Here is a 461,373-nt window from a genome sequence, read left to right as displayed (position 1 = left end):
TATGCGCTAAAATTTTGCTATCTTCCACCTAAATTCTTGATTTTTCAAGAAGTTGGAGAACACTGAATGATAAGACAACGTACGTTGAAAACAACCATTCGCGCCACTGGCGTAGGTTTACACACTGGAGATAAAGTGTATTTAACCCTACGACCAGCTCCAGTGGATACAGGGATTGTGTTCCGACGCGTTGATCTAGACCCTATTGTTGAAATAGATGCTAAACCTGAGAATGTTGGTGATACCACTCTTTCTACCTGCCTGGTGAAAGATGGAGTGCGTATATCAACTGTAGAACATTTACTGTCTGCAATGGCAGGATTAGGCCTGGATAATGCCTACATTGATGTTTCGGCACCCGAAGTTCCTATAATGGATGGTAGTGCAAGTCCATTTGTATTCCTGCTGCAATCTGCAGGAGTAACAGAACAGAATGCGCCAAAGAAATTCATCAAAATTAAAAAGAAAGTTACAGTAGAAGATGGTGATAAGAAGGCTACTTTTGAACCGTTTGATGGTTTTAAAGTTGCTTTTACCATTGATTTCGATCACCCGGTGTTTAAGAAAAGCAGTCAAACTTCAGTGATTGACTTCTCGACAACTTCTTTTGTGAAAGAAGTGAGTCGCGCAAGAACCTTTGGGTTTATGAAGGATATTGAGTTTTTACGAGCTAACAATCTGGCACTTGGCGGAAGTCAAGATAATGCTATCGTAATGGACGATTACCGTGTTTTGAATGAAGACGGTCTGCGTTATGACGATGAGTTTGTAAAGCATAAAATATTGGATGCGATTGGTGACTTGTTCCTTCTTGGACACAGCCTAATTGGCTCATTTACTGGTTATAAGTCAGGGCATGCGCTGAATAACCAGTTAATTAGAACCTTGATGGCTGATGAGTCTACGTGGGAGCTAGCGACTTATGAAGACGCTAAAGCTGCACCAATTTCATACATTATGAACCCTGCGTTATCAGTTTAATTAATATTTAAAACATAATAAAAAGCGCAGGTTAGCTTCTGCGCTGATGCGTTTTTCATTGACTTGGCTTGGTTTTTATCTGAATATTAGCTAATGAATAGTGGCCTTTTTTTCTTAATTTGGCCAACAATTCAGAGGAGAAGTAGCGAAGTCGTGTACTCCATACCGCACTTTCAGCGGTGATGATAAGGCTAGTCTGGTTATATTCAGACACCATGCAACGGCCTTTCAGCTCTTCAGGAAGGAGAGATTGTACACTTTCGTTGATGGATTGTAGGTTGTTGGATTGCTTCAACAACCCACGAAGCAAGCCTTCGGGCTTGTCGAGTATGTCAGCCACGGACTTGGCTCGGGAAGGACGCTTCATAAGCTCATATTTCTGGGCTAAGTTTGGGTCGGTCTACTATTGTAAGCCGACGAGGTTTAATTTGTCATCCTAAACAACGTTGTTTGCTGAAGTAATCAGCAGAATATCGAGATGACTTGAAAGACTTTTGGTTGATTATGCGAATTACGATTATTAAAAGTGATCAGAAAGGAATCAAGGCAGTGGAGTTAGGAAGGCAAAAACTGATCGTGACCTGCGTGCTGAGTGTTATCAGCGTGTTGGGCATTATTGCTGCTACTTTTTACTCCACCAAGTGGGCTCTTCAGCAGGACTTAGTCAGCGAGTCCGCAATCCAGAAGTGGCAAATTGAACTCTCTCAACAAAAACAAGAGCTCGAAAGAGCAAAACGTTTATCCGAAGATAAAGTCCAGGCCCTTTCAAGCCGACTGGCTTCCATGCAGGCCCATATTTTAAGACTGGATGCTGCAGGCTCTCGGTTAGCTGAAGAAGCTGGAATTAAAGATGAATTTGGTTTTGGTGAAGCACCTGCCATAGGTGGTCCAAGTGAAGACGTTACGGCTGATAAGGCTACATATAATGACGTTGCCTCATCTCTTGACTCGATTCAGAGTTCTATCGAAGCTAAAGAACAGCAGTTGTTCGCATTAGAGTCTCTATTACTGGATAAGAACATTAGCGCAGAACAGCAAATTTCAGGCCGACCAGTCAACTCGGGCTGGTTGTCCTCTCCTTATGGGTATCGTGCTGATCCTTTTACCGGCAAGCGAGCTTGGCATGCAGGCATCGACTTCTCAGCCTTAGCTGGCTCAGATGTAGTGGCGACAGCTGCGGGTGTTGTAACGACTGTGGAAAGAAAAGCCGGTTACGGCATATTCATTGAAATCAGTCATGGTGACGGTTACACCACACGCTATGGTCATAATAAAGCAGCGTTGGTAAAAAAGGGTGATCTGGTACAAAAAGGCGAGTTAATTGCAAAAGTTGGTAGTACAGGACGTTCTACGGGCCCACACGTTCACTATGAAATAACTAAAAATGGTAAACGGGTAAACCCTTGGCGATACCTTAAGCAATAAACCGATTGAAATTATCAAGCCGAGCTCAAAGCTCGGCTTTTTTTGTGAATGGGGCTATGGAAATGTCCTGCCTTAACATTGAATTTTTTAGGAATCGCCCCAATAAGTCGAAAATACCGCTCGAAAAACCGTCTAAGTCGTTTACAGCCACTAGAATATCGGTACAATCGAGTGCTTAATGATAATTCCATAAGTTGTCACCACAAGGTTAATAGAGCTTTGTAGCGAGTCGGAATCATAGGTGTGGCAACTTTTAACTAAATAAAAGAACTAACAGCATGAGTTTCCTTAGCAAAATATTCGGCAGTCGAAATCAACGAACTATTAAGCGTATGAGTAAGCTGGTGGACATGGTCAACCAGCTTGAATCAGACTTTGAGTCCTTGAGTGATGATGAAATTAAGGGCAAAACCACTGAATTCAAGGAGCGTCTTGAAAAGGGTGAGAGTCTGGATGATCTGTTGCCAGAAGCTTTTGCAGCGGTAAGGGAGGCAAGTAAGCGTACCCTTGGCATGAGGCACTTTGATGTGCAGCTGATTGGTGGTATTACACTCCATCAGGGGAAAATCGCTGAGATGCGAACGGGTGAAGGTAAAACTCTTGTGGCAACTCTGCCCGTTTACTTAAACGCTCTAGCCGGAAAAGGTGTGCATGTTATTACAGTGAACGACTATCTGGCGAAACGCGATGCTGAATGGATGGCTCCTGTTTATGACTTTCTGGGTATGACGGTTGGAGTTATTCTTTCGGGCCAAACTCACGAGCAGAAACAAGAAGCCTACTCATCTGACATTACTTACGGAACCAACAATGAATATGGTTTCGACTACCTTCGTGACAATATGGCGTTTGAAAAAGAACACCGAGTCCAGCGGGAATTAAATTTTGCGGTAATTGATGAAGTCGACTCAATTTTGATTGATGAGGCCCGTACGCCCTTGATTATTTCAGGTCAGGCTGAAGACAGTTCCGAAATGTATCGCGCCATTAATCAATTAATCCCAAAGCTGGAGGTTCAGGATAAAGAGTCTGAAGAGGGTGAAGAAGACACTGGGGATTATACAATTGATGAAAAAGGCAAGCAGGCGAATCTAACTGAAAAAGGTCAAGAGCGTGTTGAAGAGTTGTTGCGCACTAGCGGCCTGTTGCCAGATGGCCAGAGCTTATATAGTCCAGCCAGTATTATGTTACTGCACCATGTGAATGCTGCTTTACGAGCTCATACCCTATTTAAGAAAGATGTGGACTATGTCGTAAAAGATAATGAAGTCGTAATTGTTGACGAGCATACAGGACGGACAATGCCGGGTCGTCGCTGGTCCGATGGTCTGCATCAGGCTGTTGAAGCCAAAGAAGGCGTTAACATTCAAAATGAGAACCAGACATTAGCATCAATTACCTTCCAGAATTACTTCCGTCTGTACAATAAGCTGTCCGGTATGACAGGTACAGCTGATACGGAAGCTACTGAAATGCACATGATTTATGGTTTAGAGGTTGTTGTTATACCGACCAATAAACCAATGCAGCGTCAGGATTTGCCAGACCTTATTTACCTAAGCAAAGAAGAAAAATACGAAGCGATTATTGAGCAAATCAAAGAACTTCAGGATAAAGGTCAGCCCGTCCTTGTAGGTACCGTATCGATCGAGTCGTCAGAGTTGATTTCAAGCGCGCTTAAAAAAGCTAAGATTAAGCACCAGGTACTGAATGCTAAGTTCCACGAGAAGGAAGCTGACATTATCGCGCAGGCAGGTCGTCCGGGAGCCGTAACCATTGCAACCAACATGGCAGGCCGTGGTACGGATATTGTCCTGGGAGGTAATCTCCAAGCGGATTTATCTGCGCTAGGTGAAAATCCATCTGAAGAAAAAATTGAGAAAGCCAAAGAAGAGTGGCAGAAACGCCACGACCAAGTTCTTGAGGCAGGTGGTCTTGCGATTATCGGTACCGAACGTCATGAGTCACGTCGAATTGATAATCAGCTGCGTGGCCGTTCTGGCCGTCAGGGTGATCCGGGTTTAAGCCGTTTTTACCTATCGCTTGAGGATGACCTCATGCGTATTTTTGCTTCAGATCGTCTGGGTATGATGATGCAGCGACTCGGCTGGGAAGAAGGCGAAGCGCTGGAACATAAGATGGTGTCTCGGGCTATTGAGAATGCGCAGCGTAAAGTTGAGCAACGTAACTTTGATATGCGTAAAAACCTTCTTGAATACGATGATGTCGCCAACGATCAGCGTCGCGTTATTTACGAGCAGCGTAATGAGCTAATGGAATCTGATGATATTAAGGAAACCATAGAAGATATGCGTTATGACGTGGTTCAGGATGTCATTAGTCAGTATGTTCCGCCTCAGTCCATCGAAGAAATGTGGGATATTCCGGGGCTGGAGCAACGTCTTGAGCAAGATTTCGCAATTGAGCTTCCGGTTCAGAAATGGCTGGATGAGGATGATAAGTTTGCAGAAGAAGAGCTTCGGGAAAAAATATACCAAGAAGTTCAGAAGGCTTATGACGAGAAGGAAGCGTCTTTACCTGAACCAGGTATGATGCGACAGGTTGAGAAGCAGGCAATGCTTCAGCATCTGGATATGCACTGGAAAGAACATCTTGGGAATATGGATCATCTTCGCCAAAGTATCAATCTTAGAAGCTATGCCCAAAAGAACCCTAAGCAAGAGTATAAGCGTGAAGCGTTTGAGTTATTCTCAAGCCTTCTGGATAACTTAAAGCATGATGTAGTTACCGTTCTGTCAAAAGTTAAGTTCCGTTTGCCTGAAGAAGTAGAAGCTATGGAGCGTCCTAAGCAGGATGCCTCCCAAATGAATATGCAGCATGAATCAGCTTCTGCAATGCCAGCGGATCAGGCCAGCCATACTCAACGTCAAGCTGAGACGTTTGTTCGTGAACAACCTAAAGTTGGTCGTAATGAACCATGTCCTTGTGGTTCAGGTAAAAAATATAAACACTGCCACGGAAAAGCTACTTAAATAAGTCATGAAGATAGTCAGGGTCGCGGTCGCGGTAGTTATTATCGCTGACCGCGTTCTTATCGCCAAGCGGGCCACCCATCAGCACCAAGGTGGATTATGGGAATTTCCTGGCGGAAAGATTGAAGCTGGGGAAGAACTGGAAAGTGCGCTGAAGCGAGAGTGCAAGGAAGAGCTTGATATCGTCCCCTCAATAATCAAACCTTTAACTGTTATAGAGCATACATATCCTGATAAAGCTGTTCAGCTTAATGTATGTATTGTACCTGATTACCTGGGAGTGCCCCTGGGCAGGGAGGGGCAGCCATTACAATGGTGCCGCCTCGAAAAACTTTCTTCCTACGAGTTCCCTGAAGCTAATAAATCCATAATAGAGCTATTACAAAACTAATCTTGCTCTTTAGCCAGCTCGCTAACTGTATGAGGGTCTAAAGTCTGGCCTGCAATTTTGTGGCTTTCGCTGGCCCACTCTCCTAGGTCGATGAGTTTACAGCGCTTGCTACAAAAAGGCTTATAGTCATTACTTTTCGTCCAGGCAACAGCCTCAGAACACGTTGGACATTTGACAATCATGGGTTGAGTCATTGGATAGCCCTATTTCTAAAAACTAGGTAAAGCGTATCATACCGATGATGGCAAAAAAATCGATACCAAAAGAGATAAAGCAAGGATGAAGTCCGTGTTTTTGAGGGTGAAAAATTATAAAACAAAGAGATAGAGTCATGGGTAGGTTCGCTTTAGTTAAACTTGTAAAAAATTGAGATAAGAAAAGTTTGAAGTGACAAATTTTGTCACTAAAGTCGTTAAATGGGTGCATTTTTAGCAATATTAGGGCTTGATTCGATGCGGATGTGCATACAAATGTGACTTAAGTCATTGTTTTAATTATGTGTCGAATTTTTTTACAATAGATAGTTGCTATCTTCCAATCGGAAAGTTATATTGATTTACAGAGTTTGTTCTTGTGTCAGTTTATGTTTACTTGCTTGTGCAATTTAAATGTTTTGACGACAAAGCTGAGGGAACACAAGGTTTCTTTACATGAACTGATCAGAATAAACTTCTAAAACTTTATTTGCAAATTATGATAGGAGAGAGTCTCATGCAAACTAAAAAACAAGCGGGTTTTACCCTGATTGAATTGATGATCGTTGTTGCGATCGTAGGTATCTTGGCTGCAGTAGCTATCCCAGCTTACCAGGATTACATCAAGCGTTCTAAAGTATCTGAGTTAGCAGCAACTCTAGCTGCATGTAAAACGTCTGTAGCAGAAACGTATGCTTCTAATGGTAATAATATTGCTTCTATCGATACAGCGAACTCTGGTTGTAACACAGACGGTTCTCAATACACACAGAACTTAACTGTTGGTAGTAGTGGTCCAGGCGTTATTTCGGTTCAAGCTACTAATATCGCAACTGACGTTAATAATCTTACTTTAACATTGACCCCACAGTTCGCAGGTGGTGCTGGTACTGCAATTAGTGGCTGGACCTGTGGTGGTACAATTCCTCCAGAGTATAAGCCTGCTAACTGTCGTTAATCTTGAGTAGATAGACAAGTAGGAAGCGGGCTTAGCCCGCTTTTTTTATGGTTAAGTTAATGAAAAAGAATAAATATCTAACTACTGCAACACTCTTTTTTACTATTCCCATACTGTTCTTTGATTGGACTGAGGTCAATACCGGGGGAGGGCTTGGCTTCATTCGTAACAACTTGGCTTGGGCTGTTATCATACTTTTAACCTGTAAAGGTTTGCTCTACGTACTTTCAAAAAGGAAAATAGTTTTACCTAAAGGGTATCACTATATTCTTTTTGGTTGCTTATTCGCGTTATTTCCTTTTTTGATTAACACCTCTAAGTTACCCGGTAGCACGATAACGTTCTTACCCTTTGCTCTAATAGGGTGTGTTCTTGCCTATTTTGCGCTTCTCCAAATTGAGGGCTGGGGTAACAAGAAAGATAAACTGTTGCTTTTAATTGTAGTCGTCGCACTTGTTGAGTCAATTATTGGATTTCTACAACTTTTTAATAGCCTAATGATGCAGTTAACCGGCAATATTGATGAGTACAAGTTAATAATGATAGATGGTACTTTCAATCAGAGAAATGTTTTTGCCAGTTTTATTAGTACAGGACTGATAATAGGGATATATATATTCAGTCGGGGGGGCTCTTTACTCAATAGTAAAATTATAAATAATTTGATAGTTAGCCTTTTTATTATTGGAAGCTTTGTAATTGTATTAACAACTTCTAGAACCGGGGTATACTCTCTTATTCTAGGTGTAGTTGTAATGAGTATAGCTATACCAGTCGATAGGAAAATACTAACAAAAGCTTTATTACCTATCGTAATCAGCTTTCTGTTAGGGGTTGCATTTAAAAGTACTATTTTTACAGGAAATGATAAAGGCATTTCTGATACTAGTAGTCGAAAATTAATATACAGCACAACTATTACTGCAATTAAGGAGTCCCCGGTTCTTGGGCATGGACTAGGTAGTTTTGAAAAAATCTACTTAGAAACTTTAGCTAAGAAGTTGAATCAGAGAGGTGTAAGTTCTGACGATATTAAAAGACCAGAAAACTTAACTCATCCACATAATGAGATACTATATTGGGGAATGCAAGGCGGTGTGGTATCTATTTTTGGTTTGCTAATTATAATCCTAGGCTTTTTGATTAGTATTTGGTCTGCTGGGCTAAGAAAAAACTTAAAAATACTCTCTATGCTGATCCCAATTGGGTTGCACTTAATGGTAGAGTTGCCTTTTTATATTTCTGGTGTACATATTTTATTAACTTTATTCATCATTTCCTATCTTGTAAAAAGTAATGGGCAGGTTAGGAGTTATAAATTTAAAATTCTCCAAAATCGTAAGGGTAATAAAGTTTTTGGTGTATTTGTCTCGGTAGTTGGGTTTGTAGCAATAACGTTACTTTTACTCAATAGCTACTCACTACACCAAGTTGCCAAATTTGAAAATGCGCTTAATCGTTCTGAGCTTCAATTAAGTAAGGCTAGTGTAAAAATTGGATGGAAAGATGCTTATGATGCTCTTTTATTGAGGCATAGAGCTAACATAGCTGTTAAACAGGGTGAAGAAATGCCAATACGCGACTATCTAACTTGGTTAGAAAAGCAAATTAAAATATCTCCGAGACTACAGTACTACTTTAATATTTATTACTCTTATCAAATATTAGGGAATGAAAAGAAAGCAAATAATGTAAAACAACAAATTCAATACCTTTTTGTGGGAGTAAAAGAAGCTGAGGAATGGCTTAAATTGCAGAGAAAGGTTAAGGTTGCAGATTGACATGGAAAGCTTTTTAATCAAGTATATAGGAAGTTAAGTTAAATAAAATTATGATCCGGAATATATAATGGCGTTAGTTGAAACAGGTTTGACGGGCTTAGCCCACATGCTGGTAGCAGAAGGCCTTATTGAAAAAGATAAAGTTAGAGAGGCAATTGAGCGAGCCAAAGAAGAGAAGGTTGGGCTTATTGACTGGCTGGTTAATGCTGGCTGGGTGGAAGGAAGAAGTGCCGTAAAGGCACAGGGAGTTAATTTCGGAGCTCCTTTTTTTGATGTCTCTGCATTAAACGTCGAAGACTTACCAAAAGATATCATTGACCTGAACATGATGCGAAAGCATCGTGCTATCCCTTTATTTAAACGTGGCAGTCGCTTGTTCATTGGTGTTTCCGATGCGACTAACCTTAAAAGTTTGGAAGAAATTCGATTCCAGACGAACTGCTCGATTGAGGCTGTACTCGTAGAGCCTTCGAGATTAGACACACTTGTAGATAAGTTGATTGAAGAGAAAGAGAATGAGTCTCTGTCTGATTTTGATGACGCAGACCTTGATAACATTGACCTTGATGCGGTTGATGATAGTGAAGCTTCCGATGTAGATGAAGGAGCTGAAAAAGATGATGCTCCAGTAGTGAAGTTTGTTAAGAAAATGCTGGTTGATGCTATCCGTAAAGGGGCATCCGATTTGCACTTCGAGCCATATGAAAAGAAGTATCGTGTACGTTTCCGTATTGATGGTATGTTACACGAAGTTGCAAGCCCTCCTATTCAGTTATCAGCACGTATTTCTGCACGCTTGAAGGTTTTATCAAATTTGGATATCTCTGAAAGGCGGGTTCCTCAGGATGGCCGTGTAAAATTAAAGCTTTCAAGAACCAAAGCTATTGATTTTCGTGTGAATACTTTGCCGACTCTATTTGGTGAGAAGATTGTAATGCGTATTCTTGATCCCTCCAGTGCAATGTTAGGAGTGGATGCGTTAGGTTTTGAACCTAAGCAAAAAGAGCACTTTATGACTGCTATCAATAAACCTCAGGGAATGGTTTTGGTTACGGGGCCTACAGGTTCGGGTAAAACGGTAACCCTATATACTGGCGTGAATATTTTAAATGATGAGCATAAAAATATTTCGACAGCTGAGGACCCGGTAGAGATTAACTTGGCTGGTGTTAACCAGGTCAACGTTAACATAAAAGCTGGATTAACCTTTGCTTCGGCTCTGAGAGCATTTCTACGTCAGGATCCGGATATTGTACTGGTGGGTGAGATCCGAGACCTTGAGACAGCTGAAATTGCTATTAAGGCATCTCAGACGGGTCACTTAGTACTTTCCACACTACATACAAACTCTGCACCTGAGACATTAACTCGTTTGGTTAATATGGGCGTAGCGCCTTTTAATATCGCAACCACTGTTAACTTGGTTGTTGCACAGCGATTAGCCAGAAGACTGTGTGAGCATTGTAAGAAACCTTCTGAATTACCAGAAGAAGCGTTACTGGAAGAGGGCTTCACTAAAGAAGAGCTGAACGAACTCACAGTTTACGAACCTGTAGGTTGCGATAAGTGTACATTAGGTTATAAAGGTCGTGTAGGTTTATTCCAGGTAATGCCAGTATCCGAGGCAACTGGAAGAATAATTATGGAAGGTGGAAACGCGATTGATATCGCAGATCAGGCCAAAAAAGAGAATATTCCTGATTTACGGAGAGCTGGGTTAAACAAAATTAAATTAGGGGCTACCAGTCTGGAAGAAGTTAATCGAGTGACGCAAGATTAATATAACCGTCACTTGCTAGGCACCGATGTAGCTCAGTCTGAGAAATATAGTAGATTCCTAATTGTGTTACTATAAGCGTTACATTATTGAATCGATAATTTCAATTTGAACTAGCAGGTAAGAAATATGGCGACAGCAGTTAAAAAGCGTGGGGCAGCTGCGAAAAAACAAAAACTAAAGAACTTTCAGTACAAAGGAGTAAATAAACAAGGGCAGAAAGTAAGCGGTTCCATGCCCGCCGAGAGTGCTGATGCTGTTAAAATGCAGCTTCGTAAACAGGGTATTACCCCGAAAACCGTTAATGCTGAGTTATTTTCTTTTGGTTCAAGTAAAAAACCAATTAAGCCGGTTGATATAGCAGTTTTCTTGCGTCAATTAGCAACCATGATGAAAGCGGGTGTGCCGCTGGTACAGTCCTTTGATATTATCGGTAAGGGGCATGAGAATGCCAGTGTCCAAGACTTGGTGCAAAACATTAAAGAAGAAGTTGAATCAGGTAGTCCCTTTGCAACAGCATTGAGAAGCCATCCTAAGTATTTTGATGACTTAGTTTGTGATTTGATTCATGCTGGTGAGCAGTCGGGCACACTGGAGCAAATGCTCGATCGTATTGCGACCTATAAAGAAAAAACGGAAGCACTGAAGTCAAAAATTAAAAAGGCAATGATGTACCCTACAGCAGTTATCGTCGTTTCTATTGCGGTGACGGCGGTATTGCTAATATACGTTGTACCAATGTTTAAAGATTTATTCTCTGGAGCTGGAGCTGATTTGCCGGCACTTACAGCCATGGTAGTAGGCGCTTCTGAGAGTATGCAAGCCAACTGGTATATATACTTTGGAGTACTAATTGCGATAGTCGTTGGGTTCTCCCAAGCTAATAAGCGTTCCAAAGCCTTTAGAGAGGCGAAAGACAGATTCTTGTTAAAGGTTCCCATTTTTGGACCCTTAGTTCAAAAAGCGGCTGTAGCACGGTATGCACGTACATTAGCCACAACTTTTGCCGCTGGTGTACCCCTGGTTGATGCCTTGGATTCAGCTGCAGGTGCTGCTGGTAACACAGTTTACAAGAAAGCTATTATGAAAATTAAGGATGATGTAACTAGTGGTTTACAGATTAATATGGCAATGACTTCAACTGGTGTGTTCCCTAATATGGTCAACCAGATGGTTGCTATTGGTGAAGAGTCAGGTGCCGTGGATACCATGCTGTCGAAAGTTGCAGATATATATGAGGCTGAGGTTGATGATGCGGTTGATGGATTAAGCTCCCTGATCGAACCTTTCGTAATTGTATTTATCGGCGGCCTGGTAGGTACTATCATTGTGGCGATGTACTTACCAATCTTTAAACTGGGTGATGCATTCTAGAAACAATTAATATTAAGAAAAATTATGATTGAATTATTATCTTCTAACCTGCCTTTATTGGCAGGTTTTGTTTTTGTACTGGGTTTGTTATTTGGTAGTTTTTATAATGTTGTTATTTATCGTCTTCCTACCATTTTGAACCGTGAGTGGCGCGGAACTGCAACTGAGATATTGACTGAGGCAGGCTGTGAAGTTAACTGTCCGGATGATAATACTAAGGAAACATTTAATTTAGTTACACCGCGTTCGAAATGTCCTAAGTGCGGTCATAAAATTTCAGCCTTTGAAAATATTCCCGTGTTTAGCTGGATATTCTTGGGTGGCAAATGTCGTTCCTGTAAAAGCCGAATATCATTTAGGTACCCTTTTGTCGAATTGTTGACTGCTTTTACGTTTGCAGTGTGCGCCTGGTCCTTTGGATTTAGCTGGTTAACGGTCTACGCAATCCTGTTTACTTCATTTTTGATCATTGGTAGCTTTATTGATTATGATCATAAGATACTGCCGGATCAGTTAACTCTTCCCCTGGTCTGGGTCGGTTTAACTATTTATTTGGTAATTCCTGGAGAGCTACTACAATCAAGCTTTGCTCCTAATCTTTCTTCCGCAGTAATTGGAGCATTGTGCGGTTATCTCGTTCTTTGGTCTATTTATTGGTTGTTTAAATTGATAACTGGAAAAGAGGGGATGGGGCACGGTGACTTTAAGCTACTTGCGGCAATTGGTGCTTTTGTAGGAGTTAAAATGCTACCGTTGGTGATTATCCTATCCACAGTGACTGGTGCGGTATTAGGAATCCTAACAATGATAATCAGCAAAAAAGGCCGTGATCATGCCATACCATTCGGTCCATTTTTAGCCATTGCCGGTTGGATTACCCTGATTTGGGGAGAACCATTAACCCAGTTTTATCTCAGTCAACTTGCTCCTTAGCTTGGAAGCGGCATGACGCTTCATATCGTTTTAACTGGAGGAATTGCTAGCGGGAAGTCTGCGGTTAGCCAATTTTTTGAGGAGCTTGGCATCAAAGTTATTGATGCCGATATTTTTTCAAGAAGCGTGGTGGCCAAAGGTTCTGCTGGATTAAAGGCAATTTCCGAACATTTTGGCTCTTCAGTTCTTTTGGAAGATGGTACTTTGGATCGTTCCGCGTTAAGGGAAATAGTCTTCAGTAATCAAAGTGCCAGGCAATGGTTAAACCAATTGCTTCACCCGTTAATTCGTGCCGAAATGTCTGGCGCTAGAAAGGCATCTGAGCAGGCAAAGGAGCTTTATACCATCAATGTTATTCCTTTGTATTATGAAACAATACATGGCACCGAGGAAGAAAATAACTACCACAGGGTTATAGTGGTCGATACTCCTGAAGAAAAACAGCTGGAACGTTTAATGAGTCGCGATAACAGCTCTAAAGAGCAGGCTCGAGCTATATTGGCGAGTCAAACGGGTAGAGAAGAGCGTTTATCAATAGCAAATGATGTCATTCAGAATAATTCTGATTTGCAATCATTAAAACAACAAGTTATAAAACTAGATAGCGTTTACCGTGAACTAGCAAGGAACTAAACTCAATGAGTGAGTCGGGTGAGTCCATACTATATGAGCATCCCCTGAGCGAACAAGTTCGTACCTACTTACGCTTAGAGCGGCTATTTTCCATCCAGTTACATTTGCGTGAGCAGGACTCTAAAATCTGTCATGTCACTGCTTTACGGAATTTATGGGAAATTCTTGATTGCCTCGACCGTGGCGATATTAAAGGTGAATTAATAAAAGAACTTGAAGCTCAGCGTATTCACTTTCAGCAATTGAAAGAAAGCCCTTACATTGACAGTTTGAAACTACAGCGATTTCTTGAGCAGCTTGAGCAGTTACTGATTTGGCTTGGCAGTTACCAAGGAAAATTCGGTTTTAACCTCCGTACAGACCGTTTTATAGAAATGTTAAAAAACCGAATTCGGATGCCGGGTGGAACTTGTAGTTTTGATTTGCCGGAGCTGCATCTGTTCCTAAACAAGCCATTTGACTACAGACAAAATAAGTTTATCGAATGGTTTGCACATTTGGAGGGATTAGCTCAGTGTATAAAAATATTGCTACGATTATTTCGAGAAAACAGTGAGTTTGAAACTGTCAATTGCCATCAGGGCGTTTATCAAAGCCATTTATCAGATAAGCACAACCCTCAGCTTATCAGAATCCGCTTACCAATTGATGCAAAATATTACCCTGAAGTCAGTGGGTCGAAGCATTACTTCAGTATCCGTTTTATGGAGCCGAATGAAGCTGAAGTAAAACCTGTTACATCGGATTTTAGTTTTGAACTGGCAATTTGCTGAACCAGTTTAATCTTTATGCTTAAACTTGATCTTGGCTGGAGCATTACAAATCAAGCCTTAGGGATAAATCCACTGCTCTAAGATTCTTGGTCAGCGCCCCCACTGATATGAAATCAACGCCTGTTTCTGCTATGTCTCGTAATGTTTCCAAGGTAACATTTCCTGAGGCCTCGATTTTGGCGGTATGTGAATGCATCTTGTTGATGGCAACACCAGTGCGCATATCATCAATACTAAAATTATCTAACATAATGACATCAGCCCCGGCATCAAGAGCCTTATCCAGTTGTGAGAATGTTTCGACTTCAACCTCAACTAGCAAGTCAGGATGATTCAATCTAGCCGTGATCACAGCATTTTTAATTGAGCCACAAGAGATGATGTGGTTTTCTTTGATCAGGAATGCGTCAAAAAGGCCCATTCGATGGTTTTTACCGCCTCCGCAATACACAGCATACTTTTGTGCTAAACGCATCATAGGTATGGTTTTGCGGGTATCTAGTAGCTGACAATTAGTTCCCTTGAGCTCGCTGACATAGCGGGCCGTCATGGTAGCTGTTCCTGATAATGTTTGTAAAAAGTTCATTGCGCTGCGTTCAGCGGTCAAAATTTTGCGAGCGTTGCCTTCTATTTCACATAGAGTGTCATTCGCTGAAACCTTTTCTCCATCCTCACACTGCCAGCTTAATGATATTGAGGGATCAAGTTTTTCAAACACGCGGTTGAACCAGTCTATACCGCACACTACCGCATCTTCTCTTGTTATCAATCGGCCTTTAGCAACTTTATTTTCTTCGATGAGTTCGGCAGTGACATCTAGTCCATTCAGTCCATTTAAGTCCTCTTCTAAGGTTCTATTAACTTGGAACTCAATGTTGTCTTTAAGTTGTTTCTGATAAGGAATATCAATCATAATAGCCGTACTCTTTTCACAGATTTTGAAGAATGGGTTTCCATTTTCTATGTGTGGTATTGTAATCACAAACTCAGGCTTTAGGAATAGTATGGCAGTAACAACTGAGCAATTTTGTTTAAACTTACATAACGGTCTAATTGAACAGGCGCGTCAATCAACCTGTCCCCATTATGATGATAGAGAGTGTGACGATATAGATTTACTCGTAATTCATAATATTAGCCTACCTCCTAGTCAGTTTGGTGGACCTTATATTGATCAGTTTTTTGCGGGGTGTCTGGATCCAGAAGTAGATAGATTCTTTAAGGAAATTGCCGGAATTCGAGTATCTAGTCATCTTTTAATTCGTCGAGACGGTGAGTTAGTTCAATATGTTCCATTTCACAAGCGCGCATGGCACGCTGGCGTATCGAGCTTTAATGGTCGAGAGAAATGTAATGACTTTTCTATTGGTATCGAGCTGGAGGGGACCGACGAAATACCATACGAGGATATACAGTACGAAGTATTGGCCAAAGTCACCAAATTATTAATGACTGCTTATCCTAAAATTACTCAGGATCGAATTACGGGGCACTGTAATATTGCTCCAGGTCGCAAAACCGATCCCGGTCCTGCTTTCGACTGGGAGCATTATTTTAGGTTTCTCCCCGACTTTGAGTAACAGCTGAACATCTACGATAGTCTATGGTATAACAAACATGTGCATCGACAACTAACGATAAAGGATGAAAACAATGGCACTGCTAGCATTGGTTATAGCAATATTAATCGAGCGCTATTACCACAGTAATCAGTCTACTACCCGTGACAAACTGAGTAGCGATAATTGGTATTTTAGTTACTCCAGGCTATTGAAAAAAACTTTTGGGGATAAGTCCTGGTACCGTGGCTGGGTACGTGAGTCTGTTGAAGTTTTTATACCGACTATCGCTATATTTATCCTGTTTAAACTTTTTGATGATGGGTTCATCGCATCTTTGATCGTACTTGCTTTAATGGTTCTGATATTAGTCCACGCTTTCGGTCCACAGCTGCCTAGCAAGCAGCTTGAAAACTTCTTTAAAGCACTTGAGGATAAAGATGATCCGCAGGCCGCTTATGAGTACGCAAAAACTTACACCGGTAAAGAAGCCGATACTGAAGAGCAAATGATAAAGCAGGTAACTGATAGCATTTTTTATAACGTGGAGAGTCAGTACTTCAGTGTGGCAATCTGGTTTGTATTTCTTGGTCCTGCAGGGGCACTGTTATATAGAATGCTGCTTTGGCAAGAACAAGAAGCTTCTCTTGGAAATGTGGGTAAGAAAGTATTGTACTTTATGGAATGGGTTGCTTGCCGGGTCTCAGCCTTATGTTACCTACTGGCGGGTGATATGGCGCATGGTATTGATAAGATCAAAAGTGAGTATTTTGATCTCGATGTCTCAGGTAAAAAACTACTGATCGACACCGCCGTAGCCAGTATGGGCCAGAGAAGCACGGAAAATGGTGTCGCATCGGAAAATCATTGTGCAATATCCCTTTCACAAAGATCCGGGGTTATATTATTCGCTGTGATTGCTATAGCGTCTTTACTGGGTTGGACTTTTGTCTAAATAGCTAACACATGTTAATTATGGTAAGGCGTTTCATTTAGGTCAGACCAGTAAGCAAAACTGCTTGGTTTTTGCCCGAAACGGTATCTTTTTCAGGACATTTTGACTAAGATGATGGCTTTGTGAAAAGCAATGAATATAGTTAACGCATGTTAATTAAATGATGTGCGGCTGTCATTAAGGCGATAAATATGTCTGAGAACGATTTAAAACAAAATGCATCAGAAGCAGATGTGGACCCAATCGAAACCCAGGAGTGGATCGACGCACTGGATGCAGTCATGGCAGAAGAGGGTGTCGAGCGGGCGCACTTCTTATTAGAAAAATTAGTAGCGAAAGCACGTCGAGCTGGTGCTAATTTACCGTTTGATTTAACAACGGCTTATCTAAATACTATTCCTCCATCGCAAGAAGCTCATATGCCTGGCGACCAGGAAATGGAACGTCGTTTGCGCGCCATTATCCGTTGGAACGCAATCGCCGTTGTATTGCAGGCATCAAATAAAGAATTAGAGCTAGGTGGGCACTTATCCAGTTTTGCTTCGAGTGCAACCTTATACGACGTAGGTTTCAACCACTTCTTCAAGGGTAATAACGAAGACAAAGGGGATCTGATTTATTACCAAGGCCACTCATCACCAGGTATTTATGCTCGAGCCTTTCTTGAGGGCCGCTTAACCGAAGACCAATTGAGTAACTTCCGACAGGAAGTTGATGGAAAGGGCCTGTCATCATACCCTCACCCATGGCTAATGCCTGAGTTCTGGCAGTTCCCAACGGTATCCATGGGGCTTGGTCCAATTCAGGCCATTTACCAGGCACGATTCTTAAAATATCTTGAAAACCGTGGTCTTGCTGACACCAAAGGTCGAAAAGTATGGGCCTTCCTGGGCGATGGTGAGATGGATGAACCTGAATCTTTGGGTGCTATCAGTCTTGCTGGCCGTGAAAAATTGGACAATCTTATCTTCGTTATTAACTGTAACTTGCAGCGTCTTGATGGGCCGGTACGTGGTAACGGCAAAATCATTCAGGAGCTTGAAGGTGAGTTCCGCGGTTCTGGCTGGAGCGTGCTTAAGGTTATCTGGGGTCGTTACTGGGATCCATTACTAGCCCGCGATACAGAAGGACGTCTACGTAAAGTGATGGAAGAGACAGTAGATGGTGAATACCAGAACTGTAAAGCAAAAGGTGGTGCCTATACACGTGAACATTTCTTCGGCAAAGATCCAAAGCTCAAAGAAATGGTCGCCAATATGTCTGACGAAGACATCTGGCGCTTGAATCGTGGTGGTCATGACCCACACAAGGTTTATGCTGCTTACCATAAAGCGGTCAATACAGAAGGCCAGCCAACAGTTATTTTAGCTAAGACTGTTAAAGGCTATGGTATGGGCTCTTCTGGCGAAGGTAAGAATGCAGCGCACCAGGTTAAGAAAATGAATCTGGAAGCTTTAAAGCACTTCCGTGACCGATTTAATGTCCCTATTCCAGATGACAAACTGGAAGACGTTCCTTTTTATCACCCCGGTGAAGATAGCCCTGAAATTAAATACTTACACGAGCGTCGTGAGAAACTCGGCGGTTATCTGCCATCTCGTCGCGCTGAGTCTGACAGTATTGATATTCCACCTCTGGAAGCATTTGAGGCTTTATTGAAGTCAAGCGGTGACCGTGAAATTTCAACAACTATGGCATTCGTTCGTGGTTTAAACGTATTGCTAAAAGATAAGAGCCTGAAAGAGCGTATCGTTCCGATTATTCCAGACGAAGCTCGTACCTTTGGTATGGAAGGCATGTTCCGCCAAATTGGTATCTACTCATCAGTGGGTCAGCTTTATGATCCGGTGGATTCGGATCAGATCATGTACTATCGAGAAGATAAGAAAGGGCAGATCCTTGAAGAAGGCATTAATGAAGCTGGAGCCATGTCGTCATGGATTGCTGCCGCAACCAGTTATTCAAGCAATAATTTGCCAATGATTCCTTTCTACATTTTCTATTCAATGTTTGGTTTTCAGCGCATTGGTGACCTGGCATGGGCAGCTGGTGATATGCAGGCTAGAGGCTTCCTTATTGGCGCAACGTCTGGCCGTACTACACTGAACGGGGAAGGATTGCAGCATCAGGATGGCCACAACCACCTGATCTCAGCGACAATTCCGAACTGTGTCAGCTACGACCCAACTTACGCCTATGAAGTTGCCGTGATTGTGCGAGAAGGTCTGCGTCGTATGTATAAGAATCAGGAAAATGTGTTCTATTACATTTCAACATTGAATGAAAACTACGCGCATCCAGAAATGCCCGAAGGTGCTGAAGAAGGCATTATTAAAGGCATGTACCAATTGAAAGCCAATAAGTCGCGCAAGAAAGCTCCACGTGTACAGCTCATGGGTTCGGGGTCAATATTACGAGAAGTAGAGCACGCAGCTGAGTTACTGGAAGAAGATTTTGGTGTATTGGCTGATATCTGGTCGGTTCCAAGTTTTACGGAGCTACGCCGTGAAGGCATGTCAGTTGAGCGTGAGAATATGTTGCATCCAGATAAGAAAGCGAAGAAGTCTTACGTTGAGAAGTGTCTGGAGAAACAAAAAGGTCCGGCTATCGCAGCAACGGACCATATCAAGTCTTATGCCGATCAGATTCGTAACTTTGTACCCATGAGTTACACGGTTTTAGGAACTGATGGTTTCGGTCGTTCAGATAGCCGTGAAAACTTACGTCGATTCTTTGAAGTTGATCGTTATTATGTTGTTGTCGCTGCGCTAAAGGCGTTAGCTGACGACGGCGAGATTGATGTTAAAGAAGTCACTAAAGCGATTAAGCGTTACAACATTGACGCTGATAAAGCTGACCCAGCAACCCTATAATTGGAGGAGGTTCCCTTGGCAAATTTAACTGAGGTAAAAGTCCCCGATATTGGCGATGCCAGTGGGGTTGATGTCATTGAAGTATTGGTCAACGTTGGTGATGAGATTGATGTTGATGATGGCTTGATAGTTCTTGAAACCGATAAGGCCACGATGGAAGTACCATCAAGTGATGCGGGTGTGGTTAAGTCGATCGAGTTGAAAGTGGGCGATAAAGTCTCTGAAGGCGACTTAATTTTAAAGTTAGAGGCCAGCGAGTCGGAGTCTAACCAAGATTTGAGTGACGATAACGATTCTGATGAAAGCTCAAAAGAATCAGAATCTACGGCTGAGTCTGATTCTGCGGAAGACTCAAAAGATGAGTCTTCTGAACAACCTAAAGCAGCTTCTGGTGGTACAAGAACCGAAGATATTGAAATACCAGATATCGGTGATTCTGAAGGCGTCGATGTTATCGAGGTAAGCGTAAAAGCTGGTGATAAGGTTGAGCAGGACGACAGTCTAATCGTCCTTGAAACAGAAAAGGCAACGATGGAAGTTCCATCCCCTTTTGCTGGCACCATTGAGTCAATGACAGTAAAGGTTGGCGATAAGGTCAGTCAGGGCGACAAGATTGGTACCATGACAGTGACCGAAGCTGGATCTGATGACGATAGCTCGACCGATAGTACGACAGCTTCCTCTGACTCAGCAAAAGAAGAGGAAAAAGAGGCTGCGGTTAAAGATACTCCGATGCCAAAATCTGAGTACAAGCCGGCACCTGTGGCGGTGGAACCATATGAGCGCAGTGAAGGCGAAGTGGTACATGCCAGCCCGGCTGTGAGACGTCTTGCCCGAGAATTTGGAGCCGATTTATCGAAAGTTAAAGGTTCGGGACGTAAGAATCGTATCTTAAAAGAAGATGTGCAGTCGTACATTAAGTTTGAGCTCTCGCGTCCTAAAGCCACGGCCAATACGGGTGGTGCTGCTCAGCCAGACTTGCCTGAAATTGATTTTTCCAAGTTTGGTGAAGTGGAAGAGAAGTCATTATCACGTATCCAGAAAATAAGCAGTGTTACTTTGCAGCGAAACTGGAACTTGATACCCCACGTAACTCAACACGATGAAGCGGATATTACTGAGCTGGACGAATTCCGTAAATCAATGAAAGAAGAGGCTGCAAAAGACGGGGTGCGATTGACTCCACTAGCGTTCATTATGAAAGCGCTTGTTGCAAGCTTGAAAGCGTTTCCGACATTTAACTCATCCTTAGCAGCGGATGGCGAAACACTAATATTAAAGAAGTATTTCAATATTGGTGTAGCTGTAGACACGCCGGATGGTTTGGTTGTACCGGTCATTCGTGACGTTGATAAAAAGTCAGTCTATGAACTTGCCACTGAACTGGGTGAAATGTCTGAGAAAGCTCGCGATAAAAAGCTGACAGCTCAAGATATGCAGGGCAGCTCGATGACCATTTCATCGTTAGGTGGTATAGGCGGTACTTCGTTTACACCTATCGTTAATTGGCCTGATGTCGCCATCCTTGGTTTATCCCGTAATCAGATCAAGCCTGTATGGAATGGTAAAGATTTTGAACCAAGAATGATGTTACCAATGTCGTTGTCATACGACCATCGTGTAATCGATGGTGCCGTTGCAGCTCGATTTATTGTCCATCTGAGTAAGATGTTAGGTGATATTCGTCGAACGATCCTATAGGTCCAGTAACGTTATATTGAATTGTTTGATGATTTTTCGGCCAAATTAGGTAAAATACGCGCAAAATAAGCGCTTAAGATTTAAGAGTTGATACTCTAAATTCAGATAGAAAAGAGGAACTCATGAGTAATTTACACGCTCAAGTCGTCGTTTTAGGTAGTGGCCCAGGTGGCTACAACGCTGCATTCCGTGCTGCTGATTTAGGTATGGATGTCATTTTGATTGAAAAGTACGACACGCTAGGTGGTGTCTGCTTGAATGTGGGCTGTATCCCATCAAAAGCATTGTTGCATACCGCAAAAGTTATCGATGAAGCAGAAGAAATGTCTGCTCATGGTGTTAGCTTCGGTAAGCCAAAGCTAGATATCGATAAAATCCGTGAGTATAAAGACGGTGTTATCAAGCAGCTAACGGGCGGTTTAGCTGGAATGGCCAAAGGCCGCAAGGTTAAAACTGTTCAGGGTTACGGTAAATTTACTGGTGCTAACGAAATTGAAGTTGAGCATGACGGTAAAAAACAAAAAGTAACTTTTGACAACGCTATTATCGCGGCAGGCTCACGTGTGGTAGATCTTCCATTCCTGCCGGAAGATGACCGTATTGTTGATTCAACGGGTGCACTTGAGCTAAGAGATATTCCAAAGCATATGTTAGTGATCGGTGGCGGAATCATCGGCCTTGAGATGGCGACAGTTTATCGTGCATTAGGTGCGAAAATTACTGTGGTTGAAATGGCTGATCAGTTGATTCCTGCTGGTGACAAGGATGTGGTTAAGGTTCTTGAGAAGTTCATCAAAGGTAAATATGAAAATATCTTGATGGAAACCAGTGTGACAAAAGTAGAAGCTAAGAAAGATGGCTTATATGTCACATTCGAGGGCAAGAATGCACCAGAAAAACCACAGAAATTCGATATGATTCTGTCTGCGGTTGGTCGTCGTCCAAATGGTGATTTAATTGATGCCGATAAAGCTGGGGTTGAAGTAACCGAGCGTGGCTTCATCAACACCGACAAGCAGATGCGTACAAACGTACCGCACATCTACGCTATTGGTGACATTGTGGGCCAACCTATGTTGGCACACAAAGCGACAGCTGAGTCACATGTGGCGGCCGAAGTGATTGCTGGGAAGAAGCACTACTTCGATCCTTTAACTATTCCATCAGTCGCTTACACAGATCCTGAAGTTGCATGGGTTGGCTTGACTGAGAAAGAAGCGAAAGAACAAGGTATCGATTACGGCGTGGGTAAATTCCCATGGGCTGCATCAGGTCGTGCTATCGGTGTTAACCGTAAAGAAGGCTTCACTAAGTTGTTGTTTGATAAGAAAAACAACCGCGTAATTGGTGGTGCAATAGTTGGTGTTAATGCTGGTGAATTGATTGCAGAAGTAGGTTTGGCAATTGAAATGGGCTGTGATGCTGAAGATATTGGTTTAACGATTCATGCGCACCCAACATTGTCAGAATCTGTGACTTTCGCGGCAGAGGTTTATGAAGGCGTGTGTACTGACCTTCCACCTCAACGAAAAAAGAAATAAGAAATATTTATTTCTGTGATTATAAAAGCCCCCTTAAAGGGGGCTTTTTATTATGTTAATAATAAACAATAAAGGGGAAGTGATATGAGAATAATTATTTTATCTCTACTATTAGCGGGTTGTTTAAGTGCATGTAACACTAGTCGTCCATTGACTAACCTGAATGATCACAATATTGAATACTTAGTGGGTCAAAATAAAACTCTTGATGATGTGAGAGTGAGTATCTTACAGGCGGGTCAGGTTTTAGGTTGGGAGATGCAGCAGGTTAAACCAAATCTTATAAGGGGAACTCTTGTTTTAAGAGCTCACACTGCTGTGGTTGATATCCCATATAATTTAGAAAGTTATAGCATCCTTTATGTGGATAGCGTTAACTTAGATTATGACGGTACTAACATTCATCGCAGTTATCCGCGCTGGGTCAATAATCTGAAGGCGAAAATTGATGAGTTTATTGTGACTAAATAGTCAGACTGTCTAGAATTTAAAGGCTTCCCTCGGGGAGCCTTTTTCTATGTTTAGAGTTGTTTAAGGAGAGGGCGACTTTTTAATTATTTTTGATTTTCGCTTGCCTGCCAATGCGGTCGTTGCCGAACCTAGAACGACCATAATAGAACCAACGATGCTTAGTGCATTTAGCGGCTCTGAAGGAAGGTATGCTGGGAAAAAGTAAGCAACTACTTTCATCGCCAGGATGGTTACAAGGGGCGTTAGAGCGAGAATAGCGCTAACTCTTGTTGCTTCCCAATGGGCCAGTGCTTCTGCGAAGGCTCCATAGGCGACGATAGTGTTCAGGCAGCAGAAAACTAATAACCCCCAGCCCAGTGTATTTAATGGCATGACCTGAGAGGGTTCGCTCCAAGGCAATAGGATGAATACACAGGTAATATAAATAATGAACATGATCTGGTTAGAGCTATAGGTATTCAGCAGTTGTTTTTGTGCCAAAGCATAGCCAGCCCAGGTAATCGCTGCCAGGAACATCCAGAACAATCCAACAGTATAGGCTCCGTCGATATTGTTAAGGATTTCCTCGAAACGCATATTGAAGAATAATATCAGCCCAATAACAAAACTACAGAATCCTAGCCACTGCCATTTGTTGAAGCTCTCTTTAAAAACAATTAAGCCTCCCAGAAGCATGAACATTGGTGCCGTTTGAATCATTACCTGAGCGCTACTTGGCGTTATCTTGTCCACACCAAATAAATAAAACACATAGTTCGCGCAAAGTCCGAGAACCGCGATAAGCATTAATAGACCCGCAAATCCTTTTAAAGCTTTCAGGCTTGGGATACGTCTTCTGAACAGCATGTAAAAAAATAGGAAAATACCGGCTACTGCGAAGCGATACCAGGTAACGGTGACGGCATCCATCTGTAATAGGACACCCTTTAGCGCGATTGGAAGTAAACCCCAAAGAAATACTGTCGTCAGGGATAAGATCAGGCCTAATTGCCAGCGACCGGATACAGTGTGCATAGTGACTCTCGAACTGACATAAAAATCCGATTATGCAGTAAAAGAAGAGTCGATACTAGCCATCAATGGAACTATAACAGGATTGATTGTTTTAGCCTTAAATTCTATGATGCTTTATCTAAAAAATACGGGGAAACATTGGTTATGAATTATGTTAGGACCTTGTTGAACGGAGCTCTATTAGTGACAGTAGGAACAGGTTTTACGTCGGTACAGGCTGATACAGGTGAAGATATGTTAACGGTTGAGCGCATTTACGCAGATCCTTCTTTAACGGGCCCAGCACCACGTTCTGTCAAACTTTCTCCTGATGGGCAGCGTGCGACCTTCTTGAAGGGAAAAGAAGATGAGCAGGAACGTTTGGACTTGTGGGAATATAATCTGGCAGATAAGCAATCCCGGATGTTGGTAGATTCTGCGAATTTAATGCCAGGGGAAGAAAAACTGTCGGACGAAGAAAAAGCTCGACGTGAGCGTATGCGTTTATTTGCCAAGGGTATCATCAACTATTACTGGGGTGATGATGGCGAAACTCTGTTATTCCCACTAGGTGGCGATATTTTCGTTTATGATTTAAACAAGGCCTCTGAAGATGCGACCAAACAGCTGACCCAGACCGAAGCTTATGAAACCGATGTAAAACTTTCTCCTGACGGTAAAAGCGTCTCGTTTATCCGTGATCAGGACATCTTTCTGGTGGATATAGATACAGGAAAAGAACGCCAGTTGACCTTCGATGGAGAGGGTACCATCAAAAATGGTATGGCTGAGTTTGTAGCACAGGAAGAAATGGGCAGGCTGACTGGATATTGGTGGTCACCGGATAGTAAGAAACTGGCATATTTGAAGGTTGATGAGTCTCCGGTAAATGTTGAAAAGCGTTATGAAATTAACGCCGAAGACTTTACTGTATTCGAACAGCGCTATCCGAGCACAGGTACTAAAAACGTCACTATAAAGCTGGGGGTACTTGATTTAAAAAGTGGTGAAACTACTTGGATAGACACTGGGGACGAGCAGGATATCTATATACCACGTGTAAAGTGGTTACGAAATTCCCAGCAGGTTTCTTTTCAGTGGCAAAGTCGTGATCAAAAAACGTTAAAGCTTATGTTTGCTGATATAGAGACTGGAAAGTCACATAAGGTTATAACTGAAACCGCTGATACCTGGATTAACCTAACCAAAGACCTATATTTCCTAAAAGGGCGCGAAGCCTTTGTCTGGACTTCAGAGCGAAGTGGGTTCCGACATATCTACCTGTATGATCTGAAAGGGAATTTAATCAATCAACTGACTAGCGGAGATTGGGTTGTTAATGAGGTGTACGGTGTCGATGAAGAATCTGGGTTGATTTACTTTGATGCTAATAAAGAAAGTCCACTGCAACAAGATTTATATTCTGTCCCTGTGAATGGCAATGGTGATATCAAAAAGATTACAGAGGGTGAGGGGGTTCACACTGTCAGCTTTTCAAAAAATATGGAGCTATTTGTAGATTACTTTTCCTCGGTTAAGCAGCCACCACAGGTCAGCTTACGAAGGGCTGATGGAACATTAATTACCTGGCTGGAGAAAAATGAGCTAAACAAAGAACATCCTTATTACAGTTACTTTCAAAAAGCACCTCAACCTGAATTCGGTACTATCAAAGCTGAGGACGGCCAGCAGATGTATTACCGACTGTATAAGCCAACTGAAATGAAGAAGGGAAAGCAGTACCCGGTTATTGTTGATGTTTATGGTGGGCCTCATGCGCAGCGAGTACAAAACGTTTGGGGGGCACGTAACACCTATTGGCACCATATGATGGCAGATAGGGGTTTTGTGGTCTTCTCGTTAGATAACCGTGGCTCCTGGAATCGAGGTAAAGCTTTTGAGGATCCCATTTACCGTAAACTGGGTGAAGTAGAAGTTAAGGATCAGGTAAAAGGTGTCGAGTTCTTAAAGACCTTACCGTTTGTCGATCCTGAGCGAATTGGTATGTTCGGGTGGTCCTATGGCGGCTACATGACCATCATGAGTATGTTTAAAAAACCGGACGTATTTAAAGTCGGTGTTTCAGTAGCACCAGTGACAGACTGGTATCTTTACGATACACACTATACAGAGCGTTATCTTGCTCACCCGGATGAGAATAAGGAAGGTTATGAAGCAAGTAATGTTTTCCCTTACCTTGAAGGCTTAAAGGGTGACCTGATGATCATACATGGCATGGCAGATGATAACGTCTTGTTTACTAACAGTACTAAGTTATTTAAAGCCTTGCAGGATGCCAATAAACCGTTCGATATGATGAACTATCCGGGAAGTAAACACTCTATATGGGGTCAGAAAACACGAACCCATGTCTTTAATACAATTACCGATTTTTTTGAAGAGAACCTAAAGTAATCATTGTTAGAAAAGCGGCTTATGCCGCTTTTTTAATAACGTAAGTTTGAAGTTAGATTTGATATTTTCCTAACGAACGCTTTATTCTGTAATAAGTTAAAAACTAACGGAGCGACAAATGAAAAACATTGCGGTATTAATTTTATTGTTGTTGGGCAGCGCTCAGGCAGCAGATGTACCAGAGAATTTCAATATTGAAATATTCGCACCCGATGTTGAAGGCGCCAGGCAAATGGCTTTATCGGATAGCGGGATAATTTATGCTGGTACTCGTAAAGCGGGTAAAGTGTATGCAATTGAAGATACTGATGGCGATTATAAGGCAGACAATGTCTACACGATTATTGAAGATCTCTATATGCCTAGTGGTGTGACATATCACGATGGAGACCTATACGTTGCAGAAGTTGACAAGATCCTTCGTTTTAAAGATATCGATAAAAATTATAAAGAAACTCCTGAGCCTGAAGTGGTTTATGACAACCTTCCGGATAAAAGTCATCATGGTTGGAAGTATATCAAGTTTGGCCCCGATGGCCGCCTATACATCCCGATTGGCGTACCTTGTAACGTATGTGATGAAGAGGATAAGCGATTTGGAACCATTATCAGCGTAGACCTTGAAACTAAAGAAAGAGAGTTTGTTGCGACCGGAGTACGGAATAGTGTTGGTTTTGATTGGCATCCAGTCACCGGCGAGCTTTGGTTTACGGATAACGGGCGTGACTGGCTAGGGGATGATGAGCCCGCCTGTGAATTAAACAAGGTTTCAGAAAGTGGCGAGTTTTTTGGATTTCCTTATATTCATGGAGAAGACTTTCCAGATCCAGCCTTTGGTGAAAAGCTGGGTGACCGCGAGTTTACTGCCCCAGAATGGGAGTTCCAGGCACACGTAGCACCATTAGGAATGCACTTCTACACCGGTGAGATGTTCCCAGCATCTTATAAGAACTCAATATTTGTGACCCAGCATGGTTCATGGAACCGAAGCACTAAGGTTGGATATAAAGTCGTGCGATTAACACTTGAAGATAATAAAGTTGTATCACAAGAAGACTTTATAACCGGCTGGCTGGTTGATGGTGAAGTAAAAGGGCGACCCAATGACGTTATTCAGTTACCAGACGGTTCATTGCTGGTATCGGATGATGGGTTTGGAAAAATTTATCGAGTAACTTACCAGAAATAGTTACAGTCTAATGAAAAAAAGCCAGAGCATTGCTCTGGCTTTTTGTTGGCAGTAAAAAAACTACCAAATTTTAACGCGCTTTTCAGGCTCAAGATACATATCATCCGTTGGTTCTACGTCGAAAGCTTCGTAGAATTCAGGCATGTTACGCACTGTTCCGTTGGCACGGAATTCACTTGGAGAGTGTGGGTCAGTATCGATTCGCTTGCGAAGCTCTGCATCACGATATTTACGACGCCATACCTGTGCCCAACCATAGAATACACGCTGATCTCCGGTTAAGCCGTCGATTACTGGCGCTTCTTCGCCTTCTTTAGACAATTGATATGCTTTATAAGCGATAGTTAAGCCACCTAGGTCACCAATATTTTCACCTTGAGTAAACTCACCATTGACGTGTACGCCATCAAGAACCGTGAAGTTATTGTATTGGGCAACTAACTTGTCTGTACGCTTTTCAAACTCTTTCAAATCTTCTTCAGTCCACCAGTTGCGAAGTTTGCCGTCACCATCATATTGGGCACCGGAATCATCAAAACCATGCCCCATTTCGTGACCAATAACGGCACCGATACCACCATAGTTGACAGCATCATCAGCTTCCATATTAAAGAAAGGCGGCTGTAGAATAGCGGCTGGGAATACGATTTCGTTCATGACTGGATTGTAATAAGCATTAACCGTTTGTGGTGTCATGAACCACTCTGTGCGATCAATTGGCTGACCCAGTTTTTCACGATTTTTCTTTACTGAAACTAAGCGAGCACGCTTCATGTTACCGAAAAGGTCATCTTCTTTAATTTCCAGTTCAGAGTAATCTTTCCACTTATCAGGGTAACCAATTTTTGGAGTAAACTTGCTAAGCTTATCCAGTGCCTGTTGCTTAGTATCTTCACTCATCCAATCAAGTTCTTTAATTCCTTGTGCATAAGCGCGGCGAAGATTTTCTACTAGCTCAACCATGCGCTCTTTTGCTTCTGGTTTGAAGTGTTTCTTAACGTAAATTTTACCAACAACTTCACCCAGTGTGCCGTTGATAACATTAACGCCACGCTTCCATCGAGGTTCCTGTTCTTCAACGCCACTCAAAACACCTTTATAGAAGCGGAAGTTTTCCTGTTCCATTGCTTTGTTAAGGAAACTCGCGCTATTAGTGATCGCATGCCATTGGAAGTAGGTTTTCCAGTCTTCAAGTGGAACGTCTTTAAGCATGCCATTGAGAGCTGCAAAGTAATCAGGTTGGCCAACGATGACGCTCTCAACGCCTTCTAGCATTGAGTTTTCCTGCCAACGGTTCCAGTCGATGTTAGACATGGTGTTTTGCAAATCCGCAAAACTCATTTTGTTGTAGCGAGCTACTGGGTTACGTAGTTTTTCCTTTGGCCAATGCTTCTGAGCAATGCTAGTTTCCAGCCCCATGACCGTAGCCGCTTTTTCTTCGCCGCCTTCTACGCCGGCAAGTTCGAACATTTTAGCGATATGCTCAACATACTGGTCGCGGATCTTTTGGCTTTTCTCGTCTTCTTTTAAGTATGAATCACGACTTGGCAAGCCAAGACCACTCTGGTTCATCTGCGTGATGTAAGTATCAGGCTGCTTTGCGTCTACGTAGACATAAGTACTGAATGGTGACGTAGAGACCATTTGGGCATAGGCAATATATTCTGAAAGATCAGACAGGTTTTCAATAGAGTTAATTCGCTCTAGTTCTGGTTGAAGAGGCTTTGTACCCAGCTCTTCAAGCTTGGCAGTATTCATATAGCTTTCGAAAAGATCGCCAACCTGCTGTTCTTCTGAACCTTTCTCAGCTTTAGTTTGAGCTGCCTCTTCAATGATTTCGCGAACATCTTCTTTAGCTTGTTCTGCCAGCTTTGTAAAAGAGCCATAGTTTGATTTATCCGCCGGAATTTCAAATTCTTTAAGCCATTTACCGTTTACGTGGCGGAATAGATCGTCTTGGGGACGAACGGAGTTGTCAAAATATTTAATATCAATACCAGAGACAAGTTGCTGTTTTGTTTCTTTTTTATCGGCTTTTGGTTCAGCCTTAACAGCTTGCTCTTGGTTAGCTTCTTGGGCCGCTGCTTTAGTCTCAGCTTGCTTCTGATTGTCATCAGAGTTACAAGCCGCTAAAACTGCTAAGCACACAGAGCTTATGATCAGTTTTTTCATAGGACACCTGTATCGTTATCGTGAAATTAGAATTTTTCTAGCGCAACATACTACCAGAAATCAAGGCGAGTGGAAGTGGTGGGTACTATCGAAACGTTACAGAATATTTCGTTCGAGAGATAGGTCAGATTTCAGAGCTTTAATTACTGACCACTCCCGGTGCTCCGGGAGTGGTCTCCCTGGAGCTAGCCCAGTTCAGGCTGCAACTTCAAAATTTTGTCTAGGATTTCCCCTTTAATAGCAACTTTATTACCGCTTCGGTAATCCAGCATGACGATTTTGCAATGGCCTAGCGTGGTTACTGTATTTTGCTTTTCACTGTATGCCTGGTATTCCATGACGAAACCAAATTCATCTAACTCACTGATTCTGGTACCAATATGGAGCGTGTCAGGATAAAAAACAGGACGTCGATAGCGACAATAGATATCTCCCAGAATAGGGCCTACGGGTGACTTCTTTATATCCGCTTCCATCTGCATTGCTTCCATGTAGGCAATACGTGCGCTTTCAAAATAACGGAGATAGCTAACGTTATTGACGTGCTGAAAGGCATCCATTTCTCCCCAGGCGACGCGAATCGGTAAGACCACGGGATAATCTTTTTCAAATTGCTCTAAAGTTTCGGCTGAATTAGCTTTCATAATCTAACTTGTTTGTTAACTCATCCGACCATCTTAACAAGGAAGCTCTTATTGGCGAATAGTTTTTCTAAATTATGTTACTCGGCTAGCCAATATTGACGAACTGGATATTATTTACACTCGACTTTTCCGATGTCTCATCATCGTTCTCTCCCTTTTGTTGAGGAAAGTCGGGTGTGTCGAATAAAGTGTCGCCGCCGGCTCTTTGGGTCATGGCGTCTTGTGTAAGTCCTTGAAAGTCATAGAGTTCTTTATCAGAAAGATGCGATGGTGCAACGTTGCTCATAGCTTTAAAAATGGTTTCGACCCGCCCCGGGTATTTACGGTCCCAATCCTGCAGCATGTGCTTTATATTCTGACGCTGCAGGTTCTCCTGCGACCCACACAGGTTACATGGGATAATTGGAAATTCTTTGGCTTTGGCAAACTCGGCAATATCTTTCTCTTTGCAGTAAGCCAGCGGACGGATCACAATATGTTTGCCATCATCGCTTTTTAGTTTTGGCGGCATGGACTTCATTGAGCCACCAAAGAACATATTCAAAAATAGCGTCTCAATCATATCATCTCGGTGATGCCCCAGCGCGATTTTAGTAATACCGTTTCGCTCAGCCCAGCCATAGATAACACCACGTCGTAGCCGAGAGCAGAGCCCGCATGTCGTTTTGCCTTCCGGAATCACTCGCTTCACAACACTGTAGGTATCTTCCTCAATAATTTCAAAGGGCACATCTATAGAGGAGAGATAGTTAGGTAAAATTTCCTCAGGGAAGCCCGGCTGCTTCTGGTCTAGGTTGACTGCTATTAGCTCAAAAGATACCGGTGCACTTTTTTGAAGGTTCATCAAAATATCCAGCAAGGTGTAGGAGTCTTTTCCTCCTGACAGGCAGACCATGACTTTGTCGCCATCCTCGATCATGGAAAAGTCCATGATTGCCTTACCCACATTACGGCGTAGGCGTTTCTGTAATTTGTTAAATTCGAGTTTGCTGCGTTTATCCGTCATGATTACACACTAAAATTGCTGGACTAGTTAAAACTGGCGCTATTATACATGAAGATAGTGCGAATTAAGCCTCTTTATTGAAATATCGGGTCCCACTAGCTAACTAGTAATTAACAAGTAACTTAAGGCCTGAACTACTCTAAGGAATTGCCCGAAGACTTCTTTTAAAGTAGGTTATGCAATAATTCCCTGAAATTTATAAAAAGTATAAGCCATCATCCATGCTGAATATTATCTGGTTATTCTTCTTTGTTATTGCATTTGCTCTTGCAACCTTTGACTGGTTGTTTGGCGGGAATCAGGCGGCTTTCCCCGATCTGGTAAAGTCACTGTTTGATATGGCCAAGCTCAGTGTGACTATTGCCATTGGGCTCATAGGCGTTTTGGCTTTCTGGCTTGGTTTACTGAGAGTCGCGGAGAAAAGTGGTCTGGTCAATAAGCTGGCACGCCTACTGGCTCCGCTATTCACCAAGTTAATGCCGGAAGTGCCAAAAGGGCATCCTGCTCTAGGAAGTATCAGCATGAATATGGCGGCTAACATGTTGGGGTTAGATAATGCAGCAACTCCAATGGGTATTCGGGCCATGGAGCAGCTGCAGGAGCTAAATCCTAACAAATCGACTGCAACCAACGCTCAGATTTTGTTTTTAGTCTTAAACACATCCGCGGTGACGATTATCCCGATTACGATCATGCTGTATAGGGCTCAGATGGGGGCATCCGATCCTGCCGCAATATTCCTGCCCATTTTATTAGCAACCAGCGCTTCGACGTTTTTTGGCCTTCTCGCTGTTGCATGGATACAGAAACTATCTATTTTTAACCGGGTTGTGGGATTATATTTTATTGCTTTTGCCTCCGTCATTGGTAGCTTAGTGACAGCTTTATTTATGTTGCCTGCCGACCAGATGTCGGAAGTAAGCTCTGCTTTGGGTAATTTTTTATTGATGGGGGCAATTGTTCTCATACTGCTTCATGGTTGGCGACGCAAGCTGGCTGTGTATGAGGAGTTTGTTGAAGGGGCCAAGGAGGGGTTTAAAGTTGCCGTAACCATTATCCCTTACCTGGTAGCGATGTTAACCGCCATTGGAGCTCTAAGAGCATCCGGAGCATTGGATGCGTTTGCATCCGGGCTCAGCTGGATTTTTTCCGGCTTAGGGTTAGATACTCGTTTTGTTGAGGCTATTCCAACGGCACTGATGAAACCATTTAGTGGCAGCGGGGCTAGAGCCATGATGTTGGAAACTATGGAGTCACAAGGGGTAGACTCATTGGCAGGTTACATGGTGGCGACCATTCAGGGCAGCACAGAGACTACTTTTTATGTATTGACGGTTTATTTTGGTGCTGTGGGCATTAAAAAGGTCAGGCATGCATTGGCGTGTGGATTGATTGCTGATATCGCAGGAATTGTTGCCGCCATATCACTGGCGTATTGGTTCTTTACTTAATAGGTGACTTTTTAGTTATTTGGCCAGCGGATCTGCATTTTTGCTCCGCCTAGCTTATCGGACTGTGCGATGGAAAACTCTCCTTCGTGCCAAATAGCCACTTTACGAACGATGTAAAGTCCCAGGCCGAAGCCCTTATGGTTTTGCTCTTTGGTATTTTTTCTGCTGAAGGGCTGCATAAGGTTGTCTGCATTATCACCAACTCCAGGGCCGTCGTCCTCCACAGATAAAATACAGGTGTCGTCTTTCAGACGGAAATCGAGACTGATGGTTTGTTTAGAGAATCTTAAAGCATTGGTTAAAAGGTTTTGTATGGCGATAGACATAGACCCCTGGTCGAAGTAAGCCATAACATCATCGCTGTGGTATTTGATGGCTGTTTCCTGCTCATAAATAGAAAACTTGTCGTATATTTCCTGCAGGAAATTTTTCATGGAATGTCGTTCACGGTTGATACTATCTGCTTCATTTTCTACCTTAGCAAAAGAAAGGTAGTCGTTAACCAATGATTCTATTTCCGCTATATCATTTTGAATTCGCTCTTTCTGTGAGCGCTTGATTTTTGGCGCAATAATTTCCAGCATAAACTTCATTCGAGCTAACGGAGTTCGAATTTCATGGGAAATGGTGCGAGACAAATCCTTATTCATCTGGATAAAACTCACGATCTTATCTGACATGGAATAGAATGATTTGGCTAGAGGGAAGATGTTGGATGACTCTTTGATTGAGTGACTCATGGGTGTCGGGTGTCGACCAAATTCAGCCGCTTCGTTTTGTAGTTGTTGAAGATCTCTGAAGATAGGACGCATTAAAAAAAGTATCAGGCACGCCAAGCTGCTATAGAATAGCGGGATTATATAAGGCTCGATATTCGAATCTTTCTTAACATCCTGAAATGGCCCAAACATTGTCAATGTTTGTCCTGACTGATTTTTTTTGTAGTAGAAAGTATTGCCATTATCATCGGATAAGGCGATGACATTACCTGTGTCCAGAAGTTGTTCTACGTCCTCAGGTAAGACTAAGCTTTCAGCTGATATAGTGTTAAAAAGGGGAAGCTGACCTGTTGAGTTACCACTCTCTGTTGCTGGCTGATTGTATCGTTCAATAAAGTAGTCGATATCAACCTGGTAGCTTTTATTCGGCTCCTGTATTGCATTGTAAATCTGATTAAATGACCAGATTAATAGCGCAGCAGCCAAAACAACTAAGGCATAAAAGCGAAAAAACTGAAACTTCATCAGTTACTCTGCCGACTTTGTATAGGTGAACAGGTAGCCTTTGCCCCAAACGGTTCTAATGACCAGTCCGGGTATATCGAGACTATCAAGCTTGCTTCTTAAGCGACTGGTTCTTGCATCCACCGTTCTATCCAGTCCATTGTACTCTCTCCCAATAATTAACTTAAAAAGTTGCTCGCGCGATAAAATTTTCCCCTGATTCTGCGCAAAAACCCACAACAGGTCAAAGTCCTGACTGGTGAGATCCAATACCTGATCAGACAGCGTTGCGGTTTTGGCATTTTGGTCCAAAACTAAATCAGAAATTACAATTTTATCCTGAGCAGAAAAGTCCTGAGTTTTTCGAAGGTTCGCTTTAATTCGAGCCAATAAAACATTTGGCTCAACGGGCTTAACAATGTAATCAATGGCACCAAGCTCTAACCCTCTAATCTGGTCTTCGTCATCACTCAATGCGGTTAAGAAAATAATAGGACACGGAAACTTCTGTTCCAATGTGCTTTTCAGGTTAAATCCATCAATGTCGGGCAGCATGACGTCACAGACAATAAGATCATAACTGTCTGTGTCTTTGATATTGTGAACATCAAGGCCTTTAGAAATATGGGTCAGTTCAAAGCCTTGTGAACTAAGGTATTCTTGAATAAGCTCAGCAAGGGGCAGGTCATCTTCAATTAGCAGAATTTTGCAGTCAACTAACATATTCAGATAATTCCTATGCCATAGTGTCGACGTTTACGTTCTTTAGCGGGCTGAAACATACTGAGTATGAAGCGACCTGTTGCCAGAATATTGTTGTCATCGTTATTCTTGGCCAAAAGCTTAATACTACTATTTGCTTTGACGGTTATTTCAAGATCGGCCTTTTTGATATCTTCTTCACACCAGAACGGCTCTTCACTCCTAGAGTAGTAAATGCAAACATCATATTGTTGCTGACTTCGGTAAGAGACCTTTAGTATCTGTTGGCAGACTTCACCTTTCACTTTGATTACACAAACAGATGGGGTAATCGTTAAGACCGCTTTCTTCTGGTGAGTTATTTTAGATTTCTTTTGCCAGGGGTTTTCTTCTCCGGCGAACGCTTCTTGGGCAAACACTAAGCTCATCCCTATTATTATATAGAGAATGAATAGTTGTGACGTTTGCCCTAATGCTTTCATTTTACAGCGTATATTTTATCCCAAAAAAGTAAGTGTCCGTGTGCTTTGTATTTACGATAAGGCTGTCGGTTATTTCATCAGATAGTAGGTTTCTCTTGATTAATAACTGCCAGCTCCAGTTGTCATGAAACGCATATTCTGAGTTTACAATAAAAGAATAATTATTGCCTGAGGAATTGGGTTGATAAGTAAATGCCGGAAGCAGCCCCTCCTCAGGAGTAATGCCATAATAATACTTTAATAACTTTTTGCTCTTATGGTTTGCATTTGCCCCTAAATACAGTGACCAGTTATCAGTTAGCAAAAAGCGCTTAGAGAGACCCAGAGTTACCTCGTAGCCGTTATGCACATCGGTAATGTCCTGATAGTAGCCCGCGTTTAAATCCAACCCTGCCAGCTCATAACTAAGAGCAAGGCCAGCCAGATAGGAGATGTCTCTGTCGATATCCGGGGGGGAGGGATTCTTGGGTCCCTTAAGGGTGGTGATGTTCCTAAAGCAGAAAAAACACCAAAGTCATCCAGGTTGAAGTAAATACCGTCTTCATTGAGTTTCCCTACAATGTCGAGATAAAAATCTTCATCCTCATACAGGCTGTAACCCATGGTGGTATTTTCAAGGAAAAAACTCTCACCATAATAGCTGATGTTTGGAAGTAGATAGAGATCAAAGTCATCTACATTACTGATAATACTTTCTACTTGCCCATAGCCCAGGCTTAGAGAAATATTCCATTCTCCAGAATTAGTTTTGCTATTGTGGGGATCATCATTTTCAACTTGCTCAACAACATCAGGATCACTTTCGATGACCTCGATTTCAATTTCAGTCGTTTCGGCATGCACAGTGGCTGCCAAAAGCCAGAAAATAGATGCTATAAAAAAAGGTTTTCTCATTCTTAAAATATTATCAGCGGCGCTCTAAAAGCACATCAGTTTGTACCAGAATTTAGTCTAGCAACGCCTTATAGGGTTGTCCAACCAGTAAACTGAATTCGTACAACTTCGTACAAACAGTTATGGAAGTATTTGATTGTCTGTTATTCGTACAATTTCGTACAAATCATCCCTCATCAATAAGTTTATCTATGTGCTATACCTTCTTTCGCTTAATAAAAGTAATTGAATTGAAAGAGGAGTTTTGTGGTGAAAATTATGACCATCGCTTCAGTTGTCGCAGCCGCTGTTTACTCAGCAGGTATAGCCGCAACTGCAAGTGCAGTAGGTAGCAGTGATACCTACCAGATAAAACCGATTAATATCAGTCCCGAGGCTGCCAAGAGCAGACTTGAATCCAGTGCAGGCCAACAACCTCAAAGTGAGTTATTGGAAGGATTCGGTGCTAACCTAAAACTAAGCCCAAAGGTAAAATTTAAACCAGAAGAGGGTATTTCTGGGGTACACAACTACATCATCCAGTTAAAAGACGCTCCAGCAGCACTATACACTGGTGGTACTAATGGGGAAGGCGCTACCAAGCAGCTGTTCTCAAATAAAAATCTCGGCCCTAGTAAAAGCAATCTTAAGTCAAACTCTGCAGTGGTTGAGTACACCAGTAAGCTAAAAAGCAAGCAGGATGCTTTAGTCAGTAAAGCAAGTTCTGTCGGTGTCAGTTTAAACGTTAAGCAGAGTCACCAGATTGCAGTTAACGCTATCGTGGCTGAGATGACACAAGAAGAAGCCGAGCGTTTATCCAAGCTGGGTGATGTTGCTTACATTTCTCGTGATGTGAACAACGAGTTGTTGATGGATATTGCACCTGAGCGTACAGGCGTGCCTAATGTCTGGGCTGATACCAGTATCCCGGACTTTGCCAACGGCATTAAAGGTGAAGGCATGTTGGTGGGTGTTATTGATACCGGTATTAACTCACAGCATCCATCATTTGCAGCTACCGGTGGTGATGGTTATACGGTTCAAAACCCATTAGGTTCAGGTAACTATCTGCATGACTGTCAGAACGCTGACTTTGCTGATATGTGTAATGATAAATTAATCGGGGTATGGTCAACGCCAATTATTACCGATGCGTTCAGCGATCCTGAGTTTGCCCAGTCTCGTCCAGCTAATGGTGAAGACTACCAGGGCCATGGTTCGCATACTGCCAGTATTGCTGCTGGTAACGTTTTGTATGATGTTCCTTATAAAGTACCAGCTCTTGCTGTGACACACGAAGGTATTGATACAGGCTACACTATTCCTGAAATGTCGGGAATTGCCCCGCACGCTAACATTATTTCGTATCAGGTTTGCTATCCGGGTAGCGGCGGTGCGGATAAGTGGGTAGGCTGTCCTAGCTCTGCAACTTTGCAGGCTGTCGAGCAAGCAATTTTAGATGGTGTTGATGTTCTTAACTACTCTATTTCTGGCGGTTATGACTCGCACAACGACCCTGTGGAGCTGGCATTCTTATCTGCTCATGAGGCGGGTATCAATGTGGCTGCTTCAGCAGGTAACGCCGGTGCATACCGTTCTGTTAACCATGTTTCTCCTTGGTTATTATCAGTAGCTTCAAGTCAGCACGGCCGTAGTTTTAATGTTCAGACTGGCAAGCGTCTTCAGGACTTGAGTTACAGTGGTACCTCTCTTCCTGCAAGCTACCGTACAGACGTTCAAGGTATCAATACAGAGGCTGTATCTGGTCCTATGGTGTTGGCTGCGGACTATGGCGACTCACTATGTTCTGCACCATTTGCGGCAGGAACGTTCGCTAATGGCGAAATCGTATTCTGTGAGCGTGGTGTTACACCTCTTGTCGATAAATCTGCTAACGTTGCAGCTGGCGGTGCCGCAGCAGCGGTAATCTATAATACTGCGGATTCTTCATCGGATATGTATCCTAACATTCCGTATGAGATTCCTACGGTTCAGATGGATCGCTATGACGGTCAGGCTATGGTGACATGGTTGAATGATCTCGATTCACACTATGGAACCATTCCAGCTACGGTTGTTAATAGAAACATAAATCCTTCACTAGAGGATGCGATCTCAGTTTTCAGCTCAAAGGGCTATGCTTACTTAGAAGAATACCGCGAATCAACAGCGCCTTCGATTACTGCTCCGGGCTCTGATATTTATTCAGCTTATTCAGCGGATCAGCCGTTCACTCTGTATGCTAGTCCAACCGAGTTTAACGCAATCAGCGGTACTTCAATGTCGAGTCCTCATATCGCGGGTGCGATGGCGCTAGTGAAGCAGGCTCGTCCGGACTGGACGCCATCGGAAGTCATGTCGGCGATTCAGCTTACAGCCAATGATGAAGTGGGTGATCGCTTCGGTCGTCCAGAGCTAACAAACCCATGGTTCTATGGTTCGGGTATTGCTCAGGTTGATAAAGCTATTCATTCAGGTCTTATCATGAATGTACCGGTTGAGCACTACAGCATCGCTAACCCACATCAGGGTGGTAATATTGGTGCTCTGAATACACCTAACATGGTGGATTCTGCATGTTTCCAAAGTTGTAGCTGGGTACGTGAAGTGACAGCGACTGTAGATGGTACCTGGAACGTATCGACTGAAACCTCTGAGTACAGTGTTGAGGTGGAAGCTTTCCCTAGTACTTTCTCCCTGAAAGCGGGTGAAACACAGCGTATTATCATTAACGGCTCTTGGATTGACTCAAGAAGTGTTCACTCATCTCCACGCGGTCTTTCTGTTTTCGGGCAAGTTCATTTCACTCATGAAAACCCAGCTGTACCAGTTGCCAGCATGAACGTAGAAATGGAACTGGATAGCGGTACTTTACCGGAAGTTGTTGAGTACAACGTCTTCTCTGAAAAGAGCAGCCACAACATCAATGATATTGAGCTTGGAGAAGCGCCCAACCTGACGGTTAAAGCATTCGAACCTGCAATGGCGAATATCGAAGAAGTGGAGCTTGTAGAGCGTAATTCTGGTAACGGCTCTAATCTGTTTGAAGTAGCCCAGGACTTGGATAAAGTTAAAGTATCATGGGTGTCAGTTCCTGAGGGTGCTAAGCGTTTCGTTGCAGAAGTTCTTGAAAGTGGCGGAGCTATTAACCCCAATGAATTTACTCGACCACAGGGTAATGCCGGTATTTATGTTGGTATCGACGCCAATAAAGACGGTGTAATAGATTATGACAGCGAAGCTATCTGTAAATCAGTTATTAACTCTTTTGAATTGAAAGACTGGTGTAATATTCCAAACCCTGAAGCGGGTGAGTATTGGGTGGTATGGCAAGAGCATAATTACAATACACGCAGTTACCTAGGGTATGAAGATGCTATCTTTAAACACAAAGTGGCGACTGCCGTTGTGATGGATAACGAAGCGTCTAACATTGTTGTTGATGCGCCTGTCTCTAGCGAGCTGGATCAATTATCAGACGTAACATTAACATTGGACGACTCAAGCTTCGCAGAAGGTGAAAAATATTATACTGCAGTAGAGTTTGGTACTGATGCAAATAACCCAGGTAACATTGGTTTAATTTCAGCGAACTTCGTACGCCAGCAAAATGGTATCAATTTGACTTCAAGTCAAAATGGCGCAGTTGTTGGTGATGTCATCGACTATAAAGTGGCAGTAAGTGCCAACCTTAGCGGCGCTGACCGTAACTTCTCTATCTCTTCAGAAATTCCTGAGGGTCTTGAGTTGGTTCCTGGTAGCGTCAAACTGGTTGATAATCGTTTCGCTAACGCTGATGTTACTGAAAATGGCAATACTTTTACCGTTTCTGGACTTCAGGAAGATAGTCGTGACCGTGAGCGTGAGTATATTATTACTAACTCCCTTACCGATGCGACCTGTCGTACACCAGTAGGTAACGGTGGCTATGTTAACTTGTATGATTACGGTATCAAGCCTGTTGACGGTGCTCCAGAAAGTAACAGACAGCCTGGTTTACAGGTAACGCTGAATGAAATCTTCCAGGATGGTCGTTCAGCTGCCGGTGAAAAGTATGCGTTATACAACTACTATGAAGGTGGTATGTTCAACAGCCAGAGCCTGTATATCTGGGGTAATGGTATGGTTGATCTTCATGGCTATGCACCTGGTTTCTTCGGCTCTTATCAGAACGCCGCCTTTAATGAGAACTACAAGGCACCATCTTTCGCTAACATGGGTGTCTTCTGGTACGGTATGGCGGGCTTTGGTGCTCAAGGCATGGAGTTTGGCGCACCTTATGTTGACGAGGGTGTTGAGGCAGACGCTTCTGGTATCACATTCGTACAGCTGGTTAACCAGCAAAATCAAGGTACTCATGTTCTGATCGAGTGGGATAACCTGCAGCACGTAACAGGCGAGTCTTGTACTTTCCGTGGCTGTGCTGGTTGGGGACCGAACACTAACTCTACAACGTCTGTTGATGCTCAGTTAATCCTTGCTCGTGATTACAGTTCAGCGACTGGCGCATATGAGATGGTGTATGCCTACGACAATATGCAGTTTGGCAACTATACCGGCAATGGCTCTCAGTTCCAGCAGTTTGCAACTGTCGAAAATATCGCTACGGCGGGTGTCCATGGTGGTGCGAGTCCTTGGGCTGGAGGTCCGATTAATGGCTTCATAAACCAAAGTGTTATGCCAGACAACAATGGTTATGGCGGGTTAAACAACTTCCTGCGTGACGAGATGGCCATCTGTTTTGACTACAACGGTCCAGAAGTTACTGCATTTGAAGTTGAGTTCCAGGTTAAAGTTTTACCGGAAGCAATTGGTCAGAACTTTGACATTCTGGCAGAGCTCGTGCTTGATGGTGTGGGTACGAAAATCCTGACGGCGCCGTTAAAAGCTCCATCAAACATCACTATCTTCAGCATCAATGATCAAACAATGGAAGAAGAAGGCACGATTGAAGGCATCCAGGTTGCTTACATGGATAACAACAACGTATCTAACACTATTATTGTTTCAGGCGAAGGCGTTACAGCCGATGTGCATGGTCACACTAATGGTTCAACGTTTGACCTTATCGCAAATGAAAACTTCAGTGGTACTACTGAGGTTACAGTAACGGTAAGAGATGATAATCAGGCAACGGATCAGGCCAGCACCAAGTTTATGGTAACGGTAAATCCTGTAAATGATGCGCCTGTAGCGGCAGTTGTTGCTGAAAGTATCAGCATTACAGAAGGCGATACTGTGACTCTTGATGCGACTCCAAGCCATGACCCTGATGGTGATAACCTGAGCTTCAACTGGAGCGGTGATGTAACTATTACTGACCCATCAGCAGCCAAGACTACTGTCTCTGGTTTAACTGAGGGCTCATACAGCTTCACTGTGACAGTAAGTGATGGCACTACTCATGACAGCAAAACAGTGGAAGTAGACGTTGCTGCCAAACCAGATACTGGTGGAAATACTTCCGGTGGCTCTGGTGGTGGTAGTGCTGGCTGGTTATTGCTTCTTGTATTAGGTGCGTTTGCGAGAAAACGCTACACGAAATAAGTTGTAAAACTATCCTATCTAGAAAAACTCAGGCTCCGGCCTGAGTTTTTTTATGTGCACTAAATGTAAATAATTTTGACACTGATGTTAATTGGTAGAGTATTTCATAATGATTAAAAAGCTACCCAGTAAGTGAACGCTTACCTGTGAAAAAAGATGCAAAAATGACTTGCAAAAAACGCATTTTGTAATAAGCGATATTACAAATGAGGTAAAAGAAATCCACAATAAGCGTATAGCGCTTAATTTATAAGGGTTTAGATTTGTTTAATACTTAATCAGGGTGTTTTTAGCCTATAAATAAGATGCTAAGTTATTGAAAAATATGATTAAACTCGATATCTGTACAAAAAATGAACAATTTAAGAGGGGGCGCCATGTTTTATGGGCTATGTGAGTATTTCTGCAATTTTTCCCCAAAGTTATCCACAGGAAATGTGTAAATTTTTTTTACGTTATTGTGACAATAATAAGCCTGTACAGAAATTAGACAGGCTATATGACAGTTACTACTCTTTAGTTGCACTGGCAACGGTATAGGCAGGGCCTTGTTTATGCTTTTTATAATTACCAAATACTTCTTTAAAAGCTCTTTTCATGAAGTCCCTGAGCCCCGTTATGGTTACAACATAGAAACGGCCACCGGGTGCTAAGCGTTTGTATGCGTCATGAAGGAATATATATAAAAGTTCGTTACCAACCTTTGCCGGGATATTAGAAACGATGATATTAAAGTCAGTCTCGTTCACTTCTGAAAAACCATTACTTAAACGAGCAACGGCGTTACTCAGTTGATTTTTTCGAGCGTTGCGTTGTGCGTAGTCAACAGCTACATAGTCTTTATCCACCATGATGACTTCTCCCTGAGGAGCCATTTTGGCCATGGTTAACCCTAATACTCCGTAGCCGCAGCCCAGGTCGAGACATTTGTCACCAGGTTCGACATCAAGATACTTTAGTAACATGATTGAGCCATCATCTATGGATTTAGGAGAAAAGATCCCCCAGGTTGTATCAAAACTCATAGGAAAGCCGTTGAGTGTGGTATCAACGGTCAGATCTTTTTTCAGTTCGGAAATCTGGTCTTTACTGTAGTGTGCCATGTAGCAACAAGTATGGGCTGGTTAAAAGAGGGCATATTCTAGCACTGAGAAGAGTAAATCCCTAATCAAGCAGTAGGTGGGTGTGTTAAGATCGGCTCATCTTTGACTAGTCAGTATGACTTAATATATGCAACAAGCCCCATTTGTTTTTTTCTGCCGTCCTGGATTTGAGTCTGACTGTGCTGCAGAAGTTCAGGCGATAGCCAATGCTTATGAGTTAGCGGGCTATGCGAACGCACCAACTGATTCAGGATATGTACGATTTTTCCTATTCGATGAGGAAAGTGCCGAACAGTTTTTTGAAATGCTCGATCTCAATGACATTGTATTTGCCAGACAGTGGTTCTGGGCTAAAGCTGAGCTACAGGATTTACCGCTGGAGGATCGAATTAGTCCGATTATAGAAATGAGCTCTGGGGGGGCAACCGGGAACAGTGTATTAGTCGAACATCTCGACAGCGATGAAGGGCGAGAGCTGTCTAAATTCTGTAAGAAGTTTTCGACACCGCTGACTATTGCTCTCGAAAAGCAGGGTCTGATTCATGAAGACAGCGAGTTTCGCCTTCATATATTATTTTTAGCCAATGACCACTGTCTGGTTGGCTACTCTCCTGTTGAGCGTTCCAGCGAGCTTAAAGGCGGTATTCTGCGCTTAAAATCACCCAGACATGCTCCAAGTCGTTCGACCCTAAAACTTGATGAGGCAATTCAGGTTCTAATGTCGAAAAAACAACAGAAGCAGGTATTCCGCCTGGGAAATACCGCTGCCGATCTCGGAGCCGCTCCCGGAGGATGGACTTTCCAGCTGGTCGAGCGAGGTTTACAGGTTTCGGCTGTCGATAATGGGCCAATGGATAAAAAGCTGATGGCGACGGAGCAGGTTGAGCACTTTAAAGCCAATGCGTTTAACTGGTTTCCTGAAAAGCCAGTGGACCTGGTGGTTTGCGATATGGTCGAGAAACCCTCTCTAGTGGCAAATCTTATGGCATCATGGCTGGAAGAACAACATGCCCAGCAGGCAATCTTTAATTTGAAGCTCCCGATGAAAAAACGCTTTCAGGAGGTAGCAGATTGTATTGGCTTAATCTGTGACCGACTTGAAGAGGCTGAGCTTAGCTACCATTGGCAGGCAAAGCACCTATACCATGATCGGGAAGAAATCACCGTGTACTTTAGAGTGAAGTAGGAGAGCTTAGAAGTGACCGATAAAACCATCCCTTTAGGTAAAGAAGTTTCTTACCCTGAGGAGTATGATGCCAGTTTATTGTTTCCTGTTGCCAGACAGGTCAAACGTGATGAGCTGGGTTTAGATAAGAAACTACCATTCCATGGAAGCGATTTCTGGAATGGCTATGAGCTATCCTGGCTTAATAAAAAAGGGAAGCCACAGGTGGCCATAGGTGTTTTCGAGTTTGCCCATGATACTGCCAATATCGTTGAGTCAAAGTCTTTCAAGTTGTATTTGAATTCATTTAATCAGGCTCGCTTTCAATCTTGGGAAGAGGTGGAGAAGCGGTTGCACCATGATCTTACAAAGGCTGCTAACGGTGAGATTCAGGTGTCTCTGTATAGCCTAAGTGACTATCAGCAAAAGTTTCCCGTAATCCAGCCGGAAGCGATGTTAATTGACGAACTGGATATTGAGGTAAAAGATTACGATTATGACGCGAACCTGCTGAAAACTGATACTGGAGTTGTCAGTGAAATGCTACAAAGTGATTTACTCAAAAGTAACTGCCTTATTACATCTCAACCTGATTGGGCGACGGTTTTTATTGAGTATAAAGGTCAGCAAATTAATCATGAGTCATTGCTTCGCTATCTGATTTCTTTTCGTAATCATAACGAATTCCATGAACAGTGCGTGGAGCGTATATTTACCGACATAATGGACTTATGTCAGCCAGAAGAGTTGACGGTTTATGCTCGCTATACGCGCCGAGGTGGTCTTGATATTAATCCTTGGAGAAGTAATGCTAAAGGGCATACAGGTAAGAACTCTCGCTTAGTTAGGCAGTAGCGAACCATTAATGAGTATTAAAATTGCAGGTATAAAAAAAACCAGCCCTAGGGCTGGTTTTTTTTGTTTTAAGCATTGATTATTCTGCGCCTTCCATCAGCTTCTTAATCAATGGTGAGATAATTAACATGAAAACAGCGATACCCATCGCAACATAGCTTACGTTTGTATAAACATCAGCATAGGTTGCTTTAGCTGCTGCAACATCAGTTAATTGACCACCGATAGTTTCTGCACCGGTTGTCTTTGCGATAACACCTGCCAGGAAGTTCGACAGACCACTGTATAGGAACCACGCCCCCATGGTCATACCAACAGCCTGGGCTGGAGCTAGTTTAGTTACCGCAGATAGGCCTACCGGAGAAACCATTAGCTCACCAAGAGTATGAAGAAGGTAAATCAGGAAGATGAAGTATACCGCTGTATATCCGACCTCACCTGAGGCTTCGATACCGCCAACCAGGGTCAAGAAACCGAAACCACACAGGAACACGCCCATGGCGAACTTTACTGGGGTTGGTGGGTTAAGCTTACGCTTCGCCAGGAAGCTCCATAACCACGCCAGAATCGGTGCGAACATAATGATATAAGCAGCATTCAGCGACTGGAACACTGGCGCCGGAACAACCCAGCCCATCATGCTTCGGTCGACCAGGCGGTCTGTGAATAGGTTCAATGAAGAGCCCGCCTGCTCGAACAATGCCCAGAAAGGAATCTGCGCAAGAATGAAGTAAATCGCAGCAAACATACGGTGGCGTTCATCACCTTCAAGTTTGATGATGGCATATGCAATCAGGATAAGGAACATGCCGATACCCAGGAAGCCAAAAATATCGCCCATAATTTCTGCGTTCATCACGAAGAACATTGAAATAGCGATAATGCCGACACCAATCAGGTAGCACATCCACTCGTAATTAAGGAAGGCAAATACTTTCTCTTTTAACTTTGCAGGGTTTGGTGGTTCCGCTTTACCTTCAAGCCACTCGCTCTTCCAGATAAAAATAACCAGACCGAACACCATACCAATACCTGCCAGGCCGAAACCATACGCCCAGCCCCAGACGATACCGATAATACCGCAGGTTAGCGATGATAGTAATGAGCCCAGGTTTATACCCATATAGAATAATGTAAAACCGGAGTCACGGCGTGTATCACCGAATCCATATAGAGAGCCGACGATTGTTGAAATGTTCGCTTTCAGAAAGCCAACACCTGCGATAATCAGGGCTAAGGATAAGTACAAAATGTTGACGTACAATGGTTGCTTTTCGATACGGCTTTGATATTCATTGCCTTCAATTACTGCTGGCAAATTCAAAGCTTCAGCTGAAGATATCTTCAGGTCATGCGGGGCCTTTAGCTTAACCTCTGACTTACCGTTATCACCGGTCAATAGGTATTCGGCTTCTTCACCGCTGCCAGTTTGCGTCAATGTGTACTCATTACCACTATAGCGAATAGTTTTTGTTATAGACTCGGCGCTTGATTGAGAGTTAAGCACTTCATAGTCAAAGCCATCGATTTTAGTTGGAACCTGAGGACCTAGCTGGTAAGAGGCTGACAAGTATAACGTTGGGTTAGTACCGAATGTCATGGCGCGATATTTGCTCATGTTAACGGTGCCTTTAACTCCATCTTTCTCAATAGTCAGAGTCTTTTTATCTTCAACGCCTTGCTCTATCAGCTGATACTCCTGACCATTATAGGTTAGAGTTTTAACTGTTTTATCTTTGCCCTGAGCTTCTTCTGCACCATTCTCAATTGAGTAGTCAAAACCACCAAGCTTACTTGGCAAGCCAAGTGCCGAGGCATTGCCTATTTCTAGCGTTTGGTTACCAAAATTAACATAGCTCTGACCTTTGTCGGTTTTAATTATTTGGCGTGCATCGCCACCTCGACCATCAAGAGTAAGCTGGTACTCTTTATCTGCATAGGTCATCAATTCTTTGGAGCCACTGCCTTCGAAGGCCATCCCGATATGACCCATTACCAGTAATATGGCGCCAAAGGTCACTGCTTTTCGTGTTCCGAGGTATCTATCGGCTAGTGAGCCACCGATAATGGTCATCACGTAAACTAGAGCAGTGTATGCACCATAAAGGATGGTAGATTTCTCATCTGAGAATAAGAAATGCTGGGTTAAATAGATGATTAAAAGGCCTCGCATACCATAGTATGAGAAACGCTCCCACATCTCTGTAAAGAATAGAATGATTAAGCCTCTCGGATGACCGAGAAAGGTCTTTTCATTCCCAGGATTGCTTATATTAGTTTCAGCCGTCATTGTCGGCGACTCCTATCGAATTTGTGAATTAATGCTAAAATTGTGAACTATCGAACTTATAGTTATTAGGTTCTGGGCAGTCCTTCAAAGAAATTTAAGCCCAAAACAGACCCGATTAGTTTAGCGATGAGGCGGCTGAAAGCAAGGAAAATCGGACTTTTTCGTGTCGTTTTGTGTAAAAAATAGGCATCTCTATTTGTCATCAAAGTCATAGTGGAGTATTAGCAATGCAACAGTTTGACCTAAATTTATCCTCCGGAGTTGAGCAGATCGAACTACCAGTGGATGATGAGCATAGAAAAGAGGGAGCTATTGTTAAGTTTCAGAGTGATTATTTAGGCCCGCAGCAAGCCATTGATTTTTATAATAAATTATATAAGCAAGTGGATTGGCAAAAGGAAACCTTATGGATTTTCGGTGAAGAGCGGCTGGTCCCGCGTTTAGTGGCCTGGTATGGCGACCCTGAAGCGGAGTATCGATATTCTGGTAAGCTGCATAAACCGTTGCCTTGGATAAGGCCACTTCAAGATATTAAGGAACAACTGGAGCAAACGCTAGGTTGTTGCTTCAATAGCGTGCTATGTAACTTATACCGTGATGGTTCTGACAGTATGGGCTGGCATGCAGATGATGAAAGGGAGCTGGGTAGCAATCCAGTGATTGCATCGGTCAGTCTGGGAGCTAAACGAGCATTCCATCTTAAGCACAAAAAGAATCCCAAATTGAGACACAAAATGTCCCTGACTTCTGGTAGTCTATTGGTGATGCAGGGTGCAACCCAAAAATTTTGGTTACACCAGGTTCCTAAAGAGCCAAAAATAACAGAAGCAAGAATTAATCTTACTTTCAGAAAGGTTATCCTGTAAAACAAATCTTAATAGTCATCATAAGGAGTTAATGTGTCATTCTTAGCATGTCGTGTTTTTAAAGATCCTGAAATTCATCATGAGCTGGTCGAAATGGAGACGCAACAACTGAGTGAGGGTGATACCTTAATTCAAGTCGATTACTCCAGTATCAATTACAAGGATGCACTTGCAGCGAGCGGCCGTGGTGCCATTCTAAAATCATTTCCGTTGAATGCTGGCATTGACCTGGCCGGTAAAGTGGTTGAAACCACTGGCCCGGGACTCAAAGAAGGCGATGACGTCATCGTCAACGGTTGTGGTCTTGGGGAAAGCTTTGATGGTGGCCTGGCGCAGTTTGCCAGAGTCGACAGTCAGTATGTGATGAAACAGCCAAAGCAATATTCGGGCAGAGATGCCATGATCATTGGCACAGCCGGTTTTACTGCAGCACTGGCTATTTACCGGATGGAGGTCAATGGGCAGACTCCTGATAAAGGCCCCATAGTAGTGACTGGTGCCAGTGGTGGTGTGGGTAGTTTTGCGGTAAACCTTTTAAGTAAAAAAGGCTATGAGACCATTGCAGTAACGAGCCAATCGTCTATGCATGATTACCTGAAGGACTTGGGGGCAACAGAAATTAAAAACCTCAGTGACTTTGAATTAAGTGATAAGCCTTTGTCGAAAGGAGTTTATGGCGGGTTAATTGATAATATTGGCGGAGAAACTCTAAGCAAGTTAATGGCCAATATAGATTTATGGGGCAATATTGCCTGCATTGGTCTGGCCCAGAGTCCGAAGCTGGAGGCAACTGTTCTGCCGCTCATTCTAAGAGGGGTGAGCCTGCTCGGAGTGAGTTCGACTAATTGCCCGATGCCGCTACGGGAACAGTTATGGCATCAGTTTGGAGCTGATAATCCATTGCCGGATTTTGGGAAGATTTTAAGTAAAGAAATTTCCCTGAAAGATGTTTCACCTTATTTTGAAGAGTTAATTGATAATAAACACCATGGTCGTTTGATTGTAAACTGCCAGTAAATATAACAGTAAGAACAATAAATGGAATCGAGCTATCAACTTGAAGCGATAGATCCTGATCGTAGTGTTGTTATCACTGGTAGTCAGCGTCTATCGCGTCATATCCGCGAAGAATTTAATAAATCGCAGGCAGCTAAGGGTAAAACGGTTTGGTCGAGCCTGGAAGTTATGCCATGGTCAGCCTGGAGTTCGCTACTTTGGACCTGGTTGGGTGAACAATGGCCTGCCAATGAGGAGCCGCTACCTTATGTGCTGAGTGAAGCTCAGAGCTCTTATCTATGGCAGGATATCGTAGAACAATCCGACTGGAACAATTATCTATTACAAATCCCAGCTACTGCCCAAAAAGCCTGGCAAGCCTGGCAGCAGTATCAGCAATGGCAACTTGATTTGAATGACTCTGTGCCCTGGGATAAAGACCAGCAGGCTTTTGCTGAGTGGCGAAAAACTTTTACGCATATGCTTGAACAGAATCGCTGGTTGGACAACCCCTCAAGCATGAACAAGCTCATCAAGCATTTTGAACTGATTGGCAAGATGCTTCCCAAAACAATTTATTTGGCGGGTTTTGAGCAAATTAGCCCACAGCAAAAAGCCTTATTCGAGTGTATGAGCGATCTGACGGAGGTGCGGTGGTTACAAAGAGATAGTTCGCAGGCCAAACCGCAAGTATTTCGTTTCAACAGTCTGCGGGAAGAATTTCGACAAGCCATTATCAGAGCCCGGGAGGCAGTTGAAACGGAATTTAGAGACAACCCTCATTTTAAATTCGCTATCGTGGTTCCTGAGCTTGAAAAACACAAGCCTCTACTGGAAAGGCTGTTATGGCAGGAGATGACTCCCTGTCTAAGCATTTCCGACAGCGAGGTTCAGGGCTTGTATGACTTTTCCTTGGGGGAGCCATTAACAAGGCAGCCTATTATACAAACAGCACTGAACTTGATGTCTTTTGCTAACGGTAGTATTGATAAATCAACATTTAGACAAATACTCATGAGCCCCTATTGGGGACTTAACAAAAACACTATTCAAGTCAGGGCTCAGTTAGATAAGAACCTTAGAGAACAACATAAAGAACGTTACACTATAGAAAATTTTGCTTCTCTAGAAAAAAGTTCGCAGCTTGATGAGCTTGCGGCATGCTTGGGTGCAGGGCGTGAGCTGGTCCGTGAAAAGAGAAAAATTACCGACTGGATGCAGGTCCTCCCTGAGTTACTTCAAGTGCTTCAGTGGCCGGGGTATAGAACATTAAATAGTCGCGAGTACCAGATAAAACAAACTTTTTTAGAGTGTTTTAATAGCCTGCGGTCTCATCAGTTATTTTATAAGGACGCTATTAACTTTACGCAGTTGTTATCGTTATTAAAAACGGTGGTTGCTGAAAAAGAATTTCATCAGGAGCAGCCAAAGGCTCCCATTCAGATCATGGGTATATTGGAAACCCTGGGTTTAGAGTTTGATGAGGTATGGTTAACAGGCGCCACTTATCAGGTGTTGCCTGCAAAGCCTAACCCTAACCCTTTTATTGAAAAGCAGCTTCTAAAGCAACATGAAATGCCGGGGAGCTCGAGCCAAAGAGAGTTAGATTATGCTCAGCAGCTAATCGAAAGTCTGTTGTACTCCAGCTCGCGCGTTACTTTTTCTTACCCATTATTTGAGGGAGATAGTGAGCTAATGCCCAGTCCTTTATTGATGAAATATAAGCATCAGGACGTTGCGGCAAGAGCGCTACTGGCACCGGATTATATAGAGCAGTGCAAACAAGAAAGTTATGTTAAATCCTATGAGGATGACAGCGGAATAGAACTGACCGAACATGCAATTAAGGGTGGTACTGGTTTCTTTAAGGATCAGATCAACTGTCCGTTTAAAGCTTATTTGACCTATCGTTTAAAAACCAAAGCATTTGAGGAAGTAGAGCAGGGTCTTAATGCCATGGAGCGGGGTCAGATCGTGCATAAAGTCCTAGAGCGATTCTGGAAACAACAAACGTCCAGTGAGATTATTCATAACCGTGACGAGCCTGAGTTAGCGGATATGATAGAGCCATTACTGGAACAGGTGCTTACAGAATTTAAAGATGAATTGTATTACCTGCAGTTGGATTCATTTTATAACAACGAAAAATCTCGATTATTGAAACAGCTATCCAGGGCACTATTTGTCGACAGCAAGCGATTACCGTTTGTTCCTCTGCATCATGAGCAAAGGCAGCAGATTGAGGTGGCGGATTTGGTCTTTAATTTACAGGTGGATCGAATTGATAAGGTGGACGATGGCCTGCTCATTATCGATTATAAAACAGGTAATGCTCAGAGGAAGTCTTTAATAAGCGAGCCACCTGAAGAGCCCCAGCTGGCTTTATACGCCATTAACCAACATGATGAGCCGGTTGCAGGTGTAAGCTTCTTTAATATAAATGCTAAGGAAGTTCGATATCAGGGTATCGCTGATACCATTGAAAATTTAGCACTGGGAAAACAAAGCGCAACCAAAACGCCAGTGGCTGAACTAATCGATGGCTGGAAACTTCAGCTGGAAGAAGTAGGACAGGCGATAAAGCAAGGTAGGGCTGTTGTTAATCCGCGTAGCTGTGACTACTGTGATTTCAGTTCCGTTTGTCGAATTAATCAGAGACGAAAGGGCTCACTCAATAATGTTCAACAGGGAGGTTCTTATGATTCGTGATCAGCAAGCGCGACGAGACGCGATTAATCATGAACGCTCCTTTATTGTCCAGGCACCAGCCGGTTCAGGTAAAACAGAGTTATTAACTCAGCGGGTGTTAAAGCTACTGAGTGTTGTGGAAAATCCTGAAGAAATCGTTGCCATAACTTTTACGCGTAAAGCTGCTCGAGAAATGCAAAACCGGATTATTGAATCACTGTATGCCGCATTAGAAGAGCAGCCCATTGAAGAGCATAAAATTTTAACCTGGCAATTAGCCAATCAGGTGTTAGAGCGAGATCGCTATTTAGGCTGGGGACTGCTCAGTAGCCCCCAACGATTACAAATTAAGACATTCGACTCCTTGTGCGCTTCTTTGGCCAATCAAATGCCAGTGCTGGCAAATTTTGGTGGCCAGTTAAGCCCAACAAACAATCCTATGTTGCTCTATCAACAAGCTGCAAAGACGGTAATAGACGGAGTCAGGACCAGTGAACCCTGGGCTGAGCATGTATATCGTGTACTGGCTCATACTGACAATAAAGTTCAATATCTTCAGGATTTGCTGGCTCAACAGTTAGCGAAGCGCGATCAGTGGTTGCGTTTGCAGAGTGAAGGAGCGAATGAACGAGCCGTTTTAGAGCAGGGTTTTTCCGATTTATTATTGGTGCAATTAAAGCAGCTTGATAACGTGTTGACTAAAGAAAAAAAAGATAAGCTGCTAGCAGATATTATTTTTGCCTCTGATTATTTTGATGAAAGCCATGAGCTTGCTGGTCTAAAGCAGTTAACGGAGTGGCCGGAGCCGGTAGTCGAATGCTTGCCGCAATGGAAATTAATCATTTCTTTCTGCTTAACAAAACAAGGTAAGCTACGCGCAAGCGGACAGCTACCTCCGCAAACAGTAGCTGAAACCAAGGAAGAGAAACAGCTGATAAAAGCTCGCAAAGAACAGTCAAAAGAATTGTTCAATGAGCTAAAAGAGGAACCTTCGCTAGATGAAAAAATGTCATCGGTTGCAAACTTCCCTGATCTGCATTTTCAAGAAGGTGAGTGGGAAGTTATTGAATCCTTAACAGAATTAATGCAGGTAGCGGCGGCAAGTTTAAAAGTTGAGTTTAAAAATAGTGGTGAGGTTGATTATACAGAAATAGCTATGGCAGCGAGCCGAGCTTTGGGCGACATTAATCAGCCCAGTGAACTGGCATTGAAGCTGGACTATTCGATATCCCACATACTGGTGGATGAGTTTCAGGACACTTCCTTTAGCCAGTTCAATCTAGTCGAACAGCTGACCGCTGGCTGGCAGCCAGATGATGGACGCACTTTGTTTGTTGTCGGTGATCCCATGCAGTCGATTTACCGGTTCCGTGAAGCTAATGTGGGTTTATTTATACAGGCAAGAGAGCATGGTATTGGTGATATATCTCTAGACTTCCTGCAACTAACCAGTAACTTCAGATCGAGTGAAAAGGTTGTGAATTGGGTAAATAAAAGTTTTGAAAAGGTCTTCCCCAATTATGACGACCCCGTTCTGGGCGCGGTTACTTTAGCTCAAGCTGATGCCACTCAGGATGAAACATCTGGAGATGAAGTCGAATACAAACTATTTTTTGATGACGATAAACTGGCTCACGAACGTGAGGCTGATTATATTGCCAGCTCTATAGAGTGGTGTCTAAAGAATTATCCTGAACAGGATATTGCGGTACTTGTCAGAGCAAGGAACCACGGAGAAGAAGTGATACAGTCACTACGCGAACGTGGAATTCCTTACGTTGCTGAAGAGTTCGAGCAGCTTGAGCAAAAGCAGCCGGTTCTTGACCTGCTTACTCTATTAAGAATATTACTCCATCCTCTGGATAAAGTGGCTTGGATCGCACTCTTTAAGTCCCCCTGGTTTGGGCTAAGCTTGAGTGATATCACACTTTTAGTGGAGCAGTTCGAAGATGACTTATCACTGGTAACCGAGCAGTATGCTAACGTTACCGGGCTCTCGCAAGAAGCAAGGACATGTCTAGAAAGACAGGTTCCGGTTTTGAAACATCATCTAAGTTCTATTTATCAACAGCCGCTAGCAATTCAGCTGGAAAGTTTTTGGTTGCAATTGGGTGGAGCATTAGCTCTGGATGACGATCAATTGGAACAACTGTATACAGCTTTGGATTTCATTTCAGACTTTGAGCAACAGACGATTATCAGTGACTACCATACCATAGAAGATGCTTTAAGCCAGCTGTTCTCTCCTCCAACCCGTTCAGAAAATTGCCGTGTGTCTATTATGACCATGCATAAGTCTAAGGGCCTGGAGTTTGATACCGTTTTTTTACCTCGGCTGGACAAAAAGAGTGGAGCTAACGATAAATCATTGATGGTATGGGAGGAGTTCCCAACATCGGATGATCGCAGTCAGTATCTTTTGGCTCCCGTAGATCAGGCTGGAGAATTAGAGTCACTATATAAATTGGTCAGTCGGTTCTCCAAAGAAAAAGATCGACTTGAAAGTGCGCGTTTACTTTACGTTGCTGCTACACGAGCTAAGAGGCGTCTTTATTTAACTGGTTGTGGTAAGTCTAATTGGAATGCAAAGAAAGAAGAGTGGGGCTTATCGAAATTTGATAATTCAGCCTTGATGAGTTTATTGGCTCCAATTTATGAGAACCAAATTCAAGCAGAATTTATGCGGTTTCAGGAGCGGGACATTCAGCCAGCTGAACAGGAAGAAGAAGTATTCGAACAGGGTTGGTTAAAACTCATGCCTGAATGGAAATATCAGGCAATTAATTTGCCAGTTCATAAAATGAACTTTGAATTGGCCAAAACTGAAGTTCAGGAACTGGAGTTTGACTGGGCAACTGATGTTGCTAAAACGATTGGTATTTTAATTCATAGGCAGTTGGAGTTGATAGCCAATAAACAGTGGCAGTTAACGCGTGACAATATAGAGCAATTTGCTACAAGAGCTTATCAGCAATTGAAAACCAGCGGTTATGATGAGAGTCGTGCTCAATATGCCAGGGAGCGTTTAACCGAGGGCTTATTGAATGTTTCTGAAGATGATCGCGCGCGGTGGATATTACAGCCACACCGAGAAGCGCGTTGCGAGCTGGCTTTGACCGGAAATATTGATGGTGACTATAAAACCTTTGTAATCGACCGGACATTTGTTGATGAAGGTGGTACGCGCTGGATCATTGATTATAAGTCAGGTTCTCATCTGGGTGATAACGTAGAAAACTTTATAAGGTCTGAAGTTGAACGTTATCAGCCCCAGCTAGAAAATTATAGAGAGTTGATTAAGGCAGTCGATGATAGACCGGTTAAAACCGCATTATATTTTCCAATGTTAAAGCATTTTGAATTACTAAGTTAGCGGAGAACAAAATGAAAGAAGTCATTGATACGGGACGACTATTATTACGTCCCTTGAAAGAATCTGACTTTGAAGATTATTGTGACTATGCGATGGATCCTGAAGTCATGAAATATATTATGCCGGTTTCATCTAAAAAGGATGCCCACCAGCTATTCCTAAACCACTTTGGAGAGTGGACCGGTGAAGAAGGACGATGGATGGGAGCAGCCGTGGTACTAAAATCGGAGCCTAAGCTGATAGGGGATATTGGGTTTCGTTACGTTAATAAATACCACGAGCAGATTGAAATCGGTTATAAGTTCAATCGGAATTATCATGGTAAAGGTTTTGGAACTGAAGCTACTAAGGCGATGTTAAAGATAATAGTAAGAGATTGGCCATGCCATAAAATTGTTGCTTACTGTGAACCTAGAAATATCGCGTCATGGAAACTGATGGAGCATTTCGGGATGGTGCGAGAAGCTTATTTCAAAGAACACTTTAAATTTGATGGACGCTGGCAAGATGAAGTGGCATATGGATGTCTGACACGGAACCTTAAACTTTAAAAAGGAGCCTGTTGGCTCCTTTGTTTTTTCAAAAGAATCAAGAGTTATGCGCTTTGCTTTGAAGCGATCCATTCCCGTATTTTAGTTTTCAAAACCGGCATTGGTAATGCTCCGTCAATCAAAATTTGGCGGTGGAATTCTCTAATATCAAATTGTTCGCCAAGTTTTTTCTCCGCTTCAGCTCTTAATTCAGTAATTACTCGCTGCCCTACCTTGTATGAAACAGCCTGTCCGGGCCATGCTATGTAGCGCTCAACTTCTGAGACAACATCGGTATCGGCCATCGATGAGTTTTCCATCATATAATCAATGGCTTTTTGGCGGGACCAGCCTTTTGCATGCAGACCCGTATCAACCACTAAGCGCATTGCGCGGAGCATTTCATCGCTTAAGCGGCCATAATACTGCATTGGGTCAGTAAACATACCCATCTCTTTACCAATTGACTCAGCATATAAAGCCCAGCCTTCAGAAAAAACGCTTAATCCCCCGAAGCGTCGGAACATTGGTAAGCCTTCAACTTCCTGCTGCAGAGAGATCTGAAAGTGGTGTCCTGGTGCCGCCTCATGCAGAGATAAAGTTTCCATTCCAAATTTCGGCTGGCCTTTGAGATTGAAGGTGTTGACGTAGAATATGCCCGGACGACTGCCATCTGAACTGCCTGCCATATAAGACGCACCTGATGCTGATTCGGCACGGAAAGCTTCTACCGCTCTAACTTCATAATCTGATTTGGGTTGAACATCAAACATTTTCGGTAATAGCTTATTTACTTTGGCCTGAAGATCGCGATATCCCTGTAAAAGCTCCTCTTCATTATCGTAATAAAATTCAGGGTTAGACTGTACATAAGCGAACCAGTCGCTGAGGCTGCCTTCGAAGTTTTCCTGCTTCATGACATTCTGCATCTCGGCTCTAATTCTTGCGACTTCCTTTAGGCCAAACTGGTGTATTTCTTCTGCAGACAGATCGGTAGTAGTGAACGTTTTAAGTTGATAGTTGTACCAAGCTTCACCGTTAGGTTGTTCACTTAAGCCAAATGTATTACGTGCGTGTTGTAAGTAATCCTCTTCAATAAAATCATGTAAGCGCTTATAAGCTGGCACTATGTCCTCTGCAATCACTTTTGTGTAGGCTTCCTTCAAACGTTTTTTATCTTCTTCAGAAAAGTCTTCTGGGAAACTCTCAATAGGTTGGAAGAATATACTGTCGGTTGGTGAATCAACGATATGGGCCTTAACCTGAGGTAAGACTTTTTCCATTAAGGCTTTAGGCTGCACGACATTTTTTTCAATACCCTGGTTCATATTAACAATAAGCTGATCCAGGATCTTCACGCCGTCATCAATACGCTTTAACCAGTTGTCGTAATCTTCAACTGTTTTGAATGGCTGTAGGCTTTGGCCTGATCCCAGTTGGGCAAAAAAGCTGGTCAGGTTATTAGACTGATTAAGCGGAATCAGGTGCCCGGGGAACTTTTCCCCTTCAAGAGCCAATTCGGATTGATAAACAAAGACATCATAACTTAAGCGGTCTTGTCCAGATAACAGGGTACGGTCGATTTGCTTGACTTTTTGCAGCCAGCTGGCTGTAAAGTTGTGCATTTTCATTCTGTACTCTGCGGATAAAAAGTTTGGTAGCTGGTCGTTATATCGGTTGTCGCCGATGGCTGTAGCTCGAATGGGATTGAGCTTTAAACTCTGCTCGAAATTTTCAGCAAAAAGTTGATTTAATTTTTCGGAAGCTTCTTCTGCAGTCATTGCCTCTGACTGTCCAGCCGTAGTTTCAGCTTTTTGAATTGGTTGGGAGTTTAGAGTTTTGGCCTCTTCATCCGTGCATCCCACCAGTGCTAAAGCAACACTAAGACTAATTAATGTAAGTTTCTTATTCATTATAAAATTCCATTGTTGTGACGTGTTGTTGTGCTGTTAAAAACATTACCACAAAAAATCAGTGCGTAGCGGGCTTGAAATATCTTTTTACACATCTCATGGGATATGCAATTATACTGGTCAGTCCAGATTGAAATGTACTTCAGGCAAAACTACATAGGGGATAGTTTAATGAGTGAGAACAACCGACTAGCCAGGCTGGTAAAAAAGATAGAAAGTCTGCCTGGTTTTTTACAAAAACCAGCTCTTAACTTTGCTCTGCGTCGAACCGTAAAGCTGGTGGGAACCGCCAAAGTTGAAGTCCTTATGTTGACTAAAGCACATTCCGAGTTCAGGCTGAAAAATAGGACTAAAGTCCAAAATCATATCGGCACCATTCACGCAGCCGGTATGGCCCTTATTGCTGAAACAGCCACTGGTATGGTTGTTGGTATGAATGTTCCCGACGATAAGGTTCCTGTCATAAAGACTCTGAAGGTTGACTTCCTAAAGCGTGCTAAAGGGGATCTGGTTGCAAAAGCTCATCTTACTGAACAGCAAGTTAATAGTATTTTGACTTTAGAGAAAGGGGAAGTAGAGGTTGCTGTATCAGTTACTGATGAGGAAGGGAAAGAGCCTATTAATTGTCAGATGATTTGGGCGTGGACACCAAAACGTTCATAAAAGAACAGTTTTGGTTTGCTTAATTTATCGCCTTTGAATCAAGACAATCAACTTTAAAGCCAACTCAAAATCAAAATATACAACTTTTCTTTTGAAATTGACCAGATGACAGGGTTTATGGCTATGAAGTAGCCCCGTGATTGGTTAAAATATGCCCCTTTTGCGTAACAAAGAGCGGTAATACCGCATATTACGGCAATAATTTGGGGCAGTATGTTAGAAGTTAATCCAATAAGAGAACATTTAAAAGATATGTCTGAGCGTGTCGAAACGCTTAGGGGGTATCTTTGACTTCGATGCTAAGAAAGAGCGTCTAGAGGAAGTCACAAGAGAGTTAGAGCAGCCTGATGTTTGGAATGATCAGGAACGGGCACAAGCCTTAGGTCAGGAGCGAGCCAAGCTAGAAGCGGTGGTTGAAACTATCAGTCAACTCGAGCAAGGCGTAACCGATCATTTAGACCTGCTGGAAATCGCTGTGGAAGAGGATGATTCCGATAGCGTTGAAATGATAGAAGACGAAGTCAGCGGCCTCGAAAAAATGCTGGCAAAGCTGGAATTTCGTCGCATGTTCTCTGGTGATATGGACGATAGTAATGCCTACCTTGATATACAGGCCGGTTCTGGCGGAACGGAGGCTCAGGATTGGGCGAGTATGTTGTTAAGAATGTATTTGCGTTGGGCCGAGAGTCGAGGTTTTAAAGTTGAGGTCACGGAAGAATCTGATGGAGATGTCGCTGGCATTAAAAGCGCTACCATCAAAGTTGACGGAGAATATGCGTACGGTTGGCTTCGAACTGAAACAGGTGTCCATCGTTTAGTACGAAAGTCGCCTTTTGACTCTGGAAACCGTCGCCATACATCTTTTGCCTCGGTATTTGTTTACCCTGAGGTGGACGATGATATTGATATTGAGGTCAATCCGGCGGATTTGAGGGTAGATACATACAGAGCCAGTGGTGCAGGTGGCCAGCACGTTAATAAGACAGATTCCGCGATTCGACTGACTCATGTTCCAACAGGTATTGTGGTTCAATGCCAGAATGATCGTTCCCAGCATAAAAACCGTGCTGAAGCGATGAAAATGATGAAAGCTAAACTCTATGAGCTTGAGATGCAAAAGCAGCGAGAAGAGCAGCAAGCCCTTGAAGAGTCTAAGTCGGATATCGGCTGGGGCAGTCAGATTCGATCTTACGTTCTTGATCAATCGAGAATTAAAGACCTGCGTACTGGACATGAGTCCAGCAGTACTCAAGCTGTATTGGACGGTGATTTAGATGACTTTATCGAGGCATCTTTAAAGGCAGGTGTGTAACTTACTGCTCTCGTAACGGTCATAATAAAATGATGCTAAGTTTTGAGCGTATGACTATGCGCTAGCTAACGCTAGGAAATCAAACCTGAAGGGTGCGATACTGAGTGATTAGCGACATTTATTTTCACAGAAAAATGATGTGTGTTTTTGTACCGTTTATCGGTACTTGTTTTAATGATTAAGTAATTAACTTGAGGTGAAGAGAAAAAATGAGCAATCAAGAAACCCCAGTCGTCGACGTCAACGAACAAATTACATTGCGTAAAGAAAAGTTGGCGGAGAAACGAAAACAGGGGATTGCCTTTCCGAACGACTTCCGTCGTGACTCCCTGGCTGCTGAGATCGCTGCTGAATACGGCGATAAAGAAAAGCCTGAGCTGGAGGAAATCGGTAAGAAGGTAAAGGTTGCTGGTCGTATCATGTTATTCCGTAACATGGGTAAAGCGAGCTTTATCACCATTCAAGATATGTCAGGCCGAATTCAGTCTTACGTGCGTAAGGATCAGGTTGGCGATGAAGTATATGATGACTTTAAGACTTGGGACATTGGCGACATCGTTGGTATTGAGGGTACGGTATTTAAAACCAATAAAGGAGAGCTTTCAGTCAAAGCTTCTGACATCAAGCTTTTGACCAAGTCTTTGCGTCCACTACCTGATAAATGGGGTGGTTTATCGGATCAGGAAACCCGTTATCGTCAGCGTTACGTCGATCTGATCGTGAATGAAGACTCTAGAGCAACGTTTATAGCTCGTTCAAAAGTGGTGAAAGCGATCCGCGACTTTTTAGAAAATCGAGACTTCCTTGAAGTCGAAACTCCAATGATGCACGTCATTCCTGGTGGTGCTACCGCGAAACCATTCGAAACGCATCATAACGCTTTGGATATGCCATTATTTTTACGAGTTGCACCTGAGCTATACTTAAAGCGTCTGGTCGTGGGTGGTCTTGAGAAGGTGTATGAGATAAACCGTAACTTCCGTAATGAAGGCTTATCGACTCGTCATAACCCTGAATTCACTATGTTGGAATTCTACTGGGGTTACGCTGATTATAATGACCTAATGGATTTAACTGAAGAAATGCTACGTTATACAGTTGAGTCAGTATTAGGTACGACAGTTTTTGAAAGTAGTGGTGAGACTTATGATTTCGGTAAACCTTTTGAGCGTATGACGGTGCTTGAAGCGATTGTTAAGTACTTACCCGAAGTCACGGTTGACCAGCTGAATGATATGGAATCCGCAAAGAAAGTTGCTAAGGCCTGTAATGTAAAAGTTGAAGATAGCTGGGGCTTGGGCAAGATTCAAATTGAAATCTTCGAAGAAGTCGCTGAGCACAAGTTGATCCAACCAACGTTTATAACGGCTTATCCAGCAGAAGTCTCGCCTCTGGCTCGTCGTAACGATGAAAACCCATTTGTTACTGACCGTTTTGAGTTCTTTGCCGGAGGGCGCGAATTGGCGAATGGATTTTCAGAGTTAAATGATGCTGAAGATCAGGCAGAGCGCTTTAAAGCTCAGGTTGAAGCGAAAGACGCTGGTGATGATGAAGCGATGCACTATGACGCTGATTATATCCGTGCCCTGGAGTATGGTCTTCCGCCAACAGCAGGCGAGGGTATTGGTATTGATCGTCTGGTGATGTTGTTAACCGACAGCCCATCAATTCGTGATGTACTATTGTTCCCTCACATGCGTCCAGAGTAACAGTTAAGGGCCCGCTACTGCGGGCTTTTTTGTAACTAACATTTTTTGATTCTAGTTAGAGAAGAGGTTTTATGGCTTCTGATATTGATATTCGAATGGCTTTACGCGCTTACCAGAAAATCGTTGAGCTTGGTGAGAAACGTGGTAATAAGTACTTTTATAAAGGGATTAATGCCTATTCAGACTTAGACGGATATAATGTTGATCTGACCGACGATAAGGTAACTTTAAGCATTAACTTTCATAGCAAATATAACCTGGAGTACAAGAGTGTTCTGGACAAAGACGAGTTTATGGAAAAGTTAGCCAAAATCGACAAAATAAAGTTGAAATAAAAAAAGCCCGGTAAAACGGGCTTTTTTTTTAAGATAGGCTACTTAAAAGCTAGATCTTTTCAAACAGCAGCGAGCAGTTGGTTCCACCAAAACCAAAGCTGTTAGACAAAAAGCTTTTTATTTCAGTATTATCCATACGTTGTTGAACGATGGGTAAACCCTCTGCCTTTTCATCCAGCTCTGTGATATTCGCTGAAGCCGCAATGAAGTTATTCTCCATCATGATAAGGGAGTAAATTGCCTCATGGACCCCTGTAGCACCCAATGAATGTCCTGCTAATGACTTAGTTGAGGCTATGTAAGGCACTTTATCAGGGAAGACCTGTTTGATGGCTTCTAATTCTGCCGTGTCACCAACAGGGGTACTGGTACCGTGAGTGTTAATATAATCCACAGCATTCTTTGTGCTAGCTAGCGCCTGCTGCATGCAACGTACGGCACCTTCACCCGAAGGTGCTACCATGTCGTAGCCATCTGATGTAGCGCCGTAACCCGTAATCTCAGCATAGATTTTAGCGCCACGAGCTTTAGCATGTTCGAATTCTTCCAAGACCAGGCAGCCACCACCAGATGAAATGACAAATCCATCACGTGTTGCATCGTATGGACGTGATGCAGTTTCAGGACTATCGTTATATTTACTGGAAAGAGCACCCATAGCATCGAACAGCACGGTTAAACGCCAGTCTTCTTCCTCACCGCCACCGGCAAACATAATATCTTGCTTACCTAGAGCAATTTGCTCGTAGGCATTACCGATACAGTGCGCACTGGTCGCGCAGGCTGAAGTGATGGAGTAGTTGATACCCTTGATTTTAAAAGGGGTAGCTAGACAGGCCGAGGTGGTACTGCCCATGGTTTTGGGTACTGCATAAGGACCGATTCTTTTTGCGCCTCGAGTTTTAGCTATGTCTATAGCTTCTACCTGCGTGCTTTGCGAGCCTCCTCCAGAACCCATGATTAGGCCTGTACGGATATTGGAAACTTGCTCATCACTTAAGCCTGCATCATCAATTGCCTGTTGCATTGAGATGTAGGCATAAGCAGCACCGTCACCCATGAAACGAAGCTTTTTCCTATCGATATGCTCCGAAACATCAATATCAGGTTTCCCAGCCAGGTGACTACGTAAACCATGTTCTTCATAGGCATCGATTTTTTTGATACCAGACTTACCATCGATTAAAGACTGTTTTACATTTTCGATATTATTTCCGAGGCAGGATACGATGCCCATACCTGTGACTACTACTCTTTTCACAATAACACCCGCTTATTGAAAATTTTCTGTATTGTATAGTTTTTTACTAGAAATTGTCGGTAGACTCGAACAAACCGACGCGCAAATCTTTGGTTGTGTAGATTTCTTTGCCATCCACTAACATTCTGCCATCAGCAATGACCATTTTCAGTTTTCTAGTAATAACTCTTTTGATGTCGATTATATAGGTTACAAGCTTCGCTGTCGGCAAAACTTGCCCTGTAAATTTAATTTCTCCCGAACCCAGCGCTCGTCCTTTTCCAGGTAATCCTTTCCAGGGTAGGAAAAAGCCGGTTAACTGCCATAGCGCGTCTACGCCTAAGCAACCGGGCATAACCGGGTCGCCCTCAAAGTGGCAATCAAAGAACCATAGGTCCGGTTTAATATCGAGTTCGGCAACAATTTGCCCTTTATTGTACTCACCACCCGTTTCCTGAATGTTGGTGATGCGATCCATCATCAACATATTAGGTAGAGGTAGCTTGGCATTTCCTTCGCCAAATAATTTGCCATGACCGCAATCCAGCAGATCTTGCTTACTGTATGAAGATTTTTGCATAAGGTGAAGATGCCTTGCGTGCTTGAATAAGCAGTTTTTGATAAAGCTCTATTGTGCCTTTTTTCTAAGCACAAGGTGGTATGGACAGTGGGATGTTTGCACAATTCTATCAGTAACTTATTGATATTTAGTGTTTTTTGTTAATGTAAAGATTTGTCATGATGGTTTTGCTTAGAAGTATCTACCGCTTTCTGCGTGCAACACTTTGTTACGAGTTTGCTTTGTCTTGTAGTGAGGCCAGCGGTATAGTTTATTTTGATTCATTGTAAGTCGCTAACAGGCTTATCAATTAACAATTATTATTAATACTAAGTTGTGAGAGGAGTCCCTATGAAATCCACAAAGTTTCAACTCACTGCGGTTGCTTTAGCGGTCTTGTTGACCGCTTGTAACGGTGAAGAGGCTGATAAGAAAAAAGTAAGCACGGCTGTTAAAGTAGAGCAGGCCACCGCCAAAGAAAAACCTGCTGAAAACAGTAAAGAGCAGCAGATGACAGAAGCTGAAAAAGCCAGCGCTATCTATGAGGCCTATTGGGAAGAAAACCTCAAAATGAATCCATTATCGGCCACCTTTATGGGAGATCATCGCTTTAATGATCGTCTGGGTGATTTTGGCACGGAAAAGGGACGAGCAGAAGCATTAGCATTCAGCAAAAAGTATTTGAGCAAGATACAGGAAATTGATGAATCTCAACTGGAAGGTCAGGCCTTACTGAGTTACCAGATATTTAAAAACGATCGTCAGGCGGAAATAGCTGGAGCTGAATTCCCTGATTATATGCAGCCAATTCAGCAGTTTTACAATCCATTTAACTTCTTCGCGATGCTGGGTTCTGGTCAGAGTGCCCAACCATTTAATACGGTTAAAGATTATGAGAATTGGTTGAGTCGTATGGAAGAAGCGTACACTGGCGTAGATGTCATAATCAAGAACATGCGTACTGGGATGGAAAGTGGCGTGGTTCAGCCAAAAGCGTTGATGGTTAAGGTTGTTCCTCAGTTAAAAGCGCACATGGTTGATGATGTTGAAGAAAGCTTATTCTATACCCCAATCAAAAATATACCTGAAGACTTTTCAGAGGAAGATAAAAAGCGTTTGACGGACGAATACGTCAAAATGATTGAGACCATGGTTGTACCTATGTACACCAAAATGCATGACTTTATTAAGGATGAGTATATCCCAGCTGCGAGAGAAACAGCGGGCATGATTGCATTACCAAATGGTAAGGAGTGGTATGCATTTAAGGTAAAGCAGACTACTAGCACGGAACTGACTCCGGATGAAATTCACCAGATAGGACTTGATGAAGTTGCTCGAATTCATGGCGAAATGCAAGGTGTTATGGATGAAGTGGGTTTTGAAGGAACTTTACAGGAGTTCTTCGAGTTCACTAAAAACGATCCAAAGTTTATTTTTGAAACGAAAGAGGACATGCTTCAGGCCTATGAAAATTTACGCGAAAAGCTGGATGAAACGGCACCGGACTTATTCAAGGTCATTCCAAAAGCTCAGTTCGAGATTCGTGCGGTAGAGGCCTTCCGTGAGCAATCTGCATCTGCAGCATCTTATCAACGACCTGCCCCAGACGGCTCTCGCCCTGGTATTTTTTATGTAAACACTTACGATTTGAGTGCGCGTCCAACGTGGACGGTAGAGTCGCTGTACTTGCATGAGGCCGTGCCGGGACATCATTTCCAAATATCAACCCAGCAAGAATTAAAAGACATACCTGACTTCCGCCGTTTTGGTGGTACTACTGCCTATATTGAAGGGTGGGGGTTATACTCTGAGTCATTAGGTAAAGAGATGGGTGTTTATACCGATCCATACCAATACTACGGTGCTTTAAGCGCAGAACTATGGCGAGCTATCCGCTTAGTGGTAGATACTGGCTTACATGCTAAGGGCTGGACTCGTGAAGAAGTACTGGATTATATGGAGAAAAACTCGGCTGCCGCCAAGGCTCGTCGTGTATCTGAAGCGGAGCGCTTCATGGCGATCCCAAGTCAGGCTCTCGCTTACAAGATTGGTCAGCTAAAAATTCGTGAACTACGAACTTTGGCTGAAACTGAGCTAGGTGAAGACTTTGATGTGCGTGAGTTCCACTATCAGGTTCTGAAGGATGGCGCACTTCCGTTAAATATTCTAGAGAATAAAATCAAGAAGTGGATTGAAAATCAAAAAGCCTAATGCAAGTCGATAAATTATGAAGCGGCCTTTGTGCCGCTTTTTTTATGCTTGGTATACTGTAATTACCGGGCCGCATCAGTCCTCTACATTATGATTAATTTAAATTCCTGTAACATTTCAAGCTATAGTCTCTCTAATTCCTATCTTAAGACAGGAGATAAATTCTTATGAAATTATTTAGCAAGCTCTGTTTAATGCTTGTCATGCTGGTATCAGCAAAACTGGTGAGTGCTATTGATAGAACTCAGGTGGTTGATGATCCGAATGATGTTTCACCTCTTCTTATAGGTCAGGCAGCTCCAGATATTATGTTATTTGATAGTGAAGGTGCTCCATTCAGCTTACTGGAAAAGATATCAAAGCAGCCAACTATAATTGTATTTTATCGGGGTGGCTGGTGCCCATTTTGTAATGCCCAGCTGAGCCAGCTTCAGGATATCCAAGATGAGCTAAAAGATTTGGGCTACCAGCTATTGGCAATTAGTCCGGATACACCCAGCGAGTTGAATAAAACGAGTAAAGATAGAGAGCTAGATTATCAGTTGATTTCAGATTTTCAGCTGAAAGCGACAAGGCAGTTTGGTCTGGCTTTCCATATTCCAAATGATTACAGAGATAAGGTTGAGTCGATTGGAGGAAAAACGGTACGCTTGGCCGGGGATGATAAAAGCACTTTACCAGTACCCGCCGTATTTGTATTCGATAAAGATGGGATCATTCAGTTCCAATATGCCAACCCAAACTATAAGGTTCGTATCGAACCGGAATTATTACTGACTGCGGCCAAACTGGCGTTGGAAAAGCAGTAGATGTTTTAAAGTAAGCGCTGTTTGAAAGCAGCGCTTACGAATAAACTGTATCAGGAGAGAATTTGAAGGCTGGCCTTGTTATCGCCAATGAACAGGTTCTGCTCTAAGGCTTTGTCATTGAGGCTTATCAGACAGTAAGTTTTCCCATCGAATATGGTGGTCCGGATAAGTTCGCCAACTTTTTTATCATCGCCGTCAAAGACTTTGCTTAGTTCCGCAAGTCTTACCTCTTCATCGATGGATGTCAGAACCGAATGGGTTTTTAAGTTTCCTCGGTAGTGCATTCTCGCGACAATTTCCTGGCCGGTATAACACCCTTTATCAAAGCTGACTCCACCAACCTGGGGTAAGCCAATATTATGGGGCAAGTGATGTTCTATGGCAGCCGAGCCAAATATAGGCAAGTGTGCCTGAAGCTCAATGTAGTCCCATGCGTTATTATCTGCAAGTGTTGTACCCGCTAGCATTTTTATCAGCTCACCTGCCCGATTTTTCCGACTTATAAGGATCGAAGCGTTAAATAGGCTGTTCAGGTGAAGGTCGTAGATACCATTGAGGTTACTGACGGAGAGTACTTCCATATCCGTGGACACATTACCCTGTGACTTTTGAGTATGGCCCCAGAGTTCATAATCTTTACTGGCATCAACCAGTTCAGTTTGGAAAAACGCAGCGTACTTGGCTAGTGTATCTAATGTATGTTGCAGGGTATCTTTTGGAAGGAGCAGCAAATAACTCTGCTCGAACTTCATGATATAAAACACGCTATGCAACCGACCTTTAACGCTACAGATACCACCAATACTAGCCTGGGTATCGGTAATGTTTTTCATATCGCAGGTTAGCTGGCCCTGCAATAGCTTGAAGCTGTCTTCGCCAGAGACCTGAATCACGCCATAGTGACCAAGCTCGCAGGCAATATTTTGAAGTTGCGGAATATGCTGGGTTGCATCTTGATTGGTGAAATTCATAAAGCCCTTATTGTTTACCGTCGAATTATCAGTACGAAACCCAAATCAGTTTCTGCGATGATTTTACTCCTAAACTTAGCGGTTTTGCAGTGTTAAGGCTATAATTAACGGAAATTATTTTAGTGATAAAGAGCAAGCAGTGAAAGAGCAACAACTTAAAAAGCTTCAATGGGGCAGCAGACGTGGCATGTTAGAGCTGGATGTAGTATTAATTCCATATCTTGAGAGTCGGTCGAATCAGTTCAGTGAAGAGGATGTCGCTCTATATGGCGAATTGCTGGAAGAAACAGACCCTGATTTATACGCTTGGATTATGGGGTTTGAAAGACCCAAACCAAAGTTTGCGAATTTGGTAAGTTCTATCAGAGAGTTTGTGGACCAGCAGATAAAAACATAATGAATTTCAGGATCGAATTAAAAAAAGCCAAAACCAGTCGCATAATCTTTGCCTGTGTATGGCTGGCTTTCTTGCTGTTGTTTTTAGTGACTGGACTCGTCCAGCAGAAGTGGATTTATGCGATGGTAGGAATACCTGCGACATTACTTCTTGGTGCATGGCAGTTGAAAATGCTAGAAGGTCTATATAAGGATGTGACCGAGCTGATTTTCTTTGAAGGGCGCTGGTTCATTATTGAACGCGAATTAAAAGTGGCGATTGAAGTTAAGAAAGAGTCTGTAATATGGCCTCTGTGGGTAACACTGAAGTATCGAAAGCTGGATCCGTCCAAGCCGAATCAAACATATCAGTTGATATTATTTCGAGATGCAATGAAGGATTCAGATTTCCGAAAATTGTCGAGAACTCTCAAGTTCTATAAGGCCGAGTAACTAGTCTCGCGGTACCAGCACTGAGTCCTTTGCGGTTTCCTTCTGCTCCGGGTAATCGAGCGTAAAATGTAAACCCCGGCTTTCTCGTCGTTGCATGGCGCACTTTACAATCAATTCGGCTACCAGAACCAGGTTTCTCAGCTCAATCAGATCATTGCTTACTTTAAAGTTAGAATAATACTCATGAATTTCCTGCTGCAACAGTTCAATACGACGCATTGCGCGTTGAAGTCGTTTATCCGTTCGAACAATACCGACATAGTCCCACATCAATTGTCTTAATTCATGCCAGTTGTGACTGAGAACGATTTCTTCGTCAGAGTTTGTAACTTGGCTCTCATCCCAGTGAGGTAGCGGTGCAGGTTCTATAATGGTATCCCAGATTGATTCAATATCCTGCGCTGCGGCTTGCGCGTAGACCAGACATTCAAGCAGTGAGTTGCTGGCCATGCGATTAGCACCGTGTAAGCCCGTGCAGGCTACTTCACCAACGGCATAGAGTCCATCGACGTCGGTACGACTGCGTGTATCCACCCGGACACCGCCACAGGTATAGTGAGCCGCTGGCACCACAGGGATGGAGTCGGTTGTGATATCAATACCAAACTTAAGGCATTGCTGGTAAATGGTGGGGAAGTGACTTTTGATAAACTCTGGCTCTTTGTGTGAAATATCCAGATATACACAGTCAAAACCATATTTTTTTACTTCGTGATCGATTGTCCTGGCCACAATATCGCGTGGCGCCAGCTCAGCCCGTTCGTCATACTCGGGCATAAAGCGTTCGCCGTTTGGCCGGCGTAGCACAGCCCCTTCCCCACGAAGCGCTTCTGTTATCAAAAAACTTCTAGCCTCAGGGTGATATAGGCAGGTAGGGTGGAACTGATTAAATTCCAGATTAGCGACGCTACAGCCAGCACGCCATGCCATGGCGATACCATCTCCACTGGCGATATCCGGGTTCGATGTGTACAGATAGACCTTACTCGCTCCACCTGTAGCCAGAACAACGAATCGTGCCTGAATAGTTTCTACTCGATCTTTTTGTAAATTAAGTACATAAGCTCCCTGGCAACGCTTGTGCTCAAGACCTACCTTGTCACCAGTGATTAAATCAACGGCAATATAGTTCTCGAGAATTTCAATATTAGGATCAGCCTGGACAGCTGCCACTAAAGTCGTTGATACAGCCTTACCAGTAGCATCATCGGAATGGATAATGCGTCGTTGGCTATGACCGCCTTCTCGCGTCAGGTGGTATACTTCATCTTCCTTACTAAAAGCTACGCCACGCTCGATTAACCACTCAATGGCTTCTCTTGAATGTTCCACAGTAAAGCGAACGGCATCTTCTTTACACAGCCCAGCACCAGCAATCAGAGTGTCTTCTACATGGGAGTCAACTGAATCATTTTCATCCAGTACAGCAGCAATACCGCCCTGAGCATAAAAAGTTGAGCCCTCAGTAACTTCTGCTTTACTGAGTACCGTGACCTTACCTTTATGAGCAAGGCGGAGAGCGACTGACAGGCCTGCTGCGCCGCTTCCTATCACTAATACATCGGTTGAGTGGATCCGTGGTTGCTTAGAGTCTTGCATGGAATTTTTATATGTTGGGAACTTTTCCTGCATTAATCAGGTCAGTCTTTACCATTAGCTAGTGGAAACTTGTTGCGTTTCCTAGCACAATAACCAATAACATAATGCGGACTTTACCATAGTCACTTGTTTTCGGTTAGTTTTTTCTATAAAACAAGGCATTAAAAGACAAGTTACAATGATGATTATTTGCCCTGCAAATATAACAAGAACGGGGACCATTGATGAGAAGTGGACAACTAAGTAGAGGACAGTATGTCTGAGGCTGACGTAGACTCAGAGTTAGTTAAGCGTGTCCAGAAAGGCGATAAGAAAGCCTTCGATATGCTGGTCGTTAAATACCAGCAGAGGATTATGAATTTAATTTCTCGATTTGTGCGGGACCAGGACGAGGTCATGGATATCTCGCAGGAAGCATTTATTAAAGCATATCGCGCCTTGCCTAACTTTCGCGGTGACAGCGCGTTTTATACGTGGCTATATCGTATTGCAATCAATACAGCCAAGAACTTTTTGGTATCCCAGGGTAGGCGCCCGCCGGGAAGTGATATTGATTCAGCTGATGCAGAGCAATATGAAGGTGGCGATGCTCTCCGTGATGGGGGCAGTCCCGAGCGGTTGATGTTCAGAGATGAAATTAAGAGTCTTATTTTTAAAACTATCGAAGAATTACCGGAAGATTTGCGGACAGCCATTATGTTACGTGAAATTGACGGTCTCAGTTATGAGGAAATTGCTGAGTCTATGGATTGTCCTGTGGGTACGGTTCGGTCCAGAATTTTCAGGGCTCGGGATGCGATAGACCAAAAGATCGCGCCTTTACTGGAACAGGGGTGGCGTTCTTAGAAGGGATATTTCCCTTAAAGTAAGCTGAATAGACAAACTTTTTTACAAAAACTGTGAACTTTTCATTGGAACACCAGTCAATTGGTATAAGTAATGTAAAGTGAGTTTACAAAAATAATTTTCACACTGATGCAAAGTTAATGGCTTGCAACGCTTTGCAGGGTTAATGGCAAAAGCCGATAAAACATAGGCTTTAACTGCAAAGTAAAACAGAGGTTATAAGTTAATGAGCGATACAAGGCGTTTTGATAAAGAACTGCTATCTGCTTGGGTGGATGGACAAACATCAACCAATAATAATGGCCTGATGGATGAAGAAAGCTTAGAGCAGGGCAGTGAATCGATGTCCGTGTGGGCTCGTTATCATATGATTGGGCAGATCATGCGTGAAGAGACGCATAGTCCAGACTTAGACATTTCAGGTAAGGTCAGTCAAGCGATTGCTGATGAACCTGCTCACCAGGCAAAGGCGGCAGACAGTAACGTTATCGCGTTCCCGTCACGTCTGTGGAAACAGGCTGGTGGTATGGCAATAGCTGCCTCTGTCGCTTTAGTCGCTCTATTCAGTATGTCTAATACACAGACTGATATATTCGCCACAGAACAACTGGCTGCACAGAATAAGCAGATGAATGCGGCTAATACTTCTACTGCTGCTATTGCGTCCAACGCTAATCGTGAAGAGCTGCAAAGAATGCATGATATGTTTTTGAAACATGAGGCTCTAACGCGTCAAATTACCGGCATGAGCAGTTTGCCTACAGTAACGGTTGTCAGCAACCAGAAGGTTATACCTGTGCAGGTTCCAATGAGAGCTTTAGAGCAGAAGGGTCATGAAAAGGAGCAGTACGAAGAGTCGCAAGAGTAAAACAGGCCGACAATAGCGGTCATTAAAAGCGCTCTACTCAAGCTGACTACTTTGAGTAGTTCAAATAACCATATTTTGCGCTAAAATAAAACCCATCGTAAGGTGGGTTTTTTTTTGCCTGATATACAGCGAGCTGAGATATTGATTAATGTTTACAGAAATCGGACATGTAGTCGCCGTTGAGGGTGACAGGGCCTGGGTTCAGACCCTTACTAAGACTGGCTGCTCCAGTTGTCAGGTCAACACGACCTGTGGCAGTGGAATTGTTAATAAAGCATTTTCTCATAAAGTGTTCGTCACACCTTTAAAAAATACTTTGAATGCCCATATTAATGATGAGGTTGAAGTGGGTATTCCTGAAGATTTAGTGCTGAAAGGTTCCTTGGCGGTGTATTTACTTCCTCTTATCTTCCTGATGCTAGCTTTAGGTTTATCTTCAATATTATTTCCTCAATTGTCAGAGTTAGGCTCTATCCTGAGTGCTACTGCTGGACTTGTTACAGGTTTTCTATTCGTTAGATGGCTGTTAAACCGTGAAAAGAACAAAACTCGACTCGAGCCTAAACTGATAAGAATTGTAAAGAGACCGATTGAGGTGACACAAATCGTAACATCTGATGACTAGATCTTGTCGAACTTGTGGGAACCGAACGGATAGTTTTTTTTCAAAAGGTTATAGTTATAAAAATCGTCGTATTGGAGATAACATCATTATGTTGAAGCGCTTTTTATCCTTAACTGTAATTGCTTGGCTATCTTTGTCAGTGGCCAGTGTAGATGCAAAATCATTTCCTGACTTTACTCAGCTAGTGGAGAAAGTTCAGCCGAGCGTTGTAAGTATTAAAGTTGAAGTGAAACGCTGGGGCCGGGTAGTTGGCCGAGGCGGTGGATCAGGTTTTATTGTTGATGAAGATGGATACATTTTGACTAACCATCATGTGGTAGCTGATGCTGAGACACCTGTTGTCAAACTGTATAATGGTCGTGAGTTCGATGCAGAGGTTATAGGTAGTGATGCCAGTACAGACGTAGCACTTCTTAAAATTGATACTGAAGGACTGGAGTTACAAGCTCTTGAACTCGGCAATACACGTGATTTGAAGGTTGGGCAGTGGGTCCTTGCTTTTGGTGCGCCCTTTAACCTGGAACAAACCGTGACTGCAGGTATAGTTAGCGCCAAAGGGCGCGGTGAAGTGGGATCACAGTATGTCCCGTTCGTTCAAACTGATGTAGCGATAAACCGAGGTAACTCGGGTGGTCCCCTCATTAATCTCGATGGTGAAGTAGTTGGTATCAACTCCATGATCTTTAACCCCATGATTAGTAGTGGCCTATCATTCTCTATTCCTATCGATCTGGCGGATAATGTCCGTAAACAGCTTTTAAAAGATGGTAAGGTCAACAGAGGATTCCTAGGTGTTACTTTTGGTCCGATTGATCAGGACAAGGCTGATGCTTTTGGTCTGGACAGTATCGGTGGTGCCCTGGTAACTCGAGTGCTCCCTGACATGGCAGCCGATAAAGCTGGGATTAAGGTCGGTGATGTGGTGACAGAAGTTGATGGAAAGCCAGTACGTAAGGCTCAAGATTTACCATTTTACATTGGGCAAATGCCTGCAGGCAAAGAAGTGGAGTTAACCATCGTCCGTGACGGTGATAAGGAAACCGTTGAGGTCACTTTAAGCGATGCTAATGGGCAGGTTGTTGCAAATAATGATTCAGGTAAAAAAGAACTGGGTCTGGCTGTAACGGAGCTAACGCCTGATCTAAAAGAAGCAACAAGTATTGATAAGGGCGTTATAATTCGTGAGGTTGAGCGTGATAGCCCGGCAGCCAGAGCTGGTTTACGCCAGGGTGATATCATTCAAAAGCTACACCGAACTACTATTAGAAATATGAAGGACTTCCAATCAGCGCTTGCTACTTTGCCTGATGAAGGAAAGGTCGCGATATTAATAGTCAGGCAGGGTGTGGGTAGTGACTTCCTGGTCATCGAACTGGAGTAATATGACATCAATTGGGGCCAGCAACTTAGCTGGCCTTTTTCATGGATTCAGCTAAAATAGGCCGCTTAGTCTTTAAACTATTATCATTACACTCATATTTCGGCCGGCTTTGTCTTAAAAATTATTGATAGAAAAAAATTAATACTTATAAATCAATAGATTAAGAAATCTCTGGTGTTGGAAACAAAGGGTTTAGCGGAACATATATGGCATATACCGATTTTATTCGTAACTTCTCAATCATCGCACATATCGACCATGGTAAGTCGACCTTGTCTGATCGACTGATTCAGCATTGTGGAGGATTAACTGAGCGTGAAATGGCTGAGCAGGTATTGGACTCCATGGATCTAGAGCGTGAGCGCGGTATTACCATTAAAGCTCAGAGTGTTACATTAAATTATAAAGCTAAAGACGGAAACACATATCAGCTTAACTTTATTGATACTCCGGGCCATGTGGATTTCTCTTATGAAGTATCCCGTTCCTTAGCTGCTTGCGAAGGTGCTCTATTAGTAGTTGATGCTGCACAGGGTGTTGAAGCACAAACTTTGGCGAACTGTTATACCGCAATCGAACAGGATCTCGAAGTCGTACCCGTTTTAAATAAGATTGACTTACCTGCTGCTGATCCTTTGCGTGTTATGCAGGAAATTGAAGATATCGTCGGCATCGAGGCAATGGACGCTGTCCAATGCAGTGCTAAAACAGGCGTTGGAATCGAAGAATTGCTGGAAAAAATTGTCAGCGATATTCCACCAGCTTCTGGTGATCCTGACGCGCCTTTGCAGGCTCTTATCGTTGACTCCTGGTTTGACAATTATTTAGGTGTGGTTTCTCTTGTTCGAGTAAAGCAGGGCACGATTAAGTCAGGCGATAAAATGCAAATTATGTCGACCGGTAAATCGCATGTGGTTGATCACGTTGGTATCTTTACACCGAAACGTGAGGATACAGGGACATTGAGAGCCGGTGAAGTAGGCTTTATTATTGCCGGTATTAAAGATATTCAGGGCGCTCCTGTAGGTGATACTATCACTCTGGCTAAGTCGCCCGCTGAAAGTCCTTTACCAGGATTCAAAAAAGTAACTCCACAGGTTTATGCTGGATTGTTCCCTGTAAGCTCTGATGATTATGAATCATTTCGCGATGCATTATCGAAGCTGAGCTTGAACGATGCATCATTATTCTTCGAGCCAGAAAACTCAACGGCACTTGGCTTTGGCTTCAGGTGTGGATTCCTTGGGATGCTACACATGGAGATCATCCAGGAACGCCTAGAGAGAGAGTATAATCTCGACTTAATAACCACTGCGCCAACGGTTATTTATGAAATCTTAACCACTGATGACGAGTTGGTTTATGTTGATAACCCATCAAAGCTTCCTCCACTCTCAAATATCGCTGAGATCAGAGAGCCAATCTGCGAGGCCAATATATTAGTACCCCAGGAGCATCTCGGTGGTGTAATTACCTTGTGCGTTGAGAAAAGAGGTGTACAAACTCGTATGCAGTATGCGGGTAACCAAGTAGCGCTTACCTATGAAATGCCAATGAATGAAGTTGTGCTGGACTTCTTTGATAGACTTAAATCTGTTAGTAGGGGGTACGCTTCATTAGACTACCAGTTTAAGCGTTATCAGGCTGATGAGCTGGTGCGCCTGGATATCCTAATCAATGGAGACAAAGTGGATGCTCTAGCGTTAATTGTGCATAAAGAGCAAGCCCAATATCGTGGGCGTGAGCTGGTCGAAGCTATGAAAGAGATTATTCCGAGACAGATGTTTGAGGTCGCAATCCAAGCTGCGATTGGTAACCATGTTATCGCACGGTCGACAGTTAAAGCTTTACGTAAAAATGTTTTAGCGAAGTGTTACGGCGGTGATGTTTCTCGGAAACGTAAACTATTAGAAAAACAAAAAGCTGGTAAAAAACGCATGAAGCAAGTTGGGAAAGTTGAAATTCCACAAGAAGCGTTTTTGGCTGTGTTGAATGTTGGTAAGGATAATAAATAATGCCGAGTATCTATTACGATTTTGGTTTTTACCTTGGCGTTGCAGCATTAATTACTGGTGTTGTGACATTACTGGACAAGATCTGGTGGCAGAAAAAAAGAGCTGAAGCTGGCAAGATTCAACTGGATGAAAAAGGGGAAGAAAAATTTCCGCCTTTCATAGACATCTGCCGATCTTTTTTTCCCATCATCTTTGTGGTGCTGGTACTACGTTCTTTCTTGTATGAGCCTTACCGTATTCCATCAGGAAGCATGAACCCCGGCCTGTATGATGGCGACTTTATACTAGTCAATAAATTTGCCTATGGCATACGTTTACCGGCATTTAACACCAAAATTATTGATGTAGGTGAGCCTCAAAGGGGTGATGTCATTGTTTTCCATCCGCCACATGAGCCGCAGCAGGCATATATTAAAAGACTTATCGGTATTCCAGGCGATCGTCTTGAATGGGACCGCGGAACTTTGACGATTATTCCACAGTGTCGGAATGCAGTGAATGTAGACGGTCAATCGTGTGACCCAATTACTATTAAGTCAGAGTTTGTTTCGGATAAGGTGGAAGACTTGGTACCCGCTGGGAATAATTATGATACTTACAGTGAAACCATCAATGGTGAATCACATGACCTCATCTATCTGGAAGATAACGCTAAACCGAGACGATACCACAGTTTGAGAGAGCGTTGGACCGAGGTGGTACCTGAAGGAAAATACTTTGCTATGGGTGATAATCGTGATGGCAGTCTGGATTCAAGGTTCTGGCGTTTCATTGATGAAGAAGGGATTATTGGTAAAGCGGCTTATAAATGGATTTTTGTGAGTTTCACTGAAGATCCTGTTTTATTTGGAAAACATTTACCAAAAGGTATATCCTTTAGTAGAGCTGGTGCTATAGAATAGATGTTAAGTGCCTGAAAAAACAGATGATTGTATTTTCGAGGAGTATGGGGAATATGTTCGGACAAGAAAAACTAAATAAGAAAATAATGAATAGACAATACCAGGGTGGTATGACGGCTGCAGGCTGGCTCATCATTATGGGTATTGTTTTATTTTTCATGTACTTAGCGATAAAGCTTGTTCCCGCTTATATGGAGTTTTTCAGCATTAAAAGTTCTATAGAATCGGTTGCTCTGGAAACCAGTTCTAGTTCCAGCAAGTCGGAAATTGAGCGTCTTATCTCAGGTCGATTTAATATCAACAACATAGATATTATTAAAGCAGATGATGTTGATATAAAAGAAATCACTGGGGGCCGAGCTCTTTATGTTGAGTATGAAAGCAGAATAGCTCTTTTTGGTAATGTCAGTGCGTTGCTTGAGTTTAAGCACGAAGAGCCTTTGAATTAGTGTTATAAAGCCGAGATGAATCAACAGCAGCAGCAAATCGAACGTTTTTGCCGACGTCTCGGCTATCAGTTCTTAGACCCACAGCTTATCACCAAGGCGCTGACACACAGAAGTGCTTCAAATCATCATAATGAACGCCTGGAGTTTTTGGGCGACGCTGTACTTGGCATGGTCATTGCGAGAGCCTTGTTTACACAGTTTCCTAAAGTTGATGAAGGCCAGTTAAGTCGAATGCGTTCGAGCCTCGTTAAGGGTAAAACCCTGGCAGTAATAGCCAAAGAAATTGACTTAGGCGACTATATTAACTTAGGCGAGGGCGAGCTTAAAAGTGGTGGGTTTCGCAGAGCATCAATCCTGGCTGACGCGTTTGAGGCGGTTATTGGTGCCGTGTACCTGGATGCTGGGTTTGAAAAAACTAACACGCTTATTTTAGAACTGTATGGTCAGCGTTTGACTGAAATTAACCCTGCTGACACACAAAAAGATGCTAAAACTCGCCTACAGGAATTGTTACAATCTCGTCGTTTGTCCTTGCCTGAGTATGAGTTACTTGATGTATCAGGTGAGCCACACGATCAGACCTTTGAGGTGGCCTGTTGTATTACTGAAAAGGCAATCCAAACCAAAGGTTCCGGCAGTAGCCGTCGCAATGCAGAACAGCTAGCTGCTGAAAAAGCTTTAACCGAATTACAGCAATTACTCGCTTCATAAATAGAGTGTCTTCATGAATCATTCTTCTGAAAACCACACTGAGCAACCTTTTCGTTGTGGTTACGTCGCCGTTCTGGGTCGCCCTAATGTTGGTAAATCAACATTAATGAACCATATTCTGGGTCAAAAGGTGAGTATTACCTCGCGTAAACCCCAAACCACTCGTCATCGAGTGCTAGGCATTTATACAGATAATGAGGCACAAATTTTATTTGTTGATACTCCCGGCATCCACAGTAAGGAAGAACGAAGTATCAATCGCTACATGAATCGGGCTGCAACAAGTTCAATGACTGATGTTGATGTTTTGCTCTTTGTAGTCGACGGTACTCAATGGACTGATGATGATGAGCTGGTTCTTAACAAGGTATCTCAAGCAAAAGGAAAAAAGGTACTCTTCGTTAATAAGGTAGACAAGTTAACGGATAAAGAAGAGCTACTGCCGCATATAGCTCAAATTACTGAAAAATGTCACTTTGACGCTGTTTTTCCTGGTTCGGCGTTAAAGGGCCAGAATCTGGAACAGCTGACGGCGACGCTGAAAAGTTATCTTCCAGAGGGCGATTTATTTTACCCTGAAGATTACATTACGGATCGAAGCGAACGCTTTATGGCGGCTGAGCTCATTCGTGAAAAGCTAATGCGATCTTTAGGAGAGGAAATTCCTTACTCATCGACGGTAGAAATAGAGCAGTTCAAATTTAATGACAAAGGTGTGCTCACTATCAGTGGACTCATCCTTGTAGAGCGTCCTGGACAAAAAGCCATTATTATTGGCAAAAAAGGTCAGAGACTGAAGCAAATTGGACGAGATGCGCGACTCGAAATGGAAGAACTGTTCGACTGCAAGGTCTTTCTCGAACTTTGGGTCAAGGTCAAGGACGGTTGGGCCGATGATGAGCGGGCTTTGAAATCACTGGGTTACAATGATTATTGATGAGTCACTCCGCACTATCTCAATCTTTTGTTTTACATACCAGACCGTTTAAAGAGTCTAGCTTAATCCTTGAGCTGCTTACACTAGAGGAGGGACGCTGTAGCGTTCTAGCGCGCGGAGTCCGAGGAGCCAAAAAAAGTTCCAAGCGTGCTTTACTGCAACCCTTTCAACCTTTGGCTCTGAGCTGGGTTGGTCGCAGTGATTTAAAAACCTTAAAGCAGGTTGAACCGCTTGGCCCCAGCATAGCTCTCAGTGGTATACCAAGCCTATCGGGTCTCTATATGAACGAACTGTTGTTGAAGCTCCTGATTCAATGGGACCCTCACCCCGATATTTACGATGCTTATCAAAGGGCCTTATATCGATTGCAGTCAGAGCCTTCACCTGCTGTTGTCCTACGAGAGTTTGAACTTGGTATTTTAGATGACCTAGGTTACGGCATAGACTGGGCCTGTGATATCCAAGGGGACATTATCAATGAACAGTTGGATTATGGCTTTATACCAGAGCAGGGATTTGTGCTGATTGGGCAGGCGCCCAAAAGCGCTTTGAAAATTAAAGGTAAGAATATCCTTGCTGTTGCCAACAGACAGTGGCAGACCTCAGGCAGTCTATCTACTGCCAGAAAAATATCTCGAGCTGTGATTGATCCACTTATTGGTTTTAAGGAGCTTCACAGTCGTAAGCTTTTACAACAAACACTTGCTATTCAAGGTTAGGTTTCCTACCCTTTTAAGTAGATAAATTTTTACGGAAAAACGAATGAAAAACCCAATACTTTTAGGCGTTAATATCGATCATATTGCAACGGTACGTAATGCTCGTGGAACGAATTACCCGGACCCTGTACAGGCTGCATTCGCTGCTGAACAAAATGGTGCGGATGGGATTACGGTTCACTTACGTGAAGACCGTCGCCACATCACTGATAGGGATGTCGAGTTATTGGCTGGAACAATTCAAACTCGAATGAATCTTGAAATGGCCGTTACGGAAGAAATGCTCTCGATTGCTGAGAGAATCAAGCCTACTTATGTCTGCTTGGTTCCCGAAAAGCGTGAGGAACTCACGACAGAGGGCGGTTTGGATGTTAAAGGTCAGGAAAGTAAAATTAGAGACGCCTGCCAGCGAATGTCAGAAGCAGGAATTCAGGTATCCTTGTTTATCGATGCTGATTATAAGCAAATTGAATCTGCAGCCAATGTTGGCGCACCACTAATTGAAATACATACTGGCCATTATGCTGATGCAGAAAGTGAGGCTCAGCAGGAAATAGAACTGGAGAAAGTAAGACGGGGTGTTGCTCACGCAGTAGGGCAGGGTCTGCAGGTAAATGCAGGTCATGGGCTTCACTACCATAACGTGCAACCAGTAGCAGCAATAAAAGAAATTGTTGAGTTAAATATCGGCCACGCCATTATTGGAAGAGCCTTATTCAGTGGTTTAGAGCAGGCTGTATTGGATATGAAGAAACTGATGGTGGAGGCCAGGCAGTGGCCATATTCGGAGTAGGTACGGATATTGTCAGCCTCGCTCGAATCGAACGTTCTTTTCAGCGTCATGGTGATAAATTTGCCGAGCGTATTTTATCTGATATTGAATTAAACGAATATCAGCAGAAAAAGAATAAACAGGCGTACCTGGCAAAAAGATTTGCTGCAAAAGAGGCTATCAGTAAAGCTTTGGGTACCGGTATGAGAAAAGGAATTCACTTCCAGCAGCTAGTAATAGTCAGTTCCGAGTTAGGAAAACCGGAAGTTCAACTTTATGGAGCTGCTAAAGATTGGGCTTCCAAACAGCATATCAATACTATTCACCTTACGATAAGTGACGAGCGTGACTTTGCTGTTGCTTTCGCAGTTGCAGAATCAAAATAAACACATAGTGACGAATAAAAAACATTGCAGAAAGGATCAATATAAGGATAAAAAAGTTAATGGAGTGATCTGGAGTAGTCTCAGACTGAGGACTTAGAACCTGAGCTTGCCTTGAAGTGTTAAAAGCGAGGATATGCCCCCGCTTTTTGATTATTAATCTAGAAATAAATCTTTTTGAATTTTGTCTTCATGTTCTGGTGAATAGGCATATTGACTGAAGTCTGTCACCCGGGCGGCCTTAAGAACCTCCTCATCTATTAACCAAAGGCCAGTGTAGTTCTGGCTGGGATGAGTCAATATTACCTTCGCTGCGTCAGCCATAATTTGTGGCTTTCGGGCATAATTCAAAGTTTCTTTGTTGCCAACAGCAAACTCAATAGCTGCCGTTGCAATATAGGTTTGGGGCCACAGTGTGTTAACTGCTATTCCGTGCTCTTTAAACTCTGCCGCCATTCCTTTGCTTAATATACTCATTCCGTACTTAGAGAGTGTGTAGGGGCTATAGTCTTTAAGCCATTTTTCATTTAGATTAACTGGCGGTGACAAGTTTAAGATATGTGGATTATCCGACTTTTTAAGATATGGAAGCGCATAATGACCAAAGCAGTATACAGCTCGAGAATTAACTTGCTGCATTAAATCATAGCGCTTGGGTGATGTTTCCTCAACGGTGGTCAGGCTTATCGCACCGGCATTATTTATAACGGCATCAATACGTCCAAATTTTTGACCAATGTCATCACACAGTCGTTTAATTGCTAATTCCTTGCGGACATCCAGTGCTACAGGAACCGCTTTTCCGCCAGCTTTCTCAACTTCTTCTGCTACTGTGTGAATCGTACCAGGAAGTTTTGGGTGTGGCTTATCTGACTTTGCGGCAATCACAACTGTCGCACCTTCTTTCGCGAAAGTTAAAGCCATTGCTCGACCAATACCGCGACTGGCTCCTGTAATGATAATAACCTTATCCTTGAGCTCGGGCATTACAGTAGTTCCTCTATATCTTCTTTTATCGCTTCCGGTTTAGTTACCGAACCGTAGCGCTCAACAACTTTACCGTTTTTGTCTACCAGAAACTTAGTAAAGTTCCATTTGATTTTCTTCGAACCCAAAATGCCAGGGGCTTCATCTTTTAAGCGCTTAAAGATTGGGTGTGCGTTGTCACCATTGACTTCAACTTTCTTGAAAAGAGGGAAGGAGATATTGAAGTTTAGATCACAGAAGTCTTTAATTTCCTCATCCGACCCTGACTCCTGCTTGCCGAACTGATTACAAGGGAAGGCTAATATCTCCAGACCTTGTCCCTTGAATTCCTGGTAAAGCTTCTCTAAGCCTTCATATTGAGGTGTAAAACCGCAGGCACTGGCTGTATTAACAATCAGTAACACTTTTCCTTCGTAATCACTGAGGGAAACCTCTTTTCCATTATTTAAAACTGCTGAGCAATCGTATAAGGTAGTCATTCATTTTCCTCGCTATGGTCTTTGGCTTACTCTAGCCTTAGCGGTTGATTGCTGTCAATCACAAGGTAAATCAGTACCAATAAATAGCAGGCAAATCAGGAAGCAATAACGCACCGGGATTAAGCTCATTAAATTTCATTTTAAATAAGGGGTCGTTATGACATTGAAATCACTCCTATTAGGTGTGGTTAGCGTAATCGCGCTATCTGGAAACTATTCTGCTCTGGCTGATGATGTGCCGAGTATTAGCGAAGATGCTCTTAAAGTAGCTGCAGAGCTACGAGATGAGGCCTTAAAATCCTCAAAGGGCTATGACATAGTTGAGTCGCTGACCACTGAGGTTGGGCCGCGAATGGCTGGAACCCCTGGCGATGCTGCCGCGGTAAAGTGGGGCGTTGCCAAGCTTGAGGAGCTTGGTTTCGATAAGGTCTGGACCGAACCAGTTACTTTTCCCACCTGGAAGAGAGGTATTGAGACTGCGGAAGTAGTGGCTCCTTATCCTCAACCCCTGGTCATTACTGCTCTTGGTTTTAGTGTTGGTACACCTGAAGATGGATTAACTGCGGAATTGGTTGAGTTTGATGATCTGGCTGCTTTGGAAGCATCTGAGGAAGACTCTGCAAAAGGTAAAATTGTCTTTATTAAAAATCGTATGAAGCGCGCTAAAGATGGTTCTGGTTATGGTCCAGCGGTCTCTGCCCGTACTCGAGGTGCATCAGAAGCTGCTAAAAAAGGCGCTGTAGGAATTCTGATTCGTTCAATAGGGACTGATAGTGATCGAATGGCGCATACTGGAGTCATGAACTATGAGGAAGGAATCAAAAAAATTCCTGCTGCAGCTTTGTCAGCGCCTGACGCTGATCTTCTAGAGAATATGCTTCGCCGTGGTAAGCCCGTTATCGTTAAAATGACTATTGGCGCGAAACAAGGTAAAGAATATACCAGTCATAATGTTATTGGTGAGATTACAGGAAGCGAGAAGCCGGAAGAATACGTCATTATTGGAGGTCACCTCGACTCTTGGGATTTAGGCACCGGAGCAATTGATGATGGAGCCGGTATAGCAATAACAACAGCAGCAGCAGAGCTAATTGGCAGACTTCCTGAGCGACCTAAGCGCTCTATCCGAGTGATTATGTTTGCCAATGAAGAGCAGGGGCTGTTAGGAGGTAAGGCTTATGCAAAGGCTCATAAAGATAAGCTTGATAATATTATTACCGCGGCTGAATCTGATTTTGGTGCCGATAGAATATGGCGTATAGATTCAAAGGTGAAAAAAGAAGCGTTACCTGTGGTTATGGAGATAGCTAACCTGTTGAAGCCTCTGGGTATTGAGTATGGAAATAACAAAGCTGGCGGTGGCCCCGATTTAATACCGCTAAGACAGCTAGGAATTTCAGTTTTCTCATTACGTCAAGATGGCATGGATTATTTTGATTACCATCATACGCCGAACGATACATTGGATAAAATAGATCCAGAAGCCCTGGATCAAAATACCGCGGCCTATGTGGTCTTAGCCTACATTGCTGCCCAGATGGAAGGTGATTTTGGTGGCGGTTTTACCAAGGAACAATAAATAAACCTTTATTGGGCAGCACTAACGCTGCCCAATTTTTTGATGAATCTGACAGCTCGGATGTGTTATCGTTTAGACTTCATCGGTCCAGGGGGAGAGAAATGTCCAAGCTCATCACCACTGAAGTCATTAACCATGTACTTCATATAGAATTTAACCGACAAGACAAAAAAAATGCATTAACTACCGATATGTATCGAGCATTAAGTTATGAGCTTGCAAGTGCAAAGCGTAATGAGGATGTACGAGTTGCATTTTTCAAGGGTAGTGAAGGTTGTTTCAGTGCTGGTAACGATATCGCTGATTTTTTGGAGCAGCCAGTCCTGGATGAAGGCTCACCAATTTTGAACTTCTTACATGAGTTGGCCAATTTTGATAAACCCATTGTGGCAGCAGCCTCAGGCCCTGCTGTTGGAATTGGCACCACCTTGTTGTTGCATTGTGATTTGGTTTACGCCACGGAAAAAACGTATTTCTGTCTGCCTTTTGTCGATCTGGGGCTTTGTCCGGAAGCCGGTTCAAGTTATCTATTGCCTCGTCAGCTGGGCTATGTGCGCGCTGCAGAGCTATTACTATTGGCTGAGCCTTTTGATGGCAACAGAGCGAAGGAACTGGGTATCATCAACGATGTTGCCTCACCTGATGAATATATTCAGGTTGCCCAGGAAAAGGCCGAGAAACTGGCTATGAAACCTGTTCATGCTTTAAGAGTCAGTCGTCAATTAATACGTTCGAACTCTGGGTTTGTCAGTAAAGCGATTGAAAGAGAGGCCAGAAGTTTTTCTGAGCTACTCGGTAGTGATGAAGCAAAGGCTATTTTTAAGAAGTTTTTAGAAAAGTAACTTAGTAATCGTCTTCGTCGTCTTTATATGGTTTAGGCTTAACACCCTTTGGAATCTTAAACTTATTGTTCCTTTTAAGTACAAACAAAGTTGCACCAATGATGGCGAAGATGAGAAGGGTAACTAATATCGCTTTCCACATAGATCGCTCCTTAATTATTCTTGGCAAATTGTGTAAACATATTTTCTGGTCAGACTTTCAAGCCGTGAACAGATTTCATCCTTGCCGCCAATATCTTTTTCACTTAACACCTGCTTCAAAAGCTCCAGAGGAAACTCTTGTAATGCCCTGTCAGCAATGGGGCGATAGCTAATATGCCAAGGTTCGCAGGCAACCCCTCCCTTATCTTCTCTGTATGGACGGAAGAAATCAAACTTATTTAAATTATAATCCAGCCATTCGTCGAGACGCGAGCAGGGACCGTTATCCGAAAACTCCTCTTCAACAAGTTGTACCTCATAGCCTTGATCGACAGCTGCGGCATCAAAAATATCAAAGTCAGTTCCCCAGTGGTGGCGACTGGTTCCCGGTATGGCCGAATAATGAAGAATAGCTTTGATCCGCTCTATTGGTGTAAGTTCGAAAGAGTTAACAGTTGTACCGTCTCTCAAATTTAACTCAACATCATTATTAAATTTGTAATTCCAAATCTCAGCCTGGCGCTCAAAGCTTCTATAACTGCTAATCACTCTCAGTGGGATACCATCAATTTCTGACTGGCGAATGAGTTTTGCTAGCGGCACCAGAACTTCATGATGACATTGAAATTTTTGACCCAGAAGTTCGCTATTGTCTTCGATACTCAGTAAATGTTCCTGGTTTAAGCCAATGATTTGCTCTGGTGTCATCATAGAATTAGATACAGTCATAATATTAAGCGTTGTCGGTTAGTAAACGTTTAAGCACGTTGTAGTAGATGTCTGATAAGCCATATAAATCATCAATTTTGACGCATTCATTAATTTGATGGATGGTTTTATTAACAGGCCCGATCTCGACCACTTCAGCACCTGTCTTTGCTATAAAGCGACCGTCCGAAGTTCCACCGCTGGTCAATGCCTGGGTTTCTCTGTCACAAACGGTTTTGATTGCTGCTTTTGAAGCCGCCAGCAACTGACCTTCATCGGTTAAGAACGGCTCTCCATTCAACTTCCAGTCCACCTGATAATCCAGTTTATGGCTATCCAGGATATCCAGAACGCGTTGCTTCAGCTGGTCAGCATTAGACTCAGTTGAGTAGCGGAAGTTGAATTCTATATATTTTTCGCCAGGGATGACATTGGTTGCTGTGCCAGCTTTTTCAATTGCGATCTGAAAGCTGGTTGGAGGGAAAGATTCATTCCCATCATCCCAGTGAGTTTGACTTAACTCATGTAGAGCCTGATAAGACTTATGTATGGCATTATCAGCCAGGTGGGGGTATGCCACATGACCTTGTTGTCCGAGTATTTTTAGAAAACCCGTGAGCGAACCGCGGCGCCCATTTTTGATAACGTCACCCAGCTCAGCGGTACTTGATGGTTCACCAACGATACAATAATCAAAGGGCTGGTTTCGATTCATCAACTCTTCTACAACACGCACGGTACCGTTGATAAACGGACCTTCTTCATCGCTGGTAATAAGGTAGGCAATTGAACCTTTGTGGTCGGGGAAGTCTTTAACGAAGCGTTCAGTAGCAACAATCATGGCTGCTAAACTTCCTTTCATGTCAGCGGCCCCCCGGCCGAATAGGTAACCATCTTTTTCTGTGGCTTCAAACGGGTCTGTATTCCAGTCATCCAGATTACCAGCGGGAACGACATCTGTATGACCTGCAAATACAAATACTGGGCCTTCTGATGCTCCTTGTCGTATGGACCAAAAGTTTTGAGTATCTTCAAAGTCCATGATTTCATTTTTAAAGTCATGGCGACTTAATAGATCCATCATCAGTTTTTGGCAACCTGCGTCTACCGGAGTCACAGACTCACGGTTAATCAAATTTTTTGCCAGATCCAGAACATCGGTAATCATAAGAAGACTCTTTCAATTAATTAAAAATATCGCTGTACTGCTCAGGTTTGAAACTTAGGTGCACTTGATCACCTTTGACTAGAACAGGGCGTTTGATCAAGGTCACTTTTTCTTTCATCAAATCAATAGCAGAGTCACGATCAATGTTATCTTTTATAGATTGATCCAGTGGGCGCCAGGCGGTACTGCGTTTATTCAGCAACTTTTCCCAGCCAATAGCATTATCCCAGGCTTCTAACGTTGAGCGCTCTAAGGGGTTTTTACGATAGTCGATGAACTCATGCTCGATATCATTGGCCTCTAGCCATTTTACGGCTTTCCTGACCGTATCGCAGTTGGGTATTCCGTAAATTTTCACCATAGTTTTTAATTAAACCTCTTTTCTTATCCTTGCTCTTTGTCCATGCGTAATAATTCATTAACGCTGGTTTTAGCACGAGTCTTGGCATCCACCTGCTTAACAATTACCGCACAGCTTAAGCTATATTTACCACAGCTTGAAGGAAGGCTACCTGGAACAACAACGGAGCCAGCAGGGACGCGGCCATAGGTCACTTCATCGGTCAGGCGGTTATAGATTTTAGTACTTTGACCAATGAATACGCCCATGGATAATACCGAGCCTTCCTCGACGATAACGCCTTCAACTACTTCAGAGCGAGCTCCGATAAAGCAGTTATCTTCAATAATGGTTGGGCCGGCCTGAAGCGGCTCTAGAACCCCACCAATGCCAGCGCCACCTGAGAGGTGGACGTTTTTGCCGATTTGTGCACATGAACCGACTGTCGCCCAGGTATCTATCATGGCACCCTCATCAATGTATGCACCGATGTTAGTGTAGCTAGGCATGAGAACAACATTTTTAGCAATATACGAACCATGGCGAGCGATAGCATGAGGCACAACACGAGTTCCACCTTCTTTAAAGTCTTCCTCGCTCATTCCCTGATATTTCATTGGAACTTTGTCATAAAATTGAGCCATATCGGTGTCGATAACTTTGTTATTGTTTAAACGAAATGACAAAAGTACCGCTTTTTTAAGCCACTGATTTACGACCCATTCGTTACCTTGTTTTTCAGCAACTCTTGCTTTGCCCTTATCCAGTAGATCTAATGCTTCAGTTACTGCCGCCTTGATCTCTGCTGAAGCGCTTGCAGGAGATAGGCTTTCTCTATTTTCAAATGCTTGCTCAATGGTTTGTTGCAAAGACATGTCTTTTTCCTCAAATAATGTTAAGCATTAATTGCTTGCCCTAAATGTTCTTTAATTTTTTCAATTCGGTTTTTATCAATAATGGGCTGATGGTTTCTATCACTGACTGTAAAAGTATCTTCTACCCGTTCTCCCAGTGTGACAATTTTTGCCGAATGCACTTCAATGTCACAATCACGAAAGGCTTGACCAATATTAGCCAGCAGAGCAGGGCGGTCGAGCGCAGTAATCTCTAAAGTGGTGAAAGGACTATTGTCGTCGTTAATAAATTCCACGTTAGTTTTAACGGTGAAGTATTTAAGTCTTGTAGGGACAGCTCGACTAACCGATATGGCGCTATTGTCCATATCTGAAAGACCGTCAATCAGGTTATCCTGTATTTCTTGAATTCTTTGCTCGTAGGACAATGGATGGCCTTGTTCATCTAACACAATAAAAGTATCCAGGCAGAGTCCTTTGGGCGATGTAAAGAGCGTCGCAGCCTGAATATTGAGATGATTCTGACTCAAAAGAGCTGTGATTGATGCAAAGAGATCGGGCTGATCCTCTACAGCGATAAAGACTTCTGTACCGGCTTGAGAGCGGTGATTTTTTATCGCTACATAAGGCAGCTCGGGCTGTGAAAGCAGTTGCTCCGTTTGCCATATAATCTGTTCAGGGTGGTACCTTAAAAGGTAATCGTTACCCAGCTCAGAAAGCAGCTCGCGAACCGGCTCAATAGACTCCCCGGTTTTAGTGAACTGTTCTAACACCTGCTGTCTAGTGTCTTCCATCATCTGGTTCTGGTTGGCCCTTGGTGTTGACTGAGTCAGATAATGTTTAGTAGCCAAAAACAGCTCTTTAAGCAGAGACTCTTTCCATGAATTCCAGAGAGTTGGATTCGTTGCGCGAATATCGGAAACGGTTAAAACGTATAGCAGCTCAAGATGCAAAATCGATGGTATTTTGCTGGCAAAACTTTCAATGACGTCGGGGTCACTGATGTCCTTGCGTTGTGCAACCAAGGACATAATCAGGTGATTTCTTACCAGCCAAGAGACAAGTTCGGAAATGTGCTGATCTAGTCCTATTGAGTGGCAGTATTCTAATGCATCAACAGCACCAAGCTCAGAATGATCTCCACCACGACCTTTGCCGATGTCGTGGAAAATAGCTGCAAGATATAAAGGTGTGGGATCTACCAGCGTTTTCATGATTTTGCGGCACAGCGGGAACTCGTGGCCATATTCACTCTTGTTATAGCGAATGATATAGCGCAGTAAGAAAAGCGTATGCTCGTCCACCGTGTAAGCATGAAAGAGATCGAACTGCATTTGACCTTCTATTTGAGCAAACTTAGGAATCATAGCTCCTAATATATTGGTTCGCTTCATCAGGGCAAAGCCACGACTGGTTAGCTGTTTGGTCGATAAAAATTCTTTGAAGTAGCTGATATTAATTGCATCGCGTCGATAATGGCGGTTAACCATTTGTTGGCTTGACCGGATTTTACGCATAGTCTTTGCTTCAATCTGAATGATTTCAGGGTTCAAGGCAATGTGACGAAATATTTTTATCAGTGCATGAGGTTTGCGCAAAAAAAGGTCGGGTGTTTTTATGCCAATACGCTGGTTGTGTAAATAAAAGTCCTGGTCTAGATCGATGATTTGTGCAGACTTGCCGAGTTTTAAATATTCCTGTTCAAAAATTTGGAGGAACAATTCATTCAGGTTCCTAATAACCATCACAGCCCGGTAATAGCGTTGCATGAGATGTTCAACGGCCAGCTTGTTATCATGGTCTTCAAACCCTAACCACTCTGCTACCTTTTTCTGATGCTCGAAGAGCAAACGGTCTTCACGTTTGCCGGTTAGTACATGCAGGGCAAAACGAACTCTGTGCAGGAATTGTTGCCCATTGAGTAAGCTCCGGTACTCGCGTCGTGTGAAAATCCCGTATTTAATCAGATCATGTAAGCTACTAGTTTTAAAGTGCTTCAGAGTAATCCACTGAATAACCTGAAGATCTCTCAATCCACCCGGGTTCGACTTAATATTCGGCTCTAAATTGAAGGACGTTTCTTTAAACTTTAGATGTCTTGCGACCTGCTCATCCAACTTGGCTTTAAAGAATGCTTCCGATGGCCAGAAATCCGGTTGTTTAATTCGCTCGTTAAGGCCTTTTAATAATTTGCGATTGCCGCAGATAAAACGTGACTCAATCAGGTTTGTGGCAACGGATATATCTTCAAGCGCTAACTGTTCGCAATGATTAATAGTTCGGACACTGTGACCGACCTCAAGCCCGATATCCCACAGGAAAGCCAGCCAGGCTTCCAGCTCCAGGTTACTATCTTCCGCTTCTTCACTATCGTCGTTCAGCAGGACGAGGATATCGATATCCGAATAAGGCTGTAGTTCCTCGCGACCATAACCCCCAACAGCTATAAGCGCTGAATGGCTATGGACAGAAAATTGAGACCAGCTAGTTGCCAATATGTGGTCGATTAAGGCACTGCGAGCACGTAGTAACTGGATAATACTGGTGCCTTTCTGGAATTGTTTGGTTAGAGCATCCAGCCCCGCCTGTAGGTAATTCTTATAGATCTTTAATCGATCAAGCCCATCAGCTGATTGGCTTTTTTTGACCAGTTCAGCTGCTTTGGGTAGGTAGTTAAATTTATCAGGACTTGCCACTCCGCGTTCCTGTTCCTAAATGGATTCTTCGTCGCGTTTAGTCAGAACTTCCACGCCATCTGCTGTAACCAATAGCGTGTGTTCCCACTGTGCGGATAACGACTTATCCTTGGTGAGAACTGTCCAGCCATCTTTCTTGTTATGCTTCACGTAACGTTTCCCGACATTAACCATTGGCTCAATAGTGAAGGTCATACCTTCTTTTAGCTCTACACCGGTTCCCGGACGTCCATAGTGAGTTACCTGCGGTTCTTCATGGAACTTTGAACCGATGCCGTGCCCACAATATTCCCGGACAATAGAATAACCTTTGCCTTCAGCATATTTTTGAATGGCATAGCCTATATCGCCCAGTCGTGCACCAGGCTTCACCATCTTAATCGCGTTATAGAGGCTCTCCTGAGTCGTTTGAATTAGCTTCTTAGCTTGCGGTGTAGGCTCGCCTACCACAAACATTTTGCTGGTATCACCGTGAAAACCATCTTTAATCACCGTGACATCAATATTGAGGATATCGCCGTTGCGAAGAGGCTTTTTGTTTGGAATGCCGTGGCATACTACATCGTTTACCGAAGTACAGATAGATTTTGGAAAGCCACCATCAGTAGCCACAGGCTGTGTTGGATTGCCTTCAGCATCCAGAGTTACCGGGTAGGTAGAGCCACCATAGTTCAATGTGGCTGGGTAACCGCCTTGTTTATGAACGATGTGATCATGGCAAATTTGGTCAAGCTCTTCTGTGGTGACACCCTTTTTGATGTGCTCACCAATCATTTCTAGAACTTCTGCCGCCAAACGGCCTGCAACACGCATTTTTTCTATTTCTTCAGGAGTCTTAATCTGGATACCCATACATAGCCTGGTTAATAATTACGTTTTGCCCTCAGTAAGTCTTTTCTTGCGGGGCTTAAATAGGCGTCTATTCTAACGAATTGTGATGGGCAAGGGAAACCCGATAGCAACAAGATATAACCAAATAGCGAGTGTGGATGACCCGAGGATACGTTTTCATAGGTGGGCAAAGTCAAATGTCGCCATTTTGAGACATTTGTCCATCTTGTCTTCCACCAAATCATTTTTACTACAGGTCAGTAGCCTCACTGGCTGGGTTTTGAAATAGCTGTAAGAAAGCGCGTGGGTAATAAAGACATGGCTTACCTTAGGTTGTGTTTTTATTCTTAACTTCCAGGACTATTCCAATGATGATGCCAAAAACTGCTCCCAGGCCAACGCCGAGCGGTAAGTTTTCAAAGGTAATACCAAATGCGGCACCGACTCCAACGCCAATCCCCAGCATTGCCCCAACGTAAGTTTTGCCGTTATTACCTTGTGGTTGTTTGTTACTCATGTTGACTCCTTAAGCGTCGAGTTCATCATTTAGCCAGCTTAGTGCTCTTTTTATGTCTTCAAAAAATTTGACCTCACCTGAGGTAAACCAGTCACCCACTTTGGCAAAGGTTTCTTGCCAGTCCTTATTGCCGTATATGGCTATTTTGCGAAATTTACTACCATGCTTTAAGCCAAGCTTCAGGTCATCCCAGGCCGCTCTAGGCTCCCACCCCTCAAGCTCTGTACCATCTATTAGTGCATCAATTTCTGGGTTTTCAACAGATTGCAGCGCCGACTCAAGCATCGGGAGCATTGTCTGGTAGTCTTGATGGGTGAGCTTTCCTGTCGCCTTAAGGGTTAAAAAGATATTGTTACCGTGACGTTCCAGACCAACTCGTAAACCGTGAGATTTAACTTCCATAAAAAACCTCCTGCTATGTAGAAATTATTGATTCAGTATAAGGGTTTCGCTTAATGTTTCATTGAAGGTATACCAAAGTTTAACAGCTCAAGGGATGATGGCAAAAAGTACCTGGTTTAGAACAGCATTACTTTTTGAATAAATCATCCATGTTATTAAAACCTTTGAACTCAAGAGCATTGCCCGACGGATCATTAAAAAACATAGTGGCCTGCTCTCCGGGCTTACCCTCAAACCGAATGTATGGTTCTATGACAAATTCAACGTCATTCTGCTTTAAATGTCGGGCGAGTTGTTTCCAGTCGTCCATATCAAGCACCACACCGAAGTGGGGGATGGGGACTCCATGACCATCTACTGATGAAGTATTGGCTGCCTTGACCTGCATCTTTTCGTCTAAGTGAACGACTAATTGATGTCCATAACAGTTATAGTCTATCCAATGCTCACTGGAGCGACCTTCTTCGAAATTTAATAGCTCGCCATAAAACTGGCGAGCTTGAGCTAAATCATGTACTGGAATAGCCAGGTGAAATGGTTGTGGCATAGTTAATTAGTTAAAGTCTATAAGGTTTGTTGCTATTTATATCACTTTTAAAAAAAGCAATCAGTTGCCATGGTGAAGTTTTACAGATTGGGCAATTTGGGAGTTAGACTTTTTTCACAAACTCGGACTTGAGTTTCATGGCGCCAATCCCCGGGATTTTACAGTCGATATCATGATCGCCATCTACCAGGCGGATATTTTTAACTTTTGTTCCAACCTTCACTACCTGAGAAGAACCTTTAATTTTAAGGTCTTTGATAACCGTAATGGTATCACCGTCCTGTAGGATGTTTCCGTTAGAATCTTTGATTGAAGGTTCATCGGAAGCGTTGTCTGCGCCGTTCTGCGACCATTCGTGTCCACACTCAGGGCAAACATACATATTTTGATCTTCATAAGTGTAGCTAGAGTCGCACTGAGGACAGTTAGGTAATTGGCTCATAGTTCAAATCTGCATAAATAAAAGTTATGCCATTATAAGATAATTCGCAATCAATAGTAGGATGTTTTTGTGTATCTATAATTAATTAGCTAGCGGTAGTCTTTTGGAGCTCCTTCTTCGCATTTTACACAGTTCAGTTCTTCTCCTAGCATCTGATTTCTACCGGCCTCTGTCTTAACCCACGGTCTATTAAAGAATGGCGGCTTGTGTCGAACATGCTGAAAATGACCACAGGCTAACTCAGCAACCCAGTCATCATGTTCATCCTTATGGTAACCAGTAATAGGTTTCTTCATAAAAGTACTAATTGGCAGGGCTTAATAACCAGATGCTTTCTTTAGCTTCAACCTCGCCTTTCAGGCCACCTTCAACGTGTTCTGTTTCCAATAGCTCGATACCATAACTGGCTTCATAATAACTTTTGAGCATCGATTCGCTGATTGCAAAAGGAGGGCCACTCAGCGCGTTTTGGTCATATTCAAAGGTGATTAATAATTGTGGTGCCTTGTAGGTTATGCTTTCGACTTGCTGACTATAATCCTTACGCATTGATTCAGGTAGCGCTACTAATGCTGCTCTATCATAAACGGCATCAACAGCTCCTAATGTATCTGCGTTGAGCTCAAAAATGTCTCCTGCAAAAATATCAATGCGGTCGGCTTGATAGTGGGTTAGATTTTCTGATGATGTGACGGATGGTTCCAGGTTAAGCTCCTCAAATAACTCTTTTATTGCGGTCTCACTGAGTTCTACGCCGACAACATGACAGCCTTTTGACAGTAGCCAATGTATGTCATGCGTTTTACCGCATAAAGGGACAAAGATTCGAGAACCCGGGTGTAAGCGTAGTGATGGAAAGTATTTAATCAGTAATGCATTGGCATGGCCTTGATGAAAGCCAATTTCTCTACTGTGCCATTTATCCTGCCAGAATGAGGGATCCAAAGAATACTCCTTACTATTTTAATCTAAACATAGCTTATGAATTAATTACTACCGAGGATAGTAAGGTCTAATCGTTTTAGCAAGTTAAGCCGTCATCGGTGATTAGGGCGGTATTAGTCTGGCTTTGTCTGAAGTGTGCTTTGGATTATAATTATTAATGAATAAAATCTATGTAGTCTATAGTTTATAAAAATATAGGGATCAAAGGCTTAGCGCTATACTTGAACAGTAGCTTGGGAATTAAATCAAAGGAGCCAATCTCATGCGTAAACAAACTATCCCATTCCTCGTAATAGCTTTGAGCTTTTCTTCTATGACGATGGTTAGTTCAGCTAATGCTAAGGAACAAAGTATGACTGGTCATAACTGGTGGCCAGAAAAATTAAATCTAGAGCCTTTACGTCAACATACACCTGAGTCCAACCCCTACGGCGCTGATTTTAATTACGCCGATGAGTTTGAAAAGTTAGACCTTGACGCTCTAAAGAAAGATCTTAAGGAATTGATGACGACATCACAGGATTGGTGGCCTGCAGACTATGGTCATTATGGACCGTTCTTTATTCGTATGGCTTGGCACAGTGCGGGTACTTACCGTGTTTACGATGGGCGCGGTGGAGCAGGCGGTGGTCAGCAACGTTTCGAGCCACTGAACAGCTGGCCGGATAACGTTAGCTTAGATAAGGCTCGTCGTTTATTGTGGCCGTTGAAGCAAAAGTATGGTCGTAAAATATCATGGGCTGACCTGATGGTACTTGCCGGTACAGTGGCAATGGAAGATATGGGCTTTGAGACCTTTGGCTTCGCTGGTGGCCGTGAAGATGACTGGGAGCCGGATAACGTATTCTGGGGGCCAGAAAATGAGTGGTTGGCAGCGGATCGTTTCCATGGTGATCGCTCTAAACGTGATTTGAAAAAGCCCTTTGGTGCCACTCAGATGGGGTTGATTTACGTCAATCCAGAAGGCCCAGATGGAAAGCCGGATCCATTGCTAGCGGCGAAAGATATACGCACAGCGTTCGGTCAAATGGCAATGAACGATGAGGAAACGGTGGCACTGATAGCAGGCGGCCACACTTTCGGTAAGGCGCACGGTGCGCACAAGCCAGATGAATGTTTGGGACCTGAGCCTGCAGCAGCTGGTATAGAAGAACAGGGTATGGGCTGGAAAAACAAATGTGGTAAAGGGAATGCAGAAGATACCGTTACCAGTGGTTTGGAAGGTGCCTGGTCGGTCAATCCAACAGCTTTCACAACTCAATATCTTGATAATCTATTTGGTTTTGAGTGGGTGCAAACAAAAAGCCCAGCTGGAGCCACTCAGTGGATACCTAAGGATGGACAGGCTTCCAACTTAGTTCCAGACGCGCATATTGAGGGTAAGCGACATGCCCCAATCATGTTTACCACTGACCTGTCGTTAAAGTTTGATCCTGAGTATCGAAAGATCGCTAAGCGTTTCCAGGAGAACCCTGAGGAATTTGAGCTTGCGTTTGCAAAAGCCTGGTTCAAGTTAACACACCGCGACATGGGCCCCCGTGCTCGCTATGTCGGTGATCAGATTCCAGATGAAGTCTTAATGTGGCAGGACCCTGTGCCAGAAGTCGATCATAAGTTGATTGATGCAGGTGATATCGCTGATCTGAAAGAAGAAATCCTGGGCTCTGGTTTAACGGTTCCTGAACTTGTGAGAACCGCCTGGGCTTCTGCATCATCATATCGCGGCACAGACATGCGCGGCGGAGCCAATGGTGCTCGTCTTAGACTAGACCCGCAGAAAAGCTGGGCTGTGAATAACCCCAAAGAGTTGTCAAAAGTCTTATCCACCCTAGAACATATTCAAGAAGATTTTAACGACGATCTCTCTGGCGGTAAAAAAGTCTCACTGGCTGATGTGATTGTGCTGGGTGGTGCTGTAGCAATTGAAAAGGCAGCCGCAGATGCGGGCTATGAAGTTACTGTACCCTTCGAGCCAGGACGCACCGATGCAACGCAGGAGCAAACAAACGTTAAGTCGTTTGGTCACTTAAAACCAAATGCCGATGGCTTCCGTAATTACTTCAGTGCAGAAAGCCGCATGTCACCAGCGGAGATGTTAGTTGAAAAAGCAAACCTTCTAACATTAACGGTTCCTGAAATGACGGTTCTTGTGGGTGGTATGCGTGCATTGGACGCCAATACCGGTGGTGCCGATCATGGTGTCTTTACGGATAAACCGGGTGAGCTTAGTAATGACTTTTTCGTTAATTTACTGAGCATGGATACCAAATGGTCGAAGTCTGACACAGCTGGTATTTATGAAGGTCATGATCGGGAAACAGGTGAGGTTAAGTGGACGGCGACTCCTGTTGATTTGATCTTTGGATCAAACTCAGAACTTCGAGCGGTTGCTGAAGCTTATGCAGCTGATGATGCTGACGAAAAATTTGTAAATGACTTCGTCGATGCGTGGGTAAAAGTAATGCAGCTGGATCGTTTTGATCTTTAAGTTTTCTGTTTACGTCAACAAAAAAGCCATCCATTCGGGTGGCTTTTTTTGGTCTTAAGCTGGACAAATTTAATTGTGCCCACCATAAAGTTTTGTTAGGGTCTACGATAATAAAAATTAAATATTAAAGATTAAAAGGAACTTAAAAAAATGGATAATAATTATCGAGGGACCGTTGTAGCCAATCTTCATTACTTTTTTGCCATCCTCTTATATTTTACCTTTAGCCCATTTTCTTTATTCACAATAATTTTTGGACTATTTTATAAATTTTCTTTTTCTGTAATGGGGCTCGGAGGTCTGGGATTCATTGGGATTCTTTTGGTTAATTCATTGCCTATCATAGGTTTTTGGATCTGGAAAAAAGGTTTGCTTCCCGTACATGAGGAAGGAGAAAGGTTGGCAGGAATTGTTATCGTGGCTATTGCCAATTTTCTCGTTTTAATTGGTATTGGTGTTTTCTGGTATTTTGCTTCACAAGCAAAGGGAGGCGGAACTATTTCGGGCGTCCCACTTGGGATGTGGGGTATGTTATGTATGCTAATTCAGTTAATTGGAATGATCTTTGTTGAGTGGAAGCGTTGGGGGAATTCTAGTAATCCCAAAATTTTCCAACTGATTGCATTGGGCGTGCTAGCCATACCCGCTTTGTTTGTGCTGCTCCCTATATTATTTCAAATAATGATGAATATTATACGTTAAAATGAAAGAACTCATTGAATTATATAAGAAAGTAAGGAGCTCTAATGCCTGTAACTAGCTCACCAGAATGTAATCTTATCTTTTATACAAATCCACAATCACGAGGACAAATTGCCCGATGGATGCTGGAGGAAGTTGGAGCCGAGTATCGACAGGAAATACTGCAATACGGAAGCCAAATGAAAAGCGAGGAGTATCTTAATATCAACCCCATGGGTAAAGTACCTACCATCGTCCATAATGGAAAAGTGGTAACAGAGTGTGCTGCTATCTGCGCTTACCTAGCTGATGCCTTTCCTGAGGCGGGTTTGGCTCCATCTCTGGATAACAGAGTAGAATATTATCGATGGTTATTTTTTAGTGCAGGGCCGCTGGAAGCTGCGCTTGTTAATCGCTCTCTTGATGTCACCGTCAAGAAAGAGCAGGAGACAATGGTTGGTTACGGTTCTTATGATAGGGTTCTGGATGTATTATCAGAACGTCTTCAAAACTCACCCTATATTGCTGGTAATGAATTTACTGCTGCTGATGTATATGTTGGCTCTCATATCTTGTGGGGGCTTTTCTTCGGTACTATGGATAAACGCCCTGGATTCAAAGAGTATTCAGATAGACTGGTACAGCGTTCGGCATTTATAGCGGCGAAGAAGATTGATGAGCAGCTGATAGCTGAAGCTGAAAAGGGTGGTTAAAGAACGTATAGAAACCGACAGTTCTAAAGCCTGAACTGTCGGTATAATTATGTCCGAGTAAAATCCTTTGGTTTGCCTTTTGTTAGAACGGTTACATAAGCTAGGTACACAAAAGATAAGATCACAGGAATAGCGTGCCACCAATTGGTTAAATAAGAGGAGTTATTACTGTAGAAAAATATTAGCAGTATGATTACTGTGAGACTTGATAACGGCAGTATGAAAACGAAAGCATTGAGTAACGCTAACTTAAAGCCTTTAATTTGATGTGTTATGGTTGCTCCAGACGCGCTGGAAACCACAAACATAAATTGGAAGCCCGCGAACATAAGCTGTAAAAAGCAGCCTATAATTAATACCGTTAGAGACATGTTCCTTCCTTTGTAAACAAACTATTATCCTTCTAGGTTAGGGCACTCGCCAAGTCGTTTCGAGGTCCAGCTCATGTTCATTTCCATTACCTGGCCCATCATGTTCATGGCGATATCCATTGAACCTTCACCCTCGTTATCATTAGCTTCATAATTACCAGAGATGCTTGAGGTTACCCCTTCACTACTACATTCCATAGCAAAGTCTAAAGTGTTTCCAACCAGATCGTTATGAGTTAGCTTGCAGCCTTCCATCTCCTGTACTAAATCCGATGGGTCAATGGTCTTTTCTTTTATGCATTCCTTAGTAGTCTGAGTAACATTGTCACCACTTATGGGGTTTGTCCTTGTCATGGTGGTTTCCCATAAGCCGGGATTGATTTCCAGGCCTTCAGACAGTGCTGAAAAAGAAACTGTTAGCGCGATGAGCCCTGAGAATATTTGTGTCTTCATTATTTCACTCCATGAATCCTTAATGTTTGAAGATATCTAGATTACCGTTTTGTTAGGAAAAATACCAATACAACATCAGTAGCTCTCAAAACGTCTAGACCAGTTACCACCATGATGTCTGTCACAGGCTTCTTCGGTATCAAAGGTGATCTGTTTTCGGCTATTCTTAACCGGGACGTTAATCGCCTGTAGCTTTTCCGTAATTAAAGACCGTAAAAAGCTATCCTGGTGTTCTTGTATCGCTTTTGAGAGCGATTGGTCATTATCAAAAATACAAACGACCAGTAATGAGTCTGGATAATGCCTATAGTCCACCATGTGAGTTAACCATTCAAAGCCTTCAATAGAGTCCGAAAGAATGTGGCAAGCTTCGGTCAGAGTGCTAATTATCTGCTTTTCTATTTTTTTATCACTTTTATTCATAAGTTAGAGTGGGTGTAGAGTAGAAATTGACTTCGATATATATCCAAGTCGAGCGTTACCCAACCTCATTGTTTTCAGCAGGGAAGAGTAAGCCTATCGTGTTGTGATGGTGATTCCAATCGTTACAAAGAAATATTTAAACTCATGGAGTCAGGCTATCAACCTTATTCTAAGGGAAGCTATATTGATTGTGTTTTTTACAAAAAAGGAGTAATTTCTTTAGTAAACGTCAGGAATACCCTGTATTTCGCTGGTTTTGCTGAGGAGAGTGTATGACGGCAAGTAATCGTTTGTTTATTGTCTGGGCCTGTATCCTTTCGTTGATTAGCTGTACCAGCATGAAACCGGTGCCTCCCGAAGAGACAAATAGCAAAATTCAGTTCAAGGATCGCATCATAATTTATGAGAAAAGCGGCCGCATTATCGATATGAAGGTCGTCAGTGTTGAACAGGACAGGGTGACCGGCTCGCTGGTAAAGGACCCCCTGACATCAGTTACCATACCATTTGCAGATATTGAGAAAGTAGAAGTCGAGTCAATTGATGGGGGTATGACTACTTTGGCGGTATTAGGTGGTATTGTACTGCTACCTTTTTTACTTCTTGGTGCCATGTTCGGTGTGATGGATAGCGTAGATTCGCATTAACAGAAATATTAACTAATAAGCTCCGTTCAGCTATTTCAAAATAATAAAGTCCCATAAAAAAAGGCAAGCCTCAAGAGACTTGCCTTTTGAATACTTAGCTAACTAATTAAAGCGCTACAATATTCTCAGCCTGTGGGCCTTTCTGGCCGTCAGTAAGAGTAAACTCAACTTGCTGACCTTCTGCCAAAGTTTTGAAACCTGAGCTGCTAATTGAGCTGTAATGTGCAAATACATCTGGACCAGACTCTTGCTCAATAAAACCAAAACCTTTTGACTCGTTGAACCACTTAACGGTTCCTTTCACTGTGTTAGACATAATAATATCCTGTAACTTAAAAATAATTGTGCCTTCATGAGGCATGAATAGCTGTAAATGGAGACTGATATTTAGAAACTGCAGGACAAAGAATTAATAATAAAACAATGAAATGTAGGATGAAAATAGAGACTTCTTTCTAGCTGGTGACCAGAGTATAGGGTTTATGACCCCCTGTCTACTTATATTTCACTTTTATTCGCTTTCTTTCTCAGTGGGTAAATCGTTACATACCTGACAGGCGATGTTTTTCTTAAAGTAATAGGTTCGTGTCGCAAGGAAAATAGTAGAAGTAATTAGCGCCCATAAAACTCCAAATTCAATAGAGTAATCTATACTTTTTCCCTTGAGGTACTGAACTCCAGCTAAAAGTACAAACAGTACAGCTGCCATCATTGCATATTGAATAATCCATTTTTTCCACGGTAAAGGCATAGGTCCATCCTTGAATAAGTTTGCTTTTAAATAACCATAGTTTTATTGGATTATGGTTGCAAGAATTGAATGATTAGCTTTTGTTACGAATTATGACTCTGGCTTCAATTCCACTATGGCTTTCCTCTTAAGCCTGTAATGGGTCAGCATTGTTTTATAATCTGAGTGTTTAGCTCTGGTATTGAGAGGCCTTCAGATATTGCACTGAAAGTCGAAACTCCTAGCCAGACTATTGCTAGCGCAAATAATGGGAATAGGTACCCCGATACTTTGGCTAATTTAGCTCTACGACCTTTTAGCACCTTGAGCTTTTTTGGCCATGGCACACTCTTGGGGGGAAACTGATCCTCACCACTACTTGAGGCATAACTAAAGTAGCAAAAATATAAAGAAGTAATAAAGACAATGGCAGGCAATAAGAAGCATAATTCCAGCAAGGCAAGCAAAGAAACGCTGGTATTAAAAATGACCGCGCAATCTGTTTGCTCAATAAAACTGATGTAAATGGTCAAAGCAAAAGCAACTGTTACCAATGCTATAAGTGGAAAGTAAAACCGCAATCCCTTCATTAAATAAGCACTCCCTTTGTATTAAATCCAGCGGCGAACTTGTGACTTGTATTTGTCGTATGACTCACCAAATTTATTCATCATCCATCGCTCTTCCGGAATGATTTGAAACCGATTCATGTACAAGACGAAAATGGGGAGTAACAGCAAACTTAGCGGGCTGTTTAGTTTTAATCCCCAGGCGCACAATATCAGAAGAAACCCCAAATACATCGGGTTGCGACTGAAACGGTAGACACCACTCACAACCAGCTTTTCAGACTGATCAGGTACACGAGGATCGACCGTGGTACCAGCTCTGCCGAATTCCCAAACGCCAAGAGCCGCAATACAGCAACCAATGAACCCAATACCTGTTGCTAACCAAGTCGCACCCTGAAAATCAAAGCTCCAGCTTGGGGTCAGGCGTGACACGCCCCACATACTAGCAGCAACGATAATAACCAGTGCAACTGGTGGAATTTTAAGTTCGAGTGAATTCATTTCTATAATATTTATGTGAAATTTTGCCAATCTTACCAGACTTCTTTTAGAAATTTGGTACGTATTACGTCAAGATTCATCCTTCATATACTAGATTCGGGCTTTTGCGTAACAATCACAAATCGTTAAGTGGTAAAGTTCCCCCCCCGGTTCTCTGCAGGGAAAATTAGCGCTAAATCACCCAAAAATATTGCCTTGTACCCTGAAAAATGGTATAAAGCGCGCCGTGGCTCGAAAGTGCGTCTAAACCCGTACAATTATTGAGCTGCAAATACGATTATTTACTTAAAACACACGCAGATCGGCACATTTGCCGGGGTGCTCCTCCAGAAGACTTTTTATTAAGACACTGGTTGGGGTCGGGAAATGGGATTTGCGGAGGCTTAACCCGAAATTCGGAGAATTTTATTATGTCTAAAGTTAGTATGCGTGACATGCTACAGGCGGGCGTGCACTTCGGTCACAAAACTCGCTTCTGGAACCCTCAAATGCGTCCATATATCTTTGGTGCGCGTAACAAGATCCATATCATCAACCTTGAAGAAACAGTACCTATGTTCAACGACGCGTTGAACTATCTAGGTAAAGTCGCTGCTAACAAAGGTAAAATCCTTTTCGTTGGTACTAAGCGTGCTGCTGCGGATATCGTTAAAGAAGAAGCGACTCGTTGTGGTCAGTACTTCGTCGATAAGCGTTGGTTAGGCGGTATGTTGACTAACTACAAAACGATTCGTGGTTCTATTAACCGTCTGAAAGACTTAGAAAAACAGTCTGAAGATGGCACGTTCGATCGTTTGACTAAGAAAGAAGCGTTGATGCGTACACGTGAAATGGAGAAGCTTGAAGCTTCTATCGGCGGTATCAAGAACATGGGCGGTCTTCCAGACGTATTGTTCGTTATCGACGCAGATCACGAAAGCATTGCAATTGCAGAAGCTAACAAAATGGGTATCCCAGTAGTTTCTGTTGTTGATACAAACTCTAACCCGAAAGGCGTCGATTACATCATCCCAGGTAACGATGATGCGATCCGTGCTATTCGCTTGTACTGTAAAGCAGTTGCTGACGCGGTACTAGACGGTAAGCAAAGCAACACAGTTGCTGACAGCGACGAGTTTGTTGAAGAGGCTGGCGAAGAGTAATCGCTGACCCTGTCGAGATTGAGAAAGGGGGCGTCGCCCCCTTTTTTGAAAAAAACTCGATCAAAAGCCTTTATATTCAATAAGCTATAGAGCTTCATAAAGGTTTAAACACTTAGGTGTAGACTTTTCTAATTAAAGTTTTCTGCTGAACCTGAACAGCAGACTAATCTATCGGAGATACTATCATGGCAATTACTGCTGCATTAGTTAAAGAATTACGTGAGCGCACTGGCGCTGGCATGATGGAGTGCAAAAAAGCGTTGGTTGAAGCTGACGGTAACATTGAAACTGCAATCGACAATATGCGTAAATCTGGCCAGGCGAAAGCTGCCAAGAAAGCAGGTCGTGTGGCTGCTGAAGGCGTTATCCTTGCAAAATCAGAAGGTAACACAGGCGTACTGGTTGAAGTTAACTCTGAAACTGACTTCGTAGCGCGTGATGACAGCTTCAAGAAGTTCTCTTCTGAAGTTGTTGACGTTGCTCTAGAAAACGGTACAGCTGACGTTGAAGCTCTAAACGCTGCAACAATGCCTTCTGGCGAGTCTGTTGAAGAAGCGCGAGCTAACCTGGTTGCGAAAATCGGTGAGAATATCACTGTTCGTCGTGTTGCTAAAGTTGAAGGTGACACTCTTGGTGCTTACGTTCACGGCGGTCGTATCGGTGTTCTAGTTTCTCTAGAAGGCGGTGACGAAGATTTGGCTCGTGACATCGCGATGCACGTAGCTGCAAGCAACCCTCAGTTCAACACGGCTGACGACGTTGATCCTGAAGTTATCAACCGTGAGAAAGAAATCATTAAGGCTCAGCCTGATATGGAAGGTAAACCAGAAGACATCGTTGAGAAAATGATGGGTGGCCGTATCAAGAAGTTCGTTAATGAAATCACTCTAGAAGGTCAGAACTTCGTTAAAGATCCTTCTACGACTGTTGGTCAGCTTTTGAAAGAAAAAGGTGCAAAAGTTGCTTCTTACACTCGCTTTGAAGTAGGCGAAGGTATTGAGAAGAAAGAAGACGACTTCGCATCTGAAGTTGCTGCTCAAATGAAGAAGTAATTGCTGACAAGCAGTACTATTTAAGAAGAAGGAAAAACTATGGGCGACTTAGCTTACAAGCGTATTTTATTAAAATTGAGTGGCGAAGCTTTAATGGGGCAAGAGGCGTTCGGAATCGACCCTCTGGTTCTCGAAAGAATCGCCAGTGAAATAAAATCGTTATGTGAGCAAGGTATTCAGGTCGGCGTAGTTATTGGCGGCGGTAATATTTATCGTGGCCAGAAATTATCAGAAGCTGGCATGAACCGTGTGACCGGTGATCACATGGGCATGCTGGCGACTGTAATGAATTCACTTGCTCTACAGGATGCTTTTGAACGTATCGACCAGCCAGCAAAAGTGCTGTCGGCGATGCCAATCGATGGTGTCTGTCAGGGCTTCTCTCGTCGTGGTGCTATTAACGCTTTAGATAAAGGACGTGTTGTTATTTTCTGTGCTGGAACAGGCAATCCGTTCTTCACTACAGATACAGCTGCATGCTTGCGTGGGATTGAAATTGAAGCCGAGTTGATTCTTAAGGCAACCAAGGTCGACGGTGTTTATTCGGCAGATCCTGCTAAAGATAAATCTGCGGTTAAATACGATCGTTTAAGTTACAAAGAAGCGTTAGATAAAGAGCTGGCAGTAATGGACTTAACGGCATTTTGCCTGGCTCGTGACCACAATAAAAATATCCGAGTATTCGATATGACCCAGCCAGGCTCGCTTGAGAATGCTGTGATGGGTAAAGATGAAGGTACGCTGATACACCCTTAAGCAGGGAGTAGCTACTGCTTTTATCGTTGAATCAAGCGGTTAATCAGGCATAATAGCCACATTAAGATTATAACAAGCAATTGTAGGAGATAATTCTGTGATTAATGACATTCAAAAAGATGCCGACCAGCGTATGGATAAGACCATTGAGTCTTTCAGGCACGATCTTGCAAAAGTTCGCACAGGCCGCGCACATCCTAGCTTGCTTGAGCATATTACAGTTCCTTACTATGGTGCTGAAACTCCGATTAATCAGGTAGCCAGCATCAGCGTACAAGAAGGCCGTACATTGGTTCTTCAGATTTTTGACAAGGGTGCAATTCAAGACACAGAAAAGGCTATTTTAAAGTCCGATCTTGGTTTAACGCCAAACGTTGCGGGTCAGGTCATCCGTATCACCATGCCTCCTTTAAATGAAGAGCGTCGTAAAGAGCTTATTAAAGTTGTTCGTGGTGAAGCTGAAAATGCTAAAGTAGCGATCCGTAACATTCGTCGTGACGCTAACAACTCGGTAAAAGAGTTAGAAAAAGAAAAAGAAATCACAGAAGATGATTTACGTCGTGCAGAAGAGCAAATTCAGAAACTGACTGACGCTAAAGTGGCTAAAGTTGATGAGTTTCTAGAGGAAAAAGAGCAAGAGTTAATGGAGATCTAATTCGACTGCATTAGTCTTGATGACTTCTGACGCCGTGAATCTTTTCACGGCGTTTTCGTATATACTAACTAATTCGCTGAATGTAAGGCTCAACCAGTGTCAAAAAACGAAACACAACCTAATATCCCACAGCATATAGCTATCATTATGGATGGCAATGGTCGCTGGGCTCAGGCTCGGGGAAAACAGCGTGTTTTTGGTCATAAGGCCGGGATGGAGCGTGCACGTGAGATGGCCGAGGTCTGCGGTGAGTTGGGTGTTAAATATTTGACTCTATTTGCCTTTAGCAGCGAGAACTGGAATCGCCCTAAAGACGAAGTCAGTTTCCTTATGGAGCTGTTCGCGACAAGTCTGAAAAACGAGTCGAAAAAACTGAACAAGAACAATGTCAGGTTAACTGTTATTGGTGATAAGGACGGCTTCGATAAGGCATTACGAAAAGCTATTGATAAAGCTGAAGCGTTAACGGCCGGTAATGATGGGCTTTTTCTGCAAATAGCTGCGAACTACGGCGGTCGTTGGGATATAGTCCAGGCGGCGAAGAAGTTAGCAGAGGCGGGACAGGAAATCACAGAAGCATCTATTGAGGAGCATCTAGTGACGTCGGGTGGCCCAGCTCCGGATTTATTGATCCGCACCGGTGGCGAGGAGCGAATTAGTAACTTTCTGTTATGGCAGGCGGCTTATTCTGAACTGTATTTTAGCCCGAAGCTATGGCCAGACTTTGATCGAGAGGCTTTGCAGCAAGCAATTAATAACTTTAATCAGCGCCAGCGCCGTTTTGGGAAGACCGGAGAGCAGGTGACAACAGCAGATAAAGGAGACTAAATCAGTGTTAAAACAAAGAATTATCACTGCTGTTTTATTGCTACCTTTGGTGGCGTGTTTATTATTTTTACCGAATTTAATGATATTTTCCGCTATTTTGGTGCCGGTGTTCGGCATCCTTGCTTGGGAATGGTCTAAACTTATACAGGCAGGCAGCGTCTTGAGAGCCGTTTTTATCATTATGGTTCTGGCAGCCATTGGGTCGTTGGGATACCAGCTATATAGTAATCAGTTCTTCGAATTAGCAGAGATCCCGCAACAGTGGCATCAATTATATCCATTTAAGTTATTACTTGTGGCGTTAATGATCTGGGTAGTAGCTGCTGTTCTTGTCATAGTCTATCCAAAGGGTGGGCGAGTTCTGTTTCGTGGCCCTTGGCTTAGGGCATTGCTTGGTATTGCCATATTAGCCGCGGCCTGGCTGGCTATTGTTCTTATTAGAAGCTTCGATATCGCGCAAAACTACTACACGGGCTCATGGATGCTTCTATTGATGCTCTTTATTATCTGGGGAGCAGATGTTGGTGCTTACTTTGCCGGTAAAAACTTTGGTAAAAGAAAACTGGCACCCGTCGTTAGCCCCAATAAAACGTGGGAAGGTGCTATTGGAGGATTGATTCTGGCTGTCATTTTAGGAATTGTGGTTTCTGTTGCACTGGGGCTTCATTTTAAATGGACACAATTGGTCACTTTTGTGGTCTTAATGGTCATCCTGTCGGTAATCGGTGATCTCTTCGAAAGTATGCTGAAACGTAAAGCTGAGATAAAAGACAGCAGTAACATTCTTCCCGGCCATGGTGGCTTACTGGATCGTTTGGATAGCACCCTGTCTGTAGCACCGTTCTATGTTGCCGGGGTATTGTGGCTAAAGCTGCTGGGTTAGGGCAAAGAGTTATTTATGAGCGAGTCAAGCCAACAGTCACTTGAAAACATCTGTATCCTAGGTGCGACAGGATCAATCGGTACCAGTACTTTGGACGTTATTCGACGTCACCCGGATAAATACCGGGTTTTTGCATTGACGGCTCATCGAAACCTGGAGCAGCTCAAACTGCAATGCCAGGAGTTTGAGCCTGTTTATGCGGTAATGCCAGATCCAGAGTTGGCGCAGGAACTAGAGTCGTTTCTTACTTACAATAAGTTAAATACGACTGTTTTGCATGGTGCTGATGGTCTGGAGTTCGTTGCCAGCCACGAGCGTGTTGATACCATCATGGCTGCAATCGTTGGAGCTGCGGGTTTATTGCCAACATTAGCGGCAGCTGAGGCGGGTAAGAAGATTTTACTGGCTAATAAGGAAGCGCTGGTAATGTCAGGTGCTTTGTTTATGGATGCCGTTAAATCCCATGGAGCAACCTTGTTACCGATAGATAGTGAGCACAATGCTATTTTTCAATGTCTGCCGGAACATTTCGTCCAGCAAGGAATCCAACATTGTGGCATCCATAATATTGTTCTGACAGGCTCTGGCGGACCTTTTCTGCATAAAGACTTATCGGAGTTTAGCAGTATTACTCCAGAGGAGGCTTGCGCTCACCCTAACTGGGATATGGGGCGGAAGATCTCTGTGGACTCTGCGACGATGATGAATAAAGGGCTGGAGTTGATCGAAGCCTGCTGGTTGTTTGATGTTATGCCGCAGCAGATAGAGGTGGTACTGCATCCGCAAAGTATTATTCATTCCATGGTTCGTTATAAGGATGGTTCGGTGTTAGCACAGATGGGTAATCCTGATATGCGAACCCCAATAGCACACGCTATGGCATTTCCGGAGAGAATTGATGCAGGTGTGGCTCCGCTCGATTTTATGGAAATTAGTCAGTTAACCTTTGATCGTCCCAGTAAAGAACGTTACCCTTGCCTGTCCCTCGCAAGTCAGGCGATGGAGCAGGGTGGCAATACACCAGCTAGACTTAATGCAGCCAACGAAGTTGCGGTAGAAGCTTTTCTGAATAGAAGTATTGCTTTTACTCAAATTGCGGAGGTTATTCAGCAAACATTAACTTCCACAGAGTATGCTAAGGCATTAAGCTTGGAGGCAATTTTAGCCGCTGATGAGCAAGCCAGAGAGTTTGCACAAGATTTAATTCAAGACATGACCATTCATTCGTAATCAGGTGAGAAATACAGAGTGACCACTGCAATTTGGAGTATCTTCGGCTTATTAATTCTGCTAGGCATCTTGGTGACCTTCCACGAGTGGGGGCATTATTGGGTCGCTAAAAAACTAGGTGTGAAGGCACTGCGCTTTTCTGTTGGCTTCGGAAAGCCTCTGTGGAGTCGTTTTAACAAGAACGGGACAGAGTTTTGTATCGCACCGATACCATTGGGCGGTTACGTTAAGTTTGTGGATGAGCGTGAGGGGCAGGTTGCAGAGAATGACTTGCCCTATGCTTTTAACCGGCAGCCGGTATGGAAGCGGATTCTGATAGTTCTGGCCGGTCCTATGGCTAATTTCCTACTAGCCATTTTGATATATGCATTTGTCTTTATGCTGGGCATATCCGTTGGTAAGCCGTTTGTTACAGATGTCTACCCTGATACCCCGGCAGCCAGTGCTAATTTTCCTGAAAAAAGTGAAGTGATATCCATTGGCGGTGAACCAGTGAAGAGCTTACAGGATAGTCTCTTTGCCTTACTGGATCATATTGGTGATGACACACAACTTGAAGTAGTCGTTAAGCCCGTTGGAGAAGAGTCAACGAAAACGGTCATGCTGGATATTAGCCAGTGGCAGGAGCCCGATGAGCAACGGGATTTATTTAAAGCATTAGGCCTGGAATTTGGCCGCGTGGACGGCCCAGCCGAAATAGGTGTGGTTGCTGAGGGCAGTGCTGCCGAAAGGGCCGGATTAAAGGTCGGTGACCGTTTTGTCAGCATTGAGGGCGAGCCTATCGAGTATTGGAGCGAAATGGGACAAGTTATAAGCTCCAATCCTCAGCAGGAGTTACAGGTACAAATTAACAGAAACGGTTCTTTAATTGATTTGACAGTAACTCCAGACTTGAGACCGGGGACCAATGATCAGGGTGTGCTTGGTGTTGGTGCAGCATTCATTGGCTATAACACCATTCATTATGGGTTCTTTGAGGCCCTCGGAAAGGGCTCTCAGGAGACCTGGCAGATGGTCGAGCGTATTACCAGTTTCCTGGGTAAATTAGTTACTGGCAAATTATCCATCAAAAACTTAGGTGGACCTGTCGGAATCGCACAGGGGGCGGGGCAGACAGCTCAGGCGGGGATGGTTGCATTCTTGCTTTATCTCGCTATGATAAGCGTCAACTTGGGCTTTGTTAATCTACTGCCGATTCCTATGCTCGATGGCGGGCATCTGATGTATTATCTGGCCGAGTTGATCCGCGGAAAACCAGTTTCTGAAAGAATTATGGAACTTGGGATGAGAGTTGGCATCATATTACTGCTGACGTTAATGGCTGTAGCGCTATTTTTTGATATAGATCGATTAAACCAATAGAGATAATTAGATGCATTTGATAAGAAAAACGGTAACTGCATTAGTTTTAGCGGGATTATTTAGTAAGGCTCAGGCCATAGAGCCTTTTGAAGTTAAGGACATACAAGTAGAAGGTTTGCAGCGTGTTTCCCTGGGTAGTTTTTTTACTGATTTACCCATTCGAGTGGGCGAAACAATCGATGACGCTCGGGCACCATCGATTATTCGTGCGGTCTACCGTACAGGTAACTTCGACTTTGTTAAACTCGAAAAAGAGGGTGATACACTAAAAGTTATCGTTGTTGAGCGGCCAATTATCTCAAGCATTATCATTGAAGGTAACAAAGTCTTAAAGACAGAACAGCTAGAAGATGGTATGAAAAATGCCGGTATTGCTAAGGGCGAGGTTCTGGACAACTTTGTTTTAGATAAAATTGAGCAGGGTATAGCAGACCAGTATTTCTCAAACGGCCACTACCACTTGGATGTGGAAAAGAAGGTCGTTGAATTATCCCGTAACCGTGTACAGTTGAGAATTAATATTAAGGAAGGCGGTTCTGCAAGAATAAAAGAGTTTAATTTAATCGGTAATAATATATTTCCAGATGAAGAGTTAATCTCCCAGTTTGAACTAAGCACAGGCGGTTTATTCACCTTTATTACTGATGATAATAAGTACTCGAGTAATACCCTGGAAAAAGACCTGGAAACGTTAACGTCTTATTATAAAGATAGAGGTTACCTAAAGTTTTCAGTGGACTCTACCGAAATTTCGCTTTCTGAAAATGCTGAAGATATTTATATCACCATTGGCATGAGTGAGGGTGAGATTTATAAAGTATCTGACATTGATATTATTGGAGACTTCACGGTAAAAGAAGAAGCTATTCGCCGTCTCATTCCTTTAAAGAGTGGTGATGTATACTCAGCAGCTGCAATGACTTTTGCTGAAGAACAAATTAAGCAGTTACTGGGATTATATGGCTATGCCTACGCTGAGGTTAGGACAATGCCTGAAGTTCAGGAAGACACTGCTGAAGCCAAATTAACGGTGATTGTTGACCCGGGCGAACGTTACTATGTTGATAACGTCAATTTTAAAGGCAATCTTACTACGGATGAAAATGTTCTTCGTAGAGAGGCTCGTGTTACAGAAGGTGCGGCCTTATCATCTGCCCAGGTTGAAAGGACAAAATTACGACTTCAGAGACTTCCTTTCATCGAAGATGTGAAAGTGGATACCGTTAAGAAAGAGGGTACAACAGATCGCGCGGATGTTAACTTCACCGTAAAAGAACGTAACGCGGCGCAAATCTCCGGCGGATTTGGTTATAACGATTTCTACGGTTTTAGTATTAATGGCGAATTATCTCACCAGAACTTTTTAGGAACAGGTAACTCAGCTTCCATTGGAGTTAATACCAATAAAGCGGTAAAAAGTGCCAATATCAGTTATACCGATAATTACTTTACCCAAGACGGAATTGGCCTAAATACAACATTAAATTACAGTGAAACGGATTACAGTAAGCTGAACCTCATTGCTCAGAGTCTTGATACCACAGCTTTGGGTTCGACTTTTTACTTCCCTACTGGAGAGTTCTCCAGCTTTAGTATTGGTGGCAGGTATTCTGAAAACTCACTGACGTCACCTGTGACGAGCTCACAGCGTGTGATTGATTTCTTTGAGCTTCTAGGGGCTGATGCAAGAGCTGATTCCAAGGTCGATTTTGATATTGTCTCAGCAAATGTTGGTTTCCGTTACAATAGTCTGAATCGAGCCATATTCCCTTCCAAGGGTGTTGATCATAGCTGGCGTTTGGAAGTGGGAACAGAAATTGGTGACCTTCAGTATTATAAAGCTACGTATGACTACAGTTATTACTTCCCAATTAGTGAAGATAATGACTGGATCTTCTCGGTACGAGGAGGAATGGCATATGGTGATGGATTAGGCGATACAGACGCTCTTCCATATTTTACGAACTTTTATGCTGGTGGTAGTGGCTCTCTGCGTGGTTTTGAGCCAAATACGGTCGGCCCAAGAGATATTCAACGCTTCAGGAGCTCTGTATCAGTTCCAGGTTCAACGCCCGGTTCAGGTAATACGACTGTATACTTGCCGGAAGAGTATGATCAGATTGCAATAAGCCGCTATTCCATTGGTGGTAATGCAAAGTTCCTGAACTCTTTCGAGTTAATATTCCCAACACCATTTATAGACGATAGCTCAAGTGTGAGAACGAGCCTCTTTGTGGATGTGGGGAATGTATGGGATACTGCGTTTGACGTATCAGAGTTTGAAAGTCTTCGCGTTAGCCCAAACAGTCAATTAGGTTATGTTCCAGATTTTGCGGAGTATAACGATTACAGAGCATCCTACGGTATCTCGTTACAGTGGTACTCGCCGATGGCGCCGCTACAATTTAGTCTGTCTCGTCCGTTAAAAAATCAACCATATGACGATACAGAAACCTTTACATTCAATATTGGTAAAACATTTTAATTAAACTGGAGAAAGATTTTGAAAAAGATAGTATTTGCATTTTTTGTGAGCCTTATGATGCTTCCTGCAATGGCAAGCGCAGAAACAAAAGTAGGAGTTATTGATACCAATTACATTATGGCTAAAACTCCAGAGCGTGAAGCGATTCAAGAAACTTTGACCAAAGAGTTTGATGGTCGTAAAAATCAGCTTGAAAGAGAGCTGAAAAAGCTTGAAGATGACAGAACTAAATACGTAAACAACGCTAAAACAATGTCTGATAGCCAGCGTACAACGACTGAGCGTGACCTGAAGAAACGTTCTTCTGACTTTAAGCTTAAAGAAGAAGCGTACCAGGAAGACTTTAAACGTCGTAGCCAGGAAGAAATGAAAAAGCTGGGTCAAAAGCTACAAGAAGCTGTTACAACAGTAGCTAAAAATGGCGGTTTTGACATGCTGGTAGATCGTAGAGCTGTGCCTTATATCGGTCCTGGGGTTCAAGACGTATCAGACCAGGTGTTACAAGAACTATCGAAATAATTATTTCGCTAAGGAGTAGTTTTGCAAAAAACACTTCAAGAAATAGCTTCAGCCATCGGTGCTGAGCTCAAAGGAGAACCGCAGTTAATTATTACTGCGGTTTCGCCGTTAGATAAGGCTGAAAAAAATCATATTAGCTTTATTAATCAGGCTAAATACGCATCACATGCTCATTCTTCACAGGCTTCCGCTCTGATAGTAACTCCTGAAATAGCAGAGGGGTTGGAGGGGAATTTGCTGGTGATGAAAGATCCGTACCTTGGCTTTGCTAAAGTATCCCAGCTGTTTGACTCTACCCCAAGGCCACAACCCGGTATTCATCCCTCTGCAGTAGTTGCGGAAGGGGTAAAACTTGGTGATAACGTCTCCATTGGGGCGAATGTAGTAATCGCTGAGGGTGTTGTTATTAAGTCTGGTTCAATGCTGGAGGCGGGTGTTTACATCGGTGAGAACTGCCTGATTGGTGAGAACACAAGAGTCTATCCGAACACAGTTTTATACCATGGCGTTACATTGGGACGTGACTGTATTATTCATGCCAATGTAGTAATTGGTTCTGATGGTTTTGGTTATGCCAATGAAAAAGGACAATGGGTAAAAATTCCGCAGGTTGGAGGGGTTAATATTGGAGATGAGGTCGAAATTGGCGCTCATACTGCTATTGACCGCGGAGCCATGGCAGACACTGAAATTGGCAGGGGCGTAAAGCTGGATAATCATATCCATGTAGCTCATAATGTGAAGATCGGAGATTACACGGCAATTGCGGGGTGTACCGCAATTGCAGGTAGCGCAGTGATTGGGAAACACTGTACCATTGCTGGTAGAGTGAGTATTTTAGGTCACTTGTCGATATGTGATAATGCTCATATTACAGCAACAACATTCGTCAATAAGTCGATTACCAAACCTGGTGCGTACTCTTCAGGAACAACGTATCAAGATAACAAAAGTTGGCAAAAAAGCGCTATTCGCTTCCGCCAGTTGGATGATATGTGGCGTAAAATGAAGCAGATTGAGAAAGAGATGCTTCAAATGAAACAAAATAGAGATAATGATAATGAGTAACGATAACAACTCAAATGAAATGAACAGTATGGATATCTACGAGGTAATGAAACATTTACCTCATCGCTATCCGTTTTTATTGATTGACCGCGTATTGGATTATACGCCTGGGGAAAGTTTGACTGCGATTAAAAATGTTACAGTAAACGAACCCTTCTTCCCGGGACATTTCCCGCACCGCCCAGTATTCCCGGGTGTTTTGATGCTGGAAGCTCTGGCTCAGGCAACGGGTATTCTGGCATTCAAAACGACAGAGGATTTGCCAAGCGATGATTCTTTGTATTACTTTGTAGGTATTGATAACGCCCGTTTCAAAAAACCTGTTGAGCCGGGTGACCAACTTCTGATGGAAGTTGAAGTAATTAAACGTAAACGTGACATGTGGAAGTTCAGTGCAAAAGCTAGCGTGGATGGCAAAGTCGTTTGCTCAGCTGATTTAATGTGTGCTCGAAAGGACATAGTGTGATACATCAAACTGCCATTATTGATCCAACCGCAGAAATTGCGGAAAACGTAGAAATAGGTCCATACTCAATTGTCGGTGCTCACTCGAGTCTTGGGGAAGGGACTGTCGTTGGTCCTCATGTTGTCATTGGAGACCATACTGAAATTGGGAAAAATAACCGTTTTTTCCAGTTTTCTTCGATAGGCGTCGAAAACCAAGATAAGAAATATGCTGGAGAGCCTACCAAAACCATTATTGGTAATGGTAATGTATTCCGCGAGTGCTGTACTGTACATCGCGGCACGGTTCAGGACCGCGGTGAAACTCGCATTGGAGACGATGGCTGGTTTATGGCTTACACACACATTGCCCATGACTGTAGGTTGGGCAATGACATCATCATGTCAAACAATGCTACCTTAGCAGGCCACGTAGAAGTGGGTGACTTTGTTATCCTGTCTGGTTTCGCGAAGATACATCAATTCTGCAAAATAGGTTCACATGCATTCGTCGGAATGGACTGTTCGATAAGCAAAGACATTCCTCCGTTTGTACTAGTGGCAGAAAACGCTCCTTTCGGACTTAATTCAGAAGGTTTAAAACGTAGAGGTTTTAACTCAGAATCAATAAGCGCGCTGAAAAAAGCCTACCGTTTCCTATATCGCAAATCCCTAAAAATGGATGAAGCGATTGCGGAAATGTCACAGTTAGAGGACCGGAATGTTGACTACTTGGTTGAGTTTCTTCAATCAGTAGAGCGCGGTATTTTAAGATAATAATAAGCCCCATGCTGCCAGTAAAATCCATTCAAAGAATTGCTATTGTCGCCGGAGAAGCCTCCGGCGATATTTTAGGTGCCGGATTAATTTCCGAGCTGAAGAAAAAGTATCCTGACGCTGTATTCGAAGGCATTGCAGGGCCTTTGATGAAGAAAGAAGGGTGTGCCAGCCTGTACCCGATGGAAAGCCTCTCGGTGATGGGGTTACTTCCGATTCTAAAAAAACTACCGGAGCTATTGAAACTAAGGGCTAATCTTGCTCGATACTGGGTTGATACCAAACCTGATTTATTTATCGGTATTGATGCACCAGAGTTCAATATAGGACTAGAGCAAAAACTAAAAAGTCATGGCATAAAGACCGTGCATTACGTTAGCCCCTCAGTATGGGCGTGGCGACCTAAACGCATACATAAAATCAAAAAGTCTGTGGATCTAATGCTGTGCCTGTTTCCCTTTGAGCAACAGATATATCAAAGGCACGCTATTGACAATTTTTGTGTTGGACACCCACTGGCTGATGAAATCCCTATTAACACTGATAAGCAAAAGGCTCGTGATGAGCTTGACCTTGATAAGGATGCACAGCTGATTTGTATCATGCCGGGAAGTCGTGGTTCCGAACTGAAGTTATTGGGCCCTGACTTTATTGAAATGGCAGTGCTGTTAAAAAAGTTTTATCCAGAGGTAACCTTTATCGCTCCAATGGCGAATGAGAAGCGTCGTTTTCAGTTCCAGGAGCAATTGGCGAAAGCCAGTGAAAAGTACCCAGACCTGCCAAACATACGCTTAATTGATGGTCAGTCTCGAACTGCCATGACTGCCGCAGACTATATCGTGATGGCGTCGGGTACAGCGACTCTCGAAGCCATGTTGATCAAGCGACCCACTGTTGTTGCTTACAAGGTAGGTGATGTCAGCTATCGAGTATTTAAACAGCTGCTAACTATTGATAGGTTTTCTATTCCGAATTTATTGTCAAAGAAAGAATTGTTACCCGAACTTATACAGGACGAGTGTACAGCGGATAACTTATTTGCTGAAGTAAGAGCCTGGATCGGTGATCATGATAATAATAATGGCCAGCGCTGGAAGGAAACAGAAGCTGAGTTCACTAAATGGCATGAGGTATTGAAGAAAAATGCCAACGTTTATGCCGCTGACTCCATCGAACACTGGTGGTCAGAGAATGGTATACGCCAGACAAAGGCCCTTGAGAATGAGTAACTCTATGAATAACCGACCTGTGCTTGTTGCGGGTGTAGATGAGGTCGGTCGTGGACCATTAGCGGGGCCAGTCGTCGCTGCCGCGGTTATTCTCGACCCAGAAAATCCTATAGATGGATTAGCTGATTCCAAAAAGCTCTCTGAGAAGCGTCGTGAGGAGCTTGCTGAAGAAATTAAAGTGAAAGCTTTATCATGGTCCATATCGAGGGCAGATGTTGAGGAAATTGACCAGATTAACATTCTTCAGGCCAGCCTGTTAGCAATGAAGAGAAGTGTAGAAACCTTGTCCCATCCGCCTCAACTGGCTTTAATAGATGGTAATCATTGCCCGGAACTGGACTGTGCCATGGAAGCAATTATTAAAGGGGATAGTAAGGAGCCAGCTATAAGCGCGGCGTCTATACTGGCCAAAGTGGCAAGGGATAATGAGATGAAAGCGATGGAAGATAAATACCCGGGATATGGATTTGCCAAGCACAAAGGCTATCCAACCAAGCAGCACCGAGAAGCCATCATCAAGTTAGGAATTACTGACATTCATAGAAAGTCTTACGCCCCGGTGCAACAGCAGTTAGAGCTTTGAGACCTGATTCGAAAGAATCTTACTGCAATGCATTCTGGACCTATTTATAATGGGTTGATATTAACAATAACTCAAACGAACAAAATAGAGTAATTATGGCACCTCGCTTTATTCATTTAAAAGTTCATACTGAATACTCAATGGTGGACAGCCTGATCCGGGTTAAGTCGCTATTGGGGGAGTGTGCCGAGCGAAATATTCCTGCCGTGGCAATGACCGACCAGATGAATATGTGTGGTCTGGTTAAGTTTTATTCTAATGCCGTTAAATCTGGAGTTAAACCAATAGCAGGTGCAGATTTACTGGTGCAGGACCCGGAAGAAGAAGAAAACTATTTCAGGGTCACCGCTCTGTGTATGGATAAGCAGGGTTACCTCAATTTAAAGTATTTAATTTCTCGCGCTTACTTAAAAAACCAGCACCGTGGCCTACCCTTAGTTAAGAAAGAGTGGTTAGCAGAGCTTAATGAAGGCCTGATTATTTTATCTGGCGGTAAAGCCGGTGATATCGGTAAAGCGGTACTTGCCGGTAAAATGGATCAAGCCGCTGAGTTCCTGGGCTTCTGGAATCACCACTTCTCTAATCGTTTCTATCTTGAGTTACAGCGTACGGGACGTCCGTATGAGAATGAATATATTCATCAGGTTATTGGTTTAGCCCAAGGCTCCAGTACACCTGTTGTTGCGACCAATGATGTCCGCTTCCTAACCAAAGATGATTTTGACGCACATGAAGCTCGAGTTTGTATTAACCAAGGGCGAGTGCTGGCCGATCCCAGAAGACCAAGGGATTATTCTGAACAACAGTATCTTCGCTCTGAAGAAGAAATGGTGGAGCTGTTTGATGATATTCCAGAAGCTTTAGAGAACACCGTCGAAATTGCTAAACGCTGTAACTTGGACCTGCGTCTGGGTGAATACTTCCTACCTGAGTTCCCAATCCCTGATGGCATGACCATTGAAGAATACTTTGAGCATGTGTCGAAAGAAGGGTTAGAAGAACGACTGGATCACCTATACGACCGAGAAGCAGATAACTTTGCTGAAATTCGGAAACCATATGACGAGCGTCTACAAATTGAGTTAGACGTGATTAACTCGATGGGATTCCCGGGTTACTTCCTTATCGTTGGTGACTTCATTCAATGGTCTAAAGATAATGGCGTACCCGTTGGTCCGGGTCGTGGTTCTGGTGCGGGTTCATTGGTTGCTTACGCCATGAAAATTACCGACCTGGATCCTCTGGAATTTGATCTGCTATTCGAGCGATTCCTAAATCCAGAGCGGGTATCGATGCCTGACTTTGACGTAGACTTCTGTATGGAAGGGCGTGATCGGGTAATTGATTATGTAGCGGATCGATATGGGCGAAACAGTGTATCGCAGATTATTACCTTCGGTACCATGGCGGCCAAAGCGGTAATCCGTGATGTTGGCCGTGTGTTGAGCCACCCCTATGGATTTGTCGATAAAATTGCAAAACTCATTCCTTTCGAAGTGGGCATGACGCTGGAGAAGGCTTATGAAGAAGAGCCTGAGCTTCCGCGCCTGTACGAAGAGGATGAGGATTTCCGTGAAGTTTGGGACCTAGCTCGCAAGCTGGAAGGCGTGACCCGTAATGCGGGTAAGCACGCTGGTGGTGTGGTTATCGCACCTGGCGATCTGGAAGAATTCGCGCCTCTATATTGCGATGAGACAGGTAGCAACGTTGTTACCCAATTTGATAAAGATGATGTGGAAAGCGCCGGACTGGTGAAGTTTGACTTCTTGGGTTTGCGAACGCTAACTATCATCGACTGGGCATTAGAAACGACCAACCGCATTTTAGAAAAGCGGGGTGAAGAAGCGGTCGATATTGCAAAGATTGATACCGAAGATCCAAAGGTATTCAAGCTCCTGCAGGAAGCCAATACCACGGCTGTATTCCAGCTGGAATCTCGTGGTATGAAAGATTTGATTAAGCGACTTAAACCCAACCGCTTCGAAGACATTATCGCACTGGTGGCGTTGTTCCGACCGGGGCCGCTTCAGTCGGGCATGGTTGATGACTTCATTCGCCGTAAGCACGGCCTGGATAAGGTTTCTTATCCGCACCCTGATTATCAGCACGAATGGCTGAAAGAGATTCTCGACCCGACCTACGGCATTATCCTGTATCAGGAGCAGGTGATGCAGATTGCTCAGGTGCTGGCGGGGTACTCACTTGGTGGCGCGGACTTACTTCGCCGTGCGATGGGTAAGAAAAAAGTCGAAGAGATGGAACGCCAACGAAACATCTTTAAAGAAGGTGCAGAGAAAAATGGCGTAGATGGCGAGCTCGCCATGAAGATTTTCGATCTGGTAGAAAAATTCGCGGGTTATGGTTTTAACAAATCACACTCGGCGGCTTATGCATTAGTTGCTTACCAGACAGCATGGCTGAAAACGCATCACCCAGCCTCGTTCATGGCCGCGGTGATGTCGTCAGATATGGATAATACCGACAAGGTAGTGACCTACGTCGAAGACGCTGAAATGCAGGGCATTACCATTACGCCTCCTGACGTTAATAAAGGCCAATACCGATTCTCAGTCGATGATGAAGGTCGTATTGTTTATGGTATTGGTGCCATTAAAGGTGTTGGTGAAGGTGCGATTGAAAGCATCGTTACTGAACGTGAAGCCAATGGTGACTATGAGGATTTATTCGATTTCTGTAGCCGAGTCGATTTAAGAAAAGCCAATCGCCGAGTGCTTGAGTCCCTGATTCGTGCCGGGGCGCTGGATAACTTAGGGCCAAACCGTGCAACCCTGATGGCATCGCTGGATGAGGCTATTAAAGCTGCTGAGCAGTTTAATAAGAGTCAGGAAGTAGGGCAGGACGATCTTTTCGGTAGTGTAGTAGCAACTACAGCCTCAGAGCAGCATCAGTACGTACGAGTTAAGCCTTGGACCGACGAACAGGTACTACAGGGCGAGAAAGAAACCTTAGGGCTATACCTGACGGGGCACCCGATCGATCGCTATGTACCTGAAATTCAGCAGATGAGCATTACTCGACTGCGTGACTTACAACCAACAGGACGTGGTCGTACTACCCGCGTAGCTGGGCTTATTATCGCCATGCGTGTTATGACCACTAAGCGTGGCGATAAGATGGGCATTTTAACCATTGACGATAAATCTGGACGCTGTGATGTCACCGTCTATGCGGATACCTTTGAAGCGTATCGTGAAACCCTGGTTAAAGATACCGTTGTGGTGATTGACGGTGAAGCCCGTCATGATGACTACTCGGGTGGAACCAGTGTCAGCGCAAACAGTATCGTCTCATTCGAACAGGCTCGTGAGCAGTATTGCAAGAAAATAGTGATAACTGTATCGGATACCATTATCGGCCCTGACACCATGACTGAACTGCATGAAAAGCTCAATCAGCATAAAGATGGCAGCTGCCCGGTTGTGGTGAATCTACAATACCAGCAGGCTAAACTATCGGCTGATTATAATCTCGCTCCGGAATGGGCGGTTCAACCAACGGACTCGCTGGTTTTTGCCTTAAAACATCTTCCAGGGTGTGTTGAGGCAAGAGTGGAGTATTGAGCTTTACTTGTCATACCGTTAAATCGTCATACTGCGAGACTAGGAGGAACCTTGCAGGAGATTATTTTCAAACCTTAATTGAGCTTATTTATACCCTTTTCTTTGCTTGTCCAAAGAAAAGGGCGAAAAGAAAAGACACCCCGATATTGAGGTCATGCAAGCATGACTTCCTTCGATATTCCCAAAATACTTAACGCACCAAGGTTTACAGCACGTCCATGTGCTGTAAACCTTTATCAAAATCATCCACGATTTTGATTGCTATATTTTGTGGATACCTCAGCTCAATATAAGGGGAAATTTAGCGCTAGCCTTTATTTGCTGTATAACTAAAAAGCTCACATTAAAATTGTTGAAAGATAGTTGTAATAAAGTATCAGCGCTTATAAGTTGTTATAGAGAAATTATTAAAGTGAAAGATTGGATGTAGATGGAAATTAATCACCCCTTCAAAAAGTGGACAGAGTGGAACTGGAAAGTTGTAGCTACTATATTTGTTCTAGGTACCGTGGCTGCTTTAATTTTTGAGTCTGATATTGTGATAAATGATATATCTTTTGTAGTAACGGTAACAATATATAATTTTTTGTCTCTTGCTCTGGTAAGCGGTCTTGTTTACTTTGTATTGTCTATACCATTTGCTTTATTCATATACGCCAGACAGCGGAATAAGTTAAAAAGAAACTAAGGATATGGTTATGAGTTCTAAATTGTTATTACTCCCTATGCTGACCCATGTCATTTGGGTGGCGTTGCTATACGTTTTGTTAACGGTAGTTCGTGCGCCTGCGGTGTGGGGTTTTATTAAATCTAAGAAAGATTCGTGGGCTGAAGTTGAGCCTCGAATAAGCGCTAACCTTTCAAATCAGTTTGAGTGGCCGCTCTTTTTCTATGTCATTTGCGTACTAATTATTTCCATGGGGAATATCATTGAACCGATTCAGTTTTGGTTGGCATGGGTATTTGTAGGCGGTCGACTTTTACATAGTTTTATCCAGATTTTAACGAACAATATTCGATTAAGGGGTTTAGTTTTTACCATTAACTTTTTAGCGGTTATTGCGATGTGGTTGCTGTTTGTTTTTTAGTGTTCTTTGGGAAATTTCCAGTTAAACTTGCTACGTTTCCACATCATGGCAGATAAACCAAAGTATAAAGACATGTATAAGGCGAAGTGCCATTCAATAATATTCTCGGCCTGATCAGCCCAGCTCACACCAGTAGCTTTGATAACAACATTGGCAATTCCTAAAAACCAATAAAGAATAATCAGGAAAAATTGAGCCCTTAAATAGCCTCTGGACTTTATATCTAAATGTCCGACGTTCGTTTGTAGAATTCGTACACTGAGCATTTGAGACAGGAGTGTTAGCGCGAAATAGAAGGTCGTGCCGTAGCGTCGCAAAAATTGATAGGCTTCTCCTTCGGTGCCTAGAAAGTCGACGTAGAGCACTAAAAAGACTGCGCCAATGGAGCCTAAGTAAAAAATAGTACGGTGAGTTTTCTGAGTAATTTGCCGCAACCAGACACTTTGCAAATACCAGAATAAGGCCAACAGTGCTGCGATGGGCATCATCAGCCCGCGAAACAGAAATATAGCATTCCCTTCGCGTGCTGCCCGACTGATTGAGGTGCAGCCTTCAATGTATGGAATACATTCTTTCGCCACACCTTCCCATAAGCCAAGTAAAAACGCCCCATGTGCCGCGACGATGGGGATTATGCAAACGCTCCAGGCTATGTGGTGTGGACGCAAAGGGCCTCCTTACAGCTCTTCTTTAAAGTGTATCTTGACGCGGAGTATTCCATATAAGGAGCTCCGCGCCTTTTGTACTATAGTTTCTTCTTCAACCGCTTCTCCACCATCTTTTTTTCCCAGTTGATGTTGAGGATATTAATGACTTCGTGGGCTTGAAGGCCATGAACAAGTAGTACAAAACTCCATGCACCCCATGGGAAAAGCATTTCTGATATTCTTCCTGTGAGAATAAATATAACAGAAAAAATGATGTAAAAAATTACGTGTCCGTAGAAGTCTTTGAGGCCTTTGACGTATTGCATGGCATCCGCCTCCTCATCTGAAACTTTCTCTACAGGTTTTTCCGTTGCTTCAGTTTGGTCGTTTGTGTTCTGTGTATTCATTACAGGCTCCTTGGTTTGATGTTCCTGAGAGTCTTTTGTGATTAACTCAGGGTTTTGAAAGGTGGCGATATCCACTTCAAACACAGAGGCAAGGGCTTTCTGGCTTTCAAGACTGGCAGGCTTACCACGTTCAATTCGTTGAATGGTGCGGGCGCTAAGTCCGGTCATTTCAGCAAGTTGTTCCTGTGACCATCCATTTCGTAATCGTAGTTTTCTTACAATCATGTCTCTTCCTAAACCGTAGTTGTTGTGTTGCACACTGTGTTGTGGCTATCAAGTGAGCCTGTATTATCGAAATACGGAGTTGAGTATACCACGACAGGATAGAGACAGTAGTAGGATTGTCACCTGACATTTAGGTGACAGTTCATATAAATCAATGGGTTAGAAGTGGGTCGAGACTAAGCAGTAGAGGGTCAACGCGCCTAAAGTGAAACTCAATACGCCGTAAACATGTATATACTTTTTTACCGTTGGAATGACTTTTTGAGCAAATTTCTGATGCCAGCGCCAGGGTAAACCTATCAGCATAAGGGATGTAATAATAACCACCCAACCTAAAATACCAAAGAGGTCGCTATATAGCATTATGGGTGAAGCTGTAACCAGCGCTGCTCCAATTATAAGTCGAAGAGTTTGTTCTAGAAAATGATAGAAAGGTGTTTTGGCGAAGGCTTCTAGAAAATGAATCGCTTTGGTTTTTGCAATAATAGCCACAGGCTCGAAACACATCAGGCCGACAGCAAAGAGCACAACGATAATTTGCGAAATGGTTTCCATAATTAAATCTCCTTGATATTTTTATATTTATATCACGCCTTCATGTTTGAGCAACCACTCTTTAGCTTTTAGACCTCCAGCATAACCCGTCAGGGAGCCGTTGGAACCGATAACTCGGTGGCAAGGGACAATGATAGAGACAGGATTTTTACCATTAGCCGCACCGACGGCGCGACTGGCATTTTTATTGCCGATGGCTTCGGCTAACTGGCCATAGTTCCATGTTTGGCCGAAGGGAATTTCCATGAGTGTTTGCCAAACTGTTTTTTGAAAGTCAGTACCATGAGAGTCCAGAGGGAGGTTGAAGCTTTTCCTTTGCCCCGCAAAATATTCACTTAACTGTGTTTTGGTGTCGTCGAGGATAGAGTTGCTTGTAGCAACTCTATCTTTCTTATCCAGAGCCTGCCAGGGTTTGAACAATACAGCTCTTAGATGGTATTTGGTTGCATAAAGGTGCACCATTCCAAAAGGACTGGTCATTTGTTGATAATATATTGTCATAGTTCTACCGTCATAGTTCTACCAAGCCTTTTTATAAACTATTCCATAAATGGAGCGTGGCATAACTGCGCCAGGGACTCCATTTGCTAGTGTCTGTCATTTGATATTTTTCCAAGGCCTTAATAACGCCTAAATCTTTTTCAGGAAAGGCATCAGGATCCAGTCCGCTTCGCAGTTTGATATATTCATAACTCCAGGGACCAATACCTTTGATATCCAATATTTCTTGAAGATCAAACTCACGATTAGAATTTTCTTGTTCACAAAACCACTGGGCAAAATCTGTTAACGTTTGTTTTCGTCGCCCCGGCATTTTTAGAAAACTGAGGTCAGCTTTCGCAACCTGGCTGGGAGTGGGAAAATATTTCATACCATTGGATGTTTCAGAACCAAGCTGTTCAATGAGTTTGTGTGTATGCCCGTAGGCTGCTTTTACCGAAACTTGTTGTCCCAATATGGCTTTGATTCCAGCTTCAAAAGTATTCCAGCAGGCGGGTAGTCGTAACCCTTTGGTTAAGATTGACTTGAGCTGTTTATCTTTCGCCAGCTGTTTCTCAATAGTAGCGACGTCGCTATCTATATCCAGCACCTTTTTAATTTGTGCAATTGCAGGCATGAGATATGCGGTATTTTCTATATGGATATCGACCTTAAAGCAATTTTTTTGAGCAACGTGTACAGCTCGAAACCATCCTTGAGTTTCTTTTAAGCTAAAGGTGCGGCTATAGCAATCCGACGACACCTTTTCGATCAGAGGCAATTCACGCTGCTCCAAAAATTGCTGCATTTGCGTCCAGTTATAGGGTGGCTGGTAAGACAGTGTGAGTTGTATGGACTGTGTATTACTATCAGAAGGAGCTTTCCGTCTGAGTTCCGATGGGGTTAATTTCATGGTTTGTTTAAAACTATCGTTAAATCGTCTGACGCTGTTAAAACCAGAACTCAAAGCAATATCAGTAATTGGCATCTGCGTTTGATGTAGCAACTGCTTTGCTAGCATCAGCCGTTGGTGATTAGCAAAGCTCTGTGGCGACATGCCCAGATGCTGTTGAAAAAGCTTACGTAAATATCGACTGCTGATACCGAGTGATTCGCTAAACGATTCCAGGTTGTGATTGTTTAACGCGCCAGACTGAATACGCTGCATCGCCTTGTTAAGAACAGCTTGATTACCAAGCCAGGCACTGGATAAAGGGGCGGATTCAGGGCGGCAGCGTAGGCAGGGTCTGAATCCGGCTTCCTGTGCTTGAGCTGCACTTAAAAAGTACTCAACATTTTCTTCTTTCGGCGGGCTAGCAGGACAAATTGGGCGACAATAGATATTGGTCGTTTTTACCGCTATGAAAAACTTCCCATCATAACGAGCATCACGGGCTAGCCGGGCTTTCTGGAAACTTTTCATTTGATTGTGTCTGCAACGGTTCGAAGTCATGACAACTATACTAGCACTAAGTACGGGATAAACTAGCCATATTCGGAACTAAATGTGGCGTTGGGACGAAACAAAATAAGAGCCATAGTTGATAAACAGTTTAGACCAGTTGCTCTCGTAGGCAAAGTTACCTTTTATAAAGCAAAGGTTTCAGGTTAAAATAACAGAATTACGCCATAAATAAATCAGTTGAATAGGCATGAGTTTAAACTTTTTAGATTTTGAGCGCCCGATTGCGGAGTTAGAGGCGCAGATTGATGAGTTACGTTTAACCGGTGAAGACACGGAGATCAACATCAGCGAAGAAATCGAGCGTTTACAAAAGAAGTCTAAGGATCTGACGAATAAAATATTTTCAGATCTTTCAGCATGGCAGGTGGCTCAATTAGCGCGCCATCCTCAGCGTCCTTACACGCGTGATTATATAGAGCATGTGTTTGACGATTTTGAGGAGCTTGCTGGTGACAGAGCGTTTTCCGACGATGCTTCTATTGTTGGCGGTCTTGCTCGAATCGATGGTAAACCATGCATGGTGATTGGTCATCAGAAAGGGCGCGATACAAAAGCAAAAATTAAGCATAACTTTGGTATGTCGCGACCAGAAGGTTACCGTAAAGCAAAACGACTAATGGAAATGGCAGAGCGTTTTGAACTACCGGTTTTCACTTTCATTGATACTCCTGGTGCATTTCCTGGAGTTGGCGCAGAAGAACGTGGCCAGAGTGAAGCTATTGCCAGAAACCTAAAAGTCATGGCCACCCTGAAAACTCCGATTATTGCCACAGTAATTGGCGAAGGCGGTTCCGGTGGTGCCTTGGCTATTGGTGTGGGTGATAAAGTTAACATGCTTCAATACTCAACCTATTCCGTTATATCACCGGAAGGTTGTGCGTCCATTCTTTGGAAAAGTGCAGAAAAAGCCGAAGATGCAGCTGAAGCAATGGGTATCACGGCTGAGCGTATCAAAGAACTGGGCCTGATTGATAATATTGTCAGAGAGCCACTTGGTGGAGCCCACCGTGACTATTCGGAAATGGGTAAAAACTTAAAAGCTCAATTGATTAAAGATTTAGAAAGTCTGGAGCGTCTGGACACTGATAAGCTATTAGAGAAGCGTTATGACAAGCTAATGGCTGTTGGTGAAGTTACAGAAGGTTAACAGCTGCCATGACTAACCAAGAGCCAGTAGCTGAAGCTATCCATCAGTTTCTGGCTCATCTTCCTGCCGAAAAAGAATCTCGTTTTATTGTAGCCCTCAGCGGCGGCGCTGACTCCATCTCTCTTTTACATGCATTATCTCAACGTATTGAACGCCAACATATAACAGCCGTTTACATCGATCACCAGCTTCAGCCACAGTCTTCCGGATGGGGTAAATTTAACCGTGAGATATGCCAGAAGTGGGGTATTCCATTTGAAGTTGTAGAGGTGAGCGTAAACACTGATTCTGCCAGTCTAGAGAGTGAGGCTAGAAGAGCCCGATATAAGGCTTTAAAAAATTTTGTGGTAGATGATAGGACGTACTTACTAACAGCACACCACAAAAACGACCAGGTTGAGACTTTATTGCTTCAACTATTCAGAGGCGCTGGTCCTAAGGGGCTATCAGCTATGCCTGTGCAGGCCCGGTTTGGTCAGGGGTTCCATTACAGACCTATGCTGGCCGTATCGCGTAGTGATGTACTGAATTACTGTTCGGCTCATCAGTTGAATTATATTGAAGATCCCTCCAATAAAGATACGACTCATCGACGTAACTTTTTGCGATTGGAAGTACTACCACTTTTAAAGCAGGAATGGCCCCAACTAGAAGACACTCTTTGTAGGGTTAGTGAAATACAGGCCGATACTCAGGAAATGGTGGAAGAGGTCGCACAGCAAGACTTTGAGAACTGCCATACCGAGTTGAAGGGGATTAATCTAAAGCAGCTCAACCTATTATCTGAAACAAGACAAAACCATTTATTACGATTTTGGTTTTCCCAGCTTGGGCTGGATATGCCAAGTCAAAAAGTTTTGGGGCAGCTGAAACGACAAATGCTGCAATCAGCGGACGATAGCCAACCTGAGCTTCCTTATCAACGGGGAGTATTTCGCCGTCATGCCGGTTTTCTGGTATGGGGTAGAGAGGAACAGCTAGACGCTGATTTTTCACCCCTTCCCTGGGATGGAAAAGATGATTTATTGATTAATAATGGTGTTGTATTAACGTCGTCGTGGTTAAGAGAACGTCACCCAGAGCTGGTAGGAAAGTCTCTCAGGGTATCCATGAGAAAGGGTGGAGAAAGGTTCCGAAAGTTGAACGCTAAGCACACAACCAGTTTGAAGAATTATTTGCAGGAAAGTGGGGTACCAAGCTGGCAACGCTCCCAGCTCATTTTAATAAGCCATGCTGATGAGGTTAGGGCTATCTATAGTGGGCACTTAAAAGATTCTATCTAGTTCAGTCAAAGACCAATCATGATGAACGGACCAGCGTTTAACAATAGCCTCATCCATACTCCGGTTAAGGGGCCTGAATCCAATTTTTGTATTATCAAGGGCATCTTCGATGGCGATATTATGAGCATAAAAAATTGGATCGAGAAACGGCATTAACGTTGGTTCCTTCAGCACAAAATTCACCGGTTTCTTTGCTGCCAACACTTCAGTATCTTTAAAGTTAAATCCAAACTCATCTTCAGCCCCCGCATTCGCTAAAATTTTATGGTTAAACCATTCATGGGGATAACTGAGACTAATAAGATTTTTGATTCCGGTGGCTGTGACAATAATATCAGCCTCTTTAATAGCAGACTCAACCTGTGGTAATGATTCAGCAGATATCGGCTGATATCCTCGTTGATCAATCTGTCTGAGTCGTTGAGGCAGCATATCAGCAACACTGATATGGGGAGTTATTTTAGAGAAGTAATAGGCTATCCCTGTACCCACCTTACCAAAGCCGAAGATAAGTAGTTTCTTGTCCTTGAGAGAAGTTTGTGACAGCTCGGTTATTGCTCGGTAAACGCCTTCGCCTGTTCCTAGGCAGGTTTCCAGAGATTTCAGCCGAGTATTGTCGACTGACACAATAGGGACTTGAGCATCAGGATAGTTTTCATAGCGCATCGCACCCGTGCGGGTAAGCTCTACGATACCTTGTCGAGCATGACATTGCTCTATAAGTTCGGCTCCGCAATCTAGTAGAAAGTCGAAAGAGCCAGAAATCTCAGCCAGTGGTTGGTAGGTTATTCCCTCTGACTTTAAAACATCTATAGTGGCTGGGTCTTCTTGCATGAAACTGGGGTTTACTACGGTTACACTTGCTCCAGCTGCCCGTAAGCAAGCTATTTTTAATAGGGTGGTTTGGGTTAGTGGAACATTGTGTGCAACGGTCATTCCCTTAAAGGGCTGACGACTTTCATAGTCTGCAAGCATGTTATGCATGAAAGGTGCAGCTGCTGAGTTGTAATAATTAAAATAGTCGGAGAGCTGCTTCATTAAGGCTCTGATCCAAAAAATGTTAGGATATTATGTTGCTGGTTTATCGCATCATTATATCCCAGATCTATCAGGTGCTGGGTAAATTCTTCATCGAATAGCAAATAGCTTAAGATATCATTGCCATCTGTACCATCGACACCAATACGCTTGAAGAAGAAGCGCAAGCCCCTTGGTAGATTTTTAAAGTATTGGCCCGCTAACTCTGCTGGCTCAATGCTCGGTGAGATGATGAAGGCATCCACCGGTTTTAGTGGTAACTGCTCTTTAACAAGGTCTGACTCAGGTATATGTGCTATCAGTGAGTTAACCCGCATCAGTCGCTCAATATCACTCTCAAGGCTGTCTATGAATATGCTGTCAAACAAGTGACCGCCAATATCACCGATGGTTGGGATGGTAGAGCGATGCTCTGGTTCTCCCCGTAATGGCTCAACGGTAACCACAAACAGTTTATCTGCACCCAGATGTAAAGCAGGACTCAGAGGTGCTAAAAATCGTAACGAACCATCCCCAAAATGGGCATTACCAATTTTTTGAGAGGGGAAAACCATCGGAATAGCTGATGACGCCAGTAAATGATCAACGTTGAGCTTTGCGGTGCAGCCAAAACGGCGGAATCGCTTCCACTCGACCAATTGAGATAATCCTTCGAAAAAACTGACAGAGTTCCCTGTATTATAGTTATAGCAAGTTGTGCATACGGCTCTTAATAAACCCGCTTCAATATTTTTTCCAATATCTTCAAATCGTATAACATTGGTTAAAAGCTCGCGTAGAGGCGTGTTATCCAGTAGTGAATGAGGCCGTTTGGTTTCTTTTGAGGGCCAAAGGGCGTTCCACGACCAAAAAGCGGCATTTTTGAGGAGTGTTAATAATCCTGTTCTGTATACATGGCTTGGAGTAAAGCTTGCCCATATTTCTTCGAGTCGGGTGGTACCGTAATCAAACTGGTGATTATTACTGGCAACAGCCGCTGCGTTTATAGCGCCAGCCGAAGTACCGGTAATGATGCTGAATGGAGAGCGCTTAGGACGTTTTAAGATGTCATTGACGGCTTTTAGGACACCTGCCTGATAGGCTGCCCGGGCTCCGCCTCCGGAAAGAATGAGTGCTGCAGACTGTTCATTGATATCGTCATTTAATATTTTACTGTCAACAGCCATAATCGAATTACAGTGCCCAGCGCTGGCGAAGAGCTGCGTAGACTTTGTTGGGATATTTGGCTCTGCCTCGTGAGCCGTTATAACGACCTAAAGCATATGTTAGGTTGTTTTTTTCCATATCAATATACAGTTTCAGGATATTACAGCCGTACCTTATGTTCGTTTCCATATCGAATAAGGAGTCGTCTGGGTGACCAATCTCATCTTTCCAGAAAGGCATGACTTGCATTAATCCACGGGCGTTTGCTACCGAGAGGGCATAGCGGTCAAAGTTACTTTCAACTTCAATTACTGCTAGCACCAGCTGGGGATCCACACCAGCTTCATTTGCATATCGATGAACCAGCGTCAGGATCTGCAGGCGTTCCTTTTCAGGTATATGGGGCGCTCGTCTTTTTAGGCGACCGCCCATATCTTTCATCCAGACTTCGGCATCGTAACGATCGACAAAGTGATTTTTTTGCTCCATCAAAGTTTTTAGCTGCTTAGCAAAAGCTTGATCGGGGCGCTCCTGCGCAAAAACACAAGATCCCCAGAACAACAATATGATGCTAAACAGTAGGTTACGTAGCATAGTCCGTTCGTTATATTTTTAAGAGATTACCTTTTGAATATAGTCGACTACATTTTCAACTTCAAGATCTGCTTTTTCAGAGTTGTCACGGTTCTTATATTCAATAGTATTATTTTTAAGGCCACGGTCACTGACTACAAGGCGATGCGGAATCCCGACTAGCTCAGTATTGGCGAACATAACTCCCGGACTTTCTTTCTGATCGAGGAAAAGTGTTTCAATACCTAAGGACTCAAGACGTTGATAAAGTGCCTCTGCAACCTGCTGGACACTCTCTGATTTATGCATATTCATCGGGATGATAGCGACTTTAAATGGCGCAATGGCTTCTGGCCAGATAATGCCGTTATCATCGTGATTCTGTTCAATGGCGGCAGCGACAATACGTGTCACACCAATGCCATAACAACCCATCGACAATGCTTTAGCCTTACCATTCTGATCCAGCACGGTGCAATTCATTGCTTTTGAATATTTATTACCTAACTGGAAAATATGTCCAACTTCGATACCGCGCTTAATTTCCAAAACACCTTTGCCATCAGGACTCTTGTCACCAGCAACAATATTGCGAAGATCGAAAACATCGGTGTATTCTGCATCACGCTTCCAGTTAAACCCCGTCAGGTGATAGCCTTCCTCGTTAGCACCGCAGGCGAAATCGCTCATAACGGCTGCGTCACGATCAACAATCACAGGAATGGTTAATCCCTGTGGGCCACATGAACCCGGAGGACTACCTGCGGTAGACTTAACCACTTCATCGCTGACAAGTTCAAGAGGCTCGGCAACTAATTCGTGCTTACCTGCCTTCACCTCGTTTAACTCATGGTCGCCCCGTAAACATAGCGCTACTACAGGTTGTTCTTCATTAGCACCTTTTACAAACAAAGTTTTTAAAACCTTATCCGTTTCAATACCCATATGTGCTGCGGCTTCTTTTACCGTGCGGCAGTCAGGCGTCTCAACTTTACCCAGTTCCTGATTCGGAGCTGCTGCTTCACCCTCGGGAGCCAGACTCTCAGCCTTTTCTATGTTGGCCGCATAATCGCTCTCGGTACTGAAGGCAATAGCATCTTCACCAGATTCGGCCAAAACGTGGAATTCGTGTGAACCACTACCACCTATCGCACCTGTGTCCGCCAGTACTGGCCGATAGTCCAGACCAATGCGGTCAAAGATATTGCAGTAGGCCTGGTGCATTATCTGATAAGTTTGATCAAGAGACTCTTCATCAATATGGAAAGAGTAAGCATCTTTCATGATAAATTCGCGTGAACGCATGACCCCAAAGCGAGGGCGTACCTCATCACGGAACTTCGTCTGAATTTGATAGAAATTAGCAGGTAGCTGTTTGTAACTACTCAGCTCGTCTCTGATGACTGCTGTGATAATTTCTTCGTGGGTTGGACCTAAACAAAAATCACGGTTATGCCGGTCATGAAAACGAAGCAGTTCAGGACCAAATTCATCCCATCGGCCAGATTCCTCCCACAACTCTGAAGGCTGTACCGAAGGCATTAGCATCTCGACAGAGCCCGCTTTATTCATTTCTTCGCGAACAATTGCTTCTACTTTTCGCAGTACACGCAACCCAGTGGGTAACCAAGTGTATAGGCCCGAAGCAATTTTGCGAATCATGCCGGCTCTAAGCATCAACTTATGGCTTACGAGTTCAGCATCACTTGGATCTTCTTTTAGAGTCGAAAGTAGGTATTGGCTACTACGCATTGGTTTCCCTGATTGTTATTAAGACTTAAATAGTCGCCCATTGTACCAAGTATTAATTTCCCTACAAAGCAGAGAGTTAGCGAGAGCGTGAAGATTTAGCGGATTTTTATGCTTAATTTTTGTACAATGGTGGGTGCTCTAATGAGTAGCGTAGTTAGATTTGCTTTGTGATTTCCTTGGTTCTTTACGAGGGAGGTCTTATGACTACTATTGTAAAAATTGCTTTGTTGGTTTTTTCATTGGCATTATTGATGGCTTGTAACACCACACCTGAACGCGATTACATGGTTGATAAAGATAGTTCAGCGGACTATGTGTACATCATTGATTATGAAAAGGTGTCAAAGATAGAGCAGGCTGGTAGAACATCGCACTCTAATGTTGACACTTACTGGATTCATCCACCTCTTAAACGCATTACCCGAAGCGAATATGAAAAATTAAAAAAAGGCCAATAGTACTCAGCAAAAGTTATACTGAGTTATTGACCTTTTTGGCTAGACTGTTAGTCGGCTCGCTTGCCATTTATCCAAGTTTCTATAACTTGGACGTCTTTAATTTTATCTGGTGAAATAGTAAATATATCCTGATCGATTAGTATAAAGTCTGCCTGTTTCCCTACTTCTAGCGACCCGATACTGTTTTCCCAGAATCCTGCGTAGGCAGCGTCAATAGTGAAACTTTTTAATGCTTCTGCCACCGTAAGCCTCTGCTCTGGTAGCCAGCCGCCCTCTGGATGGTTGCTATGATCCTGTCGGGTGACAGCTGCATGCAGCCCCAGGAATGGGTTTGCTTTTTCAACTGGAAAGTCTGAGCCAGAAGCAATCAGGACACCATTGTCCAAAAATGTTCTCCATGCATAGGCTCCTTCTAAACGAGCTTCTCCTAATCGATCACCTGCCATATTCATGTCGCTGGTAGCGTGAGTTGGCTGCATTGAAGCAATAACACCCAGTTTTGCAAATAGAGGAATTTCTTCTGGGACAACAACTTGAGCGTGTTCTATACGATGTCTTAAGACTTTCGCCGATCGACTATCTTCCAACTGACCTAACTGTTCAAGAACAAGGTGATTTGCTGCATCGCCGATGGCATGGATGTTAGCCTGAAAATCATGACGAGTAATTAACGACAGGTAATCAGCTAGATTACTAGGCGTTGTCAGCAACAGACCTTTGTTGTCTGGCTCGTCTGAATAGGGTTCCAGTAAAGCAGCTCCTCGGCTTCCCAGTGCTCCGTCAGAATACAACTTCACAGATTGGATTTTTAAGAAAGGACGATTGACCTTACCCATGTTCAGCATAGTTTCCAGCCTAGGATCTGCGCCGCTGAGCATAGCGTAGACGCGAAGCGGTATTCGCTTATGTTTTGAAAGTTCCAGCATCAGCTTATAAGTTTCAAAATCAACTCCCGCATCGTGAACAGAAGTAATGCCTAGATCTATCAGGTGATTAAATGCCAGTTTCAGTGCCGCTTTTCTCTCTTGCTTATTCAGAGGTGGAATTTGACGCTCTACCAAGCTCATTGCTTCATCAATAAGAACACCAGTCGCCTCGCCATTTTCATCTCGAATAATTTTCCCGCCTTTCGGATCCGGTGTACTGTTATCGATCCCTGCCAGCTGTAATGCTTTTGAATTGGCCCATCCAGCATGACCGTCAATTCGGCTTAACCATACCGGCTTATTGCCAATCGATTGATCAAGGGACTCTTTTGTCGGGAACTCCTTATCTAACCACAGCACCTGATTCCAGCCGCGTCCAAGTACCCAGCGCGCATCAGGGTTATCGTTCGCATAGGCTGCAACCTTCTTAACTGTATCCTGCTCGGAACTGATACCTCGGAGGTTGACTCGCATCAGGTCAAGACCTAAACCAAGCAAATGGCCATGAGCATCAATCAGACCAGGCAGGAGAGTTTTCCCCTTGCCATCCCTGCTAATACTGACGGCGTTCATTTTTGACAGTTCTTCGTGAGAGCCAACAGCTAGTATTACTCCATCTTCAAATAAAATACTGTTGAACTTTTTTAACTCTCCGTCCTTAAAAGTATAACCATTAACATTATGCATTAAGGTTGGTAGAGCCGAGGCCATAGGAACCCACAACATGATAAATGCCAGGGAAAATAACGCTGTGAAAATGATTTTTTTCATAATTTTTCTTTAAGGACAGATAGTTAGATTAATTAGTACTGTAATACAAGTATAAATCAATATAAAGCGGCGTTTTCAACTATAAGTTATTGATTCTAATAATTAACATCAAACTGTCATGTTTTTGTCGCTCAGGCTTCACGAAGGAAAGCTATAAAGTGCAAAACTTAAGGGGATATTTATGTTTAAGTCGTTTAAAGGTTTACCTGATTTACCATATGCATTTGCATCTAGAGAGCACGCGCAATACCAGGATTCTATCCTTGAGTTAGTTCAGGAGCTTATTCGGATTCCTTCAATAACTCCTGAGGATAGCGGTTGTAGCCGACTAATAGCAGAGCGACTACAGCAATCCGGTTTCCTGATAGAGTACATCAACAAAAATTCAGTAACCAACCTATGGGCTTGTCGTGACAATAAAATGTCAAAACATCCAGCAGTGGTTTTCTCTGGCCATACCGATGTAGTTCCTCCCGGGCACGGTGCTCGATGGGATAGTGATCCTTTTACTCCGACACTGAAAGAGGGATACATCTATGGGCGGGGGGCTTCCGATATGAAAGGAAGTTTAGCTGCAATGGTAGTAGCCATCGAACAGTTTGTTAAACGATATCCGCATCACCGAGGGAACATCGGTCTAATGCTGACCAGTGACGAGGAAGGGGAGGCGGTTGATGGAACGCAGCATATTGTTAATACATTAATCCAGCGTGGTCAAAAAATTGACTATGCCATTGTGGGCGAACCTACGACAGATAAGCAGCTGGGTGACTCTATTCGTATTGGCCGCCGAGGTTCTATTAATGCAAGGATAAACATTAAGGGTAAGCAGGGCCACGTAGGATATCCAGAACAGCTGATTAATCCAATTCATAACTCGTCTAAGTTGATCCATAAGCTAGCTAACAAAAGGTGGGATATGCCCAGCCGATATTTTCCTTCAACCAGTTTTCAGCTGGTCAAAGTGCATTCTGAGAGTGGTGCCATGAATGTTACCCCGGCATCTTTGGAAATGGTCTTTAATTTCCGTTATTCGCCTCGTAACACTTTTAATAAAATTAAAAATTATGTTGAGCGCAAAGCTAAAAAATATGGACTTGAAGCTGAGTTTGAATGGGAACATGAAGCCGAGCCTTATATTACCCGGCACGGAAAGTTACGTAAGATCGTACAGAAAGTGATACAGCAGGAGCAGCATATCAAAACGCGTTTAACCACAGCTGGAGGAATTTCTGATGGACGGTACCTAAAGCAGCTGGCTGGACAGGTAATAGAGCTTGGCCCCTGTAATAAAACTATTCATCAGGCTAATGAACGTGTCTCAATTTCTGAATTAAATCATTTATGCAAACTGTATTATCGAATACTGGAAGAACTCCTGATCAAATAAATAATTCTTAGCAAAATGTTGCCCAATCAAGTTATGCTGGTTATTTATAGCAAGTCTTTGTAACCTGTACCCATTGTGAGGTTGGGAGTAATTATGTTTAAGGTTACCGGAATTGATCATATCGTCCTGCGAACTTCAAAGCTTGAGCAGATGCTGCATTTTTACCGTGGTATTTTAGGCTGTGAAATTGAGCGCGAAACTCCTGCAAATACAGGGCTGATCCAGTTGCGTGCCGGAAGCGCTTTAATTGATATAGTAACGGTAGACAGTAAACTTGGCCGAATGGGTGGAGGCCCGCCAACCAATAAAGACAATAATCTTGATCACTTCTGCTTACAATTGAAAAGTATTTCTGAGGAGGCGATCAAGCAACACTTGGAATCCCATGGTATTGAAGCAGGTAGCTTTAGCGAACGTTACGGTGCCCAGGGCTTTGGTCAGTCTATTTATATCCAGGACCCTGAAGGGAATACGGTCGAGCTACGTTCTGAACAATAATATCTAATAGCGTTGAAGTTATTTATCAGACCAGACAGCCAGTTCATTTCCACTGGGCTCTGTGAAGTGAAAGCGACGCCCCCCGGGAAATGAAAATATTGGTTTGATGATGGAGCCGCCAGACGCTTCAACAGTTTGCTGTATTCCTTCCAGATCATCACTGTAAATGACCACAAGAGCACTGCCTTGTTTGGTACTGGATTTCATGGGAGCCTGATAAAAACCGCCACTTAAGCCAGACTCTTCGAAAGCAGTATATTCGGGACCATAATCCGTAAACTTCCATCCAAAGACTTCCTTGAAAAACTCTTTTGTAGCGCTCAGATTTTTAGCCGGAAATTCGACATAGCTAATGGGTGTGCTGCTCATACCAACCTCGTCATGTTGTATATACCCTTTTTATAGCCCGAATAAAAACAAAAGAAAAGCCTGCGATGAGAACAAGGCAGGCAAAAGAGCAGGGTAGGGGGTATAGTTATAGGTTAATCTATATAGCGATTACGCTTCTTTTCTTTTAACTTAAGCAGGTCTACCCAGACCACACTATCAATACAGTCTCCAAAATCAGGGTCTACACCAAACTCATAGAATGTGACACCGCCGTCTTCGCATAAGTCACTGTATTGTTTAAACAGTGTTGGAACAGTAACTCCCATCACAGCCAACTCTCTTTTAAGCGTCTTAAAAGCTTCCGCTTGTTCCTGGTGATTGAATAAGTATTCCAGTTTCGATTTTTGTACTGGCTTTATTCGGTAAGGATTGAAAGAACGAACCAGATTGAACTCAGCACCAAAGTATCGGTTAAAGTAATAAATCAGCATATCTTTGGCGAAGGGTGGATAGTCGTTGCTTAAACTGACAGAGCCAAAAAGGTAACGTATATGAGGTTTTTGTCGTATGTATGCGCCAATTCCAAACCACAAGTAGTCCAGGCTTCGTTTGCCCCAATATCTGGGCTGAATGAAACTGCGCCCCAGCTCCATAGCGGTCGGAAATTTTTTCTGCAAACTTTCTTCATAACTGAACAAGGTTTCAGAATACAGCGTTTGGCCATCCTTGAAGGTATTAATATCAGCAATACGGTAGCTTCCAACAATTTCCAAATCGTTCGAATCCCAAAGCACAATATGTTTATAGTAGTAATCAAACTTATCCACGTCACGTCGATTACCGGTGCCTTCCCCAACTGCTCTAAAGGCAATTTCGCGTAGCCTGCCAATCTCTCTGAGAAGGGCTGAGTCAGACGTATCTTCCAGTAAATAAATACTTTTACCATCGGTTGTCTGGCCAATATGTTCACATCTGTTGAGTTCTTCGATTAACACTTTTCGGTTTTCGGGGTGAGCGATGGCCCGCTCTGTTTCAAATAACTCTTCTCGTTCTCGTTTTAAGCCATATACATGTTGCTTGAAGCGCTCAACGCTTTCTTTACTGGCGGGCGACATGCCACTGAATGATGAAAAGGGAATCAGCTTACCAATCTTTATCGGTAGCGTTAAAGAGACATTTTTAAACATTTCTCGTACCAAAAATAAAGCGCTTAAAGGTTTTGCAATTAATGAAAAGCCGTAGAAAAAGCGAGAGTTCTTTCCACCAACATGAATGGGCAGGATTGGCGATTGGGTTTGTTTAGCCATTTTTAAAAAGCCAGAGCGCCACTTACCGTCACGAATACCCTTTAATGATAAACGTGAGACTTCTCCGGCAGGGAAGAAAATAACTGCCTGTTCAGATTCCAGTGCCCGCTGGATGTTTTGTAATTTCTGTCTAGGGTTTTCCACACCCTGCCCCTTAGCTATGTTATTAATGGGCAGAAAAAATGGGCGTAGCGGTGTCATAGACCATAAAAGATCATTAACCACGATTTTTACATCCTTCCGAATAGAATGTATCAGGGCAAGCAGAGCCAGGCCATCAAGCGAACCTAGGGGGTGATTCGCGATGATGACCACTCTGCCAGAAACCGGTACATTTTCCACACTGGAATTAGAAACGGAATAACTTAATCCCAGACGCTGGTTAACTGCTTCCAGAAAGTCTACATGAGACATGTGGCTGTTTTGTTTAATGAAGTCATTAACTTCTTGTTGATGAAACAACTTAGCTAATAGCCGAGTAGCGCCGGATTGAAGCTTTGGCGTTTTCTCCAGCTGAGGCAAAAATTGTTCCACGACCTCTTTGCTGTTAATCATAGTGTTCCACCTCTTTAATGACAGACTGATGACATAAATTGCTCATAACTGGCATTATCTATAGGGAATGTGACAGCCGAATTGCAGCCTTGAGACGCTTTTGTGACAAAATTTGTACAATCTGAAGTCTGCTGTAACTTGCGACAAATCCTTGTCTCACGTACTATATGGCGTCTTTTCCGGGCCCAAATGACGATGCGGCCCTATTTATTAATTAATCGTTAGGCAGAAACGAAAACTATGGCAACTGAAATGCGCAGCCACTACTGTGGTGAATTAACGAAAAGTGAAGAAAATCAAACGGTTACTTTGTCAGGGTGGATCCATCGTCGCCGTGATTTGGGTGGCCTTATCTTTTTACAGGTACGAGATCGCACTGGCGTGATTCAGGTGGTGGTTGATCCTGATTTTAAAGAGCTTTTCAGTTTAGCCGAACAGTTGCGTAGTGAATTTGTGGTTCAGGTCAAAGGCCAGGTCCGCGCTCGTCCAGAAGATATGGTTAATAAGAACATGGCATCTGGCGAGATTGAGGTGTTGGCACAGGATCTTGAAATCCTGAACCGTGCTAAACCTCCAGCGATTCCAATCGATGAAAATCTAGAAGCCTCCGAAGAGCAGCGTCTGAAATACCGTTATCTGGACCTTCGTCGTCCTGAAATGGCAAATAACATTATTTTCCGCCACAAAGTTACCAGCGCCATGCGCCGCTATATGGATGAAAATGGTTTCATTGATGTAGAAACTCCAATTTTGACCAAGGCAACGCCTGAAGGTGCACGTGACTATCTAGTGCCAAGTCGGGTACATAAAGGTTCTTTTTACGCGCTTCCTCAGTCGCCACAGTTATTTAAGCAGCTGCTAATGATGTCTGGCTTTGATCGCTATTACCAAATCGTAAAGTGTTTCCGTGATGAAGATTTACGAGCCGATCGCCAGCCTGAATTCACGCAGCTGGATATTGAGATGTCTTTCATGAATCAGGAAGAGATAATGGGCCTGATGGAAGGTCTGGTTCGCCACCTTTTCAGCGAGCTGAAAGGTATCGAGTTACCAGAATTTCCTCGCATGAGTTATGCAGAGGCGATGGAGCGTTACGGTTCAGATAAGCCAGACTTAAGAATGGATACCGAGCTGGTCACGGTTGATGAGCTGGTTAAAGATGTAGAGTTTAAAGTATTTGCTGGCCCGGCGAATGATAAAAGTAGTCGTGTAGCAGCCTTACGTGTCCCTGGCGGTGCTCAGTTCAGTCGTAAGCAAATTGACGAATACACCAAATACGTTGGTGTCTATGGAGCTAAAGGCCTGGCCTGGATGAAGGTTAACGGTGCTGGAGCCGAAGGAATTCAAAGCCCTGTACTGAAGTTCCTGGGCGAAGATGTCGCTCTGAAAATTATTGAAAAAGTTGGTGCCGAAGAAGGTGATATTATCTTCTTTGGTTCGGATAAGAAAATGGTGGTTGCTGACGCTATCGGTGCGCTACGTCTGAAAACAGCTCATGACTTAGGGCTGGTTAAAGACGAGTGGAAACCACTATGGGTTGTTGACTTCCCAATGTTTGAAGAAATTGACGGCGATATTCACGCACTTCATCATCCATTCACAGCACCAAAAGAATTGGATGTTGAAGCAGTAAAGAATAATCCTACGGGTACTCTGTCAAAAGCATATGACATGGTGCTAAACGGAAGTGAAGTCGGTGGTGGCTCAGTACGTATCCACGATGAGGCAATGCAGGAAGCGGTGTTCGGTATTTTGGGTATCAACGAAACTGAGCAGCGTGAAAAATTTGGCTTCCTATTGGATGCGTTGAAGTTCGGTTGTCCTCCACATGGTGGTTTGGCGTTTGGTCTTGATCGTCTAGTCATGTTAATGGTTGGCGCTGACTCGATTCGTGATGTTATCGCATTCCCGAAAACGACCACTGCAAGCTGCCCATTAACTCAGGCACCAAGCACCATTGAAGATAAGTTGCTGGACGAGCTTGGCATCGAAATCAAAAAGAAAGAACAGTAGAATTTAATTTAGTAAGCGGTCTTGAGGTTTTAAAAGAAAAGAAGGTCGGTAAGACAAGTTAAATTAGGCTTAGCTCAAAGTAGAAGAACGCTTTGGGCAAAGCAATTTCAAGGCACAGGGTTAACGAAAAAGCTGAGTTTACAAATAGTAAATGAGCAGTGTGAGTTTACTCTATAACAAAGAAATTGCGACGACCAAAAGTTCGAGAGGAGTAGAAAATGGCAGGTCATAGTAAATGGGCAAACATCAAACACAGAAAAGCTGCCCAGGACGCAAAACGCGGAAAAATATTTACTAAAATCATTCGTGAGCTGGTGGTTGCAGCACGTGAAGGTGGTGGTGACCCCAATGATAACCCTCGTCTTAGAGCCGCAATGGATAAGGCGCTTGGCGCCAACATGAAGAAAGACACGATCGAAAAAGCAATCGATCGTGGTACGGGTAATGCCGAAGGCGACAACTACGAAGAGCTGAACTACGAGGGTTATGGTCCTGGTGGTGTTGCGATCCTTGTTGAGTGCATGACCGACAACAAAAACCGTACTGTGGGTGAAGTTCGACATGCCTTTACTAAGCATGGCGGTAATCTCGGAACCAGTGGCTCAGTGGCTTACTTGTTTGATAAGAAAGGTCAGTTTGTCTTTGGTGATAACTTTAACGAAGATGAATTGATGGAAGCGGCCTTGGAGTCAGGAGCAGAAGACTTTATCGCCCATGATGATGGATCATTTGAAGTACTGACAACACCGGAAGATTTTCTCGACGTTAAAGAAACTTTGAAAGAAGCAGGATTTGAAGCAGAAAATGCCGAGGTCACCATGTTACCTTCTACGCAGGCTGAGCTGGATGTATCCGAAGGTACGAAAGTTATTCGCTTAATTGATCGTCTGGAAGAGCTGGATGATACGCAAAATGTGTATACGAATGCGGACATCCCAGCAGAATCTTACGACAACTTATAGAAATGTTTATATTTGGTGAGACTTTGTTAAAAGTTTGATAAAACTGCTCATTTACATCTTTGTAAACCCCGTTTTTTATGAAACTTTTGCCGTGTCTCACCGGCATCTAAATCATCTCAAGTTGATTTACTGCTGGAGAGTTTTTTAGAAGTCTCCAGCCCTTTAATTCCCCGCGGCAATATTTTCCAGTCATGGTATGATAACTTCCAAACAATAACTTTGGTTTTAGTGGCGCCTCAATGCCGATAATATTAGGAATAGATCCCGGCTCAAGAATCACCGGCTTCGGACTCATCGAAGTCGGCGGTGATATCCCTGCGAATAAACCACGCTATATCACTAGCGGATGCATTCGCATAAAAGAAGCGTCTCTAGATTTAAAGCTAAAGCAAATCTTCGATAGTGTTTGTGAGCTGATACTGGAATTCAAACCAGATGAATTTGCCATTGAGTCTGTATTTATGTCTAAGAATGCAGACTCAGCTCTAAAGCTTGGTCAAGCTCGTGGCGCAGCTATCGTTGGGGCATCGCATTATGCTTTACCCGTGTTTGAGTATCCGGCAAGGAAAGTAAAACAGTCTGTTGTGGGGACAGGTGGTGCCGATAAAACTCAAGTCCAGCATATGGTAAAGATGATTTTAAAATTATCCAAAAGCCCACAGGCTGACGCTGCCGATGCGTTAGCTATCGCCTTGTGTCACGCTAATACGAGTCAGGGTCTGGCACAGCTTAAAGGGGCAAAAACAATAGCAAGAGGACGTTTACGTTGATAGGTCGAATTCGTGGCACGTTAATAGAAAAAACACCGCCATTTATCATTATAGAAACCAGCGCAGGCGTTGGTTACGAAATTCAGGTTCCGATGACTACGTTTTATCAGTTGCCGGAAGAGGGCGCTGAAACGACTGTGGCGACGCACCTTTCCATCTCCGAAAACCTGCATGCCCTTTATGGTTTTATCAGCAATAAAGATAAATCTTTATTCCGCGAGCTGATCAAAGTGAATGGTGTTGGACCCAAACTGGCCCTGGCCATTTTATCAGGGATGGAAGCGGACGAATTTGTCATGACTGTTCATGATGGTAATGTTGATCGTCTGGTTAAGCTGCCCGGAGTGGGTAAGAAAACGGCTGAGCGTTTACTGGTTGAAATGTCAGACAGATTAAAAGAATGGTCTGTATCTGGTTTACCGGGTTCCGACGAAGCAGCCAGCGGAACAACCAGCACAGCACCAAGAGCTGGCGATGTTACTCAAGAAGCAGTGAGTGCATTAGTCGCACTTGGCTACAAGCCACAACAGGCGAGCAAGGCTATCGCACAGGTGGATAGTGAAGGACTGAAGAGTGAAGAACTGATTCGACTAGCCTTGAGACAGTTAGCAGGTTAAACAAAGCTGGGCAAAGGCCTGGTCATTAGTTAATTGTTTCGTTTTTAATATTCTTTAAATCATTAAGATGCAATCTGTAAAAGAATGCTCTGCCATATGTATTGTCGTCAATTTTCCAGGTGCCAGACATAACCGAGCCGTTATGGCTGATGGTTAAGTTATACTGAATTTTAGTTCTTTGGTTGTGGGTATATACCTTATTGAACTCAATATACTTGCCCTGTCTTTTAGCTGTCGTATTTATAGCCGCCTGGACATACTCTCTAGGGTGGTTCCGTGGTTCTAAGAAGGTCATGCCGAACTTATCGCCCAGATCAGAAACAATCAAATGGAACATACCTTCTGGCCGACCCTTGGGTTTGTCATACTCGTAGTACCCAATCCATAAACCGCTAATATTGACTTGCTCTTGTTTATCACTTCCAGATAGTTGTTCTGAGCCGTGGGTCTGCTCTTTGCTTTCATCGGAGGCCTGAACAGGGATGTTTATCAGTAACGCGAATAGTATCGAGCCAGAAATGATTGAAATAAAGCTTTTCATACGAGTCCCATCTTATTGTTTTGTATAAATAACACACAATAAGTCTATAGCGTTTGTAAGTAGGGAGCAAATGGCTAAATTGTTGATTTTGTTAAAACGGATGCACTACACTATGAGGCTATCCTTGCACCAACTGTGAATAAAATGGCGAATAACAACTATCTGTTTCAAGAATCTCAGGCGGTCATGCCTAAGAAAATTATTATCGCGATTGTCGTATTGCTCGTTATTGTGATGGGGCTTTTTGCTTATATCTACATCTCTCAAGAGTTCCTGGGTAAGCCGGTTGGCGAGAACTCGATTGAAAGCCACTGGGCTCTGGTTATTTTTGTTGTAACAGCGATTCTGACGTATTACGTGTCTCGTTTAAAAATATTAACCCGCGTTGATGACAAGAATTTGACTATGAGCTTAGGCGTCATCGGGAAACGCCAGTTTGCATTAGATAGCATTCAGTCTGTTAAAGATTATGAAGGAAACCCCGCGGCCGATTTTCTCGGCTATGGCTATCGGATAGCTATAAAGCAAACAGGTTATATTGGCAGGGGAGAGCAGGCCATAACGTTAAAGATTCAAAATCATAAAAGAGAGCTTGTCATAACGACCGATAATCCTGAAGAGCTAAAGAAGGCTTTAGAAAACAGTTCTCAAGGGTAGCAGTGTGGAACACCATTGAATCAGAATGTCCCTTGCTCCATAAGTTGGCTATGGAGCAGGGTGATCACAGATAAGCTTAAGAATTAAACTTATTTGCCGGGATTTAAAATAGATTCTGCAATTTTCTGTGGGTCAGGCTTATCAAACTGATTCAGACACGTTTTCATTTCGCTTAGCTTGCTTGGATATAGCAAGGACTGTCTTGTAATCATGCACATACTAAACACTTGAGCGTATTGCTTAACCGCCTGCTCAGAACTTGGAGAAGGAAATTTAGTTTCTGCAAATTCCAGACACTGTGTTTTAACAGGTTGTGCGTCGTCTAAACACTGCTGTTCGGAAACGCCCCAGCAGCTGGTAAATGCCTCGAGCTTACAGGCAATGTTTTCACCATTTTCTTTAATCTTCATGCGCATGATATCAACGACAAAAGCTTCTTTGAGCTCCTGCTGTATTTGATCACTATCAGCTTCTGCTGCTTTTTCTGTACCTGCGGCGCTTTTTTCAGCTGTTTGGTTCGTATTATTGGTTGTAGTGGCACATGCAGTCATAAAAAGTGCCAGTAAAAGGGTTATATACTTCATTGGGTTACCATTATGAGAGAGTTAGTCTTTGCTAAGGGTCTTAAACCCTAAGAATATTACCAGAGTAGTAGAGCATTTGTTGTATCAGTTTGTATCAGCAGACTAAATAATACCAACTGCCAGTTCAGCCCAAATCATAAGGAAAGCCAGCAGTATGGCAAAGATTATCGCTGCACGGTATCGGTTTTGTACAGTCATGCGAATAGCGAGTTCGATCGCGACTCCGGTGACAATTAACAGAGCAGCCATTAACAAAAAGTCGTACAGGCCCCAGTTCACTTCGTTGGTAAACTGCATGGCGATAGCCGGTACCAGTAAAATAAATACGGCTATGATCCAATAAGTGACTCTCAATGTTTTCGATATTTTCATCAGGCCGCTCCTTTGCTAGTAGTCCTACTGGAAATTCTATTCCTTCTTATCCTCTGCTTTTTTAACTCGAATCTTATTACCATCGACTTCGCGTGCATTAAGATTCTTGACGGCGGCTTTTGCTTCTCCTGCTTTTGGCATTTCTACAAAACCAAAGCCCTTAGAGCCTCCAGTAGCTTTATCCATCACTAAGTTGCACCACTGCACCGTGCCATATTCTTCAAATAGTGCTGTCACTTGTTCTTCTGTGGTGGTTCGAGCCAGGTTTCTAACCAATAATTTCATAGTAAGAGTATTCTCTAAAATATTTACCGCATCATACCATCACTCGGATTTAAGCGCTGTAGATACTTTTATAATTAGGTAGTGAGCTAAGTCCAGAGTATTATTCTGATTAGAAGGCTGTCACCAATAGCCCACCAACCAACCAGATCAAAGCTAAGACCACAAGCACAGACATGACTTTATCAATCACAGAGGAGTCTTCATCGTGATTATGATCGTGGCCATGACCATGGTCTCCACTGCTCTTCTTAGCCTGAACAGCAAACCAGATTAACGCCAGGTTGATAATGAACAGGGCTACATTGAGGTAAAACTGATAATTTAGCTTGAAGAAGTCTCGACTTCCGGGTGCTGTCACTGCAGTAAAGTCAGGTAATAATCCGAGGAAAGCCAGCGAGTAGTGCAGAGTGAGCGCCGCAATGATGATAGCTAATAACATAATCGTCAGCAGATAAAGAGCCATTTTCCATCCATAGTATCTCGCATTAATTCGTAATACCGGCAGTACTACAAGGTCAGAAAAAATGAACGCGATAACACCAGCAAAGGTCACACCCTGACCGAACAGCACGGCCGCAAGAGGGATATTACCCATGGAGCCAATAAAGGTAAAGAATGCAGCTACAGGGCCCACGACGGTTTGTGCTAGGACTTCCAGAAAGCCGGGGTTTGCTGAGTTTTCACCGCCAGAACCGATAAACATGGTTTCAAAAAAACTGTCTGGCACCATGGCAGAAATAATTCCTGCGACGGTAAAACCAATAAGAACGTCGCGCCAGACCATTTGCCATTCCATGACATAGGTCTGCCCTATATTTTGCCAGCTGTTTTTGCTGACAAGCTTCTCCTTCCAGCTTAGATTCTCATCATCACCGTCTTCCTCGTCATTATCCATTTGTTTTCGAGCTTGTGCTTCCAGTCTGCGAGGACGAGTAATTCGAATCAGTAGCCATGTAACCAGTATTAGAATAAGGCCGCCAACGTATTCACTGACTACAAACTGCCAACCTAAAAATATAGCGATTACCAGTCCAAGCTCAATGACGAGATTGGTAGATGCCAAAAGGAAAGCAACTGAAGGCGCGAGACCAGCGCCCTTATTAAAAATTGCCCGGGTGGTGGATAGGGCTGAGAAACTGCAGGAGCTGGATATAAAGCCAAAAAAAGTACCGAGAGCCATGCTACGTGGGCCATCTTTGCCCATGGCTTTCTGCATACGTTTTCGAGTGACCAGCACCTGAATTAAACTACTAATCAGGTAACCCAGAATAAACGCCCAGAGAGCCATCCAGAAGAAACCGAGACTGGTAACCGATGCCTGATGCCACAGCTGGAGGAAGTTTTGCATGCTAACCTTGTATTAATAAAAACTAATATTAACAACCTAACATAGAAATCAAGTCTTTCCCAAATGTTCGTTTTTAGGGTTAAATGATTCTGGTAGAAGCTTCGGTTTATGACTAACAATCCCTTCCAGGCTTGTTGTAACCCTTTCTGGGGCTCAGCCCAGCCATACGCACTTACCAGTCTGGGTGCCTCAGGTAAATGTAGTCACAAAGCCTAAAAAAGATTTTATTGTTTTATATCTTTAATTTTCGCCATCCCAATAATCGACACCTGAGTCCTTCTCAATAAACTTGACGACACCGGACTTCTCGTCAATTCTTCCGGGAGCTGAACCAGCGATGATTCCTACTTTTCCTGATTCAGGATAAACCGCTACTTCTGGTTCTAACATGGTACTCACGCACATATAGGTTAGTGTCGAGTCAGAAGTATTAATAATCTGGTGGGCTTTGTCGGGGTTAGCGGGGGCTGAGATGAAATCACCCTCATTAATTGGGTAAGAATCCTCTCCTAACCGAACCGTGCCATGGCCACTTAGAACAAAGAACATTTCTTCGTTAACATAGTGAGCGTGAAGCGGCCACGCTCGTTTTCCCGGTGGTACACGTGTGACACGATACCCCAGTTGTTTTGCTCCAATGTTATTAGCGACGGGAGCTGTCTCAGCTTCAAAGTTGTCTCCGTGACTGTGCTTGGAGAACTCTAAATCTTTTAGGTTGATGATATGTGAGTTGCTCATAGTCCTATTTTTTTATGTTTTGTTAGTGATTGTGCAGAAAAAGCTTAAGGGTAAAGTTTGCGAATCCTGCTACAGTAATTTTATTTTTTCCAATGACCCCAGGGATCATTGCTATTAGATTTTGATTTAGTGCCGGACGGCTTCTTTCGCTGGGGCCCTGAACTCTTGCTTCGTTTATGACCGCCAGTTTTCTTAAACTCCGCAGCTTTCTTTTCACGCTTTTCGCGCTGCTTTTCGGCATCTTCCAAACTTAACTTAGCAGGTTCCCCAGGCTTTTCGTCGTCCGATACGATGCGATCACGTGGCGGAATATGGAATTGCACAGAAGAAACAGGCGGCAGGCTTTTATACTGATACATATAAAACGCTTCGACTTTTTCCCGGGCCCAGTCCGTTTTCTTCAGAAACTTAACGCTGGATTCGATGCTTGGGTTAGATTTGAAGCAATTGAGGTTAAGATAAGCATGTAGTATCTCATACCCATAATGTTCAACTAATTCAGTGACTAAGGCTTTCAGGCCAACGCCATTGAGTGGGTTATTCTTGTAATTGATTTCTTCAGACATGCAAATTTCCAGCGGAGGAGGGACTAATATAGAGCCATTATAGCTGGAATAGGGATGATAAGCACGAGAAGCCAAGCATAACTTAGCGATAATAGAGACAACGGATATTTGATCAGGCTTACTCAGCCGACTTTTTTAATATCCCTGTCCCATACGATATTTTGTTTTGCTCGATCAAAGTGTGGAGCAAATACCGACAGGGCAGCAAAGCTTTGGCCTTCTTCCAGCATTGGGCCGTGGAGGGTAGCTTTGGGTATAAAAACAAGATCGCCTTTTTGGACATCCTGAACTTCATCACCGACCCGAAACTTAACGTTACCTTCAATAATGACAAGTAACTCATCATGATCATACTGGGTATGCAGGGCATTTCCGCTGTCGCTGATAACGCCAATGTTTGCAGTTAAATGTTCTCCATCGAAAACAAAAGTTCGTTTGATTGGATCATTCTTGGTGGATTCATCCGCTCTGAGTGATGAGACAATCTGTTCCAAGTTTTGAAAGTTTGACATATGCAGTACCTCACTGCTTTGCGTCTAATTACTTAGTTCTAAAAAAAGTCGTTTACCTCTACTTTTTTCATCTTAACTGTTCCCGATGGTCCCTCGGGAATCTCCCAAGTGCCCTTCATTGTTTTGTTTTTAGCATTCATCCTCAGTTGATAATTAATGGTTGTTCCATCGCGGTATGTCTTTTTAAAAATAAAATTGTTAAGGCTCACTCTAGTATCAGTTACTTGCGCCAAGGCAGCATACTGCTCTGGCACTACGGCTGGTTCAATGATCACAGCATCTATTGCGTAGCCCTCTGATTTCATGACCAAAGTGAAAGTATTGGCTGGGGGAGTATTTGGCGTCCGATTATCATAGTCATAAGCACCGACCCAGGTACCAGTTAAATAAGGGTTACGGTTTTTAAGATCTAAAAAGAACTCCATCTTTTTTGCACTCTCAAGTGCTTTCTGGAGTGCCCGTTTTTGACCTTCGGTATATTCTTCTGCCGCTGGTGTAGCGTTACTGAATGCTGCCAGAAGCGCAATTGCTATGCTGTATAAAAGACTTTTAGAGATAATCATAAATTCCCCTTAATGACTGTTCCTATGTAAATCCTCAGGATCCAGTCTAGCACCCCATCCGGAAAAGTCGAATGAGCGCATGGCTGCTATATTGGTACAGGGAAGGAACCAAATGTTGGTAAGGTATGGTAGCTTCGTTCAGTTAAACGGAAATGGAGGGGTACTCTTTCCCACGGGATACACGACGCTTGCTTGGGCTCACTTATTACAGCCGGTTAATAATTTTTTGTATTTCTTCTTCATCAATATTTGCTGGCTGGTTGTGAAGCAAGTGTTGTAAGAATGCTAATATTGCTGTTTGTTGTTCATTATTAAATATAACCTGACGAGGTTTGCTTTTGCTGTACTCGTTCAAATTAAATAGCAGCTGCATATAGACGGTTGACTGTGGCTCTTCCCTAAAGGAACGGAGTACATAAATCATGAATGATGGTAAGGACTCCCTAAATTCTTCTGGAGTACCTTCCTCCAATTTATAAGGATTGGACTCAATCGCCTCATTAGTAAGCGGGGCACTTAATTCAAAGGCCCCCTCAATTTTATTGATAATAATATTTTCTGCTTCCATATATCTCAGTACTTAACTTCTAATTAAATATAACTGCCCCCTTTATTTCTTTAATTGGTAGCTAACATATACAAAGAGGCTATAACTGCAATCAAACCTAACCCTATGACAAGAAATAAAATTAGCATTGAATAATAAACAAAAGGGTGCTCTTTTTTGTGGTATGGTTTATCTGACATATGAACCATAACAAGCTTATGCCGAATAGCTATACAGTAGTTATAGAGGCTAACTAGCGGAGTAACTACTATAAGGCCTAAAGAGACCGCTAGCCCGTAATGCATATCACTAAAGTAATATGTTATAAGAGCAATTATAGGAATTAGTATCAATAAATAATATTGTTTACGTAATTCCTTTTTGTATAAATCTAGCCTTGTCTTCTTATTATTCATTTTCATGTAATTAAAAAGCTCTGTCACTTTAATTTATGGGCTTTCATCTAAAACCCATGGAATAGGGAAAAGAAAGTGTAAATGCTTAACGTTTTCTGATTTACGAAACTCTTCTGGTTCGCAAGCTGACGAGTTATTGATTGTGAATTGAAAGCCACTTGGCAATTTATCTTCATCAACTTTAGGATGCTTTTCTGAAATGAAGTAGTACTCTCCACCATAAAGGTGTAAGTTACTGTCCTCAGATATAGGACCGATTTCATATACTTCAGCATCTTTTAAAGGGTCAATTCCACACTGCTCGAAGAAACTAATGACTTCTTGTGGAAAGCAGTTAGGCATTTGTGCCATAAAGTTACGGCAATATTCGCAACCACATTCAAATGCACTATCTTTTTTTATAGAGCTGTAGATTTCTTTGGTTTTAGCTGAGTCCACTTCAACTATTACTTTTCCTAGAGTTGTTTTTTCTATACTAATTGTACTCTTGCTCCATTTATTCTGAGTGACATAAGGTTATTGCTTCGCTATCTACAACCCACTTATCTTTTTCTTTGATAAACACTTTATATGTTGAGCTACAGTTTTTTGCAAAGGAGCTAGGGCCAGGTTGGTGTGTATAACTGCATAGTCCGAGCTTCCCATTATGACCCTTAAACCAAGCTTCCTTTCTATTACTTCCATTAAACTTGTGGATATTACTTAATTGTAAAAGCTCATCGGATGGTTCTGTAACCAAAGACCACTCACTTACTTTAAAGTACGCGCAGTTTTGCTCTATATATCTATCTGAGCAGCCTGATATCAGGACGGTAGTTAAAAATGGTAAAATGTATTTTTTCATTAAAAATGTACTCTGAGCCCATTTATTGGGGTACCCTACGCTCGCTTTTTATTACTTGTTAGTGGGTTTAAATTTTTTATAGAGCTTATGCTCCAATATTCTTGAAATATGGATTGTCAGAAGACCAGGCTTTACTCCCATAACCATCTGCATCCTCAAATTTATACGTCATTATGATGTATTTACCAGTACCTTCAATCTGAGCACCCTTACAATAACCACCAGTAATAAAGCTGGGGATTTCATTTTTTTGTTTGAATATTTCAACTGGTAATGTCCGGTAGTCATACATAACGCTCCCTATATAGATAGGCTCCTCTTCCCCCTTTTCATAAGGCCTATTTTCATAGGTTTCTTTTATGTACGCTTCATAGTCTACATAGTTAATTTCAACAACATACCCAATAAAGATATGATCTGCATCCTCAATTAACTCTTCAATAGGCGTATAGTCAATTGTGCAGGCAAAAGCTCCTTGTATAAATAAAGCAACTGTAATTAGTAGAGGGAGTATGACTTTCATAATTTATTACTAACATTATAGTGCCGAACATTGCCGGTAATTTTTGGTTATAAACTTATTGTTATCAATGTCCGAATTTAAGACTAATACCAAGCAAACCGGACGTTAATGCCTTGTTTGTTTTAAGTGATACTAGCAAAATCAGTGTGTTAAAGGAAATATCGCTGATATACCAAGGATCGTGCTATCTCGATGAATTCCGATTGTACTGCCATCACTAACCTTTATAATGTCTGCAACTTCTATTAATCACACATTCCATGCTGTTTTTCGAGAACATGGCGCTTCGCCGTGGTAAAAAAGTTTTATTTGAAGACGCGAGTTTTATCATCAACCCTAAAGATAAGGTGGGTGTCACCGGGGCTAATGGTACCGGAAAGTCGTCGTTGTTCGCTTTGATCCGTGGGGAGCTTGAGGAGGACTCGGGCAATTTCTCGATGGCGGGGAATGTGACGATTTCGAGCGTGCGCCAGGAAACGCCTGCGGTTGAAGACTCGGCGTTGGAGTATGTGATTCAGGGCGACGTTGAGCTGTGCGAGATTGAGGCGGCTTTGGCCAAGGCTGAGGCGGAGGAAGACGGTAACGCCATCGGTAAGCTGCACCAGCAACTGGATTCGATTCAGGGCTATGCGGCACGAGCGCGAGCGGGCGCTTTGATGCATGGTCTGGGTTTTACTGCGGATCAGGAGCAGCTACCAGTCTCCAGCTTCTCGGGTGGCTGGCGTATGCGCCTGAATCTGGCGCAGGCACTGATGTGTCGTTCCGACCTGTTATTACTTGATGAGCCGACTAACCACCTGGATTTTGAAGCGGTGGTGTGGCTGGAGAAATGGTTGGAGTCCTATCAGGGCGCGGTCTTACTGATTTCTCACGACCGAGATTTTCTCGATCGCGTGATTAATCGCGTGGCGCATATCGAGCAACAGCATATTAAGCTTTATAGCGGTAACTATTCCGATTTTGAGCTACAACGAGCAGAGCAACTGGCGCAGCAGCAGGCGAACTTTGAGCGACAGCAGAAAGAGATTGCTCATATGCAGTCGTTTGTCGATCGGTTTAAAGCCAAGGCGACCAAGGCCAAACAGGCGCAAAGCCGGGTTAAGGCGTTGGAGCGGATGGAGAAGATTTCTCCGGCACACGTCGATTCGCCGTTTCATTTCAGCTTTCCAGAACTTGGCCACGTGCCCAGTCCTTTGTTACAGCTGAAAGAGGTGAGTGCCGGATACGAAACCGAGAATGGTCCGGTGACGATTTTAAAGAAAGTTGGCTTTACGCTGTTGCCAGGCGATCGGATTGGTCTACTGGGTAAGAATGGCGCGGGTAAATCGACCTTAATTAAAGTCCTCGCGGGCGAACTTGGCTTGCAGGGCGGCGAGCGCGTCGAATCAAAGCATCTGAATATTGGTTATTTTGCACAGCATCAGCTGGAGCAGCTGCATCCGGATATGTCGCCAATTCAACACCTCCAGCGAGAATACCCTGACGCCACCGAACAGGAATTGCGTAACTTTTTAGGCGGCTTTGATTTTAATGGCGACAAGGCTCTAGAACCGGTAGCTCCGTTTTCCGGCGGCGAAAAAGCCCGTCTGGTTTTAGCGCTGTTGGTTTATTCCAAACCAAATGTACTCTTACTGGATGAGCCAACCAACCATCTGGATCTGGAAATGCGTCACGCCATGACCGTGGCTCTACAAGGTTTTGAAGGGGCGGTAGTACTGGTGTCGCACGATAAGCATATGCTGAGAACGGTAACGGACGATCTGATCCTGGTTGCCGGTGGTTCGGTCAAACCGTTTGATGGTGATCTGGACGACTATGCAAAATGGGCGCTGGAGCAGTCGACCATGGAGCGTCGCTCTAATAACAGTGGCACTTCCAACGGCTCTGATGTTGCGGATGAGCAGCCAGAAGTTTCGCGCAAGGAACAGCGCCGAATCGACGCCGAGAAGCGTAAGGCTTTGCAGCCGCTGAAGAATAAGTTAAAGAAGGTCGAGCTGGAGCTGGATAAGCAGCAGAAGCGCAAGGCGGAACTGGACGAGCTGATGGCGGATCAGAGTCTGTACGAAGAATCGAACAAGGATAAGCTGGCGGAACTGAGCGCCGAGTATGGCGAGGTTAATCAGCGTCTGGAATCTCTGGAAGAAGACTGGTTGATGCTGCACGAGGAGCTGGAAAGCGCCTAGTCAGTGATGTAACCCCTTAAATTGGCTGGAAAAAGGCGGATTCTGGCCAAATGTGGAAAACGCTTCGTTGTGGTTCCATCTAACGCCGACCCTTGGTAGACTTAACCGCACTATAAGATTGAGTGCTAATAGGCACGAACGAGCCCATGATTGAGCATGACCGATTAATTAATCCAACCGAAACGACTGACGAAGATCAGTTTGATCGCGCTATTCGCCCGACTACGCTAGATGACTATGTGGGGCAGGAGAAAGTCCGCGAACAGATGGAAATCTTCCTGCAGGCGGCTAAGCTGCGTAAAGAAGCGTTGGATCATGTTTTGATTTTTGGCCCGCCGGGACTGGGTAAAACCACTCTCTCCAATATTATTGCCAATGAAATGAACGTTGGTATAAAGCATACCTCTGGCCCAGTGCTGGAAAAAGCCGGTGATCTGGCGGCTATGCTGACTAACCTCGAAGCCAATGACGTCTTGTTTATTGACGAAATCCACCGCTTAAGCCCGCATGTTGAAGAAGTGCTCTATCCGGCGATGGAAGACTATCAGCTGGATATCATGATCGGCGAAGGCCCAGCGGCGCGTTCTATAAAGGTCGAGCTACCGCCGTTTACTCTGGTTGGTGCAACGACTCGTGCCGGATTGTTAACCTCACCGCTGCGAGATCGTTTCGGTATTGTTCAGCGCCTTGAGTTTTATGATCTGAAGGATTTAACTGGTATCGTTATGCGTTCGGCTAAAATCCTTGGCTTGCGCTTAGAAGAGTCTGGCGCAGTGGAAGTCGCTCGTCGTTCTCGCGGAACGCCTCGTATCGCCAATCGTTTATTACGCCGAGTGCGAGACTATGCGGAGATCAAGTCGGATGGTTTGATTACGGATAAGGTGGCGGATCGAGCCCTGGATATGCTGGACGTCGATGCCAAGGGTTTCGATACCATGGACCGTAAGTTGTTACTGACTATCATCGAGAAGTTCGGTGGCGGTCCGGTCGGGCTTGATACACTGGCGGCGGCGATTGGTGAAGAAAGAGATACCATTGATGATGTGCTGGAACCTTTTTTAATCCAGCAGGGGTTTATTCAGCGTACGCCTCGTGGGCGTATAGCGACGAAGCTTGCGTATGAACATTTCGGGATCATTCCTTCCTCAGGCGACTTGTTCAGCGAATAAAAATGAGAAAAGATTAATTTTTTCGAGATCGCTTTAACACTATTTGTAAAGTGAATCGTTATAATACTTAGGTTTATAAAATGCAGCGTGAATTTATTTGGCCAGTTAGGGTCTACTATGAAGATACTGATGTGGCTGGCGTAGTTTTTTACGCGAACTACTTAAAATATTACGAACGAGGGCGCACCGAATGGTTACGCTCCCTAGGTTGGGAACAGGACGTTTTGATCGATAAAGGTTTGGCGTTCGCTGTGGCCCATGTCGATGCAAAATACCTGAAACCGGCTCGGTTTAACGATAGACTCCTGGTAAAAACTCGTATCGCCTCAGCAAGAAAGGCGAGCGTTATTTTTGAACAGGAAGTCGTCAAGGTGGTTGATGATGAGTCATCAGCTGAGACTGAAGAATTAGTGAATAAGGCAACAATCAGAGTGGCTTGCGTGGATATGAATACCATGATGCCGTCGCCTATGCCGAAGTATTTACAAGAGGAGATTGCACGTGAATGGTGCGAATGACATGACCATCGCTGGTCTATTTTTAGATGCCAGCTTTTTAGTTCAAGCAATCATGGTGTTATTGCTGTTAATTTCTGTAGTGTCCTGGGCTTTGATTTTCCAGCGTTCAGGAGTTTTGAACACTGCGGCACGTAAAAGTAAGCAGTTTGAGGATCGCTTTTGGTCGGGTGTTGATCTGAGCCAGCTTTCGTCTGAGTTGACGGCTGGTAATAAGACTGCACGTGGTCTGGAATCGCTATTTATTGCGGGTTATCGCGAGTTTATGCGTTTGCGTCAGCAAAAAGGCGTCAGCCCGGAAGCTGTGATGGATGGCACGCACCGAGCGATGCGTGTAGCTCACAGCCGAGAAGTGGAAAAGCTAGAGCAGAATCTATCGTTTCTGGCGACTGTGGGTTCGGTAACACCTTACATTGGTCTATTTGGTACTGTGTGGGGGATTATGAACTCATTCATCGCGCTAGGTAGTGTTAAACAGGCGACGCTGGCAATGGTTGCGCCGGGTATTGCTGAGGCCCTGATTGCGACGGCAATGGGTCTATTTGCGGCAATTCCTGCGGTAATAGCCTACAACCGTTTTACCAATCGTCTACAGCGTATCGAAACACAGTATGAAAACTTCCTCGAAGAATTTTCAGGAATTTTACATCGCAAAGCGCACAGTTAAGGTCGGGTATTGTTATGCCACATCTTGTACGTAGAGAGAGACGCCGCCTAAACGCTGAGATTAATGTAGTTCCCTATATTGATGTCATGCTGGTGTTGCTGGTGATCTTTATGATTACCGCACCGTTAATTACAGCGGGTATTCAGGTAGATCTGCCTACAGCTGCTGCAGAGCCGATGTCACCCGATGAGACAACACCCTTTATCGTGACAATTGACTCGCATGGCCAGCATTATCTGGAAATTGGTAGCTCGGCAGAAGGACGACCGGAAGCACTGAGCCGCGAAGAGTTATTGGATAGGGTTGTATTTGAGCTGGATAAAACACCGAATGCACCGATTTTGATTAATGGTGATAAAACGGTACCTTATGGTGATGTCGTAGAGTTGATGGATCAGTTGAGGCAGGTAGCAGGGATAGAAAATGTTGGTTTGATGACGCAGCAACCCAATTAGGTACTATTTTGCTAAGCGAACTTTTATTAGGTAACGGTTTTGTCGAATAAAAAGAATATTCTTCCTTTGGTTGTTTCGATTGTGCTGCATTTGGCGCTAATCGTAGTACTGGTTTGGAAGTTTATCTGGGAGCCTAATATCCCGGAGCATAAATATGTGGATGCGCCAATTCAGGCTCGAATTGCCCAGGCTCCAAAGAGTAATCCGCCTCAACCAAAGGTTGATCAGAAAAAGCTTGAGCAGGAGCGTCTGGAGAAACAGCGTCAGGAACAAGAGCGTCTTAAAAAGATTCAACGCGAAAAAGAGCTGGCTGAACAGCGAGCGAAAGAACAGGCTGAAGCTGAGCGTAAGGCGAAAGAACAGGCAGAAATCGAGCGTAAAAAGAAGTTAGCTTTAGAGAAGAAAAAAGAAGAACAGAAAAAGAAAGAAGAAGAAGCTGAAAGAAAACGCATCGAAGAAGAGAAGCGCAAGAAGGCAGAAGCTGAGCGTAAACGTAAGGAAGAAGAGGCTCGTAAGAAAAAGTTAGCCGAAGAAAAACGCAAGAAAGAAGAAGCTGAGAGAAAGCGCAAAGAGGAAGAAGAGCGTAAACGTCAGGAAGAACTCGAGCGTTTACAGAAAGAACTTGAAGCGCAGGAGTCTGAGTTCTTTGATGCAATGGAAGGTGATGTTAAGAAAGCACAGGCTTTGACAGAGCTTGAGGAACTTAAGGTAAGAATTCGCGATAAGTTGGCACGTTTGTGGAATATGCCATCGAATCCAGGCCGCTGTACCATTACGATTAAAACCGCACCCGGTGGTATTGTTCTGGATACGATTATTGTAGGCGGCGATGAGGAATACTGTCAGACCGGTATTTCTGCGATTAATCGTGCTGCGCCATTGCCGTATTCGGAAAATCCAGAAGTGATAAAAGAATTACGTAGTATTGAATTCACGTTTGATCCAACTTTGAAAGATTAAAATAACTGTGAGTAAAAACTCTATGAAGCACATTTGTAAGACATTGATGGTATTGTGGTTAGGCTTAGTTGCTGCTTCAGCACAAGCTGACATCCAAATTTATATTACCGAAGGCCGCGATGATGCGCGTCCTGTCGCTGTAGTGCCATTTCAATTTGAGAGCTCCTCTGAGGTTCAGGTAAAGCCGCCTCATGACTTTGCACAAATTATTGCCAATGACCTTGAGCGAAGCGGCAAGTTCAAAGTTACTGACTTGGCCGATTTGCCTCAGTCACCAACGACCATAAGTGAAATCGATATTGATGCTTGGAAAGAGCTGGGTGTTGATGGCGTGGTTTATGGCAAAGTTGAAGAAACTGCACCTGGCAAGTATATGGTGTCATATGATTTGATTGATCCCTACAATGACAAAGCTGTAATTGATTCGGATATCCCATCAGGCAGCTACCCTTTGGTTGATCAGGCGTTTCACCTGATGGTTTTAAAAACCAAGCTCGTTAACAATGATAACTTCCGTTGGGCGGCACATATTGCAGCTGATGAAATATACGAAGCATTGACTGGTGATAGAGGTGCTTTTGCTACTCAGGTAGCTTATGTTCAGGTGGATCGACTAGCAGCAAAACCTTATCAGTTAAATATTTCTGACAGCGATGGTTTTAATCAAACATTGGTTTTCTCGTCACCAAAACCGATAATGTCGCCAACCTGGTCGCCAGATGCCAATCAATTGGCGTATGTGAGTTTTGAAAATGGTAAGTCTGAAATATATATTCAAACTATCAGCACCGGCGAGCGTGAGCTCGTAGCGAGTTATAAAGGGTTTAATAGCGCACCAGCCTGGTCGCCAGACGGCACTAAAATGGCTATGGTATTATCTAAAGATGGAAATCCAGAGCTTTATGTGATGGATTTGGCGTCTAAAAGGTTACAGAGATTAACCCGACATTACGCTATTGATACCGAACCTTCGTGGCATCCAGATGGTAAAAGTTTGATATTCACCTCAGATCGAGGAGGAAAACCACAAATTTATCGTGTTTCACTTGCAGGAGGTGAGGCAGAAAGGGTAACCTTCGAAGGACGGTATAACGCCGGAGCTGAATTTGCACCGGACGGAAAGACTATTGTTATGGTTCATCAAAGCAATGGTAGTTTCCATGTAGCCGCACAGGACATCGATTCGGGGAACCTAACTGTCTTGACCAAGACCAGTTTAGATGAGTCGCTGTCTGTTGCTCCAAATAGTAGTATGATTATTTTCTCTACTGTGGACGGGCGACAAAAAGTGTTAAGCGCGGTATCAATGGATGGAAGATTTAAAGCAAGACTGCCAGCAAACGTTGGTGAGGTTAAAGCACCGGCTTGGTCGCCATTTATTTTGTAAATTTGAAAAAACAGTAAAAACAATCCTGGAGGATGACAATGAAACGTTCGGTACAATTACTATTGGCTTTGTTCGCGGCTGCTACTCTAGCTGCTTGTACAACTACTGAGCCAGCAGAAGACACTACTGATACAACAGCTCAACAAGAAGCAGACGCAGCAGCAGCTGCAGAAGCTGAAGCGCTTGCGCGTCAACGTGCTGCTGAAGAAGCTGAAAGACAGCGTATCGCAGCTTTACTAGAAAATAACGTTATTTACTTCGATTTCGATAGTGATGCTATCCGTAGCGGTGATATGGAATTGATCGAAGTTCACGCTAAGCACATTCAATCAACTGGCAAAAACGTTGTTCTAGAAGGTCATGCGGACGAGCGTGGTACTCCTGAGTACAACTTGGCTCTAGGTGAGCGTCGTGCAAAATCAGTAGCTCAAATGATGAGAACTTACGGTGTTGCTGACAGCCAAATCGAAGTAATCAGCTTCGGTGAAGAGTCGCCAGCTAACCCTGCTCACAACGAAGAAGCTTGGCAGGAAAATCGTCGCGTAGTAATTAAATATCAATAATTGAATTCGAAAGAATGAATTATCGATTATTTACAACAATCGCGTTTACATTACTCACAGCACCTGCTGTGAGTAATGCTGCGGCGCCAGTAGTCGATGGCAAAGCAGTGGATGCGGTGAGACAACAAGAGACTAGTCAACAAAACCAGCTGATCGGCGAATTAATGCGCCAGGTAATGCAGCTGCAGAAAGAAGTTAGCTATCTTCGTGGCAAAAGCGAAGAGCAGGGCTATCAAATCAAGAAGCTGCAACGTCAGCAAAAAGAATTATATACCGATCTTGATCGCAGACTAACTGAAGCGACTCAAGGGGGTATGTCGGTAAGTGGAGAAGAGGTGGGTGCCGCTGGTGTAGTTCAGGGTGACTCAACAGACTCTACTTCCGATAGCAACTTAAGTGATGCTCAGAAAGCCTACAATAAAGCCTTCTCGCAGTTCAGTGAAAAGAAGTATGCTTTCGCCAAGAGCTCGTTCAAATCTTTTGTGAAAGATTATCCAGAACACCCTTTATCATCTAATGCTCATTATATCCTTGGACAATTACACTTTAACGATAAGGAATATGATAAGGCAGCATCCGAGTTTGAGGCGGTTTACGCTCAATTCCCAGATACCTCGGTAAAAGATAAGGCGATGCTAAAGTTAGCTCAAACTCACGAAATTCGTGGTGATAAAGCCGCTGCTAAAAAGGCTTATCAAGCGTTAGCTGAGGCTTTCCCCAATACAACAGCAGGAAAACTGGCTAAAGTTAAACTTAGCTCTCTGTAAAAGCAAACCTGCTAAAAGTGAACAAAAGCTGTCTCTTTAGACAGCTTTTTTGTTACAATCCGCACAATTTTTAGACATTCCTTATTGTTTCAGGCCCATTTTGAGTAAATTACGCATAACAGAGATTTTCCACTCTTTGCAGGGTGAAAGCCTAACGGTTGGTTTGCCGACGGTGTTTGTACGCCTGACTGGTTGTCCATTACGTTGCACCTATTGTGATACCGACTATGCTTTCGGTGGTGGCGAATGGATGAGTTTTGAAGAAATTCTGGCTCAAATCGAGTCCTACAACTGCCCGAATATCTGTATGACCGGTGGCGAGCCGCTTGCTCAAAAGCGTGCTTATGACTTTTATAAACTACTATGTGACAAGGGATACCAGGTTTCGACAGAAACGGGTGGAGCACATGATATTTCTGTTTTGGATAAACGGGTTATGGTTGTAATGGATTTGAAAACACCTGACTCCGGCGAAATGTCCCGAAATCTTTATGAGAATATTGATCACCTGAAGCCAACGGATCAGGTTAAGTTTGTTATTTGCAGCCGTAAAGATTACGACTGGTGCAAGATGACTTTGGATAAATACGACCTTACCAATAAGTGCGAAGTTTTATTTTCTCCAAGTTACGGCCAGGTAGAATATGCCGATTTAGCAGAATGGATTCTAAAGGATAGGTTGAGGGTTCGTATGCAGGTTCAGTTGCATAAAATCATCTGGGGAGAGCGCACAGGGGTTTGAGGGGTTAAAATTCTTTTATGCTGCGTTATACGGCTCAAATAGCGTCCTCATTTACTTATAGTAAACTGTGGTTCTATTTGAGCCGAAAGCCTTGCCTAAAAGAATTTTTCCTCCCTCAAACTGTGTTATTTAAAGGAGAAGTGGGTTTGTTTTCCTGCTTCCAATCCCTGGCAACAATACATTCTACTTTAAATTGATGTGGTAAGTAGCTGTGGTGTCATAAGTCTGAGGTTGGTATCAAATTTCCCTATATAATTTTGATTATGAGGGAAGCGCGAAGCGCCTAACTTTCTGGGCGAGCTTTTTTGGTTCGTTTTTTGCACGTATAAACGACCATAAGGAGCCCCTTTGGGGAAATGAACATTAAATACATATACATGATCATAAATACCAAGCAATGAAGTATCATTTTATTATTTGAAATTCGATAGTGAAAAACATGAATAAACGAGCAGTAATATTACTTTCTGGCGGTTTAGACTCGACCACAGCTTTGGCAATTGCCAAAGAAAAGGGCTTTGAGTGTTACACGATGAGCTTTAATTATGGTCAGCGTACGGTGGCGGAACTCGAAGCCGCGAAGAAAGTTTCTGCACAGCACGGTGCCAAAAAGCACATTGAAGTAAACTTAGATATGACTGAGATTGGTGGCTCTGCGCTGACCGATCACTCTATTGATGTTCCAGTAGGCGAGGCACTTGAGCAGGAAGAGGATATCCCAGTTACTTACGTACCTGCACGAAATACCGTGTTTTTATCGATTGCGCTGGGTTGGGCTGAGGTTTTACAGGCTAACCACATCTTTGTCGGTGTCAATGCAGTGGACTATTCTGGCTACCCTGACTGCCGCCCTGAATTTGTTGAAGCCTTTGAGCAGATGGCTAATCTGGCAACTAAAGCTGGCGTAAACGGCCACAAGATGCATATTGAGGCGCCACTTATCGATATGACCAAAGCACAAATTATAAAAAAGGGAATTGAGCTTGGCGTGGATTACGGACTCACAGTATCCTGCTATAACGCCACAGCGGACGGTAGGGCCTGTGGCCAATGTGACTCTTGTATATTGCGCAAACAGGGCTTCGAGGAGCAGGGGTTTAATGACCCAACCCCATACCAATAATGAGCGCGTGATGTTTTAAAAATGTCATAATGCGACAGAATGGCAGGCTGCTTTTAACTTATTGAAAATAAAAACAAAAATTTACCTGAAATATTGCTGTCATAAATGACAAAATATCTTCATTAGTATTTATAGTCTTCTTGGAAATAATGGACTTGGCAATTAGCCAACCACCATATTTATCAAGGAGAATAGCAATGAAAAAATCAGTTGAAATAGTAGCTTTATCTGCTTTGGTTTTTACATCCCAACTGGCACTATCTGCTTCTTACACGATGGTTTCGCCAGAAGATTACCAGACTTTCAAAAATAATCGTAATCAATCCATTACCAGCTCAGTCATCGATAGCAAAGGGGCTCACTGGAAAAAGTATTCGAGCTTCCTGGGCAAAGACAACGTATGGCTATGGGTTTCGAATGAAGGTGATGTCTTGTACTGGGAAACCGAGTCTAATAATAAAAAGCTCCTGGTTGATTTTAATGACCCAGCAGGAACGCAATACAATGTCCAGCTGGATGGATGCAACGATACCGCAACGATCGTACAAAAACAGCAGTCTCTTGTGACTTCAGCTGGTGAATTTAAAAATGCTGTAGAGTTAAAGTTTTCAGGTTACTGTTTTGATGAGGGCTTAGATTCTGCATGGTTCGTACCAAATGTTGGTTTGGTCGAGTGGACACAGGACTCATTGCTGGGGCCCGTTACATTTGAGTTACAGCATGCTAAGGTTGGTGGTATGACTATACCAACACATGATGGCCTGGAAATGACCGCACAGTTTCCTTCAGAGCCAGTAATAATCAACAATCAAAGCACGGCTGAGGCTTATTTAACACTTCGTAATCACTCGGATAAACTCATAACCTTACATTTCAACTCTGGGCAAACTTACGACATTTTTTTGTATGATGAACAGGGGGAGCTGGTTCAGCAGTGGTCGCATGGCATGATGTTCACGCAGGCCTTGCAGGACATACACTTAAGACCTGGCGATGTTCATCGGTTTGGCGGTGAGATCAAGTTAACTGACTTCAAGGGAAACCCCTTAGATGTAGGTACCTATCGACTCAAAATAGAGATCGTCGGTCACTATGGACCTGAGGGCAGTGCTTTCAGTCAGGAAAGCCTGAGTGCTGAGGCACCACTGAATATCGATAAAATGATGACACTGGACTAGTGACACTCTGATATTTATTAGTCTTGGGGTCATTGCCCAAATTATACACATTCAGTATAATACGCGCGTTTTTAGAGGGGGTTAGCTCACGCTATCCCCCTTTTTGTACCATGTGAAGGCTGATTTTAAGGCCAAATAGTCGCATGGTTAGAATTTTATGGGTTTGGCGGAATACAGGCCCATGCTAAACGTTGGTTTAGCGAACGACTGAATTTGATGATATTAAACTTATTGACGGGAGTCTAAAATGGCTGTTGAACGTACTTTTTCAATTGTAAAACCAGACGCTGTAGCGAAAAACGTAATCGGCGAAATCTATACACGTTTCGAGCGTGCCGGTCTTCGTATCGTTGCTTCAAAAATGATTCACCTTTCTCGTGAAAAAGCCGAAGGCTTCTACGCTGAGCACAAAGAGCGTCCTTTCTTTGGTGCATTGGTAGATTTCATGACGTCTGGTCCTGTAATGGTTCAAGTTCTTGAAGGCGAAAACGCAATCAAAGCTAACCGTGAAATCATGGGCGCAACAAACCCACAGGAAGCGCTTCGCGGTACAATCCGTGCTGACTACGCGGTTTCTGTTGATGAAAACGCTGCTCATGGTTCTGATAGCCCAGAATCTGCAGAGCGCGAAATCAATTATTTCTTTAGTGCTGACGAAATTTGTCCTCGCACCCGATAAAACTGGTTATTTTTCTTAATTTCTTTGTTAAAGCCTTTTGCTCGAGTTCCATTAACGACTTGTTAACTCCAAGTCTCACAAAAGGCTTTGCCTCGAATTAAAGAAAAATCCCTTAGTTTTATAACTCTACAGCTTTTGCTGTAAGTTATTAAAAATGCAGGCTGAGCCTGCATTTTTTGTCTTTTTACTTTCATTGTTTTGAGACTCAATAGTCAGTCAAAATGAAAAAAGGCATTGAACCAGAGTTGATGCCATAAGTAACTTTGCTATTACGGTCCTAAACGCCTAAAATAGCGTAAAATTTATACAGGTTGGAGCATTTGCCAGCTTGTAGTCGCAAAAAGGTAGTCATAATGAGTAATCCAGAGAAAACGAACCTACTCAACCTGACGCGCGACGAAATGGTCGAGTTCTTTGTAGAGCTTGGTGAAAAGCCATTTCGTGCTCAACAGGTCATGAAGTGGATTCATCAGTTTGGTGTCGAGACTTTCGACGAAATGACCAACATCAGTAAAGCTTGCCGCCAAAAACTATCCGAAGTCGCTGAAATCAAAGGCCCTGAAGTTTTGAGTGTTCAGGAGTCGAGTGATGGCACTATTAAGTGGGCGTTGAAAATTCCTGGTGGGCAGGCCATTGAAACCGTGTTTATACCAGAACGTCACCGCGGCACTTTGTGTGTATCATCGCAAGTGGGTTGTGCGCTTGAGTGCAGCTTCTGTTCTACCGGTTATCAGGGCTTCAATCGTAATTTAAGTACTGCGGAAATTATTGGTCAGGTCTGGCATGCAGCGCGCTATTTGAATGGTAAGCATAAGAGTGATGATCGAGCAGTAACTAACGTTGTTATGATGGGAATGGGCGAGCCTTTGGCTAACTATCAGCCTGTCATTAACGCCATGGGACTAATGCTTGATGATTTTGCGTATGGTTTGTCAAAACGCCGAGTCACACTCAGTACTTCAGGTATGGTTCCGCAACTTGATCGTATGGGTGATGATATTGATGTCGCCTTGGCAATATCGCTTCATGCTCCTAATGATGAGTTGCGTGATGTGTTAGTACCGATAAATAAAAAATATCCAATCAAAGAATTTATGGCCAGTGTTCACCGTTATATGGAGAAATCCAACGCTGCGAGAAAGGTAACGGTTGAGTATGTAATGTTAAAAGATGTTAACGACACCATAGAACACGCAAAAGAACTGGCTAAGGTGTTGAAAAACACACCCTGTAAGATTAATCTTATTCCATTCAACCCGTTTCCGCAGTCGCATTACGAAACGTCAACGCCTGAGGCTATCGATGCATTTAGTAATTATTTGCATAAGAATGGCTTTGTTGTTGTGGTTCGTAGAACACGTGGTGATGACATTGATGCAGCTTGTGGGCAATTGGCGGGTAAAATTAATGATAAAACGAAGCGTCAACAAAGGCGCACACAGTTCTCGAATGATATTGATGTTAGGGCTTTAGTGTAAATCATATTGTTCAGGGTTTGATTACATTGACCGGGTAGGTATGCATGAATCGAATAAATTGGATTTTTTTAGCCGCATTTATATTTTTGACTGGCTGTCAAACAACGAGTAAGACAACCGTTTCTGCTGCAACTAATGATGGTATTGAAGTACCAAAGGGAGAAGCAGATAAAACCAAGGCCGCTGAAATCAGGTTGGCGTTGGGTTTGAAGTATATTGAAAGTGGTTACATGGAGCGTGCTAAACAAAATCTGATTAAAGCTTACGAGCATCGCCCGGATATGCCCGATGTTTTATACGGGCTTGGCTACTACTATCAGTCCGTTTATGAGTACGATAAAGCTGACAGGTTTTACTTGCGAGCTCTAGATGAAACTCCCGATAACCCTGATTATTTAAACGGCTACGGAGCTTTCCTGTGTGAGTCTAAAAAAGAGTATGCCAAGGGTATTGAGTACTTTTTAGAAGCCATTGATCAGCCTGAGTATACCTCGGTCGGCGAAGCATATGAGAATGCTGGGTTCTGTAGTATTAGCGCAAAACAATATGAGCAAGCTTCAGAATACTTCGAGAAGGCTTTAACCATAAATCCTAATTTGTCTAAGACTCTGTATGGTTTGGCAATGACTCACTATGAAAGAGGCAATGCTCGTCGTGCATCTGATTATCTGTATCGTTTCGAGGGCAAAAGCCGTCCGACGCCGAATTCGTTGTTGCTGGGTTATAAAGTGGCTAAGGTATTAAATCACCGATCTAATATGCGGAGTTACGGTGAGAAACTAATGCAGCTTTATCCGAACTCGCAGCAAGCCAATGAATACCTAACCATTCGATAATCCCATGACTGATAATTACGAGCAAAGCTCCAAGGAGCATGAGTTTGGTCCTGGAGCATTATTAAAACAAGCCCGCGAAGAGCAGGGGTTATCTTTAAAAGAAGTTTCCACCAGTTTGAAGCTGACGATGCCCGTGTTAGAGCAAATCGAAGCGGATGACTATAAGAGTGAGCTTCCGATAACCTTCTTTCGTGGTTATTTAAAAAATTATGCCGAGCTACTAAAGCTTGAAGAAGTTGATATTGTTGCTAACTTCCAGCATTACTGTGAGAAACATAAGTTATTTTCACAACCACCTCCAAAACTACGAGGTGTAGAAATGGAGCAGCCAATGACATCAAGTAATTGGCTGTTTAAAGTTATAACCGGCATTATTATTCTCATTTTAGTGGCTGCCATATATTACGTAGTGGTAGAAAAAGAATTGTGGAAGAAGGTCGTTCCGCAAGATAGTGAAGCTGAGCAGGCAACTTCTTCTGCCCTGTTACTAGAAAGTTCAGAGGAATCAACAGAAGGGAGTGAGGCTCTAGTACAGGATAGCGAATCGATTCAGGAAGATGAACTAGCAGTTGAGCAGGAGCCCCTTAGTACTTCTAGTAACCAGGAGGCTAGTGCTGACTCTTCTCAATCCGGCGAAATAAACCTTACCCAGGAACAAGCGGAGGATGTTGACTCTTCGCAGACCCAGACAGCAGCTGCATCAACAACAAGTCAGTCTGTTTTGGGTAAAAGCCTGGTTTTGAATTTTACCAGCGACTGCTGGGTCCGTATTGAAGATGCAACTGGCAAAGTGCTTGCTTTAGGAATCAAGCAAGCAGGTTCAGACTTGCAATTATCTGGGGAAACTCCATATAGCTTGACGTTGGGTAAGCCTTCAGCGGTACAATTAACCTTTGACGGTGAGGCTGTTGATTTATCTGCTTACCCTGACACTAGAGCAGCCAAGTTAACCTTGGGTGATGAGTAGTAAGCGTAACGATTTTAGTCGCATCTGATTAAACAACCTATTGAAAGTGTTGCTCATAATTAGCAACAGGTGAGAAAGAGTATGAAAGGTCATTCCTGGATCCAACGTCGCAAGTCGCGTCAAATCATGGTCGGTAACGTTCCTGTGGGTGGTGATGCCCCAATAAGTGTGCAAAGCATGACAAACACCGATACCTGTGATGTTGAAGCCACAGTTAAGCAGATTGAAGCCTTGGCTGCGACCGGAGCCGATATTGTGCGGGTGTCTGTACCAACCATGAAGGCTGCCGAAGCCTTTAAGGAAATAAAAAAGCAGTCACCAGTACCTCTTGTCACCGATATTCACTTTGATTACAGAATTGCTTTGAAAGTAGCTGAGTATGGTGCTGACTGTTTAAGAATTAACCCAGGTAATATCGGTGCTGAGGAACGCGTTAAAGCTGTGGTTGACGCTGCTAAAGCACGAAATATCCCTATTCGAATCGGTGTTAACGCTGGTTCTCTAGAGAAAGATCTTCAGGAAAAGTACGGTGAGCCTACACCTGAGGCTTTGGTAGAGTCGGCTTATCGGCATATCGAAATTCTGGAACGTCATAACTTCAAGGACTATAAGATTAGCCTAAAGGCTTCGGATGTGTTCATGACGGTAGCTGCTTACCGTATCCTGGCTAAAGAAATTGATAATCCACTTCACCTTGGTATTACTGAGGCAGGAAGCTTCCGCTCGGGTACTGTGAAATCTTCTGTAGGCCTTGGCATGCTTCTGGCCGAAGGTATTGGTGATACGATTCGAATTTCGTTGGCAGCTGATCCAGTAGAAGAGGTTAAAGTTGGTTACGATATCCTTAAAAGCTTAGGCCTGCGCCAGCGTGGTATTAACCTGATCGCCTGCCCCTCATGCTCCCGCCAGCAGTTTGATGTAATTAAAACGGTCAACGCTCTTGAAGAGCGGCTGGAAGATGTTAACGAACATCTGGATGTAGCCGTTATAGGCTGCGTGGTGAATGGTCCCGGGGAGGCTAAGGAAGTATCTGTTGGTCTAACCGGTGGCTTCAAAAAAAGCATGCTCTACCAGAATGGCGAAAAGAGCCACAAAGTTGCTAATGAAGATCTTGTGGATGAGCTTGAGTTGCAGATTCGACAGAAAATCGCAGAAAAGCTGGCCCAGAAGGAAGAGAAGGCTAAGGGAGCTGAGCAGCTTCCAATCGAAGAGATTAAATCTTAAAATCCAGTAATTACCGAATTTCAGGCGAAATAACTACTGTTTTTCGCCAAATTCGCTATAATTCCGCACTTATCTAAAACATTCACTAACAATGAATCGGGATTGATTTTGGCGCAAAAAATTCAAGCAATTCGCGGCATGAATGACATTTTGCCGGAGCAAACTCCATATTGGCAAAAATTGGAGTCGACTTTGCGTCGACTGATGGACAGTTATGGCTATTCAGAAATAAGAATGCCAATTGTTGAGAAAACAAACCTTTTTAAGCGCGCTGTCGGTGAAGTGACCGATATCGTTGAAAAGGAAATGTATACTTTTGAAGACCGTAATGGCGACAGTCTGAGTTTGCGTCCAGAAGGGACTGCCAGTTGTGTTCGTGCTGGCATTGAGCACGGCTTACTGTATAACCAAGAGCAGCGTTTATGGTATATGGGGCCGATGTTTCGACATGAGCGCCCACAGAAGGGCCGCTACCGTCAATTCCATCAGTTGGGTGTTGAGACGTTTGGTATAGCCACAGCGGATGTTGATGCTGAATTGATTTTAATGACAGCTCGCTTATGGAAAGAGCTGGGCTTGCATGACTCGGTACAGCTTGAAATTAATTCATTGGGTTCAAATGAGGCCCGTGCAGCCTATCGTGATAGGCTGATTGAGTTTCTCGAGCCGATTAAAGATAAGCTTGACGAGGACAGCCAGAGACGCTTGATGACGAATCCTTTAAGGATTTTGGATAGCAAAAATCCTGAAGTCCAAGCTTTAGTTCAAGATGCTCCAAAACTATCAGACCATCTTGACGAAGAATCGAAAGAACATTTCGAAAGATTGCGCCAAATCCTTGATGCTAATGGCATAGAGTATGTTGTTAACACTAATTTGGTCCGTGGGCTGGATTATTATAATCGCACCGTTTTCGAGTGGATTACCGATAAGCTTGGAGCCCAGGGAACTATTTGTGCCGGTGGCCGCTATGATGGCCTAACCGAACAGCTTGGTGGGCACGCTACCACGGCCAGTGGTTTCGCTATGGGAATTGAGCGAATTGTGGCTTTAATTGAAGATATCGAGCCAATAACCCCTAGCGTTGCTGACTTATATTTAGTAGCGTTGGGCGATAGTGCAGAAGTCAATGCCATACAGATAGCGGAAACATTACGGGATAAAATACCTCAGCTACGTGTCCGAAATAATTTTGGTGGCGGCAATTTTAAAAAGCAATTTAAGCGTGCTGACAAGAGCGGTGCAACCATTGCTTTAGTACTTGGGGAACAGGAAGTCCAAGAGGCTACGATTGGTATTAAATTTCTGCGCGAACAAAAAGAGCAATTACAGATTCCTCAATCAGAACTGGTTGAGACTTTAAAATCATTAATTTAACAGTAAACGTAAGATGTCGGGAGGCCAGCAATGGCTCAATATGAAACAGAAGAACAACAGGTCGAGGCTATTAAGCAGTTTTGGAAAGAGAACCGAGCTGCAATCATTCTAGGCGCTGTTATTGGTTTTGGTGGTATTTTCGGCTGGGACCAGTTTAAAGAGTACAAGCAAGAAAAAGCGGAGCAGGCTTCACAGCAGTATGCTGAAGCTATGCAAACCATTGAAGCTGGTAGCGATAACCAGAGCCAGTTTATTGAAAAAGCTGAGGTATTAAAAACTGAGCATAGCGCTACAAGTTATGCCTCATTGGCTGCTCTAAAGCTAGCTGAAATTAAAGTTTCGGAAGATAATTTAGACGCTGCAGCGGAACAATTACGTTGGGTTGTTGACCAAGGTAACAAGACCTTCGCTCCTCTTGCTCAGATTCGTCTAGGTCGCGTATTGTTAGCGCAACAGAAATATGATGAAGCAATTAAGCTGGCTGATTCAGTTTCAAATGAAGCATACAAATCAAGTGCTCTATTTATTAAGGGTGAAGCCCTGTTAGCAAAAGATGATCGTGAAGCGGCTAAAACTGCGTATATTGCAGCTAGAGCAGCTTCAGAGTCAGCAACTAACCCATTGCTACAACTGCGTTTGTCTGAGTTTGGGATCGAAGAATAAACAACAATTAGAAATCGTTCTAAATATAGGATAACAGTATGAGATTGAACCTAAAGTCAAAACTTTTAACTTCACTTGCCGCTTGCACACTTTTAATTGCCTGCTCGGATGAAGTGCTCAACGAGCCATCTGAACTTCAGGATGTCGACTCTCAGTTTGAACTTGACGTTCGTTGGACTGAGTCTGTTGGTGACGGTGCCGGAGAGAAGTATAGTGACTTGATGCCTGCTGTTTGGAACGAAATGATCATCACAGCAGATGTCGCAGGTTTAGTGACAGCATTCGATCGTGAATCTGGAGACATCGAATGGGAAGTTGATCTGAAATTACCTCTGTCCGGTGGTGTTACAGCTAATGCCGGAATTATAGTCATTGGTACAAAAAAGGCTCAGGTCATTGCGCTCAATGTAGATGATGGCAGTGAGCTTTGGCGTACAGATGTGTCTAGTGAAGTACTTGCAAAACCAGCTATTGAAAGTACCAAGGTTATAGTACGAACTGCCGATGGCAGAATTTTTGCTTTAGACATTACTGATGGCGAACAAGAGTGGTTTTATGACCGTGTGATTCCCAATTTGACGATTAGAGGTACGGCAGCACCGTTGGCGACAAATGGATACGTTCTGACTGGTTTTGCCAACGGCAAAATGGTTGCATTCAATCAGGAATCCGGAGATATGTTGTGGGAGCAGCGCATATCCTCTCCGCGCGGCAGTTCAGAAATCTCTCGTATTGTTGACGTAGATACAACTCCAGTAGTCTTTGGCACAACTTTATACGCTGCAGGATATAATGGTTATGCCATTGCGATGGATTTAAGCAATGGTCGTTTCTTATGGCGCGAAGAGCTGTCTACTGTTAAGGATCTGCTAGTAGATTCGTTGCGTATGTACTCCGTGACTAACGATGGTACCGTAGTCGCTCTAAACCGTTTAACCGGTGAAGTTTCCTGGAAACAGGAAGGTTTGAAATACCGTAGTCCTACGGCAGCGGCAGACTTTGGTGACTATATCGTTGTTGGCGATTTTGAAGGCTATGTCCATTTCCTGGATAAGTCTACTGGTCAATTTGTTGCACGTGATCACCTTGACGACTACGGTTTTGCACATCAACCTGTAGTGACTGATGATGAACTAATTATGGTCAGTCGTTTTGGTTTTATGTATGTCATTAACCAACTTGAAGAAGATTCAAAAGAGTAAGTTATATGCTTCCTGTCATTGCGCTCGTTGGTCGACCCAACGTCGGTAAATCTACCCTGTTTAATCGGCTGACAAAGTCGCGCGATGCCCTTGTAGCTAATCTGCCAGGTCTGACTCGGGATAGACAGTATGGTCAGGCCAAATTGAAGGGTCAGCCATTTATCATTATTGATACCGGCGGTATTGCGGGTGATGAAGAAGGTATCGACGACTTGATGGCCAAGCAGTCTTTACAGGCTGTGGAAGAAGCTGACATAGTTTTATTCCTGGTTGATGCTCGGAGCGGTATGACCGCGGCTGATGAATATGTGGCAGAGCAATTAAGACGTCAGCAGAAACCAGTTATATTGGTAGTCAACAAAGTTGATGGTGTTCACGCCGATGCCGCATTGGCAGAATATTACAGCTTTGGTTATCAGACGATTTTGCCCCTTGCCGCTGAGCACGGTCGTGGTGTCTCGACTCTGGTTGATACAGTTTTGGAAAGCCTCGATTTAGAACAGGTTGAGCAGGACGAGCAAACGATTGAGGAATTACAGGCGCAAGGCCTAAAGCTAGCTGTTGTTGGGCGTCCTAATGTGGGCAAGTCAACACTAATAAATCGTTTCCTTGGTGAGGAGAGGGTTGTTGTGTTTGATATGCCGGGAACCACGCGTGACAGCATTTACATTGAAATGGAGCGTCGTGGAAAGCCCTACACGTTGATTGATACGGCGGGTGTCCGACGCCGAGGAAAAGTCAAAGAGGCTGTCGAGAAGTTCTCGGTTTTAAAAACCTTGCAGGCAATCAGCGACGCCAATGTGGTTATCATGGTGATGGATGCCCGTGAACCAATTACCGATCAGGACTTAAGCCTGATTAGTCATATCATTGAAGCGGGACGCTCGATGGTTATTGCGATCAATAAATGGGATGGTATGACCGAGGAAGATCGTGATGACGTGAAGATGGAAATAGATCGCCGTCTCGGTTTTGTGGATTTTGCTCGAGTCCACTTTATTTCAGCTCTGCATGGCTCTAATGTTGGACATCTTTGGGATTCAGTCGATGAAGCGTGGAAAAGTGCTTTAGTCGAAATGACCTCATCCAAACTCACCCGTCTATTAGAGCAGGCCTACGATCGTCACCAGCCGCACGCGGTTAAAGGGCGTCGTATCAAACTTCGTTACGCGCATCCGGGTGGTCACAACCCCCCGATTATCGTTATCCATGGCAAACAGGTCAGTAAACTACAGGAAAGCTATAAGCGTTATCTGATTAATTTTTTCAGAAAGAAATTAAACTTAATTGGAACGCCTATCCGACTCGAAACAAAAGAAGGGGATAACCCTTTTGCGGATAAGACTAACAAAAGTCGTGAACTAACACGCCGTCAGCGATTAAAGAAAAAACGTGCTATTAAGAAGTTTGGTAAGAAGTGATCGGCTAGCTATCGATCACTTTGCTTCTTACTTCCCCTTCATTTAATCTCGTAACTAATATCTTTGCCTTTTTCGCTTCTGTAGCAGACTTTAAAGGTTTTCCGGCTTCATCTTGAGTAATGCTATAGCCTCTTTTTAAAGTCGCTAGCGGGCTAATATCGTTAAGTTTCTGTGCTGCCAGTGCGAATGTTTGCTGGGAATATTTCAGCTGATGTTTTATTGCCTGACGTAGCTGTTTCTCTTTTATAACTAAACGTTCCGTGGACTGCTCCAGATGTTTATGAGGGTTGTAACTCTTTAGCCGAGCTGAGAGCGTACTCAGAGAAGAAGCTTTCTGTTCTAAAAGGCGTTCCTGAGAGGTATTTAGCTGCTTGATAAGCCTTTGCAGGTCTATCTGGCTTTGTGCCAACCTTTGCTTTGGATGGACAATTCGAGTCGTTAGCTTGTCCAGTCTGGCATGGGTAACTTCAAGTCTATGCTGAAATTCATTTATAAGGCGCCGCTCCAATGTCTGGAACTTGTGCAGGATGTCTATGCGGTTAGGTACCATCATTTCAGCTGCGGCAGAAGGTGTAGGAGCCCTCAGGTCAGCAACCAGATCGCTGATCGAGGTGTCAACCTCGTGACCAACCGCAGATACTACCGGAATACGACTATTACGTATTTCACGAGCAAGCTGTTCATCGTTGAAACACCACATATCTTCCAGCGAGCCACCGCCTCTTGTTACCAGTAAAACATCGCACTCCTGCCGTTCATTCGCAACTTTCAATTGTTGAATGATGGTTTTTGCTGCCTTCTCACCTTGCACCTGCGTAGGGTAGATAATTATGGGTACCTGTGGCATACGGCGCTTGAGGACGGTAAGGACATCTCGAATGGCAGCACCTGTAGCAGAAGTAATAATACCGATTTTATTTGGATAAGCCGGGATAGGGCGTTTCAGTTCCGGATCAAACAGCCCTTCATTATTAAGTTTTTCTTTAAGACGGTTAAAGGCTATTTGTAGCGCACCTTCACCTGCCGGCTCCATATATTCGGCAATTAACTGTAGATCGCCTCGTGGCTCATAAAGGCTCAGCTTTGCTCTGAGTAACACTTGCTGCCCGTCTTCGGGGTTAAAGCGCACGCTGCGGTTTCTGTTTTTAAACATGGCGCAACGCAACTGGGCGTCGGAGTCTTTTAGGGTAAAGTACCAGTGCCCTGATCGCGGAGTGGCCAAGTTAGAAATCTCACCTGTGATCCATATCTGACCAATTTCCTGCTCGAGCTGTCGGCGGACTCTTAGGGCAATTTCGGCGACTGAATAGACTTTTCGTTGTTCGGTTGGCTCTTGCGGCTGTAAAATTGGTTGTATCATCTTTAATTCACGTGAAATTAGTTATTTACCTTGGCGGTGTAGGCACGTTATAATAACGCGCTTCATCTAGTCAGCGCCTGTCGTGCTGACGCTAAATAATACGTGGTACACCATATGCGCATTATAGAGGAAGCTCTAACCTTTGACGATGTTTTATTAGTACCGGGACATTCTACTGTCCTTCCTGCCGATGCAGACCTGCGTACTAAAATTACCCGAGATTTCGCTCTAAATATTCCACTAGTTTCCGCTGCAATGGATACTGTGACTGAATCCAGTCTTGCTATTGCGTTGGCGCAAGAAGGTGGAATGGGCTTTATCCATAAAAACATGTCGATAGAGCAACAAGCTAACCATGTTCGCCGCGTGAAGAAATTCGAAAGCGGTATTGTTAGCGATCCGATTACGGTGACTCCTGATACTACCGTAGGTCAGTTAAAACAGATGACTCAGCAACATGGCATTTCTGGAATGCCAGTGGTTGAAGGTGATCACCTGGTTGGTATTGTCACTAACCGTGATATTCGCTTTGAAACACGCGACGGTCAGCCAGTATCAAGTGTGATGACACCAAAAGAACGTTTAGTGACGGTTGAAGAGGGTGCAAGTCAGGAAGAAATCCTGGATAAGTTGCATACTAACCGTATTGAGAAACTTTTAGTAGTTAATGACAACTTTGAATTAAAAGGTCTGATCACGGTTAAAGATATTAATAATGCAGAAACTAAGCCTAACGCCTGCAAAGACCGTTACGGTCACCTGCGTGTTGGTGCTGCTGTTGGAACAGGTGCGGAAACTCCGGACCGTGTATCAGCTATTGTTGAAGCTGGTGTTGATATTATTCTAGTAGATACTTCTCATGGTCACTCTCAGGGCGTTCTAGACCGCGTAAAGTGGGTCAAAGATAACTATCCAGAGAAACAGGTCATTGGCGGTAACGTTGCCACTGGTGCTGGTGCAAGAGCTTTAGTTGATGCTGGAGCTGATGGCGTTAAGGTAGGTATTGGTCCAGGTTCAATCTGTACCACACGTATCGTAACCGGTGTTGGAGTCCCTCAGATTTCTGCAATTTCAAGTGTTGCTAAAGAGTTGGAAGGAACTGGAATCCCATTCATCGCTGATGGTGGTATTCGTTTCTCAGGTGACATGTGTAAAGCATTAGCTGCTGGCGCATACAGCGTGATGGTAGGCTCAATGTTAGCGGGTACTGAAGAAGCTCCTGGTGAAGTTGAGTTGTACCAGGGGCGTTCTTATAAGTCGTACCGTGGGATGGGTTCTCTTGGTGCTATGTCTCAGAAGAACAGCTCCGCTGATCGCTATTTCCAGAGTTCAAACGCAGCAGATAAACTGGTACCGGAAGGTATTGAAGGCCGTGTCCCTTACAAAGGTTACATGATGAATATTGTGCACCAGATGATGGGTGGTTTGCGTTCAAGTATGGGTCTTACTGGTTGTAAGAACATTGAAGAAATGCGCACCAAAGCTCAATTCGTCCGTGTTACTAACGCTGGCATGAGCGAGAGTCACGTGCATGATGTGTCGATCACGAAAGAGGCACCGAACTATCGCGTTTAACTCAGTTAATAGCTTAAGTGAGTTTGGTAGTTACAAGACGGATATGTTAAGCCGCAGATATAAGACTGCGGCTTTTTGATTTTTTACAAGGCGTTTAGGATGCTGAACGTCGATTGGATACCTAAACGAAAAAGGTAAGAATATGCAAACAGATATTCATGATCATCGTATATTGATTTTGGACTTTGGCTCTCAGTACACACAGCTTATTGCACGTCGTGTACGTGAAATTGGGGTTTACTGTGAGTTAGTACCATTTGACGTAAGCGACGAATTTATTCGTGAGTTTAACCCAAAAGGAATTATCCTTTCGGGTGGTCCTGAGTCGGTATCCGGTGAAGGCACGCCGCGTGCGCCTGAACTAGTATTTGAGCTTGGTATTCCGGTTCTGGGTATCTGCTACGGTATGCAAACGATGGCTTATCAGTTCGGTGGCAAAGTTGGCGGCTCTGAGAAGCGTGAATTCGGTTATGCAGAAGTTTATATCAATACGCATAATGCTTTGCTAGACGGTATTGAAGACCGTTTTAATGCCTCAGGTAAAGCTTTACTGGATGTCTGGATGAGCCACGGTGATAAAGTTCTGGAAGTACCAGAAACTTTTGAGGTGATTGCATCCAGTGATAATGCTCCTATTGCGGCTATGGCTCATAAAGAAAAGCCATTCTATGGTATCCAGTTCCATGCAGAGGTCACGCACACCAAGCAGGGTGGTCGTATTCTAGAGCGTTTTGTAACTGAGATTTGTGGTTGTGAGCGTTTATGGACCGCAGAGAATATTATTGAAGACGCTGTTGAGCAGATCAAAGAGCAGGTTGGTGATGACGAGGTTGTTCTTGGTTTGTCTGGCGGTGTAGATTCTTCGGTGACTGCCATGTTGCTACACCGAGCCATTGGTAAACAACTCACCTGTGTCTTCGTCGATAATGGCTTATTGCGACTGAATGAGGCTGATCAGGTGATGGCAATGTTTGGCGATAACTTCGGACTGAACATTATCCGTGTTGACGCCGAAGACCGTTTTTTAAACAAGCTAAAAGGTGTTGACGAACCTGAAGCGAAGCGAAAAATTATCGGCAAAGTGTTTATTGATATTTTCGATGAAGAGTCGCACAAGCTAACAAATGCAAAGTGGTTGGCCCAAGGCACTATCTACCCAGACGTTATTGAGTCTGCGGGCGCAAAGACTGGTAAGGCACATGTTATTAAGTCGCACCACAACGTTGGTGGCTTACCAGAAAAGATGAATTTAAAGCTTGTTGAACCGCTACGCGAACTTTTTAAAGACGAAGTGCGTAAGATTGGTCTGGAGCTTGGTCTGCCGTATGACATGCTATACCGCCATCCATTCCCAGGACCTGGGCTGGGCGTTCGTATCTTGGGTGAAGTGAAAAAAGAATACGCAGATCTATTGCGTAAAGCAGATGCTATTTTTATCGAAGAGTTATATAAAAACGATCTTTATCATAAAACAAGCCAGGCCTTTACGGTGTTCTTGCCGGTTCGATCAGTTGGTGTCATGGGTGATGGCCGTAAATATGACTATGTCGTTGCGTTACGTGCGGTTGAAACGATCGACTTTATGACGGCACGCTGGGCCCACTTACCATATGAGTTCCTGGAACATGTGTCGGGCCGTATTATTAACGAGGTCGATGGTATATCAAGAGTAACTTATGACATCTCTAGTAAACCACCGGCAACTATCGAGTGGGAATAGACTTGTCTTATTGTGGTTTAAATTTATATCCGTGATCAACAGGATGGGTTAGCTAAAAGCATAACCCATCCCTTCAATACAATGACAAACTTCACTGAACTTGATGAACACTTTATGCAAAGAGCCTTTGAGTTAGCAGAAACTGCTAAGGAGAAAGGCGAGGTGCCTGTGGGTGCGGTTTTAGTGAAGGATGATGGAATTATTGCGGAGGGTTTTAATCAGCCTATACTGAGTAATGATCCTACAGCTCATGCAGAGATCATGGCGATAAGAGAGGCGGGTAAGGTTTTGGAGAATTATCGCCTGGTCGATACGACCCTGTATGTCACACTTGAACCTTGTGCGATGTGCGCGATGGCGCTAGTTCATGCCAGGGTTTCTAGAGTGATTTACGCCACTGAGGATCCTCGTACTGGTGCCGGAGGCAGTGTACTGAATATTTTAGATAATCAGAGTTTTAATCACCGTTGTGATGTAGTGTCGGGATTATTGAAGGAGCAGTGCTCGACCCAGTTAAAAACCTTTTTTAAGGCGAAGCGCAATAAATAACCAAATTATAATTGACAATTTTTAGTTTTAACTTATATTCAAACTCATGAATACAGTATTAATCGTTAAAAAACACAACAAAAAGGCACTAAAAAAACGTGTCCTGTACTGCTGTGGGTAGAAAACGAGTAATACGCTTTTATTAAACCCGCACAGGAAAATCCTCTGCGGGTTTTTTTGTGCCTTTATTTAACAATACTGATGAAGATTTGAGGAAGTAGTAATGAGCAACAGTAATTCTTGGCATGTGCTTAAGTTTGGTGGTACCAGTGTTTCCAGTCGTGATAACTGGAATACTATAGCGGCTATCATCAAACGAAAACGTGCTAAAGGGATAAGGGTTTTTGTTGTTCACTCAGCAGTCAGTACGGTTTCCAACAGACTAGAGTCTTTGATCGGCCTGGCTGACGGAGGGGATTATCGTCCATCCTACCAGCAGCTCATTACATTACATCAAGAGTTGCTGGTTGAAATGGGCTTGCCGGAGACTTTGCTTGATCAGCAGTACGCCTATTTAAAACGCCTTCTGGATGGCATCCACTTGTTAGGTGAAGTGAGTGATCGTGTGCGTGCACTCATAATGTCACAAGGAGAGCTGTGGTCAACAAGAATCGGCCAGGCTTACCTGCAAACTCAGCTAGATGAATCGGTTAATAGATTAGATGCAAGAGACTTCTTGAAAGCGAACGAAAGTTATGATGTCGACTATCTGTGCGCTAATTGTGACTATTCTCCAGACGGAAGCTTAATCAGGACCGTAGAAGAGTCATCAGTTGTAATTACGCAAGGCTTTATTGCCAGCACCAGCGAAGACGAAACGGTTCTCCTGGGGCGAGGAGGTTCGGATACCTCTGCTGCCTACTTTGCGGCAAAGCTGGAAGCTGAGCGCCTAGAAATTTGGACTGATGTTCCTGGGATATTCACAGCTAATCCGAATCAGGTTAATAATGCGCGACTTCTAAAGGAGCTTAATTATGATGAAGCTCAGGAAATGGCTTCTGCAGGAGCAAAAGTTCTTCATCCGAGAGCAATAAGACCAGCCCAGGCAACTAAAATTCCAGTCTATATTCGCTCGACGATTGATCCTGATATCGAAGGAACTATCATTAATGACGTGGAGAACAGGTGGGGAATGGTCAAAGCCATTACAGCTAAGGAGCATATCACCTTAATATCCATGGAAAGTCAGGGAATGTGGCAACAGGCAGGATTTTTAGCGGATATCTTTTCTATCTTTAAGCAGCACCAGGTCTCTGTTGATTTGGTATCCACTTCAGAAACAAATATTACTGTCAGTCTAGACAGTTTGACTCAGGTAGTTTCCGAAAAGCAGATTAAAAACTTGGCTAAAGACTTATCTAAAATGTGCCGTGTTAATATCATGCATGACTGCTCTGCAGTTTCTATTGTGGGGAAAAATGTGCGTGCGATATTACATAAAATTGCTCCAGCCTTTTCGATTTTTGAGACATATAAAGTCTATTTATTATCGCAGGCCGCCTCTGACTTGAATTTAACCTTTGTCATTGATGATGAGCATTCCAATAAAGTGATTACTGCTCTTCATGAGTTACTGATTACCAATAACCCCAATAGTGAAATTCTGGGGCCAACCGCCAAAGAGCTGAAGCAGGTTGAGCAGACAGATACAGGCAGTAGATGGTGGCAAGATAAGCAGCAAGAGATTACTCAGTGTCTGAAAGACCGGGATAGTGCCTATATATACCACCTTGATTCGGTTAAGCAGAACATTCAAAACTTACAGTCTATCAGTGCTATTGAAAGAATATTCTTTGCTGTTAAATCAAACAATAATCCTGATGTGTTGAAAGTGGCTTACGAAAGCGACATTGGTTTTGAAACCGTATCGTCAGGTGAAGTTGATCATATTCTGAACCTATTCCCAAGCATTGATAAATCAAGAATATTCTTCACGCCAAATTTTGCGGCCCGCCATGAATACGAAGCCATTTTAGAAAAAGGCATACGGTTAACTTTAGATAGTACTTATCCAATCAGGCAATGGCCTGAGATTTTCCGTGGTAAAGATGTCTTCTTACGCGTTGATCCAAATATTGGAAAAGGACATCATGAAAACGTCAGGACTGCTGGTGCAACTTCTAAATTCGGTATCCCCATTTATGAGCTTGAGGATTTGCAACCGGTCATTGAAGAGTATGATATCAATGTTGTTGGCCTGCATGCTCATGCCGGTAGCGGTATCTTAACCAATGAACACTGGGCTGAACATGCTCGACTTTTAGCCGAAACCGCTGCTTTATTCTCCGGAGTAAAATATTTAAATCTTGGTGGTGGTTTCGGTATTAAGGAGCGAGCTCAACAGTCAGAATTAACTATGAGTCAAATTGATAAAAGCTTGCAAAAAGTAAAGTCTGAATACCCTCAGTATGAACTTTGGATTGAACCTGGCCGTTATATATCGGCAAATACGGGCGTATTAGTATCTAAGGTTACCCAGGTTAAGCAAAAGCAAAACTACTACTATGTTGGCTTAAGCACGGGTATGAACTCCCTGATGCGTCCTGCGCTATACGGCTCTTATCATAATATAGTTAACTTAAGTCGGTTAGAGCAGACAAAAGAACACCTTGCGACTGTGGTAGGCCCCATTTGTGAGAGTACAGATAAATTAGGTGTAGAAATTCCTTTCCCGGAGACACTGGAAGGGGACCTGGTTTTAATCGAAAATGCAGGTGCTTATGGCCATGTTATGTCAACACAATATAATATGCGTAAGCCCGCCGAAGAGGTTTGTATCTAATCTGCAAACTCTCTTGATCTAAATCAACTTGTCGCATACCAGAGTCATTATAGTCCTAGCAAAATCATGCTGGGACTAATTAAATGTTTTCAAAAGCAACAGAGTTATATAATGACGGTCAACATAAATGCTATGCATTCCATGATCTGGTAGCAGGAGAGGCTGTACAGGCTAATCAATTCTTGATCATTAATGGTGATAAAGCTGCACTCATTGATCCGGGGGGCGACTTAACTTTTGCCAAGCTTAGCATTGAGCTAAATAAGCTGATTGATATACGTCAAAATTTAAAGTACATCATTGCATCACATCAGGATCCAGACATTATTGCCTCAATCGGTCGCTGGATGATGCAGACTGATGCTAAAGTAGTGTGCTCTAAATTATGGCAACGATTCTTACCCCACTTTGCATCCTCATACTTTTCACAGATTGATCACCTTGAACTTGGAAAGCGTATTAGGCCGCTGGATGACCAAGGAGAAATTATACGACTGGGCTCCTCGAACTTGGTCATGGTGCCTGCACACTTTCTGCACTCAGTAGGAAACTTTCAAGTGTATGACCCTGTCAGCAAAATCCTTTTTACGGGTGATATGGGTGCGTCTTTAAAGGATTCTGAGCACTTTGCTCCAGTTGACAACTTCGAAGAGCATGTGCCTTATATGAAAGGATTTCATCAACGGTATATGGTGGCGAACAAAGCCTGTCGACTATGGGCAAACATGGTGAGAGATTTAGATGTGGAAATGATCGTTCCGCAACATGGAGCTCCCTTTAAAGGGAAACAGGTTGTTAACCAGTTTTTAGACTGGATTAGTGAGCTAGACTGCGGAGTCGATTTATTTTCGCAAAGAGATTATTCGGTGCCAGTGTAATCATTAATATGATATTGGAGCTGAACACGGGTCTCGTTATCTAAACCTTTCCACATCAGGCAGTACGTTTGGTCTATGGGAGCTTTGAAGCTGCTGGTTAACTTGGCTAGCTTTTGTGGCTCTATCGGGTAAGTTATGTTTTCACCCTGGTGGTAATGCAGGTTAAACTCGACCTTATTTTTCGCTTCAAATTCAAACTGAAGAGTCTGCCCAGCTTTAAGTTCTGGGCAGACTTCTGCTACCTGATTGGTGTTTGTGGTAACGAATATATGATGAGATTGCTCTGCTTCAGCTTCGGCAATGAGGGGCTGAATTATTAGCAGGCTCGGTAAGCTAACTGTAAAAATAGTTTTTCTCATCCTATACTTCTCCAAATTTATAGTGCCTTTAGCTGAGCACGCTGTTCTTCGATTTTCTTGATGGTGGACTCAACTTCTGCAAGTTTACCACGCTCTTTCTCAACAACTGCTTCTGGAGCTTTGTCCGTGAAGTTCGGGTTATTGAGTTTGCCAGAGATACGCTGTAAATCTTTTTCCAGTTTTTCAGCTTCTTTATCAAGACGAGCTAACTCCTGCTCAACATCTATTAGACCAGCCATCGGAATCAATATTTCCATATCTCCAGCCAGAGCAGTGGCAGACATTGGTGCTGACTCGCCAGCTTCAAGCCATTGAATAGAATCTAGCTTAGCAAGTTTTGATAAGAACGTTTTATTGGCCTCAAGACGATCTTTATCCGACTCGGAGCCGTTTCTAAACATAACGTCTAATGGTTTGCCTGGAGCAATATTCATTTCACCACGGATATTGCGCACACCGACAATCACTTTCTTAAGCCATTCGATGTCAGCTTCAGCATTGTTATCAATTAAGCTTTCATCGACCTGAGGGAAGTCCTGAAGCATAATGCTTGGACGTTCTGCGCTATCAGTTCCAGCCAGCGGTGCTACTTTTTGCCAGATTTCCTCAGTGATAAATGGCATGAATGGGTGAAGCAGGCGCATCAGTGATTCAAGAACCGTAACCAAAGTATGGCGAGTACCTCGCTTAGCTTCTTCGGAGTACTCATCACTGTACAATACTGGTTTTGACAGCTCTAAATACCAGTCACAGTAAGTGTTCCATGTAAATTCGTATAAAGCATTCGCTGCCAGGTCAAAACGATAGGTATCTATAGCCTTTTCAAACTCGACTATGGTTTTTTGTAATTCACTTTTAATCCAGCGATCGGCCAGACTGAATTCCATAGCATCGTTATGTAATCCCGTATCCTGATCTTCTGTATTCATTAGAACGTAACGTGCAGCGTTCCAGATTTTATTACAGAAGTTTCTGTAACCTTCAACACGATTCAGATCGAAGTTGATGTCTCGCGAAGTTGATGCCATAGCACAGAAGGTGAAGCGCATAGCGTCAGTACCGTATGCTTCAATTCCATCAGGGAATTGTTTACGAGTACGCTTGGCAATTTTTTCGGCGGCTTTTGGGTTCATCATTCCCGTAGTGCGCTTTGCTACGAGTGACTCAATGTCGATGCCATCAATGATATCGATCGGGTCAAGAACGTTACCCTTAGACTTCGACATTTTCTGACCCTGTTCATCCCGAATTAGCCCTGTAATATAGATTTCCTTGAATGGGATCTTGCCAGTAAACTTTAGACCCATCATGATCATTCTGGCAACCCAGAAGAAGATAATGTCAAAGCCTGTAACTAGCACACTGGTTGGTAAGAAGGTTTCCAGTTCTGGCGTTTTTTCCGGCCAGCCAAGTGTTGCAAATGGCCATAAGGCAGATGAGAACCAGGTATCAAGCACATCTTCATCACGGCGCAGCTCGATATCTCCCAGGTCATACTTTTCTCGTACTTCTTCTTCATTTCTACCTACATAGACCTTGCCACTATTATCGTACCAGGCTGGGATCTGGTGTCCCCACCATAACTGACGACTGATACACCAGTCCTGAATGTTTTCCATCCAGTGGTAGTAAGTGTTTGACCAGTTTTCTGGCACAAACTTTATGTCGCCATCTTTAACAGCTTTTAAAGCTGGCTCTGCAAGTGGGGCGATTTTCACGTACCACTGCGGAGTTAAGTAGGGTTCAATTACAACGCCACTGCGATCACCGCGAGGAACTTTAAGTTTGTGCGGCTCAATCTTTTCCATTAAACCCAGGGCTTCAAAGTCCTCAATGATTTTCTTACGTGCTTCGTAACGGTCCAGTCCACGATAGGCTTCTGGAGCATTGTCATTGATATGAGCCGTTGGAGTCAGGATGTTAATCATTTCCAGATCATGTCGCTGGCCCATTTCATAGTCATTGAAGTCATGCGCTGGAGTGATTTTTACACAGCCACTACCAAAATCTTTTTCAACATAGTCATCAGCGATGATTGGGATTTGGCGGCCAGTCAGTGGTAAGTCAATCGTTTTACCAATTAAATCTTTATAACGCTCATCTTCAGGGTGTACAGCAACTGCACTATCACCCAACATAGTTTCTGGACGCGTAGTAGCAATGATGACATGGCCTGAGCCGTCGCTGAGAGGGTAGCGCATATGCCACAAATGACCGTTTTCCTCATGCGACTCAACTTCCAAGTCCGATACTGCAGTTAATAACTTCGGATCCCAGTTGACCAGGCGGTCACCGCGATAGATTAAACCTTCATCATAAAGCTGAACAAAAGTTTCCAGAACTGCACTAGATAAGTCCTCATCCATGGTGAAAGCTTCGCGTGACCAGTCACAGGAGTCGCCCATGCGTCTCATCTGTTGACTGATAGTACCGCCGGAATGCTCTTTCCATTCCCAGACTTTATCGATAAAAGCTTCTCTACCCAAATCATGGCGGCTTTTACCTTCTTGATCTAAAAGACGCTCAACGACCATCTGCGTAGCGATACCCGCATGATCCGAACCCGGTTGCCAAAGAGTATTATCACCCTTCATGCGGTGGTAGCGGGTCAGTGAGTCCATGATGGTATGCTGAAAAGCATGTCCCATATGCAAGCTGCCAGTGACGTTTGGCGGAGGTATCATGATGCAATAGCTGTCGCTATTGTCAGTGGCACCGCCTTTTGGAGAAAAGTAGTCGTTACTTTCCCACTTTTTGTAGGTTTCTTGCTCGATTGCTTGCGGGTTGTATGCTTTTTCCATGGTTTTATCGGATCTTATACAGTTTCTGTAACAAAGCCTTGAATTATAACGCTTGTGCGCTAGATATCTATATCAGACGGTCAATTTATCCTAAAAGATTTCCCAAGAGGTACTCAATTTCAGGCTTAACCTGTCTACGTTAGGGTTAAGCCAGTATAAGTTATTGATTCTTTGGTTCTGTTACTGATTCCACACTGGACTGTTTAGTTCCTGTGTAGACAAAGGATGGAGGAATATTCAAAGGTACCCAGTTCAGCTTTAAATGCGGGAAGTATTCTTTTATGAGTGCTTTATCACTTAACCAGTATTGATACTGTAAAAAGGTGCCATTGGGCTTCAGGACCGCTTTGATATGGCTCAATAATTCATGCTTCATTTCAACTGGGAATAGCGCCAACGGCAAACAGGATACAAGGCAGTCGACACTATCTACCGCAAAATCCTGAATAATCTCCATCGCTGAGCCATGCCTGAGCTTAAATCTTGGATGATCAATACGTTCAAGAAGCGGTAACAACTGCTCTGAGATTTCATAAGCTGTAAGGGTAGCATTCTCCGGCATATGTGCTAACAACTGCTTTGTAATAATGCCATCGCCAGCACCCAGCTCAATGACAGTCCTGGCATCTGAAGGGATTTGTTTTGCCAGATTTTTAGCTAAAAACTTTGAACTACGGGCAACGCTGCCTGTACTTTTTAAGTTTTTTAATGCGTATCGTGTAAAGCCCTTCATGATGCTCCTAACCAGAATATATCTCTATAGTGTGTCGTGTTTTTATTGTTATTGCCAGCGATTAATTTTATCCCAGGGTACAGATTACAAACTATCACTGGTCTGGCTCTTCTGTACAATATCAAGGGAACGTTCCCTTCGTTCCTTAGCAATTGCTTCTTCCAAAGCTTGTTCAAACATGATGCGTTTAGCTTTGGGCATTAACCAACTCATAATTTTGCTGAATTTCTTATATTCGGCAGAGTTTACCATTTCTTCGACGCTGTTAAAGTGATGAGTTTTACCGTTAATTTTTATCTCTGGATTCTCTAACAGAGTCCGTATTTTCTTTTCTACCTCTTCGTTGTCTTGAGAGATGTTTTGTGCTGATTTTTTGTTCAGCTTTGGGGGCTTGAGATCGTAGTATGTTTTCATCGCAATGATAACAAGAGCTACACCAATACTATTTTCAAATTGTGTAGCGATAAAACCACCAACAATAATTGCAATATGAAGTACTAGTATTCGTTTATAGGGTTTTGACATTTCAGCAGTGATTGCATCAATATTCTTTTTTCTGTATGCAATTATGTACTCTACTAAGTGTGCAATAAACATGGCTAGAAGGGTTAGTTGAACTCCTCTATTTGAGAACATGTAACCAATTACGTCGATCAGAGAGTAGCGAGAGGAGGAAGAGCCTGATATCAGGTAATCTTCGAAAAAGCTGGAAATAAAAAGCCCGTGCCCATAGGTAAACATACCGTAGTGGAGGCAAAAGAAAGCTGAAAAGAAAATACCACCAATAGCAAAAAGAGCAGGATTATCGGGACGAATGGTCATCCGACAAATAGCGAATATGCCGATAATGATGTTCTCGAACCAATAGAGGAAGATGAGATCAAAAGCACTCCAGTAGCCCAGGAGCACTCCAATAAAAGGAATGGCGTTACCCAGTGCAATGGCAATGCTTCCCTTGCTAATTTTTTCTAATTCCATATCTAGTATTTTTTATGGTCTAAAGGATAGCCTCTACCACGGTAAAATTTATAGCGCTCACGAGCTTGTTCTTTTTCTTTTTCTTCGTTCGGTACAATCTCGAAGCATTTTAAAAAATAACTAAAGAAAGGCTGTACTTCGCCACTGAGGTTGATTAAACAATCATGCTGATTTTCAGGAGGCTTTTGTTCAGAGTTAGCATAACCAATCTGTACCGGCGGTGGCTTATTCGGACCTTCGCCGACCAGGTTGTGAGGCACAAACTCGTCAAGCTCCTGTGTCCATAACCATTCATCCACGGCATGGGCTTGAGCCTCATCTTTAGCATGAATATAAACTTTGCGCCCTTGCTTGTATAAACTTTGAACGCACTTACCAATCAGGCGAAGAAATGCTTCTTCGCCTGATTGACTTTCGAGTAAGTGAAAGCCGACTTGCGTCATTGGTTTATTTCACTCGGTTAAGCATGATTTGTGAAAGTAGCGGAACTGGTCGGCCCGTTGCGCCTTTCTCTGCACCACTTTTCCATGCCGTACCCGCAATATCAATATGAGCCCAACGATACTTTTTAGTAAACTTCGATAAGAAGCAGCCGGCGGTGATAGTACCAGCTGGCATACCCCCTAAATTGGTAAAGTCAGCAACGTTGCTCTTTAATTGCTGGTGATATTCATCCCACAATGGTAGACGCCATACGCGGTCTGTAGCCATATCACTGGCAGTTTCAATTTCGTTCGCTAGCGAGTTATTGTTACTCATAACACCTGAGGCTTCGTGGCCTAGAGCTACGATAACCGCACCTGTCAGTGTCGCAATATCAATCACTATTTCTGGATCATATTTATCAACATAGGTCAGAGCGTCACACAGTACCAATCGACCTTCGGCATCGGTATTGAGGATTTCGATTGTCTGACCTGATAGAGAGGTTACAACGTCACCCGGGCGACTTGCTTTACCACTTGGCATATTTTCAGCGGCAGCTACAACGCCAACCACGTTAATAGGTAGACCCATTTCTGCGACCGACTTCATTGCACCGAATACAGAGGCTGCACCGCCCATATCGAACTTCATTTCGTCCATCTTGGCGCCAGGTTTTAAAGAAATACCGCCTGTATCAAAGGTAATACCTTTACCCACAAAAACGATAGGCTTATCACCTTTTTCGCCACCGTTGTACTCCATGCAGATTAATTTGCCTGGTTGATCAGAACCCTGTGAAACTGAAACAAAAGCACCTGCTCCCATTTCTTTGAGTTCTGCTTCATCAATAATGTTGGTAGTAATTGCTGAGTAATCTTTGCTCAGTTGCTCAGCTGTCTCAGCTAAGAACGTCGGATTACATATATTACCCGGTAAATTTGCCAGGTCACGAGTCAGCGACTGACCAGCTGTAATACCTTGAGCATGACGGATTGCATTTTCAGACTCGGCCAGATCGGCTCTTGACTCAATAAATAGTGTCATTTTTCTCAGCGGTCGACGAGTTTCTGACTTCTCGCTCTTAAGTTGCTCAAATAGATACAGGCTATTATTGGCTGCTTCTACAGCGAACCGTACTTTAGAATAAAGCTCCTGGCCTTTAACATTCAATAGCGGCAGGGTACTGATTGCATCGGTAGCGCCAGTTTCGTTGATAAGCTTAATGACTTTGCCACAGATATCTTTGTACTTGATAGCATCAAACTCACGTTCTTTACCACAGCCTACAAGCAAGACACGGTCACAGCTGGTTCCTGGAACACTATGTAGTAGTAAGGTTTGACCGAACTTACCTTCCATGTCTCCGCGCTTTACGATTGAGTTTATATACCCTTCGCTGATGTCATCAATTTGTTGTGCCGCAGTAGAAAGTTTACGAGATTCAAAAACACCTACGATTAAGCAACCTGTTTTTTGTTTTTCTGGGTTACCACTCTTTACAAAGAATTCCATAGATCACCTGCAAATTGTTAAATTTCGTTTATAATGCCGTTATTGGCATAAACCGTGCCCATAGTTTAACTGATATTTTTGTACTAGGAAAACAATCAGTGTCTGGATGGGTTAAGAGTCTGAGTAAACCTTGATTTTAAGTCGTTATTTAAACCGAGAAGTATTTAGCAGCACCTTAGCAATACTGGGTGTGTTGTTCGCTATTTTTATCAGTCAACGTATCGTGAAGTATCTGGCACAGGCTGCGTCGGGTGATATTTCCGGCACTATGGTCTGGCAGATGGTGCTACTTTACTCACCGGTACTAATGGGTTTTTTACTGCCATTAGCTTTTTTTCTAGGATGTTTATTAGCCTTCAGCCGTCTGTACGTTGATAGTGAGATGGCGGTTTTACGCTCAGTCGGTGTCAGTGAAAAGAAGCTGATTAGTTTATTATTACCCATTTCAGTGATTATTGCTTTAAGCGGTGGTGCAGTTTCTCTATGGTTAGCACCCGTTGCGAACGAGACGACTTACCAAATCCGGGATGAGCACGCCAGTAAGCTGGAGCTCAGTATGTTAGAACCTGGACGTTTCCAAATCTTTCAGGAAGGAGAGGGAGTTGTTTATGCAGATTCTTCAGATAACCCAAGCCATTTAGGTAACTTTTTTCTAGCTGAGCTACCATCCGAAGCCAGTCCTTATACTAGAATCATTTCCGCGAAGTCGGCTCAGCGTTATTACGATGAAACGATGGATAAAAATTTCCTGCAGTTGAATGATGGTTATGTTTACGAACTCGACGCCAATAAGAACGTCAGAAAAATAACTGAATTCGAGAATTATTATGCTCGTCTTGAAGCCGAGCGTTCTATAGTATCTCGGCGTAAAATCTCAGCTACGCCAACCATGAAGTTATTGGAAACCGGAGACGGTGCCAGCTGGGCTGAGTTCCATTGGAGATTAGCTGTTCCATTGTCGGTGCCTTTTCTACTGCTGCTGGCTGTTCCGCTGAGTCGGGTCAAGCCACGAGAAGGCAAGTTTGCGAAGATGCTACCTGCTCTCATGGTCTATATAGGCTACATCGTTTTAATCGTTATTTTTCGTAAGTGGGTTGAGGCCGAAAAGATTCCCGGATGGTTGGGTTTTATACCGATATACCTGGTGATGGCTTTATTTGGTTTCCGATTACTGCATGCTCATGGGCGAGCCAATAATAAGAACAAAGTGAAGAAGGCTAAGGATTAGACAATGAACATCTTACGTTTTTATATTGGCAAAACTATCCTGGCAACGTCTCTGGTTACGCTGATTACGCTGGCCATTATTCGAGTACTGTTTGCATTAATCGATGAAAGTGGAGACTTTGATAAAGGATCCTATGCTTTCATGGATGGGCTTTCTTATACCTTACTCTTGGCCCCTCAGTATATTTATGAGTTCTTTCCCATGGCAATTCTGATTGGCAGTATTGCCGGACTGGGTATCTTAGCTTCCCACAGTGAACTGACCGTAATGCGTGCTGCCGGTAAAACTACCTGGCAAATTATCAGTGCTGCCCTAAGTTACGGATTACTGTTGATCGCCTTTTCTGTTTTTCTTGGCGAATTCGTCGCACCAAAGACGACCTTAATGGCGGAGAATTTACGCAACAGGGCGTTACATGGAGAACAGTTTGTCGACAGTAACCAAGGGATGTGGTTAAAAGATGGCTCACACATGGTGCATTTGGGCGAGGTTTTAAATGAGTCACAGTTAAGTGATGTGACTGTGTATGAATTTAACCTTGATAATGAGTTGACCCGTATTATTCATGGCCGGTCTGCACAGCTTAAAGGCGCTGACTGGACTTTGCTTAATGGTGACGTTATTCAGTTGGGTGCTGAGCAGGGGTTGAGTTCAGCCTTGAAAGGGCTCGATGCTTCTAATGTAGTGAGTAAAGAGCCTTTTGAAAGTCAGCCCTGGAAAACCACCATTAGTTTAGACAACCTCTCTGCATTGAGAGTTGAGCCTGAAAACATGAACATTGTGAACCTGTATCAATATCGACAATATTTAGAAGGAAATGGGCTGGAAACTAAAAACTACGATCTGGCTTTCTGGCAAAAGGTATTTCAGCCGGTTAGTACAGCAGTAATGATTATCTTGGCCGCGTCTTTCATTTTTGGGCCAATGCGCAGTGTTTCCATGGGGGCTCGAGTTTTAGTGGGTGTCTTGACCGGCATGGTGTATTTCTTTGCCGTTCGATCTTTTGGTCCAGTCAGTCTGGTGGCAGGTCTACCTGCATTTTTTGGAGCGCTCATGCCACCACTGATTTTTGCCGTAGCGGCATGGTATTTGCTAAAGAGAGCTGGTTAGCTTTTCTTCTTTTTCTCTTTATCAGGCAAAGCCACAACTCGGGTATGAGTCAGCATATCGTGCCAGCCCAGTCTCTTTTTGTTGAAGGGGCTAAACAGCATGCCTATGCCTAATAGGGACAAGACAGCTCTGGGCAGAGCCTGCTTAAAAGTTACCGGGCGACCATTATCCTGAACCAACATGATTTTCCAGGCACTCATACCTACTGTCTGACCAAAACGAACGTGAGTGCCGACGATATAAATAGCCACCAGTAGCAGTGGGGCATACTGATAGAAGATATTTCCCGCTAAAATATCAGGGTTGTCTTTAAAGCCTTGCTCGCCAATGATAATACCAGCTATGGATGAACTGAAAAGTATAAAAATAATCCAGATAGCGGCACAGATTAAACTATCGTAAAGCCATGCACCGAGCTTTTTTGTTAGCGGTGCCGGTGTGGTAATCAAAGTTTCTTGAGCTTGGGTAGCCATAGTTGTGTTTCTTTGTCTTTAATGGCCGCTAGTCTAGCAAAACCTTGCCTGCTCCACCACTTGAAACATTCCCTTACGATATTCGATAAGGACAGTTTACGGCACGAGCTTTTAACCAAGGCTAAATATTGCTATAAATGACGGACTGTGAGTTAAGGTAGGTTACCTATGAAATTAATAAAAGAAATAATCGTCTGTGGTGCACTATTAGCCGGTGGCTTTAATGCTGATGCAGGTGAAGATTATAGTCAGTGGTTAGGTGAGTTCTTTGAAGATGTTCAAGAGTATCAGCAATCACAAAACCCTGTGTGGGCTGCTCGTGAGGGAGATGACTCGGCCAAAGGCAAGCTTCGTGACGTCAGTCCAGAAGCATACCAAAAGAGAAAGAAGCAGTATCTTGCTTTCATCAAAGAACTAAAATCTATTCACCGTGATGAGTTGTCAGCTGACGAGCAGATCAGCTATGACATGATGATGGCGCAGCTAAAGCAGTCTGTGGCAGAAATTGATTTTAAGACTTATGAGATGCCTTTAACTTCAGAGTACGGCTTTCATGCACAAACCACTAATTTAGCTAATGCCTTCCGCTTTAGAACCGCTCAGGATTACAAGGACTACATTGCTCTTCTAGGAGCAATTCCAACTTTCTTTGAGCAAAATGTGTCGAATATGAGAGCAGGTATGGAGCGTAACTTTACTGTGCCACGAGCAGTTCTGGATGGGTATAGTGATGGCATAAAAGTCTACATTAAGGAGAATGCGGAAGATACCGTATGGTACCGTCCATTTACTTCCATGCCAGATACTATCAGTCAGGAAGACAGAGTAAACTTGCAAAATGAAGCTGAAACAGTCATTAACCAAAAGGTGGTGCCTCAGTATCAGGCTTATCTTGAGTTTTTTGAAAACGAATACCTACCGGCAGCAAAGAAAACCATCGCCGCAACTGATTACCCTGATGGAAAAGCTTTCTACCAGAATCAAATCAAGCTCTATACGACTTTAGACCTAACGCCTGATGAGATTCATGAGATTGGCTTAAAAGAAGTCGCTCGAATTCGTAGGGAAATGGAAGAGGTGATCGAAACCACTGGGTTTGAAGGGACTTTTGAAGAGTTTCTGCACTTCCTTCGGACCGATGAACAGTTTTATGCCCAAACGCCAGAAGAGCTGCTAAAAGAAGCATCCTATATGGCGAAGAAAATGGATCATCAATTGCCAAAGTTCTTTGGTAAGTTGCCTCGTCAGCCCTATGGCGTAGTACCTGTTCCTGAAGAAATCGCACCCAAATACACGACCGGGCGTTATTCAGGTGCTCCAATAGATAGTGCCAGAGCGGGTGAGTACTGGGTAAACACCTATGCTTTGGATAAGCGTCCTCTATATAACCTGGAAGCCTTAACGCTTCACGAGGCAGTGCCCGGCCATCATCTGCAAACTGCATTGGCGCAGGAATTAACCGATTTGCCCAAGTTCCGGCAGAACACTTATATCTCAGCTTTTGGTGAAGGGTGGGGGCTTTACAGTGAGAAGTTAGGTCTTGAAGCTGGCTTCTATAAAGACCCTTACAGTAATTTCGGTCGCCTTACTTATGAGATGTGGCGTGCGATGCGGCTGGTGGTTGATACTGGTATGCATGCAAAGGGCTGGAGCCGTGAAAAAGCTATTCAGATGATGGAGAATAATACTGCTTTATCGACCTTGAATGTACGTACTGAAATTGATCGTTACATCAGCTGGCCAGCACAGGCTCTTTCCTACAAACTCGGAGAGCTAAAGATTTTAGAGTTGCGGGCAAGAGCTGAGAAAGAGTTGGGCGAGGGTTTTGATATCCGCAAGTTTCATGATGCGGTATTAGCAAACGGCTCCATTCCATTGAGTGTACTGGAAGAGCAGATTAACGCTTTTATCAACGATCAGAAAATTGAGCAGAAAGACAATAGCTAACATTAAAGAATACATATGATAAAACAGCCTGGCGATTTAGCCGGGCTTTTTTGTGCTTATTATCTAAGAAATTGAAAGAACAAACTTCTTGACTTGGTGTAAAAGCTTACCATAATGATACCTAGAGGTTTCATATGGGGTTTTAAAGGTATCTTTGTGAGACTCTCAAGGACAATTTATCAACGTTAAATAAACGGAGTATGTTATGAATCAAAGAAATTGCGCAGAGACAGTAGATAGAATGCAGAAGGGAGTTGCATTAGGTATGTTAATTTGCGGCTTTACCTATTTAGCAATTATGGCTGAGGATTTAACACCTAAAGGTACATTTAATGATGTACTCGACTTAATTGTGATGGTTGGCGTGGTTCTCACTATGTCAGTTACCCTATTTGCGATCTGGCCTGCTTTAAAACAGAAGCTTTCAGGGAGGTTAGTTACAAACTCTGAGCCTGAGGGTTTTGTTTCAGGAGCGATGCTAAGCAGCTTTAAAAATGGATGGATAGCTACTACCTTCAGTATTACGATGCTTTTGAGTTTTTCCTCGCAGCTTGAGGACTTGGGTTTAGGCATTCGCTTTTATTTTACGACGTTGTTCGCTGTCGAGGTGCTGTCAGTTAGCATTAGCTTTTTCTGGATAACACGCGATGATAAGCAGGAAGCGCTTGAGGAGTAGCAATGCACCCTGAACTTGATAACAGAATACGAGTTTTTCGGGCCGAGCACCGTATGAGCCAGAGTGATTTAGCCGAGGCAATTGGTGTGTCGCGAAAGACCATTAGCACGATTGAGGTTGGCAAGTTTGTACCGTCGACGATCATTGCTCTAAAAATAGCAGAGTATTTTGATACCACAGTAGAGGAGGTCTTTAGCCTCATAAAAAATGAGGCGGAAACCGCCTAAAAAGCTCAGTAAGAGTATTGCAAAAAGAGCTTATTGGTTTATAATGCGTCGCACTTTGCAGGGGACTTCATCTCGTGCAAAGTCAGACGCCAGAACGGAGAATTCTGGTGGACGACCTACGATAAGTAGGGAGTGCTGCGGAGCGGTTCACGTCAGGTAACGCAAGCGTTACATTAGCTAACAGGATCAAAACTGCTAGCTGCAAACTTAAAATGCCAGAGTGGTGAAATTGGTAGACACGTCGGATTCAAAATCCGATTCCTTCACGGGAGTGGCGGTTCGAGTCCGCCCTCTGGTACCATCTCAAAGTCATGCCCTAATAGTTTTATTAGTTAACTACTTCACAAAAGCTCCTTAAAGTTTGATTTAAACAGAAGGCTAAACCCCTATAAACTGTTAGATTTGTATGGTTTTCTAGTCACATTTAACTTCGGAATTACCTTTATTGTTTAATTTTAAATTAAACTGATAAAAGTCTGTTTGAAATAAGTTTTAATATTCTGATTTTTAATGTTATTTCTTGTAATGCGAGTTTGATTTACTCCTTCCCTGCCTAATTTCTTGTTTAAAACTGATGTTTTTTACTCAAAAAAATATTGATGCTATAAGTTTCCTCGGGTTAGTTATTTTAATGAATAAAATAGATCACTAGCCAAAAACTCAACAATAATGATGGAACGCTACTAAGGGGGTAGTCTATGTTTCGAAAGTTATTGCTATTAATAGCAGGCGTCGTTATGGCAGGGGCCGTTAAAGCCAATACCGGGGTTGCATTTGTACACGGAACCGGCAGCCAGTCAGACGCATATAATGATTATTGGACTGGCGAGTTCGTGCAGTCAGTCATACAGGGGTTACCGAACTCCAGCAACTACACTGTCATAAACTGTGACTTTACGCAGTATATGTGGACTTCGGGAGCCGCAGGCTGCTTAGCTTCCCAATTAACAAATTTTATCAATAATAAGGGCATCACCAGTCTTACATTAATCACTCACTCTAATGGTGGAAATGTCGTGCGCTGGGTGATGTCAAATCCTACCTGGGATAGCCGCTATCCTAATATCATAAACCGAATTGATGAAGTTATCGCTTTGGCACCTTCAAGTGCAGGTACACCATTAGCCGATGCCGTTATCGATGGCAACGTATTCGAAGAAGCATTGGGATGGTTGCTAGGCTACCAAAATGATGCAGTAAGAATGCAGCAGGTGGCCTGGATGGAGTATTACAACAATGAGTGGCTGTATGGGACCAGTGGTCGTCCTGCTTTACCTAAACCATTTAGCTCTGTGGTCGGCACCGATGTCGAATCGGCAATTTGGGACGGAGACAGTTATTGTGGTGGATATTCTCAAAATGTAGGCCTGGAGTTTACTCAGAATTGGTTGAATAGCTGTTCAGATGGATTCCTGGATTGTAGCTCTCAGAGTGCAGCTGGCTCTGTCTGGTTTTACGATACCAGTAAAACTTATGGCGATGAGCCTTTAAGCCACGCCCAGAGCAGACGTAAATGCTTTGGCCTGGATTACTTTTTACGCACTCGAATTTAAGGAGGGATCATGAAATATTCATTAATTGCAACAGCTATTCTTTCTTTGACCACGGTCGCCGTATCAGCTAACGAAGTGCATAAGTCAGGTCAAACAGGTGCATATACCGCTAGTGGCGTATCAGAGGTGGAATCACCTTACAGTGAACGTCAAACCAAGGCCGTAAGCTACAGCTTTGCTGTGGATAGCAAGACTAACCTGGACTTCAGTACTAAACAGTCACACATACAGAGTCGACAATACTCACTTGATGTGACTGGTCAACAGTTAAAATCTGGGGTCTCCTTGAACACCTCGGCGAAAGGCGCGTTAGTTAGAATTGCTGCATTCGACGGGAAAAGCTCAATAGAGCCTGAGAGTCTGAGCTTAACTAATCAGAAAGGTGATGTTTTTAAGCAAAGTAAGGCCTTTGACACTGTGGTTGATAGCACAGCCATGAGCAAAAATGCGGCAGGCTTTCAACAGGGCACGACAGGCTTTAAGATTGCTGACAACTTAGGTGCAGGAAGTTTTGTTTTAAAAGCCAATAAATCAGTAAACCTAAATACTAACTATCGTATTAATGTGTTTGAGAAACAAAGCGATATGGAGCTGCATCTGACATCAGATAAAAACAGCTACCTGAAAAATGACACTTTGAAGGTTGATGCCAAGGTATTCAACCTAGGAAGGGTGCAAGATATATCAAGCATTAAGGGTAATCTGGTTTCTCCAACTGGAAGAACTTTTAAAGTTGATTTCCGGCAATCAAAAGATGGCTATGAACTAATCAAGCCAATGGATATGTCAGCTCACTCGGTACCGGGAGCATTGTGGGAATTGCACACTGAAGCGCAGATAAACCTAAAAGGAAAAACTGTTCAGCGTAACGGTCAGTTGCCTTTTGCTTTTGCCGAGAAAACAGCAAGCCTTGGAGCTGCTCCAATAATCACTGGTCAGAAACAGTCTCCAACAGCACAGGTTCCAGTATCAGCGTCTAAAGATGGACGCTATGAAGTCCGGGCCATGCTATACGGGACTGATAGTGTGGGTAACTTGCAGCCGATAATGGTCACCCATTCAGCTGCTAACCTTGCTGCTGGAGAAGGGATGATATCAATGAAGTTTGATAAGGATATCATTGCACAATCAGGCTTAAATGCTCCCTTTAAGTTAGAACAGCTTGAACTGAGGGACCAGGATCAAATGGTCTTAATTGATAACTAAGTTAACTGACGTGTCAGCAATAAAAAAGCCGCTAAACAGCGGCTTTTTTGATTTAATCTTGCTTCATTTTGAGGGGCTTAACCGTTATAAGCATCAATGGTAGCAACGTTAGGTTTAAGAATAGTGCTACCGCCATTGCTAATCCGGTGAGTAAACCGAAGTAAATGGATGGAATAAATTCAGATAATGCCAAGATTGCAAAGCCAACGATCACCGTGATACCAGTATAGTAGATAGCTTTACCGATACTTCCATGGCAGCGCTTCATGGTGGCTAAGTAATCATTGTCTTTAGCGAACTCAGACTTAAAACGGTGTACGTAGTGAATCGAGTTGTCCACGGCAATACCAATAACGATGGCTGCAATAGTGATTGTCATCATATCCATAGGGACGCCCATCCAACCCATAATTCCCAGCACTAAAGCTGCTGACAGGGCATTAGGGATAGTAGCCAAAATAGCAAGTATGAATGAACGGAATAGGATGATGAACATGAATAAAATCGCTATGTATACTGCGCCAATAGTCATGATTTGTGAATCAAACAAGCTTTCCAGCATGTTGTTATAAAGCACCAGCATTCCAGTGAAGTGCACTCTATCCTGATCTATTCCTGCTTCATTAACGATATAGTTATTAATATTATCAATGAGTTCGGCACGCTTTAAGTCCGGGTTAGTTTCTTCTACGCGTATATTGATTCTTATCTGATCACCATCTTCGGATAGATAAGGTGTCATCAGTGTACTTTTGACATCCTCAGGAGACTTCTGGTGAACCAGACTTAAAGTCACCTCATCAGGATAAGTGCCGCCTTCCATTTCTTTTAAAACTTTGGCGTAAGTTGCAATTGATTGAACCTTGCCTGTCACTTCCAAGCTATCAATGTAGTCGTGAATGTTTTCTACTTGCTTTAGCTTACTTGAAGTAAACCAGTACCCGGGGTCGTAGATGGAGCTATCAAACTCGTCGCCAAACTCATCAGCAAATTCATCATCATCTACCAGAGAGTCTTCTTCACCTTTATCAATGACAATATCCAAAGGAGTTGTTCCGCCAAGCTTTTGATCGATAACGGTCATTCCCTGATAAATTTCTGTTGAAGGCTTGAAGTAATCAATAAAGCGATTTTCAACTTTTAGCTGAGTAATACCGTAGGCGCTAAACACTATAATGGCTATGGTTGATAAAAAGATAACTGACTTAAAGTTAACGGTAAAACTATAGATCCAGTTGGTTACTTTATAGGTCATACTTTTACCACTGGAGTGAGCATCTTTCTTCAGTAGCTGTATAAAACTCGGGAAAATGATGAAAGTAACGACAAAGCCTAGGACGATACCAATTGTCATGATCCAGCCAAAGTCAATTACTGGTCGAATGCCACTAATTAACAGTGAAACGAAGGCAACAATGGTCGTTAGCGCAGTATAAAAACATGGCCAGAACATGGTTCTTACTGTGGTAGAGACCCTTGAGTTGAGGTCAGCATCTGGGTTAGCGGAAATATAATCTCTGTAATAAACCGCGAGGTGTACATTCAAAGCCAATATGACAATCAGCAGGATGGACGGGAAGTTCGATGATATTACGGTAATTCGCCAATCTAGAAAACTTAATAGTCCTGCTAACATCACGACAGAAACAATACAGGAGAACAATGGAAGCATGACCCATCTCAGTTTTCCAAAAAATAGGTATAAAGCCAGCATAATAAATAAAATGATGCCGATACCAAATACTGTGATGTCATGCTGAATGAACGTTAACATGTCATTGGTGATCATTGATATTCCACCAAGGTGCATATTGGCAATATCACGGTAGTCATCCATTATGGTACGAACTTCTTCTATGATATTGCTCGTTCTTTCCGAAACGACTTTACTGTAGTCATCGAATTCGTCTTCAAGTCTAGATAGCTTTTCCTGCTTTTCTTCGGTCAGGGAACCTGATTGCTTTCGCTCTTTTCTTAATGCGTCCCTTGCGTTTAATAATTCAAAGTACTTTTCATCTCGCTCAAAATTTATTTGGACTGCGCTTGTATTTCCATCTTCGCCGACTAATAGGTTTTTATAGATGGGGCTGGTAGTAAATTCCTGTAAGGCTTTTTCTCTTTTAACATCGCCACTCTGTAAGGTCGGGATTTCAGTATCTAATGCATCATCGAGTGACATCCCCTTGAGTAGAGGAACATTTAATATACTATTGATATTTGAAACGGTTTGGACACTTTTAAGCTCTTCAGTAAGGTTTTTTAATCCCTGAATGGACTCATCGCTCATCAAACCTTTGTTTGGCTGCCAGGTAATGATAAGAAAATCATCTGACCCATACTGTTCATTGACCTGTCGATAGTAGGTTAGTGATTTATCATTTTCTAATACCAGCGACTCTCCGGAGGCATCAAGCCTGAATTTTGGAAGTTGACTGGCGGCAAGCACAGTCAGCAAGATGACGACAATTAAACTGATAAGAGGGTGGTCTAATATTATCTTTTTATAAAGGTTATAGAAAAAATTCTCTTTCGGTTGTGTCATTGTTGTTCCCAGTGTTATTGAATATCGACCGGTGGCTTATAAAGCTCTGGCATTGCGCGTACGCTTTTAACGATATTGTCTTTAATTTGTAGGATTTCTATGGGGTAGCCATAGAGTCGCAAACAGGTACCTGATTGAGGAATAGCTTCTAAATATTCGGTAATCAGGCCATTTAAGGTTTTAGGGCCTTCAGTAGGCAAGTCCCAATGTAATGTTTTGTTTAAATCACGAATAGTGACGGTTGCATCTATCAGGTAAACATTATCACCGTCTTTTTGAATATCACGATTTACGCTGGACATCTCGGTCGTAAAGTCACCGACAATTTCTTCCAAAATATCATCTAAAGCTACTAAGCCTTCGATATCGCCATACTCATCAACTACAAGCCCTACCCGATCTCTTTTACGCTGAAACTTCATTAGCTGGGTATGAAGTGGTGTGCCCTCGGGAACGTAATAGATTGGATCCAGGTAAGACAATATATCTTCCGGGCTGTCAGATTCCATTTCAAGAACCCGACCAAAGTTCCTGGCATGAAGGAAACCTTCTACTTCATCTATCTCGTTCCTGAAAACGAGCAAACGTGTGTGAATACTATTACGGATTTGTTCGCGGATATAACCAATGTCATCGGTTAAATCAATACCAATAATTTCATTCCGAGGAACCATGATGTCATCGACGGTGACAGTCTCCAGATCAAGGATACTCAGCAGCATTTTTTGGTGACGACGGGGAATCATTGCTCCAGCTTCATTTACAACTGTCCTCAGTTCCTCTTGACTGAGATGATCTTCATGATCTGAGTCAGCATTGATACCAAATAATCTCAACAAGCCGTTTGCTAAAAAACCAATGAGCTTTACAGCTGGATGAAAAATACTGGATAGAAATTTTAGAATAGGAGCAGCGAAGAATGATATCTTTTCAGGATATAGCGCTGCCAAAGTTTTCGGGGTGACTTCAGCAAAAATCAAAATAACAACGGTCAACATCAGCGTCGCGGCGAAAATACCACCTTCACCCCAAAAGCGGATCGCAATAACGGTAGCTATCGCTGAGGCCAGAATGTTTACGATGTTGTTACCGAGTAAAATCAGTCCCAGCAGTTTGTCTGGACGTTTTAACATGCCATAGACTCTTTTTGCACTTTTGTCTCCACTACGAGCTCGATGCTTTAAGCGGTATCGGTTGAGAGACATCATGCCTGTCTCTGAGCTTGAGAAAAAACTCGATAACAGAATGAGTAATGCCAATATTAAGAACAGGACTCCCGTCGACAGTGTTTCCAAAATTAACTCCGTGTCTTATTTAGAGTATGAACTGAGTAACCAGTTTGGTGCCGATGAATCCAAGACTTAAAACGACAAACGCAATGATGCACAGTCTTGCAAACCGAATTCCACTAAGTTTTGAAGTCTTATAACCGATGTAAAATGTACAGAAGCTGAACCAGGCTAAAACTGAAAGAATGATTTTATGAAGTGGCTGGCTCTCTATGACGGTTTCAGGGATACCAAAGACTAGAGCAAAAGCTATACCAAGACTTATGATGCCCGATAGTACCAGGGCGGAAAGAAAATGTTCCATTTCAAGTAATGGCGGTAGAAGGGGATGAATTGAGCCAGGTTTATGACGCAACTTATCGTGTAATATCAAGACCAGAATACTTTGTAATGTTGCCGCTAGAAATAAGCTAAAACCAATAACCGCAAGCCATACATGAATGATGCTCAGTACATTATCATCAAAATTAATGATATTCGGCTCTTCAGGTATCAGGGTCAGGAGGTTGGCAATACCAGCTATTATCGCTGTGTAAAGCATTAAGTGTGGGGTTTGTCTATTAAAGCGGTACACAGCAACGAGTAACACCAGGATCAATGTGACCAGCGAGACCAGATTAAGAAGTGACAGATTCTGACCGTCAGGAGTACTTCTTTCAATAAGTAAGTAAACCACGAATAGGTGGCTCGCAGCAGGTATAAAAGGAAGCCACTTTCCCCATTCAGGAACCTGTTTCTCCGGATGCTTAAGTCGGCCAACAAGAAATGTTGCGAGGCCGAGGTAGGTCAGTCCGGTTAAAACTTGAAAATAAAGTGTCACTGTTTGTTATTGATATGAGTTGATTCTAGAGCTTATTTTAGAGGAAAAGAACTCATTAACAAGCGATTATGTTGACAATTTAGTGGTGCCGAACACTTGTTTATCAGCCCACACCCCCAATTAAAGGATATATAAAAGGTATTAAGACCTCAGGTATTATATTTGGTGGGGCTGGCGGTGCGAAGGTGATTCTGTTGAAGTAAGATTGGAATCAGTGTGCAAACCTCGCAGTAGAGCCTTGGAAATCGTGCAATTAGATATTGTTCGGGTATAATTGCTCTACAAAATTCAGATTTTAAATTTCGAGTTAGTTTTCAAACCTTGCTACAGGTCTATAATCATAAATACAGCTATCTTGAACTTAATGAGTGAGATAAAAGACAGATGTTTGATAGTTTAAGTGATCGTCTTTCAGGTGCGCTAAAGAACCTGACAGGTAAAGGAAAAATAAGTGAAGACAATATCAAGGAAACACTCCGTGAAGTCCGTATGGCACTTTTGGAGGCTGATGTTGCACTGCCTGTGGTTAAGGAATTCATTGGCGCAGTAAAAGAGCGCGCAGTTGGTACCGAAGTAGGTAAAGCTTTAGATCCTGGCCAGGCTTTCATTAAAATCGTTAATGATGAAATGGTCAAAGCTATGGGCGCAGAAAATGACGCGCTTGAGCTTAACGCCAAGCCACCTGTTGTTATCTTGCTGGCGGGCTTACAGGGCGCGGGTAAAACGACCAGTGCCGGTAAACTGTCATACCTATTGAAAAACCGTGAGAAAAAATCTGTCATGGTTACCAGTGCTGATGTTTATCGCCCAGCAGCGATTAAACAGCTGGAGACGGTTGCGGGCGAAGTTGGTGCGACTTTCTTTCCAAGCACGACAGAGCAAAAGCCAGTTGATATTGCAAAGGATGCGATAGAAGAAGCTCGTAAACAGTTTATGGACGTAATCATCATTGATACTGCGGGTCGTCTTGCAGTTGATGAAGCTATGATGAGTGAAATCAGTGAGTTACAACAAGCTGTTAATCCAACCGAAACGCTTTTTGTCGTTGACTCCATGACTGGTCAGGATGCTGCCAATACAGCAAAAGCTTTTAATGATGCTTTAGATCTGACCGGTGTCATTTTAACAAAGGCTGATGGTGATGCACGCGGTGGTGCGGCTTTATCCATCCGCCAGATAACAGGCAAACCGATCAAATTCATTGGTATGGGTGAGAAGCTTGATCAGTTGGAGCCATTCCACCCAGATCGCGTCGCCTCCCGCATCCTCGGTATGGGGGATGTTCTGAGCTTGATTGAAGAGGTTGAGCGTAAGGTCGATAAGAAGAAAGCTGAAAAAGTTGCCAAGAAGATCATGAAGGGTAAGGGCTTTGACCTACATGACTTCCGCGAACAACTTCTTCAAATGAGTAATATGGGCGGTATGGCTGGCCTTATGGATAAGCTGCCCGGCATGGGGCAGATCCCAGAAGCGGCCAAGCAAAAAGTCATGAATGATAAATCTACCGGCCGCATGATTGCCATGATCAACTCCATGACGCCAAAAGAAAGAGCGCGCCCTGAGTTAATCAAGGGCTCTCGAAAAAAGCGTATCGCCAATGGCTCCGGCACACAGATTCAAGATGTCAATCGTCTGTTAAAGCAGTTTAATCAGATGCAGAAGATGATGAAAAAGATGAAGGGCAAAGGCGGCATGATGAAAATGATGCGCGGTATGCAGGGTATGACACCTCCTGGTGGTGGAATGGGAGGTATGCCTCCATTTGGCAGGAAATAAGTTGTACTCAGATTTTGCTTTGTTAGAATCGGCCGGACTTGTAATCTAATTATTTGGAGTATTTTATGAAGTTAACTGGATTGTTCGCGGCCGGCGCGTTGTTTCTTGCATCCATGGCGACAACCGCAGCTGAGAGTGATGCGGCTAAGAAACCTTCGCAGCAAGATATGCAGGCGATGATGACTCAAATGATGAAACAGCAGGCTAAACAACAAGTTAAACAAACCTGTTCGAACGAAGCGCTGTTGTCTTGTATGGAATTGAGTGCATCAAGCTGTGAAGAAACCATGACGAATATGATGGATGATGTGCTAGAAAAGTGCATTACCCCTAACATGCAAAAGTTAATGGCTGCAAAAGGCATGAGCAAAGAAGAGCGTGATGCCCTGAATAAAGCGGTTGAAGACTGTGCTAATAAAGCGTCAGTTGAGCATGGAATTGATCCTGAACAGGCGAAACAGTGTTCTAAAAAGGCGCAAACAGCAAAATAAGCGCTAGACTTGTCAGTATCTAAAGCGGTTAAGGAGACTTAACCGCTTTTTTTGTAACTGTACATTTTCAATTGTGAATTATTGGATAAATAGTAATCACAACAAGGATTAAGGCTGTATATTTATTTGTTTTCTTCCTTAATGATAACGCTCGTCTTTTTTTGCTCCTGTTTTTCTACATAGTCCTGAAGTTGATTGATATCTTTTTTCATCCTTTTGAGGTTTTCCGGCCGAATTTTTGCAACAAATTCCAAGCACCTATCGTTACCTGCATAGTCAGGAATCATTGAGGGGCGAATAGCACTTGCGTTGCAAACGACCCTAATACGCTCACAGGCTGATACGCTCACTCTGGAAAGAGAACCTGTACACTTTGGGAAATCATCCCTTAAGTATCTTAAGTACTTTTTTGCAACGCCAAGGTTGCTGTATTTTTCGTATATCTCAGAGGAAGCCTCAATAAACTCATCTTCACGATTAGAAGGGACAAGTGCTGCTAGCTTTTTGTAATGTGCGACCAGCTGGGGCGAGTTATTTTCTTTGGCCACCTTTGCCCATGAGTAGGCTTTAATTAAACTGGGCTTACCATTTAGTCCCTGTAATTCCATAATAGAAAGGATGTATTGGGCATATTTGTCACCCGCACCTGCTAATTGAAAATATAAGGACCTGGCCTCTTCATAGTTCCCTTTTTTGAAATACTCATCAGCTAGTTCCTGGTCTTTTTTTTGAATTATATAGATAGACTTGCTTTGAGCTAGTGTCGATGCTGATAACGTAATGATAAAAATAGATAATATTAGTTTGAGCATATTATTTCCTTATTCTTTAAAGTACATCCATTACATTAGACGCTCTAGTTTAGCATAATGTGACAACTCGAGAATAAGTTATTTATAAACAATGAGTTACAGTTGCTTTTAGTGGTTAGGCTGACCATGGCGCTCTCTGTTGTTTTGGTTTTATGGTGTTTTGTTGAATTGGTAAGAGCATTTGTTAGGATCAACTGACGTTGTAATATAGGTTTTATTAGCAAAAACCGTTTCCAAAAGGGTGTGATTTCATGTAAAATTCGCGCTCTTAAAAATTTGTAAGCCTCAAAAGCGCCTTAGAAGGGGGCTTTGGGGTGTTTTGTATTTAATATAGAGGATTTAAACGTATGGTTAGCATCCGTTTAGCACGTGGTGGTTCTAAAAAGCGCCCTTTCTACCACTTAGTAGTTGCTGATATTCGCGCACGTCGCGACGGTCGTTTCATTGAGCGTGTTGGTTTCTTTAACCCTGTTGCTCGTGGTAACGAACAGCGTCTACGTGTAGACAATGATCGTATCCAGCACTGGATCGGTGAAGGTGCACAAATGACTGACCGCGTAGCAGCATTAGTAAAAGAAGCTGCTTCAGCTGAGTAAGTTATTGATTAGGTTAAGATAGTTTTCGGTCATGTCAGAAGCTTTCGAGCCATTAGTCGTTGGCAAGTTAAATGGAGCTTATGGCATTAAAGGCTGGGTTAAGGTGTATTCATACACTTCACCCAAAGAAAACATACTTAACTACAAGCCGTGGTACATCAAGCTTAACGGGCAGTGGAAAGAAGTCACTGTCTTAAACGGTCGCGAACAGGGTAAAACCTTAGTGGCCCAGCTGGAAGGTTGTGACGATAGAAACCTTGCAGAAAGCTACCATGGTACGGAAGTCGCGATTGCACAATCGCAACTGCCTACACTGAGCGAAGGCGAGTATTATTGGCGTGACCTTTTGGGTTTAAAAGTCATTAATCAAGCTGGCGAACAGCTGGGGCAGATTAAAAAGTTGATGGAAACTGGTGCGAACGATGTATTAGTGGTTAAGCGGCCTGATGGTGAAGAGCTTCTAATACCTTATGTACCAGATTACAGTATCATCAAGGTTGACCTTGAAGCGGGCATTATGACCGTTGACTGGGAGTCTGATTATTAACACTGATGGAGTTCAGGCAATGAATATCCACATAATCAGCTTATTTCCGCAGATGTTTGATGCGGTTTGTGAGCAGGGTGTAGTCGGACGAGCAGTGAAGCAAGGGAAGGTTAATGTCACGGTAACAAATCCACGAGATTTTACCCATGACAAACACCGAACAGTTGATGACAGGCCTTATGGTGGTGGTCCGGGTATGCTGATGATGACGGCGCCCTTGACTGAAGCAATAAGGTTCGCTGAAAGCTCAATGGCAATCAGCGATGATACTCAGCCGGTCTACAAGGTGTATTTATCACCTCAAGGGCAGCGTTTAGACCATCAGCTGGTTAAAAAATTGGCACAAAAGCAGAATCTGCTTTTGCTTGCCGGCCGCTATGAAGGCATTGATGAGCGGGTTATAGAGTCTGAAATTGACTTGGAAGTATCGCTCGGAGATTTTGTTTTAAGCGGCGGAGAAATCGCAGCTATGGCTGTGATGGATTCAGTAGTAAGAACCTTGCCTGGTGTTTTGGGTCATCAAGATTCAGCCGAGCAAGACTCGTTTGCGGAAGGTTTACTGGACCACCCGCATTATACAAGACCTGAGGTTTACGAAGGTCAGCAGGTCCCGCCCATATTGCTAACTGGCGACCACGAGAAAATTCGTCGCTGGAGGCTGAAGCAATCTCTGGGGAGAACCTGGCTAAGACGCAAAGATTTGTTGGAGCACATAGATTTAAATGATGAGCAAAAACAACTCTTGCAAGAATTTATTGAAGAGTACACTGCAAAAAGCTAACTCTTCTCAACGATTAATTTTGACAGAGCAAACGCTCAAATGAGGAGCAAACAGCCATGAGTAACATCATCCAACAGCTAGAAGCTGAACAAATGAATAAAGACGTACCTGAGTTTGGTGCGGGTGACACAGTCGTTGTCCAAGTTAAAGTAAAAGAGGGTAACCGTGAGCGTCTACAGGCCTTTGAGGGCGTAGTAATTGCTAAGCGTAACCGTGGTTTAAACTCTGCTTTTACTGTTCGTAAAATTTCTTCTGGTGTTGGCGTTGAGCGTACTTTCCAGACTTACAGCCCACTAGTTGATAGCATCAACGTTAAGCGTCGTGGTGATGTTCGTAAAGCGAAAATCTACTACTTACGTGAGCGTAGCGGTAAATCTGCACGTATTAAAGAAAGACTTGACGTTAAAAAGTAAGTTTTTCTTACGAATAACAAAAAAGCAGCCTTCGGGCTGCTTTTTTGTTATTGGCTGGTGTGATTATTCTAAGGAAAAGCTGACTAGGGCCGAACCATTGGCACCATCAGTATCCGTAACTTTAACCATCCCAGCATAATTACCGGCATCCCAATTCTCACCATCATTTGAAGAACGGTCCACGTATACACTGTAAACACCATGACCCGCATCCTGGAACCAACTAGGACCACACTCAACATCACATTTACTGGAAGAGGTTCCCCCAGCTGGAACAAATGAGTTGTTATAGTCGAACTGGCTTGCACTTAAGCCGGATACCGGTGAGCCATTCTTGCTCACCAAAATACGTATTGGGAATGGGTTGTGGTTTGATGAAGAGGCAGCTTCATAAGTATGCTCATCGGCAGCATCAGCACCGCATTGCACTGGTACTGAGGCGCATGCATCGGTATGAACAACGACCTGAACCTCTAAGGTATTGCTTAGACTCGAAACATCATTGGCTATATCGTCCACATCACCCTGAAGAGAGCCCAAATCTGTCTCTAAATCGTTTATTTGATCTTTAACCTGCTCTATTTCTTCAGTGATTTCTTCTACCACTCCCTGAAATGGTTGGCCTGGCGGGGTTCCTGGTGCTGAAAATGCAGTTGGTGCCACTGAGAATAAAACAATAGATGAAATAATAGGTAACTTCATAATAAACTCCTTTTTAATTCAGTCCTAAAATCCACCTGTGATAATATCAGTATAGAAAATGCTTTATAAGCACTGGGTGTGAACTGTTTAAAAAATAACCTTAAAAAGATGGGGTTTTGAGTGAATTCGGCATTAATCGAACGTTTTTGTGATCATGTATGGATGGAGCAGGGACTCTCTGATGCCACTTTATCTAGTTATCGCAGTGACTTAAAGCTATTTGCAAAGTGGCTTGATAAGGGGAGCTCTTCTCTGGAAAGTTGTGATTTATCAACTTTACAGAGCTATATGGCTTATCGTTACAAAAAAAACTACAGTAGTCGCTCAACTGCTCGGTTTTTGTCATCTGCGCGTAAATTTTATCAATATCTCCTTCAAACCAACCAGATTAAGATTGATCCAACACAACAGATAGAAACTCCTAAGGTACAACCGCCAGTACCAAAAACATTAAGTGAGAAAGATGTCGAGTTACTCCTTGCTCAACCTGAGCTGGATACACCCATTGGACTTCGGGATAAGGCAATGCTTGAACTGCTCTATAGCAGTGGTTTACGTATTACCGAGTTAATTAGTATGGAAGTTAATCAAATTGGTTTTATTCAGGGAGTGATGAGGGTTATAGGCAAGGGTAATAAAGAGCGATTGGTTCCAATTGGTGAGGAGGCTTTATCTGCTGTGCGGGCTTACTTAAAATACGGACGTCCAGAGCTTGCTTCAAACGCACCAAACGACTGGCTATTTCTCAGTACCAGAGGAAGCATAATGACGCGGCAAACCTTCTGGTATCGAATAAAGCATTATGCAAAAAACGCGGGTATCCGCACACATTTGTCCCCGCACACCTTGCGCCACGCATTCGCCACTCATTTACTGAACCATGGTGCAGACTTAAGGACATTACAGATGCTTTTAGGCCATAGCGATTTATCGACCACTCAAATCTATACCTATGTGGCAAGAGAGCGCCTGAAACAGTTACATAGTGAGCACCATCCTAGGGGCTGACTGCTTGTAAAACTTTGTAAATCAACTTACTTTTTGTGAGTTTGCGCGTCTAGAATAAGTGTTATGGAATGGAAGCAGTTCGTTAATCGCTAGTGGAACTGCTAACTCAATGAATGATTCTGATAAAATACGGTGCTATGCAAACATTGACTAAATATATACTTTTAAGTGTCATAAGCTCATTGTTTGTGGCTGGAACTCAAGCCGCAAGCCTAATGAAAAATGATGAGTCTGAGCAACAAGCTGCTTTAAACCAAGAGCAGATGCAGCAGCTCTTGCAGGAAAGATTCCCATCGGCGCAAGTCCAACATGTAACCATGTCTGATATTGAGGGCCTGTATTCCTTCATGCTTCAGGGCGATTTATATTATGTGTCTGATAATGGTAAGTACCTTATCAAAGGACAAATGCTGGATATTTCCACTCCAAAAGTGCGTAATGTCACTTCAGAGCGTGTTGCAGAAATTCAAAAATTAGAATCACCTATGCGCAAAGCTGAGATCAATGCTCTGGACGAAGAAGATATGGTGGTTTATCAAGCTCCTAATGAAAAACATGTCATAACAATTTTCACTGACGTTGACTGTGGCTATTGTCAGAAAATGCACCGCGAACGTCAGGAGTATCTGGATAGAGGCATTACACTCCGTTATCTGGCATTCCCTAGAGCAGGCTTGACCTCCAAATCTGCGGAAAAATTGCGTGGTATCTGGTGTGCAGCCGATCAACAAACAGCCATGACGGAAGCAAAAGTGCAGCACAAGTACCGTACAGGCAATTGCAAAACTCCTTTCAGAGAGCATATGGCTTTGGTCAGAAAATTTGGCCTAAATGGTACTCCGGGTATTATTCTTGAAAATGGTGACTTGATTGGAGGTTATCTGCAGGCTGAGATTTTGAGAGAGCGTCTCGACAAGCTCTTTGGACCCAAAGCAGACACTAAAGAGATTGCAACTAAATAACCTTCTCAGGGGTACAGAATAGCCAGTACTTGTCGACCTTCACTGGCCAAAACAGTGAAGGTACGGCAGGCAGCACCTGTGGACATGACTTCCAGGGGTGCACCTAACATCTGTGCCGCCTCTATCACTTCCCATGAAAGCATCTGCATAGATTTACCTGTTCCGACCAAAACCGCTTCATACTGTTTTATATCCAGACGCTTCAATAAGGCTTCGTCGAAGTTATCTATGGACTGGGGCAGCTTATCGACTGAAAGAGTGTCTAGACTGACCAGGACAGGCTTCTGATACTGCTCATCATTGATAGTAATTTTACCTTGGTGATAGGATTTTATTTGATAATGACCTGAAGATTTGTCGAGCGTAATATCCATAAGCTTTTCAAAAGTTTGGTTGAAGACTTTGCAGCCTTAAGCAAATTCCAGTATAACGAACTCCAACTTTGAGTGTAAATTATTAATCATTATATGCCATTGAAGATACGTCGTAGAGAAGCTCCTGAAGTATTACCTTTAACCGATTCAGATTTGTTAAACCGTATTTATGCAAACCGAGGTGTAACATCTAAGGACGAGCTATCTTACGAGCTTTCAGAGCTGGAGTCCTTTCACAGCCTGAAGGATATTGATACAGCTGTCTCTCTATTGTGGCAAAGCCTAAAGAATAATGAATCCATACTGATTGTTGGTGACTTCGATGCCGATGGCGCAACCAGTAGTGCGCTTGCCAAACTGGTATTAAGCGAGCTTGGAATGGATGTCGATTATTTAGTCCCAAACCGGTTTGATTATGGTTATGGGCTATCTCCTGAGCTTGTAGAAGTGGCTAAAGAGATGAAGCCTGACTTAATTATTACGGTCGATAACGGCATTTCGAGTATTGCTGGTGTTCGAGCAGCAAAAGAAGCCGGAATCAAAGTGCTGGTGACAGACCATCACCTGGCCGGTGATGAGTTGCCAAAAGCTGACGCAATAGTTAATCCAAATCAACCTGGAGATGAGTTCCCTAGTAAGAACTTGGCTGGCGTAGGCGTTATATTTTATGTGCTACTTGCCTTTAGGGCTTTTTTGAGGGATGAGGGATGGTTTGAAAAAGAGGGCAGAAAACTCATTAATCTAGCCCGTTATCTGGATTTAGTTGCCTTGGGAACAGTAGCTGACGTGGTTCCATTGGATAAAAATAACCGTATTCTTGTCCATCATGGTCTAAAGCTTATTCGAGCGATGAAATGCCGTCCTGGTATCGTTGAATTGTTAAGAATGGCTAAGCGAGACCCGGTCAAAATAAAGTCAAGCGATCTCGGCTTTGCCGTAGGTCCTAGGCTAAACGCGGCAGGTCGACTGGATGATATGGGATTAGGAATTGAGTGTTTGCTGGCAGAGACAGCTTCAAATGCCAAAGAGCTAGCTCAGGTCTTACATACCCTAAATTCTGATCGTCAGCAGGTTGAGCAGGAAATGCAAGATGAAGCCCTGTCTCAACTAGATAGTATGGACTTTACCGAAGATGATAGTTTTTCGTTGTGTCTTTATGAACCTCACTGGCATCAAGGCGTCGTTGGTTTGGTTGCTTCGAGACTGAAAGAACGGAGCTATAGGCCATGTATTGTTTTTGCTAATGCCGACGATACTTTTATTAAAGGCTCGGGTCGCTCAGTTAAGGAGGTACATATAAGAGATGCTTTAGCATTAGTAGATGCGAGAAACCCGAATCTGATTGAAAAGTTTGGTGGACATGCCATGGCTGCTGGTCTTTCTATCGAAAAACAAAAGTTCTCCGAGTTCAAAGCTGCTTTCGAGGAGGCGGTTAGAACAGTTTTGGGGAGTAATACCCTACAGGATGTTATTGAAACTGATGGTGCCCTAAGTGTTGATGAATATAGCCTGGAGCATGCACAGTTACTAGCTCAGTCAGGGCCATTTGGTCAGGGTTTTGTGGAACCAGCCTTTGATGATGAGTTTGAAGTATTAAATAAGCGAATTGTAGGTGAAAACCATCTGAAGCTGACCCTGCGAAAAGAAGGGTGCCCTCTACCAATCTCTGCTATTGCTTTCAGGATTGAGCCACAAAAATGGGAAGAACCGGTAGATGCCATTCGAGCAGTTTTCCGCCCCGATATTAATGATTATTATCAGCCTGAACTACAGTTGATTATCTCTCACCTCGAGGCAGTTTAAGCAATTCTACTAAGAATCAGTTCGCTCAGGAATGGCTGCATCACAAGCGCCCGGATCTCCAGTCCAATTAGTTTGTGTGACAATCCCCTCTTGGTTGTAGCCAACTTGAACGGTGCAATATAGCTCCTTTTTCCCACCAAAGAGTCTTGTTCCTACGCTACCGAAGAAGTTACCACCGAAGCCGCCAACCCCAATATTAAAAGAGGGCTGATTTTTTATCTCCCGAGTATTCCACTCGGCATATTTTTTTCCGTTTATTTCTCTGTCAGCGGTAGGCACGCCCCAAGTCTGGATTACAGCGTCTATATTAGCTCCTTTCCAGGCCGTTAGCTTTGTATCAACCTCCGCTGGCTGAATACTGGCGCATCCCGTCATTAACGTTACGACAAAAGCCAGCACGACACTGCGTTTCAGTTGATTCATATTTCCTCCATCAAGGATATTGACTGAAATTTGTTCAAATATTCTGGTAAGTTAACAGAAATGCATAAAGTTGTCGTTAAAATTTGTAAAAAGAACATGCAGTTACACACTTAAACTTGTTACGCAACAAAGGTGTGTCTACAATACCTTTGTAGTTAACTCTATTAATAAGGGGATCAAATAATGTCAACAACAGCTGCAAAAATAGCTGAGTCAGCAGGGATCAGCACAGAACAGGTTTCTAGCTGGGCTGCTACAGCGATGGAATATGCCAAAATTTATTTGCCAAAATTAGCTGTCGCCATTGTCATTTTAGTAATCGGTTGGATCTTGATTAGAGTCCTTCTAGGTGGCATGAAAAAAATATTTAAGGCTAGAGATTTTGATACGACATTAGAAAAATTCTTACTGAGCTTTACGGGTATATTATTAAAAATCATATTATTAATAACCGTCATCAGTACCATGGGTGTTCAGATGACCACCTTTGTTGCCTTACTTGGTGCTGCAGGCTTGGCCGTTGGTATGGCTTTATCAGGAACGTTACAAAACTTTGCTGGTGGCGTTATGCTACTCATCTTCCGTCCATATAAGGTGGGTGATTACATTGAAGCTCAGGGACATGCTGGTACCGTGAAGGAAATTCAAATCTTTAACACCATTTTGAAAACTCCGGATAACAAAATAATTATCATCCCAAATGCGCCAATCTCTAAAGACTCTATGATTAACTACAGCATGGAGGCGACACGTCGTGTTGATTTCCTATTTGGCATTGGATACGACGATGACATCGATCAGGCTAAGAAAGTTATCATGGACATCATTACCGCCGATGAGCGTGTCCATAAAGATCCGGAACCATTTATCGCTCTTAAAGAACTAGCTGATAGTTCGGTCAACTTTACCGTTCGTGTATGGGTTGATAGCGGGGACTACTGGGGCGTTTACTTCGATAACTTGGAAGCGGTTAAAAAAGCTTTGGATGCCAATGGTATTTCTATCCCATATCCTCAAACGGATGTTCATTTGCATAGAGTGGAATCTTCCTCCTAGAATGACCATTGTTTAATCAGAAAAGGCGCTTCGGGCGCCTTTTTTCTTACCTGACTACTAAATTTGCATTGAAAACAGGTGAATCTAATGCTTAATATCTGTACAATTGGCGCCCGTTTTTACTGAGCTTTCGGGCACAGTGTGATTCTAAATTTTTGATAATTTCCAAGGTCTGTAGAGTATTATGCAAGTACATTTAAGTGCTTTAGGTTGCCGTTTGAATGAAGCTGAGTTGCAAAACTGGGCAACATCATTTCAAAAAGTTGGTTATTCGCTTGCTGCAACGCCTGAGGTGGCAGATCTTATTGTGCTTAATACCTGCGCAGTAACCGCAGAAGCTGCGCGTAAATCCCGTCAGACAGTTCGTCGTTTTCATCGTAGCAACCCTGAGGCTCGTATGGTGGTAACGGGGTGTTATGCCTCGCTAGAGCCTGAAAAGCTTGAACAGATTATGGGTGTTGACCTGGTTGTTGATAATTCCGACAAAGATGTTTTGGTGGATAAAGTCAAAGACGTGCTGGATATGCCGGTAATGCCCGAATTTGCTACAGAACCTGGTGAAAGTGCTCTGTTTGCCCGTAATCGCGAGCGAGCATTTATTAAAATTCAGGATGGCTGCCGCTATAGATGTACTTATTGCATTGTAACAGTTGCCCGTGGTGAAGAAAAAAGCCGTACCATCGACAATCTTATTGAGGAGATCAATCAGCTCCATGAAGGGGGTATACAAGAAATAGTCCTGGCAGGTGTTCATGTCGGTGGTTATGGTTCTGATATAGATTCTAGTCTGTATGAGCTGGTGCAAAATGTGCTCGACAGAACGGATATGCCCCGCATCCGATTTGCTTCAGTTGAACCATGGGATCTTGGTGATAATTTCTTTGAATTATTTGCCAACCCTCGACTGATGGCGCATATGCATTTGCCCATACAGAGCGGTGCTGATAGCGTACTTCGTCGTATGTCACGTCGTTGTCGTACCGAGGACTTCGAGGCTTTGGTCAATGAGGCTAGAACTCAGGTACCTGGATTTAATGTGACAACAGATGTGATTGTTGGCTTTCCAGGTGAAACTGATGAAGAGTTTGAGCAAACCATGGAATATATCGAGAAGGTTGGTTTTGGTCATATCCATATTTTCACCTACTCGGATCGTGAGGGGACTAAAGCCGCTCGCTTACCTAATAAAATTACTAAAGAAGTCAAAAAAGAGCGTAGTCGCCGGTTACATGAGTTAGCAGCAATATTAAAAGCAGAAGAGCTCGCTTCCCAGGTCGGCCAGACTGTCGAAGTACTTTGGGAAAGCTCTAATCAACAGGTGAGTGAAGACACACAGCGCTTTTATGGTTATACACCCAATTACCACAAGGTTGCTGTAGACGTACCATTAGGTTTGAGCCCTGAACGTCTCATACTTAAAACAAAGCTGGTTTCTGTTGATGAAGAGCAAGGAATATTAATGGGCGATATAGTTGAAGATATTCCTTCGTCTTCCAGCCATCCCAACTCAATTAAGATTACTCAGCTTTAATCTGTTTCAGCGGAGCTGCTGACGCCTTCTAGGTAAGGCTGGGCAGCTTCATTGATAGCCTTCAGCTCTTCAATTAGCTCCTGATGGAGATCCTCAAGCAGGTTATACTGCTGTTTCTTGAGTTTACTTTCGTACTGATTACTTAAACGCTTCAGGCGTGGGGTTCCAACATAACAGCTAGCCCCATGCAGCTTATGGATATGTTGCAATAATTCGTCAAAATTTTGTGCCTGGTAGCATGCATGAATAACGCGACCTGTTTCATGGTTAGATTCAACCATCATCTTCAGCATATCCCTGGCTAAGTCTTCTTTATCATTAGCCAGTTTCAGACTCAGGTCCCAGTCGAGGGTTTCTTCTGTATCTTCACTGGCAAGTTCTGCCTGTTCTTGTGTCGTTGTTAGCGTGCTATCTGACTGAGTCCATTTTAAAAGCACATTAATCAAATCCTGCTCAGAAACAGGTTTTGTCATATAATCGTCCATACCCGAGTCAAGAAGCTTCTCGCGTTCGTTGACCATAGCATGTGCGGTTAACGCTATAACTGGTGTGCTTTGGTTAGTTGCATTGGCGCGGATTGTTCGTGTTGCTTCAAGTCCGTTCATTTCTGGCATCTGAATATCCATCAATATGGCATCATAGACTTTGTCTTTACTTAAGGCTACTGCTTGCATGCCACTGTCAGCGGTATCTACTTTGATATTCAAATCCTCCAGGAGCGTACTGACAAGGCGTAAATTCGCAGGGTTGTCATCAACGGCTAAAACATAACTTCCTTTTAATTCGTTGGCTTTTGAATGGGTAACGGGTGCATCTTTTGCTTTGGGTCGGGTGGTTTTATTCGAGCGTAACAGTTCAATGAGTGAATTATAAAGAGCTCGATAGGTTATGGGTTTTTCCATAGCCCGTGCTACACCCAGTGCCGATAAGCGCTCTAAGAAGTCAACGTCAGAAGACGTACTGAAGGTAATCACAGGGCATCCAAGCTGACTATTCACTTTGTTACAAATATATTCGATACGCTGAATTCGACGCCTGAATCGCTGACCACCAATAATAATTAAGTCAACATTTTTGCCGCTTTGTGCATAGAGATCGACCTCAGTCATTAGATCATCAATCTTCTCAAAACTACGGACTTGCATTTGCCAGTCTTCCAGCATCTGCGTTAAGGAGAGTCGAGTTGCTGGGTGGGGGTCGAATATAAGTACTGACTTAGAGGCCAGGAACTCACCGGTCAGGCCATCCTCAGGAAGTGACTCAGCCCGTTCACACTGTAATGTGAACCAGAAAGTGGAGCCTTCTCCCTCAGAGCTTTCGACACCAATATTGCCGCCCATTTTTTCGACCAGAGACTTAGAGATAACGAGCCCAAGGCCTGTACCACCAAACTCACGGGTGGTAGTGCTATCAGCCTGACTGAAGGCTTTAAACAGGTTGTTTTGCTGCTCTTCGGTTAAACCAATGCCTGAATCTTTAACCTGTATTTTGAGTTTCAGTCCTTTCTTGCCTTCTGATTCAACTTCAGCGTAAAGCTCGACACTACCTGATTTTGTGAACTTCACCGCATTGTTTAGCAGGTTAGTGATGATCTGCTTGATACGAATAGGATCACCAAGCAACGCTTTCGGTACATCGGAGTAGATTAATGAAACCAGTTCAATACCCTTTTCTGATGCGTTAGGGCCAAGAATCTTGAAGACATCATCAACACACTCGCGTAAATCGAAAGGATAACGCTCAAATGACATTTTACCGGCTTCAATTTTTGAGTAATCCAGAATATCGTCAATGATTGATAACAGACCGGATGCAGAGCGTTTGATATCAAACAGGAAATCTTTCTGCTTGTTGTTTAGCTCTGTCTTTAGCAGCAGATCAGTGAAACCTATGACACCGTTCATCGGGGTCCTGATTTCATGACTCATATTAGCCAGGAATTCGGTTTTAATACGGCTTGCTTCGATTGCCTGCCGACGGGCAATATCAAGTTCTAGGTTGTTAACTTCGAGGGTTTCAAGGGTTTCTCTTAAATCTTCTGTAGCCTGATCGACGGCTTGCTGCATTTCTTCCTGATTGTGTTCCATGCTTTCAGCCATCAGGTTGATGCCATCTTGTAGAGTTTTCAGTTCAGCACTGGCGTCCGAGCTGATGCGAGTATCCAGCTTCCCGTCTTTAATTTTATCAACCCCTTTAGCCATACTGACGATGGGATCCGTTACGCTGGCCGACATACGGCGTGCGAGGAAGCCACCGATCATAAGACCAATTAGGCTTATGATAATTGTGGTGATAATCGTGCTGTATCGGCTCAGCATTGAAAAGTCCTGCGACATCAATACGGATACATATCCCAGAATTTCAGTGTTGCTTTTGACATTGGTACGCCAGGATTCATGGTCTTCTGGAAATTTCGAGAGAATAGGGGCATGGAATAACATTCCGTTGGTGTTTTCTTCCATACGAGCAAAACGCATTAAATTGCTCTGGACCCCAATTTGAGCCAAATCCTGGGGACTATCCATGTGAAGCTGAGAGAGATATTCAGCAGCGCCAACTGAGGTCAGGACACGATTATTCTGATCGAAAATAGCAACTGCCAGCAACTCTTTGTCGTTATCTCTGGCAGCCTGAGCCATTTCTTGCAAGGTCTTATTGTCTAGTGTGATGATGCCGTACTCACTGGCCAGGGCTAAGTGAGTGGCAATGGTTTTACCTCGGGAAATCAGGGAGTCTTCGCTATCCTGTATGTGGTTATTGATAAAAAATGAACCCAATAATAAACAGACTAACAAAGTTGGCGTAAGAGCCAATGTCAGGATACGGCGACTGATTCCCCAGTTTCTCATGGTGTTTGATTATTCCTGTTAATCATCATGTGATGTATATATTGTAATGCTTCGACTTTTTGCATAAGACGACCCACCGTTAGTTCTTCATAACCCAGTAAGCGAGCAACTTTGCGGTTAATGCTGATAGCAAAGCTATCAGGAAACTGGTAGGGCTCCTGTAGCTCATCACTGAGCAATTGCTGGTAAAGCTTTGCTGCCTGCTCGCCTATATCATGTGGTCGGGTGCTTAATGTTAGCATTGCTCCTTCTTTTAGTACACTTTCTGAGTGAGCAATAACTACCATGCGCTGTCTATAAGCATTGATAAGAATGGATTTTCTAACTTTTCCGGGTCTGAACACACAATCGCTTTCCATTATCATGACGGAACAGCAGTTTTCTAACTGTTTCAATGCGTCTCGGCCCGTGAGCTTTGGATCAACCATAATGGGCCGGTAACTTAAATTGTAAAAGCTGGCCAGTTTACTGAATTGCTGAATATTATTTTTGGTCTTAGGGGATATGAAGCTGCCAACTTGAGCCTGGTAGGCATTGAGACTTTTAGCTAGTTGAATAAATCGTACTATCGGCTGTGAGTGAGTGATAGCGTACACATTATCTTTTGGCTTTTCTTTCAGGTTCTCAAATTGTGATTTATTCAACATGAGAGCCAACATCGGTGTGTTTAGCTCTAATGAGGCGACTTTTTGGTAGGAGCGACTGCCAATGACGATGATCAGATCAGGCTGATTACCTTCCAGTTGCTGTTGCCAGTTTGATTGACGTTCCCAAAAAATCAGGTTTTCGTCAACAGAAATGGAATAATTATTAAGCAATGTCCGTTTGAATGAATATAAAAGCTCACGCTCCTGAGGCGTCGAAAAGGCACTGAGAATATTTACCTTAACTGTTTTTAGTTTCAGTGGTTCAGCTGCTTCTGTGGAGTTGGTAAGCTGACTACTACCAAGAACTACAAGAGACATGAAAATCATAAACAGTAATGAGGAACGAAAAGAACTCAAGTCGGAATTCTCCAAGCTTTTTGGTTATAAAATCGTTATACTACGTGGTCTTTTAGCCTAATCTACCTTGCTTCGATCAGGCTGGCAAGGTTGGCTTCATTAAGACTATGATTTTAACGCGTTTTTGGGGAAAAGTGGTCAGAGTATATGAATCTATTTGTATTTGATATTGAGACAATTCCTGACGTAGAAGCAGGACGTTTATTGAATGATTTTAAGGGATTAAGCGACGAAGATGTGGTTTCCGCTATGGAGCATCTTCGAGTACAGCAGTCAGGTACTACTTTTCAGCCGCTGTATTTGCATAAAGTCGTCGCCATCTCAGCAGTATTTCGTCATGGTGATAAAGTGAAAGTCTGGTCGTTGGGCGAAGAAGACGCGGACGAGAAAGAAATCGTACAACGCTTCTTTGATGGTATTGAGCGTTTTGCTCCCACTATCGTTTCCTGGAATGGCTCGGGTTTTGACCTACCTGTGCTGCATTACCGAGCGATGAAAAATAATGTGGTCGCTCAGAAATACTGGGACACGGGTGAAATAGATAACCAATTTAAGTGGAACAACTACATCAGTCGCTATCACAATCGTCATATTGATCTGATGGATCTGTTAGCGCTGTATAACCCAAGAGCAAATGCTCCACTGGACAAAGTCGCATCAATGCTGGGTTATCCTGGCAAGATGGGAATGAGTGGGGCCAAGGTATGGGAAACCTACAATGAAGGCAATTTAAAAGCCATCCGGGATTACTGTGAAACTGACGTCTTGAACACGTATCTGGTGTACCTTCGTTTCGAAGTGATGCGAGGTAACATGACTGTCGAAGAGTTGGAAGCAGAGGAAGCATTCCTGAAACAGTATCTTGAAGCCGAGAATCAAGATCACTTTAAAGAATTTTTAAGCGCCTGGAAGGGCGAAGATTAGTTTTTGCTGTATTCAGCATTGTAAAGCCAATTTAAAAAGAGACCGATTGTAAATGGCACGTAGAAGACGTAGAAAAGCTTTACCGAAAGATCCGGTACGCGCAGAAATCCATGCTTTTTCACATGAAGGGCGGGGCATAGCTTCTGTAGATGGCAAAACCGTTTTTGTCGATAACGCATTGTTAGGCGAAGAAGTATCGTTTATTTATACCGAAAAACGCGGCAAATTTGATGCTGGCGTTGCTGAAGAAATTCATGTCGCATCAGAAGACCGAGTGACGCCTCCTTGCGTGCATGCTGATATTTGCGGTGGCTGTAGCTTGCAGCATATGAGTAACCCAGCCCAGATTGCTCATAAGCAGTCGGTATTAGTGGAGCAGCTGAAGCATTTTGGACAATATGATCTAGACAAAGATGACTATGAGCTGGTCGAGCCGATGCAGGCTGACGTTCTGGGCTACCGTCGTAAAGCGCGCCTCGGTGTGAAATACGTACCTAAGAAAGGAGGAGCGCTTGTTGGTTTCCGCGAAAAACGTAGTAGCTTCCTTGCAACTATTGATTCCTGTGTCGTTCTGGATCCAAGAGTAGGTCAGTTAATTACTCCGCTCAAGAATATGATCTCAGAGCTCGATACCAATAACAAAACAGCTCAGCTTGAAGTTGCCATGGGCGATGATCAGGTAGCTTTGGTTGTTCGTCATCTGGAGCCTCTAAGCGAAAAAGACCACGAGATGTGGGTTGAGTTTGGTAAAGAGCATGGACTTTATATTTACCTGCAACCTAAAGGCCCTAAAACGGTTCATAAGATTTATGGCCCTGATGATAGAGACTGGCTGAGTTACAAATTGGATGATTATGGCGTAGAGCTATTGTTCCACCCAATGGACTTTACTCAGGTTAACGCCAGCATCAATCAAAAAATGGTTAAGCGCGCCATCGAATGGCTGGAGCCAACCAAAGATGACCGTATCCTCGACCTGTTCTGTGGTCTGGGTAACTTCACTATTCCATTAGCCACCCAGGTACAAAACGTCGTCGGCGTAGAAGGCAGCGAAGAAATGGTTGAACGAGGCGGTATGAATGCCAAGCATAATAACCTCGAAAACGTAAAGTTTTATGCGACTGACCTTCAGGCCGACTTTACGCAGGAAGAATGGGCACAGGAAGGCTTCAACAAAGTCCTTATCGATCCGCCACGAAGCGGTGCGTTAGACGTCGTACAGAATATCGCACGTTTTAATCCAGAGCGCATTGTTTATGTTTCCTGTAACCCGGCGACTTTGGCCCGCGATAGTGGCGAGCTGAAGGAAAGAGGGTATAAGTTGGTTAAAGCGGGAGTGATGGATATGTTTCCTCATACGGCACATACAGAGTCCATCGCTTTGTTTGAAAGGGCCTAAAATCACTTTATGCTTTGTTAAAATGAAAAATTGGGTCGGTCATTTACCTAATGTAAACTCCCGCCCCAATTTTGAATTTTGCCTCGCCTAAAGCAATTTTATATCCCTTTCTTAGAAGTGATATCGTTCCGTGATTTAAGTTTTCAGGCTGGCGCTGAGCCAGCGAAGTAGCGGCTACCCTGCGCGGTACAACAAGCCATTAATTGCTTATTGTTGGGGTTCACTCTTCACCCCAACCTACGTTTACTTGACGTCAGAAGAGGGTATCATTGTTTTGCCTCGGCTAAAGAAATTTTATATCCCTTTCAGCAAGTTTCATCATCCTGTGGCTTGAGAGCTACTGAGTCAGCTAAGTCTAACAAGTCATTAATTGTTTATTGTTGGGGTTCATTCTTCATCCCAACCTACGTTTACTGAGAAGCTAAGCATCTATTATTTTAACTGACCAATCATCCCAGTGACTGACACCTAAATCATTAATAGACGAAACCGGGTGCTGGCTAAGCCACCAATTTGCAATTACTTGGTATTCTTCATTATTTAGCGTGAATGGCTTCCAGTTATCCATTCTCCCATCTTGATCACAAGGATCATATCCCTGCTCAAGAAACTGGTTTAAGATATTTCGAGGAGGAAAAAATCCAGACGACTCGATAAGTCCAAAAATACCATAAAGTACTTTTGAATTTTCAGTTAATATACTCTTAGCTAACTTGATACTCATTACTTTATTATAAGGTTGAATGATTACAAATGAAAACTAGGCTTGCTCCATGTAACCCTTTACATTGAGCTGAGTAAAGCCCAAGGCATAGCAATTTGAATCTTGGATGATTCAAATAGTGAAATTCAGGCCAGGGAAGGACTGTATTTCACGGTGCGTTAAGTGGCTTGGGCTTTATGAAGGAAGTCATTTAATGACCTCAATGTCGGGGTGGACTTCTCTTTGGTTACTTTCTCTTATCTTGTGACTTGAAGGAATACCTTTAGGTATAAGAGAAAGTGACTCGCCGAGGGGCGAAATTAAGTTCATTTAAGTGAATGTGGGGAAGATCAAAACGTACCAAAGTAATAAAAAGTTAATTTATTCTAACCCTATTAATTCTCGGCACCCAAGAAAAGTGACAATAATACTTAATTAGATAATCCCGCGGAAAATCCGCGGGATTAATTACTGACAACAAAACAGACTAATCTAAATCGAACCGATCTGCATTCATCACTTTTGTCCACGCTGCAACAAAGTCTTTCACAAACTTTTCTTTGTTGTCATCCTGTGCGTAAACTTCAGCGTAGGCTCGTAAAATAGAGTTAGAACCGAAAACAAGATCGACTCGTGTGGCTGTCCATTTGACTGAGTCGGTTTTGCGGTCACGGATTTCATACAGGTTTTCGCCTGCTGGCTTCCAGGTATAACTCATGTCAGTCAGGTTAACGAAGAAGTCATTAGTTAATGCACCTTCGTTATCAGTGAAAACACCATGTTTACTGCCACCATGGTTGGTTCCAAGTACCCGCATGCCGCCTATCAGTACTGTCATTTCGGGTGCCGTGAGTCCCATTAGCTGAGTTCTATCAAGCAGCATCTCTTCGGCACTGACAACATAGTCTTTTTTCAACCAGTTTCTGTAACCGTCGTGCAGTGGCTCCAGTGGTTCAAAAGCTTCTATATCGGTCATGTCTTCAGTGGCATCACCGCGCCCGGGTGTGAACGGAACTACAATATCAAAACCAGCTTTTTTCGCTGCTTCTTCAATACCGACATTACCCGCCAGCACAATGGAGTCTGCTAAGCTTGCTCCTGCCTCAGAAGCCAGCGGCTCAAGTATCGACAGTACCTTTGCCAATCTTTCGGGTTCGTTGCCTGCCCAGTCTTTCTGTGGCGCCAGTCGGATTCGGGCTCCGTTGGCACCGCCTCGAAGATCTGAGCCTCTAAAGGTTCTGGCACTGTCCCAGGCGGTTGAAACCATGTCACTGATGCTTAAACCACTTCGCTTGATCGCGTTTTTGAGTGAATCAATATCGTAGTCGGTGGAACCCTTTGGTACTGGATCTTGCCAGATCAAATCTTCCTGTGGCGAGTCAGGGCCAATGTAGCGCTCTTTCGGCCCCATGTCGCGGTGCGTTAATTTAAACCAGGCGCGGGCAAAAACTTCTGCAAAATACTCAGGGTCTTTATAAAAACGCTCCGATATTTTTCGGTATTCGGGATCCATTTTCATTGCCATATCGGCATCGGTCATAATGACCCTGCCATGCTGAGCTGGATCTTCGACATCAGCTGGTTTATCACCTTCTGCAATATCAACCGGTTCCCACTGCCAGGCTCCGGCTGGACTCTTTTTAGACTCCCACTCATGATTTAGCAGCATATGAAAATAGCCATTGTCCCAGCGAGTTGGGTGGGTCGTCCAGGCACCTTCAATACCACTGGTGACCGAATCTCGTCCAATGCCGCGTTTCGTTTTGTTATTCCAGCCAAGGCCTTGCTCTTCGATATCGGCTCCTTCTGGTTCCGGTCCCAGTAAACTTTCATCACCATTACCATGACACTTACCGACCGTGTGGCCACCAGCGGTTAAAGCAACGGTTTCTTCATCGTTCATTGCCATGCGTGAAAACGTCACGCGAACATCCTCTGCGGTCTTAAGAGGATCCGGGTTACCGTCAACACCTTCAGGGTTGACGTATATCAGACCCATCATCACTGCTGCCAGTGGATTTTCCAGGTCGCGCTCACCTGAATAGCGGCTATTTTCATTATCACTCGGCGCGAGCCACTCTTTTTCAGCACCCCAGTAAATATCAATTTCTGGGTGCCAGATATCTTCTCGACCGAAAGCAAACCCATAGGTCTTGAGTCCCATTGATTCATAGGCAATGGTGCCAGCATAGGCCATTAAATCGGCCCAGCTAATTTTGTTGCCGTACTTTTTCTTAATCGGCCAAAGGAGACGTCTTGCCTTATCTAGATTGGCGTTATCAGGCCATGAGTTGATAGGGGCGAATCGTTGATTACCGGTTGATGCGCCACCACGACCGTCGGCAACCCGGTAGGTTCCTGCTGCGTGCCAGGACAAGCGAATCATCAGGCCACCATAATGTCCCCAGTCTGCAGGCCACCAGTCCTGACTATCGGTCATCAACGCTGTCAGATCTTTTTTCAGGGCATCGAAATCAAGCTTTTTAACTTCTTCACGATAATCAAAATCATCACCCATTGGGTTTGTCTTCTTATCGTGCTGATGGAGGATTTCAAGGTTTAGGTTGTTCGGCCACCAATCTGTGTTCGACTTATTACTTTTGGTGATTGCACCGTGCATCACAGGACACTTCTTCTCAGACATAAGAATCTCCTTGTAGATAGTTGACGCTACTTTGTCGTTATTTTTCAGTAAACTGCAAGTAGGTGTAACGAATAAAAATTTACTATAACACAGGAATTGAATATTACTTGGCTGAGAATTGGGCTATAGAAAGGCTCTATGATGATGGTTATTTTTTTAGATTACTCATACAGATAGAGCTTATTGATGAAGTTTTTCATTTTCAATAATGCTATCTGCTGGGATTCAATCATGGCGAATTCTGAATTATTGCTTAAAACGGCTCAACGAACTTCCAAAAATTTTCGATACTGCTACTATGTTCTTTTTATGGATTATAAAGTCAGCTTTTACAAGGCTTTGGTTTACTAATAAAAACATAAATGACATACGGGTATGAAGCGGAAAGAGCACGATATATTTGACATAGTTGAATCGGGTCATTTTGATTTTAACCACTGGTTAGAATTGAATGAATTATCACTGGCGGATAAGGCAAAAGCCAAAATGGAGAAGGCTGTAGCTCTAGCCGAAAAGAATGTATCAATCACCCCCATCATTCGATTAAATACTCTTGCAGCAGGACTTGAGCTGGCTGAAGTTCTGACTCATTTTAATGCTGATAATGAGACCCTGACCGCGGCTATCCTATTGCCAGGAGTCATCAGTCAGTCCATTGATCTGGAAACCATCAAAAAGCAATTGGGGACAAGGATTACCGAGCTGGTGAATGGCGCCGGTCAAATGGAAGCGATGCGTTCACTGCAGCAGTCTTCCGGGGCCGAAAATGACGAGCAGCAGGTAGAGAGTCTGCGGAAAATGCTGCTGGCGATGGTGAATGATGCCCGTGTGGTTCTACTGAAGCTAGCTGACCGTGTGGTGACATTGCGTCATATCAAAGATGCTAAGGCGGATCTGCAATACCTTTTCGCCAAAGAAACCAAAGATATTTTCGCACCGCTGGCCAACCGCCTTGGCATCGGTCAGTTAAAGTGGGAGCTGGAGGATCTGGCTTTCCGTTACCTTGAACCTGATGCCTACAAAACTATTGCTAAAAGTTTGCGTGAAAAGCGGGTAGCACGAGAGCAATACATTGATGACGTGATAAGCCTGCTGAACGCTAAACTTGAAGCGGAATCCATCAAAGCTGATGTTACCGGGCGAGTAAAACATATTTACTCCATCTGGAAGAAAATGACCCGCAAGAAGGTCAGCTTTGAAGAAATTTATGATGTACGAGCAGTGCGAATTTTAGTGGATAAAGTTCAGGACTGTTATGCAACTCTTGGCATTGTTCATGGTAGCTGGCAGCATATTCCCAAGGAGTTTGATGACTATGTCGCAACACCCAAGGAGAATGGCTATCGTTCGATTCATACTGCTGTAGTTGGCCCGGAGGGGAAGGTACTGGAAGTACAAATCCGAACCCATCAGATGCATGAGGAAGCGGAAAAGGGTATTGCTGCGCACTGGGCCTATAAAGAGGGGGCGAACCTGAGCAAGGTGGGTGTGGATGAAAAAATTGCATGGATGCGTCAGTTACTTGAATGGCAGAGTGAACTGGCGGATACCCACAGTGATGATTTATTGGACGAGTTTCAGAGCTCGGTAGCAGAAGACCGAATCTTTGTCTTTACGCCGCAAGGAAAGGTGATTGATTTACCAGCAGGAAGTACTCCCATAGATTTTGCATACAGAATTCATACGTCTATTGGACACCGTTGCATTGGTGCAAAGGTTAAAGGGCGAATCGTTCCTTTGACTCATAAGCTAAGTACCGGTGAGGTCGTAGAAATCATGACCAAGAAAGAGGAGCTACCCAGTCGCGACTGGTTAATTCCTTATAATGGGTATGTAGGAAGTTCTCGTACCCGAAGCAAAATCAATCAGTTTTTTAATAAACTCGATCAGGAAGATAATGCCAACGAAGGCCGGATTCTTATTGAGAGAGAATTAAGTCGAAACCAGTTATCCGACATCGATCATCGAGAGTTAGCCCAGCGTCTGCACCTGGCCAGTCAGCAGGAGCTTTATGTCAAAGTGGGCACCGGTGACTTGGGTATTATGCAGGTTCTTAATCGGGCTAAAGAGCAAAAAGAGGCTCATGAGCCAAAGCGGGATATCCAACCCGTACTGCGCAAGAAATCCAAACGCAAGTCGATGAGTGATATTTCGGTATCGGGCGTTGGCGATCTTTTGACCCAGATCGGTAAGTGCTGTAAGCCGGTACCGGGTGAAGAGATTGTTGGCTATATCACTCGCGGCCGCGGTATTGTGATACACCGTCAGGATTGTACTCACGCAAAAAAAGCACTCAAAGATAAGCCTGAACGGTTGATTCCGGTTACCTGGGAGAAAGAAGCGACCAATGCTTATGCCGTGGATATCAGGATTGTCGCTCTGGATCGTAAGTCGCTTTTGAAAGATATCACCACTATTTTGGCTAATGAGCAGGCTAGTATTACGGATTTATCAACCCGTAAAAATAATGAGCAGGTTGAGTTATGGATAGAAGTAGAGCTGAGTCAGGTCGACGACCTCAATCGAGTGATGACGCTAATAAAGCAATTACCGAACATATACACTGTTGAGAGAAGAGCTCATTAATCTATGTCTGAGTTACCCACATCGTTAAAGCACACGCAGCGCCTGCTTGGCATTATGCAGGCATTACGTGATCCAGATAACGGCTGTCCCTGGGATAGAAAGCAAACCTTTGAAACGATAGTGCCGCATACGCTGGAAGAGGCTTATGAAGTTGCCGATGCCATTGAAAGCGGTGATATGGCGGAACTTGAAGGTGAATTGGGGGATTTACTGTTTCAGGTCGTGTTCTACGCGCAATTAGGTCAGGAACAGCAGTTATTTGACTTTGAATCGATTGCTCAGGTCATGTCTGACAAGTTGATTCGACGTCATCCGCATGTCTTTTCAGACAAGAAGCTGGAGACCGATGCTGACATTAAGAAAAACTGGGAACGGCTAAAACAGCAGGAGCGGCAGGCTAAAAATTCGGAGAATACCAGTTTACTGGATGACCTGCCGAAAAGTTTCCCTGCACTATCGTTGGCACAAAAAATGCAAAAGCGTGTTGGTCGTCATGGTTTTGATTGGCCCGAGATAGATGGCGTTATTGAAAAGCTGGAAGAAGAAATTGCTGAGTTAAAAGAAGCGATAGCGAGTAATGACCAACCGCATATCGAAGAAGAGATGGGCGATCTGCTATTTAGCTGCGTTAATCTATCAAGACACCTCAAGGTCGATCCGGAAGCGGCTTTAAGGGCGAGCTGTCGTAAGTTTGAAAGTCGCTTTCGCGCCTTAGAGTTAATCATAGCTGAATCCGATTTAAGTGTGGATAGTGCAACCCTTGATCAGCTGGAATCTGCATGGCAAAAAGCAAAAAGCAGGGGTAGTTAGTTATTTACTGCTTTTAGCGATAATTCTGTCCAAATGATTAGCGAATTTCATTCGATCGGCCTGATTCAAAGGCGGTGGCCCACCGCTCTGGATACCGCTGGAACGCATCGTTTCCATAAAGTCTCTCATCGTCAGGCGCCCTTTGATATTTTCTTTAGTAAAAAGTTCTCCACGGGGACTAAGCGCGGTACACCCTTTATCAATGACCTCGTCTGCCAGTGGGATATCGGCCGTAATAACCAGGTCGCCTGAGCTGGCACGACGAACGATTTCATTATCGGCGACATCAAAGCCAGATTCGACCTGCAAGGATTTGATAAAGGGGGACGGTGGTACCTTGATGTATTGGTTTGCGATTAGGCAAGTCGGTATCTCAGCGCGTTGAGCTGCTCGGAAGAGAATATCCTTGATAACAACTGGACAGGCGTCAGCGTCGACCCAAATTTTCATGAATACTGGCTTTGGTGTATTGAATTGGCATCATCATAAAGTATCAGGCTAGCGCTGTCTCCTGTTGGTCGAGTGATTTCTCTGATTTTTAATTAATGCAAAAACTCCTCGCCAATCATCCGACCTTTTTGGTATACTATTTTCCCGTCCTGGGAGTCCTTTCTTCTCAAAGACAAACGTACGTTTATCAACCAACATATTTGAATAATTGAATCAAATTGGCATGTTGGTAGTAGTGCTTTAAGTAAGATAAAGCATTGATTTTCAAAAATAGGTTTCTAAATCGTGAACGACAACTTGTAATGGTTATCCATAGGCAAGGCGTTTTGCGATTTGTTGTATTTATAGCAGTTTTCACAATAGTTTGGGTAGTTGGATTAGGCTTATGACCAAGTATGTATTTGTAACCGGTGGTGTTGTTTCTTCTTTAGGTAAAGGTATCGCGGCGGCTTCTATGGCTGCTTTGCTTGAGTCTCGCGGCCTGAAAGTCACGATGCTCAAACTCGATCCTTATATTAATGTTGACCCGGGAACCATGAGTCCTTTCCAGCATGGTGAGGTTTTTGTGACCGACGATGGCGCAGAAACAGACCTTGATCTTGGTCACTATGAGCGCTTTGTTCGTACCCGCATGAAGCAAAGCAATAACTTTACAACCGGCCGTGTGTATTCGGATGTTCTTCGCAAAGAGCGTCGGGGTGACTACCTGGGCGGAACGGTTCAGGTTATTCCTCATATCACTGATGAAATTAAGCAGAAGGTGAAAGAAGGCGCCGAAGGCTATGACGTTGCTATGGTTGAAGTCGGCGGTACGGTAGGTGATATCGAGTCTTTGCCATTCATGGAGGCGATTCGTCAGCTTCGTTTTGAAGTGGGTAAAGAAAACGCCATGTTTGTGCATCTGACGTTACTACCTTATATCGCTGTTGCTGGTGAACTTAAAACCAAGCCAACTCAGCACTCGGTTAAAGAATTACGTTCGATTGGTATTCAACCTGACATCCTTATTTGCCGCTCAGATCGTACTATTCCTGCGGGCGAAAAGGCTAAGGTTGCATTGTTCACCAACGTTAAAGAAAAAGCGGTTATCTCACTGCAAGATGTTGATAGTATTTATCGGATTCCTTCAGTGTTACTGAACCAAAAAGTCGATCAGCTCATTTGTGAACGTTTCAATATTGAAGCACCAGAAGCAAACTTGGCTGAATGGGAAGAAGTGCTTTACCGTGAAGCAAATCCAAATGGCGAAGTAGACATCGCCATGGTGGGTAAATATATGGACTTAACCGAAGCTTATAAGTCACTTACGGAAGCCTTAAAGCATGCTGGTCTGCATAATCGCCAACAGGTCAATATTCATTATGTTGATTCGCAGGATATAGAAAAGCGTGGCACAGAAATTCTTAAGGACATGGATGCCATCTTAATCCCAGGCGGTTTCGGAGAGCGTGGTGTTGAAGGCAAGATTGCGACAGCGCAATTTGCCCGTGAAAATAATATTCCTTATCTAGGCATCTGCCTGGGTATGCAAGTCGCTGTGATTGAGTATGCACGTCACAAAGCTGGCTTAGAAAATGCAAATAGTACGGAGTTTGATTCATCAACTCCAAACCCTGTCGTCGGCTTAATTACTGAATGGATCAACCGTGACGGTTCTACAGAAGAGCGCACAGATGATTCTGATTTAGGTGGGACCATGCGACTGGGTGCACAACCTGCAGATGTAAAAGCTGGAACTAAAGCGCATGATATCTATCAAAGCGATGTGATTAATGAACGTCACCGTCACCGTTACGAAGTTAACAATAACTTATTGCCAAAACTTGAAAAGGCAGGCCTTGTGGTATCATGTACATCCAGTGAGAAGAAGCTTGTAGAAATGGTTGAGCTTAAAAATCACCGCTGGTATGTAGCGTGTCAGTTCCACCCTGAGTTCCGCTCAACGCCGCGTGATGGTCATCCATTATTCAGTGCATTCATTGCTGCAGCAAAAGATTACCATGCTGAAAAAGCTGAAGCGTAAGTCTGCAGCGTAAACAGGTGAAAGCCGAAGGCAGAATTATGAAGTTATTAAATTGGGAAGTTGGACTGGATCAGCCGTTCTTTTTGATCTGTGGTCCTTGTGTTATCGAAAGTGAACAGTTAGCGATTGATACTGCTGGTTTCTTGAAAGAAATGACGGATCGTCTTGATATACCGTTTGTTTATAAATCATCTTTCGATAAAGCAAACCGTTCTTCCAGTAAAAGTTTCCGTGGTCCCGGTTTGGAAAAGGGTCTGGAAATTTTGCAGAAAGTTAAAGATCAGGTTGGCGTGCCAGTTTTAACCGATGTCCATGAGGATACGCCGTTTCAGGAAGTGGCGGATGTAGTTGATGTAATGCAAACGCCAGCATTCCTGTCACGCCAAACGAACTTTATCCAGAAAGTTTGTGAGCCGGGTATTCCCGTTAATATCAAAAAAGGCCAGTTCTTATCCCCTTGGGATATGAAAAATGTTGTCGAAAAAGCCCGTGAAACTGGCAATAACAACATTATGGTTTGCGAGCGAGGTGTATCGTTCGGTTATAACAATTTAGTCTCTGATATGAGAGCGTTATCCATCATGCGTGACACTGGCTGTCCGGTGGTTTACGACGCTACTCATTCTGCACAATTACCCGGTGGCCAAGGCGCTTCTTCCGGCGGCCTGCGAGAAGTTATTCCTGTATTGGCTCGTGCTGCTATAGCGGCAGGTGTTTCTGGAGTCTTCATGGAAAGCCACCCAGATCCAAGTATCGCCAAGTGTGATGGACCAAACTCCTTCCCTATGTACCGTATTGAAGAAACACTCAAAGTCATGAAGGAGCTGGATAATATCGTTAAGCAGGCAGGGTTTGCTGAAGATTCTATCAGCGATTTTGGTAGCGGCGATTTACTGTAATTTAATTTTTTAATTATTTGTTTTGATTCTATAAAACATTAGAGGGTGTGATTTTGAAAATCAAAAATGTTATTGGACGTGAAGTTTTAGATTCTCGTGGTAATCCGACAGTTGAAGCTGAAGTGATTTTAGAAAATGGTATTAAAGCCATTGCTTGTTCACCATCAGGTGCTTCTACAGGTTCTCGTGAAGCGTTGGAATTACGAGACGGTGATACTTCTCGTTATTTAGGAAAAGGCGTATTAAAAGCAGTTGCATACGTAAACAATGACATTAAGAACGCTCTTGTTGGTCATGATGCCTCTGACCAGGCCGCTATTGATCAGATTATGTTGGATCTTGACGGTACTGAGAATAAAGAAAAATTAGGCGCTAACTCAATTTTGGCTGTATCACTGGCTAACGCCAAAGCAGCAGCTATGGCTTCTGGCAAGTCACTGTTCGAGCATATTAGCCGTGATGGCAAGTTCTCTATGCCAGTACCAATGATGAATATTATCAACGGTGGTGAACATGCGGACAACAACGTTGATATCCAGGAATTTATGATCATGCCAGTAGGAGCGCCAACATTTTCTGAAGCGCTGCGCATGGGGGCAGAAATCTTCCATAACCTGCGCAAGGTACTTCAGGCTAAAGGTTTGAATACAGCTGTGGGTGATGAGGGTGGCTTTGCGCCAGACCTTGGTTCTAACGAAGAAGCGATTCAAGCTATCGTAGAAGCAGTCGATAAAGCTGGTTACAAGCTTGGTCAAGACGTTGCTTTAGCACTGGATATTGCATCAAGTGAATTCTATAAAGATGGCAAGTATCATCTGGCATCTGAAAACAAAGAACTAACCTCGGAAGAGTTCGCTGATTATTTAGCTGACTGGGTTGAGCGTTACCCAATCGTTTCGATTGAAGATGGTATGGATGAAGGCGACTGGGATGGCTGGAAAATTCTTACTGAAAAAGTTGGTGATAAGTGTCAGCTAGTCGGTGACGATTTATTTGTTACTAATACTAAAATTCTTCAGGAAGGTATCGACAAAGGCATTGCCAACTCCATCCTGATTAAAGTTAACCAGATCGGTACATTGACAGAAACGCTAGCTGCTATCGATATGGCCCATAAAGCAGGTTATACCGCAGTTATCTCACACCGAAGTGGTGAAACAGAAGACACCACTATTGCTGATTTGGCAGTGGCGACTGCTGCGGGTCAAATCAAGACTGGCTCGCTATGTCGATCAGATCGTGTGGCTAAATACAATCAATTGCTACGTATTGAAGGCGAGCTGGATGGTAAAGCGCCATATCCGGGTAAAAGTGCTTTCAAGTTTTAAAGGCTGTAATTGCTGCGGTTTATAACCGCAGCAATTACTTTATTTAGGACTCTTTTTCTGGCATTGTTTATCATATGAAGTGGATTGCTCTGATATTAGTCATTATTTTGATGACCTTACAGTACCGAATATGGTTCGGAGAATCTTCTTTTCGAGAAATAAACTTACAACATCAGAAAATAGATAATATCAAAATAGAAAATAAAGAATTAGCACTAAGAAACCAAAAGATCGTTGCTGAGATCAATGACCTGAGAAATGGAACTGACGCAATAGAAGAGCGTGCCCGTTATCAGTTGGGAATGATCAAAGAAGGTGAAGTGTTTATTCGAATTTTAGACTCTCATTAACGAGGCTTAATATATGAGCTCCGGTCGTATTTGGGCAGTCATTCCTGCCGCAGGGATTGGTTCCAGAATGAATTCAGATACACCAAAACAGTATCTGGAGATTGACGATAAAACCATTCTCGAACATAGTATTAATCGTTTTCTCGAACACTCAAAAATCCATAAAGTTATAGTCGTACTCAACCCCAAAGATAGTCACTGGCAAGAACTTCCTTTTAAGAATAACTCGCGAGTAGTTACTGTTATCGGGGGTAAAGAGCGAGTGGACTCTGTACTGGCCGGTTTGCATGCTATTCAGGAGCAGGAAGTAAGTCATCATGACTGGGTCATGGTTCATGATGCTGCAAGACCTTGCCTTAAATCAGAACACATTGACGATTTGATTCATTCCAGGGATTCGTCACCGGATGGCGCGATTCTAGCCATTGGTGTTACTGATACCGTAAAGCAGGCAAATCATAAACAGACAATAGATAGGACCATCGATCGTGAATCTATATGGTTAGCGCAGACCCCACAGTTGTTTCCTGTAGATTCATTAATACGTTCCATTGAGTTAGCTTTATCCAGGCAGCAGTTAATAACAGACGAAGCCTCTGCGATGGAGTTATCGGGTTATCATCCTTCATTGGTGATTGGCTCTCGTAAAAATATAAAAATAACGGAGCCAGAAGATTTATTTCTTGCATCTTTGTGGCTGAATAACAAAAAATAACTTCTTGCACCATATAGGTGCTAATTTTAAAAAGATGATAGGAAATGCACCAACAAGGTGCATTTTTTGTTTCTGCCGTCTTTTGTTATCTGGTATGACCATGGTATGAATAATAAGGAAATTCGGGGGAACTATGGAACAAGCCATGCAATCAGACTTACCTATTTTTGAACTGAGCTATGCGCTCAATACTTTTTATGTTTTATCATTCGCAATCTTAGTCATGTGGATGGCCGCTGGATTTACTATGCTAGAGGCTGGGCTGGTGAGAGCAAAGAATACGGTAGAAATACTGACTAAAAACATCGCGTTGTACTCTATTGCCAGTTTATCTTATCTATTGATTGGCTATCAGATAATGTATCCCGATGCCGCTGTAAATAGCTGGTTTCCGGGTTTCTCTTTCCCGAGCTATACCGACTTATCGGCAGAAGAAGCTATGACAGAAGGTGCTAGCATCTCGACGGTCGGTGGGATCTTTTTCCAGCTGGTTTTTGTGGCGACAGCCATGTCAATCGTGTCGGGCGCTGTAGCAGAGAGAATGAAGCTCTGGGCTTTTCTTATTTTCTGCTTCTTCATGACAGCTTTGATCTATCCAATCCAAGGCTACTGGAAATGGGGTTTGGGATTCCTAGAAACGGCCGGCTTCTACGATTTTGCAGGTTCTGGTGTGGTGCACTTGTGTGGTGCTGTAGCCGCTTTTGCGGGTGTATTATTGCTTGGGCCGCGAAAAGGAAAGTATGGCCCTGGAAACGTAATAAAAGCCTTTCCCGGAGCGAATATTCCATTGGCAACCTTGGGCACGTTGATCCTATGGATGGGGTGGTTTGGCTTTAACGGTGGTTCATTACTGGAAATGTCCAACGTTAATAAAGCCAATACCGTGGCACTTATTCTTTTGAATACCAATACGGCAGCTGCTGCTGGTGGTGTTGGTGCACTGATATTCTCGAAAATTCGTTACGGTCGAGCGGATCTGACAATGATCTTAAATGGCGTTTTAGGAGGTTTAGTTACTATCACCGCTGATCCTGTCTCACCCACACCGTTGATTGCTTTAGTTTATGGCTTAATTGCCGGTGTTTTGATTATGGTTTCTATCGTGACCTTTGATCGTCTAAAAATAGATGATCCAGTTGGAGCTATTTCGGTCCATGGCGTGGGCGGGATTTTAGGATTATTGGTAGTGCCCCTGACCAATGGTAAGTCTGAGCTCATAAGCCAGCTACTTGGAGTGGGCGTGATTACATTATGGACTTTCTTGGCTAGCTTTGCTGTATGGCTGGTAATTAAAAAGACACTGGGTATTCGTATTAATGATGAATATGAATATGAGGGAGCCGACCAGGAAGAGTGCGGTCTTGAAGCTTACCCAGAATTTACTAAAAGTTAGAGAGGTGACGCCATGAAATTAATTACTGCTATTATTAAGCCGTTTCGTTTGGATGAAGTGCGTCAGGCTTTAACAGAGATGAATGTTACCGGTATGACCGTAACAGAAGTCAAGGGTTTTGGTCGCCAGAAGGGGCACACTGAACTATATCGTGGTGCAGAATATATGGTGGATTTTCTACCGAAAGCAAAAATCGAAGTCGCCGTGGATGACAGTCAAGTAGACCGTGTCGTGGAAACGATAATCAATACAGCTAAGACTGGTAAGATTGGCGACGGAAAGATTTTTGTAACGAATCTGGAGACCGTTGTACGTTTGAGAACCGGTGAGATTGGAAAGGATGCATTATAAGAGTTTATCAGGAGTATTTGCGTGAAAGAGCTGTTAATAAAAGTCGATGATTTACAGGACCAGGGTATTATGCGCTTGCTGGAGGAGCATCGCAGAGAAATGTTTCAGTACTCGCCGCCAGAGAGCATTCATGCACTTGATGTGGCTGAACTAAAGCATCCATCCCTGACTTTTTGGAGTGCCTGGCAGGGAGATCAAATAGCTGGGTGTGGAGCCCTTAAAGAGTTATCAGAGACTCATGCTGAAGTGAAGTCGATGAGAACTGCTAAAGTCTTTCTCAGGCGAGGTGTATCAAGCCGTTTATTAGAGGTCATGTTATCGGAAGCTAAGAGTAGGGGATATCGGCGGTTAAGTCTGGAAACCGGTACTCACAAAGCCTTTGAGCCAGCTATTGCCCTTTACCGCAAGTTTGGGTTTATGGAGACTGCCCCTTTCGGTGAATACAGCGAAGATCCCCACAGTTTGTTTATGACTAAGTTCATTTAGCGTTTTTATTGCCCCAGGGGATTGACAGGTTTTGTTGGATACGTTTTAATCACAGCATATGAAAACATTATTAAACGCAACACATCACCATCATTACCACGCAAATGCGTTGGCGGTGAGCTATTGTCTTTAATAATGTAAGTAGTATTAAAGAATTATAGAAAGCCCCGCCAAATGAGCGGGGCTTTTTTTATGTTTGAACAAAAGGTTTAGAGAATGAGTTTCAGTAAAGCATTACATCATCATCACCATCATACACTGCGCGAGCGACGGTGGAATGAGTAGTGCTTAATTAAAATACTCATGATTGATTTTCAAACCCGTTGCTCCGAAAGGTCAACGGGTTTTTTCGTTTTCAGGTATTAATGATTTAATTTTAGGAGTCTGTGATGACATTAAAAATGGTAGTTCCAAAAGGGAAGTTATTTAATAAGGTTGAAGACCTTCTCTCTGAGATAGGGTTAACTTTAGTGGGTGACAGTCGTAATTATCGTCCGACGCTTTATGGCTGTGACATCGAAGTAAAATTACTTAAGAGCCAGAATATTCCTGAGATGGTAGCGCTTGGGCAGCACGATATAGGTTTCGCTGGAATGGACTGGATTATAGAGCAGGAAGCAGACGTTGAAGTTTTGATGGATCTTGGATTTAACCCGGTTCGCCTGGTGTCCTGTATCCCTGAGGAATGGGACTGGGATGAAGTTAAGCAACGAAACATTATTGTAGCATCCGAGTATAAAAAGATAGCTAATGATTATCTTACTCGGTTAGGCGTTCCATTTAAGTTATTGCGTGCTTATGGTGCCACAGAAGTCTTCCCTCCGGAAGATGCCGACATGATTATTGATAATACCAGCACCGGATCTACCATAAGAGCAAACCGTTTAAAGATTGTTGATACGGTTATCGAAAGCTCAACACAGTTTATAGCTAACAAAGAAATTTTAAAGAACCCTGAAAAGAAAAAGCAGATTGACGACTTGCTACTGCTGATGCGGGGTGTCATGAACGGACGTAAACGGGTTCTACTTGAAATGAATTGCAATAAGGATAACGTACAGAAAGTAGTAGATCTTTTACCTGCAATGCGTTCTCCCACGGTTAGTGAACTCTATAACTCGGACGGTTTTGCCATTAAGGCAGCCATCGAACGTAAACTTATAAAGGATTTATTGCCACAGCTGATTGCTGCCGGCGCCACAGATATTTTAGAAACACCAATCAGGAAAGCGCTATGAAACCTTTATATCAGAATAACTTTGAGGCATATCAGGGGGAGGCTGGTAGCAGAAAAGTACTTAAACTGGACTTTAATGAGCGCTCTGACAGTCGTCCATTATGGTTGACCACGGAAACCATCTCTACAGAGTGTTTGTGGAAGTACCCTGACAAAACTGGCTTAGAAGATCAGGTGGCTCAATATTATGGTTTGAATAAGGAGCAATTGCTGTTAACCAATGGTGGTGATGAAGCCATTGAGTTACTGTTTAAATATGCTTGTTTGCAACAACGTCGACTCATATTACCGTTACCGGCCTTTAGCCAGTACCTCGCAGGAAAAGTCACTTGGAGTGCGGACATGACTCTTATAGAGCCGCTGGATGATATGCGAATTGATTTGCAAGGTGCGCTGAGTGAGGTCTCGGAAGGGAGTATCTTAATTATCACCAGCCCAAATAATCCCACAGGCGAACTTATATCTGAAGATGAGTTATATCGAGTTTGTCAGCAAGCCAAGGAAAAAAATGCACAGGTTTTTCTGGATGAAGCTTACATAGAGTTTGCGTGCAAAGATGAAGATTATTCCCTAAAGCTACTGGAAGAGTTTGATAATCTCATTGTATTAAGAACCTTGTCGAAGGCTTTTGGACTGGCTGGAATCCGTTGTGGATACCTGTTGGGCCAATCCAAAATTGTCATCGAATTTGCGCGTCTGGCGATGCCGTTTAACCTACCGGCTCCAACCATTGAAGTAGCAAAGAAAGCATTTACCGATAGTGCCAGGCTGGAAGTTAATAACTATGCAGGAACGATTAGTCAAAACCGTGAGCAAGTTGTCGTGCTGTTAAAATCTGCAGGCTTAAAGGTTGTTGATAGCAGTGCTAACTTCCTGTTCATTCAGGGCAATGAAAACAAACTCCGGTTAATAAAGGCTGCCTGTGAAAAACGCAATATCATTATTAAAACTGAGCTAGCTGGTTTGAGTGCTAAAGATAAAAAGATCAATGCTATTCGAATCACGATACCGTTTTACTTAAAACCACTACTCAATGCTCTAGGACTTGCTTTAAAGCCAGAACTAATCTGTTTTGATATGGATGGTGTGCTTATTGATACGAGGCAAAGCTATGATCAGGCGATAAAGGCCACAGTCGAGCACATTGCTGGCAAAACGGTCGAGCAATCCGATATTGAAAAGCTAAGAAGTAAAGGTGGCTTTAACAATGACTGGGTGTTGAGTTTAGAGTTGGTTCAACAATCTGGTTATGAAACAGATCTTAATGCTGTTATTGACGTTTTTCAGAGTTTTTACCAAGGCAGCGAGAAAAACAAAGGTTTAAAAGAATTAGAGAAACCATTCATCGAGCGGCAACTGTCTACACAGTTATTCGTCACTAATACGCGTACCATTAAGACCGCAATTGTTACCGGTAGGCCAAAAGACGAGGCGGTAGAAGGTGCCAGAATGATAGGAGCCAATAATTGTCTTGTGATCAGTGACGACGATGTAGAGGTATCAAAACCGGAACCTGAAGGAATCATTAAAGCCCTTCGTTATTTCGGCAAAGAAAACGGCTGGATGCTGGGTGATACGCCCGATGATATGGTCGCGGCCAACAGGGCTGGAGTGATCGCTATCGGCATTGGCGACGAGTCTTTGTATGAAGGTGGTGCTGATCTGGTGCTCGACAATGTCAATCAATTGGAGTCTTTGCTATGAGTGAAACGATACAGCTAGAGCGTAAAACCAAGGAAACCTCAATTCAATTATCATTGAATATCAATGGTAAACAAGGTGTGAGGATTGATACGGGGCTACCGTTCTTTGATCACATGCTTAATCAACTGGCTACTCATGCGGGCTGGGATTTGAATTTAAGATCGGTAGGAGACTTAGAGGTTGATGATCATCACCTAATTGAGGATGTCGCTATTTGCCTCGGGCAAGCTTTTAATCAGGCTTGGCGTCAACAGGGGAAAATTGTACGTTACGGTCAGCGCTTACTACCAATGGATGCTAGCTTGTTAATGGTGGCGGTTGACGTATGCGGCCGTGCTTATGCCATTACAGACTTACCGTTTACTCGAGAAATGCTGGGTGGAATTGGAACAGAGATGTGGAAACACTTCTTTTATACCTTTGCCATCAACAGCGCTATAACTCTGCACATTAAAACAGAGTATTTCGATAACAATCACCACCTGGTAGAAGCCAGTTTTAAAGGTTTAGCTTTTGCTTTGCGTGACGCATTACAGGTGAGTGAGCGTGAGAACAGTACTAAGGGGATGTTATGACCGGGACTGCTAGCGACATAAAGGGCAAGAGAGTTGGTGTTATCAATACCAAAGCCGGCAATTTATTCAGCTTATTTGCCTGCTTAAAAAGAATTGGTCTTAAACCGCTAATGATTGATCAGCCGGAGGATGTGGACAGCGAGGTTGATGCTTTGGTGGTGCCGGGGCAAGGGCGGTTCGGTCAGGTTATGGAGCAGTTAAATGCCAGCGGTCTGGGTCATGTGATTAAGGATTGGATTAAGGCTGACAAACCACTGGTGGGTATTTGCGTTGGTTTGCAGGTGTTGTTCGAATCTTCTGCAGAAGATCCCGGAGTAGTGGGGCTGAGTATTTTTAAGGGTAAGGTAGGACGGTTAGAGAGTCCTAAGCAGCCAATGGTCGGCTGGGCAAAACTGGATTCCAGCAATGACATCCTGGATCAGAAAGTGGTTTATTTTGTGAATAGCTACGGCGTAAAAAGCTCTGAGGTAACCAGCGCGACGGTTACCTATGGTGAAGAATTTGTTTCTGCGATTAATAAAGGGAATCTATGGGCATTTCAGTTTCATCCTGAAAAGTCGGGTGCCGTTGGTGAGGAGGTCATGAAGCAATGTCTGAACTAAATCGGGATGAAGGCTTAATTCCAAGAGTGATTGTCTGCCTTGATGTAGCTAATGGCCGCGTGGTTAAGGGAGTAAATTTTAAAGGTCTGGTTGATATGGGAGACCCTGTTGATCTTGCTCTGAAATATCAAGAACAGGGCGCAGACGAGATCGTTTTTCTTGATATTAAAGCTACGCTCGAAAACAGGGCAAATGCTTTAGATACGGTGACCCGGGTCGCCAAGAATTTATCCATACCATTTACCGTTGGTGGTGGCTTGAATAGTTACACTGATGTTGCCCAGTTCCTTGCGGCTGGTGCCGACAAGGTCGCGCTTAACTCTGCTGCAATAAAGAATCCCAGCTTGATAAACGAAATTGCCGAAGGTTTTGGTTCACAATGCGTGGTTGTGGCAATTGACGTCAATAAAGATGAGCATGATGACTATGCCGTTTATGTTAGTGGAGGACATGTTAAAACAGATGTTAATGCCTTTGACTGGTTTGAAGAAGTTGAGCAAAGAGGGGCTGGTGAAATCTTGCTCACAGCCATGCATAGAGATGGAACCGGTATTGGTTTTGATAATGAGTTAATGAGTCGTGTAGCTTTTGAAAGAGGAATTCAGGTGATTGCTTCAGGAGGTGCTTCAAATGCCCAGCATTTTGTCGACACCTATATAGCCGGAAGCGATGCAGCACTGGCTGCAGGCATGTTTCATCGTGCCGAGTACTCGGTTAATGATGTTAAACAAGTTTTAAAGTCACAGAATATTTTAACTCGCTAAAGGCGGGGTTAGGAGTTTTTATGTTAATTCCAAGTATTGATTTATTAGACGGCAAGGCCGTACAGCTTGAGCAGGGGAACCCTGATCGAAAGATTGTTGAGGAATCCGATGTTTTTGGATTACTGGAAAAGTTTTCGTTGTATGGCGAAGTAGCTATCATTGATTTGGACGCGGCATTAGGAAGAGGCAGCAACAAGGATCTAATCAAACAGTTAATCAAACGCTATCCATGTCGTGTCGGAGGTGGCATACGGGACTATGATACTGCTAGAGAATATTTATCAGCAGGAGCCAAAAAGGTCATTCTGGGTACGTCTTGCCGCTCTGAGTTCGTCAAAAAACTTCCAGCATCCCAGCTGATATTCGCCATTGATGCCAAAGGCGATGACTGGGTAACACATGGCTGGCAGTCAACCGATACAGTCAAGGTGCTCGATTTAATAAGTGAAATCCAAAGTAATTGTTCCGAGTTTTTATATACCCAGGTACAAAAAGAAGGCCTGCTTAAAGGCGTTGATCGCGAGCGTATAGAGCAAGTTATTAAAACTTCAAAAATACCAGTGACCGTTGCGGGCGGTATCACAACCCTGGACGATGTAGAGTTCATTAATAAGCTTGGTGCTAACAGCCAAATCGGCATGTCGGTTTATACTGGCAGATTGAGTCTGGAAGATGCCTTGTTCCAATGTCTGGATTTTAATAAGTCTGAACTGATTCCAACCGTGGTACAGGATGCGGAAACTAGTCAGGTGCTGATGTTGGCTTACTCCAGCGAAAACTCCTTACGGGAAGCGTTTAAGCGAAAAGCTGGAGTCTATTATAGTCGTTCACGACAAGAGTTATGGGAGAAGGGTTTGACCAGCGGCAACACACAGGAATTGGTAAATGTTGATTATGACTGTGATGGTGATACCTTACTATTCAAGGTCAGACAGTCGGGTAATGCCTGTCACTTTGAGCGTTACAGCTGTTTTGCTACACAGGATAGAGGGTTTGATTTGAACACTCTCAATCGAGTATTTGAGCAACGTCTGGACGAGTTGAAATCTACTACAAGCCCGCAGTCTTTTACTCAAAAACTGTTTTCAAGCGAAAAGCTGCAAATTGAAAAATTGAACGAAGAGTGTCAGGAGTTGATAGAAGCCAGTGACTCAGACGAGGTTCGCTGGGAAGCGGCAGACTTAATATTCTTTGCTCTGGTTAACGCCAAGGCAAAGGGCGTATCAGCCCAGGAAATTATTAGTGAATTGGGGGCGCGAAATGCAGGGTAAACAACTAGATTTTATGCCATGCAGCCAGTGGCAGAGAGAGCTGAGCAACAGTGCTACGGATATTGAGCCTCAGGTCAGGGAGCTTCTTGATAAAGTGGTGGAGCAAGGTGATCCTGCCATCGAAGAGCTTAGTCAGCGGTTTGATGGTTTTTCGCCACGCTTTATAGAGCTGAAGCCTTATGATCAGTATGGACTGGAAACAGGTTTATTAAATGCCATTGTCGCTGCAGGAAAACGGATAGAAGCTTTTGCCGAATTTCAGCGTAAACAGTTGCGTGACAGCACATACCTGGATGAGTGCGGAGAGTTTGGTTTTCGGTATCAACCGATTGAACGTATAGGCGCTTATATCCCGGGAGGTCGTTTTCCTCTGATATCGACTGCACTGATGACTTTGATTCCTGCAAAGCTGGCTGGTTGCCGAGAGCGAATTGCCTGCTCTCCATCTGACCACCCGGCAGTTCTGGCGGCAGCTAGTTTTGCAGGGGCTACTCAGTTTATTCAAATAGGTGGGGCCCAGGCAATTGCAGCCCTTGCTTTTGGTTACCAGCAGATTAACCCTGTTCAAATGATTGTGGGGCCGGGTAATCAGTATGTAAACATAGCAAAACAGTTACTGAGTAACCGGGTTCAAATTGACGTTGCTGCGGGTCCCAGTGAGTTACTGATACTGGCTGATGAAGAGGTAAATCAGGAGTGGCTGATAGCCGATATGGCGGCTCAGGCAGAACATGATCCTCAGGCGCAAAGCATACTGGTCAGTGATAGTCAGTCGTTGTTGAATCAGGTAAGAGAGCAACTGGAAACCGATGAGGCTCTAACTGAGTTATTGCAGCAAAATCAGATTGTACTTTTACTGGCACAATCGATTGAAGAGATGGTGAACTTTAGTAATCAATATGCCGCTGAACACTTACTACTGGCGGATACAAGGATTGACCAGGGAAGACTGATTAATTTTGGCTCGCTGTTTGTTGGTGAAAACAGTGCAGTAGCCTATGGCGATTATTGTTCAGGACCTAATCATACCTTGCCAACCATGGGAACGGCTAACCGCTCCAGTGGTTTAAGCGTTCAAAGTTTTATGAAATTACAATCGGTTCAGTCAATTCATGATCAGGGAAGAAAAGAATTATCATCTATTGGTGAAAAAATAGCCGAAGCTGAGCAATTGGTTTGGCACAAACGATCAATGCAGGTAAGATCCTGATAACTAAGTTATTGGGATCTATCTATGTTCAGAATCGGTCATGGCTATGACGTTCATAAATTTGGTGGTGATAAGCCGCTAATACTGGGAGGCGTGCTGTTTGAAGGGGAACAGGGGCTGCTGGCTCATTCAGACGGCGATGTTGTATTACATGCTGTCTGTGATGCACTTCTGGGGGCCGTTGCTAAGGGGGACATTGGCCACCACTTCCCAGACACAAGCGATGAATTTGCCGGAGCTGACAGCCAAGACTTAACGAAGTCGGTCATGTCACTTGTTCGCAGTGAAGGATATCAGCTTGGAAATCTTGATGTGACGATTGTCGCCCAGAAGCCCAAGATGGCCTCTAAAATAGAGCCTATGAAAAAGGTTATTGCCGCCATCTGTAATTCCGAGCTGACCCAGGTTAATTTAAAAGCAACCACGACCGAAAAACTCGGGTTCGTTGGCCGAGAAGAAGGCATTGCGGTTCATGCCGTATGCCTGTTACAGAAGTCGCAATGAACGATTATAAACAAGTTGCCTGCTACGACTGGCACAGATTTTATGGTAAGCCATTAGGCGAGGCTCTCTTTAAGTCCCTGCTAGAAGACTTTGTTGTGGAGGAATCATTGCGTTTCGAGCCTTCAGGAGAAGGTGCTCACCATTATCTCTATATTGAAAAGCACAATGTAAATACGGATATAGTATGTCATAAGCTAAGACGGTTTGCCGATGTAAAGCCTACCGATATTGGTTATGCAGGAAAAAAAGATAGGTTTGCTGTTGCCAGACAGTGGTTCAGCGTTCAACTCCCTCTCTTACAAGAGACTAGCTGGCCAGAATTTAACGATGATGAGGTTACGGTTCTGGAGGCTGTCCGCCATGATAAAAAATTAAGAATAGGTGCGGTTAAGTCAAATCATTTTAATATCACTTTGAGGGAGTTTAAGGGTAAAAAGGATGAGTTTGAACAGCGTCTGCAACAAGTAGCTGAATACGGATTCCCAAACTACTTTGGTGAGCAGCGGTTCGGTAACCAAGGCTCAAGCCAGCTTTCAAACTTGGAGCGTGGTATTGACTTATTAATGTCTAATAAGAAGCTGAAGAATCGCAATTTGCAGGGGTTGCTGTATTCTTCAGTGCGCTCTTTCCTTTTTAATCATGTGCTTTCAAAGCGGATTGAAAAAGGCCTTCATTCAACCTTACTAGAAGGAGACTATGTGCAACTGAGTGGCTCGGAAAAAGGCTTTATTGTTAAGGAGCTTGATGCTGAGCAACCTAGGTTTAAAGAGCATGATATTTTACTGACAGGGCCTTTGCCGGGCTCTCGATCTCAACCTCTTCATGAAGCAAAAGCCTTTGAAACAGAGGCGCTTGCTGATTATCAGGTGCTAATTGAGAAATTGGCTAATAAGCGCTTTAACGAAGATCGTAGGGCTCTTGTATGTTTTCCTAAAAATGTCACGTCCAAATGGCATAATGATGAAACTGTCACACTGTCTTTTGATTTACCAAAAGGGTGTTTCGCGACCAGTTTATTGCGTGAACTGGTAGTAACAAACCAAATGAATACCAAAACAGAATAACGGCTATATGAAAATACTACTTAGTAATGATGATGGTTTTTTTGCACCAGGGATTAATACTCTATTCGACTACTTATCTAAAATTGCCGAAGTAACAACTGTTGCTCCTGATCGTAATAGAAGTGGGGCAAGTAACTCGCTGACGCTGGATAAGCCTATTCGTGTCAATGAAACCGAAAGGGGCTTCTACTCGGTAACAGGCACCCCTACTGATTGTGTTCACCTTGGAACGCACCATATTATGCCGGAAGCACCTGACATGGTTGTTGCGGGTATCAATACAGGCGCAAACCTGGGAGACGACACACTATATTCAGGAACCGTTGCTGCTGCAATGGAAGGTAGAGCCCTTGGTTATCCTGCAGTTGCCATCTCTTTGGTTGGGCATAATTGTCAGCATTATGTCACAGCGGCTAAAGTGGCTATCGATATTATTAAGGGGCTGAAGGATCATGCCATGGAAAAAAACCGAGTGTTGAACATCAATGTTCCAGATGTCCCATATGATGAATTAAAGGGAATTAGGCTAACTCGCTTGGGAAATCGCCACCGTGCTGATACTATTATTCCGGATAAGGATCCAAAAGGGCGACCTATATACTGGTTAGGTCCGTTGCCTGAAGGTCAGGATATTGGGGAAGGTACTGATTTTCATGCAGTTATGAATGGCTATGTATCGGTCACACCGATTAACGTAGATTTAACCGCTTACAATAGTTTTGACGAGCTTGAAGGATTCTTAGAGACGATCAAAAGCTAACAATAGATAATAAATATATGAACGCAACACATATTTCGGGTATTGGCATGACCTCAGCGCGGACTCGTACACGGTTGGTAGAACGTTTGAGAGCTGAAGGTATAAAAAACGAAGAGCTCTTAAAAATCATTGAGTTAACACCACGTCACCTGTTTGTAGATGAGGGGCTGTCACACCGTGCCTATGAAGATACTGCTTTGCCTATCGGTATGGGGCAGACCATTTCACAGCCCTACATAGTCGCCAAAATGACTGAAACCCTGATGGAAACGGGGAGCATGAACAAAGTTCTTGAAATTGGTACAGGTTGCGGTTATCAAACCTCTATTTTGGGAAAGGTATCGAAAACTGTCTTCACAGTTGAGAGGATAAGAGCACTTCATATGCAGGCAAGAAAGACTCTTACTGCTATTGGGCAGCATAATATCCAGTACTTGCTTGCAGATGGCTTCAACGGCTGGCAACAGTATGCTCCTTATGATGCCATTATCGTCACTGCCGCGCCTCCGAAAGTTCCTGAAAAATTATTAGCTCAACTAGCGGATGGTGGACGCATGGTTATTCCTGTTGGAACGACTGAAACAGCTCAGGACTTAATGCTTATTCAGCGTAAAGGCGATGAGTTTGAAGAGAGCGTTATAGAAAAAGTGCGCTTTGTACCTTTGGTTAGCGGCATCGAACGATGAATATCTTCACCAAACTATATGACGCATGCCTGCGTTGGGCGCGTCATCGTTATGCTGTTTACATCTTGGGTTTTATTAGCTTCATAGAATCAATTTTTTTCCCAATTCCAACTGCTGCTATGCTTGCGCCGATGGCGTTGGCAAAGCCTCATCATGCATTACGACTGGCTCTTATAGCTATGGTCACCTCAGTATTGGGTGGTGTGGCAGGTTACCTTATTGGTGCTTTTGCGTTTGAGTCCTGGGTCTTGCCCTGGATTCATGAACTTGGGTACACAGAAACGTATTTAAGAGCTTTGGATTGGTTCGCCGAGTATGGTGTCTGGGTGGTGTTAATTGCTGGGTTTTCCCCAGTGCCCTATAAGATATTCACTCTAACTGCAGGGGCTCTCAGTATGGCCTTTGTACCATTTTTTATTGCTTCAATTATTGCTCGGAGCGCCCAGTTTTTCTTGATTAGTGGATTAATTAAATGGGGCGGGGAACAAATGCAGCATAAATTACGTCAATATGTAGACTGGATAGGCTGGGGCGTTTTGATTTTAGGAGTTTTGGCCTATATTATTTACAACGTCACTCATTAGTGGCTCAATGGTCTTAATTTACAAAAGCTTACTGCGGTAGGGATGCAGGCTGATGCAAAAACAAACCAAAGACATTTTAAAACGTTCGGCCATTCGCTCTTTGTGGATTGTTGCTCTTGTCCTATTGGTATATCTATTGCAAGGCTGTGGCAACCCTCGTCTGGCACCCATCGAAGAGAGGGACGCTACAGGAAACGGCGCGGAGCTCCATAGTTTTTATCCGCCTACAGAGGTTGATAACAGTCAGCAGTTTTATTTTGTCCAGCCCGCGGATACTCTGTATTCAATCGCATTTCGGTATGGACTGGATTATAAAACGTTAGCTGATGTGAATAATATTGACGCAGCCTACACCATATACCCTGGACAAAAATTGGATCTGGAAAAAGCACGTCTAGCTGAAAACTCCAGTATTACAAATACATCTACTGTTGCCACCAATACGGAGGCAAAAAAAGCCGTAGGCGGCAGTAAAGTCATTGCCAGAAGAAGTCAGGTACAGGAAATTTCTCGAACTGCTCCAACAAAAATCGTAGCAAAAGAGCCTGAGGCTGAACGAGCTACTAGCCAGCAGGAAAAAGAAACAAAACCCAAGTCGCAGGTTGCAAAGAAAACCTCGGTAGACAAGCCGAAGCGTAAAGAAAAAGCACAGCCAGTCAGGAAGCAACGTCCGAAACCAGCCCAAACTCAAACTTTTGTTAATAAGAGCGTCAAGTACTGGATGTGGCCAAATATGGGGCGCATCATTAAGCGCTTTTCTAGCGCCACCAATTCTCGTGGTATAGATATTGCCGGTAATATCGGAGAGCCAGTTAGAGCTGCAGCTCCAGGACTCGTGGTCTATGCTGGCAGAGGATTAAGGGGGTACGGTAATTTAATTATTGTTAAGCATAACAGCGAATTCATCAGTGCTTATGCGCATAACAAGCGCCTGCTGGTTAAAGAAAATGAAATCATTAAAGCTGGGCAAAAAATAGCCGAAGTTGGTAATACTGATTCTGACATTCCAAAGCTTCATTTTGAAATTCGCTACAAAGGTAAGCCTGTTGATCCTTTAAGGTATTTGCCTAAGCGTTAATTTTTCATCACTTTAAGGCTGCTTTTAGATCTTTGAGATAAACCCCTTTTTTTAAGAAAAGGGTATCGTTAGCTACCGCTATATTATTTTCTATTAATTCCTTCTGAATTTTATTTTCATTAAACCTTGAAGGGCTACCGTAGTTATGTGGCTCTAAAAGGAATGACTTGAACGAATTTAGTTGTAAGCCATTTATTTCTCCGAGATAGAGGCTTTCCAAGAATAGCTCGCCCATTGAGTCCTGAGCTAGAGGATAGTATCCCTCTATGGCCCATGAGTCTTCTTCCTTCGATAAAAATATTAAAGCCTTGCCTGCATTAAACCTTGGGGTACACCACTCACTAGAAATAGTAAAAGTATCATATTGAGGAAGTTGATACCCTTGCAGATGTTCCTGGTTAACGAAGGTACTTTGTTGTATACCACAACTGTTTGATTTTTTAACAAAGTCTAACCGTGAAGACGGACCTTGGTATTGAGATAGTCTGAAAGAATTCTGATAACGGTTTTTATGGCCCTGTAAGTATTCAGGGTGCTTACTATAGAAGTTTTGACTGCTTTTAGAGCCAATGAATAATGTTGTGGTGTTTTCTGGAGCTTGTGGTTTTTTAGCCGGGAGTTTAAAAATATACGTAAAGATTACAACAACTAAAGCTATCAAAGAAGCGCATAGCAATTGTAGCGTTGAACTCTTCATCTCGTATCCTTAACAAAACTTATAACTCATTATGAATTCGGTTGAGTAATAGCACAACTTCTTTAATCACCATCTCAGGCTCATCATTCTTTGGGAAATGGTAGCTATTCTCAGTGAGTACGGCCTTACCCTGAGGAAAGGATTCGGCCCATTCTTTGTGTAGCTCTCCCCACATCTCTCGAGCTTTATCGGTAAAAAAGAGTAGAGGGGGCTCTTCATAGATTTTTACGGAGGCTATAACGGTAACGGGGATATCTGGAATCTCAGGGTAGTCTGGTAAAGGACGTTTAGACCAAAAGGTTGGACATAGCATTTTTCATGTCGTCGAGTTTGACCTGAGCGATTTCTTTTTCAGCTTTTGCAAGATCAATTTCTCGCATGATATCGACATCATGCTCTGAAGCTGGTTCTATTAGCATTAGACCTGAAATTTTCTCAGGGTAAGTGGCGGCAAAGGTTCGAGCAATGTAAGCGCCATAGGAGTGAGCGATATAAACTACAGGGCTATCAATATTGAGTGCTTCTAAAAGTAGTTTTGCTTCTGCTGCATATTCTTCTGAGCTGTAATTCTTTATTAAGGGACTGGAGTTACCGTTGCCAATTCTTGAGTAACGGAGAACTTTGGCATGCTTGGTTAGCTGGTCATAAACCGGATCCCAGTCATCCAGCCCCGCTGAACCGCCTGCTTCTAATAAAATAATGGTGTCGCCCTTTCCAGCCAGCTCATATTCAATGGTATAGCCTGCAATCTCGGTTGTTTGTGTAGCAGTCATGGCGATATTACTGCAAAGGATTATAAAGCCAACTAAAGCTTTTGTAATGCTTAGATATAGGGACATGATGATGTTTTCTTATTTACAGATAGTCAGTAGTGTTTATAAAGAATTCTTAGCATTGCAGTCCAGACAACGATAGCCAATAAGTTTGCCGGGAGCAGGGCCAATCGCCAGGAAAAAAAGGAGTGTCTTGGTGCCACTATAAAGCGGCTCTAATTCTTCTGACCCGCAGTAGTCACACTTGGTGACTTCATAGTCAGGGAACTCTTGCTGAAGGTTATCTTCAAAACTGGTTTCTAAATATTGCTGGTATATGCTTTTGGCGTGTTCTAAGTCTTCTGCATGTACCATCACTCGAACCCCGCCTAAGGCATTGCTGATAGGCCAATAAAGGCGAATATGCTCTTCGTTAACCACATATGCCTGCACACCCTCTGACTCAAGAAAGCCTTTAAAAAGGTGTGCCTGCCATGGCAGTTCAAAAGCAGCAACTTTTTTTAGTGACATAAGGTTGCTTGCTTACTTTATAACTTTGATCGCTAGCGCATGAATATCTGTTTGCATCATATCGCCTAAGGCATCATATATTAGGCGGTGTTGCTGTATCATTCTTTTGCCTTCTAATAAGTCGCTTTTGATAATTACCGTAAAATGTCCAAGCCCACCTTTGGCGCCAGCATGACCGATGTGTTTGTGGCTGTCGTCGATGATATCCAGCTGCTCTGGCTGTAACGCTTCAGAGATTCGTTGGTGCATCTTTTGAATACGGACTGTATTGTCAGGAGCTTGTTGTGTCATAGTGAAATCAACCTGTCGGGTTAAGGTAATACTTTTTTGTAAGGTTTAACGGTGACATTTTTATAGACACCTGCTTTGATATAGGGATCCGCATCAGCCCAATCTCGGGCAGACTCAAGGGATTCGAATTCCGCGACCACCAGGCTCCCGGTAAAGCCAGCCTCCCCAGGTTCATTACTGTCTATAGCTGGCAAAGGACCTGCCATAATCAAACGCCCTTCATTTTTCAAAGTTTCAAGTCTCTGTATGTGATCAGGGCGAGCCTTTGCACGCAAAGATAAAGAGTTATCAACATCTTCAGAGTAAATCATATATAGCATGCGAACTTCCTATTTCTGATGGTTTTGTTCTTCTTCAATATGCAAGTGGTCTTTGAGCATTATCATGCTGATGATCAGAAGGCCAAAGAGTAACACAAACATACTGATGAGTTTAAAGTAAAACCAAAAGTCTGTACTGAAATTAAAAGCAATATAGAGGTTAAGGCCACCGTAGGAGGCTAACGTTATAATCCACAGCCAATTGGTTTTGGCTAACAAAGACTCAGGCGCTGAGTCTTTTATCAGGCCACTCGACTTGGTCAAATCCTTAATGACATATTTTTTAGAGGCTAACTGCCTGATTAATATAAATAATGCACCGGCCCAGACGGCAATACTGGTTTTCCACTTGATGAAATCATCATCATTAAAATAGTACGCCAGAGCAACCAGAGCCAGGCCCACAAAGAATAAGGCTACATGGCTCGTTTTAAGCTCTTTTTTGGTGAAATAGTGGGCAATCATCTGTATCAAGGTCAAGCCACTCCAAATGGCCGCCGCTAGAATAAGGTTCTTAGTTAATAGATACGCCGCAATAAAACCAACAATGGGATAGTTTTCTTTAATAAATGTCATAAAATTACCTGTTATTTTGCCTGCTAAGTTTACCTTATCGCAAAAGGTAGGCAAACTAACGGTAACGATTATTTAAAACATTTATGATGCTTAGAGATCTCCATTGCCACACAGTAGCGTCTGACGGCGACTTAACCGTTTCAGAGCTATTGAAGCTTGCCTCTGAAAGAGGCGTCGATGAGCTGGCGATCACCGATCATGACTCAATCGATTGCCTTGCTGAGAGTATGAGCCTGGCCGAAGGGTTCGACATAAACCTGGTCCCCGGTGTTGAAATTTCAGCAACTGCAGGTAGAAAAAAAGATACTTTACACATCGTTGGACTGCAGGTGGATTATCAGCATGCCGGTTTAACCTCGTTTTTGAGAGATATTCAGAATAAAAGACATCAGCGTGCATTAGAGATGGCGCATAAGTTGGAAAAAAGCGGAATAAGAGGCGCACTCCCCGATATAGAATACATGCTGGACAGCCAGCCTATGGTTTGTCGAACTCATTTAGCCCAATACCTACTGGACAGGGGAGAAGTTAAAACCTTTGGCAATGCCTTTAAGCAGTATCTGGCGCAGGGCGGTAAAGCCTATGTTAAAGATCAGTGGTTCGATATAGAGGATGTTGTCGCCATGATTATTCAAGCCGGAGGTATTCCTGTCCTGGCGCATCCTACTCGTTATGGTATGGGCTCTAATAAATTGAAGCAGATAGTAGAGCATTTTAAAAGTATTGGTGGTAAGGGTATTGAGGTTTGTTACCCTAATCTTCACCCTGGACAAAAAAACTTATTGGCTGACTGGTGCCGTAAGTTTGAGCTGTATGCCTCTCAGGGCTCTGACTTTCATTCTCCCGATAAGCCGTGGGCTTTATTTGGAAAATTTGCGCCATTACCTGAGAGCGTTACGCCTGTCTGGCAGTCTCCGGATTGGTCTTGAGTTAATAAATAGAGTTGTCGTGATGACCCAATTAATAGAAATACATAATGAAAATCCGCAGCCTCGACTAATTAGTCAGGTGGTAGCAATGATACGACAGGGAGCTCTAGTGGCATATCCTACAGACTCTGGTTATGCACTGGGCTGTCATATTGGTGATAAGTCGGCGCTGGATCGAATTCGACGCATACGTGATTTAGATAAAAAACATAATTTTACACTGGTCTGTAAAGACCTGTCCGAACTCGCAACCTACGCCCGTGTAGATAATGCGGCATTTCGATTAATTAAAAATAATACACCCGGCCCTTATACCTTCATTCTAAGAGCCACCGGTGAAGTGCCGAACCGGCTAAAGCATCCTAAAAAGAAAACTATTGGTATCCGAGTACCAGAAACGCCAATTACGCAGGCTCTGCTGGAAGACTTAGGCGAGCCGCTTATGAGTACCAGTCTGATCCTGCCACAGCAGGAAGAAGGGCAGGTTCTGGAGCCATTTGAGATATATGAACTATTAAATGGACGCGTTGATGTCGTTATTGATGGGGGCTACTGTGGGCATGAGCCTACGACCGTTATTGACTTAACTTCAGGATATCCTGAAGTTATGCGACATGGTGCCGGAGATACAGTATCTTTTGAATAATGAATACATAGTTCCACAAAGATAAAAGGGTAGTTAAAGCTTTTATCTTTGTGGGCTGATTGTAAATTTTTAGTTTACATCTTCATAGACGTTCAATTGCCTTAAGTATTTAGCTGCTCGTTCATCACCATAGTCATGAGCAATACGGAAATACTTGATTGCTCTATCATTATCTTTTTTTACGAAATAACCACTGTAGTAAATCATAGCGAGGTTGTAGTTATCACCCGCCAGGACTTTCTTGTCTGAATCATCATAATTCCTCTTAGGGGAAATATATTTATCAAGAAAATTTACCAGAGTAAGGTTTTGGTGTATGTCACCAAGCCAGTTTGAGTGTCCATGCCCAGATCTGGGATACTCATGATAAGTAACCTCGGTCTTGTCTAGTTTGTTAAGGACATAATCAAGTCGTCGGCTGTGCTCAGCAGTCGCTATTTCATCTTCTAATCCAGCGAACAAAAGAATGGGCACTTTAATCTTCTCAGCCTTATACAAAGGAGAGTTAGCTTTTAGCTGTTCATAATCCGTATCAATATCACCAACAACAAACCCGATAGCATCTTTCGCTTTTTCTGAATGATTCAGGTTCGTTGAGGTATAAAGAAGAGGTAAGTCAAAAACACCAAATGCTGAAATGGCACATTTGTAGGTCTTTGGGTAGAGCATAGTGGAAGTTACTGCGGAGTACCCACCATAACTGCTTCCATAGATACAAGCTTTATTCGAGTCGATTGCTGGCGACTCAAAAGCTTTTTGGGTCATCAAGTGGATATCAGCTTCAATACCTTGACCAAACTGCTCTCTACCAGCATTCATGTATGATTTCCCGTATCCAGAGCTTCCTCGGAAATTTACTGTTAAAACTGCATAGCCCCTATTAATCAAGAACTGGATATCACGATCAAATTCATTACGATCCTGAACCCCTATAGGCCCGCCATGGGGCATAACGACGAGAGGATTATTTTTTGTGCTGTCAGGAAGGTATAAAAACCCTTCAACCGTCCTTTTAAGTTCATTTTCAACAGTCAGTAGTTGTGCTTTAACAAAACTATAGGGATGAAGATCCGGCATTGCGTTTTGTAAAAATCTTAATTTATCTTTTTCTACGCTGTAATGGTAAAACTTGCCAGGATGTGAAGCATCATTTGCATAGATGACCAAATCGGTATTATCTTTTGAACGGTTGATGACAAAAACTGAATCTAAACCTATTTCGTTGTTTAGTTTTTGTTGAAGCTTCTGGTCAACCTTATCTAGAAACTTCTGTTTAGTGACCCCGCGTTCAACGTATGAAACCGCGGTGAGTTTGTTCATTTTATGGTTATAAGTAGCGCTCTTTAAGTCATAATTTTCTGAGCTATACAAAACCTCTATATCTTTTTTCAATATAGTGTCATATTTCACAACAGACACTTTATCTCTGCCTAGGTTGGACAAAGCTATAATATACCGCTCATTAAGTTTTGCTACTGGCTTAAAAATGTCCAGTCTGGACTGACTGTCCGAGCCAGAATTGTCGGTTGAGCGATAGAATTCTCGCCATTCATCCTTTGCTTTATCGTATATTGAGTAAGAGTTATAGTTTTCATAGGTTTGACCAATCATCTCTAACGAATAGTCTTCGTCGGAAACATAAAAAGATGTAGTGTTATCTAGAAAATAGCTCAAGCTTTTGAAGGTTCGAAAAACCTTTACATGATTTCTTTTACTATGTTTTTTCAAACCTCTAAGCTGGGCTAAATCTATTTCAATAAGCTCATACCTACGGTTACCTCTATCAAGCTTAGAGAACAGCAACCTGTCTTTTTGTCCATACATCGTATTAATCACCTGGCCATGAGCCTCAACGGTAAAGTGATCAATTTCGAAAGTATCGTTCTTGAAAGTGAAATCAATAAAACGCGTGTATATTTTATCAAGGGTGCCGACATAGCTGATGTAAGCCGTATCGCTGTCTATCCAGGCAAAGTCTATAATGTGCTTGTTGCCTGAGTTTGAGAGTTTAAATATTTCTAACCCATCGCTGGAGCCAGCGTTAAAGGCGAATAATTGGTGATTACCATCAGTAAAGGCGTTACCTAAAATAATATTACCATCTGGTGAAATAACAAAATTTCTGTACTGGACAGAGTGAAATATTTCGTTAGATTTAATGAGGCTTGAGTTCGCTGTCAAAGAGCACAGAACTAAGACCAGTCCCAGGATAAGATTCCGAACTATCATTACTTACCCCCTTGCAGTTTGTTGATATAGTCAAAGAACGCATCCTCCGGGCCATCTTTGGAATAGGTGAGCTGATAGCGCGCTAGTAGATCGGGAAAATTCTTTTGTAAAAACTCCATTGCTATCGTTGAGCTGTTCTTTATTTGAACTATGAAGCCTCTGCCAACATTCTCAATATTGAAGTGCCCTATATAATTGATCTTATTCGGCTCAATATTAACCTTCCAATTAGCTTTTTCATTGGTACCCAAAGGGATGTATTGGTATTTACTTATGATTTTGACCTTGGTGATATCATAAGTACCTGCGGGTATGCTGGTAACAACGAAGTTATGATTGTCATCATAAAGTGTATGCTCAAGTTCGTAGTTGCCCGGTCCTGAAAACGTCAGGCTATAAATAGCGGTATCCGACTCATAGGCAATAACGACAATACCGTTAGAGTTGTCTGGTTCAAGCTTTTGGTTATTAGAGAAGTTTTGTAGTTTTGTTGTGCAGCCGCTTAAAAAGGCTATGGCTATCACCATAGCAAGAGCGATTATTCGCTTCATTATTATTTCCTATTGTTTGTGTTTTTTATAATATTGACATAATCAGTATATCCGAAGTGATTTAAAATGTTTAGTTCTTGACCATTTTTTGGGGCTATTCAGGCGTAGCGTTTTTGCGCTATATAGTTATAATGGGCAGTCTTAAGTATTTTCTATAAAAATTTTCAAAGGAAATCCATTGAGTTCTATATCAGTTGGCCAGCAGCGCGTTCTTTCAGGCATGCGTCCTACGGGACCTTTACATTTGGGGCATTACCACGGGGTTTTAAAAAATTGGGCACAGATGCAGCATGAGTATGAGTGCTTTTTCATGGTTGCTGACTGGCATGCTTTAACTACGAATTATGATGACACGTCGCAAATAGAAGGATACGTCTGGGATACTGTGATTGACTGGTTAGCTGCTGGGATAAACCCTAGCGCTTCGACAATCTTTGTACAGTCGCGTGTTCCAGAGCATGCAGAACTACATCTGCTGATGTCAATGACGACGCCACTTGGATGGTTAGAGCGGGTTCCGACCTATAAAGAACAGCAGGAAAAACTGCAAAACAAAGACTTGTCCACCTATGGTTTTTTAGGTTATCCGCTACTTCAGGCTGCTGATATTCTGGTGTATCGAGCGGGCAATGTGCCTGTGGGTGCTGATCAGGTTCCGCATGTAGAGATGACAAGGGAAGCGGCACGTCGATTTAACCACTTTTACGGTAAAGAACCAGGTTTTGAGGAAAAGGTTACGCAAGCAATTAAAAAAATGGGCAAGAAAAACGCCAAATTATACAAAAGCTTACGTAAAAAATTCCAGGAAGAGGGAGACCACTCAGCGTTGGAAACCGCACAGGCGCTGGTTGAATCTCAGGCTAATATTTCTCTAAACGACCGCGAGCGTCTCTACGGTTATCTTGACGGTGCAGGCAAGGTTATTTTACCCGAGCCTAAGGCTTTACTGACGCCGGTATCAAAGATGCCCGGCCTCGATGGTCAGAAAATGTCAAAGTCTTATGGCAATGCTATTTCCATGAGAGAGCCACGTGAATCGGTAGAGCAGAAAATCAGAAAGATGCCTACGGATCCAGCTCGGGTACGTCGAGATGATCCGGGTGATCCAGAAAACTGCCCAGTGTGGGAGTTCCATAAAATATATTCACCGGATGAAGTCAAAGACTGGGTCAAAAAAGGCTGTACAACCGCTGGTATTGGCTGTGTAGAATGTAAGCAACCCGTTATTGATGGCGTGTGCGCTGAGCAGCAACAGTTTGTTGAACGTGCCCAAGAGTATGTTGATAGTCCTGAAATAGTGCGTAATATTGTTTCAGAGGGGTGCGACCGAGCGAGAGACGCTGCCAAAGAAACTATGGATGATGTACGTCAAGCGATGGGACTTTCCTATAAATAAATGAGACTGAATAGATGACAGAGTCGACAGGCGAATCCAACCAAGAGCAGAATGATACTGTAGAGCAAAAACATCCAAACCCTGATCATATGCAGGAAGAGATGCCATTCGCTTTGGTTGATGGGGAGCAAGTTGAGGAGTTTCCTCAAGATCTGTATATCCCGCCTGATGCTTTGGAAGTGTTTCTAGAAGCCTTTGAAGGTCCACTCGATCTATTACTCTATTTAATTAAGCGCCAAAACCTCGATATTCTAAATATTCCTATTGCTCATATTACTGAGCAATATATGGAGTATGTCGAATTAATGAAGTCACTACAGCTTGAGTTAGCAGCTGAGTATCTTGTTATGGCTGCGATGCTGGCCGAGATCAAGAGTAGAGTCCTTCTTCCAAGGCCTGAAGTCGAGGAAGATGATGAGGACGACCCTCGTGCGGATCTTATTCGACGTTTGCAGGAGTATGAGCAGTTTAAACAAGCTGCTGAGGATATTGATGAGCTTCCTCGGATGGGGCGTGATGTTTATTCTGTTAGTGTCAAAAAGCCAGATATGAATATCATCAAGCCTGAACCTGAAGTTGATATGAAAGAGCTGATGGTGGCGTTGAGGGATGTATTAAAACGGGCTGAAATGTTTTCCAGCCATCAGGTGAAGTTTGAGGCTTTATCAGTTCGTGAGCGAATGGGTAAGGTTTTAGAACGGGTATCAGCAAAAAGCTTTACGGATTTTGCTAAGTTATTCGACCCAAGTGAGGGCCGCGCAGGAGTTGTAGTAACTTTCCTTGCCATCATGGAGCTGAGTAAAGAGTCGTTGTTAGAAATTATTCAGGCTGATAACTATGGACCGATTCATGTCAGAGCTAAGACTGATGGTAGTCTGGAAGGTGAAGAAGATATTGATGAAGTATTGGCTGAAGTAGAGACCACAAGCGATCAAGCATGAGTATGAATATAGAAAAAATAAAATGCGTTATTGAAGCTGCGCTAATGGCGGCTGGCAGCTCACTGTCTAAAGAGCGTATGGTGCAACTCTTCTCTGAAGAAGAAAAAGTTCAGACCGCCGATGTCACAAAAGCACTCGAATTGCTGCAAAAAGAGACAGAGGGTCGAGGTGTTGAGCTTATAGAGGTTGCTACAGGCTATCGTTATCAAGCAAGACAGGATTATGCAGAATGGATAGCAAAACTATGGGAAGAGCGTCCTTCAAGATACTCAAGAGCACTTCTGGAGACCCTTGCTTTAATTGCTTATCGCCAGCCAACAACCCGTAGTGATATTGAGCAAGTTCGTGGTGTCGGAGTCAGTAGCTCAATTGTTAAAACTCTACTCGAACGTGAGTGGATTCGAGTAGTTGGCCACCGTGATGTCCCTGGTAAGCCAGCGCTTTACGCTACTACCAAGCAGTTCCTAGATTATTTCGGGCTTAAAAGCCTAGATGAACTACCATCTTTGGCCGAGATTAAAGACTTAGATAATTTAAACCCTGAGTTGAAGTTTGATGGCGATACAGAAGAAAAAGTAGATGATGGTGACGAAGTAGGTTTGGGAAATGCTGGCACGCATAGTCAAGCTGAAAATGAAGATGACTCTGATGATGAAACTATGTCTGAAACAAGCGTAGAAGAAGGGTCAGAGGAGGTTCATCAGAGCCTGGATGAAGGCACTGCGGAAGAAAAGCCTGATGGTTTTGAGGAAACTGACAGCTTTACACCTGCTGAGAATGCTGAGCAAGAGAGCAGTAAAGAGTCATTTGAGGCTGAAGATGAGGCTGACGATACCGAAGAACAGTCGAAAGAACTGCAAAATTGACTTATTTCATAGCTGTATTTTATCAAACTGATAAGTATTACTAAGTTTTACTAATTAATATTATCTATAATCACTTTACCGTTGTATAAAAAATGAGCTTGCGGTGAGGTTCCTTTGAGTCTTTTAAGTAAAATTCGTACCACGTTAACCACTCATAAAGCTGACCTGAGTGGCCATCCACATGACGACTTTGTCGATAGACGTCGTAGAAAACGCCTAAATGCTTTGGCGGGCTCACGAGTCCTTATCATTGATGACTCCAAAACGGTTTGTAGCATGTTGGGTAGAATGCTAAGACAAAACCAATATGATGTTGCCGTCGCCTATAATGGTGAAACTGGCCTTAGAATGATAAAGGAGCAACTTCCAGAGCTCATTTTCCTTGATATCGTTCTTCCGGGCATCAATGGCTTTCAGGTGTTGAGGGCATTACGCAAAAGCCCTATGACAAAGAATATCCCCGTTATCATGATTAGTGGTAACGCTCAGGCAACTGAGAAGTACTATGCAGAACGTATTGGGGCTGACGATTTTATGAAAAAGCCTTTTACAAGGGCGGATGTTTTCCATCGTATGGAAACATTTATTAATAATCATCGTCGACTGACACGGATGGCATCTTAATATTTCCCTTAAATAGTGAGTTCTTGCTCGACTGTTAGAAGCTAAACCCCTAAAATTAGCCTAATATTCAAGTTAAGTTCATCACTATGTCAAAAAATAAGTCCGAAAAGCTTCAGAAGATCCTGGCCAATGCAGGTTTAGGGTCTAGGCGTGAAATAGAAAAGTGGATTGCCGCGGGGCGAGTGAGCGTTAATGGCTCTATTGCTGAACTGGGAGAGCGGGCTACAGACAAGGATACCATCCGCGTTGATGGTCGTGTTATAAAGATTAAACCATCTGACGAAGTCTATACTCGAATCATTGCCTATCATAAACCTTTAGATGAGGTCTCTACACAGAAGGATCCAGAAGGTCGTCCAACCGTTTTTGATAAGTTGCCTAACACCAAATTTGGTCGGTGGATTAGTATTGGTCGTCTAGATATTAATACAACGGGTTTATTATTGTTTACTAATAATGGTGAACTAGCTCATCGACTGATGCATCCGTCATACCAAGTTGAGCGTAAATACGCCGTGCGTATACATGGTCAGGTCACTGACGAAATGCTTGATAACCTTAAGTCTGGTGTTTTAATCGATGGTGATATGTGTAACTTCAACTACATACAGCCGGGAGGCGGCGAAGGTTCAAACCAGTGGTATGAAGTTGGCTTATCAGAAGGAAAAAACCGAGAGGTTAGAAAGCTCTGGATGTCCCAAGGGGTGGATGTGTCCAGGTTAATACGTGTCCAATACGGCCCTATTGAACTTCCAAAGGCATTAAGCCGGGGGCGCTGGATGGACTTGAGTGAAGAGCAAATCAAGCAAGTTGCAGACTTAGTAGATTTAGAAGTACAGGCCCGTAAATCTCAGCCTAAAAAACGCAGTACAAAGAACAAGAATATCTGGAAAAAAACCATTAACTGAGTTTGGGTCATTAAAGTGTCACACAATGCAAGTGTGGCATTGTTGCAAATCTGGTATATTTTAGGAGTCATTTTGAATTGGTAGCCCACATGGAAAAGACTCCTTTATTTGCTCCTTCTCAAAACGCCCCATCAACGGAGACTGCTGAAGCAGGTATTGATAAACTCATGGAGATGAATCTATCGGATGCTAAATACTATTTAAATAGAGAGCTAAGTCTCTTGGCTTTTAATTGGAGAGTATTGCAACAAGCCCTGGATCCCAGCATCCCTTTGCTCGAAAGAATCCGCTTTATTTTTATCTGTAGTAATAACCTTGATGAGTTTTTCGAAGTTCGTGTGGCCGGTCTCAGGCACGACCTTGCGCGTGGTGATACCAAGCCAAGTCTTAATGGTGCATCAACCGAAGAAGTATTGAAGGACATTAATGTTCGGGCACACGAGTTGGTCGATGAACAGTATCGCATATTCAATGAAGAGCTGTTACCAAAGTTAGCAGAGGAATCGATTCAGTTTTTACCATCAAGTGAGTGGAATGATGAGCAATATAAGTGGCTAAAGAAGTATTTTAAACATCAGGTCATGCCAGTAATCAGTCCTATTAGTCTCGACCTGGCTCATCCCTTTCCTAGGCTAGTTAACAAGAGCTTGCACTTTTTATTGCATCTGCAGGGTAATGATGCATTTGGTCGTGATCTTGAATATGCGGTTCTTCACATGCCTCGCTCCCTGCCACGTATTATAGAATTACCTGCAAAGGTGGGCGGTAATAAGGCTCATAATTTTGTTTATTTATCCTCGGTTATTTCAGAGTTTGCCGAAGACCTTTTTCCAGGAATGGAAATTCACGGCTGCCACCAATTCCGTCTGACTCGTGATAGTGATTTATTGCTGGAAGAAAATGCTATTGAGGATTTAGCTACAGCTCTAAAGAGAGAGTTGCAGTCCAGAAATTTTGGTGCTGCAGTCCGTTTAGAAGTTGGGAAATCATGCCCTAATAAAATTGTAAACTTTTTACTTCAAAAGTGTAGTCTAACGGCAGATGAACTCTATCGAGTAGATGGACCTGTCAATCTAAATCGTTTGATGTCATTGCCAGAGTTAGTTGATAGGCCTGATCTAAAGTTTTCGGGATTTACTCCCAAGGTTCCTCATGACGTTGCTCGTCGTGGCGTTTATGAGGTCCTGGGTGAACGGGATATACTATTGCATCACCCGTATCAAAGTTTCCAGCCTGTGGTAGATCTGGTACGTCAAGCTGCCTCAGATCCTGATGTGCTTGCTATCAAGCAGACCTTATACCGAACAGGTAGTCACTCTCCAATTGTTGAAGCGCTTATCGACGCCGCACATGCCGGAAAGGAAGTCACGGCGGTAGTTGAACTTAGAGCACGGTTTGATGAGGCGGATAATATTGAATTAGCACAAAGGCTACAAGAAGCAGGTGTGCTCGTAGTGTATGGTGTTGTGGGTTATAAAACTCACGCAAAAATGTCACTGGTCGTGCGTCAAGAAGGTAAGAGTAAAAAGCTGACTCGATATGCTCATTTAGGTACCGGTAACTACCATGCGGGAAATGCTCGTATTTATACGGACTACAGCTTATTAACCAGCAACCCAGAAACGTGTGAAGATGTCCATAAAGTTTTCCAGCAACTGACCGGAATGGGGAAAGTGTATGAACTACACCAGTTATGGCATGCTCCTTTCACTTTACATAAAAATTTATTAGCTGCGGTAAATCGGGAAGCAAAGCATGCATTAGCTGGAAAAAAAGCGATGATGATCATCAAGCTTAACTCTCTTACCGACCAGTCATTAATTGAGGCTTTATACCGAGCTTCGATTGCTGGTGTACAAATAGAACTGATTATTCGGGGTATTTGTTGCTTGGCACCAGGCATTGAAGGGGTTTCTGAAAATATAAAAGTACGCTCTATTATTGGTCGCTTCCTTGAACATTCCCGTGTGTATTACTTCTTTAATAATGGCAAGGAAAATCTTTATGCTGCTTCTGCTGATTGGATGGAGCGTAACCTATATCACCGTGTTGAAACCTGTTTTCCTATATTGCAGGCAGATCAGAAGACTCGAATGATAAATGAGCTAAAATTGATGTTGAAGGATAAGCGGCAAAGCTGGGTGTTGCAGTCGGACGGTGAATATAGGTTGGCTGATCCCAATGCCGATGCTGATACAAAGGTTCAGCAAATTTTATTAGAGCGTTTGGCGGACTAAATCCTTTAAACCAGTTCGATATTTAGGGAAAGCTGGTGAAATTTTAGATAATCAGTTTCGCGTTTTAGTTCTGCAATGACTAACTGGTGCTCATCTGCCCAGTCTTTTGGTATCTGTATTAATAGACTATCCTTACCTTGAGGAATGAACTTGAGGTTATGGATATTGTGATGATCCCGTTTAACGTTAAATAGGATTGCCAGTCTAAGGATCCTGACGATGGCGAGGAGAGCCGGTTGTGGATCATATTTTTCATCAAGGTAATCAATAAACAGCTTTTTCTTTTGGTTGGCGACGATTGCCGCCAATGAGTCTTTAGTTTGTTGACTAAAGCCCGGCATATCGCCGTACTGAATAATATAAGAGCTGTGCATGCGTAGTTTGGAAAAGCTGATAGACAATCCTATTTCGTGTAAATCACATGCCCAGTCTAGATAATTCTTGTAAATAGGATCGTAAATACTCCATAAGTCAGCTATTTGATCAAAGATAAACTGAGCACTTTGTTTCACCTGAAGAGCGTGTTCCTGATCAATATTAAATCTATTCATCAGGCTGTATACCGTTTGGTGGCGTATATCATTACCCTTCAGCTCTTCAGCAAGCTCGAGTAATATACCCTCACGTAAAGACGCATCAGCGATATGCATCTTGTCGATATCCAAAGTCTCAAATAAGCCATAAAGGATTGCAACTCCGCAGGGAAATGTACTTTTACGACTGTCTGTTAAACCGGAGAAAGCAATTTTATTGAAGTCACCAATTTCGATGAGTTTGTGTCGTAGAGTTTTTAGGTTTTCAAAAGTTATAAAACCTTGTGCAAGCCCGAGTTCATAAAGTACCTTGTATATTGCCTCGATGCTTCCTGATGCACCCAGACAGTTCTCCCAACTAAGCTTTCCGTAAAACTTTTTTACGTCTGAAATTTGAATAGTGGCGTTTATCACTGCATTGGTAAAATTTTCTTCGGTAATTCTTTCGTCAGGGAAAAACTTTTTACTGGTAACGCAGCCTATGGATAAGCTGTCCATGAACTCAGGTTCGAACTGTTCGCCTAATATAATTTCTGTACTACCGCCACCAATATCAATGACCAGAGCTCTGCCGAGATCAGGATGATTATGGGAGACTCCGTCATAAATGAGTCGGGCTTCTTCTCGTCCAGGCAAAATATCTAGACTGTGGTTCAGTAACTGCTCCGCTGGCTTGACGAAAGAGGAAGCGTTTTTGGCCTTGCGTAGTGTATAGGTGCCGACAACGGTAACGTACTTTCGGTCAATGTCACGAATCCGCTCAGCAAATAAGGTTAAGCAATCAAGACCTCGCTGGATGGACTCTTCTGAAAGGAAGTCATTGGCATCAAGTCCTGCTGCAAGCTGAACTTTTTGTTTTATTCTCCCGATAACCCTGAGGCTATGACCATCAAACTCAGCAATAGCAAGATGAAAACTATTGGAACCAAGATCAATAGCAGCAAACTGCGTCACAGCAGAACTGCCAACCGGAGTTTTGGCTGCGACAGCACTTTGTTTGCTGGGCATGGTGTCTTTCAAATATCTTCCTTAATTTTCCTGAATGTAGTCTCTGGCATCGATAGCTTGCCCATTTGCTTCAGAGGAGATGTCATCCATCAACCACAGGTATGCAGGCATAATATCTTTCGGTGTTGGCAGAGTCTCAGGGTTTTCTCCGGGATACGCATTCGCTCTCATTTTTGTACGGGTAGCACCAGGATTAATACTGTTTACTCGTATAGAGGTATTTTCGAGTTCATCCGCTAGTACTTGCATCATACCTTCATTGGCAAACTTTGAAACTGCATACGCACCCCAGTAAGCGCGACCTTGGCGACCAACGCCCGACGAGGTAAATACTAGAGATGCGTTGGGAGATTTTTTCAGTAAAGGTATACAGTATTTTGTGAGTAGGAACTCTGCATTGACGTTTATTTGCATGACTCTGAACCAGGTTTCGTCATCAAAATGTTCAATGGGGCTGAGAAGGCCTAGATCCCCTGCATTATGTAATAACCCATCCAGCCTGCCAAATTCTTCATCGATTACCTGAGCAACTTTTTGGTAGGTCTCAGGATTATTATCCTGAAGGTTCACAGGAAGATATGCTGGTTTTGGGTAACCCTGTTCCTCAATTTCATCATAAACTTTTTCAAGTTTACGAGTGTCACGAGATAGTAAAATTACTGTGGCGCCATGTTTAGCGTATTCCAACGCGGCTACTTTGCCGATACCATCGGTGGCCCCAGTGACTAGAATAACCTTATCTTTTAGAGAATCTGCTGCAGATTGGTAGTTTTGCATGAAAAAGTCTTAAAATGGTTGGATTATTGATTCAACTTATTTTACCTTATTTAGCCAGGGTCTGTTGAGCTTTTTGGACCACTTTATTGTCGTTTGTTTGAGTTTTATCAAAGTTGAGGCTTTCTGAAGCTACTATTTTTATTGGGAAGCATGCCTCTGATAAGATTAATCAAGCTTTGAAGCCACATTACCACAGACAATCAATAGCAAAATTACATCAGGAAAATCTATGGGAAAGCGTATAGCAGTTGTTGAAGACGAGCCATTATTACAACAAAATTATAGTATGGCCTTAAAAAAAGCCGGTTATGAAGTAGTTGTTTATGAGACAAAGAGTGAAGCCGAACATGCTTTTGCTAACCGCCTTCCTGATCTAGTGTTACTTGATATTGGCCTTGGAAACGAGCAGGAAGCAGGGTTTGAGATATGCAGGGGGTTGAGACAGCAGTCAACACAGCTACCTATTATCTTCCTCACAGCACTGGATAGTGATTTGGATATTATTTCTGGATTGCGCCTTGGAGCAGATGACTACTTAACTAAGGACATAAGCCTGCCGCACCTACTTGCCAGAATTTCTGCTTTATTCAGAAGGTTAGAGTCACTGCAGGAGGCTCCGAATGCCAACGCAATTCATCAGGTTGGTTCGCTTGAGATCGACAACGAGAGGCTGAGTGTCAAATGGAGCGGGACCCTGGTTGATTTGACTGTCAGTGAGTTTTGGATTGTCAACGCACTGGTATCTCGCCCGGGGCATGTAAAAAATAGAGAACAGTTAATGCAGGCAGTTAAAGCAGTAGTTGACGATAGTACTATCACGTCTCATATCAAACGCATTCGACAAAAGTTTCAGCGAATTGACCCCACTTTTGATTCAATTGAAACCGTTTATGGTATGGGCTATCGCTGGAATCAGGCTTAACCTTGAAGACTCAATCGCGCTATAAACTACAGCTTCAATTGGCAACTGTTTCTGAGCAGTCGCAGATTAATAAAGGTTGCTAACACGATGAAGTCCTTATCGCTTAAATGGCGCATCATGCTAATCAGTTGTGTTTTCCTGCTGATCCCTCTGGCCAGCTGGTTAATTGACAGGAAGTTTGAAAGTGATCTGGAACGTGATAATTTCCAACAGGCGGTGCAACAGGCTAACAACCTGAGAAGTTTTTTTGAGCAGCTGATTCAGCATGATAATAACTTCCGTAATAAATTGAGCACGGATAATTCTAAACTGTCCTTACACGTTGCTTTAAGAGAAACCGGCATACTGGTAGATGGTTTTTATGATGAGTGGTACCCCTACCATGGTTTTGGAAACCGTATAGAAAACTTTGGTCAGACAGCTGAGCTAAATCTGGTCGAAGACCAGCAGCACTTCTTCTTACTTTTTAGGGTTGAAGATGACGAGCTTGTATACCGTAAAAACCTTGATATGAGTGGACTTTATGACAAGGTAGAGATTCAGCTAGATAGCTATCGATTGCAGTTCGCTCCTATAGCCCCGGGTCGTGTAGCGGCTCTTAGACAGACAAGCAGTGGCTACAGGGATGTCACTTCTATTTATGCCGTATGGCAGGAATCTTCAGCAGGCTACCAGCTTGAAGTGAGGGTTCCAAGAGACCTGGTCGGAAGCACCTTCAGTGCAGAGGTTCACGACGTTGACCAGAGAGCTAATTCACCTGAATTACAAGGCCTTTATTCATTTACGAACTTTGAACAGGCCGTCCTTAACAGTATGCTCAGTGTTGGGGCTTTAAGTCGGCTAAAAGCTGACGATTACCGTGTCATGGTGACAAACCTCCAAGGAGACATAGTCTATGGTTATGGTCAGCCACATCAAAACATTAAAGGGCATTGGCGTAATCGTCTGTGGCTTAGTGATTTAAGCCCTATCGAAACGCGCGGTACGAAAGTGAGCCTTTCCAGCGAAGAATTAGATAAGACCTTAATGGGTAAAGCTCAGGAGCAACTCATTAACCCAGGAAACCTGACTGCCTACTCACGAATCTTAGAGCCCTTGTATGACGAAGGAAATGTAGTGGGGGCTCTTATTGTAGAGTCTTCTGCGATTAATGAGAAGTTGTATCTAAGAGACTTTTGGTTACGTATGCTTCTGTTGATGCTGCTTTTCTGGGTGTTAATGGTTTGGTGGCTCTATCGCTCAAGTAAAGATTACAGCCGTCGAATAGTAGAGCTTCGGGATATCACGGAAGAAGCAGTTTCTGAGCAGGGCCAAATTCGTCATGTCATAGAACGGGAAGAGTATTATGATGACGAGGTTGCCGACCTGACCAATACTTTTTCTCAGTTAACCACAAGGTTAAAACAGCACCATGATTATCAGGAAAAGCTGGTTGCTCGCCTCAATCATGAGCTAAGGACACCGATTGCCATTATTCGAAGCTCCTTGGATAACCTGAGTACTGATAATTTATCTGAACTTGATGCACAAATGCTGCATTCAGCCCAATCTGGTGCGAGCAGAATGAGTCAAACACTCAGTAGACTGAGTGAGGCCACTCGACTGGAGCAGGCAATCAAGAGTGCTGAAAAATATACTTTTAACGTCAATGATGTCCTTAAAGGCCTTTCTCAGGCGTATGCGACGAACTGGCCAGACCATCGTTTTGAATATCAGTCATCAGCATCTGACGTTGCTCTAAAGGGTTCGAAGGATTTATTTGTTCAGATGGTTGATAAGTTGATAACGAATGCTGTGGATTTCGATGACCTGTCTTCTCCAATACGCTTGTCTTTACGTGAAGAGGATTCTCAATTGATATTTGAGGTGAGCAATAGAGGGGCGCTGATTGAGAGGAAAGCTTTAAAATCGGTGTTTAGTTTGATGCACTCCAGTCGTAAAAATTCAGATGGACATTTAGGACTTGGATTATATTTGGCAAAACTTATAGCAAACTTCCATAATGGACATATAGTGGCAAAGAACCACCCGGATAATGGTGGTGTCAGCATCATCGTCAGCTGGAAGAATAAATATTTTACGCATCAATGATTCTGAATTATGATGTAGTGAAGGATATTTAATGAGCAATCTCACTACCGATAACCAATTTTTATTTGATCTATCGCAGTCCTTACTGGCCAGTGAAACGGTTCAGCAGACTGCTGATATTGTTGTGCAGGCCCTACAAAACTATATAAAAAGTTATGACTGTGCTTTTTTTCGTTTTGAACAGGCTCACAATCAGCTTATCTGCGTTTCTTATACCTGTCGTAATTCTCCTGAATTAGCGTCTTACAAACTTAAGCCTATACCGTTAGGTGCTGGAGTAGTTGGTCACGCCGCTGAAGAGAAGCGAACGATGAACATAGCTAACAGTAATGACTGTGATTTTTGGCTTGAGTATGTTGAAGGTAATGTGGCTGAGTTAACGGTACCGGTGATATATCAGGGGAAATTGCTTGCTGTCATCGATCTGGAAGATGACCATGAGGGATATTTCGAAGACTCTACTGAGCAACTGGTTCAAGATGTTGCAAGTCTGATTTCTACTTTTTTATATAATCAGCTCAAGCATGAAGATAGCCACTTTAAACTTGAGCAAATGGATTACTCAGAGCGATCCAGTAAGTCAAAAGAATCCTATTTTTCTATGCTGCTTGAGCAATTGGGTGATCCAGTTTTTATTCTCAGTCCATCAGGTAAAATTATCGATCTTAACCAAAGTGCTATTTTGTCGCTTGGTTATGCCAAAAATGAGCTGGTAGGCCAGCGCATACAAAGAGTAGAGCGGTTATTAAAATCAAAAACACCAACCCAGCTCTATAAGCTATTGAAACATGATGAGACCTTGGTTGCCGAGGGGGTCCATACTCGTAAAGACGGCTCTAGTTTTTATGTAGAAGTTAAGTTTGCTCAGCTGAATGATGGTAATGTCGTAGCTGTAGCAAGAGACATTTCAAAGCGTCGAGAAGTAACAGATAAGCTAGAGAGTAGCCGAGCTTTTTTACAGGAGCTGATTAAAATGTCTCCTGATGTTATGTATACCTACGACCTGGTGAGTCATAAGCTAGTCATGGGAGGAAAGCGTTTAGCAAAATTGCTGGGTTACACAGGAGAAAGACTAAGCTCTTGGGACGATGCTTTAAATTTGACCCATCCGGATGACCTCGATGCGATGAAGAGTAGAGCGAAAAGGCTGGAAGAGTCTGCTCCAAGCGAAACGATTGTAGCCAAAGCGAGAATAAAAAATGCTAAAGGCGAATATCGCTTACTACAAAATCACTGTCTAATTCTTAAGCGGGATGATTTTGGCAAGCCAGTCCTTGAGCTCGGTTCTATTCGAGACATTACTGAAGAGGATCGGTTAGAGCAGGAACTGGAGCAACGTGAAAATTATTATAGAGCTTTAGTTGAAAACGCCTTTGACGGTATCGCTTTATATGATGTCGAGGGCAATATTATGTTTTCCTCCAGCAGTGCCCTCAAACTACTGGGTTATGAAGTCAATGATGTTAAAGGCCTCAAGGCAATTGACTTTGTCCATGCCGATGATATTGAGATGGCGACCAAAGCCTGGAAGTGGGTTTTGAACCACCCGGGAAAAGTCTACCGTATACCTGAATACCGTATTCTCAAAAAATCAGGAGAGGCAGTTTGGGTTGAAAATACATTTATTAATTTATTGCATGACTCGAACGTTAAAGGAATAATCAGTAACTTCAGAGATATCAGTTATAAGAAAATTTCCGAACAGTCGTTATATAAAATTTCTAATTATGACTCGTTAACAGAGTTACCAAACAGGTTCTTTTTAAAACAACAACTACAGCGTTATATTTCTCAGGCTCACAGTTATCGTCACAAAGTCACATTAATTTACTTTGATGTTATTCAGCTTAATGTAATTAACAGTGCTCTTGGGCCATGGATGGGCGACAAAGTGCTGCAGTATGTGGTAACTACTCTGGGCCGTCATACAGAAGAGTTTGACTTTATTGCCAGAGCCGGGGATGACGAATTTGTTATTGTTTTAAATCAAAAGGACGCATTTGAAGCAGGCAAAGTTGTGGAGAAGATACTCTCAGAGTTCGACACTTTGGTTACTATCGGAGGCTCTGAAGTTAAAGTATCGTTGCGTGCAGGAGTTGTTCGTTTCCCGGATGATGGCTCAGAGGCGGAAGAGTTATTAAATAAAGCCGAAATCACTGCTCGTCGAGTAAAAGATATGCCTGAGCAGTTCTCCTTCTATCAACCTGAGGTAACAGAGTTAGCTAAAGATAAGCTGATGCTGGAAAAAGAAATTGTCAATGCTATAAACCAAGATCAGCTAATGCTTTATTACCAACCAAAAGTTTGTCTTAAGACCGGTGAGATTGACTCTCTTGAAGCATTACTGAGATGGGAGCACCCAGTTAAAGGTTTTATTTCTCCTCAGTTAATAATCAGTATTGCCGAAGAGAGTAGTCTGATATACAGGCTAACTAACTGGGTTATCACTCAAGCGATTGAGCAAATTAGCTTATGGGCTTTCGAGGGTATGGAGATCAAAGTTTCAGTTAACCTTTCAGTCAAAGATTTGCTCAGAGAAGAATTGAAGGACAACATTGCCGATACATTAAAACAGTTTAATGTGTCTCCAAGTCTGCTGGATGTCGAGGTTACAGAAAGTGCCGCACTGGCGGATATGGAGCGTTCAGTCAGCATCTTACAAGAGTTAAAAAGTATGGGGGTAACGATTAGTCTCGATGACTTTGGTACCGGTTACTCCTCTATCAGCCACTTAACCTCTTTACCAGTTGATCAGGTTAAAATTGATCAGTCATTCATTCAGCAAGTTAATCCCTCAAAGCAAGAGGGAACACAGGGTAACCGACAGATTATCAAAAATATCATTCGTCTGGCACGGAGCTTTAAACTAACTTCGATTGTTGAAGGTGTCGAAACTCAGGAACAATTGGACATACTAAAAGACTTTAGCTGTGATTTAGCCCAAGGCTACCTTTTCAGCCACCCTGTGCCTGCTGCCGACGTTCCCGCGCTTGTATCCAGTGGAAAACTTATGCCTGAACTGGAAAAGCGTGAGGCTAGAAGTTAGTTAGAGTTAACAGTAGAGAACGAGTCCCAGAAGTATTCACGTAACTCCACTGGATCTTTGATAATTTTATCAGCCCCCCAGCTATCAATGGAGTCTTCTTCGCGAATATAGCCCCAATTGGCCGCAACGGTTTTCATACCCGCTGCGCGACCAGCAATGATATCGCGATCGGCGTCCCCGATATAAAGGCATTGTGAAGGAAGAAGGTTTGATTCCCTACAGGCAGTAAACAAGGGAAGTGGGTGAGGTTTAGACGGTGATACGGTATCACCACTGATAACGCTGCAGCAACGATGATCTAGCTTTAAAGCTTTAAGTAAAGGTTTCGTTAAAAACTCAGGCTTGTTGGTTACTACACCCCAGCTGATACTATTGGTTTCCAGCTCAGATAAAAACTCAGCCAGCCCATTAAACAAGCCGGTCCTAACAGCAAGGTTATCTGCATAAAATTGGAGGTACTGCTCTCGCATACCCTGATAGTTTTTACTGTCAAGGTTGATATCAAAGCCCAGTTTGAGCATGGCAAGAGCACCGTGGGAAACATGTGGCCTTATTTTATGGTAGGGAATAGGAGCTAAATTATGATGCTCACGTTGAATATTAAGAGCCAGAGCCATATCGGGTGCGGTATCTAGAAGTGTACCATCCAGATCAAAAAAGACACCATTTATAGTTTGCTTCATCATTAATTTGGCTCAGGCTGTGTGTGAGCAATATAATTAACGTCAACGTTGCTACTCATCCAGTACTTTTTTGTTAACGGATTGTAGTGCATACCCTCGATACTTTTAAATTGCAGGCCTTGCTTTCGACTCCAGGCTTCTAGTTCTGACGGGCGAATAAATTTTTTGAAATCATGGGTTCCCTTCGGCAGCATCTGTAAAAGATATTCGGCACCAACAATAGCGAACAGAAAGCTTTTAGGGTTACGGTTAATAGTAGAGAAGAAGACATCGCCATCAGGTTTTATCAGCTTTCTACACGACTCAATAATTGAGCTTGGCTCAGGAACATGTTCCAACATTTCAAGACAGGTAACTACATCAAACTCACCTGCATGTTTTAGAGCAAACTCTTCGGCGGTCGACTGTAAATATTCTACATCAACTCCAGATTCCAGTTTGTGCAGCTTTGCGACTTCAAGTGGCATCTCACCCATATCAATTCCGGTAACGGTAGCTCCTTCTTTTGCCATAGACTCTGTCAATATACCGCCGCCACAGCCTACATCCAGAATTCTCTTCCCCTGCAAACTCCCAACACGATCCATAATAAATTTTAAACGCAGTGGATTAATATCATGTAGAGGCTTGAAGTCACCCTCAGTGTCCCACCAGCGAGAAGCCATTTGTTCAAACTTATTGATCTCGTGTGGATCGACGTTAGCTCTTGAAGAGCCATGTTGGTTGCTTTGTGTCATGCATTTGCCCTTGAGTTTTGAATCTTGTCGCGCCAGCTGGTTGCCATGCTAATAAGTTTCTGCTCATCCAGCTGAGTCAGCTTGCCGTCCTCTACCTGAAGCCTACCATTAACCCAGACGTGGGTGACTTGCTCACGACCAGCAGTATAAACGATCTGAGAGACAGGATCATAGAGAGGTTGTGCCTGAATTGTGTTTAAATTAATAGAGGTCAGGTCAGCTGCTTTACCTATCTCGATGGAGCCGCAGGTTTCATCAATGCCCAGTGCTTTTGCACCGCCCATAGTTGCAGCATAAAGCATATCTTCTGCGGATGATGCCTGTGCTGAGCCGGTATAAACCTTGCTCAGTAAAGATGCAGTTTTCATTTCTGAAAACATATTAAGGTCGTTGTTACTGGCATTGCCATCAGTACCAAGAGCTACGTTTATATTAGCTGTAAGCAACTCCTGTACTGGGCTAATGCCGCTGGCCAGCTTCATGTTAGATTGAGGGCAGTGAACAACTGAAACACCATGGTTAGCAACTGTTTCTATTTCATTGCGCTGTAACTGCGTCATATGAACCGCAATCAGGTTGGGGTTTACCAGTTCCAGTTCCTGTAAACGCTTTAGCGGGCGCTTACCGTACTTTGAAAGACTTTCCTTAATTTCGTGTGCCGTTTCATGAATATGCATGTGAACGGGTATGGAGAGCTCATTACTTAATGTAGCGATCTTACCTAAAGCTTCATCGGAAACCGTGTAGGGAGCATGAGGCGCAAATGCAAAGCTTAAAAGTTCACTATGCTTATAATCGTCACGAAGGTTTAATCCTTTCTTGAGATAGTCTTCCCAACCAGTTCCCCATACAGATGGAAAGTCAAATACCAGCATTCCTATGGTCGCGCGCATACCAAGTTTTTGGGCAACTTTGGCCGTCATATTAGGCTGGAAGTACATGTCATTAAAGCAAGTTGTTCCACTCAGTAACATTTCTGCTACTGCCAGAGTAACGCCATCACTACAAAAAGAATTATCAACCCATTTTTTTTCTGCTGGCCAGATATGGTTTTCGAGCCACATCATGAGAGGAAGATCATCGGATAATCCTTTAAATAAGCTCATGGCAGCATGGGTGTGAGAGTTTACAAAGCCAGGTATCAGAGCCTGTCCTGGTAGCTGGACATGTTGCGTTGTTGAATATTGTTCAAGCAGCTGTGAAGTGGGGGAGATTGCTACAATTTTGTGTTTATTGATTGCGATCGAATGTTTAGTAAGAGCTTGAAGGTTACGTTTACCATTTCTGCTTACCGGAATAATCCATTCTGGGGTAATAATCTCGTCGACTTGACTCAATGTGTTCTTTTCTTCGTTCTGACTCAATGAGGTCTCTCTCGTTATTTCAATGACTTAACAGGCGCTATTATACCTGACAAAACCATGTTGCATAAGGAGCGATGAAATAAACGTCAAAATGGTTAAAAAACATACTGTTATAGTGATTAATATTAGCGAAAAAAAGAGGCTTGTGTTAGAATTATCTGCTTAAATCGAAGCATAATGCCTTTGATATTTCTAACTATAACTACCAGAATTTAAAGGGTTTTTCAGAATGGGTGAACTTGCCAAAGAGATCCTGCCGGTAAACATTGAAGATGAATTAAAAACGTCGTATTTAGACTATGCGATGAGTGTCATTGTTGGCCGCGCATTACCGGACGTTAGGGATGGACTAAAACCTGTGCACCGTCGTGTGCTTTATGCCATGAACGAGCTGGGTAATGACTTTAACAAACCGTACAAAAAGTCAGCACGTGTTGTCGGTGACGTGATCGGTAAATATCACCCTCATGGTGATTCGGCAGTATACGACACGATTGTGCGTATGGCTCAGCCTTTCTCCCTTAGGTATATGCTGGTTGACGGTCAGGGTAACTTCGGTTCCATCGATGGAGACTCTCCTGCAGCGATGCGTTATACCGAAGTGCGGATGGCTAAAATGGCGCACCAGCTGCTAGCCGACCTGGACAAAGAAACTGTCGATTTTGAAGAGAACTATGATGGTTCGGAATCAGAGCCAACAGTACTACCGACAAGAATTCCCAACCTTCTAGTGAATGGTTCCTCGGGTATTGCTGTGGGGATGGCAACTAACATTCCACCTCATAATTTGAATGAGGTCATTGATGGTTGTTTAGCGCTAATTGAGAACCCTGATCTAACAATCACTGATCTAATGGAATATGTGAAAGGTCCGGACTTCCCAACCGCTGCTATTATCAATGGTCGTGCAGGAATTATTGACGCGTATCAAACTGGCCGAGGCAAGATATATCTACGAGCAAGAAGCCATATAGAAACTGATGAGAAAAACGGTAAAGACTCGATTGTTGTTACGGAATTACCGTATCAGGTTAATAAAGCCCGTCTGATAGAAAAGATTGCTGAATTAGTCAAAGACAAAAAGATCGAGGGTATCACTGGGTTACGTGATGAATCGGATAAAGACGGCATGCGCATGGTGATTGAATTGCGTAAGGGTGAAGTACCAGAAGTGGTACTGAATAACCTTTATGCTCAATCACAGATGCAGAATGTTTTTGGCATCAACATGGTGGCACTGGATAACGGACAGCCACGATTATTCAACTTAAAAGATGCTTTGGATGCATTCATCACTCATCGTCGTGAGGTAGTGACTCGCCGTACCATTTATGAACTTCGTAAAGCTCGTGAAAAAGCGCATGTGCTTGAAGGTTTAGCAATAGCTTTAGCCAATATCGATGAAGTGATTGAGCTTATCAAAAAGTCACCAACTCCTAAAGAAGCAAAAGAAGAGTTGATGCATCGTCAATGGGCTCCGGGTCAAGTTGCCGATATGCTGGCTAGAGCTGGCACGGAAGCGTGTCGCCCAGAACATCTGGATGCTGAGTTTGGCTTCCATGATGGTTATTACAAGTTATCGGAAGAACAGGCAAAAGCGATTCTAGAACTGCGTTTGCATAAGTTAACAGGTCTCGAGCACGATAAAATTATCAGTGAATATAAGGACCTGCTAGGACTTATTGAAGAGCTATTGCACATCCTTATGAGCAAAGAGCGCTTACTGGAAGTGATTTGCGAAGAGCTTGAAGAAGTAAAAGAAACGTTTGGAGATGAGAGACGTTCGGAAATTTTGGACAGTAAACTGGACCTCACAATTGCTGACCTGATTACAGAAGAAGATGTTGTAGTAACACTGTCTCACGAAGGTTATGTGAAGTATCAGTCTCTATCTGACTATAAGGCTCAGCGTCGTGGTGGGCGAGGTAAGTCTGCGACTAAAATGAAAGATGAGGACTTTATTGATCGTCTATTAGTCGCTTCGACACATGATACGATTCTGTGCTTCTCCTCACGAGGAAAAGTATATTGGTTAAAAGTTTTCGAGCTTCCGAATGCTGGTCGTGGATCTCGGGGTAAACCAATAGTTAATGTGTTGCCACTTGAGAAAGATGAAAAAATCAGTGCTATTCTTCCTATCAGGGAATTCTCTGAGGAGCGTTTCGTATTCATGGCAACATCGAACGGAACTGTTAAGAAAACATCACTTGAGCAATTTTCTCGCCCACGTTCAAACGGTATTATTGCTTTAACTATTGCTGATGATGATGAATTAATCGGCGTAGCTGAAACGTCAGGTGAAGATGAAATTATGCTCTTCAGCGATGCTGGTAAGGTAATACGTTTTGGTGAAGATGCGGTTCGAGCAATGGGTCGTACGGCACGTGGTGTCCGAGGTATGAAGTTACCAGAAGGCGCTAAAGTAATTCAAATGTTAGTTGCTGAAGAAGATTGCTCAATTTTAACTGCTACAGAGTTTGGTTATGGAAAGCGGACCTCTGTTGATGATCACCCTCTACGTGGTCGTGGCGGTCAAGGTGTGATTTCGATTCAGATGAGTGAGAGAAATGGCCAGGTTGTATCGGCAGTTCCAGTCATCGATGGTGACGAGGTGATGCTAATCAGTAAGGGTGGCACCTTGATCAGAACCGGAGTTGACGATATTCGTGTAATGGGTCGTAATACACAGGGCGTGAGATTGATTCGACTTGATGATGATGAAACCTTGGTTGGTTTACAGCGTATTGTTGAGCTGGATGTCGACGATGATGAATTAGAAGAAGGTGAAGAAGCAGAGAAAAACGGCAGCGAATCAGAGGAGTAGGATCTTAGATCTTACAGTTAAGATCGTTTAGTCTGTTGTTATTAGTTACCTGATAAAATGGAGAATGACATGACTCGTGCTTTCAACTTCAGTGCTGGCCCGGCGGCAATTCCAACTGAAGTTTTGGAGCGTGCGCAAGAAGAGCTTTTAAATTGGCAGGGATACGGTTGCTCGGTAATGGAGCTGGGTCACCGTACTCCTGACTTTAAAGAGATCCTTCATAATGCCGAAAAGAATCTTAGAAAGCTTTTAAACATCCCTTCTAACTACAAGGTACTGTTCATGCATGGCAGTGCCTCCCATCAATTCTCTATGGTCCCAATGAACTTCCTGAGACCAGACGAGAAGGCCAATTATCTGGAACTGGATCACTGGTCAAAAATGTGTATTGCCGAAGCTAAGCGCTTTGCTAATGTTCATGTTGAGCAGGGAATACGTAAAAACAAAGATGGACTTTTAGAGTTAATCCCTGAGGATGAGTGGGAGCTCGATGATGAAGGGAAGTATTTACACTTCACCTCTAATGAAACGATAGTCGGTATTCAATTCGAGAAGGACCCGAGTCGCTTTGCTGGTAAGCTCGTAAGTGATATGTGCTCGGATATTTTGTCTCGCCCAATTGATATAGAAAAATATGCATTAATCTATGCTGGTGCCCAGAAAAATATAGGACCTTCGGGTATGACGGTAGTCATCGTGCGAGAAGATCTTTTCGATACATTTCATACAGAAAGGGTACCAAAGTTATTCCAGTATCCGCATGTGTCAGCCAAAGATTCAATGCCAAATACACCGCCTAGTTTTGGAATCTACTTTGCAGGCCTCGTATTTGAATGGTTATTGCAGCAGGGTGGAGTAGAAGAAATGCATAAGCTTAATCTCAAAAAGGCTAATATGCTTTATGATTATGTTGATCAATCCTCATTTTACCACTCACCCGTAGCCAAAGGTTCTCGCTCGTTTATGAATGTTTCAATTCAGTTGGCCGATAAGTCTTTGGAACAAAAGTTTTTAGAAGGAGCCCAGCGTAGGCATCTCATTGCCTTAAAAGGCCATCGATCCTTCGGAGGTTTAAGGGCGAGTATTTATAATGCTATGAGTGTTAAGGGTGTGAATACCCTAATCGATTACATGAAAGATTTCGAAAAACACCTCTAGGATTGCTTTTAACTGACAGCATTAGCTACCTGGTAGCAGTTTCTACCGGCTGACTTTGCTTTATATAGAGCACGGTCTGCCTGGTGGAGCAGGTTGTTAATCTTATAGTTACTATAAGGGTGAGATAGTGTAATGCCTATACTTGCAGTGTATTTAATTTCTTTTCCTTCTATTGAAATGGATCTTTGTTCAATTGTCGTTAATAACTTCTCAGCGAATAACCTACTATTATTCAGATCGGTTCGAGGGAGTATAAATCCAAATTCCTCACCCCCAATACGTCCACAAATATCACTCTGACGTACCTGACTTTTTATGAGCTGACCAAAATCTTCCAGTATTAAATCTCCTGCTTTATGCCCATATTTGTCGTTAATTGTTTTAAAATGATCTAAATCTAACACTAATATGGCAAAGCTTTCATTATGTCTCTTGGCCAGAGTATATTCTTGTTCAGCTCTATGGAGAAATGCCCTTCGGTTAAATAGCCCTGTGAGTTGATCGAACATCGCCCATTCTTGCATTTTCTGCTCAAGCTCAATGACTCTCATAAATAGACCAACGAGATACCATGAAAGTAGAGGAGCAATAATAATGGCACTAATAAGCGCTCTATATAGTGCTGTATAGCTTAATTCATTTCCCTGTATGAGTTGCAATAATATATTTAATCCAATTGCTAATAAGGCTGCTACCAAGGTAATGATAATAACGAGCCTAATTCTTCCTACTTTTTGAATTATTCGTTTCACACTGTCCAGTCTCCAGTTGTACCTACTAGTAACTAGACTAATGCAAATTTGCATTAAATGAAAGTTTTGTGACGCGCTTCACATTGTTGCGCGGTTCTAAATCGTTAGAACCGCACTATCACAAAGCAATCATTTCTCCGAGTTAAGGATATCTAAAAAGAACGCGTATTCCATGGCTGTTTGCTTGAGACGTTCAAAACGACCAGAAGCGCCACCGTGACCAGCTTCCATGTTGGTATGCATTAGTAGCATGTTATTGTCAGTTTTATACTCACGGAGCTTTGCGACCCACTTCATTGGTTCGAAGTATTGTACTTGAGAGTCATGCAAGCCAGTAGTAACTAATAGATTAGGATAATCTTGTTTTTTGACATTATCATAAGGGGAGTAGGACAACATATATTCATAAGAGTCTTCGTTCTTGGGGTTGCCCCATTCATCAAATTCGTTCGTAGTTAAGGGAATACTTTCGTCGAGCATTGTGGTTACGACGTCAACAAAAGGTACGTGCGCTGCAACACCACGATATTTCTCAGGAGCCATATTAATAACAGCACCCATCAGCAGGCCACCTGCGCTGCCACCCGCAATAAATACTTTATCCCTCGCTGCGTACTTTTTATCAACCAAGCTGTCTGTAACATCAATAAAGTCTGTAAATGTATTGATTTTATGAAACATTTTGCCATCTTCATACCATTGCCTGCCAAGCATCTGGCTGCCCCGAACATGAGCTATGGCTACTACAAAACCTCGATCAAGTAGTGACAGCCAGTTAGATCGAAACCTTGGATCCATGGTTGCACCATAGGAGCCATAACCATATTGATAAAGCGGGTTTGTGCCATCGCGACTAAATTTTTGTTTTTTATAGACCAGTGATACAGGAACTTTAGTGTTGTCACGTGCGGTTATAAATAGACGTTCACTGTTGTAATCTGCAGGATTAAATTCGCCAAGTACCTTGTCCTGCTTTAATAATTCGTTTCTGCCTGTCTCCATATTAAAGTCATAAATAGAGTTAGGAGTGGTTAAACTTGAATATTCATAGCGTAAGGTTTTGCTGGAAAAATTTTTATTTGTGCCAAATCCAGCTGAATACGCTGGATCATTAAACTCAACGAAGCGCGAGCTTGAATTATTGATTCCCATTACCCGTATTTTTATCAGGCCGTTTTGACGTTCGGTTACGGCAATAAAGTCTTTAAATGCTATAACGCCGGTTAACTGTGTGTCCTCACGATGGGGGATAACTTCTTCCCACTGATTAAAGTTGAGACGGCTACTTTCGTCAGCCTTCATCAATCGGAAGTTTTTAGCGTCTTTGTTAGTCAGAATATAGTATGACTGACCACTCTTCGATACCGTATATTCATGGCCCTCCTGAAGTGGGTAAAAATGTTCAAACTTTCCATTTGGCTGGTTTGCGTCAAGAAGGCTTTGGCCTTTTGTTTCGGTACTGTAGTGACCGATTTTAATCAATGTACCATCGAGCGACTTTGATAAACTGGTATAAAAGCTACTATCGGTTTCTTCGTAAACCAGCACATCTGTCGCTTGTGGAGTGCCCAATGTGTGGCGGTAAACTTGATAGCCAAGAAGGGTTTGAGGATCTTTTTTTATGTAAAATATAGTTTTGTTGTCATTAGCCCAGACCAAGTTCCCACTAGTATTTTTTAAAGTATCCTCAAGGAGTTTTTCTGAAGCTATATCCTTTATCCGGATGGTGTAAATCCTCCTACCTACCGAATCATGACTATATGCCAGTAAACTATGATCCGGACTAACTTCCGTTGCGGCAACGTTAAAATAGTCATGACCTTTGGCCAGCTCGTTAACATTTAAAAGGATTTGCTCGTTATTATCTAAGCCATCCTTTTTCCTGGCATAGACTGGATATTCCTGAGCTGGCTCGAAACGAGTGTAGTAATAGTAGTTATCCAGCTGGTAAGGGACAGTGGATTTATCTTTTTCTATACGGCCTACTATTTCGTCATATAACTCCTGCTGTAATTCCTTGGTTCCGGCCAGCATAGCTTCTTTGTAGTCATTCTCTGCAGTGAGGTGGGCGATAATTTCCGGATCCGTTCGGCTATCATCTCGCATCCAGTAATAGTTATCGATACGCGTATCACCGTGAATACTTATTTCATGGGGCTCTTTCTTAGCAATCGGTGGCGTGGGACCCTTTGCCATATTGATATTTGTGCTAGCGGTATTATTTTGCTTTTGGGGCACCTTGTTACCTATAAAATATATGCCTACTAACAAAAGGATAACACTGACAAAAGCCAGAAGGTATTTCATGATGGGTTCGTCCATGTTGCTTATTATTGGACCTAATACTATCAGTAAGTCTGTGCTTTTGCAGTAGCCAGAGTGTTTTAGACTGATTTAGACGGCAAAGGATGAAAATCATCTGAATATGAAGGATAATAGCGGCCGTTTTAAGAATACATACAGCGCCAATGGTTTGAGCGCTAGAACATGCTGAGGGTCAGTTATGAGTTGTGATTTTATTAAATTAGCGAATAGTGGTGTTCAAGAACTACACCCCTATCAACCTGGCAAGCCTATTTCTGAGCTGGAAAGGGAGCTGGGTATTACCAATATCGTAAAGTTGGCAAGTAACGAAAACCCCATTGGGATCAGTGCTAAAGCACAGGCCGCAATGGAAAAAGAGTTTTCCGAATTAGCGCGTTATCCTGATGCTAACGGTTATTACCTTAAAGCTAAGATTGCTGAGCGCGTTGGTGTTGATATCAATCAAATTACCCTGGGTAACGGTTCAAACGATGTATTAGAGCTTATAGCCAGGGTTTTTGTCGCACCTGAGCATGAGGTGATATTTTCACAACATGCATTTGTCGTTTATCCGATTGTGACGCAAGCCATTGGTGCTAAGAAGGTTGTAATTCCAGCTAAAGACTGGGGTCACGATCTGGAAGCTACCGCTGAAGCTATAACACCAAATACGCGCATGATTTTCATAGCTAATCCAAATAATCCTACTGGTACATGGGTTAAGTCTGATGAGTTAAAAGCGTTTATGGACAAAGTGCCAGAAGATGTATTGGTCATTTTGGATGAAGCATATTACGAATACGTTGAAGATAAAGACTATCCGCAAACAATCCCCTGGATAAAAGAATTTCCTAATTTAATCGTCACCCGAACTTTCTCAAAAGCCTATGGTTTAGCTGGTGTACGTGCTGGTTATGCAGTTGCAAATGAAGAAATTACTGGCTTGATTAACCGTCCTCGTCAACCATTTAATATGAACTCCCTGGCTTTGGCTGCTGCAGAAGCTGTACTGGATGACCATGAATATCTGCAAAAAGCATTGGACGTAAATAAAGCTGGAATGCAACAGCTTGAAGACGTTTTCAAAGAGCTTAACTATGATTACATTCCATCGGTGACAAACTTTATTACGGTGGATATGGGTAAGCCTGCTGGTCCTATATATCAGCACATGCTGGAGCAAGGAGTCATTGTTAGACCAGTAGCCAACTACGAAATGCCGAATCACTTGCGGGTCAGTATTGGTCTTGAAGAAGAAAATGCTAAATTCATCAAAGTCTTGCGTGAGATGACAAAATAGGAGTCTGCATTGAGTGAAGCATCGAAAGTGCCAGTGATTACCGTCGATGGTCCAAGTGGTTCAGGCAAGGGGACGATTAGTCAAATTCTTGCAACAAAACTAGGCTATCATTTGCTCGACAGTGGCGCTTTGTATCGTCTGACAGCCTTGTCTGTTATTAAGCATGATATTGATGTCAGTGACGAGGAGGCGGTAGCCAAAGAAGCTCTTGAGCTGGATGTTGTATTTAAACCCTCATCCCATGGCGAGCAAATGGTACTGTTGGATGGGCAGGATGTAGGTGTTCAGCTCCGTCTGGATGAGACCAGTGCGATGGCCTCTAAGGTAGCTGCGATCCCACAGGTTCGTGAGGCTTTATTGACAAGACAACGGCAGTTTAGGCAATTGCCGGGACTGGTAGCCGATGGGCGTGATATGGGCACGGTGGTATTTCCCGATGCCGAACATAAGGTGTTTTTGACTGCAAGCCCCGAAATACGGGCAGAAAGACGCCATAAACAGTTGATCGAAAAGGGCGTAAATGCTAATATTCGGCACCTTCTAAAAAGCATCATCGATAGAGATGAGCGTGATCGCACTCGCACTGTGGCCCCTTTGGTGCCAGCAGAGGGTGCTTTTGTTGTAGATAGCTCTAATTTGTCTATCGATGAAGTGGTTCAGCAAATTCTTGATTTTATAGGGTTTTCTGAAGCTTGATTGGAACGTTGGTTCGCATGGATGATGAACCAATAAAACTCATTGACCCATGGCAACTGGATGGTCGCATGGTGATTTTAACTCAAGTTCTAGCTAATTTATTTTTTAGCGGAGCGTATTTAGGTATAAACGAATGAGCGAAAATTTCGCAGAACTATTTGAACAGAGCCTTCAGAACGTAGAAATGCGTCCAGGCGCTATCATCACTGGTACAGTGGTTGATATTGATAATGAAGTTGTTGTTGTTAACGCTGGTCTTAAGTCTGAAGGCGTTATCCCACGTACTCAGTTTACTGATGACAAGGGTGAGCTGGAAGTAAACGTTGGCGACGAAGTAGAAGTTGCACTAGACGCAGTAGAAGACGGTTTCGGTGAAACGCGTCTATCTCGTGAGCGTGCTAAACGTATTGCTGCTTGGGGCGTACTTGAAGCTGCGCACGAAGCAGACGAGACAGTTACTGGTGTTATCACAGGTAAAGTTAAGGGTGGCTTCACTGTTGAAGTTAAATCTATCCGCGCTTTCCTACCTGGTTCTTTGGTTGACGTTCGTCCGGTACGCGATACATCACACCTTGAAGGTGTTGATCTTGAGTTTAAAGTTATCAAACTTGACCAAAAACGTAACAACGTAGTGGTTTCACGTCGTGCTGTAATTGAATCTGAAAACAGCGCAGAGCGTGAAGAGCTTCTTGCTAACCTTGAGGAAGGTGTGGAGCTTAAAGGTATCGTTAAGAACCTTACTGATTACGGTGCATTCGTTGATTTGGGTGGTGTTGACGGCCTTCTACATATTACTGATATGGCGTGGAAGCGTATTAAGCACCCAAGTGAAGTTGTTCAGGTTGGCGACGAAATCGATGTTAAAGTATTGAAGTTCGATCGCGAGCGCAATCGTGTATCTCTAGGTATCAAGCAGCTTGGATCTGATCCTTGGGTTGATATCAATGACCGTTACCCAGAAGGCGCACGTCTACAAGGTCGCGTAACTAACCTAACTGATTATGGTTGTTTCGTTGAGATTGAAGATGGTGTTGAAGGTCTTGTACACGTTTCTGAAATGGATTGGACTAACAAAAACATCCACCCATCTAAAGTGGTTAACTTGGGTGACGAAGTTGAAGTTATGGTCCTTGATATTGACGAAGAGCGTCGCCGTATCTCACTAGGTATAAAGCAATGCGTACCTAACCCTTGGAACGAGTTCGCTGCAACTCACAACAAGAACGACAAAGTTACTGGTAAGATCAAGTCAATTACTGATTTCGGTATCTTCATCGGTCTTGAGGGTGGTATCGACGGTCTGGTTCACCTTTCTGATATCTCTTGGACTGTTCCTGGTGAAGAAGCTGTTCGTGATTACAAGAAAGGCGACGAAGTTGAAGCTGTTGTACTTTCAGTTGACGCTGAGCGTGAGCGTATCTCTTTAGGTATCAAGCAAGTAGATTCAGATCCATTTGCAGAGTACCTGAGCGAGCATCCTAAAGGTTCTGTGGTTAAAGGTACTATCACAGACGTTGACGCAAAAGGTGCAACTGTTGAACTTGCCGAGAACATTGAAGGCTATGTTCGTGCATCAGACATCAGCTCTGAGCGTGTTGAAGATGCAAGCAAGCATCTGAGTGTTGGTGACGCAATCGAAGCTAAATTCGTAGGCGTTGACAAGAAGAACCGCAATCTGACGTTGTCTATCAAAGCGAAAGACGCTGCAGAAGAAGCTGAAGCGATTAAAGAGTTCAGCAATGAGAAAGGTTCTAATTCTCCAGCAACTCTAGGTGATTTATTGAAAGAGCAGCTAGGTGACGAAGAGTAATCTCCTACTGATTTTTTCAAATCATCAAAAAAAGCCCGGCGAATGTCGGGCTTTTTTGTATCTAGGCCACACAGATAGGTGTTTCCCAAGCTGACGCCTGGAAGGGACCAGTGTCAGCTTTTTATTGAAGATGCATTTAGCCGATAAATCCTGAAGTGTCATCAGACTGATGGAAATTTGTAAAAAATACCATATAATTAAGATAGTTAGATGATTTTTGGCTTGAAATACCCCATACTATGGGTATTCAATTAAATGGAGGTCTAGACCGATGACAAAATCACAACTGATTGAGTGTCTAGTTGATAAAAATCCTCAGCTATCTGTTCGTGATGTAGAACTGGTGGTAAAGTCTTTACTTGACCAGATGTCAGAAACGCTTTCAGATGGTGGTCGTATTGAGATCAGAGGTTTTGGTAGCTTTTCATTGCATTACCGTGCTCCACGTGTGGGACGTAACCCAAAAACAGGTGAGTCAGTGTCTTTGCAAGGGAAACATGTTCCGCACTTCAAGCCAGGTAAAGAACTGCGTGAGCGCGTGGATGCGGGGAAGGATCAACCGATTAAACCATAATTATCATTAAGAGCTTGGTGAATATAGATCAAGTTCTTCAAGGCTCGGGGCTAATCTGCTTTGCGAAAAATTTTTGCTATTATTTTGTTTGTCGCAGTGCTGATCATCAGTACTGTTTTTGCTCTGAATAATGATCAAATCACAGATATTAATTTCCTATTTGGTAATACAGAGTTACCTCTATCTCTTATTGTTTTCTGGGCAGGGTTGTGTGGTTTGTTGCTGGGCATTTTAGGTATGTCTTTTGCGGTATATAAATATCGCCATAAAAATGCTCGCCTAAAAAAGCAACTTTTGAAATCCCAGAAAGAATTGGAATATCTACGCCAACAGTCAATAGCTGGGAAGGATCCTTTTTAAATGGAACAATGGCTACTATATGGGGTTTTAGCATTGTTACCCCTTGCCGCTTATTCTGGGTATCTGGTGGGACGTAAGCAGCTAAAAGGAAAGCAGGGTGGCAGTCTCTCCAGTAATTATATTAAAGGTCTCAATTATCTTCTTAATGAACAGCCTGACAAAGCTGTAGATACATTCATTGATCTTTTAAAGGTAGATACCGATACGGTCGAAACTCACTTGGCGTTGGGTAATCTGTTCCGGAAAAGGGGAGAAGTGGACAGGGCTATTCGTTTACATCAGAATCTGATTGCTCGACCTCAACTATCTTCATCTGATCGTAATACGGCACTATACCAGCTAGGTCTGGATTATAATGCTGTTGGTATGTATGACCGTTCTGAAAAGCTCTTTAAAGAGTTGCTGGAAGACCCTGCACACAAAAATGACTCCTTAGTTCAATTACTTAATATTCATCAGCTCACCAGGGACTGGGACGATGCAGCTAAAATTGCAGAAACTCTACAGTCAAGTATGGGGGTAGAGCAGAGTAAGCCAATATCTCATTTTTATTGTGAACTTGCTGATCAGAAAAGAAGAGAAGGTGATAATAAAGCTGCTTTATCCAATTTAAAGAAAGCACTGAATATTAATCCTGACTCTGTTCGTGCAAGCTTACTGCAGGGACGAATTCATCTACGTCAAAACCAATACAAGCAGGCGATCAAGGCTTACCAACGTATTTTGCAGCAGGATATCGCATTTTTACCAGAAGCCCTACCTGACATTTCCCAGGCCTACTCTGAAGTTAAAGACTATAGTGGTTATAAGCAGTTTCTAGATAAAAGTCTTGAAATGGGAGCCGGTGTATCTGTACTTGTAGAACTCTCTAAAATCATACAAAAAGAGAAAGGTGATAAGGCAGCAGCCATATTGATAGGTGAATTTCTTCAGGAAAGGCCGTCACTCAAGGGCTTGCAGCGGTTGATAGCCTTACACATTGAGCACGCTCAAGATTCGGCTAAACCTAGCCTTCAACTTCTGGATGATATTGTTGAAAAACTGATTTCGCGTAAGCCGCGATATGAGTGTGAAAACTGTGGGTTTCACACAAAAGCTATATACTGGCAGTGCCCAAGCTGCAAGGAATGGAGCTCTGTAAAGCCGATCAAGGGAATAGAAGGCGAGTAATACGATCATTAATAGGTAAACCATGTCCGATCCGAAAATATTAGTAGCTCTAGATTACAGTGATAAAGAACAGGCCCTGGCGCTTGTTGATAAGCTTGATCCTTCCATGTGTGGATTAAAAGTTGGCAAAGAAATGTTCACCCTCTTTGGGCCAGAATTTGTCAAAGAGCTGGTAAAACGTCGCTATAACGTATTTCTTGACTTGAAGTATCACGATATCCCCAATACTGTTGCAAAAGCTTGTAAAGCAGCTGCAGAGCTTGGTGTTTGGATGATTAATGTTCATGCAGCAGGTGGTCGGGTAATGATGGAGAAAGCTCGTGAGGCGCTAAATGAGTGTGAACACAGACCTCTTCTTATCGCGGTAACCATGTTGACCAGTATGAATGAAGATGTTTACAGCGAACTGGGTTTTAAACGAAGTTTAGAAGATCAGGTAAACCATATGGCCAAAATGGCAAAAGATGCTGGATTGGATGGTGTAGTTTGTTCGTCATGGGAAGCAGAAAAGATAAAACAGGGTTGTGGTGAGGAATTTAAACTTATTACTCCTGGAATTCGACCTCAAGGCAGCGATAAAGGTGATCAGAGTCGGATAATGACCCCTGAGAAGGCGCTTCAAGCTGGCTCTGACTATCTCGTTATTGGTCGCCCAATTACCAAAGCTCAGGATCCCTATAAAGCTTTGTGCGATATCTCTGATTCTATTGTAAGTCACTTGTCTTAAACCAGCAGAGACAGTAATCTTCTTCCTGCAGGTCATCAGTGGCCTGCAGCTTAAGGAAAACTATCATATAGAAGGAGATTATTATGAAATACTTTGCATCCCTTGCACTGTCGATACTATTAGCCTTAGCTATTGCTCCCGCTAGTGCCGAAAAATCAGGTTCGGCTGAATCACAGCAACAAATTAAAGTTAATATTAATAAAGCTGACTCAAGTCAGTTGGCTGCGACTTTAAAAGGTGTTGGAGTAAAAAAGGCTCAGGCAATCATTGATTATCGCGAAAAGTTTGGTCCTTTTAAGTCAGTGGACGAGCTGACGGCTGTAAAGGGGATCGGAGCTAAAACTTTAGAAAAGAATCGTTCTAAAATTTCTATTTAGGATGTTGAGTTTTGGTCGAAAAACTTGCAGATTTAGAAAGCCTGTTTTTCGGCCAAACTAAGCCTAATATAAGGCCTTGAATAAATCCTATGACGTGTGATTCTTCTATAACATTCCCACCTAGCCAGTGATCGTAACTTTCCTCGTAGCCCATAATTTGTGGAAGGAAAATTTTAAGGCCTACAATAACCAATAGTACACCACTAAGTTTAACCCCTAGACGCAACTCCGCTATGGCGGCCGCACTGATTAAGCCATATAAAGCACCTGACATTCCAACGTAGTGCTGTAGTTCGGGTACCCATAAGTGCAGACCTACTATATTCCCTATAAAGAGAACCACGAACCAGATTAGCCAGTCCGTCTGATTTAAAAGCTTGATAAACAAAAACATGGTAAACCATAAGCCAGCTAAATTAAGCAAAAGGTGATTAAACCCAAGGTGGATTAGGTTTGGGGTAAAAAATCGCCATACCTCACCTTGGTTTACATTGTCCCTGTAGTAAGCCATCCATAAATCAGATTGGGGCAATGCAAATATGAGAGCAATGCAAATATGACTTAAAATCAATGGGATAGAATACTTTTTTACAAAATTTGGCATAATAATATTTTATTAAATGTAAAATTTACTTCACGCTTTTATTTATTTATATTGATTAATATTTGTACATAAAGCCATAGCGCCGGCTCTTTGAAATAATAATAATCTTTTAAAAGCAACAAGTTATGGTACCACCTGGGCGGGAGCGTTTTTCGTAATTCATTAGATATTTTTGTTTTATACCATATTTTTTTTAAAAAACTACTCTTTGGAGGCATTTCTTATGTTTGAATCTATCGCAATAATCTGTTATTTATCTATGTCAGAACCTCAAGAAATTCAACAACCTTTGTTGGATCTTGATAAGCTAGCCCTTCAAGTTTACACCGGCAATACTGGTGGTGAACCTGAAGAGGAGCCAGAAGAAAAAGATATAAAGGGACAATTACAGCTCGCGCTTCTCGCTTACACCGGCAACACGGGTGGTGAGCCTGAGGAAGAGCCTGATAAAGACGTCAAGGATCAGCTTAAACTCGCTCTTCATGCTTATACTGGCAACACTGGTGGTGAGCCGGAAGAGGAGCCAGATAAAGACGTCAAAGTAAAATTAAATAATGCTCTTTATGCTTTTACCGGCAATACTGGTGGTGAGCCTGAGGAAGAGCCTGACCCTAATAAGAAGGAACAGTTAAAAGTTGCTTAGTAATTTTGTTAATCAACTCAACATAAATGAACTATTATCAAATACTTTTACATTAAGTTTGATAGCTTGTTTATTTTTACATCTATTATTCACCAGGCAAAAAAGCCTGGTGAATTTTTGTGTCTTTCTAGTTGTACTCCAATTTATTAACTGGAGTTTGAATCCTTTGGTTTTGGATCATACTCTCAATAAATATATCTGGTACATAACCTGGATGGTTACTGATTTGGCAATACTTTTCTATATTGCCATTAAGGGCGTATTAACTAAACAAGTTCTGAAGGAAGAGTTCGCCATTTCCATTCTGACCTTAATTGCCCTGGCAACAACTTTTGGGCGGTATTTCGAAAGGCACTTTACTGAGTTTACTTTGATTAGAGATATTCAGGGCTATGCACTACAGGCTGTGAATATTTGTATTGTCTTAGTTTTAATAACACCAATTATAAAGAAGTTAGTACATATAGCAGGAAAACACATTGATGGCATCACTATTTTTGGCCTACGGTTTAGTGTTAGCAGTGTTCGCAGTAGCGCTGTTCTCGCTAATCCTAAAAGCCTATCGAAACCAAAGCAGCGAATTCTATAGCCCAGAGTCTGTAGAGTCTCTATTTGCAGAAAACGGCAACGTAGTTGACTTGTCTGCGTATAAACGTGCTGATATTAGTGCTCTAAAGCTGATACAAGAATACTCACTGATAGAAGCAAGCAGTCTTCAGGAGAAGGATAAGTTACATGATATTCTTGCTTGGAATCAGAAACTCGAGTCATTCGAATTGAATAATAGAACCATTATTCAGTCTCGAGGATTTCTTCGTCCGGTACAGAGTAATACCCAATGCCCTTCAAAGTTTACAGTAACTCAGCTATGAATTAATAATGACCAGAAAAAGCGCTTGTTAGCGCTTTTTTTGATCCTGGCTTTAACCGTACTTCTGAGAGGGTGGGCCAGGCTTTATGTTGTATTAATAAAACTAATCTAAAATAAATATATAATTTGGTGGTTCATTGCATATTTGCATTAATATCAAGCAGATATTCTCATATTTGCATTAAGATTTATATAAGAAGAAATTATCAAATGTAAAATTTACTTCACGTTTTTATTTATTTATTTTGTTTAATATTTAGACAGAAGACCATAGCGCGATCTTTCTTCCTAAAAATAAGTCTTTTAAAAGCAATAAGTTATGGCAATCACTTTACAGATAATTTGTCTGTTTCTATGTTTTCGCTTGGATAAAACCTTTTTTTAATGAATTTTTTAACTGTTGGAGATGATTATTATGTTTGAATCTATCGCTATGATCTGTTATTTATCTATGGTAGAACCTCAGGAAATTCAACCTTCTTGGGGAGAGTCCAATCCTAAGCTTGTACTCGAAGTGTATACAGGTGGTAATGGAGGCGAGCCTGAGGACGATGAGCCAGATGTGACTAAAAGAGAGTAATATTGCAGAACTTTGTTATTGAACTTAACTTAGAAGGATGGATTACCGACTGGTTTACTTTAGGATTAGTTGGATGTTTCATACTTCATATGATGCTCACTAAGCGTAAGCGTTTGGTGAGCTTTTGTGCTTTTTTAGTTGTAGTTCAGTTTATGAACTGGCAACTCAGCCCTTGGTTAATGGAACATGGACAGGGGAAATATCTGTGGTACATAACATGGATGGTGACAGATATACTGATTTTACTCTACGTGGCGTTTCAAGCTGTTACAACACGTATTGTTGATAAAGAAGAACTTGCAGTGGTTATATTTACTATGATCGCTATAGGTTTCAATATAGGCCGTTTCATTGAAAGGCACTATACCGACCTGGAGCTTATTAAGGGTTTGCAGGCTTATGCTTTACCAGCGGTAAATATCTGTATTTTACTGTCCTTACTGACACCAATACTGAAACAACTTGTGTATTTAGCAGGGAAACATATTAATGGCATTACTATTTTTGGCTTACGGTTTAGTGTTAGCAGCGTTCGCAGCAGCGCTGTTTTGGCTGATCGTCAAGGCCTATCGAAACAGAAACGCCGAGTCCTTTGAAACTGGCGCTGAAATAGAGCTCTTCGGTGACGAGGAGAACGTTGTTGATCTGTCAGCTTTTCGTCAGGCAGATATTACTGCGTTACGCTTGATACAGGAGTACTCTCAAATCGAAACCAGTAACCTGACTGAAAAGGATAAGCTGCGGGAAATCCTGGTATGGAATCAGAAGTTAGAGGACTTCGAGCGAAAGAATCGAAAGATTATTCAGTCCAGGGGCTTTTTAAGACCCGTACAGAGCAAAAGTAATTCCAGTAAGGTAAAGACGCCACTAACTAGAATATAGCTGCACAAATCAAAAAAGGCGCCCTTTGGGGCGCCTTTTTTATGTTCTGGAGAAAAGCAGACAAGATTTATTGAATTTGTTGCTTCCTCAAACTGTTGTATTCCTTCAAGGACATAATATTACTTTAAATTTACGATCCTCATTCCTAGTTCTTCTTTCGAGCTATTTGCCTGGTAGTTCGATAGGATCATTTCTGCTTTTTCCTCAGGAGTTAGCTCAATACCTCTAGCGTTGGCAAGTGACTCGACCAGCGTAATAATCCTTTTAAGTGTATCTACCTCTGAAGAGTAATCAATCTGGTTGGTAGATTCATTTATTGGTATCAGAGAAAGCCTGAAACCTAGAGCTCTAGCTAGACTATCTATTTTGTGAACACCCGGATCAGTCGTCTTTCGTTCAAGAATACGATAAATCGTAGACTGACTGATATTGGATTTACGCTGCATTGAATAATCGGTTTCACCAAAGTTATTCATCAGTTGCTTGAGTTGATCAATGATTTCGCTCATATTGTATCCTAACAATGCAAGATTGACTTGATTTCAATGCAGTCATGCATTAATATATATCCAAGATGTAATTTACTGTATTTTTACTGTTTATTTGTATCACAGTATTCATGACAAATAAAGCAATACTGTGAAAATACATAAGCTATTAAGATACAAGTAAAATTGCTACAAATTGATACAATTTTCCTTCAGCTATATGGTGGGATTTGGCCAAGAATCACTTCTTGGCTTTTTTTTTGCCTGGTCATAAAATAATCATTTCTTTTCAATAAGATATAACCATATATATCGCCTATTAACCTCTGATGGATAAATACAGAGCTATAAAGCGAATTTAACATTCTTTAAGTTAAAATTGACTTGCTGGTATTACAAATAGCGATTGTAAAATTTACTTTTAATCTGGATTTTCAATTGTAAATTTCGATGATTTACTTGAGATATCTGATTCTGTATTCCAATTTTCTGGTTAATGCTTTTATAAATAATCTAATTAAATTAGCTCTCAGGTGATAAATTTGTTCTTAGTCAAAAGGGTAGTTTTATTGAGTTGATAAGTCTCACGACAGAAACTATAGAGCAGTTTTCCAGGATGAAAATCAATAGGAATATGTTATGTATAAAAAAAGGCCTCGCATCGCTGCAAGGCCTTTAAAATATGGCTCCCCCTGCTGGATTCGAACCAGCGACATATGGATTAACAGTCCACCGTTCTACCGACTGAACTAAGGGGGATTTATCTGTTCAACGTTGTGTGCTGAACGGGGCGAGATAATAGACATATTTCGCCCATCGGTCAACACCTAAATTAAAAAAAAATTTAATTTGCTATTTTTTTAAGTCTTTCAATAGCTTTTTCAAGAGTTTCCATACTGGCCGCATAAGATAGTCGCATGTGACCTGGAGAACCAAATGCCGAGCCAGGTACCAATGCTAAGTCTACTTTTTCTAGAAGTAATTCTGCGAGGTCAAGATCAGACTCACACCCAAGTTTATCAATTAGGCCTTCTACGTTCGGAAAAGCATAGAAGGTACCATCGCTTGGTAAACACTTAATGCCATCTATAGCATTAAGAGCCTCTACTAGATAGTCATGACGTTTTTTAAATGCTTCCAGCATAGGTGTTATACAACTTTGGTCCCCGTTGAGAGCTTCCGTTGCAGCAGCCTGGCTTGGGGCTGCAGGGTTTGAGGTGCTTTGTGACTGAACCTTTTTCATTGCCGTTATCAAGTCCGCTGGACCGCCAGCATAACCTATACGCCATCCAGTCATAGCGTAGGCTTTTGAAACACCGTTAAGCACAATTGTTCTGTCATAAAGCTCTGGGCAGGCATTCAGGATATTAGCGAAAGGTTCTTCAGCCCATAAAATATGCTCGTACATATCATCGGTAGCGATAATAATGTCTGGATATTCCTTTAAAACATCTCCTATAGCTTTGAGCTCACTTTTTGAGTAGGCAACGCCAGTAGGGTTACTCGGACCGTTAATAACAAACAGCCGTGTTTTGTTAGTGATTGCCTTTTTGAGCTGATCAGGCGTAATCTTAAGGTGCTGCTCTATGCTCGTTTCAATTATTACTGGCTTAGCTTCTGCCAATAACGCCATATCTGGATATGAAACCCAGTACGGAGCAGGGATGATAACTTCATCACCGGGGTTGAGGAGCGCCTGGCACAAGTTGTAAAAACTCTGCTTGCCGCCTGAAGATACCAGAATCTGATTTGGTGTATAGGTTAAACCGTTATCCCTTTTAAACTTGTTTATTACAGCATCTTTTAATTCGGGGGTCCCGTCGACCGCCGTATATTTTGTTGCGCCATTCTGTATTGCGTTTATGGCAGCTTTTTTGATGTGGTCTGGCGTGTCAAAATCTGGCTCGCCAGTTCCCAAACCAACGACATCACGACCCTGGTCCTTTAATTCTTTTGCTTTTGCTGCGACAGCTAAAGTTGGAGATGGCTTAATAAGCTGTACTCTTTTAGATAGTTCAATAGTCACCGTAACCCCTCGATTTTTTTACTCAGTGTGAGACAATATTCGCTAATCATACTCTAAGTTATTACGCCACCCAAGAAGTTATAGAGCGCAATAACTGCATACTTAACTAAAAGTCATAAGCCCATGAGCGACGTCTTTGATATACAGTCTCAATTTGCCCCAGCAGGTGATCAACCTAAAGCGATAGAAGAGTTGCTTGAAGGTCTTGATGATGGGTTGTCGCACCAAACTCTGCTGGGTGTGACCGGTTCTGGTAAAACCTACACTATGGCAAACGTTATTGCCCGAAGTGGTCGTCCTGCAATCGTCATGGCTCCAAATAAGACATTAGCAGCCCAGCTGTATGGCGAGATGAAGGAGTTTTTCCCAAACAATGCTGTCGAGTATTTTGTTTCCTATTACGACTATTACCAGCCAGAGGCGTATGTTCCGGCATCGGATACTTTTATCGAAAAGGACGCTTCGATAAATGAGCACATTGAGCAGATGCGCCTGTCAGCTACCAGGGCTTTACTTGAACGACGGGACTCTGTGATTGTCGCTTCGGTGTCAGCTATATACGGACTGGGAGATCCTAAAGCCTTTCATAGTATGGTTATGCATTTAAAGGTTGGTGATTCTATTGACCAGCGTTATATCTTAAGGCGGTTAGCGGAGCTTCAATATACACGGAATGACATGGAACTACAGCGCGCAACCTATCGTGTACGTGGCGACTTAATTGATATCTATCCTGCGGAGTCCGATAAAAACGCTATCAGAATTGAACTTTTTGATGATGAAGTCGAGACTATTCAGACTTTTGATCCGCTAACAGGTGAAGTGATTAAAAATCTTACCCGCGTTACGGTGTTCCCTAAAAGCCACTATGTGACTTCCAGACAAACTATATTGGATGCAATCGAAAAAATTAAAGTTGAGCTGAAGGAAAGACTAGCTCAGTTATATGATATGAATAAACTGGTAGAGGCGCAGCGGCTTGAGCAGCGTGTAAAGTTCGATATTGAAATGATGCAGGAACTCGGCTATTGCTCGGGTATTGAAAACTACTCACGGTATTTGTCAGGGGCTCAACCGGGCGAGGCTCCTCCATGTTTATTGGATTATTTACCACCCGATGCTTTGATGATAATTGACGAGTCACACGTAACTGTTTCTCAGATTGGGGCGATGTATAAAGGTGATCGATCAAGAAAGGAAACTCTGGTCGAATTTGGTTTTCGTTTGCCTTCTGCACTTGATAATCGTCCATTGAAATTCGAGGAGTTCGAACGAATTTCGCCACAAACTATATTCATTTCTGCTACTCCAGGCCCTTATGAAGAAGAGCATGCTGGCCAGGTTGTTGAGCAGGTTGTGCGTCCAACGGGCTTAGTGGATCCAGAGGTAGAGATTCGCCCTGTAGGAACCCAGGTTGATGACCTTCTGTCCGAGATTCACAAGAGAGTTGAAGTTAATGAACGAGTTCTGGTGACAACTTTGACTAAAAAGATGGCCGAAGATCTGACTGACTATCTGTCCGAGCATGGTATTCGTGTACGTTATTTACACTCTGATGTTGATACGGTTGAGCGTATGGAAATTATCAGAGACCTACGTCTGGGTGAGTTTGATGTTTTAGTTGGTATTAACTTGTTGCGAGAAGGTCTGGATATGCCTGAGGTATCATTAGTTGCGATTCTGGATGCGGATAAGGAAGGGTTCTTGCGCTCCGAGCGCTCCTTAATTCAGACTATTGGTCGAGCAGCTCGTAACTTGAATGGTAAAGCCATTTTATATGCTGACAAAATAACAGGATCCATGAAGCGAGCTATTGACGAAACGGATCGTCGTCGTAGTATTCAGCAAGCCTTTAATAAAGAGCATGGTATTACACCGCAGGGAATTAAAAAGAAAATAACCGATGTCATGGATACAGGCGCCAAGAGTGGTAAAAAGCGTGTTGCTGATAAGAAAGGGCAATATCATGTCCGCAGTTTAGCTGAAAGTGTGGAAGAAATTGAAAAGCTAGAAAAGGAAATGCTGGAGTTTGCTAAGAACCTTGAATTCGAAAAAGCAGCACAAATAAGGGATAAAATTGAAAAACTTCGCGAAGAAAGTATTGCTTAAGTAGCAATACCTTAAAACTATTAGAGAAAGTTTCGAGTCGATTAGCCCCAACCAAACCTTATAAAATATTTGAGCATGTTTTCATATGCTTTTGTATATTTTTGTATGCATAAAAAGCTTGATTAGTGTATCTATTTGTATTAATGTGCGTTGGTTCACAAAAGTCGCATTTGATATAAGTTTATGTATGCCTCCTTAGAAGGGGCAGCTAATTCAATTAATAAGTTTAAAACAAAAATATTTGGAATATTTATAAGTGAGAATAAGGATGAAGCTATACATCTGTTTAGCAGTTGTGTTTGTAAAGGGCTGTGTTTTAGCTCCTGGGATCAGCATTGATAAAGATGTAACTTCAAATGAAGTCTCGGCATCTGAACAAGTCGTGAATTATGACGTCGTCAGTATTACTCTTGAGCCCTTTAACTCTGAAAAAGATCTAGGTACCTACTTGGAACAATATTCGGCGTTGATATCCGAAGAGCTATACCAATATAAAGTCCAGCCGGGAGACGTTCTGCTGGTAACTGTTTTCGAACATCCAGAGCTGACGATGCCCGGAGGCCCTAATACTCATCCAGCTACCTCAGGTACCTTAGTTAAGGCTGATGGAACAATTTATTTTCCGTATATTGGCAAAGTTGCTGCAGCTGAGCGTACTACAGCTGGAATTCGGGAAGAAATAACGTCTCGGCTAACAAAATATTTAAATAATCCTCAATTAGATGTGAGGGTGGTTGATTATCGTAGCCAAAAAGTAAGCATCACGGGAAGTGTTAATAACCCTAAAGTCCTTCCCATTACTACCTCGCCTTTAACTATACTGGAAGCCATACAGCTAGCCGGAGGAGTTTCTTTAGATGGTGATGAAACTCAGGTACGTCTTATACGTGGCAAAGATAGCTATTCATTAAATTTATATGAAATGCAGAAAGCAGGATTTCCTTTTGAGACATTAGTTTTAAAAGATGGCGATACTGTTTATGTAAATAGCAATATTCAAAAGAAAGTTTATGTGATGGGAGAAGTCATGAAGCCTCAGCCTGTCATAATTAGCAAGTATGGACTGTCCTTAACACAGGCTTTAGGCGAGGTAGGTGGTGTAGATAACCTTACTGCGGATGATGAAGGTATTTATGTAATCCGTACCCACCCAGAGACAGAGGGTAAGTTCACAATTTACCACCTTGATGGCTCACAGAAGTTTGCTTTTATAGCCGGCGATAACTTCATGTTAAAGCCAAGAGATGTTGTTTACGTCTCTCCATCCGGTATTACTCGCTGGAATAGAGTTTTATCGCAGTTGTTACCCACATCGGTATTCCTGCGTAATGCTTCTGATACTGGTAGCTAGTGGGTAGTAGGAGGGAGTATGGATGTTTAAGAATACTTTAATATTATGCACAGGTAATATTTGCCGCTCTCCAGTTGCTGAGGCCTTTTTGAAACGTATCTCGGGAGAGTCGACCAAAGTATTATCGGCGGGAGTTAATACGAAGGATTGTGCTTTAGCTGATGATACCTGTATAGAGCTATTGAAACAAAAAGGCATTGATATAACAGGGCATCGTAGTCAAAAGTTATCCTCAGAACTTTTAGTTAGCGCTGACTTGGTTCTAGTCATGGAAAAAAAACATATAGAAGAAGTGAGCAGGGTCTATCCAGAGGCACGAGGCAAGCTTAAGTTACTTGGGCATTGGCAGCGAAATAAGGAAGTTCTGGACCCTTATAAAAAAAGTCGTGAAGTATATATGTATGCAGTGGATTTAATAGAAGAGCTGACAAATGACTGGAAGCCATATTTGCAATAAGTGTGAAAGATATGAAATTTGAGAAACATAATGGGCTGAATAAACAGGGCAGTGTCCAGGCTGATGATGAAATAGATCTGAGGGAGCTGTTTAATCATTTATGGCAAGGTCGCTGGTTGATTCTGGTGACTGTTTTTGTCTGTGCCCTGATAAGTTTAATATACGCAATATCGGCACTGCCTGTTTATCAGGCAAATAATCTTTTGCAAATAGAAGAAAAGCAAAGCGGGATATCAGACTTAGTTGGTATGCCTGAATATTTTATGGAGGAGAGTGACTCTTCAACAGAAATCGAGTTAATTAAGTCGAGAAGGATAATTGGTAAGACTGTGGATCAGATGTCTTTAGATATCAAGGTATCCCCTAGCAAACCTCCTTTTGCCGCTGGTATTGCGTATAGTGGAGTAAGCAACTTTATTACAGATTTCGCTTTTTATCTAAAACCTTCTGCCGTTAAACACGGTGAAGTATTGGAGGTATCTATACTGGAAGTACCTGGTTCGTATTTAGATACACGCTTAACTCTCAGAGCGGCCGGGAAGGATTCCTATGAGTTGTTTTATGAAAATGAGTTGCTTCTTGAGGGGCATGTTGGTGAGACTGTAGAGACTGGTGGATTCTCTATTCATATCAAGTCACTGTCTGCGCATCCTGGTGCAGAGTTTTTTGTGGTAAAACAAAACAGGCTCAGAGCAGTAAATGAGCTCCAGGAAGAAATCACTGTTATTGAAAAAGGGGATAAATCTGGCATCCTGGAGATGCGTTTAAAGGGTACGGACTCAGATCTACTACCTAAGGTCCTTGATCAGGTAGCACAAAATTATGTTCTAGAAAATGTTAATAGAAGTTCTGCTGAAGCATCAAAGAGTTTAAAATTTTTGCGCAATCAGTTACCAGAAATCAGAGCTGGACTGGAGGAAAACGAAGAGAAACTTAATCAATATCAGGTTTCTGCTGAATCGGTAAACATTTTGGCTGAAACCCAGGTTTTACTGGAGCAGTCAGTCGAGCTTGAGTCAAAAATCTCCGAGTTAAAATTAAAAAAGTCGGAAGTTGAGCGCAAGTTCCAGCCTAGTCACCCTGTGTACAAATCGGTAAATTCACAAATTTCAGAGTTAACAAATAAAAAAGTAGAGCTCCGCAATAGAATTCTGGGCTTGCCTGACACACAGCAGGAACTATTAAGGTTAAAACGAAACGTAGAAGTTGGAACTGCCATATACACACAAATGCTTAACAGTATACAGGAGCTTAATATTGTCAGGGCCGGTACAGTGGGTAATGTCAGAGTTGTGGATACGGCTGCGACAGCATTGGAACCAATCAAACCTAAAAAGGCTTTAATACTAGCTCTAGGTATGCTTTTGGGTGGAATTATAGGCGTGCTGATCGCTCTGGTTCGGACTTTTCTAAGTAAAGGGCTCAATAGCCCTGAAGAGATAGAGAATATGGGGAAACCTGTTTATGCGGTAGTTCCTTTTTCGAAGTTCCAGGATGGTATGAAAGTCAATGTTTTACGAGGTACTAAGAAAAAAGTTACTTTCAGTGATGGGTTATTAGCAATCGAAAACCCTGCTGACAATGCAATTGAATCCTTGCGCGGCCTAAGGACATCCATTTACTTTGCAATGGTGGAGTCCGACAGTAATGCGATTATGATCACTAGTCCGGGGCCAGGAGCCGGTAAGTCGTTTAATAGTAGTAACCTGGCTATATTGATGGCTCAAGCAGGGAAGAAGGTTGTATTAATTGATGCTGATTTAAGAAAAGGATACCTCCACCGTCTGTTCAAGTTAAAGACAAAGCAAGGGATTTCGGATTTTCTAAGAGGACAAATCGGTAAAGAGTCTTTAATTAATAATACGGAAGTTGACGCGTTAAAGGTCATACCGAGAGGTGCCGTCCCTCCCAACCCTTCAGAGTTATTGATGTCGACCAAGTTTGAACACTTGCTATCTGAGTTAAAGCAGCAATTTGACCTGGTTATAATTGACACGCCACCAGTTCTTGCGGTGACTGATGCAAGAGTTGTTAGTAAGCAAGTAGGTACTGTTTTGATGGTGGTCAGGCATAATGTCACTCATAAGAAAGAGTTAGAAATCGCACTGAAAACTTTCGCTAATACACAAAGCGAGGTTAAAGGGGTTGTATTTAACGGTTTTACCAAAAAAAGTGCTGAGTACAGCTACTATAGTTATGAATATGAATAAACTCCGCTTTATTCTGGCATTAGGTCACAAAAGGAATAAAAGAAGGGAATTTTTTAAGTCATTACTTCGTCTGTGTGTAATATCATTACGTTTCGGTTGTTAAGTTTTAATTAAGTTGAATTTTTGTATTCTGCAGCCAATGAAAATATTTGTAAGGTTAAAGGGTAGTTATGGGGCGATATTTGATAGCCGCAATGGCAGTCATACTCCTGAATTGGTGTACAGTAGCACACGCCAAGAGTGAGGTGACATCTTATTTTGAGGAAAGGCTCGAAGTTATCAATATCTTTTTAGAGAAAAATCATAAGAAGGCTGTAAATGATCCTCAGTATCTTGTGCAGTTCGTTGATAAAGAGTTATTGAATGTTTGGTCTGCCAAAAATACATTGAGGGCAATGCTAGGGCCTAAGCGCTGGTCTAGTATGAAACCCAAAACACAAAGTAAATTAGTCTTGACCTATCAAAACACGATTAGACGATATCTTTATGAAACTTTGAACCAGTTTAAAGGTCAAGAAGCTACGGTAGTTGGGCTTCGTCTGAACCCAAAAGGTAATAAGGGCTGGCTGTCAGTATCTTTAGAAACTCCTAACCTCCCTGATCTTACTATAGATTTGAAAATTTATAAGAGTAAGAATACCTGGACTGTTTATGACTTTAGCTTTCAAGGTATTAGTTTCGTGAAGTTGAAAAGGGTGTTTTTCAGACAGACCTTTGATCAGAAGGGAGCAGAGGGGTTGATAAAGACCTTAAATCATAAAAATAAAAAATTTAATCAGATCATAGCGGCAGAATAATGACTAATGAAAAAGCCTGGTATCTCGTGCAATGTAAACCTCGACAGGAAAAACGGGCGAAAGAAAACCTTGAAAATCAGTCGATTAGCAGTTTTCTGCCGTTAATTTCAATTGAAAAAGTTGTCAGGGGGAAGAGGCAGTCCATCCTTGAGCCACTCTTCCCTGGCTATATTTTTATCGAGTTGCCAAAGAATGGAAATGGTTGGTCGAAAATACGGTCAACAAGAGGTGTCAGAGATTTCGTTCGTTTTGCCGGTGTTCCGGGAATGGTTTCAGCTAAATTAATACAAGATCTTAGCCTTGTTAATAAAGAATTTGTCACAAATGTTAGTGAAACCACGCCTAAAACAGGAGACAAGGTCCGAATTACTGCTGGTCCATTTAAAGATTTGGAAGGTGTGTTTGAAGTGCCGGATGGAGAAAAGCGATCAATTATACTATTGAGCTTAATGGGTAAGGTAACCAAGCTTGAAGTATTGAATTCTGATTTAGAAAAAGTGTAAAAAATTATATATAACTTACCTGTTATAGGTTTCGACAACCCAAATAAGTCTATATAATATCGCCCGCTTAGGTTTGCACTTAATAATTTACAATAACAACAGTTAAACTGGCACTTTGGGAGCCGTAACCCACGGGCGGTAGCGTATCCAAAGCAGGAATAATAATCACTCATAGGATATAAAATGAGCAAAAAGCTGATGACAGAAGGTATGGTCAATACAGTTAATCATATAGCAATTCAAGCTGGCCGAGAGGTCATGGCGATCTATCAAAAGGACTTTGATATCTACGAAAAATCCGACGAATCTCCCCTTACGGAAGCCGACCTGGCATCACACCGCTATATTGTCAAAGAGCTAGAAAGCCTCACCCCGGATATTCCTATTCTGTCTGAAGAGTCCGCAAATATTGCGTGGTCAGAAAGGCAGCAGTGGAATAAGTATTGGCTAATTGACCCCTTGGATGGGACAAAAGAATTTATTAAGAGAAACGGCGAATTTACGGTAAATATTGCTCTTATAGATAATGGTGAGCCAGTTTTTGGTGCTGTGTACGCACCTGTTCTAGACACTCTTTATTATGGGCTGAAGGAGCATGGTGCTATAAAGCAGGTTGGAAAAGTCCCCGTTCCAATAAAAGTTACTGAACTCCCACAGAACCCTCTGAGAGTAGTGGGGAGTCGCTCTCACCAGTCTGATGATATGCTGTCATACTTAAAACAATTTGATGACTATGAGCTCATTCCGATGGGGAGCTCATTAAAAATATGTCTGGTAGCAGAGGGGAAAGCTGATCTATACCCCCGTCTTGGCCCAACTTCAGAGTGGGATACTGCAGCAGCCCATGCTGTTCTTTCGGCTGCAGGGGGGCGCTGCTTCTTGTATGATAATGGCCAAGATTTAGTCTATAACTCTAAAGAATCGTTATTGAATCCGTATTTTATTGCTCAAGGTCCACAACTATGATGAAAAGAACTCTTGGATTGGTTATTAGCGTTACTTCTTTGTTTATTACATTAGATGCTGTTGCAGCTACTGATTTATCCCAAGCAAAACAGCTTTGTGAGAATGCAACTGAGCAACAACGCCAAATGGCAAGGGCTGCTGGGTACGATGTGGATTCAATGTGTGCATCACTGCGCCAACAAAACTCAAGTGAAAAACAAGATCCAGCAAATTCCACCGTGCTGCCCCGAGAGCTGTCAAATTATCCATTAGAACAAGGGAGTAAATCTTCTGAAGAGGAAGAAGAGCAGGACAATGAAGAGTTACCGAGGGTAGAGCAGAAACTAGAAAAGTTTGGTTACGATCTATTTTCTGGAGCACCAACAACCTTCACACCAGTCAGCAATATACCTGTTCCATCTAATTATATAGTTGGCCCGGGTGATACAGTTAAGGTGCAGCTTTACGGTAAAGAGAACAATAGTTATGAACTCACTATTGAGAGAGACGGCTCTATTCAATTCCCGCAGTTAGGACCTATAAACGTTGCTGGTTTGTCTTATAACGAACTCAAGGAGTCCTTAAGTCAAAGAATTAGTGAACAGTATATAGGGGTCCAATCGAACGTTAGCCTAGGTGAATTGCGCTCAATCCAAATTTTTGTTTTGGGTGAATCGTTTAAGCCTGGTGCTTACACAGTTTCTTCTTTATCAACCATTATGAATGCGCTCTATGTCAGTGGTGGTTTAACGGATATTGCGTCTCTCCGTAATATTCAACTCAAAAGGAATGGTCAATTAGTATCAAAAATTGATTTATATGACCTCCTTTTAAAAGGCGACACTAGCGATGATTTAAGGCTGCAGTCTGGCGATGTCATATATATTCCTTCAGTAAAGCGAACTGCTTCTATTGCTGGAGAAGTTGTACGCCCGGCGATCTATGAGCTAAAAAATGAGCAGTCGGTTAACGATATCGTTAAGTTGGCGGGAGGCTTTTTACCTACAGCCTATAAAAAAGATGTCCGTGTTGAACGTATTTCAAATTCTGGACAGCATGCAGCGTTAGCTTTAGACCTAAGCACTCCACGTGGCCAATCAACGAAAATTGTTAGCGGTGATAAAGTAAAAGTGTACCCAGCTATTGATCGTGAAGAAAATGTTGTAGATGTTATAGGTCATGTACAAATACCCGGTAAGTTGTCGTGGCGTAGGGGTATGAAGCTTACAGATGCTTTGCAAAGCCCTGATATGCTTAGAAAGGGCGCTAATGCTAACGCAGTACTAATTTCCAGGGAAGTTAATACTCTCGGAGAAGTGAAAGTCTTATTCGCTGACTTAAAGGCGGCCTGGAAGAATCCTGCTAGTCTTAGCAACCTTACTCTCAAGAGTGGCGATGATATTTATGTCTTAGCGAATAGATACACTCAAGCAGAAATTGACAAAGCAATGGATGCAGAAGAGAGTAAGACCGAGGGAAGTGAAGCTGAAGACAAAATGGAGCTTGAAGAAGCCCAGATGCTTGAAAGCTTTAAATTATCTTATAGAAATAAGGCCTTGAAGCCACTGTTAAACCAATTAAAACAACAAGGAAATCACAAGAGTAAAACCAAGATAGTAGAAGTGGTTGGGGCTGTAAAATTTCCAGGGGATTACCCTCTAACCGAAAATATGACTGTTACTGAATTGATTTCTGTGGCAGGAGGTTTCACCGACGATGCATATACTTTATCGGCCGAGTTAACACGGCAAAACTTTTCTGATTCTAACTTAGCACAAACACTTCATATGCCTGTGGACTTGCCCCAAGAGTTTTTGGGCAATGTATCACTAGAGCTAAACCCTTATGATCAATTGAACATTAAAGTAACCCCGGAGTTTAGAGAAGCTTCACAAGTTACGGTTCAGGGAGAGGTTAGATTTCCAGGAACTTACCAAATTCGACGTGGTGAAACTCTGTCAACGTTCATAAAGCGCGTAGGAGGGTTTACCGACTTTGCTCATAAAGAGGCAACAGTTTTCTCTAGAAAGGAACTTCGAGAAAACGAAGAAAAGCAATTAAGAAAGCTACAGGATAGGTTGCGTCAGGATATTGCTGCCGCAAAACTTGAAGACGCTAACGCTAACAAAGCATCTAGCATAAACTCTGCAGAATCACTTGTTGATGTATTAGAAACCAGTGAAGCGACAGGTCGTCTTGTTATTGATATAGAGTCAATACTAGAGCATGAGCAAAAAGATCTTGTTCTGAAAGATGGCGATAAAATAATTGTTCCTGAGTTTAGACAAGAGGTCACTGTCGTTGGTGAAGTTCAGGTCCCAACGTCCCATTTATACACACCAGGCTATGATTTTTACGACTACATTGAAAGAAGTGGTGGTAAAAAAGATACGGCTGAAAATGATGCCATTTATATCGTTAAGGCAAATGGTAGCGTGGTATTACCGAATGATAGTTTGTGGTTGACGCATGACAATGCTGACATTCAGCCTGGAGATACCATCGTCGTACCATTAGATACTGATAGGATTGACAGTCTTGAGCTATGGACAAGCGTCAGTCAAATTGTATATCAAATTGCTCTTGGTGCCGCAGCTATTAACAGCTTTTAAGTGGTACTGGTTTGAATAAGATTCTATTAATAATTTTTATTTCTTTGCTGCAGACGGTTCAGGCCGAGCCGTGGCTAGATACAAGAGACCCCTGGCTTAGAGCAGACATAGAAGCATTATCAGCAAATGGGATAATCAATACTCCAATTACGACCTGGCCCTTACCCTGGGCTAGGATATTAAAGGATATTGATAATGCTCAGATTGATCAGGTTCCCGCTGAGTTAATGCCTTCACTGATGCGAGTAAAACGAAAAGGTAGAATTGAAACCTCGAAAAAAACTCGCAGTGAACTTGCGTTACGAGCTGGCAACGAAGGAAAAATATTACGACACTTTGGTGACAGCCGGAGAGAGCAGGCAGAAATTAGCACCAGAAATACGGGCATGAGTAAAAGCTTTGCATGGAATATAGAAGTGACAAAAGCTCACGATCCTTTTAATGGAGAAGAGGACCGTTTAGATAATAGTTATGTCGCAGCTATTTGGGGTAACTGGATAGTATCCGCTGGAGCACAAGAGCGCTGGTATGGTCCGGGCTGGGACAGCTCGTTAATTTTAAGTAATAATGCTCGCCCAGTTCCTTCATTATCAATCCAACGAAACTATGCTGATCCCTTTGAAAGTGAATGGCTTTCTTGGATTGGTCCGTGGTCTGTATCAGCTTTTGCAGGCCAGTTGGAAAGTGATAGGTTTATACCTCATGCCAAACTGCTAGGAATGAGTGTCACATTTAAGCCTTTTGATTCACTTGAGATCGGTTTAAGAAGAACGGCCCAATGGGGCGGCGAAGGAAGGCCGGAAAGCCTATCTAACTTTTGGGATTTACTCATTGGCCGTGATAATTGTGATGAACTAGAAGGTGGTTGTAGCGCAGACAGAAGTAATGAGCCAGGGAATCAGTTAGCAGGTGTAGACTTTAACTGGCGATTACCTGCGAAAATGTATTATGGAACTGTTTATGGGCAGTTTATCGGTGAAGATGAAGCAGGTTATGCACCATCAAGGAAGGTCTATCAATTTGGTTATATGACTAATTTCCAACTTTCGGGAATGATGATTACATCTTATCTAGAATATGCTGATACTGAGAATGAGTTTAGGCCTAACCTTACATACAACAACTATATCTATCGCTCCGGGTATCGTACGGAGGGAAGAAGCATTGGCTCCACCTACGATAACGACAGTCAAAGTACTTCCATAGGAATGATTGCGAGCCACAAAAATGGTGATCGTTATAAAGTACGTTTAGTTAAGGTGGATATGAATAGTGATGGCGGAGATGGTAATCATACTATCAATAATCAGTCAGTTAGCTTTAAACAAATAGAATTAGAATATCAACACCCAACAAAATACGGCATTTTAGGTGTTGATTTTGATTATAAAGATAAATCAATTGATTCTTTTGGCTATCAAGATAACCGCTATAATATAGCCGTAAACTGGACAATGGAATTATAGGTTATGAACAACGAGAATGATAAAGAACAAATAGTGCGCAACGAGCCTACAACTTTTCATCAACCTGAACACCAGACAGGTAAAGAAGACGAGTTAGATATAAGAGAGTTGTTTTCCATAATCTGGAAAGGTAAGTGGATTATTATTGCTGTTACTTTTGTTTTTGCAGTAGCCTCTGTCGGTATAGCTTTATATCTGCCAAATGAATACAAAGCGACAGCTGTTGTTCAACCCAACGAAAGCGCAGGTGGTGGAAAGTTAAGTCAACTAGCTGGCCAGTTTGGTGGTCTTGCTTCTTTAGCTGGCATTAGTTTAGGTACTGGAGAGTCTTCCGACGCAGTTATTGCTATGGAGGTGATGAAAAGCTGGGGCTTTACAGAGAGCTTTATAAATAATCATAACCTGGATGTACCATTATTTGCTGCAGAAGAATGGAGTCAATTAAAAAATAAGTTAGTTATTGACGAGGACCTCTATGATATCCAACAACAAAAGTGGGTTAGGGAAGCCCCGCAAGGTAAAACTGTCGAACCAACAAGCTGGGAACTGTATGAGAAGTTTAAAGAGCGTATAGCTGTAACTCAAGACAAAGAAACTGGTTTGGTAAACATCTCAGTGACCCATTATTCCCCAATAATTGCACAGCAATGGGCTAAGTGGTTAGTGGAAGACATTAACCGACATATGAAAGAAAGAGCACTGAAAGAGGCTAACGAAAGCATTAAGTATCTAGAAGAACAAATCAAAAAGACTTCAGTTGCAGAAATTAGAGCTGTTTTTAGCGAACTTATTCAAGAGCAACACAAAACAAAAATGCTTGCTCAAGTTTCTGATGAGTACATTTTTAAAACGGTAAGTTCAGCCAAAGTACCAGAGGAAAAAGTAAAGCCAAAAAGACTTTTAATAGTAATATTGGGCACCCTATTAGGTGGGTTCCTTTCAGTTCTTTTAGCGTTAGTAATTGGTTTTGTAAATAATAAGAAATAAAAGGAAGTTATAATGATTGATTTTAGTTGGATAATAGCTACTATTGTTTGCTTCACATCAGTGATAATACTAAGGCCTGTCGCTGTTAGTTGGGGCCTTGTAGATATGCCGGATAATCGAAAGCGTCATGTTGGAAACATCCCTTTAATTGGAGGGCTGGCAATATATATATCCACATTAACTTCCGTTGGTTTGTTTGTAGAAAGTAGCCTGCATGTCAACCTAATGTTAGTTTCCATGTCTCTAATGGTGTTTGTTGGTGCTTTAGATGATAAATATGACTTGAACGCGAAGTTACGCTTGATTGCTCAGGTATTAATTGCATCCGTTCTAACTTTTGGGACTGATGTTCAGATTTATAGTCTTGGTAATATTTTAGGGTTTGGTGAAATAACTACAGGCCCTTTCTCTGGCGTTATTACTATTTTAGCAATTATTGCTGGTATTAATGCTTTTAATATGACCGATGGGATAGATGGCCTAGCAGGAACTTTATCTTTAGTAAGTTTGTTGGCAATAAGTGTTGTAATTACAGATTTAAAAATGCAGGTTTTAATAGGTGTAGTATCCTCTGCTCTACTTGTATTTCTACTATTCAACCTGGGGATATTTTCTAAAAAATATAAGGTTTTTATGGGGGATGCTGGAAGTATGATGCTGGGCCTTGTTGTTTCTTGGCTATTGATAGTTGTAAGTCAATCTGAGGTCGCTGCAGTTCAGCCAACCAATGTATTGTGGTTTATAGCTGTACCTCTAATAGATATGATCGCGGTAATGTACCGCAGAGTAAGGAAGGGGGAGTCACCTTTGAAAGCGGACAGAGAGCACCTACACCATGTATTTATGGATATTGGATTAAACTCTCGTCAGGCTTTATGGTTCATCGCTTCTATAAGTCTTATGTTCGCGGTTATTGGCATTATTATTTCGGAATACAATTTACCGGAATCAATTACTTTCATATCGTACTTATTTGTTTTTGTGATATACAATAGACTGCTATCGCTTCGCCATAAATTCATTAAAAAATAAGAAGTTATATTTATGAAAGTATTAAGCGTTTTCGGTACACGTCCTGAAGCAATTAAAATGGCGCCATTGGTACACGCGCTCAATAATAATATCGGCTTTAATGCTAAAGTATGTGTTACAGCTCAACACCGTGAAATGCTGGACCAAGTGTTAGACCTTTTTGATATTAAACCTGATTATGACCTAAATATAATGCAAGTAGGACAGACTCTGCCAGAGGTCACTAGTCGTATATTATTAGAATTGACACCTGTTCTTAGTGAATTTGAGCCAGATGTGGTGCTAGTGCATGGAGATACAGCAACCACGTTTGCCGCGAGTTTAGCTGCCTATTATCAACAAATACCCGTAGGGCATGTAGAAGCAGGTTTACGTACCAAGAATATTTACAGTCCGTGGCCAGAAGAAGCTAACCGTAAATTAACCGGAGCGCTTACAAAGTTACATTTCGCCCCTACTCAAACAAGTAAAAATAATTTACTAGCTGAGAGTTATCCTGAAGAATCAATCCACATTACCGGTAATACAGTAATTGATGCATTATTGATGATAAAGGAAAAGCTTGAGTGTGACGAGGTTCTTAGTTCTACTTTGTTAAAACAGTTTCCTTTTTTAGACTCAGATAAAAAACTAGTTCTTGTTACAGGCCATCGTCGTGAAAGCTTTGGAGGAGGGTTTGAGCGCATCTGTGAAGCTTTAGCAGAAGTTGCCAAGTCGCATTCAGATGTGCAAATAATTTATCCAGTACACTTAAACCCAAATGTACAGGAACCTGTAAATCGTATATTAGGTGACGTTAATAATATTAAATTAATTGAGCCACAGCAGTATTTAGCTTTTGTTTACCTTATGAATAAAGCTCATATTATCTTGACTGACTCCGGAGGTATACAGGAGGAAGCTCCAAGCTTAGGTAAACCGGTATTAGTTATGCGGGAAACAACTGAGAGGCCCGAGGCTGTAGAAGCCGGAACCGTCAAGCTAGTAGGAACGGATAAAGAGCTTATTGTTAACACTCTAAATGTGTTATTAACAAACCAACATGCTTATAACGAGATGAGTTTTGCCCACAACCCTTATGGCGATGGTAAAGCTTGTCAACGAATTCTTGATGTACTTAATAATGAGCAATAAAAAATAATATTTTAACTAGGAACCTCCATGTCATTTGATACAGTTTCAGTAGTAGGTCTTGGATATATAGGTCTACCTACAGCAGCCATGTTTGCTTCACGAAAAAAAAAGGTGATAGGTGTTGATGTAAATCAAGATGCAATTGATACGATTAATCGTGGTGAAATTCATATCGTAGAACCAGACCTTGATACAATTGTACATGCCACTGTTACAGAAGGGTTTCTGCAAGCAACCACAAAGCCAGAGCCTGCAGATGCTTTCTTAATTGCTGTACCTACACCTTTTAAGGAAGACCATGAACCTGATTTAAGTTATATCGAGGCTTCGTGTAAAGCAATTGCCCCTGTTTTAGAAAAAGGTAATTTAGTGATTCTTGAGTCGACGTCTCCTGTCGGGGCGACAGAGGCTGTAGCAAAATGGCTAGCAAGAGAGAGAGAAGACTTATCTTTCCCTCATAAACATAATGACGAACCTGATGTTAATGTGGCTCATTGTCCTGAGCGCGTTTTGCCAGGGCATGTGGTTAGAGAACTTGTAGAAAATGATAGGGTAATTGGGGGAATAACCCCTGAATGTTCTCGTAAGGCCGTTGAGCTGTATAGTTGCTTTGTACAGGGGGAGTGTATAATTACTAATGCCCGAACGGCTGAAATGGCTAAGTTAACTGAAAATAGCTTTAGGGATGTTAATATTGCATTTGCAAATGAGCTCTCCATTATTTGTGATAAATTGGATATTGATGTTTGGGAGCTAATTAAATTATCAAACCGCCACCCTAGAGTAAATATCCTACAACCAGGGCCGGGTGTAGGTGGTCATTGCATTGCTGTTGATCCCTGGTTTATTATCAGTAAAACACCAAAAGAAGCTAAGTTAATAAGAGTTGCGAGAGATGTTAATGATGAAAAGCCAAGCTGGGTTTTACAAAAGGTAAAAGAGTCTATAGCAGATTTCTTACTAACTAACCCTGAAAAAACCGCAAAAGATATTAGTATTGCTTGTTACGGTATTACATTTAAACCCGACATTGATGACTTACGGGAAAGTCCTGCGTTAGCAATAACTAAACAAGTGTTAGACTTAAATCAAGGTGACACCTTAGTGGTTGAACCTAATGTCATAGAGTTACCTGAAGAGCTAAGCAAGGCAAAAATAATAGATTTAAATGAATCTCTTATTTCATCAGATATTCATTTGATGTTGGTTGATCACAAAGAGTTTAAGTTGGTAGAAGGCCCCAGTAGTAATTTAATTGATACTAAAGGGATATGGGGATGAAAAGTATTACAAAAATACTTTTACTTTCCAAGCTACCGCTTTGGCTGGCATCGACTCTTACAAACCCCAAGAGGATACTGATATTTAAGAGTAATAAGTACCCCTTGCAGACCCAAGGGTGCTTAGAGCACAAACCGGTTTTTATACTTGGTTCTGGTCGTTCGGGTAATACTTTACTTAGATCAATGTTAATTTCAGGTAACCAGATTTCAATACCTCCTGAGTCATATGTGATACCAAAGTGTATAAGGACTTTTAAGGGATATAGTTATAAACCTTGGGGAGAGCTCTGTGAAATGATTGTAGGGGTGTTCAAAAATTATAAGGAGTTTTATACATGGGGCATTGACTTATCTCCTGCAGTTACAATTGCAAAGTCTCTTCCAAAAGATAAAAGAACGTTAGCTAATATTCTAGATTGTATATACCGAGAGTATAGTAAACAGTTGGGGTTTGATACACCTATCTGGGGTGATAAAACTCCAATAAATTCAGTATACAGCTCCTGGATAACGAAAGTTTTTCCTGAAGCGAAATATATACACCTCATAAGGGATCCTGCAGCGGTTGCAGTTTCTTATAAAAAGAGTGGGCTTTATAACGATTTAAATTCTGGGTTAAAGTTTTGGAAGCGAGCTAATAAAGAAATAGAGAAGGTCAAAAAAAATCAGGACTTTGTAAAAGTTACTTATGAAGGCTTGGTTACGAATCCAGAAAAAGAACTTAAGGTGATTTGTAAACATTGTGAGCTAACTTATACAGATAATATGCTCAATTATTATAAAAATCATGAAAAGCTTGGTGATACTGTACATCATAAACACCATAAAAATACTTCGAAAAAATTAACCACTGCTAACATTGACTCGTGGAAGGCAAAGGTTTCAAAAGAGGAGTTAAGCTTTCTAAATAATTGGAAAGAGAGAAACCTTAATGTTAACTAAAGTTATAGTTTTTCTTTTTAATAAAGGTATAGCTTATGGTGGTACATTATTACTAACACTTTATATAACATATATATATGGAGTAGAAGTCCTTGGTGAGTTCTCTTTAGCTTATTCTGCTCTACTTGGTATTGGTATTATTACCCGCTTTGGATCCGAAACTTATATTATAAAGCATATACCTAATATAAATATTGATAAAAAGACTATTTATTTTAATAAAATAAGTAACAATAGCCTTTATGTATCTTTATTATTTATATCGATATTTATACCAGTAATATATTTTAGTAGCTTACCTTCTGAGTATCTATGGCTCTTATTTTGTTTACCATTTCATAATTTAAATATGTTATACAGTAGTCTTTTGAAAGCGGAAAAGAGAGCTAATAAAGCACCTTATTTTGAAAATGGTGGTGTTTCATTACTATCTATTATATTGTTAGCTACTTTGTTTACTCTTGACTTAAAGTCTAAAGAATATCTTTATATTGCTTATTTTATTAGCATAATAATAGTTTCTGTATTTATGTACCTTGGTTTCTCAAGGCGATATAGGGCAAGCTTATTTAATAAATTTCTTGGAGGCTTGTATTTAAGTTTATTCAGGGAAACAAAAGACTTTTTATGGATTAATTTTGCAAGCTACTGCATTCTATGGCTTCCTATCTTTTTATTAAGCATCTTTTCCACTGCTTATAGTGTTGGTGCTTATACTATAGTTACTAGACTCGCCTTCATATTTAATTTCATATTGGTTGGTATGACTACGATATTAATGCCTTATATATCACAGTACTTTCAAGAAGGAAAGATGGATAAACTAGAAAGTGTATCTCTTAAATTATCTTCCATTCTTACTCTTTTGGGCCTTGTAATACTTTTAGCCTTTATCTTTTGGGGAGAGTATGGTTTAAGCTTCTTTACTGAGCAACCTGAGGAGCTGTATATTCCTTTGCTTATTGTTTCAGCTGCACAGTTAATAAATTTAACGACGGGTTCGGTTGGGGTCCTAATGTCTGTTAGTAACTTACAGCATATTCTAAAAAAAATAATTTTGTTATCTGGCTTTCTTGGCATTGTAACTTCAATATTACTGATTCCAATGTACGGGACGATAGGTGCATGTTTTGGTTTCGGCTTTAGCCTGGCGTTTAAAAATATTTCCGCTGCTTACTACTCAAAAAAGGTTAATAAAATTAATTCCTCACTTATTAGTTATATCTTTTAGGAGTAATAAATTGAAAAAAACAATTATAAAAAGAGTATTTCTTTTCGCAATTCTATTATTTTTTTCATATACCGTTATTAGATCTTTGTATTTATATAATCAGGATAATGTTTATCCAATTGATTTTAATCCCGATAAATATTATTTAGACTATGGTTACTTCAAGGAAGAAGCAGCTTTTAGTCTAGACAGTAATAATGTCACATATGTTGATTATGCAAAGATAAAGTCTTTTTCCGCTGAGACCGGAATTTCATACAACCCTATTTCAATAGGGCTGATGGGTATGAAGTATTATAAAAAACATATCTCTGAGCATAATCCTAAAGCTAAAAGAATCTTTTTAGCGCATGCAGATTGGTTTGTTAGTAATATCGACAATGGATTTTGGTATCTAACCCATAAAAAAGAGATTTATGGTGAACGTTTAACTGGTAGATGGCCTTCCGCCCTAGCACAGGGTAATGGCATCTCCGTGCTGGTTAGAGCTTATCTATTAACAGGCAGCCAAAAATATAGAGACGTAGCTAACGATGCTTTAAAACCATTTCTTTTGACTGTCGAAAATGGTGGCATTACTTCAGAATTTGAATATGGTAAAGCATACGAAGAGTATCCCACGGAAAATCCCAAACAAGTTTTAAACGGTATGATAAGCAGCCTATGGGGACTCTATGATTTGCACTACTATTTTGATAATGCCGAAGCAAAAGACTTATTCGATAGTGGTATAAAATTTCTCGAAAGAAACATGAGTCGTTATAATGCAGGCTATTGGACTAGGTATAGTCTAGAGACACCTAAGTTGAGTAATAGATACTTAGTCGTTTCACCATGGTATCAAAAATTACATGCTGTCCAGTTAAAATCTTTATGCGATATAACACAGAGTAAAGTGATTTGCCTTCATGCTGAGGAAGTTAAAGAGCAAGAGAGTTCAGGCTATTTTAACTTTGTTATCTATCCTCTATATACAACATATGAAATAATGACAAAACTAAGAACGCTTTACTTAAAGTTTTTTTAATATGATCTTTTATAAAGATGGCTTTAAACTAACCTTGTTAATTATTGCTGGCTTCCTTTCTGTTTATTTTTGAGAATTATTGATGACAAATGAAAATCAAGCAGATGGTCGAAGCTTAAGTAGAGTAATTAGCCGCACTTACATCACATACACCATCGGTCTATGTGTTTTCATTGACTTGTATAATGGATACCTGCTTCATTCAGGCGTTGGGTTTTCTATAAGTGCCTTATACAAAGCAACTATAATCGTTGCATCTAGTGTAATTCTTATAAAATTAAAGTTTTCAAACCTCTATCTTCTGCTGGCTTTAACAATATTTATGTTAGCTCATATACTATTAACTTCACTTCCTAATGGTGGTCAGCATATATTGAGTGACTTAAATAGTAACATGCGGGTTCTTTACCCCGTTTTTTTATCAACGACTTTATTTCAGTTATTAAAAAAGAATCCTGATCAGTCTGACTTCTTGTTTAAAAATTTGTGCTTTTATGGCTCTATTGCATCTGTAGCAATATTAGTAAATGTTTTTACCGGCTTGGGTATTAAAACCTATGGCGACTATGCTTTTGGTTTTAAATCATACTTTGATGCGGCTAACGAAATAGGACTTGTATTACAAGCCGTTGCCATTTTGATTTTTGCTGAGTCTTTAAAAGGCGGCTTTATTAATTTCCGTCTTTTATTTATAGGGTTGATCGTGAGCTTAAGTGCTTTTTGTATAGGCTCGATTACCGGTATGTTTGGAATGTTATTTAGTTTAATAGTAGTATTACTTACATCTGTTATTGTTGTTAAATCAAAAGGGGTATCATTTAAGTTTTTAAAAGTATTTGGTATATTTTTCATTAGTATAATTCTAATACTTGGTTACTTTGTTATAAGTAAAATAAGCGCTGAATACCCATATGTTGAAGATAAAATAACAAAGGTAATATCTGGCGAAGGGTCAAGAGATTTGCGTGCGGACGCTGCCCAAACATATTTAGCTAGTAAGGATGATTTTTCATTATTGCTTGGCAGTGGCTTTACAAAACATGGAGAAGAGTTTTCAAAGTTCTATGCTAGAAAAGGTAATGACTTGGTCATGGTAGAGAAAGACGTTTATGATGTGATTGGAAATTATGGAATTCTCTATGGTGCTTTTATTTTGTTATATTATTATAGCTTGCCTGTAATGGTGTTCTTTGCAAGCCGTTTAAAGTTAAACTTTATTGTGATTTCTGGGCTATATAGCCTTTCTTTCATTGTCATGCATTCGATATATGCAGGTCATGTTATTTACAGCCCAGTTGTAAGTACTATTTATTTCTCTATAGGGGTTTATTTAATAATAAAAATCAAGAGTAGGGGTACATCAGGAAACTATTAAAGTAACTTTCCATTTGTAGTGAGGTGAACCCTTTGTTTTATATTAAATTCATTTCAAAGATAAACTTATGTGTGCGATTTTAAATTCTTTTAAAAAAATTTGTTTGAATATCATTGTTTTGTACTTATTTAATAAAATCAACCAGGTCCCTAACAAGTGAATATTCTAGTAATAACAAATATGTTCCCATCTAAACAAAAGCCTTACTCTGGTCTTTTCGTTAAAAATCAATTTGAAGAGCTTAAAAAAACATATAGAGACGATAGCCTAGATTGTTACGCCATGGAAAGGAAGTTCACGTCTAAAGTTGGTAGCTTAATAAAATATAGTAAGTTTTTCCTTAACTTTATATTTAAATATGTCTTCACAAGCTCTAAGTACGATATTATTCACGTTCACTTCTTTTATCCAACGGTAATACTCGCTTATATCTATAAATATTTAAAAAATAAAAATATTAAAATCATAGTTACTTTTCATGGCTCGGACATTTATCAGAATGATGGGCATCTATATAGATCTCTTTTGAAAGGGGTAGATAAGTATATTGTTGTCAATAGCCAGTTTAAGAAGTATATTCATGCATATTTAGGAAAAGATGCCGATGTGGAATTTTTACCAGCGGGTATTTCAGAAATTTTTAGACCTACAAAGATTACTAAAAAATACGACTTGATTTACGCGGGGTCTTTTTACAGCATTAAGGGCTTTGATCTCTTAGCAAAAATTTTAACCAGTCTTAATAAGCCCCTAAATATCGCAATAGTTGGAAGTGGTCCTTTAGAGCGCTTAATTAATGAAGATATTAAACGAGTGCATAATGTACATTTGATCAAAAATGCTAGTCATGAGCAGCTTCTGGAATTATATAATGCCTCTAGATTTCTAATTAATACTTCCAGAAGTGAAGCCTTTGGCCTAAGTATTTGCGAAGCAATGAAATGCGGAGTTCCCTGTATTGCGACCAACACTGATGGCGCTAAGGAACAAGTAATAGATGGGGAAAATGGCTTTATCCTTGGCGACTTTAATGAGATTTTTGATGACATAACTCCCATATCAGACCTTGTATATAAAACACTTGATTATCCACTAAACAAATACCATGCTTTATCTGATTCAGCAGAGAAAAGTGCTAGAAAATGGACTTTACCCAATGTCTGTAAACGTTTACATGAAATTTATGAAGAAGTATAACTAAATGAAGCTCTTATATTTAATAGGTGCGGGACGTAGTGGCACAACGATACTCTCGCTTATGCTGAGTAACTCTGAATCAATCACTTCGCTTGGTGAATTACACCAGCTTCCTGAGCATATGGGTTTAGAAAGTAGCTGTAGTTGTGGAGAAGAGCTCAAAGACTGCCCCCTATGGTCTTCAGCATATGACAAACTTAACAGCGAGTTTTGTTCAAAAAAATACAAAGAACAAGCGAAAGAGCTAGAGTCTCACCGGTATGTATACAAATATCTTTTCACAAGAGAGCGAGCACTTAATTACTCGGAATATTGCAGTGCGAACGAAGCTGTTTTTGACTGCCTTCGCGATACTGACAAGTATAAGGTAGATTCCGCTAAATACATCGGCCGTGGTTTAGCTCTTAATTCAATTTTACAGGATAATATTCGTTTTATTTACATGGTTCGTGATCCCAGAGGTGTGGTTAACTCATTCGGTAAAAATGTACAAACTTCCCGTAACTGGTTATCAGCAACTGCTTATTATTTTATTGTTAACTTAACTGCCTCGTTTGTATGTAAGATTCTATTAAGAAATAAATATATAAAGCTAAAGTATGAAGATTTAATTACGAAGCCTGATAACACTTTAATGGAGTTAGCAGAAAAATTGGATGTTAGTCTTGATGAGGTTAGGCAAAAGTTAATTAATGATGAAGGGTTAAGTACGGGTCATATGGTCGGTGGCAACCGTCTGGTTAAAAATAAAGTCGTTCATTTCAAAAGTAATGAGTCATGGTGGGAAAAAATGCCTCGTTGGAAACAATGGTTGATATGGTTACTAACTATGCCTCTTAATATTATAAATGGGTATAAACCATGAAGACTTTAATTACTCTAGATTATGAGCTTTTCTTTGGTAGTCACTCAGGTACTGCAGAAAGCTGTATGCTGAAGCCAACTAATAAATTATTAGAGTTACTTGATAAACACGATGTGAAAGCTACATTTTATGTCGATATTGGTTACTTAAGCCGAGCCGACGAGCTGAAGTGCGATCAAGCATCTACAGATGCAGTGAAAGAACAATTAAGAAACCTGAGCGAGCAAGGTCATGATTTACAACTTCATATCCACCCCCACTGGGAAAAAGCAAAGTGGGATAATGGATACTGGAGTTTTGACCTGTCCTATTACAAACTTTCAGACTTTACTGAAAAGAAGGCTTCTGAAATTGTGTTGAAGTATGCGAATAAGTTGGAGTCTGTTGCTAAGGTAAGAGCAAACTCGTACAGGGCAGGGGGCTGGTGTATTCAGCCTTTTGAGCACTTTTCTTCAGCACTTTTTCAGGCTGGAATAAAAGTTGATAGTACCGTTTTTACTGATGGAGTTAATTTGTCTGAAGTTCAAGGATTTGATTTTAGGGGCAGCCCAAGATTAAGTCATTGGAAATTCCAAGAAGATCCACTAATCCCAAATAAAGAAGGGCCATTTACAGAGTTGCCAATTAGTAGCTCTATTGTATCCCCACTTTTCTTTTGGCGGTTCGCGCTTATTAAGAAGTTTGCAGGTATAAAGTATAAAGCCTTTGGAGATGGTACAGCTGCAAAGATGAGTGGTGCACAGCTCAAACGGTTATTAACAAAGAAAAGTCGAACCGTTGCTTCTATCGATGGCTATAAATCGATTTTATTGGATAAGTTCCGTAAAGACGCTTTCAGGGAATATGGCGATAGTGCCAACTTAGTTCTGATTGGCCACCCAAAGTCATTGACTGAGCATAGTTTAGAGCAATTGGGACGCTACCTTTCCAAACACAAAAAGGATGACTATATGACAGTTAGCCAGTGGTATAAACAGTATGAGTGAATGTATCCAAACCGTAGAAGTTGGGGGCTTACCGGTGACTCCTTTTAAAAGTATGGAGCAGGCTGTAAATACTATTTGTTCCAATGAAGGCGTTTTACCTGGTTTTGCCGTTGCAATAAATGCCGAGAAAGTTATATCTGCTTCTGATAATCCAGATGTAAAAAGAAACTTGATGTTAGGAACGTTGCTGTACGCGGATGGTATAGCAGTTGTGAAAACCATACAAAAAAAAGGGATCGAGAACACAAGAGTACCAGGGTGTGATTTATGGAAAGAATTAATGAAAAAGGCTGCTCTTAACAATAAGCATGTATATTTGTTAGGGGCAGAAGAATCCGTTAATAAACAAACTGCCAATAAATTGAGTGAAGAGTTTGGCTTAAAGAGCCTTACTCGAAGGAATGGTTATTTCGGCGATGTTTCACAGATTATTGCTGAAGTTGAAGCTATTCGACCAGATATCGTGACGGTTGCAATGGGCTCTCCAAGGCAAGAACAGTTAATAACCAAATTACGTGAAGTCCATCCAGAAGGATTTTATATGGGGGTAGGTGGTTCTTATGATGTATATGTTGGTACAGTCAAGAGGGCTCCTACTTTATTTCAGAAATTACATCTTGAATGGTTTTACCGGTTGCTTATGCAGCCAAAAAGAATTTTTAGACAGCACGTATATCTCCGCTATCTTTATTTACATTTTATGGGGAAACTTTAATGAAAGTTATAGTCATTACGCAGGACGATCCTTTTTACTTAGCAGAAAATTTAGACTACTTGTTTTCTAATTTGCCTAAATCTGTAGAAGTAGCTGGTTGTATCGTATCAAACGTATCCCCATTTGGTAAAAAAGAGTCATTCTTAGCTAAGTCATTTAAAACTTTAAGAATATTTGGCTTGGGGTTCTTTGTGCGTTATGCAATGAAGTATATTGTAGCGAGATTTTCCAAATCTAAAAAAGTAGGGCATATACTACAGAAGCATGAGATTCCTCGAGTAGATCTTGAGCAGTCAATTAACAGCCAGGTTTCTTTACAAACAATCCGCTCCTATCAACCAGATCTTTTAATTTCTATTGCTGGTAATGAGATTTTTAAGAAGCCATTAATCGAATTAGCACCAGAGGGCTGCCTTAACTTGCATACTGCTCTACTGCCTAAGTATCGCGGTTTGATGCCCAGCTTCTGGGTTCTTAAGAATCAAGAGGTAAGCACCGGCGTTTCTGTATTTTTTGTCGATGAAGGGATTGATAGCGGACCGATACTAGTACAGAAAGAAATACTACTTGAAGGTATGACCCAAGAGAGACTGATTAAAGTATCAAAGAAAATTGGTATGGATGCTATCATTGAGGCTGTAGAAAAAATACAAAAAGGTGATGTCAGTACCATACCGAATAATGACGTCGATATGAGTTATTATCGGTTTCCGACGAAAGAAGATGTGAGAGAATTTAAGTCTATAGGGGCTCGTTTTTATTAATGAAAATTTTAAGCTTTGATATCGAAGACTGGTTCCATATTTTAGATAATGACTCGACCAAAAGTGTTGACTCTTGGTCACGGTTTGAATCTAGAATTGATGAAGGTGTGAGTAGAATAATTGATTTACTTCAAGAGACTGACCAAAAAGCAACTTTTTTTTGTCTAGGTTGGGTAGCGAAAGAGCATCCTTCTGTAATCCAAAAAATTGTTAATTCGGGATATCAAGTGGCAAGCCACTCCATGAATCATCAACTGGTCTATGAACAAACTCCTGAAGTCTTTAGAAAAGATTTGAGTGAGTCAGTTAAAGTTCTTGAGGATGTTAGTGGAAAGCAAGTAAGCATGTACAGAGCCCCCGGCTTTTCGATTACAGATGAGTGTCTATGGGCCTTTGATATCATGGAAGAGGAGGGTATTGAGATTGATTGCTCAATTTTTCCTGCAAGTAGGGCTCATGGTGGAATGAAAAGCTATGGTGTTGCGGAACCTTCAATTATTCAACGTAACGGTTATTCCCTCAAATCTTTTCCTATAAATACTAAATCTCTGCTAGGAAGAGACCTTATTTATTCGGGAGGAGGCTACTTTAGACTTCTTCCTAAGTATTTGATTTCGAAATTCTTCAGTGATGATGATTATGTCATGACATACTTTCATCCCAGAGACTTTGACTCAGAACAACCTCTTGTGCCAGGTCTGGGACTTACCCGAAGGTTTAAGAGTTATGTAGGTATAAAAGGTGCTTTAAGTAAGTTAAAATACCTGCTTCAAAACAATACCTTTATGGATTTAGAAGAAGCAGCAAATATAATTGATTGGAAGTACGCTAAAGTGGTTGACTTGAATGACTAGTATCTACAAACCGTTATTCATAACCTAACGTTCTATAGTATTAAGCAAATATTCCTTGAATAGGCTGTTCGACTTTATTTATCATTTTGTTAAATCAGGTTTACTAATTATTTATGAATCAACATAAAATCACCCACCTCAAGCAACTTGAGTATGAGTCAATTCAAATTATGCGAGAAGTTATCGCGGAGTTTGATCGACCTGTCATGCTTTATTCCGTCGGTAAGGACTCATCTGTCCTTCTTCACTTGGCACGTAAGGCGTTTGCGCCCGGAAAGCTGCCTTTCCCATTACTTCACGTGGATACCACATGGAAGTTCAAGGAAATGATTGCGTTCCGTGATCAAATGGCTAAAGACTACGGCTTTGAGCTCTTAGTGCATAAAAATCCTGATGGTCTTGAAATGAACATCAGTCCTTTTGAGCATGGCAGTGCCACTCATACGGATATTATGAAAACTCAGGGCTTAAAGCAGGCTCTTGATCAGTATCAGTTTGATGCAGCCTTTGGTGGAGCTCGCCGTGATGAGGAAAAAACTCGAGCTAAAGAGCGTGTTTACTCGTTCCGTGATAAGAAGCATCGCTGGGATCCGAAAAATCAGCGACCTGAGTTGTGGAATATCTTTAATGGCAAGGTTCATAAGGGTGAAAGTATTCGTGTATTCCCTTTATCGAACTGGACTGAACTGGATATCTGGCAGTATATCTACTTGGAAAAGATACCTATTCCGGATCTTTACTTTGCTAAAGAGCGTCCGGTTGTTGAGCGTGATGGAACCTTGATCATGGTAGATGATGAGCGTATGCCTTTGGAAGAGGGTGAAGAGCCAATGATGAAAAAAGTGCGCTTCCGCACCCTTGGCTGTTACCCATTAACCGGTGCTGTTGAATCTGGTGCTGATACACTTCCTGCAATTATCCAGGAAATGCTTTTGACTAAAACATCAGAACGCCAAGGTCGTGTTATCGACCATGACAGTGCTGGTTCCATGGAAAAGAAAAAAATTGAGGGGTATTTCTAATGTCTCACGCATCACCTTTAATTGAGAATGATATCCTTGCTTATCTGGAGCAGCATGAAAATAAAGAACTGCTGCGTTTTATCACTTGTGGCAGCGTTGATGATGGTAAAAGTACCTTAATAGGACGCTTACTGCATGACAGCAAAATGATTTTTGAAGATCAGTTAGCTGCTGTGACTGAAGATAGTAAAAAGTCTGGCACTACAGGCGACAAAGTCGATCTGGCATTGCTGGTAGATGGTTTACAGTCCGAGCGAGAGCAGGGTATTACCATTGATGTAGCCTATCGCTACTTCTCTACTGACAAGCGTAAATTTATTATCGCTGACACCCCTGGTCATGAGCAGTACACGCGTAATATGGTTACAGGCGCTTCAACCTCTGACTTAGCAATTATTTTGGTTGATGCTCGCCATGGCGTGCAAACTCAAACTCGTAGACATAGTTTCATTTGTTCCTTACTGGGAATCAAACACGTTATTGTTGCAGTAAATAAGATGGACCTGGTGGACTATTCGCAAGAAAGATACAAGGAAATTCAAGCTCAGTATCTTGAGTTAGCAGGCTCACTGGATATCCCTGATATTCGCTTTGTTCCTATTTCAGCACTGGATGGCGATAATGTCGTTAATCCAAGCGAAAAAATGAAGTGGTTCAGAGGTTCTCCATTGATGCATTACCTTGAAGCCACTGAAATAGCGAGCGATATCAACCTGGCGGATTTCCGCTTCCCGGTACAGTATGTTAATCGTCCTCACCTGGACTTCCGCGGCTTCGCAGGAACGATAGCATCTGGGACTATAGCCAAAGGTGATACCATTAGGGCTCTACCTTCTGGGAAATTAGCAAAAATTGAATCTATTGTTACTTTTGATGGAGAGCTCGAAGAAGCAACAGCTCCTGCAGCGGTAACACTGACATTGAATGATGAAATTGATATCAGTCGTGGTGATATGATTGTGAAGAAGGATAACCTTCCTCATGTTTCCAATCGTATGCGAGCAAAAGTTGTGTGGATGCATGAGACTGCCTTAACAACTAACCGAGACTATTACGTTAAGTTTAACAGTAAGTTAACCACTGCCCAGTTTGATGAGATTCACCATCGAATTGATGTTAATACCATGGCTGAGCATGAAGCTGGTCAGTTAGAGTTGAACGAGATTGGTTTGGTTGATTTATCCGTCAATGAGAAGGTTATGTTTGATGACTACCGAACTAATCATAAAACCGGTGCCTTTATTGTTATTGATCGCTTAACTAACGTAACGGTTGGTGCAGGCATGATAGAAGAAGCCCTGACTGACTCAGGCGGAGATGTTGAGCCTCATGAATACAGTGATTTTGAGATAGAGTTTAATCAACTGGTTCGTAAGCACTTCCCACATTGGGGCGCCAAAGATATAACCAAGTCATAAAGCAATGGATTTAGCACAGCTCTATACACTAGCTGTGATTTTAGCCATGCTTGGAGGGTTGATTATGAATGTCGCCCGCCCTGCATGGCTTTTTTCATTAGCTGCGCTGGCGTTATACTTCCCGGGCTTTGTAAGCCCTGAGAGGATGTTTAGTCATGCCGTTAATCCAGCGGTATTGACATTAGTGTTGCTTTTAGTCAGCTCGCTCGCCCTTGAAAAAACACGGGTTTTAGCTTGGATTAGTCGTCACCTCTTTAGTAAAAGCCAGCTGCTGACCCTTTTTAAAATGGGTGGGCTAGTAGCAATAAGCTCCGCGTTTCTGAATAATACAGCCGTTGTCGCATCTTTGATAAGCTCAGTACGTCATAGTCGAAGGCATTCTCCGAAGAGGTTACTGATACCTTTGTCATTTTTCGCGATTTTGGGCGGTACACTGACATTGATCGGAACATCGACAAACTTGATCGTTAATAGTTTTTTGGTTGACTATGGAGAGCCGGGTTTTAATTTTTTTGACTTCCTTCCTGTAGGTATCTGTATATTGGTCGTCGCTGGTTTGGCTGTGGTGATTTCAAGCTACTGGATACCAGCAACCATCATTCCTAATGAAATCAGTAAAGAGTACTTCCTCGAAGCCAGTGTCGATAAGGATAGTCATATTGTAGGTTTATCACTACAGCAGGCTGGTTTATCGTCATTGACGGGGCTCTCCTTAGTAGAAATTGTAAGGGAGAACGATGCAGTTTCAATGCCAGACGCATCAGAAAAGCTTCAGGCTGGCGATCAATTAATCTTTTCAGGAGATGTTACTCAGGCAAAACAGTTGGCTAATATACCGGGTGTCAATGTATTTGCTGACAGCTCTGGTCTGCTCGACAAGCATTTAAAAGAAGTTATTATCAGCCCCAACTCAACCTTAATTGGCCGTACTTTGAAGCAGAGCAGTTTTCGTGCACATTTTGATGCTGCGGTAGTAGCGGTTGGTAGGAATGGTATGAGACTGCCAGCTTCAATATCTGATCTGGAACTTCGCTCTGGTGATAAATTGGTACTTGCTGTTGGCAGGGGCTTTTACCAGCGACCTAACATTGAACGAAACTTTATCCTGTTAGATAAAAAAGATTTGCAGCCACCTTTGGCAAAACAAAAGGAATGGCTTGTCTTTGGTGGTTTCATTTCAGTGATTGGTTTGGCAGCTACGGGTGTTTTAAGCCTTCTAACAGGCTTATTACTGTATTTGATGGCAATGTTTACTGCTAAAGTTCTCACGCCAACAGAAGTGCGACGTCGGCTGCCTCTGGAAATTTGGCTGGTAATTTCTGCAGCTTTGGCTATTGCTGATGTCTTTAACCAGGTAGGGGCCGCTCAGCTATTATCCAGTCTTGTGGAGAGTATACTGTCGGTTGAGTCTGCAAATGATTATGCAGGTATATACTGGGCCTTTATAATTTGTTATTTATTGACCTGGCTTATTACCGAGGTTGTAACCAACAATGCAGCAGCTGCATTAATGTTCCCACTGGCCTTTGGGATAGCGGAATCGCTAGGGGTCAGCTACATGCCGTTTGCTATGGCAGTGGCATATGGCGCATCGGCCAGTTTTATAAGTCCTTTCGGTTATCAAACCAACCTGATGGTTATGAACGCTGGCCATATGAATTTTTCTGATTTTGCAAAAGTAGGTTGGTTAGTTTCACTGTGTTTTTCAGCCGTAGCATTAATTATGATACCCATAGTTTTTCCATTTAATCCGTAAAAATAAAAAGAGGCGAATGTGAGCGAAAATATCGTTTGGCATCAACATCTAGTCAGTCATAAGGATCGTTGCGAACAAAAGAACCAAAAACCTTGTGTTTTGTGGTTCACTGGCTTGTCAGGATCTGGGAAGTCTACTGTAGCAAATGCTGTTGAAACCTTGTTATACGAAAATGGCAATCATAGCTATTTACTTGATGGAGATAATGTCCGGCATGGGCTAAACAAAGATTTAACTTTTAACGACTCGGATCGCGTCGAGAATATAAGACGAATCGGCGAAGTGGCAAAGTTATTCACTGATTCTGGACTGATCGTTTTGTCTGCCTTTATTTCGCCTTTTAAAGCTGATCGTCAACAGGTTCGAGACTTATTTGAAAAAGGTCAGTTTATTGAGGTGTTCGTTGATACACCGCTAGAGATTTGTGAGCAACGAGACCCCAAAGGCTTATATAAAAAGGCACGCTCGGGCGAGATAAAAAACTTTACAGGTCTAGATTCGCCTTATGAGAAACCAGAAAAGGCAGATATTCACCTGAAAACTGACGGGAAGACTATTGAAGCTTTGGCGCAAGAGGTTATTAATTACTTACGTCATGGGGCTTTCATCAAATAAGACTGCTTCCATAGGAAGAGCGAGTTATTTAGATAGAAAAATATATGAATACCTTACTATATGGATACGATATCTATATACTTTTGTTGTATAAATAACCGACAACCCTATGCGGCACGGTGGGAGCCAAAACCCAGGAGCGGTAGCTTGCCTGTTGTCAGCTCAGATATGTTTTATGCGGACTGAGCTCAGCCCACAGTGAATAAAAAATAGAAATTAATAACAAACGTTATAACGCATGATTGGGGAGCTCACTACAAAAGAGGGTAGAGTGGCAAATATGATTCGCTTTATAAACAATGTCGTTATCAGTCAAGAAGATCTTACAGTTTGAATAAAACTTCTTCACTTTTTTTTAAAGCTATACCGGTTGGGCTTAGTAAATCAATTGCTATGTCTGGAGCAGTAGTACTTCAATGGGTTTTGGCTCAACATTTAACTCTTACTGAAGTTGGAAATTTTGTCACTTTGCTGGTTTTGCTGGCGGGACTATCAGTAGTTTTCCGTTATGGATCAGATCAGCTGCTTTTGCGGGAAGGCGGCCATCATTATAACCAAAAGGATTACAACGGTCTTTCAGCTGTTTTTTCAATTTTGTACAGGTATGTCTTAAAAAGAGGGCTTCTTCTCACTATAGTCCTGACCCCAATTCTCATTTATTTTTTAGTTTATATTCAAGGTACTCTGACTCTATATACATCAGCTGTCTTTATACTTGTTGCTCCTTTTTATGGTTTGTTGCTGTTAATCGCGGCATTTTATAGAGCATCAGAGCGGCATGTAATAGCACCTCTTTGGGAGCAGGGAGGAGTATCGCTTGCAACAACATTAGTGCTCATACTTCTGTGGCCATTCACTGCGATATCTTTTAATACATCCCTTATTATTTTTTTATTGCTGACCTTAATTTTAGCTGTTCCTTTTGCTTTTAAGGCTTTTAAGAACCTTGGTAGTGATACCGACATACATATAAACGACAGAATAGACTTTGGCTGGATTCAAATGTCGTCCTTTGTTACTCAATGGGGAGTAGTTATTGCGCTGGGGGCACTGGGAGAAAGTGAAGAAGTGGGTTTGCTTACGACCAGTTTACGTATTGCAATGCTAGTGAACTTTATATTGATAGTGTTTAACAGTTTTTTAGGCCCAAAGTTTGCAGGCTATAGTTACACTGATCAAATGAATAAGCTGAAAGCGTTGGCGAAAAGATCCTCGCTAATGATGTTTTTGATTGCAATAATACCTTCTTCGATACTGTTTTTTGCGTCAGACAGTGTTTTAGCTTTATTTGGAAGCGAATATATTGCCGGCGCTTTAATGCTTAAAGTGTTTGTCATAGCGCAGCTGTTTAACGTGTTTACGGGGTCTGTGCTTGTTTCCCTGAATATGACGGGTAATCAACGTTATGTCAGGAAACTTGTGATGAGCACAGGTGCAGTAACGTTAGTTTTAATCATACCTGTTGTGGTTTATTGGGGAGGTTTGGGGGCCGCGATTTTTATAGCGACGGTCAATATAGTATCAAACCTGGTCGGACTAATAATAGCCAAGCGTAAGCTCGGTTTCACTACACTGCCATTATAGGGTTAAACTTTGAGCCTGAAAAATTATATTAAAAACAAGTCAAGTGAGAGTCAGCTGTCCCTTCTAAGGGCTGGGAAGAATTTTATACGAGACAGAGTAGACCCGTATCCATATCGGCGATATACGTCACGACACAAGTGTATTTTTATTCATATTCCAAAGGCCGCTGGGACCTCTATCTTAAGAGCTTTGGGACATAATGGTTCCAGAGACCATGCTACTTACAGAGAGTACAAAGTGGCCAATTCCAGTAAGTTTGAAAAATATTTTAAGTTTACTTTCGTTAGAAACCCGGTAACAAGATTTGAATCTGCTTACCGCTACTACAAAGGTGGCGGAAACCAAAGAAGTACCGATGAGTTTTTCTTTAATATTATTAACCAATATAAAATGTCTGCTGACGACTTCTGCGAATTCATTGCTGACAAGAAGCATTATATTTATACGCCGATGTTTTGGCCTCAAACCTTGTATTTCTTAGAGACCGCGGAAGTCTGCCAGGTAGATTTTATAGGTAAATTTGAGTCTATAGATAAAGATTTTGATTTTGTGTTAAAAAAACTTGGAATACAAATTAATTTAGAGCGAATAAATCAATCTAGAGACGATAACAGAGGTAATCTAGTGCTGAGTAGGAACTCAGAGTCAATAATACGTGATATCTATCAGAATGATTATGAGTATTTAGACTATGAATGATACTTTTTCTGCCGGGCAGTGCCTTCTAGCATGAGAATTTTAGTGTTGTGTGAGCGATATAGCTCAGAGGGGGACGTATACCGTATGGCTTGGGCTCATACAAGGAATAGGGAGTATTTAAAGCGTGGCTGCACTGTGGATGTGCTTAACTTCAATGCTGATACTGATTACTGTTTTCAAGGCATTAATGTATATACAAAGGCTAGCGTAGGTTATGATTTATCAAACTATGACCTTGTAATAAGCCATGCTCCAAATATTAAGAATCATTATTTCTATATTCTGAAAGCAAAGTTCAAGAAAATCATTTTCTTCTTTCATGGCCATGAGGTTCTCTATACTGAAAAAGATTATCCTAAGGCATACTTTTATCGAGAAGTGAGCAGACTAAGAAGACTTTCAAAAACTATTTATGACTGGGGAAAGATAAAGCTAGTCAAAAGACTTATTCATAGGGTCACCGGAGATAGGTCTCACCTGGTTTTTGTCAGCGAGTGGATGAAGGAACAGTATGAAAAGAATATTGGGTTAATGCTATCACCTAATAAATATAGCTGCATACCTAACCCTGTTTGGCATGACTTTGTGGATAAGCGTCATAGGCCTCCTCCCACTGACAGTAAAGTGAAAGTAATCACCTTACGGAAGCTTGATGAATCTAAATATGCAGTTGACTTAGTGGTTCGAATTGCAGAACAAAACCCAGATGTTGAGTTTCATATTTATGGTAAGGGTCAGTTTTTTAAATATTACAATAAGCCAGACAACGTAATCCATACGCCTCAACTTGTTGAGCAACATAAACTCGCTGATTTTTTCAATAACTTTCATCTGGCATTATTACCAACACGGTATGATGCTCAAGGGGTCTTGGCTTGTGAGGCTGCGACTTACAATATGCCCTTGATAAGTTCTGATATAAAAGTTGTTAAAGAAATGCTGGCCAGGTTTCCCCATGTCTACTTAATGGATAATGACAAACCTGAGGATATAAATATTCAGGATATTTATAACAGGCTTAAAAATAGGGTGAAGTCTGACTTTTACTTTGCTCCAGAGAATACGGTAAGTCTTGAGCTTAAGGTTTTTGAAAGGTTTATTCATGAGTAGAGTTTTTGTTGTCGGTGTCGGCCGCTCTGGGACTTCTTTACTGCAAAGCATAATAGCCTCGCATCCTGGTGTTGTGGCTATACCGGAGACAGGCTTCCTTAGACGATTCGTTTATATGGCAGGTAATCATCCTGTCAACTTCGGCGATGATAAGAACTTACAGCGTTGTCCCGGGATGTTGGAAGAGTTAAGGAATATCGATAATAGACAAGCTACCAGTCAGCTATTGAAAGCCTATAAAAGGTTTACCCACACTGATGCCGGTACATTGGTATTAGATAAAGATCCTCGTTTAATTGAGTGTGTTCCGCTCCTTCAGAGAGACTTCCCAGACACTAAAATTATTAACATATATCGAGATCCGAGAGATGTAATTGCATCAAAGAAAATGGCATCCTGGTCTTCAGGCCGAAGTCTACTAAACTATCTGGTGTCATCCCGGGTTCAGTTGGGTGATGCAAGAAAAGCAGATAAAATGAAGTGGCAACACTCAATTAAGTATGAGGATTTAATTTCTGAGCCTGAGAAGCATATAAAGCAGATTTGTACCTTTCTAGAACTTGAGTATACTTCTGATATGCTGGATCATACTAAGGCCGCTAAACAACTAGTTCAAGAAGATGAAGTGAACTGGAAAAAAGAGACATTGAAGCCTATCAATCAATCTAATACATCAAAATGGCTAGCCAGCCTAACCCCTCTCGAGGCACTCTGCTCATTCTATAATGACCGTCAGTTTATAAAAAACCATGGTTATAGCTCTGTAGTTCCGAACGTAACGATAAAGGAAAAGTTTCTCGCGCTTGTTATTGTATCAATGAGTATTACCACATCATTGGTATACAAAGTGATTAGGAGCTATAAATTTTGGAAAGTGAGAAAACGAAGTGGACTTTGACCGTTTGTTATCACCTATAGAAGGCAAAGTTGTCTTAGTCGACGGTTCAAGGTTATACCGAGGAATAGCTGACAGAGTTGAAGTTTCAGATGACAATGGTCAGACATGGAAGGTATTCGCTAAATTTCAAATTTCATTTCCAGTGAAAATATTAGTGAGAAGTCATCTGGCGAGTAGGCTCCTAAGGTTAGGTCTGCACCACTTTGTAGCAACCGACGATGGTTGTTTTTATGCTATTTTCAATCGAAAACTCTACAAACTTAATCAGCATGGTATTGTTCTTTCTGGTCCTGAAAAAATTCAAGAAGGAAGGCCTTTATGCGTTGCTGTTCAGGGTAATAAATTAATATATGGCGCTTATTCTTCAAATGAAAAACGTCAGCCGATGCGTTTGTTTTCCTATGATGGAGATGAGCATCATACCCTTTATAAGTTTCAAGGAATAAGACATATCCATGGTGTTTTTAATGATCCTTATACAGCGGCGCTCTACCTTACTACAGGGGACTATGGTGATGAGGCAGGTATATGGAAATATTCCAATGGAGAGCTAACAAAAATAATAGGTGGAGGCCAGCAAACCAGGGCCGTTCAATTACTTTTTGATGAACAGTATATATATTACTCGACGGATACTCCGCTCGAAGAAAACCACATATATCGCATATCAAGAAGTGACTATTCGGTTTCACTTTTAGCTGAGGTCGCTTCATCGGTATTTTATGGTTGTAAACTGGGATCCTATAAATTTTTCTCTACGGTGGCGGAACCAAGTGAAGTTAATACATCTGACCATATTCAGTTGTGGGGCTGTCTCAATGAAGGGGCTTGGGTATTATTGTCTAATTATAAAAAAGATATGCTCCCTATGAAGTATTTCCAGTATGGCCAATTAATGTTTCCCCACATTAAGAAAGAGGGGGAGTTCCTAATCTTTTATAAGCTAGGTGTCACTGGCTCCGGACGAAGCTATATCATCCCGCTGGATGCTCTGTATAAGTACTTCGGGAAGCACTCTTAATCTGGTCAGAATTGTATTATGAAGCGGTTTTTACTTTATTATCACACATTAAAACACTTAAAGCTGAAACAAATTCTGTTTCAAATAAAGTATCGACTGGTTGCACCAAAAATAAAACCTTACAGCCACAAAGAGGTAATTCGACGGAAACTACAGCTATCATTTCCTGTTAGGGGGAAAGCCGGCTGGGACTTAGAGCATAATGCCAGCTTTTTAAATCAAACTATCTATGTCAATACAGAAAAAAGCTGGAAAGTTGAGGCGTCAGATTTATGGCTTTACAACCTACATTATTTTGATGATCTGAATGTTTACGAATCAGCTGAGCTTGAACCCTTTTATTCAAGTTTGATAGAAAACTGGATACTAACAGTCAGCCAAGATTCTAATTCGGTAGCGTTAGATCCCTATCCAACCTCGCTAAGGTTGGTTAATTGGTGTAAGTACATTTGGCGTCATAATATAAACAATGAAAACTGGAACAGATCAATTTATGAACAGTCAAATTTGCTACGCAGAAATTTAGAATATCACTTGCTTGCTAACCACTTGTTTGCGAATGGCAAGGCATTAATTTTTGTGGGTATATTCTTTGGTGAAAAGTTTGGCGAAAAATTTCTGCAATTAGGACTTAATATAATAGAACAACAGGTAGCAGAGCAGTTTTTACCCGATGGCGGCCATTTTGAGCGCTCACCAATGTACCATAACATCCTGTTATGGGACTTATTAGACTTAGTTTTTTTAGCAAAAAAAACGCAGGGAATCATACCAGATCCATATGTAAACTTATGGAAAGATACATTAGTTAAAGCACTGAGTTGGATGGATGCAATGCAACATCCGGACGGTGACATCGCTTTTTTTAATGATTCAACACTGGGCGTGGCTCCTAAAAGTGAAGACATTAAGAATTATGCAAAGCTATTAGGCTTAGAAACGAGCTTTAAAAATAATAAGCCTGGCGGTTTATACTATTTAAATAACTCAGGTTTTATTTCCGTTGTTAAACCAAGCTTTAAGCTGATCGCTGATGTTGGCGATGCTTCTCCAAGGTATCAGCCGGGACACTCCCACGCAGAGTCTCTGTCTTTTGAGCTTTCGGTAAATGACCAAAGGGTCTTTGTTAATAGTGGTATCTCGCAATATGGAAATGATTCCATACGGCAGCTTCAAAGAGCTACTATAAGTCATAATACTCTTGTGCCCGAATACTGTAATTCATCACAGGTATGGGGTGGCTTCCGGCTTGCTAAAGCCTCCCATCTAGAGCACCTGACCCTTAAGAATAATGATAGCATTATTGACTGTGCTATCCGTGGCTTCTGGAATTTGAAAAAAAACGGCATAACCCACAGCAGGCTTTTCACTGTTAATGACAATGGAGTATCAATTAACGACAAGATCTCAGAAAGTGGTTTGGAAAGTGTTGTTATATTTAAACTTCATCCAGATATTGAAGTCTTAACGGCTACTAACAATTCAGTATCGTTATCAGTTGACGAAAGTACGAAAGTTGAAATGAGTATTGATGGGGGAGAAGTTACTATAGAGAATTCAGCCTGGTATCCAGCCTTTGGTAAAGAGGTGCCAACGAAGACAGTATTGATTAACGTTTTAGGTAATACCCTGGTGACTGAAATAAGTGTTGATAATGATAGAAATGAATAAGAGAAAAATTGCTTTTATTACAAGTTATCCACTTAAGTCCGAGCCTGTAATTAAAAATAGGTTATCACCATATATTGGGTATATGAACTCTCATAATTTCGAGGTGTCCCTGTTCTCATCGGACTCGTACGATTTATCTCAAGAGATTGATGTAAAACACACACCAGTTGTTGGGAATAGAAAAAGCAGGGGATTTATAAAAAGAGCGTACCAAGAGTTTGTAGATGCTGGTCGCTTACTAAATACATTTAAGCAGTCAAAAATCAAGACTTGTGTCGTTACTATTCCATCTATGTTCCTACTGTTTCGGCTGGGTATTGTTAAGGAAAATACCGTTTATCTAGATATTAGAGATCTAACTTGGGATTATTTAAGTAATACCGCTCTTACACAAAGGCTTTTTAAATTTTTGGCACGCTGTATCGCAAAAACAAAGATTAGAATGGTTGAGGGTGTTGCAGTCACAAATAATACTGAATATCAGTATGTTAGAAACATTCTTAAAGTTGATAAAAGTAAAATATCAGTCGTTCCTAATGGTGTCAGCAGGAAACAGTTTACCCTGTTAAAAGAAGTTAAGATTGCTGAGAATAATAATATTGTAGTTTCATATATTGGTAATATCGGTATCGCACAAAATCTTACAGTACTTATCGATGCCGCAGAAATGTTGCCTAACGTTAGCTTTATGATAGTGGGCGATGGTAATGATAGGGGAAGAGTTGAATCATATTGTAAGAGTAAGGGGATCAGTAATGTTACTTTTACCGGTAGGGTAACCTGGGATAAGACCATAGCTTATTATGGCGAAACGGATATATTATTTGCACAGCTGGATGAGAAATTTTCTGGAGCTATGCCTTCTAAGCTATACGAATATCTATCGACAGGTAAGTATGTATTGTATGGCGGCCATGGTGAGGCGAAAGAAGTTTTAGCCAAATTTGAAAATAACACTGTTATTGAGCCTAACAATGCTAATGAAATAGTTAATGCCATTAATATTATTACCCGTAATAGTTTGAATAACTCCCTCTCTGGCAAAAATAAAGCTATCATCAAAAAGTGCTTTATAAGAGAAGATAATGTAGAAAGCTTTCTGCAGAAAGTGGCTGTAAGTGGTCGTCGTGAGCCAGAGGTAAACTGAGTGTATTTGAATATACCAAAATCTGAAGTTCAATTGTTAAAAACAAAAACAGCTCTTATCACCGGCTCTCGCGGGTTTGTAGGAAATCACCTCGTGAAAGCATTGGATGATCTTGGGATTAACTACAAATGCATAGCCCATAATAATTCCTCCGACAAAAACAGTGCGCCTATGATTCGAAGCGATACCATCAACAATGAGCATTTTGACTGTATGATCCACTTAGCTGGGATGGCTCATAATCAAAGCGCAAACAGCCAGTCAAGCTACGCTCAATTCTATGAAGCAAATGTTGCTTATACTAAAGAGATGTTCGACAAGGCTTTACAGGCCAAGGTATCCCGTTTTATTTATATCAGCACAATTGGCGTGTATGGTGTGTATGGTTCACCAGAAGTTATCTCAGAGGGGCATGATCTAAACCCGGTTGTAGACTATGCTAAAACCAAGCTGGAAGGTGAAGAGTTAATTAAACAACTTTGCTTAGATAACAATATGGAGTTTGTTATTCTTAGACCGTCACTGGTATATGGCGAAGGTGCTCCGGGTAACTTGCAGAGGTTACAAAATATATGTAGGAAAAGATTACCGCTTCCTTTAGGTTTAGCGAATGAAAAGAGAACAATGGTTAGTGTTAATAATTTGGTTTCTGCTATTCTAAAATGCTCCTACCATTCTGCCGCCAAAAATAAAATTTATAATGTCGCAGATGATAGCGGAGTGTCTGCAAGAGAGTTATGTAATTATTACAGGAGAGGTTCGGGCAACGGGTGCTTCCTCATTCCTATCCCCAAGCCCTTTATGAAACTTCTATTGGCACTGGTTGGAAAACGGATGCTATATAGTCAGGTTTTCTGCCCAATCAATATCAGCAATAAAAAGATAAAGGATGACCTCCTGTGGGAACCGCTTGAAAAACCGTCAGATTTCTTTCAATGTTAGTGATGAATATTGGTATTTTTAAGCTTAATAATGACTAAGGGGCCTACGTTTGTGATTCGCATAATTGATATCATCCTATCGGTAGTAGGACTTCTAATTTTGAGCCCACTATTATTAGTTATTGTAATTATTGGTTTTTTTGATACTGGGTCACCAATTTTCAAACAAACCAGAGTTGGCAGGCATAAAAAAAAGTTTACTCTGTTGAAGTTTAGAACAATGAGTGTAGAAGCTCCATCTGTAGCAAGCCACCTGGTTCAATCTAGCTTAATAACGCCTTTCGGTGCCTTTTTGCGTAAAACTAAGCTGGATGAGGTTCCTCAGCTTATTAACGTTCTGCAAGGTAATATGAGCATTGTTGGACCACGCCCTTGTCTGTTTAATCAAGAGGAGCTAATTAGTGAGCGCGACCAGCTTGCTGTGTTTGATTATCGCCCGGGTATTACAGGTTTAGGACAAATTAAAGGAGTAGATATGTCTACGCCTAAAAAGCTTGCGGAAATTGATGCTAGAATGCTTTCAAGTTTAAATGTTAGGACTTACTTTAAATATATAACATTTACGCTCCTAGGTAAGGGGCAGGGTGATAGGGTAATAAGTGACTGAATCAATTAGCGTAAAAGTATTGGCTTTTCCAATATATAAAGGCGAGATTGTATGAGAAATTTTATAGAGTTAATATTTGACAAGGCCTTTACTTTAGAACGCTCAACCAAAAAATCTATCCTTTTTTTTCTAGATGTTCTTTTGATATCTATTTCATACTACCTCTCTGTTGGCTTATCAAGAAATAACATTATATTTAATGTTGGTATTTTAGATATTTCACACTATGCCATCGTACTGTCCGGTTCGATCATCTTGTTATATATTTTTAACTTATACCGGGAAGTGACGCGTTTCGTTAGTCTGAATGTCTTAGTAACTACGGCAACAAGCTCTCTGCTGGCAGGTATTCTATGTTTTGTCAGCGGCTTAGTCTTATCCACCGCCTATGCCGGCTTGGCAACATCAATCATTTTTTCTCTCTTGCTATGTACTACCTTGGGTGGACTCAGGCTGATAATTACCTCTTATTTCAGTAGTCGACTTAATACAAATAAAAAGCATGTTCTTATTTATGGTGCGGGCTCTGCAGGTCGACAACTGGCAACATCCTTAATGAGTGGTGGGGAGTATTTCCCCATGGCCTTCATCGATGATGATAAAAGCTTGGAGGGTGCCTCAATACAAGGTATTAAGATCTATAATTCTTCAAAACTAAAAGAGCTGGTTTCAGAGAAGAGTATAGACAGGGTATTACTGGCTGTCCCAAGTATTTCTAGGGCCGAGAGGAAAAGTATAATCAATAAAGTTGAAAAAGCCGGAGTTGCAGTTCAGACCATTCCGGGAATGACTGATATTGTTTCTGGGAAAATGAAGATTGATGAATTCCAGAATGTTGATATTGAAGACTTATTAGGAAGGGATCCTGTTCCTCCAGTTCAGGAGTTACTTGAAAAAGACATACGAAATAACGTTGTCATGGTAACAGGTGCGGGAGGATCTATTGGAGCAGAGTTATGCCGTCAGATAGTAAACCTAAAGCCTTCGGTCTTAGTTTTATATGAGATATCAGAATATAATCTTTATGCAGTTGAGCAAGAACTTCGAATAATCTGTGATAGTAACTCTCTCGATAGTAAGGTAAAGCCAGTTCTAGGTTCCGTTTGTGACAGGTTTCGACTTCAGTCGGTAATGAACCATTTCGAAGTTGATACAATATATCACGCTGCTGCATACAAACATGTCCCTATGGTCGAGCTTAATGTTCTCGAAGGTATCAACAATAATATTTTTGGAACTTTAAATGCAGCAATGGCAGCAGTTGATGCTGGAGTAAAAAGTTTTGTACTGATATCGACAGACAAAGCTGTACGTCCAACAAACGTTATGGGTGCGACCAAGAGGGTGGCTGAATTAGTGCTTCAAGGATTAGGTTCGACGGAATCAAATATTCGCTTTTCTATTGTACGGTTTGGAAATGTCCTCGGATCATCAGGCTCAGTAGTTCCTTTATTTAAAAAGCAAATTAGGAATGGTGGTCCTCTGACTGTTACTCATCCCGATATAACTCGTTATTTTATGACTATACCCGAAGCTGCTCAGCTTGTTATTCAGGCGGGAGCAATGGCTAAAGGAGGGGATGTGTTTGTCCTGGATATGGGAGAGCCCGTGAAAATTGTTGAGCTTGCTGAGAAGCTTATATTGCTGATGGGGCTTGAATTAAAAAATAAAGAGAATCCCGATGGCGAAATCAGTATAAAGTATACTGGCTTAAGACCAGGTGAGAAACTCTTTGAGGAGCTTCTGGTTGGATCAAATGTGGAAGGTACGGTTCACCCTCGAATTATGACAGCCACAGAGCGTTATTTACCCTGGAAGGAGCTTGAGAATTATTTAAGTAAACTTAAAGAAGCCTACCTGCATAAGGATTATTCAGTAATCCGTGAAGTACTGAGAACTTTACCGACGGACTTCAGTCCTTCAGAGGAGTTCTCTGACCTGCTTTGTGAGGCAGCCCCTCGTTCAAATGAGAATGTTATAAGTATGACAAAACGCAGAGATACTTAGTCTCCATCGTCAATGTGTTAAAGTTCTAAACTATATATTTCTTATGAATTGCCAGATTTCATAAAATAAACATGAAATGATAACCCTTTAAAGTCGGCAATTAATAATGCTAATTTACTTTATTATCAGGTAGGACAATAGCTTTGCGATATAGGTTTTTATAGTTCGATAACTAAATAATTTTTGCTTGCAAGACGTAAAGGTTGTGGTAGAATTCCCGCACTCAAAATAGTCGCGTAGCTCAGTTGGTTAGAGCACCACCTTGACATGGTGGGGGTCGGTGGTTCGAATCCACTCGCGACTACCAGATTCAAAAGAATGCCGCTTTATGCGGCATTTTTTGTGTCTCAAGGTTATGGCTCGAACCACCGAGGTGGTTCCGAAAAAATCGTCGGGAACGATTTTTAACAGCGAAGCTGTTCCGAAGGGCGAGGGCAGGATAGCCCGAGTAATCCACTCGCAACCACTATAGAGTTTTGTTGCGCAAGAAGAGAGGGAATATTAGTTGCCTAGCTTGCCTACTACCAGATTTAAAAAGTGCCGCTTTTAGCGGCATTTTTTGTTTCTTGAGCCTGTATATTTCTGAGTTAAGTAAAAGCCCGTACTGAGCGGGCTTTTATTTATGTGATACAGATTATTTAGTTATCTTAAGTTGATAATAACCTGATCCATAGTAAGAGTAGACTCTAACCCTGTAGTACCCGGCACTGGCTTCGTAACTTATAGATTCTTCTGAACTGTAGGACTGAGATATCCCTACGAGTTCCCATCCATAGCCATTCCAACGCTCCAACCTCATATCAAAGTCAGAGTAACCAGGGCCCAACAGTTCAAGATCAATGGTGCCGCCTTCATAATAAAACCAGCTTCCGTTTGGCTGAATTTGTATTTCGCGGTGGTATAGGTATCCATAGTGGAAACTTTCCGTCCTCGGGTCTTCTTCTCCAACATTAAAATACGCGGTCACACCTAGAGCATTTATGTCTTTGATAGCTAAACCAGAGTCTGCTCCAGTGGACCAGGTCGAGTTAGTCCCACCGATTTCTTCACTGTTAGGGACAGTCAGCTCGAAAGAGCCTGTGTCGAATAAGTCTGTAGCATCACCTGAGTTGACCTTGTTTTCAGGGTCTCGACTACCATCCGCATGCTCAAGCTGAACGTAAGGAAGCCATTCGTTGTTATTATCACCATCCGGATCTATATGCCAGATAGCCAGGCCAGAGTCAGGCTGTAGCTCGTTTTGCCCACTTTGGTGGATATTTTCAATATAAAAAGCTTCTTCCTGACGAGCTGGGTTAGTCCAGCGATATAGTGAGTGGCTTTCAGAGGTATGGCTTAACTCTCCTTGTGGGGCGTCGGCGTTAAGTTCTGGATTAAGTTCAATAACAGTATCCCAACCTGCCAGGTAACGGAAAAAGCCGTTTGGAGGTACAGGATTTTTAATAGTGTCCGTGCCGACAGAGCCTAATCCCATTAAGTCAAAAGCGCCTGCTGAACCAAAAGATGAGCCATCGTAATCATATAAATCTGGCCAGCGTGCCAGTAAATGACCTGTTTCATGAGCAAAAACTCCAATTTTAAGCTCATTTCCCATATTTGAAATCTGGTAGCGGTCAGTACAGACATTATCCGCGCAGAAGGTTGGTTGTAGTCGACCCATATGTGGCCAAAGACCTCTGGACCATGCACTGTCTGTGGCACCAGAGTATAGAATGTTTAAGCCCATGATGTATCCGTTTGCGTCCGTTGTTAGTGTGGAAAAGTCGAATCCTTCTGTATTTTCAAGCCAACTTAACGCTTCTGTAATCAACTCACGAGACTTTATATGTGACTGATAGTCGTCGTCTGTGTAATACGACTTCTTATGTTCTGCTGTGTAATAACGGGTAACGGTATTGGTATAATCTAACTGTCCGCCTGATACCGACTGGAAGTATCCGCGAATGGAAGTGTCATTACCAAACTCATTGTAGTTCAGATCATTCAAGTAGTTATCCACCTGCGAACGAGAGAGCGTGGCAGGCTCATCTGGGAATTGGATGATAATGGTTAAGCCTCTTACGTTGCCCGAAGCAAGCGAAGCCCTTTGTTTAGCTTGCTGCATTGGTGTCAGTAAACTGACGCTTTGCTGCTCAGTTTCTGATCCCAGCTTCTGCTCCTGACTTTCAGTTGACTCTTCCTCTTTAGTATCTGTCGAAAGTCCTCGACGTCGGATATACCGATTGCCTAAAGTTTCAAAGTCGGCAGGCTGAACTAGTTCACCAGTCGATATAAGTTGAGTGCGTTCTTCATTAACCGTTGCGTAGACCATGCCTCCAACGGTTTCATCGTAAATGACCAGTTCACCAGTTACGGCATGTTGCTCTGCAAAATAGTCATCACCATTTGCGATGATAGTCACAACATCACCATTAGGCTGAGTATATTGATACTCATATTCGACATAGGGTCTGCTTGCTATTGCTACTTGAGTCCATATCAAGAAGCCTACCCCCAATAGCATTTTTCTCATCATTGTGATTTCCTGTTCCTAATTTTTATAAAATAGAACTATATTCCGGTTACTGCGGTATGACTAACTTAAGTGACGCAGGATGAATTAAGTGCGTATTAAATTCATAGTTAACCTGATTATACCGCGCTAGAGTATAACAAAACTGGGGGAAATATCACTTTTTGGTCAAAATTTGGTCAGCTGATAAGAGGAGCTTTATAACCAAAAGCTATTCACTGGTTTTATCTTTATATTCGCATAAATCTTCAATAATACATGAACCACAGCGTGGTTTTCGGGCAGTGCAGGTATAACGTCCATGAAGGATAAGCCAATGATGGGCGTCAAGGAGGAACTCCTTGGGTACAAATTTTAAGAGTGCTTCTTCGACCTTGCGGACCGTTTTGCCAGGAGCAATTTTAGTACGGTTTGAGACTCTAAAAATGTGAGTATCAACAGCCATAGCAGGTAATCTGAATGCGGTATTGAGGACAACGTTTGCTGTTTTTCGGCCAACGCCAGCCAGAGCCTCTAGTTCTTTTCGAGTATCAGGAACAACAGAGTTGTGCTTTTCGATGAGATCTTTACAGCAGGAAATGACATTTTTGGCTTTGCTGTTAAAAAGGCCAATAGTTTTTATATACTCTTTAAGCCCGTCTTCACCTAAGGCATAAATCTTTTCAGGAGTGTTAGCAACGGGAAAAAGTTTTCTTGTTGCCTTATTAACTCCAACATCTGTAGCCTGTGCAGACAAAATAACCGCTATCAGTAACTCAAATGTTGAGTTGTACTCAAGTTCAGTTTCAGGGTTTGGGTTATGCTCTCGTAGTCTTTCAAAAATTTCCTGTCGCTTAGCTTTATTCATTGGTAACAACTTCTCCACTGATATTCTGGTTATTCGTTCTATGTTTCACTTTTTCAGCTGCTCTGGAGTCTATAATGTTTTTCAGCGCAATCAAGATACCAAGAGCAACAAAAGCACCTGGAGGTAAAATAGCGAATAAGAATTTCGCATCCGTCAGGTAAAAAGATATCTCCAGTGAAGTTGCCCACCCCCCAAGAAGCTGCTCAGCACCAGAGAATAAGGTTCCCTGACCGATCATTTCGCGTAAAGCCCCAAGGGTACATAGTACGGCTGTAAAACCTAAACCTTGCATGATGCCGTCAAGTAAAGAAGGGAAGAATGTATTTTTAGAAGCAAAAGCCTCTGCGCGACCAATAATGGCGCAGTTTGTGACAATTAGCGGTATAAAGATCCCCAGACTGAGGTAGAGGTCGTAGGTAAATGCATGCATTAGAAGACCAATATTGGTCACAAAACTGGCGATCATCATCACAAAAATAGGAATACGAATATCCTTTGGGATGTAGTTTCTTACTAGTGAGACAGAAGCATTTGAGCCTGCCAATACAAGAAGCGTGGCAAGACCCAGTCCAAGGCCGTTAATAAAGGTATTGCTGACAGCCAGTAGTGGACAGAGGCCGAGCAACTGAACCAGAGCTGGGTTATTGTCCCATAAGCCATTTTTAATGATGGTTTTACTTTCTATATCACTCATGATTTGGCTCCAGCGTTTTCTGCTACGTCGCCTTCACCACAGTTAGTTGGAGATTGAAATAGCTCCTCTCGGTGCTCTTCAAAATAGAGAAGGGTTTGGCTGACCTGTTCTATGACTGCTCTTGGTGTAATAGTCGCTCCCGTAAAGGCATCGAATACGCCACCATCTTTCTTGACCTTCCATTGTTCCAGGGGAGGGTTATTCAGCGAAAGACCTTCAAATCCTAATATCCAATCGCTTTTCTTTACGTCAATTTTGTCACCGAGTCCCGGTGTTTCTTTGTGATCGGTTGCTCGGACACCAGCTAGAGTTCCATCGTTGTAAATTCCCACAACCAGGCTTATTTTACCGCTGTAGCCATTGGGGGCAATAGTCTCCATCACCAATGCCACAGGGCTTTGTTCCTTCCTCATTCGGTATACTTCCAGTGGAGAGCTGTTACCAAGGCTTGAACCAACAGGAATAAGTGTACAGTCGTGATGCACATCATTGTCATAAGCCGAAGCCGGAACCAGCTGGTCTAGGGTTCTTGCCAGCGCAGCCCTCATTTCATTATTGATAGTATCGCGGGTAATAAAGTAGGTTACTGCGATTAGACCAACACATACCCCTGCAAATGCGGCAAGTATTAGTCCATTCTTGCTAATGACTTTGGTTATCATCAGCTGGACTCCTTAGCATTTCTTGCATGGCCATAGGTTCTTGGTTTGGTGTAGTAATCGATCATTGGTACTGCCATATTCATTAGTAGAACGGCGAAAGCAATGGCGTCAGGGTATCCACCAAAGGTTCTAATTAAAACTGTAATGGCGCCAATCCCTAAACCAAAAATCCATCTGCCTTTGGGGGTGGTGGAAGCGGTCACAGGATCGGTGGCGATAAAAAATGCTCCCAGCATAGTGGCTCCAGCAAAGCCATGAAACATCGGGAATAGATATTCGTCACTATTAGCGAAAAATAGAGGTAGGGAGATGAGGCCCATTCCCAGCAAAACTCCAATGGGTATTTGCCAACCGATGACTTTTTTAAACATTAATACCAAACCACCGACTAAAAAACCAAGATTTACCCATTGCCATCCCACTCCTGATAACCCTTTAATAATGGGTGCCGTTTCGGCTTCCGGTAGGCGGTAGCCTTGTGCCAGTTGCGTCTTTATATGATCCAGCGGTGTTGCCATGGTATATCCATCGACACCCTGTTTAAGCATATCGATGGTTGCTGTATTAGAGCCTTGTCCAGAGAATATAATACCTACGGTTTCAACGACCCCAACCGGGTGAGCTGCTAATTCCTGAGGTGGTAGCCATGTGGTCATCTCCAGGGGGAATGAAATAAGTAGCAGAACATACCCAACCATTGCTGGATTAAAGATATTATTTCCCAGTCCACCATAAACATGCTTGGCAAAGACGATGGCAAAAGAGGTTCCCAGCACAGTCATCCACCACGGCAGCAGAGGAGGTAGGGCTAACGCCAGAAGCCATGCAGTTACGAATGCGCTTCCGTCCCATAGTATCGGTGCGACTGGGCGTTGACGAAGTTTTAAAATAATACTCTCTGTAATTAAAGCTGTGCTGCATGCAATAAAAAGGTTCACAATAACGCCGACACCAAAGAAAAATACAAGAGCGAAAACTCCCGGTAGCGTTGCTAGCACAACCCACAGCATAAGCTGGGTTACTGTATTTGGTTTCTTGGCAAAGGGTGATGATAGTACGCTCATTTTTCTTCCCCTGTGGCTGGTTTGTTATCGTCTTTATTTTCCTGAGCTTTTTTCTTTGCCTTGACTCGCTCTAAAGCGGCTTGAACCGCCGCTTTTTTTTCATCTTTTTTGCCTGCTTTTTGGGCTGCTTTTTTGCGAGCTTCTGCCGCTTTACGGTGTCGCTCCGCTTTCTCGCGTTTTACACGCTCCAGTCGCTCCTGACGCGCTTCATGTCGCTGGCGAGCTTTTTCAGCCTTAGTTTTTTCGATTCGGTTATTTTTTATACTTGATTTTGCGTAGCGGTAGTATTGAACAAGGGGAATATGACTTGGACAAACATAGGCGCAAGCTCCGCACTCAATACAGTCAAATAGATCGTACTCTTCCGCTTTATCAAACTCATCAGCTTGCGCGTGCCAATATAGCTGCTGAGGTAATAGAGATGCAGGACAGGCATCCATACAGGCTCCACATCGGATGCAGGGCAGGGTGGGGTTATCGAAGCCTAGCTCGCCCTCCGCCGACATGATAATACAGTTAGTTGCTTTAACAATGCCAACCTCAGTGCTGGGTAATTCATAACCCATCATAGGACCACCCATAATTATTCGTTTGGGTGATTCAGCATGGGTCTGATTGATGATATGTGATACCGGTGTACCAAAAGGCACCCAGTAATTTCCTGGCTCTTTACAAGCATCCCCTGTTAACGTGACTAACCTTTGAATTAAAGGCTTGCCCAAATAAAAGGTCTCATAGATTGCGAAACAGGTACCTACGTTATGCATCACCAGGCCAAGATCTGCGGGAAGCTTTCCATGAGGGACTTCCTTGCCAGTGATAATTTGAATGAGTTGCTTTTCGCCCCCACTAGGATACTTTGTAGGGACTACAGCAATCTTTATATTTGAAAAGCCGAGCTCTTTTCGAGCCGATACCAACGCATCAATTGCCGAGGGCTTATTGTCTTCAATACCGACAACAATATCGATATCAGAGTATAGCTTGCTAATAACTTCTGCGCCTTTCAGAACTTCTCTTGAGTGTTCCCGCAAAAGTCTGTCATCACACGTAATATAGGGTTCGCATTCCGCTGCGTTAATGATCAGAGTATGTATACCTGACTCACGCTTTAGCTTAATGTGAGCAGGGAATGAGGCTCCACCTAGTCCGACAATGCCACTTTCAAAAATAGTTGCTAACATTTCTTCCCGGCTCAACTGGTCAAAGTCTCTAACCGGAGTTAGCTGACACCATTTATCTTTACCGTCTGGCTGAATGATGATGCATTGATCACTCAGGCCAGAGGGATGAGCAATGGTGCGGTCTTCTATTGCTACGATAGTTCCTGATGTTGGTGCATGCTGGTAACTACTGAAAATACCATCACACTCAGCAATCATTTGACCTTTAAGCACTGTGTCCCCAACCTCGACTACAGGTATTGAGCGGTTGCCAGCCTGTCCTTTGATATTAATTATGAGCTCATCAGGTAGCGATAATGTTCTAATATCTGCTTGGTTAGAGCGGGTTTTATGTTCTTCAGGGTGAACTCCCCCCGGTATTTCAAAGATCGGTATTTCTGAGGCAAAGTTTGAGCGTTCCATCAATGAGCCTCCAACTGTTTGACCGGTATCATTTGCTCTGGTTGCTTCCATTTCCAGTTGGCAATGGTCTGTGGTAACTCAACCATATCAATACAGTCGACGGGGCAAGGCTCGACACAGAGATCACACCCGGTGCACTCATCAATGATGACGGTATGCATGAGTTTTGGAGCACCAAGTATCGCATCTACAGGACATGCCTGAATACACTTTGTGCAGCCGATGCACTCATCTTCACGAATGTAGGCCACACTAGGAGGCTTTTCTTCACCGCGCTCTTCGTCCAGCGGAATGACCTCTCTGCCTAATAATTCTGCTAAAGCTTTAACACCAGCTTCACCGCCGGGTGGGCACTTGTTGATTTCGTCGCCTTGGGCAATTGCTTCAGCATAGGGTTTACAGCCAGGATAACCGCATTGACCACACTGGGTTTGTGGCAAAATATCGTCAATCTGTTCGACGATAGGATCGCCTTCAACTTTAAACTTGATTGAAGCAAAGCCGAGAACTGCTCCAAAAACTAAGCCTAAAATTGCAAGAATAATGACTGCGGTTATTAAGTCCATAATAAGCCTACAGTTTAACCAGTCCGGAAAAGCCCATGAAGGCCAGCGACATCAAGCCAGCGGTTATCATGGCGATTGATGCGCCTTTAAAAGGAACCGGAACATCAGCTGCAGCCAGCCTCTCTCTCATGGCAGCGAATAGTATCAGTACCAATGAAAAGCCAACAGCTGCGCCAAAGCCATAAATAACCGACTCAATAAAGTTATGTTGCTCATTTACGTTTAGAAGAGCGACACCTAGAACTGCACAATTGGTTGTAATTAGTGGCAAGAAAATACCAAGCAAACGATATAAAATTGGACTGGTTTTATGAATGATCATTTCTGTTAATTGCACCATAACGGCAATAACAAGAATAAATGATAGAGTTTGTAAATACTCCATTCCCATGGGCGCTAATATGTAGGTATTTACGATATAACTCAATGCTGAGGCTAACGTTAATACAAAAGTTGTTGCCACAGACATACCAATGGCTGTCTCAAGTTTTCCGGATACGCCCATGAACGGACATAAGCCTAAAAACTTTACCAACACAAAGTTATTAACTAAAACAGTTCCAACAAAGAGCAGTAAATAATCGCCCATGAATAGTGTGTGCCTTAACGGTTTGTTTTCGTTAGACTTTTGTAAAATCTAAATAGGTCTCTTCAGTCCCTATATTATGCTAGATAGCTGGGGTTGAAACAACCTCATATAAACCGTAGCTTGCTTTATTCATTATCAATGATCCAAGTCATGCGCTATGCGTCACCTGATTTGCTAGCATTCATTTTATTTCATAAATGAATTCCCATGAACACAGCAAAGCTAATAAATAAACCGACTGTCTTTATACAGGAGATTGGTCAACAGATACTCCAGCCAAAGAACCTTGGGCAGCTTGTTACAACATTACCAAAGGGTGTCAATGTCAGGCTTATACAATGGGTATTAAATAATCGGTTACTGCCACAGTTAACAGGTCAGGAATTTAAATATTTAGAAGGCAGGCAACTGGCTATTGAAATCAAGGATGCCAGACTTATTGTGATCATTGGCTATTCATCATCTCGCCTTTGTTGTTACGACCTCCTCAATGGCACGAAAAATCAGGAATACAGATATGATGCTACACTGTCTATCGATACACTTTGTGCTATCGAACTAATGCAGCAGACCGTCGATCCTGATACTTTATTTTTTCAGAGAAAGCTGAGCATAAGAGGGGATACGGAGCTGGCACATCATGTTAAAAATACTCTGGATACTTTACCGTCTGAAGTTATTCCAAATATTGTTCGTCAGATAATGTCAGTCTACGCTCGGACTTTAAAAGGTAGTTGAAGGTGTTAGCTGGTTAAGCTGGTGTATGCTTTTTTACTTTTTATGTCATCTTATTATTTCTAAGTAGCTTCGACCATTTCTAAACCAGCTAACTGGAACCAATAGCCGTTACAGTATTCTCGTCTACTTTTTTCGTTATCATGAGGTTCGAACCCTGCCTTTTTATTGTTATTTCTAATTGCCTGAGTTAGGCAGTTCACAACCTCAATGGTATCGGGAGGAGATACCGGTACTATTCGCGCTATATCAATACCGTTTTGCTCGAGGTTTTGCCAGTGATTAAGCAGGTTGCTGACTTTCGCTGACTGGGTCTGTATGCCGTTGATTTGAGCAAAACTATCACCTTCACGAGTATTGACTAAAATGCCTTCTATATCTTCGGAGCACTTAAACTGGCAATTATCTTTCGGAAGGTTATGATGTCTCGCGGTAAAGCAACGCGCTGAATAGGCCAACGGCATTCTTCCGAACACTTGATACTCCAGTTCAATGCCTAACTCTTTTGCCTTCGGTGTGACTGGAGCGATATCTTCCCGTCCTAGCTCGACAGGAATATTCCAACGGTTCATTCCCAGACTATGGAGTCTTTTTAAAGTTTGGCTGTTGTAGATATTAATTGGATTGCCCGCGGCAAAGGAGCGTTTAAAAGTGTTTGCAATCTGAATAGCCGACATGTCGTTGGCTTCGATAGGCAGTTCACTCTTTTTGACCAGGTTGCGTAGGTAGCTTAACTCTGACTCTGCTTCCATAAGTGACAAAGTAGAAAGGTATACTTCTTTGCCAGCACTAGAAAGATTGTCGGCAACGTAAAGCCAGTCCTGTAGTTTCATGCTACGACGTTTCGAGCAGACGGTTTCCCCAAGGTAAACGATATCAATCTCGGTTTGGGCAACTTCCGCATAAAAGTTTTGATATTCTTCCTTACTCCAGTAGTAAGGAACTGAGGCAAGAGAGGTCTTCATTACTATTACCTTTATTATTGCCAGCTGCGCTCGTAAGCGCCAATGGTGGTTTGCCTCCCTTCAGATAAGCTGGAAAGTTTATTACGATCAGCCTCTGTTGTGTTTACTGCTTTTCCGTTTGCAGCATCAATTGCCCGTCGCCAGATATCCGTCACAGTGGCGACATAGGCAGGACTACGTTGTCTACCTTCAATTTTAATTGCCGCTACTCCCGCTGAGGAAAGTTCGGGTAAGATATCCATGGTATTCAGGCTTGTTGGTTCTTCCAAGGCATACTCAACGTTTCCTTCAATCTCGAATCGACCTTTGCATAAGGTTGGGTAACCGGCATTTTCATGGGGCTCATATTGATCAATCAGTAAATTATTAAGTCGAGACTGTAATACACCGTCCTTTTCATCCCAGCGCACATGGGATGAAGGTGAGCAGACACCTTGAGTGTTCGGCGATTCACCTGTCATATAGGAAGATAGGTAGCACCGACCCTCGGCCATAATGCATAAACTACCAAAGCCAAATACTTCTATCTCAACCGGGGATTTTTTTGCTAACTGAGTGACTTGAGCCAGCGACAGAACTCTAGGTAGCACTGCTCGACGTATATCAAAATTCTGATAATAAAAGTTTAGAGATTCCAGGTTAGTAGCTGATGCCTGAACCGAGAGGTGAATGGGGAAAGTGTCTGACTTCTGTCGTATATAGTCCATCACCCCACAGTCAGCGACAATCAGGCTGTCGATTCCGAGATCCATTGCTTGATCAACTGCTTGCGTCCACAGCCTCCATTTGTCTTGCCGTGGGTAGGTATTGATGGCGCAGTAAACTTTACATTGATTGTTATGGGCATAGTCAATGGCTTGAGTGATATCTTTCACAGCAAAATTTAAGCCTGCGAAATGTCGGGCGTTGGTTTCATTTCTCATTCCGATATAAACAGCATTAGCACCATTATCGACAGCTTTTTTTAGGGACTGGAAATTACCAGCAGGGCATACAAGATCCATATTAATTTTCTACCTTTTCTCTCAGGCGATGCTGAAGCATGATGCTCGCTTTAAAAATTGCTTTATAAATAGAACCAATTTCAGCCGAGTTGTATAAGGATTTATTATGTTTGTGTAAGCGGTTCAAAATTTCCTGCTCACGGTTAGGATCAAAAGCCTCTTGTCTTTCTGCTTGTTTAATTTTGTTTATTTTATCAATCTCAGTGGAACGTTTAGCTATAATTTCCAGTAGCTTAAGATCAAGTTTATCAATCTGTTGGCGGATAGCTTCAAGCTTTTGCATGACTTTGGTTCGGTTTATTTTGAAGTTGTATATTTTAAGATGACTAGCTTTAAGAACCATTGATGTGAATCAATTTGAAATTCATCAGGTGCATCTTTTACTAAACGCTAATGACGGGTAGACTGTCTCCATACTTTAAGAACAACCAACTAATTTATGAAATTACTATCAAGTATTATTGCTAGTTCTATCTTTGTTTTGGGCACTTTTATTTATAGCGTGGAAGCTAAAGAAGGCCCAGCCATCATAGATTATGAAAGTATTCATCATCCAGTCGTGGCAAAACACGGCATGGTCGCCTCTCAGCAGCATATAGCCAGCGATGTGGGCGTCAATATTTTGAAGCGGGGTGGTAATGCCGTAGATGCAGCCGTGGCTACCGGTTTAGCTCTGGCCGTGGTGCTTCCGCGTGCTGGCAACCTGGGTGGTGGCGGTTTTATGCTTGTTCACCTCAAGGAACAAGGTAAGACCATAGCCATTGATTATCGTGAAGTAGCTCCTATAGCTGCTCATCGCAACTTGTTTTTGGATAGTGATGGCAATGTTGATAAACAGAAAGCCCGTTTTAGTCGTTTATCGGCTGGAGTACCGGGAACTGTAGCGGGTTTATATTTAGCTCAACAACAGTACGGCACTATGGACTGGGCTGAGGTTATACAGCCAGCGATACAGCTAGCTGAGGAAGGCTTTGTGGTCAACTGGGACCTGGCTAACCAGCTTGAACGCCGCAGTAGCTATATGAAAAAAATTCCAGCTACAGCTAAGGTTTTCTTCAAAGAGGGAGGAGATCCCTATGAAACGGGCGACCTCCTGAAGCAAAAAGACCTGGCGACCACGTTAAAACTTCTACAGAAAGAAGGAGCTAAGGCTTTCTATCAGGGTAAAATCGCCAAGCTTATCGTTGCAGATATGAAAAAGAATGGTGGCATTATCACTACCGAAGACCTGGCCAATTATAAACCTGTGATTCGTAAGCCATTAACAGGTCAGTATCGAGACCATACGGTTGTCACCATGCCACCAGCAAGCTCTGGAGGAGTTCATCTAATACAAATGCTAAATGTATTGGAGCATTTTCCTGTAGCCGACTTAGGTGTTAACACAGCAGACAGTATTAACGTTATGTCTGAAGCTATGAAGTATGCTTATGCCGATAGAAGTAAGCATCTGGGCGATACCAACTTTTATGATGTTCCGCTTGATTGGTTGATGAGTAAAAAATACGCCGAAACAATTGCTAAAAAAGTAACTATTGGAGAAATCACTCCGTCGACTGAAATAAATGCAGGAACGGCACCAAAGTATGAAAGCCCTGATACAACTCATTTTTCGGTAGTAGACCAGTGGGGCAACGCTGTTTCTAATACTTATACACTGAACTTCTCCTATGGCTCTGGCATTGTTGCTGAAGGCACTGGGATTTTATTGAATAATGAAATGGATGACTTTTCAGCAAAACCGGGAACGCCTAATGCTTATGGACTGATTGGTGGTGAGGCTAATGCTATCGAGGCTGGTAAACGTCCGCTTAGCTCGATGACACCAGCCATGGTGTTCAAAGATGGTCAACTTAAGCTGGTTACTGGCAGCCCAGGCGGTAGTCGTATCATCACTACCGTATTACAAATGGTTGTTAACTTTGTCGACCATGGTATGAACGTAGCTGAGGCCACACATACTCCAAGATTTCATCATCAGTGGTTACCGGATCGAGTTTTCGTCGAACCCGCGATTAACAAGGATACTCGCGAATTACTTAAACAAAGAGGCTATGAACTTTACGACTCAAGGACCATGGGCAGTACTCAGTCAATCCAGATAGAAGATTATATTTATGGCAGTTCGGATCCAAGACGACCAAATGCTAAAGCAGCGGGGTATTAAGAAATTTTTCTTATTATAAAGGGCATAGCTCTTTTAGAGTTATGCCCTTGCTCAGTTAATATTTTCTAAACATCATCACCGATGGTTGGCTCTATGGGTTTCTTCTCAGAACTCCTCTCTGAGACCTTAGGCTCTTCTTGAGTTGATTCCTTTTGCTCTACTCTTCGGTTCTCTTTTTGCTTTGCAGGCGCACCCTCTTTATTGCCCTTGCGCAAATAACATATCAGTAACCATACTGCCGTACCGAATAAAAACAATATTCCCCAAATCATGGCGATGAACTGAATATCGCTGAAAAATTGTTCCTTGTTCCCATCGAATAACTCAACCATAGTATTAAGTATTAGGGGAGAGTAAGTTTCAACATCCTCGGCAGGATGACCAAAGCACAAGGCTCCAGCAAGTACTATCGAAGTTAAAAGCCACTTTAATAGGAAGTGCTGTTTTCTGAAGCTAAACCAGACAAGACCTGCCAACAGAAGGGTTAGCCCAATATATAGGCCCCATGCCTCACCGTAGTTTTCAAAAGTTGTAATGACAGTTTCAGCCTCAAGCTTCATCGGTTCTGTAGAGTCATTAATCATGCTTATTTAGCTCTTATTTATGAAATTAGGGTGTGAGTGAGACAGGGTATTAAAGTAATATCCTGTCTATATTTGTGGTTCGGTTATTTTACACGCATGCCTGGTTGCGCACCTTCGTCTGGATTCATAATCCATAGGTCTTTACCGCCCGGGCCAGCGGCCAATACCATGCCCTCTGAAAGGCCAAAGCGCATTTTACGCGGAGCCAGGTTGGCCACCATTACGGTGAGCTTGCCTTCAAGGTCTTCCGGGTTATAGGCAGACTTAATGCCCGCAAATACCTGCTTGGTTACGCCCTGACCTAAGTCCAGCTGAAGCTTCAGTAGTTTGTCAGCACCCTCAACGTGCTCAGCCTTGGCAATTTTCGCAATACGAAGGTCGATTTTATCGAAGTCACCGAATTGAATTTCATCTTTAATTGGATCGTCAAGTTGTGGTTCGTCTAAGCTCTTTTCATCGAGCTGGACTTCTGCCTCTAAATCTTCTTTTGAATCTTCAATCATGGCTTCGACCTGTTTCATGTCGATGCGCTGCATCATGGGTTTAAACTTATTGATTTCATAATCTGTTAGTACTTCCTGTGACGCAGACCAGTCAAGGTTATCCAGTTTCAGGAAATCCTGAACTTTGCCTGCCAATTGTGGTAATACAGGAGCAAGATACGTTGTTAATACTTTGAACATATTGATGCCCAGGCTGCACACCTGATGAGCACGTTCTTTGGTATCGTCATTTTTCACCAGTTTCCATGGCTCTTCATTGGCAATGTAAGCATTCGCTTTATCAGCCAGTGCCATGATCTGCTTTACGGCGCGACCGAATTCACGATTTTCGTAATGCTGCGCGAGTTCTTCAGAAGCACTGCTGAACTCGTTCATTAATTCAGGTTCTATCACTGTATCGCTCAGCTTGCCATCGAACTGTTTAGTGATAAAGCCCGAGCAGCGACTGGCGATATTAACCAGCTTACCGACTAAATCGGAGTTAACGCGTTGTACAAAATCTTCCAGGTTTAAATCGAAGTCATCAATACGGCTGGATAATTTCGCTGCATAATAATAACGCAGAAATTCAGGACGGAAGTGTTCCAGGTAAGTTCTAGCCTTAATGAACGTCCCTTTGGATTTTGACATTTTGTTGCCATTCACCGTGACAAAACCGTGTGCCCATACCGCACTAGGAGTACGGTAGCCTGCGCCACTTAGAACTGATGGCCAGAACAGGGTATGGAAATAGATAATGTCTTTACCGATAAAGTGGTATACCTCGGCATCACTATCCTTGCTCCAGAAGTCATCAAAGTTTAGATCATCGCGTTTATCGCATAGGTTTTTGAAGCTGGCCATGTAGCCAATGGGGGCGTCGAGCCAGACATAAAAGTATTTACCTTCTTCGCCAGGAATCTCCCAGCCAAAGTAAGGCGCGTCACGTGAGATATCCCATTGACGTAAATCGTCCAGCCATTCGTTCATTTTATTCTGAACTTCCGACTGTACGTGGTTATCTGTGCTTAGCCAGTCGCGTAGAAAGCCTTCAAATTCTTTGAGGTCAAAGAAGAAGTGTTCTGATTCTTTTAGTACAGGTGTCGCACCGGAAACTGCCGACTTAGGATTTTTTAATTCTGCTGGTGTGTAAGTCGCACCACAATTATCGCAGTTATCGCCATACTGATCCTCGGAATCACACTTCGGGCAGGTACCTTTAACGAAGCGATCCGGTAGGAACATATTCTTTTCAGGATCATACAGCTGATTAATCGTTTTTGAGCTGATATGGCCATTCTCTTTAAGCTTCAGGTAAATACCTTGAGTAAGCTCTTTAGACTCTTCGCTGTGTGTACTGTAGAAGTTGTCGAAACCAATTAAAGCGTCAGCAAAGTCTTTTTCGTGTGCTGCGTGACTTTCCTGAATAAAGGCTTCAGGAGTCTTACCTTCTTTCTGTGCACGAAGCATGACTGGCGTACCGTGAGTATCATCGGCGCAGACATAAATACATTGGTGACCACGAGATTTCTGAAAACGTACCCAGATGTCGGTTTGTACGTACTCCAGCAGGTGGCCAATATGAATATCACCATTGGCATATGGAAGTGCACTGGTGACTAAGATTTTACGTTGCTTGTTTTGGTTTTCTGCAGTCATGAACGGTTCTTCGATAGCTTTTGTCTAATGTCAGAGTTATAGCGGTGAATCTTACTTGTTTTAGCTGGATTTTTCATTAACTAATTCATGTTAAACCTTGGTTTTATGCCGTAAAAGACTTAGACTTTGGGCACTTAAATAAAATATTGTTTAACGGAATTTATGGCAACTGAACAGCAAATCCGCGAAAACCTATCTCAATACCGCGATCCTCTGCTAAAAGAAGACTTAGTTGAAGCTAAGGCACTGAAAAATATAGAACTATCTGACGGTGAAGCACGGATTTCTATAAAGCTTGGTTTCCCCCTGGGTCAATACAAACAGCAACTTGAGCAGGATTTAACGGATTTTCTTACAAAGCTTGATGATTCTCTGTCGTACAAGCTGGACATCAGCTGGCGCGTAGATGCTCATGTTCATCCGGCTAAAGTACAGGCGATGCCCAATGTTAAGAACATTATTGCAGTAGCTTCCGGTAAGGGTGGGGTCGGTAAGTCGACCACTTCGGTGAATCTGGCGCTGGCTTTAAGTGCTTTAGGAGCGAACGTGGGCATCCTGGATGCCGATATTTACGGCCCCAGTATGCCTATCATGCTAGGAACGCAGGGTAAAAATCCGGAAACACTGGATAAGAAATCAATTATGCCGATTGAGAGTCTTGGTCTTCAGTCGATGTCGATTGGCTATCTGGTCAAGCCTGAGCAGGCTATGGTATGGCGTGGTCCGATGGCGAGTGGGGCGCTGCAACAATTGATTAACGATACCCAGTGGAAGGATCTGGACTATTTAATTATCGATTTGCCGCCTGGTACTGGAGATATTCAACTGACCATGGCACAAAAGATTCCGGTTACAGCTTCAGTAGTTGTAACAACTCCACAGGATATTGCTCTGGCCGATGCCAGAAAAGCCGTCACCATGTTCAATAAAGTTTCCGTTCCGGTGCTGGGTGTGGTAGAAAATATGGCAACCCATACCTGTTCGAACTGTGGTCACGAAGAGCATATTTTCGGCCAGGGTGGTGGTGATGCTTTGGCTAAAGAAATTGGTGTCGAGCTGTTAGGTAGCTTACCCCTGTCGCTGAATATTCGTGAACAGACGGATGCCGGCGAGCCAACAGTGGTGAAAGAGCCTGAGTCGGAAGTAACTCAACGATATCTTGATATTGCGCAACGCATGGCAGCCAAACTGTCGTTAGAATCGAAGGATTTTAAGGTGAGCTTCCCGTCTATATCGATAGAGAATACATAGCAAAATGGCCTTTTTGCCCTATAACTTTGTCAGCTTTCCGTACTCAAGCAGTCATGTATTTCATATACACTCCTGCTCTCCATGCGTCGCTTTCGTGTTCTAGGGCAAAAATTTACATTTTGGTGCAATGAATTGTAGGAATATAAAATTAAAAATAGAGTAATTACATTATGAGCATAAAATCAGATAAGTGGATCCGTCGCATGGCGGAAAATGAGGGGATGATAGATCCTTATGAGCCGGGACAGGTTCGTCATGTCAATGATCAAAAGATAGTTTCTTACGGTACCTCAAGCTATGGCTATGATGTACGCTGTTCGGATCATTTCAAAATTTTCACCAATGTCCATTCGAGTGTCGTTGATCCGAAAAACTTCGACGAAAACAGCTTTGTTGATGTTAAGAGCGATGTTTGTATTATTCCTCCGAACTCTTTCGCTTTGGCCAGTACCGTTGAGTATTTCCGCATCCCTCGAAGTGTGTTGACTGTCTGTTTGGGCAAATCGACTTATGCTCGATGCGGAATCATTGTAAACGTTACGCCGTTAGAACCAGAATGGGAAGGGCACGTAACGTTGGAGTTCTCCAACACCACACCGCTTCCAGCAAAGATCTACGCTAACGAAGGTGTTGCTCAGATGTTGTTCTATGAGTCAGATGAAATCTGCGAAACGTCTTATAAAGACCGTGGCGGTAAGTACCAGGGGCAGCGCGGAGTGACTTTGCCTAAGACTTAATACCTCAAGTAGGAAGCTGGTATTAGACCAGCTTCCAGCTTTTTAATGACGTGTATACACTTTCAGTATAGGGTATTTACTGATATGAAAGCTCAAGGTTAGCGTTTTAACTTCCTTTCCTTTAAAGCCAATCCTTTTTTCGTGAGCAACCCGGCGTGAGCCATTTGCATAAAGTGCCATTATCTGTTCGTTAGAAAATATACGATTTCCTGTAGAGGTGTTCTCAAGAGTTACCACGACCTTGCGCTCCCCATATTCATTGCTCATGGTGACATAGTTGAGAATTTCGAAGTCACTTTCTTCGGGCTGGATATTGTCGTCATTCGGAAAGTGGAAGTCTATTCCTTGAGTCGTCACCTTATCGACTGATAGCGCATCTCTGTCCTCGTTGCCTGCATAAGCCACACTAGCGATAAGCATAGAGATAACTATTACGACAACTTTATTCATAAAAACTCCTTTTAGCTCAATTAATTACCAGTCCACAGCAATCAGTTTTGCCTGCTCTTCACCTTCTTTGATTCGCTGTACCTGCATAGGCAGCATGTTATGCTCCAGAGAGAACCAAAAGTTGGTCTGACGGTCACGCTTTGACTCGTTCAGCTGAACTTTAGCGGTTTCTACAGGGCCTTTGCCTGTCTGGATTACTTCTTGCCCCAGCACTTTGAATTCATGGTGGCGGATACTGCCACGATAGCTGATATCGATCGCGGGAATAGGCTTCTGCGTGAGCAAGTGTTCTCTAATGATGAGCATTTGTGTCAGCTGATCTAAATAGCCGGGCTGAAGTGCCTGAGTCCATTTATCATCCTGATAAGTGCCTTGCTCAATCATATTGTCCCAGTCAAAATTCTGTACGATATTTCGATCAGATCTCAGGCTAGTCTCTGCCAGACGCTGATAAACCAGAGGGAGTACTTGATTACCTTTTACTTCAAAGCGACTGGTTTCTTTGCGTTCATCGGACAGGAAGTAATAACTGATGTCAGATGACATGGCGATTTGCCATTGGCCATTACTTAACTCAGTTAATTTTCGGTAAGCCGTACCAACATCGTCACCATCGTGCACGACTTTATATTTAATGGAGTAGGGCTTTAGTGCGGTAAGAGTTGTATCAGTGGCTTTTGCTGAGGTTGTCGTCAGGGTCGCTACAATGCCTGCAATAAGGGCAAATAGACTAAAGCGTTTGGCCGTCGAAGAGGGCTTTGCCGTTTTTGTATTGAAGGCGTTTGCTGCAGAACCATGCGACAACTTCTGGATAGAGTTGGTGTTCTTTCTGGCGAACTTTTGATTGTAGAGATTCTTCTGTATCACTGTCTTCCACCTTAACTTTTCGTTGAGCGATCACTGGGCCACCGTCTAGCTCGGCGGTCACAAAGTGCACGCTGACTCCATGTTCCTTGTCGCCATTCTCTAACGCTCGCCTATGTGTATGCAAGCCTTTATATTTTGGCAATAAGGATGGGTGTATATTCAGCATCTTACCTTCGTATGGCTGAACGAACTCTGAATTTAGAATTCTCATAAATCCAGCCAGAACGATAAGATCAGGGGAATAGTGATTGATGGATTTGCTTAGCTCTGCTTCAAAAGCCTGACGATCATCAAACTTACGGTGATCTACGACCAAAGAAGGTATGCCAGCTTTGTCAGCTCTTTCTAAGCCCTGGACATCAGGATTATTACTGATGACAGCAACAATTTCGCCGTTAATGGCTCCCATTTCTGCAGCATCAATTAATGCTTGCAGATTGGAGCCACTTCCTGAGATAAGTGCAACGATTCGAGCCGGACTCGACTCTATAGACGTATTTGCCAAAGCTGAGCCTTTCAGTGATTACAGTACAACAGATTCTTCGTCTTCAGCTCTCGCTTCAACATGCCCAACGGTATATACCGTTTCGCCCATCATTTCCAGCATGTCTTTTGCGCGTTCCGCATCATCTTTACCGACAACTAATACCATACCAATACCACAGTTGAAGGTGCGGTACATTTCCAGACGGTCAACGTTACCTTCCTGTTGTAACCACTGGAATACTTTAGGCATACTCCAGGCGTTGGTGTTAATGACCGCTTTTGCATGCTTTGGAAGAACCCGAGGAAGGTTTTCTTGCAAGCCGCCACCCGTAATATGTGAAAGTGCTTTAACTTCCACTTCTTTAAACAACCTAAGTAGAGGCTTTACGTAAATTCTTGTTGGCTCAAGCAGTGTCTCTCCCAAGGTTCTACCTTCGTCAAATTCAGCGTTAATGTCCGAGTCACTAACTTCTAGGATTTTGCGAATGAGCGAATAACCGTTAGAGTGAGGGCCGCTGGAAGCTAAGCCTAGTAATACATCACCAGATTTTACTTTGCCACCGTCGATGATTTTCTTTTTATCGACAATACCGACACAGAAACCAGCAAGGTCATAGTCGTCGCCTTCATACATGCCTGGCATTTCAGCTGTTTCGCCTCCGATTAAAGAGCAGCCTGATTGCGTACAGCCATGTGCTATACCGGTAACCACATCTGCAGCTACATCAACGTCCAGTTTTCCTGTGGCGTAGTAATCAAGGAAGAACAAAGGCTCGGCACCTTGTACTATCAGATCATTCACACACATGGCTACCAGGTCGATACCCACGGTATCGTGCTTATTTAAATCCAATGCCAGACGAAGCTTAGTACCCACTCCATCTGTCCCAGCGACCAGGGCAGGCTCTTCGTAGCCACGAGGAAGGTCAAACAAAGCGCCAAAACCACCAATGTTACCCAATACTTCCGGGCGGTGAGTTTTCTTACATACGTCTTTGATACGGCCAACTAATGCGTTGCCCGCATCAATATCAACCCCGGCGTCTTTATAACTTAGTGACTTTTTGTCGCTCATTGAAAATCCTAAAACTAGTGGCTTTAATCTAAAGGGGCAATTTTACTAGAAGCGAGCCATGATAGAAAGCAGCAAGCAATAAAAAAGCGGCCGAAGCCGCTTTTATCATTATCTTTAGGAGTATCCCTATTTAGCTTGGCTCCTGAGGAATAATGGTTAACTCAACGCGACGGTTTTGAGCACGGCCCTGAGCTGTTTCGTTAGGAGCGATTGGATAGCGCTCACCAAAACCTTTCACATGTAGACGGCCAGCCTGAATGTCACGTTGACGTAGGTAGCTTGCTACGCTTGAGGCGCGCTTTTCAGAAAGCTCCTGATTGTAAGCATCAGAACCAACCGAATCAGTAAAGCCGGCCACCTCAAGATCTGTGTCTACGTACTTGTATAGCACCTTTGCAACAGAGTTTAGGACTGGATAAAAGTCTGCGTTTACGTCGTGACGATCCGTTTCAAAAGTAATGTCACCAGGCATAATTAACTGAATTTTATCGCCATTTCGCTTAACGCCAACACCGGTACCAGCAAGCTCTTCACGTAGCTCTGCTTCCTGATGATCCATATAGGCGCCAACACCGGCTCCGATTGCACCACAGCCAAGTGCTGCATTTCGTGCGTATTTACTATTTTTTGTTGCGCCAATCAAACCGCACACTACAGCTGCACCAGCACCATATTTAACTGCGTTACTGGTTTTTTCTTCACCAGTATATGGATCCAGTACGGTACAACCTGATGCTACCAATGCTGCTAGAGTAGCTACGGTTAAAGTTTTCTTAATAGAGGTAAACTGCTTCATTATTGATGTCCTCGTGTTTCCCCAAAATGTAATGTCAGTATATACAGTCTAAGTGAATAAAAACTGAATTACCTTAATACTACCAAGTGATATTAAGGATTTCTTAGATTGTACAAGTTTAATGTGATAGAAACCTCAAAATTCAAATGAATTTGCAGAATTTCAAAGTGTTATGCTTTTAAAGCGTAGATTGAAGGGAGGTTTCTCCATAAGCCTTTGTAGTCCATTCCGCATCCAAAAATATACCTATCTTCCACCTCAAGCCCTGAGAATGTTGGTTTGAAACCGCTTTTAGGTTTGCGATCATGCTGTTTATTGACTAGAACCGTAGAGCAAACTGATTTTGCACCTAATTGTTGACATTCTTTTGCTATAGCCTCAAGTGTAAGCCCCTCATCAAAAATATCATCCAGTAATAGAATGTGTTGCTGTTCGATATCGGAAGCCTTTGGCTTAACTGTCCAAGTTAGTTTTTGGCCATGGGTATTATCCCCGTAGCGACTAGCATGTAAGAAACTTAACTTTACAGGGAAGTTTAGGTATCTAAGGAGCTGCCCTGAAAAGTAAAGTCCGCCATTCATAATGCAAAATGTAGAGATGACTTCACCTTTGAACTGACTCTGCTGATAACATTGATTTAACTGTTCAGCTATCTTTTGAATGGCATTATCGATAGTGTGCTCACCGATTAATACTTCTGACTTTTCAAGAATATTGTAATTAGTATCCGTTGCAGGCTTGTGTTCTTTTTGATTCACGGTAATTTCTTTGCCTATTTTGGGAGTGTGGCCAGTATAAATTATCTGGATGTATGGCTACCAGCCATCTGGCACACTGTAATTAAATTTCATTATTTAGTTTTGCGTCTAGCGTCATTGGGAAAAGCTCGATAAAATATCGAGCAATTCACTTATTCAGTGTGAGTTTTACACTTTTTTCAAATAATTAGCACAGAATTCGTTCTCAAAATGCGATATTCTCCGCCGCAGAAAATAAACTCATGACAATATGAATCAGGATTTTGAAGGTATGGCTCAATTTTTAAAGCTGATCTTAATGGTACTTGCTGCAACAGTTGCATTCAGTCAACCCAGTAAAGCGGAACAGGTGCCCGATTTATATAGTGCGACCTGGCCGGTGGACAGCCAGTCTTCTGCGCTGAGAACTCAGGCTATTAAGAAAAGCTTTGAGCAAACTCTGATTCGCGTAAGCGGTGATCGAAATGTGTTACGCTCTCCGACGGTTCGTGATGCTGTAGAGGATGCTGAGCAGTACCTTCGACGCTACTCTTACCAAAAGCTATCTGCAGCGGAACAAATGATTTTTGAAAAACCTTTATTATTGAAGGGCACATTTGATAAATCATCCATTCTAAGGTTGCTCAAACAGGCTTCGAAACCAATCTGGGGGGAAGACCGCCCATCGGGTATCTTTTGGATTGCCTATGAGACCAGTGGCTTGCGGAAAATAGCTAGTGATGAAGTAGCCTTCATAAATGCGGCTTTAAATATTTCAGCTGAAAAGCGTGGCCTGCCAATTACAATGCCATTAATGGACATTGAGGACCAGTCAGCACTAGAGGTTGCTGATGTATGGGGCCGTTTTGAGAGTCCGCTGGAAAGAGCGAGCCAACGTTACTCAAGAGATTACTGGGTTGCTGGCAGTCTCTCTAGAAATAGCAGCCAGTGGCAGGGGAGCTGGCTGTTTACTTACCAGGGGCGTAGCGAGCGCTTTTCAACCGTTGGCAGAACTTCATTCGAAGCTATTAATGCTGCCGTAAATCGAGTTGCAGATTCATTGTCGGCTAAGTTAGCGGTAGTTTTATCTGAACATGCCCAGGAAATATTTATATCCGTAGAAAACCTAAGAGATTTCGAATCATTTGCAGGTTTGCAGAAATATCTAAACTCTCTGGCCATGGTAAAATCGGCCAGTGCAGTGGAAGTTGCTGGTGACACGGTCTTATTTAAAGTAGAATCACTAACTGCTCCACAAAACTTGATTGAAGCAATAACTTTAGGGAATAATCTGCAGCGGTCAAATTATGGCTTCGAGCCGATTGACAGTTTAAGGGGTGATTTTCACTTTATCTGGGAAACGCCTTAATATAAAAATAAGTTAAATAAAAACATGGGTTTAAACTTACTTCCAAACATTATTACGCTACTGCGAGTGGTTCTGATTATACCATTCGCCTACTATACATGGCATCAGGACTACACCTCAGCAGTGATAATATTTCTTATCGCGGGTGTTTCTGATGGTTTGGATGGTTTGCTTGCCAAGAGATTTAACTGGCAAACCCGCTTCGGCTCCATTACTGACCCGTTGGCGGATAAAGTTCTTTTATTTGTCGCCTTATTGTTGTTAGTGATGAAAGGTCATATTTCCTGGACACTATTCTGGATTTCTACCAGCCGAGATATTTTAATTGTTGGTGGAGCTACCAGCTACCATTATCTGGTTGGCCCATATGAAATGCGACCTAGCCTCATCTCTAAGTGGAATACAGCATTACTCATCCTGCTGGTTCTGTTGGTACTGGTCCATCTAGGCTGGTTCAGTCTCCCAGAAATGTTCCTTGACGGACTGGAGTTTGCAGTAATTTTAACCTGCATAATCAGTGGGTTACATTATATCTGGCTTGGTATATCTCATTACCGAGGGCAAGCTGCCAGCAGTCAGGGTGAAGATGTGAAGTCTGAGCGCCAAGAAAAAGAGCGAGTGGCTGAGAAAGGCTAATTGAATCAAAGCTTTTGTCATCAGTATTATGCAGCAACTACCTCTCGACATAGAAATTAAAGCCGATGCAACGTTCAGTAACTTCATTGCTGGGGGGGAGGAAGCTAACCGTCAGCTGGTTGATTTACTCAAATCGGTTGCAGCTGGAAACAGTGAATTTATCTATCTGTACGGTAATGCGGGAACCGGTCGAACGCACTTACTGCAGGGGTTTATCCACCAGTATTCTGAATGCTTTCCACAACGACTGGTAGCTTATCTTCCGCTTGATAACCCCCAACTTGTTCCTGCAATGGTAGATGGTCTTTTGTCCTTCGATGCAGTATGTCTCGATGGTCTGGAGCATTGTCTGGGAAATAAAGAGTGGGAAACGGCCTTTTTTAATCTTTATAATCATTTTAAAGAGCAAAATAAGATTCTAATTATTGCCGGAGATAAAGCACCGCAGCAGCTGGAAGTTGTACTGCAAGACTTGAAATCGAGACTGAGTGCGATGTTGATCCATGCCATTCAGCCTTTACCCGATGATGCAAAACGATTACTACTTCAACAGAAAGCTGAAGAAAGAGGTTTGGAGTTGTCAGAAGACGTAATAAACTACTTATTTTCCCGTCAGCAGAGAGATTTGCCGTATCTTCTGGGTATGTTGGAGAAACTTGATCAGGCATCACTACAGGCACAACGTCGCCTAACGATTCCATTCGTTAAGCAAGTTCTAGGTCTGTAATTAAGACCTTAAGATGATTGCGCTTTTTCCTCGAAAAGAAACTCAAGACTTGTTTTAGCATGACGTAAATGTGGAATCACAATAGACCCCCCCACCAGCATCGCAACGCCCATTGCTTCATCAAGTTCCTCCTTTGACCAGCCTTGTTTTACGGATTGCTCAAGGTGGTAATCGATACAGTCATTACAGCGTAAAACCATGGAGGCAACCAGGCCCAGTAGTTCTTTTGTACGACTATCAAGCTTGCCTTCGCCGTAAGCTGTTTTATCTAAGCCAAAGAAACGTTTAATTAATAAACTCTCGGTATCAAGCGCTTTTTCATTCCCTGCTTCACGCTCTGCTCTGAATTCTTCAAAAGGGTGCTTAATTTGCTCTGACATAACCATTAATCCAAAGTCTAAAAAAGTCATTGTACAAACTTGATTTATAAGCACAAGTAAAAGCTTAGGCAAGCTGTTTTCATGGTTCTATCTGTGGTATAAATAGTAGTGGTCTGGGGAGCTGTGAGGAATATTGCTCAATGAGTGATGCGAATAATGAACTCTATAATATATTAGTGCAAGGGGCGGACGCTTGGAATCAGTGGCGTAAGGAAAACCCGAAAGAGAAGGTTGTTTTTGATGGCCTGGATTTACGAGGGATGGATTTATCCGATTGCGATTTATCTGAAGCCAGCTTTGTCGGCACAAACATTGCTTATGCTGACTTAAAAAATGCAGTCCTTATAGCCAGCAATTTAACTGATGCAAACCTTTGCTACTGTAATCTATCGAATGCGAAACTCATTGCTGCTAACCTGAAAAAAGCGAATTTGAGTCATGCCAACTTACTGCACGCCAATTTACTAACGGCAATCTGTTATCAAACAGACTTATCTAACGTTGACCTGCGTGACCATGATCTTCGTGGTCAAGACCTGCGAGAAGCTAATCTCAGTGGTGCAGATTTACGTGGACAGAATCTTGAAGGTCTGGATATGCAGGGAGCACAATTAATTGGCGCAAAGATGGAGCGTGTGAATTTAAGAGATACTAATCTGACCGGTGCAAACATGTCAGATGTGGACCTATCAAACTGTAATATCGAAGGGGTCTTACTCAAGAGCGCTAATCTCAGTAACGTTAACCTGACTTCACAAAATTTGTCTGGCTTTAACTTATCTAAAGTAAACCTTCAGGGTGCTGATTTAAGAAGTGCGAACTTGTGTAAAGCAAATTTGGATGGGGCAAAACTGAGTTCTACTAAATTGTGGCAAGTACAAACAAAAGGCTGGTCAATCCGTAATATTGAATGCTCACACGCCAGCTGGGATCAAAGAGGTCGTGATTTTACCCATTACTCTCCTCACCAGTTTGAGAAACTATTTTCGGACAAGGTTACTTTTACCTTACGCTATCAGCGGATGTTATCTTACCAGGATTTAGCAACTTTACCGTTCTTTATTGAACATCTAGAAGCCAGCTATTGGGGGTGTAAGTTACGTATCCGTGATATTCGCAATGAACCAGGTGATACTCGTGCAGTCTTGGTAGTTGAGGATACCGGCGGCTTAAACCCTTCGGTTTTAGAGAGCAGTCTGCAACAGGAAGCAGATAAATTACAATCAATTCAGATCAGCCTTCAATCTGAGCGCAAGCTTCAATTCGAAATACGCGAATCCCTACAGGCAATTAAAGATAAGTACTGGCCCAAGCTTCTTGAGTTATCAGAAATCGATAGTGACGCTAAAACACGTCGTTTGGCGGTTCTATTTACTGACTTAAAAGGTTTTTCCAATTGGAACGAAGAAGAACGTACCGATAAGCTGTCATTATTCAGAGGGCTACTGAAACCTGTTCTTAAAAAATGGCATGCCAGTTATCCTAATATGGAAGGGGATTCCTTAAGAGCAACTTTTCAGTCCGTCGAACACTCATTACAGTGCGCTGCAATGATGCAAAGGGTTCTGGCAGGAGCTGGCTTTTCACTTCGAATCGGTTTGGATATTGGTGAAGTGAAAATCACCCATAACGAAATAACCGAGCAACTGGATATTGAGGGTGATGCTATTAATTTTGCAGCGCGACTTGAGTCAATGGCAGATCCAGGGCAGGTTCTGGTTTCAGAGAACGTAAGACATTATGCAATTCAAACTGATGCACCATTTAAATTTGAAGAGCATCGATTAGCCCTTAAAAAAGCGGTCGGTGATAAACAGGCCGGTGATACCGTGGTTTGCTACAGTTCAAAATTAGAGGCTGAGGATTAGAATGGGTCTGAAACAAAAGTCACTGACAACGGCGCTGACACTCCTTTTGGCTAACACCGTCTGCGCAGAAGGAACGGATATTATGCTGCTGCCACTCTCAGAGAAGGATGGGCACTTTGAGATAGAGTTGGAGCCGGTTCATATTACTCAGCGTGACGGTTATGATAACCAACCAAAGTTTACTTTGGATAGCGATTCAATCTTTTTTACCCGTATGCAGGGAGTAGAAGGGAAAGAGCAGCAGCAAACCGACATTTACCGTTATTCACTTCAAGATAACGCGGCTATTAATATCACACAAACAGATGAGCATAGTGAATACTCAGCCACACCATATGATAGTGACTCAGTTTCAATCATCGGTGTTAACCCTCAAGGTCAGCAACATCTGCGCAAGGTTAATCTTTTAAATGCTGAACAAGAAGTTTGGCGCAAGGATATTGAACCAATAGGTTATCATGCCTGGCTGAATGAAAATCAGGCTGCTGTATTCGTTCTGGGTGATGTGATGACATTACAAATTCTAGATATTAGAGGAAGTGAGAGGCCGTCTATTTTGGCAGAGAATATTGGACGTTGTTTGCAAACAGTAAGGCATGGGAAAGTAAGTTTCACCGTTGAAGAGGCTGGTCAGCACCATCTTAAAACTCTATCATCTAAGGGGCATATCGAAGACACAGGCATTACCTTGCCAAAAGGTGTGCAGGATTATATCTGGCTTGATGAGGTGAGCGTTTTAGCAGGGGAAAACTCACGGTTATTAAAGGTTGAGCGAGATAAGGCTTCGGTTATTGCTGACTTAGAAGAATTAAACGTTCGGGGTATTACCCGTCTTGCCATAAGCCCTGATAAGTCAAAGCTGGCAATAGTCTACGAACGACCTTAGCTTGTATCACGATCAATAAAAAAGCCGCTTTTTTAAGCGGCTTTTTTTACTGTTAAAACTTAGACTTTGGGGCCAGCTGAAATTAAAGCTCTTGCCTTATCGTTATCAGCAAAGCGGTTAAAGTTATCAATAAACATACCCGCTAGCTTCTTGGCTTTAACCTCCCACTCTTCAGCATCCTTATAGGTATCACGCGGATCAAGAATATTGCTGTCCACACCTTTTAAATTTGTAGGAATAGCTAAGTTGAAATAGGGTAGGGTCTGGAAGTCCGCTTCATCAATTGAGCCATCCATAATGGCATCGATAATTCCACGGGTGTCTTTAATAGAAATACGTTTACCAGAGCCGTTCCAACCAGTATTAACCAAATAAACCTCAGCACCAGCGTCTTGAATACGCTTTTCAAGAACTTCCGCATACTGTGTCGGGTGTAAGCTTAGGAATGCTTCTCCGAAACAGGACGAGAAGGTCGGTGTTGGTTCAGTAACACCTCGCTCAGTACCAGCCAGCTTAGCTGTGAAGCCTGAGAGGAAGTAATACTGAGTTTGCTCAGGGGTTAACTTTGCAACAGGTGGGAGTACACCAAACGCGTCTGCACTTAGGAAAATCACCTTGCCTGCATGACCTGCTTTTGATACAGGTTTAACAATGTTATCAATATGATAAATTGGATAGGACACACGAGTGTTTTCAGTTTTCGAATTATCTTCGTAGTCGATGTTGCCTTTTTTATCAACCACAACATTTTCTAGTAGTGCATCACGGCGAATTGCACGATATATGTCAGGTTCATTCTCTTCCGACAGGTTGATCGTTTTCGCGTAACAACCACCTTCGAAATTAAATACTCCATTATCGTCCCAGCCATGCTCATCATCACCAATCAATGCACGTTTAGGATCGGTTGATAAAGTTGTTTTACCAGTTCCAGATAGTCCGAAGAAAATGGCAACATCACCTTCTTCACCAACATTAGCGGAACAATGCATTGATGCGATACCTTTAAGAGGCAGAAGGTAGTTCATCATAGAGAACATACCTTTTTTCATTTCACCGCCGTACCAGGTACCACCGATTAGCTGAATCTTTTCAGTCAGGTTAAATGCAACAAAGTTTTCAGAGTTTAAACCATGCTCCTGCCACTTATCATTGACTGCTTTAGAGCCATTCATTACGACGAAGTCAGGCTTGAAATCTTGCAGTTCCTGCTCAGTAGGGCGGATGAACATGTTTTTAACAAAATGCGCCTGCCAGGCTACCTGCGTAATAAATCGAACTTTTAGACGAGTATCTTCGTTGGCTCCACAAAAAGTATCAACAACAAACAGACGGCTACCTGACAACTGTTCGGTTACTGTAGACTTTAAGTCTTCCCATACTGCCGGAGAGATGGGCTTGTTATCATTAACACCATTTTTAGACCACCAGACAGTATCTCTAGTAACATCGTCTTCAACTATGTATTTATCTTTTGGAGAGCGGCCAGTAAAAATCCCTGTATCAACGGCTACAGCGCCAGATTTAGTGACAACGCCGCGTTCATAGCCAGTAATGTCTTCTTTTGTTTCTTCTTCAAATAGAGTTTCGTAAGACGGGTTGTAAACGATTTCGTGGACTGAATGGATGCCATATTGGCTCAGGTCTACATCGCGGGACATTAGGTTCTCCTCGTGGACAAAGCAGGGCTTTGTAGTGCAATTGTTTTAATAACATTTAGCTATTTGAAAATTGCACGTAATTATGCCAAAAAACTTTTGGGCTGGCGAGGTTTAATGAAACTTATTTGCAATATTTTTGCTAATTTAAACAAGGCTACCCACAAATGGGTTGCAAAAGCATGAATTATTGTTTTCAAGCTTTGCAAGACGATTAATTGTTACGATTAAGAGATAGCTTGGCTAATTCAACTAAGGCTGTTTTAAATGCTGACTCTGGTAGAGGTGTTAGCGCATCAATAGCCTTTTTAACTGCTTTTTCAGCTGCTTGATAAGTATATTCAATAGCATTAGTTGACTTGACAATCGACATGATTCTATCCAAATCGTCCAAACCACCTTGCTCAATTGCGGCCCGTATTACGGCCTGACCGTCAGAGTTAGATTGCGTTAGTGCATATATCAAAGGCAGTGTTGGCTTTCCTTCCGCCAGATCATCACCAACGTTTTTGCCCATTTCCTCAGCATCAGCAGCATAATCCAGAGCATCATCAATCAGCTGAAAGGCGATTCCAAGTTGTAAGCCATATGTTCTAAGTCCTTTTTCAATCTGGCTGGAGGCATTAGTCAATACAGCGCCCAGCTGGGTTGCTGCGGCGAATAATATGGCGGTTTTGCGCTCTATGACCTGATAATATCCTTCTTCAGATACTTCAGGATCATGGATATTCATCAATTGCAGAACTTCGCCAGCAGCAACTTGATTCGTCGTATCAGCCAGGATGTTCAGTACTTTCATATTGTTGACTTCTACCATCATCTGGAAAGAGCGGCTGTAAAGGAAGTCTCCAACCAGCACAGAAGCTTGATTACCAAATAGCTCATTTGCCGTTTCTCGACCGCGCCTCATACTGGACTCATCAACAACATCATCGTGCAGTAGGGTAGAAGTGTGGATTAGTTCTATGACGGCTGCTAGTTTCGCATGATCGCTTCCTTCATAACCCATTGATTTAGCAGCTAGAAGTACCAGCATGGGGCGTAGGCGTTTACCGCCCGCCGCAACAATATAATGACCGACCTGATCTACCAGAGCTACGTCAGACTTCAGGCGATCCAGGATCATTTGATTAGTTGCTTGAAAGTCACTCTCTACCAATGCACGAATATCTGCCAGGTTCATTGTCTACCTTTAAAGTTCTCTGTAAACTGGTGCCAAAGGCTGATTAAGCAGACAGTTAATGGGCACCAGTCACACTAAATTTGATAATTGCTTGGCAATCCTAGTTAGGCTAGGCCTTGTGGTCAAGCTTTTATGGTGAATATTCAACATCTGGATAGTGTTTTGGCCGCTTCAAGGACTATTTAGTAAAAAACAGTGCTTTTTGAGGTTTTATGCACGATAAATCCTTGCTTTAGGCAGGGTTTTGCCTTAAAATTCGCGCCCTCAAATTAAGAAAGCCTTAGAGCAATACATATTAACCTTCTTGTTGAGATATATGAGAGGGTCTAAACTGGAGAATAAATATGTACGCAGTAATTAAAAGTGGTGGTAAGCAACACCGCGTAAAAGAAGGCCAGGTCGTACGTCTTGAGAAGATCGAGGCAGAAACTGGTGCTACAATCAATTTTGAAGACGTTTTAATGGTAGCTGATGGTGATAACGTTACTATCGGCACACCTTTAGTCGATGGTGCTGTGGTTTCAGCTGAAGTTGTTGACCACGGTCGCGCTAAAAAAGTGAACATCATCAAGTTCAAGCGTCGTAAACATCACATGAAACGTCAAGGTCACCGTCAGTGGTTTACTGAAGTAAAGATTAACGGTATTGCTCTTGATGGCTCAAAGAAGCCTGCTAAGAAAGCTCCAGCTAAAAAAGCAGCTCCTAAAAAAGCAGCAGCAAAGAAGACAGACGGTGATGATTTAACACAATTATCAGGTGTTGGTCCGGTTATTGTTAAGAAATTGAACGAAGCTGGTGTAACAACATTTAAGCAAATCGCTGAGTGGACTGCTGAAGACGTAGCTCGCTTAGACGAAGAACTTAGCTTCAAAGGTCGTATCGAGCGTGAAAACTGGATCGATCAAGCTAAAGAATTGATGAAAGGAGAGTAAACGATGGCTCATAAGAAAGCTGGTGGTAGTACTCGTAACGGCCGCGATTCCGAAAGTAAACGCCTTGGTGTTAAGCGCTTTGGTGGTGAAGAAGTAAGCGCGGGTAGCATTATTGTTCGTCAACGTGGCACAAAGTTCCACGCTGGTAATGGTGTTGGACTTGGTCGTGACCACACTATCTTTGCGAAAGTTGATGGCAAAGTTAAGTTTGAGACTAAAGGTAAAGACAAGCGTAAGTTTGTTTCTATCGAAGCTTAATCAAGCTTAAGCTTTAAAAAAAGCCTCAGCTATCGCTGGGGCTTTTTTGTATGTCGAGCCGGATTTCATAGCACTGATATTCTGGCTTATTAAGCGCGATACAATAGGATTTATGGCACAATAGACTTATGAAATTTGTAGATGAAGTCTCAATTAAGGTTAGAGCGGGCGATGGTGGTAACGGCATTGTCAGTTTTCGCCGTGAGAAATATGTAGCCAGAGGCGGCCCTGATGGTGGCGATGGCGGTGATGGCGGCAATGTATATATAGAAGCTGATGAAGAGCTCAATACATTAGTTGATTACCGTTATGTACGATTCTATGAGGCAACTCGTGGTGAAAATGGTCAAGGTCGAAATAAAACCGGTGCCAAAGGCGAAGAGCTTATACTGAAAGCTCCTGTAGGAACTCAAATCACTGACAAAGAAACCGGTGAGATTGTTGGCGACCTGACTCGGCCTGGCGAGAGAGTCCTGGTTGCCAAAGGGGGTTTCCATGGGTTAGGAAATACCCGTTTTAAGAGTTCAATTAATCGAGCTCCTCGCAAGGCGACTCATGGTACTCCTGGTGAAGTTCGGGAATTACGCCTGGAATTGAAAGTTTTAGCTGATGTTGGACTTCTAGGCTTGCCTAACGCCGGTAAGTCGACATTTATTCGTGCCGTATCATCTGCTAAGCCAAAAGTTGCTGGCTACCCCTTTACTACACTGGTTCCTAACCTTGGTGTGGTTCGAGTAGATGCCGAATCCAGTTTTGTTGTTGCCGATATACCTGGTGTTATTGAAGGTGCCGCCGAAGGTGCTGGTCTAGGTATAAGATTCTTGCGTCATTTAGCTAGAACTCGTATTTTGCTGCACATCGTTGATTTAATGCCGTACGACGAATCGGATCCGGTAGAGAATTTTAATGGCATTATGAACGAGCTATATAAATATAGCGAAAGTAAGGATATATCGCTTAAAGATAAGCCAGTCTGGTTAGTATTTAACAAAACTGACCTGATGACAGAGGAAGAGGCAGAGGCTCGTATGCAAGATGTTCAGGAGCGCCTTGAGTGGGATGGTCCTGTGTTTAAAATGTCAGCGATCAAGAAAGAAGGTACCAGGGAAATTTGTAACTCAATTATGGACTATCTAATTGAGCACCCACAGATTCGTAAATTTGAAGCTGAAAAGACTCAGGAAGAGTTTAACTGGCCTGAGCCTGGTTCCATGGATGAGGCCGAAGCGGATCCGTTTGAAGGCTTGGAGCCAGAGTGGGTTGAGGATTTGGAGGATGACGGCGTAGAAGTTGTGTACGTCGATCCTAGCCAAGTGCCTGATGACAAAAAGTAGTCGATTAAAAACTTAAAAAAAAGCCGCTGTAAAGCGGCTTTTTTGTGCCCAGCAGATAGTTTGGTAAAAAGCTGGCTAAAAGAGTTAAGGGAGCAGGTTATACCCTTGTTCCTGTAACATTACCAACATGGTCATGGCTGAAAGCGATAACTCGACATCTTCAGATAGCTCAGACTTCTCAATCTTACTGAACTTGGCGGACTGGCCACATAAATAAAAATCTACGCCGAGTTGTCTTAACTCTTTAATTAAGGGCAGGTTAGGATTTTCCACGCCATGGCGCTGTTTATAGGCCGAGTTATTTAGGCTATCCTTGGTGGATTCGCCGTGAAGTACTACTGCTATGCGCATATTCTCTGTACTCACTCCGTTGGCTGCATGCATATTGATAAATCTAGCCACGCTTTCAATGTTACGGTTTAATTTCTCAGGTTCCTGGCTGGTTTTAGTTACATCAAACACGGCTTTGTATACGAAATCTTCTGGTAGCGCTGTGTCCCTGTCTTCTATTTTAAAGTAAGGGCCGTAGTTATTGATGGCAGGACCATAAAGAGGTTTCTGAGTGTCAGTGGCTTTGGCACCAGCTGCAAAAGTTAGCAGTACGGTCAAAATTAGTAATAAGTGATGGTTACTCATAGCATCTTCCATTATTGGATTAGTTGTTCTAGGTTAACAGATAGAGTAAAAAAAAAGCCACTCAATGAGTGGCTCAAACTAACACAGAGGAGTTGTGTTGTTTATCGACCTTCTCGTCGTAAAGCGGACGAGGTGAACTGTCGGTAAGTCATACTTTCAGAAAAATCGTACATATCTTCCTGGTTGTCCAGACCGTATGCAATGTATCGCTGTGCTTTTAAATCGTGGAGAACATCCAAGGTCGACCACAATACAGGTACTTCGTAGTAGTTTATTGCATGAGCCTCACCTACTCGCCATAATTGACCTTGCTCGTCATAGTGATCCACCAGGAGGGCCTGCCAGCTATCTTCATCAAGGTAGAAAGTACGACGGCTGTAGATATTGTCTTCCAGTTCCTTAAGTGTCGCTTCCACAACCCATACCCGGTGCAGTTCATATCGAGTAAGGTCTTGGTTGATATGACCTGGACGAATAATATCTTCATAGTCCAGCTGATCGCTATGGAGTCTATAGGCATTGTAAGGAACAAAGATTTCTTTCTTTCCCTTGAGTTCCCAGTTATAGCGATCGGGAGAACCACTGAACATATCGAAGTTATCAATTGTCGCAAGACCGTCGGACGCTAATGCTGGAGCATCATAAGCAACAGTAGGCGTCCTAAATGCACGACGGCGACCTGGATCATAACGCCACGCTCGACGTGGATCGACTACCTGGTTAGAAGTTTCATGCACAAGTAATACTTCCCCAGCTAGGGCTGCAGGCGAGGTTATACGTTGCTTATACAGGAATAGAAAGTTATCACGTTCAGGGTGTTCCTGTGCATAATACTGTAGTGATTCCTGCTCAAACTTAACAGGGTTGAAGTTACCGTCCTCGGTAGGGGTTACTTGGACATATTCTCTCTTAATGGAGTCACCACGATAGCGAGTCAGGTGATTCCAAATAGCCTCTAAACCATTTTGAGGGATTGGGAATGGTACTCCCACAGAAGCATTTTTCAGACCAGCACCGTCCTGGGTTAACTCTGCTTTTGTGGCATTTTTTATACTGAAATCATAAATTTTTTGCGGGAATGACGCACTTCTATGAGTTGGGTATACGTTTATTTTATAATCCGGATATTGCTTAATCAAAGCAATTTGTCCTGCAGTCAGGTGATCTGCATAATCACGATAATTGCTCTGCGTAATAGTTAGCAGAGGTTTATCAGAGACGAATGGATCGCGATGATGCTCGCCTGGCTTATAATCCTTAGGAGTTTTCTTTATACCACCTGTCCATGCTGGAATAGTCCCTTCTTTGTTACCGGCTCTCTCCGCACCCATTGGTGTGAGCTCGTTGCGCAGCTTCTTCGCTTCATTTGGAGTAACTTTAGCGTTAGCTGCCGGGGTCATGACGCAAGCAGTCATGAGTGATAGTAAAATCAACTTTTTCATGGAAAAGACCTTGCAGAACTTATGAACCCGAGAATTTTACACATCCGACCACTTATGTCAACTGGTACAACCACACTCAAAGGCTTATAAAAATAAAAGTAAAATCTTAATGGGGAAGTAGCGCTTGAGCTAGTAGTTAACTATTGTTAAATTATAGCTGTTGTTAAGTTTTAAGCGATTTCTTAGAGGGAAATTAAAATGTCTTTTTTTCAACAAGATATAGCCGAAAAGTTATTTCATTTATTAAACAGTTTCCATGTATCTTCAAAAGATATTGAAAAAGGGATGGAGTTAACCCAGGAACGTCTAGAAATTTTGTTCGTTCTAGTAAATCAAGGCCCCCAAACCATAAACCAGCTTGCAGAAATAGAACAGGTTAGCGCACCAGCAATTACACGAACGGTTAAAGCGCTCGAAAAGCTTGGTTATGCAATCAAGTCGCGTTCGAAAACAGATCAACGTGTTGTCTATGTCGCGCCAACGCGAAAAAGCCAACAAACGATAGAAGCCATAAGGACACAGCAGAAGAGATTGGTAGGAGACTTACTGCAAAACTTTAGTAAAGATGAATATAAACTTTTGGATGATGGCGTGAGCTTATTATTAAGTAACTCTAATAAATCAAAGGCTAAGAGAGGTTAAAGGGGCGTTATAATTAGTTGCGTCTGTTCTGTGGTGATAAAGCTAAAGAAAAAGCCGCTAAAAGCGGCTTTTTAAATCTTTTCTCAAGCTATCTAATATTAAAGAGCTTGAATGCGAGCGCTTAAACGGCTCTTATGACGTGCAGCTTTGTTCTTGTGGATAAGGCCTTTATTTACGGCTGTATCAATCACAGACACGGCACGTTGGAACGCAGCTTCTGCATCCTTCTTGTTACCGGCATCAATTGCGTATACAACTTTTTTCATGTAACTACGCAGCATTGAGCGGCGGCTTGCGTTGTGCTTGCGACGAGCTTCAGCTTGACGAGCACGTTTTTTGGCAGATTTAATGTTAGCCAAGGTGAACTCCTAACAACTGTTGAATAAGTAAATCACAAATTTAAGGTCGCGAAATATACATCTTTTGGGCTGTAGTATCAAGTAAAAACAGCGAAAAACCGCATAAATCTGTCATTTTTAAGGCTTTTAAGCTTTCGCTATGGTTGTTACAGCCTTAATCGCTTAAACTTGCGCTCAAATAAAACAATATTTTAACACATTCAGGAACCATGGCTAGCCTATTACGCTCCAGTACAATCGTCAGTTTTTGGACCATGATGTCCCGCTTTTTGGGGCTTGCACGTGATGTTGTACTTGCTAATCTACTGGGTGCCAGTTTTCAGGCCGATGTGTTTTTAGTCGCGCAGAAAATCCCTAATTTCTTGCGCCGCTTATTTGGCGAAGGTGCTTTCGCCACGGCCTTTGTGCCTGTTTTTTCCGAATACTACTCCAATCGCACCAAAGCAGAGACAGTTTCTCTACTGAGCAAAGTCTCAGGAACCTTGGGGGGCGTGTTAGCAGTTATTACGATTATTGGCGTTCTTGGTTCTCAAGGCGTTATCGCTATTTTCGGTGTTGGTTTTATTGACGAACCGGAGAAGTTCCAGTTGGGAAGTGATTTATTAAAAATTACATTTCCTTATATTTTCTTTATTTCTTTGGTGGCGATGTACAGTTCAGTACTAAACACTCTGAACAAGTTTGCTATACCGGCTTTTGCACCGATTTTACTGAATTTAAGCATGATTGCTGCTGCCATTATATGGGCGCCGAGCATGGAACAGCCTACTGTTGCACTGGCATGGGCAATTTTTATTGCAGGGGCGTTGCAACTACTTTTGCATTTGCCTTTTTTGTGGAAAGCAGGATATCTACCCAGGCCACAGTGGGGTTGGAAAGATTCAGCGGTCCAGCGCATCATTAAGCTGATGCTACCGGTTATTTTTGGCGCCTCAGTTAGTCAAATTAACCTGCTGATTGATACCCAGATTGCGTCCTTATTACAGGAGGGTAGTATTTCCTGGCTGTATTATTCGGATCGCATGCTGGAATTTCCTTTGGGTATTTTTGGGATTGCTATTGCCACCGTGCTGTTGCCAACGCTGTCCAAATTCTTTTCAAAGAAAGACATGGACCATTTTGGTGGTACATTAGATTGGGGCCTGCGTATGGTTCTGATGATCGGTATTCCTGCTGCTGTGGGGCTGTTCTGGCTAGCGGAGCCGATTATGATCACGGTATTTCAGCACGGTGCTTTTACCGAGCATGACTCTTTCAAGGCAGGACAAAGTTTGCAGGCGTATTCCGCTGGGTTGATTGCTTTTATGATGGTGAAAGTTTTCTTAACCGGTTTCTACTCACGCCAGGACACAAGAACTCCGGTTAAAATTGCCGTTATCTCAGTGGTCAGTAATATTGTATTGAACCTGGCTTTATTTAAGCCTTTTGGACATGTCGGGCTGGCCGTTGCTACCAGTATTTCAGCCTTTATCAACGCCATCTTCTTATACCGTTATTTGCATAAGTCTGAATTTTTAAGATTGTCTCGTGAAAGTAAACTGTGGATTTTCAAACTGATCATTGCCAGTGGGTTACTGTTGCTTGGGCTTTGGTATACTGACTTCAGCATCGAGCAGTGGCAGTCATGGAGTCGATTCGAGGCAATCGGTATGATTTGCCTGACTATTGTTTCAACCGTAGTTGCTTATGCCGTGTTGCTGATAATCTTGGGATTAAGATTGAGGGATTTTAAAATACAGCGATGAGTATTTATCCCAACCCAACCACCACTATCGATCAAATCTCAGTGGTGGGTAATAGTCATCAATTAATTTACTTGTTTCAATAGTGCCTTGTACCTTGGCTTGCCATGTCTTTCCAAGTAATAAACCAGTTCTTTTGTTTCCGGCTTATATTCCAGCATCCAGACATTGGTTTTAGCATCGGGAATCAAATTTGCAGTAAATTCGTCTGCATGAAAAAACTGTTTGGTTGCAGTCACGGGTTCCTTTTTGTACTTAGCTGAGTAGCCACCGTAGTTGGTAATGCGATCAGGTGTACCATCTTCATGGCGATGGTCATGTTTAAACAAAAGGCCCTGATAGCTCGCGATTAAAACCCAGGTTCTGGATTTGTCATCACCTACCGTGAAGGGAATACGAATTACTCTGTTGTGACACTCTTCGACAGTCGCTATAAGTTTTTTATTGGCAAAATCATGGTTTGGGTCGTTAGGGTAAACCGTGCTGCCGACAAACGTTTTTCCGCATAGGTTTTTGAACAGGGTAAAAAAATCAGCTTGAGCTTTTGGCATCATTTCATGCAGATTGGGTGCCGGCGCGCAGCTGCTACAGGCGCATGCAGTTACCAGTAAGGACATCAGAAACGTAAGCCCTAATTTCAGATACGATTTCATAATCTAATAGATAAAGAAGATTTACCTTTATAGTTACCCATCGGATGCGGTGAGACAAGACGTTAACCTATTATTTTTATTAAAAAAGTCGTTTTGAAGGCTAGAATCAGGTATTTATGGTTAATTCTTAGCCCATAGTCCGTTATAATTGCCGCCTTTGGCAGATGCCTGTAGAGAAAATTACTGACTGATCATGCGCTTATTAAGAGGCCTATATAATTGTCCACCTGAACTGTTCGAGCAGGGATGTGTGGCGACTATTGGTAATTTCGATGGCGTCCACCTGGGGCATCAGGCCATAATTAAACGCCTGACGGACAAAGCTGCTAAATTTAATTTACCCAGCGTTGTAGTGGTTTTCGAGCCCCACCCACAAGAATATTTTCGTCCAGACGATGCTCCGGCACGGCTATTCAAGCTCACCGACAAGGTCCAGGCGCTGAATCGACTGGGAGTCGATTATGTTCTGTGTTTCCGCTTCAATAAAGAGTTCGCTGAATTAAGTGCTGAGGACTTTATTCGTCGGGTCCTGATTGAACGACTCAACGTGCAACACCTTTTCATCGGTGACGATTTCAAATTTGGTTATCAGCGTAAAGGTGACTTCGATATGCTCAAAGAGCGGGGTGAGGGTGCTTTTACCGTGGAGGCTAATCACTCGGTGACCCTGAACGTTTCTGGCGAAGAGCAGCGTATTAGCAGTAGCCTGGTTCGACAGGCAGTTGCAGCAAATGAGTTTGAGTTGGCAGAGCGGTATTTAGGACGCCCTTACCAGATTGAAGGAAAGGTAGCTCATGGCGATAAGCAAGGTCGTGAAATCGGCTTTTCAACGGCAAATATTCCACTGAAACGTCATAAATCTCCTTTAAAGGGGGTGTATGCGGTTTGGGTGTATGGTATAAGTGCTAGTTTGTTGCAGGGCAAGGCTGCTAAGTGCTGGCCAGCTGTTGCAAATATTGGCAATAAGCCGACTTTACAACATAGCCCCGAGAGGCTAGAAGTTCATTTACTCGACTTTTCAGACAACCTGTATGGGCAACGAATTATAGTTGAACCCATTGAAAAGTTGCGAGGCGAACAAAAGTTTGAGTCTATTGATGCTTTAAAAGCACAAATTAACGCAGATATTGACGCTGCGTACATCATTTTTAACGAAACTAAATAGAGTAATCATTTCGATGAGTGACTATAAAAGTACATTAAACTTACCGAAGACTAAGTTTGAGATGCGCGGTAACCTGCCGAATCGTGAGCCAAAGATGCTGGCTGAATGGGACAAAAACGATTTGTATGGTGAAATTCGTAAAGCCAGAGCTGGTCGCGAGCAATTCATTTTGCATGATGGCCCTCCGTATGCGAACGGTAATATTCATATCGGTCACTCAGTCAATAAAATTCTTAAAGATATTGTCGTAAAAAGTAAAACGATCAGTGGCTTTGATAGTCCCTATGTCCCAGGCTGGGATTGTCACGGTTTGCCAATTGAAAACGTGGTAGAAAAGAAAGTTGGTAAGGCCGGGCAAAAAGTGACTCATGCAGAATTCCGTCAGAAGTGTCGCGACTACGCAGAGAAGCAGGTGCAAGGTCAAATGAAAGACTTTGTTCGACTTGGTGTGCTTGGTGAGTGGGACAACCCCTATAAAACGATGAACTTCAGTTTTGAAGCAAATATTGTTCGAGCTTTATCAAAGCTGGTTAAAAACGGTCATATGCACAAAGGTGAAAAGCCTGTGTACTGGAGCGTTGTTGGCGGCTCGTCTTTGGCTGAAGCGGAAGTTGAATATCAGGATAAAACGTCTTTCTCTATTTATGTGCGTTATCCTTTAGCGGATGTTGAGGGCTTTGAAAAAGCTTTTAATGGCCAGTCTTGCGCTAATACCTCGGTGGTTATCTGGACAACTACACCCTGGACGCTCCCTTCGAGTCAGGCGGTAACGGTTCATGCCGACTTTAACTATGTGTTGGTAAAGGCAAAAACAGCTAACGGTGAAGAGCAATTTGTGCTAGCTGAAGATTTATATCAGCAGGTCATGAAAGAGTCAGAAATTGAAGACTATGAAGTAATGGCTACTACTACCGGTGATAAGCTTGAAAACCTGCAGCTTAACCATCCGTTTTATGATAAAGCTTTACCGGTCATTGTCGGTGAGCACGTAACGACTGATGCCGGTACCGGCCTGGTTCATACTGCTCCGGATCACGGTCCAGATGATTTCCAGGTAGTAAAGAAATACGGTATTGGTTTATTAAATTATGTAATGGCAAACGGTGTCTTCTCTGAGGATACGCCGCTATTTGCTGGGCAGCATGTTTATAAAGTGGATCAACCTATAGTTGAGCATCTGGCTGAGACCGGAAAATTACTACATCAAGATAAAATTCGTCATAGCTACCCGCATTGCTGGCGTACTAAAACACCACTGATTTACCGTGCTACACCGCAGTGGTTTATTTCTATGACGCAAAACGGCCTTCAGCCAAAAGCCATGGAAGAAATTAAAAAGGTGAAGTGGGTGCCTGAGTGGGGCGAAGCTCGAATCGAGTCGATGGTTGGTAACCGTCCGGACTGGTGTATCTCGCGTCAACGTAGCTGGGGTGTTCCGCTGTGTTTATTTATTGATAAGAAAGATGGCCAACCTCACCCTGATGCTGCAGAACTGATGATCAAAGTGGCCGAGCATATCGAAGAGAAGGGTATACAGGCATGGTATGACCTGGAAGCCGCAGATTTTGTGGATACTGATAAGTACGAAAAGATCGATGATACGTTAGACGTATGGTTTGACTCAGGTGTGACTCACTACTGCGTTCTATCGGCTCGTGACTATTTACGTCAACCGGCGGATCTTTATTTAGAGGGGTCTGATCAGCACCGTGGCTGGTTCCAGTCATCGTTGCTGACATCAGTTGGTATTCATGGCCATGCTCCCTATAAGCATTGCTTAACCCATGGATTCGTTGTCGATGGCAAAGGCGAGAAAATGTCTAAGTCAAAGGGCAACGTCATGGCGCCGAATGACGTCATTAACAAGTTGGGTGCTGATGTGCTGCGTCTATGGGTCGCTTCTGCCGACTACCGTGGCGAGATGGCGGTGTCAGAAGAAATCCTAAAGCGGACAGGTGATACTTATCGTCGTCTAAGAAATACATCGCGTTTCTTATTGGCGAACCTGGAAGGCTTTAACCCGCAAACTGATTTAATCGCTAAAGATGAGTTACTACCACTGGATCGTTGGGCTGTAGATTGCGCTTATCAGGCACAGAAAGCTATCGTTGAAGCTTATGATGATTATAACTTCTGGGTTGTTGCTCAGAAAATCCATCATTTCTGTTCGATTGATATGGGTAGTTTTTATCTGGATATTATCAAGGATCGTCAATACACGGCAAAACAGGGATCTAAAGCGCAACGTTCCTGTCAAACTGCTTTGTATCACATTGTTGAAGCTCTAGTTCGCTGGATAGCGCCCATACTGAGTTTTACTGCTGATGAGATTTGGCCACTTTTACCAAGCCCTGTATCAGGGGAACGTGAGAAAAACGTGTTCATTTCTGAGTGGTATGAAGGCCTGTTTGCGATGGAAGATGCGGCTATCACAGCACAGGACTGGAGCACTATCTCTGAAGTTAAGGCAGCTATTAACAAGGCGCTAGAAGCAAAACGAAAAGAGGGTGTTATAGGCGGTTCATTGCAGGCTGAAGTGACCATTCACGCTAATGATGAGTTGTATAGCGTTTTAAGCAAACTCGAAGATGAATTACGTTTTGTATTTATTACATCTCAAGCTAGATTAGTTAATGATACAGACGGCGAGGAAACTGAAATTGAAGGCTTGAGGCTGACTGTACAGGCTTCAGATGCAGAGAAATGTGAGCGTTGCTGGCATTATCGAGAAGATGTTGGCTCGAATCCAGAGCACCCGACTATTTGTAGCCGTTGTGTTGAGAATGTAGTGGGTGATGGCGAAGTTCGCCATTACGCTTAAGGAGAACACTTTGGCTAAGATAAAACAAACAGGACTGGTCTGGCTGTGGTTGACGACGATTTTATTGATTATTGATCAGGCCACCAAAATATGGGCCGATAGTGCCCTGGCTCCGGTATATGGCGGACGAATTATCGAGGTCATGCCGCATTTTGACTTAAACCTTGCATATAACTATGGCGCAGCTTTTAGCTTTCTAGGCGATGCTGGTGGCTGGCAAAGGTGGCTCTTTACGTTTATTGCGATTGCTATCAGTGTGGCCTTATTAGTCTGGATGTATAAAACACCAAAGAGTCATAAATTACCCAATATTGGCATGGCTTTAATATTAAGCGGTGCGATTGGTAATCTCTACGACCGTCTTGCATATGGCTACGTTATAGACTTTATTGACTGGTATGTTTCAAAAGACGGTTATCACTGGCCGACCTTTAATATTGCGGATAGCGTTATATTAATCGGTGTGGGCTTATTAATCATAGATAGTTTTAAAAATCCAGAGAAAGCTGAGAAACAAGAAAAGCCCTCTTAGCTCTCTACAGTAGAAGTAATTATGACAACAGATAATGTAATAAAGGCAGACTCACGCGCATTGGTACACTTTAACGTGTTGCTGAAAGATGGTTCTGCGGCCGACAGTACGCGAGTTAATGGCAAGCCTGTGTGGTTTATTCTAGGCGATGGTAGTTTGACTGACGTAATCGAGCAGTCACTCATCGGCTTAAAGCCGGGTGATGACAAGCGTTTAGAGATTCATGGCTCAGAGTTTTTCGGCCCTGCTAATCCTGATGATATTCACTTCATGGATATTAGCCAGTTTTCTGCGGACGTGAAGTTAGAAGAGGGCTCGATCATTGCCTTTGAAGATATGGCCGGTGGTGCGATACCGGGTCTAATACGTGAGGTTAAAGGCCATTCGGTTAAAGTAGACTTCAACCATCCTTTGGCAGATCAAGATATAATCCTTGAAATCGAAATTGTCGAAGTGAGACAATAGGCCTGTCATTTTCGCCAAAGCTTAATAGGTAATTATTTGGAAATTGTACTAGCAAACCCAAGAGGCTTCTGCGCTGGAGTCGACCGAGCGATTGAAATTGTGAATCGCGCGATCGAGCTTTTTGGTGCCCCTATCTACGTTAAACATGAAGTTGTGCATAACAAATTTGTGGTCGATGGCCTGCGTGACAAAGGCGCCATCTTTATCGAAGATCTGAATGATGTGCCAATAAATTCAACTTTGATCTTCAGTGCTCACGGTGTTTCGCAACAGGTGAGAAAGGATGCTGAAGAGCGAAACTTAAAGGTTTTTGATGCTACTTGTCCACTGGTTACTAAAGTGCACATGGAAGTAGCCAGGCATAGCCGTCGGGGTGAAGAGTGTATTTTAATCGGTCATAAAGGTCACCCTGAGGTCGAAGGCACCATGGGGCAGTATGACAATGCGGAATCTGGTATTTACTTGGTTGAAGATGAAGCTGATGTAGAGGCTTTGGAAGTTAATAATCCTGAAAAGTTGTTCTATGTCACTCAGACTACGTTATCCGTGGACGATACTCAGAGACTAGTCAAAGCATTGAAAGCTAAGTTTCCTGAGATTCAGGGGCCAAAGAAAGATGATATCTGTTATGCAACTCAAAACCGACAGGACGCAGTAAAGCAATTGGCTGCTGAATGTGATTTGATTTTGGTTGTTGGAGCTCAGAACAGCTCTAACTCCAGTCGCCTGCAGGAATTGGCTGAGAATAAAGGCACGCGCTCATATTTGATTAATAACGCAGGTGAGATTGACTCTGAGTGGTTAGAGGGCGTTGAAAAAGTGGGTGTTACGGCAGGCGCGTCTGCCCCGGAAGTACTGGTTAAAGATGTTATTTCCTATCTTGAGTCTCAGGGAGGAACCAATGCGCATGAATCGGAAGGCGTTGAAGAAAGCATTGTCTTTGTGCTGCCAAGTGAACTTAGAACCTCATAATTCCATTTATACTAATTCTTTTTAAAAATAAATACTTAAAGCCGATAAATAACCGTTTATCGGTTTTTTTGTACCGTTCATCTATTACCAGCTGATCTTTGACAAATAAAAACTTATAACTGTATTACTTATAAGTAGAAGTTGGGATCAAATGGTGAAATCTAAACAAACCGGTTTTACATTGATGGAAGTTCTTATCGCGATGTTGGTAATCGGCATTGGTCTTTTGGGCTATCTATCACTGCAATTAACCTCCATTAACTCAAATCAAGAAGGGATGGCAAGAACTCAGGCAACCTTGATCGCACAGGATTTGGCGGCGGCTATTCGTTCTAACCGAGCCTATGTGAATCAGGGTAATGGAGCCAATAATGTAGGTAATGCTTATTCCACTGGTAATTATAATAGTTGTGATGTTGTTGTTGACTGCAGCGCGGGCTGCACGGCAGAACAGCAGGCCGCATATGATGTTTACCAGGTGTGTCAATCACTCAAGGGCTTTGATTCGGTTAATGCAGAGTCGGATCTACTTGTGGGCGGTGAAGTCCATGTCACCTGTGATGATCGTGATACTGGTGATGCCGATGCCTGTTCTCCGGGGTCTACCTTAAGTATATTCACCTATTGGCAAGCTAGTGCCTTGCGTGAAGATACAGGTCAAACAGATTTTATCCGTAACGCACGTTGCGACGCATTGGCGCCTACAGCCACTTCAGACTGTGTAATTTTGGATATCATGCCATGAAAACATTTAAGATTAGTAAACAGAAAGCATTTACTCTAATTGAATATATGGTTGCTATAACCATTGGATTAATTTTATTAGCAGGTATTACATATTTATTTTTGGGCATGAAGCGCTCAACAGAGACACAGTCGGCCATTTCTAATCTGCAGGAAAGTGGTCGTTTTGCTCTGTACTTCCTGACCAATGACATACAGAATGCTGGCTGGGCAGAAGTAGAAGATAAAGGATACGGTGTTTATACATCACCTGCTTTTTTATTTGCTGCTGGTCAAACGGCGGATGGCGGCACTGTTGAAGTTAGCGACTCTATCACTGTGAGATACGAAGCTGATACTGATTGTGTTGGTGGTGCCACTGGTGGTATCGCTGAAAATAACTATTTCGTACAAGACGGTCAGCTTAAATGTACAGGAAATAGTGGGAGCACTCAGCCGCTGATTAGTAACGTTGACTTAGCGCATTTTATGTACGGCATAGATACGGACGGCGACAGTGCCCCGAATAAATTTGTTCGCGCCAGTGCGGTAGCGCCCGGAGAACGAGAGTCTGTTTCTGCCGTAAAAATTATTCTTTTACTGTCTTCTGATGGTCCTGTTAGACAGACCAATGCGGCACAAAGCTATACCATTGGCACAGAAGGCACCTACAACGTAACGGATAGGAAGGCTCGTAGGATCTTTACTACGACTGTGACTATTCCAAATAAACCTGCATTTGTTATTACAACCTAAGAACGGAGTATGATGATGTTAAAACCATTTCAAAAAAATAGCGGTGCAACATTGGCGCTGGTATTGGTTTTCCTGCTAATACTAACCGTCCTTGGAGTTGCAAGCATGTCAGATTCGATTATCCAGCAAAAATCATCGACCAATGTTTATATGGAAAATGAAGCTTTCCATACTGCGGAGAGTGCGGTTAGTGCTGCTATCCACTGGGATGAGATTGCTGGTAATGCATTGTACGGTACTGACACCAGTCAGACGCAAATCGGCCAGGAATACTGTGTTGGTGACAATGGTACATTGACCGAAATAAGTGATGGCGATAACTGCACGACTGCATTTGAAGGCCATCCAAATATTGTTGCCTATGCCCGAGTCGAGTACTTAGGCTGTGGTACGTGCCCAAACTTTGAGCTTGGTGTATCACCTAGTATTGGCTGCAATGCGTGGAAAATTACTGGCGACAGTACTGTTGCTGAAAAAACAAATGTTGCTGTTCAAAGCTGGGTAACAAAAGTGGGCGGTTGCTTCTCCTCTGGCGGTAAAAACTCAGAACTAACGTTATAAAAAGGTAATTCATATGAAATATTCTTTAAGCTCATTTATCAAAGGGGGAGTGTTAGGACTTTGCCTTACCGCTTCTCTTTTCGGGCCTAATGTATCGGCTGATGACACAGAAGTTTACTTCTTGAATAGCCAGATAACGAACCGACCCACCCCTAAGATTTTGGTTGCTGTGGATTATTCGTCAGCAGGTAATGGTGGCAAGATTATTCAAAATTTCAAAAGTGCTATTGCAGCTATCGCTAATGACCCGAATATACAGGCAGATGCAGATCTTGGCTTTGCAATCGTCGGTAAAGGGCCAGTGGCCACCATTGTATATCCAGCAAAGCCTGCTGATGCAAACTTGTCACCTAGCTTTATGGAAGCTGTTGAAAGCCTGGACGCAAGTAATTTGATTTCGGGTAATACTCCAACCGTTCAAGGCTTGAGTGAACTTTCTCGTTACTTTATAGGCAGGACTCCAACAGAGTATGCCAATACTACTGATGGTGATGGTATTCCAAATTTACACAACGCAGCGGTGATTGATGGGCGGTATGTTGGTAAAACTGACGTCGCTTGTGACAACACCATGGTGATTATTGGTACTGGTCAGGATAATAGTACCTCGTGGAAAGATGTGGATAATATTGTTTCGTCTAACTACTGCGTCGGTAACGAGTGTGACGGAACTCATTTGGCACGCTACATGCGTGAAGTCAACAATACGACTACTTACGCTGTTGATGCAGGAGCTACCGGTAAAAATGCTGTAAACCTGGATTCTTGGGCTCGAGCGGGTGGTACTGAAAGAGCGATTGACTATGACCCTCTTAACGACTCTGGTAATTGCGACGATCCAAATAGCTTATGCTCTATTTTAAAAACAATTATCAAAGATGTGTCTACACAAAGTAGTAGTTTCGTTCAGGCCGGCGTGACGGTGAGTCAACAGAACCGATTGAACCATGACAATCATTTGTATTTTGCACAGTTCCAGGCGGCTAATATTGCACGCTGGCCGGGAAACTTGAAAAAGTACAAAATTGAAAATAGTCAAATTGTTGATGCTTACGGCAACCCAGCGGTTGATCCTGATACTGGATTGTTTGCTGAAACACGTAATATTGACGGTGAGATTACTGGTGCCGTTAGCCTTTGGCCTAAAACCGTTAATGGCCAGTCTACAAATATTCCTGATGGTAACCAGGTAGCTCTCGGCGGCGCTATGGAGCAGCTTGATCAGTTTTTAAAGACTACGTCGGTGACTGATGTTCTTGATGGGACAACCTACAGAGTTTTCGAAAGTTATTCTCGAAACGTTTACACAAACGTTGGTTCGGATATGGTTCCTTTTACAGAGTCGTTCCCTGGTAAGCCATATTTTGACCCTGCAGGCGGTATGACCGATGAAGAGTATCAGAAGTTAAAAGCTCGTACCTGGGGATATAACCTCGATTTTATACCATCGGTAAGCTACGAGGTTCTGAATGATGATGGAACAATATCAATAGAAATTGGTACTGATGTACCCGTGGCAAGTCCAGCTCGCCTGATGGGCGATCCTTTGCACAATGTACCGAAAGTGCTTCAGTACAATAATGAAGCTCAGACCTCTTTAAGCTTTGTTGGCACCAACCTTGGATATCTACACGCGGTGGATATGTCCAATGGTAAAGAAGCTTGGAGTTTCATTCCGAACTCTATGCTGAGCAAGATGCAGGAGTATATGGCTAACAAGGGTATTAACGGGGATCCTACTAAACATAACTACGGCCTAGACGGTGAAATGTTCATTGCTCATGCGGATACGAATGGTAACTTGCGAGTCGATAGTGATGAGACTGCGTTGCTCCTCATTGGTATGAGGCGTGGTGGCGACAAATATTTTGTGCTTGATGTCAGCAACCCTGCTAAGCCAGATTTTAGATTTATACTTGACCCGTCAACCAACGGTCTCGGTAATCTTGGCGATACCTGGTCAATGCCTCTAGTAACCAATATTGACTATTATGACCAAGATCAAGGTAAGGTCGTTAACAAGACTGTCATCATCTTTGGTGGCGGTTACGATGATTTTGCTGACCATGTTTACGAGCCTGATGAGCAGGGAAATTATTTCACAGGTACAAGCGACATTAGTAAGGGTGATGATGTATTCATCTATGACCTAAGCAACCCCGGTGGGAGTAATGCTGTTTTATGGCAGTTTTCTGATTTAGGTCTAGGAAGTATAAGTTCCGTTGCTTCTAACGTTCGGGGCGTTTCACTTGATAATGACAGTACCGTTGACCACCTTTATATCTCTACTATAGATGGGAAGGTATATCGGGCAGATATCACGCCGGATGAAACGAACGGAGGCTTCAAGGTTAATGGTGGTATCATCTTTGACGCCAACGATCAGGTTACTGATGAAAAGGCGAAAAAACGATTCTATTATGCTCCGTCTATCGCCTTTATCCCTCGTCCTGCCGGAAAGTCTTTTGTAGCTGTTGCCGTGGGTTCAGGCTATAGACCTCACCCCTTAGGTGTGCCTGGTACAAAAGGTGTACCTAGCGGTTATACTGACACCTTCTATATGGTTCGTGACACCGGTATCCTCAAGTTTTATAAAACGTTTGGTAAAGGTGCAGACCCATCTGTTGGTAACGCTCCGATTGTACCATCTGATCTAGTTGAAGCTGATACAGTTAGTTTTGCAGATGGAGCGACCAATGATATCTTGGCAGCTCAGGAAGGCGGTAGCAGCCTGGGTTGGTATATGAATTTACCGGGACTTGATATCAACGGCGTCCACTACGATGGTGAGAAAGTAATTACTGAATCTCGTATTCTTTTCGGTAAGATCGTTTTTACTACTTATGTACCTACTTTTGACGTTGGCGGAACACTTTGTTCACCAGTTATCGGTAGTGGTAAGCTCTATGGTGTAAACTTGGTCGATGGAACGTCATTCTTTAGTGATAGCGCTCGTTCTATTGCGTTAATCAGTGACGGTATCCCACCATTATTCCAGCTGCTATATACTTCTGGAGCGAGCTCTGACGGAAGTGCCGGCTTCATTAGTCTGGTGGGTAACGAGGTAATTTCTGACGACTTTACTGAAGCGTTAACAAAAGGTTATGAAGGGGTTATACGTGTTAATTGGCGGAAAAAACCAGATGAAAACTAATACCAAAATAAAAGCGTTCACTCTGATTGAACTTATGACAACAGTAGCTATTGTGGCCGTTATGGCTGCAATAGCAACTCCATCCTTGCGCAATATGATACTGAATAATCGGCTTGCTGCTTTATCTAATGACTTTATCAGTTCAGTTTCTGCTGCTAGAAATGAGGCAATTTCGACAAGGGAAAATGTTGTCATAGAGCCAAAAAATAAAGATGACAACTGGACAAACGGTTGGGTTGTTTTTATAGATACTGATAAAGATGGTAGTTATGATAATGATGAAGAAATAATCAAGTCTGTTGATAAACTTTCGTCATCGTTAACACAGCAAGCAGGTAACCCTACGGTTAATATTATCTTTAATTCAAAAGGGAGCATGAGAGATTTAGGTGGATGGGGGACGTTAACCATCTGTGATGACAGGGGTGCTGGAAGAAGTGTTAATGTTGAAGGTGCTGGTGTAGTATCAGTAGAAAAACATAAGGTTGGGGAATGTTAAGGGTCAATACAATGAAAAAAAATAGTGCATTTACTTTAATTGAAGTAATGATTGTCGTAGCTGTGGTTGCCATTTTAGCTGCGATTGCCATACCGAGCTATAATCATTTTGTCAAAAAAGCTAAGCGTAATGATGCGATGCAAGCTCTACTGGCAGCTTCTGAAGCAGCAGAGCGATATAAGGCTGCAAACTTTTCTTACGCAGGACTAAATGGTAATTTAGGCAGTGTTTTTGCTACTCAGGTTCCAGTTGATGCTGGATCCGGCGCAGCATATTACACGCTTAGTATTAATGCAGATGCGACTACATATACTATTACAGCTACAGCTACGGGTGGAATGGCTGGTGATGGGAATTTAACTATCAATCAAGCTGGTCAGAAAACTTATAAAGGTGCAGCAGGTTGGCCTGACTAACCCGCTGGAAGTAATTACAAAAAAGGGCGCAAGCCCTTTTTTTATATTTATTCCTAAATAAATATCTTAAAAATCTCTGAATGTATCTCTTTGTAACGCATTGTTGGTAAAGTGTAGCAATGATGCTTCCATCGTACAATTTCACTATTATCTTTAAAAAATCTTGTTAGAATCTGTGCCTTATTCTTGACTAGGGGTAGTTTTAGGGATGAATAGAGTTTCTGGTTTTTCACTTATAGAGGTACTGATAACTTTTGTAGTTATTAGTGTCGGTCTATTGGGTTATGCCGCTTTGCAGATGGGCGCCCTTAATAGTTCGATTGATTCATTTTCTCGCTCTCAAGCAACTCTTCTGCTTGAGAATGTAGCAACTAGAGTTAGTGGGAACAAGGCGTATCTGCAGAAAGATATTGCTCTGCTCGATACACCAAATATTTATATAGGGAACAATACCTCTGGGCAGTATTTGCAGTGGTGTGATAATAGTTCTGGCAATGTTCCTGAAGCTGCTTGTTCTGGGGGCAATTCCTGTATCCTTGCAAACCGTGCCAAGCAGGATATTCATGAAGTTTGCACCACTCTTATGGAAACCCGTTTACCAGAAGCTACGTTAGGCGTCGCCTGTTATGACCGCGATAACTCAGATGCTGATAACTGTAGTTATGGTTCAAGAATGTCCTTGTATATGGCATGGAAAGGGAAAGAGAGGAAAGATGTTAGCGGTAAGTCCTCTTATGTGCAGAACACGAGATGCCAGACAGAGGTTGGATTAAGCTCGGATTACGCTTGTGTTCAGATGGAGCTGGTGCCATGACTTCGAACTATAATAAAAATGCCGGTGTAACGCTTGTTGAGATGTTGATAGCAATGTTGATAGGTTTGATCATTCTTGCCGGTATTACCGTAGTCTACCTCTCCAGTAAAAAAACTTTTAACCTTGGTTCTAACATGGTCAACGTTCATGAAAATGGTCGCTTTGCCATAAACTATTTAGTTAAGGATCTACAACGAGCTGGCTGGGTTGAGTCCAATGTTGTTCCCAGCGAAGGTTTTAGCTTAACGAAGCCTTTAGTTAATTTTAAAAACAATCAAACGGTTGCCGGTGGAAAAAGTTCTGACGCAGTAACGGTTCGTTATTACGGGGAACAGAATTGCAAAGGCGAAATTCCTGCCGATGGTATTGTTGAAAACACTTACCAGTTAGTTCCTGGTGACGAACTATCCGAATTGCAGTGTAATGGAGTGACATTGCTGAGTAATGTTGAATCCTTCCAATTACGTTATGGAGTACTTTCCCAAGATGGTTTGCAGTATGTAAGTGCAGACATGCTAACACCCCAGTCAATAATCAAGTCTGTTCAAGTTGGTATTATCGTCGCCTCTAAACAAAAGAATGTCACAACTGAAAATTCAGTGACGGTTGGCAATGTATTAGGGGAAGGACCATACACTTTTAATGATGGTCGATACAGGCAAGTCTTTACAAATACTGTATTGATTAATAACGGCGGCTCGCTGCCGCCAGATGAATTGTTGGTATCGGAGTAAGTCATGAATAATCAACAAGGTTTCACCCTAATAATTGCTTTAGCTTTTCTCGCTATCTTGGCGATGCTCGGTGTCACGTTGATGTCATCAGGAGTTATCTCTCAAAAGACGGCATCAGTTAAAGAGCAGGATGCAGTGGCATTTCATGCTGCCGAAACAGCCAATGGCTCTTATAAAAGTAGTTATCACTATGGTTCTGAGCATTTGTTTAACACTGCTGAGAATGCTTATTGGCAAGATTTATCAGCGCCTAGATTCGGCTATACACGCTGTGTCGATGATAAAGGTAGGTTAGTTCAGTGTGATGCTATGCCAAGACTAGAGTCTGATCAATTGGTTAAAGCAAAAGTTGAAGCTTTCTACCATAACTGTGAAACAGCCGCTTTGAAATGCTTGGGCAATTCCTGGGATAACCAGGGTCTTGGCTGCCATTCGTTCCAAATGATTGGAGAGGGGCATTTAGATGTCAGTAAAGATGATGTGGCAGATACTCGTGAAGCTCGCACTCACGTTGAAGAGTGGGTAACTATTGTTCGTAGCTGTAATAAATCTCTGTAATGGAATGGTATGATGATTTTTAAAAAACTAATTTTTAGTGCTCTTATAGTCTTCTTGATCGCAATTGTTACTTATAAGTCAAAAGCAGATGACACAGAAATCTATTTCGGAAAGCCAAAGCCGGTTAATGTTTTGTTAGTGCTGGATGTATCTGGCTCGATGGCTTGGACAGTAGATAAGTGTAACGACTCTTACCCCTATACAAGATGCTACCCAAGGGGTGCTGAGCAGTCTCGTTTAGAGGTTATGAAGGATGCATTGAATGACTTTATTAATGAACTTCCAAGTAATGTAAAGATTGGTATTTTGACCTACTCATCATTTGAGAATATCGATCTTTTGCATGAGGTAAAATCACTTAATGAAGGTAGCCATAAAGCTGATCTTCTAAACAGTATTAAAGGTCTTGAGGCTGATGGTGGAACCTTAGCGGCGGGTGCTATATATGAGGCCGCCAGATATTTTAGAGGTGAGTATGGTAATTATGACTCGCCCATAGAGTTGGACTCTAATTGCGGCAGTGCTAGTAATATCGTGTTTCTAACTGACGGCCAACCAAACAGCTTAAAATCCAAACGCTGGCGTTATTACAGAAGTATTAACTCTATGCTTGATGGTAATGGTACGAGTTGCGCTGCAAATGATGATGGTAAAGACTGTACTGAAAAACTCGCAACTTTTATGTCCGAAACCGAGCAAGTAAGTTCTGTATCAGATTCTATTGTTAAAACACACACCATCGCATTCGCCGACGACTTAACTTCTAAAGACTTCCTAAAAAACGTCGCTCAAAATGGTAAGGGGCTTTATAACGAAGCAAATGATAGAGGTAAGTTAGTTGAGGCCTTCAAGAATTCTATTAAGTCCGATATTGAGCAAAGTATGCTGGTTACTCCGAGTGTACCCTTAAGTCGAAGTAATCGATTAAGTACTACAGATGAGCTTTTCCTTGCTTTATTTAAACCTGAAAAAACGCAGTTTTGGCCAGGTAATCTAAAAAAATACTATTTCAAAGACGGTAATATTGTTGATAAAAATGATGTGCCAGCAATAACTGATAAGCAGCAGTTTGTTGATGGCGCCTCTAGTGCCTGGAGTATTCAGGATGGAAACGATGTAACACTTGGCGGCATAGCTCAGAACATGACAATGCCACGAAAGGTTTTTACCAATCTATTAGAGAAAAACTTGTGGACCTTAAAAAATAGAGTTGAAACTGATAATAATAAAATTACGCGATCACATTTAGGGCTTCCTACTACAGCCACGGATGCGGAATTTAAAAGTCATATAAAATGGCTCTATGACCATAAAATCAACTATAAGAACTCCGATGGTGAAGAGGTGGAGGTTAATCGTTTCGGTGATTTATTACATTCCCAGCCAGTTGCCGTTCAGTATGAAGATAAAAGTTTGTTATTTGTCGGTGATAACGACGGCTTTCTTCATGCGATCAATGGTTCCGATACCAGGGGCAAAGAGGAATGGGCGTTTATACCCAGACAATTGTTAAAGAATACATCTGCACTGCATGAAAACCAGCCACTAGTGTCGGTTGAGGAGCGTCTCTATGGGCTAGACGGGGATATAGCCATTTATCATCAGGATAAGGACAAAGACGGTATCGTCAATAATGGTGAAAAGGTCTATCTTTATGTTGGTATGCGTCGTGGGGGAAAACATTATTACGGGCTGGATATATCCGTACCCAATAACCCACAGTTGATGTTCACCATTACTGGTGATAAATCAGTTTCTGATGAAGTCACCGCTGGACTAAGTTGGGATAATGTTCATTACTATGAGGGTTTAGCTGAAACATGGTCTAAACCTTTCATTGGACACATTAAGTGGCGTGGTGGCAAAAGACTTGTCATGATATTTGGCGGGGGATACGACTCAGAAACGCAGGACAATGCAAAATTAGAAGCAGGAGCACCAGATTCAACAGGTAACAATATCTTTATCGCAGACGCTGTAACAGGATCACAACTGTGGAATGCTAGAACTGATGCGGTACATCAGAGAGCTGGAAGTATTGCCGATACTATGACTAACAGCTTTGCTGCTGATATTGCTGCAGGTGACTTACGAGGTAGTGGTACTATTGAACATTTTTATGCTTCAGATGTTGGTGGACAGCTATTCCGCTTTGATGTAATACAGGAAAAATCTTCAGATGCTACCACTATTCAAGCCGCGAAAATTGCCGATATACAGGGTAGCGGTGTCAACGGTAACCGCCGCTTTTTTACTAAACCCGATATCTCATTTATTAAGCTTCAGGGTGAAACTATTGGTTTAGTAGCTCTTGGTTCAGGTTATCGAGCTCACCCTCTAAATGAAGACATTAGTGATAGATTTTATTTGTTTTATGATAAGAAAGTCATGACAAGAGAGTTTGAGGATGACGTTATAACTGAAGCGACTCTTTATAATGTTACTGAAAAGGTCAGTGTCACCGATCCAGTTACGGGAGACTCCCGTCAACGTTTCTTAAGTATTTTCGAAATCTTAGCTGACGATACCAAAAACAACGGATGGTACCTAACATTATCATCAGGTGAAAAAGTACTGTCAGATTCAAGCACCATAAATTACCGACTATTTTTTACTACATATTCACCATCATCGGATGACGGTGATGTTAAACAGTGTAGTGCAGTAACTGGGCAGAATAAGCTTTATGCTGTGAGTGTTCTAGATGGAAAGCCAGCTTATTTCAGGGATGCTCAGCCTGGTGGAACCATTGAGCTAGAGAGAAGTATTGAGCTCGTAACAGGCGGTATAGCTCCACCTTTCTCGGTCTTTTTCCCAATTAATGATAGTGGGGAGGCTTCGGAAAGTGCTGGTTACGTTGGATTGGAAAAGATCTGTGGTGGCAATGAGTGTGACTTTCTCGATCAGATGACCACGGTTAAATGGCGAGAGCTGACGGGAAAGCAGCTTGATGAGTTAAGAACCGAATAATATACCTCACAGCCCCGTTTTAAGGGGCTCTTGCGTAATACCTTATGTCATGTAAAATTATTTCCAAACAAGATATAGGGAGTTCACCGTGCGTGCGAAAGTATTGAGTTTTGTCCAAATGAAGGGTGGGGCTGGTAAAACAACCCTCTGCTCGAATATTGCCTCGACATTATCTGAGTCTGGTAATGTGTTGATGATTGATACAGACGTTCCTCAATGCTCCCTGAAGACTTGGTATGACATAAGAAATGAAGGTTATGTCATTGAAAATCTAGACGTTTTGGTCGCTAAGAACCTTAAGCACTTACAATCTCTGGTTCGAGACAATATCAATGACTATGAGTACATTCTCATTGATGGGCACCCTCGTATTACAAACCTGACACGAGCCGTCATTCTATTATCGGATGCCGTACTCATACCAATGGCTCCTTCTCAGGTCGAGGTTTGGTCTACAAAGCATCTGGCTGAAATCGTCGAAGAAGCAAAGCAGATAAATAACAGTCTCGAGGCTAGAATCTGCTGGAATCGCTACCGTGTACGTACTAATTCTGCTGAGGATGTTGTTTCCAGCGCAAAAAAAGAGCTTGGACTGGAAGATTTTTCAACTAAATTAGGTAATCGTGTGGCTTATCTTGATTCATTTGCTGATGGCCTGACCGTGGCAGAGTGGCATGATCCGGCAGCGAAACTGGAAATATGGGCCTTAACTTCAAATATAGAAAGACTTCTTGCAAAGCAGGGTAACACGAGGCTTAAAACTGAAAGTCAGGTTGAAAAATTTGTTAAAGGTAAATAAATTTCTTGACCCTAAGCAATTTTTAAACTAGTTTACTGTTTATGAAAAAATTTTACGTTAAAAATATTTGGTGGTGGCACGTTACTTAGGTGGCGGGCTCCTTTGCGTATAGACGAAATGAATTCATAAAAGCCCGCACTATGCGGGCTTTTTTTATGCCTGAATGAAAAGTAAACATTAAGAGAAGAGAAACTTAATTATGTCAGTAACAAACCTAAACACAGTCGCTAAATTTACATGGTGGTGGATTCACTAGGGTGGGTTATTGTCTATTGAATATGACAGAAGCCCGCCATTGTGCGGGCTTTTTTTATGCCTGATTAAATTAACTTTAAAGGAAATTTCCATGATTATAATTTTGAAACCAACTGCTAGTGAAGCCGATGCTAGAGAAATCTTAAACCAGATTGAGCAATCAGGTTTAAAGCCACTACACATGCCGGGAGTAGAGCGAACAGTAATTGGTGCGCTTGGAGATGAGCGTATTCTACAGTCCCTCCACCTTGATAATCATCCTCAAGTTGAACATGTAAAGCCAGTACTAAGTAAATACAAATTAGTCAGTAGAGAGATCTATCCACATGACACTGTGATCCCTATCGGTAATACTCCTGTCGGTGGTGATGACTTCACTATTATGGCTGGACCCTGTGCCATTGAGAGTTACGACCAGCTTTTAGAAACCGCTAAGCAGGTTAAGGCGAGTGGTGCAACTGTATTGAGAGGGGGCGCGTTCAAACCTAGAACTAGCCCATACTCATTTCAAGGACTGGGGCTTGAGGGACTCAAAATAATGCAGCAGGTTGGACAGGAAGTTGGTATGGATACTATCACCGAAATAATGGATATCAATGACCTCGATGATATCGCTACTCATGTTTCTGCTTTTCAAATCGGTGCCAGAAATATGCAAAATTACACACTTCTTAAAGCCGTGGGAGAAACTAAACACCCAGTTCTTCTGAAGCGTGGCTTGTCAGCAACAATTGAAGAATTATTACTTGCAGCTGAGTATATTGTTGCAACCGGCAACCCTAATGTGATGATTTGCGAACGGGGAATTAGGACTTTCGAAACTGCAACCCGAAATACTCTGGACCTTAACGCAGTAGCCTTCATAAAAGAAAAAAGTCACCTGCCTGTCATTGTTGATCCTTCTCATGGTACGGGTGTTCGCACTTTAGTAAGTCCCATGGCAAAAGCAGGAGTAGCCTGTGGTGCAGATGGATTGATTATTGAGTCCCACAGAAACCCTAGAGAGTCCGTATCTGATGCTGCACAGGCCTTGTCAGCAGATGACTTTTCACAACTAATGCAACAGCTGGTTCCATTTATTAAGGCTAGCGGACGTAGCATTAAGGAGTTCGATTATGCAGGTTAGTACACTGAGTAGAAGATTACCTCTTAGCCTGAGTCCTTATCAAGTGTTCGCGGTTTTATCTGATAATGGAAAGCAAAGTCATACCGCTCTGTTAGAAACGGCAGAAGCTGGAACCCATCATCATAAGAATAGCGTGAGCATGCTCTCTGCTGCTTTACAGGTTAAGGCACTGGGCAAAACAGTTACTCTCAATGCTCTGAATGAGAATGGGAGTTTTATTCTTGATGCTGTTCTAGGCAGTCGCGAATTTTGCCGAGATTTTTTAATAAAAGACAAAAAAGTTTCTCTGGAATTGACTTGTAAAGGAAGCCCTCAGATGAGTGATGAAAGAGAGCGCTTATTTGAGAACACTACGGTATCGGTTTTGCAGAAATTAAGAGACCTTATAAAAACTGAAGACTCTGCCGGTAATGAATCTTCTATGCTGATAGGAGCGTTTAGTTATGAGGTTGTTGAACAATATGAAACATTGCCTGATATTGAAAAAAATCAAGAAGACTACTGTTTCTACATTGCTGACCAACTGGTAGTTCAGAGTCATGATAATCAAAATGCCAAAATTATAGTGAAGGGCTTTGGTAGTAACGCAGACAATACTGTCAGGCTTGGTGTTGAGCTCGAGCAAATTTATCAAATACTGAAGGGTTCATCTGTTTCAGATACCTTAAGTTTCCCCGCTACTATGGGGAACACTGAAATTGCTCTCAACATTGCTGACAAGGATTTCTACCAGAAGGTTGAGGAGGCCAGAGAGCGAATTAAGCAGGGCGATATCTTTCAGGTGGTTCTGTCTCGTATTTTCTCTGTTTCATGCCCCAATCCTTTCCAGGCCTATGGCAACTTAAGGTTAAGTAACCCTTCTCCCTATATGTATTTTATTAACTTTGGTGATAAAGAACTGTTTGGTGCAAGTCCTGAGAGTGCACTTAAAGTTAATCGACAAAGAGAAGTATTTCTATATCCCATAGCAGGTACCCGCAAGCGTGCGTTTGACTCAATCACCGGGCAAATCAATCACGATCAGGATTCGCGCATAGAGTTTGAATTAATTGAGGATATTAAAGAGAACGCTGAGCATATGATGTTGGTTGATTTAGCCAGGAATGATCTGGCGAAAATCGTGGAAAAGGGTACAAGAGAAGTCATTCAGCTTAAACGAGTTATCAAATATTCTCATGTGCAGCACATGGTTTCTGAAGTTAAAGGCGTGTTGAAACCTGATATTGATTCCTTGGTCGCTTATCGAGCTTGCGCCAATATGGGCACGTTGACTGGAGCACCAAAAATAAAGGCTATGGAGATTATCAGGCAGCAGGAAGACAAAGCTCGTGGTTATTATGGGGGCGCCGTATGCACCTTGAATGCTAATGACGAGTTTGATAGCGCCATTATTATCCGTTCTGCAGTGGTAACCGACGGTGTAGCTGAAATTACGGCTGGAGCTGGAGTTGTTCATGACTCAATACCCCGGGAGGAAGCGCTCGAAACTGTAAACAAAGCTAAGGCTGTTATTGATGCATGTCGAAAACAACAAATTAATTCCGAGGTATTAGTATGAAGGTTTTGATTATCGATAACTACGATTCGTTCATATACAACCTCACCTATGAATTTGAATCATTAGGGCATGAAGTATCGGTCTGTCGAAATGATATTGATTATGAAGAGTTGCTTCGTAACAGCAAACTCACCGACTTATTGGTAATTTCTCCGGGGCCTGGTTCACCAGAAACCGCTGGTCACTGCATTCGTCTGGTCAGAGATTTGAATGGGTATACACCTATTCTGGGAGTCTGTTTAGGGCATCAAGTTATCGTCTCTGCTTATGGTGGCGAAGTTACGCCTGCAAAGGCAATTGTTCATGGTAAAACCGATGTTGTGAAATCACATGGTAGCGGTGTTTTAACGGGTCTTGGCACAAGCTTAAGGGTCGCCCGTTACCATTCCCTTGCAGGAACAGTTATCCCAGACGTTTTACAAATAGATGCGGAAACAAATGATCAGGAAGTGATGGCTGTATCCCATCGAGAGTTACCAGTTTACGGTCTTCAGTTTCACCCTGAAAGTATTATGTCCAAAAAAGGAACTGATATTTTGAAAAACTTTGTTCAATTATTTTCCAAGGGTAGTACCAGCTTTAAAGGAAAGGAGAAAGTATATGCTGAATTTGCTTGAGAATGTGTATCAAGGACGGCATTTGAACTTTGAGCAAGCCAGCTGCTCGTTCAGAGAAGTATTGAAAGGTGATATTGAGATACCGGTTGTTGCCGCCATGTTAGCTGCACTTAAAACAAAAGGTGAAACTGTAGAGGAAATCGCGGGTGCTGCCGCGGCATTGCGTCATGAAGCTCAATATTTCCCACCACCTCAATACTCTGTCAGTGATTGTTGTGGAACAGGAGGAGACGGGCTAAATACGATTAATGTGTCTACCCTGGTATCAATTGTGGCTGCCTCTGCTGGCGTAAAAATAGTGAAACACGGTAATCGATCTGTTTCTTCTAACTGTGGATCTGCTGATTTAATGGAGCAGCTCGGGGTTAATATTAATCTATCTGCTGCCAAGAGTAAGGAGCTCTTGGATAGTGCTAATTTTTGCTTTCTATTTGCACCGGAATATCATCAAGGCGTTAAGCATGTGATGCCTGTAAGACAGTCATTAAAAACTAGGACAATCTTTAATTTAATTGGACCATTAGCAAATCCAGCACTTCCGGATGTGCAGTTATTAGGTGTCTACGATGAACAGTACTTAGAGCCGTTTGCTGAAATTCTAAAGCTACTTGGCACCAGGAAAGCTTTAATCGTTCATGGTTCGGGTCTGGATGAAATTGCTGTTCATGGTCAAACCAAAGCTGTTAGCTTAAATAATGGTGTCATTACAATGGAAGAGTTAACTCCTGAAGATTTTTCAGCTAAACGACACTCTTTATCGGATATTCAAACATCAAAAGATATTGATAACAAAACGTCAGCAATCAAATTACTGACTGGGAAAGGTACTGAAGCTCACATTGATATGGTTGCAGTTAATAGTTCTGCATTATTGGTATTGAATGATTTGGCTGGCAGTTATGATGATGGCTATCAAATAGCACGAGATCTGATTCAAAGTGGGAAAGCCTTGCAGCAGCTAGAGAAGATCAAGGAGTTGTCGCATGGTTAACGTACTACAGGCAATTGTCGACCACAGGAGAGAAACCTTAGCCAATAGTTCTGATGTATATGAACTGGAGCAAAGTACTCGAAGTCTTTATGATGCGCTGAGTCAACCGTACTTCGGTTTTATTATGGAGTGTAAAATGGCATCACCGTCTAAAGGATTGATACGTTCTGATTTTAACCTGAAAGAAATCGTACCGGTTTATAATCAGTATGCCGATGCCATTTCGGTGCTGACAGAAGACCGATTCTTTAGAGGCAGCTATGCCAATCTAAAGTATGTTAGTGAAAACACGGATAAGCCGGTTCTTTGTAAGGACTTTATCTTAGAACCGAAGCAAGTCCGACTGGCTCGTCACCATGGTGCGGATGCAATTTTACTAATGATGTCGGTATTAGACGACAAATCCTATCAAGCCTGTAAACAACAGGCCGAAAAGCTAGCTCTGGATATTTTAACGGAAGTTCATGATGATAAAGAGTTGGAAAGAGCTCTTAAGTTTGATGCAAAAATCATCGGTATCAATAACAGGAATTTAAAAGATTTAAGTGTCGACCTGTCTCATACAGAGCGTTTGGCAAGAAATGTCCCAGACGATGTCATTGTCGTTACTGAGTCCGGTATTAATAGCCATGATGATGTATTGAGTTTATCTCCTATTGCAGATGCCTGCCTGGTTGGTAGCTCACTGATGTCTCAAAAGGATTTAGATAAAGCCACCAGCGAACTAGTTTATGGTGATATCAAAATCTGTGGAGTGACAAATCAATACGATGCTGATGCATTACAGAGCACTCCAGCTTCATCTCTGGGTATGATCTTTGTAGAGCGATCTCCGCGATACTTCAAGGATAATGAGCTTAAAAGTCATAAGCCAAGAGTTGGTGTATTCCAAAATCACAGCCTTGAACGGGTATTAGAGCTGGTTAATAAGCACGATCTTGAAACAGTTCAACTACACGGCGATGAGTCCGTCAGTTATGTCAAAGAACTAAAGGAAGCTCTCCCTGAACATTGCAAGTTGTCCAAGGTGCTTTCCATAGAACCTGATAAGAAGATTCCTACAACATTTGAGTATGCTGTGGACGAGGTGCTTTTAGATACAAAAATTGGAGATTTAACAGGTGGTACTGGACAGAATTTTGACTGGTCTCTGATTAATGAATTTAAACGACACTTTCCAAATCTTAAGGTTCGAGTTGCTGGTGGTATTGATTCAAACAACATTCAGAGACTAAAGCTATTAGGGGTCAGTGCAATAGATGTATGCGGCGGTACAGAATCAGAACCGGGCATTAAATCTTTAGACAAAGTGAGTGAACTTTTCTTCAATGCTCGCGCAAAATCTGGAAGAAATACTAAGAGGTAAATTATGTCAGTAGCTGAGAAACACGAAAGTAAAAAGTATGAATATAACGGGGCATATATCGGACAGTATGGAGGTCAGTTTGTGCCTCAGATTTTAGTGCCTGCATTGGAGCAGCTGGAACAAGCTTTTGAAAACGCTATCGCTGACCAGGAGTTTTTAGATGAACTCAATAGTCTATTGAGTGACTATGCGGGGCGACCAACCCCCTTAACTGAATGTCAAACGTTTGGTCGCAACGATAACTGCCGAGTCTTTCTAAAGCGCGAAGATCTGCTCCATGGTGGAGCACATAAAACCAATCAGGTCTTGGCTCAGGCACTATTGGCCAAGCGAATGGGAAAGAAACGTATTATTGCTGAAACTGGTGCAGGACAGCATGGTGTAGCGACAGCTTTAGCCTGCGCACTTCTGGGGCTGAAGGCAACCATCTACATGGGTAAGAAAGATTGTGAGCGTCAAGCGCCTAATCTTTTTAGAATGCGACTAATGGGGGCAGAAGTTGTACCGGTTGATAACGGAAGTGCAAGCCTTAAAGACGCCATAAATGAAGCACTTCGTGATTGGGCAACAAATTATGATGATACGCACTACCTTCTTGGAACAGTTGCAGGCCCACATCCGTTTCCTAAAATGGTTAAACGATTTCAACAGGTCATCGGTGAAGAGGCTAAACGCCAGATTATAGAGCAAACAGGGCGGCTGCCTGATGCAGTTATAGCGTGTGTTGGTGGTGGCTCTAACGCAATCGGTATATTTACTGATTTTATACCCGATAATGGGGTGCAGTTAATTGGAGTAGAGCCTGCTGGCCATGGTCTCGATAGTGGCGCTCATGGTGCTACCTTACTCAAAGGCAAGGAAGGGATTATCCATGGTGCCAGAACACATACGTTACAAACTGAAGAAGGCCAGATAGTTGAATCTCATTCTGTTTCAGCTGGTTTGGATTATCCGGCAGTAGGCCCTGAACATGTTCACCTAATGACCTCAGGTCGTGCTGAATATGTTGGAGTCACAGATAATGAAGCCCTGGAAGCATTCCAGGAGTTATCTTTCGCGGAGGGTATCATACCAGCGCTGGAGTCATCTCATGCATTGGCTTACGCAAAAAAGTTAAGTGAACACGCGGAAGAACCGACAGTTTTATTGGTAAACCTATCCGGCAGAGGTGATAAAGACTTGAATCATGTCATGGATATCATAGAACAAAAGCAAAGAGGTGAATGAAGTGCGCTATAACACTATGTTCAAAAGAGTTAGAGAAGAAGGGCAGTTAGCCTATATTCCCTTTGTCGTCGTCGGTGATCCTAATAAAGAACTGTCGCTGGATATCATTGATACGTTGGTTGCGAACGGTGCAGATGGGTTAGAACTTGGGCTAGCTTTTTCAGATCCAGTTGCGGATGGACCTGTAATTCAACAAGCAACTTTACGTCCCTTAGCTAACCAGTTCTCTATTTCTGATGGCTTAGAGCTGATTGGTGAAGTAAGGCTGAGGTATCCCGAGTTGCCGATAGGTTTGCTGACTTATGCTAATTTAGCTTTTGCTCAAGGACTGGAAAACTTCTTTAATAAATGTCGTCTTGCTGGTATAGATTCGGTATTGATTGCGGATTGTCCAGTCAAAGAATCTAAGCTTTTCTCAGATGTGGCTGAAAGCCAGGGAGTTGATCTTGTCTTTATTGCTCCGCCTGATGCTACTGATGAGGTTTTACAACAGATAGCAGCGACAAGCCGTGGCTATACCTATGTACTTAGCAGAAAAGGAATTACGGGAACCGAGGTCGCTGCTAATAAAGCCAGTACTAAATTTCTAGATACTTTAAAAAAATTTAATAGCCCGCCTTTGGTACAAGGTTTTGGTATTTCAGAGCCTCAGCATGTTTTTGATGCGGCTAATGCGGGAGTTGATGGAATTATTACGGGTTCAGCCATAGTTAACTTGATCAATCAACATTATAATAACCCTCAGATTATGCTTGAGCATATTGGGGAGTATGTACGATCCATAGCTCAAGCTGCTCATAGAAACCATACCCAAACTGCCTAATTTGGGTTGAGTTTGACAAGACAACACAAAAGAGAGAGTAAGGCTATGTCGATTGCTGACGATATCAAGCAAAGGTTATTGCAACTGGAGCAGGAAGTAGAGGAAGAGAAGTTATTTTTAGTAGGTTATCTGGTCCCTATGGTTGATTTAATTCCTGCGGATGATTTAACAGATGAACAGTGGTTCGCAGAGTTCGCATTATTTGTAGAGGATGCGGTTGAATCAGATGGCTTGAGTGATCGCGATGTCGAGCTACTCTCAGAGCTTATTGAGGAACTGCAACCATAGTGCCCCTATCTTGTTTAAAAGATTAGATTATGACAACTAAAAAGATTGTTTCTCACCATATTGTTGATCCAGAAGTAGTGATGCCGGGTAGTAAATATCTGGCAAATCGGTATATAGCTCTGGCGGCTATTGCTAATGGTGAAACTGTGTTGAGGAACCTCCCTCAGAATGATGATATTGAAGCTGCACTCGATGCAGTAGGCAAACTTGGTGCCACAGTACGTCATTTGAGTGAGAAGGAAGTCTCTATTCGAGGTATCAGGGAGTATAAGCAACAGGGGACGGTTAAACTTAATTGTCGGGATAGCGGAACCTTAAGTCGCTTTGTGACTGCCCTGGCTAGTAATCTAGAGTCAGAAACTGTGATTGATGCCAGTAAGCAAATGCGTCAGCGACCGATGGCAGAGGTCGCACAGAGCTTGCGGGACTTGGGAGTTGAAGTTAGTGGGAACAACTTACCCATTAAGTTAAAGGGGCCTCTTCGGGGAGGGACTATTTCTCTTGATACAAGTCGTAGCAGTCAGTACTTGAGTGCTTTATTAATAGCGTCATTAAAGGCAAAGAGTGACACACGAATAAAGCTTGTAGGTAAAACGGTTTCATCCAGTTACGTTGAGCTGACAAAAGAAGCTATTAAAAAATTTGGTGGGCGCGTGGAAGATATATCCAGTAGTGAGCTACTGGTGAAAGGAGAACAATATCTATCAGCCCCAAACATTGACGTTGCAGGCGATGTCGTCAGCAGCAGTTACTTTATGGTCGCTGCATTGTTGGGCAAAACTTCAGTAACCATTAGAGGCTTTGACTTTAACTCTCCTCAGGGTGAGTCACTATTTTATGGAATTCTCTCTAAAATGGGAGCTGAGGTTGAGTGTCAGGCAGGTACCTTAAAAGTTTCATATACAGGCTCTTTACGGGGGACTGAAGTAGATATGGGCAATATGCCAGACGTTGTTCCAACGTTAGTAGTATTGGCTTTATTTGTCGAAGGTATAACTCATATCACCAATATTGCCCATCTCGCATTTAAAGAGTCCAATCGAATTGTGGATCTCTGCGAACAGCTGAATAAATTAGGTGCAGAGATTACTTATAGCAAAGACAGCATAACCGTAACTGGCGGTCAAAATTTACAGGCAACCACTTTATCCAGCTGTCATGATCATCGTCTGGCAATGAGCTTCGCTTTGATTGGTATTCGTATACCGGGTATTGTAATCGAAGACGCTCAGGCGGTGGAAAAATCATTTCCTTTATATTGGGACTATCTTGAGAAAATAGGAATAGAAGTGGCTGATGTTAACAGTCAATTAATTGGAGTGCAGAATGGCGGGTGATAGCTTAGGAACATTATTTCGGGTTACCAACTACGGTGAGTCCCATGGGAAGGGTATCGGGGTAGTTGTCGAAGGTTGCCCGGCAGGATTAGCGCTATCTGAGGAAGATATCCAGCCCTATTTGGATAAGCGCCGCCCAGGACAAAGTTCGATTACCACTCGTCGAGATGAGGCCGATTCTGTTGAAATCTTATCCGGTACTATTGATGGTAAAACCACGGGTACCCCAATAAGTTTATTTATTCGTAATAAAGATCAGAGAAGTAAAGATTACTCTGAAATGGCTCAGCTATTTCGTCCCAGCCATGCAGATTACACCTATCACAAGAAGTACGGAATAAGAGATGTTGCCGGTGGGGGCCGCAGTTCCGCAAGAATTACCGCCGGACATGTCGCGGCTGGTGCAATTGCACGAAAAGTGCTTCATCAGGCGCTTGGTGTGGATATTATTGGCTACGTCAAAAGTATTCAGGACTTAGAGTTGACGACTGAGCCCGAAGATATAAATCCCGAATTAATTGAAACCAATTTAGTGCGTTGTCCCAATGAGTCATTGGCCGATAAAATGGTAACCAAAATTGAAAAAGCCAGAAAGTCTGGGGACTCTTTAGGCGGCATTGTAGAGTGTCAATTGAGAGGTGTTCCTGCTGGACTGGGAGAGCCCGTATTCGACAAGCTGGAAGCCGATTTAGCTAAAGCTATGCTAGCCATTAATGCAAGTAAAGGTTTTGAAATTGGTTCAGGTTTTGCCGGGACTCTTGAGCAAGGATCCACACACAATGATATTTTCTTTGACGACGACGGTGTGGTGCGAACCCGGTCAAATAACTCGGGTGGTGTTTTAGGCGGTATTTCCAATGGAATGCCGATCGTATTCAGGGTAGCTTTTAAGCCAACACCTACTATTATTCGTGAACAGGAAACGGTCAACAAAGAAGGAAGGGATGTGGTCTTTCATGGACGGGGGCGTCATGATCCCTGTGTATTACCCAGAGCGGTTCCAATTGTTGAAGCTATGTCAGCCTTGGTTTTATGCGATCACTTTCTACGTTTCAGGGCTTATAAAGAGTTGTTTTAGGAAAAGGCTGGGAATCCAGCCTTTTGTATTTCCGTAAAGATCTATTCAATGCCTTTGGCTCTCTTTGCTTCAGCGTTGGTTTTAATCCCTTGAGATAAGGCATACTGCTTAACATAACTAACAGAAGCCAGAAAGTATAGAACTGATAAAACCACAAGTATGGATGACCAGACAACTTTATCCGGCTCGATAATAAAGTAGAAAGCGTAGAAGAAGGGTAGAAGAATAATAAAACCTGTCCAACCATAGGTATAAGTTTTACCTTTAAACATACCTGGCAGGGCAAACAATAACGGTGCCCACCAAATGGCCAGTGAGATCCAGCGCATGACTGGGTGCTGATGATTAAACCATATAAAAAAGGGTAATATGATAACGGTGGCTACGAAGCTGGCAACGGCTATTAATCGTGCTCGAAGTGCTTTTTTTAAATGTATATTAGTTGAGTCAGTCATTTGAGTTCAATTTCCTGCTAAGCTCAGCCATCCGTTTTCCCTGTGCTAGACAAAGAGCTTTTTCTGATTGACTGATATCATTATCATTTTCTGCTCCTGCTACATGTGAGGCGCCATAAGGAGTACCGCCTGAGGTGGTTTTTACTAACTCCGTTTCAGAGTAGGGAATACCAGCAATAACCATGCCATGGTGCAGTAAGGGAACCATCATCGTAAGTAAGGTTGATTCCTGTCCACCGTGCAGCGAGCTAGTAGAAGTAAACACGCTTGCAGGCTTCCCGCTTAAAGTTCCAGCCAACCACTGCGATGAGGTTTTTTCCAGAAAGTACTTTAGCGGAGCTGCCATATTACCAAATCGGGTTGGGCTACCTAGAACCAGCCCATGACATTGCTCCAGATCCTCGAGAGAAGCATAAGGATCACCTTCTTCAGGAATAGCGTCTGCAAGAGACTCATGGTCAGCAGATACCGCAGGTACCGTGCGAACTACTGCCTGGCATCCGTCAACACTGTCTATGCCTCTTGCGATCAGTCTTGCCATGGATCGAGTGTGACCATAGCGAGAATAATAAAGTACTAAAATATTTTTCATACTATTTAATAATATCGAGAACGTTTTCAGGAGGACGCCCAACGGCAGCTACAGTCTCGTTAAATACAATTGGGCGCTCAATGACTTTTGGGTATTGCACCATCAGGTTAATAACTTGCTCATCTGTTAGCTCCTTGTTATCCAGGCCTGCTTCCTTATACTCAGCTTCTTTGGTACGTAATATATCACGTGCGCTGACACCTAAATTCTTAATGATACCCGAAAGTTCTTTTTCGGACGGTGGTGTTTTAAGATACTCAATGACCGTAGGTTGAATGCCATTCTCTTCTAATAAAGCAAGTGTTTGTCGAGATTTTGAGCAACGAGGGTTATGTAAGATGTTAAAATCACTCATAATAGTTTAAAGTTGAACAATTGATGCGACTATTCTAGGCATATTTGATGTTAGAAAAAAGGATTAAATGGCTAAAAGCCTTCTCCAAATTTGTTTTTAGTGAGTTTGCAAAAAAAAATGCTGGCTCAATGGCGGCTGAATTAACGCTCAACAACATGCTGGCACTTGTACCTCTGATGACGGTTGCCGTCAGCCTGATGGCGATATTTCCTGCATTTGATAATCTGAACCTTCAGGTTCAGGACCTCATATTTAAGAATTTGTTGCCTGAAACCGGGTTGGCGGTTCAGGAACACCTTAATGAGTATGTAGCCAAGTCAAAAAATTTATCAGCAGTCGGTTTCGCTTTTCTTATTGTTACTTCGTTAATGCTGATGCGAGCGATTGACCGAGCTATTAACACTATCTGGGAAACTCGTAATCGACGACGTGGTATTCAGAAGTGGCTGTCTTACTGGGCTATGCTAACTATGGCACCTATCTTAATTGCAGCAAGTTTGGCTGCCTCTTCCTATTTTGCTGCGTTGCCATTGGTCAGTAAAATAAGTGGGGTTCTAACTTTTGGACTGCCTTTTATATTAATAGTACTGGCTTTCACTGCTCTATATATGGTGACTCCATTCAGCCATGTAAAATTCCGGCTTGCAGTTTTATCAGCGACTGTCACCGCTATCCTGTTTGAATTAGCTAAGTATGGTTTCGCTATTTTTGTTACCAAATTTTCTACTTATGAAGTAATTTATGGCGCAATTACTGCGATTCCACTGTTTTTCCTTTGGGTATTTTTATCTTGGTTGATTCTATTGTTTGGCGCGGTTATCTGTTTCGCCTTACATCGCTTTGAAATGCAGAGTGAAAAAACTGAGCATGAGTTTATATCTATTCTTAAAATTTTACAGTTTTTTGCGATGGCTCAGGCTAGTGAGTCCAGTGTGACGATTGCTCAATTGAAGAGTAAGTTTTCTTACCTCCATGGCCAAACATTACGTCATTTGGTCGAGCAGTTATTAAGTCTGAATTACTTAGCCAAACTTGAAAATGACCAGTACTGTTTAAAGCTTAATGCTAGCGATCTAACTATTGGAAGGGTTTATCGCCAAGGTCCCTGGAGACTACCCAACAACAACCAAATCCTTGATGCAGAGGAAGAATCCAGTTTTACTAAATACGTTGAGTCGGCTAATGAAGCCGTTAGTGAGGAGTTAGATGTTTCAATTGTTAGGGACCACAGCAAAGACAGTAACCAATGAGTTGCTGTCTTTTGTAGCTATGACGTGATATTCGCTAATTGTTCCATCTGACTGAATGCTCAGTGAGGTTTTGTTGCCGACAAGATTCCTGGGCGTAATTAGAAGCATTTGTCTTTCTGCTTCATAGTGAATTAGGATAACTTTATGCTGTACCGTTTCACCTTGCCTGTTTCGAGTCAGGTAATGGCAGGGTTCGGCTTTCCCTTTCAGATACTCCACGCCCATTGATGCGCCGGTAGAGCGGTTGCCATTTAACCAGCGAATAATACCGACCAGTCCTTGTGACTGGCTTGATTCCTTTCTAATAAAGACGATATTGCCAACATTTAAACTTGATACATCCGCTAAAGGCTGCTTTAGACAAACTCCACCCTTGCTATAGTTGGTCGCCTGCCAACGTATCAGGTGGGGATAATCATTCTCTTGTTTTATATCAAGAAGAGGATGCTTTAATTGTGACAGTACATTGAATACAGGGCTGAGACCTATCGTGAGGTTAATGTTACTTTGACTTGGATAGCGAGGGTCTTTCCGCTCAATGTGGTGATCGCAGTATGCGTATATCTGCTGTAATAATTTATAACCTGAGTTTTTATCGATAGAAGGGTAGAAACCGTGCTGAGGAAGTTTATGATGTTGCTCGTAAAACTTTAGTTGATGTTGCAGCTCCTTTAAAAGTTCTGTTGTAATAAGTAGTCGATATAGAGAATGTTCTTCATATTCGACATCTGCCGCTGCATATTCAGGGCGTCTACTGCTAAGCAAGTCAATGATGAAACACTCGCTATCAGAGTACTGTTTTAAGTCGGACGATAGATAGGTTGTTTTACTCCAATGTCCAAAGTATTTGAATAAATGCCAATGTAGGTTTCCTTCTGTATGGTAGGGGTTAATTACAGACATTAAGCAGTTACGCTTATAGGTATTTTCAATTGAATCGAGGGCCTGTAGTGTTTCCTCTGAACCATTTGCTTGCTTCAACTGGTGCAAACTTTCTCTTTCTGCAAAGTGATATAGTTTATGAAGTTCGTGCCAGATATAACTGGGTATTGGTGCGTACTGCTGATAGTGCTCTATTAGATGCAGTCCAAGGTAGTGCTGTGCTTGATTAATGGCGTGTGCAAGACGTACCTGCTTTTTAAGAGCCATTTTTTGTTCTGCTAGCTCATGGACTACGCGCTTGTAACCATAGGCTAGCTCTGCTGTTAACTGACTAAGAAGCTTTATTTGTTGATCAGTCGGTGTGACAACCCTTTGGTCATTATGCTGTCTGAAGTGGCGGCTCATTTGCAAATAGCCTTGACTCAGAGTATCCAGATTTTCTTCACGATATGTCAGCTTGCTTTCGCTTCTATTGAAAGTCTTAGCTGCGTGTAATAGCTCTCTTAGTGATTGATTAATATCGGTGAAGGTTTGCTCTTCTAGCCATTGCCTGACAGCAGCAGGCCGGTTATCCATCATAAACTCTTGTCCCTCTTGAGTTGATGGATAGGTTAATTGTATCGACTCCATAAGTGCTTCCCTTTATAGCCTTAACCAGTTGTAATTTGCTTTAAGCTTTATGGTTTTTATCTGTATAATATGCACAAAAAGTGTGACAGAGTCTACTTTTTGTTGTGGATTCTTAACTTAACTTATTGATTTATATCTGGTGTCTCATGAAAAAACGTTTATATGGCCTATTGGTAGTGTTTGCGCTGGTATTAATGGGCTGCTCTGAGCAAAACTCCTTTCATTTATTATCTGGCAAAAAAATGTCAATGGACGATTACAAGGGGCAATGGCTAGTTATTAACTTTTGGGCAGAGTGGTGCCCACCATGCCTTGAAGAGATTCCTGAGCTTGGATTACTGGCAGATGAAAATCCAGACATTGCTGTTTTGGGAGTGAGTTACGATAAGCTTGATAATTCAGAGCTGAAAACACTGGTTGATAAGCTTGATATTCGTTATCCGATTGTTGCAACAAGCCCAATGCCATACCTTCCGGTAACAAAGCCACAAAGTCTTCCCGGGACCTATTTAGTGAGCCCCAGTGGACAAACGATGGGGCCGATTCTTGGTAAGGTGGATCGCGAAAAAATATTAGAGATCATCAAGAAAGTTGAAGGAAACCCGGCGTTTAAAGGTTAGCGTCTGGTTTCACCCTCTATTTTTGCACGGATTCTCTGTTTAACTTCTTCAAGACGTGCCTGAATACGAGTTTGAGCGTAGGGATCCTTTGAGTTGGCGTGTAACGCCAATTCAAAGTGACGACGGGCAGTGCGTAGATCACCCAATAATAGTAAATACTGCCCTGTGGTTTCATACATTTCAGGCGTATGTCCTGCCTTTGCCTGTACTTCCGCCAAAAGCTTTAGGTAAACAGGGTTAAATCGGTTTACATCAACATAACGCAATAATAATTTTTCTGCTTTCTCTACATGCTCAGTATTTAAGTAGATTCGAGAGGTTGCTAAAATCAACTTGGTTGAATTTGGGTGTTTTGCCAATTGAGTTTCTAGCAACGGGAGCATTTTATCTCCACTTTTATTCGCTAGATGTGCCTCTGCCAAGCTAAATAGTAGTAATTGATTCCCTTCATGTTCCTCATAAAGTTTGCTTAGAATGTTAATTGCCGTAGACAGATTACCTTTGTTCTTAAGTAGTTCGGCATACAAATAGCGTTCACCTAGTCCGGAAAGTTTCTTATCGTTGAATTTTTTGGAAAGTTGTCTGAATTTTTCACGGTCGTTCACCAAAAACTTACTAGCTATTCTGGACTTTACCAGGTGGTAATCAGTGGAGTCTTGATAGTTGACTTTGGGATACAGCTCAGCTCTTTCTCTGGCAGCTGCAATACGGTTTCTGGATAAAGGGTGAGTCAGTAATATCTCTGGTGGTTTAAATTGATATCTGCTGGCCTGCTGAAGAGTTTCAAAAAAGTCAGCTGCTGCTCTAACGTCAAACCCTGCACTCGATAGCATGGTAATGCCAATACGATCTGCTTCTTTTTCATTGTCGCGTGTGTGGTTGATGATACTCTGCTGACCCGCTGCCTGTGTAGCTGCAACACCGGCCATACCAGCTTCAGGATCCTGGGTTGCTACTAACACTGAGGCAATTACCCCAAGGATTGATGGAAGAGAAAGTTCGCTTTGAGCTTCCAATCGACGGGCTAAGTGGCGTTGAGTAACGTGAGCTACCTCATGACCGACAACTGAAGCCAGTTCGCTTTCGCTTTGAGAAGCTGTGATTAACCCAGAATGTATACCGATGTACCCACCCGGTAGGGCGAAAGCATTGATGGAATTATCCTGAATAACAAAAAATTGAAATTGTCTCTCTAAAGCATCAGGGTTTGCGGCTACTAAACGATACCCAAGCTGCTGAATATAGTCCGTTACAATTGGATCCTTCATCAGGTACTGGCTACCACGGATTTGCCGCATAATCTGATCGCCTATCTGCTGTTCTTCTGCAACAGATAAAGTCGAACCAGCTGCCTCACCTATTTTAGGTAGGTCTAAATTGTGTGTTGCAGCTACAGAATGAGCGATGCCTGACAAGCTTAAGGCAAGCGTCAAAAAAGCCTTTTTAGTTTTTGAGAGCAATAATTTGTTACTCATTCTTATGAAATAGCTATGAAGTTACTGTATATGATGGGGTTTGTGTGGTAAAAGTTCAATCATAAGTGATGATCGGCTGTTTATCTTTTAAGATATCAATTGCGGTAAAAACGAATTTAATATCATGAACTCTATCTTTACACGCTGGTTTCAGCGCAACTTTTCAAGCCCGGCCACTATCGTGTTGACAATGTTAATTGTCGTTGGCTTCTTCATTATTCTCACGGTAGGCGATATATTAGCCCCAATTCTTTGGGCGCTTGTAATCGCATATTTACTGGAGTGGGGCGTATCAGCGCTGCAAAGAAAGGGGCTGGGGCGATTAAGTTCAGTTCTTATTATGTTTACCAGCTTTATTGGTCTTTCAATTGTGATCTTTCTTGGACTGGTTCCTTTGATATGGAAGCAGGGATCTAAACTGGTTGCAGAGCTGCCGAATATAATGCTCAAGCTCAAAGAGCAAGTACTTGAGCTTCCTACCAAATACCCGAATTTTGTTTCCACTGATCAAGTAGATGGCTTTATTACCAGTTTGAATTCTGAGCTTGGTGGATTTGGTGAAGCAATACTAAGTGCATCATTTAGCTCTCTAGTTAGTGTTGCCAGTCTTTTAGTGTATATCGTTCTAGTTCCTCTCCTTGTGTTCTTCTTTCTTAAAGATCGTCAGAAAATCTTTGGCTGGTGTAGCCAATGGCTACCGCAGGAGCGTCACTTGGCTGAGAGGGTATGGGTGGAAGTTAACCGGCAAATAGGTAACTATATTCGTGGCAAGGTAGTAGAGATCATTATTGTTGGTATCGTTTCTTACATTACCTTTGTACTTATGGGGCTCAACTATGCCTTATTGCTCGGTGTAAGCGTTGGTTTGTCAGTATTAATACCTTATGTTGGTGCAGCTCTGGTAACGATTCCTGTGGCACTTATAGCATTTTTCCAGTGGGGACTAACTCAGGATTTTTATATCTTGATGATTGCTTACTTCATCATACAAGTTTTGGACGGGAATGTTCTAGTTCCTCTGATATTTTCAGAAGCAGTTAACTTACACCCTGTAGCAATTATTGGTGCAATTTTACTCTTTGGAGGACTCTGGGGTTTCTGGGGAGTATTCTTCGCAATACCGCTCGCAGTATTGGTCAATGCTACTCTGGATGCTGTTAAAGAGCACAAAGCAGAACAGGAAGAAGCCCAGGGTGTGTCTGAGGCGGAATGCGAGGCTGAGTGAAAGATCTCCTGATCTGGCCGCAAGACCAGGAGATTGTCTTTTTAAAGAAGTTCGGTTGCGTAATCAGCGAGACGAGAGCGCTCACCACGTTTTAATGTGATATGGCCTGCATGTTTCCAGTTTTTAAAACGGTCAACTACAAACGTTATCCCTGAGGTCGTTTCGGTCAGGTAAGGTGTGTCTATTTGTCCTACATTACCCATACATACTACTTTAGTTCCTGGCCCGGCTCGGGTAATTAAGGTTTTCATCTGCTTTGAAGTGAGGTTTTGAGCTTCATCAATAATAATAAACTTATTAAGGAAAGTACGCCCTCGCATAAAGTTCAATGATCTGACTTTAATCCATTTACGTAATAAATCGTGTGTCGCAGCTACTCCCCATTCATCATTCTCACTGGGGGATAATACTTCTAGATTATCCATCAGGGCTCCCATCCATGGCGTCATCTTTTCCTCCTCAGTACCCGGGAGGAAGCCAATATCTTCGCCAACCGAAACGGTAACACGAGTAACAATAACCTCTTTGTAGCGTTTCATTTCTATGGCTTGTTCTAGTGCTGCAGCTAGAGCCAGCAGGGTCTTACCGGTACCGGCTGGACCCTGTAGGGTGACAAAGTCAATTTCCGGATCCATAAGAACATTTAAAGCAAAACTTTGTTCACGGTTTCTTGCTGTAATGCCCCAAATATTATGACTGTCATTTCGATAGTCGACGAGGAGCTCTATAACAGCAGTTGGATTATCTTGGTCACTATCATCAATTTCACGCACAATAGCTTCAAAATTGTCTTCTGGTTGAAATAGACATTGGTTGACAAACCACTCTCTGATTAGGGGGCCCTGTATTCGGTAATAGGTGTGGCCATCTTCTTGCCAGGAGTCGATATCTCGGCTATGGGTATCCCAGAAGTCACTTGGCAGCTCGAAGTAGCCAGTATGTAACTGTTCAACATCATCCAGTACTTTATCGTTGTAATAGTCTTCAGAATGAACACCTACGATATTCGCTTTGATTCTAAGGTTAATATCTTTTGAGACAATGGTAACTGTTTTGTCTTTGTTTTTTGTCTGTAGAGCTAAAGCTACATTAAGGATGGTGTTGTCTGCTTTGCTGCTGGGCAGCGAATCCGGGAGTCTATCGATATGATCTTTGGTTTGGAAGTAGATTTTTCCGTGTTTATCGGCATCTTGAATCTGAGGTAACAGGCCTATTGGAATGCCTTCTTTCATTGGGTCTTTATCATCCTCAGCGATTGAAAGCAGGTCATCGAGATAACGACTGACTTGCCGCACATTTCGGGCCACCTCCGAAAGGCCCTTCTTTCCTGCATCTAACTCTTCGAGAACGACCATTGGAATTAAAATATCATGTTCTTCAAAGCGGAAGAGGGCGGTGGGATCGTGCATCAGCACGTTAGTATCAAGAACAAAAAGGCGTTTACCATCGATGTTAGGTTTTACCATTGGGACTCCTTTACTTGGCTCCTAAGGGAGAAATGTCACTGCATTGCTACAGTGACTTTACAGCTTCCAGTACTTCGTCTGCGTGGCCTTTTACTTTTACTTTGCGCCACTCCTGACGTAATTTTCCTTGTTTATCAATAAGGAAGGTACTGCGCTCGATGCCCATGTATTCTTTGCCATACATTTTCTTTAGTTTGATGACATCGTAGGCTATGCACATCTCTTCTTCTTTATCGCTAAGCAAGTCGAAAGGAAACTCGTGTTTCTTCTTAAAGTTCTCATGCACTCGAACACTGTCTCTTGATACGCCCAATATTTCGGTGTCATGACTTTTAAACTCCTGGTACAGGTCTCTGAAGTTTTGACCTTCAGTAGTACAGCCGGGAGTGTTATCTTTGGGATAGAAATATATAACGAGGTTTTTGTCTTTAAAATCACTAAGAGAGAGGTCTTGTTCCCCAGTCGCTGGGAGAGAGAAGTTAGGTGCTTTCTTATTCAGCTCTGGTTGGCTCAAATCAGCCTCCTGTTCGCTTTTTATACTGTTTGTTGATTAATTAACCAGCTCTTGTTTGTCGAGAGCCTTGCTTATTGGCTACTAGTCAATGTAACGTTCTAACATTGGGTAATTGTGAACGTTAATATCACTTTACGTCAGAATTTTTATTGTCGCAAGCTACGCATTATGATTTTTATGTTTTTGGTTGTTTTTAAAGCTGTGGCTGGCTAACATAGCGTCGCGCAGATAGAGGATATATATATGTTTTCAGGCAGTATAGTAGCGATTGTTACACCGATGACTGACTCAGGCGAGTTAGATTTTGATGCATTGCGTCAACTTGTTGACTGGCATGTAGAAGAAGGCACTTCGGGAATTGTGGTTATGGGCACAACTGGGGAGTCAGGCACGGTGACCGAAGAAGAGTACTTCAAAGCAATTGATGTTGTTGTTAAACAAGCAGCTGGAAGAGTTGAGGTCATTGCTGGAAGTGGCGCCATGAGTACCGATAAAACCATTAAGCTTACTAATCAAGTGAAACAGCTTGGAGTTGATGGTGCATTGGTTGTGACTCCATACTACTGTAAACCTAGCCAAAAGGGTTTATATGAACATTTTAAAGCAGTAGCCACCCAGTGCGACTTGCCAATTATTTTGTATAACGTTCCGGGGAGAACGGCTGTGGATCTACTTCCTGAGACAGCGGCTAAGCTAGCAGCACTGGATAATATTGTGGGGATAAAAGAAGCCACTGGCGATGTTAGTCGAGTTACGGAACTAAATCGCCTTACGCAAACTCCAATCAGCATATTAAGTGGTGATGACGCCACAGCATATGACTTTATGAAGCTTGGAGGGCATGGTGTTATTTCGGTTACCGCCAACGTTGCTCCGGGTTTGATGAGTAAAATGTGCCAGCTGGCTCATGCCGAAAATTGGAAACAGGCTGCTCTGATTAATGATAAACTCTCAAGCTTGAATGAAAAGCTGTTTGTTGAAGCTAACCCAATTCCAGTTAAGTGGGCGCTTTATCGTATGAAGAAAATGGGGCGTGGAATTAGACTGCCTTTGACAGAGCTGGATCAGAGTTTCCACTCACAAGTAGAAAAAGCATTGGAACAAGCGAATGTTGAATTATCATAAAAAAACTAAAGTTATAAGTCTTTCAATCTGTGCCGCTGTAGTATTATCGGCATGCGCAACTTCCGGGGACGGCTCTGAGGATATTGACGACAGCTACATAAGTAGTCAGCAGGGGCCTGAACTACAACTTCCACCCGGAACCACTGAAATTGAAGTTAGAGATGGCTATCGTGTACCAGAAGGCACTGTTATTACAAGGCGTGAGGCCGAAGGGAAGGCGATGAGCCTTGAGCCACCACAGTTGCTTTTGATTACAGGTGATGGGGTTTGGGTAGACACAGAGCGGACTGAGCCAACGGTATGGGTGAGAAGTGACGCCCAGCAGTTGATGACCTATATCGATCGTTTTATGGATTCCCAGAAATTATCTTATAATCAGTCTGGGCAAAATACTATTAGAACTGACTGGATAACCGACTCAGATGGAACCGATCTGGCTGAGCGATTAGGGTCATACTACGTTGAAGGGCAACGCCATAAGTTTGAGCTAGCAATTGTAGATCAGAAATCAAACGAAGTAGCGCTCCAGGCCAATCACTTAGCAAGTCAGCAATATAGGGAAGGACAATGGATCGATATTAGTACTTCACAACGAGTGGCAAAACAGTTTTTAAACTACTTTATTGGGTATTATGATTCGGAGCGTACCCGCGAAGCACGCAAGCGTATCCTACAGCAGGCAAAAGTTGATTTTGAGCTGGGTTACGATGACCAGGGAGCTCTTGCGCTGGTTACAGAAAGAGAGTTTCTGGCTGTTTGGGAACAAATGACACGGGTCTTAACCGCGCTGAACTTATCCATTACTGACAGAGATCGCTCGGAAAAAGTTTACTACTTTAATGTTAAAGAGCCTGACTCTGGCTTCTGGTCAATCTTTTTTGATGATGACGAAGCTGCCAAGGTAGCACTTGAACCAGGTGACTATCAGGTTAGGTTGTCAGAGTTGTATGCAGGTGGAGTTAGCTTGACCTTTTATGACGCTGAAGGTGAAAAGCTTGACGATAGTACTATCACTAGAATCTACCCTGAGTTTGTAGCAGAGTTTAAGCGAGGCAAGGAATAGAGTGTTAAGAGTAGCTTCGCTGGGCTCTGGAAGCAAAGGCAACTCAACAATTATTGCAACTAAGGAAGCCACAGTCATGGTAGACTGTGGCTTCACTTTGAAGGAAACCACCAGACGCCTTGAGCGGCTAGGTGTTCCTCCAACTTCACTTGATGCTATTTTGGTGACTCATGAGCATCAAGACCACATCAGTGGCGTGGGTCCATTGAGCCGAAAGTTTAATATCCCTGTATGGTCTACCCGTGGCAGCCTCCTATCAGGCAAGTGCGGTAACCTCAAGTCCTATTCAATAATAGAAGGTTTTGAAAGTTTTGATATTCTTGACCTGTCTGTTACACCCTTATCTGTCCCGCATGATGCCAGAGAACCTTGCCAGTACCTGTTTAAGGCCCATAATAAGCAGCTAGCGGTCCTGACAGATCTTGGTTCTTATACCCCGGAGCTTGTAGAAGCTTTAAAGAACAGCCACGGACTATTATTAGAGTGTAACCATGATGAAGATATGTTGTGGAACGGCCCCTATCCCAGATCTCTAAAACAAAGAGTTGGGGGGCCACTTGGACACATGAGTAACCGTCAGGCAATTGAGCTTTTAAAACAGGTGTTCAGTGATAATTTGCAACTATTGATCGCTAGTCATATAAGCGAGCAAAATAATTGTCCAAAACTCGTTCGAGAGAGAGTAGCCGAGTCCATTAATTGGCCACAGGAAAATATTATTATTGCCGAGCAAAATGATGGTTTTGAGTGGTTTGAATTAAGTTAAGAACGAGTTTTATCAATCTGCTCATCTTTTTGTTTTAGGGGCATATGGATAGTTAATACAGCGCCACCCAGTTCCCGGCTGTCTTCAGCCCATATAGTTCCTTTATGACGAGTGATTATTCCCTTGGCAATGGCAAGCCCTAGACCAGCTCCCCCGGAGTCACGATTACGGCTGAAGTCCAAACGCGTGAAGGGTTCAAAGATCCGGTTACGTTTTCCCGGAGGGATTCCTGGACCGTCATCCTCAACTCTAATTTCTATACTGTCTTTAAAACAAATTAATACAACTTTAACCATAGAATTAGAGAATCGTGCTGCATTTCTTATAAGATTGATCATGACTCGATCAATCAGGTTGCAGTCTGCGTACAAAGTAATGGCATCCGGTGGGTCTGATTTCAGAATAAAATTCTTCTCAGGATAAAGTGTTTTGACTTTATCAATCACATGTTCTGTGATTTTGCGTAAATCAAACTCTTCCAACTCTAAAGGGAAACGTCCATCTTTTAATCGGGAATAACCCAGTACCTCTTTAACTAAATCGTCTAGCTCAGACAAAGCATCATCCATGTCCTTTGTCAGCTCTTGCTGTCGATCCTTTGACTTAGTTTGGGAGAATAGGTCGAGGGCAAAACTCAATCTTGCCATCGGTCCCCTGAACTCGTGTGCTACAGCATGCATAAGGTCGCGCTGATTATATAAACTTTGCTGGTGTTGCTTGTGCAAACCTTGAATATGCTTAACCACTTTTGGTGTGTTTTGCGTGATATTAGTCAGGGGTGATTTAATTTTCTTCAGTTTTAATTCACCTAGATCAAGCTCCCCTATGGCTTTAATCGCTCCTCTTAAAGCTTCATTGATGTGTCGGTAAACAACCAGTACGGCGACAGCATTAAAAAGAATCAGAAGAATGATATAAAACAGCCAGTCTCTCAGTTGTATGTCGCTGTCTACTTTGGGGTAGGGTCCAATGGTCAAAATTGTCTGATTATCATTTAATAGGAGATATGCAGAGGGTCCTTCCGGCCGCTCCATGTCGATACCATAACGGTTGTCCTTTAGCCTTTCGAAATAAGAAGGTTCCATCCCCAGCTGTTGTTGAGTAAGGGCTTTTATTTTGATGTTAAGTTCATGTTCTGCCTTGGCAATGGTCTGGGGTGAATAACTATAGTCAAGAAGGGATAATCTAAAATTGAGGAACCTGGCATCGCCAAGTATAGACTCTTCAAGCTCTTGGCTGTCTACTTTGTTCATCCATGGAAAATAGACGTAGTACATAGCTATGAAACTACACAGATTAATCCCTACCAATATGACTAGAAGTGCTAGGCTACGCTTCATTAGACTGCCAATAAATACCCTTCACCGCGAATTGTCTTTATAATGTAAGGCAGCTTTGGATCATCTCCCAGCTTACGGCGTAACCGAGATATTCTCAGGTCAATGCTGCGATCGGTTCCATCATACTCCAACTTGAATGTCTTTCTATGTAATTCTTCTCGGCTCATCACTTCGCCTGAACGCTCTGCTAAGAGCCACAGAAGATTATATTCTGCGGTAGTTAAGTGAACTTCTTCGCCATCGCATAAAACACTCCTGTTCTGCGGATTAATGGCTATGCTCCCAGCATTAATGACTTTATCTTGCTGTTGGCTAGGCTCGTCAGTTTCAATACGTCTCAATAAAGCTCTTAAATGGGCCAGTAAAACATGAGATTTTACCGGTTTACTTAAGTAGTCATCAGCCCCATTTTCAAGGCCAGCGATTTCATCAATTTCATCACTTAGTGATGTGAGCATGAGGATGGGACCTTGATATTTAGGTCTCACTGTCCGGCAAATGGTGAAACCATCCGCTCCAGGTAGCATGACATCCAAAATGACTGCGCGAGGTTGGTTTTGCGTGATGAAATCGATAGCCTTGCTACCATGGCTCTCAACAGAAACGTTAAAATCATGACTTCTTAAGAAATCAGCAATTAAACTAGAAAGCTTTTCGTCGTCCTCGACGAGTAAGATTGTATCGTTCATAAGCAAAACTTATTGGTGGTTCCTACAAAGGTGAGATAAATTGCCTTATTTCAGCGCTTAGGTCAATATTTTCAGGGTTTTATTAAGAGAAAACTTTATGGTTTTTATCAAATATTTGAAATATTGTATTTCAATACTATTCTAAAGTTTATTTAAAATCAACGGGTTATGGTTGATGTTTCGGCTTGCAATTAACTGGTAAACTCTTACAATATGAACTGTGTCATAATTTTTGACATAAGAAGTATAAATTGACTCAATAATGGCTGCATTCCGATGAAAAAACTCATACAAACACTACTCCTGTCTATTGTTGCATTGTTCTCTGCTGTGATGTCCAGCGTTGCCTTGGCTGCGGAGCAAGCAGATGTTGCTGGTGCTACTCTACAGTTAAACGGGCTCGGGGTTCACACTGAACTCAGGAATGAGTGGTTCCTTGATGCTTTGTATCTTGCTAGTACTACTGATGACGCGGAGGACGCCGTCACTTCTCCTGGAGCCAAGCGAATGGAGTTGAGGGTTCTTGCTGATAGCTTATCAGGACGTCGATTAAAACGGTTCTGGGTTGAGCGTATAAAAAACAATAATGAAGCTAGTAATGTTTTGGCAAATGCTAAGGATGTACGTGACTTTGCAACCTTAATGGATCAGGATTTGGTACGAGGGGATATTGTAACCGTTGATCTTATTCCAGGGGTTGCCACATTGGTTAATATCAACGGTTCTGAAATTGGACGTATAAGCCCTGAGGTTTTCCCATTAGTACTAAGAACCTGGATAGGGGACAGACCTCCTAGCACCGACTTTAAAGAGGCTATGTTGGGAGATGCTTCTAGTGTCCAACGCTCTGAACTGATTAATCGTTTTAGTTCAATTCAGCCCTCACCAGATCGCGTAGCTCGCTTTGACCAAGCTGCTGTTGCTGCCGCTGAAGAGGAGGAGCGTAAAAGACAGGAAGCCGAAGAAGAGCGTAAAAGACAGGAAGCCGAAGAAGAGCGTAAACGTCTAGAAGAAGAAAAGCGCAAGCAAGAAGAGCAAAAGAAGCTTGAGGAACAGCAGCAGGCACAAGAAAAGAAAGCAGAAGAGACGGCAGCTGAAGCTGAGGCAGAACGCTTACGTAAAGAACTAGAAAAAGCCCAAAAAGAGCTGGCGGAGAAACAGGAAGCGGAACAGCAGGGACCATCACAAGCTGAGATTGAGGAGTTAAGAAGCCAGTACTCTAAACAGCTTGGCGCCCATTACATACCTTACTTCGAATACCCTACACAGGACATATTCCGTCGTCATGGCAAGTCTGCGTTAATGAGACCTCGTAAAGGGAAAACTCATGGCGATGTTTCTATCAGTATTGAGGTTGATAGAGAGGGGCTGCTAGTTGGTGGTAGTCTGGTTAGCAGTTCAGGTGAAAAAATACTGGATGATGCAGTGATGAACGCATTGTTTGATTCGGTACCATTCCCTTCAATGCCGGAAGACCTGCCGGGAGAGACATTTAAGACGACTGTGAGTATTTCAATTCCAGCGCCAGAAATGTAGAATTAGAGGAAGTCTGATAAAGGGGCCTGTATGGCCCCTTTTATTTATTGTAGAATTTTTCTTTTCGATATTTTTGAGGCCATATGAATATTAATACTTCATTTGATAGTGGAAACATAGAGGTTATTTCTTCTGATAACACTCACAATATTCAACTACAGGTTCGTACGGATTCTAATAGTGAATTTAAGCAGTGGTTTCACTTTAAGTTCAGCGGGGACGTCGGTAAGTCATACGGCTTTGAGTTAACTAATGCCAAGGATTGTTCTTATGTTGAGGGGTGGCAGAACTACAACGTTGTAGCTTCCTACGATAGACAATATTGGTTCCGCGTAGATTCAGAATTTACTGATGAGAAAACACTGAAGTTTTCCCATACGCTAGAGCAGGACTCTATTTATTTTGCTTATTTCGAGCCTTACTCTTACGAACGTCACCAAAACCTTATTCAGGCATCGCAGCTTTCAGGCCTATGTCAGCATAAAGTCATAGGACAGACAGTCGACGGTCGTGATCTTGATTTGCTGGTCATTGGCGATGAAACAAAAGATAAAAAGATTTGGGTAACTGCACGTCAGCATCCTGGTGAAACGATGGCTGAGTGGTGTGCAGAAGGTTTGATCGATCGTTTACTAGATTCGGATGATGCACTGTCACGTAGCTTACTGGATAAAGCTGTGTTTTATGTTGTTCCTAATATGAATGTTGATGGAAGCTATCGTGGAAACTTACGATCTAATGCAGCCGGAGCTAATTTGAATAGAGAATGGCAGAACCCTACCGTAGAGAAAAGCCCTGAAGTATTTTATGTTCGTCAGTTGATGCAAAAGACGGGTGTGGATGCGTTTTTAGATCTTCATGGTGATGAAGCTCTGCCTTATGTATTTGTCGCGGGCTCAGAGGGCGTGCCAAGTTACTCTGATAAAATTAAGTCTTTAGAAGAAGAGTTTAAAGCTATTTTGATGGCTGTAAACCCTGACTTCCAGGACGAGTATGGTTATGACAAAGACGAGCCTGGTAAAGCAAATTTAACAGTAGCAAATGCGTGGGTCGCTGAAGAGTTCAACTGTTTATCTTTTACACTTGAGATGCCTTTTAAAGATAATGCAAACCTACCTAATAAAGAAACAGGCTGGTCTTCAGAGCGAAGTTTCCTACTTGGACAGACTTTACTTAATCCACTATATCAGCTGGTAGACAAATTAAGGTCTTGAGCTTAATTAGCGTTTTAGCTGTAGATGATTCTATTATATCTATGGAAGGTTAATTACTCTTAACAAAAGCGCTTTTTAGAGCGCTTTTGTTTTATCAGGGGTAAGCGACATCAAGTCAGATTCATTTTTTAAAAATCGGTACGATAAATCTTCTATTGGCCACTGATAAGACTCGAAGTTAAAAAGCCCTTTGGACGCATTCATTAATAATATCGGCTTATCAGCAAGTTGATTATTTTGCCATAATGCAACCAGTTTGGACTGTTTTGACCTGGTAACCGTATCAATTATCAAGGTGGCCGGATACTGAGCATTTGGGAAGTTATGATAAGGACTCATAGCTAACAGTTTAGCAACCCCCTGTTTTGAAGACTCAATCTCCAGGTGATTAAGCCATGGCTTATTATTGGTTTGATAGTATTGGATAAAGTCCGCCGTGGGATTTTTGAGGACCAGTGCTGACCATTTGTCCGGAGATAAAATTACTGCCTGGAGGAGGGTAGTGGCAGCATTGTTTTCCCCCAAGGCGGTGACATAGGGTTTAGATGTATAGTTTTTATCTACCAGCCAATCAATTGCCGCATTTAAATCCTCAGCAGCTTTAATTTGTTGATTTGAAGTAGTCGCCTCATGCCAGTTCAGACCATAAGTTCCTCCACCGCGGATATGCGGTATGGCTACAATTCCGTTATTATCCAGCCATTGCCTGTAAACATAATTGTAGGTTTCTGGAAAGTGCTGACCCAGCCCTTGATGAGTGGATATCAGAACTCGATTCATTTCACTCTTCCTAAGACCTCCTCGCGAATATAGGGTTAATGGAATTCGGCTACCGTCGCTTGAGCGATAAAAGAAAACTTTGCTCTCTAGCTGGGCGAGGCTTTTTCGTCCCGAGTGTAGGAGCTTTAATTCTCCATTTAGGAAGTCAAGTAGGTATATTTCACCTGGGGTTGAGATATTGCTGCTTGAAAGAAGAACCTTGAAGTCCTCTCCACGTATTAATTGTGCAATTTTTGTTGCAGTGTGATGGGGTATGTTCAGGGGCTTTTGGGATTCACCATTCAGTCTGGCGATAAACCATTGGTGCTTTGTGTTGTCGACATAGTGTAGGAGCCACTCATTATTTATGAGCTTTGCATTAACCAGAACGCTATCCTGCTCTTGTATCACTTCTCTCCAGTATTTTGATGCTGGTTTTGAGCGATTAATCGAAATAATCCTACCTCTTGACGCTGCCAGTGTCGTCTGAAAATAAAAGGTGTCGCCGTGACTTCCAATAAAGCGGTAGTCTTTAGTCGTTGGCGGGATTAAGCTATCTGCCATAAATGGATCATTCAACTCTAAACTCTTTACCCAATATCTTAATTTTTCTTCAGACTTGTTAAGCCCTTTTAAAACCAATGCGGAGTTGTCTGTTGAAATTTGGACATCAATGCTCCAGTCTTGGGGGGAGGTTACCAGCCTGCCAACGTCAAAAATAACTTGGGGATTGCTGGTTTTAGGAATTAACTTTTGCCTTATAACCTGGTTGCCACTGCTGATTAAAATTGACCGGTTATGCTCGAGCCAGTGTAAATGAGTTTTGACAGAGGTTTCTGGAAGTTCATGGCTCGTGAATTTCTCATTAGCCAGGTCAAAAAGTCTCCACTGGAATCTATTTTCGCCGCTAATACCAGTATTGAGATTTTGTCGCTGAAACAATATGCCGTAGTAGCGGCCACCCGGTGATAACGAACTTGCTACTGGTTTATCATCGGTAATCTCAAGCTCAATGGTCAGTTCAGCTTCGTTGGATGATAGGTTCCATCGCTCTAAAAGGAATTGCCTGCTTAATGTTTTTTGTTTGAGATAGTAGAGCATATGGTTCAATTTTTTTGGGAAGACAATATGGTAGCCGATAGTATTTTCATGCCCCAATCCATCTCTAGGCTTTTGTGGAATTAACTTGGAAAAATATCCTCGAGTTAGACTTTGTTGTTGAATAAGCCAGTCATTGCGTTCTGGACTGTCTTCTACTTCTAACCAATGGTAAGGGTCTCTAATAGTTACACCCTGCAACTGATAGGAGTAATCGCTGGTTTTATTTTGAGGTGCTGCAAGAATTGCAGACGTTTTCTCTCCTTGCTCATCAGAGCAGGAGTTCAGTACAAATAAGAACAGTAATAATGCCAGAGGTTTTCTCATTTTGACCGCCAACAAAGCTTCCTTGTAAAAACCATAGAAATACAAGTAACCAGTCTAGAGTATCCAGTGTTACGTATCAATAATGAAAGTATATATAAATCAATGGCATAAGAACTAGTTATCAGTTAGCGGTTAAGTGTTATATAATACTCAAACGATCTTAAAATCCCGTAACAGCCATGACCAATATTGTGACCTCTGTGGAGATTGATGCTCCATTCCCCAGACCACCAGTAGAACTAACTTCCGAAGAGAAAAGTAAACATAAAAATGCAATAAAAAGATTGCTTGAAGAACATAATGCGGTACTCATTGCGCATTATTACACCGATCCCGATATTCAGTCTTTGGCTGAAGAAACGGGAGGTTTTGTAGGTGATTCTCTTGAGATGGCAAAATTTGGTGCCCAACATGAAGCCACCACGCTTATTATTGCCGGTGTTAAGTTCATGGGGGAAACGGCAAAGATTTTAAGTCCAGAGAAAAGAATATTAATGCCGACACTGGAAGCAACGTGTTCACTAGACTTAGGCTGTCCAATAGAAGAGTTCAGTAAGTTCTGTGATCAGCACCCGGATAGAGAAGTTGTGGTTTATGCTAATACTTCCGCAGCCGTAAAAGCCAGGGCGGATTGGGTGGTGACATCAAGCATTGCCGTTGATGTGCTTGAGCATTTGGCTGAGCAGGATAAAAAAATTATCTGGGGTCCAGATAAGCATCTGGGGCGTTACATCCAGCAGAAAACGGGCGCAGACATGTTGTTATGGCAAGGTGCCTGTATTGTGCATGATGAGTTTAAAACGAAAGCTCTAGAGCAAACAAAAGCACTTCACCCTGATGCAGCTGTACTGGTTCATCCCGAATCACCACAAAGTGTAGTGGAGCTGGCTGACTTTGTAGGGTCGACTTCGCAGATTATCAAGGCTGCTAATGACTTGCCACAACAAAAGCTTATCGTAGCCACTGATAAAGGTATTTTTTATAAAATGCAGCAGAAAGTTCCAGGTAAAGAGTTAATAATTGCCCCTACCGCTGGTGAAGGTGCTACCTGCCGAAGCTGCGCTCATTGCCCATGGATGAAGATGAATGCCTTACAGGTTCTTTCCGAAGTATTTGAGGGTGATGATAAAGAAATCTTTGTCGATGAGGCGTTGGCTGAAAAAGCTCTGATACCTCTTGAAAAGATGGTCAACTTCGCTAAGACTATACAGTCGGAAGTCAAAAGTAATATTTAGAAAGTCGAAAGTAAATCAACTAGTTAGGAGTCAGAATGCGAGTATTTACATCAATAGTACTAGTAGCTGCGATGGCAACTTCTGCCAATGCTTATGATGGGCATAGTGAATCAATGGTAGAAGCTAAAGCTAAAGGAAAGGAAGTTGTAAAAAAATCTTCATCGGCCGAGAAAGGTGTAGGCTTGTGGGAAGAGTTGTTAATGTCTGAGCATCGTTCAGAAAAAAATAAACAACGAGACCAATACCGCAATCCAAAAGAAACCCTTGAGTTTTTTGGTATTAAACCCGGAATGACCGTCGTCGAGATTGCTCCAGGTGGTGGTTGGTATACAGAAATCCTTTCACCCTTATTGGGCCCTCAGGGTAAATTATATGCAGCACACTTTGATCCTGAGAGCGAGGTCGAGTATTACCGCAACAGCCGAAAGGGTTTTGGTGAAAAAATAGAAGCTAATGGGGAAGTTTATCAGAATGTTGAAATAACTACTTTTCAGCCGCCTAAAATATTTGATATAGCCCCGGATGGCTCTGCCGACGCCGTGGTGACATTCCGAAATGTGCATAACTGGCTGCGTGGAAGTCGCGAGACGGTTCTAGAAAGCTTTAAAGCTATGCATAAAGCACTAAAACCAAATGGAGTTCTTGGAGTTGTAGAGCATAGACTCCCGCAATCCATGAAACAGGATGACAAGGCTTCTTCAGGCTATATGCACCAGAAGTTTATCATTGATATTGCCGAGGAGGCGGGTTTTAAGTTAGTAGCTACCTCTGAAATTAACGCTAACCCTAAAGACACGGCAGATCACCCTAAGGGCGTGTGGACGTTGCCGCCAAGTTTGCGTTTAGGTGATGAAGATAAAGACAAATATCTATCAATCGGTGAAAGTGACCGAATGACATTAAAATTTGTTAAACCGGCTACAGAATAACAGTGATACAAAAGGCTCCTTCGGGAGCCTTTTTTGATTTAAAGTTTCACCTTCTTTAGTCTCAGAGAGTTAGTTATTACGGATACGGAGCTAAAACTCATTGCTGCTGCAGCGATCATTGGCGAGAGTAAAATACCAAAGACAGGATAAAGTACACCGGCAGCTATGGGTATACCGAGAATATTGTAGATAAATGCGAAGAATAGGTTTTCTTTTATATTCCTCATAGTTTTATGGCTCAACTGGTAAGCTTTTTCTATACCCGATAGATCACCTTTAACTAAGGTTATCTCTGAACTTTCAATCGCAACATCGGTTCCTGTGCCCATAGCGATACCAATATCTGCCTGAGCCAATGCGGGGGCATCATTGATACCATCACCGGCCATCGCAACTACTTTTCTTTTAGACTGAAATAATTTAATTTTATTTAACTTATCCTCTGGAAGACATTCTGCCTCAAACTCAATGCCAAGGTGCTGAGCGACTGTTTTAGCAGTAACAGGGTTATCACCTGTCATCATAAGGACTTCTATACCGGCCTTTTGGAGAGACTGGACAGCCTTCGAAGAGGAGGCTTTTAGTTTATCTCCAATGGCAACAAAGCCTACCGACTCTCCATCTACGGATAAGTATGAAATTGTTTTACCCGCTACCTGGAGTGCTTCAGCATTTTGTCTGACTTTTCCTGAAAGTTTGATGGAGTTTTGCTTCATCAGAGCCGCGTTGCCCAGCAGTAGCTTTTTACCACCGATTATTCCACTGACACCATGGCCGCTATGAGCCTTAAAGTCTTGGACGTCTAGTAATGATAAATTAATTGATTGGGCGTAATTAACAGTAGCTGTTGCCAGAGAATGTTCACTTGGCTTGTTGACGGAAGCAATTAACTGAGTAATGTCTTTCTCGCTGTAGTCCGGATGGCTGCTTATAACTTTTTCTACCGATGGTTTACCTTCCGTAAGGGTGCCCGTTTTATCGACGATAATCACATCTATCTTGTTGGTTCGCTCCAGTGCCTCAGCATTTTTTATTAATACACCTGACTGAGCTCCTCGACCAACGCCAACCATTACAGACATTGGTGTTGCCAAGCCAAGAGCGCAGGGACAGGCTATGATCAGGACTGCAATTGCATTGACCAAGGCGTAAGCATAGGCTGGTTGAGGTCCCCAGATTGACCAAACGACAAAAGTAATGATTGCAGCTAAAATCACCAAGGGGACGAAGTATTTGGCAACAGTATCAGCCAGTTTCTGGATTGGTGCCCTTGAGCGGCTCGCATCATGTACCATTTCTATCACTTTAGAAAGGAGGGTATCTTCTCCAACTTCCGTGGCAGTAATCAGAATTGAGCCACTACCATTGATCGTGCCAGCACTGACTTTCGCGTCCATTGTTTTTTGAACTGGAATTGGCTCTCCAGTGATCATGGACTCATCGATATCTGAATCACCTTCCAAAATCTTACCATCGACAGGAATTTTACCTCCGGGCTTCACTCTTATTATGTCATTAACTTTTACCTCGGTAACCGGCACCTGCTTTTCCTCACCAGCTTTGACCAGAATCGCAACACTTGGTGTGAGTTTGAGTAACTCCCTGATAGCCTGGTTTGTTTTACCATGAGCTCTCGCTTCAAGCATTTGTCCTAATAAGACGAGGGTCAGAATGACCGTAGCCGCTTCAAAATAGACGAATACGCTACCAGACTCTGTTTTGAACTTAGCCGGAAAGATATCTGGGACTATTAAACCAGCGACACTGAATATCCAGGCGACTCCTGCGCCAATACCAATCAAAGTAAACATATTCAGGTTTAAGGTCTTAATGGATGTCCATGCTCGCTCAAAAAACATCCTACATGTATAAAATACTACTGGTAGTGAAAGGGTAAGTTGAATCCAGTTCCAAACAGGTTGGGAAAGCCATTGATATAATGGTTTACCTGGAATCATTTCTGACATGGCTATAATGAAAATAGGCACTGTAAAAACCAGGGACCATTTAAACTTTGTCAGCAAGTCTTTATAGCTCCCATCTGTTTCTTCTTCCTGTCCAATTTCTGTCGGAATTAGCTCTTTACCACACTGCGGGCAATGTCCGGATTGCCCTTGTTGTATCTCGGGATGATCTGAGCAGGTATATGTGACTTGGTGGGTCTGGGCAGAATGAATTTTCTCCAGATTCATTCCACAAACTGGGCAGGCTCCCGCCTGGTCGTAAAGTTTCTCACCCTCACAAAACATCGGGCAATAATATTTACTCTCTGAGCCTTTTCCGAAAGAAGGCTGGGGCTTGCCTTCATGACCATGCTGGCAGCTAGGAGTGCTCTGATTATTACGCAAAATCTCTTCAGCTTTGTTCTGTTCTATACCAAGAGACATTAAGCTAGTAGCACTTATTGTGTAATTACCAACGTCACTAAGTACATTTTGAAGCCGGGTCAGAGATGGAGTGTTATCGGATTCTGCAATTACTGTATCAGGAAGTTTTACTTTGATATTTTTAAAAACGTCTACTGTTTCTAGAGCTTTTTGAACCTTAGTTCGACAGCCCTCACAGCTCATACCGTTTACACGATAAGCATGAATCATCTGGACTCCTTGATTGTGGAGGCCTGACTTACAACTAACACTAACTAAAGTCAGGCTTCAAATTCTGTCTTTAGCCTATTAGGTATATTGTATGCTTATTATAATCTCTGACAAGATGGAAGGGCTTACTAATGCTGATCATCAAACCCCTTTATTTCAGCGTAGATGGCAATTTGCCCGTCGTTATTGATTTGGAATATTTTGTAGGGCATGAATTTATCCTGGTATTCCATTCCCGGACTGCCAACGGGCATAGCCGGAACCGTCAGACCAATGGCTTCCTTGGGAGGGTTAGCTAAAAACTGCTTAATATATTTAGCTGGTATATGGCCTTCAAAAACAAATTTTCGTCCCTCTGCTTCATAAACAGCTGTGTGACAGGAGCTCAGGCGAGGATCTATTCCCAGCTCTTTTTTAATCGCATTTAGATTAGGACTAATTTTCATGTCCGTTTCTATATCTTGCTTATCCAGGTGTAAGGCCCATTTATCACAACAACTACACCCTTGATTTTTGTATATAACCAAGTGCAGTTCCTTCAGGGAATCTGAAGTTTCGTTGGGACTGCGACCCATAGTCTTTCCGGCTCCAACTAATAGTAAGAAGACGAGAAGGGTTCTGATAGTACAGTTGAGCCTCATAGCTTTCTCCATATTGATAAGGGAAATATACAAGTGGCAGATATTTGTAGAATTATAATATATTAAGTTGTGGTGCAGTTGGGCACTGCACCGAAGTTTTTCAATATCTTTTAGTTTCTTTATAACTTGTTGGTCTATATGACTGGTTAGTCAGTAGTATGTTTACCTTTCTCAATCATATCCTTTACGTAATCGTCTTTATCTTTCTGTAAGTCTTCATCAGTAGGCAAAGGCTGACCAGTGTAGGCATGTAAGAAGGCCTCGCATAGTAACTCACTATTCGTTGCATGCCGCAGGTTATTCACCTGCCGACGAGTACGCTCATCGGTTAAAACCTTAAGCACTGAAAAGGGTATAGAAACGGTTATTTTCTTTACTTTATCCTTTTTTTCACCATGTTCTACGTAGGGGTTAATGAATTCCCCATTCCACTTTTTGCTCATTTTCACCTCACAGTTTGTTGATCACGCAAATTATACACATATTTAGACGCCTAAACATCTTGACTTTTTAGTTTCTTAAGATATGATTTCTATACGTTTAGACGTCTAAACGTATAGATTGTCTTGTGACTGAAAAAGACAAAAATACACTAAGAAGATTGAGAAGCTAACATGCTGACAAGTAGCAAACGGCAAACAACCCCAAATGCTCATATCCATGGTCACGCAATATTTGATAACTTGTATTTGCAGTGCCCACTAGCACTAAGTGAAGGGCATGTTAACAAGGGAGTGAATATAGAATATTCCCTTTATGGTGATCCTGGATTACCAGTTACTGTTGTATTAGGAGGGATTTCAGCGAGTCGTGAAGTCACGCAAGATGGAAATTTGTTGGTGGACAAAAAGTCCCGAAAGCACGGTTGGTGGCAAGAGTTAGTCGGAAAAGGCAAGGCAGTAAATACTGAACAGACCTGCGTCTTATCATTTAACTATATTCCACAACTATCAGTTAATACTAGCTTGGGACATAACCAATTTTGTCTAACACCTACCGACCAGGCGGTAATTTTAAAAGCATTATTAGCAAACCTAAATCTTAACTCTCCGATTACATTTGTTGGAAGTTCATATGGGGGCATGGTTGGGCTTAGTTTCGCAGAGCTTTTTCCTAATTCAATTGAACAGTTAGTATGCATTTCTGCCAGCGACCGCAGCACTCATACTGCTCGTGGTCTTCGGAAGATACAAAAATCTTTACTTGAAATTGCCTCTGATGAAAAACAAGCACGAGATGCACTTTCTCTTGCTCGCCAGCTTTCCATACTGTTTTACCGTACCGAAGAGATATTTAAAGTTCAGTTTGATGATCCTGTTCCGCATGATTCAAAGGGCCAAATAATTGGTTTCGAGCAAACAATTTTTAGCTATTTAAACCACCAGGGAGGAAAGTTTGCCAAGAGCTTCAGCATTGATGATTACAGTGCTTTATTAGACTCAATTGACTCCCATTCAGTTAATGCCTCTCAGATCCAATGCGAGTGTCACTTTATAGCTGTGCCCAGTGATCGGCTAGTCAGTTTCGATTCAATGCGCAGGCTTGCGCATAACGTAAAAGGACTATCTCAATTTTATCGTCTTGATTCAATATATGGTCACGACGCATTTTTAAAAGAATTTAGGTCATTAACAAAATTATTGAAAAAGATTTTAGGAGAAAATGATGAGCCATCAACAAGCTACACAAGCTGTTAGAGCGGGCATCGAAACTGATGAGCAGTATGGAGCTGTAACTCCACCTCTATATTTGTCCAGTAACTATACTTTTGAAAACTTAGGGAGCCCTAGAAAATATGATTATAGTCGCTCAGGTAACCCTACTCGAGATGTGCTGGCAGACTGTCTGGCAGATTTAGAAAATGGCGCAGGAGCTGTAGTAACATCGAGTGGCATGTCAGCCGTTCATCTGGTCACCCAGTTATTACAGCCAAGCGATCTAGTCCTTGTTCCACATGACTGCTATGGAGGTACCTATCGTTTATTTACATCATTGGCTAACAAAGGGGGATGCAGGGTTAAGTTTGTTGATCAGGGTGACAGTGAGACTTTTGCGGCTGCTTTAACCGAAAAGCCCCGTATGTTATGGATGGAAACTCCAAGCAACCCTTTGCTTCGTATTGTTGATATTGTGCAACTGTGCGAGCAGGCCGGTGACGATGTAATAAAGGTTGTAGACAATACGTTTTTGTCACCAATCCAGCAGAAGCCCTTAGATCTTGGAGCTGATCTGGTTATTCATTCAACCACCAAATACATCAATGGTCACAGCGATGTTGTTGGTGGAGCGGTAATTGCTAAAGCGGAAGGTCTTTACGAGCAAATTGCGTGGTGGGCGAACTGTATCGGTATCACTGCATCTCCTTTTGATAGCTTTATCACCACTCGGGGAATTCGAACTCTTGGAATTCGTATAAAGAAGCACGAGGAAAATGCACAATCTATCGCAGAGTACCTTGATAAGAACTGTTTAGTGGAAAATGTTTACTATCCAGGCCTGGAGTATCATCCGGGACATTTGATTGCGCGTAAACAGCAGACAGGTTTCGGTGCCATGTTGTCGTTTACAACAAAGTTCGATCAGGAAACCTTAGCAATTTTTATTAAATCACTGAAACTCTTTTCATTAGCAGAGTCACTGGGAGGTGTGGAAAGTTTAATTTGTCATCCAGCAACAATGACACATGCTGCTATGGATAAATCTGCTCAATTAGAGGCAGGTATAACACCCCAGTTATTACGCGTCTCCGTTGGGATTGAGGAGTTAGAGGACCTATTATCTGATCTTAAACAAGCCTTCGATTTTGTTGAGAATAAGCTAGGAAACTTACAGCAGGAGGTGAGCAATGGCTGAGAATAATTTTGCCCTGGGCTCCGAGCTCCTACACAAAAATGGTAAACATAAGGTTCATAAGTTTGGGGGGACCTGCCTTGCTACGGCTGAGTCTATCAATGCTGTAGCAGACATTATTACTTCACAAGTTCAGCCAGGGGATCTGGTAGTGGTTTCTGCTAACGGAAATGTGACTAATTGGTTGTTAGCACTGACTGAGGGTGGTCTAGCTGATGGCCGCGTACTTATTGACTACTTTGAAAGCCTGCAACAGGATCTACAGTTTGATGGGAAGGTGTTAGACAGTATTAAAGCAGATATTGTCAGTATCTGTACTACGATTGGTAAACCACACTACTCTCAAAGTGAGATTCTGTCCCATGGTGAAGTTTGGTCGTCTCTAATTCTTTCCGACGTTTTGAACCGAATTGGCCATAAGTCGTTAGCTGTGGATAGCTGTCGATGTTTAAAATTAAATACTGACACTTACCAGTATCCATTCGATCAATCGTTTGCGGATAATGCACTGGCTGAGCTTTACCAGTCAGAGATCGATGCCGTTTTTATCGTGACTGGATTTATAGCGTTGGATAGAGAGCTTAGGAAAACTACGCTTGGCAGAAACGGCAGTGACTTTTCTGCAACTGCTCTCGGCTACTTGATTAATGCACCCAGCATAACAATTTGGACTGATGTCAATGGGATCTATACGGCGGATCCAAAAATTATTAAACAGCCGCTATTAGTTGAGAGTTTAACTTTATGCGAAGCACAGGCCCTGTCTGAACTCGGTTCAAATGTATTACATGAAAAAACCGTCTTACCATTGTTGTCTTATAAAGGACAGGTTCGAATCAAGAGTTTTGAACTCCCCCACAAAAAAGGCACAGTAGTATCACAAGATATTTCCTCAACCAATCGTGTCAAAACGATAACCTTTAAACCAAAGCTACATAAGGTTTGTGTTCATTCTATTGATGAGCTACAGGCGCGACGCATTCAGAAGAAAATTGCTGAAAAGAACATCGCCAGTTATGTTAACGGCTATGACATTACACAACATAAGTTAACCTTCTATATTGAGAAGAGCGATGTTTTCAGCGTAACCTCAACCATCAAGGCATTACAGCATTACCCATCTGTTCTGCTATCCAATATGACTTTAATCTCACTGGTTGGTCAAAATATCCGTCAGGATAAGCGTATTATTGAGCGCTTCATTCGTCGCTTAAGCAGCTTTGATACGCAGGAAATCCATTACCCAAATAACAGTCACAGCCTATCCGTGGTTATAGAGGATGATCAGGCGGAGTCTTTATTACATGATCTTCATACCAGTTTTTTCCATCGTGAACCTACTGTACCGATTGTGGTATTGGGTTATGGGAACATTGGCAAGAAATTTATTGAGTTAATGGACCAGGGATATGAACGGTTAGGCAATGAGCTAAACCGAACGATTCAGTTACTGGCGGTAGCCAATAGTAAACGATTTATTTATGAGCAAAATGGACTGGAACTGAAATCAATAGAGGCTGAACTTGCTAAGGGTAACGATAATAGCTCTGAGCAGGTGTTTGACTGGCTTGAGCAATACTCTGGTCGTGAGATTATTATTGTTGATACAACGGCAAGTCAGACAGTATCAGGTCGTTACCAAAGTTTTGCTAATAATAAATGGCATATTATCTCGGCTAACAAAATTGCTGCTTCTGATAAAGCTTATGCGCGGGAAGTTCAGCGTGAGATTAATGCTAACCATCGCGTTTGGAAAAAGAATACAACGGCTGGGGCTGGTTTACCCATTCAAGCAGTGATAAAAAATCTTCTGGAGTCCGGAGACCGCATACAAAAACTTAGTGGTATTTTTTCAGGCTCTTTGTCATGGTTGTTTAGTGAATATGATGGATCGGAACCTTTCACAAAGTTACTTAAAGTCGCTCAGGACAATGCTTTTACAGAACCAGACCCGCGTGAAGACCTGTCTGGTAATGACGTAATACGCAAGATACGAATTCTCGCACAGCAACTTGGCTTTGACGATGCGCCGGAAGAGTTTGAAGCGGCAATTTCAGGGGACTTATTGCAGGGAGCTATTGATGATTTTTGGAGTCACTACAGAGACATCAACACATTTTATCAGCAGTTATTGAACAAGGCCGAGTCTAAGGGTCGAGTAATACGCTATATCGCGACGCTAACACCGCAAAAGCTTTCGTTGAAACTGGAGTTTATCGAGAGTAATCATCCATTTGCTTCATTAAACCCCTGCGATAATATTTTTCAGGTTGAAAGCGACTGGTATAAGGACAATCCGCTAATCATTCAGGGACCAGGTGCAGGTCGAGAAGTTACTGCGGGTGGTGTTTTGAATGATTTGTGCGATTTACTAAGGGGGCAATAATGGCATCTCTAAACAACAAGGCGCCAACTTATGAGGAAGCTCGTATTGCCGAGTTTTTAAATGAGCAAATAGCTGATTTGGATGGAAAAGTGAACGTCTCTTTTGAATTCTTTCCACCCAAGTCACCCGAAATGCAGAAGACTCTTTGGAAAAGTATCAAGAAATTGGAACCTTTGAACCCTGAGTTTGTGTCTGTGACCTACGGGGCTGCTGCCAGCACACGCTCCAGAACGCATGATGTGATTACAAAAATTATTCGCGAAACTGGACTAACTGCTGTACCTCACTTGACCTGTATCGGGTCAAGTGAATCAGAAATCGAGGCTATTGCCGAGGACTACTGGGAGAAGGGGGTTCGTCATATTGTTGCTTTACGTGGTGATCTGGGTGATGACAGCAAAACAGGAGACTTCCAGTATGCGACGGATCTTATTCATAAGCTTAAGTCTTTACACGACTTCGAAATCAGTGTTGCAGCCTACCCAGAAGTACACCCCGAAGCAGAAAGTGCCGAAAGTGACTTACAGAACCTTAAAAGAAAAGTTGATGCAGGTGCTTCTCGCGCCATCAGCCAGTTTTTCTTTAGTGCCGAAAAGTATTTACGTTTCAGAGACCGGTGTGATGAAGAAGGTATTGGTATTGATTTAAATCCCGGTATTTTGCCGGTGACCAATTTTCCGCAACTTTTGAAGTTTGCAAAATTTACTCAGGTCGATATACCTGAGTGGATGTTCAAGGTGTATGAAGGACTTCAGGATGATCCAGAAACCAGTCGATTAATCGCTTCTCATATTGCTATTGAGCAGGTAAAACTTCTCGTAAAAGAGGGGGTTGAGGACTTTCATTTTTACACGCTTAACCGTGCTGATTTAACCTATGCGATATGCCACAGTTTAGGGAAGCGTTGTCTTCCATCAGTCGCTTGAAACAAGACCCAATCATTTGTTTATAATAGTGGAGTAGGCTTTTTTGCCTACTCTTGATTGTCCTAATTTCCTATCGATTAATTTTTCTAATCTTTTTATCGTTTTAGCTTATTGAGAATCGTTTGCAATTAGAGTCTGTTCTTATATAATTCGCCTAAATCCTGCGAAGGGTGGAACTCATGAGTAACCTAAATACAGAAAAAGTACTATCAGTAAAACACTGGAATGATACCTTATTCAGCTTCCAGACAACACGTGATCAAAGTCTACGCTTTAGAAACGGCGAGTTTATTATGATTGGCTTGCCGCTTGAAGGTGGCAAGAAAGTAATGCGTGCTTATAGTATAGCGAGCCCTAATTACGAAGAACAACTGGAGTTTTTCAGTATTAAGGTTCCCGATGGAGCTCTGACGTCTCGTTTGCAGCATTTAAAGCCAGGCGATGAAATCATGGTCAGCAAAAAGCCCACAGGAACGCTGGTAGTCGACGATGTTAAGTCAGGACGAAACTTATATCTACTCGCTACAGGTACTGGCCTCGCTCCCTTCATGAGTATTATCCAGTGCCCTGAAACTTACGAAAAGTTTGACAAAATTATCTTGTGCCATGGAGTTCGTTACGTCAGTGAACTGTGCTATCAGGAAAAGATTATGCAGGAGCTTCCACAGCATGAGTACCTCGGGGATATCATCAAAGAAAAGCTTCTTTATTACCCAACAGTTACACGCGAGCCTTATCAAAATCAAGGGCGCCTCACTCACGCCTTGCAAGAGGGACAAATTGAGTCAACATTAGATCTGGATAAGATGGACCCAAAGTTTGACCGTGCGATGATTTGCGGAAGCCCGGGAATGTTAGAAGATTTATCTAATATGCTAGATTCCAAAGGGTTTGAAATTAGCCCCAAAATGGGTATTCAGGGTGACTATGTGATTGAACGGGCTTTTGTCGAATAGTTATAAAAAATCTGCCATATAACTTTATGGCATAAATTTATAGTTGTTAATTTGTAGAGAGTAGACGTCTATACACCAATAATAGCATCATTGTTAATAATTGATGCATAGACGTGACAGCCAAAGAACAAAAGCCTAACTGGTTAGCCAGTAAACTCATCGGTGATGAGTTAGTTGATAAAATCAAATCTCTTAATCCTCAGGAGTTGTGCTGGTTAAGCGGCTACTGTGCTGGGTTACTAGAAAATCAAGCTCCGGACGCTTACCTGTCAGATTCGACGACTGTTTCTATAACCACAGCAGAACCGATACAACCTGTACTAGTGCTTTATGCATCGCAAACCGGAAACGCACAATCCATTGCAGAAAGTTTGTTTGAGGCTTTGCTTCAAAAGGGCATAGATGCGGTTCTTAAGTCCACTCTGGATATAAAACTCAAAGATCTAAAAAACTATTCAGCTATCCTATTGACGGCTTCCACTCACGGGGAAGGTGAGCCACCTGATGATGCTATTGAATTACACGAAGCCATTTTCAGCAAAAAGAGAGCAAAGCTTGAAGGCATTCGCCATGCAGTTTTAGGGCTTGGTGACTCCAGTTATGAATTTTTCTGTCAAACGGCTAAGGATTTTAATACGGCCTTAAGTGACGGGGGATCTTCTGTATTGCTTGAACCGGTTCTGTGTGATGTTGACTACGAAGAGCAGGCGGAGCTATGGATTGCTCAAGTAGTCAGTTCTATCCAGGAACATGTTACTGCTAATAATAATTCAACCTTTACTGCTGTAAGTGATTCTGGAATACAGCAAGAATCATCGGTTACTTCCTACGATAAAAATAATCCTTACCTGGCTACAGTAGAAACCATTCAACGTATCACTGGGACTGGCTCGCCGAAAGAAACTTACCACGTGGAAATTGATATCGAAGAGTCGGGAATCCAGTATCAACCCGGGGACTCAGTGGGGATTATTGCCCATAACAAAGACTCTCTAGTCGATGAAATCATAAAAATTTTACAGTTTGACCCGAACGAGACAGTCTTGTTCAGACAGCAAAACTTTCCGCTGAGAACCGTTTTAAAAGAAAAGGCAGAGCTGACTTTAATCAATAAGGGTAGCTTGCAAAGCATGCTTGAATTAGCGCCGAGTAATGAGCTGCAGGATATTATAGAGAGTGGCTTTTCGGACTTTATTGAGCAACATCAGTTTATTGATGTGGTAAAAATCGCCAAGCCAAACCTCACAGCTCAGCAATTGGTAGATTTATTAAAACCTATTAAACCTAGGTTGTATTCTATTTCTTCCAGCCAGGAAGAAACAGCGTATGAGGTGCACCTGACACTCAACCATGTTTCAGTAACAAATAGTTTTGGGACACGCTATGGACTGGCCAGTCATTACCTGACTCAGAATCTCGGTGAGGGCGATGAGGTGGGTATCTTTATCGAGAAGAATCCAAAATTTAAGCTTCCTGAATCTGATGCTCCGATTATTATGGTAGGTCCCGGAACTGGCATTGCTCCATTCAGAGCATTTCTCCAACATCGTGAAACGACAGAGAACTCTGGCGAAAACTGGTTGTTCTTTGGCAACCCGCACTTTAATACAGATTTTCTTTATCAGGTTGAAATACAAAACTTTCTTAAGTCTGGAGTTTTGACAAAAGTTTCCTTGGCCTTCTCCCGAGATAGCGAAGAAAAGGTATACGTACAGCATAAGCTGCTGGAGCAGGGGACTGAGGTTTGGCAGTGGCTTGAGAGTGGCGCGTACTTTTATGTCTGTGGTGATATGCACCGCATGGCCAAAGACGTTGAGGAAGCGCTGCTACAGATAGCTCAGGAGCAGGGTGGCCTTAATGAAGATGGAGCCAGGCAATACTTAAAGCAGTTAAAACTGGACAATCGTTACCAGAGAGATATTTATTAATGAGTAAAGTAAAGCCAACAGAATATGATCCGAAGCATCACTCTGATGTTGAAACGATAAAGGTTAACAGTAATTATCTGCGAGGCACTTTAGAGGAGAGTTTGCAGGGGGAAGTTACGGGTGCGGTAGCCGATGATGATCAGATGATTATTAAATTCCATGGTTCCTACCAGCAGGATGACCGAGACCTACGAAATGAACGCCGCAAACAAAAGTTAGAACCTTTGTATTCGTTTATGATAAGGGCTCGTCTACCGGGTGGAGTGGCAACGTCAGAACAATATAAAGTGCTGGCAGATATTGCTCAGAAATATGGCGGTAGCAGTCTTCGTTTAACGACCCGACAAACGTACCAATGGCACGGAGTGTTTAAACGTGACCTGAAAAAAACGATCGCGGGGATTAATACGGCTTTAGTTGATTCGATAGCTGCCTGTGGAGATGTAAACCGCAATGTTATGGCAAATCCTCTGTATGAAACGTCACAACTTCATCAGGAGGTTTATGAATGGTCGAAAAAGATCAGTGAGCACTTGTTACCTAACACTAATGCTTATCATGAGATCTGGCTGGGTGGTGAGAAGGTAGAAACCACAGAAGAACCCATTTATGGCAAAACCTATCTACCAAGAAAATTTAAAATTGCCATTGCCGTTCCACCTTATAATGACGTTGATGTATATGCTAACGATATTGGCCTGGTTGCAATTGAAGAAGGTGGCAAGTTAGTTGGTTTTAATATATTGGCCGGCGGCGGTATGGGAAGTTCTCATGGCGATGCCGAGACATATCCTCGAGCGGCCAGTGTTCTAGGCTTTTGTCAGCCAGAAGATACCTTGGCAGCGGTCGAAGCAATTTTAAAAGTACAGCGCGACTATGGTAATCGAGAAGTCCGGAAACTTGCTCGGTTAAAGTACACCATTGATCGTTTAACTGTCGATGTTTTTAAAGAAGTTTTAGCCGACTATCTGGGGTGGACTCTGGATCAAGCAAAGCCATTTGAATTTAAACATAATGGTGACCGTTACGGCTGGATACAGACAGATGATGGTAACTGGCACCTCACATTATATATCCATAGTGGACGCATCAAGGATTCTGAGCAATCTAAAATCTTTAGCGGTTTATTGGCTATCGCAAATGTTCATGATGGAGAGTTTCGTTGCTCACCCAACCAGAATCTTATTATCAGTAATGTGAGAGAGGAAAATAAAGCCACTATCGAGAGTTTGCTCAGAGAATACAGGATCAGCACAGGTGAAACAGAAACGCCTACACGTTTAAATTCACTGGCATGTGTGGCTTTCCCTACATGTGCTCTAGCCATGGCTGAAGCTGAACGCTACTTGCCAACATTAACTGGTAAAATTGAAGAACAGCTTGATCAGCATGGCATTTCTGATGTTCCCATTAATATTCGCATGACGGGTTGTCCCAATGGTTGTGCACGCCCCTACCTGGGTGAGATTGGTTTTGTTGGAAAAGCACCGGGGAAATATAACCTATACCTTGGTGCAAGCCATCAGGGCGATCGTGTCAATAAGCTCTATCGTGAAAATATTAATGAAGCTCAAATTTTAGAAGAATTATCTCCACTCTTTGAGCGCTTTGCCGCAAACCGAAATGACGGAGAATTTTTTGGTGATTTTGTGATACGCGAAGGCTATGTTGATGCCGTTTACAACGGTGAAGACTTTCATCGTTAAAGTAAGGTACTGAGGTTAACATGAGTTTAGCAAGCCAATCATGGTTAGAGCAGGTAAATGAAAAATTAGAGAGTGTCTCAGCTCAGGAGCGTGCTGAGTTTGCCCTTGAGAATCTGCCACACAATTTAGCTCTGGCTTCAAGCTTTGGGGCACAGTCAGCGGTCAGTTTGCATCTGTTGACACAACTCAAACCTGATATTCCAGTAATATTAGTCGATACGGGCTATTTATTTCCTGAGACCTATCAGTTTGTTGATCAATTAACCAAACGTTTAAATCTTAACTTAAAAGTTTATCGCAGTGAGCTAAGCACCGCATGGCAGGAAGCTCGTTATGGTAAGCAATGGCAAAATGGTAAGAAGGGCATACAGTCTTACAATAACCGAAATAAAGTTGAGCCGATGGACAGGGCGCTTGAAGAGTTGCATATCGCAACCTGGTTTTCTGGATTGAGACGACAGCAAGCATCGTCTCGAGAAACTTTGCCGGTCGTTCAATCTTTTAAAGGGCGTTTTAAAGTTCACCCAATCATTGACTGGGGCAATAAGACGATTCATGAGTATTTAAAACGCCATGATTTACCTTATCATCCTCTATGGCACAAGGGATATGTGTCTATCGGTGATATCCATAGTACCAAGCCGCTCAGTGCTGACATGTCAGAGGAAGAAACTCGATTTGGTGGTGTTGTAAGAGAATGTGGGCTTCATCTAGATACTTTGTCTGGATTATAAGAAGCTGTTGAATGAGTATAAAAAAGGCAGCGTTATAGCTACCTGTTCTTATATAACTGGGATTTTAAATGTGCCACATTTGGTGCATCGGTAATGGTTTATCCTCTGCTTTATCGGATTCATGCTCATGCATTAGTTGTAATGAAGAGGTGTAGTCCTGATGTATATAGTGACTTAACTGTTCACTTGATATATGAGGTGCAAAATCATTGATAAAATCCTTCATATATTTTTTAAGGAATATATTTTTGTTAAATGCCAACCAGGTTGTGCAGCGAGGTAAAATATCCTTTGTTGAATATCCCAGCAGGTCACGATCCTTCTGTGGTGAAAATGCCATACTTGCAACTATGCCAATTCCAAAGCCATTGCGTACATAGGTCTTAATAACATCCGCATCGCGAGCAGTGAATACAATATTCGGCTCCAGATTTTCTTTTTTAAAGGCATCGGTCAGACTTGATTGTTTTGCGTTTCCCATAAATGGATAAGTTACAATCGGGTACTTTGCTAAGTCTTCAAGCTGGATCTTTTTTAAATCTCCGAGAGGGTGATCATGAGGGAACAGAACTGTCCGATCCCATTGGAAACAAGGAATTTTTACAATATTTGCTCCCAAGTCGATATTGCCTGAAGCAATGGCAAAGTCTACCTCTTGTTTCTGCAGCTGACTGAGAATCTGCTCCGAGGTACCCTGTTGTAAATCTATAGTCAGATTAGGGTAGCGGCCATGGAAGCTACTGAACACCTTAGGTAAGACATACTGAGCCTGGGTTTGGGTCGTGGCAATTGAAAATCTTCCCGAGTCGCTGTCATTAATCAGGTTGGTAATATTTTTAATGTGGTTTATTTCATGAAGAACCTTACGAGCACGACTGATAACTTCCTCACCCAATTCTGTGATACCTGCCAGCTGTTTGCCGTTTCTCTCAAATATTTTAGTCTCTAGTTCACTTTCTAATAACCTTAGCTGCTTACTTATACCGGGTTGTGATGTATATAGTTTTTCAGCCGCTTTTGTAATGCTCAGATTATTATCAGCAATGGCTACTAGATAGTTCAATTGCTGTAATTTCATAATTTTTGCTTCTAAGAACCGTATAGTCAGGCGATAGTATACGTATAGACGTCTAAATGCAAGTTGTATATTCCTATTGGTTATATGTGATTGTCCAAAGATTATTTATGAAAATTAGCTGTGAATGTTTAGATATAGTCATCTAAATGAATGACAAAAACAGGTAATACGTGGAGTATTTTCCAATTACAGTAAAACTTCAAGAGCAGCCCTGCCTGATTGTAGGAGGGGGTGAAATTGCCTGTAGGAAACTGAAAAGCTTATTAAAAGCTGACGCCAAAGTCAGCCTGGTGGCGCTTGAATTTTCTGAAGAAGTCTTGGCATTGGCTAAACAGCGTGGCTTGAAGTTGTATCAAGAACCTTTCAGGGAGTACCTACTTGATGACGCTTATCTTGCTGTGGCCGCCACAGATATCAAAGAACTGAATCAACAGGTCAGTGTAGCTGCCCGGTCTCGAAATATATGGGTTAATGTGGTTGATGACCTAGAGCTAAGTACTTTTATTATGCCTGCTATTATCGATCGTTCGCCTTTATTGGTTGCTGTATCAACTGGCGGTGTATCACCTGTTTTGGCCCGAAAAATACGTGAAACCATTGAATGGTTATTCCCAAAAAATTTAGGTGGTCTTCTCCGTAGGCTAAAGCAGTTTCGACCTTTGGTAAAAAAAAAGTTTCCGAGTTTAAAAAATAAACGAGATTTCTCGGAGTGGTACATTGAGAATGCGATTGAAAATAATGACGTTCTGAGTCAAGGCTTTTCTGATGTTGTTAGCATGTATGAACGGCAGGCAGAGCCTGTCGGGAAAGTATATTTAGTCGGAGCAGGGCCTGGTGATGCTGAGCTTCTAACGGTGAAAGCCTTAAAAGTCTTACAGAAGGCCGATATTGTTTTACATGATGCTCTGGTTTCAGATGACATTTTAGAGCAGGTAAGACGCGATGCGACATTGGTTAACGTTGGCAAACGTGCCAAGAAACATAGTGTAGTACAGACAGAAACTAACCGCCTACTAGTACACTATGCAAATCAGGGGTTGACTGTCGTTCGTTTAAAAGGTGGCGACCCCTTTATTTATGGTCGTGGCGGAGAAGAGTTGCTGCAGCTGGTTCAGGCCGGAGTTAATTATGAGGTTATACCCGGCATAACAGCAGCTTCGGGTTGCTCAAGTTATGCTGGTATTCCTTTGACTCACCGTGAATACTCACAGACGGTTATGTTTATAACAGCACACTGCAAGAACTCTGAAGATAGCTTAAATTGGCAGAGTTTAGCTAGAGAACAACAAACGGTTGTTGTATATATGGGACTATTAAGAAATGAAACTTTGTCAGAGCAGTTAATTAAGCATGGACGAAACGCATCGACCCCAATCGCTCTGATTGAAAATGGAACTTTGCCTCAGCAAAGAGTCATAACCGGTGTATTAAAGGATCTACCGTTACTAGTTAGGCAGCACGATATAGTTTCTCCTTCTCTGATCGTTATTGGTGAGGTTGCCGTGCTGGCGAATGACCTGGGCTGGTTTGAAAAAAGCCAGTTAATTACGTCGAATTCACATTTTAATGATACCTGCCCAAGTGGTCAGTATCACGATATTAAAGAGGCTATATAACGATGAGCAAAATTTACAATTCAATTCTGGATACAATAGGAAATACACCTATTGTAAAAATTAATCGCTTAGGTCCTAAGCACGTTAATATGTTTGTGAAGGCTGAGTATTTTAATCCCTTGGCATCGGTTAAAGATCGGTTAGCTTTTGCGATTATCAATGATGCGGAGAAAAAAGGATTATTAACGCCCGGGCAAACTGTTGTTGAGGCTACTTCAGGAAATACTGGTATTGCTTTGGCTATGGTCTGTGCCGCCAAAGGATATCCTTTTGTAGCTGTGATGACAGAAACATTTTCTGTTGAGCGCCGAAAAATTATGCGAGCACTAGGAGCAAAAGTTGTTCTTACACCAGCTGCAGAGCGCGGTACTGGTATGGTTAAAGTTGCTGAGCAACTAGCAGATAAAAATGGTTGGTTTTTAGCTCGCCAATTTGAAAATGAGGCAAACCCTGCCTATCACCGCAACTCAACCGCACCAGAAATACTAAGAGCTTTTGCTAACGATGATCTTGACTATTTTGTCAGTGGCTATGGTACAGGCGGTACTATTACCGGTGTGGGTGAAGTGCTTAAAGTCGCTCGTCCGGACATCAAAATTATTGCTACTGAACCAAAGGTTGCAGCTCTACTGAAAGGACAGGAATGGCAGCCACATAAGATTCAGGGCTGGACACCTGACTTTATAGCCGATGTGATGAATACTGAAATCTACGATGATGTTGTGCTTATTGATGATGTGTTGGCTCGGGACACTGCTCTGGAACTGGCTCGAAACGAGGGTATATTTTGTGGTATTTCGGCTGGTGCGACGTTCGCTGCTGCACTGGAGGTAGCTAAGGATGCCCCTGAAGGATCGAATATCTTGGCAATGTTGCCGGATACGGGTGAGCGCTATATGAGCACTTTCTTGTTTGAAGATATTGATGAAGGTTCGGATGACGATGTGTTAGCTACTTTAAATAAGTAGCGCTTCATGGCGTAAAAGAGCCCGTCCTTGGCGGGCTTTTTTGTATAACTTCAAGTTTGATGTTTTGCCTTAAACAAGGGCATAATCTATTCTTGGATGATAAATACGAACTTATTGTGTCTAAACGATATAGCGTATCCGTTTTTGCTGCTGAAAACCTACTCGGTACTACCGCGGTAGTTTATGTTCTTACCGAACCACTGGAAGTAAGGCAAATGCAAGCCCTTGCCCAGGAGGAGCGTGCACCTGCCACTTGTTTCTTACAGCTCAATGATAACAATTCAATTAATGTAAGGTTTTTTAATACTTCCCATGAAATTCTGCTCTGTGGTCACGGACTTTTAGCCTGTGCAAGAGTTTTGACAGATTATGGATTCCACTCTATGACCATAAAAACAGTCAGTGATAAGGTTCAGGTTGAAGTACAGTCTGATAGTTCCGTTTGGGTTAAGTTCTCAGAGCTTGTTGCTGAACCTGACTTAGCTCCTGACTGGATAGCAACTTGTTTAAGTGTACCCCCTGCTGATGTCAGTAGAGCTGGACCCAGTAATGGTTATTGGGTAATGGAGTGGCCCGCGGATTTTGACTTGTCATCCTTGGTGATTAACTCAGATGTGTTAAAAAGCTCTACTCAGAGAGCCCTTATCGCCACTCAAAAAAGTAACAGAAATAAACTTGATTACTGCTTTAGATACTTTGCTCCACAACACGGTGTTACTGAAGATAAAGCAACGGGTTCTGCCAATAGAGTGTTAACTTCATATTGGTCAAAAAAACTAGGCAAACCTGAAGTCAACGCGCTTCAATTATCTCCCGGAGGAGCTTTTCTTAAGGGACGATTTGAACATGGAGCCGTCTGGATTTCTGGTAATGTTTTTATTGATGGGTAAGATAGGTTTTCAAGATACTGGCTTTCGAGGATTATATGCTGGAAGAGATTGAGTCTAATGCAAGTCTCCTAAATCATGAAGCTCGTTTTATAAGAGTGCGCGAGTTAACAGAGGTTTTGTGTGAAAATCTTGCCGTAGAGGACTACGGGCTGCAGGCCGTTGCAGAAACTAGTCCGGCAAAATGGCACTTAGCTCATACAAGCTGGTTTTTTGAAACCTTTATCTTGTGCAAGTATGCCGCTGACTATAAGGCTTACGATTCACAGTTTGAGTTCCTCTTTAACTCCTATTACAACGCAGTGGGAGAGCAGTATCCAAGAGCCAAAAGGCACCTATTATCACGGCCGACAGTCGAAGAGGTTTTTGAATATAGAAAGCTTGTTACAGATAGCATTAGTCAGCTGTTAAACTCGGCCACTGAAGACCTGCTCAAAAAGGTTATTCCTCTAGTAGAGCTCGGAATTCATCATGAACAGCAACATCAGGAGCTTTTGTTAACGGATTTAAAATACAACCTTTTTCAAAACCCAATGTTTCCAGCTTATTGTGCCACACGATCGGAAGCACATTTTGATGGTATTAGCAGCAGTCCTGCACAATGGAGTCAATTTGATTCTGGTCTCGTTACTATTGGAGTCAATAATTTAGCAGGGTCATCGACCTTCTCTTTTGATAACGAATGTCCTAAACACCAGGTTTACTTAAACTCTTATGAGCTGAGTAATCGTCTTGTAACTAATGGTGAATATATTGAGTTTATAGAAAGCGGGGGGTATCAGCAGCCAAAGCTTTGGCTTAGTGACGGTTGGGATGCCAGGAAGAAAAATGGCTGGGCCGCTCCTTTATACTGGTTTAAAAGAGAAGGCCGTTGGTATCACTATACTTTGCTTGGCATTAAGCCTGTCAACTTATCAAGTCCCCTCTGTCATATAAGCTACTATGAAGCCGATGCATATGCGACTTGGAAATCGTCGAGGCTTCCGACCGAAGAGGAGTGGGAGCATGCTGCGCTACAAGTCTCAGGTAGTGGTAACTTTTTACACACAGAGCATCTTGAGCCGATTCCTGTTCATAGTGAGATTGGCATTCAACAGTTGTTTGGTGATGTATGGGAGTGGACCCAAAGCAGTTACAGGCCGTATCCTGGCTTTAAACCACTAGAAGGGGCAGTTGGTGAGTACAACGGTAAGTTTATGGCAAATCAGTTTGTGTTGAGAGGCGGTTCCTGTGTGACGTCACAGGATCATATTCGTGCTACCTACCGTAATTTTTTCTACCCTGATGCCCGGTGGCAGTTTTCAGGTTTCCGTTTAGCCAGAGATCTATAGGAGTTTTTGTGAATACAGCGCAACAAGTTGAAGAAGAACGGCAGGCCATCCTTGAGGGGTTGTTAGCAGAACAAAAGTTTATTAATCCTAAGTACTTTTATAATCACAAGGGCTCTAAGTTGTTCGAACAGATTACACAACTTGATGAGTATTACCCAACCAGGACAGAGCGTAAAATTTTACTGAGTAAGGCTGACGAGATTGCCAATTACATTAAGCGAAGTGCCTTAATTGTAGAGCCCGGCGCGGGAAGCTGTAAAAAAATAGAGTTTTTACTGGACGCACTGCATCCTGAGGTTTATGTCCCGCAGGATGTGTCTAAAGATTTTCTTGAACAATCCTCCAAACGACTTTCAAATGACTATCCCTGGCTTGAAGTTTTTCCTATCGCCAGTGATTTTTCACAACCCATTAACCTGCCTGAAAGATACCAGCATTATAAAAAGTATGCATTTTATCCCGGCTCAACTATTGGCAACTTTGAACCTGATGAAGCGCACATTTTTTTAAAGCAAATGAGACAGCTTGTTGGTAGCGAGGGTGGAATGATACTGGGTGTTGACCTACATAAAGATAATGACATTCTTCATGCTGCTTATAACGATAATAAGGGAGTTACCGCACAGTTTAACCTTAATACGTTGTCCCATATTAATGAAGTTCTTAATTCGGATTTTGATGTCAAAAAATTTGAACATCATGCATTGTATAATTCAACTCAGCAGCGGATTGAAATGTACCTTCGAAGCCAAGAGGATCAGAGTTATGAAGTACAAGGACAAAAAATAGTATTTGAAAAAGGTGAGTTGGTTCATACGGAACATTCATATAAATATACTCTTCAGGGAATTGCAAGCCTGGCCAAAGAGTCCGGGTTCTTTCTAGAAGAGAGTTGGCTTGATAATAATGAGCTGTTTAGCGTGAATTACTTAAGTGCCATTTGAAGACACTCAGGAATTATAGCGCTGATAGATTTGTTAAAAAATGATAAAAGCCTGAGCATGTCAGGCTTTTAACTGAGAGACGATTTTCGTTTAATGCTTACTATTATGAATAATGGCTCATTTTAAATGTAGATACTTATCGATATTGATCTTCCGACTTTTTGAGTTAGATTCTTTAACAGCTTCTAACATTGCATCCAGCCGCTCGCGTTTAAGCACTTGGCCATTGAGTATGACGGTATCAATAGTACGAGTGTTCTCAATATCCACTAGAGGGTTCTTGTTGAGTATAACCAGATCCGCACGTCGGCCAACTTCAATAATTCCCGCATTACTGTTCATTAATTCGGCGGGAGCGGCTGTTGCAGAAAGGATTGCTTGTGTCGTGTTCATGCCTGCTTTGTTAAGAGATTCTAGTTCATCGTGTATAGAAAACCCTGGTACCACTAGGTTAGCTCCTGAGTCAGTACCAGCCACTATATTAACGCCACGACGAACCATGGCTTTTAACAGAATATGGTGTGCTTTTTCTCGAGCCTTCCAGAACATATCATTCTGAATGTAGATATCCTCCGAGGGATCACTTACTGCCTCGAACTGATTATAGCCGGGTAACCAACCCACTTTAAACTCCTCAGAATCTTTGGTTCCCTCAACAATACCGGGGTTAGCGTACTCGATAGGTACTCCCATTAGGGCCTCATCAAGATTACTGAACTGGTCGTGGATACTCTCCATAAACCAAAGTACGGAATTTACCGTGATGTCATTTGCCAAAAGGTCATCAATAATTTCATCGCTTCGTGACTCTACATGTGCATAAAAAGCCTCGCTTCCTTGCTCGTTGATGGAGCCAAATTCTCGAATCAGTACACGAACAATTTCTTCAAGATGAGCAATTTCCTTTTGTTTTGTTACAGCAAGCTCTGATAGTTCTAAAGTCAATGGCAGGTGGCCAGTTGTTGGTATACCTATCTCGTCAGCTAACTGGTTAACAGCATGGTAGCTTGGCATATCGAGATGATAGGTTTTAATCGCATCGTATCCTTGCTCTGCGAATTCTTTAACCAGTTCCTTTGCATGTTCGACACTATTTGTATTTTTATGGAACGTAATGATTTCCCAAAAAGCGCCTTCCAGGAATCCCAGCGAGTCAATAGGTGGTGATGTTACAAACATACGTGGTCCGATACGACCCTGCTTTATTTCCTCACGCAACTTCAGACGTTCTGGCGGGCCACCCAGGTCACGTATATGGGTGACTCCATTAGCTACATATAGTAGTAGGTCATTGGGGCTTTTCAATATATGAGCGTGTGAATCCACCAGCCCGGGTATTATATATTTTCCACTACCATTAATTACTGTTGCATTAGGTGGAATCATGCCGTCTAACGTAACAGAGATAATTTCCCCACCGTCGACCACTACCGTGCGGTTAGGCAGCATCTCTTGACCATCTGGTGAAAGTACGCTGACGTCTGTAATAGCCGTCAGCTCAACGGGAGTAGCAAAAGCAGTGTGGTCGACAACCTCTGTGTGGGCGCCATAAATAAAGTTTACGCCGTTTATAAACCAAATAAGGTATGCCGATATAAGAATTAAAATGCAAATAAAGGTACCAGCTAGCCATTTCGAAAGTGTTTTAATCATTAGTAGACTCCATCAGTTATTGATGGCTTCATTTCAACACCTGACAGGGTTAGCCGCGTCCAGGTTTATAAGATTAGACGTCCAATATTGTATTTTTGTACCAAACATAGAACCAAACGGGCTTTAAAACCATTTATACTATTGCTGTCTATATTGGCTTGGTGTTAACCCGGTGAGTTTTTTAAAAGTGGCATTGAAGCTACTTTTAGATGAAAATCCTGCCTCAAGTGCCATATCAATGAGTTTGCGCTTGCTATTTTTGTCAAGCTGCTGACAAACTTCATCCACCCGGTATTCATTAATAAACTGATTGAAATTTTTACCACCGAACTGGTTTAAGGTCTCTGATAGTTGATGAATGCTAACGCCAATTTGGTCTGCAAGCGTTGCCAGGGTGAGTTCGCTATCCCGATAAAGTGCCTTCTCTTTTACTTGCTTTTGAACCAAATGCAAAATACTTGAGCGTGTATCTTGATCTAATACACCGCGAGATTCCTGTTTATCTCCTGAGGGGGTGGAATGCTCCAATTGAGCTGAAAGTTGCCGTATTTGAAATAGTTTGGGGTTGCGCCATTGAGCAATGGCCACAAAGTAAACTAAAACCACCAATAAGAAGTCGGCTAGAACAGTGACGGTTGGTGATTCGATTATAAAGTAAGATAGTATTTTCAGAAGCCAAATTGAAGCCATAAACCCAATCAGACTCCATAACCATTTAAAAATATCAGGGTTATAAGATGATAGTGTTTGTTTCGCTTTAGACTGGTATCGACGGACCATTTCAATGAGCAAAACCAGGTAAACCACCGCCTGGCCGTAAAAAACTATTTTTGTCAGAGTGTGTTTAAGCAGAGTTGTCTCTGGCATTCTTACAAAGCTTAATGCCTTCTCTGGGGCAAAGAGAATGTCATAGTTAAGCAGGTAACATACAGCCAAAGGGAGTAGATGGAGAATATCGATTGGCTTTAAAGAAGAACCTGTGATAGCTGTACGGCAGTACAAATAGGTAAGACCGTTATAGCAGGCGGGCAAGAATACTAAAAAACCAATTAGCCAGGAAAAATGACTTTTCCCGGCAGCGACTATAAGGGGCAGCACAAAGGTAGTCGCTATAAACAGACATAGTATCCCCAGTAACCTGCTGGCATAGTTGACCCGCTTATCACTCACAAGAAGCAAGAATAATAGAAAGCCCTGAAATGCTCCGATAGCAAGTATTACTGTCTGTGTTTGCGACATGTCTGTTTTTTTGTTTTGACTCAGAAATAAGTGAGCTTAAGTCTATCTTTTACAAGTCTTAATGTCGATTTGTATTCGTCCTTTTGAATGCAGGTATTTGCTAGAAAGAGGGGGCTGGATACAATAAAGCCTGCTCAATGGCAGGCTTTTATAATTTGGCGGTGAAGGAGGGATTACTGCGTGCTTCGCACTAGCCCTGCGGGTCATCGTCGTATTAAAAATACTCCGGTGTTGTCTCGCAGCTAAAGCTACTCGGCTCGAACCCCTAGGCTTCTCATCCGCTCCTTCAGATAAAAAAACCTGCTCAATGGCAGGCTTTTATAATTTGGCGGTGAAGGAGGGATTCGAACCCTCGATACGCTACTAACGTATACACACTTTCCAGGCGTGCGCCTTCAGCCACTCGGCCACTTCACCGTTAACTCTCAGGCCGCGTAAGATAGCTGAAAGTATTGTTTAAGGCAAGTCTGAATTGCAGCTAGTCGGACTGAAGGTATGATTTATGAGGTGAGACAAGAAGTTGTTTCATCGCTTCTCGGCCCAGCAGCATCTTATACCGCATTTTTTTTCGGTCAGCGAGAGTAATGTCTATATCCCAGGTTTTGTCGCCAATGGTTATGGGACTTCTTATGACATAGCGAAGCTGCGTCTGTCCATTTGAGCTGGTGATTTTTCGATAATCAATGACTTCGGCTTCACAGTTGACGATGTGTTTAGGGTGGCGTCTGTCAGGACAGGTTTTGAACTTTACAAAAGTCTGCCCATTGTTGTCGAAGGACTCTATATCAAAGGCATGCAGACTTGAGGTCTTGGCTCCAGTATCAACTTTAACCTTTATAGCCTCTATATTTAGTTCGGTTAACTTGGCTTCTTCTTTCCAGCCCACTGTCATCTTGCTCATAGAAATAACCTTTTAACCTTTTCCTTTAGGCTTGTTGGGGCCTTTCAAAGAGTCTTTTTCGATGTACTTGATGATGGCTCCAGCCACATCCTTTCCTGTAGCTGTCTCAATCCCTTCAAGTCCAGGTGAAGAGTTGACCTCAATAACCAAAGGACCATGTGCAGATCGTAATAAATCCACGCCTGCGACATCCAGGCCCATAACTTTCGCAGCTCGGACCGCTAATGCGCGCTCTTCGGGCTTTAGCTTAATAACTTCTGCGCTGCCACCGCGGTGCAGGTTTGAGCGAAACTCACCTTCTTTTGCACTTCGCTGCATGGCTGCTATCACTCTTTCTCCAACGACAAAGCAACGTATATCTGAGCCGCCGGACTCTTTTATGAACTCTTGAACCAGAAAGTCAGCATTTAAACTTCTGAATGCATTGATCAAGCTTTCTGCGGCTTTGTTGGTTTCAGCTAGCACAACTCCATTGCCATGAGTACTTTCAATTACCTTAACTATTAGAGGTGCTCCTCCTACCGACTGGATAAGCTCATCTGTGGCATCTACCGAGTGCGCATAGCTGGTAATAGGCATTCCGACCCCTTTGCGCGCCAGGAGCTGGTGCGCTCGTAACTTATCTCTAGAGCGTGTAATGGCTATGGATTCATTGACAGAATAAACACCTCCTACCTCAAACTGCCTCAGTACGGCAGTACCATAACCGGTAATCGAAGCACCGATACGAGGAATAACCGCGTCAAAATTTAACTGAGTTACATCCCCTTTGACTTTACTGTGAACAGTAGGTCGATTAGAGGTGATGTTCATGAAGCACTTGAGAACATCAATTACCTGCGGGTCGTGACCACGTTCCTTGGCTGCTTCTATGAGTCTTCGAGTTGAGTAAAGTTTAGCGTTACGTGAAAGAATACCGATTTTCATGAAAATCCTAAGAGTCAGTATGAATGATAAATAGCTAGGCTTAATATAACACACAGATATTTAAACTATATAACAAATAATGATGTTGCAAGCCTGCTCAGTGTTTCAAAGTTTCAATCATAAAGTCTGAGTATGAAATGTATGGCAAGCAAATATTAGAAATTACAAAGCCCTTCCAGTCCTTAGCATATTAATCTAGCAAGTTTTTTGCATTGCTTTTGATACCAGACAACTCTCGGTCTTTTTTAGTTTAACTTAGGACGAGCTCTATCAATGATGAACTTGCAGTCAACGGAGGGGGGGAGATTACCATAATTCAGGCCTCGTATTTCTGAAAGTCTACTCAAACAAAAAGAGTCTGCTATTTTGGGATTGCCGTTCAGCAACAGCTGGCATGCCTGCATCAGTTTTGCCAGTCGTTCAACAAAATAACGACTTTGGAATTCGAAAGCATCTGATGGTGTATCTTCCAGTTGCTTAACTGTTCGCTTGAAAAGGTGGTCGTAATCATTATTTTTTCCTTTAGCCTTGGACAGTTCCTGTAAATAGCTATCCAGAGTTTCCGGAGATTTGTTAATGGCACGAATGACATCCAGACATTGGACGTTACCACTTCCTTCCCAGATAGAGTTTACAGGCGCTTCACGATACAGACGAGGGAGAATGGACTCTTCGACATAACCTATCCCACCGAGACATTCCTGGGCTTCACCGATATGACTGCTGGCTCTTTTACAGATCCAGTATTTACCAATAGCGGTGGTTAAGCGTAATAGATTTTGCTCGAACTTATCATCGGGATTATCCAGAGCTTTTGCCATCCTTGCTGTCATTGCCAATGCGGCTTCGGACTCAAGACATAAGTCCGCCAGCACATTCTGCATTAGAGGGTGCTGGTCTAAAGGTTTATTAAAGACTTCCCGGTAGTGACAGTGATGAGTGATTTGAGCTACAGCCTGTCTCATCAGCGCGCTAGAACCAATCATGCAGTCGTATCGAGTCAACGCAACCATTTCAATAATGGTTTTGACGCCTTTTCCTTCAGAGCCCAATAACCAACCGAAAGCGCCCCGAAACTCAATTTCTGAAGAAGCATTTGAGCGGTTACCCATCTTATCTTTTAAGCGCTGAATATAGATTTGGTTTTTGTTCCCGTCTGGTCGCCAACGAGGTACAAGGAAGCAGGACAAGCCTTGAACTGTTTGAGCCAGAGTTAAAAAACCATCGCACATGGGTGCTGAACAGAACCATTTATGACCGATAAGTTCATAGGTTTTATCTTTTTTGCTCAATAGTGCCGCATAGCTTTTGTTGGCACGAACATCGGTTCCACCTTGTTTCTCAGTCATGGCCATACCAATGGTGACACCTGTTTTTTGTTCAATGGGCTTATTAGCGGGGTCATACCGACCATTGAGTAGCTTATCCAGCCATTGAGATCCTATATGTGGGCTTTTTCTTAATGGTGGTACAGCAGAGAAGGTCATGGTCAATGGGCAGGCACTCCCGGCTTCAATTTGGTTATATAAGTAGTTTTTAGCCATCCGAACTAAGTGGGAGCCTTCCCTTTGATTGACCCAGGGGAGAACAGGTATTTTATGTTCTATAGCCAGATCCATTAGTTCATGGTAAGCCGGATGATATTCAATAAGATCCAGACGGTTTCCAAAACGGTCATGGGTATGAAGTTTGGGAGGGTTTTGGTTTGCCTGAAATCCTTTGTTAATCCATTGACTTTGACCCAGTACTTCACCCAGTTTACTAACCTCTTTGTGACCCCAGTCAGCCCTTAAGTTATTCAACAATTCAAGAAGTGCCATATCACTTTCAAAGATATTATAGTTTTCCAGCATAGGAGGCTGGTTAGTTACCTGGTGTGTTTCAGCAACATCTTTGGCTTTTTTTACTATGTCATCGAGACTATTGAACTCACTCATCGTGCATTAACCTTAAGCAATACCTCCGACCAGTCTAGCAGGAAAAAAGTTATCAAAACAAATAACAGCAATTGAGTAATAAAAAAGAAGTGAAAATTTTCCTGAAAGAGGGCTTTATTATTAATATATTTTGGGGGATAATGCGCAGCACTCAGCTGGTCCCCCCGCAACGATACGTTGTGAATCCCGCCAGGCCCGGAAGGGAGCAACGGTAGCAGCCGACTCGTGTGCCGGGGTGTGGCTAGCTGGGTCTTGAATTAAAAAAGTCGCTAGTGGAAACACTTAGCGGCTTTTTTGTTTGTGCTCTAAAGTTCACCGTTTATTCACCAGCATTGAAAGTTTTAGTGACAGACTTCGTAAGTCTAGTAGACTCCTACAAAATTGTATTACATAAAAAGGTACCTTCAATTGGAATACGGTCAACAGGTTTAGCATAATCATTATTGACTGACTGCCAACACTAATTGTTAACACTTGTGAAAGCTGTATTCCTGTCAGGCTTAAACCTGAAGTCAGGACGATAAGCATTGAAGATTTAAAATATTTCATTTAACCCCCTCCATTTATTGACTGCCCCAAAGCCTATATCGATGGCTATGGCTAGCTAGGCTATTTATTTGAAGGTTGGCACAAGGTAGCCGCGGAGAGGCTTGGGTTAAGTTATATCTTATTGATTTATTTACTTAAAGTTCTTGCCAGTAAAGAAGTGAGCAGGACAAATAGATTTTCCAATTGCGCAAAGTATGCTATGGTTTCTGCACTAAAACGATAAGCATTTCTATATTTGATTATTTTATGAGCTACCAAGTGCTCGCCCGTAAATGGCGCCCTAAAAATTTCCAGGAATTACGCGGACAGGAACACGTCAGCCGCGCTTTAGTGAATGCTATTGAAAGCGGTCGTCTTCATCATGCGTATTTATTTACAGGAACCCGGGGGGTTGGTAAAACCACTATTGCTCGTATTCTTTCAAAATGTCTTAATTGTGAAACGAATGGGGTGACTGCAACCCCGTGTGGTGAGTGTGGCAGTTGTTGTGAAATTGATGAGGGACGTTTTGTTGACCTGATTGAGGTTGATGCCGCATCTAGAACGAAAGTAGATGATACGCGGGAGCTACTGGAAAACGTCCAATATCGACCAACCCGTGGTCGTTATAAAGTCTATTTGATTGACGAAGTTCATATGCTATCCAACAGCTCCTTTAATGCCTTGTTGAAGACATTGGAGGAGCCACCTGAGCATGTAATTTTCCTGTTGGCTACTACCGATCCTCAGAAGCTACCAGTGACTGTCTTGTCGCGCTGTTTACAGTTCCATCTTAAACACATGGAAGAAGAAACTATTGCTAGCCACCTACAGTATATCCTTGAGCAGGAATCAATTGAGTTCGAAACCTCCTCTTTGCATTTAATTGCGCAGTCTGCTGAAGGCAGTATGCGGGATGCTCTCAGTCTCTTAGACCAGGCCATTGCTTATGGGCAGGGTAAAGTTCTGGAAGAAGATATTCGAACCATGCTTGGTACCATTGATCATAAATTTATGGTCCGTCTACTAGAAGCCCTGGCTAACCGCGATAGTGTGATGGCGATTAAGGCGATTGATGATATGAGTCATTATCCTGTTGACTTTGCGGATGCCCTGAAAGAACTTTTAACCCGGTTGCATCAAATAGCTGTTTATCAGGCAACACAAGTAGTAACGGATAGTGCAGCAACCTATGTCCCTGAATTTGCAGAAGCTTTTGAGTCAGCTGATTTGCAGATGTACTATCAGCTAGGCCTTCACGCAAGACGAGATCTTGAGTGGGCGCCGACTCCTAAGCAGGGACTCGAAATGGCTTTACTTAGAATGCTGGCTTTCCAGTTGGATTCTGGTCAGGCTCAAGCAAAAAAAAAAGTTAGCATAAGGTCTGATTCGGCTGATAAGTCCAAATCTTCTGATGTGGGCGGTACTCCTAAAGAACAGTCCAGGCAAGCCAGTCAAGAGCTGCAGTCAGCAACGCAAATAAATGACGCCCTCCCTGAGGGTACTGCATCGTCAAACCTTGAATCTGAAGAAGAAGCTTTCCGAAACACCTCAAAGACAAGCCCTGGCACTGATAAAAAAGGTGATAGTGATGAAGGTATTTCTGATGAGTTTGCTGGCTATGAACAGTTTTTTCAACAGGAAGAGGAAGACAGGGAGCAAGATGTCAGCCACTCTTTTGATTCAGCTACAAAGCAGCAACCAGAATATCAACAGCCGCCAGCTGAAAAACATCCTCGGGATGAAAAGAATAAGCAGTCTGAAGACGACTCTGAGGCATTAGCAAGCCTTCATACCGCTCTAGGTCTAAACTTAGGCCAAACCTCTGAAGCTGTGCCTGAGCAGCCTTCGGTTAAACAGGGCTCTGAAGGAGCTTCCGTACTAGTCGAAGAGCACTTCGGCGACAATCAAAAAGATACAGACACTTCAGATCAGGAGCCTGCTTATGACACCGATATTGAACGGTTAATGCAGGCCAAAGACACTCACACTGATACGGTAGATAAATCTGTTAAGACTCAGCAACATGCTGAAGTAGTGCCTGATAATAACGAGCTGGAACGAGTTGATGCTTTGGATGCCCCGGAAGAGGCTTTAGAATGGGCAAATATGGTCAAAAGACTTGAATTAGAAGGTACTTACCACCAAATAGCACAATCAAGCTGTGCCATTTGGAATTCTGATAAAGAGCTTGTCTTGGAAATTAATCTGGAACAGGAGATTCTCTTAACGGCTAGCGCCAAAGATGCAATAAAGCAGTCTCTTGACAGTTTCGTTGGTAGAAGTATTTCAATCGACTGGCAGCTGAAAGCTCCGTCTATAATGACACCAGCAGAAATCTGGCAGCACCAGGCAAAGCTAAGATTGCAAAAGGCTTGTGAAGACTTGAATCAGCACCCATTCAGTAAGCAGTTACAGCAACGATTTGGTGCTAAAATAGACAGTCAGTCAGTAACTTATTTAGAAAACTAAAGTCGATTAATCATTGGCTCCGGTAGTAAACAGTATTATATACAAGTTGAGGTATAAAATGTTTGGTAAAGGCGGTTTGGGCAATATGATGAAGCAAGCCCAGCAAATGCAGGAAAAAATGAAGCAAGCTCAAGAAGAGATTGCGAATATGGAAGTCACTGGTGAAGCTGGTGGTGGTATGGTTAAAGTTGTTATGACTGGCCGCCACGACGTTAAAAGTGTCACTATTGACCCAAGCGTCCTGGATGAGGACAAAGAGTTTCTTGAAGATTTAATTGCAGCAGCTACCAATGCTGCAGTGAGAAAAGTTGAAGAGACAACCAAAGAGAAAATGGAAGGTGCGACCGAGGGGTTAAATCTTCCTCCTGGTATGAATTTACCCTTTTAAGGAATCACTTTGAACGTGGGTATTGTTAGTGCTGTGCTCGAATCCCTGTACATTTGTACATCACCGATTTCTAGCGCAGCACTGCCTCTCTCTCAGAGATATCAAACCTTAAAATAAACCATAATAGTTATTCAAAGAGCCCAGAACCTAATATGCAGTCTCCATTGATAAAAAAGTTAGTTGATGCTTTTACCTGTTTGCCCGGGGTAGGGCCTAAATCTGCTCAGCGTATGGCCTATTATCTATTGGAGCGAAATCGAGATGGCGGTATTCAACTCGCCACTGCATTAGAGGCTGCTATGAGTGGCGTGGAGCACTGTAAGCGCTGTCGAGATTTTACGGAGTCTGAGCTATGTGGGATCTGTAAATCCGAACGACGTGATAAAAGCCTTCTTTGTATTGTAGAAAGCCCTGCTGATGTTATGGCTATCGAGGCTACAGGAGGTTTTCAGGGGACTTACTTTGTTTTGATGGGGCATTTGTCACCACTTGATGGCGTAGGTCCTGAAGACATTGGCCTGGATCAACTCAAGGAGCTTATTAACTCAGAAAAGCCGGGCGAGGTAATTCTGGCTACAAACTCTACGGTCGAGGGTGAGGCCACTGCTCACTTTATTGCCGAAATGCTTAAAGGTACCGGCATTGCGTTATCTCGAATAGCTTCAGGGGTGCCTATTGGTGGTGAGCTTGAGTATATTGACGGCGGAACTCTAATGCACTCATTTTCAGGCCGGCAACCGTATTCATCATAATGACTCCCTGACACTCAATTCTCGCATTTTACATAACCCTTTGTTATTGATACAAATTGATACTTTTTACCTGGCTTTGTTGCTTGGTGTATACTCTAGTAGGTATATGTTTTGCGCACAGGAAATATCATGACTAAAATATCAAAAAGTATTAAATTATCAACAGCTTGCCTTGCAGTTTTACTTGTTTCGTCCTGCGGTGGGGGAAGTGACGGTGGCACGACTGACCCTGATCCAATAAGTGAAGCGCCAACTTGGACCGCCGGTGTTTTTGAGGATGAAAGCAACTTCGTCAATCGTTGCGAAAACCCTCGAACCGGTACCGATATTGATGGTAACCCATGGCCGGATGAGCAAGGTAGCTATTTGTATGAAAATCACTGGTTGCGATCTTGGAGTAACAATACCTACCTTTGGTACGATGAAATTCAAGATCAAAATCCAGCAAATTTTGCGCTACCAACCACATATTTTGAAGAATTAAAAACCTTTGAAACAACAAGTTCAGGTGCAAATAAGGATAACTTCCATTTCTATCAAGATACTAGTGAGTACCAGCAGCGTGCCTCAACTGGCGCTTCATCAGGTTACGGTGCTCGATTCTTTTTAATTAACCCCGCCCCTCCAAGAAAAGTTTTAGTGGCTTACACTGAGCCTAATTCACCCGCAACCAATGCTGGGCTAACTCGGGGTGCGGAAATTTTGGAAATCGACGGGGTAGATGTGGTTAATGGTTCTGACACTGACACTTTGAATGCAGGACTTTTCCCGGCTTCGGATGGAGAAACGCACGAGTTTGTAGTACGAGACCTGGGCAGTTCAACAACTCGCACCATCAATATCACCTCTACCACAGTTACCGTTGACCCTGTACAGAATGAAACTGTATTTAATACTGCAACTGGCGACGTAGGGTATATGCAATTCAATACATTTGGTACTCGAATTGCAGAACAGGATCTTATCGATGCATTCGTCGATTTTTCGAACCAAGGTATTCAGGATCTGGTTGTCGACCTGAGGTACAATGGCGGCGGTTATCTTTTTATTTCCAGTCAAATGGCATACATGGTGGCAGGTAGCGCTAAGACAAGTGGCCGTGTTTATGAAGAAACTGTTTGGAATGATCAGCATCCTAATGTTAATCCGGTGACAGGTGAAACTCTTGAGCCCACTCCATTTTACTCTTCTACATCGAGTGAGGCGACAGCACCTGGAGGGACTCTGCCAACGCTTAATTTGAACAGAGTTTTTGTCCTATCAACTGGTGGCACCTGTTCTGCTAGTGAAGCTTTTATTAATGGCCTACGTGGTATTGATGTGGAAGTAATCCTCATAGGTGATACTACATGTGGTAAGCCATACGGATTCTATCCAACTGATAACTGTGGCACTACGTACTTCACCATCCAGTTCCGCGGAGAGAATGACAAAGGTTTTGGGCAGTATGCCGATGGCTTTGTTCCTTCATCAAGCGATAATGGTCTAGACTTCGTTCAGGGTTGTGTTGTGGCTGACGACTTTGGTCATTTGCTGGGAGATCCTGATGAGGCAATGTTAGCTGCAGCTTTGGAATATCAAGCAAACGGAGCATGTCCAGCAACTGTCTCAAATAAAGTTGCGCAACCTCGCTCAGCCAAGCCCTATATTTCTGATGATTCATTATTGAAGTCTAAGCGGGTACAGAGAGAGTTATTCCTAGATAATAACCGAATTCTGCACATACCTGAGGAGTTACATTAATGAGATATCTAAGTGGCATACGATCTCTTTCTATAGTGCTGGCATTGCTCTGGTTAACAGGCTGTAAAACACTCAAAATAGAAGATGCTTCGCCGGCTGTAGTACTAGCTCTTGATTCTCAGGGAAAGAGTGAAATTGCCGATGTAATTAATCAAGTGATGCCTGGTGCCAATGTTATTCTTGCAGAAGATATTTTGACTGAGGATAACAGGCTTTTTATTGAAAGAAAGCAGACGTATATTGATGGTAACCCAGTTCAGGGGCGGATTACTGAAATGCCTAGGAAATTTGAATTATACAGGTATGAGGGCCGCTGTTACCTTGTAGATGATAAAACTGGTGAAAATTACTTGCTACATTTTGTACGCTGTAAATCCATGTAGTACTTGTCATAAACTAAAAAGCCAGTTTCCAACTGGCTTTTTTATTGCTTAAATCAATTTTTTACCGTTGAAAAAAACGCCATAGTCCCCATCTAGATCGCATTGTGTTAACCAGCTAAAGTTGAGTGAAAACAATGTCAGAAACAGCAACTAAACAAACTCATTCTTTCCAAACTGAAGTAAAGCAACTACTGCACTTAATGGTGCATTCGTTGTATTCCAATAAAGAAATCTTTTTACGAGAACTCATCTCTAACGCCGCTGATGCTGCTGATAAGCTTCGTTTTAAGGCTCTTAAGGATAGCAGTCTCTATGGAGATGATGCTGACCTTAAGATTCGAATCACTACCGACAAAGACGCCAGGACGTTGACTATTTCAGATAATGGTATCGGTATGACCGAGCAGGAAGTTATAAATCACCTGGGGACGATTGCTAAGTCAGGTACCGCTGACTTCCTGAAGCAGTTAACGGGTGATCAGAAAAAAGACTCCAAACTAATTGGTCAGTTTGGTGTTGGGTTTTATTCTGCTTTTATCGTTGCGGATAAAGTGACTGTTCTGACGCGCAGCGCTGGCGCAGGTATCAATGAGGCTGTTATTTGGGAATCTGCTGGCGACGGGGAGTTTACTATAGAGCAAACGGAAAAAGAGCGCCGCGGAACTGATATAACCTTACA

426 protein-coding genes, 4 tRNA genes, 2 other RNA genes and 1 pseudogene (1 of these 433 running past the window's edge) are annotated in these 461,373 nt (G+C 42.6%); 284 read left to right on the top strand and 149 right to left on the bottom strand.

The genetic code is table 11. From position 1 onward, the window contains the following. The first annotated feature begins 66 nt into the window (after window positions 1–66). A complete protein-coding gene (gene lpxC / locus KS2013_RS08835; RefSeq protein ID WP_068992674.1) occupies window positions 67–981 on the top strand; it encodes a UDP-3-O-acyl-N-acetylglucosamine deacetylase in 915 nt (304 codons plus the stop codon). Window positions 982–1,036: 55 nt separating this feature from the next. On the opposite strand, the gene KS2013_RS08830 is transcribed toward lpxC, so the two are convergent. Next, window positions 1,037–1,348 (bottom strand): DciA family protein, encoded by a 312-nt coding sequence (locus KS2013_RS08830; protein WP_068992671.1) that lies wholly within the window; start codon window positions 1,346–1,348, stop codon window positions 1,037–1,039. A gap of 137 nt (window positions 1,349–1,485) precedes the next feature. Here KS2013_RS08830 and KS2013_RS08825 point away from each other — a divergent pair, with 137 nt between their 5' ends. From KS2013_RS08825 to mutT, 3 genes are all read left to right on the top strand, one after another. Beyond that, the gene (locus KS2013_RS08825) at window positions 1,486–2,406 is read left to right on the top strand and encodes a M23 family metallopeptidase (RefSeq protein ID WP_068992669.1); all 921 of its coding nucleotides are present in this window, start codon (window positions 1,486–1,488) and stop codon (window positions 2,404–2,406) included. Window positions 2,407–2,684: 278 nt separating this feature from the next. Continuing rightward, complete coding sequence (secA, locus tag KS2013_RS08820; protein ID WP_068992665.1) at window positions 2,685–5,399, top strand: preprotein translocase subunit SecA; 2,715 nt, start codon at window positions 2,685–2,687, stop codon at window positions 5,397–5,399. A 7-nt stretch (window positions 5,400–5,406) separates the two neighbouring features. Further along, the gene (gene mutT, locus KS2013_RS08815; protein WP_068992662.1) at window positions 5,407–5,790 is read left to right on the top strand and encodes an 8-oxo-dGTP diphosphatase MutT; all 384 of its coding nucleotides are present in this window, start codon (window positions 5,407–5,409) and stop codon (window positions 5,788–5,790) included. On the opposite strand, the gene yacG is transcribed toward mutT, so the two are convergent. Then, window positions 5,787–5,984: a DNA gyrase inhibitor YacG gene (yacG, locus tag KS2013_RS08810; protein ID WP_068992659.1), complete on the bottom strand. Its 198-nt coding sequence runs from the start codon at window positions 5,982–5,984 to the stop codon at window positions 5,787–5,789. The genes mutT and yacG overlap by 4 nt on opposite strands. Window positions 5,985–6,501: 517 nt before the next feature. On the opposite strand from yacG, the gene KS2013_RS08805 reads away from it, so the two are divergent. The 7 genes from KS2013_RS08805 (at window position 6,502) to zapD (ending at window position 14,213) form a co-directional block, all read left to right on the top strand. Then, entirely contained in the window at window positions 6,502–6,942 is a 441-nt protein-coding gene (locus KS2013_RS08805; RefSeq protein WP_068992656.1) for a pilin, read from the top strand. Between the two features lie 59 nt (window positions 6,943–7,001). Further along, on the top strand, window positions 7,002–8,723 hold the full coding sequence (locus tag KS2013_RS08800) for a PglL family O-oligosaccharyltransferase (RefSeq protein ID WP_169816866.1): 1,722 nt from the start codon (window positions 7,002–7,004) through the stop codon (window positions 8,721–8,723). 67 nt (window positions 8,724–8,790) lie between these two features. After that, window positions 8,791–10,503, top strand: coding sequence for a type IV-A pilus assembly ATPase PilB (gene pilB / locus KS2013_RS08795; RefSeq protein ID WP_068992651.1), 1,713 nt, complete (start codon window positions 8,791–8,793; stop codon window positions 10,501–10,503). 126 nt (window positions 10,504–10,629) lie between these two features. Continuing rightward, the gene (locus KS2013_RS08790) at window positions 10,630–11,874 is read left to right on the top strand and encodes a type II secretion system F family protein (protein WP_068992648.1); all 1,245 of its coding nucleotides are present in this window, start codon (window positions 10,630–10,632) and stop codon (window positions 11,872–11,874) included. A gap of 24 nt (window positions 11,875–11,898) precedes the next feature. Next, window positions 11,899–12,807 carry a prepilin peptidase gene (locus KS2013_RS08785; RefSeq protein ID WP_068992644.1) on the top strand — a complete coding sequence of 303 codons (909 nt, stop codon included), beginning with the start codon at window positions 11,899–11,901 and terminating at the stop codon, window positions 12,805–12,807. A 12-nt stretch (window positions 12,808–12,819) separates the two neighbouring features. Continuing rightward, on the top strand, window positions 12,820–13,440 hold the full coding sequence (coaE, locus tag KS2013_RS08780; protein ID WP_068992641.1) for a dephospho-CoA kinase: 621 nt from the start codon (window positions 12,820–12,822) through the stop codon (window positions 13,438–13,440). A 5-nt stretch (window positions 13,441–13,445) separates the two neighbouring features. Further along, window positions 13,446–14,213: a cell division protein ZapD gene (gene zapD / locus KS2013_RS08775; protein ID WP_068992638.1), complete on the top strand. Its 768-nt coding sequence runs from the start codon at window positions 13,446–13,448 to the stop codon at window positions 14,211–14,213. Window positions 14,214–14,256: 43 nt separating this feature from the next. Here the strand turns inward: zapD and nadC are convergent, their stop codons facing one another. Next, window positions 14,257–15,126 (bottom strand): carboxylating nicotinate-nucleotide diphosphorylase, encoded by an 870-nt coding sequence (gene nadC, locus KS2013_RS08770; RefSeq protein ID WP_068992635.1) that lies wholly within the window; start codon window positions 15,124–15,126, stop codon window positions 14,257–14,259. 91 nt (window positions 15,127–15,217) lie between these two features. On the opposite strand from nadC, the gene ampD reads away from it, so the two are divergent. From ampD to KS2013_RS08740, 6 genes are all read left to right on the top strand, one after another. Beyond that, the gene (ampD, locus tag KS2013_RS08765; RefSeq protein ID WP_068992632.1) at window positions 15,218–15,793 is read left to right on the top strand and encodes a 1,6-anhydro-N-acetylmuramyl-L-alanine amidase AmpD; all 576 of its coding nucleotides are present in this window, start codon (window positions 15,218–15,220) and stop codon (window positions 15,791–15,793) included. A gap of 73 nt (window positions 15,794–15,866) precedes the next feature. Beyond that, a complete protein-coding gene (ampE, locus tag KS2013_RS08760) occupies window positions 15,867–16,727 on the top strand; it encodes a regulatory signaling modulator protein AmpE (RefSeq protein ID WP_068992630.1) in 861 nt (286 codons plus the stop codon). Window positions 16,728–16,918: 191 nt separating this feature from the next. Next, window positions 16,919–19,600, top strand: a complete 2,682-nt coding sequence (gene aceE, locus KS2013_RS08755; RefSeq protein WP_068992627.1) for a pyruvate dehydrogenase (acetyl-transferring), homodimeric type — start codon at window positions 16,919–16,921, stop codon at window positions 19,598–19,600. Between the two features lie 15 nt (window positions 19,601–19,615). Next, window positions 19,616–21,301 carry a dihydrolipoyllysine-residue acetyltransferase gene (gene aceF, locus KS2013_RS08750; RefSeq protein WP_068992623.1) on the top strand — a complete coding sequence of 562 codons (1,686 nt, stop codon included), beginning with the start codon at window positions 19,616–19,618 and terminating at the stop codon, window positions 21,299–21,301. Between the two features lie 122 nt (window positions 21,302–21,423). Continuing rightward, window positions 21,424–22,842, top strand: coding sequence for a dihydrolipoyl dehydrogenase (gene lpdA / locus KS2013_RS08745; RefSeq protein ID WP_068992620.1), 1,419 nt, complete (start codon window positions 21,424–21,426; stop codon window positions 22,840–22,842). Window positions 22,843–22,926: 84 nt separating this feature from the next. After that, window positions 22,927–23,313: a hypothetical protein gene (locus tag KS2013_RS08740; RefSeq protein WP_068992617.1), complete on the top strand. Its 387-nt coding sequence runs from the start codon at window positions 22,927–22,929 to the stop codon at window positions 23,311–23,313. Window positions 23,314–23,373: 60 nt separating this feature from the next. Here the strand turns inward: KS2013_RS08740 and KS2013_RS08735 are convergent, their stop codons facing one another. After that, on the bottom strand, window positions 23,374–24,327 hold the full coding sequence (locus KS2013_RS08735; protein WP_068992614.1) for a DMT family transporter: 954 nt from the start codon (window positions 24,325–24,327) through the stop codon (window positions 23,374–23,376). A 144-nt stretch (window positions 24,328–24,471) separates the two neighbouring features. On the opposite strand from KS2013_RS08735, the gene KS2013_RS08730 reads away from it, so the two are divergent. After that, window positions 24,472–26,721, top strand: a complete 2,250-nt coding sequence (locus KS2013_RS08730) for a S9 family peptidase (RefSeq protein ID WP_068992611.1) — start codon at window positions 24,472–24,474, stop codon at window positions 26,719–26,721. A gap of 118 nt (window positions 26,722–26,839) precedes the next feature. Beyond that, complete coding sequence (locus KS2013_RS08725) at window positions 26,840–27,910, top strand: PQQ-dependent sugar dehydrogenase (RefSeq protein ID WP_068992608.1); 1,071 nt, start codon at window positions 26,840–26,842, stop codon at window positions 27,908–27,910. A 60-nt stretch (window positions 27,911–27,970) separates the two neighbouring features. Here the strand turns inward: KS2013_RS08725 and KS2013_RS08720 are convergent, their stop codons facing one another. From KS2013_RS08720 to ttcA, 3 genes are all read right to left on the bottom strand, one after another. Continuing rightward, entirely contained in the window at window positions 27,971–30,082 is a 2,112-nt protein-coding gene (locus tag KS2013_RS08720; RefSeq protein ID WP_068992605.1) for a M13 family metallopeptidase, read from the bottom strand. A 185-nt stretch (window positions 30,083–30,267) separates the two neighbouring features. Continuing rightward, window positions 30,268–30,726 (bottom strand): acyl-CoA thioesterase, encoded by a 459-nt coding sequence (locus KS2013_RS08715; RefSeq protein WP_068992601.1) that lies wholly within the window; start codon window positions 30,724–30,726, stop codon window positions 30,268–30,270. Between the two features lie 85 nt (window positions 30,727–30,811). Continuing rightward, entirely contained in the window at window positions 30,812–31,732 is a 921-nt protein-coding gene (gene ttcA, locus KS2013_RS08710) for a tRNA 2-thiocytidine(32) synthetase TtcA (protein WP_068992596.1), read from the bottom strand. A 221-nt stretch (window positions 31,733–31,953) separates the two neighbouring features. Here ttcA and KS2013_RS08705 point away from each other — a divergent pair, with 221 nt between their 5' ends. Then, on the top strand, window positions 31,954–33,183 hold the full coding sequence (locus KS2013_RS08705; protein WP_068992593.1) for a nucleoside recognition domain-containing protein: 1,230 nt from the start codon (window positions 31,954–31,956) through the stop codon (window positions 33,181–33,183). 11 nt (window positions 33,184–33,194) lie between these two features. On the opposite strand, the gene KS2013_RS08700 is transcribed toward KS2013_RS08705, so the two are convergent. The 5 genes from KS2013_RS08700 to KS2013_RS12115 are packed head-to-tail and all read right to left on the bottom strand — an operon-like array spanning window position 33,195 to window position 36,484. Then, complete coding sequence (locus tag KS2013_RS08700; protein WP_068992589.1) at window positions 33,195–34,427, bottom strand: ATP-binding protein; 1,233 nt, start codon at window positions 34,425–34,427, stop codon at window positions 33,195–33,197. Window positions 34,428–34,430: 3 nt separating this feature from the next. After that, window positions 34,431–35,129, bottom strand: a complete 699-nt coding sequence (locus tag KS2013_RS08695) for a response regulator transcription factor (protein WP_068992587.1) — start codon at window positions 35,127–35,129, stop codon at window positions 34,431–34,433. Window positions 35,130–35,131: 2 nt separating this feature from the next. Beyond that, complete coding sequence (locus tag KS2013_RS08690) at window positions 35,132–35,536, bottom strand: DUF3019 domain-containing protein (protein WP_169816865.1); 405 nt, start codon at window positions 35,534–35,536, stop codon at window positions 35,132–35,134. Between the two features lie 55 nt (window positions 35,537–35,591). After that, window positions 35,592–35,978 (bottom strand): MipA/OmpV family protein, encoded by a 387-nt coding sequence (locus KS2013_RS12120; RefSeq protein WP_068992581.1) that lies wholly within the window; start codon window positions 35,976–35,978, stop codon window positions 35,592–35,594. Then, entirely contained in the window at window positions 35,969–36,484 is a 516-nt protein-coding gene (locus KS2013_RS12115) for a MipA/OmpV family protein (protein ID WP_068992578.1), read from the bottom strand. The genes KS2013_RS12120 and KS2013_RS12115 overlap by 10 nt, the downstream gene beginning before the upstream one ends. Before the next feature lie 246 nt (window positions 36,485–36,730). Between KS2013_RS12115 and KS2013_RS08675 the strand changes: the two genes are divergently transcribed. Next, the gene (locus tag KS2013_RS08675) at window positions 36,731–42,010 is read left to right on the top strand and encodes a S8 family serine peptidase (RefSeq protein ID WP_156768986.1); all 5,280 of its coding nucleotides are present in this window, start codon (window positions 36,731–36,733) and stop codon (window positions 42,008–42,010) included. 509 nt (window positions 42,011–42,519) lie between these two features. Here the strand turns inward: KS2013_RS08675 and KS2013_RS08670 are convergent. Further along, window positions 42,520–43,113, bottom strand: coding sequence for a class I SAM-dependent methyltransferase (locus tag KS2013_RS08670; RefSeq protein WP_068992573.1), 594 nt, complete (start codon window positions 43,111–43,113; stop codon window positions 42,520–42,522). Between the two features lie 127 nt (window positions 43,114–43,240). Here KS2013_RS08670 and rlmM point away from each other — a divergent pair, with 127 nt between their 5' ends. Next, the gene (gene rlmM, locus KS2013_RS08665) at window positions 43,241–44,299 is read left to right on the top strand and encodes a 23S rRNA (cytidine(2498)-2'-O)-methyltransferase RlmM (RefSeq protein WP_068992570.1); all 1,059 of its coding nucleotides are present in this window, start codon (window positions 43,241–43,243) and stop codon (window positions 44,297–44,299) included. Window positions 44,300–44,311: 12 nt separating this feature from the next. Then, window positions 44,312–45,133, top strand: coding sequence for an NADPH-dependent 7-cyano-7-deazaguanine reductase QueF (queF, locus tag KS2013_RS08660; RefSeq protein WP_068992568.1), 822 nt, complete (start codon window positions 44,312–44,314; stop codon window positions 45,131–45,133). 79 nt (window positions 45,134–45,212) lie between these two features. Here queF and KS2013_RS08655 read toward each other — a convergent pair whose 3' ends face one another. Then, on the bottom strand, window positions 45,213–47,423 hold the full coding sequence (locus tag KS2013_RS08655; RefSeq protein WP_068992565.1) for a peptide MFS transporter: 2,211 nt from the start codon (window positions 47,421–47,423) through the stop codon (window positions 45,213–45,215). A gap of 227 nt (window positions 47,424–47,650) precedes the next feature. On the opposite strand from KS2013_RS08655, the gene KS2013_RS08650 reads away from it, so the two are divergent. The 5 genes from KS2013_RS08650 to KS2013_RS08630 are packed head-to-tail and all read left to right on the top strand — an operon-like array spanning window position 47,651 to window position 55,897. Continuing rightward, entirely contained in the window at window positions 47,651–48,289 is a 639-nt protein-coding gene (locus KS2013_RS08650) for an alpha-ketoglutarate-dependent dioxygenase AlkB family protein (RefSeq protein ID WP_068992562.1), read from the top strand. Between the two features lie 33 nt (window positions 48,290–48,322). Next, window positions 48,323–49,306 carry a YhdH/YhfP family quinone oxidoreductase gene (locus KS2013_RS08645; RefSeq protein WP_068992559.1) on the top strand — a complete coding sequence of 328 codons (984 nt, stop codon included), beginning with the start codon at window positions 48,323–48,325 and terminating at the stop codon, window positions 49,304–49,306. Between the two features lie 21 nt (window positions 49,307–49,327). Next, window positions 49,328–51,994: a PD-(D/E)XK nuclease family protein gene (locus tag KS2013_RS08640; protein WP_068992556.1), complete on the top strand. Its 2,667-nt coding sequence runs from the start codon at window positions 49,328–49,330 to the stop codon at window positions 51,992–51,994. Continuing rightward, complete coding sequence (locus KS2013_RS08635) at window positions 51,984–55,346, top strand: UvrD-helicase domain-containing protein (RefSeq protein ID WP_068992553.1); 3,363 nt, start codon at window positions 51,984–51,986, stop codon at window positions 55,344–55,346. The genes KS2013_RS08640 and KS2013_RS08635 overlap by 11 nt, the downstream gene beginning before the upstream one ends. 11 nt (window positions 55,347–55,357) lie before the next feature. After that, the gene (locus KS2013_RS08630; RefSeq protein ID WP_068992550.1) at window positions 55,358–55,897 is read left to right on the top strand and encodes a GNAT family N-acetyltransferase; all 540 of its coding nucleotides are present in this window, start codon (window positions 55,358–55,360) and stop codon (window positions 55,895–55,897) included. Between the two features lie 44 nt (window positions 55,898–55,941). On the opposite strand, the gene KS2013_RS08625 is transcribed toward KS2013_RS08630, so the two are convergent. Next, window positions 55,942–57,789, bottom strand: a complete 1,848-nt coding sequence (locus KS2013_RS08625; protein ID WP_083217825.1) for a DUF885 domain-containing protein — start codon at window positions 57,787–57,789, stop codon at window positions 55,942–55,944. A gap of 171 nt (window positions 57,790–57,960) precedes the next feature. On the opposite strand from KS2013_RS08625, the gene KS2013_RS08620 reads away from it, so the two are divergent. The 4 genes from KS2013_RS08620 (at window position 57,961) to KS2013_RS08605 (ending at window position 61,808) form a co-directional block, all read left to right on the top strand. Next, the gene (locus KS2013_RS08620) at window positions 57,961–58,452 is read left to right on the top strand and encodes a DUF4442 domain-containing protein (RefSeq protein WP_068992544.1); all 492 of its coding nucleotides are present in this window, start codon (window positions 57,961–57,963) and stop codon (window positions 58,450–58,452) included. A 213-nt stretch (window positions 58,453–58,665) separates the two neighbouring features. Further along, window positions 58,666–59,764, top strand: a protein-coding gene (gene prfB / locus KS2013_RS08615) for a peptide chain release factor 2 (protein ID WP_156768985.1) whose coding sequence is annotated in 2 segments (ribosomal slippage) — window positions 58,666–58,740 and window positions 58,742–59,764 — 1,098 coding nt in all. Because the reading frame shifts where the segments join, the coding sequence is not laid out codon by codon here. Window positions 59,765–59,973: 209 nt separating this feature from the next. Next, window positions 59,974–61,473, top strand: coding sequence for a lysine--tRNA ligase (lysS, locus tag KS2013_RS08610; protein ID WP_068992538.1), 1,500 nt, complete (start codon window positions 59,974–59,976; stop codon window positions 61,471–61,473). 71 nt (window positions 61,474–61,544) lie between these two features. Continuing rightward, window positions 61,545–61,808: a DUF3081 family protein gene (locus tag KS2013_RS08605; protein WP_068992536.1), complete on the top strand. Its 264-nt coding sequence runs from the start codon at window positions 61,545–61,547 to the stop codon at window positions 61,806–61,808. 49 nt (window positions 61,809–61,857) lie between these two features. On the opposite strand, the gene fabB is transcribed toward KS2013_RS08605, so the two are convergent. Beyond that, a complete protein-coding gene (gene fabB, locus KS2013_RS08600) occupies window positions 61,858–63,069 on the bottom strand; it encodes a beta-ketoacyl-ACP synthase I (RefSeq protein WP_068992534.1) in 1,212 nt (403 codons plus the stop codon). A 46-nt stretch (window positions 63,070–63,115) separates the two neighbouring features. Further along, window positions 63,116–63,628, bottom strand: coding sequence for a bifunctional 3-hydroxydecanoyl-ACP dehydratase/trans-2-decenoyl-ACP isomerase (gene fabA / locus KS2013_RS08595; RefSeq protein WP_068992533.1), 513 nt, complete (start codon window positions 63,626–63,628; stop codon window positions 63,116–63,118). Window positions 63,629–63,958: 330 nt separating this feature from the next. Between fabA and KS2013_RS08590 the strand changes: the two genes are divergently transcribed. Both KS2013_RS08590 and KS2013_RS08585 read left to right on the top strand, forming a co-directional pair. Continuing rightward, window positions 63,959–65,821, top strand: coding sequence for a DUF885 domain-containing protein (locus KS2013_RS08590; protein WP_068992530.1), 1,863 nt, complete (start codon window positions 63,959–63,961; stop codon window positions 65,819–65,821). Between the two features lie 167 nt (window positions 65,822–65,988). Beyond that, the gene (locus KS2013_RS08585) at window positions 65,989–66,630 is read left to right on the top strand and encodes a peroxiredoxin-like family protein (protein WP_083217824.1); all 642 of its coding nucleotides are present in this window, start codon (window positions 65,989–65,991) and stop codon (window positions 66,628–66,630) included. 50 nt (window positions 66,631–66,680) lie between these two features. Here KS2013_RS08585 and ygfZ read toward each other — a convergent pair whose 3' ends face one another. Then, window positions 66,681–67,601 carry a CAF17-like 4Fe-4S cluster assembly/insertion protein YgfZ gene (gene ygfZ, locus KS2013_RS08580; protein WP_068992526.1) on the bottom strand — a complete coding sequence of 307 codons (921 nt, stop codon included), beginning with the start codon at window positions 67,599–67,601 and terminating at the stop codon, window positions 66,681–66,683. Window positions 67,602–67,740: 139 nt separating this feature from the next. Here ygfZ and KS2013_RS08575 point away from each other — a divergent pair, with 139 nt between their 5' ends. Together KS2013_RS08575 and KS2013_RS08570 are read left to right on the top strand one after the other, a co-directional pair. Further along, a complete protein-coding gene (locus KS2013_RS08575) occupies window positions 67,741–67,998 on the top strand; it encodes an FAD assembly factor SdhE (RefSeq protein ID WP_071890161.1) in 258 nt (85 codons plus the stop codon). Beyond that, window positions 67,998–68,429, top strand: coding sequence for a protein YgfX (locus KS2013_RS08570; RefSeq protein ID WP_068992523.1), 432 nt, complete (start codon window positions 67,998–68,000; stop codon window positions 68,427–68,429). Before KS2013_RS08575 ends, KS2013_RS08570 begins: the two co-directional genes overlap by 1 nt. Here the strand turns inward: KS2013_RS08570 and nadB are convergent, their stop codons facing one another. Beyond that, window positions 68,430–70,028: an L-aspartate oxidase gene (gene nadB / locus KS2013_RS08565; RefSeq protein ID WP_068992519.1), complete on the bottom strand. Its 1,599-nt coding sequence runs from the start codon at window positions 70,026–70,028 to the stop codon at window positions 68,430–68,432. A gap of 255 nt (window positions 70,029–70,283) precedes the next feature. On the opposite strand from nadB, the gene rpoE reads away from it, so the two are divergent. From rpoE to acpS, 12 genes are all read left to right on the top strand, one after another. Then, window positions 70,284–70,874 (top strand): RNA polymerase sigma factor RpoE, encoded by a 591-nt coding sequence (gene rpoE, locus KS2013_RS08560; protein WP_068992516.1) that lies wholly within the window; start codon window positions 70,284–70,286, stop codon window positions 70,872–70,874. A gap of 226 nt (window positions 70,875–71,100) precedes the next feature. Next, window positions 71,101–71,742, top strand: a complete 642-nt coding sequence (locus tag KS2013_RS08555) for a sigma-E factor negative regulatory protein (protein WP_068992514.1) — start codon at window positions 71,101–71,103, stop codon at window positions 71,740–71,742. Window positions 71,743–71,890: 148 nt separating this feature from the next. Further along, window positions 71,891–72,367, top strand: coding sequence for a SoxR reducing system RseC family protein (locus KS2013_RS08550; protein WP_068992512.1), 477 nt, complete (start codon window positions 71,891–71,893; stop codon window positions 72,365–72,367). After that, a complete protein-coding gene (locus KS2013_RS08545; protein WP_228703658.1) occupies window positions 72,360–73,748 on the top strand; it encodes a Do family serine endopeptidase in 1,389 nt (462 codons plus the stop codon). The genes KS2013_RS08550 and KS2013_RS08545 overlap by 8 nt, the downstream gene beginning before the upstream one ends. Window positions 73,749–73,954: 206 nt before the next feature. Continuing rightward, on the top strand, window positions 73,955–75,763 hold the full coding sequence (gene lepA / locus KS2013_RS08540; protein WP_068992507.1) for a translation elongation factor 4: 1,809 nt from the start codon (window positions 73,955–73,957) through the stop codon (window positions 75,761–75,763). Then, window positions 75,763–76,665 (top strand): signal peptidase I, encoded by a 903-nt coding sequence (gene lepB / locus KS2013_RS08535; RefSeq protein WP_068992504.1) that lies wholly within the window; start codon window positions 75,763–75,765, stop codon window positions 76,663–76,665. The genes lepA and lepB overlap by 1 nt, the downstream gene beginning before the upstream one ends. A 53-nt stretch (window positions 76,666–76,718) precedes the next feature. Then, window positions 76,719–77,114: a DUF4845 domain-containing protein gene (locus KS2013_RS08530; RefSeq protein ID WP_228703657.1), complete on the top strand. Its 396-nt coding sequence runs from the start codon at window positions 76,719–76,721 to the stop codon at window positions 77,112–77,114. A gap of 15 nt (window positions 77,115–77,129) precedes the next feature. Beyond that, complete coding sequence (gene rnc / locus KS2013_RS08525; protein WP_068992502.1) at window positions 77,130–77,825, top strand: ribonuclease III; 696 nt, start codon at window positions 77,130–77,132, stop codon at window positions 77,823–77,825. Window positions 77,826–77,838: 13 nt separating this feature from the next. Continuing rightward, window positions 77,839–78,762 (top strand): GTPase Era, encoded by a 924-nt coding sequence (gene era / locus KS2013_RS08520; protein ID WP_068992499.1) that lies wholly within the window; start codon window positions 77,839–77,841, stop codon window positions 78,760–78,762. After that, entirely contained in the window at window positions 78,762–79,481 is a 720-nt protein-coding gene (gene recO / locus KS2013_RS08515; RefSeq protein ID WP_068992495.1) for a DNA repair protein RecO, read from the top strand. Before era ends, recO begins: the two co-directional genes overlap by 1 nt. A gap of 43 nt (window positions 79,482–79,524) precedes the next feature. Next, on the top strand, window positions 79,525–80,274 hold the full coding sequence (gene pdxJ, locus KS2013_RS08510; RefSeq protein WP_068992492.1) for a pyridoxine 5'-phosphate synthase: 750 nt from the start codon (window positions 79,525–79,527) through the stop codon (window positions 80,272–80,274). Continuing rightward, entirely contained in the window at window positions 80,256–80,639 is a 384-nt protein-coding gene (gene acpS / locus KS2013_RS08505; RefSeq protein ID WP_068992489.1) for a holo-ACP synthase, read from the top strand. The genes pdxJ and acpS overlap by 19 nt, the downstream gene beginning before the upstream one ends. A gap of 153 nt (window positions 80,640–80,792) precedes the next feature. On the opposite strand, the gene KS2013_RS08500 is transcribed toward acpS, so the two are convergent. Continuing rightward, window positions 80,793–81,623 carry an SDR family oxidoreductase gene (locus KS2013_RS08500; RefSeq protein ID WP_068992486.1) on the bottom strand — a complete coding sequence of 277 codons (831 nt, stop codon included), beginning with the start codon at window positions 81,621–81,623 and terminating at the stop codon, window positions 80,793–80,795. After that, window positions 81,623–82,102, bottom strand: a complete 480-nt coding sequence (locus tag KS2013_RS08495; RefSeq protein ID WP_068992483.1) for a glutathione peroxidase — start codon at window positions 82,100–82,102, stop codon at window positions 81,623–81,625. Before KS2013_RS08495 ends, KS2013_RS08500 begins: the two co-directional genes overlap by 1 nt. A gap of 157 nt (window positions 82,103–82,259) precedes the next feature. Between KS2013_RS08495 and KS2013_RS08490 the strand changes: the two genes are divergently transcribed. Further along, window positions 82,260–83,681: a M28 family peptidase gene (locus KS2013_RS08490; protein WP_068992480.1), complete on the top strand. Its 1,422-nt coding sequence runs from the start codon at window positions 82,260–82,262 to the stop codon at window positions 83,679–83,681. Between the two features lie 101 nt (window positions 83,682–83,782). Next, complete coding sequence (locus KS2013_RS08485; protein WP_068992477.1) at window positions 83,783–84,523, top strand: enoyl-CoA hydratase; 741 nt, start codon at window positions 83,783–83,785, stop codon at window positions 84,521–84,523. Between the two features lies 1 nt (window position 84,524). On the opposite strand, the gene KS2013_RS11950 is transcribed toward KS2013_RS08485, so the two are convergent. The 13 genes from KS2013_RS11950 to tmpT form a co-directional block, all read right to left on the bottom strand. Further along, window positions 84,525–84,665: a hypothetical protein gene (locus KS2013_RS11950; protein ID WP_156768984.1), complete on the bottom strand. Its 141-nt coding sequence runs from the start codon at window positions 84,663–84,665 to the stop codon at window positions 84,525–84,527. Window positions 84,666–84,679: 14 nt separating this feature from the next. Further along, complete coding sequence (locus tag KS2013_RS08480) at window positions 84,680–85,393, bottom strand: M15 family metallopeptidase (protein WP_228703656.1); 714 nt, start codon at window positions 85,391–85,393, stop codon at window positions 84,680–84,682. Between the two features lie 4 nt (window positions 85,394–85,397). Further along, window positions 85,398–86,537 carry a succinyl-diaminopimelate desuccinylase gene (gene dapE / locus KS2013_RS08475; RefSeq protein ID WP_068994500.1) on the bottom strand — a complete coding sequence of 380 codons (1,140 nt, stop codon included), beginning with the start codon at window positions 86,535–86,537 and terminating at the stop codon, window positions 85,398–85,400. A gap of 19 nt (window positions 86,538–86,556) precedes the next feature. Beyond that, window positions 86,557–86,901: an arsenate reductase gene (locus KS2013_RS08470; RefSeq protein WP_068992472.1), complete on the bottom strand. Its 345-nt coding sequence runs from the start codon at window positions 86,899–86,901 to the stop codon at window positions 86,557–86,559. Between the two features lie 23 nt (window positions 86,902–86,924). Continuing rightward, window positions 86,925–87,755, bottom strand: a complete 831-nt coding sequence (gene dapD / locus KS2013_RS08465) for a 2,3,4,5-tetrahydropyridine-2,6-dicarboxylate N-succinyltransferase (protein WP_068992470.1) — start codon at window positions 87,753–87,755, stop codon at window positions 86,925–86,927. Window positions 87,756–87,775: 20 nt separating this feature from the next. Further along, window positions 87,776–90,430 (bottom strand): [protein-PII] uridylyltransferase, encoded by a 2,655-nt coding sequence (gene glnD / locus KS2013_RS08460; RefSeq protein WP_068992467.1) that lies wholly within the window; start codon window positions 90,428–90,430, stop codon window positions 87,776–87,778. A 15-nt stretch (window positions 90,431–90,445) separates the two neighbouring features. Further along, on the bottom strand, window positions 90,446–91,282 hold the full coding sequence (gene map, locus KS2013_RS08455) for a type I methionyl aminopeptidase (RefSeq protein ID WP_068992465.1): 837 nt from the start codon (window positions 91,280–91,282) through the stop codon (window positions 90,446–90,448). Window positions 91,283–91,589: 307 nt separating this feature from the next. Continuing rightward, entirely contained in the window at window positions 91,590–91,778 is a 189-nt protein-coding gene (locus KS2013_RS08450; RefSeq protein ID WP_068992463.1) for a hypothetical protein, read from the bottom strand. A gap of 9 nt (window positions 91,779–91,787) precedes the next feature. Further along, window positions 91,788–92,180 carry a SpoIIAA family protein gene (locus tag KS2013_RS08445; protein ID WP_068992460.1) on the bottom strand — a complete coding sequence of 131 codons (393 nt, stop codon included), beginning with the start codon at window positions 92,178–92,180 and terminating at the stop codon, window positions 91,788–91,790. Between the two features lie 127 nt (window positions 92,181–92,307). Beyond that, window positions 92,308–92,727, bottom strand: coding sequence for a VOC family protein (locus KS2013_RS08440; protein WP_068992457.1), 420 nt, complete (start codon window positions 92,725–92,727; stop codon window positions 92,308–92,310). Between the two features lie 103 nt (window positions 92,728–92,830). Beyond that, complete coding sequence (locus KS2013_RS08435) at window positions 92,831–93,169, bottom strand: zinc ribbon domain-containing protein YjdM (RefSeq protein ID WP_068992454.1); 339 nt, start codon at window positions 93,167–93,169, stop codon at window positions 92,831–92,833. 89 nt (window positions 93,170–93,258) lie between these two features. Further along, complete coding sequence (locus KS2013_RS08430; RefSeq protein WP_068992451.1) at window positions 93,259–93,465, bottom strand: DUF3565 domain-containing protein; 207 nt, start codon at window positions 93,463–93,465, stop codon at window positions 93,259–93,261. Window positions 93,466–93,472: 7 nt separating this feature from the next. Next, window positions 93,473–94,114, bottom strand: coding sequence for a thiopurine S-methyltransferase (gene tmpT / locus KS2013_RS08425; RefSeq protein WP_068992448.1), 642 nt, complete (start codon window positions 94,112–94,114; stop codon window positions 93,473–93,475). A gap of 262 nt (window positions 94,115–94,376) precedes the next feature. On the opposite strand from tmpT, the gene katG (KS2013_RS08420) reads away from it, so the two are divergent. The 3 genes from katG (KS2013_RS08420) to KS2013_RS08410 all read left to right on the top strand — a co-directional run bounded on the left by katG (KS2013_RS08420) (window position 94,377) and on the right by KS2013_RS08410 (window position 97,996). Next, a complete protein-coding gene (katG, locus tag KS2013_RS08420) occupies window positions 94,377–96,602 on the top strand; it encodes a catalase/peroxidase HPI (protein WP_068992445.1) in 2,226 nt (741 codons plus the stop codon). A 150-nt stretch (window positions 96,603–96,752) separates the two neighbouring features. Beyond that, complete coding sequence (locus tag KS2013_RS08415) at window positions 96,753–97,304, top strand: hypothetical protein (protein WP_068992442.1); 552 nt, start codon at window positions 96,753–96,755, stop codon at window positions 97,302–97,304. Between the two features lie 44 nt (window positions 97,305–97,348). Next, complete coding sequence (locus KS2013_RS08410) at window positions 97,349–97,996, top strand: glutathione S-transferase family protein (protein ID WP_068992439.1); 648 nt, start codon at window positions 97,349–97,351, stop codon at window positions 97,994–97,996. Window positions 97,997–98,391: 395 nt separating this feature from the next. On the opposite strand, the gene KS2013_RS08400 is transcribed toward KS2013_RS08410, so the two are convergent. Continuing rightward, entirely contained in the window at window positions 98,392–98,820 is a 429-nt protein-coding gene (locus KS2013_RS08400) for a DUF3617 domain-containing protein (protein WP_068992433.1), read from the bottom strand. A gap of 75 nt (window positions 98,821–98,895) precedes the next feature. Further along, window positions 98,896–99,243 (bottom strand): hypothetical protein, encoded by a 348-nt coding sequence (locus KS2013_RS08395; RefSeq protein WP_068992430.1) that lies wholly within the window; start codon window positions 99,241–99,243, stop codon window positions 98,896–98,898. A gap of 272 nt (window positions 99,244–99,515) precedes the next feature. Here KS2013_RS08395 and KS2013_RS08390 point away from each other — a divergent pair, with 272 nt between their 5' ends. Continuing rightward, a complete protein-coding gene (locus KS2013_RS08390) occupies window positions 99,516–99,890 on the top strand; it encodes a hypothetical protein (RefSeq protein ID WP_068992427.1) in 375 nt (124 codons plus the stop codon). A 106-nt stretch (window positions 99,891–99,996) separates the two neighbouring features. Here the strand turns inward: KS2013_RS08390 and KS2013_RS08385 are convergent, their stop codons facing one another. The 3 genes from KS2013_RS08385 to KS2013_RS08370 form a co-directional block, all read right to left on the bottom strand. After that, a complete protein-coding gene (locus KS2013_RS08385; RefSeq protein ID WP_068994498.1) occupies window positions 99,997–100,206 on the bottom strand; it encodes a cold-shock protein in 210 nt (69 codons plus the stop codon). Window positions 100,207–100,401: 195 nt separating this feature from the next. Further along, on the bottom strand, window positions 100,402–100,641 hold the full coding sequence (locus KS2013_RS08380) for a hypothetical protein (protein WP_068992425.1): 240 nt from the start codon (window positions 100,639–100,641) through the stop codon (window positions 100,402–100,404). Between the two features lie 590 nt (window positions 100,642–101,231). Beyond that, on the bottom strand, window positions 101,232–101,693 hold the full coding sequence (locus KS2013_RS08370; RefSeq protein WP_068992419.1) for a methyltransferase family protein: 462 nt from the start codon (window positions 101,691–101,693) through the stop codon (window positions 101,232–101,234). Window positions 101,694–102,103: 410 nt separating this feature from the next. Here KS2013_RS08370 and rpsB point away from each other — a divergent pair, with 410 nt between their 5' ends. From rpsB to KS2013_RS08280, 17 genes are all read left to right on the top strand, one after another. Further along, window positions 102,104–102,835, top strand: coding sequence for a 30S ribosomal protein S2 (gene rpsB, locus KS2013_RS08365; protein ID WP_068992416.1), 732 nt, complete (start codon window positions 102,104–102,106; stop codon window positions 102,833–102,835). A 185-nt stretch (window positions 102,836–103,020) separates the two neighbouring features. Next, a complete protein-coding gene (gene tsf / locus KS2013_RS08360) occupies window positions 103,021–103,887 on the top strand; it encodes a translation elongation factor Ts (protein ID WP_068992413.1) in 867 nt (288 codons plus the stop codon). A 39-nt stretch (window positions 103,888–103,926) separates the two neighbouring features. Next, entirely contained in the window at window positions 103,927–104,643 is a 717-nt protein-coding gene (pyrH, locus tag KS2013_RS08355) for a UMP kinase (RefSeq protein WP_068992410.1), read from the top strand. A gap of 97 nt (window positions 104,644–104,740) precedes the next feature. Further along, the gene (gene frr / locus KS2013_RS08350; RefSeq protein WP_068992407.1) at window positions 104,741–105,298 is read left to right on the top strand and encodes a ribosome recycling factor; all 558 of its coding nucleotides are present in this window, start codon (window positions 104,741–104,743) and stop codon (window positions 105,296–105,298) included. A gap of 96 nt (window positions 105,299–105,394) precedes the next feature. Continuing rightward, entirely contained in the window at window positions 105,395–106,126 is a 732-nt protein-coding gene (locus KS2013_RS08345) for an isoprenyl transferase (RefSeq protein ID WP_068992404.1), read from the top strand. 4 nt (window positions 106,127–106,130) lie between these two features. After that, the gene (locus KS2013_RS08340; protein WP_068992400.1) at window positions 106,131–107,009 is read left to right on the top strand and encodes a phosphatidate cytidylyltransferase; all 879 of its coding nucleotides are present in this window, start codon (window positions 106,131–106,133) and stop codon (window positions 107,007–107,009) included. 15 nt (window positions 107,010–107,024) lie between these two features. Then, window positions 107,025–108,239 carry a 1-deoxy-D-xylulose-5-phosphate reductoisomerase gene (gene ispC / locus KS2013_RS08335; protein ID WP_068992398.1) on the top strand — a complete coding sequence of 405 codons (1,215 nt, stop codon included), beginning with the start codon at window positions 107,025–107,027 and terminating at the stop codon, window positions 108,237–108,239. Window positions 108,240–108,257: 18 nt separating this feature from the next. Continuing rightward, entirely contained in the window at window positions 108,258–109,601 is a 1,344-nt protein-coding gene (gene rseP / locus KS2013_RS08330; protein WP_068992395.1) for an RIP metalloprotease RseP, read from the top strand. 10 nt (window positions 109,602–109,611) lie between these two features. Beyond that, the gene (gene bamA / locus KS2013_RS08325; protein ID WP_068992392.1) at window positions 109,612–112,086 is read left to right on the top strand and encodes an outer membrane protein assembly factor BamA; all 2,475 of its coding nucleotides are present in this window, start codon (window positions 109,612–109,614) and stop codon (window positions 112,084–112,086) included. Window positions 112,087–112,104: 18 nt separating this feature from the next. Then, on the top strand, window positions 112,105–112,605 hold the full coding sequence (locus KS2013_RS08320; protein ID WP_068992389.1) for an OmpH family outer membrane protein: 501 nt from the start codon (window positions 112,105–112,107) through the stop codon (window positions 112,603–112,605). Window positions 112,606–112,626: 21 nt separating this feature from the next. Then, a complete protein-coding gene (gene lpxD / locus KS2013_RS08315) occupies window positions 112,627–113,673 on the top strand; it encodes a UDP-3-O-(3-hydroxymyristoyl)glucosamine N-acyltransferase (protein WP_068992385.1) in 1,047 nt (348 codons plus the stop codon). Beyond that, window positions 113,666–114,139, top strand: coding sequence for a 3-hydroxyacyl-ACP dehydratase FabZ (gene fabZ, locus KS2013_RS08310; protein WP_407656646.1), 474 nt, complete (start codon window positions 113,666–113,668; stop codon window positions 114,137–114,139). Before lpxD ends, fabZ begins: the two co-directional genes overlap by 8 nt. After that, window positions 114,136–114,894: an acyl-ACP--UDP-N-acetylglucosamine O-acyltransferase gene (gene lpxA / locus KS2013_RS08305; protein ID WP_068992383.1), complete on the top strand. Its 759-nt coding sequence runs from the start codon at window positions 114,136–114,138 to the stop codon at window positions 114,892–114,894. Before fabZ ends, lpxA begins: the two co-directional genes overlap by 4 nt. An 11-nt stretch (window positions 114,895–114,905) precedes the next feature. Continuing rightward, window positions 114,906–116,123: a lipid-A-disaccharide synthase gene (gene lpxB, locus KS2013_RS08300; RefSeq protein WP_068992382.1), complete on the top strand. Its 1,218-nt coding sequence runs from the start codon at window positions 114,906–114,908 to the stop codon at window positions 116,121–116,123. After that, entirely contained in the window at window positions 116,116–116,706 is a 591-nt protein-coding gene (rnhB, locus tag KS2013_RS08295; RefSeq protein ID WP_211267758.1) for a ribonuclease HII, read from the top strand. The genes lpxB and rnhB overlap by 8 nt, the downstream gene beginning before the upstream one ends. Window positions 116,707–116,798: 92 nt before the next feature. Then, the gene (gene dnaE / locus KS2013_RS08290) at window positions 116,799–120,287 is read left to right on the top strand and encodes a DNA polymerase III subunit alpha (protein WP_211267806.1); all 3,489 of its coding nucleotides are present in this window, start codon (window positions 116,799–116,801) and stop codon (window positions 120,285–120,287) included. Between the two features lie 698 nt (window positions 120,288–120,985). Then, window positions 120,986–121,375: an MAPEG family protein gene (locus KS2013_RS08280; RefSeq protein ID WP_068992373.1), complete on the top strand. Its 390-nt coding sequence runs from the start codon at window positions 120,986–120,988 to the stop codon at window positions 121,373–121,375. Here KS2013_RS08280 and KS2013_RS08275 read toward each other — a convergent pair. The 5 genes from KS2013_RS08275 to KS2013_RS08255 form a co-directional block, all read right to left on the bottom strand. Then, complete coding sequence (locus tag KS2013_RS08275; RefSeq protein ID WP_068992370.1) at window positions 121,372–122,043, bottom strand: hypothetical protein; 672 nt, start codon at window positions 122,041–122,043, stop codon at window positions 121,372–121,374. The two genes, KS2013_RS08280 and KS2013_RS08275, sit on opposite strands and share 4 nt — an antisense overlap. 77 nt (window positions 122,044–122,120) lie before the next feature. Next, complete coding sequence (locus KS2013_RS08270) at window positions 122,121–122,654, bottom strand: helix-turn-helix domain-containing protein (RefSeq protein ID WP_068992367.1); 534 nt, start codon at window positions 122,652–122,654, stop codon at window positions 122,121–122,123. A 159-nt stretch (window positions 122,655–122,813) separates the two neighbouring features. Beyond that, window positions 122,814–123,209: a hypothetical protein gene (locus KS2013_RS08265; RefSeq protein ID WP_068992364.1), complete on the bottom strand. Its 396-nt coding sequence runs from the start codon at window positions 123,207–123,209 to the stop codon at window positions 122,814–122,816. 27 nt (window positions 123,210–123,236) lie between these two features. Further along, on the bottom strand, window positions 123,237–123,710 hold the full coding sequence (locus tag KS2013_RS08260) for a methylated-DNA--[protein]-cysteine S-methyltransferase (protein ID WP_068992361.1): 474 nt from the start codon (window positions 123,708–123,710) through the stop codon (window positions 123,237–123,239). Between the two features lie 31 nt (window positions 123,711–123,741). Further along, complete coding sequence (locus KS2013_RS08255) at window positions 123,742–125,112, bottom strand: DNA-3-methyladenine glycosylase 2 family protein (protein ID WP_068992358.1); 1,371 nt, start codon at window positions 125,110–125,112, stop codon at window positions 123,742–123,744. A gap of 229 nt (window positions 125,113–125,341) precedes the next feature. Here KS2013_RS08255 and KS2013_RS08250 point away from each other — a divergent pair, with 229 nt between their 5' ends. Then, window positions 125,342–126,301, top strand: coding sequence for an acetyl-CoA carboxylase carboxyltransferase subunit alpha (locus KS2013_RS08250; RefSeq protein ID WP_068992355.1), 960 nt, complete (start codon window positions 125,342–125,344; stop codon window positions 126,299–126,301). 8 nt (window positions 126,302–126,309) lie between these two features. Continuing rightward, the gene (gene tilS, locus KS2013_RS08245) at window positions 126,310–127,584 is read left to right on the top strand and encodes a tRNA lysidine(34) synthetase TilS (RefSeq protein WP_068992352.1); all 1,275 of its coding nucleotides are present in this window, start codon (window positions 126,310–126,312) and stop codon (window positions 127,582–127,584) included. Here the strand turns inward: tilS and KS2013_RS08240 are convergent. From KS2013_RS08240 to KS2013_RS08225, 4 genes are read right to left on the bottom strand one after another with little or no spacing between them, the layout of a single operon-like run. Next, window positions 127,567–128,622, bottom strand: a complete 1,056-nt coding sequence (locus tag KS2013_RS08240) for a Rossmann-fold NAD(P)-binding domain-containing protein (RefSeq protein ID WP_068992349.1) — start codon at window positions 128,620–128,622, stop codon at window positions 127,567–127,569. The genes tilS and KS2013_RS08240 overlap by 18 nt on opposite strands. Then, complete coding sequence (locus KS2013_RS08235) at window positions 128,622–129,788, bottom strand: patatin-like phospholipase family protein (RefSeq protein ID WP_068992347.1); 1,167 nt, start codon at window positions 129,786–129,788, stop codon at window positions 128,622–128,624. The genes KS2013_RS08240 and KS2013_RS08235 overlap by 1 nt, the downstream gene beginning before the upstream one ends. 7 nt (window positions 129,789–129,795) lie before the next feature. Then, window positions 129,796–130,362, bottom strand: coding sequence for a transglycosylase SLT domain-containing protein (locus KS2013_RS08230; RefSeq protein WP_068992345.1), 567 nt, complete (start codon window positions 130,360–130,362; stop codon window positions 129,796–129,798). 18 nt (window positions 130,363–130,380) lie between these two features. Beyond that, complete coding sequence (locus tag KS2013_RS08225; RefSeq protein WP_068992343.1) at window positions 130,381–132,093, bottom strand: proline--tRNA ligase; 1,713 nt, start codon at window positions 132,091–132,093, stop codon at window positions 130,381–130,383. Window positions 132,094–132,293: 200 nt separating this feature from the next. Here KS2013_RS08225 and KS2013_RS08220 point away from each other — a divergent pair, with 200 nt between their 5' ends. Further along, window positions 132,294–132,551 carry a hypothetical protein gene (locus tag KS2013_RS08220; RefSeq protein WP_068992340.1) on the top strand — a complete coding sequence of 86 codons (258 nt, stop codon included), beginning with the start codon at window positions 132,294–132,296 and terminating at the stop codon, window positions 132,549–132,551. A gap of 47 nt (window positions 132,552–132,598) precedes the next feature. On the opposite strand, the gene KS2013_RS08215 is transcribed toward KS2013_RS08220, so the two are convergent. Continuing rightward, window positions 132,599–134,248 (bottom strand): amidohydrolase, encoded by a 1,650-nt coding sequence (locus tag KS2013_RS08215; RefSeq protein ID WP_083217823.1) that lies wholly within the window; start codon window positions 134,246–134,248, stop codon window positions 132,599–132,601. Window positions 134,249–134,429: 181 nt separating this feature from the next. Here KS2013_RS08215 and dapE (KS2013_RS08210) point away from each other — a divergent pair, with 181 nt between their 5' ends. Both dapE (KS2013_RS08210) and KS2013_RS08205 read left to right on the top strand, forming a co-directional pair. Then, a complete protein-coding gene (dapE, locus tag KS2013_RS08210) occupies window positions 134,430–135,638 on the top strand; it encodes a succinyl-diaminopimelate desuccinylase (protein WP_083217822.1) in 1,209 nt (402 codons plus the stop codon). Window positions 135,639–135,731: 93 nt separating this feature from the next. After that, the gene (locus KS2013_RS08205) at window positions 135,732–136,136 is read left to right on the top strand and encodes a VOC family protein (protein WP_068992338.1); all 405 of its coding nucleotides are present in this window, start codon (window positions 135,732–135,734) and stop codon (window positions 136,134–136,136) included. Between the two features lie 18 nt (window positions 136,137–136,154). On the opposite strand, the gene KS2013_RS08200 is transcribed toward KS2013_RS08205, so the two are convergent. Both KS2013_RS08200 and KS2013_RS08195 read right to left on the bottom strand, forming a co-directional pair. After that, complete coding sequence (locus KS2013_RS08200; protein ID WP_068992335.1) at window positions 136,155–136,505, bottom strand: VOC family protein; 351 nt, start codon at window positions 136,503–136,505, stop codon at window positions 136,155–136,157. 113 nt (window positions 136,506–136,618) lie between these two features. Continuing rightward, window positions 136,619–138,328, bottom strand: coding sequence for a lysophospholipid acyltransferase family protein (locus KS2013_RS08195; protein ID WP_068992332.1), 1,710 nt, complete (start codon window positions 138,326–138,328; stop codon window positions 136,619–136,621). A 252-nt stretch (window positions 138,329–138,580) separates the two neighbouring features. Here KS2013_RS08195 and aspS point away from each other — a divergent pair, with 252 nt between their 5' ends. The 4 genes from aspS to ruvA all read left to right on the top strand — a co-directional run bounded on the left by aspS (window position 138,581) and on the right by ruvA (window position 142,690). Beyond that, window positions 138,581–140,341, top strand: coding sequence for an aspartate--tRNA ligase (gene aspS / locus KS2013_RS08190; protein ID WP_068994489.1), 1,761 nt, complete (start codon window positions 138,581–138,583; stop codon window positions 140,339–140,341). 218 nt (window positions 140,342–140,559) lie between these two features. Continuing rightward, window positions 140,560–141,303 carry a YebC/PmpR family DNA-binding transcriptional regulator gene (locus tag KS2013_RS08185; protein ID WP_068992330.1) on the top strand — a complete coding sequence of 248 codons (744 nt, stop codon included), beginning with the start codon at window positions 140,560–140,562 and terminating at the stop codon, window positions 141,301–141,303. A 239-nt stretch (window positions 141,304–141,542) separates the two neighbouring features. Beyond that, complete coding sequence (gene ruvC / locus KS2013_RS08180; RefSeq protein ID WP_068992329.1) at window positions 141,543–142,073, top strand: crossover junction endodeoxyribonuclease RuvC; 531 nt, start codon at window positions 141,543–141,545, stop codon at window positions 142,071–142,073. Then, the gene (ruvA, locus tag KS2013_RS08175; protein WP_068992327.1) at window positions 142,070–142,690 is read left to right on the top strand and encodes a Holliday junction branch migration protein RuvA; all 621 of its coding nucleotides are present in this window, start codon (window positions 142,070–142,072) and stop codon (window positions 142,688–142,690) included. Before ruvC ends, ruvA begins: the two co-directional genes overlap by 4 nt. A 25-nt stretch (window positions 142,691–142,715) precedes the next feature. On the opposite strand, the gene KS2013_RS08170 is transcribed toward ruvA, so the two are convergent. Further along, window positions 142,716–143,231: a hypothetical protein gene (locus KS2013_RS08170; protein WP_068992325.1), complete on the bottom strand. Its 516-nt coding sequence runs from the start codon at window positions 143,229–143,231 to the stop codon at window positions 142,716–142,718. Between the two features lie 144 nt (window positions 143,232–143,375). Here KS2013_RS08170 and KS2013_RS08165 point away from each other — a divergent pair, with 144 nt between their 5' ends. After that, on the top strand, window positions 143,376–143,888 hold the full coding sequence (locus tag KS2013_RS08165; RefSeq protein ID WP_068992322.1) for a YdbT family protein: 513 nt from the start codon (window positions 143,376–143,378) through the stop codon (window positions 143,886–143,888). An 89-nt stretch (window positions 143,889–143,977) separates the two neighbouring features. Here the strand turns inward: KS2013_RS08165 and KS2013_RS08160 are convergent, their stop codons facing one another. The 11 genes from KS2013_RS08160 to KS2013_RS08100 all read right to left on the bottom strand — a co-directional run bounded on the left by KS2013_RS08160 (window position 143,978) and on the right by KS2013_RS08100 (window position 151,186). After that, entirely contained in the window at window positions 143,978–144,472 is a 495-nt protein-coding gene (locus KS2013_RS08160; RefSeq protein WP_068992320.1) for a hypothetical protein, read from the bottom strand. 102 nt (window positions 144,473–144,574) lie between these two features. Continuing rightward, the gene (locus KS2013_RS08155; RefSeq protein WP_068992317.1) at window positions 144,575–144,844 is read right to left on the bottom strand and encodes a hypothetical protein; all 270 of its coding nucleotides are present in this window, start codon (window positions 144,842–144,844) and stop codon (window positions 144,575–144,577) included. A gap of 36 nt (window positions 144,845–144,880) precedes the next feature. Further along, window positions 144,881–145,129, bottom strand: coding sequence for an RNA recognition motif domain-containing protein (locus KS2013_RS08150; protein WP_068992314.1), 249 nt, complete (start codon window positions 145,127–145,129; stop codon window positions 144,881–144,883). 109 nt (window positions 145,130–145,238) lie between these two features. Then, window positions 145,239–146,477 (bottom strand): permease, encoded by a 1,239-nt coding sequence (locus tag KS2013_RS08145; protein ID WP_068992311.1) that lies wholly within the window; start codon window positions 146,475–146,477, stop codon window positions 145,239–145,241. A 240-nt stretch (window positions 146,478–146,717) separates the two neighbouring features. Further along, window positions 146,718–147,215 carry a cupin domain-containing protein gene (locus tag KS2013_RS08140; RefSeq protein ID WP_068992308.1) on the bottom strand — a complete coding sequence of 166 codons (498 nt, stop codon included), beginning with the start codon at window positions 147,213–147,215 and terminating at the stop codon, window positions 146,718–146,720. Between the two features lie 80 nt (window positions 147,216–147,295). Next, window positions 147,296–147,781 (bottom strand): VF530 family protein, encoded by a 486-nt coding sequence (locus KS2013_RS08135; RefSeq protein ID WP_068992305.1) that lies wholly within the window; start codon window positions 147,779–147,781, stop codon window positions 147,296–147,298. A 122-nt stretch (window positions 147,782–147,903) separates the two neighbouring features. Then, complete coding sequence (locus tag KS2013_RS08130) at window positions 147,904–148,293, bottom strand: cupin domain-containing protein (protein ID WP_068992302.1); 390 nt, start codon at window positions 148,291–148,293, stop codon at window positions 147,904–147,906. Window positions 148,294–148,331: 38 nt separating this feature from the next. Then, window positions 148,332–148,856: a hypothetical protein gene (locus KS2013_RS08125; protein ID WP_068992299.1), complete on the bottom strand. Its 525-nt coding sequence runs from the start codon at window positions 148,854–148,856 to the stop codon at window positions 148,332–148,334. A 205-nt stretch (window positions 148,857–149,061) separates the two neighbouring features. Beyond that, window positions 149,062–149,424 carry a DUF6714 family protein gene (locus KS2013_RS08120; RefSeq protein ID WP_068992296.1) on the bottom strand — a complete coding sequence of 121 codons (363 nt, stop codon included), beginning with the start codon at window positions 149,422–149,424 and terminating at the stop codon, window positions 149,062–149,064. A 428-nt stretch (window positions 149,425–149,852) separates the two neighbouring features. Beyond that, window positions 149,853–150,257: a hypothetical protein gene (locus KS2013_RS08110; RefSeq protein ID WP_068992292.1), complete on the bottom strand. Its 405-nt coding sequence runs from the start codon at window positions 150,255–150,257 to the stop codon at window positions 149,853–149,855. 491 nt (window positions 150,258–150,748) lie between these two features. After that, entirely contained in the window at window positions 150,749–151,186 is a 438-nt protein-coding gene (locus tag KS2013_RS08100; protein ID WP_068992288.1) for a hypothetical protein, read from the bottom strand. 260 nt (window positions 151,187–151,446) lie between these two features. On the opposite strand from KS2013_RS08100, the gene KS2013_RS08095 reads away from it, so the two are divergent. From KS2013_RS08095 to der, 21 genes are all read left to right on the top strand, one after another. After that, window positions 151,447–153,369: an ATP-binding cassette domain-containing protein gene (locus tag KS2013_RS08095; protein WP_068992286.1), complete on the top strand. Its 1,923-nt coding sequence runs from the start codon at window positions 151,447–151,449 to the stop codon at window positions 153,367–153,369. Between the two features lie 146 nt (window positions 153,370–153,515). Further along, entirely contained in the window at window positions 153,516–154,538 is a 1,023-nt protein-coding gene (gene ruvB / locus KS2013_RS08090; protein ID WP_068992284.1) for a Holliday junction branch migration DNA helicase RuvB, read from the top strand. An 80-nt stretch (window positions 154,539–154,618) separates the two neighbouring features. Next, window positions 154,619–155,056, top strand: a complete 438-nt coding sequence (gene ybgC, locus KS2013_RS08085) for a tol-pal system-associated acyl-CoA thioesterase (RefSeq protein WP_068992283.1) — start codon at window positions 154,619–154,621, stop codon at window positions 155,054–155,056. 1 nt (window position 155,057) lies between these two features. Next, window positions 155,058–155,720 carry a protein TolQ gene (gene tolQ / locus KS2013_RS08080; protein ID WP_068992281.1) on the top strand — a complete coding sequence of 221 codons (663 nt, stop codon included), beginning with the start codon at window positions 155,058–155,060 and terminating at the stop codon, window positions 155,718–155,720. 14 nt (window positions 155,721–155,734) lie between these two features. Beyond that, window positions 155,735–156,175 carry a protein TolR gene (tolR, locus tag KS2013_RS08075; RefSeq protein WP_068992278.1) on the top strand — a complete coding sequence of 147 codons (441 nt, stop codon included), beginning with the start codon at window positions 155,735–155,737 and terminating at the stop codon, window positions 156,173–156,175. 39 nt (window positions 156,176–156,214) lie between these two features. Continuing rightward, a complete protein-coding gene (gene tolA / locus KS2013_RS08070) occupies window positions 156,215–157,135 on the top strand; it encodes a cell envelope integrity protein TolA (RefSeq protein WP_068992275.1) in 921 nt (306 codons plus the stop codon). Window positions 157,136–157,157: 22 nt separating this feature from the next. Next, window positions 157,158–158,522 carry a Tol-Pal system beta propeller repeat protein TolB gene (gene tolB / locus KS2013_RS08065; RefSeq protein ID WP_068992272.1) on the top strand — a complete coding sequence of 455 codons (1,365 nt, stop codon included), beginning with the start codon at window positions 157,158–157,160 and terminating at the stop codon, window positions 158,520–158,522. Window positions 158,523–158,560: 38 nt separating this feature from the next. Further along, the gene (pal, locus tag KS2013_RS08060; protein ID WP_068992269.1) at window positions 158,561–159,085 is read left to right on the top strand and encodes a peptidoglycan-associated lipoprotein Pal; all 525 of its coding nucleotides are present in this window, start codon (window positions 158,561–158,563) and stop codon (window positions 159,083–159,085) included. A 14-nt stretch (window positions 159,086–159,099) separates the two neighbouring features. Continuing rightward, the gene (ybgF, locus tag KS2013_RS08055; protein ID WP_068992266.1) at window positions 159,100–159,852 is read left to right on the top strand and encodes a tol-pal system protein YbgF; all 753 of its coding nucleotides are present in this window, start codon (window positions 159,100–159,102) and stop codon (window positions 159,850–159,852) included. 100 nt (window positions 159,853–159,952) lie between these two features. Further along, window positions 159,953–160,594: a 7-carboxy-7-deazaguanine synthase QueE gene (queE, locus tag KS2013_RS08050; RefSeq protein WP_068992264.1), complete on the top strand. Its 642-nt coding sequence runs from the start codon at window positions 159,953–159,955 to the stop codon at window positions 160,592–160,594. A gap of 439 nt (window positions 160,595–161,033) precedes the next feature. Beyond that, the gene (gene queC / locus KS2013_RS08045) at window positions 161,034–161,717 is read left to right on the top strand and encodes a 7-cyano-7-deazaguanine synthase QueC (protein WP_068992261.1); all 684 of its coding nucleotides are present in this window, start codon (window positions 161,034–161,036) and stop codon (window positions 161,715–161,717) included. 197 nt (window positions 161,718–161,914) lie between these two features. Further along, window positions 161,915–162,895, top strand: a complete 981-nt coding sequence (locus tag KS2013_RS08040) for a BsuPI-related putative proteinase inhibitor (RefSeq protein ID WP_068992258.1) — start codon at window positions 161,915–161,917, stop codon at window positions 162,893–162,895. A gap of 247 nt (window positions 162,896–163,142) precedes the next feature. Beyond that, window positions 163,143–163,574 carry a nucleoside-diphosphate kinase gene (ndk, locus tag KS2013_RS08035; RefSeq protein ID WP_068992254.1) on the top strand — a complete coding sequence of 144 codons (432 nt, stop codon included), beginning with the start codon at window positions 163,143–163,145 and terminating at the stop codon, window positions 163,572–163,574. Window positions 163,575–163,927: 353 nt separating this feature from the next. Next, window positions 163,928–165,052 (top strand): 23S rRNA (adenine(2503)-C(2))-methyltransferase RlmN, encoded by a 1,125-nt coding sequence (gene rlmN / locus KS2013_RS08030; protein ID WP_068992251.1) that lies wholly within the window; start codon window positions 163,928–163,930, stop codon window positions 165,050–165,052. Window positions 165,053–165,096: 44 nt separating this feature from the next. Beyond that, window positions 165,097–165,888, top strand: a complete 792-nt coding sequence (gene pilW / locus KS2013_RS08025; protein ID WP_068992248.1) for a type IV pilus biogenesis/stability protein PilW — start codon at window positions 165,097–165,099, stop codon at window positions 165,886–165,888. A gap of 4 nt (window positions 165,889–165,892) precedes the next feature. Next, window positions 165,893–166,855 (top strand): RodZ domain-containing protein, encoded by a 963-nt coding sequence (locus KS2013_RS08020; protein ID WP_068992244.1) that lies wholly within the window; start codon window positions 165,893–165,895, stop codon window positions 166,853–166,855. 81 nt (window positions 166,856–166,936) lie between these two features. Further along, window positions 166,937–168,079, top strand: coding sequence for a flavodoxin-dependent (E)-4-hydroxy-3-methylbut-2-enyl-diphosphate synthase (gene ispG / locus KS2013_RS08015; RefSeq protein ID WP_068992241.1), 1,143 nt, complete (start codon window positions 166,937–166,939; stop codon window positions 168,077–168,079). A 108-nt stretch (window positions 168,080–168,187) separates the two neighbouring features. Continuing rightward, window positions 168,188–169,456 (top strand): histidine--tRNA ligase, encoded by a 1,269-nt coding sequence (gene hisS / locus KS2013_RS08010; RefSeq protein ID WP_071890208.1) that lies wholly within the window; start codon window positions 168,188–168,190, stop codon window positions 169,454–169,456. A 30-nt stretch (window positions 169,457–169,486) separates the two neighbouring features. Continuing rightward, entirely contained in the window at window positions 169,487–170,119 is a 633-nt protein-coding gene (locus KS2013_RS08005) for a YfgM family protein (RefSeq protein ID WP_068992235.1), read from the top strand. A 38-nt stretch (window positions 170,120–170,157) separates the two neighbouring features. Continuing rightward, the gene (bamB, locus tag KS2013_RS08000) at window positions 170,158–171,321 is read left to right on the top strand and encodes an outer membrane protein assembly factor BamB (protein ID WP_068992232.1); all 1,164 of its coding nucleotides are present in this window, start codon (window positions 170,158–170,160) and stop codon (window positions 171,319–171,321) included. Between the two features lie 5 nt (window positions 171,322–171,326). Beyond that, on the top strand, window positions 171,327–172,742 hold the full coding sequence (gene der / locus KS2013_RS07995) for a ribosome biogenesis GTPase Der (RefSeq protein WP_068992230.1): 1,416 nt from the start codon (window positions 171,327–171,329) through the stop codon (window positions 172,740–172,742). A gap of 4 nt (window positions 172,743–172,746) precedes the next feature. Here the strand turns inward: der and xseA are convergent, their stop codons facing one another. After that, window positions 172,747–174,102, bottom strand: a complete 1,356-nt coding sequence (gene xseA / locus KS2013_RS07990; protein WP_083217820.1) for an exodeoxyribonuclease VII large subunit — start codon at window positions 174,100–174,102, stop codon at window positions 172,747–172,749. A gap of 114 nt (window positions 174,103–174,216) precedes the next feature. Between xseA and guaB the strand changes: the two genes are divergently transcribed. The 5 genes from guaB to KS2013_RS07965 all read left to right on the top strand — a co-directional run bounded on the left by guaB (window position 174,217) and on the right by KS2013_RS07965 (window position 181,606). After that, window positions 174,217–175,677, top strand: coding sequence for an IMP dehydrogenase (guaB, locus tag KS2013_RS07985; protein WP_068992227.1), 1,461 nt, complete (start codon window positions 174,217–174,219; stop codon window positions 175,675–175,677). Between the two features lie 142 nt (window positions 175,678–175,819). Continuing rightward, complete coding sequence (gene guaA, locus KS2013_RS07980; RefSeq protein WP_068992224.1) at window positions 175,820–177,397, top strand: glutamine-hydrolyzing GMP synthase; 1,578 nt, start codon at window positions 175,820–175,822, stop codon at window positions 177,395–177,397. Window positions 177,398–177,478: 81 nt separating this feature from the next. Continuing rightward, on the top strand, window positions 177,479–177,946 hold the full coding sequence (gene tadA / locus KS2013_RS07975; protein ID WP_068992221.1) for a tRNA adenosine(34) deaminase TadA: 468 nt from the start codon (window positions 177,479–177,481) through the stop codon (window positions 177,944–177,946). 223 nt (window positions 177,947–178,169) lie between these two features. After that, window positions 178,170–180,728 carry a bifunctional aspartate kinase/diaminopimelate decarboxylase gene (locus KS2013_RS07970; protein WP_068992218.1) on the top strand — a complete coding sequence of 853 codons (2,559 nt, stop codon included), beginning with the start codon at window positions 178,170–178,172 and terminating at the stop codon, window positions 180,726–180,728. 83 nt (window positions 180,729–180,811) lie between these two features. Then, window positions 180,812–181,606 carry an oxygen-binding di-iron domain-containing protein gene (locus KS2013_RS07965; RefSeq protein ID WP_068992215.1) on the top strand — a complete coding sequence of 265 codons (795 nt, stop codon included), beginning with the start codon at window positions 180,812–180,814 and terminating at the stop codon, window positions 181,604–181,606. On the opposite strand, the gene KS2013_RS07960 is transcribed toward KS2013_RS07965, so the two are convergent. The 6 genes from KS2013_RS07960 to KS2013_RS07935 all read right to left on the bottom strand — a co-directional run bounded on the left by KS2013_RS07960 (window position 181,588) and on the right by KS2013_RS07935 (window position 188,415). Next, window positions 181,588–181,965 carry a hypothetical protein gene (locus KS2013_RS07960; RefSeq protein WP_068992211.1) on the bottom strand — a complete coding sequence of 126 codons (378 nt, stop codon included), beginning with the start codon at window positions 181,963–181,965 and terminating at the stop codon, window positions 181,588–181,590. The genes KS2013_RS07965 and KS2013_RS07960 overlap by 19 nt on opposite strands. Before the next feature lie 17 nt (window positions 181,966–181,982). Next, window positions 181,983–184,766: a valine--tRNA ligase gene (locus KS2013_RS07955; RefSeq protein WP_068992204.1), complete on the bottom strand. Its 2,784-nt coding sequence runs from the start codon at window positions 184,764–184,766 to the stop codon at window positions 181,983–181,985. Window positions 184,767–184,926: 160 nt separating this feature from the next. Next, entirely contained in the window at window positions 184,927–185,499 is a 573-nt protein-coding gene (locus KS2013_RS07950) for a class I SAM-dependent methyltransferase (protein ID WP_068992203.1), read from the bottom strand. An 84-nt stretch (window positions 185,500–185,583) separates the two neighbouring features. Continuing rightward, window positions 185,584–186,477 (bottom strand): DUF6498-containing protein, encoded by an 894-nt coding sequence (locus KS2013_RS07945; protein ID WP_068992202.1) that lies wholly within the window; start codon window positions 186,475–186,477, stop codon window positions 185,584–185,586. A 2-nt stretch (window positions 186,478–186,479) separates the two neighbouring features. Further along, window positions 186,480–186,920: a DNA polymerase III subunit chi gene (locus KS2013_RS07940; protein ID WP_068992200.1), complete on the bottom strand. Its 441-nt coding sequence runs from the start codon at window positions 186,918–186,920 to the stop codon at window positions 186,480–186,482. Between the two features lie 4 nt (window positions 186,921–186,924). After that, the gene (locus KS2013_RS07935) at window positions 186,925–188,415 is read right to left on the bottom strand and encodes a leucyl aminopeptidase (protein WP_068992198.1); all 1,491 of its coding nucleotides are present in this window, start codon (window positions 188,413–188,415) and stop codon (window positions 186,925–186,927) included. A gap of 130 nt (window positions 188,416–188,545) precedes the next feature. On the opposite strand from KS2013_RS07935, the gene lptF reads away from it, so the two are divergent. Beyond that, window positions 188,546–189,643, top strand: coding sequence for an LPS export ABC transporter permease LptF (gene lptF, locus KS2013_RS07930; RefSeq protein WP_068992196.1), 1,098 nt, complete (start codon window positions 188,546–188,548; stop codon window positions 189,641–189,643). Between the two features lie 3 nt (window positions 189,644–189,646). Next, window positions 189,647–190,753 (top strand): LPS export ABC transporter permease LptG, encoded by a 1,107-nt coding sequence (lptG, locus tag KS2013_RS07925; protein WP_068992194.1) that lies wholly within the window; start codon window positions 189,647–189,649, stop codon window positions 190,751–190,753. Here lptG and KS2013_RS07920 read toward each other — a convergent pair. Beyond that, window positions 190,750–191,226 carry an RDD family protein gene (locus KS2013_RS07920; protein ID WP_068992192.1) on the bottom strand — a complete coding sequence of 159 codons (477 nt, stop codon included), beginning with the start codon at window positions 191,224–191,226 and terminating at the stop codon, window positions 190,750–190,752. The genes lptG and KS2013_RS07920 overlap by 4 nt on opposite strands. A 168-nt stretch (window positions 191,227–191,394) precedes the next feature. On the opposite strand from KS2013_RS07920, the gene KS2013_RS07915 reads away from it, so the two are divergent. From KS2013_RS07915 to KS2013_RS07890, 6 genes are all read left to right on the top strand, one after another. After that, a complete protein-coding gene (locus KS2013_RS07915) occupies window positions 191,395–193,173 on the top strand; it encodes a DUF885 domain-containing protein (protein WP_068992190.1) in 1,779 nt (592 codons plus the stop codon). 205 nt (window positions 193,174–193,378) lie between these two features. Next, window positions 193,379–193,849 carry a hypothetical protein gene (locus tag KS2013_RS07910; RefSeq protein WP_068992188.1) on the top strand — a complete coding sequence of 157 codons (471 nt, stop codon included), beginning with the start codon at window positions 193,379–193,381 and terminating at the stop codon, window positions 193,847–193,849. Between the two features lie 2 nt (window positions 193,850–193,851). After that, entirely contained in the window at window positions 193,852–194,076 is a 225-nt protein-coding gene (locus KS2013_RS07905; protein ID WP_068992187.1) for a helix-turn-helix transcriptional regulator, read from the top strand. A gap of 214 nt (window positions 194,077–194,290) precedes the next feature. Next, window positions 194,291–194,377 (top strand) — tRNA-Leu (locus KS2013_RS07900). A 397-nt stretch (window positions 194,378–194,774) separates the two neighbouring features. Beyond that, window positions 194,775–195,629: a lipase family protein gene (locus KS2013_RS07895; protein ID WP_068992185.1), complete on the top strand. Its 855-nt coding sequence runs from the start codon at window positions 194,775–194,777 to the stop codon at window positions 195,627–195,629. Window positions 195,630–195,638: 9 nt separating this feature from the next. Further along, window positions 195,639–196,835 carry a DUF4785 domain-containing protein gene (locus KS2013_RS07890; protein ID WP_083217819.1) on the top strand — a complete coding sequence of 399 codons (1,197 nt, stop codon included), beginning with the start codon at window positions 195,639–195,641 and terminating at the stop codon, window positions 196,833–196,835. A gap of 52 nt (window positions 196,836–196,887) precedes the next feature. On the opposite strand, the gene KS2013_RS07885 is transcribed toward KS2013_RS07890, so the two are convergent. From KS2013_RS07885 to ccsA, 3 genes are read right to left on the bottom strand one after another with little or no spacing between them, the layout of a single operon-like run. Next, a complete protein-coding gene (locus KS2013_RS07885) occupies window positions 196,888–199,377 on the bottom strand; it encodes an efflux RND transporter permease subunit (RefSeq protein ID WP_068992184.1) in 2,490 nt (829 codons plus the stop codon). 14 nt (window positions 199,378–199,391) lie between these two features. After that, a complete protein-coding gene (locus KS2013_RS07880) occupies window positions 199,392–200,672 on the bottom strand; it encodes an HlyC/CorC family transporter (RefSeq protein WP_068992182.1) in 1,281 nt (426 codons plus the stop codon). 19 nt (window positions 200,673–200,691) lie between these two features. After that, on the bottom strand, window positions 200,692–201,486 hold the full coding sequence (gene ccsA, locus KS2013_RS07875) for a cytochrome c biogenesis protein CcsA (RefSeq protein WP_068992180.1): 795 nt from the start codon (window positions 201,484–201,486) through the stop codon (window positions 200,692–200,694). Between the two features lie 384 nt (window positions 201,487–201,870). Here ccsA and ffh point away from each other — a divergent pair, with 384 nt between their 5' ends. Together ffh and KS2013_RS07865 are read left to right on the top strand one after the other, a co-directional pair. After that, a complete protein-coding gene (gene ffh, locus KS2013_RS07870; protein WP_068992178.1) occupies window positions 201,871–203,262 on the top strand; it encodes a signal recognition particle protein in 1,392 nt (463 codons plus the stop codon). A gap of 65 nt (window positions 203,263–203,327) precedes the next feature. Then, entirely contained in the window at window positions 203,328–203,753 is a 426-nt protein-coding gene (locus KS2013_RS07865) for a hypothetical protein (RefSeq protein ID WP_068992176.1), read from the top strand. A 122-nt stretch (window positions 203,754–203,875) separates the two neighbouring features. Here the strand turns inward: KS2013_RS07865 and KS2013_RS07860 are convergent, their stop codons facing one another. After that, on the bottom strand, window positions 203,876–204,565 hold the full coding sequence (locus KS2013_RS07860; RefSeq protein WP_068992174.1) for an SEL1-like repeat protein: 690 nt from the start codon (window positions 204,563–204,565) through the stop codon (window positions 203,876–203,878). 347 nt (window positions 204,566–204,912) lie between these two features. Between KS2013_RS07860 and rpsP the strand changes: the two genes are divergently transcribed. Genes rpsP through rplS form a run of 4 tightly spaced genes read left to right on the top strand, consistent with a single transcriptional unit; the run spans window position 204,913 to window position 206,902 of the window. Further along, window positions 204,913–205,161, top strand: coding sequence for a 30S ribosomal protein S16 (gene rpsP / locus KS2013_RS07855; protein WP_068992171.1), 249 nt, complete (start codon window positions 204,913–204,915; stop codon window positions 205,159–205,161). Window positions 205,162–205,192: 31 nt separating this feature from the next. Next, window positions 205,193–205,708 carry a ribosome maturation factor RimM gene (rimM, locus tag KS2013_RS07850; protein ID WP_068992170.1) on the top strand — a complete coding sequence of 172 codons (516 nt, stop codon included), beginning with the start codon at window positions 205,193–205,195 and terminating at the stop codon, window positions 205,706–205,708. Between the two features lie 19 nt (window positions 205,709–205,727). Beyond that, window positions 205,728–206,489, top strand: coding sequence for a tRNA (guanosine(37)-N1)-methyltransferase TrmD (gene trmD / locus KS2013_RS07845; RefSeq protein WP_068992168.1), 762 nt, complete (start codon window positions 205,728–205,730; stop codon window positions 206,487–206,489). A gap of 56 nt (window positions 206,490–206,545) precedes the next feature. Then, complete coding sequence (gene rplS / locus KS2013_RS07840) at window positions 206,546–206,902, top strand: 50S ribosomal protein L19 (RefSeq protein ID WP_068992166.1); 357 nt, start codon at window positions 206,546–206,548, stop codon at window positions 206,900–206,902. Between the two features lie 63 nt (window positions 206,903–206,965). On the opposite strand, the gene KS2013_RS07835 is transcribed toward rplS, so the two are convergent. Further along, window positions 206,966–207,604: a hypothetical protein gene (locus tag KS2013_RS07835; protein ID WP_068992164.1), complete on the bottom strand. Its 639-nt coding sequence runs from the start codon at window positions 207,602–207,604 to the stop codon at window positions 206,966–206,968. 120 nt (window positions 207,605–207,724) lie between these two features. Between KS2013_RS07835 and xerD the strand changes: the two genes are divergently transcribed. Together xerD and KS2013_RS07825 are read left to right on the top strand one after the other, a co-directional pair. Further along, window positions 207,725–208,612 carry a site-specific tyrosine recombinase XerD gene (gene xerD / locus KS2013_RS07830; protein ID WP_071890158.1) on the top strand — a complete coding sequence of 296 codons (888 nt, stop codon included), beginning with the start codon at window positions 207,725–207,727 and terminating at the stop codon, window positions 208,610–208,612. 113 nt (window positions 208,613–208,725) lie between these two features. Beyond that, entirely contained in the window at window positions 208,726–209,574 is an 849-nt protein-coding gene (locus KS2013_RS07825) for a thioredoxin fold domain-containing protein (RefSeq protein WP_228703652.1), read from the top strand. Window positions 209,575–209,579: 5 nt separating this feature from the next. Here KS2013_RS07825 and KS2013_RS07820 read toward each other — a convergent pair whose 3' ends face one another. Then, window positions 209,580–209,948, bottom strand: coding sequence for an Mth938-like domain-containing protein (locus KS2013_RS07820; RefSeq protein ID WP_068992161.1), 369 nt, complete (start codon window positions 209,946–209,948; stop codon window positions 209,580–209,582). 99 nt (window positions 209,949–210,047) lie between these two features. Here KS2013_RS07820 and recJ point away from each other — a divergent pair, with 99 nt between their 5' ends. Further along, on the top strand, window positions 210,048–211,751 hold the full coding sequence (gene recJ, locus KS2013_RS07815; protein WP_068994481.1) for a single-stranded-DNA-specific exonuclease RecJ: 1,704 nt from the start codon (window positions 210,048–210,050) through the stop codon (window positions 211,749–211,751). Between the two features lie 9 nt (window positions 211,752–211,760). On the opposite strand, the gene KS2013_RS07810 is transcribed toward recJ, so the two are convergent. Continuing rightward, the gene (locus KS2013_RS07810) at window positions 211,761–212,174 is read right to left on the bottom strand and encodes a hypothetical protein (protein ID WP_068992158.1); all 414 of its coding nucleotides are present in this window, start codon (window positions 212,172–212,174) and stop codon (window positions 211,761–211,763) included. Window positions 212,175–212,357: 183 nt separating this feature from the next. Here KS2013_RS07810 and KS2013_RS07805 point away from each other — a divergent pair, with 183 nt between their 5' ends. Next, window positions 212,358–213,230 (top strand): mechanosensitive ion channel family protein, encoded by an 873-nt coding sequence (locus KS2013_RS07805; RefSeq protein WP_211267757.1) that lies wholly within the window; start codon window positions 212,358–212,360, stop codon window positions 213,228–213,230. 184 nt (window positions 213,231–213,414) lie between these two features. Continuing rightward, window positions 213,415–214,761, top strand: a complete 1,347-nt coding sequence (gene mtaB / locus KS2013_RS07800; RefSeq protein ID WP_068992152.1) for a tRNA (N(6)-L-threonylcarbamoyladenosine(37)-C(2))-methylthiotransferase MtaB — start codon at window positions 213,415–213,417, stop codon at window positions 214,759–214,761. On the opposite strand, the gene barA is transcribed toward mtaB, so the two are convergent. Together barA and KS2013_RS07790 are read right to left on the bottom strand one after the other, a co-directional pair. Then, window positions 214,758–217,610: a two-component sensor histidine kinase BarA gene (gene barA / locus KS2013_RS07795; protein ID WP_068992149.1), complete on the bottom strand. Its 2,853-nt coding sequence runs from the start codon at window positions 217,608–217,610 to the stop codon at window positions 214,758–214,760. The genes mtaB and barA overlap by 4 nt on opposite strands. Continuing rightward, window positions 217,607–218,575, bottom strand: coding sequence for an ABC transporter substrate-binding protein (locus tag KS2013_RS07790; RefSeq protein WP_169816864.1), 969 nt, complete (start codon window positions 218,573–218,575; stop codon window positions 217,607–217,609). The genes barA and KS2013_RS07790 overlap by 4 nt, the downstream gene beginning before the upstream one ends. 186 nt (window positions 218,576–218,761) lie before the next feature. Here KS2013_RS07790 and KS2013_RS07785 point away from each other — a divergent pair, with 186 nt between their 5' ends. Beyond that, entirely contained in the window at window positions 218,762–219,538 is a 777-nt protein-coding gene (locus KS2013_RS07785) for a 3'-5' exonuclease (protein ID WP_068992145.1), read from the top strand. A gap of 52 nt (window positions 219,539–219,590) precedes the next feature. Beyond that, window positions 219,591–220,937, top strand: coding sequence for a 23S rRNA (uracil(1939)-C(5))-methyltransferase RlmD (rlmD, locus tag KS2013_RS07780; RefSeq protein WP_068992142.1), 1,347 nt, complete (start codon window positions 219,591–219,593; stop codon window positions 220,935–220,937). A gap of 421 nt (window positions 220,938–221,358) precedes the next feature. Here the strand turns inward: rlmD and KS2013_RS07775 are convergent, their stop codons facing one another. Both KS2013_RS07775 and katG (KS2013_RS07770) read right to left on the bottom strand, forming a co-directional pair. Continuing rightward, the gene (locus KS2013_RS07775; RefSeq protein WP_068992139.1) at window positions 221,359–221,661 is read right to left on the bottom strand and encodes a hypothetical protein; all 303 of its coding nucleotides are present in this window, start codon (window positions 221,659–221,661) and stop codon (window positions 221,359–221,361) included. Window positions 221,662–222,127: 466 nt separating this feature from the next. Then, window positions 222,128–224,284 carry a catalase/peroxidase HPI gene (gene katG / locus KS2013_RS07770; protein ID WP_068992136.1) on the bottom strand — a complete coding sequence of 719 codons (2,157 nt, stop codon included), beginning with the start codon at window positions 224,282–224,284 and terminating at the stop codon, window positions 222,128–222,130. 375 nt (window positions 224,285–224,659) lie between these two features. Between katG (KS2013_RS07770) and relA the strand changes: the two genes are divergently transcribed. Together relA and mazG are read left to right on the top strand one after the other, a co-directional pair. Continuing rightward, window positions 224,660–226,870, top strand: a complete 2,211-nt coding sequence (relA, locus tag KS2013_RS07765; RefSeq protein WP_068992133.1) for a GTP diphosphokinase — start codon at window positions 224,660–224,662, stop codon at window positions 226,868–226,870. Window positions 226,871–226,873: 3 nt separating this feature from the next. Then, window positions 226,874–227,680 carry a nucleoside triphosphate pyrophosphohydrolase gene (mazG, locus tag KS2013_RS07760; RefSeq protein WP_068992131.1) on the top strand — a complete coding sequence of 269 codons (807 nt, stop codon included), beginning with the start codon at window positions 226,874–226,876 and terminating at the stop codon, window positions 227,678–227,680. On the opposite strand, the gene KS2013_RS07755 is transcribed toward mazG, so the two are convergent. Next, complete coding sequence (locus KS2013_RS07755; RefSeq protein WP_068992127.1) at window positions 227,681–228,130, bottom strand: YaiI/YqxD family protein; 450 nt, start codon at window positions 228,128–228,130, stop codon at window positions 227,681–227,683. A gap of 385 nt (window positions 228,131–228,515) precedes the next feature. Between KS2013_RS07755 and KS2013_RS07750 the strand changes: the two genes are divergently transcribed. The 21 genes from KS2013_RS07750 to KS2013_RS07650 all read left to right on the top strand — a co-directional run bounded on the left by KS2013_RS07750 (window position 228,516) and on the right by KS2013_RS07650 (window position 247,714). Then, complete coding sequence (locus tag KS2013_RS07750) at window positions 228,516–230,153, top strand: CTP synthase (protein WP_068992123.1); 1,638 nt, start codon at window positions 228,516–228,518, stop codon at window positions 230,151–230,153. A 38-nt stretch (window positions 230,154–230,191) separates the two neighbouring features. After that, window positions 230,192–231,052 carry a 3-deoxy-8-phosphooctulonate synthase gene (kdsA, locus tag KS2013_RS07745; protein ID WP_068992120.1) on the top strand — a complete coding sequence of 287 codons (861 nt, stop codon included), beginning with the start codon at window positions 230,192–230,194 and terminating at the stop codon, window positions 231,050–231,052. 50 nt (window positions 231,053–231,102) lie between these two features. Further along, complete coding sequence (gene eno / locus KS2013_RS07740; RefSeq protein ID WP_068994476.1) at window positions 231,103–232,380, top strand: phosphopyruvate hydratase; 1,278 nt, start codon at window positions 231,103–231,105, stop codon at window positions 232,378–232,380. 74 nt (window positions 232,381–232,454) lie between these two features. Next, window positions 232,455–232,730, top strand: a complete 276-nt coding sequence (gene ftsB, locus KS2013_RS07735; RefSeq protein ID WP_068992116.1) for a cell division protein FtsB — start codon at window positions 232,455–232,457, stop codon at window positions 232,728–232,730. A gap of 13 nt (window positions 232,731–232,743) precedes the next feature. Beyond that, window positions 232,744–233,445, top strand: coding sequence for a 2-C-methyl-D-erythritol 4-phosphate cytidylyltransferase (gene ispD / locus KS2013_RS07730; RefSeq protein WP_068992114.1), 702 nt, complete (start codon window positions 232,744–232,746; stop codon window positions 233,443–233,445). A gap of 133 nt (window positions 233,446–233,578) precedes the next feature. Beyond that, window positions 233,579–234,838 (top strand): ammonium transporter, encoded by a 1,260-nt coding sequence (amt, locus tag KS2013_RS07725; RefSeq protein ID WP_068992111.1) that lies wholly within the window; start codon window positions 233,579–233,581, stop codon window positions 234,836–234,838. Window positions 234,839–234,850: 12 nt separating this feature from the next. Beyond that, window positions 234,851–235,189 (top strand): P-II family nitrogen regulator, encoded by a 339-nt coding sequence (locus KS2013_RS07720; RefSeq protein WP_068992108.1) that lies wholly within the window; start codon window positions 234,851–234,853, stop codon window positions 235,187–235,189. 30 nt (window positions 235,190–235,219) lie between these two features. Further along, window positions 235,220–235,675: a GNAT family N-acetyltransferase gene (locus KS2013_RS07715; RefSeq protein WP_068994475.1), complete on the top strand. Its 456-nt coding sequence runs from the start codon at window positions 235,220–235,222 to the stop codon at window positions 235,673–235,675. A gap of 389 nt (window positions 235,676–236,064) precedes the next feature. Then, window positions 236,065–236,913 carry an ATP phosphoribosyltransferase gene (gene hisG / locus KS2013_RS07710; RefSeq protein ID WP_068992106.1) on the top strand — a complete coding sequence of 283 codons (849 nt, stop codon included), beginning with the start codon at window positions 236,065–236,067 and terminating at the stop codon, window positions 236,911–236,913. Next, window positions 236,910–238,616: an aminotransferase class I/II-fold pyridoxal phosphate-dependent enzyme gene (locus tag KS2013_RS07705; RefSeq protein ID WP_068992104.1), complete on the top strand. Its 1,707-nt coding sequence runs from the start codon at window positions 236,910–236,912 to the stop codon at window positions 238,614–238,616. The genes hisG and KS2013_RS07705 overlap by 4 nt, the downstream gene beginning before the upstream one ends. After that, complete coding sequence (gene hisB, locus KS2013_RS07700) at window positions 238,613–239,191, top strand: imidazoleglycerol-phosphate dehydratase HisB (RefSeq protein WP_068992101.1); 579 nt, start codon at window positions 238,613–238,615, stop codon at window positions 239,189–239,191. The genes KS2013_RS07705 and hisB overlap by 4 nt, the downstream gene beginning before the upstream one ends. After that, entirely contained in the window at window positions 239,188–239,793 is a 606-nt protein-coding gene (gene hisH, locus KS2013_RS07695; protein ID WP_068992099.1) for an imidazole glycerol phosphate synthase subunit HisH, read from the top strand. The genes hisB and hisH overlap by 4 nt, the downstream gene beginning before the upstream one ends. After that, window positions 239,781–240,557 carry an imidazole glycerol phosphate synthase subunit HisF gene (gene hisF / locus KS2013_RS07690; RefSeq protein WP_068992097.1) on the top strand — a complete coding sequence of 259 codons (777 nt, stop codon included), beginning with the start codon at window positions 239,781–239,783 and terminating at the stop codon, window positions 240,555–240,557. The genes hisH and hisF overlap by 13 nt, the downstream gene beginning before the upstream one ends. 20 nt (window positions 240,558–240,577) lie before the next feature. Further along, on the top strand, window positions 240,578–241,828 hold the full coding sequence (gene hisI, locus KS2013_RS07685; protein WP_068992095.1) for a phosphoribosyl-AMP cyclohydrolase: 1,251 nt from the start codon (window positions 240,578–240,580) through the stop codon (window positions 241,826–241,828). Continuing rightward, a complete protein-coding gene (gene hisD / locus KS2013_RS07680; protein ID WP_068992094.1) occupies window positions 241,818–243,038 on the top strand; it encodes a histidinol dehydrogenase in 1,221 nt (406 codons plus the stop codon). Before hisI ends, hisD begins: the two co-directional genes overlap by 11 nt. A 24-nt stretch (window positions 243,039–243,062) precedes the next feature. Next, the gene (gene ispF, locus KS2013_RS07675) at window positions 243,063–243,542 is read left to right on the top strand and encodes a 2-C-methyl-D-erythritol 2,4-cyclodiphosphate synthase (protein WP_068992092.1); all 480 of its coding nucleotides are present in this window, start codon (window positions 243,063–243,065) and stop codon (window positions 243,540–243,542) included. Further along, on the top strand, window positions 243,539–244,606 hold the full coding sequence (gene truD / locus KS2013_RS07670) for a tRNA pseudouridine(13) synthase TruD (protein ID WP_068992089.1): 1,068 nt from the start codon (window positions 243,539–243,541) through the stop codon (window positions 244,604–244,606). Before ispF ends, truD begins: the two co-directional genes overlap by 4 nt. 7 nt (window positions 244,607–244,613) lie before the next feature. Then, on the top strand, window positions 244,614–245,366 hold the full coding sequence (gene surE / locus KS2013_RS07665; protein ID WP_068992086.1) for a 5'/3'-nucleotidase SurE: 753 nt from the start codon (window positions 244,614–244,616) through the stop codon (window positions 245,364–245,366). A gap of 17 nt (window positions 245,367–245,383) precedes the next feature. Then, window positions 245,384–246,052: a protein-L-isoaspartate(D-aspartate) O-methyltransferase gene (locus KS2013_RS07660; protein ID WP_068992083.1), complete on the top strand. Its 669-nt coding sequence runs from the start codon at window positions 245,384–245,386 to the stop codon at window positions 246,050–246,052. Next, window positions 246,049–246,636 carry a YqaA family protein gene (locus tag KS2013_RS07655; protein WP_068992080.1) on the top strand — a complete coding sequence of 196 codons (588 nt, stop codon included), beginning with the start codon at window positions 246,049–246,051 and terminating at the stop codon, window positions 246,634–246,636. The genes KS2013_RS07660 and KS2013_RS07655 overlap by 4 nt, the downstream gene beginning before the upstream one ends. Window positions 246,637–246,688: 52 nt before the next feature. Next, window positions 246,689–247,714 carry a peptidoglycan DD-metalloendopeptidase family protein gene (locus KS2013_RS07650; RefSeq protein ID WP_068992077.1) on the top strand — a complete coding sequence of 342 codons (1,026 nt, stop codon included), beginning with the start codon at window positions 246,689–246,691 and terminating at the stop codon, window positions 247,712–247,714. A gap of 7 nt (window positions 247,715–247,721) precedes the next feature. Here KS2013_RS07650 and KS2013_RS07645 read toward each other — a convergent pair whose 3' ends face one another. From KS2013_RS07645 to KS2013_RS07620, 6 genes and pseudogenes are all read right to left on the bottom strand, one after another. Then, on the bottom strand, window positions 247,722–248,411 hold the full coding sequence (locus KS2013_RS07645; RefSeq protein ID WP_068992074.1) for a hypothetical protein: 690 nt from the start codon (window positions 248,409–248,411) through the stop codon (window positions 247,722–247,724). Window positions 248,412–248,430: 19 nt separating this feature from the next. Beyond that, a pseudogene (locus KS2013_RS12160) lies at window positions 248,431–249,184 on the bottom strand (alpha/beta fold hydrolase). A 102-nt stretch (window positions 249,185–249,286) separates the two neighbouring features. After that, a complete protein-coding gene (locus KS2013_RS07635; RefSeq protein ID WP_068992071.1) occupies window positions 249,287–249,694 on the bottom strand; it encodes a putative signal transducing protein in 408 nt (135 codons plus the stop codon). A 12-nt stretch (window positions 249,695–249,706) separates the two neighbouring features. Further along, entirely contained in the window at window positions 249,707–249,985 is a 279-nt protein-coding gene (locus tag KS2013_RS07630) for a BolA family protein (protein ID WP_068992068.1), read from the bottom strand. A gap of 20 nt (window positions 249,986–250,005) precedes the next feature. Next, a complete protein-coding gene (locus KS2013_RS07625; RefSeq protein WP_068992065.1) occupies window positions 250,006–250,305 on the bottom strand; it encodes a YciI family protein in 300 nt (99 codons plus the stop codon). A 9-nt stretch (window positions 250,306–250,314) separates the two neighbouring features. Beyond that, on the bottom strand, window positions 250,315–250,881 hold the full coding sequence (locus tag KS2013_RS07620; RefSeq protein WP_083217817.1) for an inner membrane-spanning protein YciB: 567 nt from the start codon (window positions 250,879–250,881) through the stop codon (window positions 250,315–250,317). An 83-nt stretch (window positions 250,882–250,964) separates the two neighbouring features. Here KS2013_RS07620 and KS2013_RS07615 point away from each other — a divergent pair, with 83 nt between their 5' ends. Next, a complete protein-coding gene (locus KS2013_RS07615) occupies window positions 250,965–251,810 on the top strand; it encodes a PHP domain-containing protein (protein ID WP_228703650.1) in 846 nt (281 codons plus the stop codon). A 22-nt stretch (window positions 251,811–251,832) separates the two neighbouring features. Beyond that, a complete protein-coding gene (locus tag KS2013_RS07610) occupies window positions 251,833–252,456 on the top strand; it encodes an L-threonylcarbamoyladenylate synthase (RefSeq protein ID WP_068992060.1) in 624 nt (207 codons plus the stop codon). Between the two features lie 69 nt (window positions 252,457–252,525). On the opposite strand, the gene KS2013_RS07605 is transcribed toward KS2013_RS07610, so the two are convergent. Next, window positions 252,526–254,685, bottom strand: a complete 2,160-nt coding sequence (locus tag KS2013_RS07605) for a prolyl oligopeptidase family serine peptidase (protein WP_068992056.1) — start codon at window positions 254,683–254,685, stop codon at window positions 252,526–252,528. Then, window positions 254,685–255,236: a hypothetical protein gene (locus tag KS2013_RS07600; RefSeq protein WP_068992053.1), complete on the bottom strand. Its 552-nt coding sequence runs from the start codon at window positions 255,234–255,236 to the stop codon at window positions 254,685–254,687. Before KS2013_RS07600 ends, KS2013_RS07605 begins: the two co-directional genes overlap by 1 nt. Window positions 255,237–255,414: 178 nt before the next feature. Between KS2013_RS07600 and KS2013_RS07595 the strand changes: the two genes are divergently transcribed. From KS2013_RS07595 to ppk1, 6 genes are all read left to right on the top strand, one after another. Then, complete coding sequence (locus tag KS2013_RS07595) at window positions 255,415–256,632, top strand: tryptophan--tRNA ligase (RefSeq protein ID WP_068992049.1); 1,218 nt, start codon at window positions 255,415–255,417, stop codon at window positions 256,630–256,632. Window positions 256,633–256,646: 14 nt separating this feature from the next. Next, the gene (locus tag KS2013_RS07590) at window positions 256,647–257,573 is read left to right on the top strand and encodes a segregation and condensation protein A (protein WP_068992040.1); all 927 of its coding nucleotides are present in this window, start codon (window positions 256,647–256,649) and stop codon (window positions 257,571–257,573) included. After that, on the top strand, window positions 257,570–258,439 hold the full coding sequence (gene scpB / locus KS2013_RS07585; protein WP_156768982.1) for an SMC-Scp complex subunit ScpB: 870 nt from the start codon (window positions 257,570–257,572) through the stop codon (window positions 258,437–258,439). The genes KS2013_RS07590 and scpB overlap by 4 nt, the downstream gene beginning before the upstream one ends. Before the next feature lie 114 nt (window positions 258,440–258,553). After that, window positions 258,554–259,063: a response regulator gene (locus KS2013_RS07580; RefSeq protein WP_068992038.1), complete on the top strand. Its 510-nt coding sequence runs from the start codon at window positions 258,554–258,556 to the stop codon at window positions 259,061–259,063. 86 nt (window positions 259,064–259,149) lie between these two features. Further along, the gene (rluB, locus tag KS2013_RS07575; RefSeq protein WP_068992036.1) at window positions 259,150–259,971 is read left to right on the top strand and encodes a 23S rRNA pseudouridine(2605) synthase RluB; all 822 of its coding nucleotides are present in this window, start codon (window positions 259,150–259,152) and stop codon (window positions 259,969–259,971) included. 173 nt (window positions 259,972–260,144) lie between these two features. After that, window positions 260,145–262,208 carry a polyphosphate kinase 1 gene (ppk1, locus tag KS2013_RS07570; protein ID WP_068994469.1) on the top strand — a complete coding sequence of 688 codons (2,064 nt, stop codon included), beginning with the start codon at window positions 260,145–260,147 and terminating at the stop codon, window positions 262,206–262,208. Window positions 262,209–262,213: 5 nt separating this feature from the next. Here ppk1 and KS2013_RS07565 read toward each other — a convergent pair whose 3' ends face one another. Together KS2013_RS07565 and KS2013_RS07560 are read right to left on the bottom strand one after the other, a co-directional pair. After that, window positions 262,214–263,761: a Ppx/GppA phosphatase family protein gene (locus tag KS2013_RS07565; protein ID WP_228703649.1), complete on the bottom strand. Its 1,548-nt coding sequence runs from the start codon at window positions 263,759–263,761 to the stop codon at window positions 262,214–262,216. 9 nt (window positions 263,762–263,770) lie between these two features. Continuing rightward, window positions 263,771–264,526: a YciK family oxidoreductase gene (locus KS2013_RS07560; RefSeq protein WP_068992029.1), complete on the bottom strand. Its 756-nt coding sequence runs from the start codon at window positions 264,524–264,526 to the stop codon at window positions 263,771–263,773. A gap of 229 nt (window positions 264,527–264,755) precedes the next feature. Between KS2013_RS07560 and pdsR the strand changes: the two genes are divergently transcribed. From pdsR to KS2013_RS07545, 3 genes are all read left to right on the top strand, one after another. Next, the gene (gene pdsR, locus KS2013_RS07555; protein WP_068992025.1) at window positions 264,756–265,448 is read left to right on the top strand and encodes a proteobacterial dedicated sortase system response regulator; all 693 of its coding nucleotides are present in this window, start codon (window positions 264,756–264,758) and stop codon (window positions 265,446–265,448) included. An 87-nt stretch (window positions 265,449–265,535) separates the two neighbouring features. Then, a complete protein-coding gene (locus KS2013_RS07550) occupies window positions 265,536–267,539 on the top strand; it encodes an ATP-binding protein (protein WP_068992022.1) in 2,004 nt (667 codons plus the stop codon). Between the two features lie 31 nt (window positions 267,540–267,570). Beyond that, window positions 267,571–270,585, top strand: coding sequence for a bifunctional diguanylate cyclase/phosphodiesterase (locus KS2013_RS07545; protein WP_068992019.1), 3,015 nt, complete (start codon window positions 267,571–267,573; stop codon window positions 270,583–270,585). On the opposite strand, the gene KS2013_RS07540 is transcribed toward KS2013_RS07545, so the two are convergent. Genes KS2013_RS07540 through KS2013_RS07530 form a run of 3 tightly spaced genes read right to left on the bottom strand, consistent with a single transcriptional unit; the run spans window position 270,582 to window position 273,369 of the window. Next, window positions 270,582–271,271 carry an HAD family hydrolase gene (locus KS2013_RS07540; protein ID WP_068992017.1) on the bottom strand — a complete coding sequence of 230 codons (690 nt, stop codon included), beginning with the start codon at window positions 271,269–271,271 and terminating at the stop codon, window positions 270,582–270,584. The two genes, KS2013_RS07545 and KS2013_RS07540, sit on opposite strands and share 4 nt — an antisense overlap. Continuing rightward, complete coding sequence (gene ubiG, locus KS2013_RS07535) at window positions 271,271–272,005, bottom strand: bifunctional 2-polyprenyl-6-hydroxyphenol methylase/3-demethylubiquinol 3-O-methyltransferase UbiG (protein ID WP_068992014.1); 735 nt, start codon at window positions 272,003–272,005, stop codon at window positions 271,271–271,273. Before ubiG ends, KS2013_RS07540 begins: the two co-directional genes overlap by 1 nt. Then, window positions 272,002–273,369 carry a TRZ/ATZ family hydrolase gene (locus KS2013_RS07530; protein ID WP_228703648.1) on the bottom strand — a complete coding sequence of 456 codons (1,368 nt, stop codon included), beginning with the start codon at window positions 273,367–273,369 and terminating at the stop codon, window positions 272,002–272,004. Before KS2013_RS07530 ends, ubiG begins: the two co-directional genes overlap by 4 nt. Window positions 273,370–273,598: 229 nt before the next feature. Here KS2013_RS07530 and gyrA point away from each other — a divergent pair, with 229 nt between their 5' ends. Together gyrA and serC are read left to right on the top strand one after the other, a co-directional pair. Further along, on the top strand, window positions 273,599–276,193 hold the full coding sequence (gene gyrA, locus KS2013_RS07525; protein WP_068992006.1) for a DNA gyrase subunit A: 2,595 nt from the start codon (window positions 273,599–273,601) through the stop codon (window positions 276,191–276,193). Between the two features lie 69 nt (window positions 276,194–276,262). Further along, on the top strand, window positions 276,263–277,351 hold the full coding sequence (gene serC, locus KS2013_RS07520; protein ID WP_068992002.1) for a 3-phosphoserine/phosphohydroxythreonine transaminase: 1,089 nt from the start codon (window positions 276,263–276,265) through the stop codon (window positions 277,349–277,351). Window positions 277,352–277,359: 8 nt separating this feature from the next. Here the strand turns inward: serC and KS2013_RS07515 are convergent, their stop codons facing one another. Together KS2013_RS07515 and KS2013_RS07510 are read right to left on the bottom strand one after the other, a co-directional pair. Next, the gene (locus tag KS2013_RS07515) at window positions 277,360–278,103 is read right to left on the bottom strand and encodes a GGDEF domain-containing protein (protein WP_068992001.1); all 744 of its coding nucleotides are present in this window, start codon (window positions 278,101–278,103) and stop codon (window positions 277,360–277,362) included. Window positions 278,104–278,232: 129 nt separating this feature from the next. Then, window positions 278,233–280,410: a S9 family peptidase gene (locus KS2013_RS07510; protein WP_083217873.1), complete on the bottom strand. Its 2,178-nt coding sequence runs from the start codon at window positions 280,408–280,410 to the stop codon at window positions 278,233–278,235. Between the two features lie 196 nt (window positions 280,411–280,606). On the opposite strand from KS2013_RS07510, the gene hisC reads away from it, so the two are divergent. The 8 genes from hisC (at window position 280,607) to KS2013_RS07470 (ending at window position 287,421) form a co-directional block, all read left to right on the top strand. Continuing rightward, window positions 280,607–281,707 carry a histidinol-phosphate transaminase gene (gene hisC / locus KS2013_RS07505; RefSeq protein ID WP_068991997.1) on the top strand — a complete coding sequence of 367 codons (1,101 nt, stop codon included), beginning with the start codon at window positions 280,607–280,609 and terminating at the stop codon, window positions 281,705–281,707. Between the two features lie 9 nt (window positions 281,708–281,716). Further along, window positions 281,717–282,403 carry a (d)CMP kinase gene (gene cmk, locus KS2013_RS07500; protein WP_083217815.1) on the top strand — a complete coding sequence of 229 codons (687 nt, stop codon included), beginning with the start codon at window positions 281,717–281,719 and terminating at the stop codon, window positions 282,401–282,403. 133 nt (window positions 282,404–282,536) lie between these two features. After that, a complete protein-coding gene (gene rpsA / locus KS2013_RS07495; RefSeq protein WP_068991995.1) occupies window positions 282,537–284,213 on the top strand; it encodes a 30S ribosomal protein S1 in 1,677 nt (558 codons plus the stop codon). A 271-nt stretch (window positions 284,214–284,484) separates the two neighbouring features. After that, window positions 284,485–284,787: an integration host factor subunit beta gene (locus KS2013_RS07490; RefSeq protein ID WP_068991992.1), complete on the top strand. Its 303-nt coding sequence runs from the start codon at window positions 284,485–284,487 to the stop codon at window positions 284,785–284,787. A 60-nt stretch (window positions 284,788–284,847) separates the two neighbouring features. Beyond that, window positions 284,848–285,147, top strand: a complete 300-nt coding sequence (locus tag KS2013_RS07485) for a LapA family protein (protein WP_068991989.1) — start codon at window positions 284,848–284,850, stop codon at window positions 285,145–285,147. Next, complete coding sequence (gene lapB / locus KS2013_RS07480; RefSeq protein WP_068991985.1) at window positions 285,148–286,317, top strand: lipopolysaccharide assembly protein LapB; 1,170 nt, start codon at window positions 285,148–285,150, stop codon at window positions 286,315–286,317. 22 nt (window positions 286,318–286,339) lie between these two features. Then, window positions 286,340–287,044 (top strand): orotidine-5'-phosphate decarboxylase, encoded by a 705-nt coding sequence (gene pyrF / locus KS2013_RS07475; RefSeq protein WP_068991982.1) that lies wholly within the window; start codon window positions 286,340–286,342, stop codon window positions 287,042–287,044. An 83-nt stretch (window positions 287,045–287,127) separates the two neighbouring features. Continuing rightward, on the top strand, window positions 287,128–287,421 hold the full coding sequence (locus KS2013_RS07470) for a ComEA family DNA-binding protein (RefSeq protein WP_068991979.1): 294 nt from the start codon (window positions 287,128–287,130) through the stop codon (window positions 287,419–287,421). Here KS2013_RS07470 and rrtA read toward each other — a convergent pair. Next, window positions 287,414–288,025, bottom strand: coding sequence for a rhombosortase (gene rrtA, locus KS2013_RS07465; RefSeq protein WP_068991976.1), 612 nt, complete (start codon window positions 288,023–288,025; stop codon window positions 287,414–287,416). The two genes, KS2013_RS07470 and rrtA, sit on opposite strands and share 8 nt — an antisense overlap. 223 nt (window positions 288,026–288,248) lie before the next feature. On the opposite strand from rrtA, the gene KS2013_RS07460 reads away from it, so the two are divergent. From KS2013_RS07460 to KS2013_RS11850, 4 genes are all read left to right on the top strand, one after another. After that, window positions 288,249–288,668, top strand: a complete 420-nt coding sequence (locus KS2013_RS07460; RefSeq protein WP_068991973.1) for a hypothetical protein — start codon at window positions 288,249–288,251, stop codon at window positions 288,666–288,668. Window positions 288,669–289,150: 482 nt separating this feature from the next. Beyond that, on the top strand, window positions 289,151–289,540 hold the full coding sequence (locus tag KS2013_RS07455) for a hypothetical protein (RefSeq protein WP_068991971.1): 390 nt from the start codon (window positions 289,151–289,153) through the stop codon (window positions 289,538–289,540). A gap of 414 nt (window positions 289,541–289,954) precedes the next feature. Next, window positions 289,955–290,119 (top strand): hypothetical protein, encoded by a 165-nt coding sequence (locus KS2013_RS11990; protein WP_169816863.1) that lies wholly within the window; start codon window positions 289,955–289,957, stop codon window positions 290,117–290,119. 489 nt (window positions 290,120–290,608) lie between these two features. After that, a complete protein-coding gene (locus KS2013_RS11850) occupies window positions 290,609–291,001 on the top strand; it encodes a hypothetical protein (RefSeq protein ID WP_071890153.1) in 393 nt (130 codons plus the stop codon). Window positions 291,002–291,120: 119 nt separating this feature from the next. Here KS2013_RS11850 and KS2013_RS07445 read toward each other — a convergent pair whose 3' ends face one another. The 3 genes from KS2013_RS07445 to KS2013_RS07435 all read right to left on the bottom strand — a co-directional run bounded on the left by KS2013_RS07445 (window position 291,121) and on the right by KS2013_RS07435 (window position 293,515). Next, window positions 291,121–291,510: a helix-turn-helix domain-containing protein gene (locus tag KS2013_RS07445; protein WP_068991964.1), complete on the bottom strand. Its 390-nt coding sequence runs from the start codon at window positions 291,508–291,510 to the stop codon at window positions 291,121–291,123. A 662-nt stretch (window positions 291,511–292,172) separates the two neighbouring features. Then, window positions 292,173–292,248 (bottom strand) — tRNA-Asn (locus KS2013_RS07440). 85 nt (window positions 292,249–292,333) lie between these two features. Beyond that, window positions 292,334–293,515 (bottom strand): pyridoxal phosphate-dependent aminotransferase, encoded by a 1,182-nt coding sequence (locus tag KS2013_RS07435; protein ID WP_068991961.1) that lies wholly within the window; start codon window positions 293,513–293,515, stop codon window positions 292,334–292,336. A 123-nt stretch (window positions 293,516–293,638) separates the two neighbouring features. Here KS2013_RS07435 and uvrB point away from each other — a divergent pair, with 123 nt between their 5' ends. The 38 genes from uvrB (at window position 293,639) to KS2013_RS07245 (ending at window position 337,160) form a co-directional block, all read left to right on the top strand. Next, window positions 293,639–295,624, top strand: a complete 1,986-nt coding sequence (gene uvrB, locus KS2013_RS07430) for an excinuclease ABC subunit UvrB (RefSeq protein ID WP_068991958.1) — start codon at window positions 293,639–293,641, stop codon at window positions 295,622–295,624. Window positions 295,625–295,892: 268 nt separating this feature from the next. Next, window positions 295,893–296,975 (top strand): polysaccharide biosynthesis/export family protein, encoded by a 1,083-nt coding sequence (locus KS2013_RS07425; RefSeq protein ID WP_068991955.1) that lies wholly within the window; start codon window positions 295,893–295,895, stop codon window positions 296,973–296,975. A 22-nt stretch (window positions 296,976–296,997) separates the two neighbouring features. Further along, window positions 296,998–297,432, top strand: a complete 435-nt coding sequence (locus tag KS2013_RS07420) for a low molecular weight protein-tyrosine-phosphatase (protein ID WP_068991952.1) — start codon at window positions 296,998–297,000, stop codon at window positions 297,430–297,432. Between the two features lie 11 nt (window positions 297,433–297,443). Continuing rightward, window positions 297,444–299,642, top strand: coding sequence for a polysaccharide biosynthesis tyrosine autokinase (locus KS2013_RS07415; protein WP_068994465.1), 2,199 nt, complete (start codon window positions 297,444–297,446; stop codon window positions 299,640–299,642). A gap of 194 nt (window positions 299,643–299,836) precedes the next feature. After that, a complete protein-coding gene (locus KS2013_RS07410) occupies window positions 299,837–300,439 on the top strand; it encodes an MlaC/ttg2D family ABC transporter substrate-binding protein (protein WP_228703647.1) in 603 nt (200 codons plus the stop codon). Next, window positions 300,439–300,942, top strand: coding sequence for a transcription/translation regulatory transformer protein RfaH (gene rfaH / locus KS2013_RS07405; RefSeq protein WP_068991944.1), 504 nt, complete (start codon window positions 300,439–300,441; stop codon window positions 300,940–300,942). The genes KS2013_RS07410 and rfaH overlap by 1 nt, the downstream gene beginning before the upstream one ends. A 183-nt stretch (window positions 300,943–301,125) precedes the next feature. After that, the gene (gene cysQ / locus KS2013_RS07400; protein WP_068991941.1) at window positions 301,126–301,908 is read left to right on the top strand and encodes a 3'(2'),5'-bisphosphate nucleotidase CysQ; all 783 of its coding nucleotides are present in this window, start codon (window positions 301,126–301,128) and stop codon (window positions 301,906–301,908) included. Then, window positions 301,905–304,499: a polysaccharide biosynthesis/export family protein gene (locus KS2013_RS07395; protein ID WP_068991935.1), complete on the top strand. Its 2,595-nt coding sequence runs from the start codon at window positions 301,905–301,907 to the stop codon at window positions 304,497–304,499. Before cysQ ends, KS2013_RS07395 begins: the two co-directional genes overlap by 4 nt. An 11-nt stretch (window positions 304,500–304,510) precedes the next feature. Further along, window positions 304,511–305,965 (top strand): capsule assembly Wzi family protein, encoded by a 1,455-nt coding sequence (locus KS2013_RS07390; protein WP_068991932.1) that lies wholly within the window; start codon window positions 304,511–304,513, stop codon window positions 305,963–305,965. 3 nt (window positions 305,966–305,968) lie between these two features. Continuing rightward, window positions 305,969–306,952, top strand: coding sequence for a Wzz/FepE/Etk N-terminal domain-containing protein (locus tag KS2013_RS07385; RefSeq protein WP_068991930.1), 984 nt, complete (start codon window positions 305,969–305,971; stop codon window positions 306,950–306,952). Between the two features lie 12 nt (window positions 306,953–306,964). Further along, window positions 306,965–307,984, top strand: a complete 1,020-nt coding sequence (wecA, locus tag KS2013_RS07380) for a UDP-N-acetylglucosamine--undecaprenyl-phosphate N-acetylglucosaminephosphotransferase (RefSeq protein WP_068991927.1) — start codon at window positions 306,965–306,967, stop codon at window positions 307,982–307,984. 12 nt (window positions 307,985–307,996) lie between these two features. Continuing rightward, complete coding sequence (wecB, locus tag KS2013_RS07375) at window positions 307,997–309,118, top strand: non-hydrolyzing UDP-N-acetylglucosamine 2-epimerase (RefSeq protein WP_068991924.1); 1,122 nt, start codon at window positions 307,997–307,999, stop codon at window positions 309,116–309,118. A gap of 27 nt (window positions 309,119–309,145) precedes the next feature. Continuing rightward, window positions 309,146–310,399 carry a UDP-N-acetyl-D-mannosamine dehydrogenase gene (wecC, locus tag KS2013_RS07370; protein ID WP_068991921.1) on the top strand — a complete coding sequence of 418 codons (1,254 nt, stop codon included), beginning with the start codon at window positions 309,146–309,148 and terminating at the stop codon, window positions 310,397–310,399. Beyond that, complete coding sequence (locus KS2013_RS07365; RefSeq protein WP_068991917.1) at window positions 310,396–311,343, top strand: sulfotransferase family protein; 948 nt, start codon at window positions 310,396–310,398, stop codon at window positions 311,341–311,343. Before wecC ends, KS2013_RS07365 begins: the two co-directional genes overlap by 4 nt. Beyond that, window positions 311,333–312,574 (top strand): oligosaccharide flippase family protein, encoded by a 1,242-nt coding sequence (locus tag KS2013_RS07360; RefSeq protein ID WP_068991914.1) that lies wholly within the window; start codon window positions 311,333–311,335, stop codon window positions 312,572–312,574. The genes KS2013_RS07365 and KS2013_RS07360 overlap by 11 nt, the downstream gene beginning before the upstream one ends. Before the next feature lie 10 nt (window positions 312,575–312,584). Continuing rightward, window positions 312,585–313,601: a D-glucuronyl C5-epimerase family protein gene (locus KS2013_RS07355; protein WP_068991911.1), complete on the top strand. Its 1,017-nt coding sequence runs from the start codon at window positions 312,585–312,587 to the stop codon at window positions 313,599–313,601. 82 nt (window positions 313,602–313,683) lie between these two features. Next, the gene (locus KS2013_RS07350; protein WP_068991909.1) at window positions 313,684–314,976 is read left to right on the top strand and encodes an O-antigen ligase family protein; all 1,293 of its coding nucleotides are present in this window, start codon (window positions 313,684–313,686) and stop codon (window positions 314,974–314,976) included. 156 nt (window positions 314,977–315,132) lie between these two features. Further along, complete coding sequence (locus KS2013_RS07345) at window positions 315,133–316,173, top strand: glycosyltransferase family 4 protein (RefSeq protein ID WP_156768981.1); 1,041 nt, start codon at window positions 315,133–315,135, stop codon at window positions 316,171–316,173. 4 nt (window positions 316,174–316,177) lie between these two features. Continuing rightward, window positions 316,178–317,038 (top strand): sulfotransferase, encoded by an 861-nt coding sequence (locus KS2013_RS07340; RefSeq protein ID WP_071890150.1) that lies wholly within the window; start codon window positions 316,178–316,180, stop codon window positions 317,036–317,038. After that, entirely contained in the window at window positions 317,035–318,024 is a 990-nt protein-coding gene (locus KS2013_RS07335) for a polysaccharide deacetylase family protein (RefSeq protein WP_068991900.1), read from the top strand. The genes KS2013_RS07340 and KS2013_RS07335 overlap by 4 nt, the downstream gene beginning before the upstream one ends. Next, window positions 318,017–318,739 carry a WecB/TagA/CpsF family glycosyltransferase gene (locus KS2013_RS07330; protein WP_068991897.1) on the top strand — a complete coding sequence of 241 codons (723 nt, stop codon included), beginning with the start codon at window positions 318,017–318,019 and terminating at the stop codon, window positions 318,737–318,739. Before KS2013_RS07335 ends, KS2013_RS07330 begins: the two co-directional genes overlap by 8 nt. Then, window positions 318,739–319,503: a methionyl-tRNA formyltransferase gene (locus KS2013_RS07325; RefSeq protein WP_068991895.1), complete on the top strand. Its 765-nt coding sequence runs from the start codon at window positions 318,739–318,741 to the stop codon at window positions 319,501–319,503. The genes KS2013_RS07330 and KS2013_RS07325 overlap by 1 nt, the downstream gene beginning before the upstream one ends. Beyond that, entirely contained in the window at window positions 319,503–320,357 is an 855-nt protein-coding gene (locus tag KS2013_RS07320; RefSeq protein ID WP_068991892.1) for a polysaccharide deacetylase family protein, read from the top strand. Before KS2013_RS07325 ends, KS2013_RS07320 begins: the two co-directional genes overlap by 1 nt. 113 nt (window positions 320,358–320,470) lie before the next feature. Next, window positions 320,471–321,379, top strand: a complete 909-nt coding sequence (gene cysD / locus KS2013_RS07315) for a sulfate adenylyltransferase subunit CysD (RefSeq protein WP_068991886.1) — start codon at window positions 320,471–320,473, stop codon at window positions 321,377–321,379. After that, complete coding sequence (gene cysN / locus KS2013_RS07310) at window positions 321,379–322,797, top strand: sulfate adenylyltransferase subunit CysN (protein WP_068991884.1); 1,419 nt, start codon at window positions 321,379–321,381, stop codon at window positions 322,795–322,797. Before cysD ends, cysN begins: the two co-directional genes overlap by 1 nt. Window positions 322,798–322,801: 4 nt before the next feature. Next, the gene (locus tag KS2013_RS07305; protein WP_068991881.1) at window positions 322,802–324,553 is read left to right on the top strand and encodes an SLC13 family permease; all 1,752 of its coding nucleotides are present in this window, start codon (window positions 322,802–322,804) and stop codon (window positions 324,551–324,553) included. 18 nt (window positions 324,554–324,571) lie between these two features. Further along, on the top strand, window positions 324,572–325,168 hold the full coding sequence (cysC, locus tag KS2013_RS07300) for an adenylyl-sulfate kinase (protein ID WP_068991876.1): 597 nt from the start codon (window positions 324,572–324,574) through the stop codon (window positions 325,166–325,168). Window positions 325,169–325,498: 330 nt separating this feature from the next. Then, window positions 325,499–326,752 (top strand): lipopolysaccharide biosynthesis protein, encoded by a 1,254-nt coding sequence (locus KS2013_RS07295; protein WP_068991873.1) that lies wholly within the window; start codon window positions 325,499–325,501, stop codon window positions 326,750–326,752. A gap of 9 nt (window positions 326,753–326,761) precedes the next feature. After that, entirely contained in the window at window positions 326,762–327,451 is a 690-nt protein-coding gene (locus KS2013_RS07290) for a sulfotransferase family 2 domain-containing protein (protein WP_068991870.1), read from the top strand. Between the two features lie 84 nt (window positions 327,452–327,535). Beyond that, the gene (locus KS2013_RS07285) at window positions 327,536–328,561 is read left to right on the top strand and encodes a glycosyltransferase family 4 protein (protein ID WP_068991867.1); all 1,026 of its coding nucleotides are present in this window, start codon (window positions 327,536–327,538) and stop codon (window positions 328,559–328,561) included. Further along, window positions 328,554–329,459, top strand: coding sequence for a sulfotransferase family protein (locus tag KS2013_RS07280; protein WP_068991863.1), 906 nt, complete (start codon window positions 328,554–328,556; stop codon window positions 329,457–329,459). The genes KS2013_RS07285 and KS2013_RS07280 overlap by 8 nt, the downstream gene beginning before the upstream one ends. Further along, window positions 329,449–330,480 (top strand): hypothetical protein, encoded by a 1,032-nt coding sequence (locus KS2013_RS07275; protein ID WP_068991860.1) that lies wholly within the window; start codon window positions 329,449–329,451, stop codon window positions 330,478–330,480. The genes KS2013_RS07280 and KS2013_RS07275 overlap by 11 nt, the downstream gene beginning before the upstream one ends. Window positions 330,481–330,498: 18 nt before the next feature. Continuing rightward, the gene (locus KS2013_RS07270) at window positions 330,499–332,151 is read left to right on the top strand and encodes an alginate lyase family protein (RefSeq protein WP_068991858.1); all 1,653 of its coding nucleotides are present in this window, start codon (window positions 330,499–330,501) and stop codon (window positions 332,149–332,151) included. Continuing rightward, window positions 332,135–333,298 (top strand): glycosyltransferase, encoded by a 1,164-nt coding sequence (locus KS2013_RS07265; RefSeq protein ID WP_068991855.1) that lies wholly within the window; start codon window positions 332,135–332,137, stop codon window positions 333,296–333,298. The genes KS2013_RS07270 and KS2013_RS07265 overlap by 17 nt, the downstream gene beginning before the upstream one ends. 6 nt (window positions 333,299–333,304) lie before the next feature. Then, window positions 333,305–334,240, top strand: coding sequence for an NAD-dependent epimerase/dehydratase family protein (locus tag KS2013_RS07260; protein ID WP_169816862.1), 936 nt, complete (start codon window positions 333,305–333,307; stop codon window positions 334,238–334,240). Between the two features lie 30 nt (window positions 334,241–334,270). After that, the gene (locus tag KS2013_RS07255; RefSeq protein ID WP_083217810.1) at window positions 334,271–334,846 is read left to right on the top strand and encodes a sugar transferase; all 576 of its coding nucleotides are present in this window, start codon (window positions 334,271–334,273) and stop codon (window positions 334,844–334,846) included. A 51-nt stretch (window positions 334,847–334,897) separates the two neighbouring features. Then, window positions 334,898–336,853, top strand: coding sequence for a polysaccharide biosynthesis protein (locus KS2013_RS07250; RefSeq protein WP_068991846.1), 1,956 nt, complete (start codon window positions 334,898–334,900; stop codon window positions 336,851–336,853). A 230-nt stretch (window positions 336,854–337,083) separates the two neighbouring features. Further along, a tRNA-Val gene (locus tag KS2013_RS07245) sits at window positions 337,084–337,160 on the top strand. Between the two features lie 327 nt (window positions 337,161–337,487). Here KS2013_RS07245 and KS2013_RS07240 read toward each other — a convergent pair. The 8 genes from KS2013_RS07240 to rsxA form a co-directional block, all read right to left on the bottom strand. After that, the gene (locus tag KS2013_RS07240; RefSeq protein ID WP_068991844.1) at window positions 337,488–339,368 is read right to left on the bottom strand and encodes a M6 family metalloprotease domain-containing protein; all 1,881 of its coding nucleotides are present in this window, start codon (window positions 339,366–339,368) and stop codon (window positions 337,488–337,490) included. Window positions 339,369–339,576: 208 nt separating this feature from the next. Beyond that, on the bottom strand, window positions 339,577–340,212 hold the full coding sequence (gene nth, locus KS2013_RS07235) for an endonuclease III (RefSeq protein WP_068991841.1): 636 nt from the start codon (window positions 340,210–340,212) through the stop codon (window positions 339,577–339,579). Then, complete coding sequence (locus KS2013_RS07230; RefSeq protein ID WP_068991838.1) at window positions 340,205–340,906, bottom strand: electron transport complex subunit E; 702 nt, start codon at window positions 340,904–340,906, stop codon at window positions 340,205–340,207. Before KS2013_RS07230 ends, nth begins: the two co-directional genes overlap by 8 nt. Continuing rightward, a complete protein-coding gene (gene rsxG, locus KS2013_RS07225; protein WP_083217809.1) occupies window positions 340,903–341,568 on the bottom strand; it encodes an electron transport complex subunit RsxG in 666 nt (221 codons plus the stop codon). The genes KS2013_RS07230 and rsxG overlap by 4 nt, the downstream gene beginning before the upstream one ends. Next, entirely contained in the window at window positions 341,568–342,632 is a 1,065-nt protein-coding gene (rsxD, locus tag KS2013_RS07220) for an electron transport complex subunit RsxD (protein WP_068991834.1), read from the bottom strand. The genes rsxG and rsxD overlap by 1 nt, the downstream gene beginning before the upstream one ends. Next, entirely contained in the window at window positions 342,629–344,269 is a 1,641-nt protein-coding gene (gene rsxC, locus KS2013_RS07215) for an electron transport complex subunit RsxC (protein WP_228703646.1), read from the bottom strand. Before rsxC ends, rsxD begins: the two co-directional genes overlap by 4 nt. Beyond that, window positions 344,218–344,784, bottom strand: a complete 567-nt coding sequence (rsxB, locus tag KS2013_RS07210; protein ID WP_068991827.1) for an electron transport complex subunit RsxB — start codon at window positions 344,782–344,784, stop codon at window positions 344,218–344,220. Before rsxB ends, rsxC begins: the two co-directional genes overlap by 52 nt. A 7-nt stretch (window positions 344,785–344,791) precedes the next feature. Continuing rightward, window positions 344,792–345,373, bottom strand: coding sequence for an electron transport complex subunit RsxA (gene rsxA / locus KS2013_RS07205; RefSeq protein ID WP_068991825.1), 582 nt, complete (start codon window positions 345,371–345,373; stop codon window positions 344,792–344,794). Between the two features lie 207 nt (window positions 345,374–345,580). Between rsxA and ubiT the strand changes: the two genes are divergently transcribed. Continuing rightward, window positions 345,581–346,111, top strand: a complete 531-nt coding sequence (ubiT, locus tag KS2013_RS07200) for a ubiquinone anaerobic biosynthesis accessory factor UbiT (RefSeq protein WP_068991823.1) — start codon at window positions 345,581–345,583, stop codon at window positions 346,109–346,111. 59 nt (window positions 346,112–346,170) lie between these two features. Here ubiT and KS2013_RS07195 read toward each other — a convergent pair whose 3' ends face one another. Genes KS2013_RS07195 through KS2013_RS07185 form a run of 3 tightly spaced genes read right to left on the bottom strand, consistent with a single transcriptional unit; the run spans window position 346,171 to window position 348,360 of the window. Then, entirely contained in the window at window positions 346,171–347,073 is a 903-nt protein-coding gene (locus KS2013_RS07195; RefSeq protein ID WP_068991820.1) for a U32 family peptidase, read from the bottom strand. A gap of 14 nt (window positions 347,074–347,087) precedes the next feature. Beyond that, on the bottom strand, window positions 347,088–348,077 hold the full coding sequence (gene ubiU, locus KS2013_RS07190; protein ID WP_068991817.1) for a ubiquinone anaerobic biosynthesis protein UbiU: 990 nt from the start codon (window positions 348,075–348,077) through the stop codon (window positions 347,088–347,090). 1 nt (window position 348,078) lies between these two features. After that, on the bottom strand, window positions 348,079–348,360 hold the full coding sequence (locus KS2013_RS07185; RefSeq protein WP_169816861.1) for a chorismate mutase: 282 nt from the start codon (window positions 348,358–348,360) through the stop codon (window positions 348,079–348,081). 156 nt (window positions 348,361–348,516) lie between these two features. On the opposite strand from KS2013_RS07185, the gene ggt reads away from it, so the two are divergent. Beyond that, on the top strand, window positions 348,517–350,244 hold the full coding sequence (gene ggt, locus KS2013_RS07180) for a gamma-glutamyltransferase (protein WP_068991813.1): 1,728 nt from the start codon (window positions 348,517–348,519) through the stop codon (window positions 350,242–350,244). A 65-nt stretch (window positions 350,245–350,309) separates the two neighbouring features. Here ggt and KS2013_RS07175 read toward each other — a convergent pair whose 3' ends face one another. Further along, on the bottom strand, window positions 350,310–350,828 hold the full coding sequence (locus tag KS2013_RS07175) for a signal peptidase II (RefSeq protein ID WP_068991810.1): 519 nt from the start codon (window positions 350,826–350,828) through the stop codon (window positions 350,310–350,312). Between the two features lie 83 nt (window positions 350,829–350,911). After that, complete coding sequence (gene metG, locus KS2013_RS07170; RefSeq protein ID WP_068991807.1) at window positions 350,912–352,969, bottom strand: methionine--tRNA ligase; 2,058 nt, start codon at window positions 352,967–352,969, stop codon at window positions 350,912–350,914. Between the two features lie 162 nt (window positions 352,970–353,131). Between metG and apbC the strand changes: the two genes are divergently transcribed. Together apbC and dcd are read left to right on the top strand one after the other, a co-directional pair. Beyond that, a complete protein-coding gene (apbC, locus tag KS2013_RS07165) occupies window positions 353,132–354,220 on the top strand; it encodes an iron-sulfur cluster carrier protein ApbC (RefSeq protein WP_068991803.1) in 1,089 nt (362 codons plus the stop codon). A 170-nt stretch (window positions 354,221–354,390) separates the two neighbouring features. Continuing rightward, window positions 354,391–354,957, top strand: coding sequence for a dCTP deaminase (dcd, locus tag KS2013_RS07160; protein ID WP_068991800.1), 567 nt, complete (start codon window positions 354,391–354,393; stop codon window positions 354,955–354,957). Window positions 354,958–354,999: 42 nt separating this feature from the next. On the opposite strand, the gene KS2013_RS07155 is transcribed toward dcd, so the two are convergent. The 6 genes from KS2013_RS07155 to KS2013_RS07130 form a co-directional block, all read right to left on the bottom strand. Next, the gene (locus KS2013_RS07155; RefSeq protein ID WP_068991799.1) at window positions 355,000–355,407 is read right to left on the bottom strand and encodes a hypothetical protein; all 408 of its coding nucleotides are present in this window, start codon (window positions 355,405–355,407) and stop codon (window positions 355,000–355,002) included. A 24-nt stretch (window positions 355,408–355,431) separates the two neighbouring features. Then, on the bottom strand, window positions 355,432–356,211 hold the full coding sequence (locus KS2013_RS07150) for a DUF3108 domain-containing protein (protein WP_071890147.1): 780 nt from the start codon (window positions 356,209–356,211) through the stop codon (window positions 355,432–355,434). Continuing rightward, on the bottom strand, window positions 356,138–356,779 hold the full coding sequence (purN, locus tag KS2013_RS07145) for a phosphoribosylglycinamide formyltransferase (protein ID WP_228703645.1): 642 nt from the start codon (window positions 356,777–356,779) through the stop codon (window positions 356,138–356,140). Before purN ends, KS2013_RS07150 begins: the two co-directional genes overlap by 74 nt. Window positions 356,780–356,797: 18 nt before the next feature. Further along, window positions 356,798–357,835: a phosphoribosylformylglycinamidine cyclo-ligase gene (gene purM, locus KS2013_RS07140; protein ID WP_068991791.1), complete on the bottom strand. Its 1,038-nt coding sequence runs from the start codon at window positions 357,833–357,835 to the stop codon at window positions 356,798–356,800. Between the two features lie 130 nt (window positions 357,836–357,965). Further along, on the bottom strand, window positions 357,966–358,631 hold the full coding sequence (locus KS2013_RS07135; protein ID WP_068991788.1) for an OmpA family protein: 666 nt from the start codon (window positions 358,629–358,631) through the stop codon (window positions 357,966–357,968). 170 nt (window positions 358,632–358,801) lie between these two features. After that, entirely contained in the window at window positions 358,802–359,389 is a 588-nt protein-coding gene (locus KS2013_RS07130; protein ID WP_083217807.1) for a hypoxanthine-guanine phosphoribosyltransferase, read from the bottom strand. 250 nt (window positions 359,390–359,639) lie between these two features. Between KS2013_RS07130 and KS2013_RS07125 the strand changes: the two genes are divergently transcribed. Genes KS2013_RS07125 through hda form a run of 3 tightly spaced genes read left to right on the top strand, consistent with a single transcriptional unit; the run spans window position 359,640 to window position 362,100 of the window. Beyond that, a complete protein-coding gene (locus KS2013_RS07125) occupies window positions 359,640–360,737 on the top strand; it encodes a DUF2066 domain-containing protein (protein WP_068991785.1) in 1,098 nt (365 codons plus the stop codon). A 24-nt stretch (window positions 360,738–360,761) separates the two neighbouring features. Beyond that, window positions 360,762–361,373: a CDP-alcohol phosphatidyltransferase family protein gene (locus KS2013_RS07120; protein ID WP_068991781.1), complete on the top strand. Its 612-nt coding sequence runs from the start codon at window positions 360,762–360,764 to the stop codon at window positions 361,371–361,373. Between the two features lie 28 nt (window positions 361,374–361,401). Continuing rightward, window positions 361,402–362,100: a DnaA regulatory inactivator Hda gene (gene hda / locus KS2013_RS07115; protein ID WP_068991778.1), complete on the top strand. Its 699-nt coding sequence runs from the start codon at window positions 361,402–361,404 to the stop codon at window positions 362,098–362,100. 8 nt (window positions 362,101–362,108) lie between these two features. Here the strand turns inward: hda and KS2013_RS07110 are convergent, their stop codons facing one another. Next, a complete protein-coding gene (locus KS2013_RS07110; protein ID WP_228703644.1) occupies window positions 362,109–362,510 on the bottom strand; it encodes a carboxymuconolactone decarboxylase family protein in 402 nt (133 codons plus the stop codon). A 110-nt stretch (window positions 362,511–362,620) separates the two neighbouring features. On the opposite strand from KS2013_RS07110, the gene KS2013_RS07105 reads away from it, so the two are divergent. Continuing rightward, complete coding sequence (locus KS2013_RS07105) at window positions 362,621–364,348, top strand: pentapeptide repeat-containing protein (protein WP_068991775.1); 1,728 nt, start codon at window positions 362,621–362,623, stop codon at window positions 364,346–364,348. Between the two features lies 1 nt (window position 364,349). Then, window positions 364,350–365,234 (top strand): hypothetical protein, encoded by an 885-nt coding sequence (locus KS2013_RS07100; protein ID WP_068991774.1) that lies wholly within the window; start codon window positions 364,350–364,352, stop codon window positions 365,232–365,234. A gap of 59 nt (window positions 365,235–365,293) precedes the next feature. Here KS2013_RS07100 and pckA read toward each other — a convergent pair whose 3' ends face one another. Further along, window positions 365,294–366,895 (bottom strand): phosphoenolpyruvate carboxykinase (ATP), encoded by a 1,602-nt coding sequence (pckA, locus tag KS2013_RS07095; RefSeq protein ID WP_068991771.1) that lies wholly within the window; start codon window positions 366,893–366,895, stop codon window positions 365,294–365,296. A 211-nt stretch (window positions 366,896–367,106) separates the two neighbouring features. Beyond that, window positions 367,107–368,075 carry a polyprenyl synthetase family protein gene (locus KS2013_RS07090; RefSeq protein ID WP_068991768.1) on the bottom strand — a complete coding sequence of 323 codons (969 nt, stop codon included), beginning with the start codon at window positions 368,073–368,075 and terminating at the stop codon, window positions 367,107–367,109. Between the two features lie 344 nt (window positions 368,076–368,419). Here KS2013_RS07090 and rplU point away from each other — a divergent pair, with 344 nt between their 5' ends. The 3 genes from rplU to cgtA all read left to right on the top strand — a co-directional run bounded on the left by rplU (window position 368,420) and on the right by cgtA (window position 370,599). After that, on the top strand, window positions 368,420–369,007 hold the full coding sequence (gene rplU / locus KS2013_RS12155; RefSeq protein WP_068991765.1) for a 50S ribosomal protein L21: 588 nt from the start codon (window positions 368,420–368,422) through the stop codon (window positions 369,005–369,007). A 3-nt stretch (window positions 369,008–369,010) separates the two neighbouring features. After that, window positions 369,011–369,265 carry a 50S ribosomal protein L27 gene (gene rpmA, locus KS2013_RS07080; protein WP_068991763.1) on the top strand — a complete coding sequence of 85 codons (255 nt, stop codon included), beginning with the start codon at window positions 369,011–369,013 and terminating at the stop codon, window positions 369,263–369,265. 128 nt (window positions 369,266–369,393) lie between these two features. Further along, window positions 369,394–370,599, top strand: coding sequence for an Obg family GTPase CgtA (cgtA, locus tag KS2013_RS07075; RefSeq protein ID WP_068991759.1), 1,206 nt, complete (start codon window positions 369,394–369,396; stop codon window positions 370,597–370,599). A gap of 84 nt (window positions 370,600–370,683) precedes the next feature. On the opposite strand, the gene KS2013_RS07070 is transcribed toward cgtA, so the two are convergent. Together KS2013_RS07070 and KS2013_RS07065 are read right to left on the bottom strand one after the other, a co-directional pair. Beyond that, complete coding sequence (locus KS2013_RS07070) at window positions 370,684–371,235, bottom strand: DsrE family protein (RefSeq protein WP_068994457.1); 552 nt, start codon at window positions 371,233–371,235, stop codon at window positions 370,684–370,686. 101 nt (window positions 371,236–371,336) lie between these two features. Next, window positions 371,337–372,677, bottom strand: a complete 1,341-nt coding sequence (locus tag KS2013_RS07065; RefSeq protein ID WP_068991756.1) for a DUF1329 domain-containing protein — start codon at window positions 372,675–372,677, stop codon at window positions 371,337–371,339. Between the two features lie 198 nt (window positions 372,678–372,875). Here KS2013_RS07065 and KS2013_RS07060 point away from each other — a divergent pair, with 198 nt between their 5' ends. Continuing rightward, window positions 372,876–373,319 carry a MarR family winged helix-turn-helix transcriptional regulator gene (locus KS2013_RS07060; protein WP_068991753.1) on the top strand — a complete coding sequence of 148 codons (444 nt, stop codon included), beginning with the start codon at window positions 372,876–372,878 and terminating at the stop codon, window positions 373,317–373,319. 98 nt (window positions 373,320–373,417) lie between these two features. Here the strand turns inward: KS2013_RS07060 and rpsT are convergent, their stop codons facing one another. Then, complete coding sequence (gene rpsT, locus KS2013_RS07055) at window positions 373,418–373,678, bottom strand: 30S ribosomal protein S20 (protein WP_068991749.1); 261 nt, start codon at window positions 373,676–373,678, stop codon at window positions 373,418–373,420. 209 nt (window positions 373,679–373,887) lie between these two features. On the opposite strand from rpsT, the gene murJ reads away from it, so the two are divergent. Beyond that, window positions 373,888–375,423: a murein biosynthesis integral membrane protein MurJ gene (gene murJ / locus KS2013_RS07050; RefSeq protein ID WP_068991748.1), complete on the top strand. Its 1,536-nt coding sequence runs from the start codon at window positions 373,888–373,890 to the stop codon at window positions 375,421–375,423. 62 nt (window positions 375,424–375,485) lie between these two features. Here the strand turns inward: murJ and KS2013_RS07045 are convergent, their stop codons facing one another. Continuing rightward, window positions 375,486–376,037 (bottom strand): hypothetical protein, encoded by a 552-nt coding sequence (locus KS2013_RS07045; RefSeq protein WP_156768980.1) that lies wholly within the window; start codon window positions 376,035–376,037, stop codon window positions 375,486–375,488. A 229-nt stretch (window positions 376,038–376,266) separates the two neighbouring features. Here KS2013_RS07045 and ribF point away from each other — a divergent pair, with 229 nt between their 5' ends. The 26 genes from ribF to aroC all read left to right on the top strand — a co-directional run bounded on the left by ribF (window position 376,267) and on the right by aroC (window position 404,678). Further along, window positions 376,267–377,238, top strand: coding sequence for a bifunctional riboflavin kinase/FAD synthetase (ribF, locus tag KS2013_RS07040; protein ID WP_068991742.1), 972 nt, complete (start codon window positions 376,267–376,269; stop codon window positions 377,236–377,238). Between the two features lie 13 nt (window positions 377,239–377,251). Then, on the top strand, window positions 377,252–380,059 hold the full coding sequence (gene ileS, locus KS2013_RS07035; RefSeq protein ID WP_068991738.1) for an isoleucine--tRNA ligase: 2,808 nt from the start codon (window positions 377,252–377,254) through the stop codon (window positions 380,057–380,059). 10 nt (window positions 380,060–380,069) lie between these two features. Next, window positions 380,070–380,591 (top strand): signal peptidase II, encoded by a 522-nt coding sequence (gene lspA, locus KS2013_RS07030; RefSeq protein ID WP_228703643.1) that lies wholly within the window; start codon window positions 380,070–380,072, stop codon window positions 380,589–380,591. 21 nt (window positions 380,592–380,612) lie between these two features. After that, window positions 380,613–381,056 (top strand): FKBP-type peptidyl-prolyl cis-trans isomerase, encoded by a 444-nt coding sequence (gene fkpB, locus KS2013_RS07025; protein WP_068991734.1) that lies wholly within the window; start codon window positions 380,613–380,615, stop codon window positions 381,054–381,056. 36 nt (window positions 381,057–381,092) lie between these two features. Beyond that, window positions 381,093–382,028 carry a 4-hydroxy-3-methylbut-2-enyl diphosphate reductase gene (gene ispH / locus KS2013_RS07020; RefSeq protein WP_068991732.1) on the top strand — a complete coding sequence of 312 codons (936 nt, stop codon included), beginning with the start codon at window positions 381,093–381,095 and terminating at the stop codon, window positions 382,026–382,028. A gap of 151 nt (window positions 382,029–382,179) precedes the next feature. Beyond that, window positions 382,180–382,773, top strand: coding sequence for a type IV pilus modification protein PilV (gene pilV / locus KS2013_RS07015; RefSeq protein WP_068991730.1), 594 nt, complete (start codon window positions 382,180–382,182; stop codon window positions 382,771–382,773). Then, window positions 382,770–383,507: a PilW family protein gene (locus KS2013_RS07010; RefSeq protein ID WP_068991727.1), complete on the top strand. Its 738-nt coding sequence runs from the start codon at window positions 382,770–382,772 to the stop codon at window positions 383,505–383,507. Before pilV ends, KS2013_RS07010 begins: the two co-directional genes overlap by 4 nt. Window positions 383,508–383,516: 9 nt before the next feature. After that, a complete protein-coding gene (locus KS2013_RS07005; protein WP_068991724.1) occupies window positions 383,517–384,068 on the top strand; it encodes a pilus assembly PilX family protein in 552 nt (183 codons plus the stop codon). A gap of 13 nt (window positions 384,069–384,081) precedes the next feature. Next, window positions 384,082–387,222 (top strand): pilus assembly protein, encoded by a 3,141-nt coding sequence (locus KS2013_RS07000; RefSeq protein WP_068991721.1) that lies wholly within the window; start codon window positions 384,082–384,084, stop codon window positions 387,220–387,222. After that, window positions 387,212–387,721: a GspH/FimT family pseudopilin gene (locus KS2013_RS06995; protein ID WP_068991718.1), complete on the top strand. Its 510-nt coding sequence runs from the start codon at window positions 387,212–387,214 to the stop codon at window positions 387,719–387,721. The genes KS2013_RS07000 and KS2013_RS06995 overlap by 11 nt, the downstream gene beginning before the upstream one ends. An 11-nt stretch (window positions 387,722–387,732) precedes the next feature. After that, window positions 387,733–388,137, top strand: coding sequence for a type IV pilin protein (locus KS2013_RS06990; protein ID WP_068994455.1), 405 nt, complete (start codon window positions 387,733–387,735; stop codon window positions 388,135–388,137). A gap of 208 nt (window positions 388,138–388,345) precedes the next feature. Continuing rightward, window positions 388,346–388,951, top strand: a complete 606-nt coding sequence (locus KS2013_RS06985) for a prepilin-type N-terminal cleavage/methylation domain-containing protein (protein WP_068991714.1) — start codon at window positions 388,346–388,348, stop codon at window positions 388,949–388,951. Next, complete coding sequence (locus tag KS2013_RS06980) at window positions 388,948–389,685, top strand: PilW family protein (RefSeq protein ID WP_068991710.1); 738 nt, start codon at window positions 388,948–388,950, stop codon at window positions 389,683–389,685. Before KS2013_RS06985 ends, KS2013_RS06980 begins: the two co-directional genes overlap by 4 nt. 3 nt (window positions 389,686–389,688) lie before the next feature. Beyond that, window positions 389,689–390,243: a pilus assembly PilX family protein gene (locus tag KS2013_RS06975; RefSeq protein ID WP_068991705.1), complete on the top strand. Its 555-nt coding sequence runs from the start codon at window positions 389,689–389,691 to the stop codon at window positions 390,241–390,243. A gap of 9 nt (window positions 390,244–390,252) precedes the next feature. Continuing rightward, window positions 390,253–393,213, top strand: a complete 2,961-nt coding sequence (locus KS2013_RS06970) for a PilC/PilY family type IV pilus protein (protein WP_228703642.1) — start codon at window positions 390,253–390,255, stop codon at window positions 393,211–393,213. Between the two features lie 88 nt (window positions 393,214–393,301). Beyond that, window positions 393,302–394,012, top strand: coding sequence for a ParA family protein (locus tag KS2013_RS06965; protein ID WP_068991699.1), 711 nt, complete (start codon window positions 393,302–393,304; stop codon window positions 394,010–394,012). Between the two features lie 346 nt (window positions 394,013–394,358). Next, complete coding sequence (aroF, locus tag KS2013_RS06960) at window positions 394,359–395,393, top strand: 3-deoxy-7-phosphoheptulonate synthase (protein ID WP_068991696.1); 1,035 nt, start codon at window positions 394,359–394,361, stop codon at window positions 395,391–395,393. Next, window positions 395,383–396,951, top strand: a complete 1,569-nt coding sequence (locus KS2013_RS06955; protein ID WP_068991692.1) for an anthranilate synthase component 1 — start codon at window positions 395,383–395,385, stop codon at window positions 396,949–396,951. Before aroF ends, KS2013_RS06955 begins: the two co-directional genes overlap by 11 nt. Next, complete coding sequence (locus KS2013_RS06950) at window positions 396,948–397,568, top strand: anthranilate synthase component II (RefSeq protein ID WP_068991688.1); 621 nt, start codon at window positions 396,948–396,950, stop codon at window positions 397,566–397,568. Before KS2013_RS06955 ends, KS2013_RS06950 begins: the two co-directional genes overlap by 4 nt. Next, on the top strand, window positions 397,552–398,559 hold the full coding sequence (gene trpD, locus KS2013_RS06945) for an anthranilate phosphoribosyltransferase (RefSeq protein WP_068991683.1): 1,008 nt from the start codon (window positions 397,552–397,554) through the stop codon (window positions 398,557–398,559). The genes KS2013_RS06950 and trpD overlap by 17 nt, the downstream gene beginning before the upstream one ends. Further along, entirely contained in the window at window positions 398,552–399,925 is a 1,374-nt protein-coding gene (trpCF, locus tag KS2013_RS06940; protein ID WP_068991680.1) for a bifunctional indole-3-glycerol-phosphate synthase TrpC/phosphoribosylanthranilate isomerase TrpF, read from the top strand. Before trpD ends, trpCF begins: the two co-directional genes overlap by 8 nt. A 3-nt stretch (window positions 399,926–399,928) precedes the next feature. Beyond that, complete coding sequence (gene trpB / locus KS2013_RS06935) at window positions 399,929–401,152, top strand: tryptophan synthase subunit beta (protein ID WP_068991678.1); 1,224 nt, start codon at window positions 399,929–399,931, stop codon at window positions 401,150–401,152. Between the two features lie 16 nt (window positions 401,153–401,168). Beyond that, a complete protein-coding gene (gene trpA / locus KS2013_RS06930; protein ID WP_068994454.1) occupies window positions 401,169–401,975 on the top strand; it encodes a tryptophan synthase subunit alpha in 807 nt (268 codons plus the stop codon). A gap of 45 nt (window positions 401,976–402,020) precedes the next feature. Continuing rightward, the gene (locus KS2013_RS06925; protein ID WP_068991675.1) at window positions 402,021–402,263 is read left to right on the top strand and encodes a hypothetical protein; all 243 of its coding nucleotides are present in this window, start codon (window positions 402,021–402,023) and stop codon (window positions 402,261–402,263) included. A 29-nt stretch (window positions 402,264–402,292) separates the two neighbouring features. Continuing rightward, window positions 402,293–403,600, top strand: coding sequence for a 3-phosphoshikimate 1-carboxyvinyltransferase (gene aroA, locus KS2013_RS06920; protein ID WP_068991672.1), 1,308 nt, complete (start codon window positions 402,293–402,295; stop codon window positions 403,598–403,600). After that, the gene (aroC, locus tag KS2013_RS06915) at window positions 403,590–404,678 is read left to right on the top strand and encodes a chorismate synthase (protein WP_068991668.1); all 1,089 of its coding nucleotides are present in this window, start codon (window positions 403,590–403,592) and stop codon (window positions 404,676–404,678) included. The genes aroA and aroC overlap by 11 nt, the downstream gene beginning before the upstream one ends. A 41-nt stretch (window positions 404,679–404,719) precedes the next feature. Here aroC and KS2013_RS06910 read toward each other — a convergent pair whose 3' ends face one another. Genes KS2013_RS06910 through arsC form a run of 3 tightly spaced genes read right to left on the bottom strand, consistent with a single transcriptional unit; the run spans window position 404,720 to window position 406,080 of the window. Beyond that, the gene (locus tag KS2013_RS06910; protein WP_068991666.1) at window positions 404,720–405,133 is read right to left on the bottom strand and encodes a DUF2069 domain-containing protein; all 414 of its coding nucleotides are present in this window, start codon (window positions 405,131–405,133) and stop codon (window positions 404,720–404,722) included. Next, window positions 405,126–405,725: an NAD(P)H:quinone oxidoreductase gene (gene wrbA / locus KS2013_RS06905; protein WP_068991664.1), complete on the bottom strand. Its 600-nt coding sequence runs from the start codon at window positions 405,723–405,725 to the stop codon at window positions 405,126–405,128. The genes KS2013_RS06910 and wrbA overlap by 8 nt, the downstream gene beginning before the upstream one ends. Before the next feature lies 1 nt (window position 405,726). Continuing rightward, a complete protein-coding gene (arsC, locus tag KS2013_RS06900; RefSeq protein WP_068991658.1) occupies window positions 405,727–406,080 on the bottom strand; it encodes an arsenate reductase (glutaredoxin) in 354 nt (117 codons plus the stop codon). 47 nt (window positions 406,081–406,127) lie between these two features. Here arsC and KS2013_RS06895 point away from each other — a divergent pair, with 47 nt between their 5' ends. Further along, window positions 406,128–407,330 (top strand): YihY family inner membrane protein, encoded by a 1,203-nt coding sequence (locus KS2013_RS06895; RefSeq protein WP_068991653.1) that lies wholly within the window; start codon window positions 406,128–406,130, stop codon window positions 407,328–407,330. Here the strand turns inward: KS2013_RS06895 and KS2013_RS06890 are convergent. Beyond that, the gene (locus KS2013_RS06890) at window positions 407,292–408,842 is read right to left on the bottom strand and encodes a hypothetical protein (protein ID WP_068991650.1); all 1,551 of its coding nucleotides are present in this window, start codon (window positions 408,840–408,842) and stop codon (window positions 407,292–407,294) included. The genes KS2013_RS06895 and KS2013_RS06890 overlap by 39 nt on opposite strands. Window positions 408,843–408,988: 146 nt before the next feature. Between KS2013_RS06890 and KS2013_RS06885 the strand changes: the two genes are divergently transcribed. Further along, window positions 408,989–409,462: a TlpA family protein disulfide reductase gene (locus KS2013_RS06885; protein ID WP_068991647.1), complete on the top strand. Its 474-nt coding sequence runs from the start codon at window positions 408,989–408,991 to the stop codon at window positions 409,460–409,462. On the opposite strand, the gene KS2013_RS06880 is transcribed toward KS2013_RS06885, so the two are convergent. Continuing rightward, entirely contained in the window at window positions 409,459–410,937 is a 1,479-nt protein-coding gene (locus KS2013_RS06880) for a M48 family metalloprotease (protein ID WP_068991644.1), read from the bottom strand. The two genes, KS2013_RS06885 and KS2013_RS06880, sit on opposite strands and share 4 nt — an antisense overlap. A 124-nt stretch (window positions 410,938–411,061) precedes the next feature. Between KS2013_RS06880 and KS2013_RS06875 the strand changes: the two genes are divergently transcribed. After that, entirely contained in the window at window positions 411,062–412,162 is a 1,101-nt protein-coding gene (locus KS2013_RS06875) for an AI-2E family transporter (protein WP_068991638.1), read from the top strand. Between the two features lie 41 nt (window positions 412,163–412,203). On the opposite strand, the gene KS2013_RS06870 is transcribed toward KS2013_RS06875, so the two are convergent. Beyond that, window positions 412,204–413,628, bottom strand: coding sequence for a PhoH family protein (locus KS2013_RS06870; protein WP_068991636.1), 1,425 nt, complete (start codon window positions 413,626–413,628; stop codon window positions 412,204–412,206). A gap of 46 nt (window positions 413,629–413,674) precedes the next feature. Further along, the gene (locus KS2013_RS06865) at window positions 413,675–414,142 is read right to left on the bottom strand and encodes a peroxiredoxin (protein WP_068991634.1); all 468 of its coding nucleotides are present in this window, start codon (window positions 414,140–414,142) and stop codon (window positions 413,675–413,677) included. 243 nt (window positions 414,143–414,385) lie between these two features. Between KS2013_RS06865 and dapA the strand changes: the two genes are divergently transcribed. Genes dapA through KS2013_RS06850 form a run of 3 tightly spaced genes read left to right on the top strand, consistent with a single transcriptional unit; the run spans window position 414,386 to window position 417,096 of the window. Beyond that, window positions 414,386–415,267, top strand: coding sequence for a 4-hydroxy-tetrahydrodipicolinate synthase (dapA, locus tag KS2013_RS06860; RefSeq protein ID WP_068991631.1), 882 nt, complete (start codon window positions 414,386–414,388; stop codon window positions 415,265–415,267). Next, window positions 415,251–416,330 (top strand): outer membrane protein assembly factor BamC, encoded by a 1,080-nt coding sequence (gene bamC, locus KS2013_RS06855; protein WP_068991628.1) that lies wholly within the window; start codon window positions 415,251–415,253, stop codon window positions 416,328–416,330. The genes dapA and bamC overlap by 17 nt, the downstream gene beginning before the upstream one ends. 1 nt (window position 416,331) lies before the next feature. After that, complete coding sequence (locus KS2013_RS06850; RefSeq protein WP_068991625.1) at window positions 416,332–417,096, top strand: MBL fold metallo-hydrolase; 765 nt, start codon at window positions 416,332–416,334, stop codon at window positions 417,094–417,096. Here KS2013_RS06850 and KS2013_RS06845 read toward each other — a convergent pair. Both KS2013_RS06845 and KS2013_RS06840 read right to left on the bottom strand, forming a co-directional pair. Continuing rightward, the gene (locus tag KS2013_RS06845) at window positions 417,093–418,436 is read right to left on the bottom strand and encodes a sensor histidine kinase (RefSeq protein WP_068991622.1); all 1,344 of its coding nucleotides are present in this window, start codon (window positions 418,434–418,436) and stop codon (window positions 417,093–417,095) included. The two genes, KS2013_RS06850 and KS2013_RS06845, sit on opposite strands and share 4 nt — an antisense overlap. Further along, a complete protein-coding gene (locus tag KS2013_RS06840; RefSeq protein WP_068991618.1) occupies window positions 418,436–419,125 on the bottom strand; it encodes a winged helix-turn-helix domain-containing protein in 690 nt (229 codons plus the stop codon). Before KS2013_RS06840 ends, KS2013_RS06845 begins: the two co-directional genes overlap by 1 nt. 276 nt (window positions 419,126–419,401) lie before the next feature. Between KS2013_RS06840 and KS2013_RS06835 the strand changes: the two genes are divergently transcribed. Both KS2013_RS06835 and KS2013_RS06830 read left to right on the top strand, forming a co-directional pair. Continuing rightward, window positions 419,402–420,661 carry a chalcone isomerase family protein gene (locus KS2013_RS06835; RefSeq protein ID WP_068991615.1) on the top strand — a complete coding sequence of 420 codons (1,260 nt, stop codon included), beginning with the start codon at window positions 419,402–419,404 and terminating at the stop codon, window positions 420,659–420,661. 83 nt (window positions 420,662–420,744) lie between these two features. Continuing rightward, window positions 420,745–421,875 carry a M14 family metallopeptidase gene (locus KS2013_RS06830; RefSeq protein ID WP_068991612.1) on the top strand — a complete coding sequence of 377 codons (1,131 nt, stop codon included), beginning with the start codon at window positions 420,745–420,747 and terminating at the stop codon, window positions 421,873–421,875. Window positions 421,876–421,950: 75 nt separating this feature from the next. Here the strand turns inward: KS2013_RS06830 and KS2013_RS06825 are convergent, their stop codons facing one another. Further along, complete coding sequence (locus KS2013_RS06825; protein ID WP_068991606.1) at window positions 421,951–424,059, bottom strand: prolyl oligopeptidase family serine peptidase; 2,109 nt, start codon at window positions 424,057–424,059, stop codon at window positions 421,951–421,953. Window positions 424,060–424,238: 179 nt separating this feature from the next. Between KS2013_RS06825 and nadA the strand changes: the two genes are divergently transcribed. Then, a complete protein-coding gene (nadA, locus tag KS2013_RS06820) occupies window positions 424,239–425,294 on the top strand; it encodes a quinolinate synthase NadA (RefSeq protein WP_068991600.1) in 1,056 nt (351 codons plus the stop codon). A 35-nt stretch (window positions 425,295–425,329) separates the two neighbouring features. Next, a complete protein-coding gene (locus KS2013_RS06815) occupies window positions 425,330–426,223 on the top strand; it encodes a class I SAM-dependent methyltransferase (protein ID WP_068991598.1) in 894 nt (297 codons plus the stop codon). 38 nt (window positions 426,224–426,261) lie between these two features. Here the strand turns inward: KS2013_RS06815 and KS2013_RS06810 are convergent, their stop codons facing one another. The 3 genes from KS2013_RS06810 to metJ form a co-directional block, all read right to left on the bottom strand. Continuing rightward, complete coding sequence (locus tag KS2013_RS06810; RefSeq protein ID WP_068991595.1) at window positions 426,262–428,820, bottom strand: heavy metal translocating P-type ATPase; 2,559 nt, start codon at window positions 428,818–428,820, stop codon at window positions 426,262–426,264. Window positions 428,821–428,948: 128 nt separating this feature from the next. Beyond that, the gene (locus KS2013_RS12005; RefSeq protein ID WP_228703641.1) at window positions 428,949–429,395 is read right to left on the bottom strand and encodes a DUF411 domain-containing protein; all 447 of its coding nucleotides are present in this window, start codon (window positions 429,393–429,395) and stop codon (window positions 428,949–428,951) included. Window positions 429,396–429,607: 212 nt separating this feature from the next. Further along, complete coding sequence (metJ, locus tag KS2013_RS06800) at window positions 429,608–429,904, bottom strand: met regulon transcriptional regulator MetJ (RefSeq protein WP_068991586.1); 297 nt, start codon at window positions 429,902–429,904, stop codon at window positions 429,608–429,610. Between the two features lie 171 nt (window positions 429,905–430,075). Between metJ and KS2013_RS06795 the strand changes: the two genes are divergently transcribed. The 8 genes from KS2013_RS06795 to KS2013_RS06760 all read left to right on the top strand — a co-directional run bounded on the left by KS2013_RS06795 (window position 430,076) and on the right by KS2013_RS06760 (window position 440,947). Next, a complete protein-coding gene (locus KS2013_RS06795; RefSeq protein ID WP_068991581.1) occupies window positions 430,076–431,158 on the top strand; it encodes an alpha/beta fold hydrolase in 1,083 nt (360 codons plus the stop codon). Continuing rightward, the gene (gene metB, locus KS2013_RS06790; RefSeq protein ID WP_068991572.1) at window positions 431,127–432,314 is read left to right on the top strand and encodes a cystathionine gamma-synthase; all 1,188 of its coding nucleotides are present in this window, start codon (window positions 431,127–431,129) and stop codon (window positions 432,312–432,314) included. Before KS2013_RS06795 ends, metB begins: the two co-directional genes overlap by 32 nt. Next, on the top strand, window positions 432,307–434,697 hold the full coding sequence (metL, locus tag KS2013_RS06785) for a bifunctional aspartate kinase/homoserine dehydrogenase II (RefSeq protein WP_068991568.1): 2,391 nt from the start codon (window positions 432,307–432,309) through the stop codon (window positions 434,695–434,697). The genes metB and metL overlap by 8 nt, the downstream gene beginning before the upstream one ends. Next, window positions 434,697–435,623 carry a methylenetetrahydrofolate reductase gene (metF, locus tag KS2013_RS06780; RefSeq protein WP_068991563.1) on the top strand — a complete coding sequence of 309 codons (927 nt, stop codon included), beginning with the start codon at window positions 434,697–434,699 and terminating at the stop codon, window positions 435,621–435,623. Before metL ends, metF begins: the two co-directional genes overlap by 1 nt. A 179-nt stretch (window positions 435,624–435,802) precedes the next feature. Beyond that, window positions 435,803–436,579, top strand: a complete 777-nt coding sequence (locus KS2013_RS06775; RefSeq protein ID WP_068991561.1) for a ferredoxin--NADP reductase — start codon at window positions 435,803–435,805, stop codon at window positions 436,577–436,579. 113 nt (window positions 436,580–436,692) lie between these two features. Then, window positions 436,693–438,507 (top strand): assimilatory sulfite reductase (NADPH) flavoprotein subunit, encoded by a 1,815-nt coding sequence (locus tag KS2013_RS06770; protein WP_068991556.1) that lies wholly within the window; start codon window positions 436,693–436,695, stop codon window positions 438,505–438,507. Next, window positions 438,507–440,213 carry an assimilatory sulfite reductase (NADPH) hemoprotein subunit gene (gene cysI, locus KS2013_RS06765; protein WP_068991553.1) on the top strand — a complete coding sequence of 569 codons (1,707 nt, stop codon included), beginning with the start codon at window positions 438,507–438,509 and terminating at the stop codon, window positions 440,211–440,213. The genes KS2013_RS06770 and cysI overlap by 1 nt, the downstream gene beginning before the upstream one ends. Before the next feature lie 20 nt (window positions 440,214–440,233). After that, the gene (locus KS2013_RS06760) at window positions 440,234–440,947 is read left to right on the top strand and encodes a phosphoadenylyl-sulfate reductase (protein ID WP_068991548.1); all 714 of its coding nucleotides are present in this window, start codon (window positions 440,234–440,236) and stop codon (window positions 440,945–440,947) included. A 64-nt stretch (window positions 440,948–441,011) separates the two neighbouring features. Here KS2013_RS06760 and KS2013_RS06755 read toward each other — a convergent pair whose 3' ends face one another. Then, window positions 441,012–442,025 (bottom strand): LysR substrate-binding domain-containing protein, encoded by a 1,014-nt coding sequence (locus KS2013_RS06755; protein WP_068991544.1) that lies wholly within the window; start codon window positions 442,023–442,025, stop codon window positions 441,012–441,014. A 170-nt stretch (window positions 442,026–442,195) separates the two neighbouring features. On the opposite strand from KS2013_RS06755, the gene cysG reads away from it, so the two are divergent. The 5 genes from cysG (at window position 442,196) to egtD (ending at window position 447,771) form a co-directional block, all read left to right on the top strand. After that, window positions 442,196–443,641: a siroheme synthase CysG gene (gene cysG, locus KS2013_RS06750; RefSeq protein ID WP_068991540.1), complete on the top strand. Its 1,446-nt coding sequence runs from the start codon at window positions 442,196–442,198 to the stop codon at window positions 443,639–443,641. A gap of 2 nt (window positions 443,642–443,643) precedes the next feature. Continuing rightward, window positions 443,644–444,609: a cysteine synthase A gene (cysK, locus tag KS2013_RS06745; protein WP_068991536.1), complete on the top strand. Its 966-nt coding sequence runs from the start codon at window positions 443,644–443,646 to the stop codon at window positions 444,607–444,609. A gap of 116 nt (window positions 444,610–444,725) precedes the next feature. Continuing rightward, entirely contained in the window at window positions 444,726–445,499 is a 774-nt protein-coding gene (locus tag KS2013_RS06740) for a PhzF family phenazine biosynthesis protein (RefSeq protein ID WP_169816860.1), read from the top strand. 35 nt (window positions 445,500–445,534) lie between these two features. Then, complete coding sequence (egtB, locus tag KS2013_RS06735) at window positions 445,535–446,827, top strand: ergothioneine biosynthesis protein EgtB (protein WP_068991526.1); 1,293 nt, start codon at window positions 445,535–445,537, stop codon at window positions 446,825–446,827. Between the two features lie 8 nt (window positions 446,828–446,835). Beyond that, entirely contained in the window at window positions 446,836–447,771 is a 936-nt protein-coding gene (gene egtD / locus KS2013_RS06730) for an L-histidine N(alpha)-methyltransferase (RefSeq protein ID WP_068991523.1), read from the top strand. A gap of 117 nt (window positions 447,772–447,888) precedes the next feature. Here the strand turns inward: egtD and KS2013_RS06725 are convergent, their stop codons facing one another. From KS2013_RS06725 to KS2013_RS06695, 7 genes are all read right to left on the bottom strand, one after another. Continuing rightward, window positions 447,889–449,424, bottom strand: a complete 1,536-nt coding sequence (locus KS2013_RS06725; protein WP_068991520.1) for an amidohydrolase family protein — start codon at window positions 449,422–449,424, stop codon at window positions 447,889–447,891. 138 nt (window positions 449,425–449,562) lie between these two features. Further along, window positions 449,563–450,663, bottom strand: coding sequence for an AraC family transcriptional regulator (locus KS2013_RS06720; protein WP_068991516.1), 1,101 nt, complete (start codon window positions 450,661–450,663; stop codon window positions 449,563–449,565). A gap of 156 nt (window positions 450,664–450,819) precedes the next feature. Further along, a non-coding RNA gene (locus KS2013_RS06715) (RtT sRNA) lies at window positions 450,820–450,962 on the bottom strand. 27 nt (window positions 450,963–450,989) lie between these two features. Beyond that, window positions 450,990–451,080 (bottom strand) — tRNA-Ser (locus KS2013_RS06710). Window positions 451,081–451,141: 61 nt separating this feature from the next. Then, the gene (locus KS2013_RS06705) at window positions 451,142–451,564 is read right to left on the bottom strand and encodes an ATP-dependent zinc protease family protein (protein WP_068991511.1); all 423 of its coding nucleotides are present in this window, start codon (window positions 451,562–451,564) and stop codon (window positions 451,142–451,144) included. A gap of 12 nt (window positions 451,565–451,576) precedes the next feature. Continuing rightward, window positions 451,577–452,491, bottom strand: a complete 915-nt coding sequence (gene rimK / locus KS2013_RS06700; RefSeq protein WP_068991497.1) for a 30S ribosomal protein S6--L-glutamate ligase — start codon at window positions 452,489–452,491, stop codon at window positions 451,577–451,579. A 245-nt stretch (window positions 452,492–452,736) separates the two neighbouring features. Beyond that, a complete protein-coding gene (locus KS2013_RS06695) occupies window positions 452,737–454,428 on the bottom strand; it encodes an acyl-CoA dehydrogenase family protein (RefSeq protein ID WP_068991493.1) in 1,692 nt (563 codons plus the stop codon). A gap of 153 nt (window positions 454,429–454,581) precedes the next feature. Between KS2013_RS06695 and ffs the strand changes: the two genes are divergently transcribed. The 7 genes from ffs to htpG form a co-directional block, all read left to right on the top strand. After that, window positions 454,582–454,678: signal recognition particle sRNA small type (gene ffs, locus KS2013_RS06690), an RNA gene on the top strand. 545 nt (window positions 454,679–455,223) lie between these two features. Then, window positions 455,224–457,428 (top strand): DNA polymerase III subunit gamma/tau, encoded by a 2,205-nt coding sequence (gene dnaX / locus KS2013_RS06685; protein ID WP_068991485.1) that lies wholly within the window; start codon window positions 455,224–455,226, stop codon window positions 457,426–457,428. Between the two features lie 58 nt (window positions 457,429–457,486). Next, window positions 457,487–457,816, top strand: coding sequence for a YbaB/EbfC family nucleoid-associated protein (locus KS2013_RS06680; protein ID WP_068991476.1), 330 nt, complete (start codon window positions 457,487–457,489; stop codon window positions 457,814–457,816). A 152-nt stretch (window positions 457,817–457,968) separates the two neighbouring features. Further along, complete coding sequence (gene recR / locus KS2013_RS06675; protein WP_068991471.1) at window positions 457,969–458,568, top strand: recombination mediator RecR; 600 nt, start codon at window positions 457,969–457,971, stop codon at window positions 458,566–458,568. A gap of 129 nt (window positions 458,569–458,697) precedes the next feature. Next, window positions 458,698–460,311, top strand: a complete 1,614-nt coding sequence (locus KS2013_RS06670; RefSeq protein ID WP_068991466.1) for a S41 family peptidase — start codon at window positions 458,698–458,700, stop codon at window positions 460,309–460,311. Beyond that, a complete protein-coding gene (locus KS2013_RS06665) occupies window positions 460,311–460,694 on the top strand; it encodes a hypothetical protein (protein WP_068991463.1) in 384 nt (127 codons plus the stop codon). Before KS2013_RS06670 ends, KS2013_RS06665 begins: the two co-directional genes overlap by 1 nt. 134 nt (window positions 460,695–460,828) lie before the next feature. After that, window positions 460,829–461,373, top strand: the 5' portion of a protein-coding gene (htpG, locus tag KS2013_RS06660) for a molecular chaperone HtpG (protein WP_068991460.1). The gene runs 1,357 nt beyond the window's last position; only the first 545 of its 1,902 coding nucleotides appear in the window; the start codon lies at window positions 460,829–460,831; the stop codon falls past the right edge of the window.

The organism is Kangiella sediminilitoris (genome assembly GCF_001708405.1).
GTDB lineage: Bacteria > Pseudomonadota > Gammaproteobacteria > Enterobacterales > Kangiellaceae > Kangiella > Kangiella sediminilitoris.
This window is presented reverse-complemented; position numbering and strand designations above follow the sequence as displayed.

Bases quoted from the DNA above. Each gene is read 5' to 3' on its own strand.
- KS2013_RS07620 (WP_083217817.1), bottom strand. From the start codon at position 250,881: ATGACATTTATTAAAGAAAACTATCCCATTGTTGGTTTTATTGCGGCG.
- cysK (WP_068991536.1), top strand. From the start codon at position 443,644: ATGAGCAAAATTTACAATTCAATTCTGGATACAATAGGAAATACACCT.
- murJ (WP_068991748.1), top strand. From the start codon at position 373,888: ATGGCTAGCCTATTACGCTCCAGTACAATCGTCAGTTTTTGGACCATG.
- cysQ (WP_068991941.1), top strand. From the start codon at position 301,126: ATGAGCAAAAAGCTGATGACAGAAGGTATGGTCAATACAGTTAATCAT.
- KS2013_RS08195 (WP_068992332.1), bottom strand. From the start codon at position 138,328: ATGATTAACAGCAAAGAGGTCGTGGAACAATTTTTGCCTCAGCTGGAG.
- hisH (WP_068992099.1), top strand. From the start codon at position 239,188: ATGACCGGGACTGCTAGCGACATAAAGGGCAAGAGAGTTGGTGTTATC.
- KS2013_RS07325 (WP_068991895.1), top strand. From the start codon at position 318,739: ATGAAAGTTATAGTCATTACGCAGGACGATCCTTTTTACTTAGCAGAA.
- rlmN (WP_068992251.1), top strand. From the start codon at position 163,928: ATGAGTAATCCAGAGAAAACGAACCTACTCAACCTGACGCGCGACGAA.
- KS2013_RS07110 (WP_228703644.1), bottom strand. From the start codon at position 362,510: ATGACTTTTTTAGACTTTGGATTAATGGTTATGTCAGAGCAAATTAAG.
- KS2013_RS07650 (WP_068992077.1), top strand. From the start codon at position 246,689: ATGCAAAAACAAACCAAAGACATTTTAAAACGTTCGGCCATTCGCTCT.
- KS2013_RS08800 (WP_169816866.1), top strand. From the start codon at position 7,002: ATGAAAAAGAATAAATATCTAACTACTGCAACACTCTTTTTTACTATT.
- coaE (WP_068992641.1), top strand. From the start codon at position 12,820: ATGACGCTTCATATCGTTTTAACTGGAGGAATTGCTAGCGGGAAGTCT.
- KS2013_RS08100 (WP_068992288.1), bottom strand. From the start codon at position 151,186: ATGAAAGTCATACTCCCTCTACTAATTACAGTTGCTTTATTTATACAA.
- KS2013_RS07955 (WP_068992204.1), bottom strand. From the start codon at position 184,766: ATGGAAAAAGCATACAACCCGCAAGCAATCGAGCAAGAAACCTACAAA.
- tolB (WP_068992272.1), top strand. From the start codon at position 157,158: ATGAAGCACATTTGTAAGACATTGATGGTATTGTGGTTAGGCTTAGTT.
- KS2013_RS08655 (WP_068992565.1), bottom strand. From the start codon at position 47,423: ATGACGGCTGAAACTAATATAAGCAATCCTGGGAATGAAAAGACCTTT.
- KS2013_RS07330 (WP_068991897.1), top strand. From the start codon at position 318,017: ATGAGTGAATGTATCCAAACCGTAGAAGTTGGGGGCTTACCGGTGACT.
- KS2013_RS07285 (WP_068991867.1), top strand. From the start codon at position 327,536: ATGGCTTGGGCTCATACAAGGAATAGGGAGTATTTAAAGCGTGGCTGC.
- KS2013_RS07540 (WP_068992017.1), bottom strand. From the start codon at position 271,271: ATGATGAAGCAAACTATAAATGGTGTCTTTTTTGATCTGGATGGTACA.
- rplU (WP_068991765.1), top strand. From the start codon at position 368,420: ATGTACGCAGTAATTAAAAGTGGTGGTAAGCAACACCGCGTAAAAGAA.
- KS2013_RS07125 (WP_068991785.1), top strand. From the start codon at position 359,640: ATGAATCAGGATTTTGAAGGTATGGCTCAATTTTTAAAGCTGATCTTA.
- lpxB (WP_068992382.1), top strand. From the start codon at position 114,906: ATGCTGCCAGTAAAATCCATTCAAAGAATTGCTATTGTCGCCGGAGAA.
- map (WP_068992465.1), bottom strand. From the start codon at position 91,282: ATGGGTATCCAGATTAAGACTCCTGAAGAAATAGAAAAAATGCGTGTT.
- rsxB (WP_068991827.1), bottom strand. From the start codon at position 344,784: ATGGACTTAATAACCGCAGTCATTATTCTTGCAATTTTAGGCTTAGTT.
- KS2013_RS06990 (WP_068994455.1), top strand. From the start codon at position 387,733: ATGAAAAAAAATAGTGCATTTACTTTAATTGAAGTAATGATTGTCGTA.
- KS2013_RS07885 (WP_068992184.1), bottom strand. From the start codon at position 199,377: ATGACACAACCGAAAGAGAATTTTTTCTATAACCTTTATAAAAAGATA.
- dnaX (WP_068991485.1), top strand. From the start codon at position 455,224: ATGAGCTACCAAGTGCTCGCCCGTAAATGGCGCCCTAAAAATTTCCAG.
- KS2013_RS07490 (WP_068991992.1), top strand. From the start codon at position 284,485: ATGACAAAATCACAACTGATTGAGTGTCTAGTTGATAAAAATCCTCAG.
- ttcA (WP_068992596.1), bottom strand. From the start codon at position 31,732: ATGACGGATAAACGCAGCAAACTCGAATTTAACAAATTACAGAAACGC.
- KS2013_RS08390 (WP_068992427.1), top strand. From the start codon at position 99,516: ATGACGGCAAGTAATCGTTTGTTTATTGTCTGGGCCTGTATCCTTTCG.
- ppk1 (WP_068994469.1), top strand. From the start codon at position 260,145: ATGAATCTATCGGATGCTAAATACTATTTAAATAGAGAGCTAAGTCTC.
- tadA (WP_068992221.1), top strand. From the start codon at position 177,479: ATGACAAACTTCACTGAACTTGATGAACACTTTATGCAAAGAGCCTTT.
- KS2013_RS07105 (WP_068991775.1), top strand. From the start codon at position 362,621: ATGAGTGATGCGAATAATGAACTCTATAATATATTAGTGCAAGGGGCG.
- KS2013_RS08740 (WP_068992617.1), top strand. From the start codon at position 22,927: ATGAGAATAATTATTTTATCTCTACTATTAGCGGGTTGTTTAAGTGCA.
- KS2013_RS07250 (WP_068991846.1), top strand. From the start codon at position 334,898: ATGAGAAATTTTATAGAGTTAATATTTGACAAGGCCTTTACTTTAGAA.
- KS2013_RS07335 (WP_068991900.1), top strand. From the start codon at position 317,035: ATGAAGACTTTAATTACTCTAGATTATGAGCTTTTCTTTGGTAGTCAC.
- KS2013_RS07805 (WP_211267757.1), top strand. From the start codon at position 212,358: ATGTCAACAACAGCTGCAAAAATAGCTGAGTCAGCAGGGATCAGCACA.
- KS2013_RS06775 (WP_068991561.1), top strand. From the start codon at position 435,803: ATGAGTAACCTAAATACAGAAAAAGTACTATCAGTAAAACACTGGAAT.
- KS2013_RS07365 (WP_068991917.1), top strand. From the start codon at position 310,396: ATGAAAAGTATTACAAAAATACTTTTACTTTCCAAGCTACCGCTTTGG.
- KS2013_RS07320 (WP_068991892.1), top strand. From the start codon at position 319,503: ATGAAAATTTTAAGCTTTGATATCGAAGACTGGTTCCATATTTTAGAT.
- rrtA (WP_068991976.1), bottom strand. From the start codon at position 288,025: ATGCCAAATTTTGTAAAAAAGTATTCTATCCCATTGATTTTAAGTCAT.
- KS2013_RS08725 (WP_068992608.1), top strand. From the start codon at position 26,840: ATGAAAAACATTGCGGTATTAATTTTATTGTTGTTGGGCAGCGCTCAG.
- tsf (WP_068992413.1), top strand. From the start codon at position 103,021: ATGGCAATTACTGCTGCATTAGTTAAAGAATTACGTGAGCGCACTGGC.
- tolQ (WP_068992281.1), top strand. From the start codon at position 155,058: ATGACCATCGCTGGTCTATTTTTAGATGCCAGCTTTTTAGTTCAAGCA.
- KS2013_RS08225 (WP_068992343.1), bottom strand. From the start codon at position 132,093: ATGCGTAGTAGCCAATACCTACTTTCGACTCTAAAAGAAGATCCAAGT.
- trpB (WP_068991678.1), top strand. From the start codon at position 399,929: ATGTCAGTAGCTGAGAAACACGAAAGTAAAAAGTATGAATATAACGGG.
- truD (WP_068992089.1), top strand. From the start codon at position 243,539: ATGAACGATTATAAACAAGTTGCCTGCTACGACTGGCACAGATTTTAT.
- hisG (WP_068992106.1), top strand. From the start codon at position 236,065: ATGACATTAAAAATGGTAGTTCCAAAAGGGAAGTTATTTAATAAGGTT.
- KS2013_RS07860 (WP_068992174.1), bottom strand. From the start codon at position 204,565: ATGCTCAAACTAATATTATCTATTTTTATCATTACGTTATCAGCATCG.
- KS2013_RS06835 (WP_068991615.1), top strand. From the start codon at position 419,402: ATGAAAAAACTCATACAAACACTACTCCTGTCTATTGTTGCATTGTTC.
- KS2013_RS08695 (WP_068992587.1), bottom strand. From the start codon at position 35,129: ATGTTAGTTGACTGCAAAATTCTGCTAATTGAAGATGACCTGCCCCTT.
- pilW (WP_068992248.1), top strand. From the start codon at position 165,097: ATGAATCGAATAAATTGGATTTTTTTAGCCGCATTTATATTTTTGACT.
- rsxA (WP_068991825.1), bottom strand. From the start codon at position 345,373: ATGGGCGATTATTTACTGCTCTTTGTTGGAACTGTTTTAGTTAATAAC.
- KS2013_RS08705 (WP_068992593.1), top strand. From the start codon at position 31,954: ATGCTGAATATTATCTGGTTATTCTTCTTTGTTATTGCATTTGCTCTT.
- lpxC (WP_068992674.1), top strand. From the start codon at position 67: ATGATAAGACAACGTACGTTGAAAACAACCATTCGCGCCACTGGCGTA.
- KS2013_RS07270 (WP_068991858.1), top strand. From the start codon at position 330,499: ATGAAGCGGTTTTTACTTTATTATCACACATTAAAACACTTAAAGCTG.
- KS2013_RS08185 (WP_068992330.1), top strand. From the start codon at position 140,560: ATGGCAGGTCATAGTAAATGGGCAAACATCAAACACAGAAAAGCTGCC.
- KS2013_RS07915 (WP_068992190.1), top strand. From the start codon at position 191,395: ATGAAATTAATAAAAGAAATAATCGTCTGTGGTGCACTATTAGCCGGT.
- scpB (WP_156768982.1), top strand. From the start codon at position 257,570: ATGAGTATGAATATAGAAAAAATAAAATGCGTTATTGAAGCTGCGCTA.
- KS2013_RS08170 (WP_068992325.1), bottom strand. From the start codon at position 143,231: ATGAAAAGCTTTATTTCAATCATTTCTGGCTCGATACTATTCGCGTTA.
- KS2013_RS07510 (WP_083217873.1), bottom strand. From the start codon at position 280,410: ATGAAATACCTTCTGGCTTTTGTCAGTGTTATCCTTTTGTTAGTAGGC.
- recR (WP_068991471.1), top strand. From the start codon at position 457,969: ATGCAGTCTCCATTGATAAAAAAGTTAGTTGATGCTTTTACCTGTTTG.
- KS2013_RS06925 (WP_068991675.1), top strand. From the start codon at position 402,021: ATGTCGATTGCTGACGATATCAAGCAAAGGTTATTGCAACTGGAGCAG.
- KS2013_RS08205 (WP_068992338.1), top strand. From the start codon at position 135,732: ATGTTTAAGGTTACCGGAATTGATCATATCGTCCTGCGAACTTCAAAG.
- KS2013_RS06760 (WP_068991548.1), top strand. From the start codon at position 440,234: ATGAGTTTAGCAAGCCAATCATGGTTAGAGCAGGTAAATGAAAAATTA.
- KS2013_RS08165 (WP_068992322.1), top strand. From the start codon at position 143,376: ATGGCGAATAACAACTATCTGTTTCAAGAATCTCAGGCGGTCATGCCT.
- KS2013_RS08635 (WP_068992553.1), top strand. From the start codon at position 51,984: ATGATTCGTGATCAGCAAGCGCGACGAGACGCGATTAATCATGAACGC.
- ribF (WP_068991742.1), top strand. From the start codon at position 376,267: ATGCGCTTATTAAGAGGCCTATATAATTGTCCACCTGAACTGTTCGAG.
- KS2013_RS08145 (WP_068992311.1), bottom strand. From the start codon at position 146,477: ATGCAAAACTTCCTCCAGCTGTGGCATCAGGCATCGGTTACCAGTCTC.
- lysS (WP_068992538.1), top strand. From the start codon at position 59,974: ATGAGCAATCAAGAAACCCCAGTCGTCGACGTCAACGAACAAATTACA.
- KS2013_RS08440 (WP_068992457.1), bottom strand. From the start codon at position 92,727: ATGCCACAACCATTTCACCTGGCTATTCCAGTACATGATTTAGCTCAA.
- KS2013_RS06665 (WP_068991463.1), top strand. From the start codon at position 460,311: ATGAGATATCTAAGTGGCATACGATCTCTTTCTATAGTGCTGGCATTG.
- KS2013_RS08445 (WP_068992460.1), bottom strand. From the start codon at position 92,180: ATGGAAGTTAAATCTCACGGTTTACGAGTTGGTCTGGAACGTCACGGT.
- KS2013_RS08785 (WP_068992644.1), top strand. From the start codon at position 11,899: ATGATTGAATTATTATCTTCTAACCTGCCTTTATTGGCAGGTTTTGTT.
- pilV (WP_068991730.1), top strand. From the start codon at position 382,180: ATGGTGAAATCTAAACAAACCGGTTTTACATTGATGGAAGTTCTTATC.
- KS2013_RS08530 (WP_228703657.1), top strand. From the start codon at position 76,719: ATGTTCGGACAAGAAAAACTAAATAAGAAAATAATGAATAGACAATAC.
- metB (WP_068991572.1), top strand. From the start codon at position 431,127: ATGAGCCATCAACAAGCTACACAAGCTGTTAGAGCGGGCATCGAAACT.
- KS2013_RS07395 (WP_068991935.1), top strand. From the start codon at position 301,905: ATGATGAAAAGAACTCTTGGATTGGTTATTAGCGTTACTTCTTTGTTT.
- KS2013_RS07360 (WP_068991914.1), top strand. From the start codon at position 311,333: ATGTTAACTAAAGTTATAGTTTTTCTTTTTAATAAAGGTATAGCTTAT.
- KS2013_RS08415 (WP_068992442.1), top strand. From the start codon at position 96,753: ATGGATAATAATTATCGAGGGACCGTTGTAGCCAATCTTCATTACTTT.
- KS2013_RS07195 (WP_068991820.1), bottom strand. From the start codon at position 347,073: ATGAAGACCTCTCTTGCCTCAGTTCCTTACTACTGGAGTAAGGAAGAA.
- KS2013_RS07175 (WP_068991810.1), bottom strand. From the start codon at position 350,828: ATGATTAATGACTCTACAGAACCGATGAAGCTTGAGGCTGAAACTGTC.
- KS2013_RS06845 (WP_068991622.1), bottom strand. From the start codon at position 418,436: ATGAAGCGTAGCCTAGCACTTCTAGTCATATTGGTAGGGATTAATCTG.
- KS2013_RS08625 (WP_083217825.1), bottom strand. From the start codon at position 57,789: ATGAATAAGAAACTTACATTAATTAGTCTTAGTGTTGCTTTAGCACTG.
- ruvC (WP_068992329.1), top strand. From the start codon at position 141,543: ATGCCGATAATATTAGGAATAGATCCCGGCTCAAGAATCACCGGCTTC.
- KS2013_RS07185 (WP_169816861.1), bottom strand. From the start codon at position 348,360: ATGCAAAAGCTTGAAGCTATCCGCCAACAGATTGATAAACTTGATCTT.
- ubiU (WP_068991817.1), bottom strand. From the start codon at position 348,077: ATGGATCTTGTATGCCCTGCTGGTAATTTCCAGTCCCTAAAAAAAGCT.
- KS2013_RS07905 (WP_068992187.1), top strand. From the start codon at position 193,852: ATGCACCCTGAACTTGATAACAGAATACGAGTTTTTCGGGCCGAGCAC.
- wecC (WP_068991921.1), top strand. From the start codon at position 309,146: ATGTCATTTGATACAGTTTCAGTAGTAGGTCTTGGATATATAGGTCTA.
- rlmD (WP_068992142.1), top strand. From the start codon at position 219,591: ATGGCACGTAGAAGACGTAGAAAAGCTTTACCGAAAGATCCGGTACGC.
- lpdA (WP_068992620.1), top strand. From the start codon at position 21,424: ATGAGTAATTTACACGCTCAAGTCGTCGTTTTAGGTAGTGGCCCAGGT.
- fabZ (WP_407656646.1), top strand. From the start codon at position 113,666: ATGAGTAACGATAACAACTCAAATGAAATGAACAGTATGGATATCTAC.
- relA (WP_068992133.1), top strand. From the start codon at position 224,660: ATGAAGCGGAAAGAGCACGATATATTTGACATAGTTGAATCGGGTCAT.
- KS2013_RS07240 (WP_068991844.1), bottom strand. From the start codon at position 339,368: ATGATGAGAAAAATGCTATTGGGGGTAGGCTTCTTGATATGGACTCAA.
- dapD (WP_068992470.1), bottom strand. From the start codon at position 87,755: ATGTCTTTGCAACAAACCATTGAGCAAGCATTTGAAAATAGAGAAAGC.
- KS2013_RS07660 (WP_068992083.1), top strand. From the start codon at position 245,384: ATGAACGCAACACATATTTCGGGTATTGGCATGACCTCAGCGCGGACT.
- KS2013_RS07045 (WP_156768980.1), bottom strand. From the start codon at position 376,037: ATGTCCTTACTGGTAACTGCATGCGCCTGTAGCAGCTGCGCGCCGGCA.
- KS2013_RS07230 (WP_068991838.1), bottom strand. From the start codon at position 340,906: ATGAGTGATATAGAAAGTAAAACCATCATTAAAAATGGCTTATGGGAC.
- KS2013_RS08805 (WP_068992656.1), top strand. From the start codon at position 6,502: ATGCAAACTAAAAAACAAGCGGGTTTTACCCTGATTGAATTGATGATC.
- cysD (WP_068991886.1), top strand. From the start codon at position 320,471: ATGAATCAACATAAAATCACCCACCTCAAGCAACTTGAGTATGAGTCA.
- KS2013_RS07590 (WP_068992040.1), top strand. From the start codon at position 256,647: ATGACAGAGTCGACAGGCGAATCCAACCAAGAGCAGAATGATACTGTA.
- mutT (WP_068992662.1), top strand. From the start codon at position 5,407: ATGAAGATAGTCAGGGTCGCGGTCGCGGTAGTTATTATCGCTGACCGC.
- KS2013_RS07965 (WP_068992215.1), top strand. From the start codon at position 180,812: ATGTTTTCAAAAGCAACAGAGTTATATAATGACGGTCAACATAAATGC.
- KS2013_RS07890 (WP_083217819.1), top strand. From the start codon at position 195,639: ATGAAATATTCATTAATTGCAACAGCTATTCTTTCTTTGACCACGGTC.
- pdxJ (WP_068992492.1), top strand. From the start codon at position 79,525: ATGAAAAACCCAATACTTTTAGGCGTTAATATCGATCATATTGCAACG.
- KS2013_RS06970 (WP_228703642.1), top strand. From the start codon at position 390,253: ATGATGATTTTTAAAAAACTAATTTTTAGTGCTCTTATAGTCTTCTTG.
- KS2013_RS07755 (WP_068992127.1), bottom strand. From the start codon at position 228,130: ATGAAAATTTGGGTCGACGCTGACGCCTGTCCAGTTGTTATCAAGGAT.
- KS2013_RS07135 (WP_068991788.1), bottom strand. From the start codon at position 358,631: ATGAAGCAGTTTACCTCTATTAAGAAAACTTTAACCGTAGCTACTCTA.
- KS2013_RS08220 (WP_068992340.1), top strand. From the start codon at position 132,294: ATGACTACTATTGTAAAAATTGCTTTGTTGGTTTTTTCATTGGCATTA.
- KS2013_RS08545 (WP_228703658.1), top strand. From the start codon at position 72,360: ATGACTAGATCTTGTCGAACTTGTGGGAACCGAACGGATAGTTTTTTT.
- arsC (WP_068991658.1), bottom strand. From the start codon at position 406,080: ATGAGTGATTTTAACATCTTACATAACCCTCGTTGCTCAAAATCTCGA.
- KS2013_RS07785 (WP_068992145.1), top strand. From the start codon at position 218,762: ATGAATCTATTTGTATTTGATATTGAGACAATTCCTGACGTAGAAGCA.
- ndk (WP_068992254.1), top strand. From the start codon at position 163,143: ATGGCTGTTGAACGTACTTTTTCAATTGTAAAACCAGACGCTGTAGCG.
- KS2013_RS07865 (WP_068992176.1), top strand. From the start codon at position 203,328: ATGAAGTTAACTGGATTGTTCGCGGCCGGCGCGTTGTTTCTTGCATCC.
- katG (WP_068992445.1), top strand. From the start codon at position 94,377: ATGCGTAAACAAACTATCCCATTCCTCGTAATAGCTTTGAGCTTTTCT.
- KS2013_RS08160 (WP_068992320.1), bottom strand. From the start codon at position 144,472: ATGAAGTATATAACCCTTTTACTGGCACTTTTTATGACTGCATGTGCC.
- pdsR (WP_068992025.1), top strand. From the start codon at position 264,756: ATGGGAAAGCGTATAGCAGTTGTTGAAGACGAGCCATTATTACAACAA.
- KS2013_RS07920 (WP_068992192.1), bottom strand. From the start codon at position 191,226: ATGGCTACCCAAGCTCAAGAAACTTTGATTACCACACCGGCACCGCTA.
- rpoE (WP_068992516.1), top strand. From the start codon at position 70,284: ATGTCTGAGGCTGACGTAGACTCAGAGTTAGTTAAGCGTGTCCAGAAA.
- KS2013_RS08250 (WP_068992355.1), top strand. From the start codon at position 125,342: ATGAGTTTAAACTTTTTAGATTTTGAGCGCCCGATTGCGGAGTTAGAG.
- KS2013_RS06815 (WP_068991598.1), top strand. From the start codon at position 425,330: ATGCGAGTATTTACATCAATAGTACTAGTAGCTGCGATGGCAACTTCT.
- KS2013_RS07630 (WP_068992068.1), bottom strand. From the start codon at position 249,985: ATGACACAACAAGCTCCTGACAATACAGTCCGTATTCAAAAGATGCAC.
- surE (WP_068992086.1), top strand. From the start codon at position 244,614: ATGAAAATACTACTTAGTAATGATGATGGTTTTTTTGCACCAGGGATT.
- KS2013_RS07060 (WP_068991753.1), top strand. From the start codon at position 372,876: ATGTCTTTTTTTCAACAAGATATAGCCGAAAAGTTATTTCATTTATTA.
- mtaB (WP_068992152.1), top strand. From the start codon at position 213,415: ATGCAAGTACATTTAAGTGCTTTAGGTTGCCGTTTGAATGAAGCTGAG.
- KS2013_RS08690 (WP_169816865.1), bottom strand. From the start codon at position 35,536: ATGAGCTTAGTGTTTGCCCAAGAAGCGTTCGCCGGAGAAGAAAACCCC.
- hisI (WP_068992095.1), top strand. From the start codon at position 240,578: ATGTTAATTCCAAGTATTGATTTATTAGACGGCAAGGCCGTACAGCTT.
- KS2013_RS08735 (WP_068992614.1), bottom strand. From the start codon at position 24,327: ATGCACACTGTATCCGGTCGCTGGCAATTAGGCCTGATCTTATCCCTG.
- fkpB (WP_068991734.1), top strand. From the start codon at position 380,613: ATGACAACAGATAATGTAATAAAGGCAGACTCACGCGCATTGGTACAC.
- apbC (WP_068991803.1), top strand. From the start codon at position 353,132: ATGGCAACTGAACAGCAAATCCGCGAAAACCTATCTCAATACCGCGAT.
- dapE (WP_083217822.1), top strand. From the start codon at position 134,430: ATGTTTAAGTCGTTTAAAGGTTTACCTGATTTACCATATGCATTTGCA.
- KS2013_RS11990 (WP_169816863.1), top strand. From the start codon at position 289,955: ATGTTTGAATCTATCGCTATGATCTGTTATTTATCTATGGTAGAACCT.
- KS2013_RS08790 (WP_068992648.1), top strand. From the start codon at position 10,630: ATGGCGACAGCAGTTAAAAAGCGTGGGGCAGCTGCGAAAAAACAAAAA.
- KS2013_RS07810 (WP_068992158.1), bottom strand. From the start codon at position 212,174: ATGAATCAACTGAAACGCAGTGTCGTGCTGGCTTTTGTCGTAACGTTA.
- KS2013_RS07420 (WP_068991952.1), top strand. From the start codon at position 296,998: ATGTTTAAGAATACTTTAATATTATGCACAGGTAATATTTGCCGCTCT.
- metG (WP_068991807.1), bottom strand. From the start codon at position 352,969: ATGACTGCAGAAAACCAAAACAAGCAACGTAAAATCTTAGTCACCAGT.
- KS2013_RS07385 (WP_068991930.1), top strand. From the start codon at position 305,969: ATGAACAACGAGAATGATAAAGAACAAATAGTGCGCAACGAGCCTACA.
- KS2013_RS08640 (WP_068992556.1), top strand. From the start codon at position 49,328: ATGGAATCGAGCTATCAACTTGAAGCGATAGATCCTGATCGTAGTGTT.
- rnc (WP_068992502.1), top strand. From the start codon at position 77,130: ATGAATCAACAGCAGCAGCAAATCGAACGTTTTTGCCGACGTCTCGGC.
- rsxC (WP_228703646.1), bottom strand. From the start codon at position 344,269: ATGGAAGCAACCAGAGCAAATGATACCGGTCAAACAGTTGGAGGCTCA.
- KS2013_RS07615 (WP_228703650.1), top strand. From the start codon at position 250,965: ATGATGCTTAGAGATCTCCATTGCCACACAGTAGCGTCTGACGGCGAC.
- KS2013_RS08830 (WP_068992671.1), bottom strand. From the start codon at position 1,348: ATGAAGCGTCCTTCCCGAGCCAAGTCCGTGGCTGACATACTCGACAAG.
- KS2013_RS06695 (WP_068991493.1), bottom strand. From the start codon at position 454,428: ATGAGTGAGTTCAATAGTCTCGATGACATAGTAAAAAAAGCCAAAGAT.
- KS2013_RS07635 (WP_068992071.1), bottom strand. From the start codon at position 249,694: ATGTCACTAAAAAAAGTTGCTGCTTTTGAACTGCCATGGCAGGCACAC.
- KS2013_RS07560 (WP_068992029.1), bottom strand. From the start codon at position 264,526: ATGCAAAACTACCAATCTGCAGCAGATTCTCTAAAAGATAAGGTTATT.
- KS2013_RS08700 (WP_068992589.1), bottom strand. From the start codon at position 34,427: ATGAAGTTTCAGTTTTTTCGCTTTTATGCCTTAGTTGTTTTGGCTGCT.
- lptG (WP_068992194.1), top strand. From the start codon at position 189,647: ATGAACATCTTACGTTTTTATATTGGCAAAACTATCCTGGCAACGTCT.
- wecB (WP_068991924.1), top strand. From the start codon at position 307,997: ATGAAAGTATTAAGCGTTTTCGGTACACGTCCTGAAGCAATTAAAATG.
- KS2013_RS08005 (WP_068992235.1), top strand. From the start codon at position 169,487: ATGGCTCAATATGAAACAGAAGAACAACAGGTCGAGGCTATTAAGCAG.
- KS2013_RS08650 (WP_068992562.1), top strand. From the start codon at position 47,651: ATGCAACAGTTTGACCTAAATTTATCCTCCGGAGTTGAGCAGATCGAA.
- rnhB (WP_211267758.1), top strand. From the start codon at position 116,116: ATGAGTAACTCTATGAATAACCGACCTGTGCTTGTTGCGGGTGTAGAT.
- bamC (WP_068991628.1), top strand. From the start codon at position 415,251: ATGTTGAATTATCATAAAAAAACTAAAGTTATAAGTCTTTCAATCTGT.
- KS2013_RS06895 (WP_068991653.1), top strand. From the start codon at position 406,128: ATGTTAGAAAAAAGGATTAAATGGCTAAAAGCCTTCTCCAAATTTGTT.
- lapB (WP_068991985.1), top strand. From the start codon at position 285,148: ATGGAACAATGGCTACTATATGGGGTTTTAGCATTGTTACCCCTTGCC.
- nth (WP_068991841.1), bottom strand. From the start codon at position 340,212: ATGAATAAAGCTAAGCGACAGGAAATTTTTGAAAGACTACGAGAGCAT.
- KS2013_RS07280 (WP_068991863.1), top strand. From the start codon at position 328,554: ATGAGTAGAGTTTTTGTTGTCGGTGTCGGCCGCTCTGGGACTTCTTTA.
- KS2013_RS08380 (WP_068992425.1), bottom strand. From the start codon at position 100,641: ATGCCTTTACCGTGGAAAAAATGGATTATTCAATATGCAATGATGGCA.
- KS2013_RS08630 (WP_068992550.1), top strand. From the start codon at position 55,358: ATGAAAGAAGTCATTGATACGGGACGACTATTATTACGTCCCTTGAAA.
- ubiT (WP_068991823.1), top strand. From the start codon at position 345,581: ATGAACACAGCAAAGCTAATAAATAAACCGACTGTCTTTATACAGGAG.
- KS2013_RS07705 (WP_068992104.1), top strand. From the start codon at position 236,910: ATGAAACCTTTATATCAGAATAACTTTGAGGCATATCAGGGGGAGGCT.
- KS2013_RS08215 (WP_083217823.1), bottom strand. From the start codon at position 134,248: ATGAAAAAAATCATTTTCACAGCGTTATTTTCCCTGGCATTTATCATG.
- lepA (WP_068992507.1), top strand. From the start codon at position 73,955: ATGGCATATACCGATTTTATTCGTAACTTCTCAATCATCGCACATATC.
- KS2013_RS07305 (WP_068991881.1), top strand. From the start codon at position 322,802: ATGGATTTAGCACAGCTCTATACACTAGCTGTGATTTTAGCCATGCTT.
- KS2013_RS08135 (WP_068992305.1), bottom strand. From the start codon at position 147,781: ATGTCTGAAGAAATCAATTACAAGAATAACCCACTCAATGGCGTTGGC.
- KS2013_RS06985 (WP_068991714.1), top strand. From the start codon at position 388,346: ATGAATAGAGTTTCTGGTTTTTCACTTATAGAGGTACTGATAACTTTT.
- KS2013_RS08670 (WP_068992573.1), bottom strand. From the start codon at position 43,113: ATGGCACACTACAGTAAAGACCAGATTTCCGAACTGAAAAAAGATCTG.
- KS2013_RS07950 (WP_068992203.1), bottom strand. From the start codon at position 185,499: ATGAAGGGCTTTACACGATACGCATTAAAAAACTTAAAAAGTACAGGC.
- KS2013_RS08230 (WP_068992345.1), bottom strand. From the start codon at position 130,362: ATGCTACGTAACCTACTGTTTAGCATCATATTGTTGTTCTGGGGATCT.
- KS2013_RS06725 (WP_068991520.1), bottom strand. From the start codon at position 449,424: ATGATTAAAACACTTTCGAAATGGCTAGCTGGTACCTTTATTTGCATT.
- hisF (WP_068992097.1), top strand. From the start codon at position 239,781: ATGTCTGAACTAAATCGGGATGAAGGCTTAATTCCAAGAGTGATTGTC.
- gyrA (WP_068992006.1), top strand. From the start codon at position 273,599: ATGGGTGAACTTGCCAAAGAGATCCTGCCGGTAAACATTGAAGATGAA.
- KS2013_RS07550 (WP_068992022.1), top strand. From the start codon at position 265,536: ATGAAGTCCTTATCGCTTAAATGGCGCATCATGCTAATCAGTTGTGTT.
- KS2013_RS06830 (WP_068991612.1), top strand. From the start codon at position 420,745: ATGAATATTAATACTTCATTTGATAGTGGAAACATAGAGGTTATTTCT.
- rsxG (WP_083217809.1), bottom strand. From the start codon at position 341,568: ATGATAACCAAAGTCATTAGCAAGAATGGACTAATACTTGCCGCATTT.
- amt (WP_068992111.1), top strand. From the start codon at position 233,579: ATGGAACAAGCCATGCAATCAGACTTACCTATTTTTGAACTGAGCTAT.
- nadB (WP_068992519.1), bottom strand. From the start codon at position 70,028: ATGCAAGACTCTAAGCAACCACGGATCCACTCAACCGATGTATTAGTG.
- KS2013_RS06810 (WP_068991595.1), bottom strand. From the start codon at position 428,820: ATGATTCATGCTTATCGTGTAAACGGTATGAGCTGTGAGGGCTGTCGA.
- KS2013_RS08240 (WP_068992349.1), bottom strand. From the start codon at position 128,622: ATGAAGCAGCTCTCCGACTATTTTAATTATTACAACTCAGCAGCTGCA.
- KS2013_RS08720 (WP_068992605.1), bottom strand. From the start codon at position 30,082: ATGAAAAAACTGATCATAAGCTCTGTGTGCTTAGCAGTTTTAGCGGCT.
- trpA (WP_068994454.1), top strand. From the start codon at position 401,169: ATGTTCAAAAGAGTTAGAGAAGAAGGGCAGTTAGCCTATATTCCCTTT.
- KS2013_RS06875 (WP_068991638.1), top strand. From the start codon at position 411,062: ATGAACTCTATCTTTACACGCTGGTTTCAGCGCAACTTTTCAAGCCCG.
- ispD (WP_068992114.1), top strand. From the start codon at position 232,744: ATGAGCTCCGGTCGTATTTGGGCAGTCATTCCTGCCGCAGGGATTGGT.
- KS2013_RS07350 (WP_068991909.1), top strand. From the start codon at position 313,684: ATGACAAATGAAAATCAAGCAGATGGTCGAAGCTTAAGTAGAGTAATT.
- KS2013_RS06885 (WP_068991647.1), top strand. From the start codon at position 408,989: ATGAAAAAACGTTTATATGGCCTATTGGTAGTGTTTGCGCTGGTATTA.
- ygfZ (WP_068992526.1), bottom strand. From the start codon at position 67,601: ATGAATTTCACCAATCAAGATGCAACCCAGCATATTCCGCAACTTCAA.
- KS2013_RS07625 (WP_068992065.1), bottom strand. From the start codon at position 250,305: ATGCTATATATGATTTACTCTGAAGATGTTGATAACTCTTTATCTTTG.
- KS2013_RS07790 (WP_169816864.1), bottom strand. From the start codon at position 218,575: ATGTCTCTTGTAGTTCTTGGTAGTAGTCAGCTTACCAACTCCACAGAA.
- KS2013_RS08605 (WP_068992536.1), top strand. From the start codon at position 61,545: ATGGCTTCTGATATTGATATTCGAATGGCTTTACGCGCTTACCAGAAA.
- KS2013_RS06880 (WP_068991644.1), bottom strand. From the start codon at position 410,937: ATGAGTAACAAATTATTGCTCTCAAAAACTAAAAAGGCTTTTTTGACG.
- KS2013_RS07445 (WP_068991964.1), bottom strand. From the start codon at position 291,510: ATGAGCGAAATCATTGATCAACTCAAGCAACTGATGAATAACTTTGGT.
- KS2013_RS07655 (WP_068992080.1), top strand. From the start codon at position 246,049: ATGAATATCTTCACCAAACTATATGACGCATGCCTGCGTTGGGCGCGT.
- KS2013_RS06975 (WP_068991705.1), top strand. From the start codon at position 389,689: ATGAATAATCAACAAGGTTTCACCCTAATAATTGCTTTAGCTTTTCTC.
- KS2013_RS07960 (WP_068992211.1), bottom strand. From the start codon at position 181,965: ATGAGAAAAACTATTTTTACAGTTAGCTTACCGAGCCTGCTAATAATT.
- xseA (WP_083217820.1), bottom strand. From the start codon at position 174,102: ATGATACAACCAATTTTACAGCCGCAAGAGCCAACCGAACAACGAAAA.
- KS2013_RS07410 (WP_228703647.1), top strand. From the start codon at position 299,837: ATGGCAGTCATACTCCTGAATTGGTGTACAGTAGCACACGCCAAGAGT.
- ybgC (WP_068992283.1), top strand. From the start codon at position 154,619: ATGCAGCGTGAATTTATTTGGCCAGTTAGGGTCTACTATGAAGATACT.
- KS2013_RS08825 (WP_068992669.1), top strand. From the start codon at position 1,486: ATGCGAATTACGATTATTAAAAGTGATCAGAAAGGAATCAAGGCAGTG.
- dapA (WP_068991631.1), top strand. From the start codon at position 414,386: ATGTTTTCAGGCAGTATAGTAGCGATTGTTACACCGATGACTGACTCA.
- KS2013_RS08020 (WP_068992244.1), top strand. From the start codon at position 165,893: ATGACTGATAATTACGAGCAAAGCTCCAAGGAGCATGAGTTTGGTCCT.
- KS2013_RS07005 (WP_068991724.1), top strand. From the start codon at position 383,517: ATGATGATGTTAAAACCATTTCAAAAAAATAGCGGTGCAACATTGGCG.
- KS2013_RS08370 (WP_068992419.1), bottom strand. From the start codon at position 101,693: ATGAATTCACTCGAACTTAAAATTCCACCAGTTGCACTGGTTATTATC.
- KS2013_RS08150 (WP_068992314.1), bottom strand. From the start codon at position 145,129: ATGAAATTATTGGTTAGAAACCTGGCTCGAACCACCACAGAAGAACAA.
- rimK (WP_068991497.1), bottom strand. From the start codon at position 452,491: ATGAAAATCGGTATTCTTTCACGTAACGCTAAACTTTACTCAACTCGA.
- KS2013_RS07255 (WP_083217810.1), top strand. From the start codon at position 334,271: ATGACTAAGGGGCCTACGTTTGTGATTCGCATAATTGATATCATCCTA.
- KS2013_RS07775 (WP_068992139.1), bottom strand. From the start codon at position 221,661: ATGAGTATCAAGTTAGCTAAGAGTATATTAACTGAAAATTCAAAAGTA.
- KS2013_RS07720 (WP_068992108.1), top strand. From the start codon at position 234,851: ATGAAATTAATTACTGCTATTATTAAGCCGTTTCGTTTGGATGAAGTG.
- egtB (WP_068991526.1), top strand. From the start codon at position 445,535: ATGCTGGAAGAGATTGAGTCTAATGCAAGTCTCCTAAATCATGAAGCT.
- KS2013_RS08585 (WP_083217824.1), top strand. From the start codon at position 65,989: ATGAAATTATTTAGCAAGCTCTGTTTAATGCTTGTCATGCTGGTATCA.
- rpsB (WP_068992416.1), top strand. From the start codon at position 102,104: ATGTCTAAAGTTAGTATGCGTGACATGCTACAGGCGGGCGTGCACTTC.
- metJ (WP_068991586.1), bottom strand. From the start codon at position 429,904: ATGAGCAAAAAGTGGAATGGGGAATTCATTAACCCCTACGTAGAACAT.
- KS2013_RS08485 (WP_068992477.1), top strand. From the start codon at position 83,783: ATGTCCAAGCTCATCACCACTGAAGTCATTAACCATGTACTTCATATA.
- pal (WP_068992269.1), top strand. From the start codon at position 158,561: ATGAAACGTTCGGTACAATTACTATTGGCTTTGTTCGCGGCTGCTACT.
- KS2013_RS06840 (WP_068991618.1), bottom strand. From the start codon at position 419,125: ATGAACGATACAATCTTACTCGTCGAGGACGACGAAAAGCTTTCTAGT.
- KS2013_RS07000 (WP_068991721.1), top strand. From the start codon at position 384,082: ATGAAATATTCTTTAAGCTCATTTATCAAAGGGGGAGTGTTAGGACTT.
- KS2013_RS08590 (WP_068992530.1), top strand. From the start codon at position 63,959: ATGAAATCCACAAAGTTTCAACTCACTGCGGTTGCTTTAGCGGTCTTG.
- KS2013_RS12115 (WP_068992578.1), bottom strand. From the start codon at position 36,484: ATGAGAAAACCTTTTTTTATAGCATCTATTTTCTGGCTTTTGGCAGCC.
- KS2013_RS07600 (WP_068992053.1), bottom strand. From the start codon at position 255,236: ATGAAGCGAATAATCGCTCTTGCTATGGTGATAGCCATAGCCTTTTTA.
- rpsA (WP_068991995.1), top strand. From the start codon at position 282,537: ATGAGCGAAAATTTCGCAGAACTATTTGAACAGAGCCTTCAGAACGTA.
- KS2013_RS06870 (WP_068991636.1), bottom strand. From the start codon at position 413,628: ATGGTAAAACCTAACATCGATGGTAAACGCCTTTTTGTTCTTGATACT.
- secA (WP_068992665.1), top strand. From the start codon at position 2,685: ATGAGTTTCCTTAGCAAAATATTCGGCAGTCGAAATCAACGAACTATT.
- rpsP (WP_068992171.1), top strand. From the start codon at position 204,913: ATGGTTAGCATCCGTTTAGCACGTGGTGGTTCTAAAAAGCGCCCTTTC.
- cysI (WP_068991553.1), top strand. From the start codon at position 438,507: ATGAGTAAAGTAAAGCCAACAGAATATGATCCGAAGCATCACTCTGAT.
- era (WP_068992499.1), top strand. From the start codon at position 77,839: ATGAATCATTCTTCTGAAAACCACACTGAGCAACCTTTTCGTTGTGGT.
- KS2013_RS08435 (WP_068992454.1), bottom strand. From the start codon at position 93,169: ATGAGCCAATTACCTAACTGTCCTCAGTGCGACTCTAGCTACACTTAT.
- KS2013_RS07970 (WP_068992218.1), top strand. From the start codon at position 178,170: ATGAGCAACAGTAATTCTTGGCATGTGCTTAAGTTTGGTGGTACCAGT.
- KS2013_RS07090 (WP_068991768.1), bottom strand. From the start codon at position 368,075: ATGAACCTGGCAGATATTCGTGCATTGGTAGAGAGTGACTTTCAAGCA.
- KS2013_RS08270 (WP_068992367.1), bottom strand. From the start codon at position 122,654: ATGATTGTAAGAAAACTACGATTACGAAATGGATGGTCACAGGAACAA.
- KS2013_RS08200 (WP_068992335.1), bottom strand. From the start codon at position 136,505: ATGAGCAGCACACCCATTAGCTATGTCGAATTTCCGGCTAAAAATCTG.
- KS2013_RS06955 (WP_068991692.1), top strand. From the start codon at position 395,383: ATGCAGGTTAGTACACTGAGTAGAAGATTACCTCTTAGCCTGAGTCCT.
- KS2013_RS08480 (WP_228703656.1), bottom strand. From the start codon at position 85,393: ATGACTGTATCTAATTCTATGATGACACCAGAGCAAATCATTGGCTTA.
- KS2013_RS06705 (WP_068991511.1), bottom strand. From the start codon at position 451,564: ATGAGCAAGATGACAGTGGGCTGGAAAGAAGAAGCCAAGTTAACCGAA.
- KS2013_RS08550 (WP_068992512.1), top strand. From the start codon at position 71,891: ATGTTTACAGAAATCGGACATGTAGTCGCCGTTGAGGGTGACAGGGCC.
- ampD (WP_068992632.1), top strand. From the start codon at position 15,218: ATGGCAGTAACAACTGAGCAATTTTGTTTAAACTTACATAACGGTCTA.
- uvrB (WP_068991958.1), top strand. From the start codon at position 293,639: ATGAGCGACGTCTTTGATATACAGTCTCAATTTGCCCCAGCAGGTGAT.
- KS2013_RS07820 (WP_068992161.1), bottom strand. From the start codon at position 209,948: ATGGATATTACGCTCGACAAATCTTCAGGTCATTATCAAATAAAATCC.
- aspS (WP_068994489.1), top strand. From the start codon at position 138,581: ATGCGCAGCCACTACTGTGGTGAATTAACGAAAAGTGAAGAAAATCAA.
- ispC (WP_068992398.1), top strand. From the start codon at position 107,025: ATGAGCGAGTCAAGCCAACAGTCACTTGAAAACATCTGTATCCTAGGT.
- aroF (WP_068991696.1), top strand. From the start codon at position 394,359: ATGATTATAATTTTGAAACCAACTGCTAGTGAAGCCGATGCTAGAGAA.
- ruvB (WP_068992284.1), top strand. From the start codon at position 153,516: ATGATTGAGCATGACCGATTAATTAATCCAACCGAAACGACTGACGAA.
- rfaH (WP_068991944.1), top strand. From the start codon at position 300,439: ATGACTAATGAAAAAGCCTGGTATCTCGTGCAATGTAAACCTCGACAG.
- rimM (WP_068992170.1), top strand. From the start codon at position 205,193: ATGTCAGAAGCTTTCGAGCCATTAGTCGTTGGCAAGTTAAATGGAGCT.
- KS2013_RS06795 (WP_068991581.1), top strand. From the start codon at position 430,076: ATGCTGACAAGTAGCAAACGGCAAACAACCCCAAATGCTCATATCCAT.
- KS2013_RS08470 (WP_068992472.1), bottom strand. From the start codon at position 86,901: ATGGTGAAAATTTACGGAATACCCAACTGCGATACGGTCAGGAAAGCC.
- KS2013_RS07610 (WP_068992060.1), top strand. From the start codon at position 251,833: ATGACCCAATTAATAGAAATACATAATGAAAATCCGCAGCCTCGACTA.
- wrbA (WP_068991664.1), bottom strand. From the start codon at position 405,725: ATGAAAAATATTTTAGTACTTTATTATTCTCGCTATGGTCACACTCGA.
- KS2013_RS08120 (WP_068992296.1), bottom strand. From the start codon at position 149,424: ATGGAAGCAGAAAATATTATTATCAATAAAATTGAGGGGGCCTTTGAA.
- pckA (WP_068991771.1), bottom strand. From the start codon at position 366,895: ATGTCCCGCGATGTAGACCTGAGCCAATATGGCATCCATTCAGTCCAC.
- KS2013_RS07340 (WP_071890150.1), top strand. From the start codon at position 316,178: ATGAAGCTCTTATATTTAATAGGTGCGGGACGTAGTGGCACAACGATA.
- hisC (WP_068991997.1), top strand. From the start codon at position 280,607: ATGAGTTGTGATTTTATTAAATTAGCGAATAGTGGTGTTCAAGAACTA.
- rplS (WP_068992166.1), top strand. From the start codon at position 206,546: ATGAGTAACATCATCCAACAGCTAGAAGCTGAACAAATGAATAAAGAC.
- trpCF (WP_068991680.1), top strand. From the start codon at position 398,552: ATGGTTAACGTACTACAGGCAATTGTCGACCACAGGAGAGAAACCTTA.
- rluB (WP_068992036.1), top strand. From the start codon at position 259,150: ATGTCAAAAAATAAGTCCGAAAAGCTTCAGAAGATCCTGGCCAATGCA.
- der (WP_068992230.1), top strand. From the start codon at position 171,327: ATGCTTCCTGTCATTGCGCTCGTTGGTCGACCCAACGTCGGTAAATCT.
- pyrF (WP_068991982.1), top strand. From the start codon at position 286,340: ATGTCCGATCCGAAAATATTAGTAGCTCTAGATTACAGTGATAAAGAA.
- ybgF (WP_068992266.1), top strand. From the start codon at position 159,100: ATGAATTATCGATTATTTACAACAATCGCGTTTACATTACTCACAGCA.
- barA (WP_068992149.1), bottom strand. From the start codon at position 217,610: ATGAGAAACTGGGGAATCAGTCGCCGTATCCTGACATTGGCTCTTACG.
- KS2013_RS07545 (WP_068992019.1), top strand. From the start codon at position 267,571: ATGAGCAATCTCACTACCGATAACCAATTTTTATTTGATCTATCGCAG.
- ispF (WP_068992092.1), top strand. From the start codon at position 243,063: ATGTTCAGAATCGGTCATGGCTATGACGTTCATAAATTTGGTGGTGAT.
- ispG (WP_068992241.1), top strand. From the start codon at position 166,937: ATGAAAGGTCATTCCTGGATCCAACGTCGCAAGTCGCGTCAAATCATG.
- cysN (WP_068991884.1), top strand. From the start codon at position 321,379: ATGTCTCACGCATCACCTTTAATTGAGAATGATATCCTTGCTTATCTG.
- KS2013_RS08715 (WP_068992601.1), bottom strand. From the start codon at position 30,726: ATGAAAGCTAATTCAGCCGAAACTTTAGAGCAATTTGAAAAAGATTAT.
- yacG (WP_068992659.1), bottom strand. From the start codon at position 5,984: ATGACTCAACCCATGATTGTCAAATGTCCAACGTGTTCTGAGGCTGTT.
- KS2013_RS06680 (WP_068991476.1), top strand. From the start codon at position 457,487: ATGTTTGGTAAAGGCGGTTTGGGCAATATGATGAAGCAAGCCCAGCAA.
- KS2013_RS07605 (WP_068992056.1), bottom strand. From the start codon at position 254,685: ATGATAGTTCGGAATCTTATCCTGGGACTGGTCTTAGTTCTGTGCTCT.
- KS2013_RS07750 (WP_068992123.1), top strand. From the start codon at position 228,516: ATGACCAAGTATGTATTTGTAACCGGTGGTGTTGTTTCTTCTTTAGGT.
- rlmM (WP_068992570.1), top strand. From the start codon at position 43,241: ATGCAACAAGCCCCATTTGTTTTTTTCTGCCGTCCTGGATTTGAGTCT.
- hisB (WP_068992101.1), top strand. From the start codon at position 238,613: ATGAGTGAAACGATACAGCTAGAGCGTAAAACCAAGGAAACCTCAATT.
- KS2013_RS08400 (WP_068992433.1), bottom strand. From the start codon at position 98,820: ATGAAGACACAAATATTCTCAGGGCTCATCGCGCTAACAGTTTCTTTT.
- KS2013_RS06755 (WP_068991544.1), bottom strand. From the start codon at position 442,025: ATGAAATTACAGCAATTGAACTATCTAGTAGCCATTGCTGATAATAAT.
- tolR (WP_068992278.1), top strand. From the start codon at position 155,735: ATGCCACATCTTGTACGTAGAGAGAGACGCCGCCTAAACGCTGAGATT.
- nadA (WP_068991600.1), top strand. From the start codon at position 424,239: ATGACCAATATTGTGACCTCTGTGGAGATTGATGCTCCATTCCCCAGA.
- nadC (WP_068992635.1), bottom strand. From the start codon at position 15,126: ATGATTGATATTCCTTATCAGAAACAACTTAAAGACAACATTGAGTTC.
- KS2013_RS07265 (WP_068991855.1), top strand. From the start codon at position 332,135: ATGATAGAAATGAATAAGAGAAAAATTGCTTTTATTACAAGTTATCCA.
- KS2013_RS07425 (WP_068991955.1), top strand. From the start codon at position 295,893: ATGAAGCTATACATCTGTTTAGCAGTTGTGTTTGTAAAGGGCTGTGTT.
- KS2013_RS08140 (WP_068992308.1), bottom strand. From the start codon at position 147,215: ATGAGCAACTCACATATCATCAACCTAAAAGATTTAGAGTTCTCCAAG.
- KS2013_RS07935 (WP_068992198.1), bottom strand. From the start codon at position 188,415: ATGGAATTCTTTGTAAAGAGTGGTAACCCAGAAAAACAAAAAACAGGT.
- KS2013_RS07155 (WP_068991799.1), bottom strand. From the start codon at position 355,407: ATGAATAAAGTTGTCGTAATAGTTATCTCTATGCTTATCGCTAGTGTG.
- KS2013_RS08730 (WP_068992611.1), top strand. From the start codon at position 24,472: ATGAATTATGTTAGGACCTTGTTGAACGGAGCTCTATTAGTGACAGTA.
- KS2013_RS11850 (WP_071890153.1), top strand. From the start codon at position 290,609: ATGGCATTACTATTTTTGGCTTACGGTTTAGTGTTAGCAGCGTTCGCA.
- ampE (WP_068992630.1), top strand. From the start codon at position 15,867: ATGGCACTGCTAGCATTGGTTATAGCAATATTAATCGAGCGCTATTAC.
- KS2013_RS07455 (WP_068991971.1), top strand. From the start codon at position 289,151: ATGGCATCACTATTTTTGGCCTACGGTTTAGTGTTAGCAGTGTTCGCA.
- KS2013_RS07945 (WP_068992202.1), bottom strand. From the start codon at position 186,477: ATGGAATTAGAAAAAATTAGCAAGGGAAGCATTGCCATTGCACTGGGT.
- guaA (WP_068992224.1), top strand. From the start codon at position 175,820: ATGCAAACAGATATTCATGATCATCGTATATTGATTTTGGACTTTGGC.
- bamB (WP_068992232.1), top strand. From the start codon at position 170,158: ATGAGATTGAACCTAAAGTCAAAACTTTTAACTTCACTTGCCGCTTGC.
- KS2013_RS07835 (WP_068992164.1), bottom strand. From the start codon at position 207,604: ATGAAGTTACCTATTATTTCATCTATTGTTTTATTCTCAGTGGCACCA.
- KS2013_RS08385 (WP_068994498.1), bottom strand. From the start codon at position 100,206: ATGTCTAACACAGTGAAAGGAACCGTTAAGTGGTTCAACGAGTCAAAA.
- KS2013_RS07010 (WP_068991727.1), top strand. From the start codon at position 382,770: ATGAAAACATTTAAGATTAGTAAACAGAAAGCATTTACTCTAATTGAA.
- KS2013_RS08620 (WP_068992544.1), top strand. From the start codon at position 57,961: ATGAGTGAGAACAACCGACTAGCCAGGCTGGTAAAAAAGATAGAAAGT.
- KS2013_RS08500 (WP_068992486.1), bottom strand. From the start codon at position 81,623: ATGCCCGAGCTCAAGGATAAGGTTATTATCATTACAGGAGCCAGTCGC.
- KS2013_RS07100 (WP_068991774.1), top strand. From the start codon at position 364,350: ATGGGTCTGAAACAAAAGTCACTGACAACGGCGCTGACACTCCTTTTG.
- purM (WP_068991791.1), bottom strand. From the start codon at position 357,835: ATGAGCGACAAAAAGTCACTAAGTTATAAAGACGCCGGGGTTGATATT.
- KS2013_RS07470 (WP_068991979.1), top strand. From the start codon at position 287,128: ATGAAATACTTTGCATCCCTTGCACTGTCGATACTATTAGCCTTAGCT.
- KS2013_RS08095 (WP_068992286.1), top strand. From the start codon at position 151,447: ATGCTGTTTTTCGAGAACATGGCGCTTCGCCGTGGTAAAAAAGTTTTA.
- fabA (WP_068992533.1), bottom strand. From the start codon at position 63,628: ATGCAAAAATCTTCATACAGTAAGCAAGATCTGCTGGATTGCGGTCAT.
- KS2013_RS07065 (WP_068991756.1), bottom strand. From the start codon at position 372,677: ATGAAAAAGTTGATTTTACTATCACTCATGACTGCTTGCGTCATGACC.
- trmD (WP_068992168.1), top strand. From the start codon at position 205,728: ATGAATATCCACATAATCAGCTTATTTCCGCAGATGTTTGATGCGGTT.
- kdsA (WP_068992120.1), top strand. From the start codon at position 230,192: ATGAAGTTATTAAATTGGGAAGTTGGACTGGATCAGCCGTTCTTTTTG.
- aroA (WP_068991672.1), top strand. From the start codon at position 402,293: ATGACAACTAAAAAGATTGTTTCTCACCATATTGTTGATCCAGAAGTA.
- KS2013_RS08040 (WP_068992258.1), top strand. From the start codon at position 161,915: ATGAAAAAATCAGTTGAAATAGTAGCTTTATCTGCTTTGGTTTTTACA.
- zapD (WP_068992638.1), top strand. From the start codon at position 13,446: ATGAGTGAGTCGGGTGAGTCCATACTATATGAGCATCCCCTGAGCGAA.
- KS2013_RS08155 (WP_068992317.1), bottom strand. From the start codon at position 144,844: ATGAAAATATCGAAAACATTGAGAGTCACTTATTGGATCATAGCCGTA.
- ggt (WP_068991813.1), top strand. From the start codon at position 348,517: ATGAAATTACTATCAAGTATTATTGCTAGTTCTATCTTTGTTTTGGGC.
- guaB (WP_068992227.1), top strand. From the start codon at position 174,217: ATGCGCATTATAGAGGAAGCTCTAACCTTTGACGATGTTTTATTAGTA.
- rpmA (WP_068991763.1), top strand. From the start codon at position 369,011: ATGGCTCATAAGAAAGCTGGTGGTAGTACTCGTAACGGCCGCGATTCC.
- KS2013_RS08265 (WP_068992364.1), bottom strand. From the start codon at position 123,209: ATGGAAACCATTTCGCAAATTATCGTTGTGCTCTTTGCTGTCGGCCTG.
- KS2013_RS08410 (WP_068992439.1), top strand. From the start codon at position 97,349: ATGCCTGTAACTAGCTCACCAGAATGTAATCTTATCTTTTATACAAAT.
- hda (WP_068991778.1), top strand. From the start codon at position 361,402: ATGCAGCAACTACCTCTCGACATAGAAATTAAAGCCGATGCAACGTTC.
- KS2013_RS07825 (WP_228703652.1), top strand. From the start codon at position 208,726: ATGATTCTGATAAAATACGGTGCTATGCAAACATTGACTAAATATATA.
- KS2013_RS06980 (WP_068991710.1), top strand. From the start codon at position 388,948: ATGACTTCGAACTATAATAAAAATGCCGGTGTAACGCTTGTTGAGATG.
- KS2013_RS07120 (WP_068991781.1), top strand. From the start codon at position 360,762: ATGGGTTTAAACTTACTTCCAAACATTATTACGCTACTGCGAGTGGTT.
- KS2013_RS08430 (WP_068992451.1), bottom strand. From the start codon at position 93,465: ATGAAGAAACCTATTACTGGTTACCATAAGGATGAACATGATGACTGG.
- KS2013_RS07940 (WP_068992200.1), bottom strand. From the start codon at position 186,920: ATGACGCAAGTCGGCTTTCACTTACTCGAAAGTCAATCAGGCGAAGAA.
- KS2013_RS08130 (WP_068992302.1), bottom strand. From the start codon at position 148,293: ATGTCAAACTTTCAAAACTTGGAACAGATTGTCTCATCACTCAGAGCG.
- aceE (WP_068992627.1), top strand. From the start codon at position 16,919: ATGTCTGAGAACGATTTAAAACAAAATGCATCAGAAGCAGATGTGGAC.
- KS2013_RS06825 (WP_068991606.1), bottom strand. From the start codon at position 424,059: ATGAGAAAACCTCTGGCATTATTACTGTTCTTATTTGTACTGAACTCC.
- lepB (WP_068992504.1), top strand. From the start codon at position 75,763: ATGCCGAGTATCTATTACGATTTTGGTTTTTACCTTGGCGTTGCAGCA.
- KS2013_RS08260 (WP_068992361.1), bottom strand. From the start codon at position 123,710: ATGACAATATATTATCAACAAATGACCAGTCCTTTTGGAATGGTGCAC.
- pilB (WP_068992651.1), top strand. From the start codon at position 8,791: ATGGCGTTAGTTGAAACAGGTTTGACGGGCTTAGCCCACATGCTGGTA.
- serC (WP_068992002.1), top strand. From the start codon at position 276,263: ATGACTCGTGCTTTCAACTTCAGTGCTGGCCCGGCGGCAATTCCAACT.
- KS2013_RS08490 (WP_068992480.1), top strand. From the start codon at position 82,260: ATGACATTGAAATCACTCCTATTAGGTGTGGTTAGCGTAATCGCGCTA.
- KS2013_RS08280 (WP_068992373.1), top strand. From the start codon at position 120,986: ATGAGTTCTAAATTGTTATTACTCCCTATGCTGACCCATGTCATTTGG.
- KS2013_RS11950 (WP_156768984.1), bottom strand. From the start codon at position 84,665: ATGTGGAAAGCGATATTAGTTACCCTTCTCATCTTCGCCATCATTGGT.
- KS2013_RS06950 (WP_068991688.1), top strand. From the start codon at position 396,948: ATGAAGGTTTTGATTATCGATAACTACGATTCGTTCATATACAACCTC.
- KS2013_RS06720 (WP_068991516.1), bottom strand. From the start codon at position 450,663: ATGTCGCAAACACAGACAGTAATACTTGCTATCGGAGCATTTCAGGGC.
- trpD (WP_068991683.1), top strand. From the start codon at position 397,552: ATGCTGAATTTGCTTGAGAATGTGTATCAAGGACGGCATTTGAACTTT.
- KS2013_RS08125 (WP_068992299.1), bottom strand. From the start codon at position 148,856: ATGATTATCTCTAAAAGTCTTTTATACAGCATAGCAATTGCGCTTCTG.
- queC (WP_068992261.1), top strand. From the start codon at position 161,034: ATGAATAAACGAGCAGTAATATTACTTTCTGGCGGTTTAGACTCGACC.
- katG (WP_068992136.1), bottom strand. From the start codon at position 224,284: ATGTCTGAGAAGAAGTGTCCTGTGATGCACGGTGCAATCACCAAAAGT.
- KS2013_RS08555 (WP_068992514.1), top strand. From the start codon at position 71,101: ATGAGCGATACAAGGCGTTTTGATAAAGAACTGCTATCTGCTTGGGTG.
- KS2013_RS06670 (WP_068991466.1), top strand. From the start codon at position 458,698: ATGACTAAAATATCAAAAAGTATTAAATTATCAACAGCTTGCCTTGCA.
- KS2013_RS07645 (WP_068992074.1), bottom strand. From the start codon at position 248,411: ATGAAGAGTTCAACGCTACAATTGCTATGCGCTTCTTTGATAGCTTTA.
- KS2013_RS08255 (WP_068992358.1), bottom strand. From the start codon at position 125,112: ATGAAAAGTTTCCAGAAAGCCCGGCTAGCCCGTGATGCTCGTTATGAT.
- recO (WP_068992495.1), top strand. From the start codon at position 78,762: ATGAGTCACTCCGCACTATCTCAATCTTTTGTTTTACATACCAGACCG.
- KS2013_RS08495 (WP_068992483.1), bottom strand. From the start codon at position 82,102: ATGACTACCTTATACGATTGCTCAGCAGTTTTAAATAATGGAAAAGAG.
- metL (WP_068991568.1), top strand. From the start codon at position 432,307: ATGGCTGAGAATAATTTTGCCCTGGGCTCCGAGCTCCTACACAAAAAT.
- pyrH (WP_068992410.1), top strand. From the start codon at position 103,927: ATGGGCGACTTAGCTTACAAGCGTATTTTATTAAAATTGAGTGGCGAA.
- tilS (WP_068992352.1), top strand. From the start codon at position 126,310: ATGACTAACCAAGAGCCAGTAGCTGAAGCTATCCATCAGTTTCTGGCT.
- aroC (WP_068991668.1), top strand. From the start codon at position 403,590: ATGGCGGGTGATAGCTTAGGAACATTATTTCGGGTTACCAACTACGGT.
- ftsB (WP_068992116.1), top strand. From the start codon at position 232,455: ATGAAGTGGATTGCTCTGATATTAGTCATTATTTTGATGACCTTACAG.
- KS2013_RS08450 (WP_068992463.1), bottom strand. From the start codon at position 91,778: ATGAGTAACAAACAACCACAAGGTAATAACGGCAAAACTTACGTTGGG.
- KS2013_RS08570 (WP_068992523.1), top strand. From the start codon at position 67,998: ATGAATTTCAGGATCGAATTAAAAAAAGCCAAAACCAGTCGCATAATC.
- KS2013_RS08395 (WP_068992430.1), bottom strand. From the start codon at position 99,243: ATGAATAAAAGTGATAAAAAAATAGAAAAGCAGATAATTAGCACTCTG.
- KS2013_RS12005 (WP_228703641.1), bottom strand. From the start codon at position 429,395: ATGGGTCGCAGTCCCAACGAAACTTCAGATTCCCTGAAGGAACTGCAC.
- hisD (WP_068992094.1), top strand. From the start codon at position 241,818: ATGCAGGGTAAACAACTAGATTTTATGCCATGCAGCCAGTGGCAGAGA.
- rsxD (WP_068991834.1), bottom strand. From the start codon at position 342,632: ATGAGCGTACTATCATCACCCTTTGCCAAGAAACCAAATACAGTAACC.
- KS2013_RS07460 (WP_068991973.1), top strand. From the start codon at position 288,249: ATGTTTGAATCTATCGCAATAATCTGTTATTTATCTATGTCAGAACCT.
- KS2013_RS06890 (WP_068991650.1), bottom strand. From the start codon at position 408,842: ATGGAGTCGATACAATTAACCTATCCATCAACTCAAGAGGGACAAGAG.
- ubiG (WP_068992014.1), bottom strand. From the start codon at position 272,005: ATGACACAAAGCAACCAACATGGCTCTTCAAGAGCTAACGTCGATCCA.
- metF (WP_068991563.1), top strand. From the start codon at position 434,697: ATGGCATCTCTAAACAACAAGGCGCCAACTTATGAGGAAGCTCGTATT.
- KS2013_RS07070 (WP_068994457.1), bottom strand. From the start codon at position 371,235: ATGAGTAACCATCACTTATTACTAATTTTGACCGTACTGCTAACTTTT.
- KS2013_RS07910 (WP_068992188.1), top strand. From the start codon at position 193,379: ATGAATCAAAGAAATTGCGCAGAGACAGTAGATAGAATGCAGAAGGGA.
- dcd (WP_068991800.1), top strand. From the start codon at position 354,391: ATGAGCATAAAATCAGATAAGTGGATCCGTCGCATGGCGGAAAATGAG.
- KS2013_RS06910 (WP_068991666.1), bottom strand. From the start codon at position 405,133: ATGACTGACTCAACTAATATACATTTAAAAAAAGCACTTCGAGCACGA.
- KS2013_RS08235 (WP_068992347.1), bottom strand. From the start codon at position 129,788: ATGGCTGTTGACAGTAAAATATTAAATGACGATATCAATGAACAGTCT.
- ileS (WP_068991738.1), top strand. From the start codon at position 377,252: ATGAGTGACTATAAAAGTACATTAAACTTACCGAAGACTAAGTTTGAG.
- KS2013_RS06995 (WP_068991718.1), top strand. From the start codon at position 387,212: ATGAAAACTAATACCAAAATAAAAGCGTTCACTCTGATTGAACTTATG.
- KS2013_RS07415 (WP_068994465.1), top strand. From the start codon at position 297,444: ATGAAATTTGAGAAACATAATGGGCTGAATAAACAGGGCAGTGTCCAG.
- bamA (WP_068992392.1), top strand. From the start codon at position 109,612: ATGCATTTGATAAGAAAAACGGTAACTGCATTAGTTTTAGCGGGATTA.
- KS2013_RS07895 (WP_068992185.1), top strand. From the start codon at position 194,775: ATGTTTCGAAAGTTATTGCTATTAATAGCAGGCGTCGTTATGGCAGGG.
- mazG (WP_068992131.1), top strand. From the start codon at position 226,874: ATGTCTGAGTTACCCACATCGTTAAAGCACACGCAGCGCCTGCTTGGC.
- cgtA (WP_068991759.1), top strand. From the start codon at position 369,394: ATGAAATTTGTAGATGAAGTCTCAATTAAGGTTAGAGCGGGCGATGGT.
- ffh (WP_068992178.1), top strand. From the start codon at position 201,871: ATGTTTGATAGTTTAAGTGATCGTCTTTCAGGTGCGCTAAAGAACCTG.
- wecA (WP_068991927.1), top strand. From the start codon at position 306,965: ATGATTGATTTTAGTTGGATAATAGCTACTATTGTTTGCTTCACATCA.